At 57.7% G+C, this 461,373-nt stretch carries 363 protein-coding genes, 5 tRNA genes, 2 other RNA genes, 19 pseudogenes and 2 riboswitches (2 of these 391 only partly in view); of the genes and pseudogenes, 220 read left to right on the top strand and 169 right to left on the bottom strand.

Annotation, left to right across the window (positions count from 1 at the left end; all coding sequences use genetic code 11):
- The 7 genes and pseudogenes from ACTG2U_RS05750 to ACTG2U_RS05720 form a co-directional block, all read left to right on the top strand.
- Positions 1-3,774: the 3' portion of an amino acid adenylation domain-containing protein gene (locus ACTG2U_RS05750; protein ID WP_439974180.1), read on the top strand. Its footprint begins 216 nt before the window's first position; 3,774 of the gene's 3,990 nt are visible here — the last part of the coding sequence; its start codon lies off the left edge, out of view; it ends in the stop codon at positions 3,772-3,774.
- Positions 3,771-4,640, top strand: coding sequence for a hypothetical protein (locus tag ACTG2U_RS05745; RefSeq protein WP_439974179.1), 870 nt, complete (start codon positions 3,771-3,773; stop codon positions 4,638-4,640). The genes ACTG2U_RS05750 and ACTG2U_RS05745 overlap by 4 nt, the downstream gene beginning before the upstream one ends.
- A gap of 301 nt (positions 4,641-4,941) precedes the next feature.
- Positions 4,942-6,030: a pyruvate dehydrogenase (acetyl-transferring) E1 component subunit alpha gene (gene pdhA / locus ACTG2U_RS05740; RefSeq protein WP_236293794.1), complete on the top strand. Its 1,089-nt coding sequence runs from the start codon at positions 4,942-4,944 to the stop codon at positions 6,028-6,030.
- Entirely contained in the window at positions 6,023-7,009 is a 987-nt protein-coding gene (locus ACTG2U_RS05735; RefSeq protein WP_021231077.1) for an alpha-ketoacid dehydrogenase subunit beta, read from the top strand. Before pdhA ends, ACTG2U_RS05735 begins: the two co-directional genes overlap by 8 nt.
- A pseudogene (locus tag ACTG2U_RS05730) lies at positions 7,006-8,105 on the top strand (dihydrolipoamide acetyltransferase family protein). Before ACTG2U_RS05735 ends, ACTG2U_RS05730 begins: the two are co-directional and overlap by 4 nt.
- A 208-nt stretch (positions 8,106-8,313) precedes the next feature.
- Positions 8,314-8,523 carry a cold-shock protein gene (locus ACTG2U_RS05725; RefSeq protein ID WP_005302803.1) on the top strand — a complete coding sequence of 70 codons (210 nt, stop codon included), beginning with the start codon at positions 8,314-8,316 and terminating at the stop codon, positions 8,521-8,523.
- 90 nt (positions 8,524-8,613) lie between these two features.
- Complete coding sequence (locus ACTG2U_RS05720) at positions 8,614-8,919, top strand: hypothetical protein (protein WP_005359485.1); 306 nt, start codon at positions 8,614-8,616, stop codon at positions 8,917-8,919.
- On the opposite strand, the gene ACTG2U_RS05715 is transcribed toward ACTG2U_RS05720, so the two are convergent.
- Complete coding sequence (locus ACTG2U_RS05715) at positions 8,906-9,154, bottom strand: TIGR02647 family protein (protein ID WP_005334209.1); 249 nt, start codon at positions 9,152-9,154, stop codon at positions 8,906-8,908. The two genes, ACTG2U_RS05720 and ACTG2U_RS05715, sit on opposite strands and share 14 nt — an antisense overlap.
- A gap of 245 nt (positions 9,155-9,399) precedes the next feature.
- On the opposite strand from ACTG2U_RS05715, the gene ACTG2U_RS05710 reads away from it, so the two are divergent.
- Positions 9,400-9,948, top strand: a complete 549-nt coding sequence (locus tag ACTG2U_RS05710) for a hypothetical protein (RefSeq protein ID WP_439974178.1) — start codon at positions 9,400-9,402, stop codon at positions 9,946-9,948.
- A gap of 159 nt (positions 9,949-10,107) precedes the next feature.
- On the top strand, positions 10,108-10,500 hold the full coding sequence (locus ACTG2U_RS05705) for a DUF2750 domain-containing protein (protein WP_005334204.1): 393 nt from the start codon (positions 10,108-10,110) through the stop codon (positions 10,498-10,500).
- 94 nt (positions 10,501-10,594) lie between these two features.
- On the opposite strand, the pseudogene ACTG2U_RS05700 reads toward ACTG2U_RS05705, so the two are convergent.
- From ACTG2U_RS05700 to ACTG2U_RS05685, 4 genes and pseudogenes are all read right to left on the bottom strand, one after another.
- Positions 10,595-12,444: pseudogene (locus tag ACTG2U_RS05700) on the bottom strand (extracellular solute-binding protein).
- Positions 12,445-12,571: 127 nt separating this feature from the next.
- Positions 12,572-13,318, bottom strand: a complete 747-nt coding sequence (locus ACTG2U_RS05695; protein ID WP_139472878.1) for a DeoR/GlpR family DNA-binding transcription regulator — start codon at positions 13,316-13,318, stop codon at positions 12,572-12,574.
- A gap of 95 nt (positions 13,319-13,413) precedes the next feature.
- Entirely contained in the window at positions 13,414-15,846 is a 2,433-nt protein-coding gene (locus ACTG2U_RS05690) for a formate C-acetyltransferase/glycerol dehydratase family glycyl radical enzyme (RefSeq protein ID WP_439974177.1), read from the bottom strand.
- 4 nt (positions 15,847-15,850) lie between these two features.
- Positions 15,851-16,747 carry a glycyl-radical enzyme activating protein gene (locus tag ACTG2U_RS05685; RefSeq protein WP_439974176.1) on the bottom strand — a complete coding sequence of 299 codons (897 nt, stop codon included), beginning with the start codon at positions 16,745-16,747 and terminating at the stop codon, positions 15,851-15,853.
- A 127-nt stretch (positions 16,748-16,874) separates the two neighbouring features.
- Here ACTG2U_RS05685 and fsa point away from each other — a divergent pair, with 127 nt between their 5' ends.
- Positions 16,875-17,528 (top strand): fructose-6-phosphate aldolase, encoded by a 654-nt coding sequence (fsa, locus tag ACTG2U_RS05680; RefSeq protein WP_425854430.1) that lies wholly within the window; start codon positions 16,875-16,877, stop codon positions 17,526-17,528.
- Between the two features lie 131 nt (positions 17,529-17,659).
- A complete protein-coding gene (locus tag ACTG2U_RS05675) occupies positions 17,660-17,839 on the top strand; it encodes a hypothetical protein (protein ID WP_120415231.1) in 180 nt (59 codons plus the stop codon).
- 18 nt (positions 17,840-17,857) lie between these two features.
- Here the strand turns inward: ACTG2U_RS05675 and ACTG2U_RS05670 are convergent, their stop codons facing one another.
- Positions 17,858-19,057 (bottom strand): HD-GYP domain-containing protein, encoded by a 1,200-nt coding sequence (locus ACTG2U_RS05670; RefSeq protein ID WP_019446125.1) that lies wholly within the window; start codon positions 19,055-19,057, stop codon positions 17,858-17,860.
- 168 nt (positions 19,058-19,225) lie between these two features.
- Between ACTG2U_RS05670 and rsuA the strand changes: the two genes are divergently transcribed.
- Complete coding sequence (gene rsuA, locus ACTG2U_RS05665; RefSeq protein ID WP_439974175.1) at positions 19,226-19,918, top strand: 16S rRNA pseudouridine(516) synthase RsuA; 693 nt, start codon at positions 19,226-19,228, stop codon at positions 19,916-19,918.
- Between the two features lie 19 nt (positions 19,919-19,937).
- Here the strand turns inward: rsuA and ACTG2U_RS05660 are convergent, their stop codons facing one another.
- A complete protein-coding gene (locus ACTG2U_RS05660; RefSeq protein WP_439974174.1) occupies positions 19,938-20,837 on the bottom strand; it encodes a DMT family transporter in 900 nt (299 codons plus the stop codon).
- A gap of 156 nt (positions 20,838-20,993) precedes the next feature.
- On the opposite strand from ACTG2U_RS05660, the gene ACTG2U_RS05655 reads away from it, so the two are divergent.
- The gene (locus ACTG2U_RS05655) at positions 20,994-22,631 is read left to right on the top strand and encodes a peptide ABC transporter substrate-binding protein (protein ID WP_429012384.1); all 1,638 of its coding nucleotides are present in this window, start codon (positions 20,994-20,996) and stop codon (positions 22,629-22,631) included.
- Between the two features lie 10 nt (positions 22,632-22,641).
- Positions 22,642-23,184 (top strand): phosphodiesterase, encoded by a 543-nt coding sequence (yfcE, locus tag ACTG2U_RS05650; RefSeq protein WP_005350648.1) that lies wholly within the window; start codon positions 22,642-22,644, stop codon positions 23,182-23,184.
- A 36-nt stretch (positions 23,185-23,220) separates the two neighbouring features.
- On the opposite strand, the gene ACTG2U_RS05645 is transcribed toward yfcE, so the two are convergent.
- The 3 genes from ACTG2U_RS05645 to flgA form a co-directional block, all read right to left on the bottom strand.
- Positions 23,221-23,637, bottom strand: a complete 417-nt coding sequence (locus ACTG2U_RS05645; RefSeq protein ID WP_040066163.1) for a flagella synthesis protein FlgN — start codon at positions 23,635-23,637, stop codon at positions 23,221-23,223.
- Positions 23,634-23,954 carry a flagellar biosynthesis anti-sigma factor FlgM gene (flgM, locus tag ACTG2U_RS05640; RefSeq protein WP_335812369.1) on the bottom strand — a complete coding sequence of 107 codons (321 nt, stop codon included), beginning with the start codon at positions 23,952-23,954 and terminating at the stop codon, positions 23,634-23,636. The genes ACTG2U_RS05645 and flgM overlap by 4 nt, the downstream gene beginning before the upstream one ends.
- A gap of 91 nt (positions 23,955-24,045) precedes the next feature.
- The gene (gene flgA / locus ACTG2U_RS05635) at positions 24,046-24,729 is read right to left on the bottom strand and encodes a flagellar basal body P-ring formation chaperone FlgA (protein ID WP_081990713.1); all 684 of its coding nucleotides are present in this window, start codon (positions 24,727-24,729) and stop codon (positions 24,046-24,048) included.
- Positions 24,730-24,873: 144 nt separating this feature from the next.
- Between flgA and ACTG2U_RS05630 the strand changes: the two genes are divergently transcribed.
- From ACTG2U_RS05630 to mgtE, 14 genes are all read left to right on the top strand, one after another.
- Positions 24,874-25,785, top strand: coding sequence for a chemotaxis protein CheV (locus tag ACTG2U_RS05630; RefSeq protein ID WP_005334174.1), 912 nt, complete (start codon positions 24,874-24,876; stop codon positions 25,783-25,785).
- 17 nt (positions 25,786-25,802) lie between these two features.
- Positions 25,803-26,627: a CheR family methyltransferase gene (locus ACTG2U_RS05625; RefSeq protein WP_005350656.1), complete on the top strand. Its 825-nt coding sequence runs from the start codon at positions 25,803-25,805 to the stop codon at positions 26,625-26,627.
- 295 nt (positions 26,628-26,922) lie between these two features.
- Complete coding sequence (flgB, locus tag ACTG2U_RS05620) at positions 26,923-27,321, top strand: flagellar basal body rod protein FlgB (protein ID WP_439974173.1); 399 nt, start codon at positions 26,923-26,925, stop codon at positions 27,319-27,321.
- A complete protein-coding gene (flgC, locus tag ACTG2U_RS05615) occupies positions 27,321-27,740 on the top strand; it encodes a flagellar basal body rod protein FlgC (protein ID WP_411240720.1) in 420 nt (139 codons plus the stop codon). The genes flgB and flgC overlap by 1 nt, the downstream gene beginning before the upstream one ends.
- A gap of 15 nt (positions 27,741-27,755) precedes the next feature.
- Positions 27,756-28,496: a flagellar hook assembly protein FlgD gene (locus tag ACTG2U_RS05610; protein WP_429012383.1), complete on the top strand. Its 741-nt coding sequence runs from the start codon at positions 27,756-27,758 to the stop codon at positions 28,494-28,496.
- A 10-nt stretch (positions 28,497-28,506) separates the two neighbouring features.
- The gene (gene flgE / locus ACTG2U_RS05605) at positions 28,507-29,868 is read left to right on the top strand and encodes a flagellar hook protein FlgE (protein ID WP_157161051.1); all 1,362 of its coding nucleotides are present in this window, start codon (positions 28,507-28,509) and stop codon (positions 29,866-29,868) included.
- Between the two features lie 144 nt (positions 29,869-30,012).
- Entirely contained in the window at positions 30,013-30,759 is a 747-nt protein-coding gene (gene flgF, locus ACTG2U_RS05600) for a flagellar basal-body rod protein FlgF (protein ID WP_005334159.1), read from the top strand.
- Positions 30,760-30,773: 14 nt separating this feature from the next.
- Entirely contained in the window at positions 30,774-31,562 is a 789-nt protein-coding gene (flgG, locus tag ACTG2U_RS05595) for a flagellar basal-body rod protein FlgG (RefSeq protein WP_005334158.1), read from the top strand.
- Positions 31,563-31,576: 14 nt separating this feature from the next.
- Positions 31,577-32,248, top strand: coding sequence for a flagellar basal body L-ring protein FlgH (gene flgH / locus ACTG2U_RS05590; protein WP_157162361.1), 672 nt, complete (start codon positions 31,577-31,579; stop codon positions 32,246-32,248).
- Positions 32,249-32,256: 8 nt separating this feature from the next.
- Positions 32,257-33,354 carry a flagellar basal body P-ring protein FlgI gene (locus ACTG2U_RS05585; protein ID WP_338454408.1) on the top strand — a complete coding sequence of 366 codons (1,098 nt, stop codon included), beginning with the start codon at positions 32,257-32,259 and terminating at the stop codon, positions 33,352-33,354.
- A 43-nt stretch (positions 33,355-33,397) separates the two neighbouring features.
- A complete protein-coding gene (gene flgJ, locus ACTG2U_RS05580) occupies positions 33,398-34,471 on the top strand; it encodes a flagellar assembly peptidoglycan hydrolase FlgJ (RefSeq protein ID WP_257697005.1) in 1,074 nt (357 codons plus the stop codon).
- A gap of 3 nt (positions 34,472-34,474) precedes the next feature.
- Positions 34,475-36,478 carry a FlgK family flagellar hook-associated protein gene (locus tag ACTG2U_RS05575; RefSeq protein ID WP_439974172.1) on the top strand — a complete coding sequence of 668 codons (2,004 nt, stop codon included), beginning with the start codon at positions 34,475-34,477 and terminating at the stop codon, positions 36,476-36,478.
- 4 nt (positions 36,479-36,482) lie between these two features.
- Positions 36,483-37,691: a flagellar hook-associated protein FlgL gene (gene flgL, locus ACTG2U_RS05570; protein ID WP_439974171.1), complete on the top strand. Its 1,209-nt coding sequence runs from the start codon at positions 36,483-36,485 to the stop codon at positions 37,689-37,691.
- Between the two features lie 183 nt (positions 37,692-37,874).
- Positions 37,875-38,044: riboswitch (M-box (ykoK) riboswitch) on the top strand.
- 122 nt (positions 38,045-38,166) lie between these two features.
- Positions 38,167-39,510, top strand: coding sequence for a magnesium transporter (gene mgtE / locus ACTG2U_RS05565; protein WP_421282407.1), 1,344 nt, complete (start codon positions 38,167-38,169; stop codon positions 39,508-39,510).
- 60 nt (positions 39,511-39,570) lie between these two features.
- Here mgtE and ppx read toward each other — a convergent pair whose 3' ends face one another.
- The 3 genes from ppx to ACTG2U_RS05550 form a co-directional block, all read right to left on the bottom strand.
- Complete coding sequence (gene ppx, locus ACTG2U_RS05560; RefSeq protein WP_042052939.1) at positions 39,571-41,061, bottom strand: exopolyphosphatase; 1,491 nt, start codon at positions 41,059-41,061, stop codon at positions 39,571-39,573.
- The gene (ppk1, locus tag ACTG2U_RS05555; RefSeq protein ID WP_005350671.1) at positions 41,051-43,120 is read right to left on the bottom strand and encodes a polyphosphate kinase 1; all 2,070 of its coding nucleotides are present in this window, start codon (positions 43,118-43,120) and stop codon (positions 41,051-41,053) included. Before ppk1 ends, ppx begins: the two co-directional genes overlap by 11 nt.
- Before the next feature lie 74 nt (positions 43,121-43,194).
- A complete protein-coding gene (locus ACTG2U_RS05550; RefSeq protein ID WP_047437655.1) occupies positions 43,195-43,710 on the bottom strand; it encodes a glycine cleavage system protein R in 516 nt (171 codons plus the stop codon).
- A gap of 196 nt (positions 43,711-43,906) precedes the next feature.
- Between ACTG2U_RS05550 and ACTG2U_RS05545 the strand changes: the two genes are divergently transcribed.
- The 5 genes from ACTG2U_RS05545 (at position 43,907) to ACTG2U_RS05525 (ending at position 49,859) form a co-directional block, all read left to right on the top strand.
- A complete protein-coding gene (locus ACTG2U_RS05545; protein ID WP_439974170.1) occupies positions 43,907-44,785 on the top strand; it encodes a DUF2726 domain-containing protein in 879 nt (292 codons plus the stop codon).
- Positions 44,786-45,053: 268 nt separating this feature from the next.
- Entirely contained in the window at positions 45,054-46,475 is a 1,422-nt protein-coding gene (locus ACTG2U_RS05540; protein ID WP_167558042.1) for a sigma-54 dependent transcriptional regulator, read from the top strand.
- Between the two features lie 106 nt (positions 46,476-46,581).
- A complete protein-coding gene (locus ACTG2U_RS05535; RefSeq protein ID WP_429067439.1) occupies positions 46,582-47,616 on the top strand; it encodes a sensor histidine kinase in 1,035 nt (344 codons plus the stop codon).
- The gene (locus tag ACTG2U_RS05530) at positions 47,613-48,956 is read left to right on the top strand and encodes a sigma-54-dependent transcriptional regulator (RefSeq protein WP_136501270.1); all 1,344 of its coding nucleotides are present in this window, start codon (positions 47,613-47,615) and stop codon (positions 48,954-48,956) included. Before ACTG2U_RS05535 ends, ACTG2U_RS05530 begins: the two co-directional genes overlap by 4 nt.
- A 141-nt stretch (positions 48,957-49,097) precedes the next feature.
- Positions 49,098-49,859: a Nif3-like dinuclear metal center hexameric protein gene (locus tag ACTG2U_RS05525; protein ID WP_005350685.1), complete on the top strand. Its 762-nt coding sequence runs from the start codon at positions 49,098-49,100 to the stop codon at positions 49,857-49,859.
- A gap of 109 nt (positions 49,860-49,968) precedes the next feature.
- Here the strand turns inward: ACTG2U_RS05525 and purN are convergent, their stop codons facing one another.
- Both purN and purM read right to left on the bottom strand, forming a co-directional pair.
- Complete coding sequence (gene purN, locus ACTG2U_RS05520; RefSeq protein WP_439974169.1) at positions 49,969-50,607, bottom strand: phosphoribosylglycinamide formyltransferase; 639 nt, start codon at positions 50,605-50,607, stop codon at positions 49,969-49,971.
- Positions 50,604-51,641 (bottom strand): phosphoribosylformylglycinamidine cyclo-ligase, encoded by a 1,038-nt coding sequence (purM, locus tag ACTG2U_RS05515; protein ID WP_439974168.1) that lies wholly within the window; start codon positions 51,639-51,641, stop codon positions 50,604-50,606. Before purM ends, purN begins: the two co-directional genes overlap by 4 nt.
- A 177-nt stretch (positions 51,642-51,818) precedes the next feature.
- On the opposite strand from purM, the gene upp reads away from it, so the two are divergent.
- The 3 genes from upp to hda all read left to right on the top strand — a co-directional run bounded on the left by upp (position 51,819) and on the right by hda (position 54,419).
- A complete protein-coding gene (upp, locus tag ACTG2U_RS05510; RefSeq protein ID WP_005334115.1) occupies positions 51,819-52,445 on the top strand; it encodes a uracil phosphoribosyltransferase in 627 nt (208 codons plus the stop codon).
- Positions 52,446-52,595: 150 nt separating this feature from the next.
- A complete protein-coding gene (locus ACTG2U_RS05505) occupies positions 52,596-53,615 on the top strand; it encodes a DUF2066 domain-containing protein (protein WP_103250551.1) in 1,020 nt (339 codons plus the stop codon).
- Between the two features lie 102 nt (positions 53,616-53,717).
- Positions 53,718-54,419, top strand: a complete 702-nt coding sequence (gene hda, locus ACTG2U_RS05500) for a DnaA inactivator Hda (RefSeq protein ID WP_013723920.1) — start codon at positions 53,718-53,720, stop codon at positions 54,417-54,419.
- A gap of 105 nt (positions 54,420-54,524) precedes the next feature.
- Here the strand turns inward: hda and aceA are convergent, their stop codons facing one another.
- The 4 genes from aceA to ACTG2U_RS05480 all read right to left on the bottom strand — a co-directional run bounded on the left by aceA (position 54,525) and on the right by ACTG2U_RS05480 (position 58,648).
- The gene (aceA, locus tag ACTG2U_RS05495; protein ID WP_005344572.1) at positions 54,525-55,838 is read right to left on the bottom strand and encodes an isocitrate lyase; all 1,314 of its coding nucleotides are present in this window, start codon (positions 55,836-55,838) and stop codon (positions 54,525-54,527) included.
- A gap of 73 nt (positions 55,839-55,911) precedes the next feature.
- Complete coding sequence (gene aceB, locus ACTG2U_RS05490) at positions 55,912-57,519, bottom strand: malate synthase A (protein ID WP_439974167.1); 1,608 nt, start codon at positions 57,517-57,519, stop codon at positions 55,912-55,914.
- A gap of 688 nt (positions 57,520-58,207) precedes the next feature.
- The gene (locus ACTG2U_RS05485) at positions 58,208-58,348 is read right to left on the bottom strand and encodes a hypothetical protein (protein ID WP_005334106.1); all 141 of its coding nucleotides are present in this window, start codon (positions 58,346-58,348) and stop codon (positions 58,208-58,210) included.
- A gap of 223 nt (positions 58,349-58,571) precedes the next feature.
- A tRNA-Pro gene (locus ACTG2U_RS05480) sits at positions 58,572-58,648 on the bottom strand.
- Positions 58,649-58,897: 249 nt separating this feature from the next.
- Here ACTG2U_RS05480 and tadA point away from each other — a divergent pair.
- The 9 genes and pseudogenes from tadA to ACTG2U_RS05435 all read left to right on the top strand — a co-directional run bounded on the left by tadA (position 58,898) and on the right by ACTG2U_RS05435 (position 69,995).
- The gene (tadA, locus tag ACTG2U_RS05475) at positions 58,898-59,443 is read left to right on the top strand and encodes a tRNA adenosine(34) deaminase TadA (RefSeq protein WP_421329499.1); all 546 of its coding nucleotides are present in this window, start codon (positions 58,898-58,900) and stop codon (positions 59,441-59,443) included.
- 204 nt (positions 59,444-59,647) lie between these two features.
- Positions 59,648-61,885 carry an ABC transporter permease subunit gene (locus ACTG2U_RS05470; protein WP_069527165.1) on the top strand — a complete coding sequence of 746 codons (2,238 nt, stop codon included), beginning with the start codon at positions 59,648-59,650 and terminating at the stop codon, positions 61,883-61,885.
- A gap of 17 nt (positions 61,886-61,902) precedes the next feature.
- Positions 61,903-63,552 (top strand): phosphate ABC transporter permease PstA, encoded by a 1,650-nt coding sequence (gene pstA / locus ACTG2U_RS05465; RefSeq protein WP_047437676.1) that lies wholly within the window; start codon positions 61,903-61,905, stop codon positions 63,550-63,552.
- Between the two features lie 133 nt (positions 63,553-63,685).
- Positions 63,686-64,504 (top strand): phosphate ABC transporter ATP-binding protein PstB, encoded by an 819-nt coding sequence (pstB, locus tag ACTG2U_RS05460; protein WP_005334102.1) that lies wholly within the window; start codon positions 63,686-63,688, stop codon positions 64,502-64,504.
- An 85-nt stretch (positions 64,505-64,589) separates the two neighbouring features.
- A complete protein-coding gene (phoU, locus tag ACTG2U_RS05455) occupies positions 64,590-65,300 on the top strand; it encodes a phosphate signaling complex protein PhoU (protein ID WP_005334097.1) in 711 nt (236 codons plus the stop codon).
- Positions 65,301-65,490: 190 nt separating this feature from the next.
- The gene (locus tag ACTG2U_RS05450) at positions 65,491-66,810 is read left to right on the top strand and encodes a hemolysin family protein (RefSeq protein WP_005334094.1); all 1,320 of its coding nucleotides are present in this window, start codon (positions 65,491-65,493) and stop codon (positions 66,808-66,810) included.
- Between the two features lie 28 nt (positions 66,811-66,838).
- Positions 66,839-67,375, top strand: a complete 537-nt coding sequence (locus tag ACTG2U_RS05445) for a hypothetical protein (RefSeq protein ID WP_100654823.1) — start codon at positions 66,839-66,841, stop codon at positions 67,373-67,375.
- Positions 67,376-67,668: 293 nt separating this feature from the next.
- The gene (locus ACTG2U_RS05440) at positions 67,669-68,571 is read left to right on the top strand and encodes a homocysteine S-methyltransferase family protein (RefSeq protein ID WP_064338279.1); all 903 of its coding nucleotides are present in this window, start codon (positions 67,669-67,671) and stop codon (positions 68,569-68,571) included.
- Positions 68,572-68,580: 9 nt separating this feature from the next.
- Positions 68,581-69,995 (top strand): annotated as a pseudogene (locus tag ACTG2U_RS05435) (basic amino acid/polyamine antiporter).
- Positions 69,996-70,106: 111 nt separating this feature from the next.
- Here ACTG2U_RS05435 and ACTG2U_RS05430 read toward each other — a convergent pair.
- Entirely contained in the window at positions 70,107-70,946 is an 840-nt protein-coding gene (locus ACTG2U_RS05430; RefSeq protein WP_439974166.1) for a sterol desaturase family protein, read from the bottom strand.
- 168 nt (positions 70,947-71,114) lie between these two features.
- On the opposite strand from ACTG2U_RS05430, the gene ACTG2U_RS05425 reads away from it, so the two are divergent.
- Positions 71,115-71,906 (top strand): substrate-binding periplasmic protein, encoded by a 792-nt coding sequence (locus tag ACTG2U_RS05425; RefSeq protein WP_199258908.1) that lies wholly within the window; start codon positions 71,115-71,117, stop codon positions 71,904-71,906.
- A gap of 107 nt (positions 71,907-72,013) precedes the next feature.
- Here ACTG2U_RS05425 and ACTG2U_RS05420 read toward each other — a convergent pair whose 3' ends face one another.
- The 4 genes from ACTG2U_RS05420 to ACTG2U_RS05405 all read right to left on the bottom strand — a co-directional run bounded on the left by ACTG2U_RS05420 (position 72,014) and on the right by ACTG2U_RS05405 (position 74,706).
- Positions 72,014-72,757, bottom strand: a complete 744-nt coding sequence (locus ACTG2U_RS05420; RefSeq protein ID WP_439974165.1) for an amino acid ABC transporter ATP-binding protein — start codon at positions 72,755-72,757, stop codon at positions 72,014-72,016.
- The gene (locus ACTG2U_RS05415) at positions 72,741-72,863 is read right to left on the bottom strand and encodes a hypothetical protein (RefSeq protein WP_439974164.1); all 123 of its coding nucleotides are present in this window, start codon (positions 72,861-72,863) and stop codon (positions 72,741-72,743) included. Before ACTG2U_RS05415 ends, ACTG2U_RS05420 begins: the two co-directional genes overlap by 17 nt.
- A complete protein-coding gene (locus ACTG2U_RS05410) occupies positions 72,847-73,806 on the bottom strand; it encodes an amino acid ABC transporter permease (RefSeq protein ID WP_439975108.1) in 960 nt (319 codons plus the stop codon). Before ACTG2U_RS05410 ends, ACTG2U_RS05415 begins: the two co-directional genes overlap by 17 nt.
- A gap of 99 nt (positions 73,807-73,905) precedes the next feature.
- Positions 73,906-74,706 carry a transporter substrate-binding domain-containing protein gene (locus ACTG2U_RS05405; protein ID WP_201955798.1) on the bottom strand — a complete coding sequence of 267 codons (801 nt, stop codon included), beginning with the start codon at positions 74,704-74,706 and terminating at the stop codon, positions 73,906-73,908.
- Between the two features lie 512 nt (positions 74,707-75,218).
- On the opposite strand from ACTG2U_RS05405, the gene ACTG2U_RS05400 reads away from it, so the two are divergent.
- Positions 75,219-76,352: a GGDEF domain-containing protein gene (locus tag ACTG2U_RS05400; protein WP_439974163.1), complete on the top strand. Its 1,134-nt coding sequence runs from the start codon at positions 75,219-75,221 to the stop codon at positions 76,350-76,352.
- 92 nt (positions 76,353-76,444) lie between these two features.
- Here ACTG2U_RS05400 and ACTG2U_RS05395 read toward each other — a convergent pair whose 3' ends face one another.
- The 8 genes from ACTG2U_RS05395 to ACTG2U_RS05360 all read right to left on the bottom strand — a co-directional run bounded on the left by ACTG2U_RS05395 (position 76,445) and on the right by ACTG2U_RS05360 (position 85,122).
- Positions 76,445-77,779, bottom strand: a complete 1,335-nt coding sequence (locus ACTG2U_RS05395) for an MFS transporter (protein WP_439974162.1) — start codon at positions 77,777-77,779, stop codon at positions 76,445-76,447.
- A gap of 21 nt (positions 77,780-77,800) precedes the next feature.
- The gene (gene uhpB, locus ACTG2U_RS05390) at positions 77,801-79,321 is read right to left on the bottom strand and encodes a signal transduction histidine-protein kinase/phosphatase UhpB (RefSeq protein WP_439974161.1); all 1,521 of its coding nucleotides are present in this window, start codon (positions 79,319-79,321) and stop codon (positions 77,801-77,803) included.
- The gene (gene uhpA, locus ACTG2U_RS05385; RefSeq protein ID WP_323905893.1) at positions 79,318-79,908 is read right to left on the bottom strand and encodes a transcriptional regulator UhpA; all 591 of its coding nucleotides are present in this window, start codon (positions 79,906-79,908) and stop codon (positions 79,318-79,320) included. The genes uhpB and uhpA overlap by 4 nt, the downstream gene beginning before the upstream one ends.
- A gap of 193 nt (positions 79,909-80,101) precedes the next feature.
- Entirely contained in the window at positions 80,102-80,497 is a 396-nt protein-coding gene (gene rnk, locus ACTG2U_RS05380) for a nucleoside diphosphate kinase regulator (RefSeq protein ID WP_005334070.1), read from the bottom strand.
- Between the two features lie 245 nt (positions 80,498-80,742).
- Complete coding sequence (locus tag ACTG2U_RS05375) at positions 80,743-81,480, bottom strand: substrate-binding periplasmic protein (RefSeq protein ID WP_323905894.1); 738 nt, start codon at positions 81,478-81,480, stop codon at positions 80,743-80,745.
- An 82-nt stretch (positions 81,481-81,562) separates the two neighbouring features.
- Positions 81,563-82,249, bottom strand: coding sequence for a hypothetical protein (locus ACTG2U_RS05370; protein ID WP_005359576.1), 687 nt, complete (start codon positions 82,247-82,249; stop codon positions 81,563-81,565).
- Positions 82,250-82,321: 72 nt separating this feature from the next.
- Positions 82,322-83,713: an alkaline phosphatase gene (locus tag ACTG2U_RS05365; RefSeq protein ID WP_439974160.1), complete on the bottom strand. Its 1,392-nt coding sequence runs from the start codon at positions 83,711-83,713 to the stop codon at positions 82,322-82,324.
- A gap of 11 nt (positions 83,714-83,724) precedes the next feature.
- Positions 83,725-85,122, bottom strand: coding sequence for an alkaline phosphatase (locus ACTG2U_RS05360; RefSeq protein WP_439974159.1), 1,398 nt, complete (start codon positions 85,120-85,122; stop codon positions 83,725-83,727).
- Positions 85,123-85,445: 323 nt separating this feature from the next.
- Here ACTG2U_RS05360 and ylqF point away from each other — a divergent pair, with 323 nt between their 5' ends.
- Entirely contained in the window at positions 85,446-86,396 is a 951-nt protein-coding gene (gene ylqF, locus ACTG2U_RS05355) for a ribosome biogenesis GTPase YlqF (protein WP_005334061.1), read from the top strand.
- 157 nt (positions 86,397-86,553) lie between these two features.
- Here ylqF and ACTG2U_RS05350 read toward each other — a convergent pair whose 3' ends face one another.
- The 3 genes from ACTG2U_RS05350 to dinG all read right to left on the bottom strand — a co-directional run bounded on the left by ACTG2U_RS05350 (position 86,554) and on the right by dinG (position 90,424).
- Entirely contained in the window at positions 86,554-87,450 is an 897-nt protein-coding gene (locus ACTG2U_RS05350; protein ID WP_439974158.1) for a histone deacetylase family protein, read from the bottom strand.
- A gap of 99 nt (positions 87,451-87,549) precedes the next feature.
- Positions 87,550-88,209 (bottom strand): YccT family protein, encoded by a 660-nt coding sequence (locus tag ACTG2U_RS05345; RefSeq protein WP_439974157.1) that lies wholly within the window; start codon positions 88,207-88,209, stop codon positions 87,550-87,552.
- Positions 88,210-88,351: 142 nt separating this feature from the next.
- Entirely contained in the window at positions 88,352-90,424 is a 2,073-nt protein-coding gene (gene dinG, locus ACTG2U_RS05340; RefSeq protein ID WP_439974156.1) for an ATP-dependent DNA helicase DinG, read from the bottom strand.
- Between the two features lie 395 nt (positions 90,425-90,819).
- Between dinG and ACTG2U_RS05335 the strand changes: the two genes are divergently transcribed.
- A complete protein-coding gene (locus ACTG2U_RS05335) occupies positions 90,820-91,815 on the top strand; it encodes a porin (protein WP_439974155.1) in 996 nt (331 codons plus the stop codon).
- A 229-nt stretch (positions 91,816-92,044) separates the two neighbouring features.
- Here ACTG2U_RS05335 and tyrA read toward each other — a convergent pair whose 3' ends face one another.
- The 12 genes from tyrA to hinT form a co-directional block, all read right to left on the bottom strand.
- Positions 92,045-93,169, bottom strand: coding sequence for a bifunctional chorismate mutase/prephenate dehydrogenase (gene tyrA, locus ACTG2U_RS05330; protein ID WP_439974154.1), 1,125 nt, complete (start codon positions 93,167-93,169; stop codon positions 92,045-92,047).
- A gap of 135 nt (positions 93,170-93,304) precedes the next feature.
- Positions 93,305-94,378 (bottom strand): 3-deoxy-7-phosphoheptulonate synthase, encoded by a 1,074-nt coding sequence (locus tag ACTG2U_RS05325; protein WP_005344622.1) that lies wholly within the window; start codon positions 94,376-94,378, stop codon positions 93,305-93,307.
- A gap of 409 nt (positions 94,379-94,787) precedes the next feature.
- Positions 94,788-96,089, bottom strand: a complete 1,302-nt coding sequence (glgC, locus tag ACTG2U_RS05320) for a glucose-1-phosphate adenylyltransferase (RefSeq protein WP_439974153.1) — start codon at positions 96,087-96,089, stop codon at positions 94,788-94,790.
- Positions 96,090-96,369: 280 nt separating this feature from the next.
- The gene (gene secF / locus ACTG2U_RS05315; protein WP_439974152.1) at positions 96,370-97,299 is read right to left on the bottom strand and encodes a protein translocase subunit SecF; all 930 of its coding nucleotides are present in this window, start codon (positions 97,297-97,299) and stop codon (positions 96,370-96,372) included.
- Positions 97,300-97,450: 151 nt separating this feature from the next.
- Positions 97,451-99,253 carry a protein translocase subunit SecD gene (gene secD, locus ACTG2U_RS05310; RefSeq protein WP_439974151.1) on the bottom strand — a complete coding sequence of 601 codons (1,803 nt, stop codon included), beginning with the start codon at positions 99,251-99,253 and terminating at the stop codon, positions 97,451-97,453.
- A 158-nt stretch (positions 99,254-99,411) separates the two neighbouring features.
- Positions 99,412-99,846: a hypothetical protein gene (locus ACTG2U_RS05305; RefSeq protein ID WP_005334044.1), complete on the bottom strand. Its 435-nt coding sequence runs from the start codon at positions 99,844-99,846 to the stop codon at positions 99,412-99,414.
- A gap of 96 nt (positions 99,847-99,942) precedes the next feature.
- On the bottom strand, positions 99,943-100,800 hold the full coding sequence (locus tag ACTG2U_RS05300; RefSeq protein WP_005361577.1) for a DUF6279 family lipoprotein: 858 nt from the start codon (positions 100,798-100,800) through the stop codon (positions 99,943-99,945).
- 3 nt (positions 100,801-100,803) lie between these two features.
- Positions 100,804-101,649 carry a phosphotransferase gene (locus tag ACTG2U_RS05295; RefSeq protein WP_439974150.1) on the bottom strand — a complete coding sequence of 282 codons (846 nt, stop codon included), beginning with the start codon at positions 101,647-101,649 and terminating at the stop codon, positions 100,804-100,806.
- Entirely contained in the window at positions 101,639-102,235 is a 597-nt protein-coding gene (gene lpoB, locus ACTG2U_RS05290) for a penicillin-binding protein activator LpoB (RefSeq protein WP_005344633.1), read from the bottom strand. The genes ACTG2U_RS05295 and lpoB overlap by 11 nt, the downstream gene beginning before the upstream one ends.
- The gene (locus ACTG2U_RS05285) at positions 102,235-102,633 is read right to left on the bottom strand and encodes a YcfL family protein (RefSeq protein WP_005334038.1); all 399 of its coding nucleotides are present in this window, start codon (positions 102,631-102,633) and stop codon (positions 102,235-102,237) included. Before ACTG2U_RS05285 ends, lpoB begins: the two co-directional genes overlap by 1 nt.
- 83 nt (positions 102,634-102,716) lie before the next feature.
- On the bottom strand, positions 102,717-104,153 hold the full coding sequence (locus tag ACTG2U_RS05280; RefSeq protein ID WP_429022553.1) for a COG3014 family protein: 1,437 nt from the start codon (positions 104,151-104,153) through the stop codon (positions 102,717-102,719).
- Positions 104,153-104,503, bottom strand: coding sequence for a purine nucleoside phosphoramidase (gene hinT, locus ACTG2U_RS05275; RefSeq protein ID WP_021231009.1), 351 nt, complete (start codon positions 104,501-104,503; stop codon positions 104,153-104,155). Before hinT ends, ACTG2U_RS05280 begins: the two co-directional genes overlap by 1 nt.
- Before the next feature lie 252 nt (positions 104,504-104,755).
- Between hinT and ACTG2U_RS05270 the strand changes: the two genes are divergently transcribed.
- Positions 104,756-106,768, top strand: a complete 2,013-nt coding sequence (locus tag ACTG2U_RS05270) for a methyl-accepting chemotaxis protein (RefSeq protein ID WP_439974149.1) — start codon at positions 104,756-104,758, stop codon at positions 106,766-106,768.
- A gap of 71 nt (positions 106,769-106,839) precedes the next feature.
- Here the strand turns inward: ACTG2U_RS05270 and ACTG2U_RS05265 are convergent, their stop codons facing one another.
- Complete coding sequence (locus ACTG2U_RS05265; protein ID WP_021231007.1) at positions 106,840-107,715, bottom strand: 6-pyruvoyl trahydropterin synthase family protein; 876 nt, start codon at positions 107,713-107,715, stop codon at positions 106,840-106,842.
- Positions 107,716-107,795: 80 nt separating this feature from the next.
- On the opposite strand from ACTG2U_RS05265, the gene ACTG2U_RS05260 reads away from it, so the two are divergent.
- From ACTG2U_RS05260 to ACTG2U_RS05240, 5 genes are all read left to right on the top strand, one after another.
- A complete protein-coding gene (locus ACTG2U_RS05260) occupies positions 107,796-109,139 on the top strand; it encodes a dihydroorotase (RefSeq protein ID WP_042053202.1) in 1,344 nt (447 codons plus the stop codon).
- Between the two features lie 112 nt (positions 109,140-109,251).
- Positions 109,252-109,328 (top strand) — tRNA-Pro (locus ACTG2U_RS05255).
- 216 nt (positions 109,329-109,544) lie between these two features.
- Positions 109,545-109,976: a CC0125/CC1285 family lipoprotein gene (locus tag ACTG2U_RS05250; RefSeq protein WP_439975107.1), complete on the top strand. Its 432-nt coding sequence runs from the start codon at positions 109,545-109,547 to the stop codon at positions 109,974-109,976.
- A 204-nt stretch (positions 109,977-110,180) separates the two neighbouring features.
- Positions 110,181-111,440, top strand: coding sequence for a dicarboxylate/amino acid:cation symporter (locus ACTG2U_RS05245; protein ID WP_439974148.1), 1,260 nt, complete (start codon positions 110,181-110,183; stop codon positions 111,438-111,440).
- A 104-nt stretch (positions 111,441-111,544) separates the two neighbouring features.
- The gene (locus tag ACTG2U_RS05240) at positions 111,545-113,164 is read left to right on the top strand and encodes a methyl-accepting chemotaxis protein (protein WP_439974147.1); all 1,620 of its coding nucleotides are present in this window, start codon (positions 111,545-111,547) and stop codon (positions 113,162-113,164) included.
- A gap of 67 nt (positions 113,165-113,231) precedes the next feature.
- On the opposite strand, the gene ACTG2U_RS05235 is transcribed toward ACTG2U_RS05240, so the two are convergent.
- Positions 113,232-113,834 carry a DUF924 family protein gene (locus tag ACTG2U_RS05235; protein WP_439974146.1) on the bottom strand — a complete coding sequence of 201 codons (603 nt, stop codon included), beginning with the start codon at positions 113,832-113,834 and terminating at the stop codon, positions 113,232-113,234.
- Between the two features lie 251 nt (positions 113,835-114,085).
- Here ACTG2U_RS05235 and ACTG2U_RS05230 point away from each other — a divergent pair, with 251 nt between their 5' ends.
- Positions 114,086-115,006, top strand: a complete 921-nt coding sequence (locus tag ACTG2U_RS05230) for a DUF808 domain-containing protein (RefSeq protein ID WP_335812401.1) — start codon at positions 114,086-114,088, stop codon at positions 115,004-115,006.
- 123 nt (positions 115,007-115,129) lie between these two features.
- Positions 115,130-116,926, top strand: coding sequence for a M3 family oligoendopeptidase (locus ACTG2U_RS05225; RefSeq protein ID WP_439974145.1), 1,797 nt, complete (start codon positions 115,130-115,132; stop codon positions 116,924-116,926).
- 63 nt (positions 116,927-116,989) lie between these two features.
- On the opposite strand, the gene ACTG2U_RS05220 is transcribed toward ACTG2U_RS05225, so the two are convergent.
- Positions 116,990-118,396, bottom strand: a complete 1,407-nt coding sequence (locus tag ACTG2U_RS05220; RefSeq protein ID WP_100646258.1) for a nucleobase:cation symporter-2 family protein — start codon at positions 118,394-118,396, stop codon at positions 116,990-116,992.
- 505 nt (positions 118,397-118,901) lie between these two features.
- On the opposite strand from ACTG2U_RS05220, the gene ycfP reads away from it, so the two are divergent.
- Positions 118,902-119,441: an alpha/beta hydrolase YcfP gene (gene ycfP / locus ACTG2U_RS05215; RefSeq protein ID WP_005334000.1), complete on the top strand. Its 540-nt coding sequence runs from the start codon at positions 118,902-118,904 to the stop codon at positions 119,439-119,441.
- 74 nt (positions 119,442-119,515) lie between these two features.
- Positions 119,516-120,808, top strand: coding sequence for an NAD(P)/FAD-dependent oxidoreductase (locus ACTG2U_RS05210; protein WP_005333998.1), 1,293 nt, complete (start codon positions 119,516-119,518; stop codon positions 120,806-120,808).
- An 84-nt stretch (positions 120,809-120,892) separates the two neighbouring features.
- Here the strand turns inward: ACTG2U_RS05210 and ACTG2U_RS05205 are convergent, their stop codons facing one another.
- The 3 genes from ACTG2U_RS05205 to ACTG2U_RS05195 form a co-directional block, all read right to left on the bottom strand.
- Positions 120,893-121,534 carry an energy-coupling factor ABC transporter permease gene (locus ACTG2U_RS05205; RefSeq protein ID WP_005361550.1) on the bottom strand — a complete coding sequence of 214 codons (642 nt, stop codon included), beginning with the start codon at positions 121,532-121,534 and terminating at the stop codon, positions 120,893-120,895.
- Positions 121,535-121,622: 88 nt separating this feature from the next.
- Complete coding sequence (pflA, locus tag ACTG2U_RS05200) at positions 121,623-122,420, bottom strand: pyruvate formate lyase 1-activating protein (RefSeq protein WP_115521007.1); 798 nt, start codon at positions 122,418-122,420, stop codon at positions 121,623-121,625.
- Positions 122,421-122,485: 65 nt separating this feature from the next.
- Positions 122,486-125,422: a sensor domain-containing phosphodiesterase gene (locus ACTG2U_RS05195; RefSeq protein ID WP_335812403.1), complete on the bottom strand. Its 2,937-nt coding sequence runs from the start codon at positions 125,420-125,422 to the stop codon at positions 122,486-122,488.
- Positions 125,423-125,557: 135 nt separating this feature from the next.
- On the opposite strand from ACTG2U_RS05195, the gene ACTG2U_RS05190 reads away from it, so the two are divergent.
- From ACTG2U_RS05190 to ACTG2U_RS05170, 5 genes are all read left to right on the top strand, one after another.
- Complete coding sequence (locus tag ACTG2U_RS05190) at positions 125,558-127,246, top strand: FAD-dependent oxidoreductase (RefSeq protein ID WP_005344666.1); 1,689 nt, start codon at positions 125,558-125,560, stop codon at positions 127,244-127,246.
- Positions 127,247-127,460: 214 nt separating this feature from the next.
- Complete coding sequence (locus ACTG2U_RS05185; RefSeq protein ID WP_005353037.1) at positions 127,461-128,120, top strand: DedA family protein; 660 nt, start codon at positions 127,461-127,463, stop codon at positions 128,118-128,120.
- Between the two features lie 165 nt (positions 128,121-128,285).
- Positions 128,286-133,169, top strand: coding sequence for an alpha-2-macroglobulin family protein (locus tag ACTG2U_RS05180; protein ID WP_439974144.1), 4,884 nt, complete (start codon positions 128,286-128,288; stop codon positions 133,167-133,169).
- Positions 133,135-135,567, top strand: coding sequence for a penicillin-binding protein 1C (pbpC, locus tag ACTG2U_RS05175; protein WP_335812406.1), 2,433 nt, complete (start codon positions 133,135-133,137; stop codon positions 135,565-135,567). The genes ACTG2U_RS05180 and pbpC overlap by 35 nt, the downstream gene beginning before the upstream one ends.
- 122 nt (positions 135,568-135,689) lie before the next feature.
- Positions 135,690-135,938, top strand: a complete 249-nt coding sequence (locus ACTG2U_RS05170) for a hypothetical protein (RefSeq protein ID WP_081849369.1) — start codon at positions 135,690-135,692, stop codon at positions 135,936-135,938.
- 55 nt (positions 135,939-135,993) lie between these two features.
- Here ACTG2U_RS05170 and ACTG2U_RS05165 read toward each other — a convergent pair whose 3' ends face one another.
- Entirely contained in the window at positions 135,994-136,959 is a 966-nt protein-coding gene (locus tag ACTG2U_RS05165; protein WP_257687580.1) for a hypothetical protein, read from the bottom strand.
- 177 nt (positions 136,960-137,136) lie between these two features.
- Between ACTG2U_RS05165 and thiI the strand changes: the two genes are divergently transcribed.
- Entirely contained in the window at positions 137,137-138,585 is a 1,449-nt protein-coding gene (gene thiI / locus ACTG2U_RS05160) for a tRNA uracil 4-sulfurtransferase ThiI (RefSeq protein WP_042083806.1), read from the top strand.
- A gap of 145 nt (positions 138,586-138,730) precedes the next feature.
- Here the strand turns inward: thiI and ACTG2U_RS05155 are convergent.
- A pseudogene (locus ACTG2U_RS05155) lies at positions 138,731-139,441 on the bottom strand (IS5 family transposase).
- Positions 139,442-139,504: 63 nt separating this feature from the next.
- On the bottom strand, positions 139,505-141,085 hold the full coding sequence (locus ACTG2U_RS05150; protein ID WP_439974143.1) for an alpha/beta hydrolase: 1,581 nt from the start codon (positions 141,083-141,085) through the stop codon (positions 139,505-139,507).
- Between the two features lie 345 nt (positions 141,086-141,430).
- Between ACTG2U_RS05150 and ACTG2U_RS05145 the strand changes: the two genes are divergently transcribed.
- Both ACTG2U_RS05145 and rluF read left to right on the top strand, forming a co-directional pair.
- Complete coding sequence (locus ACTG2U_RS05145; protein ID WP_265176566.1) at positions 141,431-141,553, top strand: hypothetical protein; 123 nt, start codon at positions 141,431-141,433, stop codon at positions 141,551-141,553.
- Positions 141,543-142,559, top strand: coding sequence for a 23S rRNA pseudouridine(2604) synthase RluF (gene rluF / locus ACTG2U_RS05140; RefSeq protein WP_429014046.1), 1,017 nt, complete (start codon positions 141,543-141,545; stop codon positions 142,557-142,559). The genes ACTG2U_RS05145 and rluF overlap by 11 nt, the downstream gene beginning before the upstream one ends.
- Positions 142,560-142,626: 67 nt before the next feature.
- Here rluF and ACTG2U_RS05135 read toward each other — a convergent pair whose 3' ends face one another.
- Complete coding sequence (locus ACTG2U_RS05135; protein WP_429014048.1) at positions 142,627-143,889, bottom strand: cyanate transporter; 1,263 nt, start codon at positions 143,887-143,889, stop codon at positions 142,627-142,629.
- A gap of 176 nt (positions 143,890-144,065) precedes the next feature.
- On the opposite strand from ACTG2U_RS05135, the gene ACTG2U_RS05130 reads away from it, so the two are divergent.
- Positions 144,066-144,908 (top strand): LysR family transcriptional regulator, encoded by an 843-nt coding sequence (locus ACTG2U_RS05130; protein ID WP_201960469.1) that lies wholly within the window; start codon positions 144,066-144,068, stop codon positions 144,906-144,908.
- A 77-nt stretch (positions 144,909-144,985) separates the two neighbouring features.
- Here the strand turns inward: ACTG2U_RS05130 and rsmS are convergent, their stop codons facing one another.
- On the bottom strand, positions 144,986-145,141 hold the full coding sequence (gene rsmS / locus ACTG2U_RS05125) for a pleiotropic regulatory protein RsmS (protein ID WP_005337582.1): 156 nt from the start codon (positions 145,139-145,141) through the stop codon (positions 144,986-144,988).
- A 94-nt stretch (positions 145,142-145,235) separates the two neighbouring features.
- On the bottom strand, positions 145,236-145,703 hold the full coding sequence (locus ACTG2U_RS05120) for an acyl-CoA thioesterase (RefSeq protein ID WP_041208541.1): 468 nt from the start codon (positions 145,701-145,703) through the stop codon (positions 145,236-145,238).
- A gap of 138 nt (positions 145,704-145,841) precedes the next feature.
- Between ACTG2U_RS05120 and ACTG2U_RS05115 the strand changes: the two genes are divergently transcribed.
- Together ACTG2U_RS05115 and ACTG2U_RS05110 are read left to right on the top strand one after the other, a co-directional pair.
- Positions 145,842-146,480, top strand: a complete 639-nt coding sequence (locus ACTG2U_RS05115) for a tellurite resistance TerB family protein (protein ID WP_439974142.1) — start codon at positions 145,842-145,844, stop codon at positions 146,478-146,480.
- Positions 146,481-146,634: 154 nt separating this feature from the next.
- A complete protein-coding gene (locus ACTG2U_RS05110; RefSeq protein WP_439974141.1) occupies positions 146,635-147,093 on the top strand; it encodes an N-acetyltransferase family protein in 459 nt (152 codons plus the stop codon).
- Positions 147,094-147,186: 93 nt separating this feature from the next.
- On the opposite strand, the gene ACTG2U_RS05105 is transcribed toward ACTG2U_RS05110, so the two are convergent.
- Positions 147,187-148,602 carry a PLP-dependent aminotransferase family protein gene (locus tag ACTG2U_RS05105; protein ID WP_429201950.1) on the bottom strand — a complete coding sequence of 472 codons (1,416 nt, stop codon included), beginning with the start codon at positions 148,600-148,602 and terminating at the stop codon, positions 147,187-147,189.
- A 122-nt stretch (positions 148,603-148,724) separates the two neighbouring features.
- Between ACTG2U_RS05105 and ACTG2U_RS05100 the strand changes: the two genes are divergently transcribed.
- From ACTG2U_RS05100 to ACTG2U_RS05065, 8 genes are all read left to right on the top strand, one after another.
- Entirely contained in the window at positions 148,725-150,296 is a 1,572-nt protein-coding gene (locus tag ACTG2U_RS05100) for a cytochrome ubiquinol oxidase subunit I (protein WP_265783683.1), read from the top strand.
- Entirely contained in the window at positions 150,296-151,435 is a 1,140-nt protein-coding gene (cydB, locus tag ACTG2U_RS05095) for a cytochrome d ubiquinol oxidase subunit II (RefSeq protein ID WP_439974140.1), read from the top strand. The genes ACTG2U_RS05100 and cydB overlap by 1 nt, the downstream gene beginning before the upstream one ends.
- Before the next feature lie 16 nt (positions 151,436-151,451).
- The gene (cydX, locus tag ACTG2U_RS05090) at positions 151,452-151,562 is read left to right on the top strand and encodes a cytochrome bd-I oxidase subunit CydX (protein WP_005337572.1); all 111 of its coding nucleotides are present in this window, start codon (positions 151,452-151,454) and stop codon (positions 151,560-151,562) included.
- Between the two features lie 121 nt (positions 151,563-151,683).
- Positions 151,684-152,643 carry an MBL fold metallo-hydrolase gene (locus tag ACTG2U_RS05085; protein WP_439974139.1) on the top strand — a complete coding sequence of 320 codons (960 nt, stop codon included), beginning with the start codon at positions 151,684-151,686 and terminating at the stop codon, positions 152,641-152,643.
- Entirely contained in the window at positions 152,636-152,962 is a 327-nt protein-coding gene (locus ACTG2U_RS05080) for a hypothetical protein (protein WP_043825690.1), read from the top strand. Before ACTG2U_RS05085 ends, ACTG2U_RS05080 begins: the two co-directional genes overlap by 8 nt.
- Positions 152,950-153,807 carry a DUF692 domain-containing protein gene (locus ACTG2U_RS05075; protein WP_439974138.1) on the top strand — a complete coding sequence of 286 codons (858 nt, stop codon included), beginning with the start codon at positions 152,950-152,952 and terminating at the stop codon, positions 153,805-153,807. The genes ACTG2U_RS05080 and ACTG2U_RS05075 overlap by 13 nt, the downstream gene beginning before the upstream one ends.
- Positions 153,800-154,594, top strand: a complete 795-nt coding sequence (locus ACTG2U_RS05070; RefSeq protein WP_439974137.1) for an HvfC/BufC family peptide modification chaperone — start codon at positions 153,800-153,802, stop codon at positions 154,592-154,594. Before ACTG2U_RS05075 ends, ACTG2U_RS05070 begins: the two co-directional genes overlap by 8 nt.
- Positions 154,591-155,199 carry an HvfX family Cu-binding RiPP maturation protein gene (locus ACTG2U_RS05065; RefSeq protein ID WP_421339819.1) on the top strand — a complete coding sequence of 203 codons (609 nt, stop codon included), beginning with the start codon at positions 154,591-154,593 and terminating at the stop codon, positions 155,197-155,199. Before ACTG2U_RS05070 ends, ACTG2U_RS05065 begins: the two co-directional genes overlap by 4 nt.
- A gap of 115 nt (positions 155,200-155,314) precedes the next feature.
- Here the strand turns inward: ACTG2U_RS05065 and ACTG2U_RS05060 are convergent, their stop codons facing one another.
- Both ACTG2U_RS05060 and ACTG2U_RS05055 read right to left on the bottom strand, forming a co-directional pair.
- A complete protein-coding gene (locus tag ACTG2U_RS05060) occupies positions 155,315-155,986 on the bottom strand; it encodes an NAD(P)H-dependent oxidoreductase (RefSeq protein WP_005359664.1) in 672 nt (223 codons plus the stop codon).
- Between the two features lie 143 nt (positions 155,987-156,129).
- Positions 156,130-157,308: an MFS transporter gene (locus ACTG2U_RS05055; RefSeq protein ID WP_439974136.1), complete on the bottom strand. Its 1,179-nt coding sequence runs from the start codon at positions 157,306-157,308 to the stop codon at positions 156,130-156,132.
- 351 nt (positions 157,309-157,659) lie between these two features.
- Here ACTG2U_RS05055 and ACTG2U_RS05050 point away from each other — a divergent pair, with 351 nt between their 5' ends.
- Together ACTG2U_RS05050 and ACTG2U_RS05045 are read left to right on the top strand one after the other, a co-directional pair.
- Positions 157,660-158,670: an HAD family hydrolase gene (locus ACTG2U_RS05050; protein WP_234881634.1), complete on the top strand. Its 1,011-nt coding sequence runs from the start codon at positions 157,660-157,662 to the stop codon at positions 158,668-158,670.
- A gap of 210 nt (positions 158,671-158,880) precedes the next feature.
- A pseudogene (locus ACTG2U_RS05045) lies at positions 158,881-160,193 on the top strand (IS4 family transposase).
- Positions 160,194-160,301: 108 nt separating this feature from the next.
- Here the strand turns inward: ACTG2U_RS05045 and ACTG2U_RS05040 are convergent.
- The 5 genes and pseudogenes from ACTG2U_RS05040 to ACTG2U_RS05020 form a co-directional block, all read right to left on the bottom strand.
- Positions 160,302-161,168: an IS5 family transposase gene (locus tag ACTG2U_RS05040; RefSeq protein WP_335812419.1), complete on the bottom strand. Its 867-nt coding sequence runs from the start codon at positions 161,166-161,168 to the stop codon at positions 160,302-160,304.
- Positions 161,169-161,336: 168 nt separating this feature from the next.
- A pseudogene (locus ACTG2U_RS05035) lies at positions 161,337-161,495 on the bottom strand (DUF6404 family protein); the annotation flags it as partial.
- Positions 161,496-161,683: 188 nt separating this feature from the next.
- A pseudogene (locus ACTG2U_RS05030) lies at positions 161,684-162,541 on the bottom strand (IS3 family transposase); the annotation flags it as partial.
- Positions 162,542-162,756: 215 nt separating this feature from the next.
- Positions 162,757-163,149 (bottom strand): hypothetical protein, encoded by a 393-nt coding sequence (locus tag ACTG2U_RS05025; RefSeq protein WP_144715513.1) that lies wholly within the window; start codon positions 163,147-163,149, stop codon positions 162,757-162,759.
- A gap of 100 nt (positions 163,150-163,249) precedes the next feature.
- Positions 163,250-163,882 (bottom strand): trimeric intracellular cation channel family protein, encoded by a 633-nt coding sequence (locus ACTG2U_RS05020; RefSeq protein WP_005333975.1) that lies wholly within the window; start codon positions 163,880-163,882, stop codon positions 163,250-163,252.
- Positions 163,883-164,265: 383 nt separating this feature from the next.
- On the opposite strand from ACTG2U_RS05020, the gene flaA reads away from it, so the two are divergent.
- The 12 genes from flaA (at position 164,266) to ACTG2U_RS04960 (ending at position 175,855) form a co-directional block, all read left to right on the top strand.
- Positions 164,266-165,174: a flagellin N-terminal helical domain-containing protein gene (flaA, locus tag ACTG2U_RS05015; RefSeq protein ID WP_236561956.1), complete on the top strand. Its 909-nt coding sequence runs from the start codon at positions 164,266-164,268 to the stop codon at positions 165,172-165,174.
- Between the two features lie 585 nt (positions 165,175-165,759).
- Positions 165,760-166,665: a flagellin N-terminal helical domain-containing protein gene (gene flaB, locus ACTG2U_RS05010; RefSeq protein WP_236561955.1), complete on the top strand. Its 906-nt coding sequence runs from the start codon at positions 165,760-165,762 to the stop codon at positions 166,663-166,665.
- A gap of 33 nt (positions 166,666-166,698) precedes the next feature.
- Positions 166,699-167,139 carry a flagellar protein FlaG gene (locus ACTG2U_RS05005; protein ID WP_069556070.1) on the top strand — a complete coding sequence of 147 codons (441 nt, stop codon included), beginning with the start codon at positions 166,699-166,701 and terminating at the stop codon, positions 167,137-167,139.
- Between the two features lie 27 nt (positions 167,140-167,166).
- The gene (gene fliD / locus ACTG2U_RS05000; protein WP_236561954.1) at positions 167,167-168,576 is read left to right on the top strand and encodes a flagellar filament capping protein FliD; all 1,410 of its coding nucleotides are present in this window, start codon (positions 167,167-167,169) and stop codon (positions 168,574-168,576) included.
- A gap of 25 nt (positions 168,577-168,601) precedes the next feature.
- On the top strand, positions 168,602-169,024 hold the full coding sequence (gene fliS, locus ACTG2U_RS04995) for a flagellar export chaperone FliS (protein ID WP_236561953.1): 423 nt from the start codon (positions 168,602-168,604) through the stop codon (positions 169,022-169,024).
- Complete coding sequence (locus ACTG2U_RS04990) at positions 169,021-169,320, top strand: hypothetical protein (protein WP_255912112.1); 300 nt, start codon at positions 169,021-169,023, stop codon at positions 169,318-169,320. The genes fliS and ACTG2U_RS04990 overlap by 4 nt, the downstream gene beginning before the upstream one ends.
- Positions 169,321-169,326: 6 nt before the next feature.
- A complete protein-coding gene (locus tag ACTG2U_RS04985; protein WP_236561951.1) occupies positions 169,327-171,411 on the top strand; it encodes a motility associated factor glycosyltransferase family protein in 2,085 nt (694 codons plus the stop codon).
- Positions 171,412-171,498: 87 nt separating this feature from the next.
- Positions 171,499-173,118 carry an HAD-IIIC family phosphatase gene (locus tag ACTG2U_RS04980; RefSeq protein ID WP_335812420.1) on the top strand — a complete coding sequence of 540 codons (1,620 nt, stop codon included), beginning with the start codon at positions 171,499-171,501 and terminating at the stop codon, positions 173,116-173,118.
- Positions 173,111-173,344 (top strand): acyl carrier protein, encoded by a 234-nt coding sequence (locus ACTG2U_RS04975; RefSeq protein WP_005346684.1) that lies wholly within the window; start codon positions 173,111-173,113, stop codon positions 173,342-173,344. The genes ACTG2U_RS04980 and ACTG2U_RS04975 overlap by 8 nt, the downstream gene beginning before the upstream one ends.
- Positions 173,341-174,096, top strand: coding sequence for an AAC(3) family N-acetyltransferase (locus ACTG2U_RS04970; protein ID WP_418133786.1), 756 nt, complete (start codon positions 173,341-173,343; stop codon positions 174,094-174,096). Before ACTG2U_RS04975 ends, ACTG2U_RS04970 begins: the two co-directional genes overlap by 4 nt.
- The gene (locus ACTG2U_RS04965; RefSeq protein ID WP_255912102.1) at positions 174,093-174,497 is read left to right on the top strand and encodes a VOC family protein; all 405 of its coding nucleotides are present in this window, start codon (positions 174,093-174,095) and stop codon (positions 174,495-174,497) included. The genes ACTG2U_RS04970 and ACTG2U_RS04965 overlap by 4 nt, the downstream gene beginning before the upstream one ends.
- Positions 174,494-175,855: a DUF4910 domain-containing protein gene (locus tag ACTG2U_RS04960; protein WP_255912100.1), complete on the top strand. Its 1,362-nt coding sequence runs from the start codon at positions 174,494-174,496 to the stop codon at positions 175,853-175,855. Before ACTG2U_RS04965 ends, ACTG2U_RS04960 begins: the two co-directional genes overlap by 4 nt.
- Here the strand turns inward: ACTG2U_RS04960 and ACTG2U_RS04955 are convergent.
- The 6 genes from ACTG2U_RS04955 to pseF are packed head-to-tail and all read right to left on the bottom strand — an operon-like array spanning position 175,837 to position 181,122.
- Positions 175,837-176,583, bottom strand: a complete 747-nt coding sequence (locus tag ACTG2U_RS04955; RefSeq protein WP_236382317.1) for a class I SAM-dependent methyltransferase — start codon at positions 176,581-176,583, stop codon at positions 175,837-175,839. The genes ACTG2U_RS04960 and ACTG2U_RS04955 overlap by 19 nt on opposite strands.
- On the bottom strand, positions 176,583-176,843 hold the full coding sequence (locus ACTG2U_RS04950; RefSeq protein WP_429013715.1) for a hypothetical protein: 261 nt from the start codon (positions 176,841-176,843) through the stop codon (positions 176,583-176,585). Before ACTG2U_RS04950 ends, ACTG2U_RS04955 begins: the two co-directional genes overlap by 1 nt.
- Positions 176,840-178,135, bottom strand: coding sequence for a motility associated factor glycosyltransferase family protein (locus tag ACTG2U_RS04945; protein ID WP_257690249.1), 1,296 nt, complete (start codon positions 178,133-178,135; stop codon positions 176,840-176,842). Before ACTG2U_RS04945 ends, ACTG2U_RS04950 begins: the two co-directional genes overlap by 4 nt.
- Positions 178,128-179,174, bottom strand: a complete 1,047-nt coding sequence (gene pseI, locus ACTG2U_RS04940) for a pseudaminic acid synthase (RefSeq protein WP_335812422.1) — start codon at positions 179,172-179,174, stop codon at positions 178,128-178,130. The genes ACTG2U_RS04945 and pseI overlap by 8 nt, the downstream gene beginning before the upstream one ends.
- 6 nt (positions 179,175-179,180) lie before the next feature.
- On the bottom strand, positions 179,181-180,437 hold the full coding sequence (pseG, locus tag ACTG2U_RS04935) for a UDP-2,4-diacetamido-2,4,6-trideoxy-beta-L-altropyranose hydrolase (protein ID WP_335812423.1): 1,257 nt from the start codon (positions 180,435-180,437) through the stop codon (positions 179,181-179,183).
- A complete protein-coding gene (pseF, locus tag ACTG2U_RS04930) occupies positions 180,427-181,122 on the bottom strand; it encodes a pseudaminic acid cytidylyltransferase (protein WP_335812424.1) in 696 nt (231 codons plus the stop codon). Before pseF ends, pseG begins: the two co-directional genes overlap by 11 nt.
- 106 nt (positions 181,123-181,228) lie before the next feature.
- On the opposite strand from pseF, the gene ACTG2U_RS04925 reads away from it, so the two are divergent.
- From ACTG2U_RS04925 to wecC, 19 genes and pseudogenes are all read left to right on the top strand, one after another.
- The gene (locus ACTG2U_RS04925; protein WP_164537106.1) at positions 181,229-181,813 is read left to right on the top strand and encodes a GNAT family N-acetyltransferase; all 585 of its coding nucleotides are present in this window, start codon (positions 181,229-181,231) and stop codon (positions 181,811-181,813) included.
- Positions 181,810-182,043 (top strand): acyl carrier protein, encoded by a 234-nt coding sequence (locus tag ACTG2U_RS04920; RefSeq protein ID WP_439975106.1) that lies wholly within the window; start codon positions 181,810-181,812, stop codon positions 182,041-182,043. Before ACTG2U_RS04925 ends, ACTG2U_RS04920 begins: the two co-directional genes overlap by 4 nt.
- Positions 182,043-182,792: an SDR family oxidoreductase gene (locus ACTG2U_RS04915; RefSeq protein WP_429013717.1), complete on the top strand. Its 750-nt coding sequence runs from the start codon at positions 182,043-182,045 to the stop codon at positions 182,790-182,792. Before ACTG2U_RS04920 ends, ACTG2U_RS04915 begins: the two co-directional genes overlap by 1 nt.
- Positions 182,789-184,147, top strand: coding sequence for an AMP-binding protein (locus ACTG2U_RS04910; RefSeq protein WP_439974135.1), 1,359 nt, complete (start codon positions 182,789-182,791; stop codon positions 184,145-184,147). The genes ACTG2U_RS04915 and ACTG2U_RS04910 overlap by 4 nt, the downstream gene beginning before the upstream one ends.
- Positions 184,144-185,199: a LuxE/PaaK family acyltransferase gene (locus ACTG2U_RS04905; RefSeq protein ID WP_429013722.1), complete on the top strand. Its 1,056-nt coding sequence runs from the start codon at positions 184,144-184,146 to the stop codon at positions 185,197-185,199. The genes ACTG2U_RS04910 and ACTG2U_RS04905 overlap by 4 nt, the downstream gene beginning before the upstream one ends.
- Positions 185,178-186,383: an acyl-CoA reductase gene (locus ACTG2U_RS04900; protein ID WP_429013724.1), complete on the top strand. Its 1,206-nt coding sequence runs from the start codon at positions 185,178-185,180 to the stop codon at positions 186,381-186,383. Before ACTG2U_RS04905 ends, ACTG2U_RS04900 begins: the two co-directional genes overlap by 22 nt.
- A gap of 168 nt (positions 186,384-186,551) precedes the next feature.
- Positions 186,552-187,503 (top strand): annotated as a pseudogene (locus ACTG2U_RS04895) (glycosyltransferase family 2 protein).
- Positions 187,500-188,675, top strand: coding sequence for a UDP-galactopyranose mutase (glf, locus tag ACTG2U_RS04890; protein ID WP_255912083.1), 1,176 nt, complete (start codon positions 187,500-187,502; stop codon positions 188,673-188,675). The pseudogene ACTG2U_RS04895 and the gene glf overlap by 4 nt, the downstream one beginning before the upstream one ends.
- Positions 188,650-189,714 carry a stealth family protein gene (locus ACTG2U_RS04885; protein WP_255912082.1) on the top strand — a complete coding sequence of 355 codons (1,065 nt, stop codon included), beginning with the start codon at positions 188,650-188,652 and terminating at the stop codon, positions 189,712-189,714. The genes glf and ACTG2U_RS04885 overlap by 26 nt, the downstream gene beginning before the upstream one ends.
- Before the next feature lie 78 nt (positions 189,715-189,792).
- Entirely contained in the window at positions 189,793-191,232 is a 1,440-nt protein-coding gene (locus ACTG2U_RS04880) for a glycosyltransferase (RefSeq protein ID WP_335830952.1), read from the top strand.
- Positions 191,233-191,658: 426 nt separating this feature from the next.
- Complete coding sequence (locus tag ACTG2U_RS04875; RefSeq protein ID WP_255912080.1) at positions 191,659-192,780, top strand: glycosyltransferase; 1,122 nt, start codon at positions 191,659-191,661, stop codon at positions 192,778-192,780.
- 248 nt (positions 192,781-193,028) lie between these two features.
- Complete coding sequence (locus ACTG2U_RS04870) at positions 193,029-194,723, top strand: asparagine synthase-related protein (RefSeq protein ID WP_335865949.1); 1,695 nt, start codon at positions 193,029-193,031, stop codon at positions 194,721-194,723.
- A gap of 13 nt (positions 194,724-194,736) precedes the next feature.
- Positions 194,737-194,934, top strand: coding sequence for a hypothetical protein (locus tag ACTG2U_RS04865; RefSeq protein ID WP_335812429.1), 198 nt, complete (start codon positions 194,737-194,739; stop codon positions 194,932-194,934).
- 24 nt (positions 194,935-194,958) lie between these two features.
- Positions 194,959-195,567 (top strand): class I SAM-dependent methyltransferase, encoded by a 609-nt coding sequence (locus ACTG2U_RS04860; protein WP_429013728.1) that lies wholly within the window; start codon positions 194,959-194,961, stop codon positions 195,565-195,567.
- Between the two features lie 41 nt (positions 195,568-195,608).
- A complete protein-coding gene (locus ACTG2U_RS04855) occupies positions 195,609-196,586 on the top strand; it encodes a TDP-N-acetylfucosamine:lipid II N-acetylfucosaminyltransferase (protein WP_439974134.1) in 978 nt (325 codons plus the stop codon).
- Positions 196,587-196,779: 193 nt separating this feature from the next.
- On the top strand, positions 196,780-197,661 hold the full coding sequence (locus ACTG2U_RS04850) for a methionyl-tRNA formyltransferase (RefSeq protein ID WP_335865952.1): 882 nt from the start codon (positions 196,780-196,782) through the stop codon (positions 197,659-197,661).
- Positions 197,658-198,797: a dTDP-4-amino-4,6-dideoxygalactose transaminase gene (gene rffA / locus ACTG2U_RS04845; RefSeq protein ID WP_335830957.1), complete on the top strand. Its 1,140-nt coding sequence runs from the start codon at positions 197,658-197,660 to the stop codon at positions 198,795-198,797. The genes ACTG2U_RS04850 and rffA overlap by 4 nt, the downstream gene beginning before the upstream one ends.
- A 157-nt stretch (positions 198,798-198,954) precedes the next feature.
- Complete coding sequence (wecB, locus tag ACTG2U_RS04840) at positions 198,955-200,085, top strand: non-hydrolyzing UDP-N-acetylglucosamine 2-epimerase (RefSeq protein ID WP_255912070.1); 1,131 nt, start codon at positions 198,955-198,957, stop codon at positions 200,083-200,085.
- A gap of 85 nt (positions 200,086-200,170) precedes the next feature.
- The gene (wecC, locus tag ACTG2U_RS04835) at positions 200,171-201,415 is read left to right on the top strand and encodes a UDP-N-acetyl-D-mannosamine dehydrogenase (protein WP_335812434.1); all 1,245 of its coding nucleotides are present in this window, start codon (positions 200,171-200,173) and stop codon (positions 201,413-201,415) included.
- A gap of 110 nt (positions 201,416-201,525) precedes the next feature.
- Here the strand turns inward: wecC and asnB (ACTG2U_RS04830) are convergent, their stop codons facing one another.
- The 8 genes from asnB (ACTG2U_RS04830) to ACTG2U_RS04795 all read right to left on the bottom strand — a co-directional run bounded on the left by asnB (ACTG2U_RS04830) (position 201,526) and on the right by ACTG2U_RS04795 (position 210,229).
- Positions 201,526-203,391 carry an asparagine synthase (glutamine-hydrolyzing) gene (gene asnB, locus ACTG2U_RS04830; RefSeq protein ID WP_335812435.1) on the bottom strand — a complete coding sequence of 622 codons (1,866 nt, stop codon included), beginning with the start codon at positions 203,389-203,391 and terminating at the stop codon, positions 201,526-201,528.
- A gap of 122 nt (positions 203,392-203,513) precedes the next feature.
- Positions 203,514-204,419, bottom strand: a complete 906-nt coding sequence (locus tag ACTG2U_RS04825) for a class I SAM-dependent methyltransferase (RefSeq protein ID WP_335812436.1) — start codon at positions 204,417-204,419, stop codon at positions 203,514-203,516.
- A gap of 21 nt (positions 204,420-204,440) precedes the next feature.
- Positions 204,441-205,574 carry a UDP-4-amino-4,6-dideoxy-N-acetyl-beta-L-altrosamine transaminase gene (gene pseC / locus ACTG2U_RS04820; protein WP_439974133.1) on the bottom strand — a complete coding sequence of 378 codons (1,134 nt, stop codon included), beginning with the start codon at positions 205,572-205,574 and terminating at the stop codon, positions 204,441-204,443.
- Positions 205,571-206,575, bottom strand: a complete 1,005-nt coding sequence (pseB, locus tag ACTG2U_RS04815) for a UDP-N-acetylglucosamine 4,6-dehydratase (inverting) (protein ID WP_167572082.1) — start codon at positions 206,573-206,575, stop codon at positions 205,571-205,573. The genes pseC and pseB overlap by 4 nt, the downstream gene beginning before the upstream one ends.
- 144 nt (positions 206,576-206,719) lie before the next feature.
- Positions 206,720-207,541 (bottom strand): cobalamin-binding protein, encoded by an 822-nt coding sequence (locus tag ACTG2U_RS04810; protein ID WP_439974132.1) that lies wholly within the window; start codon positions 207,539-207,541, stop codon positions 206,720-206,722.
- Positions 207,534-208,496 carry a cobalamin biosynthesis protein CobD/CbiB gene (locus tag ACTG2U_RS04805; RefSeq protein ID WP_439974131.1) on the bottom strand — a complete coding sequence of 321 codons (963 nt, stop codon included), beginning with the start codon at positions 208,494-208,496 and terminating at the stop codon, positions 207,534-207,536. The genes ACTG2U_RS04810 and ACTG2U_RS04805 overlap by 8 nt, the downstream gene beginning before the upstream one ends.
- Positions 208,493-209,185 carry a 5'-methylthioadenosine/S-adenosylhomocysteine nucleosidase gene (gene mtnN / locus ACTG2U_RS04800; protein WP_040067225.1) on the bottom strand — a complete coding sequence of 231 codons (693 nt, stop codon included), beginning with the start codon at positions 209,183-209,185 and terminating at the stop codon, positions 208,493-208,495. Before mtnN ends, ACTG2U_RS04805 begins: the two co-directional genes overlap by 4 nt.
- A gap of 168 nt (positions 209,186-209,353) precedes the next feature.
- Positions 209,354-210,229 carry a ZIP family metal transporter gene (locus ACTG2U_RS04795; protein WP_335812439.1) on the bottom strand — a complete coding sequence of 292 codons (876 nt, stop codon included), beginning with the start codon at positions 210,227-210,229 and terminating at the stop codon, positions 209,354-209,356.
- 71 nt (positions 210,230-210,300) lie between these two features.
- Here ACTG2U_RS04795 and ACTG2U_RS04790 point away from each other — a divergent pair, with 71 nt between their 5' ends.
- Positions 210,301-210,468, top strand: a complete 168-nt coding sequence (locus tag ACTG2U_RS04790) for a hypothetical protein (protein WP_279505202.1) — start codon at positions 210,301-210,303, stop codon at positions 210,466-210,468.
- A gap of 157 nt (positions 210,469-210,625) precedes the next feature.
- On the top strand, positions 210,626-212,257 hold the full coding sequence (locus ACTG2U_RS04785) for a methyl-accepting chemotaxis protein (protein ID WP_335812440.1): 1,632 nt from the start codon (positions 210,626-210,628) through the stop codon (positions 212,255-212,257).
- A gap of 334 nt (positions 212,258-212,591) precedes the next feature.
- Here ACTG2U_RS04785 and ACTG2U_RS04780 read toward each other — a convergent pair.
- The 6 genes from ACTG2U_RS04780 to ACTG2U_RS04755 all read right to left on the bottom strand — a co-directional run bounded on the left by ACTG2U_RS04780 (position 212,592) and on the right by ACTG2U_RS04755 (position 220,270).
- Positions 212,592-213,754 (bottom strand): IS3 family transposase gene (locus ACTG2U_RS04780; RefSeq protein WP_429070639.1). Its coding sequence is split into 2 segments (ribosomal slippage): positions 212,592-213,499 and positions 213,499-213,754, totalling 1,164 coding nucleotides; the frame shifts between segments, so codons are not numbered across the junction.
- 296 nt (positions 213,755-214,050) lie between these two features.
- On the bottom strand, positions 214,051-215,085 hold the full coding sequence (locus ACTG2U_RS04775) for an IS110 family transposase (RefSeq protein ID WP_201035198.1): 1,035 nt from the start codon (positions 215,083-215,085) through the stop codon (positions 214,051-214,053).
- Positions 215,086-215,535: 450 nt separating this feature from the next.
- Positions 215,536-217,200 carry an asparagine synthase B gene (gene asnB, locus ACTG2U_RS04770; RefSeq protein ID WP_439974130.1) on the bottom strand — a complete coding sequence of 555 codons (1,665 nt, stop codon included), beginning with the start codon at positions 217,198-217,200 and terminating at the stop codon, positions 215,536-215,538.
- A gap of 192 nt (positions 217,201-217,392) precedes the next feature.
- Positions 217,393-217,761, bottom strand: coding sequence for a cupin domain-containing protein (locus ACTG2U_RS04765; RefSeq protein WP_236268270.1), 369 nt, complete (start codon positions 217,759-217,761; stop codon positions 217,393-217,395).
- A 130-nt stretch (positions 217,762-217,891) separates the two neighbouring features.
- On the bottom strand, positions 217,892-219,466 hold the full coding sequence (locus ACTG2U_RS04760; protein ID WP_005337288.1) for a cation:proton antiporter family protein: 1,575 nt from the start codon (positions 219,464-219,466) through the stop codon (positions 217,892-217,894).
- 54 nt (positions 219,467-219,520) lie between these two features.
- A complete protein-coding gene (locus ACTG2U_RS04755; RefSeq protein WP_043164926.1) occupies positions 219,521-220,270 on the bottom strand; it encodes an HAD-IIA family hydrolase in 750 nt (249 codons plus the stop codon).
- A 197-nt stretch (positions 220,271-220,467) separates the two neighbouring features.
- Between ACTG2U_RS04755 and ACTG2U_RS04750 the strand changes: the two genes are divergently transcribed.
- A complete protein-coding gene (locus ACTG2U_RS04750) occupies positions 220,468-221,532 on the top strand; it encodes an adenosine deaminase (protein WP_439974129.1) in 1,065 nt (354 codons plus the stop codon).
- 113 nt (positions 221,533-221,645) lie between these two features.
- On the opposite strand, the gene ACTG2U_RS04745 is transcribed toward ACTG2U_RS04750, so the two are convergent.
- From ACTG2U_RS04745 to ACTG2U_RS04730, 4 genes are all read right to left on the bottom strand, one after another.
- The gene (locus tag ACTG2U_RS04745; RefSeq protein ID WP_439974128.1) at positions 221,646-222,632 is read right to left on the bottom strand and encodes a zinc-binding dehydrogenase; all 987 of its coding nucleotides are present in this window, start codon (positions 222,630-222,632) and stop codon (positions 221,646-221,648) included.
- A gap of 146 nt (positions 222,633-222,778) precedes the next feature.
- Positions 222,779-223,900 carry an alkene reductase gene (locus ACTG2U_RS04740; protein ID WP_439974127.1) on the bottom strand — a complete coding sequence of 374 codons (1,122 nt, stop codon included), beginning with the start codon at positions 223,898-223,900 and terminating at the stop codon, positions 222,779-222,781.
- A 195-nt stretch (positions 223,901-224,095) separates the two neighbouring features.
- Complete coding sequence (locus ACTG2U_RS04735) at positions 224,096-225,631, bottom strand: TerC family protein (RefSeq protein ID WP_439974126.1); 1,536 nt, start codon at positions 225,629-225,631, stop codon at positions 224,096-224,098.
- A gap of 301 nt (positions 225,632-225,932) precedes the next feature.
- Entirely contained in the window at positions 225,933-226,859 is a 927-nt protein-coding gene (locus ACTG2U_RS04730; RefSeq protein ID WP_139463997.1) for a cation diffusion facilitator family transporter, read from the bottom strand.
- Positions 226,860-227,026: 167 nt separating this feature from the next.
- Here ACTG2U_RS04730 and ydiJ point away from each other — a divergent pair, with 167 nt between their 5' ends.
- From ydiJ to ACTG2U_RS04710, 4 genes are all read left to right on the top strand, one after another.
- On the top strand, positions 227,027-230,098 hold the full coding sequence (gene ydiJ / locus ACTG2U_RS04725; RefSeq protein WP_439974125.1) for a D-2-hydroxyglutarate dehydrogenase YdiJ: 3,072 nt from the start codon (positions 227,027-227,029) through the stop codon (positions 230,096-230,098).
- Positions 230,098-230,586, top strand: coding sequence for a hypothetical protein (locus ACTG2U_RS04720; RefSeq protein WP_139740347.1), 489 nt, complete (start codon positions 230,098-230,100; stop codon positions 230,584-230,586). Before ydiJ ends, ACTG2U_RS04720 begins: the two co-directional genes overlap by 1 nt.
- Positions 230,587-230,754: 168 nt before the next feature.
- Complete coding sequence (locus ACTG2U_RS04715) at positions 230,755-231,216, top strand: hotdog fold thioesterase (RefSeq protein ID WP_335813244.1); 462 nt, start codon at positions 230,755-230,757, stop codon at positions 231,214-231,216.
- Positions 231,217-231,396: 180 nt separating this feature from the next.
- Entirely contained in the window at positions 231,397-233,298 is a 1,902-nt protein-coding gene (locus ACTG2U_RS04710; protein ID WP_236768398.1) for a DEAD/DEAH box helicase, read from the top strand.
- Between the two features lie 577 nt (positions 233,299-233,875).
- Here the strand turns inward: ACTG2U_RS04710 and ACTG2U_RS04705 are convergent.
- From ACTG2U_RS04705 to ACTG2U_RS04695, 3 genes are all read right to left on the bottom strand, one after another.
- Positions 233,876-235,198 (bottom strand): Na+/H+ antiporter family protein, encoded by a 1,323-nt coding sequence (locus ACTG2U_RS04705; protein WP_005352770.1) that lies wholly within the window; start codon positions 235,196-235,198, stop codon positions 233,876-233,878.
- 273 nt (positions 235,199-235,471) lie between these two features.
- Positions 235,472-236,149: a ribonuclease T gene (gene rnt, locus ACTG2U_RS04700; RefSeq protein ID WP_005333780.1), complete on the bottom strand. Its 678-nt coding sequence runs from the start codon at positions 236,147-236,149 to the stop codon at positions 235,472-235,474.
- Positions 236,150-236,248: 99 nt separating this feature from the next.
- A complete protein-coding gene (locus tag ACTG2U_RS04695; RefSeq protein ID WP_439974124.1) occupies positions 236,249-236,992 on the bottom strand; it encodes a phosphatase PAP2 family protein in 744 nt (247 codons plus the stop codon).
- A 247-nt stretch (positions 236,993-237,239) separates the two neighbouring features.
- Here ACTG2U_RS04695 and ACTG2U_RS04690 point away from each other — a divergent pair, with 247 nt between their 5' ends.
- The 9 genes from ACTG2U_RS04690 (at position 237,240) to ACTG2U_RS04650 (ending at position 247,521) form a co-directional block, all read left to right on the top strand.
- The gene (locus tag ACTG2U_RS04690) at positions 237,240-238,361 is read left to right on the top strand and encodes a 4-phosphoerythronate dehydrogenase (protein ID WP_159158698.1); all 1,122 of its coding nucleotides are present in this window, start codon (positions 237,240-237,242) and stop codon (positions 238,359-238,361) included.
- Positions 238,362-238,555: 194 nt separating this feature from the next.
- The gene (locus tag ACTG2U_RS04685; protein ID WP_159158699.1) at positions 238,556-239,572 is read left to right on the top strand and encodes an aspartate-semialdehyde dehydrogenase; all 1,017 of its coding nucleotides are present in this window, start codon (positions 238,556-238,558) and stop codon (positions 239,570-239,572) included.
- 271 nt (positions 239,573-239,843) lie between these two features.
- Positions 239,844-242,048 (top strand): FimV/HubP family polar landmark protein, encoded by a 2,205-nt coding sequence (locus ACTG2U_RS04680; RefSeq protein WP_374996263.1) that lies wholly within the window; start codon positions 239,844-239,846, stop codon positions 242,046-242,048.
- Between the two features lie 199 nt (positions 242,049-242,247).
- A complete protein-coding gene (gene truA / locus ACTG2U_RS04675; RefSeq protein WP_139444261.1) occupies positions 242,248-243,057 on the top strand; it encodes a tRNA pseudouridine(38-40) synthase TruA in 810 nt (269 codons plus the stop codon).
- 119 nt (positions 243,058-243,176) lie between these two features.
- Positions 243,177-244,040, top strand: coding sequence for an acetyl-CoA carboxylase, carboxyltransferase subunit beta (accD, locus tag ACTG2U_RS04670; RefSeq protein ID WP_005333765.1), 864 nt, complete (start codon positions 243,177-243,179; stop codon positions 244,038-244,040).
- Positions 244,041-244,042: 2 nt separating this feature from the next.
- Complete coding sequence (gene folC / locus ACTG2U_RS04665; protein WP_439974123.1) at positions 244,043-245,302, top strand: bifunctional tetrahydrofolate synthase/dihydrofolate synthase; 1,260 nt, start codon at positions 244,043-244,045, stop codon at positions 245,300-245,302.
- 74 nt (positions 245,303-245,376) lie between these two features.
- On the top strand, positions 245,377-246,177 hold the full coding sequence (dedD, locus tag ACTG2U_RS04660; protein WP_005352757.1) for a cell division protein DedD: 801 nt from the start codon (positions 245,377-245,379) through the stop codon (positions 246,175-246,177).
- 171 nt (positions 246,178-246,348) lie between these two features.
- The gene (locus ACTG2U_RS04655) at positions 246,349-246,666 is read left to right on the top strand and encodes a heavy metal-binding domain-containing protein (RefSeq protein WP_005352756.1); all 318 of its coding nucleotides are present in this window, start codon (positions 246,349-246,351) and stop codon (positions 246,664-246,666) included.
- 252 nt (positions 246,667-246,918) lie between these two features.
- The gene (locus tag ACTG2U_RS04650) at positions 246,919-247,521 is read left to right on the top strand and encodes a hypothetical protein (protein ID WP_429150225.1); all 603 of its coding nucleotides are present in this window, start codon (positions 246,919-246,921) and stop codon (positions 247,519-247,521) included.
- 100 nt (positions 247,522-247,621) lie between these two features.
- On the opposite strand, the gene cysG is transcribed toward ACTG2U_RS04650, so the two are convergent.
- The 5 genes from cysG to ACTG2U_RS04625 form a co-directional block, all read right to left on the bottom strand.
- On the bottom strand, positions 247,622-249,013 hold the full coding sequence (cysG, locus tag ACTG2U_RS04645) for a siroheme synthase CysG (RefSeq protein WP_439974122.1): 1,392 nt from the start codon (positions 249,011-249,013) through the stop codon (positions 247,622-247,624).
- A 197-nt stretch (positions 249,014-249,210) separates the two neighbouring features.
- A complete protein-coding gene (asrC, locus tag ACTG2U_RS04640) occupies positions 249,211-250,221 on the bottom strand; it encodes a sulfite reductase subunit C (RefSeq protein ID WP_058056676.1) in 1,011 nt (336 codons plus the stop codon).
- An 11-nt stretch (positions 250,222-250,232) separates the two neighbouring features.
- Positions 250,233-251,072 (bottom strand): anaerobic sulfite reductase subunit AsrB, encoded by an 840-nt coding sequence (gene asrB / locus ACTG2U_RS04635; RefSeq protein ID WP_201976142.1) that lies wholly within the window; start codon positions 251,070-251,072, stop codon positions 250,233-250,235.
- A 1-nt stretch (position 251,073) separates the two neighbouring features.
- On the bottom strand, positions 251,074-252,132 hold the full coding sequence (gene asrA / locus ACTG2U_RS04630; RefSeq protein WP_040066436.1) for an anaerobic sulfite reductase subunit AsrA: 1,059 nt from the start codon (positions 252,130-252,132) through the stop codon (positions 251,074-251,076).
- A 200-nt stretch (positions 252,133-252,332) separates the two neighbouring features.
- On the bottom strand, positions 252,333-253,175 hold the full coding sequence (locus ACTG2U_RS04625) for a patatin-like phospholipase family protein (protein ID WP_005333746.1): 843 nt from the start codon (positions 253,173-253,175) through the stop codon (positions 252,333-252,335).
- Between the two features lie 265 nt (positions 253,176-253,440).
- On the opposite strand from ACTG2U_RS04625, the pseudogene ACTG2U_RS04620 reads away from it, so the two are divergent.
- Positions 253,441-254,443, top strand: a pseudogene (locus ACTG2U_RS04620) (S66 family peptidase).
- Positions 254,444-254,506: 63 nt separating this feature from the next.
- Here ACTG2U_RS04620 and ACTG2U_RS04615 read toward each other — a convergent pair.
- Positions 254,507-256,762: an LTA synthase family protein gene (locus tag ACTG2U_RS04615; protein ID WP_439974121.1), complete on the bottom strand. Its 2,256-nt coding sequence runs from the start codon at positions 256,760-256,762 to the stop codon at positions 254,507-254,509.
- 255 nt (positions 256,763-257,017) lie between these two features.
- Here ACTG2U_RS04615 and ACTG2U_RS04610 point away from each other — a divergent pair, with 255 nt between their 5' ends.
- A complete protein-coding gene (locus tag ACTG2U_RS04610) occupies positions 257,018-258,103 on the top strand; it encodes a hypothetical protein (protein WP_439974120.1) in 1,086 nt (361 codons plus the stop codon).
- An 81-nt stretch (positions 258,104-258,184) separates the two neighbouring features.
- On the opposite strand, the gene lysC is transcribed toward ACTG2U_RS04610, so the two are convergent.
- A complete protein-coding gene (lysC, locus tag ACTG2U_RS04605) occupies positions 258,185-259,537 on the bottom strand; it encodes a lysine-sensitive aspartokinase 3 (protein ID WP_120414479.1) in 1,353 nt (450 codons plus the stop codon).
- A 90-nt stretch (positions 259,538-259,627) separates the two neighbouring features.
- Positions 259,628-259,851, bottom strand: a riboswitch (Lysine riboswitch).
- A gap of 107 nt (positions 259,852-259,958) precedes the next feature.
- A pseudogene (gene argA, locus ACTG2U_RS04600) lies at positions 259,959-261,286 on the bottom strand (amino-acid N-acetyltransferase).
- 267 nt (positions 261,287-261,553) lie between these two features.
- Between argA and msrA the strand changes: the two are divergent.
- Positions 261,554-262,186, top strand: coding sequence for a peptide-methionine (S)-S-oxide reductase MsrA (gene msrA, locus ACTG2U_RS04595; protein ID WP_193860427.1), 633 nt, complete (start codon positions 261,554-261,556; stop codon positions 262,184-262,186).
- 261 nt (positions 262,187-262,447) lie between these two features.
- Here msrA and ACTG2U_RS04590 read toward each other — a convergent pair whose 3' ends face one another.
- Genes ACTG2U_RS04590 through ACTG2U_RS04580 form a run of 3 tightly spaced genes read right to left on the bottom strand, consistent with a single transcriptional unit; the run spans position 262,448 to position 263,709 of the window.
- Complete coding sequence (locus ACTG2U_RS04590; RefSeq protein WP_005333735.1) at positions 262,448-262,783, bottom strand: DUF3802 family protein; 336 nt, start codon at positions 262,781-262,783, stop codon at positions 262,448-262,450.
- Positions 262,784-262,840: 57 nt separating this feature from the next.
- Entirely contained in the window at positions 262,841-263,329 is a 489-nt protein-coding gene (locus ACTG2U_RS04585) for a GNAT family N-acetyltransferase (protein WP_439974119.1), read from the bottom strand.
- Positions 263,326-263,709, bottom strand: coding sequence for an MmcQ/YjbR family DNA-binding protein (locus tag ACTG2U_RS04580; protein WP_005333730.1), 384 nt, complete (start codon positions 263,707-263,709; stop codon positions 263,326-263,328). Before ACTG2U_RS04580 ends, ACTG2U_RS04585 begins: the two co-directional genes overlap by 4 nt.
- A gap of 118 nt (positions 263,710-263,827) precedes the next feature.
- On the opposite strand from ACTG2U_RS04580, the gene ACTG2U_RS04575 reads away from it, so the two are divergent.
- Positions 263,828-264,619 (top strand): alpha/beta fold hydrolase, encoded by a 792-nt coding sequence (locus ACTG2U_RS04575; RefSeq protein WP_201989266.1) that lies wholly within the window; start codon positions 263,828-263,830, stop codon positions 264,617-264,619.
- A 292-nt stretch (positions 264,620-264,911) separates the two neighbouring features.
- Here the strand turns inward: ACTG2U_RS04575 and ACTG2U_RS04570 are convergent, their stop codons facing one another.
- From ACTG2U_RS04570 to ACTG2U_RS04555, 4 genes are all read right to left on the bottom strand, one after another.
- Positions 264,912-265,853, bottom strand: coding sequence for an RsiV family protein (locus ACTG2U_RS04570; protein WP_216948454.1), 942 nt, complete (start codon positions 265,851-265,853; stop codon positions 264,912-264,914).
- Positions 265,854-266,545: 692 nt separating this feature from the next.
- Positions 266,546-267,619: a lipocalin-like domain-containing protein gene (locus tag ACTG2U_RS04565; RefSeq protein ID WP_439974118.1), complete on the bottom strand. Its 1,074-nt coding sequence runs from the start codon at positions 267,617-267,619 to the stop codon at positions 266,546-266,548.
- The gene (locus ACTG2U_RS04560) at positions 267,616-270,045 is read right to left on the bottom strand and encodes an FtsX-like permease family protein (protein WP_439974117.1); all 2,430 of its coding nucleotides are present in this window, start codon (positions 270,043-270,045) and stop codon (positions 267,616-267,618) included. The genes ACTG2U_RS04565 and ACTG2U_RS04560 overlap by 4 nt, the downstream gene beginning before the upstream one ends.
- Before the next feature lie 30 nt (positions 270,046-270,075).
- Positions 270,076-270,756: an ABC transporter ATP-binding protein gene (locus ACTG2U_RS04555; protein ID WP_439974116.1), complete on the bottom strand. Its 681-nt coding sequence runs from the start codon at positions 270,754-270,756 to the stop codon at positions 270,076-270,078.
- Between the two features lie 197 nt (positions 270,757-270,953).
- Between ACTG2U_RS04555 and ACTG2U_RS04550 the strand changes: the two genes are divergently transcribed.
- Together ACTG2U_RS04550 and nhaD are read left to right on the top strand one after the other, a co-directional pair.
- Entirely contained in the window at positions 270,954-271,421 is a 468-nt protein-coding gene (locus ACTG2U_RS04550; RefSeq protein ID WP_005333716.1) for a DUF4357 domain-containing protein, read from the top strand.
- A gap of 107 nt (positions 271,422-271,528) precedes the next feature.
- Positions 271,529-272,953 (top strand): sodium:proton antiporter NhaD, encoded by a 1,425-nt coding sequence (gene nhaD / locus ACTG2U_RS04545; protein ID WP_439974115.1) that lies wholly within the window; start codon positions 271,529-271,531, stop codon positions 272,951-272,953.
- A gap of 84 nt (positions 272,954-273,037) precedes the next feature.
- Here the strand turns inward: nhaD and ACTG2U_RS04540 are convergent, their stop codons facing one another.
- From ACTG2U_RS04540 to ACTG2U_RS04505, 8 genes are all read right to left on the bottom strand, one after another.
- Positions 273,038-274,249: a Bcr/CflA family multidrug efflux MFS transporter gene (locus ACTG2U_RS04540; protein ID WP_439974114.1), complete on the bottom strand. Its 1,212-nt coding sequence runs from the start codon at positions 274,247-274,249 to the stop codon at positions 273,038-273,040.
- A 70-nt stretch (positions 274,250-274,319) separates the two neighbouring features.
- Positions 274,320-275,627 (bottom strand): hypothetical protein, encoded by a 1,308-nt coding sequence (locus ACTG2U_RS04535; RefSeq protein ID WP_439974113.1) that lies wholly within the window; start codon positions 275,625-275,627, stop codon positions 274,320-274,322.
- Positions 275,628-275,785: 158 nt separating this feature from the next.
- Positions 275,786-276,346 carry a hypothetical protein gene (locus ACTG2U_RS04530; protein ID WP_139739910.1) on the bottom strand — a complete coding sequence of 187 codons (561 nt, stop codon included), beginning with the start codon at positions 276,344-276,346 and terminating at the stop codon, positions 275,786-275,788.
- Between the two features lie 34 nt (positions 276,347-276,380).
- Positions 276,381-277,805: an NAD(P)/FAD-dependent oxidoreductase gene (locus tag ACTG2U_RS04525; RefSeq protein WP_439974112.1), complete on the bottom strand. Its 1,425-nt coding sequence runs from the start codon at positions 277,803-277,805 to the stop codon at positions 276,381-276,383.
- A 102-nt stretch (positions 277,806-277,907) separates the two neighbouring features.
- A complete protein-coding gene (locus ACTG2U_RS04520) occupies positions 277,908-278,747 on the bottom strand; it encodes an FTR1 family iron permease (RefSeq protein WP_182962857.1) in 840 nt (279 codons plus the stop codon).
- Positions 278,747-281,749 (bottom strand): YncE family protein, encoded by a 3,003-nt coding sequence (locus tag ACTG2U_RS04515; protein WP_439974111.1) that lies wholly within the window; start codon positions 281,747-281,749, stop codon positions 278,747-278,749. Before ACTG2U_RS04515 ends, ACTG2U_RS04520 begins: the two co-directional genes overlap by 1 nt.
- Positions 281,750-281,753: 4 nt before the next feature.
- Complete coding sequence (locus ACTG2U_RS04510) at positions 281,754-282,203, bottom strand: hypothetical protein (protein ID WP_439974110.1); 450 nt, start codon at positions 282,201-282,203, stop codon at positions 281,754-281,756.
- Positions 282,204-282,330: 127 nt separating this feature from the next.
- Positions 282,331-282,816, bottom strand: a complete 486-nt coding sequence (locus ACTG2U_RS04505; protein WP_005333692.1) for a YqhA family protein — start codon at positions 282,814-282,816, stop codon at positions 282,331-282,333.
- A gap of 278 nt (positions 282,817-283,094) precedes the next feature.
- Here ACTG2U_RS04505 and ACTG2U_RS04500 point away from each other — a divergent pair, with 278 nt between their 5' ends.
- From ACTG2U_RS04500 to ACTG2U_RS04465, 8 genes are all read left to right on the top strand, one after another.
- Positions 283,095-284,084 (top strand): DUF2860 family protein, encoded by a 990-nt coding sequence (locus tag ACTG2U_RS04500; RefSeq protein WP_439974109.1) that lies wholly within the window; start codon positions 283,095-283,097, stop codon positions 284,082-284,084.
- Positions 284,085-284,496: 412 nt separating this feature from the next.
- Positions 284,497-286,116, top strand: coding sequence for a DNA phosphorothioation-dependent restriction protein DptF (gene dptF, locus ACTG2U_RS04495; RefSeq protein ID WP_439974108.1), 1,620 nt, complete (start codon positions 284,497-284,499; stop codon positions 286,114-286,116).
- 2 nt (positions 286,117-286,118) lie between these two features.
- Positions 286,119-286,679, top strand: coding sequence for a DNA phosphorothioation-dependent restriction protein DptG (gene dptG / locus ACTG2U_RS04490; protein WP_439974107.1), 561 nt, complete (start codon positions 286,119-286,121; stop codon positions 286,677-286,679).
- A gap of 86 nt (positions 286,680-286,765) precedes the next feature.
- The gene (locus ACTG2U_RS04485; protein WP_041204923.1) at positions 286,766-287,908 is read left to right on the top strand and encodes an IS4-like element ISAs18 family transposase; all 1,143 of its coding nucleotides are present in this window, start codon (positions 286,766-286,768) and stop codon (positions 287,906-287,908) included.
- 56 nt (positions 287,909-287,964) lie between these two features.
- Positions 287,965-288,717, top strand: a complete 753-nt coding sequence (dptG, locus tag ACTG2U_RS04480) for a DNA phosphorothioation-dependent restriction protein DptG (RefSeq protein ID WP_439974106.1) — start codon at positions 287,965-287,967, stop codon at positions 288,715-288,717.
- Positions 288,698-293,800: a DNA phosphorothioation-dependent restriction protein DptH gene (gene dptH / locus ACTG2U_RS04475; RefSeq protein ID WP_439974105.1), complete on the top strand. Its 5,103-nt coding sequence runs from the start codon at positions 288,698-288,700 to the stop codon at positions 293,798-293,800. Before dptG (ACTG2U_RS04480) ends, dptH begins: the two co-directional genes overlap by 20 nt.
- 1 nt (position 293,801) lies before the next feature.
- A complete protein-coding gene (locus tag ACTG2U_RS04470; protein ID WP_439974104.1) occupies positions 293,802-294,386 on the top strand; it encodes a hypothetical protein in 585 nt (194 codons plus the stop codon).
- A 10-nt stretch (positions 294,387-294,396) separates the two neighbouring features.
- The gene (locus ACTG2U_RS04465; protein ID WP_236317301.1) at positions 294,397-295,677 is read left to right on the top strand and encodes a DNA sulfur modification protein DndB; all 1,281 of its coding nucleotides are present in this window, start codon (positions 294,397-294,399) and stop codon (positions 295,675-295,677) included.
- 51 nt (positions 295,678-295,728) lie between these two features.
- Here the strand turns inward: ACTG2U_RS04465 and dndE are convergent, their stop codons facing one another.
- Genes dndE through dndB form a run of 5 tightly spaced genes read right to left on the bottom strand, consistent with a single transcriptional unit; the run spans position 295,729 to position 300,822 of the window.
- The gene (dndE, locus tag ACTG2U_RS04460; protein ID WP_439974103.1) at positions 295,729-296,100 is read right to left on the bottom strand and encodes a DNA sulfur modification protein DndE; all 372 of its coding nucleotides are present in this window, start codon (positions 296,098-296,100) and stop codon (positions 295,729-295,731) included.
- Positions 296,093-297,838 carry a DNA sulfur modification protein DndD gene (gene dndD, locus ACTG2U_RS04455; protein WP_439974102.1) on the bottom strand — a complete coding sequence of 582 codons (1,746 nt, stop codon included), beginning with the start codon at positions 297,836-297,838 and terminating at the stop codon, positions 296,093-296,095. Before dndD ends, dndE begins: the two co-directional genes overlap by 8 nt.
- Positions 297,765-298,073, bottom strand: a complete 309-nt coding sequence (locus ACTG2U_RS04450) for an AAA family ATPase (RefSeq protein ID WP_439974101.1) — start codon at positions 298,071-298,073, stop codon at positions 297,765-297,767. Before ACTG2U_RS04450 ends, dndD begins: the two co-directional genes overlap by 74 nt.
- Positions 298,070-299,734 carry a DNA phosphorothioation system sulfurtransferase DndC gene (dndC, locus tag ACTG2U_RS04445; protein ID WP_439974100.1) on the bottom strand — a complete coding sequence of 555 codons (1,665 nt, stop codon included), beginning with the start codon at positions 299,732-299,734 and terminating at the stop codon, positions 298,070-298,072. Before dndC ends, ACTG2U_RS04450 begins: the two co-directional genes overlap by 4 nt.
- Entirely contained in the window at positions 299,731-300,822 is a 1,092-nt protein-coding gene (gene dndB / locus ACTG2U_RS04440) for a DNA sulfur modification protein DndB (protein WP_439974099.1), read from the bottom strand. Before dndB ends, dndC begins: the two co-directional genes overlap by 4 nt.
- A 98-nt stretch (positions 300,823-300,920) precedes the next feature.
- On the opposite strand from dndB, the gene dndA reads away from it, so the two are divergent.
- Together dndA and ACTG2U_RS04430 are read left to right on the top strand one after the other, a co-directional pair.
- Entirely contained in the window at positions 300,921-302,045 is a 1,125-nt protein-coding gene (gene dndA / locus ACTG2U_RS04435) for a cysteine desulfurase DndA (protein ID WP_021464718.1), read from the top strand.
- Entirely contained in the window at positions 302,042-302,863 is an 822-nt protein-coding gene (locus ACTG2U_RS04430) for a restriction endonuclease (RefSeq protein ID WP_211162445.1), read from the top strand. The genes dndA and ACTG2U_RS04430 overlap by 4 nt, the downstream gene beginning before the upstream one ends.
- Here the strand turns inward: ACTG2U_RS04430 and ACTG2U_RS04425 are convergent.
- Positions 302,860-304,887 (bottom strand): DNA phosphorothioation-associated putative methyltransferase, encoded by a 2,028-nt coding sequence (locus ACTG2U_RS04425; protein ID WP_439974098.1) that lies wholly within the window; start codon positions 304,885-304,887, stop codon positions 302,860-302,862. The two genes, ACTG2U_RS04430 and ACTG2U_RS04425, sit on opposite strands and share 4 nt — an antisense overlap.
- Entirely contained in the window at positions 304,887-305,336 is a 450-nt protein-coding gene (locus ACTG2U_RS04420; RefSeq protein ID WP_439974097.1) for a hypothetical protein, read from the bottom strand. Before ACTG2U_RS04420 ends, ACTG2U_RS04425 begins: the two co-directional genes overlap by 1 nt.
- Positions 305,337-305,695: 359 nt before the next feature.
- Here ACTG2U_RS04420 and umuD point away from each other — a divergent pair, with 359 nt between their 5' ends.
- Together umuD and umuC are read left to right on the top strand one after the other, a co-directional pair.
- Positions 305,696-306,139, top strand: coding sequence for a translesion error-prone DNA polymerase V autoproteolytic subunit (gene umuD / locus ACTG2U_RS04415; RefSeq protein ID WP_025327594.1), 444 nt, complete (start codon positions 305,696-305,698; stop codon positions 306,137-306,139).
- Positions 306,120-307,379, top strand: a complete 1,260-nt coding sequence (gene umuC, locus ACTG2U_RS04410; protein WP_439974096.1) for a translesion error-prone DNA polymerase V subunit UmuC — start codon at positions 306,120-306,122, stop codon at positions 307,377-307,379. Before umuD ends, umuC begins: the two co-directional genes overlap by 20 nt.
- Positions 307,380-307,582: 203 nt before the next feature.
- Here the strand turns inward: umuC and ACTG2U_RS04405 are convergent.
- Positions 307,583-307,658, bottom strand: a tRNA-Asn gene (locus ACTG2U_RS04405).
- A gap of 4 nt (positions 307,659-307,662) precedes the next feature.
- Positions 307,663-307,738: transfer RNA gene (locus tag ACTG2U_RS04400), tRNA-Asn, on the bottom strand.
- Between the two features lie 487 nt (positions 307,739-308,225).
- Here ACTG2U_RS04400 and dauA point away from each other — a divergent pair.
- From dauA to ACTG2U_RS04340, 12 genes and pseudogenes are all read left to right on the top strand, one after another.
- Positions 308,226-309,962 (top strand): C4-dicarboxylic acid transporter DauA, encoded by a 1,737-nt coding sequence (dauA, locus tag ACTG2U_RS04395; protein ID WP_069528347.1) that lies wholly within the window; start codon positions 308,226-308,228, stop codon positions 309,960-309,962.
- A gap of 183 nt (positions 309,963-310,145) precedes the next feature.
- Positions 310,146-310,233: transfer RNA gene (locus ACTG2U_RS04390), tRNA-Ser, on the top strand.
- Positions 310,234-310,316: 83 nt separating this feature from the next.
- Entirely contained in the window at positions 310,317-311,306 is a 990-nt protein-coding gene (locus ACTG2U_RS04385; protein ID WP_335813321.1) for a tyrosine-type recombinase/integrase, read from the top strand.
- Positions 311,296-311,619, top strand: a complete 324-nt coding sequence (locus tag ACTG2U_RS04380) for a hypothetical protein (protein WP_335813322.1) — start codon at positions 311,296-311,298, stop codon at positions 311,617-311,619. The genes ACTG2U_RS04385 and ACTG2U_RS04380 overlap by 11 nt, the downstream gene beginning before the upstream one ends.
- Before the next feature lie 1,102 nt (positions 311,620-312,721).
- Positions 312,722-313,534 carry a site-specific integrase gene (locus ACTG2U_RS04375; RefSeq protein WP_429013143.1) on the top strand — a complete coding sequence of 271 codons (813 nt, stop codon included), beginning with the start codon at positions 312,722-312,724 and terminating at the stop codon, positions 313,532-313,534.
- A 137-nt stretch (positions 313,535-313,671) separates the two neighbouring features.
- Positions 313,672-314,202 (top strand): hypothetical protein, encoded by a 531-nt coding sequence (locus tag ACTG2U_RS04370; protein ID WP_439974095.1) that lies wholly within the window; start codon positions 313,672-313,674, stop codon positions 314,200-314,202.
- A gap of 31 nt (positions 314,203-314,233) precedes the next feature.
- Positions 314,234-315,268, top strand: a complete 1,035-nt coding sequence (locus ACTG2U_RS04365; protein WP_201035198.1) for an IS110 family transposase — start codon at positions 314,234-314,236, stop codon at positions 315,266-315,268.
- A 296-nt stretch (positions 315,269-315,564) separates the two neighbouring features.
- Positions 315,565-316,727: pseudogene (locus tag ACTG2U_RS04360) on the top strand (IS3 family transposase).
- A gap of 341 nt (positions 316,728-317,068) precedes the next feature.
- Complete coding sequence (locus ACTG2U_RS04355; RefSeq protein ID WP_439974094.1) at positions 317,069-318,673, top strand: ABC transporter transmembrane domain-containing protein; 1,605 nt, start codon at positions 317,069-317,071, stop codon at positions 318,671-318,673.
- Positions 318,670-320,838, top strand: coding sequence for an ATP-binding cassette domain-containing protein (locus ACTG2U_RS04350; RefSeq protein WP_335813352.1), 2,169 nt, complete (start codon positions 318,670-318,672; stop codon positions 320,836-320,838). Before ACTG2U_RS04355 ends, ACTG2U_RS04350 begins: the two co-directional genes overlap by 4 nt.
- 19 nt (positions 320,839-320,857) lie before the next feature.
- On the top strand, positions 320,858-322,198 hold the full coding sequence (locus ACTG2U_RS04345; RefSeq protein ID WP_429239852.1) for an HlyD family type I secretion periplasmic adaptor subunit: 1,341 nt from the start codon (positions 320,858-320,860) through the stop codon (positions 322,196-322,198).
- Positions 322,199-322,235: 37 nt separating this feature from the next.
- Positions 322,236-337,577, top strand: coding sequence for a VCBS domain-containing protein (locus ACTG2U_RS04340; protein WP_439974093.1), 15,342 nt, complete (start codon positions 322,236-322,238; stop codon positions 337,575-337,577).
- A gap of 91 nt (positions 337,578-337,668) precedes the next feature.
- Here ACTG2U_RS04340 and ACTG2U_RS04335 read toward each other — a convergent pair whose 3' ends face one another.
- Positions 337,669-340,599: an HD domain-containing phosphohydrolase gene (locus ACTG2U_RS04335; protein ID WP_439974092.1), complete on the bottom strand. Its 2,931-nt coding sequence runs from the start codon at positions 340,597-340,599 to the stop codon at positions 337,669-337,671.
- A 244-nt stretch (positions 340,600-340,843) separates the two neighbouring features.
- Positions 340,844-342,457: a response regulator gene (locus ACTG2U_RS04330; protein ID WP_439974091.1), complete on the bottom strand. Its 1,614-nt coding sequence runs from the start codon at positions 342,455-342,457 to the stop codon at positions 340,844-340,846.
- A gap of 368 nt (positions 342,458-342,825) precedes the next feature.
- Here ACTG2U_RS04330 and ACTG2U_RS04325 point away from each other — a divergent pair, with 368 nt between their 5' ends.
- The 3 genes and pseudogenes from ACTG2U_RS04325 to ACTG2U_RS04315 all read left to right on the top strand — a co-directional run.
- Complete coding sequence (locus tag ACTG2U_RS04325) at positions 342,826-343,980, top strand: HD domain-containing phosphohydrolase (protein ID WP_439974090.1); 1,155 nt, start codon at positions 342,826-342,828, stop codon at positions 343,978-343,980.
- A 14-nt stretch (positions 343,981-343,994) separates the two neighbouring features.
- Positions 343,995-348,047, top strand: a complete 4,053-nt coding sequence (locus ACTG2U_RS04320) for an ATP-binding protein (RefSeq protein WP_335813403.1) — start codon at positions 343,995-343,997, stop codon at positions 348,045-348,047.
- Positions 348,048-348,129: 82 nt separating this feature from the next.
- Positions 348,130-348,292, top strand: a pseudogene (locus tag ACTG2U_RS04315) (IS3 family transposase); the annotation flags it as partial.
- Between the two features lie 109 nt (positions 348,293-348,401).
- Here the strand turns inward: ACTG2U_RS04315 and ACTG2U_RS04310 are convergent.
- The 5 genes and pseudogenes from ACTG2U_RS04310 to ACTG2U_RS04290 form a co-directional block, all read right to left on the bottom strand.
- A pseudogene (locus ACTG2U_RS04310) lies at positions 348,402-348,716 on the bottom strand (IS630 family transposase); the annotation flags it as partial.
- Positions 348,717-348,920 (bottom strand): annotated as a pseudogene (locus tag ACTG2U_RS04305) (integrase core domain-containing protein); the annotation flags it as partial. It lies immediately after the preceding pseudogene.
- Between the two features lie 12 nt (positions 348,921-348,932).
- On the bottom strand, positions 348,933-349,994 hold the full coding sequence (locus ACTG2U_RS04300; protein WP_439973911.1) for an IS110 family transposase: 1,062 nt from the start codon (positions 349,992-349,994) through the stop codon (positions 348,933-348,935).
- Positions 349,995-350,208: 214 nt separating this feature from the next.
- A pseudogene (locus ACTG2U_RS04295) lies at positions 350,209-351,167 on the bottom strand (IS3 family transposase); the annotation flags it as partial.
- A gap of 296 nt (positions 351,168-351,463) precedes the next feature.
- Positions 351,464-352,498, bottom strand: a complete 1,035-nt coding sequence (locus ACTG2U_RS04290; protein WP_201035198.1) for an IS110 family transposase — start codon at positions 352,496-352,498, stop codon at positions 351,464-351,466.
- Between the two features lie 352 nt (positions 352,499-352,850).
- Here ACTG2U_RS04290 and recR point away from each other — a divergent pair, with 352 nt between their 5' ends.
- Both recR and htpG read left to right on the top strand, forming a co-directional pair.
- Positions 352,851-353,453 (top strand): recombination mediator RecR, encoded by a 603-nt coding sequence (gene recR / locus ACTG2U_RS04285; RefSeq protein ID WP_021231388.1) that lies wholly within the window; start codon positions 352,851-352,853, stop codon positions 353,451-353,453.
- Positions 353,454-353,620: 167 nt separating this feature from the next.
- The gene (gene htpG / locus ACTG2U_RS04280) at positions 353,621-355,534 is read left to right on the top strand and encodes a molecular chaperone HtpG (protein ID WP_439974089.1); all 1,914 of its coding nucleotides are present in this window, start codon (positions 353,621-353,623) and stop codon (positions 355,532-355,534) included.
- Positions 355,535-355,639: 105 nt separating this feature from the next.
- Here htpG and ACTG2U_RS04275 read toward each other — a convergent pair whose 3' ends face one another.
- The 6 genes from ACTG2U_RS04275 to pspF form a co-directional block, all read right to left on the bottom strand.
- Positions 355,640-356,425, bottom strand: a complete 786-nt coding sequence (locus ACTG2U_RS04275; RefSeq protein WP_005333681.1) for a peptide ABC transporter ATP-binding protein — start codon at positions 356,423-356,425, stop codon at positions 355,640-355,642.
- 34 nt (positions 356,426-356,459) lie between these two features.
- Positions 356,460-357,458, bottom strand: coding sequence for a peptide ABC transporter ATP-binding protein (locus ACTG2U_RS04270; RefSeq protein ID WP_005333679.1), 999 nt, complete (start codon positions 357,456-357,458; stop codon positions 356,460-356,462).
- Positions 357,458-358,351, bottom strand: coding sequence for an ABC transporter permease subunit (locus ACTG2U_RS04265; protein ID WP_005333677.1), 894 nt, complete (start codon positions 358,349-358,351; stop codon positions 357,458-357,460). Before ACTG2U_RS04265 ends, ACTG2U_RS04270 begins: the two co-directional genes overlap by 1 nt.
- Before the next feature lie 35 nt (positions 358,352-358,386).
- A complete protein-coding gene (locus tag ACTG2U_RS04260; protein WP_439974088.1) occupies positions 358,387-359,346 on the bottom strand; it encodes an ABC transporter permease in 960 nt (319 codons plus the stop codon).
- Positions 359,347-359,348: 2 nt separating this feature from the next.
- Positions 359,349-360,944 (bottom strand): ABC transporter substrate-binding protein SapA, encoded by a 1,596-nt coding sequence (sapA, locus tag ACTG2U_RS04255; RefSeq protein WP_041202111.1) that lies wholly within the window; start codon positions 360,942-360,944, stop codon positions 359,349-359,351.
- A 108-nt stretch (positions 360,945-361,052) separates the two neighbouring features.
- Positions 361,053-362,081 (bottom strand): phage shock protein operon transcriptional activator, encoded by a 1,029-nt coding sequence (pspF, locus tag ACTG2U_RS04250; RefSeq protein ID WP_439974087.1) that lies wholly within the window; start codon positions 362,079-362,081, stop codon positions 361,053-361,055.
- Positions 362,082-362,277: 196 nt separating this feature from the next.
- Here pspF and pspA point away from each other — a divergent pair, with 196 nt between their 5' ends.
- The 18 genes and pseudogenes from pspA (at position 362,278) to ACTG2U_RS04160 (ending at position 378,749) form a co-directional block, all read left to right on the top strand.
- Complete coding sequence (pspA, locus tag ACTG2U_RS04245) at positions 362,278-362,964, top strand: phage shock protein PspA (RefSeq protein WP_005361184.1); 687 nt, start codon at positions 362,278-362,280, stop codon at positions 362,962-362,964.
- A gap of 3 nt (positions 362,965-362,967) precedes the next feature.
- Positions 362,968-363,204: an envelope stress response membrane protein PspB gene (pspB, locus tag ACTG2U_RS04240; RefSeq protein WP_005333672.1), complete on the top strand. Its 237-nt coding sequence runs from the start codon at positions 362,968-362,970 to the stop codon at positions 363,202-363,204.
- Positions 363,201-363,605, top strand: coding sequence for an envelope stress response membrane protein PspC (gene pspC / locus ACTG2U_RS04235; RefSeq protein WP_005333670.1), 405 nt, complete (start codon positions 363,201-363,203; stop codon positions 363,603-363,605). Before pspB ends, pspC begins: the two co-directional genes overlap by 4 nt.
- A 101-nt stretch (positions 363,606-363,706) precedes the next feature.
- Positions 363,707-365,113 carry a YcjX family protein gene (locus ACTG2U_RS04230; protein ID WP_429013657.1) on the top strand — a complete coding sequence of 469 codons (1,407 nt, stop codon included), beginning with the start codon at positions 363,707-363,709 and terminating at the stop codon, positions 365,111-365,113.
- 64 nt (positions 365,114-365,177) lie between these two features.
- Positions 365,178-366,209 (top strand): YcjF family protein, encoded by a 1,032-nt coding sequence (locus tag ACTG2U_RS04225; protein ID WP_224969910.1) that lies wholly within the window; start codon positions 365,178-365,180, stop codon positions 366,207-366,209.
- A gap of 190 nt (positions 366,210-366,399) precedes the next feature.
- A complete protein-coding gene (locus ACTG2U_RS04220; RefSeq protein ID WP_005346246.1) occupies positions 366,400-367,323 on the top strand; it encodes a LysR family transcriptional regulator in 924 nt (307 codons plus the stop codon).
- Positions 367,324-367,520: 197 nt separating this feature from the next.
- Positions 367,521-368,666, top strand: a complete 1,146-nt coding sequence (locus ACTG2U_RS04215) for an ABC transporter substrate-binding protein (RefSeq protein WP_019444922.1) — start codon at positions 367,521-367,523, stop codon at positions 368,664-368,666.
- Positions 368,667-368,766: 100 nt separating this feature from the next.
- Positions 368,767-369,780, top strand: coding sequence for an ABC transporter ATP-binding protein (locus ACTG2U_RS04210; RefSeq protein WP_139708577.1), 1,014 nt, complete (start codon positions 368,767-368,769; stop codon positions 369,778-369,780).
- The gene (locus tag ACTG2U_RS04205; RefSeq protein WP_005346227.1) at positions 369,777-370,745 is read left to right on the top strand and encodes an ABC transporter permease; all 969 of its coding nucleotides are present in this window, start codon (positions 369,777-369,779) and stop codon (positions 370,743-370,745) included. The genes ACTG2U_RS04210 and ACTG2U_RS04205 overlap by 4 nt, the downstream gene beginning before the upstream one ends.
- 35 nt (positions 370,746-370,780) lie before the next feature.
- Positions 370,781-371,608, top strand: a complete 828-nt coding sequence (locus ACTG2U_RS04200) for an ABC transporter permease (RefSeq protein WP_042062244.1) — start codon at positions 370,781-370,783, stop codon at positions 371,606-371,608.
- 29 nt (positions 371,609-371,637) lie between these two features.
- Positions 371,638-373,068 (top strand): gamma-aminobutyraldehyde dehydrogenase, encoded by a 1,431-nt coding sequence (locus ACTG2U_RS04195; protein ID WP_019444919.1) that lies wholly within the window; start codon positions 371,638-371,640, stop codon positions 373,066-373,068.
- Between the two features lie 153 nt (positions 373,069-373,221).
- Complete coding sequence (gene phhA / locus ACTG2U_RS04190) at positions 373,222-374,016, top strand: phenylalanine 4-monooxygenase (protein ID WP_416245678.1); 795 nt, start codon at positions 373,222-373,224, stop codon at positions 374,014-374,016.
- A 52-nt stretch (positions 374,017-374,068) separates the two neighbouring features.
- Positions 374,069-374,407 carry a 4a-hydroxytetrahydrobiopterin dehydratase gene (locus ACTG2U_RS04185; protein ID WP_439974086.1) on the top strand — a complete coding sequence of 113 codons (339 nt, stop codon included), beginning with the start codon at positions 374,069-374,071 and terminating at the stop codon, positions 374,405-374,407.
- A 33-nt stretch (positions 374,408-374,440) separates the two neighbouring features.
- Positions 374,441-374,557: pseudogene (locus ACTG2U_RS04180) on the top strand (4a-hydroxytetrahydrobiopterin dehydratase); the annotation flags it as partial.
- Positions 374,558-374,705: 148 nt separating this feature from the next.
- On the top strand, positions 374,706-376,253 hold the full coding sequence (gene tyrR / locus ACTG2U_RS04175) for a transcriptional regulator TyrR (protein ID WP_005333656.1): 1,548 nt from the start codon (positions 374,706-374,708) through the stop codon (positions 376,251-376,253).
- A gap of 131 nt (positions 376,254-376,384) precedes the next feature.
- A complete protein-coding gene (locus ACTG2U_RS04170) occupies positions 376,385-376,999 on the top strand; it encodes a YfiR family protein (RefSeq protein WP_439974085.1) in 615 nt (204 codons plus the stop codon).
- On the top strand, positions 376,996-378,225 hold the full coding sequence (locus tag ACTG2U_RS04165; protein ID WP_439974084.1) for a diguanylate cyclase domain-containing protein: 1,230 nt from the start codon (positions 376,996-376,998) through the stop codon (positions 378,223-378,225). The genes ACTG2U_RS04170 and ACTG2U_RS04165 overlap by 4 nt, the downstream gene beginning before the upstream one ends.
- A 35-nt stretch (positions 378,226-378,260) precedes the next feature.
- Positions 378,261-378,749, top strand: a complete 489-nt coding sequence (locus tag ACTG2U_RS04160) for an OmpA family protein (protein WP_005333642.1) — start codon at positions 378,261-378,263, stop codon at positions 378,747-378,749.
- 96 nt (positions 378,750-378,845) lie between these two features.
- Here the strand turns inward: ACTG2U_RS04160 and ACTG2U_RS04155 are convergent, their stop codons facing one another.
- Positions 378,846-379,583, bottom strand: coding sequence for a TerC family protein (locus ACTG2U_RS04155; RefSeq protein ID WP_058056946.1), 738 nt, complete (start codon positions 379,581-379,583; stop codon positions 378,846-378,848).
- 120 nt (positions 379,584-379,703) lie between these two features.
- Here ACTG2U_RS04155 and ACTG2U_RS04150 point away from each other — a divergent pair, with 120 nt between their 5' ends.
- From ACTG2U_RS04150 to ACTG2U_RS04140, 3 genes are all read left to right on the top strand, one after another.
- Positions 379,704-380,819, top strand: a complete 1,116-nt coding sequence (locus ACTG2U_RS04150) for an ATP-NAD kinase family protein (protein WP_319920686.1) — start codon at positions 379,704-379,706, stop codon at positions 380,817-380,819.
- Positions 380,820-380,918: 99 nt separating this feature from the next.
- A complete protein-coding gene (locus ACTG2U_RS04145) occupies positions 380,919-381,197 on the top strand; it encodes a YfcL family protein (RefSeq protein ID WP_005333639.1) in 279 nt (92 codons plus the stop codon).
- 98 nt (positions 381,198-381,295) lie between these two features.
- Complete coding sequence (locus ACTG2U_RS04140) at positions 381,296-382,960, top strand: AMP-binding protein (protein WP_274160938.1); 1,665 nt, start codon at positions 381,296-381,298, stop codon at positions 382,958-382,960.
- Positions 382,961-383,072: 112 nt separating this feature from the next.
- Here the strand turns inward: ACTG2U_RS04140 and ACTG2U_RS04135 are convergent, their stop codons facing one another.
- The 3 genes from ACTG2U_RS04135 to ACTG2U_RS04125 all read right to left on the bottom strand — a co-directional run bounded on the left by ACTG2U_RS04135 (position 383,073) and on the right by ACTG2U_RS04125 (position 386,470).
- Positions 383,073-384,236, bottom strand: coding sequence for a trans-sulfuration enzyme family protein (locus tag ACTG2U_RS04135; RefSeq protein WP_439974083.1), 1,164 nt, complete (start codon positions 384,234-384,236; stop codon positions 383,073-383,075).
- A 132-nt stretch (positions 384,237-384,368) separates the two neighbouring features.
- On the bottom strand, positions 384,369-385,406 hold the full coding sequence (locus ACTG2U_RS04130; protein ID WP_439974082.1) for an isopenicillin N synthase family dioxygenase: 1,038 nt from the start codon (positions 385,404-385,406) through the stop codon (positions 384,369-384,371).
- A 425-nt stretch (positions 385,407-385,831) separates the two neighbouring features.
- Complete coding sequence (locus tag ACTG2U_RS04125; RefSeq protein ID WP_115521834.1) at positions 385,832-386,470, bottom strand: NAD(P)-dependent oxidoreductase; 639 nt, start codon at positions 386,468-386,470, stop codon at positions 385,832-385,834.
- A gap of 101 nt (positions 386,471-386,571) precedes the next feature.
- Here ACTG2U_RS04125 and ACTG2U_RS04120 point away from each other — a divergent pair, with 101 nt between their 5' ends.
- On the top strand, positions 386,572-387,462 hold the full coding sequence (locus ACTG2U_RS04120; RefSeq protein ID WP_236375646.1) for a LysR family transcriptional regulator: 891 nt from the start codon (positions 386,572-386,574) through the stop codon (positions 387,460-387,462).
- 124 nt (positions 387,463-387,586) lie between these two features.
- Here ACTG2U_RS04120 and ACTG2U_RS04115 read toward each other — a convergent pair whose 3' ends face one another.
- The 4 genes from ACTG2U_RS04115 to ACTG2U_RS04100 all read right to left on the bottom strand — a co-directional run bounded on the left by ACTG2U_RS04115 (position 387,587) and on the right by ACTG2U_RS04100 (position 391,542).
- Positions 387,587-388,489, bottom strand: coding sequence for a LysR family transcriptional regulator (locus ACTG2U_RS04115; protein WP_274160940.1), 903 nt, complete (start codon positions 388,487-388,489; stop codon positions 387,587-387,589).
- Positions 388,490-388,589: 100 nt separating this feature from the next.
- Complete coding sequence (locus ACTG2U_RS04110) at positions 388,590-389,849, bottom strand: MFS transporter (RefSeq protein WP_376890763.1); 1,260 nt, start codon at positions 389,847-389,849, stop codon at positions 388,590-388,592.
- On the bottom strand, positions 389,846-390,745 hold the full coding sequence (locus ACTG2U_RS04105; protein ID WP_279498161.1) for a pirin family protein: 900 nt from the start codon (positions 390,743-390,745) through the stop codon (positions 389,846-389,848). The genes ACTG2U_RS04110 and ACTG2U_RS04105 overlap by 4 nt, the downstream gene beginning before the upstream one ends.
- A 59-nt stretch (positions 390,746-390,804) precedes the next feature.
- A complete protein-coding gene (locus ACTG2U_RS04100; protein WP_204483708.1) occupies positions 390,805-391,542 on the bottom strand; it encodes an isochorismatase family protein in 738 nt (245 codons plus the stop codon).
- Between the two features lie 192 nt (positions 391,543-391,734).
- Between ACTG2U_RS04100 and ACTG2U_RS04095 the strand changes: the two genes are divergently transcribed.
- Positions 391,735-392,670 carry a LysR substrate-binding domain-containing protein gene (locus ACTG2U_RS04095; protein WP_258720248.1) on the top strand — a complete coding sequence of 312 codons (936 nt, stop codon included), beginning with the start codon at positions 391,735-391,737 and terminating at the stop codon, positions 392,668-392,670.
- A 6-nt stretch (positions 392,671-392,676) separates the two neighbouring features.
- Here ACTG2U_RS04095 and ACTG2U_RS04090 read toward each other — a convergent pair whose 3' ends face one another.
- Positions 392,677-393,585, bottom strand: coding sequence for a LysR substrate-binding domain-containing protein (locus ACTG2U_RS04090; RefSeq protein WP_108540706.1), 909 nt, complete (start codon positions 393,583-393,585; stop codon positions 392,677-392,679).
- Positions 393,586-393,860: 275 nt separating this feature from the next.
- Between ACTG2U_RS04090 and metE the strand changes: the two genes are divergently transcribed.
- Together metE and ACTG2U_RS04080 are read left to right on the top strand one after the other, a co-directional pair.
- Positions 393,861-396,125: a 5-methyltetrahydropteroyltriglutamate--homocysteine S-methyltransferase gene (gene metE, locus ACTG2U_RS04085; protein ID WP_439974081.1), complete on the top strand. Its 2,265-nt coding sequence runs from the start codon at positions 393,861-393,863 to the stop codon at positions 396,123-396,125.
- A 174-nt stretch (positions 396,126-396,299) separates the two neighbouring features.
- Positions 396,300-397,049: a substrate-binding periplasmic protein gene (locus ACTG2U_RS04080; RefSeq protein ID WP_439974080.1), complete on the top strand. Its 750-nt coding sequence runs from the start codon at positions 396,300-396,302 to the stop codon at positions 397,047-397,049.
- A 36-nt stretch (positions 397,050-397,085) separates the two neighbouring features.
- Here the strand turns inward: ACTG2U_RS04080 and ACTG2U_RS04075 are convergent, their stop codons facing one another.
- The gene (locus ACTG2U_RS04075; protein ID WP_371155512.1) at positions 397,086-397,949 is read right to left on the bottom strand and encodes a LysR family transcriptional regulator; all 864 of its coding nucleotides are present in this window, start codon (positions 397,947-397,949) and stop codon (positions 397,086-397,088) included.
- A 167-nt stretch (positions 397,950-398,116) separates the two neighbouring features.
- On the opposite strand from ACTG2U_RS04075, the gene ACTG2U_RS04070 reads away from it, so the two are divergent.
- From ACTG2U_RS04070 to pflB, 4 genes are all read left to right on the top strand, one after another.
- Positions 398,117-399,550 carry a glycoside hydrolase family 1 protein gene (locus ACTG2U_RS04070; protein WP_021231363.1) on the top strand — a complete coding sequence of 478 codons (1,434 nt, stop codon included), beginning with the start codon at positions 398,117-398,119 and terminating at the stop codon, positions 399,548-399,550.
- A 193-nt stretch (positions 399,551-399,743) separates the two neighbouring features.
- The gene (gene ycaO / locus ACTG2U_RS04065) at positions 399,744-401,504 is read left to right on the top strand and encodes a 30S ribosomal protein S12 methylthiotransferase accessory factor YcaO (RefSeq protein WP_236272091.1); all 1,761 of its coding nucleotides are present in this window, start codon (positions 399,744-399,746) and stop codon (positions 401,502-401,504) included.
- A 381-nt stretch (positions 401,505-401,885) separates the two neighbouring features.
- Complete coding sequence (gene focA, locus ACTG2U_RS04060; protein WP_005333620.1) at positions 401,886-402,734, top strand: formate transporter FocA; 849 nt, start codon at positions 401,886-401,888, stop codon at positions 402,732-402,734.
- 46 nt (positions 402,735-402,780) lie between these two features.
- Positions 402,781-405,063: a formate C-acetyltransferase gene (pflB, locus tag ACTG2U_RS04055; protein ID WP_005352571.1), complete on the top strand. Its 2,283-nt coding sequence runs from the start codon at positions 402,781-402,783 to the stop codon at positions 405,061-405,063.
- A gap of 533 nt (positions 405,064-405,596) precedes the next feature.
- On the opposite strand, the gene ACTG2U_RS04050 is transcribed toward pflB, so the two are convergent.
- Positions 405,597-406,031 carry a YcgN family cysteine cluster protein gene (locus tag ACTG2U_RS04050; protein ID WP_335812964.1) on the bottom strand — a complete coding sequence of 145 codons (435 nt, stop codon included), beginning with the start codon at positions 406,029-406,031 and terminating at the stop codon, positions 405,597-405,599.
- A 68-nt stretch (positions 406,032-406,099) separates the two neighbouring features.
- On the opposite strand from ACTG2U_RS04050, the pseudogene ACTG2U_RS04045 reads away from it, so the two are divergent.
- Together ACTG2U_RS04045 and ACTG2U_RS04040 are read left to right on the top strand one after the other, a co-directional pair.
- A pseudogene (locus ACTG2U_RS04045) lies at positions 406,100-406,321 on the top strand (IS3 family transposase); the annotation flags it as partial.
- Positions 406,322-406,405: 84 nt separating this feature from the next.
- Positions 406,406-406,881: pseudogene (locus ACTG2U_RS04040) on the top strand (leucine zipper domain-containing protein); the annotation flags it as partial.
- Between the two features lie 49 nt (positions 406,882-406,930).
- Here the strand turns inward: ACTG2U_RS04040 and ACTG2U_RS04035 are convergent.
- The 10 genes from ACTG2U_RS04035 to ACTG2U_RS03990 form a co-directional block, all read right to left on the bottom strand.
- Positions 406,931-408,150, bottom strand: a protein-coding gene (locus ACTG2U_RS04035; RefSeq protein WP_121463490.1) for an IS3 family transposase whose coding sequence is annotated in 2 segments (ribosomal slippage) — positions 406,931-407,802 and positions 407,802-408,150 — 1,221 coding nt in all. Because the reading frame shifts where the segments join, the coding sequence is not laid out codon by codon here.
- Positions 408,151-408,302: 152 nt separating this feature from the next.
- Positions 408,303-408,899 carry an acetate uptake transporter gene (locus ACTG2U_RS04030; protein WP_005336948.1) on the bottom strand — a complete coding sequence of 199 codons (597 nt, stop codon included), beginning with the start codon at positions 408,897-408,899 and terminating at the stop codon, positions 408,303-408,305.
- A gap of 225 nt (positions 408,900-409,124) precedes the next feature.
- Positions 409,125-412,127: a DUF748 domain-containing protein gene (locus ACTG2U_RS04025; protein WP_439974079.1), complete on the bottom strand. Its 3,003-nt coding sequence runs from the start codon at positions 412,125-412,127 to the stop codon at positions 409,125-409,127.
- A 52-nt stretch (positions 412,128-412,179) separates the two neighbouring features.
- Positions 412,180-412,941 (bottom strand): substrate-binding periplasmic protein, encoded by a 762-nt coding sequence (locus ACTG2U_RS04020; protein WP_331378597.1) that lies wholly within the window; start codon positions 412,939-412,941, stop codon positions 412,180-412,182.
- 36 nt (positions 412,942-412,977) lie between these two features.
- Positions 412,978-413,388, bottom strand: coding sequence for a MerR family transcriptional regulator (locus ACTG2U_RS04015; RefSeq protein WP_439974078.1), 411 nt, complete (start codon positions 413,386-413,388; stop codon positions 412,978-412,980).
- A 2-nt stretch (positions 413,389-413,390) separates the two neighbouring features.
- On the bottom strand, positions 413,391-414,359 hold the full coding sequence (locus ACTG2U_RS04010) for a hydroxymethylglutaryl-CoA lyase (RefSeq protein ID WP_064337796.1): 969 nt from the start codon (positions 414,357-414,359) through the stop codon (positions 413,391-413,393).
- Positions 414,356-416,326 carry an acetyl/propionyl/methylcrotonyl-CoA carboxylase subunit alpha gene (locus ACTG2U_RS04005; RefSeq protein WP_439974077.1) on the bottom strand — a complete coding sequence of 657 codons (1,971 nt, stop codon included), beginning with the start codon at positions 416,324-416,326 and terminating at the stop codon, positions 414,356-414,358. The genes ACTG2U_RS04010 and ACTG2U_RS04005 overlap by 4 nt, the downstream gene beginning before the upstream one ends.
- Positions 416,323-417,177 (bottom strand): enoyl-CoA hydratase-related protein, encoded by an 855-nt coding sequence (locus tag ACTG2U_RS04000; protein WP_439974076.1) that lies wholly within the window; start codon positions 417,175-417,177, stop codon positions 416,323-416,325. The genes ACTG2U_RS04005 and ACTG2U_RS04000 overlap by 4 nt, the downstream gene beginning before the upstream one ends.
- A gap of 11 nt (positions 417,178-417,188) precedes the next feature.
- A complete protein-coding gene (locus ACTG2U_RS03995; protein WP_439974075.1) occupies positions 417,189-418,790 on the bottom strand; it encodes a carboxyl transferase domain-containing protein in 1,602 nt (533 codons plus the stop codon).
- Entirely contained in the window at positions 418,787-419,929 is a 1,143-nt protein-coding gene (locus ACTG2U_RS03990; protein WP_323894681.1) for an isovaleryl-CoA dehydrogenase, read from the bottom strand. The genes ACTG2U_RS03995 and ACTG2U_RS03990 overlap by 4 nt, the downstream gene beginning before the upstream one ends.
- A 305-nt stretch (positions 419,930-420,234) precedes the next feature.
- On the opposite strand from ACTG2U_RS03990, the gene ACTG2U_RS03985 reads away from it, so the two are divergent.
- The 10 genes from ACTG2U_RS03985 to ACTG2U_RS03940 all read left to right on the top strand — a co-directional run bounded on the left by ACTG2U_RS03985 (position 420,235) and on the right by ACTG2U_RS03940 (position 430,157).
- Complete coding sequence (locus tag ACTG2U_RS03985; protein ID WP_206877703.1) at positions 420,235-421,392, top strand: acyl-CoA dehydrogenase family protein; 1,158 nt, start codon at positions 420,235-420,237, stop codon at positions 421,390-421,392.
- Positions 421,393-421,532: 140 nt separating this feature from the next.
- Positions 421,533-422,315 (top strand): enoyl-CoA hydratase, encoded by a 783-nt coding sequence (locus ACTG2U_RS03980; protein WP_005345131.1) that lies wholly within the window; start codon positions 421,533-421,535, stop codon positions 422,313-422,315.
- An 18-nt stretch (positions 422,316-422,333) separates the two neighbouring features.
- Positions 422,334-423,446 (top strand): enoyl-CoA hydratase/isomerase family protein, encoded by a 1,113-nt coding sequence (locus ACTG2U_RS03975; protein ID WP_439974074.1) that lies wholly within the window; start codon positions 422,334-422,336, stop codon positions 423,444-423,446.
- Between the two features lie 50 nt (positions 423,447-423,496).
- Complete coding sequence (gene mmsB, locus ACTG2U_RS03970; RefSeq protein ID WP_439974073.1) at positions 423,497-424,399, top strand: 3-hydroxyisobutyrate dehydrogenase; 903 nt, start codon at positions 423,497-423,499, stop codon at positions 424,397-424,399.
- 52 nt (positions 424,400-424,451) lie between these two features.
- Positions 424,452-425,231: an SDR family oxidoreductase gene (locus ACTG2U_RS03965; RefSeq protein WP_439974072.1), complete on the top strand. Its 780-nt coding sequence runs from the start codon at positions 424,452-424,454 to the stop codon at positions 425,229-425,231.
- A gap of 358 nt (positions 425,232-425,589) precedes the next feature.
- Positions 425,590-427,026 carry an arginine-ornithine antiporter gene (gene arcD, locus ACTG2U_RS03960; protein ID WP_439974071.1) on the top strand — a complete coding sequence of 479 codons (1,437 nt, stop codon included), beginning with the start codon at positions 425,590-425,592 and terminating at the stop codon, positions 427,024-427,026.
- Positions 427,027-427,131: 105 nt separating this feature from the next.
- Positions 427,132-427,920: a sulfite exporter TauE/SafE family protein gene (locus tag ACTG2U_RS03955; protein ID WP_005360120.1), complete on the top strand. Its 789-nt coding sequence runs from the start codon at positions 427,132-427,134 to the stop codon at positions 427,918-427,920.
- A 102-nt stretch (positions 427,921-428,022) separates the two neighbouring features.
- Positions 428,023-428,119, top strand: an RNA gene (gene ffs / locus ACTG2U_RS03950) — signal recognition particle sRNA small type.
- Positions 428,120-428,217: 98 nt separating this feature from the next.
- Positions 428,218-429,372 (top strand): site-specific integrase, encoded by a 1,155-nt coding sequence (locus ACTG2U_RS03945; protein WP_439974070.1) that lies wholly within the window; start codon positions 428,218-428,220, stop codon positions 429,370-429,372.
- A gap of 59 nt (positions 429,373-429,431) precedes the next feature.
- On the top strand, positions 429,432-430,157 hold the full coding sequence (locus tag ACTG2U_RS03940; protein ID WP_439974069.1) for a hypothetical protein: 726 nt from the start codon (positions 429,432-429,434) through the stop codon (positions 430,155-430,157).
- On the opposite strand, the gene ACTG2U_RS03935 is transcribed toward ACTG2U_RS03940, so the two are convergent.
- Together ACTG2U_RS03935 and ACTG2U_RS03930 are read right to left on the bottom strand one after the other, a co-directional pair.
- Positions 430,088-431,250 (bottom strand): IS3 family transposase gene (locus ACTG2U_RS03935; RefSeq protein ID WP_439974068.1). Its coding sequence is split into 2 segments (ribosomal slippage): positions 430,088-430,995 and positions 430,995-431,250, totalling 1,164 coding nucleotides; the frame shifts between segments, so codons are not numbered across the junction. The genes ACTG2U_RS03940 and ACTG2U_RS03935 overlap by 70 nt on opposite strands.
- A 296-nt stretch (positions 431,251-431,546) precedes the next feature.
- Complete coding sequence (locus tag ACTG2U_RS03930; protein ID WP_201035198.1) at positions 431,547-432,581, bottom strand: IS110 family transposase; 1,035 nt, start codon at positions 432,579-432,581, stop codon at positions 431,547-431,549.
- Between the two features lie 230 nt (positions 432,582-432,811).
- Between ACTG2U_RS03930 and ACTG2U_RS03925 the strand changes: the two genes are divergently transcribed.
- The 3 genes from ACTG2U_RS03925 (at position 432,812) to ACTG2U_RS03915 (ending at position 438,569) form a co-directional block, all read left to right on the top strand.
- A complete protein-coding gene (locus ACTG2U_RS03925; protein WP_216962401.1) occupies positions 432,812-434,296 on the top strand; it encodes a helix-turn-helix transcriptional regulator in 1,485 nt (494 codons plus the stop codon).
- A 153-nt stretch (positions 434,297-434,449) separates the two neighbouring features.
- Positions 434,450-435,760 carry an alpha/beta hydrolase gene (locus ACTG2U_RS03920; RefSeq protein WP_439974067.1) on the top strand — a complete coding sequence of 437 codons (1,311 nt, stop codon included), beginning with the start codon at positions 434,450-434,452 and terminating at the stop codon, positions 435,758-435,760.
- A 163-nt stretch (positions 435,761-435,923) separates the two neighbouring features.
- Entirely contained in the window at positions 435,924-438,569 is a 2,646-nt protein-coding gene (locus ACTG2U_RS03915) for an alpha-amylase family glycosyl hydrolase (protein WP_421306198.1), read from the top strand.
- Between the two features lie 96 nt (positions 438,570-438,665).
- Here the strand turns inward: ACTG2U_RS03915 and ACTG2U_RS03910 are convergent, their stop codons facing one another.
- Positions 438,666-438,848: a hypothetical protein gene (locus tag ACTG2U_RS03910; protein WP_216962410.1), complete on the bottom strand. Its 183-nt coding sequence runs from the start codon at positions 438,846-438,848 to the stop codon at positions 438,666-438,668.
- Positions 438,849-439,117: 269 nt separating this feature from the next.
- Here ACTG2U_RS03910 and ffs (ACTG2U_RS03905) point away from each other — a divergent pair.
- An RNA gene (gene ffs / locus ACTG2U_RS03905) (signal recognition particle sRNA small type) lies at positions 439,118-439,211 on the top strand.
- 330 nt (positions 439,212-439,541) lie between these two features.
- Here the strand turns inward: ffs (ACTG2U_RS03905) and ACTG2U_RS03900 are convergent.
- Together ACTG2U_RS03900 and ACTG2U_RS03895 are read right to left on the bottom strand one after the other, a co-directional pair.
- Positions 439,542-441,368: an ATP-binding protein gene (locus ACTG2U_RS03900; RefSeq protein ID WP_139731413.1), complete on the bottom strand. Its 1,827-nt coding sequence runs from the start codon at positions 441,366-441,368 to the stop codon at positions 439,542-439,544.
- A gap of 8 nt (positions 441,369-441,376) precedes the next feature.
- Positions 441,377-441,868 (bottom strand): molybdopterin-dependent oxidoreductase, encoded by a 492-nt coding sequence (locus ACTG2U_RS03895; RefSeq protein ID WP_005351410.1) that lies wholly within the window; start codon positions 441,866-441,868, stop codon positions 441,377-441,379.
- A 338-nt stretch (positions 441,869-442,206) separates the two neighbouring features.
- Here ACTG2U_RS03895 and ACTG2U_RS03890 point away from each other — a divergent pair, with 338 nt between their 5' ends.
- From ACTG2U_RS03890 to ACTG2U_RS03850, 9 genes and pseudogenes are all read left to right on the top strand, one after another.
- Positions 442,207-442,557: an STAS domain-containing protein gene (locus ACTG2U_RS03890; protein ID WP_005333409.1), complete on the top strand. Its 351-nt coding sequence runs from the start codon at positions 442,207-442,209 to the stop codon at positions 442,555-442,557.
- The gene (locus ACTG2U_RS03885) at positions 442,554-442,970 is read left to right on the top strand and encodes a hypothetical protein (protein WP_157160907.1); all 417 of its coding nucleotides are present in this window, start codon (positions 442,554-442,556) and stop codon (positions 442,968-442,970) included. Before ACTG2U_RS03890 ends, ACTG2U_RS03885 begins: the two co-directional genes overlap by 4 nt.
- 18 nt (positions 442,971-442,988) lie before the next feature.
- Positions 442,989-445,094 (top strand): SLBB domain-containing protein, encoded by a 2,106-nt coding sequence (locus tag ACTG2U_RS03880; protein WP_005351417.1) that lies wholly within the window; start codon positions 442,989-442,991, stop codon positions 445,092-445,094.
- 1 nt (position 445,095) lies between these two features.
- Positions 445,096-445,764 carry a tyrosine-protein kinase family protein gene (locus ACTG2U_RS03875; protein ID WP_005360129.1) on the top strand — a complete coding sequence of 223 codons (669 nt, stop codon included), beginning with the start codon at positions 445,096-445,098 and terminating at the stop codon, positions 445,762-445,764.
- A gap of 23 nt (positions 445,765-445,787) precedes the next feature.
- Positions 445,788-447,278, top strand: a complete 1,491-nt coding sequence (locus tag ACTG2U_RS03870; RefSeq protein WP_439974066.1) for a SpoIIE family protein phosphatase — start codon at positions 445,788-445,790, stop codon at positions 447,276-447,278.
- Between the two features lie 80 nt (positions 447,279-447,358).
- A complete protein-coding gene (locus tag ACTG2U_RS03865; protein WP_421316793.1) occupies positions 447,359-448,360 on the top strand; it encodes a glycosyltransferase family 4 protein in 1,002 nt (333 codons plus the stop codon).
- Positions 448,361-448,486: 126 nt separating this feature from the next.
- Entirely contained in the window at positions 448,487-449,680 is a 1,194-nt protein-coding gene (locus tag ACTG2U_RS03860) for an IS4 family transposase (RefSeq protein ID WP_439974065.1), read from the top strand.
- A gap of 69 nt (positions 449,681-449,749) precedes the next feature.
- On the top strand, positions 449,750-450,784 hold the full coding sequence (locus ACTG2U_RS03855; RefSeq protein ID WP_201035198.1) for an IS110 family transposase: 1,035 nt from the start codon (positions 449,750-449,752) through the stop codon (positions 450,782-450,784).
- Between the two features lie 296 nt (positions 450,785-451,080).
- Positions 451,081-452,243 (top strand): annotated as a pseudogene (locus ACTG2U_RS03850) (IS3 family transposase).
- A 19-nt stretch (positions 452,244-452,262) separates the two neighbouring features.
- Here the strand turns inward: ACTG2U_RS03850 and xseA are convergent.
- Both xseA and ACTG2U_RS03840 read right to left on the bottom strand, forming a co-directional pair.
- A complete protein-coding gene (gene xseA, locus ACTG2U_RS03845) occupies positions 452,263-453,642 on the bottom strand; it encodes an exodeoxyribonuclease VII large subunit (protein ID WP_439974064.1) in 1,380 nt (459 codons plus the stop codon).
- Positions 453,643-454,036: 394 nt separating this feature from the next.
- Positions 454,037-455,179, bottom strand: a complete 1,143-nt coding sequence (locus ACTG2U_RS03840; protein ID WP_041204923.1) for an IS4-like element ISAs18 family transposase — start codon at positions 455,177-455,179, stop codon at positions 454,037-454,039.
- On the opposite strand from ACTG2U_RS03840, the gene ACTG2U_RS03835 reads away from it, so the two are divergent.
- From ACTG2U_RS03835 to ACTG2U_RS03820, 4 genes are all read left to right on the top strand, one after another.
- Entirely contained in the window at positions 455,124-455,753 is a 630-nt protein-coding gene (locus ACTG2U_RS03835) for a cytochrome b (protein WP_439974063.1), read from the top strand. The two genes, ACTG2U_RS03840 and ACTG2U_RS03835, sit on opposite strands and share 56 nt — an antisense overlap.
- Positions 455,754-456,197: 444 nt before the next feature.
- Positions 456,198-457,661 carry an IMP dehydrogenase gene (gene guaB / locus ACTG2U_RS03830; protein ID WP_005360033.1) on the top strand — a complete coding sequence of 488 codons (1,464 nt, stop codon included), beginning with the start codon at positions 456,198-456,200 and terminating at the stop codon, positions 457,659-457,661.
- Positions 457,662-457,745: 84 nt separating this feature from the next.
- Entirely contained in the window at positions 457,746-459,335 is a 1,590-nt protein-coding gene (gene guaA / locus ACTG2U_RS03825; RefSeq protein ID WP_019445882.1) for a glutamine-hydrolyzing GMP synthase, read from the top strand.
- 379 nt (positions 459,336-459,714) lie between these two features.
- Positions 459,715-459,987: a hypothetical protein gene (locus tag ACTG2U_RS03820; RefSeq protein WP_005337011.1), complete on the top strand. Its 273-nt coding sequence runs from the start codon at positions 459,715-459,717 to the stop codon at positions 459,985-459,987.
- Positions 459,988-460,075: 88 nt separating this feature from the next.
- Here ACTG2U_RS03820 and ACTG2U_RS03815 read toward each other — a convergent pair whose 3' ends face one another.
- Both ACTG2U_RS03815 and ACTG2U_RS03810 read right to left on the bottom strand, forming a co-directional pair.
- The gene (locus tag ACTG2U_RS03815) at positions 460,076-461,236 is read right to left on the bottom strand and encodes a UvrD-helicase domain-containing protein (protein WP_439974062.1); all 1,161 of its coding nucleotides are present in this window, start codon (positions 461,234-461,236) and stop codon (positions 460,076-460,078) included.
- Positions 461,226-461,373 carry the final stretch of an ATP-dependent nuclease gene (locus ACTG2U_RS03810; protein WP_439974061.1) on the bottom strand. 1,481 nt of this gene lie beyond the right edge of the window, so 148 of the gene's 1,629 nt are visible here — the last part of the coding sequence; its start codon lies beyond the right edge, outside the window; it ends in the stop codon at positions 461,226-461,228. Before ACTG2U_RS03810 ends, ACTG2U_RS03815 begins: the two co-directional genes overlap by 11 nt.

Below are 461,373 nucleotides of genomic sequence, written 5' to 3'. Positions count from 1 at the left end.
CACTGCGCCTTTGTGGCTACTGCCGATGGCCCGCAGATGGTGGCCAACCCCGCCTGCTGGCAGCTGACCGAGCGGGATCTGCGCAGCGAAGCTAACCCGCTTGCAGCTGCGCAGGCCGAGATGCGTGCACTGCTGGCAGTCCCCTTCAATCTGGCCGGGGGGCCGCTGTTTGCCACCACCCTCTATCGCCTTGGCGAGGGGCAGTGGGCCTGGTTTATCGCCGTGCACCATATCGCCATCGACGGCTTTGGCCTGAGTTTGCTCTGCCAGCGGGTGGTGAGCTGGTATGAGGCTCTTTGTGCGGGCGAACAGCCTGCTCCCTGCCGTTATGCGACTCAGCAGGAGTTGTTGGCCGAAGAGGCGGCCTATCAGGATTCGCCGCGTGCCGCGCGGGATCGCGATTTCTTCGTGCAGCAGCTGGCCGGGGTGGAGAGCCCGGCGTCGCTCTCCCGTCGTCCGGCGCAAGGGCCGGGCCCCACTTATCGTCTTGAACAGCGTCTGGCTGGCCGCCAGTGGCAGGCACTGGTGGCACGGGCGAGTCGCTCGGCCTGTCACCCCTACAGCTTGCTGCTGGCGGCAGTGGCCAGCTATGTGCAGCGAATGAGCGGCGCTGGTGAGGTGGTGCTGGGTATTCCGCTGATGGGGCGGCTGGGCTCAGCGGCGGCCGATACCCCTTGCATGAAGGTCAATGTGGTGCCCCTGCGCATCGAGCTGAGCGGTACCAGCCGGGTAGGGGGGTTGCTGGCACAGGTTGAGCGGCAATTTGCCGCCCTGCGCCGCCATCAGGGCTGCCGTCAGGAGTGGTTGCAGCAGCGTCAGCCGGGCCAGCCGCTGTTTGGCCCTCAGGTCAATCTGATGCCCTTTGCCCGTACCCTCAGCTTTGGTAAAGGACACAACCAGGTTCGTGGCGAGGTGCAGGTGCTGGCGGCGGGGCCGGTGGAGGAGTGCGCCTTCTACTTTGCCGAGGAGGCTGGCGCGATGACCCTGACCCTCGAAGCACATCAGGGGCGCTTCAGCCAACAGGAGAGTGAACGTCATCTGGCCCGGCTGCTGGCCTATCTGGCGGCCTGGAGTGAGGCGGATGACGAGGCCGAAGCGGTGCGTTTGCCGCTACTGCTGCCCTGTGAGCAGGCTGAGCTGGCGCGCTGGAACCAGACCGACTATCCGTTGCCGACTACCACTCTGAGCGCACTGCTGGCCGAAGGGCTGGCGGCAGCGGATCAGAGCACCATCGCGCTGGAGTGTGGCGCCGAGCGCTGGAGTGTGGCCGAGCTGCGCCAGCGTACCCGCCAGCTGGCCAGCTATCTGGCGGGGAGGGGAGTGGGCCCAGGTTGTCGGGTGGCGGTGGTGATCCCGCGCGCTCCCGAGCTTATTCTCGCCCAGCAGGCCATCATGGCGGTGGGGGCCGTCTATGTACCCGTTGACCCGGACTACCCGGCGGAGCGGATCGGCTACATTCTCGCCAGCAGCGATCCTGCGCTGGTGCTGACCAGCCATACGCTTCAGATGCCGCTCGACGTGGCGGCGCCACTTGTCTGCCTCGATGCCCCCGGTGTGGCAGAGCAGCTGGCGACGATAGAGTTGGCAACGACAGCACCTTGTGATCTACCAGCCCCCAAACCGGAAGATGCGGCCTACATTATCTACACCTCAGGTTCGACCGGTCGGCCCAAAGGGGTGGTGGTGAGCCACGGCGCCATCGTCAACCGGCTGCTCTGGATGCAGCACATGTATCCCATCGGCCCGGCGGATCGGGTGCTGCAAAAGACCCCTGCCGGTTTCGATGTCTCCATCTGGGAGTTTTTCTGGCCCTTTATGACCGGTGCGCGGCTGGTGCTCGCCAAACCGGGCGGCCACAAGGATCCCGCCTACCTTGCCGAGTTGATTGAGCTGGCGGGGATCACCACCTTGCACTTTGTCCCCTCCATGCTGCAGATCTTTGTCACTCAGGCCGAGCCTGCGCGTTGCCGCGCCCTGCGGCAGGTCTTCTGCTCCGGCGAGGCGCTGCCCGCGGATCTGGTGCAGCGCTGGTATGGGGCATTTTCAGCCCCCCTGCACAACCTCTATGGCCCGACCGAGGCGGCGGTGGATGTCACCTGGTATCCCTGCCGGGCAGACGAGGCGGTGACCAGCGTGCCCATCGGCTATCCGGTCTGGAATACCTGTATCCACATTCTCGACCCCTGGTTGCAGCCGGTGCCGCCCGGTGTGGCGGGGGAGCTCTGGATCGGCGGCGTGCAGGTGGCGGAGGGCTACTTTGGCCAGCCCGAGCTCACCGCCGAGCGCTTTATTGCCAACCCCTTCGGCGCGGGACGGCTCTATCGCAGCGGCGATCTGGCCGCCTGGCGCGAGGATGGCGCCATCGAGTATCTGGGGCGCCTCGATTTTCAGGTGAAGATCCGTGGCCAGCGTATCGAACTGGAGGAGATCGAGCAGGTGCTGCTGCGCCATCCCCGAGTGGCGCAGGCGGTAGTGTTGGCCCCCGAATTTGCTCCCGGCGATCGCCGTCTGGTGGCCTATGTGGTGGCCGCAGATAGCAGAGAGCTGACGCTGGCCGAGCTGGTACCCGCCCTTGGCGCCGCCTTGCCTGACTACATGGTGCCGGGGCTCTTGGTAAACCTGGCCGAGCTGCCGCTAACCCCCAATGGCAAGCTGGATCGCAAGGGGTTGCCGCTGCCCGATATGGCGTCGGCGGTGGGTCAGTCGCTGCCGAAAACCCTGCTGGAGGAGCGGCTCTGTCGTCTCTTCGCCGAGATACTGGGGCTGGCGCGGGTCGGCGCCGACGATAACTTCTTTGCCCTTGGCGGCCACTCCCTGCTGGCGGCGCAGTTGGTGGTACGTATTGAAGAGTCGACCGGACAGGCGCTCACTTTGGCCAGTCTGTTCGAAGCACCGAGCCCTGCCCAGCTGGCGCGTCGTCTTGGCGGTGAGCGGGAGGCCATGCCCATGCTGTTGCCCCTGCGGGCGCATGGTACGCAGTCTGGTACATCGGGCCCCACCCTCTTTTGCGTCCACCCCGCAGGGGGGCTCGGCTGGTGTTATGCGCCACTGGTGCCCCATCTGCCGACCGACATGGCGGTCTATGCCCTGCAGGCGCGGGCGCTCTGCCAACCGGATGCGCCGCTGCCTGCCAGCTTCGACGAGCTGGCCCTCGATTATGTGACCGAGCTGCGTCGTCAACAGAGCGAGGGGCCCTACTGGCTGCTCGGCTGGTCGCTCGGGGGCATGTTGGTGCACCGGATGGCCGCCATGTTGCAAGAGCAGGGACAGGAGGTGGCCATGGTGCTGCTGCTCGATGCCTACCCCTGTCAGCAGTGGCAGACCCAGCCGTTGCCCGACGAGCAGCGGATGCTCGATGCGCTGCTGCGAATGGGGGGGATTGCGGTTGCGGACGAGGCGCTGGATTCCCTCACCCGTGACGCGGTGGTGGCCCGACTGGGGGCAGAGGGGAGTGCGCTGGCCATGCTCGATGAGCAGGTGGTGAGCGCCATGATCGAGCTGGTGGGCCACAACAACAGGCTGATCCGTGAGCCGGTCGACTACTGCTACCACGGGGAGGTGATCTTTATCGAGGCGTCAGCCTCCCGCCAGCCCTGGCTGGATGGACGTGGCTGGGCGTCGCTGACAAAAGGGGAGATCCGCTATGAGCGCTTCCCCTGTCTGCATCAGGAGATGGTGCATCCCGACTGGTTGGCGAAGATCGGCGCCCTTATTTGTGAGCGGGTCGATGGGGTCGGGCAACAACCGCACATCCGGCAGGAGGGGGACGCATGACCCCGGTTGTCGCCATCCGGGAAGCCTTGCAGGCGGGCAAGCTGGTGGGGCTGGGGGAGCCGCACTGGCACCCGGATTTTATCCGGCGCCAGCACGCCTGGTTGTGTGATCCGGCGCTCTGGGGAGTCATGACCGATCTGGTGCTGGAGTGCGGCAACCGCCGCCATCAGGGCTTGCTCGATGCCTGGCTGACGGGGCAGGAGAGCTGGCAGGGGGAGCCGCTGACGCTGGCACGGCTCTATCCGGTCTGGCTTGACTCTTGCGCCTTTCCTGCCTGGATGGCCCCCGAGTTTCCGGCTCTCTTTTCCGCTCTGCGCCAGAGCAATCTGGTGCGCCCTGAACATATGCGGCTGCGGGTGCATCTCTGCGAGCCCTCATTCGAGTGGCAGGAGATGAGCCCGGAGCGGTGGCAGCAACACAACAGGGGGCGGGATCAGGCGCTGGCCGACTATCTTCTTGCACTTCCCGCCCGCGGCGTGGTGGTGCTGGCAGGGGCGCGCCATCTGCTCAAAGCCGCAGGGGATCCCCATTTTGCGCAGCCGACGCTGGGCCAGTTGCTGGAGGTGGCAAGACCGGGCTGGCTACAGGTGCTTCACCCCTGGCCAATGGTTGCTGGGAAGGGAGATGAGGAAGAGGAGCGGGTGTGCGAGCTGGCCGGGATCGCGACTGCCGACCTCTATCCTCACTGGCCGGTGCATCCGCCGCTGGAGACCCTCATCGATCGGTTGGTGCGCGTGGCTGACCGAGGACGGGAGATGCGAATTTGCCCCACCTTGCTGGCCGAGCCCTGGTGCAGCCGCTTGCTGAGTCGCGCTCACTTGCTGCCAGCTGGCATGGCCAGCCAGCTGCAACAGTGGCTGGCGTAACTGCTGGTTGGAGTAACGGCGGACCGAAGTAACAGCTAACTGAAGTAACTGCTGACTTGAGTAACTCAATGGGGGAGCAAAGCTCCCCTTTTTCACATTTGGCATCCTGCATTCAGCGCTGCAAAGTTGCACCATTTACGGCATACCTTGCCACTCATCGCCGAAAATTCAGCTCCTTCGCTACTTTAAAGAAGTTTCTACTGGTCTTACCTGAGTAAATCCCTTTGCTTTTTATTTAACAAGGTATTTACATCTAGGTGTCACCAGCATCGGTGACGCTCACAACGGCAAGGAGCCAGTTATGACCCATGTCGACATCCCTTTCCTTCGTTACCTCGATGCGGAAGGGTGCCCGGTCGCCACCTTACCGACCTGGCTGGACAAGGCGATACTGCACACCTTCTACCGCAATATGGTGATGGTGCGCAGCTATGACAAAAAAGCGATAGCGCTGCAACGAACCGGCAAGCTCGGTACTTTTCCCTCCCATCTCGGCGCAGAAGCCGTGGGGATTGGCATTGGTCTGGCCATGCAGCCGCAGGATGTCTACGTCCCCTACTATCGGGACATGCCCACCCTCTATGTGCGGGGCGTGCCGATGGAGAAAAACCTGCAATATTGGGGTGGGGACGAGCGGGGCAGTTTTTTTCTCAAACCCGATGGGACTCCCTCTGAAGATCTCCCTATCTGCGTCCCCATCGCCACCCAGATCACCCATGCCTGCGGTATTGCCTCGGCCTTCAAACTGCGTAATCAACCGCGGGTTGCCGTAGTCACCATCGGCGACGGCGGCACCTCCAAGGGGGATTTTCTGGAGGGGCTCAACTGCGCCGGTGTCTGGCACCTGCCGATGGTCATCATCGTCAACAACAACCAGTGGGCCATTTCGGTGCCGCGCAAGCTGCAATCGAGCGCTCCTACGCTGGCCCAAAAGGGGATTGGCGCAGGGGTGCGCAGCCTGCAGGTGGATGGCAACGATGTGGTGGCGGTCTACGATGCCGCGCGCAGTGCCGTCGAACGGGCCCGCAGCGGCAAGGGGCCGACTCTGATCGAGGCGGTCAGTTATCGCCTCGGCGATCACACCACGGCCGACGATGCCACTCGCTATCGCGATGGGGCCGAGGTCGAGGCCGCCTGGGCGAAAGAGCCGGTCAAGCGGCTGCGCCAGTTTATGCATAGCAAAGGCTGGTGGGATGAAGAGCAGGAGCAGAGCCTGCTGGCGGAGGCCACCCGAGAGGTAGAGCAGGCGGTCGCCCGTTATGAGGCGATGGCGCCCCAGCCGCCGGAGGCGATGCTCGATTATCACTACGCCAGCCTGCCCGCCGAACTCCTGCCCCAGCGCGAGCGAGTGATTGCCAAGGGGATGAAGCAGGAGGTTGGCCATGAGTGAGATCAGTTTGCTGGAAGCGGTCAACATGGCCCTTCACTACGAGATGGAGCACGACCCGGATGTGGTGGTACTGGGCGAGGATGTGGGGGTCAACGGCGGGGTGTTTCGCGCCACTGTGGGCCTGCGCGACAAGTTCGGTTTCAAGCGGGTGATCGACACGCCGCTGGCCGAGGGATTGATCGCCGGGGTGGCGGTCGGCATGGCGACCCAGGGGCTCAAGCCGGTGGCTGAGTTCCAGTTTCAGGGCTTTATCTTCCCCGGGATGGAGCAGATCATCTGTCAGGCGGCGCGGATGCGAAACCGCACACGTGGCCGCCTCTCCTGTCCCCTCGTCTATCGCTCCCCGTATGGCGCGGGCATTCATTCGCCTGAACATCACAGCGAGAGTGTCGAGGCGCTGTTTGCCCATATTCCGGGGCTGCGGGTAGTGATCCCCTCCAGCCCGAGACGCGCCTATGGCCTGCTGCTCTCGGCCATCCGCGATCCGGATCCCGTGATGTTTTTCGAACCGGATCGCATCTATCGCTCGATGAAATCCGAGGTGGTGGATGACGGTGTCGGTCTGCCGCTGGATGTCTGCTTCACCCTGCGCCCGGGCCGGGATATCACGGTAGTGGCCTGGGGGGCCTGCATTCAGGAGGTGATGCGGGCGGCGAACCTGCTGGCCGAGCAGGATATCCAGTGCGAGGTGCTGGATCTGGCCACCATCAAGCCGCTGGATATGGAGACCATCCTCACCTCGGTACGCAAGACCGGCCGCTTGCTTGTGGTGCATGAGGCGTGTGGCAGCTTCGGGGTCGGGGCCGAAATCGTTGCGCGGGTGACCGAGCAGGCACTTCCCAGCCTCAAGGCGCCACCCAAACGGTTGACCGGGGTGGATGCCGCCGTCCCCTACTATCGCAACGAGGCGTATTACCTCATCACCGAGCAGGATATCGCCGATGCCGCTCACCAGCTGATGGAGAACCAGTGGCTATGAAATTTTTCAAATTACCGGATCTGGGTGAAGGGTTGGCCGAAGCCGAGATCGTCGAGTGGAAGGTGAGTGCCGGTGATACCGTCGCGGTCGATCAGGTGCTCTTGTCGGTGGAAACGGCCAAGGCGCTGGTGGATGTGCCCTCTCCGGTGGCCGGGGTGATCGCCCGTCTCTGCGGCGCCGAGGGGGATATCCTCCATATCGGTGCGCCGCTGGTGGAGTTCGAGGGGGGGAGGATGATGGCACCGTGGTGGGCAAAGTGAGCGCCCATCAGCAACATATCGAGGATCACTTCGTGGTGGGGGCCATTGCCCCGGGGGGATCGCTGGTGCAAGCCATGCCAGCGGTGCGACTGCTGGCACAAAAACTGGGTCTGGATATCGACCGGCTCAAGGGAAGTGGCAGCGGCGGCATGGTGACCGAGCTGGATGTGCAGCAGGCATTCGAGTCACAGCAGAGCAGTGGCAACGAATTCCTCAGAGGGTCACGGCGTGCCATGGCCAAGGCGATGGAGCTCTCTCATCAGACTGTGGTGCCGGTCAGCATCACCGATGAGGTGGATTTGCGTCACTGGCGGCCTGATGAAGATGTGACGGTGCGCCTTATCAAGGCCATTGGCGTGGCGTGCCGCGCCGAGCCCTCGATGAACGCCTGGTTTGATGGTGAAACCCTGTCACGGCGGCTGTTCAAAGAGGTCAATGTAGCCATCGCGGTGGATTCAAAGCATGGCCTCTATGTGCCGGTGATGGAGAACGTGGCCGAGCGGGAGGGGGCGGATATCCGGCAGGGGCTGGATCGGATGATCGCCGATGTGAAGGCGCGCGCCGTGCCCCGCGAGATGTTGCAGGGGGCGACCATTACGCTCACCAACTTCGGTGCTATCGCAGGCCGCTATGCCAGCCCTATCGTCACGCCGCCGCAGGTGGCTATCATAGGGGCAGGCAAATTGTTCGAAAAAGTGGTGTTCATCCATGGTGAAGCGCGTCCCGTCAGGGCATTGCCGCTGTCGATGACATTTGACCACAGAGCCTGCACTGGCGGGGAGGCGGCTCGTTTTCTCAGAGCGCTGGTCGAAGCGTTGGAAGCAGCCACCTTATAACGGTTTGTGCCCTGTCATTGGCAGGGCACAAATTTGTTTGCGTAATCTACAAAGCCACGTATAATCCAAACCAGCTTGAAAGGGCGATAGTTATGTCAATGAATACGATGTTTCACATCTTGTCCTGTTGTTCATAAGTTAATCCCGTTTTTTGAGCTTTACCCGCTGAAAAGCATAAGTAATTATTTTGAATACAGGTTTAAAAGATATGTCTAACATGATCACCGGTACCGTTAAGTTTTTCAACGAAACCAAAGGTTTTGGCTTCATCCAGCAAGAAAACGGCCCGGACGTTTTCGTTCACTTCAGCGCCATTCAAGGTAACGGTTTCCGTACCCTGGCTGAAGGTCAGCGCGTACAGTTCTCTGTGACCCAAGGTCAGAAAGGCCCGCAGGCTGAGAACGTAACCGCTCTGTAATTCTTACAGAATTTAAGAAAGCCGTGGTACCTCTGGTGCCACGGCTTTTTGTTTATATGGCTTATGCTACTAATTCCTATGTGCTGAATCATGCTGCTATCGCTCCTGCTTGCTGCCACCTTGACTCCGACGTCCGATGCGCCTGTACCGGTTCAATCCGCGATGGAAGCGCAGGTGATCTGCCAGCAATTTGTCCAGGTCCGGGTGGGCGCGGCGCTGCAACCCGATGAGGTAAATGCGCGACTGGTACCTGAAAGGGAGGGGGAGTGGCTGGTGGATGGCAAAGTAAAAGGACCCGAAGGTCCTTTGCTGTTTGCCTGTCATCTTCACCAAGGGGAGCGCTGGGAGCTACTCAACTTTTCACTCTGGGCACCACAGCCGGTCAAAGCGGTTTGAGTGCGACCAGCAGATGTTGCAGGTGTTCAACCATGGTCATGCCAAACGGGGTGAGATAGCCACCATCTTCTGCGCTGATGAGCCCCTGTTGGTGCAGACGGGCTGCCGCCTGGCACAACTCTTCAGACATATCGCTGCGTAATTTAATCCCAAGGCTCATGTTGGCCGGATCAAAGCATGCCAGTATTTTCAAATCGTTCACGAATTCGTTAGAAACCTGGTCGATCCCAATCATGGATTTACTCCTTACGCTAAAGATGTATGCAAACTAGCATCCCCGGATCCACTTTAGTGGGCGCTGGCTCAAATTATTGACCTTTGACTGGATGCTGTGTTTCAAATGCTGTTTTTTTCGGCGTAATCAGATGGTTGGCTGACAGCTTCGCCAAGGGCCGAGCCGGAACAAACGTGGTAGGATAGGGCACTTCTTTATATCGGACGGTCTATTGGTGGCTGTTCGCCCTGTTCAAGGTATCGCTCATGGTCAAGATCACTCTGGTATCCCTGCTGCATTCACTTTGTACCCGCTTTCCGGTTTACCCCGCTGCTTCGTTGACCTCCCTGCTGGATGCCCATCAGGGCGAGGTGTGGTTACCTGCACGCAAGGGGGCCGACATTGCGCTGTTACGCAAGCATGCCAAGGAGGCTCATGAGCTGGCGTCACTCGATGCGGGCTGGTGTGATTTTGCCGCCAGCGACAGCGGTGATACACCCGAGCTGGATGCACTGGCCAACTACGACAGCGAGATGATGGATAACCTGCTGATGTACTGGCACACCGCCGCCAAGATCAACAGCCCGATCACCGATAACCTGTTCGAGTTGCGCCGCGAAGTGGTGGATGAGGCCCACGGTGCCAAACTCGCTGCCGCCTGGGAGCAGCAACAACAGCTGCGTTTTGAGCAGCTGATGGCGATGGCGGCCAATGGCCAGGATCTGCTCTGCTTTGTCGAGGTGGAGTCCGCCTACTGGCTGCGGCAAAAGCTGAGCGAGCAACCTGATGTGGAGCTGATCACTCCTGCGCTGTAAAAGGGGCAATATGATGGCTGGCGGTCTCGCTATCGAGGAGGCTGCTCTATCCTTATTTGCGTCATTGTCCTCCCCATCCGGTGCCAAGGGGCTGCAAGCTGGACAAGCTGACGACAAGATGTGAACATGGCGCCCTTTATCGAGAGAGAGACTTGGCCAATGAGCTATGAACTGAGCGACACCGAGCGCAATGCCGCGCTGCAACTGAACGCTGATTACCGTTACGATCACTTCATCAGCAAGCTGGTCGAGCATGAAGAGCTATTCGTCCTGACTGACGAGCATGGCGTCATGATGCTGACCACCGACGATGAAGATTGCATCCCGGTATGGCCGCACCCGGAGTACGCCAAGGCGTGGGCCGAAGGCGAGTGGGCCGATTGCAAGCCGCAGTCCATCACCCTCAAGGTGTGGCTGGAGCGCTGGGTTGACGGTATGGAGCAGGACGAGCTGTGTGTTGCCGTGTTCCCGACCCCGGATCAGGAAGGCATCGTACTGGAGCCGGCTGACGTGGCTGACGCCATTGCCGAGAAGCAGGCCAAACGCGGCTGATCACCGAGCTATTCGCAACACCGGTTGCCAACAAAGACCCCGCTATCTGGCGGGGTCTTTTGTTTTAAGGACTTTTGCCGATGGGCTGATGCAATCAGGGCTGGCGATAAGTGGTGTCGATGATAGGCTCGGCCGGGAAAGTCTTGCCACTCTTGATGGCTGCCCTGGTCTCGGATTTTAGCTCTTCATCAATCCATAGCAGACCGCCATAGCTGTAACCGCTGTTGTCGCCCCCAAGAGGCCAGTAAAGCTGCTCGCTCTTGGGTGTTGCAGGTACTTTTGGCAGTTTGATCCAGCGCCAGGCGCCTTCCCGGGTGTAGGGCACCTGATAGGCGGGGACGAAGCTTGCCAGCTCATAGAGCCGCTGCTGGATCTGCCGTGACAGGGCCGCCTTTTTGGCAAAGTCGAACTCCTTGTCATACTGCTCCACCAGAGCCGTGATGGCATCGTCATCGATGTTCATGATGTTGTTGGTCTGGGGCTTGTTGGCGTTGACCTTGTGGAAGAACTCCCAATAGGCGGGATAGCGGCTGCCCGCCCAGGCCATCCAGGCGCTCTGGTGCTTTTTCTCCAGCATCGATTTGAAACCGGCCGATGCATCCATCAGGTTGAGCTCCAGATTAAGCCCCGCCTTCTTGGCCTCTTCCCGCAACAGCGTGAGCCGCTGGGCATGCTCTGCGGTGGTGTAGGTGATGGCGAGGGTCAGTGACTGCCCCTTGTCGTTTTGCAAAATCCCCTGTGGCCCTACCTTGTTAAAGCCTGCCTTGGCAAAGTATTCCCGTGCCAGTTTGGGATCGAACGGACGGGCCTTGATCTCGCTGTTGGTAAACTCACCCTGACCTGAGCCATAACTGTTGAGTCGCTGGTAATCCCCCCGCAGCAGGGTGGTGAGCATCTTGTCGAGGTTGAGGGCATGCTGGATCCCGAGCCGCACATCTAGATTATTCAGCAGCGGATCGGCGGTGTTGAGATAGAGCCCCATTGGCGATTGCGGGGTCTGGTTGTAGAACCAGGTACGCGCGATATAACCCTTCTCGAACTCCGCGGTTTTGGTCTTGTCGTGCCACCAGTTGGGCATCACCAGCGGGAAGGTGTCGAGATCGCCGCGCAGGAAGTGCTGCCAGGCGATGTTCAGATCCCTGAGCACCTTGATCTCGATCCGCGCAGGATTGAAGCGATGCTGGAAGTAGCGCTCGTCATCCCCCCACCAGTTTTCAATCCGTTTGAAGGTGACCGATTTGCCCTTTTTCACCTGATCGATCTGATAAGGACCGGTGACTGGCAACACCTTCCAGTTGTACTCCTTGACCCAGTTGGCGGTGAGCTTGATGGCGTGGCTCGGCTCCGGGCTGATGGGCAGTGATTCGAGCAGATCCTGGCGGCTCTTTTCGGTGCCGCTGGTGATGGCCAGGGTGTGATCGTCAAACTTGGTGATGTCGGCTATCTGGGTGCTGTAGTAGTTGTTGTACCAGGGATCGTTGATCTCCTTGCTGCGCATCATCTTGAGGGTAAAGAGCCAGTCATCGGCGGTGACCGGTTGGCCGTCTGACCAGCGCGCCTTGGGATTGATGCGAAAATAGAGGGTCTTGTTGTCGGCGCCGAAAGCCCACTCATTTGCCAGCATCGGCATGGGGTTGCCGGTGACGGGATGAGTGCTCAGCAGTGGCAGGTTGGTTTCCCGCACGTAACCGGCAAAGCCGCCGTTGGAGTCGGGGCCATATTTGCGCAGGGTCAGGGGGAAGCTGGTCATAAAGGTGCGAAAGGTGCCGCCGCGTTTGGCGGCCGGATCGGCATAGAGAGGATCCTGGTTGTTGCTCTCCCACTTCAAGTCGGCAGGCAGCGTGGCACTCCAGCCAAACGGGCTCCAGCACAGGGCCAGGGTGATGGCGGTGGCGCGAATGATAGGGGAGAGTCGGCACCCCCGGCGGTGATGGTCGATGGCATGTCCTTGCTCTCCTGAAGTCTGCTTCCTGCAGATCACGCACTGGTGATGTCAGTCCCGATGGGGACTGGCTCATCATGAAAATTTTATCCTGTCAGGTCAATGAAATAGCGTGAATTAGCGGGTGACCTAGGCCGCAACGCAGTGCATGGTGATCCCCTTGGCCGCGATGGCTGCCCGCATAGGGGCGGGCAGGGCATCGTCGGTAACCAGTACGTTGATCTGGCCCGGCGCGCCAAGCTGGCTCGGGTGGATGGCGCCAAATTTGCTGCTGTCGGTGATCACCACATTGGTCATCCCCTTGGCCAGCACACTGTTGACCACATCGGCCCGCATCATGTCGCGGCCGGTGAAACCCATCTCGGGATGAAAACCGTCGACCCCGATAAAGGCCTTGGAGAAGTGCACCTGCTCGATGCAGAGGCGCGTGAGCGGCCCCACCACGCTCTCGCTCTGATGCTGGAACAGCCCGCCGAGCAGCACTACCTGAGCCGGGGTGTCTTTGAGCAGATGGGCGATATAGCTGCTGATGGTGATGATGGTGACCCGTTTGTGCAGGGCCAGATGGCGCGCCAGCATGGCGTTGGCGCTGCCCCCTTCGATAAAGACCGTCTCGCCATCTTCCACCAGCTGGGCGGCCCGTTCGGCGAGACGCTCCTTGAGCAGGTAGTTGATGTTCATTCGGGCATCCGGGTCATCGGTCTCCAGCGCCATGGCCGATCCGTGTACCCGTCTGAGCAGCCCCTGCTTCTCCAGCGCGGTGAGGTCGTTGCGCACCGTCACCTCTGACACGCCGGTGTGTCGGGAGAGTTCACTCACGCTCATCTTGCGAGCCTGATGGACCAGAGTGAGGATCAGTTGGTGGCGTGGATTCATGGTGCGCTCACATAGAAGGTGGTGGATAGCGGCAAGCCACCCGTGGGGTGGCTTGCCAATCATATGACGTCACAGGCGCCATGGGGTGCGCCCCGTCAGAGACTGTGCTCGGTGCGGGCGATGATATCATCTTGCGCATCCGGGGATAAGGCGGTGAAGAAGGCTGAATAGCCCGCCACCCGTACCACCAGATCCCGGTACTGATCCGGATTGGCTTTGGCGGCCAGCAGGGTCTCCCGCGAGACGATGTTGTACTGCACATGCCACCCCTTGTGCACTTCGAAGAAGGTGCGCAGCAGGCTCATCAGCTTGGCTTTGTCCCGCTCGTTCTCAAGGCTCGCCGGACTCAGCTTCTGGTTGAGCAGTACGCCGCCGAGGATGGCCGCCGTGGGCAGCTTGCCGATGGAGTTGAACACCGCCGTCGGGCCGAGACGATCCGAACCCGACGAGGGGCTGGCCCCTTCCGCCAGCGGCGTGCGGGCACGGCGACCATCCGGGGTGGCCATGGTGGCGGCACCGAAGGGTACGTTGGCGGAGATGGAGGAGGTGCCCGCATAGTAGGTACCGCCGATGGGGCCACGGCCGAAGCGGGTGTTGTGCAGCTCCTTGAGCTCGTCGATGTAGCTCTGGTAGGCCTGCACCAGCAGCAGGTCAACCTCGTCCAGATCGTTGCCATATTTGGGGGCGGCGTTGGTGAGGCGCTGGCGCAACTGCTCCCCTGCCAGCCCGGCAAAATCCTGCTCCAGAGCGGCAGCCAGCTCTTGCTGCTCCACAATCCCCTGCTCGAACACCAGTTTCTTCAGGGCTGCCAGGCTGTTACCGAGGTTGGCGATCCCCACCTGCAGACCGGAGACCCAGTCATAGACGGCGCCCCCCTGCTTGATGGTTTTGCCGCGCTCGATGCAGTCATCCACCAGGGTGCTGCAGAGGATGTCATGGGCCTGCGCCTCCAGCACGCTGTCGACCACGCAGTCGATCTCGATGGATTTGCGGGTGAAGTAGCGCACCTGCTCATCCCAGCGGGCCATCACTTCGTCAAAGTTGCCAAAACTCCCGTCTTGCAGCGACTGGGATTGGGGCAGGAATACCTTGCCGGTGGTGGCATCGCGGCCACCATCGAGGGAGGCCAGCAGGATGCGGGCGAAGTTGATAAAGCTCATGCCGGTGCAGCGGTAGCCCCACTTGCCGGGTACGGCGGTCTCAATGCAACCGATGGCGGCGTAGTGGTGGGCATCCTCCACGCTCACCCCGAGCTTGATGAACTCGGGGATCACCACCTCGTCGTTGTTGAAGGCGGGCATGCCGAAGCCGCAGCGGATCACCTGAATGCAGGCGTCGAGGAAATCCTCGCTCATCCCGGCATGGTAGCGCACCGAGAGGTTGGGCTGGGTGGATCGCAGCTGGCCGCAGGACTCCAGAATCGCGTAGGAGAGGCCATTGACCGCGTCATGGGCACTGCCATCCCGCCAGTTCTGGCCACCGATAGTGACGTTCTGGTAGAGCGGGCTGCCGGCGGAGGCCTTGGAGTGGGTGCCGGAGCGGATCTTGTTCACCTCCAGCAACTTGAGCCAGCACCCTTGCAGCAGTTCGATGGCGTGCGTCCGAGGCAGGGATTCCGACAATTCCACCTCGCGGCGATACCAGGGGTAGAGGTACTGATCCATCCGGCCAAACGACACCGAGTGGCCGTTGGATTCGATCTGCAGAATGAGCTGGATGAAGTAGCAGAGCTGCAGTGCCTGCCAGAAGGTTTCGGGTGGCTGGTGGGCGATGTGGGCGCAATTGAGCGCGATAGTCTCAAGTTCGTTTCGGCGCTCGGGGCGAGATTCTTGTACTGCCATATCATGGGCAAGTGCGGCGTAGCGCGCGATATGAGCGCTGACCGCATCCAGGGTGATGGCGACAGCGTGCAGGAACTGCTCGCGCTGCAGGTCGGCCCAATCCGCCAGATCCAGCCGACTGCGCCGCTCGGCCACCTTGGCCTTGAAGCCATCGAGCCCCAGCGTGAGCAGCTCCTCATAGTTGACCGCGAGGTGAGCATCCCCCGAGGTCATGTTGCCCTCGGCCTTGATGATGCCGCTCTCCAGCAGCGCTTTTTGCTCGTCGGTAAAGAGGCCGAAGCAGCGATCCTGCACCGTCTGGCCGCGCCAGAAGGGGGTGAGGGCGTGGATGATCTCCTTGTCGGTTTCGCTGACCGCAAAACCGGCGCCGGGGCGGTCGGCCAGCTCGTCGATCTCCTTCTCAATCCAGCTCACCGTGTATTCGGGAAAGAGCGGCGCCGCCCGCACCTGACTGGCCTGGTTGCCGACGATGAGCTCGTCGTGCTTGATCCAGATGGTGCGCTGCTTGAGGTGGTGGGCCAGCGCCAGGGAGCGGCGCACCGGCAGCGGCCGGGCCAGATGGGCCTGATAGGCCTCGGTGTAGTGGCGGGCACGCTCGGTGCAGACCGGTGGCTGAACGATGTGGATCAGGCTCTCTTTGTGGGCGCGGATCCGCGGGCTGAGGGCATTGAGGTCGAGCTGGGTCATGATCTTATCCTCTGGTCACAGGGGTCAGCCCCTGACGTTGGGCGTATGCGTGGGCAAAGCTGAGTAAATCGTGGTCATCGAGCGGTGTCTCCGGCGCCTGATAGGGCAGATCCAGCAGGGCATATTTGCCCATCCCCAGGGTGTGGTAGGGGAGGAAGTGGATCTCCTGCACCGTGCCGAGGCTGGCGGCGGTGTCGGTGATGGCGCTGATCGATGCGCGGTCGGCATTGAAGCCGGGAATGAGCGGCACCCTGATTTGCATGGGCACGCCGTGCTCGGCGAGGCGTTTGAGGTTCGCGATGGGCACCTCCACCTTGCCGTGGGTCCAGTGGAAGAAACGTTCTTTATCCACGTGTTTGAGATCCGCCAGCACCAGATCCAGTGAGGGGAGGCTTGGCTCAATCTGGTGCCAGGGCACATGGAGGCAGCTCTCGACTGCGGTGTGCAGCCCTTCGGCCTTGCAGCGGGCCAGCAGGTTGGCAGCAAATTCGGGCTGCATAAACGGCTCGCCACCGGAGAGGGTGATGCCACCGCCGCTGCGCTCGAAGAAGGGGCGATCCCGCAGTATGGTGTCCATCAGGGTGTCCAGCGTTTCGTCACGGCCGCACACCTGCAGCGCTTCGCTGGGGCAGAGGCCGCGCAGCCGTTCCATATCTTCGGCCTTGAGGGCTGAACGAGTGAGCTGGATGCCCTCGCTGTCATGCAAGATTGCCGGACAGGCCTGGCTGCAGAGTTGGCATCCCTCGATGCATTGGCGTCGGTCGAGTAGTATGTCCGGCTTGGGAGAGCGGCTTTCCGGGTTTTGACACCACAGGCAAGCCAGCGAGCACCCCTTGAGAAATACCAGGGTGCGAATGCCGGGGCCATCGTGAGTTGAATATCGTTGCAGATCGAAAATCATACCGCCTCCTTTTGTTTTTTATTTTATTTTCTTTCATTCGAAAGTTGATTTGATTTCGATCAAGTGATTTGCAGATGTTTTATCGCTAGAATGGCGACATATTGAACATCCCGTTAAGGAGTTAGAGATGGAGCTGTATCTCGATACCGCCGATGTGGCGGCAGTGCGTCGCTGGTCACGGATCCTGCCGTTGGCCGGTGTCACCACCAATCCTTCCATTACTGCCGCCGGGGGATTGCCGCTCTATGAGCTGCTGCCCGCCCTGCGCGACGTGCTGGGCCCCAAGGTGCGCCTGTTTGCCCAGGTGATGGCCAAAACCGAAACCGAGATGGTGCGCGAGGCATTTGCCCTGCGTGAGCTGGATCCGGATCTGGTGATCAAGATCCCGGTATGCGCAGAGGGGCTGGCGGCCATCAAGAGCCTGACCGCCAACGGTGTGCCGACTTTGGGCACCGCTGTCTATACCCCGCTGCAGGGTTGGCTGGCGGCGGTGGCGGGGGCAGAATATGTCGCGCCCTACGTTAACCGGCTGGATGCCCAGGGTGGCGATGGCATTGCCACCGTGCAGGAGCTGCAACAGCTGCTTGCGCTGCACGCACCGAACAGCAAGGTGCTGGCGGCGTCATTCCGTACCCCGCGCCAGGCGCTCGACTGCCTGCTGGCTGGTTGCCAATCGATCACCTTGCCGCTCGATGTGGCGGAGCAGTTGCTGAACGTACCGGCAGTGGATGCGGCATTGGAGAAGTTTGATCAGGATTGGCTGCGCGCTTTCGGTCGCTGATCCCGGTGACAAGCTGATTGCAGTGATTGAGGGGGGAGGGTGAAGAAGCGCGGGTGATGGGGATTGACCGACTAGACTGGAAAGAGGTGGCTATATTCGCTGGCCGCCTTGCAGTCTACCGGAGGTATCCCATGAGCGACCATCTGCTACTCCCCCATGGTGAAGATTTGCGTCGTGCGGTGCTTTGGCTTAGCGAGCATCACCAGCACGATCTCGCCGCCATTGAAGAGGCCAGCCTGCGTTTTGATCTCTCGCCGCTGGATGAGGAGTTTCTGATCCAGCACTGGCTCGACAGCCAGCGCCAATCATGAATATCTGAGGTGAGAGATTTAGAAGAAGTTGGCGAGGTTGATGCCAAACTCTTTGGGGTCGACCGTGTTTTCGATGCTCTCCTGCACCCCTGACTTGGCCAGATCCAGCCACTGTACCTCGAGGTAGTGACGCTGGGTGGCGTGATAGATCACCTTGACCACCGGCTTGAGCGGCTGCTGCTCGTTGCGCTGCATCACGATAGCCAGGCGCTGGTTTGAGAGCTGTACCAGAGTGCCCACCGGATAGACCCCCATGCACTTGATGAACTTGGTAACCAGTTCGGCATCAAAGTGCTGATTGATCCCCTTGAGCAGAATGCGGAAGGCCTGGGTCGGCTGCATACCTGCTTTGTAGACCCGATCCGCGGTGATGGCATCATAGACATCGACGATGCCGCTCATCCGGGTATAGAGGGAGAGCTGCTCCCCCTTGAGTCGCTGCGGGTAGCCGGAGCCATCGAGCCGCTCGTGGTGGTTGGCGGCCACCTCCAGCATGGTGGGGGTGATGCCAGGGGTATTGCTGAGGATCTCGTAACTGTGCACCACATGCTGACGCATGATGGCGAACTCCTCATCGGTCAGCTTGCCCGGTTTGTGGAGCACCTCGTCCGGGGTCATGATCTTGCCCACGTCGTGCAGCAGGCCACCCAGGGTCAGCTCCTTGAGTACGCTGCGCTCCAGTCCCAGATAGCGGCCGAAGTTGGCCAGCAGAATGGCCACGTTCATGGAGTGCTCCATCAGGTAGGCATCCTTGGCGCGAATACGGGCCAGACAGAGCATGGCATCGCCGTGGGTGAACATGGTGTCCACCATCTCTTCGGCGACTTCGGCCAGCGGGGTGATGTCGATGGGTTCACCCGCTTTGAGGTGGCGAATGAACTTGCCTTGCAGCTCGCGCGCTTCCTGATAGAGGCGGCGGATTTTAAGCTCTCGTCCTTCGCCGTTGGCACTGGCCCGGCGCCCTACCTGGGCGCTGTTGGCATTGAGGTCGGGGGAGGTAACGGCGTCACTTTCGGCACTGCCCAGCTTGCTGCGGGCCAGATCGATGCGTACCGTGAGCACCCCCTGACGCACCAGATTGGCAATTTGCGCCACGCTGGTCACCAAGCCCATCTGGGCGATCTCCATCCCACCTGTCTGGCTGGCGATAGCAATGACATACATGCCGGGTTTCAGCTGGTTGACGGGAATGACGGGATAGGATGCTTGAGACTTCATGAGGGCTTCCTGACTCTTATTATTATGAGTATCGTTCGGATGGGTCACACCGGAGAAGTGTAACATCGGATGACCAGTTCGTCATAATTGGCAACCCCTTAACAGTGGCGTTGTCGCCCCCGCCCGATATAATGACGCCCCTTTACTTGTTGGACTCCGAGGTTGTGAATGCGGCTTGATAAATTTCTGTGCGATTGTTCCGATTTGACCCGCTCGCTGGCAGGCAAACTGATCCGTCAGGGCGAGGTCATGGTGGATGGCATTGTGGTCAAGCAGCCCGCCTTTCATATCAATGAGCAGAGCCAGATCGAGTTTGACGGCGTGCTGCTGACGCTGGAGCAGCGCAACCGCTATTTCATGCTGCACAAGCCGGAAGGTTATGTCTGCTCCAACGAGGATCCGGATCACCCGACCGTCTTCTTCCTGATGGATGAACCGGCGATGGGCAAGCTGCATGTAGTGGGTCGCCTCGACCTCGACACCACGGGGCTGGTGCTGGTGACCGACGACGGTCAATGGTCCCATCGCATCACCTCGCCGCGTCACGAGTGTGCCAAGACCTATCACGTCTGGCTGGCCGAGCCGGTGAGCCCGGATGCGATCGCGCTGTTCGCCGAAGGGGTCTACCTGCGTAACGAGACCGATAAAACCCGTCCTGCTCAGCTGGAAATTCTTGATGAGTGCGAGGCACGCCTGACCATCCACGAAGGCAAGTACCACCAGGTCAAGCGGATGTTTGCCTCCATCGGCAACAAGGTCGTTGGCTTGCATCGCGAGCGGGTGGGTGGCCTGACGCTGGATGAAGATCTGGCCCCCGGTGAATACCGCGAGCTGACCGCTGAGGAGATTGCCCTGTTCTGATCAGGGATGGTGCCGGGTGTCAGTGAGTGCTGAAACCCAGCACCAGCGCGGTGCCCAGGGTGGCAATCAGTGCCCCCGCCCAGGCGGCAACGGATGGCCGCTCCCCCGAGTGCCACCACAACAGCGGCAGCAGCAGTACCGGCGTGGTAGAGGAGAGAATGGCCACCATGCCCACCTCTCCCTGCCGCAACGCCATCAGGATCAGCGTCATCCCCAGCCCCATCGCCAGAAAACCGTTGGTGGCAATCATGGCGAGGATCTGGCGATTGACCGGTTTGAGCGGCATGGCCAGCGGCAAGCGCCCCAGCCGCAGGACGCAGTGGGCCAGCAGGGCACTGCCCATCCGGATACCCGATGCACTCACCGCATCCACCTCACCACTCATCATCACTGGCTTGGCGATGATGGCTCCCACGCTCTGACACAGTGCCGCCGTCAGGCCAAGGCCAATTCCCAGCGCCAGATTGCCACGGATCTGCTCCCACTCGTTGCTGCTACTGCGTCTGCCAAACAGGATCGCCAGCATTACGCCAGCAAAGACCAGCATGGCCCCCAGCAGTCGCCAGCCTGTCAGCTGTTCATTAAAGAGCCAGAGCCCAAGCAGGGCGGAAAACAGCGCATGGCAGGAGAAGAGCAGGGCACTGCGTCTTGGCCCCAGTCGGTTCATGCAGGCAAACAACGCGGTATCGCCCACGAAGATGCCGACCAGCCCCGAGATGGCGAGCAGGGGCAGGGCGTTTGCGGTGAGGGTTTGCCAGCCACCGGTGAGCAGACTCATGGTGCCGAGCATCAGGCTGACCAGAAACATGCGCCAGCGGCTGTAGGCAAATGCGCCGAGATGACGGGCCGGTTTGACCGAAATTAGCGCTGCAACTGCCCATAAACTGGCCGACGCGAGGGCCAGCCACTCATAACCCATAAAAACTCCTGAAAAAATTAACCCGAAAGACTCCATCTCCCGGGCAAGCCCGATACAATACGGGGCGTTTTCGGGGATAACAAGAGCGGCATCAGGCATTCATCAGGCGCGCCGTCGGCCTTCCCCTCCTGCAGTGGTTTTATTCGAGGTTTTGTCATGAGGTATGGTTTCTTCCCCAAGCTGGCGCAACGCTGGCTCTCCCCGCTATTGCTTGCCGTGCTGGCAGGGCCCCTGGCCCATGCCACCACCGTTGAGCAGCAGCCTCTGCTTGCCGATCGGCAAACCCTGGTCAAGGGCAACGGTGCCGAGCCGGAGTCGCTGGATCCGGCGCTGGTGCGCTCCGGTTTTCCGGGGGAGGCTGTGCTGGTCGATCTGTTTGAAGGGCTGGTCAGTGATGATGGGCAGGGGAATATCGTTCCTGCTCAGGCACAGCGCTGGGAGGTGAGTGACGATGGGCTGGAGTGGCGATTCTTCCTGCGCCCTCAACTGAAATGGTCCAATGGCGAGCCGCTGGTGGCCGCTGATTTTGTCTATGCCTGGCGCCGTCTGCTCGATCCGGCCATCAACTCCCCTTCTGCCGGATTGCTGCTGGCCACGGGGATCAACAATGCGCAATCCATCTATGCTGGCGCGCTGGAGCTCGGCAATCTTGGCATTGAAGCGCAAAGCGATCAGGTCCTGAAAATCACTCTGGAGCGGCCGGCTCCCTATTTCCTGCAACTCATCAGTCAGCGCCCCTTTGTGCCAGTCAACCAGAAGGCGATAGCCAAATTTGGCAAGCAGTGGACCGAGCCCGGCAAGCTGGTGAGCAATGGTGCTTATCGGCTGGCAAGCTGGACGCCGAACGAGCAGATCGAAGCCGAGCGCAATATCCACTACTGGGATGACCTTCACACCCGTATCGGACGGGTCACCTATTTGCCTATCACTTCGCAACATGCCGAACGGCTGCGCTATGAGGCTGGTGAAATCCAGCTCACCAACAAGGTCTCCCTCGGCTATTACCAGAAGATGAAGCGCGAATCTCCGGAGCGGCTCTGGGGCTTGCCGCTGTTTGGTACCTATCTCTATGCGTTCAATTTGAAGCGCCCCGAACTGCAGGATGTGCGGGTGCGTCAGGCGCTCTCCATGGCGGTTGATCGACAGCAGCTCATTGGATCGGTGAGCGGGCAGGATGAACAGGCAGCATGGTCGCTGTTGCCGGAGATGCCGGGTTACCCCCGGGTGATATTGCCTGTGGCGCTTGAAGATATGCCAACCCGCCAGGCCAAAGCGGCAGCGTTGTTGTCAGCTGCCGGGTATAACAGTGCCAATCCACTCAAGCTGAGCATTACCTACAACAGCGCAGAAACCCACAAGCAGATGGCGATGGCCATTGCCGCCATGTGGCAGAAGCTGGGGGTACAGGTCACCCTCAACAGTCTGGAGTGGGGTGCCTATCAGGTAGCCAAGGATAGCGGTGATTTCCAGGTGGCCAGAAGCTTCCTGTTTGGCGATTATGTGGAGCCGTCTGCCATGCTGGGCAGCTTCCGTTGTCAGGATCTGCGCAACGAGAGCGGCTACTGCAATCCCGACTTTGATCTGTTGCTGGAGCAGGCTGCCAATACGCTGGACAGCGCGAGCCGGGTTGAACTCTACCGGCATGCCGAACAGTTGCTGCTTGAGGAGGCGCCGATCCTCCCCGTGTATCATTACAATCAGATGAGACTGGTCGATCCCATCCTGCGAGGGCTGCCCAGCCAGAATTTGAAAGGGACGATTGCCACCAAGGATCTCTATTTCAGCCCGCAGTGAGGAGCATTTCATGAAACTTGCCATCATTTCCGACATCCACGGCAGCATCATTGCGCTGGAGCGGGTGCTGACCCAACTTGAGCCCTGGCAGCCGGATCACTATCTGCTGCTCGGCGATCTGCTCAACCATGGCCCGCGCAATCCTCTGCCGGAAGGGTATAACCCGGCCGCGGTGGCCGATCGGCTCAACGAGCTGGCGCCACAGATCATCGCGGTGCGGGGCAATTGCGATTCCGAAGTGGATCAGATGCTGTTGCGCTTTCCCATCACCGCCCCCTACAACCAGTTGCTGGTCGATGAGCGGCGCTGGTTTGTCAGCCATGGCCATCTTTATCGCCCGGACGAGGTTCAGCTTCCGGCGGGTAGTCTGTTCCTGAGCGGCCACACCCATGTGCCGGTGCTGGAGTGGCAGGGGGAACGGATATTGATGAACCCGGGGTCTATCTGTTTCCCGCGCGGCGAGTTGCCTGCCAGTTACGGGTGCTATGAGGACGGGGTACTGCGCGTCAATGCGTGTGAGGACGGGCGAGAGCTGTTGCGACTGGAGCTTTAAAACGGACAGCAAAAATGCAAGGCCTGATAAGAGATGTCAGGCCTTGATACCGTAGGAGCGGGTGCCAGAGCGAGTATTACCCTTGGCGTCATAGGTCAAACTGTTGCGATCGCGCAGCTGACTCAGAAAGGTTGCCAGACGACGGTTGGAGACGATGCTCAATTCAAGCAAGCGACCGTTGATATCATTTTGTGCCTGGCAGGCATCCAGTTTTGCACGAAGCTGCGCCATCTCGTCGGGATAGGCAGCCAACTGCAGTGCCAGTTCCGGCATCTCTGCGAGGGTCTTGTCCAGAGTTTCTATTGCAGCAAGCAACTGCTGTTTGCGCTCGGTCAGTGCGGGCAGGGCCAGTGCCTGATGCTGTTCGAGCAAGCTGAACTCTTCTTCCAGAATGCCTTGCATCTGGCTGAGGTAATCATCTTGGGTGTGCAGTAACGAAGGTAAGTCCATCATCCCAGAACTTTGTCCAGATTGGCTTCGAAACTGAACATCTTCTTGGCAACAGCGTCGCTGTTGACCTGATATTCGCCACTCGCGATGGCTTTTTTCAGTCGTTCGACCTTGCTCTCATTGCCGGTCGAGGCGGTATTGAGGTTTTGTTGCATCTTTTGCAATTGTTGCGCCTCACTGGTCAAGGAGACGGAGTCCAGCTTGACAGTAGCCGCTTTGTTTTCGGGCGATGAGGTGACTGACTTGCTGCCTGTCCCCTGGCTATTAGCGGTATTTTGCAACCGATTATTCGCCAAGTTGTTGATATTGTTGATGGCCATTTTAGTTACCTTCGTCTGCTTTAAGGTTTGCTTACCTGTTTATCGGAGCGGCAGATCAAAACTTTAGAAAAAAGTTGTCAAGGATCCGGATTTAAAAAGTGACCGATACGGCACCTACCGCACTGACTTTACCCTCAACGGTTTTGCCGGAGCGAATATTGACGAGTTTGATGATCTCTCCGAAGCTGCCATCTTGCAAGGCTCGGGCCATGGTTTTGATCTGGAAGTTGCTGTTTTCTGCCGTCAGGGTGACCTGATCCCCTTTGCACACGACACAAACCTGGCTCAAACGGATGGGTTGCCCCGGTTTTAGCTCCCGCTTGCTGCGTACTCCGATAAGAGGGGCTGTGTCAGTCAGGTAGTCGCCACGGATCAGGGTCTGATCTTGATAGGCCAACACCAGCTGGCTTTCACTCAGCAGGTCCCCCTTGGCGATGGGGTTGGTCACAGTGACATAGGGTTTTTGAATGCTGACCCGCACCGGGAGATAGACGTCCCAAGGTTTGTCTTCCTCACATTTAAGGTAAACTGTTGTATTACGGCGAATTTCCATTTTTGCTGGTAAGCTGATGGTGAGCAGATCTTCGCAGCGGGTCAGTGGGAGCCGTTCATCCAGCGTGGCAGAGGTGACCTCGGCTCTGGCATCCAACGGAATATCCAGCTGGCTGTAAACGAACTCTTGTGCCTTTTCTTGCAGATAAGTAGTGACGTCCGAGGCGTAGCTGGAAGATATGCTGCCAAAAAAGAGGCTGATGAGTAAAAGTCGGTTAATCATTTTCGCTCGTTGGTCGATAAGTTGTTCACGCATATCACCATATTTAACTATGATTGCTTCAGAATCTGTTCGTTGTCACATCGATAGTCTGACGCAATCCATCACGCATGCATGATTAATGCCAAGCGTTTTTAGGGAGTGTTTATGGCCAGTATCCTGGACTCGGTCAACCAACGTACCCAGCTAGTGGGGCAAAACCGGCTGGAGTTGTTGTTGTTTCGTCTCAATGGACGTCAAAGATTTGGCATCAACGTATTCAAAGTGCGTGAAGTGTTGCAGTGTCCCCCCTTGACCGTGATGCCAAAGTTGAACTCCTGCATTCGCGGGGTGGCTCATATTCGTGGCCAGACTATCTCGGTCATCGACCTCAGCATGGCGGTTGGCAAACGCCCGATAGATGATCTGAGCAAATGCTTCATTATCATCTCCGAGTACAATCGCTCTATTCAGGGTTTTCTGGTGCATTCGGTCGAGCGCATCATCAATATGAACTGGGAATCCATCCTGCCTCCGCCCAAAGGTGCGGGTCGCATCAACTACATGACAGCAGTGACTGAAGTCGATGGCGAGTTGGTCGAAATCCTTGATGTTGAGCGGATATTGAACGAAATTTCGCCGGTTGCAACGGATGTTAGTGAGGAGTTGGTTCAGGCCAGTGTCGACCACCCGACTCTGGGGCGTCCTGTTCTTGTTGCGGATGACTCCTCAGTGGCACGCAAACAGGTACAACGTGCGCTTGAGGCTATCGGTGTCGAGTGCGTGTTGGCAAAAGATGGCCGCGAAGCATTGAACATGCTGCTGGAAATGACCAAAAATGGTCCTATCAAGGATCAGGTTGCGCTGGTTATTTCGGATATTGAAATGCCGGAAATGGATGGCTATACCTTCACTGCCGAGATCCGGAATAATCCCAATCTCAAGGATTTGCATGTTATTCTGCACACCTCGCTCAGTGGAGTATTCAACCAGGCAATGGTGCAGAAAGTTGGTGCGAACAATTTTATCGCCAAGTTCCAGCCTGATGAATTGGCCAAGGCCGTACAAAACGCACTCTAATAAAGAAGAACAGCTGCATGAAGACACTTTCGGACGACTTATACAAACAGTTCAGCAACTTTCTGGCGGTACAGAGCGGAATTGTGCTGGGGGATAACAAACAGTATCTGGTGAAGAGCCGTCTTTCACCTTTGATGGCTCAGTTTGGCATCGAGAGTCTGTCTGATCTGGTTACCCGTGCTATGAGTGTGCGAGAGCGTGACCTGAAAATGGCCGTGGTGGATGCCATGACGACCAACGAGACCCTCTGGTTTCGTGATACCTATCCGTTTCAGCTTCTTACTGACAAGATTTTCCCCGAGTTGGGGAAAAGTGGCCGCCCCATCAAGATCTGGTCGGCTGCATCCTCGTCAGGTCAGGAGCCCTATTCCATTGCCATGACGGCACTGGAGCAGCAGATGAAAAAGCCGGGGACCTTGCCTGGTGGCGTGCAGATTGTCGGGACGGATATTTCGACGACCATGCTCAATCAGTGTAAGGAAGGCGTTTACGATAGCCTTGCTCTGGCGCGCGGTTTGTCACCGGAGCGCAAGAAGATGTTTTTTGAGCCCTACGGTGACAACAAGATGCGGGTCGCTGAGCGAGTCAGAAAATTGACCACCTTCCGGCCACTCAACTTGTTGGAGAGTTATAGTCTGCTCGGCAAGTTCGACATTATCTTTTGCCGTAACGTGCTCATCTATTTTGCGCCGGAAGTGAAGTCGAAGATCCTCAACCAGTTTGCTGCCAGTCTCAATCCCGGTGGATATCTGATGCTGGGCGCGTCGGAGTCACTGGCCGGGTTGACCGACCGGTTCGAGATGATCCGCTGCAATCCGGGGATTGTCTACAAGGTCAAATAGGCCTGATGGCCTTGATATTCGGGTTCTGCCGAATATTGCCAGTCCATGCAAAGAGGGAAGCTACGAGCTTCCCTCTTTCTTAATCTACAGCTCAGTCTTTCTATTTACCTACCATATCTCGCCACTGCAAAAGTGGTTGCAACCTTAAGGTGGCCAAATGATGCCGTCTGACTCAAGGCACGAGATGCTCCTGCCGTTTTCGGTCTGAAATGTGCTCATACCCAAACCATCGAACTGAGTGATTTGCTTATGGCACACCTCTTGCAAACAAAATAAACCAAGCAGGAGGTGTGCTATGGCTCTTTCATTTGACAAGGCATTCGGTGTGCATCAACACACCATAAGCGTTCGCGCCAAGCGTGCTGAGGTGCTTTCCAGCAATATTGCCAACGCAGATACCCAGGGCTTCAAAGCCAGAGATATCAATTTTGCTCAGGCATTGCAGGAGGCCCAGTCGCATCAGGGGTTTGGTTTGGCAACGACCAGCGAAAAGCACTTTGCCTTGAATATGGACGCTCCGGGTACTGTGCAATATCGCAACCCGCTGCAACCGGATACCGGTGACGGCAATACAGTCGATGTGCAGCAGGAGCGCAGCGAATTTCTGCGCAATAGCCTCGAGTATCAAACCTCCCTTGAATTTATGAATAGCAAGATCAGTGGCCTGCTCAAGGCCCTGAAAGGAGAGCAGTGATGAGTTTGTTCAAGGTCTTTGACATAGCAGGCTCGGCTATGAGCGCACAGTCAGTGCGCCTCAACACGGTTGCCAGCAACATGGCCAACGCGGACAGCGTCAGCTCCAGTGTGGAAAATACTTACCACGCCAGGCGGCCAGTTTTTGCCGCCCAGCTCGATCAGGCGATGTCTGACAAGCAGGGCTCGGTCGGGGTGGAGGTGAAGGGGATTGTCGAGAGCAATGCGCCACTGCTCAAGGAGTACAACCCCAACCACCCGATGGCGGATAAAGACGGTTTTATCTTCAAACCAAACGTCAACATGGTTGAAGAGATGGCCGACATGATCAACGCCTCGCGCAGCTACCAGACCAACGTACAGGTTGCAGATTCGGCCAAAAAGATGCTGCAGCAGACGCTCCAGCTTGGCAAATCCTGATAGGAGGGATGCAGCATGGTCGATACAACCAATAATGTGAACGGCATCAGCCGTACCACGACCCAGACGACAGGCAGCACAACGGCGCCGAAGAAAGAGCTGGATCAGGCTTCATTTATGAAGCTGCTAACAATGCAATTGTCGTATCAAGACCCATTCAAACCTGTCGACAATGCCCAGATGCTCTCCCAGATGGCCTCTATGTCTACGTCTGAGGGGATCAGTAGCTTGTCTACTCAAATGGGTAAGCTTAATGACCAGATGATATCCAGCCAGGCTCTGCAAGCGTCTTCTCTGGTAGGCCAAAATGTATTGCTACAGGGCAATACAGGATTTTTAGACAAGGATGGTTCGTTATCTGCGGTCGTTGCTGTAGGAACAACGAATAAATATTCAGGCGTCAAAATTACCGTTGAAGATGAAAAGGGACAGGTTATCAAGGAGTTTCCCCTCGAAGGAGACCAAAAAGGTAATGTTGAAATTGCTTGGGACGGTAAAGACAAGGCCGGTAACCGAGTTGCCGCCGGCAAGTATGTCATCAAAGCCAGCGGTACCCTCGATGGCAAGTCGGAAAGTATTGCCACATTTGCTTATGCCAAAGTAGACAGTGTTGCCTTGGGCAATGCCACTAACCCGACTCGCCTCAATTTGAGAGGGCTGGGTAGCGAATATTTGAACAATATTCTGCAAATTTCAGGCACCAATTCAAATCCGACGGTTACACCGTCAAAAACCACGTCGACAGCATCGATCTAAGGAGCTGGATATGTCATTTAACAATGCCTTGAGCGGTGTCAACGCGGCACAAAAAGACTTGAACGTCACCGCTAACAACATTGCTAACGTTAACACCATGGGCTTTAAAGAGTCCCGTGCCGAGTTTGCGGATGTCTACGCCAACTCCATCTTTGTCAATGCCAAGACCCAGGTCGGTAACGGTGTAGCGACCGGGGCGGTTGCCCAACAGTTCCATCAGGGGGCGCTGCAATTTACCAATAACGCACTGGACTTGGCGATTCAGGGGAATGGCTTCTTTGTGACCTCTGATGGCCTGACTAACTTGGATCGCACCTATACCCGTGCCGGTGCCTTCAAGCTCAATGAAAACAGCTATATGGTCAACAATCAGGGCCATTATCTGCAAGGGTATGAGATTAACGAAGATGGGTCTCCGAAAGCAGTGAGTATTAACGCAACCAAACCTATCCAGATCCCAGATCGGGCGGGTGAGCCTGTGAAAACAAGCAAAATAGAAGCGAGTTTCAATTTACCTTCAACCTCAACAACTAAACCACAGTTATTTACACCTTCGAATTTTGACCCGAAAGATTCAAAGACTTATTCTTCATCTACATCAGTAGTGATCTATGACTCTCTTGGAGAACCTCATACGATTACGCAATATTTTGTCAAAGATGCTGACACAACAGATCCAACCAAACCTGCGGATCCTCCGTCTTGGCGTATGTACCTTTATCAAGGTGACAAGCCGATTAACATTGAAGGAGGCACGGCGCCCACCATGACGGGAACTTTGGCGCAAGCTCCGAAAGCTGCGCAGATTACGTTTGGCTCTGATGGTAAAATGAATGCGATTTCACCAGCAACATTAAAAACGGAACCTTTAGGTACAATTACTGGGCCTAATCCTGGGGCCGGTATTATTACAAATGGCGCAGATCCTACCCAACAGGTTGATATTGTATTTGGGACAGTAACCCAATATTCATCACCATTTGAAGTCAGTAAGTTGACACAGGATGGCTCTACTGTCGGTCGTTTGACCAAGGTCGAGATCACGCCAGATGGTATTGTGTCCGCGACCTACAGTAACGCAACTACGATTAAGGTTGCCATGGTGGCGATGGCCAAGTTTGCCAACTCGCAAGGATTGACTCAGGTCGGCGATACCTCCTGGCGCCAATCCCTGCTCTCTGGTGAGGCGTTGCCGGGGACGCCGAACTCGGGTACTTTCGGGACCATCAAATCATCGGCACTCGAGCAGTCCAACGTGGATTTGACCTCGGAGCTGGTGGATCTGATCACTGCCCAGCGTAACTTCCAGGCCAACTCCCGTTCTCTGGAGGTCAACAGTTCGCTGCAGCAAACCATCCTGCAGATCCGTTAATCGCGCAATAAATGATAATGAGAGGGGGCTTGGCCCCCTCTCTGTTTCTGTCGGATTTTCATCCTCCTTATCCCCCCATATTTCTGCTGTTGGCACTTTAATTGCATTTCTCCTGTCAGAGTCATCTGTTTGACGGAGAATTCCATGGATCACCTGCTTTATATCGCCATGTCCGGGGCCAAAGAGACCATGAACAGCTTGGCTGTTCGCGGCAACAACCTCGCCAATGCCAATACAACCGGCTTCAAGTCCGATTTTGAGCAGGCCAGAAGCATGCAGGCATTCGGAGAGGGCTTGCCAAGCCGGGTGTTTGCCATGGCTGAGCGCCCGGGTCAGAACCTGCAGCATGGCATGCTGATGACCACCGGACGGGATCTGGACGTGGCGGTGGATGGGCCGGGCTGGATTGCCGTGCAGGATCCAAAGGGCGGCGAGGCCTATACCCGCATGGGGAATTTGCAGGTCAATGCGACCGGCAACTTGCAGACCTCGACCGGCCTGAATGTAGTGGATGACGGTGGTCAGCCAATCGTGTTGCCGATGCCGATGGAGAAACTCGAGATTAATCGGGATGGCACCATCAGCGGTCGACCGGAAGGGGCAGCCGCCAACTTGCCGGAAGATTTTCAGCGGATCAAGCTGGTCAACCCGGCCGCCGATGCGGTGGAGAAGGGGCAAGATGGTCTGTTTCGCCGCAAAGATGGCCAGAATGAACCCGCCTCTGCCAATGTCGGCCTGATTGCCGGCTCCCTTGAGGGGAGCAACGTCAATGTGGTGGATGAGATGACCAACCTGATCCGGCTGCAACGCCAGTTCGAAACCCAGGTCAAAATCATGAAGACGGCCGAAGAGAATGATGAAGCTCAAACCCAACTGCTGCGAATCAGCTAATCAAGGAGTTACCTATGAATCCCGCACTCTGGATCAGCAAGACCGGGTTGGATGCACAGCAGACCAATATTTCGGTCACTTCGAACAACCTGGCGAACGCCAGCACCGTGGGCTTCAAAAAGTCACGGGCCATCTTTGAAGATCTGCTGTATCAAAACATCAACCAGCCCGGTGGCCGCTCCTCTGCCGATACCGAGCTCCCCTCCGGCCTGATGCTGGGGGCGGGTGCCAAGGTGGTGGCGACCCAGAAAAACCACAGCCAGGGCAACGTGCAAACCACCGACAACTCGCTGGACCTGATGATCAGTGGTCGTGGTTACTTTGAAATTCAGCTGCCGGATGGTAGTGCGGCCTATACCCGCAACGGTCAGTTCACCCTCAACGATGAAGGGACCATAGTGACCCCGGGTAATGGCTACCCGCTGCAACCGGAAATCCAGATCCCGGAAAACGCCCAGAGCGTTACGGTGGGTGAAGATGGTCAGGTCTCGGTGCAGCTCAAGGGCGATGGCGCTTCTCAGGTCGTCGGTCAGATCAACATCTCCGACTTCGTCAACGCCAGCGGCTTGCAGCCGATGGGGGAGAACATGTTTGTCGAGACCCAATCCAGTGGTGCTGCTGCGCAGGGGACTGCCGGTGCCGATGGCTTGGGGGTGATCAAGCAGGGGATGCTGGAGACTTCCAACGTCAACGTGACCGAAGAGCTGGTGAACCTCATTCAGGCTCAGCGGGTCTACGAGATGAACTCCAAGGTGCTTTCCGCCGTGGACGGCATGATGTCCTTCCTGATCCAGCGTACCTAATTAGGAGGTGCATGATGAAAGCCGTATGGATGCTGGGATTGTTGGTGCTGGGAGGGTGTAGCAGCACTCCCAATACACCCAAGCCTGATGATCCCGAGTTTTCCCCCGTCTACGGGGAGTCGGAGCCGGTGTCGGTGCGACCGACAGGGGCGATTTTCCAGCCGGATCAGGTCAATGGCATCTATTCGGATATCAAGGCACACAAGGTAGGCGACATCATTACCATCGAGTTGTCGGAGTCGACCTCCGCCTCGAAAAAGGCCAATACCCAGAGTGGCAAGAATAACAAGTTCAATCTGGACCCGGTCAAGTTGGGTGGCGTGCCCGTGACCGCCAGCCCCTATGATCTCTCAGCCTCCATTGCTCAAGACAGCGCGTTCAAGGGGCAGGCCAAGGCGGATCAGAGCAACAGCCTGCAGGGCAATATTTCGGTCAGCGTGGCCAAGGTGCTGCCCAACGGCAATCTGCTGGTGCGCGGCGAGAAGTGGATCATGCTTAATAATGGCAATGAATATATCCGGATCACCGGCCTTATTCGCCCGGAGGATGTGACGTCTGATAACAGCGTTTCGTCCCAGAAAGTGGCCAATGCCCGCATTTACTACGGTGGTACCGGCGATCTGGCCAATAGCCAGGAGCAAGGGTGGCTTACCAGCTTTTTCAATGGTCCCTGGTGGCCGCTCTAGGAGATGTTATGAAGTCACTCCGTCTTGTCACTCTGCTTTGCTGTCTGCTGCCCTTGGGTGTGGCCAATGCGGCCCGGATCAAGGACATCAGCTCGGTTGAAGGGGTGCGTAACAACCAGCTGATTGGTTACGGTCTGGTGGTGGGGTTGCCCGGCACTGGCGAGAAGAACAACGCCTTCACCGAGCAGACCTTCCGTACCATGCTCAACAACTTTGGTATCAAGGTGCCGGATAACATCAAGCCCAAGATCAAGGATGTGGCGCCGGTGGCGATCCATGCCGACCTGCCCCCCTTCTCCAAGCCGGGCCAGACCATCGATGTGACGGTGTCGGCCATCGGCGAGGCCAAGAGCCTGCGGGGCGGCACCCTGTTGCAAAGCTTCCTGAAAGGGCTCGATGGGCGGGTCTATGCGGTCGCGCAGGGCAGTCTGGTGGTCGGTGGTCTGGGGGCCGAGGGGGCTGATGGTTCCAAGGTAGTGATCAATACCCCGACCGTCGGGCGGATTGCCAACGGTGCGACCGTGGAGCGGGAGGTGCCCAACTCCTTCAGTCAGGGTGACACTATCACCTTCAACCTTAACCGACCCGACTTTACTACGGCGCGCCGTCTGGCCGATGTGGTCAACGATCTGGTGGGGCCCAATACCGCTCAGGCGCTCGATGCTACTTCGATCAAGGTCTATGCCCCGCGGGATCCGGGTCAGCGCGTCTCCTATCTCGCCACCATCGAGAACCTAGAGGTGGATCCGGCCAATGAGGCGGCCAAGATCATCGTCAACTCCCGCACTGGCACCATAGTGATAGGCAGTCAGGTCAAGCTCAAACCGGCGGCCATCAGCCATGGCGGGTTGACGGTGACCATCGCCGAAAACCAGCAGGTCTCCCAGCCCAACCCGCTGGCGGGAGGAGAGACGACGGTGACCAACAACTCGACCATCAATGTCCAGCAGGAGCCGGGGCGGATGTTCAAGTTTGATACCGGTGCGACCCTGGACGATCTGGTCCGGGCGGTCAATCAGGTCGGGGTCGCCCCCGGTGATTTGATGGCCATCCTTGAGGCGCTGCAGCAGGCAGGCGCCATCGAAGGGCAACTGGTCATATTGTAACAAGCGGCAAGTGGTTGCCACGGGTGGCAATGAGGTAAGCAAAATGGCGGAGTTTGACAGCAACAGCGGCATGAATCTCGGGATGGTACAGGACATCAAGAACCTGGATCGTCTGCGCCAGATGAGCCAAAGCAAAGAGGGACAGGCCGAAGCGCTCAAGAGTGCGTCACGCCAGTTCGAGTCAATCTTTACCCAGATGCTGTTTCAGAGCATGCGTCAGGCCAACGGGGTGTTGACTCAGGACAACCCGATGAACAGCAGCTATACCCAGTTCTATGAAGGGATGCTTGATGAGCAGCGGGTTGCCGACATGTCCAGCAAGGGGGGGCTGGGATTGGCTGACATGGTGGCCAAGCAGCTCTCTCCCGAGACCTTTACCCATCAGGATGGACGGGTGCTCAAGATGCCGCAGCGCACCGAACGGACCTACAAACCCTATCAGCCACCCACGGCCGCTGCCGATGATTTGATCGCGGCATCAAAAGTTGGCAAAGATTTTGCTGAAAGAGAGATGACCGAGGGGGTCAAGGAGAGCCACGCACTCACTATGCCCCGTCGACCGCACCGCAGCATTCCGCCCATGGGACGCATGACCAGCGAAGAGGGCAGTGCCACCGATAGTGGGAGCAAGGAGTTCGATACGCCGGAAGAGTTCGTTAATCGCCTGATGCCGCTGGCCAAGAAAGCGGCCGACAAGCTGGGGTTAAGCCCGGCGGTACTGGTCGCCCAGGCAGCACTGGAGAGCGGTTGGGGCAAGCGGGTGATCAAGGATGGCGAGGGGCAGGTGACCCATAACCTGTTTGGCATCAAGGCCGATCCGCGCTGGGAAGGGCCAAAGGCGGTGGTCAGCACGCTCGAGTATGAGCAAGGCGTCGCCTCCCGCCAGAAAGCGGCATTTCGCTCCTATGAGTCGTTTGAAGAGAGCTTCAACGACTACGTGGACTTCCTCACTTCCGGCTCTCGCTACAAGGGAGCCTTGGCGAAGGTGGATAGTCCCGATCGCTACTTTGAGGCGCTGCAACAGGCGGGTTATGCCACCGACCCGCACTACGCCAGAAAATTGAAACAGGTATTGCGCAGTGATGCCATTGCCCAATACAACGAGATGGAGCTGTAACGTATGGCAAGCGACCTGCTTGGGATTGGTTCATCGGGCGTGCTGGCACAGCAACGCCTGCTGCAGACCACCAGTAACAACATAGTGAACGTCAATAGCCAGGGCTATGTGCGTGAGCGTACGCTGGTGTATACCAATACCATCGGTCTGGGGACCGGTGACATCAAGACCCAGCGGGTAATCAACGACTATATGCAGGGGGAGGTGCGCCGTGATACCTCTGCTTATCATGCCTCCCTGACCCATTATGAACAGCTGGCTGGCGTTGACAGCTTGCTTGGGGATACCAGCAACAGCGTGGGGGCAGCCATCACCTCCTACTTCAAGTCATTTCACTCTGCCAATGAATCGCCTGCCGAGATCGGTGGGCGCAAGGTGGTGATGACGGATTTGAGTGGCATGGTCAACCGTTTTCATACCCTCTCGGCGCAGCTCGACAAGCAGAGCGATACCCTCAACACCCGCATTGAAGATGAAACCAAGCAGGTCAACAGCCTGCTCACCAGCATCAATGATCTTAATCAGGCCATCATCCGCACCCAGGGGTCACCCGAAGAGAACCTGATGCTGTTTGATCAGCGGGATGAGGCGATCCGCCAGCTGTCGGAGAAGATGGATATTCGCACCGTAGCCCAACCCAACGGCAGCATGCTGGTCAATATGAGCACCGGCCATTCGCTGATCCTCGATGGGGGCGTCGCCCAGTTCAAGGTGATTGCAGGAGATCCTGACTCCCGGGATCAGGAGCTGCAACTGACTCTGGGGGATAATCAGGCTACCATCGACCACGATACGTTTGGTGGCGCCATGGGGGGGCTGTTCAAGGCGCGTACCGACCTTGAGCCTACCAAGCGAGAACTGGGGCAGCTGGCCGTGGCGATGGCCGATGCGATGAACCAGCAGAACCGCCTCGGGATGGATCTGGATAACGAGATTGGCGGCGATATCTTCACCCTGCCTACCAGCAAGGGCTTACCCTACGGCAATAACACGGGGACGGTCGGGGCGAATGTCAGCTTCGTGCCGGGCAAGGGTACATCAGTGACCCCGTTTGATTACGAAGTGCAATTTAGCAGTGCCACCGGTTATGAGGTGTTTTCGCTGGACAAGTCTGGCAATCGTACCTTGATCACTGCGGGGGCTACCCCACCAACAACCTTTGAGCTGACCGGGCACGGGATCTCGATCGATCTCACCGGCACGCCAGCTGCGGGTGACAGACTGTTGCTGCAACCGACCAAAAGTGCGGCCGCTGGTCTGGGTCAGTTGATCACCCGACCGGAAGATTTGGCCCTGGCCTCTCCGCTTAAAGCGGAAAAGACCACCAATAATGGCGGCGGGGCTGATATCAAACTGGGTGGCGTATTCAATACAGGTGCGGGGTCAGGTTTTGGTACCAATAGTCTGAGCCCGACAGCGCCTCAGGTGGTCAAAATCGATGCTAGTGGTAACTATCAGGTTTTTCAAGCCGATGGTACTACTCTGATAGGTACGGCCCCTGCGAGCAGCAAGGGGCAGAATTTGATGGCTGCTTTGCAACTGCCACCCCCCACTGGTGGACCAGCTTATCCAAACCCGAAACAGGCGCCCGGCTACGAGTTCAGCATCACTGGAACGGTGGATGCCGGTGACAGCTTCAAGCTCAGTTACAACAGCAATGGCTTTGCCGATAACAGCAATGGCCTGGTTCTGGCCGAGCTGCAAAACAAGGATCTGGTGCGCAAGAGCACCAATGGTGGGACGACCAACGACAAGATGACCTTCAATCAGGCCTATTCCGGGTTGGTGATGGAAGTGGGTAACAATACCAGTCAGGCAAAAACGCTGCTCAAGGCCAATGAGTCCAAGCTTATCCAGAGCACCGGCATCTTTGAAAGCGTGTCTGGGGTCAATCTGGAGGAGGAGGCGGCCAATCTGATCCGCTTCCAGCAATCCTATGCGGCATCGGCGCAAATCGTCAGCACGGCCAAAACCATTTTCGATACACTGCTCTCTTCCGTGAGGTAACGTCATGCGCATCACCACCAACATGATCTACGACCGGAATATCTATTCCCTCAACAGTGCCAACGAGAGGTTGAATACTGCCTACCAACAACTGCAAACCGGCAATAAATTTCAGACAGCTGGAGAAGATCCCGCAGGGATGAGTCAGAAGATGGCTCTGACCAAGGAGATTGACCTGTTCAAGCAGTACAGTGTCAATGGCAGCTTGCTGGAAAACAGCCTGGGGCATGAAGAGACAGTATTGGATTCTCTTAATACGGCGATGCTCAGTGCCCAGACCCTGATCCAGAAGTCAAATAATGGCGCTATCAGCATGGATGATCGCAAGGCCATCGCCAGCGAGCTTGAAGGGTTGCAGCAGCAGATGTTCGACCTGATGAATAGCAAAAACTCCTCGGGTGAATTTATATTTGGTGGCAATCAGAGCAAGACCCAGCCATATATCAAAGACGTCAACGGAAAATATATTTATCAGGGTGATCCAGGTCAGCGAAATATTCAGGTCTCACCCACAGTACAAATCGCTGCCAATGATTCCGGGCAGGATCTGTTTGAAATCGTGGCGACCAGAAGAACCGCCAGTGCAACCACCGCAAATATCAAGGTCGGGATAGGCGATCAGGGTAACTTTGATAATTTCTATAAGTCCAATTATAACTCGGCACTGCCCAGCAACACCTATACCGTATCAACCACCATAGGTCCGCCTGATACCTATGATATCAAGGATGCCGGTGGTACTACCCTGCAAACGGGTAACTACACTGCTGGCACCAAGATCCCCTTTAATGGTCTGGAGTTGACCCTTGATTTGCCTGCAGGTGGTGCGGCTCAGCAGTTTGATCTTAATCCACCGAAGAATGACAACATATTGAATGGTATGTCGGACTTTATTACGGCTCTGCGAGATCCGGCTATTTCTGCCGAGACCTTCGAGCAGAAAATAGCCGATGCCACCGTTCATATGAAAAATGCCCGCCTGAATATTGATCATGGGTTGGGTGAGTTGGGCGGCCGGATGAACAGCCTGGAGCAGGCTATGGGCTCCAATGAGGGATTGAGTACCCTCAACGCCGAGGCGAGAGCCAAGGTGTCGGAAGCGGACCTCTATGAAGTGATTTCCGCGCTGTCAAAAGAGGATGCGGCATTGAGTGCCTCGCAACTCTCTTTCAGCAAAATAAGCCGTCTGACGCTATTTGACTATATTCGCTAATTAGAGAAGGGCCCCTTTGGGGCCTTTTCTTTTATCTAGGTTTTGTAGATTGGTTCAGTGTCATCTCCTGCCAATTGTAACAAGCTGTTGCCGTTGCCCATTTAATGGGCGCTGCGGGGTTGACCTCCCTGCGGGATTGGATAATCATGCCGCCCGCACAACAGAGGGTTGTGCGAATTATTTGCAGCATCTCGTTAGGCGAGGCTCCTGTATAAACACAGGCCACTGATCTCACGACGTCCAGAGACGCCCAAGATCAGGACAGTTTTCATCGGATTAAGGTGTAAACCCAAGTGGCTTCCGGCATGCCGGATACGTTATACAGTGCTAAAGCTGGTACGTGGGGATGATGACACGCCGAACGGCGTCATTTCCTGCCTATTACTCGTCAATCAAATTGCTGTTTTCTTGTCGTTGCCTCCGGCTATTTCCGGAGGCATTCAGGCTCGCCTGAAATCACATGAGGATATCTGTGATGAAGAAAACACATACCATTCTTAACCGTCACCAACTGCTCGATCTGGCCGCCCTGCAGGGTTGGCTGGAACATAATCTGGATCCGGTTCAGCGCGCCGATCAACTGCTGACCCTGCGTCCGGAAGAGCTCAACTGCATCTTTGATACCCTGCCAATTCCACAAGGTGCCAAACTGCTCGGCTCACTCTCGGCCGAGAGTGCCGGGCGCCTGTTGCTGCGGCTCCATGGCAGCATCGTCAGCGTGTTGCAGGAGGCCATTCCCCGCCGCGAGATGGTCGCCATCCTGCGCAAACTGAGTCGTCAGGATCGCACCATGTTGCTGGCTCGCTTCCCGACCCAGGCGCAGGCCATGTATTACTCCCTGCTGGATTGGCCCACCGAGTCGGTGGGGGCCAACATGCGCCACGAATATCTGGCGGTGCGGGAGGAGGACACGGTCGGTCACGCCAAACAGCTGATCCACGATGCCTGGGATAATGCCCAGCTGTTTCGCCATATTTATGTGGTCAACGGGGATGGTCGTCTGCAAGGAAGCCTCTCCCTCAAGACCTTGCTGATCGCCGACCCGCTGGCCAGTGTCGCGACCCTGATGGATCGGGAGACGGTGCGGATCAACGCCCGTGCGGATCAGGAGTTGGCAGCGCGCCTGCTCATCGACCGCGACCTGTCGGTATTGCCGGTCGAGGATCAGGGGCGACTGGTCGGTATTTTCCACGTCGATGATGCGGCGGATATTCTGGAGCTCGAATCCACCGAGGATGCCGAGATGCAGGGGGGCTCATCACCGCTCGATACCCCTTACTTGCAGGCGACGCCCTGGCAGCTGTGGCGCAAACGGGTGGGCTGGCTACTTATCCTGTTTGTGGCGGAAGCTTACACCGGCACCGTGTTGCGGGCATTCGAGGAGCAACTGGAAGCGGCCATTGCGCTGGCCTTCTTCATTCCGCTCCTGATCGGTACTGGTGGTAACAGCGGCACCCAGATCACCACCACCATAGTTCGTGCCATGGCGGTCGGGGAGGTGAGTCTGCGCAATCTCGGCACCGTGCTGAAAAAGGAGCTCTCCACCGGTCTGCTTATCTCGGGTGCCATTGCCATGGCAGCCTGGGTACGGGCATGGAGTCTCGGCGTCGGTCCCCAGATTGGCATGGTGGTGACCTTTACCATCATCGCCATCGTGCTCTGGAGTGCCACGGTCGCATCCATTATTCCCATGGTGCTGCGTCGTTTCCGCATCGATCCGGCGGTGGTCTCTGCGCCATTCATCGCGACACTGGTGGATGGTACCGGCCTTATCATCTACTTCGAGATGGCCAAGTGGTTGTTGCCCGAGTTGCAGTAACCGGGAGATTGAGATGAAAAAGGCAGCCAGTGGGCTGCCTTTTTCATTTATCTTTCCGGTTTAGCCGAGCTGGAACAACAGTGGCCAGCCCTGCTCCTGGCAATAACGATGCTCCTTCTCCAGATTCTGCATCAGGAGACGGTTCTCCTCGCACCAGTCGATCGGCAGGGTCACGACCAGCTGATCCCCTTGTACCGCGACTTTCCACTCGGGCAGTAGGTTGTCCTGGCGCTTGTGGTGAGCGGCGACTGCGAGGCGCAGGATACGGATGCAGCGCAGCACCGTCTGCATGTCGTGGTTGGGCAGGGGAGGCAGCTCGGAGAGCTTGAGCCCCTTGCGCTGAAAGCGTACCAGCGCCGCCAGTAGGGCCTGATCGTCCTGGTTGAAGCCAGGCAGGTCGGTGTGTTGCAGGATATAGGCGGAGTGGCGGTGAATGCCGCTGTAGTTGATGGCAAGGCCAATTTCGTGCAGCCGCGCCGCCCAGCCGAGGATGGCGCGATAGGGCTCTATCTCCATCTGCCAGGGCTCTTGCAAGGCATCAAACAGCGTCAGCACGCTCTGCTCCACCCGGGCTGCTTGTTTGCGGTCCATCCGGTAGTGGGTACCGAGCGCCTGTGCGGTACGCTCGCGAATATCGTGGTGCTGCAAGCGCTCCTCGAATTCATAAAGCAACCCTTCACGCAGGGCTCCGTCGGAGTAGTCAAGCCGCTCGATGGGCAGCGAGGTAAACAGCCCGAGCAGGATGGCGACCGCAGCGGCAAACACCTCCTGACGCTCCTCGGTAAGCCCTGTCAGCTTGAGGTTATCGACTCGCTTGCGCTCAATCATCAGCGCCTTGAGGCGCTCCAGCCCCTCCAGCGTGATGCTGCCGTCAGTCAGCCCTTCCCCTTGCAGTACATCCCGTACCGTACGAATGGAGCCTGAGCTGCCAAGGCAGCTCTGCCAGCCCAGCTTGCGGTACTGGTTGACGATGGGGGCGAGCTGGTGCTGCGCCTCCAGCACGGCATTGGTGAAGTGCTTGTCGCTCAGCTTGCCGCTGGCAAAGAAGCTCTGGGTAAAGCTGACGCAGCCCATCTTGCGACTGGTGAGGGCCTTGTGTTCAAACCCTTCACCGATGATGAGTTCGGTGCTGCCGCCGCCGATATCGATGACCAGTACCTGACCCTCGATATGCTGGGTATGGGCAACACCCTGATAGATGAGACGTGCCTCCTCCTGCCCGCTGATGATCTCGATGGGGTGGTTGAGCACCTTGGCAGCTTCACTCACAAATTCGCGGGCGTTGCTGGCACGGCGCAGGGTATAGGTACCTGCGATGCGGATCTGGTCCGGCTTGATGTTGGTGAGGCGCTCGGCAAACAGCGACAGACAGGCGAGGCCGCGTTCCATCGCCTCCGGGCTCATCCGCTTTTGTTCATCCATCCCTTCCGCCAGCCGCACCCGCTCCTTGATGCGATCGACGATGCGAAAACGCCCTTCGCTCAGATGGGCGATCACCATATGAAAACTGTTGGAGCCGAGATCCACGGCGGCATAGAGACTATTGTCCATTGTTTGACTCGATACGTTTGAGATAGTCGTAAATCGCCACCTGAGAGCGGATCTTGCGGCGGTTGCCCCGCTTCACATATTCGTTCTGCTGGTCGGCATCAATGACCCGCGCTTTGCAGGTATCACTCAGTTGTAGTTCGAGAATGTCCATGATGCGCTGCTTGAGGCGCTCGTCATAAATGGGGGTGCCCACCTCGATCCGGCCGTCGATATTGCGGCTCATCCAGTCGGCGCTGGAGATATAGAGCTGGGGATTGCCCTTGTTGTGGAACACCATCACCCGCGGGTGCTCGAGGAAGCGGTCGATGATGCTGATCACCTTGATGTTGTCACTGAGACCTGGCACACCCGGACGCAGGGCGCACATGCCACGGATGATCATCTGGATCGGCACCCCGGCCTGACCAGCGGCATAGAGGCGGTTGATGAGATCCTTGTCCACCAGATTGTTGATCTTGAGGATGATACCGCTCGGCTGGCCCGCCTTGGCGTTGGAGAGCTCGTTGTCGATGAGGCGATAGAGCTGACGGCGGCTGTTGATGGGGGAGACCAGCAGGTGGTTGAATTTGTATCGCTTATAGGGGTACTCGATGTATTCAAACACCCCTTCCACTTCGGCGGTGATATCCGGATTGCGAGTGAGCAGCGAGAAGTCGGTGTAGATCTTGGCGGTCTTCTCGTTGAAGTTGCCGGTGCCGATATGGGCGTAGCGCACCGCCTCGCCATTTTCGTGGCGGGTGATGAGGCAGAGCTTGGAGTGGATCTTGAGGCTCGGCACCCCGAACACCACCTTGACCCCGGCATCGGTGAGAATATTGGCCCAGTCGATGTTGGCCGCTTCGTCGAAACGGGCGCGCAGCTCGACCACCACGGTCACCTTCTTACCGTTGTTGGCGGCATCGATGAGGGAGTGGATGATCCGCGACTTCTTGGCGACCCGGTAGATATTGATGCGAATGGCGCTCACCGCCGGATCGAACGCCGCCTGGCGCACCAGCTCGGTGAAATGGTGGAACTTGTGATACGGGTAGTAGAGCAGGATATCCTGCTTGGTAATCGCATCGAAGGCGTTGACGAAGCCGTCAAAATCGCGGCAATCGAGGGCCGGCAGCTTGGGGTTTTCCAGATAGTCACGGCCTACGTTGGGGAAGCCGATGAAATCCTTGAAGTTGTGATAGCGCCCGCCCGGCATGATGGCGTCGTAGGAGCTTATCTGCAGCTTGAGCTTGAGGAAACTTATCATGGCGGCGGGCATCTCCCGCTCGTAGACGAAGCGCACCGGCATGGCGGTGAGGCGCTGCTTCAAGCCATCACTCATCTTGTCCACCAGGCTCAAGTCCAGCTGGTCGGAGAGATCGTATTCGGCATCCCGGGTCAGCTTCACCGCATAGGCGGCAATCTCGTCGTAGTCGAAGAAGCCTTTGAAAATCTCGTCGAGGCAGAAGCGGATGACGTTATCCAGAATGATGATCTGCTTCTTGCGGCGGGTCCCTTCCGGCGGCAACTGGAAGAAGCGGGGCAGGTCGTCGGTCGGCACTTCCACCAGGGCGTACTGGATCACCTGACCGTTCTTCTTCATCTCGATGGCCAGATAGGTGTACTCATCCTTGAGGAATTTGACCGGATTGACCTCTTTGTTGAGCAGGATCGGGATGATGTGACGCAGCACCTTCTCCTTGAAGAAGACCCGCAGCCACTTCTGAATGGCATCGGAGAGCTGATTCTCGTTGACCAGGAAGATGTTGTGGCGAGCGAGCGCAATCAACAGCTCCTTGTAGGTGTTGTCGAACGCTTCACCGAGCGCCATCACTTTTTGCTGGATGGCGCGCAGCAGCACTTTCGCTTCATCGTCGCCACCATGTACTTCATTGATGAGGATGCGACGCTTGACGTCCGATACCCGTACCTTGAAGAACTCATCCTGGTTGGAGGAGAAGATCCCCAGAAAACGAACCCGCTCGATGAGGGGCACCGTCTTGTCCATTGCCTCTTGCAACACCCGTTCATTGAATGAGAGCCAGCTCAGCTCTTTCTCTTCATACTGCTTGTCGGTGCTCATCTTGTACCTCTGTTTCAGGTCGCGTCTGCGCGGCAGTTATGGCGTTAATATATGACAAATAAATGACAGTATTGTTACTGCTCGCTGAACGCTTCGTCGATGTCGACCACCAGATCGTCGGAGAGGGATTCCAGCGCGGTGATAAGCGTATCCATCGCGAGCCCGTCGGGCAGGGCAACCAGCGCATGGGCATAGAAGAGCGGCGCGCCGGAGTGGGGAGCCGGTTCACAGCCGGTGGTGAGATCGGCCACGTTGATCTCGAGCTGGCGCAGGATGCTGGCTACTTCATGGACGATGCCGGGGCGGTCGTTGCCGGTCACCGTCATCATGACTTGATGGGCTGGCTCGGCGGTCGGTGTCCCTTCGGCAAAGCTTATGGTCAGACCCGGTAGCAGGGCCAGTGCTTCGCACAGGCTGCGATAGTGCTCATCGGGGACAGAGACATGGAGGATACCGGCAAACTGGCCCGCCAGTTCGCTCATGGCGCTGCCCAGCCAGTTGCCCTGCTCGCGGCTGATGACAGCTGCCAGACTTTCGACGATCCCGGGTTTGTCTGCACCGATCACGGTGACCACCAATTGCTTTTGCATCCTGCTCTCCTTGAAATGGGATTTCTTGCTCTATCCCTATTGTGCCTGCTGGGGCTGGTCATATGAACCCCCGCCTGCTGACAAATAGATAAAAAGACGGGACTTTTCACTTTCTATACACGGGTCTGCTGCCTTGCCCCATGGCGGCTGTGGTAAAGTGATCCCCCTTTCGTGTTGTGAACTGGATCGTGCTCTCATGAATACCCTTGTCCTTTCGGGATTGTTGTTGCTGGCGCTGCTTGTGCTGGCGATCTTCTGGAGCAGAGGCAGACAGCAAAAGCGCCTGCCCTATGATGTGCAGGAGACCCTGTTCAGTCCCGCCGAGCGATCCTTCCTCGGGGTACTGGATCTGGCGGTGGGTGACAAGGCCCGGGTCTTTGCCAAGGTGCGGGTGGCCGATGTGCTGACGCCGCAGGCTGGGATCGGTAAAAGCAAATGGCAGCAGCACTTCAACAAGATCAGTGCCAAGCATTTCGACTATCTGCTTTGCCACCCTGCGGATCTCTCCTTTATCTGCGCCATTGAACTCGATGACAGCTCTCACCGTCACCAGAAGCGCAAGGCGCGCGACCTTTTTCTGAAAACCGCCTGTGACAGCGCCGGTCTGCCGTTGCTGCAGATCCCGGCAAGTGCCAGCTATCTGGTGGAAGAGCTGCGCGAACAGATCCTGCCGCTGCTGGTCAAAACCAGCGAACCGTTGATCGACGCTCTGCCGCACGGGGCGCGCCGCGAGCCGACGTTCAACCCTCTGTTGCTGGATGGTGTGGATGTCGGTGCCGGGATGCGTGGCCGCACTGCCCATGCCGAGGCCATCTCGCCTGCGTCGCTCCACGAGCCCGCCATTAAGGCCAAGGGGATGGTGGAGACGCCGCAGAGTGAGGGTGAGCTGGTCGATGGTTTGTTCGCCGATGTAGAGGATGACGAGGAGCATGAAGTACACCACTGCCCCCGTTGCGATGCGCCGCTGGTGGAGCGGGAGGCGAAAAAAGGCCCCCACGCTGGTCGACTCTTTCTGGCTTGCAGCCGTTTTCCCGAGTGTCGTTACGCGGCGCCGCACCACCATAATCGCCACTGAGTGCGCTTCACCGTGTTGCATGCTGCCCTCTGACGAGGGCAGTTTTCTTTCCGCTATTGGCGGCGTTTGTTAACGGCGCCAATGCAGAAAATTCCTTGGCAAAATTTATCTAATCTCTCGTTTCTGTCGATACACTTAGCCTGAATACGACAATTTTTGACAATGTGTCGGAATTTTGGCACTTTGTGTGCCAGCAAAAAGACAGTCGATAGCTGTTTTATCATCAAATAAAACAATAAGTTAGTTCAGGACATCGCGAGGAATGGATATGGTGGAGATGGGCGTGTTGATTGTTGATGCCGATGCGCAGCGGCGCCAACAGTTGGGAACCGTGCTCTCGTTTATGGGGATCCCGTGGCAGGAGGTGGCACAAAGCGATCTGGATGTGGCCATCGAATCCTCCGGTCCGCTGCAAGGGGTGCTGGTGGGTGAGCTGACCGACCGTCCCTTGTCAGAGCTGCTGGCCGCCTTCCCCCGTACTCCCTTCCTCTCGCTGGTTGAGGCCGATCTCCCCAACAGCAACTTTATCGGGGTCGCGCTCTCGCCCTTTACCTATGAATCCCTCACCCGTCATCTGCACTTCTGTCAGGCCTTTGTATCCTTGCATCCCCGTCAGCAGACCCATGACAAGGGGCAGGCCCTACTGCGTTTGCTGGTGGGCAAAGGGAAGGGGATTCAGGAGGTACGCCGTCTCATCAGCCAGGTGGCCGAAACCGATGCCAACGTGCTGATCCTCGGGGAGTCTGGTACCGGTAAAGAGGTGGTGGCTCGCGCTATCCACGAACTCTCTTCCCGAAGTCAAGGTCCCTTCGTGCCCATCAACTGCGGCGCTATTCCCGCCGAATTGCTGGAGAGCGAACTGTTTGGCCACGAGAAGGGGGCGTTTACCGGCGCCATCGCGGCTCGTCGCGGTCGCTTCGAGCTGGCGCAGGGGGGCACCCTGTTCCTCGACGAGATCGGCGATATGCCGATGCCGATGCAGGTCAAACTGCTGCGGGTGTTGCAGGAGCGGCTGTTCGACCGGGTCGGTGGCGGCAAGCCCATTCAGGCCGATGTGCGCATCATAGCGGCGACCCACCGGGATCTGGAGGCGATGATCCGTACTCAGGGTTTTCGTGAAGATCTCTACTACCGCCTCAACGTCTTCCCCATTGAGACGCCGCCGCTGCGGGATCGTATCGACGACATTCCGCTGCTGCTGCAGGAGCTGCTCAACCGCCATGCTGAGCAGCACCATGGCTTTATCCGGCTGACCCAGCGTGCGCTGGAGTCGCTGATGCAGTACCCCTGGCCCGGCAACGTGCGCGAGCTATCCAACCTGCTGGAGCGGCTGTTGATCCTCTACCCGCACCAGATCGTCGATGTGGCCGATCTGCCCAGCCGTTATCGCCTGCTGCCGAGCGAGCCGCGGGATGAGCGGCTGACCGAGATGGATGAACGGGATGCGCTGGCGGCGGTGTTTCAGGATCCGCCCGAGCTGGATCACTCCCTCGCCTCGGCTCGCACCATGCAGTTGCCGGAGGAGGGGGTCAACCTCAAAGAGATGCTGGCCGACCTTGAAGTGGAGCTGATCCGTCAGGCGCTGGAGTCTCAGGACGGGGTGGTGGCCCGTGCCGCCGATCTGCTCGGCATGCGCCGTACCACTTTGGTGGAGAAGATGAAAAAGTACGGGATGAGCAAGGACGTCTAATGGTCAAAGCCTTGACGCCAACACGCAGCCCATTGTTTTTATTAATATAATTTAGTGGCATGGAAATTGAATAACCTGACCTGATAGCCAGTTTGAGGTCAGGTTTATGACAATCCAGCAGCAGGACATGCCACTCCAGTCCCACGAAGTGAGCCAGCTCTATGCCATCTTCAAGGCGCTCCCCACCGGGGTGTTGCTGCTTGACGGGGCAGGGGTGGTCACCCGCGCGAATCCGGCGGCCATCTCCCTGCTGGGGGAGCCGCTGGAAGGGGAGCTCTGGCGTCACATCATTGCCCGCTGCTTCGAGCCGCGCGAGGATGATGGTCACGAGATCTCCTTGCGCGACGGGCGCCGGGTGCAGCTCTCGACCCAACCGCTGCCGGATCAGAGCGGCCAGCTGGTCTTTATCAATGACCTGACCGAAACCCGTAAACTGCAAGACCGCATCAACCACATGAAGCGGCTGTCGGCGCTGGGCAATATGGCGGCCTCGCTCGCCCACCAGATCCGCACGCCGCTCTCCGCCGCCATGCTTTATGCCGCAAACCTGGCCAACCGCACCCTCAAACCGGAATCCCGCTCTCAGTTTCAGCAAAAGCTGATGGCCCGTTTGCAGGATCTGGAGAAGCAGATCAACGACATCCTGCTGTTTGCCCGAAATGGCGACAATCAGGTGGTCACCCCCATCTCGGTACAAGGGTTGCTGGCCGAAGTGCAGGCCGGTGCCGAGGCCTTCTGCCAGCAACAGGGCTGCGAGCTGCACATGGAGGCGCCAGAGCCCGATCTCTGTCTGCTGGCCAACAGCAGCGCGTTGGCGGGAGCCATCAACAATCTGATTGCCAATGCCCAGCAGGCGGGGGCCACGTCACTCTTGGTCAGCGCGGTGCGCAGCGGTGCCCGGGTGGAGATGCGGGTCATCGATAATGGCAAGGGGATCCCTTCCCATCAGCTCGGTCAGGTATTCGAACCCTTCTTTACCACTCGCTCCCAAGGCACTGGTCTCGGACTGGCGGTGGTGCAATCTGTAGTGCGTGCCCATCAGGGGGAGGTCGGTGTGGCCTCGGTTCCTGGTGAAGGCACCTGCTTTACTCTGTCGTTCCCCCTGCACCAGCAACCGGTGCAGCTTGGAGGTGTAGCATGACACAGGCCAGGATCCTGGTAGTTGAAGATGACAATGGCCTGCGCGAAGCGCTGGTGGACACCCTGTTACTGGGGGGTTATGAGTGCCGTGAAGCGGACAGCGGCGAGCGGGCTCTGCTGGCCCTCTCCCGTCAGCCATTTGACATGGTGATCTCCGATATCCAGATGGGGGGGATGGACGGTCTCACCTTGCTGGCCACCATCCGCCAGCAATATCCGCAGATCCCTGTGCTGCTGATGACCGCCTACGCCAATATCGACGGCGCGGTGCGCGCCATGCGTGAAGGGGCCATCGACTATCTGGCTAAGCCGTTCTCGCCGGAGGTGCTGCTTAATCAGGTCAGCCGCTATGTGCCCGCCCAGAAGGTGGAGAAGCGCGCTGTGGTCTACGGGGATCCCAAAACTGCCGAGCTGTTCCAGCTGGCGACCCGGGTGGCCAGAAGCGAAGCGACCGTGATGGTGACCGGCCCGAGCGGGACGGGGAAAGAGGTGCTGGCCCGTTACATTCATGACAACTCCAGCCGCGCCGAGCAGCCTTTCGTCGCCATTAACTGCGCCGCCATTCCGGAAAACATGCTGGAGGCTACCCTGTTTGGCTACGAGAAGGGCGCCTTCACCGGTGCGGTGCAGGGGTGCCCCGGCAAGTTCGAGCAGGCGCAGGGGGGCACTTTGTTGCTCGACGAGATCACCGAGATGGATCAGGGGCTGCAAGCCAAGTTGCTGCGGGTGTTGCAGGAGAAAGAGGTGGAGCGGCTCGGCAGTCGCAAGATGATCCCGCTGGATGTGCGGGTCATCGCCACCAGCAACCGGGATTTGAAAAAAGCGGTGCAGGATGGTCAGTTCCGCGAAGATCTCTACTATCGCCTCAACGTCTTTCCGCTGCGCTGGTCTGCCCTGTGCGAGCGGCCCGGCGACATTCTGCCGCTGGCGGAGCATCTGCTGGCGCTTCATGCCTGTCAGCAGGGGTTACCGACACCACAGTTGACGGATGCCTCGCGGGATCGGCTGCTGGCCCATCCCTGGCCCGGCAATGTGCGGGAGCTGGACAACGTGGTACAGCGCGCCCTGATCCTCAGCCCCGACGGGGTCATTGATTGTGACCACCTCATTCTGGAGGAGCTGGACGAGCAGGAGATGGAGTTTGTCAGCGTGGAGCGCAGCTATGGCGGCGATCGCCTCGGCAGCGAACTCAAGCAGCAGGAGCACCAGATCATCCTCGACACCCTGCAAGATTGTAACGGCAGCCGCAAGGCGGTGGCCGACCGACTCGGCATCAGCCCGCGCACCCTGCGCTACAAACTGGCCCAGATGCGGGAGGCGGGGATCGATCTGCCAGCCTGAGGCCGGGAGGGAAACCGCACTGTGTGGGGGCTGTCATGGTCTTGGCGGCCCGGCTCGATTATCATGGGGCCCTTGGCGCTTTGAGCCTGGGCCCTGTTTTTATTGGTAAAGCAGGGGACCGAGCCTTAATAAGGGACCCCTATGATCTCTCATCGAAAACTCGAAACCGTACTGAACCATCTGCTCGAACCGCACGCCATCAAGGATTACTGCCCCAACGGCTTGCAAGTGGAGGGGCGTGAGCGTATTCGCAAGGTGGTGACCGGTGTCACCGCCAGTCAGGCGCTTATCGACGCGGCGGTGGCTGCCGAGGCCGATGCCATCCTGGTCCATCACGGCTACTTCTGGAGCGGTGAACCGGCCCAGATCACCGGCATGAAGCAGCGTCGGCTCAAGACCCTGCTGACCCACGATATCAACCTGTTTGCCTACCATTTGCCGCTGGATGTCCATCCCGAGGTGGGTAACAACGCCCAGCTCGCCAAGCTGCTCGACATCAAGGTGCGTCGTGGTCTGGAGCCGTGGAACAGCAAGAGCGTCGCCATGGTGGGCAAGCTGGAAGAGCCGATGAGCGGCCGCGATTTTGCCAAGCTGATTGCCGAGCGCCTTGGCCGTGAACCACTCTATTGTGGCGATACCGGCCCCGAGCTTATCCGTTCCGTGGCCTGGTGCACCGGCGGCGGTCAGAGCTACATCAATCTGGCGGCGGAGCAGGGCATCGATGCCTTTATCTCCGGTGAAGCCTCCGAGCAGACCATTCACACCGCTCGCGAGATGGGGATGCACTTCTACGCCGCTGGCCATCACGCCACAGAGCGTTACGGCGTCAAGGCGCTGGGGGAGTGGCTGGCGACTGTGCACGGGCTGGATGTGACCTTTATCGATATCGACAATCCGGTGTAGGGTCGCTTGGCCGAGTAATCCGACCTAACCGCTGCCATCGTGCGGTAGGTAGAAATGACAAGGGAGGCCTAAGCCTCCCTTGTTGTATCTGACATGCAGTTGTTAGCTGTTACTCGCAGGCGTAACCAGCTGGGCCCAGCAGGGCGCCATCCAGTTGCACTGCGCCATCTACCATCTGCAGCCTGCCTTCGCAGAACCAGCGCACCACCAGCGGATAGATGCTGTGCTCCTGCGCCTGTACCCGTGCTGCTACCTCGCCCGCCGTGTCCCCTTCAAAGATGGGCACGCGGGCCTGCAGGATCACCGGGCCACCGTCCAGCTCTTCGGTCACGAAGTGGACGCTGGCGCCATGCTCACTATCACCGGCATCGATAGCGCGCTGGTGGGTGTGCAGGCCCTGATACTTGGGCAGCAGGGAGGGGTGGATATTGATCATTCTGCCAGCGAAATGGCGCACCAGATCGCCGCTCAATATCCGCATAAACCCCGCCAGCACCACCAGATCCGGCTGATAGTCTGCCATCAGCGCAAGCAGGGCGGCGTCATACTCCTCCCGGCTGGCAAACTGCTGCTGGGCCAGAATGGAGGTCGCCACCCCCGCTTCTTTGGCGCGAACCAGACCATAGGCATCGGCCTTGTTGCTGATGACGCCGACCAATTCACCGGCAATCTTGTCGCTGGCGCAGTGGTCGAGGATCGCCTGTAGGTTGCTGCCGCTGCCGGAGATTAGGACGAGGATCCGCATCATTTGATGACGACCTGCTCCTCACCGTCTGCTGCCTTGGCGATATGACCGATGTGCCATGCGTTCTCGCCTTCCGCCTTGAGCAGGGTCAGCGCCTTCTCCAGCTGGTTGGCGGGCAGGGCGATGATCATGCCGACACCGCAGTTGAAGGTGCGATACATCTCGTGACGGGTGACGTTGCCAGCCTGCTGCAGCCAGCTGAACACCGCCGGCCACTGCCAGCTCTGCTCATCGATCACCGCTTGGGTGTTGGCGGGCAGGACACGGGGGATGTTCTCCCAGAAGCCGCCACCTGTGATGTGGGAGAGGGCGTGGATCTCGCACTCCTTGATGAGCTTGAGCACAGGTTTCACATAGATTCGGGTCGGTTCCAGCAGGGCGTTGGCCAGAGTGGTGTCACCCAGCGGCTGATACACGTCGGCTTTGGAGACTTCCAGAATTTTACGGATCAGGGAGAAGCCGTTGGAGTGAGGGCCGCTGGCGGCCAGCGCGATCAGGGCATCCCCTTCACCGACCTTGCTGCCGTCGATGATTTCGCTCTTCTCCACCACACCGACGCAGAAACCGGCGATGTCGTAGTCTTCCCCTTCATACATGCCCGGCATCTCGGCGGTCTCGCCGCCCACCAGGGCACAGCCTGACAGCTCGCAACCGGCACCGATCCCGGTGACCACCGCGGCCGCGGTGTCCACGTCCAGCTTGCCGGTTGCATAGTAGTCGAGGAAGAATAGCGGCTCGGCGCCCTGTACGATCAGGTCATTGACGCACATGGCCACCAGATCGATGCCCACGGTGTCGTGCTTCTTCAGGTCGATGGCCAGCCGCAGCTTGGTGCCCACACCATCGGTACCGGAGACCAGTACCGGCTCCTTGTAGCCCGCAGGGATTTGACACAAGGCCCCAAAGCCGCCAAGACCACCAAGGACTTCAGGACGACGAGTGCGCTTTGACACGCCCTTGATACGTTCAACCAGTGCATTGCCGGCATCGATATCTACGCCAGCATCCTTGTAGCTCAGTGAGGTTTTGTCAGTCACGAGTATTCCCCGTCATGTAAAGAAGTGGAGGGTAAAATTCGGGGCGTATTCTAACAGTGGCGGTGAAAAACCAGAAAGGAAATCGTTTGCGCGTTTTTGCGCGGAAATGCTCTACAAGCGGTGGCTTTTGTTGTATGATTCCGCGATTTTTTTTGCGGCAGGTTAGAGGAGATAATAATGAAAGTCGTTGAAGTCAAACACCCCCTGGTCAAACACAAGATCGGTCTGATGCGTGAAGGCGATATCAGCACCAAGCGTTTCCGTGAACTGGCCAAAGAAGTGGGCAGTTTGTTGACCTATGAAGCGACCTCTGACTTCGAAACCGAGAAGGTTATCATCGATGGCTGGAATGGGCCAGTAGAAGTTGACCAGATCAAAGGCAAGAAGGTAACCGTCGTACCCATCCTGCGTGCCGGCCTTGGCATGATGGATGGCGTGCTGGAGCACATGCCGAGTGCCCGCGTCAGCGTGGTCGGTATCTACCGCGATGAAGAGACCCTGCAACCGGTTCCCTATTTCGAGAAGATCGTCAGCAACATCGAAGAGCGTCTGGCGCTGGTCATCGATCCGATGCTGGCCACCGGCGGTTCCATGATCGCTACCATCGATCTGCTGAAGAAGAAAGGCTGCCAATCCATCAAGGTGCTGGTACTGGTTGCCGCGCCGGAAGGGATCAAGGCGCTGGAAGCCGCTCACCCCGACGTAGAGCTCTACTGCGCTTCTGTTGACCAGGGGCTGAACGAGAAAGGCTACATCGTGCCGGGTCTGGGCGATGCAGGCGACAAGATCTTCGGTACCAAATAAGTTTATGCCTTGACCTGCTTCCCATGTGGAAGGGGTGATCGGAGCCGGCGCATCGCCGGCTCTGCTGTTTGTGGCCGCTTGTGCCAGCCTTGCCGCAGGACGCGCCTTGCCGCTACCATAAGCACACTCTCCCATTTCGAGACTCTGTTCATGTTCAAACGTGTTGTGACCGCCCTCTGCTGCGGCTTGTCATTCATGGCCTCGGCCGCTCAGGTGACCGACCTCTATCAGGGCAAGGCCCCGACCAGTGGTGACATGGTGGCCGCTCAGGGGCAGGCACTGGGTCAGGTGCTGATCAAGGTGACCGGCAAGCGCGACATCCTCACCCAGCCGGTGGTGGTCAAGGCGCTGGCGGCGCCGGGCGACTATGTCAAAAGCTATGGCTATCAGGATCAGGACTCCGTCAAGTATCTGAAAGCCGAGTTCAAGAGTGACAAGGTCAACAGCCTGGTCTCCGAGAGCCAGTTTGCCCTGCTTGGCCCGGCGCGTCCCCAAATGGCCATCTGGCTGGTGGTGGATCAGGGTGAGCGTCGCTTGCTGGCGGATCAATCCAGCGATGGTTGGGCGCAAGCCTTGCGCGAGCAGGCCCAGACGCTGGGGCTACCCATCAGCATTCCGCTGATGGATCTCGATGACAACATGGCGGTCAGTGCCACCGACGTCTGGGGACGCTTTGCCGACCCGATTTTACAGGCAAGCCAGCGCTATGGCGCCGAGATGGTGGTGTTGGGCAAGCTGACTCCTGAAGGTGACAAGTGGAGCATCGATTGGGGACTCTACGGCCCCAAAGCGGCCGGTGAAGTGGCCGAGCTGACCCGTGGCAATAGCACCGGCACTCAGGCCGAAGTGGCGCAAGGGTTTGCCGATACCCTGGCGGCCTGGCTAGTGAAAAACTACGGTGCCCGCATTTCTGGTCCGGCAACCAGCCAGACCCTGGTGGTAGATGGCCTCTCCGAAGTGGACAGCATGATCGCCGTGCAGAAGATGCTGCAGGGGATGGCCAACGTCAGCAAGGTGGCGATCGGCAAGCTGGAGGGGGACCAGGTCACCTTCAACTTTACCCTGCAAGGGGAGCAGGCCGAATTGGTGCGGGCGCTGCAACTTGAGAGTCGTTTGCGCAAGGTTGACGATAATGGCAGCGGTTTGCGTTACCAATGGTCGCAGCCCTGATTTTATAAGGCTTTTGTAGACCGCCCGGCTTGTCCGGGCGGTTCTCTATCTGCCTTTGCGATGATACACTTAGCCACAAATGTCACAGTCAAAGCCCAACGAGTGAAGCAACCGGCCCAACTGTCTTTAGCCGTACAACTACCGGATGATGAAACCTTCGTCAGTTTTTATCCCGGCAACAATGCTCATCTGATCACCGCCCTCAAAAACGCGGCCATCGGTCAGGGATCGCCTTTCCTCTATTTCTGGGGAGCCAAGGGATCCGGACGCTCTCATCTGCTCCACGCCACCTGTGCCGAGGTCAACGCCCGCGATGCGGCGGCGGCCTATCTTTCCCTCGATCAATTTGAACAGCTCGATCCCAGCATGCTCGATGCCCTCGAAAGCTTGCCGCTGGTCTGTCTCGACAGCCTTGAGGCGATCGCCGGCAATGCCGTGTGGGAGCGGGCGCTGTTTGACTTTTACAATCGCTGGCAGGAGAAGGGGGAGGGGACGCTGGTGGTCACCGGCTGCAGCGCACCGCGCAAACTGGGACTGCAGCTGCCGGATCTCGCTTCGCGCCTCGACTGGGGGGTGAGTTTCCATCTCGAAGAGCTGGATGACGAAGGCAAGCTCAGTGCCCTGCAGCTGCGTGCCGAGCTGCGGGGCTTCAAACTGCCCATCGATGTGGGCCGCTTCCTGCTCAACCGACTCTCCCGCGATATGCGCACCCTGCTCACCACCCTAAATCAGCTCGACAACGCCTCATTTCGCGCCAAGCGCAAGCTGACCATTCCCTTTGTCAAAGAGATCCTCGAGCTCTGATCCTCTCTGCGGTGTGCGGTTGTGGCCTGACTTTCGTTTGAATGGCAGATAAAAAGAAACCCCGGCATCAGGCCGGGGTTTTGCTATTTCAAGGCAGCTCTCTTATTAGTGGAACTGATCTTCTTCGGTGGAGCCGGTCAGTGCGGTCACCGAGGATTGGCCACCCTGAATGACGGTGGTCACCTTGTCGAAGTAACCGGTACCAACCTCCTGCTGGTGTGCCACGAAGGTGTAGCCACGGCTGGCGGCGGCAAATTCCGGCTCCTGCACCATCTCGACGTAGTGCTTCATCCCTTCGCCACGGGCGTACTGGTAGGCCAGTTCGTACATGTGGAACCACATGTTGTGGATACCCGCGAGGGTGATGAACTGGTACTTGTAACCCATATCGGAGAGCTCCTGCTGGAAGCGGGCGATGGTGGCATCGTCCAGATTCTTCTTCCAGTTGAAGCTCGGGGAGCAGTTGTAGGCCAGGATGCGATCCGGGAACTTGGCCTTGATTGCTTCGGCAAATTTACGCGCTTCATCCAGATCCGGTTTGGCGGTTTCACACCACACCATGTCGGCGTAGGGGGCGTAAGCCAGACCGCGAGCGATGGCCTGATCGATACCGGCACGCACCTTGTAGAACCCTTCAGCAGTGCGCTCGCCAGTCAGGAAGTCTGCATCGTACGGGTCGGCGTCGGTGGTCAGCAGGTCAGCGGCGTTGGCATCGGTACGGGCGATCACTAGCGTAGTGGTGCCGCATACATCGGCTGCGAGACGAGCGGCAACAAGCTTCTGCACCGCTTCCTGAGTAGGTACCAGTACCTTGCCGCCCATATGGCCGCACTTCTTGACCGAAGCAAGCTGATCTTCGAAGTGCACGCCAGCGGCGCCCGCTTCAATCATTCCCTTCATCAGTTCGAAGGCGTTAAGCACACCGCCGAAACCGGCTTCCGCATCGGCCACGATCGGCAGGAAGTAGTCGATAAAGCCCTCATCCTGCGGCCCAACCTTGTTGGCCCACTGGATCTGGTCGGCACGGGCGAAGGAGTTGTTGATGCGCTCCACCACGGACGGTACCGAGTTGGCCGGGTAGAGGGACTGATCCGGATACATGGTGGAGGACAAGTTGTTGTCCGCCGCCACCTGCCAGCCGGAGAGGTAGATCGCCTCGATCCCCGCCTTGGCCTGCTGCACTGCCTGACCACCGGTCAGGGCGCCGAGGCAGTTGACATAGCCTTTCTTGGCGTCGCCGTGGATCAGACCCCACAGCTTGTCGGCTCCACGCTGGGCCAGGGTGTGCACCGGCTGCAAGCTGCCGCGCAGATTCACCACGTCTTCGGCGCTGTAGCCGCGCTTGATCCCTTTCCAGCGGGGGTTTTCCGCCCAGTCTTTCTCGATAGCCTGGATCTGTTGCTCACGGGTCAGTGCCATATCAGTTCCCTCTTTCATTGATTTCACGTTTCCATTGACTTGTTATTGGCGAGCCCCGCTGGGGGCCCGTGATTCAGAGCCGCTCGTAACCGGGCAGCGTCAGAAAATCGATCAGGGTATCGGCGCAGGTGATCTCTTCCATCAGCTCGCTTGCCTCGGCAAAGCGTCCTGCCTGCCAGCGCGCAGTACCCACCTCGGCTTTGACAACCTCCAACTCCTCGGCCAGCATCTGGCGGAACAGCTCTTTGGTCACCACCTTGCCATTCGACAGACTCTTGCCGTGGCGGATCCACTGCCAGATGGAGGTGCGGGAGATTTCGGCGGTGGCGGCATCTTCCATCAGACCGTAGATGGGCACGCAGCCGTTGCCGTTGATCCAGGCCTCCAGATATTGCAGGGCGACCCGGATATTTGTACGCATGCCTGCTTCGGTGCGCTCGCCCTCACAGGGGGCCAGCAGGTCGGCGGCAGTGATGGGGGCATCCTGCTCGCGCAGTACGCCGATCTGGTTCTTGGCGCCAGCCGCAATGGTGGCATTGAACACCGCCATGGCGGTATCAGCGAGGCCAGGGTGGGCGACCCAGGTACCGTCGTGGCCGTTGTTGGCTTCGCGTTCTTTGTCGGCCTTGACCTTGGCAAACACCTGTTCGTTGACGGTCGCGTCCTTGGCCGGAATAAAGGCGGCCATACCCCCCATCGCCAGCGCACCGCGCTTGTGACAGGTTTTGATCAGCAGCCGCGAGTAGGCGGAGAGGAACGGTTTGTCCATGGTCACCACCTGACGATCAGGCAGTACCCGATCCGGATGGTTCTTCAAGGTTTTGATATAGCTGAAGATGTAGTCCCAGCGGCCGCAGTTCAGCGCGACGATGTGATCCTTCATTTGATAGAGCAGCTCATCCATCTCGAACACGGCTGGCAGGGTTTCAATCAGCACGGTGGCCTTGATGGTGCCGCGGGGCAGACCGAACTTGTCCTCGGTCCAGGAGAACACTTCGCTCCACCAACGCCCTTCCAGATGGCTCTGCAACTTGGGCACGTAGAAGTAGGGGCCCGAGCCTTTGGACAGCAGCGCTTGGTAGTTGTGCAGGAAATAGAGGGCAAAATCGAACAGACCGCCGGGGATCGGCTCGCCATCAAAGGTGACATGTTTTTCCGGCAAGTGCAGACCGCGTACCCGGCAGATGAGTACCGCCGGATTGGGGGTCAGGGTGTAGGCCTTTCCTTCCGGACTGGTGTAAGAGATGGTGCCGTTGACCGCATCACGCAGGTTGATTTGACCCTCGATCACCTTATTCCAGGCGGGGGCCAGCGAATCCTCGAAATCCGCCATGAACACCTTGACGTTGGCGTTGAGGGCGTTGATCACCATCTTGCGCTCGACCGGGCCGGTGATCTCCACACGGCGGTCTTGCAGGTCGGCGGGAATGCCGCGAATGGTCCAGTCACCTTCACGGATGTGGGCGGTTTCCGGCAGGAAGTCCGGCAGCTCGCCGCCATCGATACGGGCCTGGCGTGCCACACGTTGTTTCAGCAATTCCCCTCTTTGGGGAGCAAAACGTTCCACCAGTTCGGAGACCAGAGCCACCGAGTCCGGCGTCAGAATTTGCGCGTATTCGGGCTGCATCTCGCCCTGGATGCGAAGGCGGGCGCTGCAGTGGGTCTGAGCCGGTGCCGACATAAGGTTCACTCCTTTGAGAATTACATTTTGAACTTACTAACTACGACTAAAGTCGAATCCCTGTTCCTGAAACGTTCCCGCAACAACGGGGTAACACGATTGATAAGGTGCGAAATATTGTTGAGTACGTCAACAGTTTTTTTTAAACACCTGTTTTTTGGATATGGTTAAGTTGATGTTTTTTATTGTTTTATTGGGTTGGTGTAAAAGCTCTACGCAGATGGTTATGCTCCTGCTTTTTCCCATCGGACAACGGCTAATTTGGGCCGTTACCCTGACCCTCATTTTGTAACTTATTACGTAATAAAATTACAAATGCAAAAACAAATCCCGACCTAACTCCAGGCTTTGCCAAAACAGCCGTATAAAGCGCGTTTGAATGTGGCAATGAATGTTTTGCTAATGCTAGACCTGATTGGTGAACGTGCGTTTTAAACTTGGTGTGGTGATGCAGGCTCTGTTGGCACCAGCGGTTGCAACGATGGAAAGTGAAGCGCAATAACGTAGGTTTGTATCAGTTGTCGGGGGGAATGCCGGAGAGGGAAGGGGGAGATACATCAGTCAATAATACTGCCATCCTTGATAGAATTAGCAGTTTGTCGTTTTTTGCAGATTTCTCGCCAAGTGTGTGAAACTGAGTGTGTTGAACAGGCGATGCCCCAGTGATTGAGCGGCCATCTGGCCGTGCTCAATAGTCATCATCCGGCTCGGCCAGATCGATCACATCCAGCTGGATGACCTGTTCATTTTCGCTTTCGGTGTGGCAAGGGGTGTCGTGAGGAACGGAATAAAGCGTAATGGCGGGTGCGAAATCGGTGTTCTGGTTCATGCCTGGTCCTGTGTTGCACGCAAGCCGGACAGTGATCCCTTCACTCGTGTTTCCACCTCCCTGTGTTGTCTACCGGCGGAAAGTTGCGCATCTTAATGAGTTCGGCAAAAAGATTCAAGTGGTTCTGAGTGTTTTTTGTTCTTGATGGGCTGACGTTGTCAGGAGGATAAATCGGAGGCAAAAAAATAGCCCAGTCGTTTGACTGGGCTATTCTCGGGGAAAATGGTCGGTGTGAGAGGATTCGAACCTCCGACCCTCTACACCCCATGCAGATGCGCTACCTGGCTGCGCTACACACCGACGGAGTCAGACTCGGCTGACGGGGAGGAAGTCTAATAGCATGGCCAAACGGGTGCAACTCCTTTTTTATCATAGAGATGCCGATTGCTTCTTTATTGCTCAGTCGGGATGCGGCTTGGGTCTGACGTGCAGATTTGGCATAATCGCAGCCCTGTCACCGCGAGCTATCATGCCTGCTATCTATGGAATCATCTGACAGGTATGAATAGCTGGAATGCAAACAGCACAATTGAACAATATAAAGAGGGGATGGGCGTGAAACCATCAGAGATCCCAGAGACACAGTGTCAAACCGAGCAGGACGAACAGTGGATGCGCCATGCCATGGCATTGGCCGCCCGGGCCGAAGGGATTGGCGAGATCCCGGTCGGTGCCGTACTGGTGCTGGATGGTCAGGTGGTGGGCGAGGGGTGGAACCGCTCCATCAGCGAACACGACGCTTGTGCCCATGCCGAGGTGATGGCAATCCGGGCGGCGGGCAAGCAGCTGGCGAACTACCGGCTGCTCGACACCACTCTTTATGTGACGCTGGAGCCCTGCTGTATGTGTGCCGGTGCGCTGATCCATAGCCGGATCAAGCGGGTGGTTTACGGCGCCCGAGATCTCAAGACCGGTGCCGCGGGGTCGGTGTTCGAGATCTTGCAGGACCCGCGCCACAATCACAGCGTCGAGCTGACCGGCGGTGTGCTGGCCGATGCCTGCTCGGCCCAGTTGTCGGCCTTCTTCAAGCGCCGTCGCGCCGAGAAAAAGGCGGCCAAACTGGCGCTGCAACAATCAAACGATACCCTTTCCTGAATCATTCGGGGGCAGCGCAGGCTGCCCTTGCTGATTATCCTCATAAATATCCCTTTATAAACAACATATTGCGTCCATCTTCCTTCGAAAGGATCCCCGCCCATTTTTCCGTTAACAACCTCTGTTAAAGCGCTCTCGATGTAACAAAACTGTCATGCAACCGCCATATAATGCCGCGAAGCCTAGCTTACATTGAGGTCTTGCATGTCATCGGAATCGTTAAACCTGGTCATGGCGGGCAGTAGAAAACGCCGGATCAAGGATAAATTGGCCAAATATGGCGTCACCACAGGCGGAGCCCTGGTACTGGTGGCGCTGCTGCTTATCTTCTTTTATCTGCTCTATGTGGTGAAACCCATCTTCAATGGCGCCTCCATGGAGCCGGCCACCTCGTTTACCCTGCCCGTCGCAGGGAAGACAGCCTGGCTCGGCATGGAAGAGCAGAACGAGATCGGCTATCGCTTCAGCGATAAAGGTCAGGTCAACTTCTTCGCGCTACAAGGAGATGACAAGATCAAGGTTGGCCAGTCACTGGGCCAAGCCCAGGTTGCTGGCGACATCAGCACGGCCACAACGCCGGCGCCGGGCCAAAAGCTGATTGCCTACGGCTTTGCCGATGGCAAGGCACTGGTTGTCCAGCCTGCGTTCAAGGTCTCCTATCCCAACGATGTGCGGGTGATTGAACCCAGCCTGAAATATCCCTTCGGTGAAGAGCCTGTGGTGATCGACCCGCAAGGGAAGGCGCTGCAACGGATGGTGTTCGAAGCCACCAAGGACAAGATGGCGACCGCTGCCGTGACCGAAGATGGTCGTGGCGTGATGACTGTGATGAGCGGCGAGGAGAACTTCATCTCCGGGGAGATTGAGTGGAGCAGTGAAAACTACACGATTCCCTCTTTGCCGCGTCATGTGGATCAGATGTTGCTGACCCCCAATCTGCGCATCCTCTTTGTACGTCAGGGTAATCGTCTCTCCGTCTATGACATTCATAACCTGAGCGAGATCTCCCTGCGCAACGTGCTGGAGATCAATGCTACCAACGCCAACGTGACCCGGGTCGAGCTGCTGGCTGGCGCTTCTTCGCTGCTGGTAGGTAATGACAACGGCGTCATCTCCCAGTGGTTTGAAGTGGCAAAGGATGGCAAACGTCAGTTCACCCAGATCCGTGATTTCAAGGGTGATGGCGCCGTGGATCTGTTGACTCCCGAGCACTTTCGCAAAGGCTTCATCAGTGCCGACAAGGACGGCATCATCAGCTTCTTCCACGCCACCGGCGAGACCAAGCTGCTGACCGAAACAGTAGAAGGGGGGGAGCTTTCTGCCCTGGCCATCTCTCCACGCCACAATGCACTGTTGATGCAACAAGGCGACACCTTCAAATTGTTTACGGTTGAGAATGATCACCCCGAAGTGACCTGGTCTGCCCTCTGGCAAAAGGTATGGTACGAAGGGTATCCGGAGCCCCAGTATGTGTGGCAATCCACCTCCGCCAGCAACGACTTTGAAGCCAAGCTGAGTTTGGTACCCCTTTCGTTTGGTACTCTCAAAGCCGCTTTTTATGCGCTGTTGTTTGCTGTACCACTCGGGATTGCCGGTGCCATCTATACCGCCTATTTCATGTCTCCGGGGATGCGCAAGTTTGTTAAACCGACCATCGAGATCATGGAGGCATTGCCAACGGTTATCCTCGGTTTCCTGGCTGGTTTGTGGCTTGCTCCCATTGTGGAAGATTACCTGCCGGGCATTTTTATGATGCTGGTGATGCTGCCGATGGGGATGCTGCTTGCAGCTCTGCTATGGCATCTGTTGCCTGACACTCTCAAGCAAAGTGTGCCTGAGGGCAGTCAAGCCGTCTTACTGATCCCTGTCGTTATTCTGATTGGCTGGATGGCTCTTACTCTCAGTCCTGTCGTAGAAAATGCGTTTTTCGGTGGTGATACCCGTAGCTGGCTCACCAATGTAATGGGGATCAAATTTGACCAGCGCAACTCGCTGGTGGTCGGTATCGCCATGGGCTTTGCGGTCATCCCCACCATCTTCTCCATTGCAGAAGATGCGGTCTTCTCGGTGCCCAAGCATCTGACTCAGGGCTCGCTGGCGCTGGGGGCCACCCCGTGGCAGACCCTGAGCCGGGTGGTGATCCTCACCGCGAGCCCGGGCATCTTCTCTGCGGTGATGATGGGGCTTGGCCGCGCCGTGGGTGAGACCATGATCGTGCTGATGGCCACTGGCAACACCCCCATTATGGATTTCTCCATGTTCCAGGGGTTGCGTACCCTCGCCGCCAACATTGCGGTGGAGATGCCGGAGTCGGAAGTGGGCAGCTCCCACTATCGAGTGCTGTTCCTCGCGGCCTTCGTACTGTTTGTGTTCACCTTTTTCTTCAACACCCTGGCCGAGTTTGTCCGCCAGCGGTTGCGTGAAAAATACAGCTCCATGTAACGGGCAAGGAATCGACAATGGGTAAGTGGTTTAAATCAGGGGCCCCCTGGATCTGGATGACCGGCGGTGCCGTCAGCCTGAGCCTGGTAGCGGTACTGGGTCTGTTGTTGCTGATCGGCTGGCGTGGTCTGGTCTACTTCTGGCCCCACCCTATCTATGAGTGGCAACTGGAAGACGCCAGCGGTAACAAGAGTGTGTTGGTTGGTGAAATCAATGACAGTGAGCTGGTGCCGGTTGAACGCCTGCGAGCCGCAGGATTGCCATTGGAAGGTGAAGAACGTGAGGTGTTGACCCGTTATCTGGTCAAGACCGGCAACCGCGAGTTCGTTGACCTCGATTTTCGCTGGGTTCTGGAGACTGATATCAAGTCTCAGGCTCTTCCTGTCGAGATGGCAATGATAGAGCGTACTACCAACGGCAACTTCTATGGCTATGTGGTAGAGGCCAAGGAAGATGGCGTCGTGTATGAGCAAGATTTGCACAAAGTGCTCAAGCGGATGCTGGCTCGAAGCAACGGTTTGTCTGAACAAGCCAATGAGTTACAAAAAGGCCCCATTGGCGCCATCAACTACCAATTAGAGAAGTTGCGCCTCAAGGAACGTAAAGCAGAGCTTGAAAATGAGCTGACTGATCAGCTCAAAGTGGAGCTGGCCAGCGAGCGTCAGGCCCTCAACGATCGTTATCAGGTGCTGGAAAAAGAGCTCTTCTCTCTGCGTAGCCAAGCCGATCGCGACGCCATCACCGTCAAGGATATGCGTGGCGAGCTGGTGACCATGCCGATGTCCAAGGTACTGGACGTGGTATGGCCCAACGACATGAGCCTGCTGGCCAAGGTGGGTCACTGGTTCCATCAGATTGGCAAGTTTGTTTCCGGTGAGCCTCGCGAAGCCAACACCGAGGGCGGGGTGTTCCCGGCCATCTTCGGTACCGTCTTCATGGTTATCCTGATGGCGATCATCGTGACCCCGCTGGGGGTGGTGGCAGCGGTTTATCTGCACGAGTATGCGGGCAAGAACAGTCTGACCAAGCTTATCCGCATTGCGGTGATCAACCTGGCGGGCGTGCCCTCCATCGTCTACGGCGTGTTTGGTCTGGGCTTCTTCGTCTACACACTCGGCGGTTCGTTAGACCAGCTTTTCTACCCGGAAGCGCTGCCGAGCCCGACCTTTGGCTCACCCGGCGTGATCTGGTCGGCGCTGACCCTGGCCATCCTGACCCTGCCGGTGGTGATTGTCTCCACCGAAGAGGGGCTGGCGCGGATCCCGAGCACCATCCGTCAGGGCTCGTTGGCACTGGGCGCCACCCAGGCCGAGACCCTGTGGCGCATTGTGCTGCCGATGGCGAGCCCGGCCATCATGACCGGCCTTATTCTGGCTATTGCCCGTGCAGCCGGTGAAGTGGCGCCGCTGATGCTGGTGGGGGTGGTAAAACTGGCACCGACCCTGCCGATGGATGGCAACTTCCCGTATCTGCATGTGGAGCGCAAGTTCATGCACCTGGGCTTCCACATCTATGACGTCGGCTTCCAGAGCCCCAACGTCGAGGCGGCCCGCCCGCTGGTCTACGCCACCTCCTTCCTGCTGGTGACGGTGATCGTGGGTCTGAACCTGACCGCTATCGGTATTCGTAACCACTTGCGCGAGAAATTCCGGTCGCTGGAGCATTAATCCGGCGCCGCTTGAGTGATACAAGAGTGAGATAACAGAGGGGCGGCCGAGCGCGAGCCGCCATCTCTCTGCACCAATACGTGAGGGGCGCCGGCAGCTGTCCGGCCACTCCAGATAGATTTTGAGGTAACAGATGATCAACGTAACGACCACGTCTACCCAGCACACCGCGCTGGACCTGCTCAACCTGACCCCGGAGCAGACCGCGCTGGAGGTGAAGGATCTCAACCTGTACTACGGCAGCAAGCAGGCGCTGTTCAACGTCAACATGAAGATCCCCAAAGGGCAGGTGACCGCCTTTATCGGCCCGTCAGGCTGTGGCAAATCGACCCTGCTGCGCTGCATCAACCGGATGAACGATCTGGTGGAGATCTGCCGCATCGAGGGGGAAATCCAGCTGCACGGCCACAACATCTATGACAAGAGCGTCGATGTTTCCGCCCTGCGCCGTCAGGTGGGCATGGTGTTCCAGCGCCCGAACCCGTTCCCCAAGTCCATCTACGAGAACGTGGTCTATGGTCTGCGCCTGCAGGGGATCAACGATCGTCGCACTCTGGATGAAGCGGCCGAGCGCTCCCTGCGCGGTGCGGCCCTGTGGGACGAGGTGAAGGATCGTCTGCATGACAACGCCTTCGGTCTCTCCGGTGGTCAGCAGCAGCGTCTGGTGATTGCCCGCGCCATCGCTATTGAGCCGGAAGTGTTGCTGCTCGATGAACCGACCTCGGCGCTCGACCCCATCTCCACCCTCACCATCGAGGAGCTGATCAACGAGCTCAAGAGCCAGTTCACCGTGGTGATCGTGACCCACAACATGCAACAGGCTGCGCGCGTGTCGGATCAGACCGCCTTTATGTATATGGGCGAGCTTATCGAGTACTCGGATACCAACACCATTTTCACCACCCCGGCCAAGAAAAAGACCGAAGATTACATTACCGGTCGTTACGGCTAAGGAGAGGAGAGGATGAATCTCAGCAAACAGATTGGCAGTCGGTTCAACGGCTAAGGCATAATCGGAGCAATCAAGGATTATTTGTATGGACAATATGAACCTCAATAAACACATCTCCGGTCAGTTCAATGCCGAGCTAGAGAGCGTGCGCAACCAGGTGCTGGTGATGGGCGGTCTGGTGGAGCAGCAGCTCACCGACGCCATTGCGGCGATCCACGATCAGGATCTCGATGCGGCGCGTAAAATCGTGGCCAACGACCACAAGGTCAACGCGATGGAAGTGGCGATCGACGAGGAGTGCACCCGCATCATCGCCAAGCGTCAGCCGACCGCCTCCGACCTGCGACTGGTGATGGCCATCATCAAGACCATCACCGACTTGGAGCGCATTGGCGACGTGGCCGACAAGATCGCCCGCATGCTGACCGACAACGCCAACAAGCCGCAGCCGCCGCTGGTGTCGCTGGAGAACATGGGCCGTCGTACCATCAAGATGCTGCACGATGTGCTCGACGCCTTCGCCCGCATGGATCTGGATGCCGCGCTGGCTGTCTACAAGGAAGATGACAAGGTAGACCGCGAGTACGAGTCCATCATCCGCGAGCTGATGACCTATATGATGGAAGATCCCCGCACCATCCCCCAGGTGCTCAACGTGCTGTGGGCGGCGCGTGCCATCGAGCGGGTCGGCGATCGCTGCCAGCACATCTGCGAGTACATCGTCTACTACGTGAAAGGCAAGGATGTGCGCCATACCAAGGCGGACGATCTGGGCACCTTGCTGGGCAAGGGCTAACCGGAAGTGAATAAAAAGGCGCGTGAAGCGCCTTTTTTGTTGCATAACTGGTCGGAGTAAGATAAAGCCCCCAACTGGCTGTTTTCTGATAGAATACTCCCCCTGTGTGAGTCCCGGATGGGCTCACGGTCCGGTCTCCCGGGCCCAGTTTGCCGTCTTGTGCTAAGGCGGGTGTAGCAATAGGTTAATCATGAGTTTTGCCGATAGTTTGTTCTTTTTAATGCTGCTGGTTGGCGGCAGTGTGTTCTTCTCCCTCTCCGAGATCTCTCTCGCCGCGTCTCGCAAAATCAAATTGCAGGTGATGGCAGATGAAGGTAATCGCCAGGCCGAAAAGGTGCTGGCCCTGCAGGCCCAGCCGGGCAACTTTTTCACCGTGGTGCAGATTGGCCTCAATACCGTCGCCATTCTGGGCGGTATCCTGGGTGAGTCTGCCCTCAACCCCGCCATCAAGGGGATTGTCTCCCAGTTCTACCAAGGGCCCTGGCTTGGCGAGATCAGCTCCGGTGCCTCCTTCGTGTTCGTCACCGGCATGTTTATCCTGATCGCCGATCTGATGCCCAAGCGTCTGGCTATGACCATGCCCGAGCAGATTGCCGTGGTGGTGGTGCGCCCCATGCTCTTCTTCGTCACCGTGCTGATGCCGCTGGTGTGGGTCTTCAACGGATTGGCCAACTCCCTGTTCCGTCTGATGCGTGTCTCCACCGTGCGTAACGACGAGATCACCTCCGACGATATCTATGCGGTGATGGATGCCGGTGCCGAGGCGGGGGTTATCCAGCGCGAGGAGCATCAGCTCATCGAGAACGTATTCGAGTTGCAGTCCCTTGGTGTCACCTCTGCCATGACGGCCCGCGAGAGCCTCATCTACTTCACCCTGCAAGAGAGTGAAGAGAGCATCAAGGCGAAGATCGCCGAACATCCCCACAACAAGTTTCTGGTCTGTGACCACAACCTCGACAGCATCAAGGGCTTTGTCGATGCCAAAGAGTTGCTGATCCGCGTTATCGGCGGCCAGAGCATCGACCTGATCGGTGGCAACCTGGTGCAGAACGTCATCATCATCCCCGATACCCTGAACCTCTATGAGGCGATGGAGTACTTCAAGAATCATCGTGGTGACTTTGCCGTGGTGATGAACGAGTACGCGCTGGTGGTGGGGATTGTCACCATGAACGACCTGATGAGCACCGTCATGGGTGAGTGGGCCACCCACGTGGTGGAAGAGCAGATCGTCCAGCGCGACGAGAACTCCTGGCTGGTGGACGGGGTTACCCCCATCTCCGACGTGATGCGCGCCTTCGATATCGAAGAGTTCCCCGAGAACCAGAACTACGAGACCATCGCCGGCTTTATCATGTATATGCTGCGCAAGATCCCCAAGCGCACTGACTCGGTCAAATACGCCGGTTACAAGTTCGAAGTGGTGGATATCGACAGTTACAAGATTGATCAGCTGCTGGTTACCCGGGTCGAACCGGCTGTGGCCGAGAAGCCTGCTCAGGAATCGTAAAAGGAGCGACATAAGAGTCATGAAGATGATGCAGTCTCATTCCCGTGCGCTGGCCTGTGTCGCGCTCGCCCTGGCACTGGGTGCCTGTAGTCAGAGTGCGCCGCGCAAAGCCACAGTGGCAGCCAAGCCGGTTGCCCCCAAGCCTGCTGTAGTCGTGCCGCAGCCGGATCCCGATGCGGTGGTACAAAGCGGCATGGCCGAACCGAGCCCGGTCTTTGATGAGCAGTATCATGGCCCGGATCAGGGGTCGCTGGAGTCTGTGACTGCCCTGTTTGCCCGTGGCTACATCGAGTCTGCCATGCGCGAGACCATGCTGGCAGCGGTGCACAATGACTATCCGCTGCTCGGCATGCGGGATGTGCGGTTGACCGATCCGGTCTCCAAATTCCTCACCTCCGAGCATGCGGCCACCACGGCCCATGACTACCTCTATGCGGGTGTGCAGCGTCGCCTCGGTCGTCCGCTCAGCCCTGCCCAGTGGGAGCAGATCTGGCGTGGCCTGCCGCAGCAGGGTCGGGTCTCCGACTGGGTCAAACAGATCAAGCGAGTGCTGGCCGGGCGTTAAACTGCCAGCGGATCAAGATTGTGATGAGGCCACCTTCGGGTGGCCTCTTGCATTTCTGCGTTTGCCTCGCCGTTTGCACGCTGATTTCTGCTGATACTGATTGCCGCCCGTGGCACTTTGTTTTATCTTGTTTTGGCCATCTAAACATCCATATGTTTTTATGGCTGCATAATAAAAGGGCTTCCCAGGATGAAGCAGGACGATCTGCAGCGATTCAGCGTGAAACCGCAGATCAACAAAACAAACAGATAAATACGCAAATAAACAACGCATAAAACAAAGAGACACGACAGATGGAAACCAGGGAATTGTGGGTGCTGGATGGGGGCATGGGGCGCGAGTTGGCAAGGCGGGGGGCACCGTTTCGTCAACCCGAGTGGTCGGCGCTGGCCTTGATGGAGGCGCCAGAGACGGTGCGTGATGTGCATCAGGCCTTTGTGGCGAGCGGTGCCCGGGTCATCACCACCAACAGTTATGCGCTGGTGCCGTTTCATATCGGCGATGAGCGTTTCTTTGCCGACGGGGAGGGGCTGGCAGCGCTGGCTGGTCAACTGGCCCGTGAGGTGGCTGACGCGCAGAAGGGCGCCGTGCGGGTGGCGGGTTCTCTGCCGCCGCTCTTTGGCTCCTACCGTGCCGACCTGTTCAAGGCGGACCGGGTGAACGAGCTGGCGACGCCGCTTATCCGGGCGCTATCCCCTTATGTGGATATCTGGCTGGCCGAGACCATGAGCCTGATTGCCGAGCCACTGGCCCTGAAAGCGCTGCTGCCTGATGACGGCAAGCCGTTATGGGTCTCCTTCACGCTGGAAGATGAGGCGCCGGGCAATGAGCCGACACTGCGCTCCGGCGAGCGGGTGGCCGATGCGGTGAGCTCGCTGGTGGCGGCCGGGGTCGATGCCATCCTGTTCAACTGCTGCCAGCCCGAGGTGATTGAGGGGGCGCTCAAGGTGGCCAGTGCAGCGTTGCAGGCAAAGGGTCGCAGCGACATCCGGCTCGGTGCCTATGCCAACGCCTTCCCGCCGCAGCCCAAAGAGGCCACCGCCAATGACGGGCTGGACGAGATCCGCGCCGATCTGGGGCCGCTGGATTACCTTGGCTGGGCCGAGCGCTGGCGCGCAGCCGGGGCGAACCTCATCGGCGGCTGCTGTGGCATCGGCCCCGAGCATATTCAGGCGCTGAGCCGCCGGTTGCGCTAAGGAGCTTCCATGAAAGAGAGCAAGATTGGGCTCTGGTCACTCACCGCGCTGGTGTTCAGCTCCATGGTGGGGGCGGGGATTTTTAGCCTGCCCCAGAACATGGCCGAGGTGGCAGGCGCCCGCGCCGTGCTGATCGGCTGGGGCGTGACGGGTGTGGGCATCCTGGCGCTCGCCATGAGTTTTCTCTATCTGTCGCGACTCAGGCCGGATCTCGACGGCGGTATCTACAGCTACGCCCGCGCCGGTTTTGGCGATCTGGTGGGCTTTTTCTCCGCCTGGGGTTATTGGCTCTGCGCCACCATCGGCGTGGTGGGCTATCTGGTGATCGCCTTTGCCGCGCTGGGCAGCTTTGTCGACACCCCCGAGCAGATCTGGTTTGGTGAGGGCAACACTCTGGCGGCGTTTGTCGGCGAGTCTTGCATCCTCTGGGCGGTGCACCTGCTGGTGGCCCGTGGCGTGCAGCAGGCGGCGCTATTCAATCTGGTGGCGACCCTGGCCAAGAGCCTGCCGCTGCTGCTGTTTATCCTGTTTGCCTGCTACTGGTTCGATCCGGTCACCTTCGCGGCGGATCAGCAGGGCAGCACCCTGGCGGTGCCGGTCTCCGAGCAGGTGCGCAATACCATGCTCATCACTCTCTGGGTCTTCACCGGTATCGAGGGGGCAGCGGTGTTGTCGGCCCGCGCCAGAAACCGGCGGGATGTGGGGACGGCCACCGTGCTCGGCGTGGTGCTGGCGCTGCTGCTCTATGTGCTTATCTCGGTGCTGGCGCTCGGAATATTGAGTCGGCCCGAGCTGGCGGCGCTGCCCAACCCTTCCATGGCTGGGCTGATGGCCCAGATGACCGGCTCTGGGGCAAGCTGCTCATCAGCGTCGGCCTGATCGTCTCGGTGCTTGCCTCCTACGTGAGCTGGACCCTCTTCTCGGCGGAGGTACCGTTCAGCGCGGCCCGCCACGGTGCGTTTCCTGCTATCTTCCGGCGCCAGAACCGCAACGGGACGCCTATCGCATCGCTCTGGCTCACCAGCCTGACGGTGCAGACTTGCCTGCTGCTGGTATGGCTGCTCGGCAAGGGCTACACCAGTCTGCTGCTTATATCGACCTCGATGATTTTGGTGCCTTACCTGCTGATCGGCCTGTTCTTGCTCAAGCTTTCGTTCAGCAAGGAGGAGGAGAGTGGGCAGGGGCGAGGCCTGATGCGGGCAGTGGCGCTGGTGTCGAGCGGTTACGGCTTCTGGCTGCTCTATGCCGCCGGGGTTGAGTATCTGTTGCTCTCCTTGCTGCTCTACGGGCCGGGTCTGCTGCTGTTTCTCTACAGCCGCCGTCAGCTGGGCACAGATCTTTGCCTGAGCGGTCGCGAGAGGCTGTTGGCCGGAGTGACCTTGCTGAGCCTGATCCCCGCCGTCTGGTCGTTCGCCCATCTTTGACACCGAAGATATGGCTGACCATAAAAGAGAGCGCCACCGTGGCGCTCTCTTGTTATCAGGGACTGGTTATCAGGGGCTTGCTATCCGGGAGTTGCGATTCGGGGCGAAGGCCTAGCGGCTGGCAGGCCCAGCCGGTTTGCCAAACAGCACCGCGAGTTTTTGTCGCCAGGGTAGGCCACGGGCATCGCGCAGCATATCGCGCCACTCGTGGAAAGTGAGGATGAAGGGGTTGAAGCTGTGGATCGGCTTGGTGATGCCGAAGCGGCATGGCTCGGCAGGGTCTTCTTCCACAAAGGTGCCGAACAGCCGATCCCAGATGATCAGCACCCCGGCGAAGTTGCGGTCTATGTATTTGGTGTTGCTGGCGTGGTGCACCCTGTGGTGGGAGGGGGTGTTGAAGATCCACTCCAGCCCGCCAAGCTTGCCCACCACCTGGGTGTGGACGAAGAACTGGAAACCGAGGCTCATCAGCACGGTGGCGACTACCGCCTCGGGCGGGAAGCCGATGACAATCATCGGGATCCAGAACAGCCACATGCCGGAGATGGGATACATCAGGCTCTGACGAAAAGCGGTGGAGAGGTTGAGCCGCTCCGAGCTGTGGTGCACCACGTGGGAGGCCCACAGCCAGCGCACATGGTGGCTGGTGAAGTGGAACAGCCAGTAACAGAGATCCTGCAACAGGAACAGCAGTAGCACACTCCAGAGATTCAGCTCGATATCGAACAGTCGCCAGCCCCAGAGGGTATCATACAGATAAGCAATGGCGATGGCCGCCAGGGCATCGCCCCCCTGATGCATCAGGGCCAGGGCTGCGTTGGCGAACAGATCCCGCCACTGGTAGGTGGCAGTGGGAAAGGCCGCGCCATGTTTGCGCAGGTAGAGCATCTCCCAGCCGATAAAGGCCAGAAAAACTGGGGAGAGGTAGAGCAGAAGCAGTTGCACATCCATATGCGGCCATCCATTCAGAGCAATTGCTCTCCAGCATAAAGGATGGTTTTAATATTTCATTAACATTTTTCAGCCAACGAAGAGATGGCATGAAATATGGCGCGGAAGCAGAGGAAGGCGCGGCGGATGGCTATGCTTGATGCAGGCTTTTTCAGGAGGTGCTGGCTTATGCGCGTCTGGTGTTGCTTGTTGCTGGGGTTGTGCATGATGGCGCACGCCAAGACCCGGGTCGAGATCCTGGCAGATGCCGCCTATCCTCCCTACTCCTGGCAGGAGGGGGAGGAGGTCAGGGGGATCTATGCCGACATCATCCGCGAGGTGACCTCTGCCATGCCTGACTATGAGGTTGTACTCAAGCCTATGCCGTGGCGGCGCGGTCTGAGCATGGTGGAACAGGGGACAGCCTTCGCTATTTTTCCACCCTACTACATGCCCGACACCCGCCCTTACATGTGGCCCTACTCCCAGCCGATGCTGGATGAAGAGCTGGTGGTGATGTGCGGCGCCAGTGTAGTGGCCAATACCCCACAGGCCAGCTTTCCGCTCGACTATCACGGTTTGCGCTTTGGCATGAACGCCGGTTTTGCCGTCGGCGGCGATGCCTTCTGGCAGGCGGTAAAAGAGAAGCAGATCGACGTGGAGGAGGTGAAAAGCAATCGGGAGAACCTGCTCAAGATTGTCCGCGGCCGGGTCGATTGCACCATCAATGATCGCCTCTCCCTGCTCTATGAGTTGCTCAACATGATAAAGGCCGATCAGCTGGCGGTGGCCGATATGTCCCTGCTCAAACAGGGGCCGGTGCTCAGCAAGGAGCAGGGGTTTCTCGGCTACAGCCGCAAGGGGGAGTACCCCTACAAACAGGCCTTTATCGACCAGTTTGACAAGGAGCTCTATCAGCTCAAAAAACGTGACGGGGTGAAAGTGATCGTGGAGCGCTATCTGGGAAAGTCCCCGCGCTGAGCCGATGAGATGGGCACTCGGGTTCAGCTGGGTTAAGCCTGCTCAGCGTGACACACAAGCAGAGGGACCTTGCGGTCCCTCTTCGTTTATCCAGCAGAGCATGTTGGCTACAGCACCTGACTCAGGAACTGGCGCAGGCGTGGGGAGGGTGGATTGTCGAAGAAATCGGCCGGTTTTTCATCCACCAGCAGTTCGCCACTCTCCATAAAGAGCACCCGATCCGCCACCTCGCGGGCAAAGCCCATCTCGTGGGTCACCACCACCATGGTCATCCCTTCGCGGGCCAACTCTTTCATCACCTCCAGCACTTCCCCCACCATTTCGGGGTCGAGCGCACTGGTGGGCTCGTCAAACAGCATGATGCGTGGCTGCATGGCGAGTGCCCGGGCAATGGCCACCCGCTGTTGCTGACCGCCGGAGAGTTGGGAGGGATAGCTGGCCGCTTTCACCGACAGCCCCACTTTCAGCAGCAGCGCCTTGGCTCTGTCTTCGGCCTCACGGCGCGACAGGCCACGCACCTTCTGCGGCGCGAGGCAGATATTATCCAGCACCGTCAGGTGGGGGAAGAGGTTGAAGGACTGGAACACCATGCCCACCTCTTCCCGCAGCTTGTTGACATCGCCCGGCTCGGTCAGGCTGATGCCATCGACCACGATATTGCCGTCGTTGATGGTCTCCAGCTGGTTGAGGGTGCGCAGGAAGGTGGACTTGCCGGAGCCGCTGGGGCCGACGATCACTACCACTTCCCCTTCGGCGACCTGGGTGCTGACATTTTTCAGGGCGTGCACTTCGCTGCCGTAGAACTTCTCGACACCGGTCGCCTTGATGATGGGATCAGTTGCTGTGCGCATATTTCGCCTCCAGAAAACGCACCGGGAAGGCGCAGGGCGTGCCGCTGATGGCAGCACGGCTCGACATCTGTTGAGCCTCGATGATGGGATCAGTTGCTTTTCGCATATTTCACCTCGAGACGGCGCACCAGGAAGGAGAGGGTACCGGTCAGTACCAGATAGAGCAGCGCCACGGTGAACCACACCTCGAACGGGCTGAAAGTGGAGCTCACCACCTCGCGTCCCGCCTTGGTCAGATCGGTGATGGAGATGACCGACACCAGCGAGGAGTCCTTGATCAGGTTGATGAACTGACCCGCCAGTGGCGGCAGTACCCGCTTGAAGGCCTGCGGCAGGATGACGTAGCGCATGGTCTGGGCCGAGGTGAGGCCCAGACTGCGGCCCGCTTCCATCTGCCCCTTGTGGATAGAGCTGATGCCGGCACGCACGATCTCCGCCACATAGGCGCCGGTAAAGACGGCCAGTGCGGCGACCCCGGCGGTGAAGCGATCGAGGTTCAGCACTGTGCCGATAAAGAAGTAGACGATGAAGATCTGCACCAGCAGCGGGGTGCCGCGAATGAGCTCCACATAGGTGATGGCCAGATTGCGCAAAGCCGGGTTGGGGGAGAGGCGGGCCAGTCCGGCCAGGGTGCCGAGCAAAATGGCGAAGATGCCCGCCACCAGCGAGAGCTTGATGGTCATCCAGACGCCCCAAGCGATGGGGCCTGCGGTCCAGCTCAGTTGGGTGTCGAGGGTATCGCCACGAAAAACGGTATCCCCTTCGGCGACTTGTATGCCGGTACTGGCAATGGCTTGCCGCACATTGGGGTCAAGATCGTCTTGCAGGAACAGCTTGCCCTTCTCGGCCTCGCTGGTACCCGCCATCACGGTGCCGTCAAATTCGGCCAGATTCTTCTGTTCCGCCTGATAGGCGATGTATTGGGGAATGCGTTCCCAGCGCCAGGTGTAATCCACTGACTGGACAGCCTTGTAGATGCCGAATACGGCAACCAGCAGCATCAGCAGGAAAACCCCATGCCAGAGTAGCTGATTGGGCTGTTTTTCCATCTGTCTTGTCGGTTTGGGTGTGTGCACAGTCACAACCTCTTCTCGTTATTGTGTGGGGAGCTGCGTGGTGCAGGGGCGGCATTTGCCGCCCCCCGGAGGTTATTTGAGCTGATTCAGCCAGGCGTTGGATTCGAACCACTTCTTGTAGAGACGGTCGTAGCTGCCATCGCCCTTGATCTGGCGCAGGTAGTTGTTGAACCAGTTGAGGGTGTCCTGATCCCCTTTGCGGATGGCCCAGGCCAGCGGCTCGAAGGTGAACGGCTTGTCGAGGTGTACCACGGCGCCCTTGTTCTGGGAGGCGAAAATGGCGTTGTAGGGCAGGTCATAGACGAAGGCATCGACCTTGCCGTTGATCACCTCCAGCTTGGCGTCATCCTGGGTTTCAAACTGCAGCAGGGTGGCTTTCGGGATCAGGCGCTTGACTGCCTGCTCGCCGGTGGTGCCGAGCTTGACCGCGATCTTGTACTTGGGATCGTTCAGATCGGTGAAGGATTTGATTTCGCCCGCCTTCTCTTTGCGCAGGACTATGGTCTGGCCGACCACGATGTAAGGATCGGCGAAGTTGACCCGCAGATTGCGCTGGGGAGTGACGGTCATGCCGCCCATGATGACGTCGAACTTGTTGGTCAGCAGTGCCGGAATGATGCCATCCCAGGCGGTGTTGACGAACTCGACCTTCACGCCCATCTCTTTGGCGACCATCTTGGCGAGATCCACGTCAAAGCCGATGTATTGGCCCTGCTTGTTGGTCATTTCAAAGGGTTGATAGCCCGCATCGAAGCCAACTCGCAGCACGCCGCGTTCGAGCACGGCATCCAGGGTAGACGTGGGGGCTGGGGTCGGGGCCGCTGTGGCGATCCCGCAAAATAGCAGGGTAGAAAGAATCAGTTTTTTGATCATAAGTGACGTCTCTGTCGGTGGTGTGTTCGGCCTTGAACCTGATCCCGTGCGACTCCGTGGCACAAGAGACTGCTGCATCCGGCAACAGGCAAGACAGGATGAATGTCTTGAGCGGGACAAAAGCCCCATATGAGATGCTATGAATAGTGGTTGAGTGAAAAATGTACCAAAAACAGATTGTGTCAGAAGACTCAACAGGTTAGAGACATTTATTGCTCATGGCTTCATTCATAAAATCACACGAAAACAACATATCTATCTAATGGGGTGGGTTCAAGCCCAAATTGTGCCCAAGACATTTTGTTACATAGCGAGGGGCTCGCATGTGGCTTTTGTCTGGGGGATCTCATCAGCGGGTATGCATCGAACCTGTGGTGACGGAATGGCGAGAGTGATCCAGCAGCGCGAAAAACCGACGAACAGGATGTTTTTATTGTGAAAACAGTCAGGTCCCTCTGGGTCTAGGCAAACGCTTCTCATATACTCAGTTACCCTCTCTGTATGGCTTTGGTATGGACGCCTCACTACTGCTTAAGCTGGATATTTTTACCTTGATGATCATGGCCTTGTGTGGCTATTGTCTCGGTTTCCTCACTCTTACCATCATTCGCGTTACCCACCACGATATTCCTGGCGTCGGGGTCTGGTGGTGGTCCAGCCTGTTTGCCATGCTGGGCCAGGCGGGATTCGCCAGTCTGCTGCTGACCCCCACGCCTTATGGCTCCTGGGTTGGCAATGTATTCCTGATTTTTCATGTGTCGTTGCTGCTGGTCGCCCAGCGCTGTTTCTTCCGTCAACCACCCGGCTGGCGCGCCTGCTGGGGCTTCATCCTGCTGTTTGCCGCCGTCATGACCTGGTCGGTCGCCATCGATGGCCGGATTGCGGTGCGGGTGATGATCAGCAGCGCCACCTTCCTCGTGCTCAGTTTGCTCATCATCTGGCAGCTCTGGCGTCACGGCCGCCCTGATTATCAGGTGGCGGTTTGGGTGCTGATTGGCCTCAATCTGGTGCTGATCGCCATGACCCTGATGCGGATGTTTACCGTGTGGGGCGAGGTGATCGAAAGCCCGTTCCAGCGTCAGCTGTTCAACGTGTTGCCCTATGTCTCCATGCTGGTGGGCAGCTCCATGCTCACCTTCGGGGTGCTGCTGCTCTGCAACCAGCACCGGGCGCTGGAGCTGCGCTATCAGGCCAGTCATGACCCGCTGACCGGGTTGTTCAATCGTCGCGGTTTTATGGAACGTCTGGCCCGTGGACGGCCTGCACAACAGGGGGCGCTGGTGGTGCTCGATCTGGATGACTTCAAGCAGGTCAACGATCGGCATGGTCATGAGGTGGGCGATCGGGTGCTGGAGCGGGTCGGGCTGGCGCTGCGCGATCTGGAGGGGGTGTTGGCCGGTCGCTTTGGGGGCGAGGAGTTTGTGTTGCTGTTTCGCCATGCCACCGCAGACGAGGCGATCGCCCGTTGCCAGTCACTGCGGGTTCAGCTTGCGGCCAGCGAGGTAGAGGGGATCCATATTACTGTCAGCATGGGGGTCGCCCACTGGCAGGGAGAGTGGCATTTCGACCACCTGTTCCGGCGCGCGGACGACGCCCTCTATCGTGCCAAACGGGAAGGGAAGAACCGGGTCTGTCAGGCGGCTTGAGGCAGGGATAGCTTCAGGAATAACATCAGGGCGCGGTGATCCGCGCCCTGTTTGTTTCTGCGTGCCGGATATAGTTCGTCAGCTGCCACCCGCTACTCTGCATTCGCTTGAGCTGCTCTCGGTGCCTGCGCCTTGAGGAAGGGGAGCAGCAGCAGGGCCGAGACGCCTGCCGCCACCGAGATCACTACGAAGAAGCCGTTCCAGTGCCAGATCTCCATCACCTTGGCCAGCGGATAGCCCGACAGCGCCGCCCCCATGTAGGCGAACAGACCGACAAAGCCGGTGGCTGCCCCTGCTGAATTCTTGTGGGAGCACTCCGCTGCCGCCATGCCGATCAGCATCTGGGGGCCGAACACGAAAAAGCCGATGGTGAAGAAGCAGGCCGCCTGCATCACATAGCTGAAGAAGGGCATCAGCCAGAGCGATCCCACCGCCAGCAGGATCCCCACCGCAAAGATGAGGTTCATCGGGCCACGGTTGCCGTTGAACAGCTTGTCCGATCCCCAGCCCGCCACCAGCGCACCGATAAAGCCTCCCACCTCGAACATGGAGATGGCCGAGTTGGCGCTCATCAGATTGAAGCCGCGCTGCTCGGTCATGTAGAGATTGCCCCAATCATTGATGGCGGTGCGCACCACATAGACCAGCACGTAACAGCAGGCGAGCAGCCAGATATAGGGGTTGCCCAGTACATATTTACGCAGGATCTGGCGATGGGAGAGCCCCGCATCCTGAGTCTGCTGGGCCAGCTCCATGGCATCCTTGCGCCACTCGCCCACAGTGGGCAATCCCATGGCGCTCGGGGTATCCCGCAGCCGCCAGCAGAGGAACAATCCCGCGATGATGGCGATAAGGCCGGGCACTATCATGCCGTAGCGCCAGCCATGCTGCAGAGCGATGGTGCTGACGATAAGGGGAATGAGCGCCCCGCCGACGTTGTGGGCAGTGTTCCAGGCCGACCACCAGACCCCGCGCTCGGTGCGCGAATACCAGCTGGTGAGCAGCTTGGAGCAGGGGGGCCAGCCCCAGCCCTGGAAGAAGGCGTTGGCGACCCAGAGGGCGGCAAACATCCAGAGTGCCGACGAGAGGCCGAACAGTATGTTGATAACGCCGGTGGCCATCAGTCCGACGCCCATAAAGTAGCGCGGGTTGGCGCGGTCACTGATGATGCCGGAGAAGAACTTGGAGCAGCCGTAGGTGATGTAGAACAGAGTCCAAAGCATGCCGATATCGGACTTGTCCAGCATGCCGCTCGCCAGCATGTCCGGCATGGCGAAGTTGAAACTCTTGCGAGTGAAGTAGAAGACCGCGTAGCCCAGATACATGGTCAGCAGCAGGTGCAGCCGCCAGTGGCGATAGGTGGCATCGATCTCGGCCTGATCCCGGATAAGGGGCCGGGGCGGCGCGCTTCTCATAAAACTCAGCACAGGCAGGCCCTCTGGTGGTGATTAGCCATGACTTTCTTCCCGTCTGCGACTGGGCAGGTTGACCGTCAGCTGGGTGCCGTGGATGCAGGAGAGTTGCAGACTGCCACCGAGCGCTTGTACCCGCTCGCGAATGCCGAGCAGGCCATAGCCCTGTTGCGGGCGGCTTTCCGGCAGGCCGCGGCCATCATCTTCCAGCACCAGTTGCAGCTGCTCGCCGCTGGCACGGGCGCGAATGGTGACCGAGTGGGCGTTGGCATGTTTGACCACGTTGTTGAGCCCCTCCTGACAGACCCGAAACAGGGTGACCCGCTGGGCATCCGAGAGATCCCCATCCGCCAGCTGCCACTCCAGCCGGGTGACGATGCCGTGACGCTCCAGCTCCAGCTCCCGCAGCAGTGCCCGTACCGCCTGTTCCAGAGTCATGTCGTCGAGCTGGCGCGGGCGCAGCCGCCCGAGCAGGCCGCGCACCGCGTCGTAGATCCCGAGCGACAGTGTGTCGATGAGGGTGCTGCTCTGGCCCACCCCGGCGTTGTCGGGGGCGAGGCGGCGCACGATCCCTGCCTGGGTTCGAATGGCTGTGATGGTCTGGCCGATGTCGTCGTGCAGCTCGCGCGCTACCTCCTTGCGGATGCTCTCCTCGGTCTCCAGCAGCCGCTCGGTGAGCTGGCGATTGTGGGCGAGCTGGCGGGTCAGCGCCTGATTGAGTTCGCGTTGGCGCTGGATCCCGGCACCCAGCAGCAGGCCGGTGAGGCTCTGGGCCAGCAGGGAGAGCAGCAGATCCAGCGGGTGATCGTGCCAGGCCTGACTGGCCAGCAGGGCGATGGTGTTCATCAGGGTGGCGAGCAGCGCCCCTTGCCAGCCGTAGCGCCACGCCATGGCGATGATGGGGATGGCCAGACAAAACGGGGTGAAGCGTACCAGCGAGTTGGGCAATCCCAGTTGCAGCCAGAGGCTCAATACGAACAGCAGCAGATACCAGACCAGATGGCGAAAGCGCCACTCTACCGGCTGATCCACCAGCGCAGGCCCCAGCGGCACCCAGGTGGCGCGGGTGAGGTAGTGCCAGATCAGCATGCAGGTGGAGGTCAGCGTCAGCCCGCCGGTCAGGCTGAGCAGCAGGGCCGAGAGGCCATCTTCCCTGGCCAGATGCCAGAGCAGGGCTTGCAGCAGCGCCGCCGCCGTGACGGTGGCGAGCAGCAGCAACAGTTGCTGCCAGTCGTTGCGCACCTGTTGGCGACGGGCAATCAGCAGCGGTAGCAGGGTCAGCAGACTGCCTGCGACCAGCCAAGGCCAGTGGGGCAGCCCCACCTCCAGATTGAGCCAGTAGAGCAGCAGCCCTTCGCACAATAATAGCGGCGGCCAGTAGTGGCCCGGGCTTTGCAGCAGCAAGCCGAGGCGCAGGCCGAAGGGGAACAGCAGCACCGCCAGCGCCGGGCCGCCCGCCAGATGCAGGCTGATGCTCCAGAGGCAAAACCAGCCGGCGGCAAAGATGAAGCAGGCCGCCAGCGTGATGGCGACATAGCTGGCAAAACGGGAGATCACCAGCTATCCAGCATGCGGTGGGCCAGCTCGACGTTGTTGCTGACCTTGAGCTTGTCCATCAGGTTGGCGCGATGGACGTGAACCGTCTTGGGGGAGAGTCCAAGCTGCTCGGCGATGGCCTTCACCTCCAGCCCCTGTGCCAGCAACTGGGCAATCTCCCGCTCCCGATTGGTGAGGGGATCCCGGCTGCTGCTGGCCAGTTTCTGGGCGATGTCCGGCGTAAGATAACACCCCCCCTGGGCGGCGGTGCGTACGGCGGCGATCAGCTCGTCCGGACTGCAGCGCTTGGAGAGAAACCCCTTGGCGCCAGTTTGCAAGGCCTGCTCGATGAGGGCCGGGCTGTCGTGCACCGAGAGCATCACCACCGCAAGGCCGGAGGGGAGCTGCTTGAGCAGATCCAGCCCCGATTGGTCGGGCATCGAGATGTCGCAGACGCAGACTCGCGCCCCGCAGCCGGGCAGGCCGGCAAGAGCGTCGCTGGCGGAGCCGAATTCGGCGACCACCTGCAGGTCGGGCTCCAGATTGAGCAGTTGGGCAAAACCGGATCGGACGATCTGGTGATCGTCGATGAGGGCAATTTTTATCATGATGTCAGCCTGAAATTCGGTGCGTCATGACCATGACGCGGCCAACAAGATACCTGCCCCCCGAGTCAGGCTCAAGCAGCAGCAGGAAAAGGGGCTAAAAACCGGGGGACAAGGTGCGCAAAGCTTGATCGGGATCAGCTGGCAAGGGCGAGCAAGCGGGCTGATCAACAGGGGGATGACCAGCCCGGGGGACTCAGCGGTGCAGCTCGCCGGCGCGTTCCGGCTGATAGACCACTTCCAGAATTTCGACCTCGATGGTGCGACCGGCCGGGCCCGGCCAGGCGATGCTGTCGCCCACTTTCAAGCCGAGCAGGGCGCTGCCCACCGGCGCCAGTACCGAGATATTGCTCTCGTCGCCCTTGGCATCGCGCGGATAGACCAGGGTGAGGCAGAACTCGTTGCCGCTGCTCTGCATCTTGAAGCGCACCTTGCTGTTCATGGTGACCACGTCCGGCGGCATGTCGGCCGGTTCGCGGATCTCGGCGCGGTCCAGCTCCTCTTGCAGGGCCAGATGCTGCGGGTGGTTGCCGAGCAGTTGTTCGATACGGTCCAGATCAAGGCTGGAGATAACCAGATGAGGTTGTTTCATAAGATATTCCTTATCAATAGCGGATAGGCCCATACCGGCGGGTGCAGGTTGGCCATCACACTGGGTGTTACAAAAATGGATTCAACAGGTTTAAGCGATTGAAAATGCCATGCCCCCAAGCGACTCGCGGCCGAAGGAGCGAGGTGGGGGCTCAGCAGGGTGTGAGCAAATGCGAGGAAATAGCGAGTATTTTCATGGGGCTACCATAACCATTCTGGCCGGCCTTGGCAACCGTGATTGAGTGACTACTCAGGAGCCTGATAGTTGTACTGACGGATGATCCGCGCCAGTGTGCCATCATGGCGCATCTCGTCTATCACGGCTTGCCAGCGACGTCCCTCGGTGAAGGAGAACTCCTTGCTGGCGGCGACATAAAACTGGGTACGCATAAGAGTCTCCCCGCGTACCAGCCGGTCGGTTGGCAAATCACCAAGGCGCTGGTTGTAGAGGATGGCGTTCCAGGCGGCCACCCAGGCATCGATACGGCCCCGATGCAATTTCTGGGCATTGAGCTTCTCGGTGGCCACGGTATCACTTTCAAGCTTAAGTCGTTGTCTCAGCAGATGCTGACCGAAGGAGTAGCGCAGGGTGCCGATCTGCAGCGGTGGGAGATCTGCCACTTTGAGGGGAGAAGGATGAAAGCGGCGATCGCTGACGATGACAAAATCGTCATCGAGTATCGGTGTTACCCAGTAGTAGAGGTGTTCCCGTTGAGTGCTGCGTACCGGCGGGATCAGCAGCACATCCTTGCGGTGGATAGCCTGAGTCAGGGCTCTGGCCAGTGGCATCAGCTCGATGGTGAGCGGTTCTTTGAGGCGTCGCGCGGCCTCTTCCATGATCTCGATGGCGACACCGCTTGGTTTGCCGTGAGAGGAGCGAATGACATAGGGGGGCAGCTCGGCCGCCACCAGCACAATAGCCTGGGCACCGGTGTTCACCAGCAATAACAGCAGGGCAAAAAAGGGCAGGCAGAGAGCGCGCATCAAGGTCGTGAGCCAGAGTCGAATATGCAGAGTGTAACATTCCTGCCTGCGTTGTCGTTGTGCCTGCTGAGGGGTTGGGATCTCAGTCGAAGAAATCCCGCAGATCGCGCACTTCGTAATCAGCGAGTTGCTGCCAGGGGAGCTGAGCAGGCAGCTTGCGCAGGGTTACCTCCATCCGGTAGCTGCGATAGCCGTCGAGACTGGCCGATTCGACCACCAGCGGGATCTGCCACTGACTCGACCAGAGAATGCGGGTTCGTTGCTGCCCTTCGCGCTTTTCATACCAGCGGGCTTGCTCGGGGGCGGCCTCATCCAGTGGAGTCATCCCCTCGATCAGCACCGGGTTGACGAGATGGCGGATCCGCAGCCAGTCGGGCTTGAAGGCCACCTGGCCATACTCTTCCACCGGCACTTCAACCAGCTGGTTGTGCCAGCTGTCGGCATAGCGCAACTGAAGTTCACCCTCATCACTGCGGCTGACCCAGCGGGCCGCCATCTGGTGGGTAAAGTGCTTGTGGCCGGGCGTGGCGTCGTGAGTGGCGTGATAGGCACGGGCAAGGGGGAGGGGAATGAGCCGTTGGCTCCACACCTGATTGCCCACCCGCAGCCACTTCTCTTGCCAGACACTCTCTCTGGCGATGCCATCGCTGCCGGTATTCCGGTCGTGATAGCTGATCCGGGCGGCGAGGTCCGGGGGCGTGTCGTCAGCATGCAGGGGGAAGGCGAGGGTGCTGCCAAGCAGCCATAACGAAAGCAAAAGTCGCATCATCATCTGTCGCTCGAAAGAGCCGGGGCCCGGGCCGCTGAGTCGATTGCTCAGATGCACCCGGGCCCCTGCTGCTTACAGGCCGAGCGCCTCCCGCAGTTTGCCAAACACCTTGGTGTTATCCAGCGTGCCTTTGAAGCGGTTGCTGCCGGCGCCATCGGCAAACAGCATCACATCGCCGCCACCGTGGGTTTCCGATGTCAGTTTGACGCCGGTCTCCTGCAGGTAGTCATTGGCCATCACCTGATCGCTGGTGAGGACCGGGCGCACGGCCGCACGATTGGGGCCGTTACCGAACACCAAGGTGGTGAAGGGCTTGCCATCCACGTCGTTCTGGGTCGAGCCGTCGCCATTTTTCACCAGATCCAGCACCGGATTGCCCTTGGCGGAGTAGCCGTTAATGGTCATGGTGTGGTCATGGTCGGCGGTGACCACTATCAGGGTATTGTTGAGATCCACTTTACCCAGCGCCGTCTTGACCGCCTCATCCAGTGCCACCGCGTCGGTGAGCGAGCGCTTGGCGTTGGTGCCGTGCAGGGCATGATCGATCCGGCCGCCTTCTACCATCAGGAAGTAACCCTGACTGTTCTTGCTCAGTAAATCGATCGCCTTGGCGGTCATTTCGGAGAGGGACGGCTGGGTATTGGCAGCCCCCTTGGCGACCCGATCCAGCTCGTAGTCGAGGTGGGATTTGCTGCTGAACAGACCGAGCACCTTGCCACTGGTGACCTTGGCCAGTTCACTTTGGGTGGTGACATAGCTGTATCCCTGCGCCTTCATCTCGGCGGTCAGGTCGCGGTTGTCATTGCGACCGCCCTTGTTGCTGGCGCTGTAGGGGGTCCAGTGGTTGGCACCACCGCCCATCAGTACATCGACCCCATCTCCCAGCGCCTGGTTGAAACCTGCGCCTCCCGGAACAGCTTGTGCAGCGATGTCATAAGCGGCATCCCGATGGCAGATGTGGGCGTAGGTGGCCGCCGGGGTAGCGTGGGTCAGCTCGGTAGTGGTGACGGCCCCGACCGATTTGCCTGCCGCCTTGGCCAGCTCCAGGATGGTGGGCACCGGCTTGCCGTTATCGCTGCTGCAATTGTTGACGGTTTTGTTGCCATTGAGATCTTTGCCGGGGGCGACGGCTTTGGTGTCGCTGCTCATGGCGATCACCTCGTTGTTCATCTTGACCCCGGTGGTGTAGGCCGCCATGGAGGGGGCCGAGTCGGTGGTCTGGGCATCGTTGGAGAAGGTCTTGATGCGGGCACTGCGCGGCAGTTTCATCATCTCCAGATTGCCCTCTTCCCCCACCTTGAACAGGCGGGTGGCGGTGAGCACGGTGGGGCCCATGCCATCACCGATAAAGAGAATGACGTTTTTGGCATCACCGGCCTGTGCCTGGGAGGTTGCGCCCAGCGCACTGAACAGGGCGGCGCAGACCAGCGTGTGCTTGATGGATGTGTTCATCTGTTTGCTCATGAAAGTGCTCCTTACAGCTTGGCCGCAGCCTTGATCTTGCCGAACACGGCGGTGTTATCGAGTGAGCCATGGAAGCTGTCAGCCCCCTTGCCGATGGCGCCGAGGAAGACATCGGTGCCGCCGTGGGTCTCGTTGCCGATCTCGCCTACCTTGACCACCACTTCCTGGTGGTAGTCATTGGCGGAGACGGTGGCATCGTCGAGCGGGGCGACGCTGCTGCGCGGACCATCCACCCGGTTGTAGCCGTTGCCAAAACCGATGATGGTGTAGGGCATGCCCTCGCTATCCTTGCTTGGCTCGCCAGTCTCGTAGTTCTTCACCAGCCCGAGTACGCCGGGGTTGTCGGCGGTGGTCTTGCCGGTGCGTTTGGCATAGCCGTTGAGCACTAGCGTATGGTCGTGGTCGGCGGTGACCACGATCAGGGTGTTTTTCAGCTCGGGGTCGCTCTTTTTCACCTCGTCGATGGCGGCCTTGATGGCGTTGTCGAAGGCGATGGTGTCCTGCAGCGCCCGCTTGGCGTTGGTGTCGTGCAGGGCATGGTCGATGCGGCCCCCTTCCACCATCAGGAAGTAACCCTTCTCTTTGCCCTTGAGCTGCTTGATGGCGGCCAGGGTCATCTGGGCCAGTGACGGCTCGCTGGCGGGACGGTCAAGGTCATATTTCATGTGGCTGGAACCAAACAGACCCAGCAGCGGCTTGCCCGCATCGGCCTTGTTCAGCTCATCCAGATTGCTGGCAAACTGGTAGCCCTTGGCCTGCATTTCGCTGATGAGGTTGCGGCCATCCTCCCGCTTGCCCTTGTCAGCTTTGGGCAGGAAGAAACTGCTGCCGCCACCGAGCACCACATCCAGCCCCTCCTTGAGGGCGCTGTTGTAGCCTTTGCCGCCCGGTACCAGCTGGACGGCGATATCTGCTTCCAGATCTCGGTTGCAGATATGGGCATAGGTAGCCGCCGGGGTGGCGTGGGTCACCCGGGTACTGGTTACCACACCGGTACCGCGGCCATCGGCTTTGGCCAGCTCCAGCAGGGTAGTCACCGGCTTGCCGGCGCTCTTGCTGCAGTCGCTCTCATAGGTGGCATCGCCGTCCATGCTGATGACGCCGTTGTTGCTCTTGACCCCGGTCATGTAGGCCGCCATGGAGGGGGCCGAGTCAGTGACCTGAGCATCGTGGGAGAAGGTCTTGATAAAGGCCGTCTCTGGCAGGGTATCGATGGTGAGATCACCCTCTTCGCCGACACCGTAGATGCGGGCGGCCGTCAGGGTGTTGAGGCCCATGCCGTCACCGAGGAAGAAGATGACGTTGGTGGGTTGGGCTTCGGGCTTGGTCGCCACCGTGTCATTGTCTGATTTGCAGCCGGCAGCCAGGGCGGCGCCGATCATCACTGCAAGTCCTGCCATTTTTCTCATTGGGGTTCGCTCCTTGTAAAACCTGAGCGCAGCCTAGAGGGGGCAGATGACACTTTTACTGACTATCGGTGACGGTTGTGTGAAAAAGTGATAAAAATGTTACTTTATATCAATATGTTATCTGTCAATTGAGCGAGTTGGCCCGGTCGTTCCCGGCTGCTTTATTTCGTCTCGGCGGTTTGCTGATTTGATGAGGTGATGGTTAGAATGACCTGTCAAAAGAGGCCCGCAGCAGGTAAAATGCGCCCCCTTCGTTCGATGCCCGCGGCAGAGCGCCTGTTGTTCCATGCGCGCGCCCGCAGCCCCCACAGAGAGTCACGGATATGTCCATCAACTGGTTTCCCGGTCACATGCACAAGGCCCGCAAAGAGATTGCCGAGGTCATGCCCCAGGTCGATGTGATCATCGAGATGCTCGATGCCCGCATCCCCTTCTCCAGCGAAAACCCGCTGGTGCCCGAGCTGCGTGGTGATACCCCGGTGATCAAGGTGCTGAACAAGGCGGACCTGGCCGATCCGGCGATCACCGATCTGTGGGTGGCGCACATGGAAAAAGAGAAGGGGATCAAGGCGCTGCCGCTGACGCAACAAGAGCCGGAGAAGATCAAGCAACTGCTGACCCTCTGCCACGAAATGCTGCCGGAGCGCAATTTTGAGCTGCGCGGCGTGCGGGCGATGATCATGGGGATCCCCAACGTGGGCAAGTCCACCCTGATCAATACCCTGGCGGGGCGCATCATCGCTCGCACCGGCAACGAGGCGGGAGTGACCAAGTCCCAGCAGCGGATCAAGCTGGATAACAACGTCATCCTGACCGATACCCCGGGGTTCCTCTGGCCCAAGCTCAATCCGCCCTCCTGTGGTTATCGTCTGGCTATCACAGCGGCCATTAAAGACACGGTATTCGACTATGCCGATATCGCCATGTTCGCCGCTGACTACTTCATCAAGGCCTATCCGGAGCGGATCAAGGCGCGCTACCAGATTGACGAGTTGCCCGAGACCGAGATCGAGCTGTTGGAGATGATCGCCCGCCAGCGGGCGTTTATGCGCAAAGGGGGGCTGGCCGACCTGCACAAGGCGTCCGAGATCCTGATTAACGAGTTCCGCTCCGGCCTGCTTGGCCGTATCTCGCTGGAGACGCCGGAGATGGTGAGCGTCGAGATTGTCGAAGCCGCCGCAGAAGCCGAGCAAAAAGCCAAAGAGAAGGCCGAGCGGGAAGAGGAGCGTCAGGCCCGCGCCCGTCGCAAGTACGCCCGCAAGCGTCAGAAATAGTTACCTTCAGGCTTCCCAAGTTTGCCTGACAACGAGCGAGCTTGTGTGACCCAGATGACGAAACACGAAGAGGCGACCCCAGGGTCGCCTCTTCTGTTGTATCTGGTGAAGTGCCCGCCCACTTCTGATGGGGTGTCCGCGCTATAAAGCCATGCCATCAGCCAAAACGGTGGCGCGCTATTTCAAACAGCGACATATGAAGCGGGATCAGCTGTTGCCAGTCGCGGCGATAGCCGCCACCGGGCACCGCCGCGATGGGCAACCCATGCTTGATTGCACAGTCAAATACCATGGCATCGCGCAGGCGAACCCCTTCATCGCTCAGGGAGAGATAGCCAAGCTCGTCGGCATGATGCACATCGACGCCCGCCTGATAGAGGATGAGATCCGGCGCATAGAGACGCAATGCCAGCGAGAGTGCCTGTTGCAGTGTGGTGAGATAGGCATCGTCTGCCATGCCGCTTGGCAGCGGAAAGTCGAGGTGAGAGGTGGCTTTTTGATGGGGGAAGTTGTGCTCCCCATGGAGGGAGAGGGTGATGATATCGCGCCGCCCGGTGCACAGGGCCGCACTGCCATCTCCCTGATGCACATCGAGAACGATGATCAGCACCTGTTCACAGCGCCCCTCGTCGAGGCAAGCCTGGGCGGCAATCACCAAATCGTTGAACAGACAAAAACCGCAGCCGTGATCCCGATGGGCGTGGTGGTAGCCACCGGAGATCTGCAAGCCGCAGCCCTGCTCAAGTGCATAGCGGCTGGCGGCAATAGTGGCACCGACCGAGCGCAAGGTGCGCTCCATCAGCATGGGTGACCAGGGAAAACCGATCTTGCGGATGGCGCGATCTTCCAGCTGGCCGTTCAGGGCGGCCGCGACATAATCGGCATCGTGAATGCGACAGATTTGCTCCCGGGTAGCGGCGGGCGCTTCGCCCAGGGGGTAACCCTGCACCTGCAGGTGCTCAAACAGCCCCTGATATTTGGCCAGCGGGAAGCGGTGGCGCTCGGGTAGCGTCAGGGAGGAGTAGAGGGGGTGATAGAAAATATGCAGTGACATCAGGGCATGGTTCCATCGGTGCAGAGATGAACCTGGATATGAAAAAGGGGAGCCAGGCTCCCCTTGTCATTCCCGACAGGTCAGGATGAAGGTCCCGGATTACTGCTGCTGGATAACCCATATCTGGAAGGCTTTACGGGTTTCCGCATCCGCCTTGTTGTACCAGTTTTGCAGCTGGGTCAGGGCTTCCGGATTGCTTTGCGCTTTGCTGGGTGCAACCTGAACCGGTGCGCTGGCGGCAGCCATCACGGCAGCAGAGGAGACGGCAACGGTTTTGGGCTGGTTGAAAGCTTTGCCCATGTTGATCAGCTCTTGCTGATAGTCACGGGTCAGCTGGAAGCCCTCTACTTTCGGCATCACGAACTGTTCGCTACTCACTTGCTGACCACTGACCTTGTCTTTCAGCGCCACTTTCTGCTCTTTGACAAACTGCTTGGCTTCGGCTTCATTGCGGGGCTTTTTATAGTCCAGCACCAGCTGTTGGTTGTCGGCGGCAGTGAAGTTCAGTACCAGCGGCTCGGCGGTGACCAGTTTGATTTCATTACGGCTGGAGTAGTTGCCTTCAAAAGCGACGACCAACTGGTGTTTGCCAGCAGAGAGGGGGAAGGTGCTGGTTTTGTCGAGCAGCTGGGGGTTGATGGATTGACCATCGATCAGCTGGACGACATAAGGGGTGGTCACTTCCAGTTTGGCATCAGCCAAGGCGCTACCGGCCCACAACAGACCAGCCAGCGCCGGAACCAGAACAGTCAGTTTCATTTCATCTCCTTGAACAGTCAGGCGATTGCCCACTGAAAACAGGGGCTCATTTTTACAGGTTTGGTCTACTGCGGCAATGGCTCTTTCTGGAGGTGTATGTTCGTGCAGTTGTCAGTTCATTTATCAATAACGGCATGCTTATTTATTCGATCCGCCGTGTAAACGGGGGGAGGGCATCAAGTAACCCCTTGCCATAACGTTTGGTCAGCAGACGCCGGTCAAGAATGGTGACTCGCCCCCGATCGGCCTCTTTGCGGATGAGGCGGCCACAGGCCTGGATCAGTTTGCGCGATGCCTCCGGCACCGTCAGTTGCAGAAAGGGGTTGCCTCCTCGCTGCTCCACCCACTCGGCGGTAGCCTCCTCGACCGGCGAGTTGGGCACCGCAAAGGGGAGTTTGGTGATCACCAGATTGGTGAGGTAGTGACCCGGCAGATCCAGCCCCTCCGAGAAGCTGCCGGTACCAAACAGGATGCTGGCTTGACCGCCATCGCATTTCTGCTTGTGCAGGGTGAGCAGTGCATTGCGGGAGGCTTCCCCCTGCACCAGCAGTGACAGTCCCTTGGCTCGCAAGCCAATGGCCACCTCATTCATCTGGCGGTAGGAGGAGAAGAGCACCAGACTCGCCTCCTTGCCCGCCAGAATACGTGGCAGCACGCTGATGAGTTCATTGGTAAAGGCTGGCGAGTTGGGTTCGTGCTCCATCTTGGGCAGATAGAGCTCGGCTTTCTGGTAGTCAAAGGGGGAGCGCAGGCGCAGATAGCGGGTACCGTCGTGCTCCTTGAGCCCCACCTGATGGCGAAAATAGCTAAAGGAAGAGAGGGCGGTGAGAGTCGCGGAGACCAGTACGGCCCCCAGACATTTCGACCAGAGCCACTCCTCCAGCAGATAGCCTACCTCAATCGGTGAGGCGTGCAGCCAGATATCGCCGTCATCGCTCTTGGCCATCCAGCGGGCGAGCGGGGTTTTACCGGTCGGCACATGGCGCCCCAGCATCTCCCACAGGGCGCAGAAACTCTCCAGCCGCTGCAGATGAAAACCGCTCTCGGCCAGCAGGGGTTCGGCCTCCTTGCGGCGGATCTCGCCATCTTTCAGCGCTTCACCGATGGCCCCCTGCATCCGATCCAGCGCCCGCAGCGCCTTCTTGCTCGACTCCTTGAGATTCTCCGCCAGCATGGGCAGGGGATCCGGCAATACCCCTTCGGCGAAGCGGTAGTGAGGTTCACTGCCAAACAGCCGATCGTTGGCGCTGAGCCACTGCTCGACCGCCTTCAGATCAGGCTGGATGGAGGCCAGCGCATCCTGCAGTTTGAGTTGGGGGTCGAGCAGGCTCTCCTTATTAAGCGTCCGCGCCAGCTTGCCTGCACTTTGTACCAGCTTCTCCAGCCAGCGGCGCGAGCCTTTGACGCTGGCCGATGCCGCGCCGTGATCCCGGGCGATGGTGGGCAGGTGATGGGCCTCATCCAGCACATAGATGCACTCATCAGGGGGCGGCAGAATGATGCCGCCGCCCATGGTGAGATCGGAGAGCAGGAGTGCATGGTTGACGACCAGCACATCGGCGCTCTCCATGTCGTTGCGGGCGCGATGAAAGGGGCAGTGCTGGTGATGGCTTAGCGCCTTGTTGCAGGTGTGGCGGTCTGCGGCGATGCGATCCCAGCAAGTGTCGGGAATGGGCTCCGGCCAGTTGTCCCGATCCCCGTCCCACTTGCCATTGGTGTAGGCCTGCCACAGGGCCTGGTAGCGATCCTTGTCGCTGTCAGATGGTTTGGTTTTGCTCAGACTGCCAAAGTCGAGCTCGAAGTTGGCCATCTCGGCGCCACTGGCTGCCTGTTCCAGTAGATGTTCGCAGCAGTAACGCTGACGCCCCTTGACCAACATAAAGCGAAACGGCAGCTCGCTGTGGCGATGGTAAAAAGGGAGGTCTTTGTGGATCAGCTGCTCTTGCAGGGCCACTGTGGCGGTGGAGATCACCAGCTTCTTCTGGGTGAGCCGCGCCACCGGGATGGCGCCCTGCGCATAGGAGAGAGATTTACCGATCCCGGTTCCTGCTTCGGCAACCAGAATACGGCGCTGTTTGTCATACTCGCCGGTCAGGGTCTTGGCGATCTCGGCCACCAGAAAGTTCTGCTCTTTGCGCGGCACAAAACCGGGTAATCCATCGGCAATCTGGCGATAGGTTTGACGAATGGTGGCTTTAAGGCGAGTAGAGAGCATGAAGAGAAGGCCAGTTAGGGGTTAATCGAAGAACAAGGATACCCGCAACCCCTCGGTGAGGTCGAGGCAACAGCCATTATCACGGCAGTTTTACGCTGATCAGACCACTTTGGTTGTTTATCAGGTAGTTAGCAGTGTTTGCATGCAAAATAGACTATTTGAGCCCAAATAATCAGCAGGATTCATTGTAAACGTTTTCCCTTGGTCTCGCTGATAAGTGAGAGTTGGCTCACATTTTTTTCTCCATGACCATGATTTCCCTAAAAAGTTCCAAGTTTTTTCATTGCGGTTCAAAAAATCCGGTGCTAGTCTCGGCGGCATAGTGATGCAAAGAACATCGCTAACACAGGGAATAACAACAACTTAGTGTTTAATTACAGTAGGCATTGGAAACTATGAAAAAGACAATTCTGGCTATTGCTATCCCGGCTCTGTTTGCATCCGCCGCTAACGCCGCAGTGATCTATGACAAAGACGGCACTCAAGTAGGCATCACCGGTAACCTGCGCTCCCAATTTGTAAGTGATCACGATAGCGACGCTGAAGACCTCGCTGGCCGTGCACGTATCGGTCTGGGTGCCAAAGTCGCCCTGAACGATACTTGGTCTGGTCTGGCCAAGGGTGAGTGGGAACTGACCTCAAATAAGTCTGGTGAAACATCCGCGGATAAAGACATCACCTCCCGTGAGGTATATGTCGGTCTGGATGGCTCCCAGTACGGCATGATCCGTTTCGGTCAGCTGGACACCGTGTTCAACGACGTTATCAACAAGGCTGATATTGCGAATGAAAACTCTGGCTTGGCCAGTGTCTACGATGGCCGTCAGGAAGGTCAGGTTCGTTACGACGGTCAGTGGAACGGCGTCTCTTTCGGTGCCAGCTATATTACTGCCAACGATAAGTACGATGCTGACAGCAATAACGGTCAAAATTTCAAAGGCGACTTGGATAGCGGTTTTGCCGCCAAGCTGGGCTACGAAGCCCCGTTCGGTCTGGCGCTGATCGCCGGTCTGGAGCAGAAAGAGTTTAACAAGACTTCACCGCTCTCAATTGATAGCAAGAAGGATTGGGGTCTGGGTGCCTCCTATACCCTGGAAGGCCTCTATCTGGGTGCCTCTTACAGCGACTCCAAAGTTAAAGACTTTGCTGGTAATGAAGAGAAGACTCGCGGTTACGAGCTGGCAGCCTCTTACAATGTGGATGCATGGACTCCGTATGTGGTTTACAACAACGCCGATAACAAAGATACCAATTATCGTGCTATCTACACCACTCTGGGCCTGACCTACAACTTCACCAGCAACTTCCTGGCTTACAGCGAATATGTATTCGACAACGCGGAAGTTAACAGTGACGACATCGTCTACGCAGGTCTGCTGTACGCATTCTAATTAATGCGCCGATGAGGTGACCCCCGAGGTTGCCTGCCATCAGCGTTAAACGGGCGGTCAGAGTGAACTCTGGTTGCCCGTTTTTTATGGGATATTATCTCTGTTGCTATAGTAAGATAGAGTTGAAAAATGGCCGGGATATCCCGGCCATTTTATGTTTATCCCCCCGCGTATTCACAGCCCTGATTGCTGCACATCATTCCTGCCGGATCTCGCCCCGATTAATCATTCACCCTGCCCGGCGGTCGTTGGCCTGGGCCAGCAGCATGCGGCTTTCCCGCAGGAACTGGTCGGCATGCTCGCCGAAGAAACCGGAGACTTGCGAGAAGGCATCGATGAAACCGTCCCTGTCCCCCCGCTCCAGTAGCCCCAGCGCTTCGCCGAAGTTTTGGTAGTAGCGGCGGATCATCGCCAGATTCTGCGGTGACGACAAAATGATGTCGGCATAGAGGTGGGGATCTTGGGCAAACAGCCGCCCCACCATGGCCAGCTCCAGCCGGTAGATGGGGGAGCTCAAACTCAGCAGGCGATCCAGATTGGCCTGCTCCCGGGAGAGGTGCCAGCCATAGGCAAAGGTGGCGAAGTGACGCAGTGCCTGAATGAGGGTCATCGCCTCATCGTGGGCCTTGGCTTCCACCTGTTGCAAGCGGGCGCCCCAGATGGTCATCTGATCCAGCAGCCATTGGCTGGCGGCGGGGTCACGACCCTGGCAGCAGACGATCACCTGCTTGGCGAGACTCGCCACATCCGGCCCGAACATGGGGTGCAGTCCCAGTACCGGCCCTTGGTGCACCGCCAGCATATGTTCGAGCGGCGCCGCTTTCACGCTGGTGACATCGACCAGCAGGCAGTGGACGGGCAGGTTGCCGAGGCGGTCGATGATTTGGCAGGTGATATCGATGGGCACCGCCACCATCACCAGACCGGCTCCGGCGAGGATCTCGTCAGCGCGCGGCCAGTCGGCTTGTTCCAGCGTCTCGACCCGATAGCCTGAGAGGCTGAACATATGGCCGAACAAGCGGCCAAGCTGGCCCTGACCACCGATGATGATCACTTTGCCAAGGTCCGGCTTTATGCATTTGAAGCCGGTATCTTTCTCGCTGGCATAAGATTCACGCATCACCCGGCGCAGCACGTCTTCGATGAGATCGCCGGGCACCCCTAACTGCTCAGCCTCGGCGCGGCGGCGGGCCAGCATGCTCGCTTCCCGATCCGGTGCATAGATGGGCAGGCCGTGGCGGCTCTTTACCTCACCCACTTCTCCCACCAGGGCCAGACGGGCGGCCAGCAGATCGATCAGCTGCTTGTCCACCGCATCTATCTTGTCCCTGAGTACATTCAACTCTTCAGCCATATCCAGTCCCTGCTGGCGCCGCGAGCGGCGGCGCCCTGAAATTCAAGATGCAACAAGGTATCACGGCGTGAGCGGCTTGATGCCACCAGCAGTGATACCTCGATTGTTCAATAGGTTACGCCAAGATACCACGGCTTACCGCGCAGTTCTGCCCTTGAGAGGGTCAGCCAGCTGGTTGTGGCAGCGGGCCAGCAGGGTAGCGGTGGTGTCCCAGTCGATGCAGGCATCTGTGATGGAGACCCCGTAGCGCATCTGCTGCTTGGGCTGCTCGCTGGACTGGTTTCCCTCGAACAGGTTGGATTCGAGCATCACCCCGATGATGGAGCGGTTGCCCTCCTGGATCTGGTGGATGACGTTGTCGGCCACCTTGGGCTGCAAACGGTGATCCTTGCTGGAGTTGCCGTGGCTGCAATCCACCACAAGGCTCGGCAGCAGGCCCGCTTTCTCCAGCGCCTCTTCCGCCAGCGACACGTTGACCGAGTCGTAGTTGGGATGTTTGCCGCCGCGCAGGATCACGTGGCCATCCGGGTTGCCCTGGGTCTGCAACAACGCAACTTGGCCCTGCTGGTTGATCCCCATAAAGGCGTGAGGGGAGGAGGCCGCCTGCAGCGCATTGATGGCGGTCCCCAGGTTGCCGTCGGTGCCGTTCTTGAAGCCGACCGGCATCGAGAGGCCGGACGCCATCTCCCTGTGGGTCTGGGATTCGGTGGTGCGGGCGCCGATGGCTGACCAAGAGAAAAGTTCGGCCAGGTATTGCGGGCTGATGGGGTCGAGCGCCTCGGTGGCCAGCGGCAACTCCAGCTCCGCCAGCCAGCAGAGCAGCTCGCGGGCACGGTGCAGCCCCAGCTCCACATCGAAGGTGCCATCCAGATTGGGGTCGTTGATAAAGCCTTTCCAGCCGACCGTGGTGCGCGGCTTCTCAAAGTAGACCCGCATGACAATGTAGAGAGAGTCCTGATAGGCATCATGCAGCGCTTTGAGTCTGGTTGCGTACTCTTTGGCGGCGTCCATGTCGTGGATGGAGCAGGGACCACAGATCACCAGCAAGCGGTGATCGCGACGGTGAATGATGTCGGCGATGGTATTGCGGGCCCCTTGCACGAATGCCAGCGCCTTGTCGGAGATGGGTAACTTCTCCTTGAGCTGGGCAGGCGTGATCATCACTTGTTCGGACTGGATGTGGATGTTGTTCAGGGGGTCTCTTTGCATGATTTCATTCTCTCTACTGTATTAAGTCAAAAGCGATTGTACCGATATGTTTACGTTGGTACCTGCTTTGTTACGCAACCGCCCTCACCTTACCAAGGAAAAACAAACAATCAAGTGAAACTAGCGGATTTACCGCTAAAAAGTCAGATAAAGGAGCTGCTATATAGCGCGAACAGGAATAATACAGAGGTTTTTTCGGAGGAATAATGGTTTTTGTGTAATTTAATGTTTACGATTTGAGGGCGTAAAGGCTGCGTTGCCCAGCTGTTTACCCACAGTAAATGGTATCTCTGGGAGACTGCAACGCGATGGCAATGATGGTGTGAGGTGGCTATCTGGTCAGCCATAGAAAGAGGGAGCCATGATGGCTCCCTTTGCGGTAGGAAGGGGGATCCCGTCTGGCTGCGGATCAGCGCTTTTGTTTTTCCTGCAGCTCTTTGTTCAGGCGAGTGAGCATCCCCTGGGTGACCAGCACTATGCCCTGCTCGGAGCGGTGGAAGCGACGTGCATCTTCATCGGCGTTTTCACCGATCACCGTGCCTTCCGGCAGTTTGCACCCCTTGTCGATCACCACCCGGCGCAGTCGGCAACCGGCACCAATCTCCACACCCGGGAAGATAACGGCCTGATCCAGAGTGCAGAAGGAGTCGACCCGCACATTGGTAAAGAGCACCGAACTCAGGATGAAAGAGCCACTGACGATGGTGCCCCCGGCAAACATGGAGTTGATGGTCATGCCGTGCTGACCGTTTCGGTCCTGCACGAACTTGGCGGGAGGAGTCATGTTCTGACTAGTCCAGATGGGCCAGTCCTGATCGTAGATATCCAGCTCCGGCGTGACGGAGGCGAGATCCATGTTGGCTTCCCAGAAGGAGTCCACGGTGCCCACATCGCGCCAGTAGGGGCGGCGATCCGGACAGCAGCCGACACAGGACATGCCAAACGGGTGAGCGAATGCGGTGCCCTCTTTCACCACGCGGGGGATCACGTCCATGCCGAAATCGTGATGGGACTGCTCGTTGGCAATGTCCTCTTCCAGCAGCTGATAGAGATACTCCGCATCGAAGATATAGACGCCCATGGAGGCCAGCGCGGTGTCGGCCTTGCCCGGCATGGCGGGCGGGTTGGCCGGTTTTTCGACGAAGGCATTGATCTTGCGATCATCATCCACTGCCATTACCCCGAAGGCGCTTGCTTCACTGCGTGGCACCTCGATGCAGGCCACGGTCACCTTGGCGCCCATATTGACGTGATCGAGCAGCATGGCGGCGTAATCCATCTTGTAGATGTGATCGCCCGCCAGCACCACCACATATTTGGGGGCGTGATCACGGATGATATCCAGATTCTGGTAGACCGCATCGGCTGTGCCGCGATACCAGTTCACCTCATCCACCCGCTGCTGGGCAGGGAGCAGATCGATAAACTCGTTCATCTGGTAGCGCAGGAAAGACCATCCCGATTGGAGATGGCGCAACAAGCTGTGGGACTTGTACTGGGTAACGACACCGACGCGGCGGATGCCGGAGTTGATGCAGTTGGAGAGCACGAAGTCAACGATACGGAACTTGCCGCCGAAATGGACGGCCGGCTTGGCACGGTTGTCGGTTAACTGTTTGAGGCGACTACCCCGCCCTCCTGCGAGCACCAAGGCCATGGTCTCGTTCAGCAACTGTCTGGCTTTTGCTGTATTGGCAGGTTGTAACAACATCTCAATATCCCTTTGTAGATAACCCACTACAATCTAACTTTCTTCGAGCGCTGAAGAAAGTGTTTTCAGTCACATTTTTTGGCTTTCAGCGTAATTAAATGACTTTTTTGTTATTAAAAGTGATGGATTGGCTCGTTATTGCTGTCAATGTGAACAGTTGTCAATTTGGTCGGATCGAGCGACAAACTCGGCGGCGAGAGGTTGAGGGATGGGATGGAAAAAGCCCCTGCCAATGGTTGGCAGGGGGCCGGTTAGTTGGGGCTCGGTGAGCTGGCCCTGGTTAATAAGGGTCAGGCTGCATGTTGGCCAGTGGCTCCTCGCTCTTCTTCTGGTAGGCCTGCGGGGTGAGGCCCAGCAGCTCCTGCACGGTCGAGGCGACGGTGATGGAGGAGACTGTGCCCACCAGAATGCCGGCGAACAGGGTGAAGGAGAAGCCGTAGAGGGCGTCACCGCCAAACAGCAACAACGCGCCCACGGTAAACAGGGTGGTGCCCGAGGTTATCATGGTGCGACTGAAGGTCGCCTTGATGGCCACATCGGAGCACTCGTGGATCCCCATCTGGGTGCGTGAGCTGAGCAGGTCCCGCAGCCTGTCCGAGATGACGATGCTGTCGTTGAGGGAGTAGCCGATCACCGCCATCAAACCGGCGATGATGTTCAGATCGAATTCGATCTGAAAGAGTGACAGCAGCCCCAGCGCTACGATGGCGTCATGGACCACCGAGAGCAGGATGCCGATGGCCTGACGCCACTCGAAGCGAAACGCCAGATAGGCCGACATCGCCAGCGAAGCGACCAGCACCGCCAGCATCCCCTGCTGGAACAGTTCGGCACCCACCTGAGGGCCGACGATGGTGGTGCGCAGCAACTCGACCGGCATTCCCAGCTGTTGGGTCAGCATGGTGGCGAGGTCCGCCGCGGGCCAGGGCAGTTCGTGGGGGGGCAGCCTGATCAGCCACTCGCCGGGAATACCGGCCGAGCTCAGCTCAAGGGCTCCCGCCAGCGGGGAGACCAGCATGGCATTGAGCTCATGGGCCTCTTTCAGGGTCTGGATATGAAACTCCAGCAGGATCCCGCCGGTAAAATCGAGCCCCAGTGTCAGGCCGTTCACCAGCAAGATGGCAACGCTGGCCACGGTCAGCAGGATGGAAGCCCACAGGCCAATATAACGCCAACGGGTCAGCCCCATGGCAACGATCATTCTCAACATAATTCTCTCCTTGGCCAGCCAGCATCTGGCTGTTGGCCCATCACGACGTGTCGCGACACGCCGGGAAAATAGTGTTCTGCTTTGGCCGCTCCGGCCATATCCATGGCCGATGGCGCTGCCAAAGCCGCTCATCAGCGGGACTGCGGTCCCGTTACACCTTCAGCGTGCGCTTGCTGCTGCGTCCCCACAGGGGGTTGATGATGGCGCGCGTTCCCCAGATCCCGGTGATCATGCTGGAGAGCAGGCCCAGAATGAGGGTGATGGAGAAGCCCTGCAGCGGCCCGGAGCCGATGGAGTAGAGCACCACAGCGCAGATGAGCGTAGTGATGTTGGCATCGAATATGGTGTGGAAGGCCGAGCGATAGCCAAAGTCGATGGCGTTGGCCAGTGAGCCCCCTTCTCGCAGCCGGTCCCTGATCCGCTCGAAGATCAGCACATGGGTATCCACCGCCATGCCCACCGTCAGCACCAGACCGGCGATCCCCGGCAGGGTCAGCACGGCGCCCGGCAGCACCGCCAGCATACCGACCTGCATCAACAGGTTGGCGACCAGTGCCGTGATGGCAACCCAGCCGAATTTGCGGTACCAGGCCATCATGAACAGCATCATGCCTGCCATGCCGAAGGCCAGCGCGGTGAAGCCTGCCTCGATATTCTGCATCCCCAGCGTCGGGCCTATACTGCGTTCCTCCAGGATCTTGAGAGGGGCGGTGAGGGCGCCGGCGCGCAGCAGCATGGCCAGCTCTTGCGCCTCCGGCAGACTGCCAATGCCGGTGATGCGGAACTGGTTGCCAAGGGCGGTCTGGATGGTGGCGACGTTGATCACCTCGCTCTGGGCACGCAATTTACCCTGGGCGTTGGTCTTGTACTCGGTGAAGACGGTCGCCATCGGCTTGCCCACATGCTGGCGGCTGAACTGGTTCATCTTGCTGCCACCGAGGGTGTCGAGCACGATATTGACCTGGGGCTGGCCCATCTCGCCCATGTTGGCGCGGGCATCGACGATGTGCTCGCCGGTCAGTACCGGCTTGCGCGCCAGGCCGACGGCCTGACCGTTGCGATCGGCGATGTAGAAATGGCTGTCGGCTTTGGCCTCGTAGAAGGCCAGCGAGGCGGTGGCGCCGATCACCTCTTTCGCCTGCTTGGGGTTGTGCACCCCGGGCAGTTCGATACGGATACCATCCTGCCCCTGACGCACCACCGAGGCTTCGACGATGCCGAGCTCGTTGATCCGTTTTTTCAGGATCGACAGGTTCTGGGTCACGGCGTTGTTGACCAGCAGGGTACGCTCAGCCTCGCTCAGCACCAGTTTCAGGTCATTGCCGGAGCGGGTCAGCTTCCACTGATCCTGCCGGGTACCGGCACTCTCCTTGATGATGGCGAGCCAGCTCTCCTGTTCGGCCACCTCCGGCAGGGTGACGGCTACGGCGCCCTGTGCCGTGCGCGTGACGCTGGCGCCGCGCAGATTGGCTTCACGGAAGCGGGTGCGCAGAGTATCCACCAGATTTTTGGTCTGATTGTCGAGGACAAAGCCCACGTCTACCCCGATCAGCAGCTGGGAGCCGCCACGCAGGTCGAGCCCCAGCTTGATGGGATCGGCGCCGAGGCGGGTGATCCAGGCCGCCGCGTTGGCGTGAAACTCTAGGGTCAGGGCGGCACTGTCGACCCCTTGCTGCTCCAGCAACTGCTTGGCGCGCTGCTGATCGCCCTGACTGGCAAAGACCAGCTCGACCCGCTCAGGTTGCTCGATCACCTTGACCGGTGTCAGGTGTTTGTCGCTCAGCAACATCTGCTGCTGAGCGGTCAGGCGCTGCTGTCCGTGCAGGCCGAGGGAGGGCTGCTCACCGAAAAAGGTGGGCAGGGAGTAAAAGGTAAAGGTCAACAGCATCAACAGCAGCAGTGCGTACTGCCACTTGCTCATGCGGTTGAGAACGGTGCGATTGCTCTTTCTCATGGCAAACAAGCCTCTGTCAGGAGAATGGTGCCCGGGCCGATAGCAACAAGGCTCGGCAAGGCGCAAAAAATGGAATGCATCAGATGCGGATCAGGCAGCCGCCGGATCCGTCAGGAAGAGGAGATGAGCAAACAGTGGATGCGCCAGCCCCTCCGGGGTCAGGCGCTCAGATAGCTCTGGGTGAAGCGGTATTGCAGATGTTGGCGCTGTAGATGGCGCCGGTGGATCGCACCGAAGCGATCGCGAAAACTCTGTTTGTGATAGAGCTCGGGGGCCAGCATCAGCCAGCCGAGCAGCAACAGCAGGATGGCCTGGGCCGACCAGCTCTGGATCAGCTCGTAGACCACACTCTTGGGCTGGTTGTCACTGCGCAGGGATTGTTCGAGACGCAGCAGGTGATTCTGATGGCTGCCGACAAACTTAATGATGCCATCATCGCTGTCGCTAAGCTGATTGAACACCTGAGTCTGCTGCTGTTCACTCTGGGGAGATGCGGGTAGCAACGGACCTTCCATTCGGGCGATGGAACAAAGCAGGGTGAGGGCGATAACCAGAGTTACCAGCACCAGTTTTACTTTGTCGATAAGGCGCAAAAAGTTAATTCCCGATAAATAGAAAGGGCAAACTACCATAAGCGCCCGGTTTGAACAAGGTTGCCCCGGGCGCATGGCACCATTCGATGCTGGCTGTCAGCTGCCGCTCATCTGCTTGAAGTCGCGGGCATAACCCTTGAGCAGGGAATAGAGATGGGCCCGCTGGGAGATATCCAGCGACTGGCTCATGGCGCTCAGCCAGTTGACGGTACGCTGGCGCGACTGCTCGGTATAGCCGGTAAAGCGGCCATCCATCAGCCCATCCCCCTCGGCCAGCAGGTCAGTCAGCTCGCGGGTAAAGTCGGGACTCTGGCGCTGCTTCATCAGCCTGTCCAGCTCCTGGGTCCAGGACTCCTGAAACTCGAGCCAGGGGGGCATCAGCTCGTATTGCCATTCGGCCCACTGGGCCACCAGTGGCGCCTGTGCCGGTTTCACCTCGCCAATCCAGAACTCGAGCCGCTTGTTCATCTTGTCACGAAACTCCGCCAGCATCTGCTCTTTGGGCTCAGTGGCAAAGTCCTTTTGCCGTTCCTGTTGCCGCTTGACCCGATCGGTCATAAAGCGGGCCACCTGCTCGTCGGTCAGGGTGCGCGCCAGCCTGACCGCACGGGGGATAGTGTTTTCCAGCGTGCGGGTCAGGCTCTGCTGCACCGCATCTAGGTTGGTCGAGATCTGCTCAGGCGTCATGGGGCTGGCCACCGCCTTGGCCAGTGCATCGAGATCCCTGGCGTAGCGCGGCAGCTCGTGCTGGCGGTGCCAGGCCATCAGCCCCTTCACTTCGCGGCTGAGCAGATCCTTCTGCGAATAGGAGAGGGCAAAGTAGTCATCCAGTTGCCAGATGATGGCGGTATCGAGCCAGTAGTAGATCACCCGGGTGGAGCAGCCGGTCAGCAGCAGGCCGATCAGCAGCAGACCCCAGGTTTTCGGCTTGTGCCAGCGCACCTTGTTTATCATCTGTTACTCCAGTCGTTGCCGGTTGATGGCGATCAGGGTGTCATAGTCGAGTGAGGGCTGTTGCTCTGCCATCAGCAGGGCCCAGAGTAGGCCGATATAGTCGACCCAGGGTAAAAATGCCTCGCTCTGAAAATCGGGCCACTGGTGGCGCGGCACGGCCTGCAGATAGTGCGCTTCCAGCTCGTCGCGCCGCTCGGCGGGCCACTCATGGGTGCGCTGGATGCTGGCGAGCTCAAAGCCGGGGTGACCTGCCGCGCCATACTCCCAGTCGATGACCCAGGGTTTGCTTCCCAACAAGTTAGCCGGATTGAGATCATGGTGGCAAGGGCGCCAGCAATCATTTGGCTCACTGATGGCGAGCAAGCTCCGCTCCAGGGCGGGCAGCCAGGAGGGGATGTGGGCCAGTCTAGCGCGATAGCCTGCGGCGTGAGCCCGCACCGCCATCACCACCGCAGGCAGCGGCAGGCGATGGAGCTTGCGCAGCACCTCCGCCAGCAGACGGGGCTGATCGGCTGCCGGTGGCGCCGCGTGTACCCAGTTTGGCTCATCGCACCATTCGAGCAGCATCAGACCGCTGGCGGGATCGCCATAGTGGCAAGGCAGCGCTAGTCCTTCGGCTATCGCCCCCTGATAAAGCTGCCACTCGGTGGGGCGGTCGATGCCAAGGCGCATCGGGTCGGAGTGGCCCTGACGCAAAAAGTAACTGCGCCCCGAGGGGAGGCGCAGTCGATAGTTGCAGTTGGTCAGGCCTAACCCGAGTGGTTCCAGCTGCCCCTCCCGCCAGGGGGCTGGCAGGCTGGCCAGCAGCGGATCACAGTTGCCCGTCAGTGGGAGCCGGTTACCAGCCAAAGGTGGATTTCTTCGCCTGTTTGCGGATCTCTTTCTGATCGGCCCACAGCAGTTCGCCGTTTTGCAGGTCCATCAGGTTCATGGTCATCTGGTAATAGACATCCTTCACCTTGCCATTGTCTTTGACGATGCTGCTGAGGTTGCCATAGACCATGTAGCGGGCGCCGGTCTGCTTGCCTAGACGGACCATGGAGGCCGGGTCTACCATGCCGCTGCTCTGCTGGTATTCGAGCTGCTGTTTGACGGCGGCGACCTTGCTCATGTCGACGAAGCGGAATTTGCCGGCCCGCAGCAGCTTGGTGCGGATGGTATCGGTGATGGCTTCGGTATCGATGTGCTCGGAGGTCTTGTTGCGGATAGAGTCCATAAACATCACCGGACGACCGCCTGCGGTGATCTCGCTGGTGGCGGGGGAGGCGAGCATGGAGTCCGCCATCTTGTCGGCGATGGCCTGCAGGTCGCTTGAGCCGTAATCGACGGTGACGGTTTCGGTTTCGGTCGGATCGCCATAGCTGACGGTGGTGCTGGAGCAGCCGCCTAAGAGCAATGCAGAGGTCAATATCAGCAGGGCATGATTCATTTTCATCAGTAGGATTCCTCAATCACTTCGCGTACGTAAATCCGGTAACCCTGCGCCGCCGGGCTGGGCGCCAGGGCCGAGAGGGTGCGGGTCTGATAGCCATGCAGCTTGATGGGGGTCCAGCCGCGGCCATCGCTGGCGACCTCCTGACCGGCCTCATCATACCAATAGAAGATATATTGCAGCTTGTTATCGCCGCGCTGGGTGCTGGCGGCGGCCACATTGACTTGCAGCAGGCCATTTTGCTGGCGGCGGCTCAGCTCGGTCAGGGTGACGTTGACGTTTTGATGCTGCTCCAGCGTGGGTGCACCGCCCGCCGGGCCATAGAGCGCCACGCCGGAGGTGTTGGTGGCACAGCCGGTCAGCAGCAGCGCGAGCCCGAGGGCCAACCCGTATGCTTTCATCTTGCTCTCCTTAATCGGGGTGAGTGGGGCCGCGTGTGAGCCTGCCCGGTTAATTGTCTTGCTCATCTCTCTTCGCCATCTGCTCAGAGCGGCATCACCCGGGTGGTCAGACCGGCGCCGAGGCGCTGTACCCAGACCAGGGTGGTGCGTCCCTTGTGGATGGTGAGCGGCAATTGCCGCTGCGCCGTCCCTGCGCCCAGGGTGAGATTGATGTCACCTGCCGGCACCATCCCCTGCCAGCTCGATGCCTGAGCTGGCAGCGTCAGCCAGCTGCGGGTATCGGCCCGCTCGGAGAGGGTGTTGAAGATCCCCACCAGAATATTGCCCACATCCCCCCCCTCTTTGGCGGCGGTGCGGCGCATCTGCTCCTTGGCCACCAGTCGCAGCGCCTGGCGGGTCAGCATGCCGGGCAGCCGCTCTTGCAGATCTTTGGCGGCCAGCGCTTCCAGCCTGACCAGCTCGCTGGTCTGCCAGGCCCGCTTGCCGACTTCCACCGTCAGCGGGCCGGTGTCGCTGGCCCGATTATCGTAATAGGGGATGGCGACGGTAAAGGTGCGAAAATCGCCGCGGGAGGTGGAGATGGGCAGCGGCAGGAACAGTTCGCGCCGTGCCGGGATCAAACCATCTTCAAACAGCACCACCAGTTGGCCTTGATCTTTTGCAAGCGGCGGCGCTTTGCGGCCTATCTTTTTCTCGGTCTCGCGGATCTCGTCCGGTGAGCCACGCAGCCGCGCCAGACGCAGCAAGGCATCTTGCAGGCTGCGGTTGTCCGGCGCTATCTGGTAGCCGCGCTGATAGTCGACCCAGGCATCGTTGAGATCCCCGGCCGCCTCATAGAGCACGGCGGAAAAATAGAAGGTGTAGGCGTTCTGAAAACCGTTCTTGACCTTGCCGATCAACCGGTCGAGATCCGGTGCGCCGCGCGACATCAGCTGGCGCATCTCGCCTTCTGCTTCGGCCTCTTCGCTCTCATCCTTCGCCTTGCGCACCTCATCGGCTCGCCGTTTCAGGGCCTGCTCCTGCACCTGATTGGCCCGGCGCACCTCCACCAGGGCGCCATCGGCATCACCCCGTTGCAGATAGTTGAGGGCCAGATAGTGGTGCAGCATGGTGCGTTCGTAATCGGGAGTACGATAGGCCATCGACTGATCGTTGGTGAGCAGACTGCCCACCTGATCCAGACCGTGGCTCAGCCGGTATTCGGCCTGATTGTCTTCCCACTGAAGGCGGCTGTCGGCGGCGGTGAACGCCAGCTTGCTGCCCGCATCCTGACCCGCCAGCCAGGCAATGCGCCCCTGTTCGAGCCGATCCAGCACAAAGGTGTCATCCCCCAGGGTGGAGTCGCGCACCTCGGGCAGCGCCTCGGCGGCATGGCCCAGCAGCAGCTGGTTGCGCAGGGGCACCATCTGATCGGAGTAGGAGACGAACATATCCTGCCAGCGGGAGGCGCAGCCTCCCAGCAACAGCAGGGCGCCGCAGAGCAACAGGGCGCTGCGGCAGGTTGAGGCGTGGCGATTCATTACAGGCTGAGCAGCGGTCCCAGCGGCTGGCCACCGACCAGATGCATGTGGATGTGGTAGACCTCCTGCCCGCCGTGGCGGTTGCAGTTCATGATGAGGCGGTAGCCATCTTCGGCGATGCCCGCCTCGCTGGCCAGTTTGCGGGCCACGGTGAACATCCGGCCAAGGGCCAGTTCATGTTCGGCTTCCACGTCATTGACGGTGGGGATCAGCACATTGGGGATGATCAGAATATGGGTCTTGGCCTTGGGCTGGATATCCCGGAATGCGGTGACCAGATCGTCTTGATAAAGGATGTCGGCGGGGATCTCTTTACGGATGATTTTGCTGAAAATGGTTTCTTGCGCCATGGCTAACTCCCTTATATGAAACAGAAAATTGAACTAGAACCCCAAGCGGCTCCCGAAAGGGGGGCGAGCAGCACGCCAAGTGTGACACAAGCCGACATTTGACACAGCTGATGTCCCATTCCCTTCAGTTATTGTTAAAAATACCGATAGCCAGAGGGACGTCATCTGCAGCGCCTGTTCAGGGTGGTCTGCAGGGTATCAAAAGGACGGGGTACTCAGGCAAGGGACTTTTGCATATACAGCGGGACAATAATGAAACAAACAATGTCGGATCTCTCCATCTTGCAGCGAGTCTACCTTGGCTTCGCGATCCTGGTGGCCGTGATGGTGGCCAGTTCACTGCTCACATTTCGTAGTCAGGAGACCCTGGGGAACGCACTGGAGCAGGTTACCCAGCAGTCTATGCCGCTGGTGATTGCCAGCAGTCAGACCCAGATCACCCTGCTCAGCGCCAACAAGTGGCTGGGGGATGTGCTCACCGAGCAGGATCCCAAACAGCTGCCGGCCGAAGTGGCCGAACTGAAACAGGCCAAGGCTGCGGTGGGCAAGAGCCTTGACGTCTTGCGCCAGCAGGTGGCCCACCACCCCGAACTGCAAGGGGAGATGAGCAGCCTCAGCCAGCAGGTCGACAGCTACCTGCAACTGACCGATACCCTGCCCGGCGAACACGAGGCGCTGCTCACCCGGCTGCACAAGGTCAATTTGGCCAAGGGGCAGTTTCAGGTCAGTCTGCCCCAGTTCAAGAAGAGTCTGGGTGACATGATGGTCACCATCGACGACAGCTTTATCAAGATGCTCTCCGAGACCCTGACCACCAAGCTCTCCGCCATCGAACTCTCCACTATGGACGCCCTCAATCAGACCATTCCGGCCCCCATCGAAGGGGCGCTCAAGCGCAACAAGATGCAGATCGAGGGGTTCAACAGCACCATCAAGGATCTGCAGGGGGAGCTGAAGAACTTCGAGAACGACATGGGCCACTATGTTCACGGTTTTGTACGCGACACCACCGCAAGCGAAGGCGTGCTCTCCCAGTATCTGGCGCTGATGAAGCAGCAGGAACAGATGCGGGAGAAGAGCAAGCAGGCCAGCGCCCTGATAGTCGAGATCCAGAATCGGCTTGAGCGGATCACCGGCCAGAGTCAGCAGCTGATGAGTCAAAGCATTCAGCACGCCAAAGCCACACAGAGCCAGAGCACCCTGACCCAGGGAACCAGCATCGTAGTCGCCATCCTGATCGCCATGCTGGTGGCTTATACCCTGGGCAAGGCCATTCGCCGTCCGCTCAGGGAGTTGCTGCGGGTGCTGACCGAAGTGACCCAGGGCGACATGACCCAGCGCATCGGTTTTCAGAGCAAGAACGAATTTGGTCAGCTGGGCAGCCAGATCAACCTGCTGATTGCCCAGATGGGGGAGGTGCTGGCACAGCTTTCACAAGCGTCTGCCCAGCTTAACGATGCCGCCCACGGCAATCGCTACACCACCGAATCGGTGCGGGCTGATCTGGAGAAACAGCGGCAGGAGACCGCCTCGGTCGCCGCCGCCATGACCCAGATGGAGGCCTCGGTGCGGGAGGTGGCGCAGGCTGCCAACCAGACCCTGGAGCGGGTGCAGGATGTGGAGAAGGCCTCCGAGATGGGGCGCAAGGTGATGGCAGGCAATATCACCACCACTCATCAGCTGGCGGGCAAGCTACAACAGACCGGCAAGGTGATTGGCGATGTGAGCGCCATGAGCAGCCAGATCGGCAATATCCTCGATGTCATTCGCGGCATTGCCGAGCAGACCAACCTGCTGGCCCTCAACGCCGCCATCGAAGCGGCGCGGGCCGGCGAGCAGGGGCGCGGATTTGCGGTGGTGGCGGATGAGGTGCGCAGTCTGGCGGGCCGCACCGCCCAGTCCACCAGCGAAATCCAGACCATGATCGAGAACCTGCAGCAGGGGGTAGCCAAGGCGGTGACCGTGATGCAGGAGTGTTCTCGCGAGATGGACAGCTGCGTGGATCAGAGCTCTCATGCCAACAACGCCATGGAGGAGGTGCAGGGGATTGTGGTGCTGATCAGCGACATGTCGAGCCAGATCGCCTCTGCCGCCGAGCAGCAGCAGGCCACCAGCGCCGATATCGCCACCAACCTCAACCGCATCTCCGATATCTCGGATCTCAACTATCAGGGGATCGAGCGTGTAGCCGAGACCAGCCAGCAGCTGGACTCCCTTGCCGAGCAGCAGGAGAGCCTGGTCAAGCGCTTCCGCCTCAGTGCCTGATGGTCGAGAGTTGAAACAACAAGGCCCCGCAGATGCGGGGCCTTCTCTTTATTGCGGCAGTGACAAGAGGATCAGGCGTAGGCAATCGCGCCCTTGCCGACCCCTTCATAGGCGACAATCTTGACGAACTTGTCGCCCACCATCTTCTTCACTTCGCGGGCGATATAGCAGGCCAGCAGCTCAACCGTGGTGTCAGTGTCGATCATCTCCACCTCGGCGCTGGGGATGGCCAGCTGGAACAGCCCCTGGGGCGCCACATATTTGAAGCCGCAGTGATGCTCACCAAGCTGGGCATTGGCGCGAGGGCTCAAAGCGAGCTCGGTCAGCGCCACCTTGTCCTCCTCGGTGCCAAGGTAGATATCGCCCCAGCGCTCGGCCCAGTTGAGCTCAAGCTCCTGGTCGCGCTCGCCATCGACGTGGATCTCGATGGGAGAGCGGTGGCCGTGGGCGATGCGCTGGCAGTTGCCATCGTGCTTTTTCAGGCCGTGGCTGTAGTGGTAGAAGGCGCCGGTGATCGCCTCCTGACGCAGGGTCAGGGAGAGATCCTTGATATTGCCCGGCAGCCGTTTGGCCAGTACCGCCAGCAGGTAGCGGGTCACCGACTCTTTATCAACTTGCGGAGCCGGGATAAAGGCGAAGCCCTGGGATGGGCAGCGCAGATGGATGGAGCGACCCGGGCGCAGCAGATCCACTGTGCTTTCGTCACCATCCAGAGCCTCAACGTGGATCAGTGGGCACTCGGTCGGCACCAGCAGCTTGTGGTCCACCTCTTCATCAATGATCGACTTGATCAGCTTCTTTACCCGGCCAAAGTCCAGCAGCATGCTCATTTCGTTGAGCTCACCGCTCATTTCGATATCTACCAGCCAGCTCTCGCCCACCATGCCGCGGCGTTCGCACAGGTAGCTGGAGTCGATCACGGTCAAATCTCTTACAAATAACTTCATCAGTCAGGCCTTGCTACAGAGAAAGGGCAGTTTTGCGCTATTATGACCCGCGATTATCGGCAAAGGAACTGGAACCCCCCATGAACAAACTGCTTATCAAGAATGCCACCCTGGTCAACGAAGGCCGTATCTATGCCTCCGATGTGTTGATCGAGGGGGAACGGATTGCCCGCATCGCCCCGGATATCGAGGCGCCCGATGCGCTGGTTATCGATGCCGCAGGTCGCCATCTCATCCCCGGAATGATCGATGATCAGGTCCACTTCCGGGAGCCGGGATTGACCCACAAGGGGACTATCGCCAGCGAATCCCGTGCCGCCGTCGCCGGTGGCACCACCAGTTTCATGGAAATGCCCAACGTCAATCCCCAGACCACCACCCTCGACGCTCTCGAAGCCAAATACCAGATCGCCGCCAACTCCTCCGTTGCCAACTACAGCTTCTATCTCGGCGCCACCAACGACAACCTGGAAGAGATCAAGCGACTCGACCCCAAGCAGTCCTGCGGGGTCAAGGTGTTTATGGGCTCCTCGACCGGCAACATGTTGGTGGACAATCAGGAGACCCTGGCGGCCATCTTCCGCGAAAGCCCGGTGATGATCGTCACCCACTGCGAAGACACCCCGACCATCGCCAAGGCCGAAGAGGCGGCGCGGGCCAAGTGGGGCGAGAATGTGCCTATGGGCGAGCACGGCCGCATTCGCAGTGACGAGGCGTGCTACAAATCCTCCAGCATGGCGGTGGCGCTGGCGAAAAAATACGGTGCCAAGCTGCACGTGCTGCATTTGACCTCGGCCAAGGAGCTGTCGCTCTTTACCGCCAGCCATGACCTGAGCGAGCTGAAGGACAAGAACATCACCGCCGAGGTGTGTGTGCACCACCTCTTCTTCAATGATGCCGATTACGAGACCCAGGGCAGCCTGATCAAGTGCAACCCTGCGGTGAAGAGTGCCGCCGACCAGCAGGCACTGCTGGATGCGGTACGCAACGATGTGCTCGACATCATCGCCACCGACCACGCGCCCCACACCTGGGAAGAGAAGCAGAACAGCTACTTCAAGGCGCCGTCTGGCGTGCCGCTGGTGCAGCACTCTTTGCAGGCGCTGCTGGAGCTCTACCACAACGGCGTGTTTACCCTGGAGACTATCGTCAAGAAGACCTCCCATGCGGTGGCCGAGCGCTTCCAGGTGCAGGATCGCGGTTATATCCGCGAGGGCTACTTCGCCGATCTGGTGCTGCTGGATCTGGGCAAGCCCTATGTGGTCAACGATGACAACATCCTCTACCACTGTGGCTGGTCGCCCTTCAACGGCTACCGCTTCCACAGCACGGTGGAGATGACGCTGGTGAACGGCCAGATCGCCTGGCAAAACGGGCAGGTGACTGACCAGATCCTGGGCAAGCGGCTGACCTTTAACCGCTAATTGTTCGCAAAGCAGGCGAACGCACCGCGGCCGAGGAATTGGCGGCGTTTCCCTGTTGACAGGGCAGGGTCATCTCCATAAACTCTGCCCCCGTCAGCCGAGCTGACTCCGTCGGTGTGTAGCGCAGCCAGGTAGCGCATCTGCATGGGGTGTAGAGGGTCGGAGGTTCGAATCCTCTCACACCGACCAAATTCCCCGGTAAAGGCCTTGTCAAACGACAAGGCCTTTTCTTTTGCCTGCGATTTGCCGCACAGGCGCGAAGCCAGTGGTGATGCATGCTGGTCGCTGCTGGCGTGAGTCGATTGTGCAGCCACCGCGCTTTATGGTGTAGTAACAACTCTGTTGCTCATTTGTCTGGCGAGGCCTCTCGTGTCTGCATCCGTATCTAAACCCTGTTGTCTGCTGATGATCACCCTGCTGTTGGTGGGCTGCGCCACCCCTTACGAGAGTGAAAAGTCATTCTGGAACGGCCAGACCGGTTTTTCCCAGACCCGGCTTGGCCCGGACAAGTGGCAACTGGAGTTTGTCGGCAACGATTTGGTGGACAGGGAGACCGCCCGCAAATATGTGCTCAAGCGGGCAGGGGAGCTGGCACTGGCAGAGGGTTACTCCTGGCTCAAGGTCGATGAGCTGACCATTAACCGCGATGCCGTCAGGGTGTCCCCATCACGGCCGATCTTCGGCTTTGACGAGGATGAACCGGATCTCTTTATGGCCCAGATGCAGGTGCAGCATACCATCTCGGCGCTGCTCACTTTTCGCCTGTTGCCACGGGCACTCGATGAGCGAACTCTGAATGCGAAATATCTCGCCGAAATCAAAATAAACAGTGATTAATATTGGTGGCTTGCAAGATCTATATCACATACACCTAATGGCAGGATAAAATTCTGGATAAAGCCTCTAGATTTACCCCCTGCTTTTAGGCATTCTCCCAGCATACCAGCCGCCAGGAATCAACGGCTCGGATCACAAAAACGGACTGTAGTGGCTCCCACGCCACTGTTTACGGCTTGCACCAATCAAAACCGGGACTCCCCCATGAAAATGAATAAACTGACGGTCGCCATCCTCATCTCCATGATGTTTGGCATCCTCACCGGCCAGGGCTATCGGATGTTTGCCGCAGATCAGGCTGCGGATTTCGCCAATAACATCACGATCCTGACCGATATCTTCCTGCGCCTGATCAAGATGATCATCGCTCCCCTGGTCTTCACTACCCTGGTGGTCGGTATCGCCAAGATGGGTGACACCCGCACCGTGGGGCGTATCGGTGCCAAGACCCTCGGCTGGTTCATGCTTGCCTCCCTGATGTCCCTGAGCCTGGGTCTGGTGATGGTGACCCTGATGCAGCCGGGTGTGGGTCTCTCGCTCTCCCTGCCCAATGAGACCGCCAGCTCGGGCATTGCTGCCGGTGCCATTACTCTGAAAGATTTTGTGACCCACGCCATTCCCAAGAGTGTGGTCGAGGCGATGGCCACCAACGAGATCCTGCAGATCGTGGTCTTCTCCCTCTTCTTCGGTCTGGCTGCCGCTGCGCTCGGCGATCTGGCCAAGCCGGTAGTGGTGCTGATGGCCAGCGCTGCCGAGATCATGCTGAAAGTGACCGGCTACGTGATGAACTTTGCGCCGTTCGCGGTATTTGGCGCCATCGCTGCCATGGTGGCCAAAGAGGGGCTGGGTATTCTGGTTACCTACGGCAGCTTTATGGCCCAGTTCTATATCGCACTGGCCTGCCTCTGGCTGCTGCTGATCGCCATGGGTAGCGTCTTCCTGCGTGGTCGCGTCATCAAGCTGCTGGCGATGATCCGCGAGCCCATCCTGCTCGCCTTCTCGACCGCCAGCTCTGAAGCGGCCTATCCGAAGACCCTGGATCGTCTGGAGAAGTTCGGTTGTGACAAGCGCATCGCCAGCTTCGTGCTGCCGATGGGGTACTCCTTCAACCTCGACGGCTCCATGATGTACTGCACCTTCGCGGTAATGTTCATCGCCCAGGCGTATGGCATCGAGCTCTCCATGGCCCAGCAGATCACCATGCTGCTGCTGCTGATGGTCACCTCCAAGGGGATGGCCGGGGTACCGCGCGCCTCTCTGGTGGTGATTGCCGCCACCCTGAACCAGTTCCATATTCCTGAAGCTGGCATCCTGCTGCTGCTGGGGATCGACCACTTCCTCGACATGGGCCGCTCAGCCACCAACGTGCTGGGCAACGCCATCGCCGCCAGTGTGGTTGCCAAAACCGAAGACAGTCTGGGTGAAACCGTCGCGCTGGGCGAGAGTGAGCCAGCCAAAGCCTGACCACAACGCCATGAAAAATAAACAACAACGGCCCGCCAATGCGGGCCGTTGTTGTTTATGGCTCGTCTACACTGCTAGATAGTTTTCATCTGGAGTGTACGGTTATGAACATTGCTCGTCGGCTTCAACTGATAGCGCTGCTGGTTATGCTGGCGCTTGTTTTCCTCAGCTGGTTCAGTATCAACCGCCTCGGGGCTGGCAATCGAGACTTGAGCTATGTGACGGACAATACGGTGCCCAGTATTGCGCTGATCAAGGAGGTGCAGGCTGCGTTCTATGAGCTGCACTCCCGGGTTCAAAGCCATATCCTCAACACCGACAATGACAAGATGCAGCAGATAGAAGCGGATATTGCCGAGCATCGCAAACAGATCAATTCGCAACTGGAGAAATATAAAGCAGAGATGCTCTCCAATGACGAAGACCGGCGCCTGACCGACGATGATCAGCGCATTATTGCGCAATATTATCAGGAGATAGACAAGGTTCTGCAGCTCTCCAGACAAAACAAGAACGATGAAGCGCGAGACATGCTGGCGGGAGAAGCCACCAGAGTGTTCCAGCAGTTTGCCAAGGCAATCGAGCTTCACGTCAACTTCAATATGGATTTGGGATTGGCGCTCAAGAAGCAGGGCAAGGAGAACTACGACAACAGCCTGCAAACCCTGTTGTTTATCGCCGGTGGTGCCACCGTACTGACGATGGGGCTGTTTGTCTGGTTGTTCAATCAGGTGGCCAATCCCCTTCGCACCGCCATGGATACCCTGACCCGGATCCAGCGCGACCTCAACTTTACCCTGAGAGCAGATGTGAAACAGCAGGATGAGATTGGTCTGACCCTCAATGCGGTGAACCGGCTGCTCGATACGCTGCAACAGACATTTACCGAATTTTCCGTAGGCAGCTTGCAGATCAAGAGCACTGCCGAATCCCTCTCTCAGGCAGCGCAGCACCTGGCCAGCTCGGCTAATCAGGCCAATGATGCCACCAGTCTGATAGCCGCCGGTGTGGAAGAGATGACGGTCAGCATCACAGATATCTCCCAGCGTACTCAGGAGACGAGCCGCATCACCAACGAATCGGGGCAGCTGGCGACCGAGGGGGGCCGGACCATCGAGCGCACCGTCCATGCCATCAACGAGATCGCCGACTCGATCCGGCAGGCCTCGGCCGAGGTCATTGCGCTGGGTGAGGGCATTTCGCGCATTGGCGGTGTGGTCAACGTGATCCGTGATGTGGCGGGGCAGACCAACTTGCTGGCCTTGAACGCGGCCATTGAAGCGGCGAGGGCCGGGGAGTCCGGCCGTGGCTTTGCGGTGGTGGCGGATGAGGTGCGCAAACTGGCTGAGCGCACAGCCCAATCCACCCAGGAGATCTCCGCCACTGTAGAGGCGATCCAGCAGGAGTCGAACAATACGGTCTCCCGCATGCATCTGGTGGAGGAGAAGGTGAGCCAGGGGGTCACCATGGCGACCGAGAGTGGCGCTATTATTGCCGAGATCCGCAGTGCGTCGCACCGGGTGATGGAGCAGGTGGGCGAGATCACCAATGCCATCCGCGAGCAGAGTTCGGCCGCCGAGTCGATTGCCCATCAGGTGGAGCAGATTGCTCAGGTCGTGCAGCAAACCAGCAGCACAGCGGAGGAGACCTCTGCCGCAGCCGAGGAGCTCAATGTCACCACCGAGAGCATCCACCAGCAGATATCCCGTTACCGCATTCAGTAATGCTGACGGTTGTTATCCATCTGCTATCCCCGCCAGCCAGCTGGCGGGGATTTTTTATATGGCTTGCTTAGAAGCCTGAGCCCGGTTGCTGCAAAAATGCCGCCTCTTCCGGTGTGCTGGTGCGACCCAGTATGTCGTTGCGGTGGGGGAAGCGGCCAAAGCGTTCGATGATCACCTGATGGCGGCGTGCAAAGTCGGCAAAGCCCGCGAAGGTCGCCTGCGCCGGTGTGCCAGCCTGCTCGGCAGCCAGTGCCTCGAACAGGGACACGCTTCGGACTTGTTGTTCGCGGGATTCGGCATGCTCCAGTGGCAGATAGAAGAAGATCCGCTCCAGTGGTGAGAGGGATTTGTCAGCCCCGATGGACAGCCCTTTCAGGCAGAGATCCCTTGCCAGCGGATCCTGGGCAAAGGCCGCAGGCGTGCCGCGATGGATATTGCGGGGCAGCTGGTCAAGCAGCAGGATCAGCGCCAGCCTGCCGTGGTGCAGATCGGCCCAGTCGGCCAGCTCCCCGTTGGCGGCCGCCTCTGCTTGCGCGCCAAATTGCTTGGCCAGCAGGGCATCCGTTTCGCTGCTTTTCCCCCACCAGAGAGGGGCTTGCCGTGTGGCCCGCAGGACATCATCGGCTTCGTCGCCAAACCAGAAATCGAGCAGAGGTTGCCAGGGTTGCATGGGAACTCCTTGAGGTGATTCAGAGGGAACCAGGAACAAATGGCTCAGGGGTGCTGCCGAAACGGCGGCTTCTCGTTACACTGTGCCATCTTTTGCCCGAAAGACGTAACCCCCCGATGGCGAGCGCCGGATTTTTGGCTCGGCCGATGATGGCCTGCGATCGCCATGAGGTGGTCCTGTTGACCCTGGTGGTTATCGGGACGTACACCGCTCTCGCGGGGTTGTTCTCACTGATATAAGGAATCTTTGATATGGCCGGAACCAGTTTGTTGGCCCTGCTCGATGATATCGCCAGCGTGCTTGATGACGTGGCGCTGATGACCAAGATGGCGGCGAAGAAGACTGCCGGGGTGTTGGGGGATGATCTGGCCCTCAACGCGGAGCAGGTTTCCGGAGTGCGTGCCGAGCGGGAGCTGCCGGTGGTGTGGGCGGTGGCCAAGGGCTCATTTCGCAACAAGCTGATTCTGGTGCCCGCCGCCATCGCCATCAGTGCGCTGGTGCCCTGGCTTATCACGCCACTCTTGATGCTGGGAGGCGCCTACCTCTGCTTTGAAGGGGCCGAGAAGCTGGCCCACAAGTTCCTGCCCCATGAGGCGAGTGAAGGTGAGGCACACACAGCCCCCATTCCCGATGATCTGGCGGCGTTTGAGCAGCAGAAGGTGAAGGGAGCAATCCGCACCGATTTTATTCTCTCTGCCGAGATTATCGTCATCGCCCTTGGCACGGTACAGGGAGCAAGCCTCGCGCTGCAGCTCTCGGTAGTGGCTGGCATCGCCCTGCTGATGACCATCGGGGTCTACGGGTTGGTGGGGCTGATCGTCAAGCTCGATGACATCGGTCTGCATCTGCTGCAAAAGCCCGATGGCAGCGCCCTGCGCCGCGCGGTGGGGCAGGGACTGTTGGTGACGGCGCCCCGTCTGATGCACCTGCTGGCTCTGGTCGGCACCATCGCCATGTTTATGGTGGGCGGCGGCATTCTGGTGCATGGCTGGCCCTTTGCCCATCACCTGATTGAAGGTGCAGCCGCTGTTGTTGCCAGCCTGCCCACAGTGGGGGCCGTACTGGCGGCGGTGACGCCGACTCTGCTCAACGCCGTGGCCGGTGTGGTGGCGGGTCTGCTGCTGGTTGCCGTGATGACGCTGGTGAGCCGTCTTGCCCCGGCCAAGGGATAAGCGAGCTTACGGGCCATTTTCTCTTTTTTCCTCTCTTCATTTTTTGGCCAGCGGGACGCTCGGTCTCTGACTTGCTGCCCGCAGGTCTGCAGCGCCTCCCGATAAAGGCCTTTGCGAGAAGTTATGTATCAACAACAGTGGAATAACGACCATATCTACCCGGGCCTCGACAGCACCGAGCTGGAAGCGGACATGCGCGCCGCCCGCCACGCGCTGGAAGAGCTGGCCAGCTATATGGCAGGTCTGGACGGGGTGCGCGACGATAACGCTGCGCTGCTGGATTTTTTGCGGGAAGTGCGGCTGCGGACTCGGGATATTCACAACATTGGCTGGAACATGGCGATTCTGGCCGCGTGCCGCGGCAGCCAGGATGCGCGGGATCCGCAGGCCAAGCAGTTGGCATCCCGCGCCCGCTCCCTCATTGCCGATCTGTTCAAGACCCTGGCGCCGGTTGAAGATCTGATGCTGGCGTTGCCGGAAGAGAAATTTGCCGCGCTGATGAGTGATCCGCTGCTCGGCGAGGAGGCGTACCGCTTGGGCCATGAGCGTCGCTTGCAGGATCAGCGCTTGCCGGTGGCGGCGGAGCAGCTGGTGATCGGTCTGGGCACCGATGGTCTGCACGCCTGGGGCAACCTCTACAACGATCTGGTGGGCAAGATCCGGTTAACCATTGATGGCCGCGAGATGGGGCTGGCCGAGGCGAGCAATCTGCTCTCCAGCCCGATACGTGCGCTGCGTTTAGAAGCCTTTGATGCCATTAGCGCCGGCTGGGAGGGAGAGCAGGAGACGGTTGCCGCTATCCTCAATGCCCTTAACGGCTGGCGGCTGGAGCTGGCCCGCCAGCGCGGCAACACCCGGTTGCTCGATGCGCTGGATCTCTCTTGCCACCAGAGCCATATTGAGCGTGCCACCCTCGATGCCCTGATGAGCGAAGCCTGGCGAGCCCGTGGGTTGGGTCAGCGGGTGCTGGAGCTGATGGCCGAGCGCCTTGGTCTCGACGATCTGGGGCCGGAGGATCTCTTTGCACCGCCGCCAGCTTCCAGCAGCCGTGACATTCCTTTTGATGAGGCGATCGAGTTGATTGCCGATGCTTTTAGCCGATTCGATCCCGAGATGGGGGCATTTGCCCGCATGATGGCCGAGAAGGGGTGGATTGATGCGGCGCCCACGCCAAATCGCCGCACCGGCGCCTACTGCACCAAGTTTGCCGAACCGGTCGAACCGCGGGTCTTCGTCACTTATGCAGGCACCATGGATAACGTCATTACGCTAGCCCATGAGCTGGGCCACGCCTGGCACAACTGGGTCATTCGCGATCTGCCGATGAGCCAGCGCCGTTACCCCATGACGCTGGCGGAGACCGCCTCCATCTTCGCCGAAACCCTGGTGCGTAGCGCCTTGTTTGAACAGGCGCAAAGCACGGAAGAGCAGCTGGTCATCGCTTGGGCCGAAGCCGATGGCGCTGCCACCTTCCTGGTCAATATCCCGGCCCGCTTCGATTTCGAGCGGGCGCTGGTGGCAGAGCGGGCGCAGGGTTATGTGCCGGCAGAGCGGCTCAAGGCGCTGACTGACGAGGCATGGGGGCGTTGGTATGAGGGGAGTCTGACCCGCTATCACCCCATGTTCTGGGCGGCCAAGGCGCACTTCTCCATCGCCGGGTTTGGCTTTTACAACTACCCCTATCTGTTCGGTTATCTCTTCAGCCTCGGGGTCTATCAGCAGTTGATGAGCCGCAAGGCGGCGGGGGAAGAGGGCGTGGCCGAGGCGTATCGCGCCTTGTTGCGCGATACCGGCCGCATGAGCGCCGAAGAGCTGGTAGCCAAGCATCTGGGGCAGGATATCCGTGAGGCCGCCTTCTGGCAGGGGAGTCTGGCACAAGTAGCGCAGGCGGTAGAGCGCTTCGCGCAGTTGCCTGCCTGATTGGGTCAGCGGTGATATGAACAACAGGCCCCCGGACAGTCTCGCTGTCCGGGGGCCTGTTTGTTATGCCTGTTCTTGCTGCGGTTTGATGGGACCAACGAACAGAGGGCGGGTCTGGTGAGTCAGGTCCGGCTGATAGCCGTTGAAGAAGAGGTTGAGCAGCACCGAACTGATGGTGGCCAGCAGGATACCGCTATGAAAAAGCGGTTGTAGCTGCGCCGGAAGCTGCTGGAAAAAATTCCCGGAGACCGTCGGGATCATGCCAATTCCGAGACTGATGGCGACGATATAGAGGTTGTGGCGGTTGCTGTTGTAATCGGTGCGCGCCAGGATGCGAATGCCGGTGGCCAGCACCATACCGAACATGACGATACCGGCGCCCCCCAGCACGAAGGGCGGGATGGAGGCGACCAGCACCGACATCTTGGGGATGAGGCCAAAGGCGAGCAGGATCCCCCCTGACATCACGCAGACCCAGCGACTCGATACCCCGGTCACGCTCACCAGACCGATATTCTGGGAGAAGGAGGTGTGGGGGAAGCTGTTGAATATCCCACCAATAATGGTGCCGATGCCATCCACCCGCAGCCCGCGCACGATATCACCGCGCCTGGCCGGATGGCCGACGATGTCGCCAAGGGCCAGAAACATCCCCATGGATTCGATAAAGGTGATGAGCATGATCACCGTCAGGGTGGCGATGGAGATGGGATCGAAGGTGGGCCAGCCGAAGGCGAAGGGCACTATGGGGGCAAACCAGGCTGCCTCGCCGAGGCCATCGAGGCTCACTTCGCCCATGGCGATGGCCACCGCGAAACCGAAGATGATCCCGAGCAGCACCGAGATATTGCTGAAAAAGCCCTTGGTGAAGCGGGTCACCAGCAGGATAAAGACGAGCACCAGAAAGCTGGTGCCGATATAGCGCAGGCTGCCATATTCCGGATTACCCTTGCCCCCCGCCATCCAGTCGATCCCCACCTGCATGATGCTGATCCCGATGGAGGTGATAACCACCCCGGTGACGACGGTGGGGAAGAGTGGCATCAGCCGACCTATCAGCGGCACCAGCAGGGTCGAGATGATACCGGCGGCAATGGTGGCGCCGAAGATGCCCGTCAGCCCCAGATCCGGGTTGGCTCCGATGGCCAGCATGGGCATCACGGCGGCAAAGGTGACCGACATGATGACCGGCAGCCGGATCCCGGCAAAGCGGCCAATCCCGACACATTGCAGCAGGGTGACGATGCCGCAGCAGAAGAGATCCGAACTGATGAGGTAGGAGATTTGATCCTTGGGCAGCCCCAGACTGCCGCCAATCACCAGTGGCACCGCCACGGCGCCGGCGTACATCACCAGCACATGTTGCAGGCCCAGGGTAAAGAGTTGGCCCATGGGGAGCATGCGCTCCACTTCATCCACCGGGCGCTTGCGCGCACCCGGTCGGGGGGAGGGGGGATTGGTCTCGTTCATGAACAGATCACTCCTTGAAGCCCGCGCAACTGCTACAGGCAAGATAGTGAAAGCCGCAGCTTTCCCGGTCATTGATCTCGTGTATTGACAGAGGTGCCAGATCCCTCGGCAGTAGTGAGAGGGAGCCGGTGCAGCACGGGTCAGTGCACAAAACATGCACAACGCCGCTCACGAGAGAAAACGTTTGGCGATAACGCCTTGTTTTTGCGGGATGACTCACATACCGGCCAGATAAGTGTCCGGCTGTTGGCAGGGGAAGGAGGTGGGGGCATCTCAGATTGGTAAGGGGTTTATCATTATCGGTCTGGCGATCTCACTTTGATAGCCGGGCACCATAACGTTGCTCGCAATGCGCCCCTCTGCATGTGACGGCGCTCGCGGGCCGCAGGGCGCAATCGGGGGCGGGGGCGTGATCCAAAGCAAGAAAGTTGGATGTTTTGGTGGCGCACGGGGCCGCCGCTGGGGTAGTTTCGATAAAACCGACACAGATCCTGAGGTCTTATCCATGATCATCTATCTGCATGGCTTTGATGCCACCAGCCCAGGCAATCACGAGAAAGTGCTGCAGTTGCAGTTTATTGATGATGATGTGCGTTTCGTGCACTACAGCACGGTTCACCCCCGTCATGATATGAGCCATCTGCTCAAGGAAGTGAAAAAACAGCTCGATATGAGTACCGATCCCAAACCGCTGATCTGCGGCGTGGGTCTTGGTGGCTATTGGAGCGAGCGGATCGGCTTTCTGTGCGGCATTCGCCAGGTGATCTTCAACCCCAACCTCCATCCGGAAGAGAACATGCAGGGCAAGATCGACCGGCCGGAAGAATATGACGATATCGGTACCAAGTGTGTAACTGAATTTCGTAAGAAAAATTCAGGAAACTGCCTGTGTATCCTTTCCGTTCAGGATGAAGTGCGCGATAATCGGGACACTGAACGTGAATTGAAGAACTATTACGACATCGTGTGGGATGAGCGCGAGACTCATAAGTTCAAAAATATCTCGCATCATCTGCAGCGGATGAAGGCCTTCAAAGAAGCCTGATCCATCACGTCGACCGATTTCGTTTTAGGGAGCCAATGGCTCCCTTTCGTTTTGAGGAACCGAGGAAAATCATCATGATGAATATTGTCGTTGTAGGCGGCGGCGCCGGTGGCCTGGAGCTGGCCACCAGTCTGGGTCGCAAGCTTGGCAAGAAGAACAAGGCCAAGATCACTCTGGTCGATCGCAACCGCACCCACCTGTGGAAACCCCTGCTGCACGAAGTGGCCACCGGCTCTATGGACGCGGGCATCGATGCCCTGAGCTACCAGTCTCACGCCAAGAACCACGGTTTCGACTTCCAGCTCGGCACCCTGACCGACATCAAGCGTGACGATAAACGCATCGTGCTGGCCCCGATCCACGACGACAATGGCGACATCGTGGTCAACGAGCGCGAACTGCCCTACGACTATCTGGTGATGGCCATCGGTTCTGTCTCCAACGACTTCAACACCAAGGGCATCAAGGATAACTGTATTTTCCTCGATAGCCCCTCCCAGGCGCACCGTTTCCACAACAGCATGATGAACCGCTTCCTGCAGTTCGCCACCGAATATAAGCCGGGCGACAAGGTGAAGATTGCGATCGTCGGCGGCGGCGCAACCGGCGTTGAGCTCTCTGCCGAGCTCTACAACGCGGTCGAGCAGCTCTACGCCTACGGCTTCAAGAACCTCACCACCGACAGCCTGAAGGTGACCCTGGTGGAAGCGGGCCCGCGCATTCTGCCGGCTCTGCCGGAGCGCATCAGCGGCGCCGCCCATCAGGAGCTAGTCAAGCTGGGTGTGGACGTGCGTACCGCCACCATGATCACCGAAGCGACCAGCGATGGTCTGCACACCAAGGATGGCGAGCTGATTGAAGCTGACCTGATGGTGTGGGCGGCCGGTATCAAGGCACCTGACTTCATGAAGGATATCGCCGGTCTTGAGACCAACCGCATCAACCAGCTGGTGGTGAAAGAGACCCTGCAGACTACCCGTGATGAGAACATCTTCGTTATCGGTGACTGCGCTGCCTGCCCGCAGCCGGATGGCAAGTTTGTGCCGCCGCGCGCCCAGTCTGCCCACCAGATGGCCAGCCAGGCGTTCAAGAACATTCTGGCCAAGATGAACGGCGGCGAGATGAAGCCCTACCTCTACCACGACCACGGTTCGCTGGTCTCCCTCAGCCGCTTCTCCACCGTGGGCAGCCTGATGGGTAACCTGATGCGCGGCTCCATGATGGTCGAGGGTTACATTGCCCGTCTGGTTTACATCTCCCTCTACCGGATGCACCAGATCGCCCTGCACGGCTACGTCAAGACCGGCCTCATCATGCTGGTGGGTCGCATCAACCGGGTACTGCGCCCGACCCTAAAGCTGCACTAAGCCAAGGTTTGACAGAATTCGGAATACCAAAAGGAGAGGCGATGGCCTCTCCTTTTTTATGGGCGCAGATCAGGAAAGAGAGCGTTACTTGCCCAGATAGGTACGGTCGAAGAAGGTATTGACCCAGTGAGGGCGGTAGATGGCCAGCACCGTCATCGCCATGCCGTTGAGCAGAGCTTCGGGGAACAGCAGCAGTGGCCAGATGGAGAGGTAATCCGCCGTGATGGTGTGCCAGGGGTAGCTGTCGCTCAGCCCCATCAGCAATGCGCTGGCGGCCACCTTGACCGAGATGGTGATGGCGCCACCGAGAAAGGCGGCCACGAAGATATAGACAAAGAGATGGCGCGGCAGCCAGGCCCAGCTGGCCAGAAACAGCAGCCAGCTGGTGGCTACCGGCAGGGCGATGCCAACCAGTGCCTGCCAGCCAAAATCGGCCAGATTGGTGACGCCGAAGTAACCGAGCACCAGCAGGGTTAGACAGGGGGCGAGCAGCGCCAGCCGCCAGCCCAGCAGCAGGGTGAGGGAGGTGAGCCCGAGAAAATGGACCTCCAGCCCCTCATGCAGACCGGCCCTTAGATACCAGAGCGGCACCAGCGCGATGGCACTGCCCAGCAACAGGTGCTGATAGAGGGGGTTGTCATGGAGGGTTTGCCACAGGGAGCGGCGCAGGCTGAAGGCCAGCAGTACCAGCCAGATCAGGAGGGCGGCGAGTTGTCCTTCACTCATCTTGTCGTCCATTCATGCAGTAGAGTCAGGGCGGCCTTCCCGACCGCCCCATAGCAGAGCAGGCTGACGAGTCAGCCTGCTTTTACCATCAATATTTGACGTTGTTGTGGTACTTGCTGAGGATGCCCTTGACCCGTTCCATGGTCTCCTTGCTGGGGGGCTTGATCCCGCTCAGCTCGTACGGGTCGCCCAGCACATCCCACTTGTGTTTGCCGAGCTCATGGTAGGGGAGCAGCTCCACCTTCTCCACGCTCTCGCCCAGCTCGGCGATAAACTGACCCAGCCCTTCGGCGCTCTCGTCGTCGTCGCTCCAGGTCGGTACCACCACGTAGCGGATCCACATGGTCTTGCCTTTGGCCGCCAGATAGCGGGCAAACTCCAGGGTGTATCTGTTGCTGACGTGGGTCAGTGGAATGTGTTTCTCGTCATTGATCTGTTTGATGTCGAGCAGCACCAGATCGGTCTGGTCGAGCAGTTTGTCCACCTGTTCGTCGAGATGGCGGACGAAGCCGTTGGTGTCGAGACAGGTGTGGATCCCTTTCTCTTTGCAGGCAGTAAAGAGTTCGGTAATGAAAGCCGGTTGCAGCATGGCTTCACCGCCGGACGCTGTCACACCACCGCCGGAGGCATTCATGAAGTGGCGATAGCTGGTGATGTCACTCATCAACTCCGGTACGGTCACTTCGCGACCACCTTCGGTATCCCAGGTATCGCGGTTGTGGCAGTACTTGCAGCGCATCAGGCAGCCTTGCATGAATACGATAAAGCGTATTCCCGGGCCATCGACAGTGCCGCAGGTTTCGACGGAATGGATCCGGCCAACGGTGCCGTGAGCTCCGGCTGGCTGGCTGATTTCAACGGCAGGGATCCGATTAATGACAGACATAAACAACTCCAACGATTCGAGCAGGCCGTTATTTTATTACATAAACCCCTATTGATCCTACACCTTTAGTCCGGCGCCCGGCTGCCAAGCAGCTGCTCCAGCCCCTTGACGGTGAGCGGCCGACTGGTGAGAAACCCTTGATAATGCTGGCATCCCAGCGCTTTGAGGATGGCCAGCTGCGCTTCCTCTTCCACCCCTTCGGCGGTGACGGTAAAACGGAAGACCTGGGCCAGATCGAGTATTGCCTTGACGATGGCTCTGTCCTGTTCGCTGTGTACCAGGGTCTGAATGAAGCTTCTGTCGAGCTTCACCTCGTCGGCGGGCAGATCCCGCAGATAGGCCAGCGACGAGTAGCCGGTACCGAAGTCATCGATGGAGATGAGGATGCCGAGCTCCTTGAGCTGGCGCATTCTGGCAATACTCTCCTGCCGATTCTCCAAGACTACCGATTCGGTCACCTCCAGCAGCAGGCGGGAAGGGGGCACACCGGTGTCGCGCAAGATGTACTCCACCTGTTGTACGAAGCCCTGGGTGTGGAACTGGCGGGCACTGACGTTGACCGACAGATGGGGGATCTGCAGGCCACGGTTGAGCCAGAAGCTGTATTGGGCACAGGCGGTTTTCATTACCCAGTAGCCGATCTCGAGGATCAGGCTGGTCTCTTCGGCGATGGGGATAAACTCCCCGGGTGGCACCATGGTGCCGTCGCTGCGCTGCCAGCGCAGCAGCGCCTCGATACCCGACAGCGAGCCATTGTCGACCCGGTATTGCGGTTGGTAGTGGAGTTGCAGCTCGTGATGACGCAGGGCATCGCGCAGCTCATTGGTGAGGGTCAGCCGGTTCTTCTCATGCTGGGCCATCGCCTCGGTAAAGAAGACGTAGTGGCCCTGACCGGCGCGCTTGGCCATGTGGGTCGCGGTGTCGGCCTGTTGCATCAGGACCAGATGATCCGTCTCGTTGCCGGAGAAGAGGCTGATCCCCACTGAGGCGCTGCAGTGCAGTTTGTGATCGCCGATGTCGAACGGGGTGCGAAACAGCCCCATCAGCTCGCGGGCGAAGTGCTCTGCCAGAATTTTGGCGGTGACTTCCCCTTGTCCCAGCTGGGTAAAGAGCAGGGCAAACTCATCCCCCGAGATGCGCGCCTGCACCAGATTGTCCTGCGGCAGCTCCCTGAAACGCTGCACCACGGCTTGCAGCAGCAGATCGCCGCAGGCGTGACCGAGGGAGTCGTTGATCGACTTGAAGTTGTCGAGATCCACCAGCAGCAGGGCGCCCCACTGGCCGTTGGAGGCGCTCAGGGTCTGCTGCAAAATATGGTTGAGGCTGCGCCGGTTGTGCAGACCGCAGAGATCGTCGTAGTAGGCGAGCTGCTCGATATGTCTGGCCGCCTCTTTTTCCTGGGTGATGTCGTAGAAGCTGCAGATAAAGTGGCTGAGCTCCCCCTGCTCATCCTTGACGCCGTTCACCATCAAGCGCACCGGAAAGAGGTGACCATCCTTGTGCAGGCAGCGCTCTTCACCGAGCCAGAACTCCTGCTCGTTGACGGTGCGGCTGACATCCTCCTTGAGATGATCCCCGTAGTAGGTGGGACGCAGCTTGCGAATGGAGTGACCGATCACCTCTACCTCGCCAAATCCGGTGATCCGGCTGAAGGAGTGGTTGACCTTGAGGATGATGCCGTTGTGATCCATCACGATCAGCCCATCGTGGGTATTAAAGGCTACCTCGGCCAGCCGCAGGGCATCGTCGGTGGCGAGTCGCTTGAGTTCGATGGCGGCCCGCTCGTGCTGGCTGCTCAATAGATCCAGCAGCTGTTCGGGCTCCTCAAGGGGGGTATCGAGCAGCAGGGTGATCTGGCCAATGGGGGCGCCGCTCTGGCCATGGAGCGGAATGCCGATGTAGGCGCTGGCATTGAGGGCCAGCAGCCGGGTCGCCTTGGGATAGCGCACTGGCAGATCTTCCACATAGATGGCCTGACCATGCTGGAACAGCTCCTGAGCGGGGCCGGGGTCGAGCTGGATGGGCTTGAGGGTGGAGCAGATCTCCTCGTTGATGACGCAGCGGGGGATGATCCAGAGATCCTGACCGCGGGGCTGGAACTCGCCGATCCAGCCCACCCGGGCACCGCTGGCGCTCATGGCCCAGCTTACCAGCGTCTTGCAGTAGTCGATGCCGGTCTGCTGGTGCAGTTCGGGCGGGAGGGCCAGTTCGGCGCGGTGCTCTTCCGGTTGCGGTTGCCAGTGGCCGAGCAGCTGGGCGCTGCTGCGCACCAGCTGCAACATCTCCTCGCTAAGCGGGGTGGGATCGAGATACTCCAGACTCAGCACCCCGAACAGCTTGTCCTGCTCCAGCAAGGCACCATCGAGGCGTGAGCGCACACCGGCACTGGTCAGATAGAGGTGATTGCTCAGCATCGGCTGGTGGGCGGCCTCCGAGAAGCTCAACGCTTTGCGGGTACGCAGGGCGCGGATATAGCGGCTGTCGCCGCGAATGGGATAGATCGCCTCGACCCCCAGGGTGAACACAGGGGTGAGTTGTTCGCTGCCGAGATCGCCGTTGGCCTGATAGTGCCAGAGGATGAGCCGATCGGCCCCCAAGCTCTCTTTAAGGGCCTCGAGCAGGGGCGCATACTGTTGCTGGCTCGCCATCTGGCTGAGGCGCGGCAGTTGCAATGCCAGATCGGCGATGGGCTCCTGGCGAAGGTTCTGCAGACAGATGAGCCAGAAGCCATCCTGCTCGTGAGCGAGGGCGATATGCCACAACTGGCTGGCAAAGCGCACGGTGATCTTGCCACCATGGCCGTTGGCCAGCAGTTGTTCGATGGGCAGGCGCAGGGCATCGGGCAGCTGGGCAGGCCAGGGGGCGCGCGGCTCATCGAGCCAGTAGAGCGGGGTTTGCATCACGTCGGTCAGGGCGACCAGCCGTTGACTGCGCAGATCCAGACGGAAAAAGAGCGGCGTCTGGAGGGCAGGAGGAAGATGACTGAGTGCGGTAGACGACATGAACAAACAACATCCTGTTAAGCAACCGTCGGGGTTGCAAGAATACTGCAAAATGGTGTGAAACAAAATTTCATTGAATTCTAAATTAGAAAAGCCTAATTTATTGCCCATTATCATGTATGAGGAGTCTTGCAGATGAAACGGATCCTGATTATCGGTGGTGTCGCGGGGGGCGCATCGGCGGCGGCTCGTGCTCGTCGTTTGAGTGAAGAGGCGGAGATCGTGATGTTCGAGCGGGGCGAGTTTGTCAGCTTCGCCAACTGCGGTCTGCCCTATCACATCGGGGGCGATATCCCCGACCGGGATGCCTTGCTGCTGCAGACTCCCCAGAGTTTCAAGCGCCGTTTCAACGTCGATGTGCGGGTCTTCCACGATGTGATTGAGATCGACAAGGCGGGCAAGACCTTGCTGGTGCGCAACCTGCAAACCGGTGAAGAGCAGCGCGAGCATTACGATGTGCTGCTGCTGAGCCCGGGGGCTGCGCCGATCCGTCCTCCCTTCCCCGGTATCGACAGCCCCCATGTCTATACCCTGCGCAACATCCCGGACATGGATCGCATTCTGGCGGCCCTGCATCACGATCAGCCGCGCCACGTCACTGTGGTGGGCGGCGGCTTTATCGGGCTGGAGATGATGGAGGCGCTGCATCAGCGCAAGCTGGATGTCACCCTGCTGGAGCTGGCCGATCAGGTGATGGCGCCGGTGGACAAGGAGATGGCCAACATGCTCCATGCCCGCATCCGGGAAGAGGGGATTGACCTGCGCCTGCGCACCGGCCTCACCGCCATCGAGAGTCTGGATCTGCCTGCCGAGAAAACCTCCGCCGTGCCGACCGCCAAAAGCGGTGGCCTGCGCCTGACCCTCAATGACGGTTCCCATCTTGATACCGGTCTCTTGATCCTCGCCATCGGCGTCAAGCCGGAAACCCTGCTCGCCGCCAAGGCGGGGCTGGAGCTGGGCCCACGGGGCGGCATCAAGGTGGATGCCGGGATGCGTACCTCGGATCCCTTCATCTATGCGGTGGGGGATGCGGTGGAAGAGATTGACTTCGTCACCGGCGAATCTGTGCTGATCCCGCTGGCGGGCCCGGCCAACCGGCAGGGGCGCATCGCCGCCGACAATATGCTGGGCCGAAGCGAAACCTACAAGAAGACGCAAGGGACCGCCATCTGCAAGCTGTTCGATCTGGCGGTGGCCAGCACCGGCCTCAACGAGAAGCGACTGGTGCAACTGGGATTGCCGTTCGAGAAGGTCTATGTCCATCCGGGCAGCCACGCCGGTTACTACCCGGGTGCCCATCCGGTCAGCCTCAAGCTGCTGTTTGCCCCGGATGGCAAGATTTACGGTGCCCAGGCCATCGGCAAGGATGGCATCGACAAGCGCATCGACGTGCTGGCGGTGGCCCAGCGCGCCGGTCTCACCGTGTTTGACCTGCAGGATCTGGAGCTCACCTATGCGCCGCCCTTTGGATCGGCCAAGGATGTGATCAACATGGCGGGCTTTGTGGCAAGCAACCATCTGAAAGGGGACACCCTGCTCTGCCACGTGGCCGAGGTGCAGGCTCGTAACCCCCATCAGCTGGTGGTGGATGTGCGCAATGGCCCGGAGCTCGACAAGCTGGGGCGGATTCCGGGGGCGCTGCATATCCCCCTCGACGAGTTGCGTGGTCGCCTCCATGAGTTGCCCAAAGAGAAAGAGCTGCTGATCAGCTGTCAGGTCGGGCTGCGCGGCCATGTCGCCTGTCGCCTGCTGAGCCAACACGGCTTTAAAGTGAAGAATCTCTCCGGCGGCTTCAAAACCTGGCAGATGGCCACCGCCGAGTAACCGTTTTATTTCTGTGCCTGTTTGCCCCTCTCCCTTGTGCGTGCAAGATGAGGGGCTTTTTGTTTCTGCTTTTCGCCCTCCTTGCATTCCCTAATTGCAGCAATATTTCGACACACTTTATTTCCTGTGCCGGACAAAATTAACGTTTTGTTCAGGGGATGGGTGCTATAACCCCTGCCTCGTTCATGATGAACCGTGTAGTAGGGAGAGTGACATGCTGGATATGCTGATGGCCATTTGGCATCAGGATTTTGACGCCCTGGTTCAGATGCAGGCGGTACCCCTGCTGATCAGTTGCCTGATGCTGGTACTGCTGCTGGAGTCCGCATTCGTCTTCCTGCCCCTGCCGGGGGACAGCCTGGTACTGCTGGCCGGTGGGTTGGTGGGCATGGGGGTGTTTGGCCCCGAAGTGACTCTTGTCTATCTGCCGTTGGCTGCTGGCATAGGTTCCGTGCTCGCCTACTGGCAGGGACGGGCACTGCAGCGCACCCGCTTTATGGATCATATCGAACGGATGTTGCCTCCCGACAGCCTGCCCAAGGCGACCCGGCTGCTGAAAAAGTACGGTTTTCTGGCGATGTTCTCCTCCCGTTTTATCCCGTTTGTGCGGGTGCTGACCCCCATGCTGATGGGGATTGGCCGCCTGAGCGTGCTGCGGATGTGCGTAGCCAGCTTTGCCAGTGCCTTTATGTGGGCGCTCTGCCTCAGTTTGGTGGGCAAACTGGCGATGAATACACCCTTCTTCCTCCACCACAGCGAACTGTTGACCCGGGCCCTGCTGATTACCTCGCTGGTGCTGTTTCTGGCGGCCGTCATGGCCATCCTGTTTCGCTGGTTCAAAGGCGGAGCAAAAAACGAGACCAGCCACGACTAGATGACAACCCTTGCCGCACTGGATCAGTGGGCAAGGGGGTTCTCGTGCTGCAGGGGCGCGGAATTGTGCCCATTCGGGTAATGAGCTTTGTGTCGGGTGAGCAGGATGCCTTATCCTGTTTCCAGCCACGCTGCGTTTGCAACGCTCCAACTCGGGATGGAACCTATGCGCCTCTTCGACACTCCCTCTGCTTCTCACCGCTCTACCGCTGAAACCGGTGCTCTGCGCCGCCGCTGCTCGGCCCTGCTGCTTTGCGGGGTGGTCGGTTTGCTGTCTGGCTGCGGCCCTGACAAGCCCACCAGCCAAATATCGACCACAGAATCCACAGCCCAGCAGGAGACCGGGGCGCCAACTTCTGTAGTGCAGGCCAATGCCCGCCAATATCGCGATGCCCCGGCGCTGGCGCTGGTCTTCTCCGGCCCCCTGGCGCCCAAGGCCAATTGGCAGAGCTGGCTTGCGGTCAGTGAGGGGGGCAAGCAGGTGCAGGGGGAGTGGATCCTCGCCGACGATGGTCGCACCCTCTATTTCCCGAACGTTCAGCCCGATAAAAGCTATGAAGTGAGCCTCAAGGCGGGGCTGGGCCCATCCCCTCAGAGCTGGACCCTCAAGACCCGGCCGCTGGAGGCGGGAGCCTCCTTTACCGCCAGTGGCATGGTATTGCCGCTGCGTCAGGAACTTCGCTTGCCCATCAGCGCGGTCAATGTGGACGAGGTCAATATCGATTTCTTTCGGGTCGATTCGGAATATCTGCCCCGTTTTCTGGCGGAATATCGCCCCGGTTCCGGCATGGGCAACTGGGAGCTTGAGCAGATCACCCAGCGGGCCAAGCGGGTATTCAGTGGCCGCTATGCGCTGGAGCTCGATGCCAACCGGCGCGAGACCCGCCTCATCAATGTGAAAGAGCCGCAGTTGGCCGAGGCTGGCGTCTACTTTGCGGTGATGTCCCCCCTTGGCAACTACGACTGGCGCAAGGAGACCACCTATTTTGCGGTGAGCGACATGGGGCTCAGTGTCCGCCGTTACCGCGATCAGCTGGAGGTGTTCGTGAGCTCCCTGGCAAGCGCCGACCCGCTCAAGGATGTGCAGCTCTCCCTGCTCGACGAGAAGGGCAACCGGCTGCAGGTGCAAACCACGGATCCCCAGGGCCATCGCCGTTTCGATCAGGTGCAGGGGGTTCGCCTGCTGCTGGCCGAGCAGGGTAAGCATCTGGCGGTGCTGCGCCTCGATGGGGCTGCGCTCGATCTCTCCACCTTCGATCTCGGCACCCAGCCCTGGCAGGCCCAGCAGTTGTATCTCTTTAGCGGGCGCGATCTCTATCGCCCCGGCGAGCGGCTCGACAGCGAGATCCTGCTCAAGGGGCAGGATGGCCAGCTGCTGCCCGGTATGGCAGTGGAGCTGGAGGTGAAGCAGCCGGACGGCCAGCTGCTCGAGCAGAAACGGCTGCTGCCGGACAATTTGGGCGCCGCCCACTACGGTCTGCGTTTGCCGGATGATGCGCCGCTCGGGCGCTGGACCATCAACCTCAAGACCGCCGCTGGCAGCCGCTTTGAGTGGCCCTTTTTGGTGGAGGAGTTCTTGCCGGAACGGCTCAAACTGCAGCTTGGCAAGGGGCCGGATGGCGAAGTCACGGATCTGGACGCAGCCCTGACTCTGCCACTGCAGGGGGACTATCTCTACGGTGCGCCAGCGAGCGCCACCAAGGCCAAGGCAGAGGTGAAGATCAGCCGCGCCACCATGCCCTTTACCCAGTGGCAGGAGTTCACGCTGGGTGACGTGCTGCTTGCCGAGCAGGCCAAGGATCTCGAGCCCCTCAGTCTCACCCTCGATGCGCAGGGGCAGGGGACTTTTTCGCTTGCTGATGAGCTCGACGGGGTGCGTGCCCTCGGGCCGCTGGAGGTGGCCTATCGGGTATCGCTCTCCGAACCCGGTGGCCGCGCCGTCAATCGCAGCCGCACCCAGTATGGCTGGCCCGCAGGCAGTCAGTGGCCGGCGCTCAAGGCCGACTTCGTAGCGGATCGGGTAGAGGGTGGCAAGCCTCTGCCCTTCCAGATCCTCAATCTCGATGAGCAAGGCCAACCGGTGGCGGGGACGGTGAAAGTGCGCCTTATCAACGAGTACCGCGATTACTACTGGCACTACGCCGATGGCGAGGGGTGGAAGTACGAGTTCAACAGCCAGCCCTATCTGGAGCAGGAGCAGACCCTGCAGCTGGACGGCAAGGGGCCGACCCCCCTAAGCTTGCAACTCGCCGCGGGCTGGTATCGGTTGGAGGTGGAGAACAGTCAGGGCCATCAATCGAGCCTGCGGGTGGAGATCGGCAGTTACGCCTGGGGCGGCGGTGGCGAGCAGGCGCGGCCTGACAAGATTGCCATCACCCTCGACAAGCGCGCCTATCAGGCGGGCGACAAGGCCAAAGTGACGCTGGTGGCCCCGCGCCCCGGCAAGGGGTTGCTTATGGTGGAAGATGGCGACGGCCTGCGCTGGTGGCAGCGTATCGAGCTCAAGGGGGCCGGTGGCGATGCCAAGGATGCCCGCGGCGAGTTCGAGATCCCGGTCAGCCCCGAGTGGCAGCGTCATGATCTGCACATTTCGGCCCAGATCGCCGCACCAGACAGCGCCTCCAAACCGGTCAGCAGCCAGCAGGGGCAGAGCCTGCGCTCGGTCGGACTGGTGCCGCTCACCCTGGATCGGGAAGCGCGCCGTCTGCCGCTTACCCTGAGCGCGCCGGACAAAGCCGTGCCGCTTACCCGGCTGGAAGTGACCGCCACCTCGACCCCCAATAGCCAAGGCCGTGTGGTACTGGCGGCGGTGGATCGGGGCGTGCTCAATATCAGCGATTATCAGCCGCTCGATCCGTTCGAGATCTTCTTTGGTCGCAAGCGCTTCTCCCAAGATTTGTTCGACAACTACGGCCAGGTGATCCCGCCGCAGGATGGCAAGCTGGCCCGCCTCAACTACGGGGGCGATCGGGCGCCGCTGAAAAAGGGTGGCGCGCTGGAGAGCCGGGTCGAGATAGCTGCGCTCTGGAGCGGCGAGGTGAGTTTTGACCAGCAGGGTAAAGCGGTGATCCCGCTCGACTTGCCCAACTTCAACGGCGAACTGGCGCTGATGGCGCTGGCCTGGAACGAACAGCAAGTGGGTGAAGCCGAGCGCGCCGTCAAGGTGGTGGCGCCGCTGGTGGCCGAAATTGGCTGGCCGCGCTTTGGCGCCAGAGGGGATGAGACCCGGGCGCTGGTGCAGCTGCGCAACATGAGCGGTGAGGATCAGACCCTCTCCCTTGTCTGGACCCTCAATGGTGGGTTGAAAGCAAACGGTGAGTTGCCCGGCACCCTGTCCCTGAAAAATGGCGAGGAGCAGTGGTTGACCCTGCCGCTCACCGTGACCGGGGCGAGCGGCGTGGCAAGCCTGCAGTTGGCGGCCAGCGGCAAGGATTTTGCCATCAGCCGCGACTGGACTTTGCCGCTGCGCTCCCCCTGGCCTGCCGAGACTCGCCAGCGCTACCAGATGCTGTCCCCCGGCCAACAGATGAGCTTTGCGCAAGGTGAGCTGGCCGGGCTGGATCGCGCCAATCTGCAGGGGCTGCTCAGCCTCTCCGGTACTCCCCCCTGGGATCCGGCTGCCCAGTGGCAGGCACTGGCCGACTACCCCTACGCCTGTCTGGAGCAGACTCTGTCCCGTGCCTGGCCTTACTTGCTGACCACGGCCGATGAGCGGGCCGCCTGGAGCAGACCCGCAGAGGGCAAGAAAGCGGCGAGCGAGGCAGACGTGCAGCGCGCCCTGCTACAGCGGCTGCAGCGGTTGCAACTGCCCAGCGGCGGTTTTGGTCTGTGGGATGGTCGCTCCGATGAAGAGCAGTGGCTCACCGCCTATGCCGCCGACTACCTGCTGGCGCGCAAGGAGGCGGGCGACGCAGTGCCGGAGGCGATGCTCAATCAGGCGCTGAACCGGCTGCAAAGCTATCTCACCGACAGTCAGTATGGTGAGCGCTGGAGCAGTGCCCCCGAGCACAGCCGGTTGGCCTATCAGGCCTACAGCGCCTATGTGCTGGCCCGGGTGGGCAAGGCGCCGCTCGCTACCTTGCGCCTTATCTGGGAGCAGCAGGCCGATCACGCCCGCTCAGGTTTGCCGCTGCTCCACCTCTCGCTGGCGCTCTCGGCCATGGGGGATGAGCAGAACGCCGCCAAGGCCCTCAGCCGGGCATTGTCGACCGAGCGCGGTGATGACTATCTGGGGGATTACGGCTCACCGCTGCGCGATCAGGCCCTTGAGCTCTCCTTGCTTCGTCAGCACAAGCTGGCTGCGGAGCGCTGGCCTGATCTCAGCGCCAAGGTAGCCGATACCCTGGCTCACCGTCAGTGGCTCAGCACTCAGGAGCGGCTCGCTCTGTTGCGACTCGCCCGTTTCGATCCTGCCGTCGACTGGCAGGCCAAGGTAACTTCCTCTCTTGGCAGTGGATCCCTGAGCGGTTCGGCTTCGCTGCAGCAGGGCTCCCCCGAGGCACTGGCCGCGAGCGCCATCACCAACGAGGGCAAGGGCTCCCTCTATGTGCAGCGCACTCTGGTCGGCTACCCCGAACAGGCACCGGCACGGATCAGCAAAGGGATGAGTGTGACCCGCAGCTGGTTCAACAGCGACGGTCAGCGTTTTGACCCGGCCAAAGTGAAGGTGGGCGATCTGGTGGTGGTGCGGCTCAATGTCAGCAGCGAATCTGCCGTGCCCGATGCCCTGCTGGTGGAGATGGTGCCCGCTGGCTTCGAGCTGGAGAACCCAGCCCTTGGCAACAGCATCAAGCTCGAAGAGCTCTCCATCGAGGGGAAACCGGCGTGGCAGAGCGAGTGGAACGACTATCTCAAGCATCAGGAGTTTCGCGATGACCGCTACACGGCAGCGCTGGAGCTGAGCGAGGGGAGCAACCAGCAACTGGTCTACCTGATGCGGGCGGTGACGCCGGGCCGCTATCAGGTGCCACCGACCCAGGTGGAGGATATGTACCGGCCTGAACTGCGGGCTGTGGGTGAGGATATCCACGAGGTGCGTATCTCTGAGTAACAAACCCTCCCTTGAGCGGGTTCGCCCGCTCACTTTTTGGCAGCGTGGTTGGCTGAGCCTGGGTCGCAGTGGCCGCGCAGGCTGGCGCTGGCTTGGCGGTCTGCCGCGCTTGCTGCACTTTTCGGTGCTGGGAGTTGTAGCACTGCTGCTGTCATTGCTGGCGCTGGATCGCATTTTCCCGCCGCCGCCACTAGACCCCGCCTACGCACGGGTGGTGCTTGACATGAAAGGGCGACCGCTGCGCGCCTTTGCCGATACCAGCGGCGTGTGGCGCTACCCCGTGACCCTGGAGCAGGTCTCCCCCCGCTATATCGAGGCGTTGCTGGGTTACGAGGATCGCCATTTCTGGCGCCATCCCGGGGTTAATCCGGTGGCCATGGTGCGCGGGGTCTGGCAGTGGCTGCGCTATGGGCGGGCTGTGTCGGGCGGCTCGACCCTCACCATGCAGGTGGCGCGTCTTATCGAACCCTACCACCGGAGCGTGCCCGGCAAGTTGCGCCAGATGGCGCGCGCACTGCAGCTTGAGTGGCACTACGACAAGCGCACCCTGCTCACCGTCTACCTCAACCGGGCGCCGTTTGGCGGTAACCTAGAGGGGGTGCAGGCGGCAAGTTTTGCCTATCTCGGCAAGAGTGCGGCCAAGCTGACCTATGCCGAGGCGGCGCTGTTGGCGGTGCTGCCACAGGCCCCCAGCCGCAACCGACCAGATCGCCATCCCGAGCGGGCCCGCGCCGCCCGCGACAAGGTGATGCAGCGACTGGTGGCTCAGGGTGTCTGGCCCGAGCCGGTGTGGTTGGAGGGACGTATCGAGCCGGTGCTGGCCCGCGGTCACTTCACGCCGATGGAGGCGCCGCTCTTTGCCCGCCTCGCCGCTGATAATCAGACCGGGGCGCTGGTGCACACCACCATCGACGGGGATCTACAGCGCTGGCTGGAGGGACGGGTGGCGAGCTACATTCGCCGCTTCCCCGAGCAGACTTCTGCCGCCTTGCTGCTGGTAGATAACAAAACCATGGCGGTACGCGCCTATGTGGGCAGCGCCGAGTATGGCAATTTGCGTCGCCACGGTTACCTCGACATGGTGCAGGCAATCCGCTCTCCCGGCTCCACCCTCAAGCCCTTTATCTACGGTCTGGCGATGGATGAGGGGCTGGTGCACTCGGCCTCCCTGCTCTCCGATGCGCCAAGGCTGGGCTCGGATTATCGCCCCGCCAACTTTTCCGGCGCCTTTCAGGGGCCGGTGACCCTCGCTCAGGCGCTGCAGCAATCCCTCAACGTGCCGGCGGTGCAGGTGCTGGAGGCGCTCGGGCCCGACAAGCTGGTCAGCCGCCTCGACAATGCCGGGGTGCGGCTGGCGCTCTCCGACAAACCCAATCCGGCCATCGCGCTGGGGGCGGCGGGTATTCGGCTCGAGCAGCTTGTCGCGCTCTACAGCTCGCTCACTCGACAGGGGCAGGTGGCCATGCCGGTCTGGCTGGCGGGGCAGCAGGCGGTGTCGCGCCCCTTGTTGAGCCCGGGAGCGGCCTGGATCATCTGGCAGATCCTGAGCGCGCAGGGGCGGGCTGATCAGCCCTTTGCCAGTGAGGCGACCGGCCGGGTCAATCGACTGGCCTGGAAGACCGGCACCAGCTATGGCTATCGCGACAGCTGGGCGATGGGGGTTTCCGGTCGCTGGACCATAGGCGTATGGCTTGGTCGCCCCGACGGTACCCCCATGCCCGGTTTTTACGGGCAGAGCGCGGCGGTGCCGCTGCTGCTCTCTGTCTATTCGCGGCTCTCGGACAACAGCCCCTTGCCGGCACAACCCAACACGGTGAGCGAAGCAGAGATCTGCTGGCCGCTGGGGCGCAAGGCCAGCGCGACCCTGCCTGAAGCCTGTTTGCAGCATCAGAGCGCCTGGTTGCTGGAAGGGCGTGATCCTCCCACCTTGCCGGATCCCATGGACTGGCCCTCGCCGCTGCGCCAGGTCGCACTGACCGCCGGGGGCAAGCCGACGCTGACCCGTTGCCCCGATGCGGCGCAATCCGGTTTTCGGGCCCTCTGGCCATTGTCGCTGGAGCCGTGGCGGTCCCCCGGCGAGCGACGGCAGGCGCTGCTGGCCAGCGGTTGTGCAGGGGAGGGGCAGAGTGCCGAGCTGCAGGCTCCCATTCGCATCGTGGCGCTGGGGGAGGGCAACCTTATCCGCAGCCAGCGCTATCGGTTGCAGCCCAAGGTGCTGGGCGGTGTCGGCAAGTCGGCCTGGTTTCTCAACGGCCAGCGACTGCGCTGGGACGGGGATCAGGTGCTGAGTATGGCGGGTCGTTATCAGCTGGTGGTGGTCGATGAAGCGGGCAACAGCGATCGTATCGAGTTTCGTGTGGTGCATCCTGACAGTGATGCCAGCACCATCACCCGTTGATCGTTTTGCCGACAGCCATTGAGGTGAATGTAATTAACTATTTGAAATGCATCAATATTTGATTGGATGAATTAATTTGTGAATAATTACGAATTCATTCAAATCCAATCGGGAGTTCTCTTTTGCTGCGTGTTCTGTGTCCCTTGCTGGTGCTGATGAGTTCGGGCTGTGCCACTACCAATCATGGTGATCACCATGTTTCTCCTGAACGTACCGGGTTCTATTCACCTTTCGAACCCGCTTCCGAGAGTTTTGTACGTTGTTATCAGAAACAGTTTGCCTGTACCCCTGCCAATATCCGCCGTGACAGGGCGATGGAAGCGCGCCGTGACGCACAAGAGCGGGCCAATCATCGTGGTGATGATTGGTAGGCTGCAGAAAACGAGAGGGGTTGGCAGATGCCAACCCCTTTTTCATTCCGCCGGTTCAGCCCGGTTGGCGCAGATGACCGAGCCGGGTGAAGAAGTGCTGGCTCTTGCGCTGGTGAAAGTGGCTCTTCTTGATGGGATGGAAGATGAGGTCGCTTTCGGGATGGCTTGCTTTTAACTGGTGGAGCATGGCTACGGCGGGCAGGCTGGTGCTGACCAGGGTGGTGAGTGGCATGCTGAGGGTCTCGGGCCCGAGCAGTTGATTGAGCCCTTGCTGAGCCTGCTCAAAGCGGGTCAGGGCCGCCGGGTCGGCATAGCCGCTACCCAGCATGGTGAGCAGGTTGTCGAGGGCCAGATGAAATTCGGCCAACTGCTGGCGAAAGCCGCTGCGCCCGCGCAGGGCAATCAGCTCTGCAAACGGAATGTCGGCCAGGTGAGTGGGCACTTGCAACGGGATCTCGAGGAGGAAGCAATCCTGACCGCCGCGATTGTGGTAGCGGGATTCGAGCAGATGGAGCAGGCGGTCGAGATAGTCGTGATCGGTAATAAGCGCCCCGTCATTGGCGAGTGCCCACTCACGGGCAAGGCGCATGGAGATCAGGTTGGCAAAGCGTCGCGCCATTCTGATCCCCCCCTCATCCCGGGTCGCAAAGCCGTGAGTCAGGCAAAAGCCGTGCAGCCGCTCCAGCCCCACCTGATCCGGGCAGAAGCAGTCGTGGTTGGCCTCCTGACGCCAGCGACCAATCAGCTCCTTGTTGCCAAACACCTTGTGGCGGACGAAATCGGGGGCCACCAGGCCGCTTATCTGGCTCTCCAGTTGCGGGGTAATGGCGGCAAAGAAGGCGGCATCGGGCCGCTCGGCCAGCAGATCGGTCTGCTGTTGAAGGGTATCGAGCAGGGCGGTGAGACCGCTCTTTTCGCTGACGGTGAAGACGAAGGCGAGCCGCTCCAGATAGAGCAGGGCAAATTTGAGCCAGAGCTCGTCGCGTACCTCCATGCCGGGGTAGTAGATGTAGGTCTTCATCGGATCAGTCTGTTGTCAAAAATCTGGCGAGGCGCAGGGTCGGGAATATACGCAAGATTGGCGCTGCACGGCAAACACTGCGTGGGGTAATGTGAGCAAACGCTCATCCAGTAGGCGCTGGCCACAAAGTTCTGATATAATTCGCGCCCTTAAATCAAGGTCACCCGAGTCATTACCATGAAGTTCATTATCAAGCTGTTCCCGGAAATCACCATCAAGAGCAAGTCGGTTCGCCAGCGCTTTATCAAGATCCTGCAGGGCAATATCCGCAATGTCCTGCGCCGCTTCGACGACGATGCCCGCGTACGGATGGATTGGGACAAGCTGATTGTGAGCTCCCGCAATGACCAGTTCCGCGAGCAGGCTATCGAAGCCCTGGCCTGTATTCCGGGCATTCAGGCTTTCCTCGAGGTTCAGGCCAGCAAGTTTACCGATCTGCACGACATCTTCGAGCAGGTGAAAGCCGTATGGGGCGACCAGCTCAAGGGCAAAACCTTCTGCGTGCGCGCCAAGCGCCACGGCAAGCATGAGTTCTCCTCCCTCGAGGTTGAGCGTTACGTGGGCGGTGGATTGAATCAGCACTGCGAAAGCAATGGTGTGCGCCTCAAGAACCCGGATGTGAAGATCAACCTCGAGATCGACGGTGAGGAGCTCTTTATCGTCAGCGCCATCCATCAGGGCCTGAGCGGCATGCCCATCGCGACCCAGGAAGATGTGCTGAGCCTGCTCTCCGGCGGTTTTGACTCTGGCGTGGCGTCGTTCCAGTTCATCAAGCGCGGCTGCCGTGTGCACTACTGCTTCTTCAATCTGGGCGGTGCGGCCCACGAGATCGGCGTCAAGCAGGTGGCCTATCACCTGTGGAACCGTTTCGGCTCCTCCCACCGAGTACGTTTCACCGCGGTGGACTTTGAGCCGGTGGTTGCCGAGATCCTCGAGAAGATCGACAACGGTCAGATGGGCGTGGTGCTCAAGCGGATGATGATGCGTGCTGCCGCCAAGGTGGCCGATGAATTCCAGATCCCGGCGCTGGTGACCGGTGAGTGTGTGGGTCAGGTATCGAGCCAGACTCTCACCAACCTGAACGTGATCGACCGGGTGACCGACAAGGTGATCCTGCGCCCGCTCATTACTTGGGACAAGCCGGATATCATCAGTGAAGCCCGCCGCATCGGCACTTTGGAGTTTGCCGAGACCATGCCGGAGTATTGTGGGGTCATCTCCAAAAAGCCGACCGTGAAGGCCGATCTGACGCGCATTGAAGAGGAGGAGGGCAACTTCGACTTCGCCATTCTGGACAAGGTGGTCTCCGAGGCCCGTTACCTCGATATCCGCCGTATCGGTGAAGAGACTGCCGCTGAAGTCCAAGAGGTGGAAACGACTCAGGTGCTGGGCGCTGACGAGGTGATCCTGGATATCCGCTCTGCCGATGAACACGACGAGAAACCGTTGGTGGTGGAAAATCGTGAAGTGCTGCATATCCCCTTCTTCAAGCTGGCCACCGCCTTTGGCGATCTGCCCAAAGAGAAGACCTATCTGCTCTACTGCGATCGCGGTGTGATGAGCAAGCTGCAGGCGCTCTATCTGAAAGAGAAGGGCTTTGACAACGTCAAGGTGTACCGCCCGTAAGCGTGTTTTTGACCTTCAATAAAAAATCCGAAACCTGTTAATTGGTTTCGGATTTTTAATGTGTATCGTGCAGGATCTCGATTTTTTCCACGCCAGAAGTGCCACCCAGTTTGTGCAACTCTCCAACTTCTTCCTGCTGCGCTCATCACCTCCTTGCTAGGCGGTGTTCTCCAAATGCTGGTTGTCTGTCCACCAATAGTTCCCGTGAGTTACAAAGGCAGAAAGCCAGCTTTTCATATCTCATTGAGGATCCGCGAAACTTCTTCAGCCATCAGAAGCACCGCTCGACCACATTTCGCCTACGATAACGAACTTTGTCTAATACCAGCGGAAGTTCCTTATTGTATCGCTGCTGGCCGCGTGCGATAGCGGCCTGATGAGGTCGGAATCCTTTTCATAGCCAACGCACTTGTCGCATATCTGATTGCCGCTGAAAAGCAGAACCCCAACGGCAAACCATTACTATCAGTGACCAAGTGAACTTTGCTGCCAAAACCACCACGAGAGCGATCAAGAGCTTGATTCACCGGAGTGTTTTTTTACGCGCTCCGGCAGCATCTTTGGATGCTCTGACATTGGAGCCGTCAATGCACCACAGGTCGAAGTCGATAAGCCCTTCTTCATTGAGATGCAGTTGCAGCGCAGCAAGGATGGTATCGATACGACCTGTACTCAGCCAACGTCGAAAGGTGTTGTATGACAGATCTCGCCAAGGTGCGCCGGTGTGAAGTATCCAGAGAATGCCATCAAGCACTTGGCGTGGCTCACGAGTAGGGCGTCCTCTTATGCGGTGGGATAGAAAAAGGGGCTCGATAAGCCCCCATTGTGCATCGGTCAACTGGTAACGACGGGACACTGCACTGGTCTTAAACTGTTGAGAAAATTTGAGATTATATCTTCATCACAGTAAGTATATAGCCTAGAAAGGCGCGCTGCTCTCGTCGCTCTCCTGTAAAAACTGCTCCACTTCTGCCTGATAGGCCGCATCAGGTTGACCGCTGCTGGCAGGGGTTACGGCTGCAGACCGAGCCACGGGAGGGGCGGTGAGGGTCTCCATTACCCGCTGCTGCAGATAGGGGTAGAAGGGGTTGGAGGAGGTGCGGGTGAGGGCGCCGGGGTTGACGATCAGCACGCCGCGCTCGCCACGCAGGGCCAGACCGCCGAGATTGATGCCGTATTGCTCCCACTGCTGCGGGCGCGCCGCCATGCCATAGAGGGGGTCGTCCATCGGGAAGGGGAGCGCCACATGGGAGAGGGAGTAGATCTCCTTGGGATAATCGATACCCAGCGGGCGGAGCTGCTCAGGCTGATCGGCGCTGGCCAGCGTTCTGGCCTGCGTCGCGGGAGAGGCGGGGTCGACATTGCCCACCACGGTGAGGCGATAGTGCTCGGGGGCGTTTGGCAGCAAGCGGTGCAGCGCCAGCTCGGAGGCCGAGCTCATCAGCGGGCCAAACAGGGTGCTGCGGTTGATATCAAACAGTACCAGTTCGCTGCCGTTGGCCGGCAGGTAGTGGTAGAGATCGGCAATGATGGAGCGGGTGCTGACGGTGTAGTCCATCACCGACTGGAAGGTGAGTGCGGGGGGAAACGCCGCCAGCTCGCCACTGGCGGCCAGCTGGCGCACCTGCTGCTGGATGGCGTGGGTCAGGCGGTAGGACTGGCGCGCGCCGTTGACCGGAAACGAGTTGTACTTGAACGGGTTGAACTCCGGCATGGTGTCGAGCCAGGCGGCGTTGGCAAAGGCGGGCAGCAGGGCAGGCACGGCCTTGAGCCCGGCGAAGCGGGCAAAGCGGGTCACCCCGATCATCGGGGAGATCAGTACCAGCCGATCCGGTTTTGCCAGCGTGCCGCTCGGGTCGGCCAGCACATCGAGCGCATATTTCACCGCCAGCGCGCCGCCGTTGGAAAAGCCCACCAGATGCAGCGGCCGCTTGCCCGGTACCAGCAATCTGGCCTCCCGCACCGCCAGTCGGGTGGCGGCCAGCCAGGTCTCCCAATCCACATCCACGAGGCCAGCGGGTACTGTGCCGTGGCCGGGGATCCTCAGCCCCAGCGCGATAAAGCCCTGCTGCTGATAGCGTCTGGCCAGATGGCGCAGGCTATAGGGGGAGTCGGTCAGGCCGTGCAGCAGCACCGCCACCCCTTTGACTTCCCCCTCGGGGCGCAGCAGGTAGGAGCGGTTCCAGTTCTGCTGAAAGCGGGCGGGATTGATGGGGGCGTCCTGATAGTAGCGATTGCTGGCCAGTTGCTGCTCCGGCGGCGTTTTGGCGACTACCTCGGTGGCCACCAGCTCGAACAGCTCTGCTTCGCGGGCCAGATAGGCTTGCCAGTCGCTGCTATCGAGCTCATCGGCGCTGAGTTCGGGGGGCACCACTGTGTGCCACAGCTGCAGCGGCGCTGCCTGCCAGGCGAAGTAGGCGATCACCGCCCACGCGGTCAGCAACAGCAGCAACTGGGTCAGCAGAGCACGGCGAACAAGGCGACGAGTGTGAGCCAGCATGGTGCAATCCTTGGCGATAGGGGTGGATCCGCCTCTGGGCGGGCGAGTTTGGTGCAGCACATTGGGCGCGGCCAACCGACTTAAAGCCTAATGGAAACAAGGTGATATGTATAGTTGATGGCGTTAGGGGGCGCTGGCTGTGGGCGCCTGATCCCGCCGTTGGCATCAGGCTGGCCGTTCGAAGGCTGCATCGCGGGCCATCTGGCGGCGTGAACTTATCCGCAGATGCCCGCTTGGGCGCTGCTATCTTGCAACTATCTGCCCCTGAAAGGGGGCAATTATGCTACTGTAGCGGCGTTTTTTGATGGATAAGCTGGCATTGGCCTTTTTTGAAGATGGAATGGTATGCAGAACTTTGACGTAGTGAATTGGCTGATGCAGCAGACAGCCTCCCCGGCGCAGCCGGAACAGGCGATGGCACAACCGGGCGCGGCCCAGACCCTGTGGCAGGTGCCCCATGCTGGCTAACGAATCCATGCGCCTGAACAAATACATCAGCGAGAGCGGCATCTGCTCGCGCCGTGAGGCCGACCGCTTTATCGAGCAGGGCCATGTCTTTATCAACGGCAAGCGGGCCGGGATTGGCGATCAGGTGCAGGTTGGCGATCTGGTCAAGGTGAACGGTCAGGTGATCGAGCCGCGCGAGGCGGACAGTCTGGTGCTGATCGCCCTCAACAAGCCGGTGGGCATCGTCAGTACCACAGAGGCGGGCGAGAAGGACAACATCGTCGATTTCGTCAACCACAGCACCCGGGTCTTCCCCATCGGGCGTCTCGACAAGGATTCGCAGGGGCTGATTTTCCTCACCAACCACGGCGATCTGGTCAACAAGATCCTGCGGGCGGGCAACGATCACGAGAAAGAGTATCTGGTGACCGTCGACAAGCCGGTGACCGACGAGTTTGTGCGCGGCATGGCGGCCGGGGTGCCGATCCTCGGTACTGTGACCAAGAAGTGCAAGGTGAAGAAAGAGGCGCCGTTCGTCTTTCGCATCACCCTGGTGCAGGGGCTTAACCGCCAGATCCGCCGCATGTGCGAGCACTTCGGTTTTGAAGTGACCAAGCTCGAGCGCATCCGCATCATGAACGTCAGCCTCAAGGGGCTGCCGGTGGGCGAGTGGCGCGGTCTCACCGACGATGAGCTGATCGATCTGTTCAAGCTGATTGAGGACTCCTCCTCCGAGGTGAAACCGGCCAAAGGCGACAAACCCAAGGCGGCCAAGGCCCCTGCGGCGCAAAGCGCCAAACCGGGGCAGGGCAAGAAGCCGCGCCGCGATGATGATCACGAGATTGGCGGGCGTCCCAATGTGCCGGGCCCGGAAGCTTTCGAGAAGAAGCTGCCGGTGGGCAAGGGTGGCGCGGGCAAAGGTGCTGCCAACAAGGGCGGCGCTGGCAAAGGGGCTCCCAAGGGAGGCAAACCGGCCGCTGGCAAGCCGCGCACCGCTAACACCGGACGGCAGAAGAAGGGGCGCTGAGCTGCCCCTCTGAGTGGCATCAGCCTACCTTGTCATCCTCAACACTGTTATCCCCAACACACCGGCCTCAGGCCGGTGTGTTGTTTTGGACTGCAGAGCTGGTTGGGAGGGGCACCGAGATGGTCGGCTCGCTGGTGGTCGTTAACCCCATGACGCGGGGGTAGTGGCGCGGGTCGAGGCGCAGTACCAGCAGGCTCATCAGCAGCAAGCCCCCCAGTTGCCACTGCCAGGCGGTCGCAAAGTCGCCCATATAGTGATAGAGCCGTGCCGCCACCCAAGGGCCGGTGGCGGCCAGCATAAAGCCGAAGCCCTGCATCAGGGCGCTCAGGGTGCCCGCGCGGCGCGGGTCGGGCAGGTGATCGAGCGCAATCACCATGATCAGCGAAAAACTGCCGCCAAGACCGGCGCCGCACAGCATGCACCAGAGAATCGGGGCACTGGCTGGTGCCAGCCAGAGGCCGCCAAATCCCGCCAGCTGCATGGTAATTGCCTGCGCCATCCAGGGCCGCCGATCCATCTTGCGCGCCGCCAGCAGCGGCAGAACGAGGCCGCTGGCGGTCTGCGCCAGCGCCAGCCAGGCGACCAGCTCGCCCGCTTGCGCGGCGCTCCACCCTTGCGCCATATAGGCGGGGGCCAGCCAGGCCACTACGATGCCGTAACCGCTGTTGATGATGCCAAAGCAGACGATCAGCAACCAGCTGCGTGGCAGGGTGATCAGCCGCTGCTCGCCATCGGGAATGGCGACCGCGGCGGCCCGTGGCAGACGCACTTTCCACCCTAGCCAGACGAGGGCCAGCAGCACCGGCAGGCTCCAGAGCGCCAGCGCCCGCGACCAGTCGAGGCTCGCCGCCAGCCTTGGGGTGAGGCTGGCCCCCAGCGCCCCGCCCCCCATCATGCAGGCGGAGAAGATCCCCATCACCAGCGGTACCTTGCGGGCGAAGGCCTGCTTGATCAGTGCTGGCAGTACCCCCTGCACCAGTGCCGACCCAAGGCCGCAGAGCGCGGCGCTGGCGATCAGCAAGCTGCCGCTTTGGGCATCGAAGCGCATGGCACTGCCAATACCGAGCAGCAGCAGGGCCGCCCCCAGCAGTTGGCACGCACTGGCGCGTCTACGCAGGCTGGGGGTGAGCAGCACACCAATCCCGATCAGCCAGAGCGGCAGCAGGGTGAGCCAGGCGAGGGTGTCCATCCCCAGCGACAGGGCGCGGCCAATCTCGCCGCTCAGCGGGCCGATGGCGGTAAGAAAGGGGCGCAGGTTAAGGCCAATCAGGATCACCAGCACCAGCAGGGCAGTCTGGCCTGCGGGTTGATCCGCATTTCGTTGATTCATCGGGTGCTGTTTCCGGTTCTGGGAGAGGCAGGGGGCACTCGGGACACGGAGTCATCGGGGCTGAACATGGCAGATCACCGTCAAAGGAGGCAAAAGTGCCAGCCTAGCGGGCTCGAAAGTCATTTGGAAATTAAATGATAGAATGGGTTTCAGTGGTTTTGTAAATGGAGCACCCCATGCTGGATCCCCTGTTATTGCGCAGTTTTGTCGCCATTATCGACACCGGCAGCTTCACCCGGGCCGGTGAACGGGTCCATCTGACCCAATCCACCATCAGCCAGCAGATGCGCAGGCTCGAACAGCAGATCGGTTGCCCGCTGCTGGACCGCTCCGGTCGGCAGGTGGTGGCGACGGCCGAGGGGGAGCAGTTGCTGGGGTTGGCCCGCCGCATTCTGGCACTGCTGGCGCAGGCCGAGGAGCAGGTGAGCGAGGGGAGCATATCGCTCAGCCTCGGGGTGCCGGAGGATTTCGCCGCCGGTGCCATCACCCCGGTGCTGGCTGCCTTTGCCCGCGACTACCCCGAGGTGCGGCTGGAGGTGGAGAGCGGCCTGAGCCACCACATCTGGCAGCGTTTTGCGGCGGGGGAGCTGGATCTGGCGCTGGTCAAGCAGGTGCGCGGACAGGGCTCGCCGCTCGCCAGCTGGCGTGAGCCGCTGGTGTGGGTCGATAGCCGCGACTGGCCGGCCAAGGGGCGTGATCCGCTGCCGCTGGTCGCCTTCCCGAGCGAAGGGCTCTATCGCCAGCAGATGACCGAGGCGCTCGATGGTCTGGGGCGGCGCTGGCGTGTCGCCTATGTCAGCGCCAGTCTCGCCAGTTTGCAGGGGGCGGTGAGCGCAGGCATTGGCGTGAGCTTGCTGCCCAAGCGGCTGATGCCCGCCGATCAGCTGGCCCTGACCCAGTGGCCCAAGGTGGCATCGGTGGAGCTGGCACTCCATGCGGCAAAGGATGGGGGTGAACCGCTCAGCCGCTTGAGTTCGGCCCTGATCGCCCTCTGTGACGAGGTGATGGGGCCGCAGTGAGTGGCCTATGTGGGGAAAAACGTCTGTGGGGAAAAACTGACGTCGGCAAGATAAGGCGGAAAAAGTGCGGGGAGGGATCAGTGATCCTTCCCCTCCGCCAGCTTGCGCTCGTAGTCATTTTTTACGATGGCCAGCGCCGCCAGCACCAGCTCGGGGGCCAGCTCATTGGTTTCCAGCAGTTCAATCAGATCCACCGCGAGTTTTACCTCGGGCGGGGCAGTTTCCAGTGACATGGGCAGGGTTCCGGTTGCGGGAAGAGGGGGGATTATACAGGGGCGCCGCCGTTGGCCGAAAGAGCCCGCTCTGTCGGGCTGTGAGGCATCAGGGTCAGAGGTGCTGGCGCATCTCCTTGTCGATCTCCTCGCGCAGGGCGATGAGCTTTTTGGCGTACTGCTGCAACTGCAGATCGCTCTCGCTCAGCGGCTGCCACTGGGGCACCGGGGTCGGTTTGCCCTGCTCATCCATCGCCACAAAGATGATGATGCAGTGGGTGGTTTTGTGGCGCTCGGTCTCGGTGGGATGGCGGCTGTAGACATCCACCGCCAGATGCATGCTGGTGGTGCCGGTGTGGATCACCTGGGCGTGAACCTCTACCAGCTGGCCAATCTGGATGGGGCGCAAAAAGCGGATCCCCCCCACATAGACGGTCACCGCATAGCCGCCGCACCAGCCAGCGGCGCAGGCATAGCCCGCTTGATCGATCCACTTCATCACCATGCCGCCGTGGACCTTGCCGCCGAAATTGACGTCGGAGGGCTCGGCCAGAAATTGCAGGGTCAGTTCGCGATTGGGCACAGTCACATCCTTATTGCCTGAAGAGTTTCCCTGAGCTTTGCCCCATCGGCCTGCCCGGTCAAGGGTTCATCCCCGATTCAGGGGGGTGGGGTCACTATCTGGCTCTATCGACGGGAACATAGCCGCAGGAGTGACACCATGAAACAGATGCTGGAACAGTTGCTGGGGGCTGGCAAAGGCTGGCTCAACGAAGGCGGAGAGAAGCGAAAGGGGCAGATGGAGGGGGCGCTGGCCGGCGGTGCGCTTGGTCTGCTGCTGGGCAATAAAAAAGTGCGCAAATATGGTGGCAAGGCCGCTGCCGTGGGCGGCGCTGCGGCCCTTGGCGGGCTGGCCTACAAGCTCTATCAGGATTGGCAGGCCCAGCAGGCGGCGCCCGCCCAGCCCACCCATCCCATCAGCGGGCTGGAAGGCAATGCGCTGGATGCCCGCGCGGCCCTCTTGGTGCGCGCAATGGTGGCCGCGGCCCGTGCTGATGGCCATATCGACGGCGCCGAGCGCCAGAAAATTCAGGAGTACCTGACCGAACAGGGTCAGAGCGATGTTGCCCGCTGGATTGACGCCGAGCTGGCCCGTCCCCTCGATCCCCACGCGCTGGCGCGGGAAGTGACCGATATGGAGCTGGCCACCGAGGTCTATCTCGCCTCCCTGCTCGCCATCGAGGTGGATCACTTTATGGAGCGCGGCTATCTCGACGAGCTGGCGCGCGCCCTCAAGCTAGACGACAACCTCAAGGGCAGCATCGAGCGGCAGGTGGCCCAACTTAACGCCCCCGCCTGATACCCCTCATCGCCATGGATTGCCGATAACGCCCCGCTCAAGGGGCGTTGTTGTTTCTGCTGCCCGCCAAAAGATACGGATGAGCCTATTTGGATTGCGGGACACAGCCCCTAAGATGGCGCAGGACCATCACCATTTTTGCAAGGAGCAACCGTTGGAGATACGCAAGGCAAGCGAACTGGATATCGATGCCATTGTCGAGCTGAACCGGCAGATAGGAGAGATCCACCATCAGCACTATCCCGAAGTGTTCTGCCCCCCTTCGCCAGAGGAGCGGGCATTTTTGCTGAGCACAATCGGCGCCGAAGGGCGTCTATTCTGCGTTGCCGAGCAGGATGGCAGGGTGGTGGGATTTTTGACTGCGCGGATCGACATCAATGAGAGCGTGCCATTTCTCAGCAAGCTGCCTATCTGCCGCATCGGCTCGGTGGTGGTGGATGAGCAGCACCGCTCCCGCGGGATTGGCAAGGCGCTGATCGCCCATTGCGATGAGTGGGCCAAGGCCCGTGATGCTCAGCAAATCCGGCTGGAGGTGATGGCCTTCAACGAGCGTGCCCAAGCGCTCTACGAGGCGCTGGGCTTCAAGGTGCAGTCGCAGATCATGGCCAGATGATCAGTTTCTGATGGCGAGCCAAGGCGCGTCACTCCCCAACTACACAGGCCCGTTACGGGCCTTTGTTCGTTTCGTCAGCGGCTCTTTGCCACGTTACTTTTCGCCGAGTTGCGCGGCAATCAGCGCGGCCAGCCGGGTGAGGGCCTGCTCCAGCTGTTCGCTCCAGGGATGGGAGCTGTTGAGGCGCAGGCAGTGGTTGTGTTGTCCCTGACTGGAAAAGAGCGCGCCGGGGGCCACTGAAAAACCGCTGCCCAGAGCCTTGGCGTGCAGGGCGCGGCTGTCGAAATGGGCAGGCAGCGCCAGCCAGAGGAAGTAGCCGCCATCGGGGGAGGAGATCCGCACCTCGTCCGGAAGCAAGCGCTGCAGGGCCGCCCGCATCTGCTGCTGGCGCTGGGCCAGGGTGTGGCGCAGGCGGCGAAAGTGGGCATCGACCCCGCCCTGGCGCAGCATCTCGGCCAGCGCCAGCTGGCTCGGTACATTGGTGGAGAGGGTGGACATCAGTTGCAGCCGCTGCACCCGCTCGGCATGGGGTCCCGCCACCACCCAGCCGACCCGAAAGCCCGGTGCCAGACACTTGGAAAAGGAGCTGCAGAGCAGGCTGTCGCCACGCTGATCCCAGTGGCGGATCGGCTTGGGGCGCTCGCGGCCGAAGTAGACCTCGGCATAGACGTCATCCTCCACCAGCGGCACCCCATGGCTGTTGAGCAGCGCCATCAGCTGCGCTTTGTGACTATCTGGCATGGTGTGTCCCAGCGGGTGCTGCACATTGCCCATCAGCCAGCACGCCTTGACCGGAATGCGGGTGAGGGCGTCGGCCAGCAGGTCGAGATCGATGCCCACCCCCGGGATCACCGGGATCTCCACCGCCTTGAGTTTCAGCCGCTCGATGGCCTGCAAGGCGCCATAGAAGGTGGGGGACTCCACCACCACCCAGTCACCGGGCTCGGTCAGCACCTGCAGGCTGAGGGAGAGCGCCTCCATGGCGCCGGTGGTGATGATGATCTCCTGCGGATTGACCGCTACCCCGTCGCTGGCGTAGCGCTGGGCGATGGCACGGCGCAGCGCTTCGTTGCCGGGGGGCAGGTCGGCCACCGTGCTGAAGGGATCGAGCTTGCGCATGCAGCTGGCCAGGGCCCGCCCGAGCTGGGGATGGGGGAACAGGGTCGGGTCTGCTACCGACATGCCAAGGGGTACCAGATCCCGCGATTTACTCGCCTGCAACACCTCGAACACCAGATCGTTGATATCCACCGAGCCGCTGTAGTGGGTCTGGCTCGGCGTGTGCTGCACGACTTGTGGTGAGGCGGCTTTGACGTAGTAGCCGGACTGGGGGCGGGCGAGGATCCGCCCCTGACTCTCCAGCAGTTGATAGGCCTGCAACACCGTCATGGGGCTGAGCCCGTGGGTCTTGCAGCTCTGGCGAATGGAGGGGATGCGCTCCCCCGGTTGCCAGATACCATCGTCGATCTGGCTTTGCAGGCGGTCGGCCAACTGCTGGTAAAGGGACATGATCTGGATCAACTGTTATAGGTGTAATTCAATATAACTGCATCTGTTATAGGTGTCATGCTCCGTGATGTACTTGTCACGCACGAAACGTGCAAGGCAAATACAACAAAAGAGAGTGACGCATGATCAATCCGGATGACGTGGTCAGCCTGTCTCGCCTGCAATTTGGCGCCACGGCCCTGTTCCACTTCCTGTTTGTGCCCCTCACGCTGGGGCTGTCCTGGATCCTGGTGATCGCCGAGTCGGCTTATGTGATGACCGGCAAGGTGATCTATCAGGACATCACCCGCTTCTGGGGCAAACTGTTTGGCATCAACTTCGTCATGGGGGTCACCACGGGGATCACCATGGAGTTTCAGTTCGGCACCAACTGGGCTTACTACTCCCACTATGTGGGGGACATCTTCGGTACCCCGCTGGCCATCGAGGGGCTGATGGCCTTCTTCCTCGAATCGACCTTGGTGGGGCTCTTCTTCTTCGGCTGGGACAAGCTCTCCCGCGGCAAGCACCTGCTGGTGACCATGCTGGTGGCGCTCGGCTCCAATCTCTCCGCGCTCTGGATCCTGATCGGCAACGGCTGGATGCAAAACCCGGTGGGGGCCGAGTTCAACCTGCTGACCCAGCGCATGGAGCTGGTGGATATCGCCGCCGTGCTCTTTAACCCGGTGGCGCAGGTGAAGTTCGTTCACACCGTTGCGGCGGGCTATGTGGCGGCCTCCATGTTCGTGATGGGGGTGAGCAGCTGGTATCTGCTGCGCAAAACCGAGGTGCAGTTTGCCCTGCGCTCCTTCGCCATCGCCTCCGGCTTCGGGCTGGCGGCCATTCTCTCGGTCATTGTGCTGGGGGATGAGTCGGGCTATCGCACCGGCGAGGTGCAGAAGGTCAAGCTCGCCGCCATCGAGGCAGAGTGGGAGACCGAGCCAGCGCCAGCCTCCTTTACCCTGTTCGGCTTCCCGGATCAGCAGGCGGAAACCACCCACGCCGCCATCAAGATCCCGTATCTGATGGGGATCATCGCCACCCGCTCCATCGACGAGGCGGTGACCGGCCTCAAGGATATCAAGGTGCAGAACGAGGCACGCATCCGCAGCGGCATGGTGGCGGCCGAGGCCCTCGAGCAGATCCGGCAGGGTGATGACAGCCCTGCCAACCGTGCCCGCTTCGAGCAGCACGGCAAGGATCTTGGCTACGGCATGCTGCTCACCCCCTATGCCAGCAATATCGCCAAGGCGGGGGAGGCGGAGATCGCCAAGGCGGTGGATGACTCCATCCCGCCGGTGGCACCGCTCTTCTGGGGCTTTCGGGTGATGGTGGGGCTTGGCGTCACCATGCTGGGGCTGATGGTGGTGAGCTTTGTTCAGCTCTGCCGCAACCGGCTGCAAGACTCGCCACGGCTGCTCAAGACCCTGTTCTGGAGCATGCCGCTGCCCTGGATTGCCATCGAGGCGGGCTGGCTGGTGGCCGAGCTCGGCCGTCAACCCTGGACCATCAGCGATGTGCTACCGGTCTCGGCCTCGGTCTCTTTGCTTCAGCCGGGCCAACTCTGGTTCAGCCTGATTGCTATCTGCTCCATCTACACCCTGTTGCTGGTGGTGGAGCTGTTCCTGTTGCGCCATGTGATCCGCAAGGGGCCCGCCATTCTCCATACCGGCCGCTACAGCGGTGAACAACCCGAACTTGCGAGGATCGCCTGATGGATTACGCAACCCTGAAACTCATCTGGTGGGCGCTGGTGCTCTTCATGATGGTCGGTTTTATCGTGATGGATGGCTTCGATCTCGGCATCGCCATGCTGCTGCCGGTGGTGTCGAAAGATGACGACGACCGCCGTCTGGTGATCAACAGCGTGGGACCGGTGTGGGAGGGCAATCAGGTGTGGCTGATTGCCGGTGCCGGTGCCCTGTTCGCCGCCTGGCCGCTGGTTTATGCCGCCGCCTTCTCGGGGCTTTACATCCCCATGGTGGTGCTGCTGCTTGGGCTCTTTCTGCGTCCGGTCGGCTTTGACTATCGCAGCAAGCTGGCCGATCCGGTTTGGCGCCGCTGGTGGGATCGGGCGCTGGTGGCGGGTGGCCTGATACCGGCGCTCATCCTCGGTGCTGCTATCGGTCTGGTGATGGAGGGGCTGCCGTTTCGCTTCGACACGGCGCTGCGCCTGCACTACGGCGCGTTCGACTTCCACTGGGGCTGGCTGCTCTCGGTGCTGGCCACCGCCATCACCCTGTTGCTACTGCACGGCGCCGGTTTTCTGCAAGCCAAGGTGACTGGCACCCCTGCGCTGCGCGCACGGGGGATCGCCATCCTGCTGGCCCCGCTGGTGAGCCTCGGCTATCTGCTGGCCGGCTGGCATCTGGTGGATCTGCAAGGGTTTCAGCTGACCGGTGTCGGCACACAACCCTTTGACCCGAATGCTGCCATCAGCCCGCTGATGAAGGGGGTGATCCCCCACGCTGGAGGCTGGCTGCGCAACTACTTTGACTATCCGCTGCTGTGGCTGGTGCCGATCATCGGGACGCTGGCGCCGCTGGTGAGCGGGATTGCCTCCTGGCTGGAGCGGGGCCGAATTGCGCTGCTGGCCAGCGCCATCGCCTGCGCCGCCATGCTCTGCTCGGTGGCCATCGCCCTGTTCCCTTTCGTGCTGCCCTCATCCCTTGATGCGGTCAGCAGCCTGACCCTGTGGGACAGCACCTCCAGTTACAAGACCCTGGCCATCATGTTCGGCCTCGTGCTGGTGCTGATGCCGGTCAACCTGGGCTACACCGGCTGGGTCTATCGGGTGGTGCGCGGCAAGCTCGACCGTGCCCGCATCAAGCGCGACAGCCATCAACTCTACTGACCTCAAGGGATCTGCTATGTGGTACTTCACCTGGATTTTGGGCCTCGGATTCGCCCTGCTGCTGGGCCTGTGCAACCTGCTCTGGCTGGAAGCGCGCTGGCAGGCGGACGAACGGGACGGTAACTGACGGCGGGGGGCTCGCGCCCCGCCATGGCCGGTGGCTGGCGTTCACTCGTCGCCATCGGCCCCTCTCTCCCCCCCTTTAAACGACACACTTTCAACCGACAACCAACCGACAGGTAATTGTGATGAAACAGAGATTGAAAGCGGTGGCGCTGGCCATAGGGTGCGCGCTCACCGTCGCCCCGGCCTGTGCCGAACCGGTACAACTGACGCCACTGGATAAAACCTTCACCCTGCAGGTGCTCGGCAGTGGCGGCCCCATCTCCGACGACCTGCGCGCCTCCTCCAGCGAGGTGATCTGGTGGAAGGGGAAGTCCCGCATCCTGATCGATGCCGGTGGCGGCGTCTACCTGCGCTTCGGCCAGGCGGGGGCCAAGCTCGAAGAGGTCGATTTTATCGGCATCACCCACTTTCACACCGATCATGTGACCGACCTGCCCGCCCTGCTCAAGGGGGCCTACTTCTTCGAGCGCAGCGATCCGCTGGATCTGGCGGGGCCCGAGGCCGGCTCGGCCTTTCCCTGCATGAGCGGCTACTTCGATGCCCTCTTCAACAAGGAGAAGGGCGCTTATGCCTACCTGAGCGGCTTCAAGGATGGCACCGATGGCCTCTTCCCAATCACCTTGCACGATATGCCCTACCAGAGCCCGCAGCCTCACACCGTCTATCAGCAGGATGGGCTGACCATCACCGCGCTCGGCATTCCTCACGGTGACGTGCCCTGTCTGGCCTATCGCATCGAGAGCGCCGAGGGGACCATCGTTATCTCGGCGGATCAGAACGGCAGCAACCCGGCCTTTGTGCCGTTTGCCAAGGGGGCCGACATTCTGGTGATGCCGCTCGCCATCCACGAAGGGGCCGACCCTGTCTCCGCCTCGCTCCATGCCAAGCCATCTGTGGTGGCCAAGATTGCCGCCGAGGTGAACCCCAAGCTGCTGGTGCTCAACCACTGGATGGGGGTCGGCCTCAATCACAAGAAAGAGGCGATGGCCATCGTCAAACAGCAGTTCCACGGCCAGATCGTGGCTGCCCGCGATCTCTCCAGCTACCCCGTTTCATCCGTCAAGGAGTCCGCTCATGAGTAACTCAAGCAGCAACAAAACCAACAAACTGACCCTCTCCATCGCTATGACCAGCCTGATTGCCCTGACACCGGGGCTGGCGCTCGCGGCCACCCCGAGCGATGCGCCGGTCAAGGCCGCCCCCAGCGAACAGCACGGCGGCAAGTGTGCGGCGGGCAAGTGCGGTACCGAGAAGCGCTTCGAGAAGCAAGCCCTCGACAGTGATCCGCAGGGGCGGCTGGTGCGCGCCCGCGATGGCAAGTGTGGCGTGGCGGGCGAGGGGATTGATGGCAATACATCCAGCCAGGGCAGCAAGATGACGGAGGGGGTATGCGGCCAATAAGCTCCCGCAGTCGTGGGATCGGGCTGCGCCAGGAGCATCTGGATGCGCTCTGCTCCGGCCCCGTCCGCCCCGGCATCGACTTTCTCGAGCTGGCGCCGGAGAACTGGATGGCTATCGGCGGCGCCAAGCGGGCGCAGCTGCATCAGCTGGCCGAGCGTTACCCGTTGGTGGCCCACGGCCTCAGCCTCTCTCTCGGCGATTGCCAGCCCCTCAATCGCACCCTGCTCGGCCAGATCCGCACCTTTCTGGATGAGTTAGGCATCGAGATCTACAGCGAGCACCTGAGCTTTTCCCGCGACCAACAGGGTTATCTCTACGAACTGCTACCGGTGCCGCGTCAGTGGGAGAACATTCCCTATCTGGCCGAGCGGATCGCGCAGGTGCAGGAGGCGCTGGCCCGCCCGCTGGTGCTGGAAAATATCTCCTACTACCACGGCTATGACCACGAAATGCCGGAGGAGGGTTTTCTCGCCGAGCTGGTGGCGCGTAGCGGCTGCGAGCTGCTGCTCGATATCAACAACGTCTTTGTGAACAGCCGCAACCACGGTTACTGCCCCAAGCGGATGATTGCCGGGCTGCCGAGCAATGCGATCCGCTATTTCCATATCGCCGGTCATCTGGAAGAGGCGGACGGCACTTTATTGGATACCCATGGCAAACCGGTGTGCGAGGCGGTGGTGGCGCTGGCCCGTTATACGGTGCAGACCCACGGCCTGCGCCCTCTGCTGCTGGAGCGGGATCACCATCTGCCACCGCTGGCAGAGTTGGAGACCGAACTGGCGCGGGTGCACGGCGCCTGTTGCGAGGCGAACGATCGTCAGTTGCAGGAGGTGCGCTATGGATAGACGGTTATCACTGATCACTGCGCCCAAAACGGCGCCGCAGCGGATGCAGCAGCAGACCACCTGGCTGGCGAGCCGGGTGCGGCTGCCGCAGGATGGCATCGCCAGCCACTATGCCCGCAGCGTGCGCGCCAATGTGGAGTCGGTGCTGGAGAGCGCTTTTCCGCTCACCCACGCTCACTGGGCGCCGGTGGACAGATGGCAACTGGTGGAGGGCTTTGTTATCCAGCACGGCGCCGAGGCTCCCGAGTTTCACCATATCGCCACCGAGTTTGTCCGCTATGTGCAGCATCGCCACAGTGAGGGCACCCTCAACTGGCCCAGGCAGCGGCTGGCACTGCTGGAGTACGAGTGGGCCTGCCTCTGTGTCGAGATTGATGAAGGGGTGGTGCCGCAAGAGTTGCCGGGGGAGGAGGTAACGGCGGAGAGTTCGTTTACGCTCAATCCCACCCTGCAACTGCTTGAGCTCCCCTTTGCCATTCGTCGCAGCGGCGTGGTGCCGACCCGGCAGGGCAACCACTTCTATGGCCTGTTTCGCAGTCCGGATCATCAGGTAGTGACCCAGCGGTTGCGCGAATGGGACGTGGCGCTGATCCAGCTGCTGCAACAGCAGCCGGGGATCACCCAAGCCGCATTCAAGCAACAGGTGCAACAGGTTCGCAGCGACTTTGATCTGAGCGAGTGGGCGCGCCATTTTCACCGGCTGGGTCTGTTGATCCTGCCCGTCGGTGAGCGCCAGCCTGGCACTCCCTTGCCCCCATTTAGCAAACACCAAGGAGAATTCCCATGAACAACACCCTTATCCAGTGGTACGAGCGGGCGGTGGCCCTGTGCAAGCGGCTCGATTTTCTTGCCCTGCTGGCCATTCGCCTCTATCTCATTCCGGTCATCTATGTGGGGGCCCACTCCAAGGTGATGGGCTTTGCCGGCACGGTCGCCTGGTTTGGTGCGCCGGTCTCGGAAGGGGGGCTCAACCTGCCGTTCCCGACCCTGCTCGCCTTTCTGGCGGCGGGCACCGAGGTGCTGGGCTGCATCTGCATCGCCCTTGGCCTCTTTACCCGTATCATGGCCATTCCCACCATCTTCCTTATGAGCGTGGCGAGCGCCATGGTGCACTGGAAGCACGGCTGGGACGCCATCGCCACCGGCAGCATGGAGGCCACTGTGCGCCTCAACGGCTTTATCGAGTGGCTGGCCGCCAATTTCCCCGGTCGCTACAACTACATCACCGAGCTCGGGGATCCCGTGATGCTCAACAACGGGATGGAGTTTGCCGCCACCTACTTCGTGATGCTGCTGGTGCTGCTGGTTTACGGCGGGGGCCGCTACGTCAGCCTCGACTACTGGCTCAAGCGTGCCGTGACCGGCAAAGCAGGCGTGCAACAGGCGGCATAAGACCCGCCAACGGATAACAAAAACCATAACGACAGAGCGTGAAAAACAGCGAGCGGCCGGGTGCCGCTCGCTGTTTTTGTGCTTTGGGGGGGGAGAGTGTCAGCTGCGTCAGACGTTACTGGTAGCGGCCGACTGCGATGGGGGACTCCTGCTCAATCTGGCCAAGGCGCTCGGCCCACTGGGCGAGCCAGGCTTCCCGCTCTTCTTGCGAGACCCGCACCGGGGCATAACAGATATGGGGGCGCAGCACATCGAAGCCGACAAATTGCAGGATCCCGCGCTGGATGGGGCGCAGCACCCCGTCGATATCACCGTTGAAGCCATCGGGCAGATAGGTCTCGGCAGGGCCGCCGGTGGTGAGGCTCAGCAACGCCCGCTTGCCGCGAAACTTGCCGCTCTCGTAGATATGGCCCTGACCGTAGACCCGTCCCATGGCAAAGACTCTATCCACCCACCCCTTGAGGATGGCTGGCAGGCCAAACCACCAGAGCGGGAACTGGAAGATCAGCAGATCGGCCGCCTCCAGCTTTTGCATCTCCTGCTCCAGCTGCGGGGCAAAGCTGCCCTGCTCGGTGGCAGCCAGCTCTTCGAGTTGCAGCTTGAGAAAATCGGGATCGCTGGCGGCAGTGAAGTTGCGCCGATCCGAGACGGGATCAAAGCCCATGGCATAGAGATCGCTGGTCATCACTGTGTGGCCCGCCTGCTCCAGCGCCCTGATGGCGTGGCAGAAGAGGGCACCGTTGAAGCTTTTGGGTTCGGGATGGGCATAGACAATAAGCACCTTCATAACAGACTCCGTGGCAAATGATGCGAGGGTGACAGGCTTGGTTGCTGAAACAGTTGAGGGCTTGAGGCTGTGTCACAGCATAGAAGCCTGCCGCGCCGATTGCAGCAGGCGCCACGTCTTTGCGTGACGCCTGCTGGCGCAGCTTATGCCTGACAGGCTGCGAGCCGGAGGGCTTCGCGGCGCTCGCTGACATGGGTCAGTCCGTAGGCCAGCAGCACGATAAGGGCGCCGATCCAGGGTGTGTGCATCAGGCCGAGGTGTTCCACCACAAAACCACCGACCACAGATCCCAGCGCAATGCCGACGTTGAAGGCGGCAATATTGAGGCCCGATGCCACATCCACCGCCTTGGGGGTGTGCAGTTCGGCTTGTTTCACCACCAGCACCTGCAGACCCGGCACGTTGCCGAAGGCAAAGGCGCCCCACACCAGCACGGTCAGTACCGCCAGCACCGGATGGGGGGCGGTGAAGGTGAGAACCAGCAGCACCAGCGCCAGACCGGCAAACAGCAGCTTCAGCGCCGGCAATGGACCCATCTTGTCGGCCAGCTTGCCGCCCCAGATATTACCGACGGCAACCGATACCCCGTAGACCAGCAGGATCAGGCTCACCGCACCGGCGCTAAAGCCACTCACCTGCTGCAGGATGGGGGCGAGGAAGGTAAACGCCGTGAAGGCGCCGCCATAACCGAGGGCGGTCTTGGCGTAGACCAGCAGCAGCGGCTTTTTGGTCAGTACCGAAAGCTGCTCGCGGATGGTCGAGGCTGCCCCCTTGGGCAGGTTGCTCGGGATCAGCAGCAGGCTACCCACCATGGCGACCAGACCCAGCAGGCTCACCACCAGAAAGGTTTCACGCCAGCCAAAGACCTGACCAATCCAGGTGCCGAGCGGTACGCCGGTTACCAGCGCCACGGTAAGGCCGCTGAACATGATGGCGATGGCGCTCGCCGCCTTCTCTTTGGCCACAAGACCCGTGGCGATGGTGCTACCCACCGAGAAGAAGACCCCGTGCGCCAATCCGGTCAGGATGCGGGCCACGATCAGGCTCTCGTAACCGGGGGCCTGCCAGGCCAGCAGGTTGCCGGCGGTAAAGAGTGCCATCAGCCCTACCAGCAGCCACTTGCGCGGCACCCTGCTGGTGAGCGCCGTGAGCACGGGGGCGCCGATGGCCACCCCAAGGGCATAGAGGCTGACCAGCAGGCCCGCCGAGGGGAGCGAGACATTGAGCTGCTCTGCGATGGTGGGGATAAGCCCCACAATCACAAATTCGGTGGTGCCGATCGCAAAGGCACTTAAGGTAAGGGCAAATAACGCCAGTGGCATAACAACTCCTTGGTTAGGGACTCCCGACGGGAGAATGGCGCCAGTATGCCGATGGGTTTTGTTGGCAAAAATGACGGTGACAGCAAATTACTTTTGCCAAATAAGCAGCAATAAAGCTGAGTGGGAGGGGATTGTGCTGCCCGCGGCGTGAGCGCAACGCAGTGATCTGCCTCGCAGAACGGGATGAACGCTGCTCCTTTTCTGAGCTTGTTTAAGCTCCAGTACAAGCTGGCCGCCATAGGCTTTTCCCTGTGAAACCCGTGTGTGTTGAACCCATGTGCGCCGGTGTTGTGATAGCCGTGCGCTTTCATCTACAGGCAATAGACAGGCAATATCCAGCTGATAGGTAACATGATGACATTGAACCGACTCTCCTCTCTTTTGCTGCTGTGCGGCGCCTTTGCGGTACAGGCTGGCCAGAGCGATCCCCTCTCTGCCTGGAATGACACGGCGGCCAAGCAGGCGATCACCCGCTGGGTGACCAATGCCACCGATCAGCAGCAGGCCACTTTTATTCCGCCAGAGAAGCGCCATGTGGTGTTTGACAATGACGGCACCCTCTGGCCGGAAGCGCCCATGACCTATCAGCTGCAGTTTGCGATGGACGAGATCAAGCGCCTGGCGCCGGAACACCCGGAGTGGAAGGCCGACCCCATCGTCGCGGCAGTGCTGAACAACGACCTCAAGGCTGTGGCCAAATCGGGGGAGAAGGGGCTCGCCAAGCTGGTGGGACTGACCCACAGCGGCATGACCACCACCGAGTTTGCCGAGCGGGTCACTCGCTGGGTCAACAGCAGCAAGGATCCCCGTTTTGGCTGCCACTACGATCAGCTCGGTTATCTGCCGATGAAGCAGTTGCTGGGGTATCTGCGGGACAATGGCTTTCAGACCTGGATTGTCTCCGGCGGCGGCGTCGATTTTATGCGGGTGATGTCCGAGCAGATGTATGGCATCCCGCCCCAGCAGGTGATTGGCTCTTTTACCCTCGGCGAGTTTGCCCTGACCGGGGAGGGCAGCGAGATCCGCAAGACCATGAACGGCGCCTATTTCGATGACAGCAAGGCGAAACCGGCCGCCATTCACCTCTTTATGGGGCAGCGTCCGGTCGGCGCCTTTGGCAACAGCGATGGCGACGTGCCCATGCTGCAATACACTTCGACCAACCCGGATTACCACACTTTCGGCCTGCTGGTGCACCACACCGATGCCAAGCGCGAATACGCCTACGACAGCCATCCTCCTGCCAGCGGCAAGCTGATCGACGGGCTGGCGCAGGCAAAAGCGCGGGGCTGGGTGGTGGTCGATATGAAATCAGACTGGAAGCAAGTGTTCGATCCCGCCCTTTGCCAGAACGCGCCCTGATTGCGGGGCTGCATCTGGCATCAATATGGCGGCTGGACGTTCAGCAAGCGCTGCAAAGCGTGAGGCAAGAAAAGAGACAGGGAGAGCATGATGCTCTCCCTGTTTAGTTTGGCTTGTTGGCGAGCCTAATGCCGATCAGTTAAGGATCCATTGACCGCTCCTTCTGCTGTGTGAAAATCCGAAACCTGTTGATTGGTTTCGGATTTTTTTATGCGTATCGCACAGGCTCTCGACTTCCTTCACGCCAGTAATGCTGCCCAGTTTTAGTCACTCTCCGACCTCATTCCCAACGAGCTCATCACCACTCTGCTCGGCGAAGAGGGCGTCGCAACCCTTGCCCATGGAGCGTCTGGTCTGGGCCATCATCGGTATGGCTATCTTCCGCCACGTCCCCATGACCCAGCTCGTCAATCAGCTCGATATCCTGTTGCCCGGCGACCGCCCCTTTGTCGCCCCCAGCGCCTTTTTGCAAGCTCGCCAAAAGCTTGGCCACAAGAGCATTGAGCGGCTGTTTCACGACACCGCCGCAGGCTGGCACCAGCAGGCCAATCACCCCGGTTGGGCCGGGCTGCAACTGCTCGCCGTCGATGGCGTGATGTCGCGCACGCCTGATACCCCGGACAATGCTGCCGAGTTTGCCAAGCCCGGTACCCAGCATGGGGAGACCACCTATCCGCAGGTGCGCATGCTTTGTCAAATGGAGCTGACCAGTCACCTGCTTGTTCAGGCGGTCATGGAGAGTTGCGCCGTCAACGAGATGGTGCTGGCCGAGCGGCTGGTCGCGCGCACGCCGGACCACTCGCTGACCCTGTTCGACAAGGGGTTCTACTCCCTCGGTTTGCTCCATGCCTGGCAGACCACTGGCAGCGAGCGGCACTGGTTGCTGCCACTCAAAAGAGGCACCCAATACGAGGTGGTGCGCAAGCTGGGGCGTCAGGATGTGCTGGTGCGTCTCAAAACCAGTCCACAGACGAGGAAGAAGTGGCCGCACCAGCTGGATACAGTGGAAGCCCGCTTGCTGACTCGCACTATCAACGGCAAAGAGCGGCAGGTGCTGACCTCGATGGTCGACCCGATGCGTTTCCCGGGCGCCGACATCGTTGAGCTCTACAGCCACCGCAGGGAAATCGAGTTGGGCTATCGGGAGATGAGGCACAGCCTGCAACAACACCGGCTGACCCTGCGCAGCAAGAAGGCGGCGGGGATACGGCAAGAGCTGTGGAGCGTGCAGCTGGCGTACAATCTGCTGCGCAGCCAGATGGTAAAGATGGCAGCGAGTCTGAAGGGATACACGGCGAGCCAGCTGAGTTTTCACATGGCATCGGTGTACCTCATCCATGAACTGAGCTGCATGCCGTACCTGTCACCGGGGAGTATCCCGAAGCGGGTGGCGGAGCTGGATAAGCAGGCAGGGCAGTTTGTATTACCGGAGCGAAGGGAGCGGAGTTATCCCCGCAGTGTGAAGGCAAGACCACAAAAGTATGCGGTGCAAAAGCCAATAAAACAATGCCAGTCAGGCTTAACTGACTGGCATTATGCTGGCGAGCCAGCCTTTCTTTCGCGTTAGTCTCACGCGGCGCTGTTTCCCAAATCAACCATCAAGCCACAACTGCCCCAGCCCCAAGTGACCGTTACACTCGGGGCTTTCTGACAGGCAGACCCAGGGTATTGAGTTTGTTTATGGCGCTGACATACGCCATCACCTCTCCCACTTGGCCGTGGTAGTTACGTAAACTGACTTTCCCCGCTAACAACTGTTTGAACCGATACATCGCTGTCTCTGCAAGTGAGCGACGGTGATACCCCGATATCTTCTTCCAGTACGCCAGCCCTTCCTTGCGCATCACCAGCACCGCGTCATTTCTTGCGTGTCCTTTTTTCCATAACTCCGCGCTTTTGCGAGGCGGGATACAGGCTGTTGCCCCTTTGCGCAAGATAAGCTGATGACTGGCTTTGCTGTCGTAGGCGCCATCCGCATAAACATGCCCCAGTTTGCGCCGTAGTGGATTGAGCAGAGTCGGCAACACCTCGACATCATGGACATTTTCCAGCGAGATTTCCGCCGCCACGATATCGTGAGTAGCCGGGTCTACTGCCAGATGCAATTTGCGCCAGACTCGCCGTTTCTCGGCGCCGTGTTTTCTGACCTTCCACTCGCCTTCACCAAATACCTTCAGCCCGGTTGAGTCGATAACTAAGTCGGTAATACGTCCTTTTGGGGGCTGTCGATAAGCCACCGTCACCGTGCGGGCCCGCTTGCTTACACAACTGTAATCGGGGGCACAAAGCGGTACGTTCATCAACTCGAACAGGGAGTCGAGTAGTCCCTGAGTGGCCCGCAGAGTGAGGTTGAAAATCCCCTTGAGCATCAGGAAGGTGCAGATGGTCTGGTCAGTGTAGAGTTGGCTGCGGCCCCGGCACCCATGATGGCCGTGGTGAAACCAGTTGTTCATGGCCTCGGCATCAACCCAGAAGGTGAGTGAACCACGGTTAATCAATGATTTGTTGTATTGAGGTCAGTTGGTGATGGGGTGAAGCGACGTGCTCATGATGCAGGCTTGAAGGAGATGGTGGTGATCAGATCACCAAGTCCTCAGTTAGTTCCATTTAAGCCGCATCGATTTGGGCAACAACGGCGACCAGACTGCAAACTCATTGCCGCTGGGCTAAGCAAGTTGTTCCCACGGGGTAAGTTTAAGCTGCTTGCGCCGTAGCCAAGATGCCATGAACAGGCCGAACAATCCTGTAAATAACACGTTCTGGTGCAGGGCAAATAGTGGGTCTGTCCCCATTGTTTGCCAGCTGAAAAACCACATCATTACACCTCATACTAGACTCCGAATACCAGAAAGTTGGTTAACTACTCCTGATGGTGAAGATGGCTGAGAGCCAACTGCGTTTTTACATCGCGTTGGTGTCTCTCATCCATGAACTGAGCTGCATGTCGCACATGTCACCGGGGACTGTCTAGTCCTGAAATAGGTTTACACATTTTCAACTAGCATTTCTCTACTCAGAACCCCCTATGGACCGCATCGGGGGTTCTGTATTTCAACGCATGATGCGGCCGCTCCGCGTTGTAAATATCCACTGCTTCACGCACCATTTCCCGCGCTTGCGTCAAATCCTGCGGGCTTTGCAACAACAACTCTCCTTTCAAAATCCCGTTCACCCGCTCCGCCAACGCATTCTGGTAACAGTCATACCCATCCGTCATCGAGCATTTCACCCCGTACCGTTCATGTAATGACTGATACAGCACAGAGCAATACTGCACGCCGCGGTCCGAGTGATGGATGAGTTCACCGCCGCCACGCCGTTGCTTCAGTGCTTTCTTAAACGCCATCGCCACCGATTCGGCGTGCATCCCTTCGTGCACGTGATGGCCCACTATCTTGCGTGAGTACGCATCCGTCACCAGGCTCAGGTACAGCGGTCCGCTCCTGGCTGGCAGATAGGTGATATCAGCAACCCAGACCTGCTCCGGAGCCACCGGTGTGACCTGCTCTGGCCCCGCCTTGAGCAAGTTGGGATGACGGTAGAAACGGTGAAAACTGTGGGTGGTCTTGTGATACGCCCGTCTGGGCTGCACCAGCTGGCGGTGCTCGGCCAATATCTGAAACAGCCTGTCACGCCCGACCTTGAGCCCGCCATCATCCTGACCCTGCAGCAGATAATGCAGCTTGCGAGTGCCCACCCGAGGTTGTCGCAGTCGAACCTGACGCACGAAGCGCACCACCTGCAATCCCTGTGCATGGCGCTCGTCGGCGACCCGATTGCGCTTGTAGTAAGCCTGCCGGCTTATCCCCAGAAACAGGCAAGCCCTGACGATGGTCAGCCTCTCGACTTGCCGCTGCGAGAGGACTTGCCGAGTGCCAGTTTAAAAGTCAGAGAGTAATCGCGCTGTGTCCGTTTCACACCTTGTCCCATCGGGTTCTCCATTTATTGGGGGGAAAGGTGTAAACCCTATTCAGGACGGGACAGAGTGAAAAAAAAAGCCAATAAAGACAGTTTAAGTCATGTTGTACTGACTGGTATTAGGCCAATGTGCCGGGTTTTTTTATTTCACAGAGTGAGTAATGACTATCAGGGACAGGGAACCGGAGTAAAAGAGTCTTGCCCCTGACAACGCCAGCCCATTTCTGCCTCCCGCATCTGCCACAGGTTGTTGCTGCGATAGAGGGTCAGGATGTAGATCATGTCGCTCTTGCTGCCGTCGAGGGCGACCGAGAGCACCAGATCATTGTCCAGCTGCTGGGCATGGATGCGACTGGGTGTGTCGCTATGACCGACGAATCGCAGAGCGACCTCACGGTAGTCATTAACCCAGTTTTGCTGTTGATGGCTTGCCTGGCGTATCTGTTGGTTGAATTGCTGCACCGGCGCCGAGGCCAGTCGTCCAAATACCACTTGTGCTTCGGCGTGGGCTGCCGTCACGTTCGCCAGGAGGAGGGTGGTAAGCATACCGATTTTGCGCATGAGAGGTTCCGGCTAACAACGACTGCTTCTATGACAACAGAAAAGCCTATTTGGTTCAACGCAAGGCCCACTGCGACATGATGGCGCAGTGGGCCTGCTCTCAATTGCGTTGCAGCGAGAAGGTGGGCAGCGACAGATGCCAATAGATAGCAGCAACCCGCAGGCCAAACACGGCCGTCATGCAGATGAGCATGGCCGTTACCCTGTCCATGTTCGCCTCCAGCGCCAGGGTATAGAGAATGCCGCCGAGGATACAGGCGGTGGCATAGATCTCTTTTTGCAGCACCATGGGCACCTCCCGCGCCAGTACATCGCGGATCATGCCGCCGGCTACGCCGGTCATGGTGCCCATGATCACGGCAATCAGCCCCGGGGTGCCGAAGTTGAGGGCCTTCTGGGCACCGATCACGGTAAAGAGGGCCAGTCCGAAGGCATCCGCCACCGGCAGAACATACCAGGGCATTCTGCGGGGCAGTTTGACCATCCACATACCGATCAGTGCCGTTGCGATGACGACCCAGATATAGAGCGGGTCGCGTACCCAGAAGACGGGGGTGGCTCCCAGGATCATGTCACGGATGGTGCCGCCGCCGATGGCAGTGACCGCCGCCAAAACCATGACGCCAAACCCGTCCATTCTGAGTCGGCCAGCCACCAATACCCCTGAAAACGCGAATACCGCAGTACCAAACATGTCGCTGATGTAAACAATCTGCTCAACCAGTGTCTGCATGGAGAACAACTCACGCCAAATTGTTGATGGGGCTGCGATTTTAGGGGCTGGTGAGCCCAATCGCCAACAGTGCTCGACAAAATTGAGAGTCGGGACGGATTTTTTCTCGCGGCATGAACCGGGTTAGGCTCGTGCGTGCCCGTAGCTCTCCGCCGTTGGCGAGGTTCAGAAGGTTGAGTCTGTCACTGGTTTAGATCCGATTTTTTCCTTAAGTTTCCTCTCGACTCGCCGATATATAAGGTAAGCGGCGTTAATGCGATGAAGCGTTGAAAAAAATGCTAAAGACATCCAAAAACGAGCCGTTAAATAAGACGCATCGGGCACAAAAAATAATAAAGCCTGAGCAAATAGAAGAGTAAATTTAATAGCTTAGGAGAATAGTCATGGGCCTTTATATCAACACTAACGTTTCATCACTCAACGCCCAGCGTAATCTGATGAATACGACCAAATCACTGGATACTTCTTACACTCGACTGGCATCCGGCTTGCGTATCAACAGTGCCAAAGATGATGCCGCGGGTCTGCAAATTTCCAACCGTTTGACCTCTCAAATCAACGGGTTGGATCAGGGTAACCGCAACGCCAACGACGGTATCTCTGTAGCTCAGACTGCTGAAGGTGCGATGGATGAGATTACTTCCATGCTTCAGCGTATGCGTACTCTGGCTCAACAATCTGCCAATGGCTCCAATAATACTGACGATAGAGTCGCACTCCAACAAGAGTACACTCAGCTGATTACCGAGATTGATCGAGTTGCAAAAGATACTACTTTTGGTGGTCAAAATTTATTGAATGGGAATTATTTTGGTACTTTCCAAGTAGGTGCGGATGCAGGACAGACAATTACTTTTAAGATGACATCCGCCTTTACATTGAATGGAATAGCGACAGCCACTAAAGGAAGTGCCACCGTTCAATCTGTTGCAACAGCCGACAAGTATTCGGTCACGAAATCAACAACAGCAGCAACAACGACCAGCGTTGGCAGTATACAGACTGCGAGCGCAGCTCAGTTGGCGATGGCTAACCTAGACTTCATGATCAAAGTTGTCGATAGCAAACGAGCAGAATTGGGGGCGGTGCAAAACCGTTTTGATTCAACCATTCGCAACCAGGCAAACGTCTCAGAAAACGTCAGTGCAGCTCGCTCACGGATCCGTGACGCAGACTTTGCGACAGAAACCGCCAATCTGACCAAACAAAACATTTTGCAACAGGCTGCCTCTACAATCTTGGGTCAGGCCAACCAGCGCCCCCAGTCTGCCCTTTCGTTGCTGCAAGGTTAATAAAAGAAAACAGGGCGGTTGTTCAGGCCGCCCTGGTCAAGAGATGGAACAAAGGGGTGTTCGGGTCGCACTCTGTTCTATCGGGAGAGATATAATTCTCTACTAGTAATGCCAAGTGTTGTCCAGCTGTTCAGTTCTGTCACGCTTGGTCATATTCTCCTGAGCATATGCTCATCTTTAGGCCGGTTCACCGGCCTCTTTTTATTGTGTCGCCAAATTGACGGCACTCTGTCAGTACCAAGCATGAACCATGCCAATGACCTCCCTCCCGTTGCTGTGAGTCTTCGTCAGTGCTTGGTTGTCGGGCTAAGTCGCTTTGTTTACGTTCCATTGCCGCCTAACGGAGAAAACTTGCCGCTTTAGGCAACAATTTTCCTAAAGCTTGTCTCTGCACTGCCGTTAAATAAAGTGAAGCAATCGAGGGGTGTTCGGAATCCAACGTTTGCACTACTGCGGGTGGCCTGTTCGTTCAAACAGACACCCGCCTGAAGAGACAGGCATGTTCAACCTTCTCTTCAAACGGTGGGCCGTCGTTTTGTTTAGACGACGCAACCTGCAGTTGCATGTTCTTCGGGAGAATATTTTATGGCCATGTACATTAACACTAACGTTTCATCACTGAACGCCCAGCGTAACTTGATGAACACTAACAAGTCGCTGGATACCTCCTATACCAGGTTGGCATCCGGCCTTCGTATCAACACAGCTAAAGATGATGCTGCCGGTTTGCAGATCTCTAACCGTTTGACTTCACAGGTTAACGGTTTGGATCAAGGTAATCGTAACGCTAACGATGGCATTTCTGTGGCGCAAACTGCGGAAGGTGCGATGGATGAAGTGACCTCCATGTTGCAACGGATGCGTACTTTGGCTCAACAATCTGCAAACGGTTCCAACAACACAGATGATCGTGTTGCTTTGCAGCAGGAATATGATCAACTGATTACAGAAATTGATCGTATTTCCGAGGACACAACTTTTGGTGGCCAGAAATTATTAGATGGTAGCTATAAGGGAACTTTCCAAGTCGGGGCTGATGCGGGTCAGACCATCTCTTTCAAAATGACATCCGCATTCAGTATGAATGGGATTGCTCAAGCGACAAAGGGTAGCGCGACAGTCGCGTCTAGTGCATCCGCAGATAAATATACTGTGACCAAGGGAACAACCGCAGCTACCACGACTAGTGTTAGCAGTATCAAAACAGCAAGTGGAGCTCAGCTTGCGATGGCTAACCTTGATTTTATGATCAAGGCAGTTGATAGCAAGCGAGCAGAGTTGGGGGCGGTACAAAACCGTTTTGACTCCACCATTCGCAACCAGTCCAATGTGTCCGAGAACCTGAGTGCTGCACGTTCGCGTATCCGTGATGCAGACTTTGCGACAGAAACAGCCAACCTGACCAAGCAGAATATCCTGCAGCAGGCGGCGTCCAGCATCTTGGCGCAAGCCAACCAAAGACCGCAATCTGCTCTGTCCCTGTTGGGTTAACCGGCAGTGATGAGATAGAAAAGGAGCGACGATATGGCCAATGACATTGGAATCCCCTCATCGGTCACTCCTTCTTCTCTTCAGTCAAGTAGCAAGAGCGGCCAATCGGCCGCTCAAGTGCTATCTGGCATGGCGGAAGAGCAGCGGGTGATGACACAGGATGTGGAAAAGCAACAAGAGGAGCGAGCCAAAGAGAAGGTTCGCAAGTCTGATGTCTCTGATAAGGACATTGAAAAAGAGGTACAAAACTTGCAGGAGTTCAGCAAGTTACAGGGATGGACCGTCAACTTCAGCGTCGAAAAGGATCTCGAGCAAGTTGTTATCAAGGTGATGGACGCCAATACCAAGTCAATGATCCGTCAGATCCCAAGTGAAGAGTTGCTGGCTATCAGCAAGCGTCTCAAGGATCTGCGTGAAGGTGATGTTATAGGTGGTGGCTCAAGAGTCGGATTATTGCTTGATAAAGAGATTTAATACGCAAGTTTTACGAGGAGAGTGAGAATGGCCACTATTACGTCTGCTGGTGCGGGTTCACAGCTGGATCTGGAGTCTGTTATTGCTGCAAGCGTCAATGCCAAGAAGGCACAGCTGATGCAGCCCATCACCACCAAGAAGACCAATGCTCAGATCACTCTCTCAGGGGTTGGGCAGTTGAAATCGGCCATCGCCTCTTTTGTGACGACACTCCAAGCCATGTCCAAGGATGATGCGTTCAACAAACGCTCGATTAATATTACCCAGGATAAAGATAATCCGGTGCTTAAGGTGGAGAGCAAAACGGGTTCCTCTAACGGGCAATACGATATAACTGTCGAAAAGTTGGCGAAAACTAGCAAATTTGAAGGCAGTTTTGACTCTTCGACAACTCCAATGATCACTCAAGATGGAACTTTGACGTTTAAGGCCGGTGATAAAACCTTTGATGTTGATGTGAAAGCTGGGGACTCGTTACAGTCCATTCGTAAACGCATCAATAATGATGGTGATAATTTTGGTCTTAATGTCAACATCATGAACACATCTGATGGTAAATCTAAACTCGTTATTGACTCTGGGGTGAGTGGGAGTGGCAAGGATCTGGTGATCACCGGAAGTACCACTGAGTTGGCAGATAACTTCACTTCTAAATTGTCAAAAACTCAATCCGCGCAAGATGCTCAAATCAAGGTAGATGGAAATACGCTGACCAGTGCTACCAACACATTTGATGGCACTATAGTTGGCCTCAAACTGACAGTTTTGAGGGAATCAGATAGTACGAGTACGACTGCAAGCGATGGTTCGGTGACCAAGACGTACAAGTCCAACAAAGTTGATGTGACCACCGACAAAGCTGGCATCAAGGACATGGTCAAAAGCTTTGTTGACGGTTACAACGCACTGGTTAAGAAGAGTAATGATCTTGGCAAGCGCAACTCGATAGTGGCAGGGAAGAGCCAGAACGATGGCGGTGCTCTGGCGGGGGATGCAACGACGCGTGCCGTGGTCAATATGATGAATGGCATTATCACCGAGCCCTCACAAAAGTCCTCTACTTACTCAACGATTTTCCAGATGGGTATAAAGATGGATAACAAGGGGGTATTGTCTATCGACGATACCAAGTTCAACGAGGCTATCGACAAGAATTTCGATCAGGTCGTGGCAGTTTTTGGCGGCAAGGATGGGGTCGCAGGTCAGTTGGCCAGCCAGCTGGAAACCTATTCCAAGACCGGTGGTTTGCTGGCTAAGCGAGAAGATTCTTTGAATTCAGATCTGCGTGAAGTGAGCCGCAAAGAGTCAGATGTTGCCACTCAGCTGACCAAATATCAGGAGACCTTGCGGGCCCGTTACGGAAGCCTGGATGCTATGCTGGCCAAGATGAACAAGTCGGCTTCATATTTGAATCTGCTGAATACCCAAAATAGTTAATTTGAAGTGATGAGTGGTGTCTCATATGTATCGTAAAAATATAAAAGCCTATACCACCCAGAATCTGCAATCCGAATTGGCAGTCGCTGATCCTTACCGCGTGATTCAACTTTTGATGCAAGGGGGCCTGGAGCGTCTGGCTCAGGCTCGCGGTGCCATCGAACGTCGAGATTTTGAGCAAAAATCCCAATCTATCTCCAAAGCCATGGCCATCATCAACGGGCTGCAAGATTCGCTTGATCTATCTTATGGTAAGGTTCCCGAAGATCTTTTTGCCCTTTATGACTATATGAAAATTCGAATGATGGATGCTAGCCGTGATATGGATATTACAGCTGTCGATGAGGTTATGAATCTGATGCTGACCGTGAAAAGCGGTTGGGATGCCATTCCTGTCGAGGAGCGTGACAAGGCCTTGGCTCAACAAAAGATGGGCCGAGCCGAATGAGTAATAACCGTTTGCCAGAATTAATCGCAGCTGGTCAAGAGTTACTGACCTTGTTCGAACAGGAGGATGTGCAAACGGCTGAACAGTTGATCGATCATTATCTCATTCTCCTTGATGCTGTTTTCCAGCATATCCAGCCACATGTAGTGATTGATATGGAGCACCAGCAAGCATTGATGCAGTTTCAAACCCTACATGATCTGATAGAAAATGCAAAGAATCAGACTGAGGCAGCTTTGTGGAAATTTTCAAAAGCAGGTCGAGCATCTGATATGTACAAGCTGAACGCAGGTTAGTGCTACATGGATATTCATCAAAAAATTACAGATATAGAAAATGAGTTGGCCCGACTAGCGCAACAAAAGCGGCAAGAGGCAGCAATGCAGGAAGTACTCCCGCTGCGTTATGAAATCAATATGGCTGCTTTTGCCAAATATATGCCCACAATTCATCAATTTTTCAAGGGGTACCAGCCTGTCAGGCCTTTTCGCTTTTTCTGTAATGAAAACGGTGTTCCTAATATTCTATGGCTGGATGATGGTCTTTCTCTTTATGGTAGAGATCCGTTGCGTGAGGTGCAGGAGCAGATTGCCGACATAATTGAAAACAGCGTCTTGCAATGTATCGATTTCGCGCCGCAGTGGTATATCGATGGCCAGATTCATATCAAATACAATAATGAGATATCCAAATTAAAAGACAAGTCAGCTTTGGAAGGATTGCGCCTCAAGTCGTTATTGCATACCGATATTCCGCTGGCGTTGATGTATGGCATTGGTTTGGGTTACCAGCTTGGTTGCTTGTATGAACAATGCAAGATAAAAAATCTTTTTGCTTTCGAACCTGATCTTGACATGTTTTATGCTTCGCTCTTCTGCTTTGATTGGCATCACTTACTGGAATACATGGAGAAGGAGTCGATCAGTCTGCACCTATTTATCGGTGTTGATGAAAAACTTTTAGTAGCAGACATGATGGAGGCGTTGCATCGCAAGGGCGCATTCTGGTCGGCAAGCTATTTCTCGTTCTGCCATTATCATTCTCCCAAGCTCCACTCCTTGATTACACAAGTGGAAAGTGAGTTTTATCTGCTCAAAACAGGGTGGGGATTTTTTGATGACAATATATATGCGCTGGCTCATAGCCACACCCATCTGCAAGACGGTATCCCATTTCTTAAACGATGGCGTAATAGTAGTACTTTCGAGCAGGTGCCGGTCTTCGTGATCGGTAATGGCCCTTCGCTGGATCAGAGCATCGAGTTCATCCGGCAGCATCAGCAGCAGGCCATCATCATTGCCTGCGGTACAGCGGTGAGCGCGCTTTACAAAGCTGGCGTAAAACCGGATATCTACGTTGCTGTGGAGCGCACCAAAAGTTCTGCAGATTTTCTTAGCATCCTCAATGCCGATGACTTTATCAAGGATACGGTGTTCCTGAGCGTTGATGTCATCCATCCTGAATGCAAGCGCTTCTTTCGCAAAACAGGATTGGCATTCAAGCCCAACGAGCCAATGTTCTCCATGCTGATTAGCGCGTTTGGTCAGGCATTCGAGTACGATACTATAGAATTTTCCAACCCGTTCGTCGGTAATACAGGCCTCAATTATGCGGCCTTGCTTGGCTTCAAGCAGGTGTATCTGTTTGGCATAGACAATGGCTATAAAACAGCCGGACAGCATCACTCCAGCCTGAGTCTCTATTACAACGACAAGCAAGAGGCGAAATACCAGGCGAATTTAAAGGATACTTTCCCGGCACCGGGTAACTTTGGCGACGAAGTGCGTATCAACCATCTATTTGGACTGGCCATTCATAATATGGAGTGTGTATTGCAAGATTATCCTGAGATGCAATGCGTCAACAGTAGTGACGGCGCTTATATCGAAGGAGCTGCACCTCGACGTGTTGAATCGTTGCAACCCGAATGGCCAGAACTCGACAAGATCGCACTCATAGATGAAGTGATGGCCACATGTTTCCAGCCTTTTGACATGGGCAGTTTTGATTTTGCTGCTGCGTTGCAGGTGCCATTGTTCAACGAGCTGGTTGACAAGTTCCGTGATGACTGGCGTCAAGTTGCCTGTGAACACAATGCAGTGCTGGCCATGATGCAACGCCATCACGACTATCTGCTTTATCTGTTGAAGAGCCGAGAATCTCATCTTTACCGAGTATTGATAGGGTCAATAAACTATTTCTACGCCAATATCATCACCCTGATGATGGCGCAGGTGGCGGCAGAACCCGAGGTGCTGGCGGGCAAAATAAAAGAGGCGCAGGCAATACTGGAGTTATTTTTCGAGGACAGCAAAGTAATTTATGCCGATGCGTTCGATGGCCATGATACCACCTACTTTACTGGCCTGGATGTGTTCAAGCGCTAGTCTTTGAATGTCGGATGGAGATGGTGCTGTTCATCTCCATCCCCTAACAGTATGATATAGAAGTATTTAATCCTTTCAGGTGCATCTATGGCCACCCTTTCCTTGGCTTCCACCGCATTTCTCATGCCCGGTAATGTGGCATGGGCTCCTTTGGCCCGACATGCACAGTTGCAATATTGTCCTCAAGGTCAATGGCAGCCGATGTACGCTTGTGACGGACATCTGGTGCTCTGGTTTTGGGAGCAACTGCTGACCGACAGCGAATGCCACTATTGGCACACCTTGGATGAACCTGCCTTGTCCGAGGCCATCGACACCTGGTTGGAAGCATTGCTCTCGCCACTGCAGGGGCTCCCTCATCTTTATCTCGGTGCCTGTTCACTGCAAGGGGGTGGTGTGAGTGGCGCTCTTCACCCCTGGATGATGCAGCTGGATATCTGCTTTACCCGAGCACTTGCACGTCACCACATTAGGGATTTGGGGCTGGGTCGCTGGCTCTCTGAGCAGGGGCGAGCGCATTGTGTGGACGAGCGTAATCGTTATCTTCTTTCTTGCCCCCTCTCGATGCACGGCTTGACTAGCCTTGCCGACTGGATTGCCGCGTGTTGGATGCTTGATCAGGCGCCGATACGCAAGGTGCTGGTGCTCGATTGTGACAATACCCTGTGGGGGGGGGTAGTGGGTGAAGAGGGGCTGACTAGCCTTTACCTTGGTCAGGACGGTCTCGGCAAACTCTATCAGTCGTTTCAGGATGCGGTGCTCTACTGGTATCAGCGAGGCGTGTTATTGGCATTGTGCTCTAAAAACGAGCCGGCAGATGTTTGGCTGGTGTTTGAGCAGCATGGAGCCATGAGACTCAAAAGGCGGCAGATTGCAGCGTCTGCCATTGGTTGGGGCTCTAAATCTCAAGGTTTGCGACATATTGCCGCCAGCCTCAATCTGGGGCTTGAGGCCTTGGTCTTCTGGGATGACTCCCCCCTAGAAAGGGCCGAGGTTCGCCATGCCTTGCCACAAGTCGATGTCATTGAACCACCAACAGATATTTGGGCATGGCCTACAACCTTGCTCACTTATGGGGGGTTCTCGCGCACCTTCAGTGGTGATGACGCTCTTCGTCAGGCCTCCTACCTGGCATTGGCAGACGCAGCCCAGTTACGTAACGAGGTTGGCAGTGAACAACATTTTCTCGCCTCCTTGTCGTTGCGTGCAGCGATACAGCCGTTGGCGGTGGATAACCTTGCTCGTGCCGAGCAGATCATCCATAAAACCAACCAGTTTAATCTCTCCTGTCAGCGATATGAGGCGAGCGAGCTCAAACGGCTGGCGCAGTCTGGCTGGTGCTGGCTAGTGTCGTTGCAGGATCGCTTTGCTGATCATGGTTTGGTTGGCTTGGTGCTGATCATAAACATCACGCCCAAACTGGCATTGCTTGACACGCTGGCTCTGAGTTGCAGAGTGTTGTCCAGAGGACTCGAATATTGGTTACTGGATGCAGTCTCGGCTGCATTGCGCGAGGCAGGGATCGAGCGTCTGGTTATTGGCTCGAAACGTTGTGAACGTAATGAACCTGCGCTGACATGGTTGGCATCCCTGTCGTTGACCCCCTGTGATAATCCGGATCCCGCCCGTTTTTCCCATGAGCATTACCATAGTCTGGCGCTCGAACAGCTGAATTTGCCTTTTTTGGAGTTTTATCACCATGACTGATCTCTTCACTCTGTTGGAACAGCAGTTTCCTTCTGCAACCGTCACGCGAGGCGACTATCAGTTGGGACTTGGGGCCTTTCCGGAATGGGATTCGCTCGGTCATTTCAATTTTCTGTTGCTGGTTGAGCAGACGTTCTCGGTACGCTTCGAGCCTGAAGAGCTGGCGACGATGAAACAGCTTCAGGACATTCGTGATGCGCTGTTGCGTCGTGGTCTTGTGCTGTGATTGAAGCTCTCTCTCATGTTCTTGGCTCCCTCGGGATCGCTCGAGGGAGCGCTATCATGGTTCACTCTGACGCCATGGCTGTGGCCCAGTTTCCAGGACGGGGCAATGAAGCCGGCATACATGCTTTTTGGTTGGGGATGCAGGAGTGGCTTGGAAACGAGGGCACTCTGCTGGTGCCAACATTCACGTATAGCCTGACTCGCCAGAGCTGTTTCGACAGGGCGACATCCCCTAGTGAGGTCGGGTTGATGACGGAGCAGTTTCGTACTCTGCCAGGGGTTGCGCGGACTCGCGATCCTATCTTCAGCGTTGCGGTATGGGGAGCGGGGCGTGATCAGGTGGTTGCAGCAGGGGGTCATGACTGCTTTGGTGAAGAGAGCCCCTTCGCTTGGTTGGCGGCCCACGATGGCTGGATTGCCGGTTTTGCCTGTCATCCCGATCGCATTACCTTCACCCACTATATCGAGCAGCAACTAGGTATCGATTATCGCTTTATGAAACGCTTTGAGGGTGATGTCCGCGAGCAGGGAATGGTGCGCCCCTGGCATTGTGACTACTTTGTGCGAAGACTCGATCTGGCCAGCGAGATAGATCTTTCCCGTCTGGTTGAAGCCCTTAAAAATCAGGACAAATGGCACCAGGGGTTATTTGGCCGTTTACCTGTCTGGGCCGTTCGCTGCGCCGACTTTGCCGCGGTGGCAAAAGAGCTGATCGCTGTCCATCCCCATGCGCTTATCAGGGAGGGGAGATGAAACTGCACCATATTGGACTGGTGGTGGCCGAACTGGATCTTGGCGTACGTTATTGCTGCGAGACCCTCGGGCTTTCCCGCTTTAGCGAGTCGGTGCTCGATCCGTTGCAGCGGGTGCATATCTGTTTTGCCTATGATGATGCGGGGATTTGCTATGAACTGATTGCACCGGCCAGTGATGATAGTCCCGTCAGTCAGGCGCTACGTACCCGTCATAACCTGCTCAATCATCTGGCCTATGAGGTGGCTGACCTGGCAATGGCTGCCGAAAAACTGCGGGCCCAGCGTCATCTTCCCCTCGGGCCCAGCCAGCCAGCCATCGCGTTTGGCGGCGCCCACGTCCAGTTTTTCCTGAGCCCCCTTGGCCATATTGTCGAATTGATCGAGGCACCCACCCCATGAGTTTTTCACCCAAGAGCGGTTATCTGCCCACCGACTGGGACGACCAGACACAGATCGGTGAACAGCTGCATCGGCTGCTCACCCTGTTGTTTCCGCTCAACCGCAGCCTGACCGGGGACGGGGTTCGGCAGTCGCTGGCCCTGTGGCGCGAGCACTGCCTGCCCGAGCTGCAGATCCATGAAGTGGCCAGCGGCACCGAGTGTTTCGACTGGACAGTGCCTGACGAGTGGAACGTGCGGGAGGCCTACATAGTGGGGCCGGATGGACGCAGGGTGGTGGATTTCCAGGATCACAATCTGCATCTGGTCGGTTACTCGGAGCCAGTGCGCTGCACCCTCTCGCTGGCCGAGCTTCAGCCCCATCTTCACTCTCTGCCCGAGCAGCCGGACGCCATTCCCTATGTGACCTCCTACTACAAGCGCCGCTGGGGCTTCTGTCTGCCCCATCGGCTGCGAGAGGCGCTGCCGGAGGGAGAGTATCAGGTAGTAATCGATGCCACCCTAGCCCCGGGTTCGCTCACCTACGGTGACTGGGTGCTGCCGGGGGAGAGCGAGCAGGAGATCCTGCTGTCGAGCTACACCTGCCACCCTTCTATGGCCAACAACGAGCTCTCCGGCCCCTGTGTCGGCGTCTTCCTGATGGCCTGGTTGGCGTCACTGCCCACACGTCGTTACAGCTACCGGTTGATGCTGGTGCCTGAAACCCTGGGGGCCATCGTCTATCTATCCCGCCATCTGGACCAGCTCAAGCTGCGCACCCTGGCCGGGTTCAATCTGACCTGTCTTGGCGATGACCGCAGCTACTCCTTCCTCCCTTCCCGCCAGGGCAACACACTGGCGGATCGCATCGGTCGCCATGTGCTCTGCCATCTGGCACCGGGCTATAAAGCCTACAGCTTCCTGGAGCGGGGCTCCAACGAGCGGCAGCTGTGCGCGCCCGGCATCGATCTGCCGGTCACCTCGATGATGCGCAGCCGATACGGTTGCTATGCCGAGTACCACACCTCGCTCGATGACCTCTCGCTGGTGACGCCGGCCGGTCTGGCCGGTGGCTTCATGGCGCTGCGCCGCGCCATCGAGTGTCTGGAGCTGGATGAGCGCTGCGAGGTCACCGTGCTGGGCGAACCCCAGCTCGGCAAGCGGGGGCTCTATCCGGACTTGTCGACCCGCTATTCGGGCTGGCAGGTGCGGGAGATGATGAATCTGCTGGCCTACAGCGACGGCAAGCTGACTCTGTTCGAGATTGCCGAGACCATAGGGACGCCGTTCTGGCGGGTGGAGCCGCTGGCGCGGATGCTGCTGGATGCCGGGCTGCTGCGTCGCATCAGCCCGCAACCGGACTACTCGATCACCAGATAGGCTGGCCCCGGGTTGTGCGGAGTGCGGCGGATGGCGTAGCGATCCAGCCCCAACACCTCCTTGAGGGCCAGGGTCTCCCCCGGAAAGGCGGGCCAGTTGAGCTCATCGAATGCCAGCACCGATCCCTTGGTCAGGTGCGGCTTGATGAGCTCGAGGCAGCGGCGGGTCGGCTCGTAAAGATCAAAGTCAAAATAGGCCAGCGCAACCATGGTCTCCGGCTGACGAGCCAGATAGGCCGGCAGCGTCTCGGTCACATCCCCCTTCACCAGCTCATGCTTAACGATATGCTCCAGCGGGCTTTCCGCCTCATGGGCGGCGAGCAGTTGGGCCAGATGGTGCTCATAGCCCGGCGTCACCCCGTAGGCACCGGGCCGGATGGCGGCATCGCTGCCATCTTGCGGAGCGTGGGAAGGGAAGCCGCTGAAGGTATCGAATCCCACCAGCTTGCGGTTGTAGTTGTAGGGCTCATACATGCCGCGAAACGAGGAGAAGAGCGCCAGGTTCTGACCCCAGCGGGTGCCGAAATCCATGATGACGCCGTGAACCGGCACGATCTTCTGATACAGCTCGTGCATGAAAAGAATGCGGGAGAGCGACTGGCGCTTGAGGTAGAGACCCAGGTTGTTCTGCAGCTCTGCTGCGGGCAGCGGGCTGGCGTGCAGCAACTCGCTGAAGGTCTGACGACGTGACAGCTCTTTCTCGGAGGCGTTGGAAATGGCCTTGATCATCAATAGTCTCCTGTGTTGGTGTCGCCGGCCGGGGTCGAAAGGCAGTGCACCACTTCATATTCGAGGTAGTCGGCCAGCCCCAGCCAGTCCTGGCGCTCCTGGCAATGCAGCAGAGCGGCTACCAGTCCGGGTGGCAGGTTGCCCTGTTCGGTGAGCACCTCTTGCAGCAGTTCCGGCAATGCCTGACTCGCAGCGACCGACTGCCCCAGCCGAAACTGGTGCGCCAGGGCGGTGAGACGGGTGAGCTGACCGTTTTTCATTGCACGTACTCCGGGTGATAGCGGCAGCCGGCGATCTCCGCCCCTTCCCGGCTGCAGTTCCAGAATTGCACCTCGGGGTGGCGCGCTATGTAGCGCTCGAGTTCGGTGCGGTAGGCGGAAAAGTTCGGATTGGTCTTGACCCGCCGGCCATGACCGTCGAGGGCCCAGCTGAGTGCCTGCGCGGCGCTGGGGCCGAGGGCACCGTCAGCCCAGCCCGAGTGGGTGAGTTCGCCGGGAAAGGCGAAGTCGGTGCCCAGCAGGATGACCTGGTGGCAACCCATCTGTACGGCGAGATCCACCGCGGGATGAATGACGCTGCCGCCCGAGTGCAGCACGCCCTTGGGGAGCGTCTGCCACAGCTGCTGATACATGGGGCTGCGGGAGTAGGCGGTCTTGCGCGGCCCCTGCCAGGCCAGCAGGGCTGCCGTGGGAACCGTGGGGTAATAGACCAGGGTAGTCTGGGCCGACTGGGCGGCGGGCAGCCGGTTGCCGTGGATGGCGTCATCTATGGTGACGACGATGTCGGGCCGGATGCCGTGGCTGAGCAAAAACGCCAGTGCGGTATCGACGCTGATCAGCAGGTAGTCCTGCCGACGGCGCTGCAACTGGGCCTGCAGGGTGGCTAGGTTGTGCTGCAGAGTCGGACCGCTCGCCACGATCAGCGCCTGCTTGCCCTGAGCCAGACCGAACAGGGATGCCACATCGCCGTCGCCGGCCAGCAGATCGCGGTTTTCCGCCAGCCGCCGGGTGACGTCGGGGTGTTCGGCGTCGAACCTGGCCCGGGCGAACGGCAAGTCTATTTCACTCACCAGCCGGTCGCGGATGCGGGCGGCGGCATCTTCCACCAGTAGCAGCTCGGGCGGCAGGGCGAAGAAGGGCAGGCGCACCTCGCCTTCGTCGCCGGCCATCATCAGCTCGACCCTGGGATCCGTCAGCCAATCTTGCTGGTCCAGCAGCCGCAGCACCAGGGCAAACAGGGCGCCATTCATGATCTTCACTTCCAGCCGCTTGAGGCTGCTGCGCCCCAGCAGGGCGCGCGGCAGATCGCCGAGCCCTGTGCCGTAGAGGTGCAGCACCGGTTGCTCGGGTAGGCTGGCGGCCTGCAGCTCGGCCTCCTTCACCCGATCGTGCCGGCTGGTGAGCTGGATGCCGTGGAGGCTGAGGGTGGAGCCGAGCCCCTCGGTCAGCTCGGCAGGCAGGCTTTCTACATCCTGTGCCAACAGGCGGGGCCAGAGGGCGGGCCAGCGCTGGCTGATGAGTCTGCCGTGCTGGTTGAAGAGATCATCACTCATCGTTATCTATCCACTCCCAGCTCAGCGGTTGGTTGGCGCTCAGGCTGCGGTTGACCCGCTTGCCGATAAGCCGATCGTAATCGGCCGGGGGCAGGCCGAGGGCGGGACGTACCGATTTGATGTGCGCTGCGGTGAGCACATCTCCGGCTGCAATATCCCTGACCAGATAGAGGGAGCGGCGAAACGCGCGGTTACCCTGTTCACTGGCGGTGAGCTGGTAATCGGCCACTCCGAGGGCTGCATGGGCGGTATTGACCGAGGCAATCAGTTCGGTGAGTTCAGCCGGTTCCATGGAGAAGGCACAGTCAGGCCCCCCATCGGCGCGAGCCAGGGTGAAGTGCTTCTCGATGAGGGTGGCCCCGAGCGTGGTGGCCGCAATGGCAGTGGCTGCGCCGAGGGTGTGATCGGAGAGCCCGACTTCAATGCCAAAACGTTCGCGTAGCATGGGGATGGCACGCAGGTTGTATTCGGCGGCGGGGGCCGGGTAACCGCTGACACAGTGCAACAGTGCCAGCTGGCCGTTGCCATGCTTGAGCGCCATCTCGACCGCAGCGGCGATCTCGGCCTCGTTCGCCATGCCGGTGGACATGATGAGCGGCTTGCCGGTCTGGGCGGCGTAGCGGATGAGGGGCAAGTCCACCAGCTCGAAGGATGCGATCTTGTAGGCCGGGCAGTCGAGGGATTCCAGCAGATCCACCGCGCTGAAGTCGAACGGACTGCTAAAGACCGTCAGCCCCAGCTCGCGCCCTTTGGCAAACAGCGCCTGGTGCCACTCCCACGGGGTGTGCGCCCATTCATAAAGGTCATAGAGGCTGTGGCCATCCCACAAACCACCGTGGATCTGAAATTCCGGTCGATCACTTTTGAGGGTGATGGTATCCGGGCGGTAGGTTTGCAGCTTGACGGCGCTGGCACCCGCTGCTTTGGCGGCGGTCATAATGGCCAGGGCGCGGTCCAGATTGCCATTGTGGTTGGCCGACAGTTCGGCAATCACATAGGGAGCCTGTTCCTGGTTGATGGGGCGATGATCGATCTGCATCTGTGTTCAGATTCCTGTGCCAAGTTGCCAGCCTTGCGGCGCCGGTTGCCAAGGGGCAGGGGGCGCTATCTGCGGTGGCTCGGCAAGATAGAGGGGAAATTGGGAGAAAATTGTCTGCAAGCGATGTGCCAGCTCTTGCCACTCCGTGGGCTGAAGTGACCGGGTGGCCTGCCATGTCAGCCGCTGGCCGTTCAGCGTCAGGGTGAGCAGCAGTTTGCCATCATGGCGTAGTTGCCACAGTTGGCCATCTGGTAACAGCTGATAGTCCGATTGTTGCAGCAACCGGGCGGTGAGCCGATCCAGCCCCAGCCCGTCAACCTGTTGTTGACCGCGGCGGCGATAGTCATCTGCCTGCCATTCAAGGCGTTGCAGGGCCTGCAGCAGTCGATCAGGCTCGGCCAGCTCGCTCAGGGTCAGCCGCTCGGCAAGCTGAAAGCGGGCGATCACCTGGTCGTTGAACTGCTGGTTGTCGACGATAGGGACTGCCAGGGTCGGCAGGCCGAGGCAGGCCCGTTCCCAGGTCATGCCGCCCGCTGCTCCGATAGCGAAGTCGTGTCGGCTCATCAGGTCGGCCATCTGGTCGCTCTGACGCAGCAGGGTGAGCGGCAGATCGGGCAGTTCGGCAACCCTTTGTTGCAGCTCGGGCCAGAAAGGGTTTGCCCCACCGGCTACCAGAGTCCAGCTGACGGTTTTAGCCCATGGCAGTCGAGCCAGCGTGTTGAGGGTGATGAGGCAGGCTCCGGCCGGATCGGCACCACCAAAGCAGATGAGGCCACGTTGCCACTGGCTGACCTTTTGGCGTGCAAGCTGGCGATAGGCGGGGCGCAGCAGGGCATAGTCGGTGCCCAGCAGCAGCTGGCAATCGGCTGGGGTGAGCGGCTGGTAATCGGCAGCGCAGCGCAGCGGTCCCTGATCCAGCAGCAACTGACCATGATGAGGGCGATCGGCCAGATCGTCGATCACCAGCAACTGACCACAGTGACTTGCCAGTGTCTGCTCGATTTGCCGATCAATCTGGTAGTGATCACACACCAGCCACTCCGGGCGCAAGGTGGGCAAGGGGCCAGCATCGTCCAGGCCACAAAGAGTGTGATACTGGTGGGAGTGCAGCAGTGGCAACAGGTGCATAGGTAGCTGATGGCAGAGAAAGTGGCACGCTGCCCCGGCGGCATGCAGCCGGTCGGCGATGGCCAGACAGCGCATCAGATGACCCAGCCCAATCTCGGCGCCGGCGTCGAGCCGGAAGGCAACCTTAAACGTCATCTTGGGCCAGCACTTGATAGAGCAGTTCGGCCAGGTGCCAATCTTCCTGTGTATCGATATCGACCACCCTGTGCCGCGGCAGTATGTGGCCAATCCCTTCTCCCCCCACCGGGCTGATCCCTCCCAGCCAGGCTGCACGGCTGCCCCAGTAGAACTGGCCGGCATCCTGATAGGCGGGCTCCAGATCCTGGGAGCGTTTCGCCATCTGCTCTGGCCAGAAGGGGGTGACCCGGCCCTGCTCATCCATGCGCACGGCGCGCTGGATAGGGAAGCCGAATTCGGCCACGGTGTAGACAAATGGAGCATTACTTGCGATAAGTCGCTGATGGGCGGTCTTCAAGTCATCGGCTTGAATAAGCGGGACCGTGGCATAGATGCAGCAGTAGTGCTCTGCCTGGATGCCGAGCTGGTCGAGCTGTTGGATAGTGTCGATCACCACAGGGGTGGTACCTGTGTGATCATCGGCGAGGTTGGCTGGCCGCAGAAATGGTACTTCCGCGCCCAGTTGACGAGCAACTTCGGCAATCTCCTCATCATCGGTGGAGACCACCACCTTGCTGAAACAGCCAGATTGTTGCGCCGCCTGGATGGCATAGGCGAGCATGGGCTGACCACAGAAGGGGCGGATATTCTTGCGTGGAATGCGTTTGCTGCCACCCCGGGCCGGGATAATGGCGATGGCCATGCGGTTTCTCCATCAAAAGCCGATAAGATATTAATGGCTGCATTGTAGCCCTTTCAACCCGCGCTTTGACAGTCACCTAGAGGCTGATATTCGATTGAACTCATTGATGGCAAAAGAGATAATCAAGAACCTCAGTGAGGTGGACGGTAATATGACGAGTTTGAAAGAGTTTGCTCGCTATGGTGTCAAGTTGGTGGCTCTGGCCCAAGATGATATTGAAATGGTGCGTCAGTGGCGTAATGATCCCAAGATTGCCAACCTGATGCTCGACAAGACCTATATCACGAGCGAGATGCAGCAGTGCTGGTTTGACCGACTGCAGCACGCCACCGATCAATTTTACTACCTGGTGTGGTTTAAAAACCAACCCATTGGGGTCGCCTCTCTTATCAAGGTCAATCGTGACGCAGGATGTTGCGAACCAGGCATGTATATCTATGTCGATGAGTATCGAAATAACATAGTGCCCTTCTGTGTTGCGTTCGCACTTAATGACTTGGCTTTTGAAGAACTGGGGGTGTCGCAGCTGTTTGGCAAGATTTTTGCCAACAATCAGCCATCCGTCCGTTTTCATGAGGCGTGTGGCTACCGTCACTATGAAACGCAAGAAGATGGTCTCGGTTTGTATATGCTCGAACCAGAACCCTATCTGGCTGCTCGGGCTCACATCGCTCGTTTTATAAGGTACTGATAATGCAACTTGAACAGTTATTTTCCGATGCCTTGGGTATTCCTGTTGAGCAGGTTTCCGATGTACTGAGTTATCAAGGGATCCCTCAGTGGGATTCGGTTGCCCATATGGGTCTAATTGCTCAACTGGAAGATCATTACGGCATCTTGCTAGATACCGATGACATCATTGACATGAGTTCAGTCGCCAAGGTTCGCGAGATCCTGAAAAGATATGGTGTTGAACTCTGATGAGCGGGTTGCTGCAAGGCAAAAAAGTACTTGTCACTGGAGCCGGTCGCGGCATTGGTTTGGCTATCGCCCGGCAGTTTGCCGCACAAGGGGCGGTTCTATGGCTAAATGGCCGTGATGATGTCGAGATTGCTAGGGTAGCAGAGGCTTTGCATGCCGACTTTGGAGTGTCCTGTTTGCCACTTTGCTTCGATGTGGCTGAGCCGAAGGCGGTCAAACAGGCTTTCCAGCGACTGTTTACCGAGACCCGTCAGCTGGATGTGCTGGTCAATAACGCCGGGATTCTGGATGACGCATTGATCGGCATGGTCCAGCAACAGCAGATTGAACGCACATTTTCGACCAACAGTTATAGCACACTTTATTGCAGCCAGTATGCCGCTCGCCTGATGCAACGCGCGGGGGGGGGCAGTGTCATCAACATGACATCGATTATTGGTCGGGTGGGGAATTCGGGCCAAGCTGTCTATGCCGGCAGCAAGGCGGCGGTGATCGGTATTACCCAGTCACTGGCCAAGGAGCTGGCTGCCAGCCAGATCCGGGTCAATGCCATTGCTCCCGGTTTTATTGATACCGATATGGCGCATGCCATCCCGCAAGAGAAGTTTGCCGAGCGGGTGGCCAGCATCGCGATGGGACGGATTGGCACGCCAGATGAAGTGGCCAAAGTGGCCCTGTTTCTCGCGTCCGACTTGTCGAGCTATGTGACCGGGCAGGTGATTGGGGTCGATGGGGGGATGGTGATTTGAGCCGGCCTGATTTGCTGACCCATCTGGTTGACGACAATGACGAGCCCGCCTGGCGAGACCCGCAAGAGGGGTGGCTCAGTTATGGTGAGCTGGCTCGGCGTGTGGCGCAGTTGGCCACCACCTATCCTGCTGGCCGCCATTTGGTCTACCTGCCATTCGTGACGTCTACCCTGCATCTGCTGCACTACTTGCTGGCCCTGCGTGATGGCCACGCCATCATGCTGGCCGATCCTGCACAGGATGCCCGGTTGCACCATGAGCAGTGCCAGCGCTTTAGTGTCAGTCTGCGGGTACTGGAGGATGGGGCAGTTGCGCATCTTGGCGATGCGCCTTCACTTCACCCTGAGCTGGCCATGCTGCTGCCGACATCGGGCAGCACCGGTTCCAGCAAATGGGTGCGATTGTCGCGAGCCAATCTTGATGCCAATGCCGCGGCCATCGCCGAATACCTGGCGCTGAACGGGCGTGAGCGTGCCATCACCTCGTTGCCACTTTTTTACTCCTTCGGTATGTCGGTGCTCAACAGCCATCTTTTGGCTGGTGCCTCGCTGGTTTTATGTACTGCCAGTCCCCTTGAGCGCCACTTCTGGGATGAGGTCAATCGCCATCAGGTCACCAGCGTGGCGGGGGTCCCGTTTACCTTTCAGATGCTAAACCGCTTGCGTTTTGAGTGGGCCCGCTATCCCAGCCTGATGACCCTGACCCAGGCCGGAGGACGACTTGAGCCGGCACTGGCAAAGCAATTTGCCGAGCAGGCAGCTGCGCTGGGACGCCGTTTTTTCGTGATGTATGGCCAGACCGAAGCGGCGCCGCGCATTGCCTGGCTGGCGCACGATGAAGTGATGATTGCCCCGGATGCCATCGGCCGTGCCGTACCGGGCGGGAGTCTCTCTCTGCGTCATGAGCCCGGCTTTCCCGACGGGGAAGGGGAGTTAGTCTACCAAGGGCCAAATGTGATGCTTGGCTATGCCGAGCGCCCTGAAGATCTGGTTCGGGGACGTGATATGGATGCGCTCTTTACCGGCGATCTGGCTCGTTGTGATGAGGCGGGCCGCTTCTATCTGACCGGGCGACTCAACCGTTTCCTGAAGCTGTTTGGCAAACGGGTAAGCTTGGCTGAAGTGGAAGCCTGGTTGCAGGGGAGGGGCTATTCCAGCGCCGCTACCGGCCGCGATGATCGCCTGTTGGTAGCCATCGAGGCAGACGCGTGCCCCAGTGATGCACTACAGCTGGAGCTGGCCCGCTGGCTGATGGTGCCACCATCAAGCGTGCGTATCTACCAACACCATTTGCCACGACGCAGCAATATGAAGATTGATTATCCGGCCCTATTAACAGCGCTGGAGCAGCTATGAACAGGCTGTTTGATGCGCCGGTTTTCGGGCTGCCCCAACAGGAAAAAAGTGGGCTGCTCCTTGCTCGCCTGAATGAATTGACGCAGCGGCACGGGCAGGGGTGTCCAGCTTTTGCCAATATTCTGTCGGCGTTTGGCTGGGGTCAGGCTTCGACCTATCAAGAGCTTCCCTATCTGGCCGCCCGCCTGTTCAAATTGGACCAATGGCAGAGCGTGCCGCAAGACGAGGTGTTCAAGGTGCTGACCTCCTCTGGCACTACCGGAACGCCGTCACGAATTGTGCTGGACAGGGAGACCGCCGCCCTGCAGAGCAAGGTGCTGGTGAAGATCCTGCAAGAGTTTGTCGGCAAACAACGGTTGCCCATGCTGCTGGTGGAGCAACCTGCCCTTATTCAAAACCGCAGCGGCTTTTCAGCCCGAGGAGCCGGTGCGCTGGGGCTCTCCTTCCTTGGCCGTGACCATACTTATGCCCTCGATGAGCAGATGCGGCCCAACTGGCCTGTCATCGAGGCCTTTTGTGACAAATATGCGGGCCAGCCGGTCCTGCTGTTCGGCTTCACCTTCATGGTGTGGCAATGTCTGCTGGAGCCGCTGCGTGAGCGAGGTCTGCAACTGCCGCTGACGCAGGGCACGCTTTTTCACAGCGGTGGCTGGAAGAAGCTGCAACACCTCGCGGTAGATAATCCTGCCTTCAAGCTGCGCTGCCATGAACAGTTGGGGCTGAGCCGGGTGCACAACTTCTATGGCATGGTGGAACAGGTGGGGTCGGTGTTTGTCGAGTGCGAGCAGGGCCATCTGCACGCCCCGCTTTTTGCTGATCTGCTGGTGCGGGATCCGCTGACCCATCGACCGCTCGGGATCGGCCAACCCGGTTTGTTGCAGGTGATCTCTGCCATTCCCCAAAGTTATCCAGGCCACAGTTTGCTCAGCGAAGATCTTGGTGTGCTGCTGGGCGAGGATGATTGTCCCTGCGGTCGTCGTGGCCGTTATTTTCATGTATCAGGACGTCAGCAAGGCGCCGAGGTGAGGGGATGCAGCGACACTTTCCAGTGATCCGATCAGATGCAGAAGATGCCATGTGGCAAGCTGGGCCCGAGGTCGCTTTCGTGGCTCCCGTCATTGGCTGGCAAGGTTTTGTTACTCGCCCGCAGCCAAGCTTTGCGCCCGTCATAGGTGACTTTGTGGCTGCGCTCTCTGCACGTCTGCAGCAGGAGGGACGAGCGAATCCGGATTTAGCCGCTTTTGGTTTTTGGTTGCGGCCACGCCAGATTGAGGTACAGCGCAAACGCATGGCAGGGCGCGCACCCTTGGGGATGGTTTTTCATCTGGTACCCTCCAACGTGCCGACCGTCGCGTTCTACTCCTGGATCATGGCGCTGCTGATGGGCAATGGGTCCGTGGTACGTCTCTCATCGCGCATCGACCCGGTGCAAGAGGCCATGCTGACCATCCTGAACGAGCTTTTCTCTCTGCCCGAGTGGCAAGAGATTGCCTCGCGTACCCGTTTTATCCGCTATGACCACGACGAACGCGTCACCGCTTGGCTGTCGGCTCGGTGCCGCCTTCGCATCATTTGGGGCGGTGATGAAACCATCGGTCGGGTACGGGCTATTCCGCTTTCACCCCGCGCTCAGGAAATTGTGTTTCCGGATCGTCGCTCCATGGCGGTATTTGATAGCCAATGGCTCGCCAGCCTGGATGCTGCCGCATGGCGGCAATTGGTTGCGGCTTTGCAACAAGACTTTACTCGCTTCAATCAGCAAGCCTGCGCCTCGCCCACCACGATTTGCTGGTTGGGCACTCCCGATAGTGTGTTGCGACGTCGTTTGCTCGAAGCAGTCTTTGTCCCCTTTGCAGACAGCCCTGCCCTGATGATGGAACGCCTCATCAATTGTCAACAAAATGCCGCTCTCGATGGTCAGATGCAGCAGGAGACCTTTGCTGGCGTCACCTTATTGACTCCCACCGCCTCTTTGCGGCTTGCACACATCGGAGGAGGTACAGTTGCCGAATTTGTTGCCGATACCCTTGATGAGTTGCTGTTACAACCTTGGGATATGCAGACCTGTGTCTGGGTTGGGCCAGATAAAATGCGGCTTGAGTGTGCTTTACAGCTGTCGCCTTGCTGCCGTATCGATAGGGTGGCAAGTCCGGGACAAGCGCTGGCATTCGAATGGCTCTGGGACGGCATCGACATGCTGGTGACCTGCAGCCGTCAGCTTGCTCGCATTGAATAGTGGATGCCAGGTCACATAAATCAAGTCATATCAATGAATTAGCTTGGTCAGGCACGGCTCTTGCAGTAAATATTGCCATGAAGGGCAGGAAAGGTTGACAGAGACCGTGCGGTAGCCTTGTCCATTTTCTCCAATTCGCTTCTTTTTTACTCTACTTCTGGATCCTCTATGAAAGTCAGCGTACTGGTGCCGGTGTATAACCTCGGGCGCTTTATCGAGCCCTGTCTGCTTAGTTTGCTGGAACAGCAAACCAATTTCGATTTTGAGGTCATTGCCATTGATGACGGCTCGAGCGATGACTCCTGGTCCATCATGCAGCGGCTGGCACGGCAGTGGCCGCAACTCAAGGCACTACAGAACTCGCAGAATATGGGGTTGGCCAAGACCCAGAAACGCTTGCTGAGAGAGGCTACCGGTGAATACATCGCCTATGTCGACGGGGATGATCTGGCTCTGCCGGGCAAGCTGCAGAGCCAGGCCGATTATCTTGATTCGCACACTAGCTGCACGCTTTGCTACCACGAAGCTGAGGTGTTTGATTCTGATAGTAACGAAGTGACTTCTCACTATTCGCGCGATTACTACAACGCTCGTTATATCCCGCAGCAAGCACAAGCCGAGCATTTGATCCGCTATGGTTGTTTCCCGAATGCCAGCTCGATTGCATTCCGCCGTCATGGTCATTTACAGGAGGCGGTCGACGAAGGGTGTCGAATTATCCTCGATCACCCCTGGCATATTCTCAATGCTCTTTATGGCAAGGGCAGTGTCGATTTTATTCCAGTGGTATATGGCCGTTACCGGATCCACTCTCACAGCTTTGGGGGACAAACCAAGCGTTCGTCAGAACGGCGTGACCAGGTGCTGGCTGATCAACTCAGAGCCTGTGACAACGCGCGTCCATTTGGGATATCCGAATCGGTTATCGCGGCAGGCAAGGCGCACTACCGTTTCGCGACGGCACTCTATTTTCTCAAACAGGGTGATGTAGTGCGTTTCGAGTGCTTCATCAATGAATCCGTGGTGGATGGCTGGTTTCGATGAGCGGCATCAATTGGCCTGGGAGAATCGTGCTCGACCCAACATTGTGGCTCAACTGCTTTTCGGGGTTTCTCAATGAGCTATCAGGCGATCGTCATCGGCGCCGGGCTGTCCGGTGCCGTCATGGCTGAACGAATGGCCAGCCAGCTCGGTTGGAAGGTACTTGTGCTGGAGCAGCGCGATCATATCGGTGGCAACTGCTTTGACGAGTATGATGAGCATGGGGTGTTGATCCATCGCTATGGACCGCACCTCTTCCATACCGATAACAAGGAAGTCTGGGATTACTTGTCGCAGTTTACCGAATGGCTGCCTTATGAGCATCGTGTGTTGTCACGCATCGACGGGCAGTTGGTGCCTATCCCGTTCAACCTGACCAGCATCGAGTGCTGTTTCCCCGCCGACAAGGCAGCCGCCATGATTGAGGCCCTGCGCACCCGGTTTGGTGATGGTGCCAGAGTGCCTATTCTGGAACTGCGCAAAGAGGCGCATCCCCTGCTGGGTGAATTGGCAGATTTCATCTATCAGAAAGCCTTCGTCAACTACACCAGCAAACAGTGGGGGGTACCGCCCGAGCAGATCTCCCCCCAGGTGACGGCACGAGTGCCCGTGGTGGTGAGTCGGGATGAGCGCTACTTCACCGATCCCTGGCAGGCGGTGCCGGCGGAAGGCTATACCGCCATGTTTGAGCGCATACTTGCGCACCCCTTGATTGACGTAAGGTTGTCGACCCCTATGGAACAGTATGTCAGGTTGGACTGGCTGCAGAAGAGGGTGCTGCTGGATGGTCTTCCTTTCGATGGCCCACTGATATATACCGGTATGCTGGATCAGTTGATGCCGGCAGAAGGGAATTGCCTGCCATACCGCTCGCTGCGCTTTGAACATCGCCATCTGGCGCAAGAGCAATTTCAACCTGTCACCACCGTCAATTATCCGAATGAAGAAACCTTCACTCGGATAACCGAATTCAAGCATTTCAGCGGGCAGGTGCATCCCGGCACCAGTATCGTGTACGAATATCCCTGTGACTATCAGCCAGAGCAGGAGTTGGAGCCTTACTACCCGCTGTTTACCGATTCAGCTAAACAGCAGTATCAGGCTTGCTGTGATGAATTAACCAAGTTTCCGCGGCTAACAGCGTTGGGCCGACTTGCCGAATACCGTTATTTCGACATGGACGACGCTGTGGACAATGCGCTTGTCAAATTTCGAGACCTGAAACATGAATACTCAAGATATCAAAATTGATTTTGTCCTACCGTGGGTTGATGGCAGCGATCCTGAGTGGCAAGCCGAATTTGCTAAATATAAGCCTGCTAATCCCTTATTGAATACTGGGTCGCGGTTTCAAGACTGGGAGAATCTGCAGTATATTTTTAGAGCGTTCGAAAAATTTACACCATGGGTCAATAAGATTTTTTTGATCACTTGGGGGCACTTGCCTGCTTGGTTGAACATAAATCACCCCAAACTAGTTATTGTTAATCACAAAGATTATATCCAGCAGAAAAATCTGCCGGTATTCAACGTCAACCCCCTGGAGATTAATCTTCATCGCATCAAAGGATTGAGCGAACATTTCGTATTTTTCAATGATGATCTATTTATTCTGCGACCTTTACAGCAAGAAGAGTTTTTCCAGAACGGCCTACCAGTTGATTTCGCCATCATGGATGCAACACATGACGGTCTTATCTCTCACATAGTCCTTAATGATATCGATTTGATAAACAAAAACTTCAATAGACATGTGAAGCCTGCGTATGAAAAAAAGAAAATCGTCATAAATAATTTTAAAAAATGGTTCAATCCAAGATATGGTCTTGATGTTATAAATAACTTAGTCTTTCTGAAATGGAAAGGCCATACAGGTTTTGTCATGAACCACTATCCATCTCCTTATCTTAAAACGACATATTTTAATGTGTGGGAAAAAGAACCCATAATCATGGAAAAAACAACAGCCTCAAAATTCAGAAGTAATGAGGACGTAAATCAATATCTTTTTCGGTATTGGCAGTTGGTAACGGGGCAGTTCTATCCTGCAGAATATAGAAAGTGGAAAAAAGAGCGCATGCATGTCGAGGTAAGAACACTTCAGGATGCCAAGCGTGTTGCTCGTGATATTCAGAGTGGCCAATTTTCTATATATTGCATCAATGATGCTATATATAAAGGTCGATATACCAAAGAAGATATGAGCGCCGAAGATTTCATTTTTTCAAAAAAAGAAATTAATGCTGCATTCGAGACGGTTTTCCCTGCTCGCTCTTCATATGAACTGTGAGGAGTATGTTCTTTTATCCGTTGACATGGCTCCCGTTACGAGTATCTATTGGCCTCTCGGAAATCATCAGGACGTATTATGAGCAAAAACAGGATCCTCATTTTTGGTATCGGTGGATTATATCTGAAACTGAAAGACATTATTCTTTCTCATTATGAGGTTGTGGCTTTTTACGATAATGACGCCAGAAAATGTGGCCAATATTTGGATGGCCGATTGATCCGGCATGTCGATGATGGTTTTCCAGATGACTTTCAATTTATTCTGGTTGCTAGCATGTATTTTGCTGATATTCGAGCCCAGCTTCTTGCTGCTGGAATTTGTGATGCCAAGATAAAAAATATTAATTTTGATAAATTGATTGGCCGTGATTTGCTAGCATCAAAAAAAACAACCATTAATCAAAAAAAGAAAGAGATTATAGAAAAAATTAATGGTTCCTTGCTGTTTGTTATCAACACGCTACGCGCAGGTGGAGCGGAAAGGGCTCTAATAAATCTACTCAGTTTGCTGGCTGTGCGTGGTGTTTCAGTCAACGTGATTTCTCTTTATGGTGGTGGAGTATATAGTTCTCAGATTAATCATCCACATGTCCATGTTGAATTATTTCCCCCTGAAGATGATATTGTTGGTAAATTGATAATAAATACGACGCCCAATTTTCAAGAAATGGTTATAGATAAAAAATTCGATGTTGTTATCTCATTTCTCGAGGGACATGCCACGTTATTTTGCTCATCTATTCCCGCCAGAAAAAAAATAGCATGGTGTCATACAAATCTAAAAACTTATCATTGGACTAGTCATTTTTTCGTCAGTGATGTTGCTGAGCAGGCTTGCTACAATAAATTTGACGAAATTGTATTTGTATCCCAATCTGGCTTGGCTGGTTTTTGTGAGCTATATCCTGGCATAAACAGCCACAAGTCTGTTATTCCTAATGTATTTAATTCATCACAAATTATTAAACTTTCTCATGGCAATGTAAATTTCTCTGGGTTTACATTTATAACAGTGGGGCGATTGACTGCGGTCAAAGGATTTGATCGGCTGATTGAGGCTTTTGCTGATGTGTGCCTGCGCGTAACAAAAGAAGTGAATCTGATGATCATTGGTATCGGAGAAGAGTATGAGCGGTTGAGTACGCTGGTTTCTTCCCTTGATTTGACTGATCGCGTGATTTTGTTGGGATATTCGGAGAATCCTTACCAGTATATGTCTGCCGCAGATGTTTATATCTCTTCGTCATATACCGAGGGACATCCGCTTTCCATCGGCGAGGCATTAATACTTGGCTTGCCCGTCGTCGCGACGGACAACCAGGGGGCAAATGATATTCTTCAGCATGGAGATTACGGATTACTGGTAGATAATTCTATCAATGGTTTGTTATCCGGTATGTTACGGGCGGTAAATGATTCGACATTTTTGCCTGAGTATACAGCCAGATCGATACAAGGCAGTGCACAGTTTGATAGCGAAAAAATCATCGATTCTTTTCTGGCAGTTATTGATTAGAACCTTGGAATTAATTAAATAAAGCCGCTGCTATTAAATCCAGGGTTGCCAGTGATGGATGTGTTTGATATGGCCGGATTTCCTTGAATTACAAAGATAGCATCACCATGCTGTACCTCGGGTTTTCAATTTCAATGTATTCTGTATATAAAAGATGAGAAGTTTGAAAATTGTGAATGACATCGGTAGCACGTGCTGAGCATTGTTAATCAGTTAGATGATTACTCACAACAGTAATGATGGTGATGGTACGTTGTCTGCATTTATTGAGTCCTTCCCACACTTTCACAAAACCACATCGAAGTGTAATTTTTGCGAATATATTAGATACCATTGCTGGAATAAAATCTAGAGCTGGTACTGAATATCGAATATACGCGTAGCTTAATATAAAAGACCAAGGTGTTATAAATGTTGAACATATGTATGGTTGCCTACATCAATTTGAAGACAAAAAGCTTAATAGGTGTAAGGAAAAAGGTGTATGCCCAATGCGTTCACATGTCAAATAATAATGTGACGACCTCTCTCGTGTGTCTTGATGGGGCAAACATCATTTTGCTAGAATTTTTTAATGGGCAAGAAGTGTCGCAAGAAATATTATCATCCAATACTCCAGTAGGTGGTGAATCGTTTTTTAGTAAGGTGGCTTATCTCATACAACAAAACACGATTAAAACAAATTATATGTGCATAAGGTACCATGTTCTTGCTGATGATTCATTGGCGCAACTTGTAAAAGTCGCAGCAGAGAAATTTGCCGTGTATTTTGAAATACCAACATTCCCGTACGATGGCGAACTGACGGAAGAAAGGATAAAAATCGATACGCATAATCAAAAGTTGATATCACCTTATGTTGCTGGTGTTTTCTGTCCTGCCTGTGTGGATGGTGATGTTTTTCTTGGGAAAAAAATAATAAAAACAGGGAATGGTGTGCAGCTGTTCGATACTGACTCAGAATTAAATCATAAAAATATTATTGAAGATTTTAAAATTGTTGGTGTTGCATCCTTAACCTTTTGGCATGGTTATGACAGAATCATAAAATCACTTGATGATTTTAAGCGTAAATTGCCAAATATACGATGTAATTATTATATTATCGGTGAGGGGCCAGAAAAAGATAAACTGGCCAAGTTAGCAAAAGAATTATCTGTTGAGGATATGGTTCATTTCTGTGGTTCTCTGGATGGAGATGATCTACTTAAAATGTATCAGATGGCTCATTGTGGCGTCGCATCTTTAGGCTTGCATAGACATCACGCTGAAAATGTTAAAATAGAGACGCTAAAAGTAAGAGAGTTTATGGCGATGGGGCTTCCATTTATTCTGAGTTATCAAGATAGTGTGGATTTTTATTCGTTGCCAGGGGTGTATCGGGTGAGTAATGATGATCTTCCTATTGATCTGGTTGATATTTTCAATAAATGCAAGATTTTTTATTTAGATAAATCGGCTGGTGTTTTAATTGACTTTGCAAGGAGAAATTTTGGCTGGGAAGAAATAATGAAAAAACAGGTGGGTTATATTGTTAAATCAGTTTAATCTGCAGCGTTGAAAGGAATTTCTCTGCGCCCTACGTTATTCAGAAAAGCGACTCTATGAGCTTGGTAAAGCAATGTGACTAACCGATGATAAAAACCCAGTAGAAGTGGCATTAATTAAAAATGGTCATAGTCAATAATTAAAAATAGTCATAGTCAATCGCCGTCAAGATCAGAAAACTATCATAGTTAAGTACGAAATGAAGAGTGTAAACTCCTCTCGACATCAATTATTAAAATGAGCCGCTTATGCCAGGACTGTTCGGTTATATAAAAAAATACCCCGCACATTCGGATGCGATAAGTCAGATCATTCGTATGCAAGAGGATCTTTATCCAGTTGCTATTGAACATGAACATCAAGATGAAAACTTAGCTGGGGTTCGATGCTATTCCTTCTATGAAAAAATGACGCATCAAGATGCGACGGGCACTATTCATATTTGGGTCGAAGGGTGTGTTTATAATCTGGCGGAGGTGGCTCATCGATATCGACGTGTTTTCCAGGATCTGAATCAGGCTCTGCTATGGGGTTATCAGCAAAAACTGCTGGCAGAGATGCTGGCGGCGCTGGATGGAATATTCTGCGTGGTAATATATGATCGGCAGCAAAAAAAAGTCACCTTGTTGACTGACCGATATGGTATGCGTGGGCTTTTTTACTATCACAAGAATAGCCATTTTGCTTGGGCAAGTGAGATCAAGGGGTTTATGCCGCTGGAGTTCTTCGATAGGCAACTGGATAAACAGGCTCTCTCTTGTTTTATGGATCTGGGCTATCTGGTCGGCGATATTACCTATTTTACTGGTGTGAGCCTGTTACCACCCGCAACGCTGCTAACCTATGATATCGATACCGATCGATTGCACAGTCAGCGTTATTGGTCGTGGGCAGATATTAAGCAATGTAATTTGTCATTCAGAGATGCGACCGATGCATTGGGTGAAATCGTGATGCGTGCCGTTCATCGTCGAATTGATATGGCAGAGTCGTTAGTATTCCCCATCAGTGGTGGGTTGGATTCAAGAATGTTGCTGGCGGCGACGCATCGCCTGTATCCGGGATATAAGGGGCCTTGCTTTACTTTTGGAACTCATGATTGTGCCGATATCGTTTTGGCGCAGAAAGTGACCGATCTGGTTGGTTGGCCCCATGAAATTCATGAATTGACACCAGACAATTGGTTTGAAAGACGGATACCGACCATCTGGGTAACCGATGGACTGCTGGATATGCAACATATGCATGGCTGTGAATTTGTTGATGATATTACCAAGCAGGGGCGTTTTGTTATAAATGGTTATTCTGGTGATGCCATTTTGGGTCCAAGTTTTTTGCGTGCTGATACCACTAATAAACGAATCAATAAAGGTATTGCGGAAAAATATTATGGACAATATGTTCATTTAGCCGATATTGAATCATCGTTCTATGATATTCCGCATGTTGAGCCAAATCTCTTGATGAATCGGGTCAGAAGGTTTACCAATATGGGAACTTTGGCTTCATCGCCCTGGCTGGAACATAAAAAGCCATTTTTAGATAATGAGCTGATCGAGTTTGTATTCAGCATTAATGACGAGTATCGACTTGAAAATAAACTATATTCAACGATGTTGCTTAATCAATTTCCTGAGTTTTATAAGACTATTCCGTGGCAAAAAACAGGTAGAACAATAGATAATAATCCAGAGGTTGCCATGCCTTTGTCTGCCACCGAAAACTATACCGATTATATTAGCTGGATAAGAGAGCCTGATATCGCTGTCAAGATCGATAGGATACTAAATTCACCAACTGCTTTATATCGGAATTTCATTGATGAAGATTGGCATGAGATGTATCTTGTGCCACATTTGAAGAAAAATCTGAATCGAAGCAATAAAATACTTCGAGCCGTAACAATTGAATTATTCTTGCAAAACTTCTTCCAGTTTCCATAAGAGCTACTAAATCATGTCAAGTAAGAGCAAGCAATTCCTCAGAGAGCATATTTACGAAGAGTCGTTAATCAATTTTGGCCTTAGGAACGAAAAATACTTGGATGATGTCATTGATTCCTGGTCTGATTTTGAAAATGATCTCAATGGACGTTGGCGTGAACTAGAACATTTTGGGGATGTTCATGGTTGTATTCTTGACATGGCCGCCTGAGTCGGTTCATTTGTCTTTCGTGGTTTGAATCGGGGGTATAATGTTTGCGGTGTTGAACCAGAAAGCTGGAAACTTGAATATATCAAGATGCGAATTGAAGAAGAGCCAAATTATTCTGAGTTTAACGATAGAATTAAATATGGTCTTGGTGAAAAACTGGACTTCGAGGACAATACGTTCGATTTAGTGACTACATATCAGACACTTGAGCATGTTCAGGATGTTGCCGCTTGTATTGATGAATTGATACGGGTGGCCAAGCCCGGTGGGAAAGTTATAATTCAAGCACCCGACTATTGTGGCCTTTTTGAACCTCATTATTTGTTACCGCTTTTGCCAAGGTTGAACCAGCTGATGGCAAAATTCTTTCTGAAGGTTATCAATAGGCCAACAACAGGATTAAAGACACTTAATTGGATAACAAGTAAAAAAATCACATCCTATATTAGTGAGAAATATCCAGGGTTGGAAGTGATCGATGTCAGAAGATGTCATCATAATAAAAATGTGAAGTTAGTTGTGGATAAATATCATTTGCCCGAGTTCTTCGTGAGGAGCTGCTTTAGGTTTTGTAAATGGTTAAAATCATTCCGTCGGTGCGAAGACATGTATCTGGTCATCAAAATGTTGTGAGGTAAGTTATGATTTTGCACGTCATGATAATGGAAAAGTTTATGCCACCATTCATTGATTTCATGATTGAGCATTTTGATATCAGACTGCATCGGTTTGTTTTTATCACCAGTCCTAAGTATCAATATGGTTTGCAACCTCATCACCCAGTCGAGTTTTTGTATCGTGATGAAGATTTTGTAACGCTTGCCTCCTATTTTGATGCGGCGGAAAAAATAATACTGCACGGTCTATGGCGGCAAAAGGTGAATGATCTTCTCGTGCAAAGTAAAAGCTGGCTTGACAAGTCTTTCTGGGTAATGTGGGGGGGGGACTTTTATTATTATGACCAATATTCACTTAACCATAGGAAAGTAATAAATAATGTATCTGGGTTAATATCATATGTTCCTGGAGATATTGAAATTGTCAGGAAGAGATATATGGCTCGTGGCAATACTTATTCTTGTTTCTTTTACCCAAGTAATGTTTATTGCGGGCCGAGGTATGACCCTCATAGCGATTGTGACGGCGACGCTCAGTCACTGAATGTCATGCTTGGGCACTCCGGCGTTGTAGAAAATAATCATGCGTACTGGATTAAATACTTTGCAGATATTAAAAATGTGACTGTTTTTTCTCCTTTGGCTTACCCTAAAAATTCTGACTATGTGACAGAGGTGATCGCTATTGGTGATGCGATCCTCGGGGAACGGTTTAATCCAATGCTGGATTTCTTCTCAAGAGAAAAGTATGAACATTTTTTGAATGGAATTGATTTTGCGATTATGCCTTCTTGGCGTCAGCATGGTATGGGAAATATTATTTCTCTACTTGGACGAGGTATCCCGGTAGCTATGCATGCAGAGACTACATCAAGACAGTTTTTTCTTAATATGGGGGTTGATGTTTTTTCAGTTGAGCAGATTAATGCGGCTTTACTAAGCATTGGCTATCAATCACAGAATGCTAAAATCATACATGATTATTTTACTGTTAATCAGTTGGTTAATGATTGGCGTGCGATTTTTAATGGCTAGCTTGCCAAGTGTCATCTATAGTCGATTGGGGTGAATTATGATATGCAGCTTTATTTAGAGGGAGCAATCGATGATGATTAATTGGATGGCGCGCTTGAGATAATTAAACGTTATGTTATTGGCCATGTGCTTTCTGTGTCTGTGAAAGTCGTTTTTAGTCTGATGAACTGGATTTTATAAAAGGTTTTTTCATATGTATTTAGCCTCATCAAATAAAGTGAAAATTCTGGCTGCAGGGTTAAAAGGATTGAGGGCAATACAAGGAGTAAAGGAAAAAACTGATGATGTTTTTGTTGTTATAGGCAAAGATGTTCATGTTAAAAATGATTTTTCTGGAGAGATTGAATTATTTTGTAAAAAGGAAGAAATTCAATATTCGTATGATATGTCTGATGGTGATAATGATTTTGGGCTTGCTATAGCCGCAGGATGGCAACGGATGATTTATGATATGCCATCATCAGCGCTAATAGTGTTTCATGACTCATTGTTGCCTAGATATAGAGGATTTAACCCTTTGGTTACGGCTTTATTGAATAAAGATCGTTTTATAGGGGTGACAGCATTAAGTGCGGCTGATAAATATGATTGCGGTGATATAATTTATCAATTAAAAATACCTGTCGAGTATCCGATTTTAATTGAAGATGCCATTCGTAAAGTTGGTGACTCTTATTATGTTGTCGCAAAAACAATATACGACTTGTTCATTAGGAATGAATTAAAAGGTACACCTCAGGACGAAGCGTTGGCTACGTATAGTTTATGGAGAGACAGTGATGATTACGCCATTAATTGGAGTATGGATGCTGAACAAATACAGTTGCTAGTAAACAGCGTTGGATATCCCTATCTTGGTGCATCTACAAGTGTTAATGGTGAGTTAATTAGAGTGAAAAGTGCTACTTTAGTTAAAGATCTCATCATTGAAAACCGAACACCTGGGAAGATAATTTATTTTGATGGTAATATGCCAGTTGTTGTTTGTGGTAAAGGCCTTCTGCGATTAGATTGTTTAGAGACAAATGATGGTGATTTAATGGTGATTACAAAACTCAGAACAAGATTCAAATGAATATGACGCCATTTAACAAACCCTATTTGCATGGCCGTGAGTTGGTCTATATTGCTGAATCAGTTGCCAGCGGAAAGATATCGGGTGATGGTGTGTTCACTCGTAAATGTCACAATTATTTGGAGTCGCGTTATAACTTTGGCAAAGTACTGCTGACCACTTCCTGTACCGATGCCTTGGAAATGGCGGCGATTTTGCTCAATATTCAACCTGGTGATGAGGTGATTGCACCAAGTTATACATTTGTTTCCACGGTCAATGCGTTTGTCCTGCGTGGAGCCAAAATTGTCTTTGCGGATTCTTATCCCGAACATCCGAACATTGACCCGAAGCAAATTGAAGCGCTGATTACTCCCAGAACACGCGCGATCGTGGTTGTTCACTATGCCGGTGTGGCCTGTGATATGGATGCGATCATGTCACTGGCTGAGCGATATAAGATCCCAGTCGTTGAGGATGCAGCCCAAGCGATCGACTCGTTTTATAAATCACGCCCATTGGGCAGCATCGGTTGTCTATCTACATTTTCATTCCACGAGACCAAAAACATTATTTCCGGTGAAGGTGGTCTACTGGTTATCAATGATAAGCAGTATATACAGCGTGCTGAGATAATTCGCGAGAAGGGAACTAACCGTAGCTCGTTCTTCCGTGGCGAGGTTGATAAATACGGTTGGGTCGATATTGGCTCCTCTTTTTTACCCTCCGATATCATTGCCGCCTATCTGTATGCGCAGTTGGAGCAGTTGGACGCAATCCAAAGACGTCGGCTTGAAATATGGCATCGCTATCTACAGGCATTGACACCCATGGTCGGCGTTTATGGGATTAAATTGCCATCAATCCCTGACTATGCCACCAACAATGCGCACATGTTTTACCTGGACTGTGCCAGCCTTCAACAGCGTAGTCAGTTAATTCAATATCTGGAATTAGCCGGGATTAAAGCCGTTTTTCATTACCAATCTTTGCATCGCAGCCCCTATTTTCAGGGACTGCATGATGGTCGTTCACTGCCCAATGCGGATCATTTCACCGATTCGATCGTCCGTTTGCCGATGTATTTCGATTTGTCGAATGATGAAGTCGATTTTGTCTGTGCGCAAATTATCAGCTGTCTCAATCAAGCCGGCTAGTGGCCGGTTTCGCGGCACCGAAATCATTTTCGGTCCATGTCGGCTGTTGGCGGCGATTAATTTGTTCTCATGGCATTAAAAGCGGAGCCTAATCGCGCCATTCATTTGCAGGTTCTTATACGCTAGCGGCTTTTGGCAGCTTGTTTGGAGTAAAACGATGTCTTCAACTCAGCGCGTGCTGATCGTGTTCGGAACTCGCCCGGAGGCCATCAAGATGGCTCCTGTTATCAAGGCGTTCCGCAGTCATTCCGGTGTTGAGGTTGCCGTCTGTGTTACCGGGCAGCATCGCCAGATGCTGGATCAGGTGCTCGCCCTGTTTGATATTCGACCCGAATTCGATCTGGATATCATGACCCCGGGTCAGGATCTCAATGATGTTACTGCGGCCATTCTCGTTGGCCTCAAGCCGGTTTTTGCCGCTTTTCAACCCACTCGAGTGTTGGTTCACGGGGATACGGTGACGTCCTTTGCTACCACTCTGTGCGCTTATTATCATCGTATCCCGGTCGGGCATGTCGAAGCTGGGTTGCGGACTGGCAATCTCTATTCTCCCTGGCCGGAAGAGGGGATGCGCCGCTTGACTGGCGGCATTGCGGACCAGCACTACACGCCCATCGAGAGCAGCCGTCAGAATCTGCTGCGTGAGAATATTCCAGCACAAAACATCTTCGTCACCGGTAATTCCGTAATCGATGCCCTGCTGGAGATCTCCGATAAGATAGAAAAGGACACGGCATTGCAGCTTAGCCTGAGTCAGCGGTTTGCGTTCCTCGATGGCCGCAAGCGGATGTTGCTGGTGACAGGCCACCGTCGGGAAAATCACGGGGAAGGTTTCGAGCGGATTTGTCGCGCCTTGCGGCAGCTGGCAACCAGAGATGATGTGCAGATTGTGTATCCGGTCCATCTCAATCCAAATGTGCTGGATGTGGTACAGCGCAATCTGGGGGGGGTGGCCAATATCTTCCTGATTGAACCGCAGGATTATCTTGCCTTTGTCTATCTGATGAAGCGCAGCTATCTGATTTTGACCGACTCGGGTGGTATTCAGGAGGAGGCTCCTACCTTAGGAAAGCCGGTCCTGTGCATGCGCGATACCACCGAGCGGCCAACAGCGGTCTCGGCCGGAACCGTCTATCTGGTGGGCACTGACGAGCACGCAATTGTGGCCAAAACCTGCCTGCTGCTGGATAACGAACCTGCCTATCAGGCCATGAGTCTGGCCATGAATCCCTATGGCGATGGCAAAACCAGCGAGCGGATTGTCGCGGCCGTACTGGGTTGCGCTTGATGGCATGAGATTCGCTAGGTGTTTTCACTCTCTTAAAACAACACAGCGGTCATGGCCGCACCGAAGTATCTGGAGCCGTAGCAGTATGAAATTTAACAGCGTATCCATCATCGGACTGGGCTATATCGGCCTGCCCACGGCGGCGATCATTGCCAGCAACGGAATTCGGGTACTCGGTTTCGATGTGAATGCCCATGCGGTGGATACGATCAACCATGGCAAAATTCATATTATTGAACCCGGGCTCGAGGATCTGGTACGCACTGCGGTGGAAGCTGGCTACTTGAGTGCTCACTCCACCCCGCAGCCTGCCGATGTCTTTCTGGTGGCGGTACCGACGCCGTTTAAAGGTAAGAATCGCGAGCCGGATCTGCGCTTTATTCGGGAGGCGGCGCAGAGTCTGGCGCTCTGTCTTGAACCGGGCAATCTGGTGATCCTGGAGTCCACCTCACCGGTTGGAACGACCGAGCTGATAGCCTCCTGGTTGGCTGAGTCGCGTCCCGACTTGACGTTTCCGCATACGGTCAAGCCGGGAACATGCCCTGATGTGTTGGTGGCTTATTGTCCTGAGAGGGTTTTGCCTGGTCATGTGGTTCGTGAATTGGTTGATAATGATCGAATCATCGGTGGCTTGGATGCCGCCAGTACTGAAGCAGCCATGGCGTTTTATCGTCTTTTTGTGAAAAATGGAGAGTGCATCGCCACATCAGCGCGCACTGCTGAGATGAGCAAGCTGGCGGAAAACTCCTTTCGTGATGTCAATATTGCCTTTGCCAATGAACTATCGCTGATTTGCGACCGGCAGGGGATCGATGTGTGGGAGTTGATCTCTTTGGCAAATCGCCATCCGCGGGTGAATATTTTGCAACCCGGCTGCGGTGTTGGCGGCCATTGTATCGCGGTAGATCCTTGGTTTCTCGTCAATCAGAATCCGGATCTGGCGAAACTGATCCAGCAGGCCAGACTGGTGAATGATTACAAACCTCTCTATGTTGTTGAGCAAATCGAGAAGGCGTTACCTGAACAGTCCAGCCGCCGGATTGCCTGTCTGGGCTTGTCCTTCAAGCCGAACATCGATGATTTGCGTGAAAGTCCGGCCTTGAACATCACGCGTATTCTGGCTCGTTGTACCCAGAATGAAATTCTGGTGGTTGAACCGCATATTTCCGCATTGCCGCTCGAGTTATCTGGCCTGAAGAATGTCCAGTTGGTGACGTTGGAGCAGGCGCTCGACCAGGCCGATGTGGTCGTGCAGTTGGTGAAACATAACCAATTCTCCGATGTGGCTACTACGTGTGTAAAGCAGGTCAGGTATATGAAGTTTTGTTGAGGGAGGGGGGACGATAAAGAATGAGCACCTTTGTTATTTTAATTTCTTACTCTCTGTGATTAGAAGGCAGAAGGCCATGATAGTTTGTTGACCTATCAAGGCCTTTTTATTTATTCAATATGAATATGTCGATAATCTTCATGCCGGACAAAAATCCGACCATATACTTCTAGTGCCAATAAGCGGAATTTCAATAATGGATTGGCCTCATAAAAGTCTTTTAGCATCCGAAGAGACATCCCGGTAAATTCCATAGCATAACCATTCTCAAATATTCGTTCAATTGGCTGAATATATTCATGCATAGGGACCGGGAAACCTGCTTTGGGGCGGTAAATGACGCTCTGTGGTAGATAACGTTCAGCCAGTTTTTTTAACAAATATTTTCCGTCTTTTCGGAAGCGTCGATGAATTTTTAGATTGAGAGGTATATTCATCGAAAAGTCAATGATGTCTTTGGTTAGAAATGGTACCCGGCCTTCAATTGAGTTAGCCATCAATATTCTATCAGTTCTATGTAATATGCTACCTAGATGACCATAATAGTTAAAATGGATCGCGCTCAGCATATGTTTTTCGAACTCAGAGGTTATCAGTGTATTATATTTTTCATGAATAATCGCTAGGCGCTTCCAATTGGAGAAATCTTGGCTCTCGAACAGGAAAGATCGCATTATCAGGTCATTAGACATATCAAAATAGCCCAGACCCAGTGGCATGTAATCCGTGATGTCTTTCAAAGTGAATTGTTCAAAACCATCACGCATTGTTCTGGCGTAATCGCCAGAGAGACGAGTCAATAGTGACTTCTTGCTGGCAAATATTCTGGCCAAGCGATACTGTTTCATCTGCCGTTGGTGCCAAGAATAGCCACCAAACAACTCATCGGCACCTTCACCGGATAACATGACCTTGATTCCATCAGCATGCGCTTTGCTGGCAATGCAATGCAGGCTAATATCATTTGGATGATATATAGGCAAATCTGAGATATAAGTCAGATAAGGAAATGCTGACCAATATTTCTCGGCAGTCATCTTTTCGTAAATGATATTTTTACCCAGATGTGCGGATACAATCTCCGCATACTCTTCTTCTCCGCCACCGCCTTCTACTCCAGCATGATACAGGTCGAGCTGGGTATGTTGAGCAGCAATGGCAGAGATTAGACTTGAATCCACTCCGCCACTACAGAGTGTTGCCAGTGGAGCGTCACTGACCAGATGTGATTTCACGTTATTGATTACGAGTGTTTCCAGTTCATCTACCAAGCTAGAAAGAGGTTGTTGTTTGCGATGTTGAAATACATTGTTATCGATAAAAAATAAAGGATTGCCAAAGCATTTTAATTGTATTTTTCCCTGCCGGGGGGAATAGGTCAGTAGAGTCCCTCCTTCGAGAATAGTGACATTTTGATATGGTAGATTTGTATCCTGAAATGCGCCGATCCGAATTTGATCTCTTAATTTTTCTCGAGATACTACAGCATCAAGACTTTTGATTTCTGATGCAATTTCGATAGACTCATCGGTTTCTATATAATAGAGAGGCTTTATTCCGCTAATATCACGAGCAGCGATAAGCTCCTCTTTTTCAAAATTCATGTAGGCGAAAGCAAACATACCATCCAGTTTGGAAATTGCCTGACTACCAATCCGGTTTAGTAGTTCAAATAATACCTCTGTGTCAGAGGTTGTCTTGAGTTCGATATCCGAAAGATATTTGTTAGCCAGAGCTCGATAATTATAAATTTCACCATTGAAAACCAGCATGGCTTTTTGATTTTTATATGGTTGATCCGCAAAGGTTCGGGTATCAAGGATTGCTAGACGGGTGTGTCCCATAACAACATTGTTTAGGTAAACAACTTGTTGACAATCTGGGCCGCGATGACTTAATAAGGCTGTTTTTTTTTCGTAGCGGACATCGTCTTGTATCTCTTGTGATTTATAGAGTTTGCAGTAGATTCCACACATTCTATTTTCGCCTGTATTGGTTATATCAGCTTATATAAATATCTGGTTAGCGCATGATGCATGTTCAGAATGATGCTGCCCGTATCAGAAGGTTGCGCCATTAATTTCATTCAGGTTCTTAATCAGCTGTTTTTCACTAAAGCAAAACTCAAACACTCAGAAATATCCATCGTTAGATAAAGCACTCTGTAGTTATATTCAACGCAGAATTCATGCACCGCTTCAATAACGCCATAACGATATTGAGAGCGCCAGTTGCCTTGAATGTAGTCATGACCAGCAATAATACCGGTTGATTTTACTTTTCTGGAACAGGCTCGGAGTTCATCTCGGGTTAATTCATAACTGTGTGTCGTATCGATATATACCCAATCGAAGATCTGATCCGGGAAACTATCCAGCGCCTCCAGCGAGGGTTTACGGTGAATGGTTACCTCTCCGCGCTGTTGTTGTTGCTGAAAATAGTCGTTCACACTCAGGTACAGCTCTTCGCTGTATCGATCCGAACTCCATATATCCACCAGATGTAGCTGCGCCGGAGAACAGATATCCACGATCTGGCGGCTAAAATCACCAGCTGCCACGCCCAGTTCGGCTACGACGCCCTGGGTGGGTAACTTCTTGAGCAGTGCCAATCGATCGGTCAATAGGGTTGCGCCCTCGACATGCTGTTGTAGCAAGGGGAGCTTCGGCAGCATATCCTCGTGTTTGGAGCGCACTGCTTGTAGGGCATTCTCATATTCGCGGCTGGTCTTCAGTACCTCGTCACACTCCACGACTGGGATGCCCGGCTCTATTCCATAACTGGCCAGCGTCAGGTTTATGTCGCTGACAAAACTGCTGGCGATCAGGATTTTGTCGAATTGGAGTCCCGCGAGCTGACTGGGATGATAAACCGGCTTGTTCATCCAGAGCGAGCCCTGTTTGGCTGGGTCACTATCGACAAAGCCAAGCAGCGTATAGTTCAATGCCAAGGCCGGTAAGAAATGCAGCGCTTGGGTCGAGGTTCCGTAGATCAGAATGTGCATAAGGCGCTCCGCGGCTCGATATCAGATTGTTGACAACAAATAGGCGTGAATGAGGCCCTGCTGGGCAGAGCTTAAGCTTGGAAACAGTGGTAAGGTGATCGCTCCGGAGTAAAACTGTTCGGCCTGAGGCAGGGATGTTTGCTGCTTGTGTTGATACCAAGGCTGCTTGTAGATCGGTATATAGTGCACATTGACACCTATACCTTGTTCACGAAGTTGCTGGAATCGGGCTTTGCGTTGCTCTGGGGCTACATGCTGTACATACAGGTGAAAGGCGCTACGGCGCTCTGAGCTGAAGTAGCGAGGGAGCTGCTCAGGTGCCAGCTTTTCAAAGTAGTATCGGACCAGTTCTCCGCGCTTAAGGATCCAAGTTTCCAGATTGGCCATCTGGCTCAACCCTAGCGCAGCTTGGATATCGGTCATCCGGTAGTTGAAGCCGAGCATCTGCTGCTCATAGTACCAAGGGCCGTCCGGCTCATTGATAAAGTCTTCCGGTTCACGGGTGATGCCATGGCTGCGTAGCATGCGCATCGTCTTGGCAAGCGCAGGGTCGTTGGTCATGGCCATCCCCCCTTCACCGGTGGTGATGATCTTCACCGGGTGGAAGCTGAAGACGGTGATGTCGCTGTAGCGGCCATTACCGGTTGGTTCATCGTGATAGCGAGCCCCCAAGGCGTGACAGGCATCTTCGATGATGCGAAAGCCATACTCTTGCCCCAACCGATGGATCTCCTGCATATCGCAGGGGAGGCCGGCAAAGTGCACCGGTATTACTACCTTGGGTAGTTTCCCTTCCGCCTTGGCGGCAATCAGTTTCCTCTCCAGCTCCACTGCGCACATGTTCCCTGTATCGGGCTCAATGTCGACGAAGTCGACTTGTGCACCGCAATAGAGAGCACAGTTGGCGGATGCAACGAAGCTGATGGGCGATGTCCAGACCCAATCCCCGTGGCCGACGCCCAGCGCCAGACAGGCAATGTGCAATGCTGCAGTACCTGAATTGACCGCAACCCCAAATTTAGCTCCACAGTAGTCGGCTACCGCTTGCTCGAAGCGGGGAACGACCGGCCCTTGGGTCAGGAAGTCGGACTTGAGAACTTCCACGACAGCATCGATATCTGCCTGGCTGATAGATTGACGGCCGTAGGGGATCATTCTGCTACCTTGCTTTGGTTCATCTTCTGTAGCTGTTCAATGGAGAAAAAGTCAGGGTTGCTTCGAGAGTTGTATTCAAATCCCTGCTCGACCATCTTTCCTTTTTCGCCCGCAGCTGTCTTGGAGAAGTCGTTGTTGCGATTATTGAAGTTGATTGTTGGGCCGATCACGAAGAAGTCATCAAATTCAAAGGTGTGATAAGAGTCATCGGCAGGGCACATTACTTCATGGAGCTTCTCTCCCGGGCGAATGCCGATGATCTTGTGTGGCAGGTTTGGTGCCATGGCACTGGCCAAATCTGTGATGCGAACAGATGGCAATTTGGGAACGAATATTTCCCCCCCCTTCATCCGCCCAAAATTATCCAGAACGAAATCCACCCCTTGTTGCAAGGTGATCCAGAAACGAGTCATCTCTTCATGGGTGATGGGCAAGGCATCAATACCCTGATCAATCAGCTTTTGGAAGAAGGGAACAACAGAACCGCGGGAACCAACAACGTTGCCGTACCGAACGACTGCAAAACGGGTGGGGTCTTGACCCGCAATATTGTTGGCAGCCACGAAGAGTTTGTCTGATGCCAGCTTGGTGGCGCCATAGAGATTGATCGGGTTGGCGGCTTTGTCAGTTGAGAGGGCGATAACCTTTTTGACTTGATTGAGCAAGGCTGCCTGGATGACATTCTCAGCACCATGGATATTGGTTTTGATGCACTCCATGGGGTTGTATTCAGCGGCAGGAACCTGTTTCAGTGCTGCTGCATGAACCACGTAATCCACACCGCGCATTGCCATGGTAAGGCGGTTGGCGTCTCTGACATCCCCAATGAAATAACGCATGCAGGGGTCGTTGAACTCTTGCTGCATCTCGAACTGCTTCAGCTCGTCGCGAGAATAGATGATGAGGCGTTTGGGTTTATAACGTTCCAGTACTGTCTTGACCAATCGCTGGCCAAACGAGCCAGTGCCACCAGTTATGAGTAGCGTTTTATCGTTGAACATTGTGGGCATCTCGTCTCAAAAACAGTAGATGAATCATATGCTAGCAAATAAAGTACCAGCTTTTTCTGTAAAGAGTGTGATCAATTCATAAAAACGGTTTTAAAGCCAAGGGCATCACTCAGGTCTTGGTCTCTTTGGCTTTTGTTACTTTCTGATTGCCCTGCATATATCTTCCACCGCATTGAGGGCCCTTGGGGTGAATCGGTGCAGCTCATCGGAGTTGACCAGCATCAGTCGGTGATGTTTCACCGCATCAAGGTTTGGCCAATGCTGCCAATGACGCAGGGCGTCAGGATCTTGACTCCCGGCCAGGAGCAGCGCGGGGTTGGCCCTGATCACCTGTTCCATGCCCACTTGAGGGTAAGGGGTCTTGGCATTCGCCATGATGTTGATCCCGCCGCAGAGTTCGATGGCCTGAGCCGGCCAGGCATTGCCACTGACGCTGGTGAGCGGCGGGTACCAGAGCTGGTAGAACACCTTGACGCCGGTTGGCCTGCCATAGCGCTGTTGCAGGAAATGCAGGCGTGCCAGATAGCGATCGGCGGCTTCGTTGGCGCTCTTTTCCATCCCCAGCAATTTGCCCAGCGCCCGCATTTCTACGGCCAACGAGGAAAAATCGGTAGGCTCAGAGTAGAAAATCGGGATACCCAGCTGCTCCAACGGGGCCAGCATCCGTGATTGAGCCGAGCGCCAGCCGAGAATGAGATCCGGCTTTTGCGCCAGCACTGCCTCGACGTTGATGCTGCGATAATTCGCTACCTTGGGCTTGGTTTTTACCTCGGGGGGATAGTCTGAGGCATCGTCAATTGCCACCAGCTTGTCACCGGCGCCAATTTCGTAGAGCAATTCGGTCAGGTGAGGAACAACGCTCACCACCCGGGTCGGCGTGGCGGCCAGCAGGGCACCGGGCAACCAGGCAAGCAGCACGCAGGTCAGCCAGACAGGCAATCGCAACCATCTAACCATGAAATAACCCCGCCACAGTGACAAGCAGCGCGAGCATCAACCAGCCCCAGCCAATTCCTTGCAGAATATTGAGCACCTTGCGCGGTGACTCACCGTCGGGGTCATCACCGCTGCCAAGTATCGACCAGCGTTGCAAGGTTCCCTGATAGTAGCGGGGGCCGCCAAGGCGGATCCGGCACTTGTCAGCAAGTAGCGTCAACAGCATCCCGATGGCGGGATAGGGCCAGAGCGCCCCACTTCGCACCAGCTGTGCGGCCTGTTTGAGACGGCTTGCCAGCAGTGGCAGCCCCAGCAGCAAAATGACGGAGGCATTGAGCCCCTGATAGAGCGCGCTGGCGGCGCGACCAAAGTGGTCGAAGGCGGGATCTTTGCGACTCCAGCTCTGATTCATCAGCTGCACCAGCCGCCAGAGCAGGGCGCCTTGTACCCCCGCGAGGGCATACCCCAGCAGCGGGCCAGCCCATTGGCCGATCAGGCGCAGGGCGCAGCTCTCCGTCACCGCTTTGGCGAGCCCCATGGTCGAGAGTTTACCGGTCTCCCGCTTAAGCCAGGGGGCGGACTGCAATCTCGCCAGCGGCAGCGTCTCCTGCGTGGCGAGCGAGCGGGTGGCATGGGCGAGTTCGCGCAGCGGACGGGATTCGAGCATCAGCAGCAGGAACAGCAGGTCGAAGAGCGGCTCGCTCAGGGCCAGATTGCGCAGCGACCAGAGCCCGGCAGCGCAAGGGAGCCAGACTACCAGCATTGCCAGCAGGCCGGCCTGCATTTGCTGGCCGGGTGAACCATCGGGTCTGTGTACCTTGTGCCCCAGCCGGGTCAGCAGGGGCGTGACGGCCGAAAGACGCAGATGGGATGGCCACGGGATCACCGCCTCCAGCAGGGCAGCCCCCACCAGAATGGCCGCCGTCGTCGAGAGGAGGGCGTCGGCCATCAAATCAAGCGAGCCGGTCTCGATCACAGCTTGCCGAGCATCTTGATGATCACTTCGGCGGAGTGCTTGCCGGCCACTTCGATGAAGGCATCGAAGGATTCAACCTGTTCCTTGCCTGCGATATCGGACATGGCACGCACCACCAGATAGGGCACTTTGAACATGTGGCACACCTGACCGATGGCGGCACCTTCCATCTCGACCGCCAGCATCTGCGGGAAGTCGGCGCGAGCCTTGGCGATGGCGTCCGGTTTGCACATGAACTGATCGCCGGTGCAGATAAGGCCAACCTTGGTCTGGTGCTTGCCCTGCTCGGCGATGCAATCCTGAGCGACCGCGATGAGCTTCTCGTCGCAGGGGAAGGCGGCAGGTTGCTGCGCCATCTGGCCCATCTCGTAACCAAAGGCGGTCACATCGACATCGTGGAAACGCATCTCGCTGGCGATCACCACATCACCGATGTGCAGATCCTGGGCAAAGCCGCCCGCAGAGCCGGTATTGATGACGCAGTCAGGGGCGAATTTTTCCAGCAGCAGGCTGGTGGCCACGCTGGCAGCGACCTTACCGATGCCGGAGCGGGTCAGGATCACCTCTTTGCCCGCCAGCATCCCTTGATAGAACTCACAGCCGCCCAGTTGCAGGGTGGTGGGGTTGCTCATCTGGCTGCGCAGCAGGGCTACTTCTTGCTCCATGGCGCCGATAATACCTACTTTCATTGCTGACCTCGTCTTGATAGCCGTGTGGCTGAATTTAAGTTGCTGTAGATCATAACAAAAGATGGCGTCGGCGCCGAGAGGCGCAAGCGAAAGGAGAGATGAAACGCGGCGCTCCATATGGGAGCGCCGCGGGTGACAAAAAGCATTGATGAGGCGCGGCGAGGGCCTTTAGCCGAGCGCGGTATCGAGGGTCATCATCAGGGCAAAGCCTGCCATCAGGCCGAGGGTGGCATAGGTCTGGTGACCGTTGCGGTGAGTCTCCGGAATTACCTCGTGCGAGACCACAAACAGCATGGCGCCGGCGGCGAGCCCAAGTCCGATGGGGTAGGCGATGGCAAGGCCGCTGGAGAGCCCCACCCCGAGCAGGGCGCCAATCGGTTCGAGCAGGCCGCTGGCGATGGCGACCAGCACCGCCACCGAGGGGCGAAAACCGGCGGCGCACATGGCCAGCGCCACCGCCAATCCTTCCGGAATATCTTGCAGTGCGATGGCAGTGGTAAGCGGCAGCCCCACCGACATGTCCCCCTGCGAGAAGCTGACCCCGATGGCCATCCCCTCCGGCAGGTTGTGCAGGGCGATGGCAAAGACGAACAGCCAGACCCGGGAGTAGCTCTCGTGACCGGGGCCGCAGGGGCCGGTTTTGTCATGCTCGTGCGGGGTGAACTGATCCAGCCCCAGCATCAACAGTACCCCGAGGGTCATGCCGACCACCACCACGGCGGCGGCACTGAAGCCGTTGCCAGTGATCCCCTCGGCGGCCTCCAGCCCCGGCAGCAGCAGGGAGAAGGCACTTGCGGCCAGCATCATGCCAGCGGCAAAGCCCAGCATGGTGTCTTCTACCTTTTGCGGTACCGAGCGCAGAAACAGGGCTGGCAGGGCGCCGATGGCGGTGGCGGCAAATCCGGCGGCACCACCGATCAGGCCGTAGCGCACGCCGCTGGTCACCTCACCGGTAGCGAGCATGATGAGACTCTGCAACAGCAGCAACAAGACGGCAGCCAGCGCGATAAAGAGGCCGAGAGCAGTGAGCGGGCGACTTTGCATCTGGCTGCGCAGTTGCTGTGACTAGGATAACGGGGGAAGAGCAGAGAGATGGTCCATGGCATGGCCTCAAGGTGAGCAAAGCGGATAATGGCATTACATCCACTTGGCCGCCCCTTGTCCATGCCTACAAGGCGATTGCCACTATCGAGAAAATGGCGTCAGGTGAATATGAAGTTTTTTGTGATCCGGCTCCGATTGTTGGTTTTGTTAAGTTGCTTTTAATTTTTAAAGAAAAGTGAGGGTGTAGTCGCTTTGTGCTAGAGTGCGCGCCTTTGCGGAACTCTATCTTCTCGGTGTTCTGCATTCTTTCCCGTCAGGAAGGTCCGGGGATTTGCTCATAGGGACGTGATCGCCACACTCCATTCGCCTGTCAGCAGTAGAGGAGCACCCGCCACTATGTTTTACAAGAATCTCTCCATCGGCAAAAAGATTGCCGTGGTTTTTGCGGTCATTGCCGCAGTCAACGTTCTCTTCGGTGTTTTTCTCTCCAGCGAATTGCGCGGTGTGCGTGATCGGGTGCTGAACTTTACCGACTCTACGCTGCCGAGTGTCCTGTCGGTCGAAACCTTGCTCTATGACGTCTCCTATGTCCGTCGTGCCCAGTTCGCCTTGCTGATGGTGAACGATGCCGCTGATCTGCAAGCTCGCCGCAGCCGGATCCAGCAGAATATCCAGAAAGTAGACAACGCATTTCACGCCTATGAGGCGACCGTCGGTGCTGATCATGAGCGTCAGGTGTTTAATCATGCTAAACAACAGTGGCTCAATTACCAAGGTGCAGTGAACGAGTTTGATCAACTGCTGGTACAAGGACAACAAGAGCAGGCCAAGGCACAGTTATTTGCCTCGAATGCGGCTTTTGGCTCTCTGGAGCGGGCAGTTAATGCTCTGATCGATGTGAACCTCGGTTTTGTGAAGGAAAACCGCAGCAGCTTGCTTGGCAGCGTCAGCATGGTAACCACCTTCGCCATGGTGAGCATCGGTGCTCTGTTGATTTTCATGGTGGTCATGACCTGGTTCCTGACCCGCCAGATCTGCCTGCCGCTGCAAGCGGTAGTGGCTCAGGCCAACGCCATTGCCGCCGGCGATCTGACTCATCAGCTGGAGCGTCAGCACATCGGCCGCGACGAGCTGGGCATGCTGGCCAAAGCCTCTCTCAAGATGCAGGACAACCTGCGCGGTCTGATTGAAGAGGTGGTGGCTGCGGTTACCCAGTTGGGTGCAGCGATTGACGAAGTGAGTGCGGTTTCCGAACAGTCTGCCAAGGGTATTCAGAGCCAGCAGCAAGAGATTTCGCTGGTGGCGACGGCCATGACCCAGATGAAGGCGACCGTTGCTGATGTGGCGGGCAATACAGAGCACACCTCTGAGTCTGCCAGTGCAGCTAATACCTTGGCCCGCAAAGGCAACCAGGATGTGCAGCGTTCGCTGGTGGCGATCACCCGGGTGGCTGAAGAGATTGAGCAGGCTGGCACGCTGGTGGCCGAACTGGAGCGTGAATCCGCCCAGATCAACGTAGTGGTCGATGTTATTCGCAGCATTGCCGATCAGACCAATCTGCTGGCTCTCAATGCCGCCATCGAGGCTGCTCGTGCTGGTGAACAGGGCCGTGGCTTTGCGGTGGTCGCCGATGAGGTGCGCACCCTGGCGGGTCGCACCCAGGCCTCTACCGGCGAGATCGTCGCCATCATCGAAACCCTGCAGTCTCGCGCCAATCAGGCCAAAGAGGTGACCGGGCTGAGCTGTGACATGATCCGTCAGTGCGTCACCCAAAGCGAGCAGACCGGCACCGGTATCCAGCAGATCGAAGAGGCTGTCGCCCAGATTGCCGATATGGCGATCCAGATTGCCAGCGCCTGTGGTGAGCAGGATGCGGTGTCTGATGAGCTGGGTCGCAATGTTGAGCGGATCAACGAATCCGCCAATGAGGTGGCGCAGGGGGCGGATCATACTGCCCGCGCCTGTCTGGAGCTGAGCCAGCTGGCGGTGGGTCTGAAGCAGACCATCGGTCGCTTCCGCCTTGCCTGATAAAGGGGCTGGCGTACGCCGACCTCTTCATTCATAAAAGTCGGGGCGCTTTACACGCCCTCACGACACCCGGCCATGTGCCGGGTGTTTTTTTATCTGGCGATGGGTACGAGGCCAGATGGTTGGGGTTCTTCGCAAGAGGATGAAGGTCAGGGCAAACAGGGGGGGCAGATAATTATCCCGGCCTGTGCGCGGTGATATTCAAGAAGGTTGGTTAAGGCGTATTTGCTAACGAGAGAAGGGCTACAAACTGTTTTGGGGATGGAGTATGGGTGAGCTAATGGAGTGCCCGCTGGGGGGAGGAGAGAACTAGTAGTGGGTTGGTGTGTAGTGGTCAACTAAATCCGGACACTTGGTTAGGCCGAACCTCGGCTTTTGCTGGCGGTATCCCGTCATTGTATTGATGTGGACGCCGCCAGTTGTAGTAATCCATCAGGTAATAACTGATATCCCGCTTTGCCTCCCGCACGCTCATGTATCCCATAGCCGGAACCCACTCCGTTTTAAGACTTCTGAACAATCGCTCCATCGGGGCATTATCCCAGCAGTTGCCACGCCGACTCATGCTCTGGGTCATGCGATAGCGCCACAGTCGTTGCCGAAATGCCCTACTGCCATATTGGCTGCCCTGGTCAGAGTGAAACAGCACACCAGATGGGCAACCACGCTGCTGATAGGCCATCTCCAGTGCTTTGATTGCCAATTCTGCATCAGGTTTATCAGACATCGCCCAGCCCACGACCCGCCGGGTGTGCAGGTCAAGCACCGCTGCCAGGTAATGCCAGCGTCCACCTGCCCAGACGTAGGTGATATCGCCACACCACACCTGATTGGGTTGCTGGACATCAAATTCGCGAGCCAGCAGATTGGAAATGTCCGGTCGCTCAGACTGGGCGACCTGATAACGATGAGCGCCCGGCTGTTTGGATACCAGCCCGGCTTCCTTCATCAGGTTACGTACTTTGAATCGACCAATCTGATACCCCAACTCCCGCATCATCGACATCAAGGCGCGGCTGCCTGCAGAGCTCCTGCTCTCTTTGAACAACCGGCGCAACTCACTGCGTTGCTGTATCCGCTCACGGTTAATCGCCCGTCTGCGGGCCAGATAGTCGTAAAAGCAGGATGTTGGAACATCGAAAGCGCAGCAGACCAAGGTGATGGGGGCTTGCTCCCTTAATCGGTCTATCAGCGCGTACGTGTGAACTCGTCCGCCATCAAGAGAGCAGTAGCCTTTTTTAGAATGTCCTTTTCACGTTCGAGCCGGTTGATACGGGCTTCCAGCTCCTGAATTTTTTGCTGCTCCGGAGTCAGTGCTTTGCCGATTGGGGTTGTGCCAGTTCGTTCGGATTGCAGTTGCTGAACCCAGCGGCGAAGTACGGTTTCACCGACATCCAGTGAACGGCTGGCTTCAGGGACAGAATATCCCTGGTCGAGCACCAGGGATGCGGCTTCGAGTTTGAATTCGGCAGTAAATGAGCGACGTAATCTTGTCATTGAACACCTCAGGTCATGGTGGCGACTGTACCACCTAAAATGGTGTCCGGGATGATTAGACCATATATGGACGCCCCCGGGTTGTGCAAGAACTGAACTGATACGGTTTGCGACCATATATCCGGCGTTATGATGGGATTAACTCCCTCGCCATGATGTCATCCGAGCCTTGCTTCCTTATCACTACACCGGTATATGCATACCCAGGTCTAATTCAGGCTGTTACAAGGACGGTACCCGTTTCTTCATCAGTGCCTGCAAACTCAGTAACGTAGATTTTCTAAGCAAATATCAAATTAACTTCCTGCAAAAGCTCTGTTCATACTGAAATCAACCGAGTCAGTTAGTACACGCCAGATGATCCGAGTTAACTTATTTGCCAGGGCGACAGTGGCTTTCAAGAAGCCACGCCGCAATTCAATTGCCTTAACCCATCTCCCTAAACTGTCATCCCGTTTTTGCACACAACGCATCACCGCTCGAGCGCCATGGATGATCAAGGTCCTCAAGTTACGATTACCGTTCTTGGTCATGGATGAAAGCCGTTGTTTTCCACCTGAACTGTGCTGTCGAGGGACTAAGCCACACCAAGCAGAAAGCTCACGGCCGCTGGAAAACTGGGTGGCATCAACCTCACTGACCACCGCAGCGGCAATCAGTGGCCCGACACCAGGAATGGTCAATAAGTGGTGATAGGCAACCTGCTGGCTGGACAGTTCAGCTAGTTCCTTATCCAAGACATCAATCCGTTCAGTGAGCATCTGCATATCTTCTCGTAACAGGCTCAGTAGTCGGCGAAGCGTGAAGGTTATCGTATTGTCTCCGTCTTCAAGCACTTCTGGCAGTTGTCGTTGCAGGCGTTGTAACCCGGCTGGAATAATGACTCCGTACTCGGCAAGTAATGCCCGTAGTTGGTTAGCCAGAGCGGTTCGCTGCTCAACTATGAGCTGGCGAGCACTACGTAACGCCTTGATATCTTGTTGTTCTGTAGTTTTAACTGAGACGAAGTGGATCCCTGGTCGGCAAGCTGTTTCACAAATAGCTAATGCATCGTTGGCATCATTCTTCTGGTGTCTTGCAAAGGCTTTGACATGCTGTGTGGGAATGAGCTTTACGTCATAGCCCATCGATATCAGTGCTCGTCCCCAGAAATGAGATGTTGAGCAAGCTTCCATAGCAATCAGTGTTTGCGGTGGAAACTGGCGCAACGTGTGGAGCAGTTTCTGGCGAGATATTTTACGATTCCAGGCAACAGAACCATCAGCCATCCATACACACACCTGAAAAACAGACTTAGCAATATCGATTCCAACTACTTTGATCGTGTTCATGTGGTGATCCCCCAAGTTGAACGCTGTCAGCCTAAGTATGAAACTGACCGCGCAGGGAGGGGGCGTCCATCACATCACTACAAGCTTTTCATTGCTGAAGGCCCTGCCAAGCTGCAGTACCACGATATTGTCATTGGCCATCGTAGCCGGACTGACGAGCAGTGCTGTCAGCAGGCCAATCCTTGATAGAGTGTTAGCGTCCATGCCCCCTCCCGATCCTTGTTGTCATCGTGGTGATCCTGTTGATCACCCTTCAGGCATAGTCAATCGACGCGCTTCCTGTCAATGCATGGTCACTCGGTAAAAAAATTAAATATTTATGAAAAATCAACTATCTGCGATGGTCTGATGTGATTTGGCGTGCGTGACCACGGGGAGATGAAAAAGCCCTTCACCATGGTGAAGGGCTTTTTGCTATCTGACGTTATCCGCTCGGTTTGGCGTGCAGGCTTAGTAGCCCTGCTGGTGCACGTCCATCACGGCGCGGCCGGACGGGTCGGCCATCTCCTTGAACTTGGCATCCCACTCCAGCGCGGTGGGGGTGGAGCAGGCGACCGACTTGCCGTAGGGCACGGTACGGGCGGCGGCTTCCAGCGGGAAGTGCTCGTCGAAGATGGCGCGGTAAAAGTAGGCCTCCTTGGTGAGCGGCGTGTTGATGGGGAAGCGGAATGCCGCCGCTTCGAACATCTGATCCGTCACTTCGGTCTCGACCATCGCCTTCAGGCTGTCGATCCATGAATAACCCACGCCATCGGAGAACTGCTCCTTCTGACGCCATGCCACTTCGTGGGGCAGCAGGTCCTCGAAGGCTTCGCGCAGGATATGCTTCTCGATCTTGCCCTTGCCGCACATCTTGTCGGCAGGTTGCAAGCGCATCGCCACGTCCATGAACTCCTTGTCGAGGAAGGGCACGCGACCCTCCACCCCCCAGGCGGCCATCGACTTGTTGGCGCGCAGGCAGTCATAGAGATGCAGTGAGGCGAGCTTGCGCACGTTTTCTTCGTGGAACTCTTTAGCGTTGGGCGCCTTGTGGAAGTAGAGGTAGCCACCGAACAGCTCGTCAGAGCCTTCGCCGGAGAGCACCATCTTGATCCCCATCGCCTTGATGTAGCGGGCCATCAGATACATGGGCGTGGAGGCGCGAATGGTGGTGACGTCATAGGTCTCGAGGTGATAGATGACGTCCCGCAGGGCATCCAGACCCTCCTGCACGGTGAAGTGGATCTGGTGGTGGATGGTGCCGAGGTGATCAGCCACCTTGCGGGCGGCGGCGAGATCTGGCGACCCTTCCAGCCCCACGGCGAAGGAGTGCAGTTGCGGCCACCAGGCTTCGCTCTTGCCATCGTCCTCGATGCGGCGCGCCGCATAAAGCTTGGTGATGGCGGAGATGACGGAGGAGTCCAGTCCGCCGGAGAGCAGCACGCCATAAGGCACGTCACACATCAGCTGGCGTTTGACCGCCGCTTCCAGCGCGGCTTTCAGCTCGGCCTTGTCGCTGACGTTGTGCTCGACCGCGGCGTACTCCATCCAGTCGCGCTTGTACCACTGTTTGAGCTCGCCATCCTTGCTCCACAGGTAGTGTCCCGGTGGGAAGGTTTCGATGCTCTTGCAGACCGGTACCAGCGCCTTCATCTCGGAGGCGACATAGAAGTTGCCGTGCTCATCGCGACCGGTATAGAGGGGAATGATCCCCATGTGGTCGCGACCAATCAGGTAGGCATCCTGTTCGGCGTCATAAAGAATGAAGGCAAAGATGCCGTTGAGATCGTCGAGAAACGCCGGGCCCTTCTCCTTGTAAAGGGCCAGCAGCACTTCACAGTCGGATTTGGTCTGGAACTGGAAGTCGACCTTGAGGCTCTTCTCCAGCTCTTTGTGGTTGTAGATCTCGCCGTTGACCGCCAGCACATGGGTGCGCTCGGGGTTGTAGAGCGGCTGGGCGCCATTGCCCGGGTCGACGATGGCCAGACGCTCATGCACCAGAATGGCTTTGTCTGAGCTATAGACGCCGGACCAGTCAGGCCCGCGGTGACGCAGTCGCTTGGACATCTCCAGCGCCGATTTGCGCAGGGCTACTGCATCGGACTTGATATCCAGAATGCCGAAAATTGAACACATTGGCGGTAATCCTCTTGATTTTTATATGAGCCCCCCACGTTTGGGCTCGAAATTCCATTTACATTCCTCGTCAGACACAATGCCTAGCGGAAAAACCTTTTGCAAGCGGGAAAACCGCAGAAAATCATGCCGTAAGCGTCAAGCGGATCAACAGGATAAGGGCTGCTGCAACGGGGCAGGGTGACGTGAACGTCAAGCCGAGGCGGGTTCGAAGATGACATAGACCTTGCGACAGGGGGTAAGGGTCTCCCACTCGCCGACAAAACCGGCCGGAATCACGAATTGATCGCCGGGTTTGAGGGCCAGCTGGCCGCCCTGGCTGTCATGGATCACCACATCCCCCTCCAGCAGCTGGCAATACTCGTGCTCGGTGTAGTGGATGGCCCAGCGGCCCGGCTCGCAAGCCCAGAAGCCCACGTGAAACTGCTGGCTTGGGTCGGAGTAGTGGTTCCACACCGTTTGCGCCGGGTTGCCCGCTTTAATGCGCTCGGGGGCTGGCATCAGCGGGGTAGGGACCGCCTTATGGCGATCGAGCAGGATCCAGTCGTTGAGGGTCTTCATGGTGCCTCCTTGGCTTCGTCAGATAGGAAAGCGGGGCCATCCCGGCCCCGCGTTTGTTCGTTTTATTAAACGAGGTTGTGCATAACTTAAACGATGCGCATTCCCTTGCCAAGGGCTGCTGGCCGACGACTCAAAGCGGCTGCAAGCGGCGGATCACATGGCGGGCAAAGCCGCTGCCCGCTTCGTTGTAGACGTTGAACACCGCATCCACCCCCTGCTCCTGCAGGGAGGCGATATCATCCTCGAAGCGGACGATGGCGGCGATCTTGCCGTTGAATCCGTGGCTGCGCAGCTTCTCGATGGCGTAGAGATTCCCCGAATGGTGGGGCATCGCCAGCAGCACCAGATTGACCTGATTGGAGAGCAGCACCTTGTCCCAGAAGTCGGTATCGGTGGCATCCCCCTCGATGACGTTCATCCCCTGGGCGCGCAGGGTGGGTAGCTTCTCGCTGTCGTTCTCCACCCCGAGGATGACGTTGCCGTACTTGTTCTCCAGCTCGAAGTAGGCCCCCTGACCGATCCGCCCCATACCGAGGATGATCACCTCCGCATCGCCCAATTCGATGGGTCTGTCTTCCGGATGGAGGTTGCTTGCCTGCAATCCCCGCAGCCAGTGGCCGATGCGGTGATAAATGCGCTCGCTCTGGGCATTGAGCGGGGCGGAGATCATAAAGCTCGCCGCCAGTGCCAGCGAGACCGCCACCAGCCACTCGTGGGAGAGCCAGCCCGCCTTGGCGGCGATGGCGGCGACGATCAGGCCAAACTCCGAGAAGTTGGTGAGCGCCAGGGTCGAGAGCAGGGCGGTACGCACCCGCAGGTGTGCGCCGCTGTAGACCAGATAGTAGAGGACACTTTTGAGCGGCAGGGCCAGCACCAGCGCCAGTGCCAGCAGCATGGTGTCGTGGGTCGGCAGGCCGTTGAGGCCGATGGTGAGAAAGAAGCAGACCAGAAAGAGGTCTTTGAGGTTAAAGAGCGCCTTTGCAAGCCCCGCTGCGGCAGGATGGGATGCGAGCATCATGCCGATGATAAGTGCCCCGAGATCCGGTTTGAGGCCGACTACTTCAAAACCGGCTGCCCCGACCACCAGCGCCAGAAAGACTCCGAACAGCACCTGCAGCTCGCCATGACCGGCCCGCTCCAAGAGCTTGAACAGCAGCGGGCGCAGCAGCGGCAATCCCAGTACCCAGAGCGCCCAGATACTGGGCCACTTGCCGCTGGAGAAGGCCAGAAACGCCACGGCGAACACGTCTTGCATGACCAGTACCCCGATGGCGATGCGGGCGTAGAGGGCATTCATGTCGCTGCGATCTTCCAGCACCTTGACCGCAAAGACAGTGCTGGAGAAGGAGAGGGCAAAGCCCAGCAGCAGCGCCAGTTTCCAGTCCAGCGACAGGGCAAGTTCAAGCCCTAGTCCCTTGCAGACCAGCAGCACCACGGTAAAGAGCAGGGTGGAGAGCAGCAGATGCAGGCTGGTGGTGCCCCACACATCGCGTCGCATCAGGGTTTTGATATTGAGCTTGAGACCAATGGTGAACAGCAGCAGGGTGACGCCGAGATCGGCCACTTCGCTCAGGGCGGGAGTATTTTCATATCCCATGCCGTTGAGGATAAAACCGGCGGCCAGAAAGCCGAGCAGGGGGGGCAGGCCAATCAGATTGACTACCATGCCGCAACCAAAAGCCACGGCGATCAGAATGGGTTCCATAACAGATCCTGCAAGGGCAGGAGAGACCTGCCCTGTTTAACGCTTGGGTGGTGATTAGACGATATCGATGTCGACCACGGAGTCGAAAATATGGTTCGGTCTGAACGGCATGCGGTCGATATCGGCGACCTTGCTCACCCCGGAGAGCACCAGCACCGTTTCGAGACCGGCCTGAAAGCCTGCCAGAATGTCGGTGCGCAGGTTGTCGCCGATGATGATGGTGTCGTCGGAGTGGGCCTCCATCCGGTTGAGCGCCGCACGGATGATCCAGGCGCTCGGTTTGCCGACATAAAACGGCTTCTTGCCGGTCATCCGCTCTATGGGGGCGCACAGGGCGCCGCAGGCCGGGTGCATCATGGGGCCGTGGGTGTCGGGGTTGGTGGCGATAAAGCGGGCCCCCTGATCGACGAACTTGGCCCCCAGTTGCATCATGGTCCAGTTGTAGTTGCGGGTCTCCCCCACCACCACGAAGTCGGGGTCTATGTCGGTGATGGTGAAACCGGCCTTGTAGAGCTCGTGGGTCAGCGCCCCTTCACCGATCACATAGGCCTTCTTGCCATCCTGACGCTTGAGGAAGTCGGCGGTGCCCATGGCGGAGGTATAGAAGCACTCCTCCGGCACTTCGATCCCGGCGGAGCGGAAGCGGTTTTGCAGATCTTTCTGGGTCTGGGCCGGGTAGTTGGTTAGGAACAAGAGCTTGCTGCCCTGCTCCAGCAGGCGATGGACGAAACGGTCGGCACCGGGGATGAGATCGTTGTTGTGCAGGATGACACCGTCGATATCGCAGATGACGTTCTTCTTCATGAAAACTCCTTGTCAGGGCGCAGGCGAGCCGCCAATCGTTAAGATGTTCAATCATTTATGATTTTTGTGACGCCATTATAAGTCTGTTTGATGACAAGTCTCCCCTGTCTCGCCACTTCGGTGCACAATAAAGCTGCCGTCGGGTCAGTCTGGTGGAGGGGCTGACGCCGGATCACTTTGCTGATGGAGCCGTCGCTATGGACACCCCGATTCCCAAGCCAGTCACACCCGAACACCTCACCGCCGCGCAATTTATCGCCGGACTGCCGAAACTGGAGCTGCACCTGCATATCGAGGGCAGCCTCGAACCCGAGCTGATGTTTGAGCTGGGCCGCCGCAATAATGTGCCACTGCCCTGGCCCGATGTGGCCAGCGTGCGCGCCGCCTATGACTTTGACTGCTTGCAATCTTTTCTCGACCTCTACTATCGCGGCGCCGGCGTGTTGGTGACCGAGCAGGACTTCTTCGACCTCACCTGGGCCTATCTTGAGCGTTGCGCCGCCGACAAGGTGGTGCATGTGGAGATCTTCTTTGACCCGCAGACCCACACCGCTCGCGGCGTTCCTTTTGCTACTGTGCTCGGCGGCATCGAGCGGGCGCTGCAGCGCGGGGAGCAGGAGTTTGGCATCAGCTGGCGGCTGATCATGAGCTTTTTGCGCCACCTCAGCGAGGATGAAGCGTTCGCTACGTTGGCAGAGGCTGAGCCCTTCCTGTCACGTATTCACGGTATCGGCCTTGACTCGGGGGAGAGGGGCAATCCGCCCACTAAATTTGCCCGGGTCTTTGCCAAATGCCGCGAGCTGGGGCTGCCGGTGGTGGCCCATGCGGGTGAAGAGGGGCCTGCCGACTACATCTGGCAGGCGATCAACGAGCTGCAGGTATGCCGCATCGATCACGGGGTTCGCTCGGCCGATGATCCCGAACTGCTCCGTTATCTGGCGGATACCCGCATGCCGCTCACCGTCTGCCCCCTCTCCAACACCCGGCTCAAGGTGTTCGGCAATATGGCCCAGCACAATGTGTTGCGACTGCTGGAGCAGGGGCTCTGCGTCACCATCAACTCGGACGACCCTGCCTACTTTGGTGGCTATATGAATGCCAACTTTGTGGCGCTGGCCGATGGCCTTGGCGCGACCATGAGTCAGCTCTGCCGCTTGTCGCTCAATGCGGTGGAGGCGAGCTGGCTCTCTGTGGCCGACAAGGCGCGCCTGACCCGGGAGATCCGCAGTTATGCCGAGACCCACGGGGTGAGCCTGCACTGAGTCAGGCGCCAATGAAGTCGAGATGAGATGCACTAGATATAAAGAGAGGCCCGCCATCACTGGCGGGCCTCTTTCGTTTCAATGGTCGGTGTGGTTATCAGGGAAGGTCAGCGTTATGCCACTCGCACCAGAAACTTTTCGCCCTGTCCTTCGCGCTTGAAGCGCTCGAGCAGGGTGGGTAGTTCCTCAAAGTCGCCGACCACCAGCGGCGGTAGGGTCAGCTCGCCGCTCACCATCTGCTCCATCATGGCGACACCGGCGGCCACCAGTCGGCTCCACTGTTTGTCCGAGCCAAAGGCGTGCTGGGCGCCCAGCGCAATCTCGTGCAATGAGTGGCAATGGCTAAAGGCGGGCAACGGATTGTGCGGGATGCGCCCGAGCACAGTCACCATGTGACCGTAGTAGCCAAGGGCAGGCAGCAGGCTCTCTGCCTGTTGGCTGGAGACCAGATCGATGATCCCCTCGAACGGCTCGTTGCCGTTGGCAGTCTGCAAGGTGGCCAGCCAGTCGGGATCCCGATAATCGGCTACACCCTGCACACCGATCTGTTTGAGCCAGTGATGGTGGCGTGGGCTGGCGCTGGCAAAGACTCGCGCTCCTTGCTTGAGGGCGAGCTGTACCGCAAAGCGGCCGACGCTGCTGCCGGCACCTGTGATGAGCAGCGCTTCCCCGTGCAGGCGCGGCAGCTTGGCCAGCGCCTGCCACGCGGTGAGGCCGGGACAGGGCAGGGCGGCGGCCGCCTCGTCACTCAGGGCATCGGGCACTGGCAGCAGGGCGCGGGCCGGTACTCTAGTGTGGCGGGCAAAGCTGCCGTGGTGGCGCAGATCGGTGTGGTAGGCGACCCGGGCACCGAGACGCAGATGGCTGACGTTGGTGCCGAGGGCCACGATAGTGCCCATGCCATCGACGCCGGGCACCTGACCATCCTGCCAGTGGGAGTGGCCATATTCGATCAGCTTCCAGTCCACCGGGTTGAAAGCGATGACCCGGTTGGCTACCAGTACCTCGTCAGGGGCGAGCGGTGCCAGGGGCAGATCGGCGAGGGTAAGCTGGGTCGGTTCACCGGGGGCATGCCAGCACCAGGCTTGGGTGTGATTCATGATGACTCCTTGTGAAAGCGAGGGGAGAGAACAACGAGATCATTGCAACAGCAAGACAGTGAAACCGCCACTGCTGCGAATGGGCAACAATACAGCAGGCCCCAACCTGTGGGGCCTGCGTTACGTGGCCGGTTGGCCATCGGCAATCAGCGGCTGGCTGCTGCGTCCTCTGCCTGATAGACGGGGTAATCGGTCAGCCCCTTCTCGCCGCCGCCGAACAGGGTGGCCGGATCGTGGGGGGCCAGCGGATAGCCGTGGCGCAGCCGGTTCGGCAGATCCGGGTTGGCAACGAAGGGACGGCCAAAGCCAATCATGTCGGCCCAGCCCGCTTCTAGGGCGGCGCGGGCGCGATCACCATCATATTTACCGGCGTAGATCAGGGTGTTGGGGAAGGCATCCCGCAGACCCTGCTTGAAGTTCTCCGGCATCAGGGGGGCATCGTCCCAGTCCGCTTCGGCAATGTGCAGGTAGGTGACGTTGAGCTGGCCCAGCAGACGGGCGGCCGCCAGATAGGTTTCCTGCGGGTTTGCATCGACTGTGCCGTTGAGGGTGGTGAGCGGCGCAAGACGCACCCCGACCCGATCGGCCCCGATTTCGCTACTGACTGCCTCGGTCACCTCTTTGAGAAAGCGCAGTCGGTTTTCCAGCGATCCGCCGTAACTGTCGGTGCGGGCGTTGGATTCGGAGTCGAGGAACTGGTTGATGAGATAACCGTTGGCGGCGTGCAGCTCGATGCCGTCAAAACCGGCGCTGATGGCGTTGCGAGCCGCCTGACGGAACTGGCCCACCACCGCATCGATATCGGCCTGGGTCATGGCGCGCGGGGTGACGGTCTCGACAAAGCCCGGCGCATCGCTGCCGTTATCGACGAACACCTTGACGCCCACTGCGGGCAGGGCTGAAGCGGAGATGGGCTGGGCGCCGCCGATGTTGTCCGGATGGGTGACCCGGCCCACGTGCCAGAGCTGGGCGAAGATGGTGCCCCCCTTGGCGTGCACGGCATCGGTCACCCCTTTCCAGCCAGCGATCTGCTCGGCGCTGTAGATCCCCGGCGTCCAGGCGTAGCCCTTGCCCATGGGGTCGATTTGGGTGCCTTCGCTGATGATCAGGCCAGCCTCGGCGCGCTGGGCGTAGTAGCTCGCCATCATGGCGTTGGCCACATCACCCGGCTGACTGGCACGGGAGCGGGTCATGGGGGGCATGACGATGCGGTTGGCAAGGTGCAGCTGGCCGAGGCGCAGCGGGCAGAACAGGTGATCGTGGCTCATCTTGAGTTCCTCATGGTGGAAGTGAGGCCACTTTATGCCGCCATCTTGTTGTGAAAAAGGGGGGTAATTGCACAAGAGAATTGTGCTTGATGCAGCAATCAGTGCAAACCGTCGGGAAAGAGGCGTTGAGGCATAAAGTTGAAGCATAAAAAAGAGGGCCGTCTGGCCCTCTTCTGTATTCTGCTGGTGGCAGGCTCAAGCCGTGGCGGGTATCACTTTCACCCGCTCGATGCGCCGCTCGCTCACCTCGATCACCTCGAAGTTGAGCTGCTGCAGTTGCAACTGCTGACCCGGGGTGGGCAGAGTGCCGAAGTGGGAGAGCAGCATGCCCGCCAAGGTCACGTATTCATCGCTCTCGCTCACCAGCCCCTCGTGCTCCAGCACCTGCTCCACATGGTGGATGTTGGTGCTGCCGTTGATCAGCCACCCTTCGCCATCGCGCACGATATCCGGGGTTTCGTCCTCGTCCGGCAGCTCGCCGACGATGGCCTCCAGCAGGTCGTGGGTGGTGACCAGCCCCTGGATCACGCCAAACTCGTCGGAGACCAGAATAAGGCTCCCCTTGGCTTTGCGCAGCTCCGCCAACAGACGGATCACGTTGATGGTCTGCGGCACGATAATGGGATCGTTCTGCTTGGCCAGTTCACTTAAGGATTGCCCTTCGTTCAAGGCAAACAGCAGATCGCGCGCCTTGACCACTCCGATCACTTCGTCCAGATCCCCGTCACAAATGGGGAACAGGCTGTGGGGCTCGCGCTGCAGCAGGGCGCGGATCTCGTCGCTGGAGTCGTTGATATCGATCCAGGCCATCTCCGAGCGCGGGGTCATGATGGTGCGAATGGAGCGCTCGGCCAGCGACAGCACACCGGTCACCATGTAGCGCTCCTCCTCGCCAAAACTGAGCGGCTCGGCAGGTGCGGCATCCAGATCGTCATCCGGTCTGTCTTGATAGGCCTTGCTCCCCATCAGCTTGAAGATGGCGGCAGTGGTGCGCTCGCGCAGGGGCAGCTTGGATTCGTGACGCATGGCGCTGCGCTGGGCCAGTTGGTTGAAAAACTCGATTAGCACCGAGAAGCCGATGGCTGCGTAGAGGTAGCCCTTCGGAATATGGAAGCCGAATCCTTCCGCCACCAGGCTGAAGCCGATCATCAGCAGGAAGCTCAGACAGAGCACCACCACGGTGGGGTGGGCGTTGACGAAGCGGGTCAGCGGCTTGGAGGCGAGCACCATCACCACCATGGCGATGGTCACGGCGGCCATCATTACGCCAAGGTGTTCCACCATGCCGACGGCGGTGATGATGGAGTCGAGCGAGAAAACCGCATCGAGCACCAGAATTTGGGTGATCACTACCCCGAAGCTGGCGTAGGCGCCGACCGGGCCATCATCCTGGGGTTTGGCTTCCAGCCGCTCATGCAGCTCGGAGGTGGCCTTGAACAGCAGGAACAGGCCGCCCCCCATCAGGATCAGGTCCCGACCGGAGAAGGGGTGATCCCACAGGTGCAAAATCGGGGTGGTCAGGGTGACCAGCCATGACATGACGCTCAGAAGTCCAAGTCGCATCAGCAGGGCCAGCGACAGGCCGATGACGCGTGCCTTGTCCCGTTGGGCGGGAGGCAGTTTTTTCACCAGAATGGCGATAAAGACCAGGTTGTCGATCCCCAGCACGATTTCCAGAATGATCAGGGTAAACAGACCGATCCAGATATGGGGATCCAGCAGCAATTCCATTGTGACGACCTCAATAAAAACAGACAGAGCAAACAGTGATTACGGCGCACGATGGCCGCAGTAACAGCAAGGCAAAGGTGTTATTCAGAGGCGCTGATTAAGCAGAAAAAGATAGGCTTTGACAGAGAGAGACGAAGGGCAACTTCGGGGATTGTCCATGATGGGCAATAAAACCTCGGGTGAAAAATGAGCCCTGATGATAGCGGCTGGCGCCAATTTGGCAAGCGCAGCGTCAGCGGGGTGTGATGGGGTTGTGATGCGACAGGGGGAGGCGGCGGTGCCGCTCTCCCCCGTGCGGTCGTTACAACCAGCGCTTTTCGCGGGTGAAACAGACCGACAGCCAGGCATCCCCCAGGGTGTCGCCAAGGCGAGACCAGAGCTCCTGACGCAGGGCATCCTGACGTTCGACGGGCCACTCCTGACCCGGCGCCACCAGAATGTTCAATTCCAGATCGAAGCGGCGACCGCTTTTGGCCAGATGGCTGTAGCACTCGATGCCGTGGCGCTGGCGCAGCGCCTCGATCTCCTGCTCGACTTGCCGTGGCACATCTCCCTTGGGGGCGATCTTCAACACTTCCCGCAGGTTGCGACCGAGCACCTTGATGGGAATGAGGGTGGCGCAGAGGGCCAGCAGCGAGACCAGCACCGGGTCTATGTAGCGGTTGTATTGGCCGTAGCCGATGGCATCGAGGCCAATGGCGCCCACGAAACCGATAAGCAGGGTGGCGCTGAGCAGGGTATCCACCAGCCACTCCTTGGAGTCGACCCGCACCAGCTCGGAGTCTACCTGTTCGGCAACCTGGGCTTCGATGCGATAGATGATGGCGCAGAAAAAGGTGGAGACGGCGGCATAGATGAGAGCGTGGCCGAGATCGATCTCTCGTCCGCCATCCAGCAGGGTGGTGATGCCGCTATAGAGAGCGCCAAGGCAGAGCAGCAGAATAATGGTGCCATTGATGACGTTGGTGATGGGCTCGAAGTGGGCATAGCCGTACTGGAAGCGCGCATCGGAAGGGCGGGTAACGAGATAGGCGGTAACAAGACCGAGGCCCGTCATGCCCATGCTGAACAGGGTGAAGATACCATCGAGCATGATGGCGTTGGAACCGACGAAGAGGCCGTAGCCGATGCCGAAGATGGCAAAGGTGATACAACCGAACAGCGACAGGGTAAGCGCCTGTTTTTCGGTGGTGACCAGCGTACTGATAACATGGCTGTGGTGAGCCATAAAAGTCCTCCTTTCAAATGGTGAATATTGCCAAGCGCAAGCGGTTTTCTAGCTGATATACTGCCCGCTCACATGTGAGCGGACTGGCCTGACTGCCATTGACAGGCGGCTGGCCAGTCGTTGTCGCCGGGGTGCCGGCATCAAGCAAAGGATGGGAACAAGGATTCATGATCCCGAGACTCGATTACCAGGACAGTTTGTCACCCACAACCCTGCAGTTTCTTGAGTTGCTAGAGCGCAGCGCATTTCGTGGTGATATCGAAAAGTCTTATGCAAGCCGGTTGGCGATGGCGACGGATAACAGCGTCTATCAGGTAGTACCTCAGGCGGTTCTCTATCCGCGCAGTGCGGACGACATAGCAGCAATGCTCAAGCTGGCCGCAGAGCCGGCGTTCGCCTCCTTGAGTTTTTTCCCTCGTGGTGGCGGTACCGGCACCAATGGCCAGTCATTGGGCGGCGGCATTATCGTCGATCTCTCCCGTTATATGAACCAGATCATGGAAATTAATCTGGAGGAGGGGTGGGTGCGCGCCCAGGCCGGGGTAGTGAAAGACCAGCTCAACATCTATCTCAAGCCCCACGGCTACTTCTTCTCGCCGGATCTCTCCACCTCCAACCGCGCCACCTTAGGGGGCATGATCAACACCGATGCCTCGGGGCAGGGGTCGCTGGTCTACGGCAAAACCTCGGATCACGTGCTGGGGCTCAAAGCGGTGCTGGAGAATGGCGACATCATGGCCACCGAGCCGCTGACCGGTGAGCGACTGGCCGACAAGCTGGCGTTGGAGAATCGGGAAGGGGAGATCTATCGCACCCTCTATCGTATCGGCAAGGAGCGCCGCGCCGACATCGAGGCGACCTTCCCCAAGCTCAACCGCTTTCTGACCGGCTACGATCTCAAGCACCTCTATCAACCCGATACCGATACGCTGGATGTGAGTCGGGTGCTGTGCGGCTCGGAAGGATCCTTGGGATTCATCACCGAAGCCAGACTCAATATCACCCCCATCCCGCGCTACCGCACCCTGGTCAACGTCAAGTACGACAGCTTCCCCTCCGCCCTGCGCAACGCCCCCTTTATGGTTGAGGCCCAGGCCCTCTCGGTGGAGACGGTGGATTCCCGGGTGCTCGGGTTGGCCCGCGCCGACATCATCTGGCATTCGGTGAAAGAACTTATTCAGGATGTGCCCGGCAAGGATCTGCAGGGGCTCAACATCGTCGAGTTTGCCGATACCGATGAGGCAGAACACAAGGCCAAGGTAGCTGAGCTCTGTCGCCGTATCGACGGTCTGCTGGCCAACGGTGAAGCCGGGATCATCGGCTATCAGGTGTGTGACCACCTGCCGAGCATCGAAACCATCTACACCATGCGCAAGAAGTCGGTGGGGCTGCTGGGCAACGCCGAAGGGCGCAAGAAGCCGGTAGCCTTCACCGAAGATACCGCCGTGCCGCCCGAGTCACTGGCCGATTTCATCATGGAGTTTCGCGCCCTGCTGGATGCCCACGGCCTCGACTACGGCATGTTCGGCCACGTTGATGCCGGTGTGCTGCACGTGCGCCCGGCGCTGGATTTGTGCGATCCCGAGCAGGAGGTGCTGCTGCGCCGCATCTCCGATCAGGTGGTGGCGCTCACCGCCAAATATGGTGGTCTGATGTGGGGCGAGCATGGCAAGGGCTTTCGCTCCGAATACAGCCCCGCCTTCTTTGGCGAGCTATGGGAAGAGCTGCAGCGGGTCAAGGGGGCGTTCGACCCGGCCAACCGCATCAACCCGGGCAAGATCTGCATTCCCTACGGTAGCGGCGCCGAGCTGGTGTCGGTGGATGGGCCCAAGCGCGGCAAGTATGACCGCCAGATCCCGCTCGCAGTGCGCACCAGCTACACCCGCGCCATGGATTGTAACGGCAACGGTCTCTGCTTCACCTTCGAGACCGACTCCCCCATGTGCCCCTCGGTCAAGATCAGCCGTGATCGCCGCCACTCCCCCAAAGGGCGGGCGGGTCTGATGCGTGAATGGTTGCGTCAGCTGGCGGAGCAGGGCTTCGATCCGCTAGCGGAAGAGGTAGCGCTGCAATCCGGTGGCGTACGCTTCAAACAGCTGGTGGACAAGGTGCGCAACAGCTGGGCCAAACAGCGCGGCGAGTATGATTTCTCCCACGAGGTGATGGAGGCGATGGCTGGCTGTCTGGCCTGCAAGGCGTGCACCAGCCAGTGCCCGATCAAGGTGGATGTGCCCGATTTTCGCGCCCGCTTTATGCAGCTCTACCACGGCCGCTACCTCCGTGCGCCGAAGGATTACTTCGTCGGCACCGTTGAAAGCTATGCGCCGCTGCTCGCCAAGGCGCCGAAGCTGGTCAACTTCTTCCTCGAAAAAGAGTGGGCCCAGAAGGCGACCGAGAAGAGTATCGGCATGGTCGATGTGCCGCTGCTCTCGGTGCCGACCCTGGCCGAGAGCCTGCACGATAACCGCGCCCGCTATTTTGATCTGCCGGGGTTGGAGCGGATGAGTGCCGAGCAGCGCAAACAGGTAGTGCTCATCGTGCAGGATCCCTTCACCAGTTATTACGATGCCCCCGTGGTGCGCGACCTGGTGAAACTCGCCAGCAGGCTCGGTTTCCAGCCCTATCTGCTGCCCTTTAAACCCAACGGCAAGCCCCAGCATATAAAGGGGTTCCTGCGCGCCTTTGCCCGCACTGCCGCCAACAGCGCCCAGTTTCTCAACAAGGTGGCGGCGCTTGGCATTCCCATGGTGGGGGTGGATCCGGCCATGGTGCTTTGCTATCGCGACGAGTATGCCAAGGCGCTGGGGTCGGCCCGCGGTGATTTTCAGGTGTTGTTGCCGCAGGAGTGGCTGCTCTCGCTGCCGGTAGATCAGTTGCCTGCTCGAACCGACAAGACCAAGAGCGAGGAGGGGAGCGAGCCCTGGTATCTGTTTGCCCACTGCACCGAGAAGACCGCCAAGCCCTCCACTCACGGTGACTGGAGCACCCTGTTTGGCCGCTTCGGGGCCAGTTTGAAGCCGGTCTCTGTGGGGTGTTGCGGTATGGCGGGCACCTATGGTCATGATGTCAAACAGGTGGAGAACTCCAAGGGCATCTATGGGTTGAGCTGGGCCGACCCGCTCGCCCGTCTACCCAAAGCGCGCTGTCTGGCGACCGGCTATTCGTGCCGCAGTCAGGTCAAGCGGATTGAGGGGGAAAAGCTCAAACATCCATTGCAAGCCCTGCTGGAGCTGCTCTGATGCTGACGTTCCCCAAGCGGTTTCGGGTGCCGAAGGCCTATCGGCATCCACGTTTCTTGCTGTTACCCGCCACTCCCGCCCAGGCGGTGGTGGAGTTTGTTGCCATGTTGCGCGAGCGCGAGCAGCTCCATCAGCTGTTTCGCCCGAACGATCTCTGGCCCTCCGCCAACTTCAGCCTGAGCCAGCACGAAGGGGATCTGGAGTGGCAGCAGTCGGAGTTTCTGGCCAAGCGCTCCTTTGCCTATGGTCTCTGGAGTCCGGATCGGGAGCCGCAATTCTGGGGCGGGGTTTATCTTTACCCCTCGGTGTTGCCTGAGGTCGCGGTGGAGCTCTTCTTCTGGAAGGTGGCCGAGGCGCCTATCACGGATGAGGAGCTGGAGATTCAGCTGCGCGAGTGGCTCGCCAGGGTGTGGCAGTGGCCAGCCCCCCGCTTGCCGGGGCGAGATGTGCCTTGGTCCGAGTGGCCCGGCGTTACCTACCCCTGGTGACATCCCGCTTAAGGGCATGATTGTGTAACACGCAGCTCCGGGTCGGGGCTGCGTTGTTAACACGTCACCTGGTAACCAACAACTCACATAACCGAACCATGTTGCCGATGGAGGGCGTTTCACTCATATCTGTACGCATTCATCGCTTACATAAGGAGTCTGCTCGCAATGAGTCACGATATTGCGCCCATCTGGCGTAAACCCATGAGTCTGGAGGGGCTCAACGCCACCTCTCGCAACACCCTGATGGCCCATCTCGATATCGTCTACACGGCTTTTGGCGCCGACTGGCTGGAAGCGACCATGCCGGTGGATCATCGCACTCGCCAGCCCCTTGGTATGCTGCATGGCGGCGCATCCGTGGTGCTGGCGGAAACCTTGGGCTCGATTGCCGCCAACATGGCGGTGGGACCAGATAGCTACTGTGTGGGGCTGGAGGTAAATGCCAACCATTTGCGGGCCAAACGGGAAGGGGTGGTGACCGGGCGTTGCACGCCGCTCCATCTGGGAGCAACAACCCAAGTGTGGCAGATTGAAATCCGGGACGAACGTGAGCGTTTATTGTGCACCAGCCGACTGACCATGGCGGTGCTCAAACACAAGCGGGGCAAGGACTCCAGCGAGGAGTGATCTGCAATAACGCACTATGAGTGCAAAATAAGCAAGCCATACTCGTCAGATCCCTCTATAATTGCCAACGTCTTGAGAGGCTTATCACATTTTTCAAGACAGCAGAACAAAGTGGCGCTATAATCGCCGCCTTTTTGCTATTCCGCGGTGTTAGCCGCCTGCCTTAATCTGGAAGAATCTATGTCTGATACCGAACAACTGCCCCTTTTTAGTGAGCTTGGACTGGCCGCGCCTGTATTGAAAGCGCTGCAGGACGTGGGCTATGAGCGCCCGTCACCGATCCAGGCCGCAGCAATTCCCCACCTGATGGCGGGACACGATCTGCTGGGGCAGGCGCAAACCGGTACAGGGAAGACCGCTGCTTTTGCCTTGCCTCTGTTGTCTCGTCTGGAAGCTGGTAACCGCAACACCCAGATCCTGGTGCTGGCGCCTACCCGCGAACTGGCGCTGCAAGTGGCTGAAGCGTGCCAACGCTACGCCCACCACATGCCTGATTTCCACGTACTGCCGATCTACGGTGGTGCCTCCTACGAAACCCAGACTCGCGCCCTGCGTCGCGGTGCCCAGGTTGTCGTCGGTACTCCGGGCCGCGTGATGGACCTGATCCGTCGCAAGAACCTGGACCTCTCCGGCTTGAAAGCTCTGGTACTGGACGAAGCTGATGAAATGCTGCGTATGGGCTTCATCGACGACGTGGACTGGATCATGGAGCAGTGCCCGAGCACTCGTCAGGTTGCCCTGTTCTCTGCCACCATGCCGGAGCAGATCCGTCGCGTGGCCCAGAAGCACCTGAAGCAGCCCAAAGAGATCAAGATCGCCTCCAAGACTGCTACCGCGACCACTATTCGCCAGCGCTACTGGCAAGTAACCGGTCTGCACAAGCTGGACGCCATGACTCGTCTGCTGGAAGTGGAATCCTACGAAGCCCTGCTGGTGTTCGTGCGTACCAAGAACGCTGCCGAAGAGCTGGCAGGCAAGCTGGCCGCCCGTGGTCACGCCTGTGAAGCGCTGCACGGCGACATCCCGCAGAAACTGCGTGAGCGCACCGTCGACAAGCTGCGTCAAGGCCAGCTGGATATCCTGATCGCCACCGACGTTGTCGCCCGTGGTCTGGACGTTGAGCGCATCACTCACGTAGTGAACTACGACATTCCGTACGACACCGAATCTTACGTTCACCGTATCGGCCGTACCGGTCGTGCCGGTCGTAAAGGCGAAGCCATCCTGTTCGTTGCTCCGCGCGAGCGTCGTATGCTGCGCGCCATCGAGCACGCAACCCGTCAGGCCATCGAGCCGATGAAGATGCCAAGCACCGAGGACATCAACCAGCATCGTCTGGCCAAGTTCAAAGAGCGCATCCGCGAAACCATGATGGGTGAAGAGCTCGAGATCTACCACAACCTGGTAAACGAGCTGATCGAAGAGGATTCTGCCGATCCGCTGGAGCTGGCTGCCGCGCTGGCCAAGCTGGTACAGGGCGACCAACCGCTGCTGCTGGATGATTCCATTCCGGATCCGCTGTTCAACAACAGCAGCGATCGTGGTGGCTTCGAGCGCCGTGACTTCAACGACCGTGGCGGTCGTGATTTCGGTGACCGTGGTGATCGTCCTGCCCGTCGCATGCCCTCTCTGGAGCCGCGTCCGCTGAAAGACAACCCGGATGTGGAGATGGAGCGCTACCGCGTAGACGTGGGTGCCCATCACGGCGTCAAGCCGGGCCAGATAGTGGGCGCCATCGCCAACGAAGCGAATATCGAGAGCCGCTTCATCGGCAACATCGACATCGCTGATGACTTCTCCACCGTCGATCTGCCGAAAGGCATGAGCGCCGATGTACTGGAAGTGATCAAGAAAGCCCGTGTTTGCCAGCGTCCGCTGCAGATCACTCGCTACACCGAAGTACCGGCCGGTGGCAACACCAGCAGCCGTCCGCCCCGTGGTGATCGTCCGTTCCGTGGCGACCGTCCTTTCAACAAGGATCGCCGTCCCCAGGGTGACCGTCCGTTCAACAAGAGCGGGGAGCGCCGTGAAGGTGGCTTCAACAAAGATCGCAAATTCGGTGGCAAGCGTCGCGAAAGCTGATTGCTAATCCCGTTATGAAGAAGGCCGCTCATTGAGCGGCCTTTTTTTCTGCCTGCGGTTTACCCTGTGTTCTTACTGAACGCCAGATCGGCATAAGCCGTTAAATGGGGGAGCGCATGATGGCCACTATTTGATGACTGGATGTCGGGGAAAGAGAGAACGCCTTTCTACTCGAAAGGCTCGGGTGTCATCCGTCGTTATGCCATAGATCAGGGCATGCAGCCGTTTCTCTGTATTGGCAGGCGTTGAGCGAACCGATGGTGCAATGATAGTGCAGTACATCATTGTGCAACCCATAGGTGCTCGCCAGAGAGAAGAACAATCTTATGGTCTCAAGGCCAGGTGTTGTGAAGTGTGCAATTGGGCGGATGGTTGGATGGGGAGTGACAGCATTGCGTCCGCTGACTCCGGCGATCGCAAGGGGTGGCGACTAGGTGGCCGCTCAGAGGCTTTGTCTGGCTGGCCGTCATTATTCATATCGAGCGGGGTAATTGGTTGGCATCAATGAAGAAGGCGACCATCTGGTCGCCTTCTTGTTTTGCATTGTGATGTACAGAGGTCGCAGCCTGAAGGGCTATCAGAGCACCATGGCGGCAATCCAGCCGAAGATCACCAGCGGGATGTTGTAGTGAATAAAGGTGGGCACCACGCTGTCCCAGATATGGTCATGCTGACCATCTGCGTTGAGGCCGGAGGTGGGCCCCAGCGTCGAGTCGGAGGCCGGTGAACCCGCATCCCCCAGCGCGCCAGCGGTACCGACCAGTGCGATGATCGCCATCGGTGAGAAGCCAAGCTGCAGACAGAGCGGCACATAGATGGTGGCGATGATGGGCACGGTGGAGAAGGAAGAACCGATCCCCATGGTGATGAGCAGACCCACCAGCAGCATCAGGAAGGCGGCGATGCCTTTGTGCTGGCCGATGCCGGAGGCGACCACCTGAACCAGAGAGTCGACACCGTGAGTTGCCTTCATCACGGCGGCAAAACCGGCGGCGGAGATCATGATGAAGCCGATCAGCGACATCATCCTCACCCCCTGAGTGAAGGCATCCTGGCTTTCGCGAAACTTGATGACGCCGCCGCAGGTGAAGATGACAAAACCGGCCAGTGCACCCAGTACGATGCTGTTGGTCATCAGTTGCAGCCCCAGCGCTACGCCAATGGCCAGCAGAGCAACCCAGATGTGGGTGAGGTTGAGCTCGACCGCTTCGGGCTCGGCATCCAGGATCTTGGCCAGATCGTACTGGCGCGGTTTGCGATAGCTGATGAATACCGCAATCAGCAGGCCCAGTACCATACCGGCGACCGGAAGGGCCATCGCCAGCGGGATCTGGCTGGTAGTGATGGGCACGCCGTTATCGATCAGGTTCTTGGCCAGAATGTTGTTCAGGAAGATGCCACCAAAGCCGACCGGTAGCACCATGTAGGTGGCGGTCAGACCAAAAGTGATGACACAGGCCACCTGACGACGGTCGATCTGCATCTGCGCCATCACATGCAGCAGCGGCGGGATCAGGATGGGAATAAAGGCGATGTGAACCGGGATCAGGTTCTGGGAGGAGATCGCCACGGCCAGCACGGAAGAGAGCAGCAGGGTTTTGACCCACATGATGCGGGTCGAGCTGGCATCCTTGCCCAACTGGTTGATCACCTTGCGGGCCAGCAGGTCGGTGATCCCGGAGCGGGAGATGGCAACCGCAAAGGCGCCCAGCATGGCGTAGGAGAGGGCAATCTCGGCGCCACCGCCCAGGCCACCGCTGAAGGTGGTGAGGGTATCGGTCAACGACAGCCCACCGACCAGGCCGCCAGCAATGGCCCCCAGCGCCAGCGAGACCACCACATTGATCCGCAGCAGACTGAGCACCAGCATCAGCCCGACTGCGATAACAACTGGATTCATTTGATTTCCTTATAGTTTGTTATTGCTGTCTGTCATGTGAAGGGGAGTTAGTTTGCGAAAAATGTGACAAATGTCGAGTAAAAAATCAGTCAAACCCCTCATATCGCAGCAGCATGTGGCACAAGGTTGCTCAACATGAGGGTTTGTGACCTGTTTGTCTCCGTTCATCGCATGCGCAGCGGTGGATAGTGACCTTGATAGCGATTTCCGGTGCGCCGTGCAATCAATCACTTCCCAAAAAAGCGAAGGCTGCCAGTGGCAGCCTTCATCCGTTTATTCTTGCCCCTCATCATCGGCAGGAGCATCGGTTGTGTCATCATCCGGATGCGCTGGCGGCCAACCCCCCATGCTCTTCCAGCGGTTAACGATATGACAGAAGAGCTCTGTGGTGCGTTCGGTGTCATAGAGGGCAGAGTGCGCCTCTTTATTGTCAAACGGGATGCGGGCGCTCTGGCACGCTTTGGCCAGCACGGTCTGACCCAGCGCCAATCCGGAGAGAGCTGCGGTGTCGAAGGTCGCAAATGGGTGGAACGGATTACGCTTGAGGCCAGCGCGCTCGGCGGCAGCCATCACGAAGCCGTGATCAAAGGTGGCGTTGTGGGCCACTATGATGGCGCGGCCGCAATCCTGCTCCTTCATCCCCTTGCGGATCCCCTTGAAAATCTCGGTCAGCGCCTCTTTTTCCGAGACAGCACCACGCAACGGGTTGTAGGGGTCGATGCCGGTGAACTCCAGCGCAGCCTTTTCCAGGTTGGCCCCTTCGAAGGGCTCGACATGAAAGTGGAATACCTGATCGGGAACGAGCCAGCCCTGCTCATCCATTTTCAGGGTGTAAGCCGCGATTTCGAGCAGGGCATCGGTCTTGGCGTTGAACCCGGCTGTTTCAACATCGATGACGACGGGGTAAAAACCACGGAAACGGCCCTTGAGGGTATGAACTGCGTCGGTCATGGGATCTCGGTCGGGATAAAATGAGGCGGCATTATGGCAAAAAAGCACAGGCTTGTCCTCTCATCCCACGCAGGATGCCGCGCCAAGATGGCGCCGGATTCAATATCTGTGCAGCCACCAGCGGGCGGCAATCAGCGCCGTGAGCGACCCCAGCAGGGAGCTGGCCAGCACATCCACCGGCCAGTGCATCCCCATTACCATGCGCGACAGACCAATTCCCAGTGCCCACAGTGGCAGCAGCCAGACGCCCGTGGGAGCGCGGGCCAGCCAGATCAGACCAAAAAATTGGGCCAGGCTGATGGCGGCGATGCTGTGGCCAGAAGGGAAGGCGTAGTTCACCTCGGCCTGCCAGTGGTGGCCGAGCCACTCTGGCAGGGCCAGCAGCTGGCTGGCGGCGTGAACCTGTTCGCTGCGTAGATCGACGCTACTGGCGTAGAAGTGCTTGATGGCCGGGATCAGCGCCTGACTCTCCAGCCAGAGCAGATAGGGTCTGGGCTCTTCGGTCAGGTGCTTGATCAGGCTCTTGAGCACCCAGTCGCTGGCAAGTAGGGCCGCCAGTGCACACCCCAGCGCAATAAAGGGAGCCAGCTCCAGTTTGAGTTTGTAGCGGGTCAGCAACAGCAAGAGGGCGCCACTGACCCCGATCCCGGGAATATCGACCATGCGGGTAAGGGCGTATAACCACCATAGCCAGCCTGACTGCAGTGAACCGGTCAGAAAAGGCTGCCAGGGCAGGGTGGCGAGCATCAGCAGGGGCAGGATCAACAGGGCAGTGAAGCCAAGCACCTGACTGCGGGTGAGTGAAGCGGTTGACATTGGGAGCGGCGGAGCGTGTGGCGGCATGGTGGGTATGGGCGATCGCGAAAAAGAGGGGCATTGTGCCACCGTGACATGCCCGGACAAAGCCGAGCAGCACGTTTGTTACCTCTGCTTACACATTTGTGGCGACATCCTCTGTTTGAGCGGGCGGATGGAGCGGCTGCCGCGCAATGTGGGCCCGTTTCGCGCCGGATTGCATCACAGGCTGAAATCTCGGGCGGCTTTGCGCTAGAATGGCGCCCCCGTGGCGGTTGTGACCAAAGAGAGCCCGATGAAGATAGTCGTTGATGAGAATATGCCCCATGCCGTGGAGCTGTTTGCCGAATTTGGCGAGGTGATCCCCTTGCCCGGACGGCAGATGCAGGCCCGCGATCTGCTCGATGCCGATGTGCTGCTGGTGCGTTCGGTCACCCGCGTCAACGGCGATTTGCTGGCGACCAGCCCCAAACTCGGGTTTGTCGGCACCGCCACCATAGGCACAGACCATGTGGACAAGGCCCTGCTGGCAAGCCGCAATATTCCCTTCTTCAGCGCCCCCGGTTGCAACAAGTATTCGGTGGGGGACTATGTGCTTTCCGCTTTGCTGGTGCTGGCGGAGCGCTATGAACTCGACCTCTCGGCCATGACGCTGGCGGTGATTGGCGCGGGCAATACCGGCGAGTGTGTGGCTGGCAAGGCCCAAGCGCTCGGCATGCGGGTACTGCGCTGCGATCCACCCAAGGCGCGTAATACCCCTGATGCGGGCTTTGTCGATTATCAGACCGCTCTGGGTGCCGATATCGTCAGCTTCCATGTGCCCATTACCCGTGAGGGCGCTGATGCAACTTATCACTTGCTCGATGAGCAAGTGATTGCCGCACGTCCTGCCGGGCAGATCCTGATCAACGCATCCCGTGGCGAGGTGTGGGATAACCGGGCCCTGCTGGCGCGCCAGTTGAGCGATGCGCCATTGCGACTGGTGATGGATGTGTGGGAGAACGAGCCCGAGCCACTGGCTGCGCTGGTGCCCCATACCGAGATTGCCACCCCCCATATCGCCGGTTACAGCTTGGAGGGGAAGGCACGCGGTACCTGGATGCTCTATCAGGCGCTCTGCCAGCAGCTGGGACGCCAGCCTCGTCAGGATTTGAGTAAGCTCCTGCCAGCCCCAGATGTGCAGGCGGTGGTGCCGGGCCGCGCACCGGATCAGGCGTTGATCAAGCAGCTGGTGCATCTGGTCTATGATGTGCGTCGCGATGATGCCCGTTTCCGGGCCCGACTCGGCCTGCCCGGCAGCTTTGACGAGCAGCGCAAACACTATCCCGAGCGCCGTGAACTATCCTCCCTGCAGGTTGAGGGTGCGTTTGCCGACCAGGCGCTGGGCGAGCTGGGATTTGCGCTGTCACGCCCCTGAATCGGGGCCTGGGAGTTGGAAGATAACCGGAAGGGGTGAGCCGTACTGGCTACCTCGCCCCCCATTTTTTTACTGAGCTGGCGCAGATCCTGCTGCGCTGGCTCAGCCATATCAGGCAGCGTCATCTTGCCGTGCGAGCGCCTGCCGACCATGGCGCACCCGGCGCCATTGCAGCATTATCAGAGGAGAACAGAATGAGCCAGCAGTTTAACGTAGCGGTATTGGGTGCCAGCGGCGCCGTGGGTCAGGCGATGATCGAGATCCTGGAAGAGCGCGAATTTCCGGTAGCGACCCTCTATCCGCTGGCTTCCAGCCGCAGCGCCGGTGATACCGTGCGCTTTGGCGGCAAGAACCTCGAGATCCTCGATGTGGAGGAGTTTGACTGGAGCCAGGTGCAGATAGCACTCTTCTCCGCCGGTGCCGAGGTCTCTGCCAAGTGGGCGCCGATTGCTGCCGAACACGGCTGCATCGTCATCGACAACACCTCCTGCTTCCGTTACGACGAAGATATCCCGCTGGTGATCCCGGAAGTGAACCCGGATGCGCTGGCCGATTTTCGCAATCGCAACATCATCGCCAATCCCAACTGCTCCACCATCCAGATGCTGGTGGCCCTGAAGCCCCTGCACGACGAAGTGGGCATTGCCCGCATCAACGTGGTCACCTATCAATCCGTATCAGGCTCCGGCAAAGAGGGGGTCAGCGAGCTGGCAGGTCAGACAGCTCATCTGCTCAACGGCCGTCCGGTGGAACCGACCCTCTATCCGCAACAGATCGCCTTTAACCTGATCCCGCAGATCGACAGCTTTACTGACAACGGCTACACCCGTGAAGAGATGAAGATGGTATGGGAAACCCAGAAGATCCTGGGCGATGCCAGCATTGCCGTGAACCCCACCTGCGTGCGGGTGCCGGTCTTCTACGGCCACGCCGAGGCGGTACACGTCGAACTGCACCAGCCGCTAGATGCCGAACAGGTCAAGGACCTGCTGCGCAATGCGCCGGGTGTGACTCTGTTTGATGACGAAGGGGACTATCCGACCCCGGTGCGTGACGCAACCGGCAAGGATGAGGTGCTGGTGGGTCGGGTGCGCCAGGATATTTCTCACCCGAGTGGTATCAATATGTGGATCGTGGCCGATAACGTTCGTAAGGGCGCGGCAACCAACAGTGTACAGATTGCCGAGCTGCTGGTTCGCGACTATCTGTAAGGCTGGTCAGATGCCACCGATGCGCAGCAGGGAGTGCTGCGCATCCGGCCTGTGATCAAACCGGGGTGTGACCCATGCCGCACTCCGTCACTTCAAGATTCTGTTGCGATATCAACTGATTAAGTTTTTTCCTACACTCAGGGTCAAGTTGGGTGCTAAATGTGTCGGACTGCTGGCTTGCCAGGCGAGCCTGATTTATATTGAACCGACTGTTTTGGGGTAACTATCCAGATTTTTCAATGTGATAGGGCCGTCATACGAAGGAACGAATATGGGACATTCCCGCATAACATTGGCAACGCTACTCGCATTGGGTCTGCTGGGCACCGTCCAGGCTGAAGACTCGGCGCGGGAGCCTTTTTTTGTCGAGCTAAAAGGCCCTGACGAACCCGCACCTCCCGCCGTCAATTCCCAGCCGCTGGCGCAGCCGGTCGCCAGACCCGTCGCACAACCGGTGCGTGCAACCGCCCAGCCGGTGGTGCGTCAGGTCACTGCCAATGCCGGTAGCTATGGCCCTGTTCGTCCGACCGATACCCTCTGGAGCCTGGCGAGCAAATATCGCCCCTCCAATCGGGTCAGCGTCTACCAGACCATGGTGGCGATTTACGAGAAAAACCCCCGCAGTTTTGCCGATGGCAATATCAACCACATTCTGGTGGGATCCCGCATTCTGTTGCCGACCGCGGCCGAGGCGAGCGTCATCACCGATGCTCAGGCCCGCGCCAAGTTCCGCAGCGACAACGCCAGCTGGAAGGGGTTAAGCCCCAAATATCTGGCTGACAAGCAGGCCCATACCGCCAAGCCGGCTGCCGCCAAACCCGCGAAGGTTGAAGCTGCCAAGACCGAGCCGGTGAAGGCTGCGCCTGCGCCGCTGCCAGTGGCGAAAGCCGCCCCCATTCCCGCCCCGGTGGTGGCACCGCAACCGGCGGCTGAAACCAAAGAAGTGGCCAAGGTGAGCGAGCCTGCGCCGAAAGAGGCGGTAGCACCTGCTCCTAGCGCTGCAGAAGGCACCACCCCGGCGCCTCTGCCTTCCGATCTGGATAAACCGGTGGGCAAACCGGCTACCGAGATGGCGCTGGCACTGGAAGATGCCAATGCCCAGCTCGGCCAGGTGACCGAGATGAACCACAGGCTCAAGCTGCGTCTGCAATCCCTGACTGAAGAGGTGGAGACCCTCAAGGCCCAGCTGCAGGATCAGACGGCGCTGCAAAAAGAGATTGCCGAGCTCAAGGCGCAACCGGTCCCGCCGGTGGCAGCCGAGCCTGAGCCTGAGAAAAACTGGTTGATGGATCTGCTCTCCTCACCGCTCAACCTCGCCATGATCATTCTGCTGCCGGTGCTGCTGGTATTGGCACTGGTGACCCTGTGGCTGCGTGCCCGTGCCCGCCGCGAACTGGAAGAGCAGGAGAAGAGCCTCTCCGAATCCACTGCCATGATGATGGATCAGGAGCAGAGCGAGTTTGATGATCTGCTGAGCGTCGATGTGACCGACAACGAGCCGGTGCGCCCGGTGCCGGATCTCAACACCCCGGATGGCTTTATGCCGATGGAGCCTGACGAGCCAGCCGCCAAGCCGGATGTCGATCTGGTGTTCAGCGACGACGGCGAGATGGAGCTGCAGGGCTTTGAGCCCGAGCGGATGGCGGCCCAGCCAGCCAGTCGTGACCCGGACCTGGTGCCGGATCTCGATCTCTCGCTGGATGAGCCCATTGCGCTGGCCAACGAGCCCGCCATGGACCTGGCCAGCGAGTTCAACCCCAAGCCCAAGGCCGCTGACGAGATCATGAGCGAAGAGGAGCTGCAGGCAGCCCTGTTTGCCGAGCTGGATGCGGATCTCTCCGCCGACCTCGAGCCCGATTTGAGCTCCATCGACGAAGTCGGCGCCGCTGATGACGATCTGGCGAGCTTCGATCTCGGCGATTTCGACAGTGCCCTCGACGAGCCCGCCACAGGGAAAGATGACAACGCCATTGATCTCAGTGCCGCAGAGGACGCCGACGAGAGTGCTGATGCCATGCTGGCCGAGCTCGGTCTTGAGCCTGTCAAGGCGAAGGAAGCCGAGCTGGATCTGGAGTGGGATCCCAACGAGCTGGCGCTCTCCGATTTCGAAGATGCGTTCGCCGAGGTGGAATCACATCCGGCAGATCTCCAGCCCCGTGAGCAGGCACAGGAGAGTGGCTACGTCGAGATCGACAAGCTGCTGGCCGAAGCGGATGCCACCGCGCCGGAGCAGGAGCCGTATCAGGGCTTCTCGCTGGATGTGGGGCTCGATGGCTTCCCCGAGGTGCTGCCGGAATCCACCGGATTTGACGTGGATGCCGACGACGGCGGTGTGGGGGCCAAGCTGGATCTGGCCCGTGCCTACCTCGAGATTGATGACAAGGATAGCGCCCGCGAGCTGCTGCAAGAGGCGGCGGAGCAGGGCAGCGATCACCAGCGTGCCGAAGCCGAGAAGTTGCTCAAGCGGTTGGGCTAAAGCATCTCCCATCACGGGATCAGCAAAACGGGGGCAGCCAGCAGGCTGCCCTCTTCTTTTGGCGATTTGCGATGGGGGATCATGGCCGCGCAGGCTCGCTATCCAGGCCAATTGCGCGTGTGGTGGGACTTTTCGGGCTGAGCGCGTATAATCCGCCCCGTTTCTTTCACTGCGTTTTCACAACAAGACAAGTTTATCCATGCGAATTGCCCTAGGTATTGAATATGACGGCAGCCGGTATTTCGGCTGGCAGCGTCAGCGTGAAGTGATCAGCGTGCAGGCTGAACTGGAGACGGCGCTGAGCCGGATTGCCAACCACCCTGTCTCCATCCAGTGTGCCGGGCGCACCGATGCCGGTGTCCATGCGACCGGTCAGGTGATCCACTTCGATACCGAGGCGAACCGCGCCGAAGGGGCCTGGACCCTGGGGCTCAATTCCAACCTGCCGCCGGATATCGCCGTGCGCTGGGTCAAGGAGGTGGACGAGAGCTTCCACGCTCGCTTCAGCGCCACCGCCCGTCGCTACCGCTATGTCATCTACAACCACAACTACCGGCCGGCGATCCTCGGCAGTGGCGTCAGCCACTACCACGAGACCATCGATGCGGAGTTGATGCACCAGGCGGGCCAGAGCCTGCTGGGGGAGCACGACTTCAGCACCTTCCGTGCCGTCGCCTGCCAATCCAACACCCCGTGGCGCAATGTGACCCATCTGTGTGTCAGCCGCTCCGGCCCCTACATCGTGCTCGACATCAAGGCCAACGCCTTCCTGCACCATATGGTGCGCAACATCACCGGCTCCCTGCTGCTGGTGGGGCAGGGGCTCAAACCGGTGGAGTGGATTGCCGAGGTGCTGGCTGCCAAGGATCGCAATCTGGCCGGGCCGACCGCCAAGGCCGGTGGCCTCTATCTGGTCGACGTGGATTACCCGGCCGAGTTTGCTCTGCCGCAGTTGCCGCTCGGCCCGCTGTGGCTGCCGGACTCGGCACCGGGTACGACCAGTTTTTAGTAACTGCGCCCGAAAAATTGTGGTTTAATGACCCGTCATTTGTTGCCATCGAGCTATTAAGTCATTGAACAATCTAGGCTCGATGCGTTTTGTCAGGCACAAAAGCATTAAGGAATTCCATGAGCTGGCTTGAGAAGATTCTTCCCAAGAGCAAGATCACTGCGCCCCGTCGTCACAACATTCCGGAAGGGGTGTGGACCAAGTGCAGTGCTTGTGAACAGGTGCTCTACCGGGCAGAGTTGGAGCGCAACCTCGAAGTGTGCCCCAAGTGTGATCATCATATGCGCATCAGCGCCCGCGCCCGTCTCGAGAGCTTCCTCGATGAGCAGGGACGTACCGAGATCGGTGCCGAGCTGGAGCCGCAGGATGTACTGAAATTCAAGGATTCCAAGCGCTACAAGGATCGTTTGTCTGCCGCTCAGAAAGAGACGGCGGAGAAAGATGCGCTGGTGGTGATGAAAGGGACCCTCAAAGGGGTACCGGTTGTCGCCTGTTCGTTCGAATTCTCCTTCATGGGTGGCTCCATGGCCTCCGTGGTCGGTGCCCGCTTCGTGCGTGCCGTCGAGGAGTGCATCAAGGAAGGCCGTGGCCTGGTCTGCTTCTCCGCCTCTGGTGGTGCTCGCATGCAGGAAGCCCTCTTCTCCCTGATGCAGATGGCCAAGACCAGTGCAGCGCTGGACCGACTCACCAAGGCGGGCCTGCCCTATATCTCCGTGCTGACCGACCCCACCATGGGTGGCGTCTCTGCCAGTCTGGCGATGCTGGGTGACATCAACGTGGGCGAGCCCAAGGCGCTGATCGGCTTTGCCGGCCCGCGCGTTATCGAGCAGACCGTGCGCGAGAAACTGCCGGAAGGCTTCCAGCGCTCCGAGTTCCTGCTGGAAAAGGGTGCCATCGATATCATCATCGATCGCCGTGAAATGCGTAACCGTCTGGCCAGCCTGCTCGCCAAAATGCTGAATACTCACGTCATCGAAGAGTGAAGATGAGTTCAAACATGCAACAATCCCAAAGCCGGTCGCTTGTCGACTGGCTTTCTTATTTGGAGCAGATCCATCCGGTCAATATCGACATGGGGCTGGATCGGGTCGGTGCCGTTGCTCGGCGCATGGGTCTCACCCAGCTGCCGTTCAAGGTGATCACGGTGGCGGGTACCAACGGCAAGGGCTCCAGCTGCGCCATGGCGGCCAGCATTCTGATGGCCGCAGGCTACAAGGTCGGCGTCTACTCCTCGCCCCATCTGCTGCGCTTTACCGAGCGGGTGCGGGTCAACGGGCAGGAGCTATCCGACAGCGATCACTGCGCCGCCTTTGCCGAGGTGGAAGCTGCTCGTGGCGAGATTGCCCTTACCTTCTTCGAGTTCGCCACCCTGGCTGGCTTGTGGCTCTTCTGCCGCGCCGCCCCCGATGTGCTGCTGCTGGAAGTGGGGCTGGGTGGTCGGCTCGACGCCACCAATGTGGTGGAGTCCGATGTGGCGATGATCACCTCCATTGCCCTCGATCATTGCGACTGGCTGGGTGATACCCGCGAAGCGGTAGCGGTGGAGAAGGCCGGGGTCTATCGCGCCGGCAAACCCGCCATCAGTGGCGAGCCTAATCCGCCTGCGACTATCGCGAGCGAAGCCCAACGTCTTGGCGCCAACCTGCGTCAGGTCGGTATCGATTTTCGTGGCGATGAGCACGAGAGCGGTTGGGATTATCACGGCCTGAACCAGTGGCGGGATCTGCCAAAACCGGCGTTGCCACTGATGAACGCGGTGACCGTGCTGGCGGCGCTGGAATCCCTTGGCTTGCCGCTGCCGGAGTCCGCCATTCGTGACGGGCTTGCCAATGCCCGGCTGGCTGGCCGGATGCAGCAGTTGCAAAGTGCGCCGCTGGTGATCGTCGATGTAGCCCACAACCCCCATTCGGCGGCCTATCTGGCCGCGCAATTGCGCAAGATGCCCTGCTCGGGTGTACGCCGCGCCGTGGTCGGCATGCTCAAAGACAAGGACATGGCGGGATCCCTTGCCGAACTCGATGGTCTGATCGGCGAGTGGTATCTGGCCAGCCTCACCGGCCCGCGCGCCGCCACCGCTGCGCAGCTGGTTGCGGCGCTGGGGGAGGGAAAGGGGCCTGCCAGGGAGTTTGATGATGTCAGCGCCGCTTATCAGGCAGCGTTGGCCGCATCGAGTCCGGACGATATGGTCATTGTGTTTGGTTCGTTTTACACTGTCGCCGACATTCTGGCGGGTGTCGCCGTCTAGGCCACACCCCGGCTCTCCGGCCCTCGGGCGGGGAGCCAAATCGCATATTGAGTTACGTAAAGGTAGGATTCAACTTGGCCTCGAAGTTTCAAAACCGTCTGGTGGGCACCGTCATCCTGGTGGCCCTGGTTGTTATTTTCCTGCCGGACTTGCTGGATGGTCACAAGCTGGCACAAAAGGAGGAGGCCTTTGCCAAGATCCCGCTGCGCCCCGAGCTGGAGCCTGCCAAGCCTGCGCTGCAGGTCTCGGCAGCCAGCAGCTTGCCCGCCGATCATCTGGCCAGCCAGCAACAGGCCTCTGCTGCACAGCAGTGGCAAGTGGAAGAGGTGGCTGACCCCATGACCCTCGCCGGTCAGGGCAACGGTGCGCAGCCGGCGACAACCCCTGCCGCACCGGCGCCGGTCCAGCCGCAACAGAATGCCCAACCCAAGCCACAGCCCAAGCCGGAAGTGGTGGCCAAAAAACCGGTCGAACCGCCCAAGCCAGCACCCAAGCCGACGCCAGCCAAACCGGTTGAAGTGGCCAAGGCGCCCGCACCGGCCAAGCCGCAGGCGGGTCAGATCAAGTCCCTCGACGATCTGATTGAAAGCAAGATGACCCAGCCGACCACTCCCGCGCCTGCTGCGGCACCGGCACAGGGTAGCTGGATCCTCCAGCTTGGTGCCTTCAAGAACGTCGACAGCGTCAACGCGCTGGTGAGCAAGCTGCGGGCGGCGGGCTACTCTGCCCACACTTCGCCGCGCACACCGGTGCAGGGTCAGCTCAACCGTGTCTTTATCGGACCGGATGTCTCCAAGGCCAAACTGCAAGGGATGCAGGGGCGGATCTCCCAGATGACCGGCCTCAGTGGCTCGGTGGTCTCTTACAATCCGTGACGGTCTGGCCGTTGGCCATGATGTTTCGATAGCAACACCGCGCTCCGTGCGCGGTGTTTTTTATCTGGCCGTCGTGATTTTTAAGGACGGCGTCGTACAGGTCACCCCCCGGTTGGGATTTTCGGGCTGTTGGGGTAGTCTGAGCCCTTCTGCTACTCACAGGAGTTCAAGATGATCCTCTCGACGACCCCCACGCTGGAAGGCAAAGCCATTCGTGAATACCGCGGCATCGTGGTAGGCGAAGCCATTCTCGGCGCCAACATTTTCAAGGATCTCTTCGCCGGGATCCGCGACATCATCGGCGGCCGCTCCGGCGCCTATGAAAAAGAGCTGGCCCGTGCCCGCGAGATCGCTTTCGATGAGCTGAAAGAGCGTGCCGCCGCCCTTGGCGCCAATGCGGTGGTCGGCATCGATATCGACTACGAAGTGGTGGGGCAAAATGGCAGCATGCTGATGGTCAGCATCAGTGGCACCGCCGTGGTGGTCTGATCGGGCACCCGCCTCTGCATGGGCAATGAGCCGATAACCGGGTTATCGGCTTTTTTATTGCCTGTCTGATACGTGGCGGCTGGCAGGGTTATCACTCAACTCATTGATTTTAAATATTTATATTTATTAATAATTCCGCTAACCGGTTTTATTTTTTTTAACTGGGTGGCCCGAGAGGGTCAAGCTAGAGTGCCGCCATCAGGAACGACACCGCTCACGGACGATGTTCTCTTCTCTTGAAGGCGTATCACTATGAATCAAAAACCTGCTCTGCTGACCCTTGTCATGTTGGCCATGACCGCCTATGCCGGCAGTGCCCTCGCGGGGCTGCCCAACTTCAGCGCCACTTGCCCCACCGATATCCGGGTCAAGTCGCAAGGGGGCAACGTCTTTATCAATGGCAAGAAGGCGACCCTGAAAACGCTGGCGCCCGCCGCCTATTCGGCCACGAGCGGCAAGGTGGTCATCGGGATCACCTTCGATCTGCCCGCCAGCGAACCCACCCTGGATTACGTCATCAAGCATGATCGCCGGGCCCACGGCTTTTGCACCGTGCACGCCTGGTCGGCGGGCAAGGCCGCCGCACTGCCGATGGCCAAGGGGGACTCGCCCTATCAGGGCAAGTGGATCGCCAAAAACCGCGAGACAGGTGCCACGGTGGCCAATATTCAGGTGGATGGCAAGGAGCAGGTGTGGGTCAACGGAGTCAAGGTGAAGGCCAAGCGGGCCGATGGCGCGCTGCAGTTTCGTCAGGGCACCATCCTCTACACCTTGCAGGGGGATCCGCGTATTCGCGATGAGAGCGACTGGAATGACAGCGATGTTCAGAATACCGGCCCCATCCGGCTCGAGTAACAGACACGCCGTGCCACGGCTTGGTCATTGATGCAAAAAACAGAGAGCGGCATGGCCGCTCTCTGTTTTGTTGTCTCTATTGGGTGATAGCCGTGCGGGGTTAGATGCCGTGGATGGCGTTGGCTTCCCCATACCAGTCCAGCTTGTCGGCCAGAGTGACCACCGAGCCGATGATGATGAGACTCGGGCTCTTCACCTGACGGGCCAGTTCGGCCAACTGCCGCAGCTCGCCGCGCACCACCCGCTGACTGAGCTGGGTGCCTTGCTCTACCAGCGCCACCGGGGTGTGACCTGGCATACCGTGGGCTTGCAGCGCATCCTGAATGCGGGCGGCGTGGGCCAGCCCCATGTAGAACACCAGAGTCTGGCGGGGGGCCGCCAGCGCCGACCACTCCTGGGCGATATTGCCCTCCTTGTCGTGGCCGGTGATGAACTGCACCCGCTGGGCATGATCGCGGTGGGTGAGAGGAATGCCGCTGTAGGCGGCGCAGCCAGATGCGGCGGTGATGCCTGGTACCACCGAGAAGAGGATGCCCGCCTCGGCCAGGGTCTCCAGCTCCTCGCCGCCCCGGCCAAAGATAAAGGGATCGCCCCCCTTGAGCCGGACCACCTGTTTGCCCAGCTGCGCCTGCTCCAGCAACAGCTGGTTGATCGCCTGCTGGGGCACGCAGTGGCGGCCCGCCTCCTTGCCAACAAAGATCCGCTCGGCATCCCGGCGAACAAGCGCCAACACCTCCTGCGACACCAGCCGGTCATAGACCACCACATCCGCCTGCTGCAACTGCTGCAGACCGCTTAGGGTAAGCAGCCCCGCATCGCCGGGGCCGGCGCCCACCAGGGTTACGCTTCCCTTGCTCTGCAGCGGCTCATCGAGCAGCTCGGCGACGCTCTGCTCGGCTGCCTGTTGCTGGCCGCGGGCCAGTTGGCGGGCGAGGCGATCGTGGCTAAAGAGCCGCTCCCAGAAGCGACGGCGGGCCAGCTTGTCAGGAATGGCCTTGACCCGCTCGCGCAGCTTGCCCGCCAGCGCCGCGAGCTGGCCGAGGTGTTGCGGTAGCAACGCTTCGAGTTTTTCCCGCAGCTGGCGGCTCAGTACCGGCGCCGCGCCTGCGCTGGAGATGGCCACCATCAGCGGCGAGCGGTCAATGATGGCGGGCATGATGGCGCTGCAGTGGGCCGGGGAGTCCACCACATTGCAGAAGATCTGGCGCAGGTTCGCCTCATGAAAGACCTGCTGGTTGACCTCTTGCTGGTTGGTGGCGGCGATCACCAGCCACTTGCCATCGAGCAGTTCGGGATGAAAATCGGCGGCGCAGACGGTCAGGCGACCCTGCTCGGCCCAGCTCATCAGCTGGGGTTCCAGATGCGGGGCATTGATGGTGATCTTCGCCTTGGCATCGAGCAGCAGGCGCGCCTTGCGCACCGCCACCTCACCGCCGCCGACGATCAGGACCGGCTTGTTTTGCAGCTGACAGAAGAGAGGGAGAAAGTCCATAACAGGCTCCGGATGCTGGCCCGCTCGCAATGCCGCGCCGGGCGAGATAGCAGGGCGCGCCGTGACGCACCCCGGATGGTCGGGGGAAAGATCCCCCGACGGGAATAAAAAAGGGGAAGGGTGATCTACGCCCGGGCCAACGACAGATCCCCACCGGTGTCGGCCACTTGATCACGCTTCCCCAAACGAGGTTTTTCCTATTGCACCGCTTTGACGTGCATGTTGGCGACGTACTGATCTTCGGCCCAGAAGATGCGGTCAGCGACCATGGCTTCCGGGTTGAGGGTGACGCCGCGCAGCACCCGCTCCTTGAACTTGTGATAACCGGCCCGGTCGATAAGGTGACCCATGTGCAGGTAGATGGGTTTGCCATCCAGCATCTCGGCCTCGAACTCGAACAGGTTCTTGATCACCGCATGCAGCACCTCTTCGGTGACCCAGTTGAGGAACAGCTTGCCGGTACGGGGAGTCTTCTTGCTGGTGCGTCCCCCCAGCTTGACCATGTAGAGCTGCTTGGGATCCCGCTGCCAGGCCAGGGTCGGGCAGGCCAGCACGCACTCGCCACAGCCGATGCACTTGCTCTCCTCCTTGACCGCCTTGCCATGCTTGATGGCGAGGCAATCCACCGCGTGGTGGCTGCATGCCTTGACGCAGGCGCCGCAGCCGATACAGCGCTCGGCATTGAAGTGGATTTTGGCGATGCCGAGGATGCCGAAGTCGGCCATGTTGGCCTTGGCGCAGTCGTTGGGGCAGCCGGCGATCACCATCTTGAGGTGATAGGGGTTGGGGTAGAGGTGTTTCTCCATCCGCTGGGCCAGCCCGGTGCAGTCGATATTGCCCTTCTGGCAGATTGTGTTGCCCTGACAGGCGACGATGTTGCGCCCGCCGATGGTCTGGTAACCGGCTTGGGTGTCTTCTACCTCGATGCCGCAGGTCTCCACCTCGATCTCCTTGATAAAGGGTTCGAGGGCGGCGTTGACCTTGTCCATGTCCTGATACTTGATGCCGGGCATCGCCAGCTTCTGGCGAGTGGTGAGGTGGATCAGGCCGTTGCCATACTGTTCGGCGATCTGCTGGGCCACTGCCAGCAGGTGGGCGGGCATGATCCCGCCGGGAATGCGTACGCTGATCATCGCTTCGCCGCGCACCTTGGAGAGGCGGTATTCGTTCTTGGCGCGGGCCTTGATGATGTCGATATCGAGACTCATGGTGTTCTCCCTCAGTCGATCAGATGCTGGGCCTGGTCAAAACGAAAGACCGGTCCATCCACGCAGATATAGGTGTCGCCCATCCGGCAGTGGCCACACTTGCCCACGGCGCAGGCCATGCGGCGTTCGTAGTCGACCCAGATGCGATCCTTGGGGATGCCCCGTTCGAGGAAGGCGAGCACCACGAAGCGGATCATGATGGGGGGGCCGACCACGATCACCTGGATATCCTCCTTGTCAGCGAGATCCAGCTGGTCGATGTAGTCGGTGACCCGGCCGATGCGAAACTGCTCGCTCTCCTTGCCCTCGTCCAGGGTGACGATGAGGTTCTGGCGCTCGGCCCAGAGCGGCATCTCGTGGCGATAGAGCACCGCCTGCTCGTTCTTGAAGCCGAGGATCATGTCGAGGGATTTCACCTCTTCCGGATGTTTGCTGAAGCGGCGCAGCAGACCCTTGACCGGCGCGACGCCGGTGCCGCCCGCCACCACGATGAGGTGCTGGTCGCGGTAGGTCTCCAGCGGATAGCCGTTGCCGTGGACGCCGCGCATCCACACCTTGTCGCCCACATCGAGGGCAAACAGCGCATCGGTTACCTTGCCGACCTTGCGGATCAACAGATCCACATAGCCATCGCCATAGTCGGAGACCGAGATGGGCGCCTCGCCCACGGTGGGCAGGGAGATCTCCACAAACTGGCCGTAGTGGACATCAAAGTCGCGGGAGACCCGAAAGTTCCACTCCAGCTCGGTGTGGCGCTCGATGGCTAGAATGGTGTAGGCCTTGGGCAGCAGGCGGTTTTCGACCACGTCCTGCTGCGGTTCTGCTGTTGCGGTTTGTTGGCACTGGCACATATCAGTTCGCCCCCTGCGCGTTGTCGGCTGCGATGGTCTGTTCGACCACATCGGTCATCTTGTTGATGATGTTGCTAAAGGAGATGTAGTGAGGGCAGCGATCGTCGCAGCGGCCACAGCCGACGCACATGTGCTCCTCCCCCTGACGGGCCTTGTAGTCGTTGACCTTGTGCAGGGCGCGATAACGCAGGCGCTCGCCATGTTTGGCGCGAAAACCGTGGCCACCGGCCATGTCGCTAAAGCCATCCACCATACAACTGGCCCACTGGCGACGGCGCTCGCCCTGCTGGGGGTTCTCCGCATAGGTGAGGTCATGCACGCTGTAGCAGCTGCAGGTCGGGCAGGAGGTGGTACAGCGGCCGCAACCGATGCAGCGGCTGTCGTACTCGGCCCAGACCGGATGGGCGGTGAGGATCTGGCGGATCCGCTGGGGGTCGTCACAGACGCTGTCCGGGGTGCGTACCTTGACCGGGTTGCTCTGGACAAATTCCGGGGTGAAGTCGTCGGATTCACCCAGTTCGGCAAAGTAGCCGAGCAGCTCGGGATCCTTCACCTCGATGCGGGCACCCTCATCGCTCAGACGAATGGCGGCGGCGTAGTCCCGGGTCTCGTTGCTGCCCATGGAGACGCAGAAGCAGTTCTCGAAGCTCTCGCGGCACTCCAGCAGCACCAGCTTGAGCTTGCTGCGCAGCCGGGCGTAGTAGACGTCGCTGTTCTGGCCATTTTTCAGGTAGACCTGATCCAGCCTGCGCAGAGCGTGGATATCACAGCTGCGCAAGAACAGCAGGGTGGGCTTGGCCTCCACCTTTGATTCGCGCAGCTCCAGATTGTCGAAGTGGAACAGGGTCTGGGTGATGGGGAGCACCACCTCTTTCGGGGAGAAGTGGGACTTCTCCTGCCACACCAGATCGGCCGGATGACGGATGCTGTGATAGGTGACGTTGTCGGTGTCGGAGAAGCGGCCGCCCCGATATTCGGCCGCGGGCGCCATGATCCGGTAATCGGGCAGCAGCCGCTCGAACAGCTGCGCCAGCGCGGGATGGGTGAGAAGAAACGACATAAATAAACACCTTGTATGAGGGTGAGATGCCCTGGCATAGGGATGAGGAGCGGGCCGGTCAGGATGTCTGGCATCGGTTCTGGCCGCGCTTGCCTCGCCACGGTCTGTTTTTATGACTCATGTTGCTCAACTGACCCGATTGTTATTGTGTTGGCGGCGCGTGCGTCGCGGCAGGTCGGGTCATGCCTGTAAAATCCTTATCAATTGAGCAGGGCGGCCTGATAGCCTGCGCACTTGCCCATCACGTATCCCATCTCCAGCTTGTTGATATCGCGGGTGAAACGGGAGACGGGGAAGTAGTCGGCCGGGGCGATCACCTCGATCTGGCAGTCCTCCGGCGGATTGGCGATAAAATCGAGCGCCTCGTTGTAGCTGCGATCCCGCTGCTCCAGCGCCTGTGCCAGCGCGGGACGGGTCTTGAGCAGGGTGCGGATCATCCAGGGGAAGGGCATCGGCTTGAGCCGATAGCCAAGGGGCTCGGAGAGGATCACTGTCAGGTGACGGGCACCGCGGCGGTAGGCCTCGATCACCGGGATGGAGTCGGCCACCCCGCCATCTGTCATCGGCACCCCGTGCACCTCCGGGTATTCGTGGGAGGCGAGGGGAATGGCGCAGCTGGCGGGCAGCACCTCGTTCATGTTTTCCGGCTTGACCCGGATGTACTCCGCCTTGCCGGTCAGGGTATTGGTCACCACCGCATAGAAGGGGATGCCGGTCTCCCGGTAGGCGTGAATGTCGAGGGGATACTTGCGGCAGCTGGTGTTCCACAGCCAGTGGATATCCACCAGATTGCCCCCCTTGGCAAAGCGCAGGGGATCCATAAACTGCTGGCTGCACGCCAGTTTGGTCAGGATCTCGTGGCTGCGGCCATGCTGGCTGGCGAGATAAGCCAGCAAGTTGGTGGCCCCCGCCGAGACGCCGATGGCGAAGTCAAAGGGGCGATAGTCATGCTCGATAAACGCATCCAGTACGCCGCTGGCAAATATGCCGCGCATGGCGCCGCCTTCTACAACCAATGCGCTGGGGGATGCGTTTTTGTTCATGACAGGCACCTCATTGATAAGTCAGAGAGAAAAAGTGGGAAAGAGAACGTTCGGGCTGTCAGGCCGACCATTCTGACAACCAACCGGGGTTGGCCATCGCAATGAGGTCATTCTAGGAAGGGGATAGTGTTTAGAATATCTGTTAATAATGAATCAAGTGTTTTATATTTCTAAACGATGGTGATAAACCCGTTGTGATCAAAGGGGTTGTGTAGGAGTCTCAACGACTCTGTGATGGCTGGATATTGGCAAGGATGAGTGTGTCATGACGTTATTGGTTCCCCCGCTGCTCCGACGTGGCGATACCATCGCTTTTTTCTCCCCCTCCAGCGCGGCGACCGCCTGGGCACCCAACCGTTTTGCCCGCGCAAAAGCCTTTCTTGAGGGGCAGGGCTTTAGGCTCAAGGCGGGCAGCCTCACCGGCCAGCAGGATCACTGGCGCTCCGGCTCCATCGCCGCACGAGCCGAGGAGCTCAACGCCCTTATTCGCGACCCAGAAGTGCGCTGCATCATGTCGGTGATTGGCGGCAGCAACTCCAACTCCCTGTTGCCCTACCTCGATTTTGAGGCGCTGAGGCGCGATCCCAAGATCATCGTCGGCTACTCCGATGTGACGGCCCTGCTGCTCGGCATCCATGCCCAAACTGGCCTGGTTACCTTTTATGGCCTCCTTTGGCGAGTTGCCGCCGCTCGTGGATGAGACGCTGGCCAGTTTTTTACAGATTGCGTTGGCCGATGAAGCTGGCGTCCCCTGCACGTTGCCCACCCCGGTGCTGTGGAGCGATGAACGGCTGGACTGGGAGAACCAGACCCGGGCCAAGCAGTGCCAGCCCAATCGGCTGATCTCGGTGGGCTCAGGCCGGGTTGAGGGGAGGCTGATTGGCGGCAACCTCAACACCATGGCGGGGAGCTGGGGTTCTCCCTATATGCCGCCCATCGAGCACGGCGACATTTTGCTGCTGGAGGACAGCCTGAAATCAGCCGAGACGGTGGAGCGCTCCTTTGCCCATCTCAAGCTGTGCGGGGTGTTTGATCGGATCGGCGCGCTTATCCTCGGCAAGCACGAGCTGTTCAACGATCAAGGTAGCGGCAAGCGCCCCCTCGATATCCTGCTGGAGGTGGTGGGGGAGCCGAGCTTCCCCATTCTGGCGGAGTTTGACTGCGCCCATACCCACCCCATGCTGACGTTGCCGCTGGGTATCGAGGTGGCGCTCGATCTCGACAGTCAGCAGCTCACCTTGCTGCAGCCCTGGTGGCGAGCAGAATGAGGGCGAAATGTATGTCCAACAACAAGGCCGCTTAGCGGCCTTGTCTGTTTTTGTGGGGCGTGATCAGGGCAGGGCATCGGGCCGGAAGCTGGCGCGGATCTGCGGCACCAGGCTTGAAGGGTCGAAGCCTTTCTCCTCGCCCAGCACCGGATGGAGCAGGGGCTTCTCTTCGATGGGGGTGATATCCCCCGCCAGCAGCTGGCGGGTGGCCTGACCCATCTGGTAGAGCTGGCGCACCGGCGCAAACTGGGTCGCCAGATTGAGGGGATCATCGGCGCGGGTGAAGGCCATCATGGGGATCTGGTAGGTGGCATCGCGTGCCGGCTTGTCACCGTGAATGCCCTTGCCGGCAGACATCAAAAATGGTTGGTGATCGCCAAAGGCCACCACCAGATAGCGCTTGTCCGACTGGTCGAGGGTCTTGAGCAGCCGCTCCAGCGAGGCCATGGCATCCACCACCCCGGTGTAGTAGGTGTTGAGCAGCTGGGTGTCACTCTCGCTCTGGTTCGGGCAGGCGCCGCTGTGCTCCTGCCCCTGATAGCGGGGGCCATCGAAGGGGCCGTGCCCCTGCATGGTGACCGCATAGGCAAACAGCGGTTTGTCATCCTGTTCGCTGCGCTTGAGCAGGTGGTCGATGAGCGCATCGTCGGAGATATAGAGCCCCTTGTGCTCAAGGGTGGTGAAGCGGGTGTCGAACCAGCGCTCCTCATAGCCGAGCGCCGGGATCGCCTTGGCGCGCCCCCAGAACTTCTCTACATAGGGGTGGGCAAACAAGGTCTTATAGCCGCTCTGTCTGGCGCTCTGGGCCAGCCCCGGCACCTGCTGCGAGAGGTAGTAGTAGGGCACCACCCCCTGCTTGAGCAAGCCCACCGGCAGGCCGGTGTTCATCTCGAACTCCGCCAGCACCGTCATACCGCCGGTGGTGGGGGAGTGGATGGTTTTTTGCCACTGCTGCACGCTGGCGGGCAGGGAGAGGGTGGGAGCCGGGGCGCAGATCCGCCCCTTCCAGTCGAGCCAGAGCGACTCATATTGCAGCACGATCACCAGATCCCAGCGCGGCGCTATGCCCTGGGGCGGATAACTCAGCTGCGGGGCCAGCTCGTTGATCTGCAAGGGGTAGCGAAACACGCTGCCACTTTGCAGCATCTCGTCCACCAGATTGAACAGATAGAGGCCGGGGCCGGAGCGGATGATGTCCCTGTGGTAGTTGACCGCGCGATCCACGTAGCGAATGTTGGCTCCCAGCAGCTTGTTGCCGGTCTGGGTGGCAAAGACGCACAGGGCAAAGAAGGCGACGGTGGCCGCGGCTGTGCGCAACACCCAGCGTGACAGGGCAAAGCGCCAGCAGAGAAACAGTGCCAGCAACACGGTGAAGATGGGCAGGATGGGGTGCTGGTCGAGCAGGATCCGCAGCAACGCGAGCAGGTTGCCAAAATCATCCCCGCCGAGCGGCACGCCGTAGATGGCGATCTTCATAAAGTTGGCCAGCAGACCTATGCCTGACAGCGCGGTAAAGACCAGCCCCATATAGAGGTTGAAGCCCGCCAGCGCGCAGAGGCTCCAACCCAGCACCATGCTGCCCCAGGCGAGATAGTAGTGCTCCGGCCGAAAGCCTGACCAGAGCAGAAACTCCCCCAGCTTGAACACCACGAAGCCGTGCAGAAGCACGAAGGTGAGGTTGCCGAGCAGCAGGCTGCCGATGATCCGCCAGCGCAGGCTGCGGCGCAGCTTTGGCAGCACCGTTTTGAGCACGGCGGCGCTCAGGGCCAGCACCAGGGTCAGGCTCACCACCAGATAGGTGAGGTTGAAGCCCTGCTCCGGCAGGGTTTGCAGGATCTGGCTGAAATCGCCGCTCTCGGGGCGATCTTTGAGCAGCAGACCGATGCGCAGCTGATAGCGGCTGGCCAGAGCGTCATCCGGGGCCCGCAGGGTACTGTTGAGATCCAGCGAGCAGCGGTTATTGCGGCACACCTGACGCTTATCTACCGCTTGACTCAGCTGGTCAATCCGCTCCCCCTTGTCGTTGAGCAGCTCCACTCGCACCTTGTCCCCCGCTTGCAGCGGCCCTCGCAACTGCCATTGGCTCCGCACCACCAGATAGAGGCCGCGGCTGTCGCTTTTATAGAGCAGGGCGTGGCGGGTGAGGGTGGCCAGCGGATTGTCGGCGGGGCCCAGCACCAGCGGCTGGGCACGGCCCAGCCAGCTACCGGGATTGATCAGCGGCAACAGCAGGGTCAGCAGCAGCAATCCGCCCAGCAGGGCAAGCAGCAGAGAGGGCAGACTCAGGACGCGGGGGCGGCCTGAGGAGGGGCGATTCATATAAGCTCATCCTTTGAGCGAGTGAGGGAGAGATCGTTCATCCGCATAGAGTTTGACCCGATGGTGCGGGCCTTGTTTCAGCTTGTCAATTTAATGACCACTTAATGAATATTTAGTTACAGCTCAACCTTGCAAATTGTGATCCCGATCGAGGGGTTGTTCGGAATATGTGATGAAAGCGTCATCATGGGGTTTTGCCACTGGCTTGGGAGGGATCTGCTGTTTAGTCTCTCGATAGCGACTGGAGGTACATGTATGAATCCCAAAGTGATGGCACGTCAGGCCAGATTGCTGCGCATGCTGGAGAGCAAGGAAGAGATCCGGATCGGACGCGAGCGCGACTGCCCGCTGCCGCTGGCCCAACTGGTCAAGCTGAAGGATAGCCATCCGGCTGTGGTCAAGGTCTATCGCCACGGTCTCACCGCCGAGGTGTTTCACCTCAAGGTGGAGGGGCATCACTGGTGCCTCAAGCGGCGCCGTCAGGATTCGCTGGTGGCCAACCTCGATGGCAAGACCGCCTTTCTGACCGAGCTGGAGCGGCGGCGCGAAATCGAGGCGCTGCGGGAGCTGCATCCTACTGTCCTCTCCCACGTGGTCTGCACCAGCTTTGGCTCGGCGCGCGCCGGGGTGCTGGTCTCCCCCTGGTTGCGGGGTGTGCCGGTCCATCAGCTCAACGAACGCAATCTGGCCCAGATGCTGGAGGTGCAGGGTGAGCTGGCCCGCTGGGGCTGGTTTGACTGGGACCCGAGCCCGGGCAACCTGCTCGATGACGGCGAGCAGATCTGCGTGTTCGACTTTGGCTATATGTGGACCTTCGATCCCCGCTTTGAATACAACTCCAACGGTCTGGTCGACCCGCAGTTCCATGTGCCGGAGCGACTGGAGACCCGCACCCTCTCGGGGCTTTGGCTCGATGAGGCCGATCCTCTGCCGCAATTTCGCTACTGGCGCGAGCTTTGTCTGAAATGGGTCAAACGGGAGATCCATCACCTGATCCGCGAAGGAGCCAGCGCGCCCGTGCTGGCCCGCTTGCACGCCCTGCAAGGGGAGTGGAGCGCTGCGCTGGCGAGCGACGAGGCGCTGGTCGCCAACTGGTGGCGGGACATGTATCGCAGCCACCGGCTCGATGTGGCCGATGATCTGAGTGGCCAGAGCTGCGGCCCGCTCACCTTGCGTCGCCTCGACTGGTTGATGCAGGCGGTGACGGATCACTATCCGCTGCTGGTGGACAATCTCTCGCCTCAGGAGACGGAGCTGGGCCAGACCGGGCTGCTGGCCCGCTTGCAGCAGCTACGTCGGGAGGAAGTTGCCTGCCAGTTGCCTGCCACCAGCCTTGCCTGAGCCAACACATCCGCGGAATACAAATGAACAGGGCGCCGTGTTGGCGCCCTGTTGCATGGTCGGAATTGCTTCGGGTGAGGGTCAGTCCAGCAGCTCCTGATGGAGGCGGTTGACGATATTGCCCGCCTCGCTCTCCTTGACCAGGAAGCAGAGGTTGTGGGCGCTGGCGCCGTAGCAGATCATCCGGATGTTGTGCTCGCGCAGGGCGTCAAAGACCTGACTGCCCACCCCGTTCACTTCGCTCATCCGGTTGCCGATGAGCGCCACCAGTGCCAGACCGGTTTCCACCTCCACCTTGCAGAGTTGCCCCAGCTCGGCCAGTACCTTGTCGCTCAGGATCGGTTCGCCGTTGCTCTGGCTGCCGGTGTGATCCAGCGTCAGTGACACGCTCACCTCCGACGTGGTGATGAGATCGACCGAGATGCGGTGACGGGCCAGAATGCCGAACACTTCGGCCAGGAAGCCGTAGGCGTGGAACATGTTGAGGCTGTGCAGGGTCACCAGCACCTGCTGGCGGCGCAGGGCGACGGCGCGAAACAGCGGGCTTGAATCTGTGCTGGCGCGGATCCAGGTACCACCGGCGGCAGGATCTTTGGCGGAGCCGACAAACACCGGAATATTCTGGCGCACCGCCGGTTGCAATGTGGCCGGGTGCAGCACCTTGGCGCCGAAGGTGGCCATCTCGGCTGCTTCGACAAAGCTGATTTCAGGAATGGGGCGGGCGCGGGTGACGAGGCGCGGGTCCGTGGTGTAGATGCCGGGCACATCGGTCCAAATCTCGATACTGGCGGCATCGAGCGCTTCGGCCAAGAGGGCTGCGCTGTAGTCAGAGCCGCCGCGACCGAGCGTGGTGGTGCGGCCATCGCCATCGGCACCGATAAAGCCCTGGGTGATGATGAGGCTGTCGCCAAGCTGCGGGCCCAGCGTCTGCTGGCAGAGAGTGCGGGTGGTGGCCAGATCGACGGTGGCCTTGCCAAAGCGGCTGTCAGTGCGCATCAGCTGGCGCACATCCTGCCAGTGGGCCTTGACGCCGCGCTGGCGCAGCAGTTCGGTAAAGAGGCGGGTAGACATCAGCTCGCCGCAGGCGATGAGGCGATCGGCCAGCTCCGCATCGGTATGCTGGTGGGCTTGCTGGGCCATGAGGCGAATTTCGTCCAGCTGGCCATGAATGAGGGCGCTCACATCAACAGGGTTGCCGAGATCGGCCAGAATGGCCTGCTGGATCCCGGCCAGTTTGGCCAGTTGCTCGTCGCGGCCCGCTTCGTCCAGCTCCCCTTGTGCCAGAGCGACCAGCAGGTTGGTGACACCGGCGCTGGCGCTCAGCACCACCACCCGGGTGGCGGGATTGGCCAGCACGATGTCGGCGCAGTTATTCATGGCCGGGAAGTTGGCGACACTGGTTCCGCCAAACTTGGCGACATTGATCGGGCTCATTGCTTACTCCTGTCTTATTTTAAGATTCCGGTTCCATCGGGCAAAAAAGAGAGGAGGAGGCTGAAAATGGCAGGAATGAACGAAGCTATCCCGGCCAGAAGCACTCCACCTGCAGAGCCCATCCCGTACCGCCCCTGACAGGGCGCGGTGGGGGATGATCACTACCGATGACAACCCGGGGGATTCAGCCCCCGCAGCCGACGTTGAGGTCACCAGTCTCCTCACTCGTCTCGGCGCTGCTCCCCCTGACCCAAGTTCACCGGACGCTGGCGTCCTCCCTTGGGCTGCCTGGGCAGCGCTCCTCTTCTGGCTCCACCAGGGCGGTGGAGTGCATTTAGAAATACCCTGCGTTGGATTGCACTGTCAATCGAGTTTGTGAAAAAGTTCAAATTGTCGGCTAACTCAACACAGAATCAATGGCTTAGGCAATGGTCTTTGACAAAACCTTGGAACGGCGCTGCCAGTTGTAGAGACGCTGGCGCGCTACCGGCAGATCTTCCACTTCCAGCGGATCGAAGCCCCGCTCCCGGAACCAGTGGATGGAGCGGGTGGTGAGCACGAACAGGCGGCGAATGCCAAGCCGCTTGGCCCGCTCGGCCACCTTGGCCACCAGCTGATCCCCCCGGTTGGAGTTGCGATAGTCGGGGTGGATGGCGACGCAGGCCATCTCCGCCATCGCCTCTTCCATAAAGCAGTAGAGGGCCGCGCAGCCGATGATGAGACCATCGCGTTCGATGATGGTGAACTTGTCGATCTCCATCTCCAGCTGCTCGCGGGAGCGGCGCACCAGAATGCCTTCCTCCTCCAGCGGGCGGATCAGATCCAGAATGCCGCCGATATCCTCGATGGTGGCGGCGCGGGCCTGCTCGGCACTTTCCCGCACGATCGGGTGCCGAGGCCGTCGCGACTGAACAGCTCCTGCAGCATGGCGCCATCATCCTGATAGCTCACCAGATGGGAGCGGGGCACGCCGCCACGGCAAGAGGCAATGGCCGCGCGCAGATAGCGGGCGGTGCCGGACATCTCTTCGCCCGCCTGCTCCAGCTCCACCAGCAGCTCTTCGGCCTGTTCGGGGAAGAGCTCGGAGATAGCTTCGCCGCGTCTGTCCATTACCCCCTGGGTGCTGCTAAAGCAGATGAGTTTGTCCGCCTTGAGGTCGACCGCCACCCGGCGAGCCACCTCTTCCGAGCTCAGGTTAAAGCTCTCGCCGGTAACAGAGCAGCCGATGGGGGAGATGAGCACCAGACTCTTCTGATCGAGCTGGCGGGTGATCCCCTCCACGTCGATGCGGCGCACCCGGCCGCTGTGGCAAAAGTCGATGCCATCATCCACCCCCAGCGGCTGGGCAGTGACGAAGTTGCCGCTCACCACGCTGATCCGCGCCCCCTGCATGGGTGTGTTGGCGAGCCCCATGGAGAGCTGGGCGGTGATGTCATATTGCAGGCCGCCACACACCTGTTTGATGATGGTGAAACTCTCGTCATCGGTGACCCGGATCCGCTTGTGATACTGGGCCTCGATACCGGCGCGGGCCAGCGCTTCATCGTTTTGCGGACGTGAACCAAACACCAGCACCAGGCGTATGCCCAGTGTCTGCAGCAGGGCGATATCGCTGACTATATTGGCGAAGTTGGGGTGGCAGATGGCTTCTCCCCCCATCATCAGCACAAAGGTGGCGCCCCGATGCACATTGACATAGGGGGTGGATTGCCGGAAGGCATTGACCAGACTGGGTTCGCGTTCACGCACTTGATATTTCTTCCATAAAAAAACAGCGATTGGCTCAATATATGAAAATTAATTCACAAATCAAGACTAAATATTGATTTTGGCCGTTTCTGGTCTATAAGGGGCGGCTTGGCCGTGCGGATCGGGAACGTGTGGCAGGAAGCGCAGATGGCCGCCGGAGTAAGCGATGAGGGCCCGCCGGTTGATCCGGCGCGATAAACTGCTATCTTCGATGCTCCTTTTCGTCAGCTGTGTGATTTCACAGGGTTTTATACAAGGACAGAATTCATGGAACAGATTATTTCACCGGCAGATGCCCTGCCGGGACGACGCGAAGCGATGGTGATTGGTCAGCAGCATGCGGTGAATGGCAACCCCACTCAGGGGCCTTGGCCCGAGAACATGGAGCTCGCCTGGTTTGGTATGGGCTGTTTCTGGGGTGTGGAGCGCCTGTTCTGGCAGCAACCTGGCGTCTACTCCACCGCGGCAGGTTATCAGGGCGGCGTGACCCAGAATCCCACCTACAAAGAGGTGTGCAGCGGGCTGACCGGCCATGCCGAGACGGTGCAGGTGGTGTTTGATCCGGCGGTGATCAGCTATGGCGATCTGCTCAGACTGTTTTGGGAGCAGCACGATCCGGCGCAGGGGATGCGACAGGGCGGGGACATTGGCACCCAGTACCGCTCGGTGATCTTCTATGGCGACGAGAGCCAGCAGATCATTGCCCAGCAGAGCATGGCGGCCTACCAGCAGGCGATGGCGGCAAGCGGTGACAGCCGTGCCATCACTACCCGCATTCTGCCGCTGGCGCCCTTCTACTACGCCGAGGATTACCATCAGCAATATCTGGAGAAAAACCCGGATGGTTACTGCGGATTGGGTGGTATTGGAGTCTGTTTGCCGCCCAGCCTGAACCGCTGAACAGGTTTGTAGTCGATTTCTTAATAAAAGTGAAAATAAATGGTCGGAGGAGGGAACTTATTGCGACCAGTCGGGACTAACTAGATAGCGTCCAGGGATCGGATGCAAAGTCCAGACACATTTCTTGCCTTGATAACCGCCTGATGAATGAACGCACTGGCGGGTTGAAAATGATAGCAAGCAGGGCTGCCCACCAAGGCGGCCCTTTTCCTTATCTGCTGCTTTGAAATCTTGCGTTGGGCGGGAGAGCCGGACGGCAGATCAGCCGATGGCGCTGTCGAACAGGTTCTTGATGAGATCGATAAACTCGATGAGGAAGGTTTTCTGTTCCGGGGTCGGGGCGCGCAGCCAGACGGCGGAGAGCACCTCTTCCAGATCGGCGACCACGGCGTCGGCCTCCTGCATGATGGCGAAACGCACCTTGGGATCGAGCTGGGGGTTTTGCTCGCAAATGGCCATCAGGTTGCTGGCAACTCGGCCACTGACCAGATCTTCGATGGTCTCTTCACCATCGTTCTGCTGCTGGGATTCAAACAATCCCAAACTCTCCACCAGATACTCGATCAGCGAGATATAGCCTTCACTTTCTACCACCATGGTTGCTGCCTCAATACAGTAACAATACGAAAATTAAGCGTATTTTAGTGGCTTGCCCTAGCTTGGCAAGCAGCAGTGCAGGCGATGGCGCGTAAAACTGACTCCGCCTCGCTCCACGCACTCCAGCCCGGTCAACGTAAAGCCATGTCGTAAAAATAGCTCATAACTGAAGGCGCTGGCCTCGGTGGTGATGAGGGTCAGACCGAGCCCTCGGGCCCCCGCGAGCGCCGTGGTGAGCAGAAGATTGCCCAGTCCCTGGCGCTGATGGTCGGCGCTGACATAGAGCAGGCTGAGGTGGCCATCGGGGCTCAGGGTGACAAACCCGAGGGGCAAATTTGCCTGCTCCGCCACCCAGCCGTGGTGCTCGCGCAGCTGGCTGACAAAGCCCGGATGTTGTGAGCCGAGGGCCCACTGCTCCACCTGCTCGGCGCTGTAGTGCTCGGGGCCGCTGCGTCGCACCGCCTGCTCAAACAGGCTCACGAGGGCGGGGATATGTGCCTCACCAAGGGGGACAATACAAAGTGCTGGATTAAGTGCTGGCGTCATAAGGTTGGGTCGTCAGTGGGGGAGAGGGGGCGCGGCGCCTGTGGCCGTTTGGCTTTGGGCAGACCCGCGACAACCCGCTCATAGGAGTGGTGCACCCAGCCCTGCCACAGATCATCTGGCAAGGTGCTGTTCAGGGTCACTGTGTTCCAGTGTTGCTTGTTCATATGCCAGCCCGGTTTGACCTCGGGGTGGATCTCGCGCAGCAGCAACGCCAGCTCGGGCTCGCATTTGAGGTTGATGGTGAGCGGCTCGGCCTGCCAATCCACCAGCGCAAACATCTTGCCCGCGATGCGGTAGACCAGGATCTCCGGGCCAAATGGGGTATCTTCGGTGGCGCCCGGCAGGGTCAGCAGAAAGTGGCGCAAACGGGTCAAATCCATGGAAATTTCTCGCGCAAGGGGTGATCCGGGTCATGTCAGGCGCATATCTATCGGCGGGCCTGTTCTGTTAATATGCGCGCAGCCGAGTATACCCCCCATCACCAAGGGAGCCTATTGGATGTTGTATCACAAGACTTTCGAACTGGGTCCCGAGCGGGATTGGGTGGTGTTTGTCCACGGCGCCGGTGGCAGCTCCTCCATCTGGTTCAAGCAGCTGCGCGCCTATCGCGAGCACTTCAACGTGCTGTTGCTGGACTTGCGCGGCCACGGCCAGTCCCACCAACTGCAACAGGTGGTCAAGGGCCACTACAGCTTTCGGGAAGTGACCGAAGATATCGTTCGGCTGCTCGATCATCTCGATATCCGCCGCGCCCACTTTGTCGGCATCTCCCTTGGCACCATCCTTATTCGCCATCTGGCCGAGCTCTGCCCGGAGCGGGTGAAAAGCATGGTACTGGGGGGCGCTATCTTGCGGCTCGATATCCGCTCGCGGGTGCTGGTGCAACTGGGCCGACTCGGCCAGCACTTCCTGCCCTATATGTGGCTCTACCGGCTGTTTGCCTTCATCATCATGCCGCGCCAGCACCATCAGGAGTCACGCAACCTCTTTGTGCGCGAGGCCCGCAAGCTCTGCCAGAAAGAGTTCAAACGCTGGTTCCGCCTCGCCACCGAGGTCAATCCGCTGATGCGTTACTTCCGCGAACGCTCCCTGCCCATTCCCACCCTTTATGTGATGGGGGAGGAGGATCATATGTTTCTGGCTCCGGTGCGCGAACAGGTGGCTCGCGATGCCAGCTCCTCGCTGGCGGTGATCCAGCAGTGCGGCCATGTCTGCAATGTGGAGCAGCCGGAGCAGTTTAATCGCCGTACGCTGGCATTTATTCAATCGCTGGGGGGAGGGAGGAAATAATCTTTTGCCTCAACCCCGACTCAAACAAAGTGGGGAATATATCTGGGCCAGCGCATATCCAATTTCAGATGTCACGAGAATAGCAGTGCCTGCGAGACGGGGCCAAGCCAGCACGCCGGCATCCTCTATCTGGTGGTTCAGGTGGCGAAATAGGAAAATAAAAACGGCAGGATAAATATCCTGCCGTTTGACTCAAGGAGTTTCATAATATCTATCCAATCCTGACACATCTGGCTCAGAAAGATGGGTGTCTAAGATATGCTGTGAATTCACCTTGCGCAGTTTTGTAATATTATAATGCGTAGGCCAAGGGGCCATTTAGGCTAATAAACTGCCTAAGATCTTGAAGTGATAAATTTATTTCAACAGAGCCCTCTGCACCTGGGGCTACTTCGTACTCATCGAAGCATAGAGTTAAATTATGGCCATCGAAATAGTAACATTGATCATCTTTTAAACCTTCAAAATACTCCCCATACCCTCTAGCTTTAAGGGCTTTTTCTGCAAGTTTATCTACGCCTTCCTTGTAACCGGCGACAAAAAGATCTTTAAAATAAATTTGACCACCAGTAGTGATGTTTATGTTTGAGCTTGCAATTGTATTTCCAGCCCCGACATCGCCATGAGAATAATATGTGCCCTTATATAGAACACTTAGTAAATTACCTTTCAATGCATACTTTTCAGTTGTCACAAACCAGTTTTCTTGTTCATATTCTACATCTACACGTGCAGCATGTTTCAAATGTGCATTAACTCTATCTTCTATCAACTGATCTGATAGTCCTGATATCTGAATATAATCAGCTTTAACTTCGGCAGTCCACTCTGGATTGGTTGGATTGGGCCGCTTATACTCTAGCTTTTTCTTCTGAAACGTAACATTATTGCCAGTTTTGTCCAAGGTTGACTTTTGGAGTATCAATGAAGTGAGGTTCTGCTTACAACTGCGCACGTCGGTAAGTTGCCCAGCTAATTTATCATAGGGGACTCCTTCAAATTCACTAATATTTGACTTATAGCTACCATCAGCGGTTACAGTACCACCAATTAATTTTACAAGAGCTTCTCCTTGTCCTTTAAGTTGAGCTGTTATTTGTGATTGTGTAACTTTACCGCTAGCATGAATTTCTTCACATTGCCGTGAAGCGAAGTCTGCAATTTCATCTAGTGTTGCGGACTGCAATGACGAAGATGAAAAAAGCACAAAAGGTAGGCAGTGAATGATCTTCATAAATTTCCCTTTTTTTAAGTGTGAAAAGTTTAAAAAATTACAATATAATATGACTTTTTTATCGAACATGGCTTTAATTACACTCAAGACACTCTAAAAAATATTAAGTAAGAGGTTTTTGTATAGTGTGGTGCTAGACTAATATGTGCTTAACAAGAGTTGCACCACCTTGGTTTAACTAGTTTCTTAATGCGTTGAGTTATATATGTAAAGTGGTTTTTGGAACTGCAATGGAATATGGATACATTATTATGCAAGGGGTTTCATAGTATCTGCATTGTATATATAGGAGCCATAATTCGATAGCTGTACACATAACTTGTGGCCATCATTGCAGTACCTTGTTTATTAGAAAATATATCTTTTCTACACAGGATAGCTACCGCACTGGGTCTTACCGCCCAGTGGGTAACGATTAACCAAATTGAAGAGTAATACCTCGTAAGCGAGCCTCGGTTACTTATTGTGCTGAAAAGGGTGGATGCGTATGGTACCAAATAAAGATCTATTTGTTGAGCAAAAGATCTTACTGAAGCGGGGGATTGACACGTTATTTTGATGAGGATCAGAAAGCGAAGCGGGAAAGGCAGTTTGGAACTGAGCGTAATGGAAACGGTGCACAGAGATAGTAATGCGAAGCAGACTTAACCCTCGCATATAAAAGCAGAGAAGAAACGCGGTAGGCCCTTTGCTCAATACCCCGTCATCTCCAGATAGCCGACCCCCTTGGCATCTCCCTCCACCGTTACTGCACCCTCCCAGTAGTCAAAGCGACCTGTCATGGCCTGATTGGGCTGACGGGCCTTGATGGTGAGGTTCATTCCGGCGGCGTTTAGCTGCCACTCGACGGGGTAATCCTGCCCCTTGGGGCCGCGCCAGGTGTTGCCCGGCGTAAAGTGAATCGTGTCGGGGGCGAGCACCCGGCTGCTGCCGTCCCGCTCAATCAAAATGCCGTAGCGGTTCTCAGGCTCAGTGCGTCCCGATTTGGTGCGCAGGCGAAACAGCATCAGTTCGCGGCCATCGGCCAGTTGCAGCGAAAACCAGTCCCAGCCCGATTGCCACTCCGCCAATACCGAGCTGCTCCACTCGTGATCAAACCAGCCTTGTCCGGTGACGGTGCGGGTTTCGCCATCGCGAGTCAGGGTGCCGCGAAGAGTGAGGCGCGGGTAGGAGTAGTAAAAAGAGGCGTTGCCCGGGCTCTTCTCGCTGTAACCGGCCTTGCCTTGCAGCACCAGCGGCTTGGCGGCAGTGACGGTGAGGTTCAGCTCGCCAATCTTGCTCTGCACCTTGAGGGTGGCGGGGAAGAGCGCTGCCCCTTGCGAGGCAAGCCGCCACTCCCTGAGCCAATATTGGCCGCCGCTGGCTCCCGCCAGTCCCGGTCCTTGCCGACTGGCCCGTTCATCTTGCTGGTGGCTGCCACGGTCGAGATCCGTGATGGCAAACTGGGCCAGCCAGAGCTGGGGGGTGAGCCAGGGGTTGCTGGTGCGGAGTTCTTGCTCGATCCCTTGGCGAAACAGGGTCCACTGCATGCCATATTCGCGCCCCTGTTCATCCTTGAGATTGCCGGTGAGATACCACCACTCGGAGCGGTAATCGGGGTGGGCGGCGTGATCCTCCGGCAATTGGATAGTTTGCCCCGGCAGCACCTTTTTAAAGCTGTCGTTGCCACCGCCGAGCAGGGCGCCCAGATCGCTGGCAGCGATAGCCCCGCTATAGAGCGTCCAGAGCATACCCAGCGCCAGCGGCCACCCTTTGATCTGTTTCATACCACTCTCCTTGCTGCATACCAGGAGGCCAATGCGCCACAGACCGGTGCCAGCAACAGGGCGGTGACCGCATGAAGGGGGGCGGCCTCGAAGGCGAGGCGCCAGCCAAAGGCGCGGGGGTTGACCACCTCGATCAGCACCCAGGCGAGGCCATAGCCCACCGGCAGAGCCAGCAGGGCGGTGAGCAGCCCCAATCCCGCTCCTTGCCACACCAGCAGCTGGCGGCAGTGGCGGGGGCTCAAGCCCAGACTCTGCAAGGTCTGCAGCTCGCCACGGCGCGCCAGCCCCAGCACCATAAAGGCCGAGCCAATCCCGACAAAGGCGATGCCGAGGATCAGCAGTTTCAATAGCTCGGTCACCACAAAGGTCTGGTCAAACACCTTGAGCGCCGCGCTGTGAATGGCGGGGGCGGAGAGCAGATTGAGCTGCTCGCCAAAGCGCTCGCGCAGGCGGTCGGCCAGCTGCTCTGGGTCGTTGCTAAAGAGGGCGAGGGATTGCACCGCTCCCGCCTCGAAGGCGTGCAGGATCTGTCCCTTGTCGCTGCCGTAATCCTGATAGACGCCGGTGACGGTGAACTGCCTTGGCCCCTGCTCGCCGCTGATCGCCAACCTCTGGCCCACCTTGACCCCGAGGCGCACCGTCAGCGGTTCGCTCGCCAGCACTTCGTTGGGGCGGGTCGGCCAGCGTCCTGCCAGCAGCGGATAGGCCGCTTTAAGCTGGGGAATAAAGTCCATCTGCGCCCACTCGATGGGCTGTCCCTGCCAGCGGGCAGGGTGAACCGAGCGGCGCGAGGCGGCGCTTACCAGCGGATTGGCGAGCAGGGTCTTAAGGGTCGCTTCGCTCAAGGTGCCCTTGTTGCCCGCCACCCCCTTGGGGGCGGTGACATAGAGATCGGCGGCCAGACGCTGGCCGAGCCAGATCTCCACGCTTGAGCGAAAACTCGACACCATGACCCCGATGCCGATGGCCGCCGCGATGGCGAGCTGCAACGCCATTACCGCGATAGCGGTGCGATCGAGGTGATAGAGGGTCTCTGCTACCCCGAGTCGGGCAGTGAGAGGGCCGCCCGCGCGCCGTCGTAGCCAGCCAAGCAGGCCGCGCAGGGCATCGGGCAGCCAGAGTGCCATGGCCAGCAGCCAGCCGCCGGCGATAAAGAGGGCGCCGGTCAGACCGGTTTGCGGCAACCACAGGCAGAGGGCGCACAGCAGCAAGATGGCGATGGCCAGCACGCGCCGTCGCCACGGGTGAGCGGGGGGACGGCTGTTTCCTGCTCGCAGTTCGAGGGGGGATTGGCGCAGCAGTTGCCACCAGCCGGGCAGGTTGGCGGCCAGCGTGCCGAACAACCCGATCAACAGCGCCTTGAGCAGGCTCACGGGGGAGAGGCGCAACAGATCGATGGGGTTGGGCCCATAGAGATCGGCCAGCGCCTGGGTGAGCTGCCCCATCAGCGCCAGCGCCAACAGGCTGCCGAGCAGCACCCCGAGCAGGGTGCCGAGGGTGGCAAGAATAAGCAGCTCCAGAATGAGCCAACGCAGCACCCGGCTCGGCCCCATCCCCAGAATGATCAACTGGGCCAGCTGTGGGCGGCGCACGCTCTGGACAAATCGCTGGGCGTTGAACACCAGAAACAGTCCCACCGCCATGGCGAGCAATGAGAGCGCCGTCAGGTTGAGGGCCAGTGCATCGCCAAGCTGGCTGGCATCGAGCGCCGGGCTGATGGGCTCAAGCCACAAGGGCTGGTTCGGGTAATCGGTTTGCAGGGTGGCCTGCAGGGTGCGAGCTTCTGATTCGCTTAGCTTGAAGACGATGCGATCGAGCCGACCCGCTTTGCCCAGCAGCGGTTGGGCGAGGCCGATGTCGGTTATCAGCAGCCGCTCCATGGGCACGGCGCCCGGTTCAAAGGTACCCGCCAGCGTCAGGGTCAGGGGGCGGGCGCTGACGTCATCGCTGCCGCCCAATACAAAGCGGCGGCTCTGGCCCGCTTGCCAGCCAAGTCGCGCCGCTTCGGGGGCCGCCAGCCAGATGCTGTCGGCACGGTTGAGGGAAAATGCGGGTTCGCTCGAGGGTTGGGCGCCAAACAGCTGGCGCAGGGGGCCGGGGTTGAAGAGATCCATTCCAAGTAGTTGAAAGCTGCGCCCCTCTTCATCTTTGAGCCAGCCATGGAGCTGGGGCATGGCATCGAGGGCGGGCTGGCTGGTCACCAGTTGCACGTAAAGCTGCTCATCCAGCCCGCCAGCAGGGGCCAGCCGGTTGTTGGCTTCCCCTGCCAGCTGGCTGCGGGCGGCGACAAAATTGGTGCGGGCACTGTGATTGAGCAGCTCGATGGCCACCACCAGCGACACCCCCAATACCAGCCCGGCCAGACTCATCAGCAGCAACCAGGGGTGGCTGCGATAGAGGCGCAGCAGCGCTTTAAGTGGCAGCATCAGCGTGCCCCCGACAGACGCAGTCGCTGTTTAGTCATAACGGGGTCCCTTGAGCTCGATAAGTTGACCCCCTTCGAGGCGCAGCACTCTGTCTGCCAGCGCAGCATAGGCGGGGTTGTGGCTCACCAGCAGCAAGCCTGCGCCGGTATCGCGAACCGCCGCCACCATCAGCGCCATCACCTGTTCGGCATTGTGTTCATCGAGGCTGCCGGTGGGTTCGTCGGCGAGCAGCCAACTGGGTTGATGGATAAGGGCGCGGGCCAGCGCCACCCGCTGTCGCTGACCGCCGGAGAGCTGCTCCGGCCAGGCATGGCGCTTGTGGCTCATATCGAGCCGGTGCAGCAACTGGTCAATCCTTGTCTCATCCGGTGGCAGAGCGTTGATGGCCAGAGGCAGGGCCAGATTCTCGGCCACGTTGAGGGTCGGCAGCAGGTTGAAATCCTGATAGACGATACCGAAATGGCGGCCCCGCAGGCGCGCCCGCTCGTCGGGTGAGCGGGTGTCGATCCGGGTCTCCCCCAGCCAGATCTCCCCTTCATCCGGTGCAATCAGCCCGGCGATCAGATTGAGCAGGGTCGACTTGCCGCAGCCGCTTTGGCCCAGCAGCAGGGTGGTCTCGCCAGCGGGGAGGGCGAGATCGAGATGGTGGAACAGCGGCAGTCGCTCACTGCCGTTATCGAAGCTCTTGCAGAGGTTGCGCAGGGTCAGCATGGGGTAACCGTTTGATGGTCAATGGCTTTCATCATGCTTGGTACGCTAGCACGGCCAGCATTGATCAACACCCCTTACGGTTGATCAAGAGTGCCAGTTAGTGATCAAGGCGGCAAAAGAGCAGTGGTTCCTCGCTGGATCCCGCTTGCCCGAGGTGGTTAGAATAGGGGCTTCCATGGGTCACAGGATGAGCAAGGATGTTACACAAGCAAGTCAGTTTTATCATCGATAGCAAGGGCAACAAGCAGGCTGCCGTCGTCCCCATCGAGATCTACAACGAGCTGATGACCCTGCAAAAGGCACTCTCCGACAACCGGCCGGGGGAGCGCGAGCTCTACCACTTCAACGGCAAGGGGGCCGAGGCCCACGGTTATCCGGTGGGCAAGCGGCAAAATCCGGGCTTTATGGTGCTGGCCGGTTCCACCGCCAATGGCGAGGATGCTGCCTCCCTGCGTGAAGCGGTGATCGAGCTGCGTCACGAGCTGCTGGAGAAGGGGGTCATAGTGCCCCGCAGTCAGGGCGGCTTTGTCTTTACCGCCGATCAGCTGTTCAACAGCCCGAGTCTGGCCGCCAGTCTGGTGGCGGGCAATAACCGCAGCGGTCTGGATGCCTGGCAAAACAGCGCAGGCTATACCCTCAAGCAGTCGGGTTTTGGCAAGAAATAATCCCGCGTTTCGACAGCAAACCAATTAAGCGTTAATTGACCTGGATGAATTTTTCTTTTCATCCAGGTGCTAGCATCATTGCCAGATGGTTCTAAAAGGAAGAGACCATGTCTGCGCTCACCCCTGTTATTTTGCTGCTGTCCCTGTTTATCCCTCCCGCCCATGCCAGTAGTGGCCCTGTTCTGTTGACATCCTCCTCAATCGGACTTTTTTGTGTCGGATTGTTTGTGTTGGCCTACGCCCTGGTGATGGCTGAAGAGTATCTGCAACTGCGCAAGTCCAAACCCGTGCTGGTGGCCGCCGGGGTGATCTGGATCCTGATCGGTATCGCCTATGCACAGCAGGGGATGAGCCCTGTCGCCGAGCAGGCCTTCCGCCATACCATGCTGGAATATGCCGAGCTGATGCTGTTCCTGCTGGTGGCGATGACTTATATCAACGCCATGGAGGATCGGCGGCTGTTCGATGCCCTGCGTGCCTGGCTGGTGCGATCCGGCTTTCACTTGCGCACCCTGTTCTGGTTGACCGGCGGGCTTGCTTTTTGTATCTCGCCAGTGGCAGACAACCTGACCACTGCGCTCTTGATGTGCGCCGTGGTGCTCAAGGTGGCCAACGGTGATCGGCGTTTTGTCAATCTTGCCTGCATCAACATAGTGATCGCCGCCAACGCCGGAGGGGCGTTCAGTCCCTTTGGCGATATCACCACCCTGATGGTGTGGCAGGCGGGCAAGGTGCAATTTGGCCAGTTCTTCACCCTGCTTATTCCCTCTATGCTCAATTTTCTGGTCCCGGCCATCCTGATGAGCCTGATGGTGCCGCGTCATGTGCCGGAGGCTGATAACGAGGTGGTCGATCTCAAGCGGGGGGCCCGTCGCATCGTCGCGCTGTTCTTGCTGACCATCATCACGGCGGTGCTATGCCACAGTTTCCTCCATCTGCCACCCGTACTGGGCATGATGTTGGGGCTCGGTTATCTGCAGTTTTTCGGCTTCTATTTGCGCAAGTCGCTGCCGCGATCCCTTGCCCGCAAGCGTGCGCTCTATGAACGCAATGGTGATGAGGTGCGGTTGCGCAGTCTGGGTTCTGTGGTGCCATTTGACGTGTTCAACAAGGTGGCCAAGGCGGAGTGGGATACCCTGCTCTTCTTCTACGGGGTGGTGATGTGTGTCGGTGGGCTGGGCTTTATGGGGTATCTGGAGCTGGTGTCACACTGGCTGTATGACGCTGGGGAGCCCACCATGGCCAACATCTTCATCGGGGTCTTGTCCTCCGTCATCGACAACATTCCCGTGATGTTTGCCGTGCTGTCGATGAACCCGGACATGGCGCTGGGGCAGTGGCTGCTGGTGACCCTGACCGCCGGAGTGGGCGGCAGCCTGCTCTCCATCGGCTCTGCGGCCGGTGTTGCCCTGATGGGACAGGCCCACGGCATGTATACCTTCTTTGGCCACCTGAAGTGGCTGCCGGCCATCTTGCTCGGTTATCTGGTGAGCATAGGGGCGCACCTCTGGCTCAACAGTGCCCAGTTCTGAACGTCTGGGCGCCAGTACGAGCCAGTACGAAAGAGGCTTCCGTTGACGGAAGCCTCTTTCGTTTTCCTGACAGGGGGAGGGGGATCAATCACCTCGCTTGCCGGTCAGCAGCCAGTAACTCAGGGTGGAGCCAACCCCGCAGCAGGCGATGGCGATGGCCATCGGCAGCGGCGAGTGGGGCGGATTGAGGTTGACCAGAATCCCGACCAGGGCGCCGATGCCAAAGCGCAGGGTGCCCGCCAGTGCCGAGGCGGTGCCCGCAGATTGCGGGAAGTGGCCCATCAGGCCGGTCATGGCGTTGGCGCCCACCAGACTGATATGGCCGACAAACAGTACCACCGGAATGACGATGCCCCACAGGCCGCCGGTCTGGTTCCAGGCGTTGTAGACCAGCAGGGCGCCCGCGCAGGGCAGCACCAGCAGGCCGTATTGCAGCATCCGCTCGGCGCCCACCCCTTTCACCAATCGGCTGTTGACGAAGGTGACCACCATCATCAGCAGAATATTGAGGCCAAACAGCCAGCCGTAGTGCTCGGTCGGCACCTTGAAATACTCGATATAGACGTAAGGGGAGCCGCTTAAGAAAGCGAACATGCCGGAGCTGGAGAGGGAGCCGCACAGCACATAACCCATGGCGCCGCGATGGGAGAGCACCCCCCAGTAGTTCTTGAGGATCTGGCCAAGATTAAGGGGCTGACGGTGCTCCGGTTTCAGGGTTTCCTGAATTTTCCACTGCATCACCAGACAGATCAGCTGGCTGATCCCCACCAGCAGCCAGAAGATCACCCGCCAGTCGGCGTGGGCACTGATATAGCCGCCCACCACAGGCGCTACCAGCGGCGCCAAGGTCATCACCAGAATGACGAACGACATGGCGCGAGAAAACGCATCCTTCTCGAACAGATCGCGCAGCAGGGCATTGACCACCACAGAGCCGGCCGCACCGCCCGCCGCTTGCAACATCCGATAGGCCAGCAATTCAGGTAGGGAGTCCGCCATGGCGCAACCCACCGAGGCGATGGCAAACATCACCAGCCCCGCCAGGATCACCGGCTTGCGGCCATAGCTGTCGGCCAACGGGCCGTAGAAGAGTTGGCCGATGGCAAAGCCGCCCAAAAAGGCGCTGATGGTGAGCTGGGCGCCGTCGATGCTGGTGGCCAGATCCCGGGCGATGGCCGGAATGGCCGGCAGATACATATCCACCGCCAGCGGGGTCAGACCCGCCAGAGCGCCGAGCAGGATAAACAGGAAACGGGGGGAGAGGGCGGCAGCCTGAGCTGTTGGCGATTGGGGCATAGGGTGTCCAGTTGATGCGAAACGTCGGGTTGAAAAGCGCGAAAAAAGCAGTCTATCAGTTTTGTCGCGGCTATGGATCCGGTATGGCGAGCCAGAGTCCGGGCTCGGCGGCAAAGCGCGGGGCAAACCAGTGCTGGCGCACCGCAGTGGGCATTTCGCTCGCGGCGATGAGGCGGCGACTGAGGCGGCAGGCTCCCTGAGAGAGCGCCAGCGCCGCATCCCCCTTGTACCAGCCATCGGTGACGGCCAATGCCGTGGTTTCCCGCAGCAGTCTCACTCCCCACTGGGTCACCAGCGCCGGGCACGCTGTTTCTGCCAACCTTGCTGCCTGCACCATGGCGGGTGGACGGGGCAGGGTGAAGGTCACGCCGAGCAGCAGCAATCCGGCCACCGCGGCCACCCACTCAGCACGATGTGGCAGCCAGCCTGCCAGCAGCACGATACCGAGCAGGGTGATGGGGGCCAGATGGCGGGGATTGTCGGGATTCTGGCCAAACAGGGTCCAGAGCAGCAGGGCGAGCCAGTAGAGTGTCCAGAGTGGGGAGAGGGCGGCAGGGTGGTTTTTTGATCTTTGCCAAAGCGGCAGTACCAGCAGCGCCCCAACAGCGAAGGGCCAAAGCGGGGTGAGCTGATCGTTGAAGGTGCTCGCCCAGCTGAGCAACCGATCGCCGTGGGCCGCCGCCGTGTTGCCCCACAGGGTAAAGTGACCGTCGGTAAAGCGCCGCCCCTCGCTGAAATAGGCCCAGCCATCGGCTTGCCAGACAAACAGCAGGCAGGCTAGCCCAACCAGCGCGATGGGGAGCACAAATCTGATGCGTGTTCCCTTTTGCGCCATCCCCAGCCAAAGCGGCAGCAACGCCAGCACAAAATAGGAGGGACGCTGCGCCAGCATAAGGCCCAGTAACAGACCCGCCAGTGCAATTCTGCGCTGCTGCAAAGCCAGCAGCGCCCCGAGCCAGGCGGCGAGCGCTGGCCCGTCCGAAAGGCCGGAGAGCGCCAGCGTCGGGGTGAGCGGCAGGGCCTGCACCAGAAGGCAGACTGGGGCGAACAGGCTGGGCCGTTGCCACAATCTGACCGCCAGCAAGGCGGCGAGCGGCGCCAGCAAACTGCTACCGAGCAGGCTTGCCCACTGCACTGCGCGGGCCGGATCGTCCACCAGCAGATTGATCAGCCGTGCCAGCCAGATAAAGGCGGGGTAGCCCGGAAAGTGGGGGGAAAACTCCAGCACGCTAAAGCGCGTCACCCCGTGGGCGAAATTGAGGGCATCGTCGGAATCGAGTGCCACCGGGAAGGCCAGCAGCCAGCCGAGCCAGGCCAGTTGCAGCAGAATGAGCAGCCAAATGGTGGTGGAGCAGGGGGAAGGCCAACGCCGGGCCATTACCTTACCCCTCATCCCCAGCCCTTCTCCCGCAAGGGGAGAAGGGGGCAAACCAGCGTCCGGGTGCATTTATCGGCAGGCCGTGCGTAGGGTGGGTAGATCGCAGCGAAACCCACCGTTTGTCACAGCGAGGTGACGCAATGATTGGCAGGTTGCCATCAAAGCGGCGCCAGCACGGCCATCAGCGCTTTTTCTGCATCGCTAAAGGCGGCGGCATCGGCGGGCTTGGCGCCCACCCCGAATACCCCCGGGTTACCGATGGCATCCAGCACCTTGGCCAGCGCCTGTTCGGCCGCCTTGCGATCTCCTTCATTGAGGGAGGGGAGGATCAAGTCGAGGAAGCGCTTGCTCTTGACCACCAGCACCTTGGCGGTCTGGTAGTCGCCAAGATTCTGGCTGGCCCCTTCGAGGCGGCGCTCGATCTCCGCCTTGTAGGCCCGGTTGAGCAGGGCGGCGGTGGCTGCGGCATCTTTGGCCTTGATGGCGGCGGCCAGCGGCCCTTGCAGCTCCACCTTGTGGTGCTGTTCCAGATAGCTCAGCTCGTCGGCAATCTCGCTCAAGGTGGCGCTGGCATCCTTGCCGTCAGTGGCGGCACCCAGCAGCGCCTCGCGGGCGTCGATCAGTGGCTCCTTGCCGGCGGCGGCGTAGGAGTAAGCCTGCGCCTGCCCGCTCAGGGCCAGCAGCAGGGTGAGGGCGAGTAAACCCGGGCGGATGGTCATCCTGTTCTCCTTACTTATGCCAATGGCGCGGCCATCAGGCCACGCTCTGGGTTTCAATCACGGTGTTTTCATTGCGATGGTTAAAGATGGCGTGACGTCTGTCCACCCCGTCGATCACCATGTCAGCGGCCATCATCCCCATCTCCATGGCGGTGTCGGTGAAGATGTAGCGGAATGTCCCCTGACGGCCGGTCATGATGAGGTTTGTGATGGGCATCAGCGCCTTGATCGCTTCGTTACGACGGGCCTGATAGCCCAAATCCATCAGCGGATAGGCGTATTCGCTACGCGCTTCAAAAGTTTCATCGCCAAGCTTGGCGGTATCGACACCGAGGCTCGCGAGATCGGCGGTGACCCGACCGCGCAGATCGGCCAGCGGCGCCTGCCAGGTGGCATCCCCCGGATTGCAGGGGATCTCCAGCATCACCGAGGTCTGGCCCTGTGGCGCCATAAAGGGGCTGCGGCGGCGCGGCTCCTGCAGGCGGGTGGCCAGAATATGGGGATCGGAGAGGTACTGCCAGGTGTTGTCCGACAGGTTCTCCTGTTTGAGCGGCATATTGACGAAGCGCAAGGATCGGTAGTGCAGATCGCACGGCAAGCCCAGATGCTGGCAGGTGAGCGGCAACGGCAGGGTGGAGATCACCTGATCAAATTGCTCGCTTTGCTCAACGTTATCTTGTGACCAATAAACCCGTTCAATTCGGCCATCAGCCTGCTCAAGGCGGGTGATGGTGGCGCCGGTTTTCAGCTCAACGCCTTCGGCCACCAGTCGCTCCCCCAGGGTGGTGAAGATCTGGCCGAAGCCATACTTAGGGTAGCGGTATTTGCGGGCATAGGTGCGCACCGAGATACTGCCGTTGCGTCTTGGCAACAGGCGGCGAGCCACGTCTTTCAAATCGATCAGGCTGATGCGCTGACCGGCCCAGTCGGCGGAGAGCTTGTCCGGGTTGATACCCCACAACTTGCCGGTGTAGCCCTCGAAAAACTGGCGGTAGAGTGTGCGGCCGAAGTGACTCTGGATCCACTCGGCAAAGCTCGCCTTGGCAAAATCGTCAGGCTTCTTGCTAAAGGGCAACAGCAGCAAGTCTTTCACCGCTCCGGCCATCAGGGCCAACGGCGCCGTTTTGAGCAGGTTGGGCAGGTTCAATGGGTAGTCATAGGTGCGCCCGCCAAAGCGGATCACGCTCTTGCGCTCAGCGTGGAGCAGGTCATCCCCCATCAGCTCGTCGATAAAGGCGAGCAGCTCGGGGTTCTTGGTGATAAAGCGGTGTCCGCCGTAGTCAAAGCGATACTCCCCATCGCGTCCCTTGAAGGTCTGGGTGGCGCACATGCCGCCGACCACCGGCTCCTGCTCGAACAGGGTGACGGCAAAACCGGCACGGCACAGGCGCCATGCCGCCATCAAACCGGCAGGGCCAGCGCCCAGCACTGCAATGCTTTTCTTGTTGTTATCGCTCATGACCTATTCCGAAACTGCTTGATAGATAAGGGAACCGCGCCAAGGCGCGGCTCCCGAATAGTGTTGTTACCCCGTGGCCTTGTTGCCACAGGGCGTGTTGGCTCAGCCCTTGCTGGATGCGGCGCTCACCTGCGGGCGATAGCTGCGCTGCCAGAGGGTAACGAAGATCGCCAGATAGAGGGCCCAGGTCAGCAGCTGTAAGCCAGCGGGTGAGGCATTGTAGCCAAACAGGGCGCGCAGGAAGGTACCAAATACCCCCTGATCGTCGAGAATGTGGCTGATGTCGAACACCGGTGTGGTCCAGAAGGTGATGATCTCTGCCGCCTGCAACATGTTGACGGCGGACGACAGCAGACCTGCGGCGATGATGATGATAAGCAGGCCGGTCCAGCGGAAGAAAGGCGCCAGCGCCACCTTGCGGGTGGAGCGCAGCAGCCCCCACACCAGCGCGATGGAGACCAGCAGCCCAGCCAGCGCGCCCATCAGGCCGGATTGCAGATCGACCCCTTGCCCGGAGTAGAGCAGGGCGGAGAAGAAGAGCACGGTTTCAAACCCTTCGCGCATCACAGCAAGGAAGGCGAGCAGCACCAGACCAAACAGGTTGCCGCCATCGATGGCCGCATCGATGCGCGCCGTCATGGCCCCCACCTGGGATTTGGCCTGCTTTTGCATCCAGATCGCCATATAGGTGAGCACCAAGGTGGCGAAGATGAGGATCCCCGCCATCAACAGGTGGTTGTAGCGCTCGCTCTCGAACTGGCTCACCACCACCTGGAACAGGAAGGCGACGATCAGGGAGGCGACAAGGCCAAGCCCCACCCCCAGATAGATGAATTTGTTGTAGCGGCTCGCCCCCAGCTTGGCGAGGTAGGAGAGGCAGATGCCGACCAGCAGGAAGGCTTCCAGCCCCTCGCGCAGGGTAATGAGAAAACTTGCAAACATCAGGATTGAGGCTCCGTAGCGGGCGTGACGGGGAGAGGCTGCAAGGTCAGTTGCAACCGATTTAGCTGCACTATGGGTGGCTCCGGCAAGCTGGGCTCGGCGGCGCGCACCGCATCATTGACCCACTTGGGGTAGGTGCGGAAATTGAGTTTGATATCGGCCTTGAAGGGCCCTTGGGCTTCTGCGGGCAGCGACCAGACTTCATCGCGCCAGCCATCGGCCGGAATGCGGGTATCTTCCAAGAGCTTGGCGTAACGCCAGAACTTGAGCCCCACCGGCTTGCCCTCGGCATCACCGAACACTTTTCTGAACAGTCGCGCATCCTCAGGGACAGCACCATCCACCGGTTGGCCGCTGGCAAGCACCAGCTTGCCGGTGGCGTCGGTGACGGTCAGCTCCAGCCAGAGTTCACGGAAATCGGCCACACCGGTGGGCAGGGCATGGCCTGCGCCGGTATTGGCGACCCGCACCACCAGTTGCTGACTATCGGCAGTCTGTTCGATACGGGCGGAGAGGGTCGCGCTGGAGCGCAAGAGCGCCAGACTCTCCTGCTCAAGGTCGGGATTGCGCAGCCCCACCAGCTGATGCTGGGCGCCGGTGAAGTTGTGGCGATAGAGCCGCGCTTTCATGGTGCCGTTTTCGGTGGACTGGCCCGCCACCGGCGCGCCGCCATTGCCCGGCTCCGGGTTCATATGGCAGTCGATGCAGGTGCGCCGCTTGGCAGGATCCTCGGCCTTGGCGAAGCTGGATTTTTCCCACTCGTCCCAGGTGTTGACGATATTGGCGCCGGTGCCCGGGGCAAACTCGTTGTGGCACGATTTGCACAGGGCCGCATCGCGGTAGAAATCCTTCTGATAGGAGGCTTTGTGGGCCGCCGGACGGGCGTTGATCTGCCGCTCGGCCAGCCAGTGCTGGAGGCTGCCGCCCGCGGCATCCTCGAACACATAGCTCTCGCGGTCTTTCAGATTCACGGTAAAGGCGCTGTTGCCGCCCGCATCTTCTACCTTGGTGATGCGATGGCAGAGCACGCAGCCGGTCCCTTCCTCAACCACAGGTTCGCCCGCCTTGTGGGCAGCAATCAGCGAGGCGCCGCCCTGCTCGAACATGTGGGAGCCCTTGGGTAGATCCTGCTGGCCGTTCATTACCTGCTGGGGCATGTGGCAGCCCTGACACCACTGACCGAACGCTTCCCCTTCGGTTTCGCGGGCCAGCGCCTGCACCACCTTGTAGTAGGGGTGGGAGTTGCCCATCAGCCGGTGGTTGCTCTCGCTCCAATCTTTGAACGCCTGTTGGTGGCAGTTCTGGCAGGAGGCGGAGTTGAGCCACTCCTTCGGGTGGGTAGTCGGCGCCTTGGCGGGATCCGTGCGCGGGGCATCGAGTCGCAGCCAGTTGGCGAGATAGGGTAGGTTGCCATCGGCGGTGACGAAGGCGTGCAGATCTTCCATCATCACCTTCACCTCGGGCTGAGGCTGGGCGGGGTCAACCACCTCGGCCCCATCGCGGATGTCATGGCCCATGCCGCCCTGGGTCTGCTGGGTCATGCGCAGGTATTCGCCGACAAAATCCCCCGCCACCATGTTGGTGAGGTTGGCGTGGCCGTTGATGGCGTTGTCGCCGCTCTTCTGGCGATGGGCCGCCATCAGATAGCGGTTGGTGAAATTGAATCCGTCCAGATGGCAGGAGTTGCAGCTCATCCAGTTGTCCCCCGCCATGGGGAAGCGTGAGTTGGCGCCGTTGTTGCCAAGCGTGTTACCAAGATGGAACAGCCGCTCGCCGCGCTGAAGCGGCTCTGGGCGCGGATCTGCCTTTACCAGCTTGGCAAAGTGGGGCACATCAACCGTGACTCGGGCAAACGGGCCGCTGCCGCCGCTATTGAGGCGGGTGAGATCCTGTCCCATGGCGTTGTGCACCAGAATATGGTCACCGTCGATCAGCAGATCCCGCGGATTCTGGCCCGGCAGGTGACGCAAGAGCTGGGTTGCCTTGGCTCCCCCCTGAAACTTCTTGCGGCGGTGACGGTTGTTGTTGGACTTGCCGCTGCGAGAGAGGTCAAACACCAGCAGATCTTCCGAGCCCGCCAGGGTCAGATAGACCCGCTTGCCATCGGCGGCGAAGCGCGCCGCAAACGGGTTGGAGACGATCTGGCTGCGGTTGCCGACGCTTGGCAAATTGATCTGCAAAAAGAGCTGCTTTCTTTCATCGACCCGCTCTTTCTCCTCATCGAGATCGATGATGGAGACGGCCGGAAAGACGGTGCTTTGAAACTGGAAGGGGTGGCTGAAGCTCCACAGCACATGAGGCAGCCAGGCCTCGCTGCCATCGGGGGAGAGGGCGATGCCGTCGAGCAGGCGCGGCAAGCCCTGCGAGTCGCTCGGCGTGTCGCTATGGGTCTCGGCCAGGGTAATGAGCTTGGGCTTGGGAAGCGAAGCGTTCTTGGCGCCGTGGCCAAGCTTGGCGAGATCATAGATGGCGAGCTGGCCGGTCATGGCGTGGGTGAGCAGCAGGCGATCGTCGTTGGTCAATGCCAGCCCGCGGGGAGTCTCGGCGGTTTCTGCATCCAGCTGGAGGTTGCCCGCGGTGTCGTAAGCCTGCAGACGAGCGGATTCGAACAGCGTGACCCAGAACCACTGCCGTTTGGCATCGAAGATGACCCCATAGGGGCGGTGGCCGGTGGGGATCGTCTTTTCCAGATCGAGAGCATCATCCAGCAGCAGCAGGCGATCGCCGCTGTAGTCGGTGACCAGCAGGGTGCCGTCATCGGCGCGGGCAAGCTGGCGCAGATCGCCCCCCAGCTGCACCTCTTTCAGGCGCTTTCCGCTATCGCGCTCCAGCAGGGTGACGGAACCTGCGCTCAGGTTGGCGGTGACGAGGCGCGGGGCGCTTCCCTCCTCATAGGCGAGCATCCCTGTGCCCATCTGTTGGGCCAACGCAAAGGGGCTGGCCAGCAGCAGGAGGAGGGCCAGCAGGGGTGACAAATATGCAGAAAACGATGACTTCAACATGGGATCAGGAGCGCCATTTCAAGATGGTCCAGCGCCAGGCGTGGCGCAGCACCAGAGGAGTTAACGCCAATGCGCTCAACCAGTGGGCCCAGCTGGCGAGGTTGCCCATGGCATCGCCCGGAGTGCCGTGCAGCACCAGCAGCAGGCCGCTGGCCAGACAGATCAGCAGCAGGGTTTCAATAATCCGCCCCGTGGTGCGTAAAAAGGGTTTGTTGCTGCGGTGCAACAAGCTGCGATGGGAGAGCCAGAAGGCGCCAAATAGCAGGGGGAACAGGGTGAGCGAGAGCATCACATGGAAAAACAGATTCCAGCGTGCCAGCGACCAGAACGGGGTCAGCGGTTCCCACAGCAGCAGGCCGGAGAAGAACATTAGATAGAGGGTGCCCTCGGCGGCCTGATGGTGGTAGGCCAGCCACTGCCAGAATTGTCGTGGTGAGAGAGAAAGGCTTGTCATAAAGGCTCCAGCACCCGGGCGGGGCAGCCCGGGGGAGCAAGTTTATAACGCAGTAAGAGTAATGAAAAGTGTTATCAATTGTATTGCTGGTGAATCAAGGCTGAACAAGCACAGTGATCAAACTCGACTATTTATGCTCTGCCATCCGCTCGGTCACCGCATAGATGAGCGCGGCCAGCGAGAAGGCGAGAAACACCACCACGGACCACTTCATATCGACTTCATTGATGATGCCATCTTCGAGAAACGCCTTGAGCACCTCCACTCCGGCGATAGTCACCAGCGAGTTGATGACGATGAGCTTGAGGGAGGCAAAGTTGATCTTGCTAAGCCAGTTGCTGCTAAGGGAGGCGCGTTGCTCTTCCGTCTGGATAAATTGCACATAGCCACAGATAGCAACCAGGATCAGCATCTGGGCCACCAGTATAAAGTCCACCAGGGTCAGCACGCCGGTAATGAGGTCCAGATAGGGGATCTCGAAAATGTTTACAGAAAGCTGATAGAGCTGCATGGCAAACTTCACCATCAGCAATACCACGCAGATGAGAATGCCAATGTAGAAGGGGAACATCATCAATCTGCTGCCATTGAGCATGAAATTGAATCGACGCATGAGAACTCCGATGTTGAGAACAGGGGTAAATAGAGTGAGTATGGCGCGAGCAGCCCGCAGCGTTGCAAGGCAGTGGGGGCTCATTATGCCGGGTCGCCCCCTGCTTGCGCCTATAAAAAAATAAAAAGCCATCATAAAAAATAAAACCGCATCCCGCTGTCTTATTTGTGATTTTTCCCTGCCGTAACATGCCGCTTCTCAAGTCAGGGGGGCGACAGCCTCCCTCCTATTTATCAGGCTCGGCCCACCGAGAGTGGCCGCTTGTCAGGAGTGTTGCGATGCGTATTGGTCTGCTGTTGAGTATGGGGATGCTGGTTGCAAGCGGGGTTCAGGCACAAGAGCTGGGAGCCATTCCCGGGGAATCTGGTTTTTCCGGCAGTGTGCTGGCGGGGGCCAGCGTTGGCGAGACCAAGTCCAATTTTGCCACGTGGAGTGCAGGTAGCGAGCGTATTGACGCTTTGGGGGCTGCGGCGCAGCAGCGCCACCTTGATCCGGTGATCAACGGGGATCTTCGCTACACCTTTGCCTCCACCGGTAGCCAGCTGTTTTTGGGCAACCTCATTCAAGATGCCATTCGCGGCGACGGTACCCAGCAGTTCGGGCTGCGCCAGCAGCTGGGGGACAAGGGGATCGTGGCCGGTTCGCTGGTGTTCAATGCCACCCCGGTCAAGGTCTGGCGCGATCCCTTTGCTGTGGGTGTGGCACGTCAGGAAAGTGATGTGCGATCCCACGGCGCCCGTTTGGCGTGGGACAACATCTGGGGCAGCGCGTTCAGTGGCAGCGTCACCAGCCGCGACGTCAAGGTGGATGGGGAGTCCAGCGGCGAGCAATATGGCCGCGCGGTGATGGGGATGCTGGATCGCAATGGTCGGGTCAACTCCGCCGAGCTCTCCTACCAGTTCTTGCTGGCAGACGATCAGTTCCTCGAGCCAGCAGTGCGCTATGAGCAGGCTGATCTGGCGGGCAGTGCCGAGTCTTACGTGAGCAAGGGGTTGCAACTCACGTACGCCAAAACCTCGCTCCGCTGGTCATTTGTCAGCAACCTCTATCTGGGCAAGCGCGACTATGACGAGGCCAACCCGCTGTTTGGCCAGCGTGCCGACAGTCGCGACATGGCCATCGATGCCACCCTCTTCAGGCACCAGGTGTTTGGCATTGCGCCGCTCTCTGCACTCCTGAGCGCCAGCTACGCCACGGCAAACTCCGGGATCGACTTTTACGATATTCGCGCCACCAGCATCACCACGGGCCTGCTCTACCGTTTCTGATCCCGGCATCCGGCAGCGAGATGAGGTGTACACACAGGGGCTGGTCAATCCAGCTCTATTGTTTATGGGATGGAGCTCAATAGACAATTCAAGCTGTATGCAGGTTGGTCATTACATGCAGACAAGAGATGTTTTGACAGTGTAGCGTTCATCTGGGGTAGAGAGGAGGTCATGACATACAGGTTGATTTGGGAAAAAACGGCAAGAAAATCTCAAGTGTAATGCTATTTGTGTTGAGGGAATTTAGCCTAATAGCTGAATAAGTGGACTATGTGCCTGTATAAGATAAAAACAAATGTGAGTTCAGATTTGACGAACGTCAAGGATTCATACAAAGACTCATCCTTTCTTGTAGTCTCCCAATGATTCAATCAGTTAGTATCGGTCAGATATGAAATGATAGGTTTATACCGTGAGCACAATCTCCCTTCGCAAGGCCCTCGGGGTTTTGGCTAAATCTTCGTCCTTCTCGGTCAAGACGACAACACAACGTCAGAGAGATCTGTTTGATGACCTCAAGGATTATCTCTACGTTACACCCGAAATCGAGGATGATTTTGAGAAGTGCCTCCGTTCATTGCAGCCTGGTGAGTGTGTGTTTTTATGCGGCAGTAGTGGTGATGGCAAATCTGAAATATTGTCACGTAGCTATGACCAATATAAAAACAGATATACCTTCCATCTGGATGCAACCCATAGCTTTTCGCCTCATCAATCAGCAATCGATGCGCTAAACGAACTCTTTGATCGTGCGGGTGACGGGGCTCAACCCCTGGTGGTTGGTATCAATATCGGTATGCTGGCCAACTTTGCCAAAGAAGGGGCTGAGCGGCACAGTGTGTTGCGTGGCGTGATCGAGCGTTTTTTGGATAGTGGCGAGAGAACGCAAGGGGCATATCACTTTCTGGATTTCGAGTCCTATCCAAAATTTCGTTTTAATGATGACGCTGGCAGCTATTCAAGCTTTATGCGTCAACTGCTCAAGCGGTTAACTCAGCCAACCGATGACAATCTGTTTCATGCTATTGCCCTTGCAGATGAGCAACGCCAACGCGACATGCGCCTCATCGCCAATTTCAGGCTGTTGGCCAATGAGCACGTGCAAGAGATTATCATTACCACGCTGTTCAAAACCCGTTTGATCAAGGATCAATTCATTACGACTCGCGCCTTGCTGGATCTGTTGCATCAGCTTCTGGCCGGGGAGCATTACCTCTTTGACAACCTGTTTCTGGCTAAAGACAGCGAGCTAAGCCTGCGTCTTGCTGACTTTGATCCTGCCTTGATTCATACCCAAGCGGTAGACCAGTTTGTGCTGCGTTATGAGCTGAATCTACCGGATGAGGCGCTGGATGCCTTTATGGTCGAGCTGGCAAAACTGGGGCTCATATTCAACGAGCCTCGTGATAAAGCGGGTCAAGCCGCATCCCTTCTGCGGCTTTTTTATCTGCTTAAGGACTGTGAGCTTGGCAATAACTACCATCACCAATTCAAAGTCGATTTTGAAGAGCAGGTACTTGAACACTATGCCACTGTCTGGCTGCAGCATAGTCAGTATCTTGGGGAGGGTGGAAGCCAGCTGGCCTTGCGCAATTTCTATGTGAAAGCGCTGATCCCGGCCATTTTTGTTTATGCCAACCGCAATGCCCCTGAGTTGTCAAAGCGAGAGCTTTCTCTTGGTCAATTTGGCCAGTGTCATGTCGCGGCACCTGTCGATCTGAAAGCTGATTACAGCGCAATTCAGCGTCAGCATGTCGAGAAACACGATCATTTCAGCGCCTATCTGAAGATTGATGATCAGCCCTTGGCACCAATGGCAATCAACCTCAATCTGTTTGAGCTGATCTGCAAGCTCAACAATGGCTATCGGCCAAACAAGTACGACAAGAATGCCATCGTGTTGCTTGATGAGATGGTTGAGCAAATCCGCGCTGTCGCTAAAAAGAGCCCTGTTCTTCACTATTACGAAGGTGATCAGCATTACCGTCTTGGTTTGGATGACGGCATGATCACTGTAGAAGGAACCAGATAGTCATGTCTCTGTATCCAATTCCTGTCGGATTAGCTCCGGTTGATAAAAACAAGCTCACCAACTACTGGCCCATTCGCAACAAAGGCAATGAGTTTGACTGGGATACCGTGACAGGTGTCGTGCTGGGGCTGTCCTTGCGCAAGCAGGTGACTGCCTATGAATTCGAGCAGTTTAAGGAGGAGTGCAAAGCCCGGTTTGCAGGCAAGCTCGACGATCCTGATTTTTGGCAGGTGCTTGAGCGAGCCTATTTTTCAAATGATGCACTCTTTCATATTTCACCGCTGTTCCTGTTGTTTAAGGCCAAAGGTAAGAAGAGTGGACAAGCCGATCTCAGCGCACCAGATACGCGGTTGTGCAAATTGTTTGCAGGTCTGTTGGGGGATTTCTTCCTTGAAGATGCGCTCGATGACAAGCTCAACTTTGTCGAGCAAGAACTGTTGTCCGTTTTGCAAGGCAGGCTGCAAAGCGGCAGCCTGGTAAAAAATGAGGATGAGCAACCTTATCTGCCTTTTTTGAATGCCGTATTTCGTGAAGATATTCGCTTTTTGGCTGCACACCCTTAACCATCCCCTCATATGAGCGAGGCGTGGCGCGGCTTCTGAGGTATGATCGCCATCCTTGACCAGCTAATACCCAACAGACTATCCCCATGTTTAACCACGAACTAATCCTCAACCACATCGACGATATATTTGGACAGGACATGCATGCTAAGCGTGTTCTTTCCCTCGCCAATGCTACCCTCGGGGTTATCGAGTCAGGTTCACTGGCCATCCACGCCATCGGTAGTGGCCTCTCCTTGGCCAACGGTCTCGAACGTAAACATGCGGTTAAACAGGTGGATCGCCTGCTCACTAACACCAAGCTCAATGTCTGGAGCCTCTTTGACGATTGGGTGCCCTATGTGGTCGGTGAACGTACCGAGATCGTAGTCTCCATGGACTGGACCGAATTCGATGCCGATGATCACAGTACCTTGGTTATCAGCCTGCAAACCAACCACGGTCGCAGTACTCCGCTGCTGTGGAAAACCCATCGGAAATCGTTGCTCAAAGGGCAACGCAATGCCCATGAGAAAGAGCTGCTCACCAAGCTCAAGCAGACGTTGCCAGAGGGTATCTTCGTGACGGTAGTAGCTGACCGCGGCTTTGGTTACATGGAGCTGTTCGAACGCCTGGAGCAAGAGCTAGGCTTTGCTTATCTCATTAGATTTAAAGGAAATGTTTTGGTTGGTTACCCTGGTGTAGAGCAGGTTCCAGCTCGGGACTGGCTAACGCCGACCGGGCGCACCCGAACCCTCAAAGCGGTGGAGCTAACTGGGCAGCGACAGCCTGTCGAACGGGTCTATTGTTGTCATAAGAGTGGCATGAAAGACGCGTGGTTTCTGGCCAGTAACCGGACCGACCTGAGCGCCGCCAAGGCGTTGCAACTATACGGCCAGCGCTGGGGTATCGAGACCAGTTTTCGTGATATCAAAGATTACAAATTCGGCATGGGTATGGGAGATGTGCACATCAGTAATCCGGTCCGGCGCGACCGACTGTTTTTATTCAGTGCCCTGGCCATCGTCTTGCTGACGCTGCTGGGTAAGGCTGGAGACAGTGTCGGTCTAGAGAGAACGATCAAGGTCAATACCAGCAAGAGCCGAACCTATTCGTTCTTTCGGCAAGGGGTCATCTATTACCAGTTGTTACCTAAAATGAAAGAAGCCAATGCGGTCTTGTTGATGGATAAATTTATCTACTACCTGAAGCAACACCGCTTATATACCCGCACACTTGGAATTATTTGAGTCTCTAAAAATGAGGGGATCTCTGAGCTGCACACCCCCAATATCTGCTGCAAGCCTTGCCTGGCACACTCAAGCTGTATGCCTTTGCTTATTGTGCTCAGCTGGCACTGAATGTGACCGACTGGCAACATGAGCCCCAAAGCAAACCCCTCTACTTTATCCTCGATTCGGAAAAGGCCAGCTCTGAACGTACTTCGGTAAAACGTTCTGGCTACAAGCTGCTGGCTGCTGCCAGCGAGCGGGTTTTCCCGCTGCTTTCCGCCCTTGACGTGCTCCAGTTGCCAGGGGATGCCAAGAAAAGACCGCTTTGGCAGGTTTATCACGATGCCACGCAATATGCTGACCAGACTAAGTTGCTGGAAAATTTGAACAACTATCTGCAGGCCTTTAGAGAGAAGCGTGGGTTACGGCCTGAGCGCCCTCTCACAAACAGCGTGGCAGAAGCCTTTGAGCAGCTCAAAGAGTTGGCTCTGGAGCAATTCCGTGATGCCAATACCTCCCGTGGCGGCGTGAACAAGAAATATGTCAAAGAGCTGGAGGAGAAGCTGCTCAGTGATTTTATTCAGGCACGGGGGGCCGCTGGCCGCACCCTGGTACTGAATCAGGATCAGCTGTTGCTGTTGACCAATCTCACCATCGGCAAGGCCGACAAGCTGCGTTTGCACGATCTGCGCAAAGGCTTCGAGCTGCGCGGTTTTTATCTTGATAACCAGTCATTGCAGCAACTGGTCAGCTTCTATGAGCGCATGGGCAATGTAGAACGAATGAGTGATAGTGGAGACGCCGTATATGTCCGCAAGACCCTTTGAGCATTTTCTGGCCGAACGTTTTATCGAGTGGGTCAGTGCCGACATTGAGCCGGGCTCTCGTTACCAGTTCAAATCCCCCAGTGCAGAAAACGGTCTGGTGCTCTATCACTCACTGGTGACCTTTGCTGCCACAAATACGCTGGCTACGGCTGATGGCATTGACCTGCCATACATAGAGTGCAATGGCGTGCTGGTTTTACCTGTGTTGCATGGTGAGGCTCCGGGATTCACCGAAAACTACATATCCCGTTTACGTGATCTGGTCGCAGGTCGCAGTGCAGAATTTGAAAAAGCAGCCCTGCTCATTATCCACAACAGCATGCTGGATACCCTGATCAACAGTGCGCTTGATTTGGGGGCGCCCGGTGCTATCTGGCATCCGGATAGTCTCTCGCAGCAGCTTGGCGCGCTGATAGATGTTGGCAGCAGTAACAAGGAGCTGTCAGCCTGCCTGCTTGAAGAGCAACTGGCCCTCATCACCGAAGAGGGGGCGACCGTGTTTGGTTTTGCTCCTCTGTTCAGTGCACTTGATCAAGATGGGGAACTGAAGTTTGATGAGCTTCAGCTATTCAATGACCCGGTCATTCGGAGCTGGAGCGGCAAGAAGGCCCAGATCAGCAAGCGGCTCCAAGCAAACCGCATGCTGCGACGCGAGATTGAAGATGCGGTTGAGCATTATGATCTCGATCAGCTCGAGAGTGTCCTGAAAGAGTTCAGCGCCAAGTTTATCCGCCAGCATTTCCAGGATGAGAGCTGGCGTGAGCTGGAATTCGAGGCCTACCTCAAAGAGATTGAAGCCAACAAAGCGCAAAAGTTGCTATTGGAAGAGGTGGCTGTTGACAGTGGTTCACTGCAACAAAGAGCCAAAAGCCAGAGCAAGGCGGGACAACGCGACCTGAGCCTGCTGATCCAGCTCCCGCCGGGGGAGAAAACCCTCAAACTTTCTTTTACCTTCATCGGTAATGATCTGGACGAGAGCCAGTTCAAACTGATGCACAATGGGTCGCTCAAAAATGCGGTCACTTATTCTGTCAGCCGTGTCGGTGGTAAACGCTGCTGGGCGACGGTGACCTTGCCCGTCACGGGAGAACCCACCTTTTTTAGCCTTGAGCTTAAACGCGATAACCGCTCCGAAGAGTACAAGTTCCGCTGTCTAGTGGTAGAGCAGGGAGATTTCTATTTCGATGAGTTGCTGCACTGCTTCCGAGTTGATGCGGGCAAGAAGTGGCTGACCCTGCTGCTGGAAGAGAACAAGTTCAAGGTCAACCCAGAGCAAGACGCCATCATGCATCTGGTTGACGATGAGGGCGAAGTGGACTGCAGCGCCTGTGGCTGGGTGAACTTTGATACGCTGGCCGAGCAGAGCGAACAGATCCAGTTTGAGCTGGTCAATGGCGAGCGTCGCTTGCCCATCAATATTGAAGGCCCGGCCGCCGATGAGAGTATTTGCGTTCCGCTGCTGTTTGACCGGGATCGTTTCGCCAAGCTGCTCAGAGATGACCGTAATGCCGAGTATCTGCGGGCCAAAGGCAAGATCATTTTCGATAACAGCGAAAGTGGTGTGGTTGGGATCCGCCAGCAGCTGCTGAACCTCGAAGCACGGATGGTTGATGAACGGGCCTTGTATATCGGTCTGACTGCCGATCCAATGCCACTTGCGGCGATTAGTGCAAGGTTCCCTGATTTGCATGGCGCTTATGCCGCCCTGTTTGACTATCTGCAACACCATAAAACCTTGCCGAGCCTGGTGGCCTGGGGTGACAGCTATTGCGCCCTGGTGCAGCGGGTGCTGGATGCCTACGAAGCGGCATTAAGCGAGATACCGACCAATGCGGTGTTGGCGCTCGAGCACAAACAGTTGATGCGCATCGGTCTGTGCCGCCAGGATGAGTGGCACCGCCTTAGCCCGCTGCACCCCTTGGTACTTGTCTATCACCTGCAACTGGTGGCCGAGATAAAAGCCGATCGCGATGAAGATGGCGTCAGCTCTTTTGCCGAATTGCCAGAGGTGACCCGCGAGCGCCTGGTTGCATCTGGCTTGCTGCCTTTCGTCTATGACAATGACTCTGGCTACGCTCATCTGCTGCCGGTGCGGGAGAACAGCTTCTGGCTCGACGTGGTGCCACAAAAGCAGGAGAGCTACAGCTACATCAAGCGTCTGGTGCGCGACAAACTGGCCGAGTTTACCCAGGCCTATTCTCGTCTGTTCAGTGCCGGGGCCAAGAGCACCCTGATCGTCAATGCCATCAATCAGGCGAGTGCGGCAGAGCTCTTCCTCGGTTTGATCGAACACTTCAAGCTGCACAAAGAGCAGGCGATCGCCATTCATGTGAACTTCTACGATGAGCGGTTGCAATTCAATGACTTCGACCGCTTTGCCGAAACGGCCGCGTATGACGAGCTGAAAGCCTGGCTTGGCTTGAACACCACTGCGCTGCGTGCTGAGGCCGATATGCTGATCGACCTGATCCGTAGCCGTCTGACCTACAGCAAGTTCACCCTGCCCAACGAGCGCGAGCAGTTTGCCTATGCCCATCTGGCGTTCTTCCGCAACCAGGAGCCAGTAGAGTGCCATCCCATCAATACCGATGAAGCTCTGAGTGGTGTGCTGTGTGATGGCTTGATCGCCGGGGAAGCGGCCGAAACGAAAGGGGCGGCCTATTTCACCGCCTTTGGTTTGCGTGGCGTGCCCTATCAAGGGGTGCAGTCGCTGCGGGTGGCCCGCCTGCTGGGCAACCTGTGGCAACCGGTCAGCCAGAGCAATGCCCAGTATCTGGAAACCAGTCTGGGGCTGGCGGTCAGTGCCGATTTCAAGGCACTGCTGACCCGTTCTTATGACAGCGCACTGTGGACCACCATCATCGATCCCAAGGTGACCCTCGATTTCTTCACCAGTCAGCAGGATGTGGTGCTGATCCACTACTCGGATCAATACACCAGTGCGGCCGGTTATGACGCCATCACGGTAACCAAGCAGGTAGACCTCTTTAAACGCTTGCTGCAAAAAGAGGGTCACGGACAAGGGGAGACGCTGCTCTCCGAATTCAATGCCTTCAACGGCGAGTGGCTGCTCAAGATGCTCACGGCCAACGACAAGGAGCGCAAAGAGAAGAACGGCATCATCGGTGCTTACAAGTTTGTCTCGGCCTTGTTGCGGCAATCCGATATCTGCTGGGTTCCCCTCTCCGTAGCCGAGATGATCCGCGTTTCCGGCAATGTTGGCCTCAAGATGAGCGACAGCGAGTTCTCCCGTCAGGTGCATGGGTATCGCAAAGGGGCCATTTCCGATGACGTGCTCTTTGTCGGCTTCAAGGGCAAGCAACTCTATCTGCTGCCTCTGGAGGTCAAGACCGGTGTCAGACCTGACTTTGCCTATGCCGGGCAACAGGCGCTGGAGCTTAAACGTTACCTGATGGAAGAGGTGCTTGGCCCCCACACCCTGGCCGCACGGCTCTACCGTGGTCTCTTTATTCGCCAGGTGCTGATGCAGGTCGACAAGCTTTGCCTCTATCAGGTGATGCAGCCAGCGCAGCTTGCACCGCTGTTGATCGAGCGGGAGTGGTGGCTCAAAGGGGAATATACCCTGGCCAGAGTGCCCGACTATCCCGAAGGCTTTGTGGTCGCCCATATCGAAAACGACAGCTTCTTTGTGCCTCACTACCAGATGACCGAGCGGGGGGTATTGCAGGTTGAACTGCCCTACGCCTTGCTGGGTAGCCTTATTCAGGCCTGTAGCGCCCCTGCGCTTGATGAGTTGGTGACCCTGTGCCATGTAGACAAACAATATCTGCTGGGGCCCAGAGCAGAGGCGGTGGAGCCTGAATACGGCTCTCAACCGCAGTCAACAGAAGGGGGCAATCAGGCGGTGGATATGGCGCCAGTGGAAGCAGCCACTGATACCCAAAACACCGACCCGGTTACCCCAGTACCGGTGGAAACGGGACTGACCGACGAGCCGATAGAGCCCATGCGTATCCTGTTTGGCCACGAGGCGCTGCGGCAAACGCCGCTCTATTGGGAGCCCACCAATACCGCCCGTTTTATGAATACCAATACCGGCATCATTGGCACCATGGGCACCGGCAAAACCCAGTTTACCAAGTCGCTGATCACCCAGCTGATGCGCCAGCAAGACAATAACGTCGAGGGGGCACGGATCGGCCTGCTGATCTTCGATTACAAATCTGACTATGTGGATGATGCCTTTAGCGAGGCAAACCAGAGCAAGCGGCTGCGGTTGTATCGCCTGCCGTACAATCCGCTCTCGCTCTATGGCGATATGCCGATGCTGCCGGTGCATACCGCGACCGGGTTTGCCGAGACCCTGGCCAAAGCCTTCGGCCTCGGGCCCAAGCAGCAGCTACGGCTGCGCAAGTTGATCCTCGATGCGTATGGTCTGGCGGGGATCAGCAGGTCTGACGCCAGCACCTGGTCAAGGCCTGCGCCTACCTTGGCCCAGGTATGGGATCTCTATCTTGAGCAGGAGAAGGTGGAGGAGGATTCTCTCTACGCTGCGCTCGACTCGCTAGTCACTTACGAGATCTTCGAAACCATGCCGGATAAGGTGAGCTCCCTGTATGAGCTGCTTGATGGGGTGACGGTGATCGAGCTGGCGGGCTACTCACCGCAGATCCAGAACCTGGTGGTAGCCCTGACGCTGGATCTCTTCTATTCGCAGATGCAAAAACGCGGCAAGCCGCAAGTCAGCGGGGACTATCGCCAGATTACCAAGATGATCCTGGTCGACGAGGCTGACAACTTCATGTCGCAGGACTTCCCCAGCCTGCGCAAGATCCTGAAAGAGGGGCGCGAGTATGGGGTAGGGGTGATCCTCTCAACCCAGGACTTGAGTCACTTTAAAACCGGGGAAAACAACTACGGCTCTTATATTTTGACCTGGGTGGTGCATCGCGTTGCCGAGATCAAGAATGCCGATATCAAGGCCATCTTTAATAAAGATGATAAGACTGAGCAAGAACAATTAATGGAAACCATCCGCAAACTGGATAAGCACTTTAGTCTCTATATCGATGGAGATAAAAAGGTTTCTATGATGCGGGATAGAGCGTTTTGGGAATTATAGCGTGAGAAAGTATCTTTCAAGATATAAAGGTAAAAGATGTTTTCCATTAGAGCATTTAATGCCAGTGGATAATCTTAATGATAGGGAATATTGGATAACCCTTAATGATGATATAAAAAAATTTGGTGACGGTTGGGAAGTAATTGAAAATGTCAGTGGTGGAAGTGTATCCATTATACCAGATAGTGCTATTGGGTTATATTTTTTTGTATGGATGCCGGAAGTAGAGTTTAATACATCAAAAGGGAAGTTTGAGTTTGGCAATGTAGTTTACATAGGTTCCTCTTCTACGAAAAATAATGGAATAAAAAAGCGATTTATTTCTGACTATCAATCTCTTATAGGAAATCATTACGATATTCACTGGACAACTAAAACGCTTGATGACAGAGATAAGAGATTGAAAAAAGTATTGAGCCTGGGGAGATTACACTATTTCTTCAATGTTATGAATGAAGCTACCGAACGTCAAATATTAGATATGGAAGAAAGAATGATTAAATTGTTCAATCCTCCTGGAAATACGCAATATGCAATTTTGCGTGCAACACTTGATAAAATTAACGAAAGACCCGCATTTAATTAAGGATGGCTTTATGGCGAATAAAATACTAATACCAGCGTTAAAAGCAAAAGTCGGTGACTGGAATTATTATATATGCACAATGAAATATGCATCCGTTGCGAGAGAGATTAATTTTGCATATGAACTTGGTGGAAATTCAGATCTAAATTCAATGATTCAACGTGGTATATCAGAAAGAACTAAAGATATAACAGATTATCTTATACGTTCAGAGCACCGTTTTCTTGGTGCTATGATAGTTGCTGCTTATGGTGGTGATCCTAAATATGTACCTGTCAAGATGGATGAGTCAGATGAATTAATAAATGGCTTGGATAGCTCTTTTGGTGTGTTAACATTTGATGGTAGTCAGCAATATTTTGCTTTAGATGGACAGCATAGGTTAAAAGCCATAAAAGATGCAATAAAGAAAAGTCCTGAATTAGGTTCTGAAGAGATAACTGTTATATTAGTTAGTCATTATAACACCCCTGAGGGACAAGAGAAGACAAGGCGTCTTTTCACAAATATAAATAAAAATGCAAAAGTTACGACAAAAAGTGAAAACCTTGCATTAGACGAAGATGATGCTTTTGCCATTATAACCAGAAGGCTCATTAATGAGCACCCAGTCCTTAGTGCAGAGGGGCGTGTGGCCGTTTTCTCAAAACAAGGTGAGAATGGTGAGCTGAAATTAGCTACTCAAGTAAATGATACAGATAGGCGTGCAGTGACATCCATTTCGCATTTATATGAGATGGTAAAGCATCTTTCGTATGGCAGTAAACTTGCTAATGTGTCTTTATCAAGTCGGCCAACAGATGATGATTTGGAGGAGGGCTACAAACAGATAGTCGATAAACTAGAACGCTTCATGAACGCATCGGGAAATGTAATTAATATCATAGAGTCTAATGACAATTTGCGTGAATTAAGGAAAAGTAAAAACAATCCAGGTACAGAACATCCATTTTTGAAAGGAGTTATTCAAAGATCTCTTTCTGAAGTAGTCAGAAGTTTGTTAGATAGGGGGAATATTGAGTTTGATGATATTCTACAAAAGATCTCAGAATTGCCTTGGACAATGAAAGATGCTCCTTGGACCTGTGTATCATCATTTTCTGATGGCAAGTTAAAAATGTTGACAGGAAGAGAGTATGTTGATCTATTTAAAGAAATACTTACATGCCATATCGCTCCAAATAGTAAGCAAGAAATAATTCGTGCTAGAAGAAATTATAAGGTTGTGAAAAATGAAGAGTACCCCATAAAACAACAAGAGTTTGAAGTTAAGGCTAAATTTACTAGTTAACCTTAGCTACGTTAAGAGGCGACATTACTATGTCGCCTCTTGAACATCATTCTAAACACCATGCTTTAATATAAAAAAGTTATCAATGCCGCTAATGTTATTAGACAGATAAGATATTCCCCTATGAAGATGCAGTTTAAAAAAAGTATCAATATTTATTTTATTGATCTCAATATTGTCATATTTCATTCTTACTATTAGTAGTGACATTATCATTTCTGATAATTCACCTGAAAAAACTTTCCATGTCATTTCAACAGAGCTGTCTGTTTGAATATCTTCAAATGGGGGGACCGATTTTTCAGCTAGTGATAGACATAAAGCCCAACGACAAAGAACATTCCAGTTCTCTATACCTGTCTTGCGCTTGATAACAATTAGCTGCTGTTTCGCTTTTTCTGACAAACGAATATTATCAATCATGTTTTCTCTCCGGGAAATATCCAGGATTTATCGTAGAGGTAAAATTTTGTTCCTCGAAACAAATATGATACTCCTTGGCTATATAAGGCTTGAGTTCCTTATAGTATTTGCCTTGGATCTCTTCATCGGTCGATAAAAGAATCACTTGAGGTGCAGCCTGTGGGAAATAGTGCTTGATTAAATGGCTTCTATGTTGTCCATCAAGGCGTCCCATAGGGGTATCAATAATCGTTGGTAACTCTTTACCTGACTCGTCGGCGAGCCCCCATAAGACGGCAATGGCCAGCAGTTGTCTTTCACCAGCGGAGAGCCGAGCAGGGGAGATAGGTTTATTATCTTGTGCATATAGAGTTAACACAAATGCATCAGCATCGATTTCAATCTTGGTGATTAGACTGTCTTTACGTTTGACCTGATTAAACTTGGAGATGATCTTGGTTTGTAGCTTATCGATATTATCTTTGATGAGATCTGTTTTAAAGGCATCTACAATACCTTGCAGTTTTCCCATATGAGAAAAGAGTTGCTGTTGCCGCTGTTGCTCAAAATTGATAGCATTACCTTGTACACGAATTGAGGTAACTTGCATCTCTGCTTGCGTTATGTCGGCGGCCAATTTTTGTACAGCTAGAAGCAATTCCTCTTTCTCTTTCTTTGCTTTTTCAAGGTCATTATCCGCTGTGACTGAGCGTGTAATGATATGCTCAACAGATGCTAACTCAGGAATAGCGGCGAGTTGCCGTTCTACGAATTGCAGTTTTTCATATAATTTTTCTTTTTCCTGCATTAGTGACGACGCTTCCTGTTCTTCGGCAGCGAGCCGTTCAGCAAGACCATCGAAAATTGCAGGGCTACTGTTTAAATAGCAGGGTTCAGAGTAGAGCTGATCAGAAGCCTCTCTCTCTTTAGATAACTCGGTTTGCAGAGACTGGATGATACTATGATCCGTTCCTCGTTCATTTAATAATCCAAATATTTTATTCTCTTGGTTAATAAGTAAAGAGCGAGCGGTATGATAGCGTTTTATCTCATCTTCTTTATAAAGCTGAGACTTGGTCTGTTCTATTAATGAAGAGACAAGCTTCAAAGGTAAGACCCCAGCAGCAAGTTTGATCAACTCGCTATTGATGCCATCTATCTTTGTTGTAATTTCAACTTGTTGACGAGAGATCTCATCTTTTTCATGTAAAAGATGAGCGCCATTATCTTTCAGTTGTTGTCGCCAATAGGCGACTTCTGCTTCTTTATCTAGAATCTGTTCATCTATATCAATTAGGTTATTCTGTAATATCTTTTGAGCTTCCCGAAAGGCTTCAAGCCGAGCTTCAGCTTCTTCCAGTTTCACCTTTTGCTTGGGATCCAGCAGCTGGTTTTGACCGCGTTTTTTAAGCACGTCAAGGTCAATATTGAGCTGTGACAGCAATTCAAGACCGAGAAGGCTTTCGATACCCGTCTTTACCAGACTAGCGGAACGAGCGGGATCTGCAAGATGTTCAATTTTTTCACCGTCAAAAAAGAACAGTTCAGATAGTGATTGCGGGATAAATTCATTGATAAATTCTCCCCAATGCTCACTCAATAATGCATCTGGATGACCGTTATGGCTAACAACAACAACTTCTTTGCACTCTTTGTCAGCCTCTTTCTCCCAAGCTCGATTTATTTCATAAGTATGATCTTTCCCGAGAATGGTATGTCTGAAGCGCAGTGAGAGAGAGGCTTTTTTTTTCCGTTGCATAACGATTTATCGCCTGCTCCAGATATGCTGGATAGCTAAGGCGACCACGATTGGAGCATTTGGCATGCTTGCCATAAAGAGCCAACTGCAAGGCATCTAAAAAGGTTGTTTTACCACCACCATTGAGTGCACCAAAGAGGATTATAGGTCTTTTATGATCGGGGCTATCAAGATCAACCTCATGGCGTCCTTTATAAATACCAAAATTTTCTAACACGAGTTGTTCAAAAATCATGCTGATAGCTCTTCAATATCAATTTGTTCATCTTCCAAGAAATGACTATTGTTCGTCAAAGCAAGTTGCAGCTTCTCATTTTCCCACAATAGTTGTTCTTTATCCTGCTCAGGTAAATTGGGCTGTAATAGCTTTATCTTGTTTTCATTGAGTTTTCTGTTCAGTGCAAAGTCTCTGGCCTCTTGAATATTGTTGAAGGCCATGGTCTGCAAGCTTGTATCCAGCTCTTTATATAGATTTGCACGACGCAGCATATTGCTATGCTTATCTTCAATTGAGATCAGTGTTCTAATTTGTTCGTAGAGTAACCCATCCGGATCATTGTACGTGGAGCATTTATACCTCAGTTTGCTCATCACATAGCTATTCAATAAGCTATGGTGTGAGCGTTTGGTACCGGGATACTTTTTGCCCAGCGCACGTTCATAAATATGAGGGACGCTATCTTCGACTTCGTGTTTATCTTCCACCCATATATGACGAATTGCTTCCAAATCTTCCAAAGAGAGTAGTTCTAGGTTGCGAACTTCATTTGGACCTATCTCTTGTACGAGTTTTTGTGCTTCAAGCACTTTTTTGAGCATATGCTCTCTAAATTGCTGCCGATAAGGACCACGCACCAGATCTGCTCCATATTCATTGATATGAACGGTTAAGGAACCATTCATTCGACGAAAATCACGACGCTCCTTGTCAGCCTCTATTTTTTTACCTTTACGCTCTTTATTTGAATCATTAATGTCGATTTCGTTGCGGAGCTGCAGTAGAGGCAACATCCACTCTTTTTCAGTGTCATTTTGAATCATGGCTGCCATAGATTTATCTTCACCTACCATGGTACAGACATAACAGCCAAAACGACTATCTCCACAACTAGGTGTTGACTTATCAACGACCAGAGGACATTCACCATCCGCAGTTGCACCTTGATACATACCAAGTAGCTCTTGATTTTTAAAACCCCATGGATTTTTAACTTGCATCAGGTATTGCCAGACATCGTCATTACTCCAGTCGGCGATAGGAGTATATATCCAGACACGATCAAGCTGTTTGTTAACAGTTAATCCAACAGCGCTACGAGTATTATCTTCTCTGTTCTCGTAACTTTCCATTGTTGCTGCTCTTGTCGCGCTCTCCGCTTTTCGCGTACCAAGAACAAGAATCGCCTCACCGTTATTTTTAACGACTTTCTTAATAAAGTTATTAGATGGACTGATTTTTAGTCGATCGGTACACCAGCGAAACTTATAGCGAGGAGCAGGGTAACCACGACCAATCAAATTGACCCAGAAGCGATCTTTTACTTCTGGTGTCAGGCGATGTGGAATAATATTTAAGTGTTGCTCAGCTACCGCTTGTCGCATCTGTTCCAATGAGCGTCCTACCCACATGGCAACAATCGGATTTTCAACAAGCGTATCAGTACTGATCACATGGACAGGTTTATTAGCTTTACCTTCGGCATGCAGTTCCTGCATGGCATACCACACTAGTTGGAGTATAGCGGTGGAGTCTTTACCACCACTGTAACCAATTACCCAGGGGATCTGATCACTAAGATAAAGTGATTTGGTGCGGTCAACCAAGAACCGAATTGTCTCTGTAAACCCGGCCGCATCAAATGCGGAGCGGGAAGGGGTATGTATTTCGGTACTCATGCCTTACCTTTTCTAAATAGATATTCAGCTTGTTCCTCTCCTTCAGAGAGGGGGAGGCCAAGGTGTTGTTTGATCAGTGTTGCAGTTAATAACGTCGTATTTGATGTCTTTTGAATACGGCCAGCGATTAGAGCCCGACCCTCCCATACTTCTGCATTTTGACGTAGCCAATCTAGTGTCAATAGCCCAGATAGGGATTGCTTCAGGTCATAATTCTTTTCAAGAAGAGCCTTACCAACCAAACCTAATGCGTGCAGTGTTACGGCATGGCTATGGATAAAGTCTTCACGAACTTCCCCAGCAGTCAGTTTGGATAGCCTGACGAGTTTCCATTCTGGTATGACATTATCTACTTCATTCCAAAAACGGCATGCCTCACGGGTCGCTTTAGTTATGTCAATACTTTCCCAATTGCTAAACAAGGCATGAGTTGCCTGATGAATAGCGCTAAGAGTAAAGAGTTTGCGGGAGCGTTTACCAAGTTTGTTTTGCTCCATATCGACAATCCCTTTAAAGGCTTTGGATTTGGATGCAACAGCCCGAGCGACAGCAGCACTCTTATCTCGTTGGTCGTATGCGATGGCCAGAGATTTGCTGGCTTTGACCTGATTCTGATTGAGGTCTGTAAACATCTGCTGTGAACGCGCTAATCCCTGATCGAGGAAAAAAACCACAGAGATGCTTTCATCTGCCAAGGATGGATCTTCTTTTAGGGCTGCTTCAATCGCAGCTCTGCGATGTTGTCCGTCATTGATGATAAATTGTGCGTCCAACCCAATTCTGAGGGCCCCGATACGGCTCGCTTCACCACTGGTTCCCATTGGTTCAAATCTCACATCTCCGTCAATCGAGGCGGTGATGGCAGAAAACACGTAGGAATCTCTATTGCGAACTATATAGTCAGCCATCACCGGGATCCGCCCTACGTTGAGGGTTCTCTGTGCGCGCAGTTCAGGCGAGAGATCCTCATCATCAAACCTGAAGATGCGTGGCAATAGCTTGAGAGGACACATTGACACGTAGTACTCAGAGCCCGCCTGGATACCACGAATTGCTGGAAAAACGAACTCAAAGGAGGGTTCAAACATGGTAACCTCTTGCGCTCCACACTGTATGTGACACCATGTCGATGGGTTCGAACAAAAGTCGTGTGTACGTACGAACATTGAAAGAGGTGGCAAGGATAATGGCAGTTTACTTGGATTGCAATGCGACAACCCCGGTTTCTTCAGGGGTCGCAGAGGTTGTCATGCGCTATATGACTGAGGAATATGGTAATTCTGGGAGCCGTACTCATGAGTTCGGGGTTGTAGCAAAGCAAGCTGTTGAGAGGGCGAGAGGGCAGGTTGCAGCTGTTGTTGGTGCTGACAAGTCTGATGTCTATTTCACCAGCGGTGCAACCGAAAGCAACAATTTAGCTATTTTGGGACTGGCTCAATATGCGGAACAGCAGGGACGCAAACATATCATCACAACGCCTATTGAGCATAAGGCTGTATTGGAGCCAATTGCTCAACTTGAGGCTAAAGGATTTGAGGTCACGTATTTGCCGATGGATTCTTCAGGCATGGTGGATCCTGCGCATCTTCGTGATGCATTGCGCCCCGACACCGCGCTGGTTTCGATCATGCACATTAATAACGAAACTGGGTCTATTCAGCCAATCAGCGAGTTGTGCGAAGTGCTTACTTCCCATGATGCTTTTTTCCATGTAGATGCGGCTCAGAGCTATGGCAAATATTCTGAGGTTCTTGAAGATCCACGTATCGACATGATCAGTGTCAGTGGTCATAAAATGTATGCTCCAAAAGGTGTGGGTGCTTTGTTACTGAAGCGGCGCAATTTTAAAAGGGCACCTCTTACCCCGCTGATGTTTGGTGGTGGGCAGGAGAGGGGCTTACGCCCAGGCACTCTTCCTGTTGCCTTGATTGCAGGTTTAGGTCAAGCCTGTGAAGAAGCCAAACGCGATAGCGAGCAGCGTCGTCGTTATTGCGAGCAGATCAAGGAGCAATTACGTTCTGCCCTTCGCCCGCTCGGGTGTATTGAAAATGGCCAGAACACGGCTAGTCATGTTTTGAATGTCTCAATTCCTGGGATCAACTCTGAAGCGGCACTCGTTGTGCTTAAAGGTATCGTTGCGTTATCGAATGGTTCTGCATGCACCTCTCAAAGCTATGTGCCCAGCCATGTCTTGATGGCTATGGGTCTAGATGAAGAAAGAATTGAAGGTGCGATACGGATCTCTTGGTGCCACATGACAAAAGACATACCATTGGCAGAACTTGTTGATCGGATTAAGAAATTACAGTGACTAATCGAACCATAGTTGAAGCAGCTAAGCAGGCTTTGTTATTGATTGGGCATTCTGCCTCGGTAGATGAGGTGTATGACGTAATCGTGACACATCAGCTATATGAGTTTGGGGCCAAATCACCTCACTCGGTGATTCGTGTCACCATGGATCGCCACTGTGCCAACAAGTCACTAGGCTCCATGCATAAGCAGCGTTTTTTCCAAAAGAACGATGATGGGTCATATGAGCTGCTGTCAGATGTGAAAGAAGTCCTACAGCCTGAACAGAATACCTCTTCTTCGGAACAGCAACGCTCTGCTCAGGAAGTTGAGAACTATATAGAGCAGATCCTTGATTTGGCTGCTGTCCAGCGTGAGAAAGTAAAAGCTGAAATTTTAAGCAGCCTGCGGAGCTTTTCTCCTGAGCAGTTTGAATCGTTTTGTCGCTTATTTTTATCAAAATATGGATTTACTCGTATGGAGTTAACATCTCGTGGTCGAGATGGCGGCATTGATGTAAGAGGATTGTTGAAAATGGGGCTTGCTGAAATGCGCGTAGCAGTGCAGTGCAAGCGATATGCAGAAGATAATAAGGTCGGGCGTCCATCAGTATCTGCATTTCGGGGTGATATTACCGGCGATTTTGAGCAGGGAATATTCATGACGACCAGCGGATTTACCAAAGAAGCTGAGGAAATTTCATTCAAGCCTGGCTGTGTGCCTATTATTCTGATTGATGGTGAGCAACTGGCAGATATTATGATAGATAAAGGAATTGGTGTTCAGCGCCAGCTCATTGATGTATTTGATTTTGATGCCTCATTGTTTATCAATTAACGTTTTTTGCCTCGATGTATTCGGTAACCAATGATTTTCATATCAGCATGATCTAGTGCACTGCTAAATTGAGAGCGGCTCAGGTTGAGGTCCTGAGCCAAGTCTATTGCTAGTAACTTGCTCAATCTTTGCTCCAGCGCTCGTTGTGCCTTGAAGCTCGGATCATCCGGTGCCATCAGATAGCTTTTGTTGAGAAGCGGTGGCCGGGTCTGCTCATTGATGTAGTCAAAGAAGTCGACCTCCTGCTCGGCCATCTTGATCTTGACCCGCTCCACCAGATAGGGGATGGGCTTGCTGAAGTCGTCATACCCCATCAGGCTCACCTTGCCGGAGCGAATGTGCAGCTTGATCACGTCGATATCGGTCAAGTCACCATAGAGCTGGCAAGCCGCGCCGAGGTAGACACGCAGCAGCGGCGGTAATTGCGCAATAAAGCATTTGTGTAGCAGCAGTGAATGGCTGGGATAGAGCAGGCTGTTGGGTAGCTGTTGATGGGCCAGCTCGCAGGCCTGGTTGATGAGGGCGATATCCGCAATCTGGTAGAGCAGTGCTTTGGCGGCCTGCTGTGCCTGCGGGTTGCCACCGAAAAAGGCTTTGATATCCCGCTGCAGCTCGCTGGGGTAGTGGGTATAGGTTTGGCGTTTGCCAAACAGGTTGAGTGCCAGGTAGACCAGCAAATCTTGCTGCCGCTCCAGCTCGGCCTGCTTTAACTGGGCAAGGTCAAAATGCTGGCCAAGCAGGGTCATGGCTTTGCGATGGCTGCCTGCTATCTCTTTTAACTCGTCGCTTTGTTCAAATTCGTCATTGGCCGGGATTCGGCCAAGGGTCAGTGCCCGCTGCCAGAAGGCTTCAAACAGCGGTTGATGGCGAGTGATCAACAGTGCTGCTGCGGCCTGATGGTTGGGGGTGGGCGAGGTCAGCTGCTGCCAGCTGTGGCTTCGGCGTTGACGCTGTGCCAAAAATCGTTGCTCTTCGAGCTTGTCTTTGAACACGTAAAAGATGCCGGGCCCAACGGCGATGGCATTTTCATCCAGTGTTTTGTCTATGTAGTGCTTGAGCTCGCTTTGGTTGTAGTAGCGCTGAAAGGTGTTGCGCGAGGTGATGACGCCATCTTTATAAGGGGTGAACTGGGTAATAAAGCTGTCGTTGGCCAGCATGGCCGAGACGACCAGCAGGGTTTGGGTCAGCTCCCAGGCGCCGAGCAGTGCCTCCATCCTCTCATCTTGATCCTCAATCACGTTGATCACAAAACCGAGATTGACCAGATGGGAGAGCACCTTCTCGCCATCCGGGCGAAAGTTCGGGTCCCAGCCCAGCGCATCAATACCGTGTGCTTCCAGCTCCCGCAGGTCATCCCCTCGGCCGCAACCGTAATCAAACAGCGCATAGTCGCCGTTGAGATAACCATGGCGTGCCAGCATCTTCATGGGGGCCGAGAGTTCATGGCGAACCAGCGCGGTTTTATGGCGATCAATTTGTGGGCCCCCCTCTTCAGGCGGCAGGGCGGAGATGCGAAACAGACGCCCATCAACCAGTTGGTAGCCGTGTCTTGCGATAAGCCGCTCCCACGATGCTTTGAAGCCAATCATGCGGGGATGATCGTAAAGTCCCGCCAACTCCCCCTCTTGGGTGATCTGGCGACAGCTCTCTGCCTGTGGGTGATCGGGGGTCAGCATGAACTCTTTGCGATGCAGAATGGGGGGATTATCCTGGTTCTCGTAGCGGGTAATGGTATGGCTTAGTTTGGCCAGATCAACGGTCACGCTCTGCTTGAGGCTGGGGTAGGCCTCTTCGAAGAAGGTGGGGTAGCTGAGCAGGGACAGCCTAAAGTCCTGCTTTGCCAACTTCACCAGATCCCATTCACACTCCGGCAGTTTGAGCGCTTGTGCCACCGCACAGACAAAGCGGTAGAGCTGTGGGTTGGTTGTGGCCAGGGTCTCTTTGTGCAGATAGACCGCGTCGGGCAGCACTTTTTTGTATGGCAGGGCAGCGACCAGTTGCGTGAAGCGCTCGGGGGTCAGCATCAGCACATTCCTTTGAGTTGGGTGAGTGTCAGCCGCTTGGGCATTCGTCTTCCATGGTGAGTGGTGAGTTCGACCAAGGCGCGGTTTTGTTCGGGCCCATAGCTGATATGCAGTGGCCGGTCTGGGCCATAGAGATAGAGACGATCAAACGGGGTGTGTTGCGCCAACCAAAGGGCTACCTGATAGCTGTTCTTCCCTAGGTATATCAGATCAACCGCGGCCCCTTGCCGAGGACAGATAACGCTTCCTCGCTGATTGAGTTCACAGGCTGCATGTTGATCGAGTGTGGGGGCTATACCGGGGGAGGCGTTGGAAAGAATAGCTTTGCGCAGTGTTACTCCACAAAACCCATAGGTCAGCAATGGGTGGCCAAATGCTTCTACCAGCGGATCGAGAATATGCGTTGCCAGTTCACGGTAGGCCAGCCAGCTCTCGGTTTGTTCAGGCAAGTTTGGGCATTGGATGCGTTGCCAAGTTTCACCACAGTGAAACAGCATCTCGAAGGTGAAATGTTGGCTGCAGGATTCCTTTATATCTATGGAGATGCCCCCAAACAGCTATCACAAATGGAAATGAACATGCCACGTTAGGCTGGGAAACCACATTCTGCCTTGACGGTATTATCTACGGGGTTCCTAGCCAGAAAGCAAAAATTAGCACGCGGTGAGCTTTTCCTGCTATGCCCTTTTGTTGGTGGAAGCATTGGAACTGTGAGTGTGCGTGTGATTCATGCATCTGTGGATGAGGACTTGCGCTGGTTCAAAGGAGGTGCGCTATAATGACTGTATATAAATACAGGTTTTTTGCCATGAAGCTGTTAACCCCAGACCCATCACCCGCCGAGGTGACCATCCCGCTGTTCTTGCACCGAGCCTCTTGCGGCTTTCCCAGCCCAGCCAGTGACTATCTGGAAGGGAAGTTGGACCTCAACACCCACTGCGTGGCGCACCCTGCAGCAACCTTCTATCTGCGTGCCGAGGGGGAGAGCATGACCGGGGTCGGTATCTTTCCCGGTGACTTGCTGGTGGTCGATAAGAGCCTCACCCCGCGCCATGGTGATGTGGTGATTGCACTACTCGATGGCGGCTTCACGGTAAAGACCTTGCAGCTCAAGCCAAGGTTGCGGCTGTTGCCAGCCAATCCGGCGTTCGCGCCTATCGACCCTTGTATGAGTCTTTCCCTGGAGTTGTTCGGAGTGGTCACCCATGTGATTGGCAATCTGAGGCAGCGTGATGGCTATAGCGCTCGTTGATGTAAACAACTTCTACGCCAGCTGTGAGCGGCTGTTTCGCCCTGAGCTGCGTGGCCGCCCGATCGTGGTGCTCTCCAACAACGATGGATGCGTGGTGTCGCGCAGCCCCGAAGCCAAGGCGATGGGTATCAAGATGGCCGGGCCCTACTTCAAGGTCCGCGAGCAGTTCGAGGCACATGGCGGTGTGGCATTCAGCTCCAACTACGCACTCTATGGAGATATGTCTGGCAGGGTGATGAGCACGTTGGAGACCATGGCCCCCGAGCTGGAGGTCTACTCCATCGATGAAGCATTCCTGTCACTGTCGGAGTCGTTTGCCGGGGACCTTACAGCCTATGGACAACAGATCCGGCAGCGAGTGTGGCAGTGGACCGGCCTAACGGTAGGGGTTGGGATCGGCCCCACCAAGACCCTCGCCAAGCTGGCCAATTATGCAGCCAAGAAGTGGCCTGCCACGGGCGGCGTCGTGGACTTGCGTGACGAGCTGCGCCGTGCCCGGCTGATGGCTATCACCCCGGTGGACGAGGTGTGGGGCATAGGACGGCGCTTGGGCGCTAAATTGGTGGCACAAGGCATCAACACCGTTGCTGACCTGGTGGCTAGCGACGCCAAAGGGTTACGCGCCCAATACGGCGTGGTGGTCGAGCGGATCGTACAGGAGCTGCGTGGCCTGCCTTGCGCAGAGCTGACCGTTGAACCGGCGGCGAAGCTGCAGATCCTCTCGAGCCGTTCCTTTGGTGAGCGCGTGACTGACCGTGGAGAAATGGCCCAAGCGTTGTCAGGCTTTATGGCTCGCGCAGCCGAGAAGCTGCGGGCCGAGGGGATGTGTTGCCAGCGGGTGCACCTGTTCGTGCGAACCAGCCCCTTTGACGAACGAGCGCCTTACTACAGTGAGCAGGCTGGCGTCCGGCTGGTCTGCCCTAGCGATGATACCCGGTTGCTGCTGCAGCAAGTGAACGTGCTGCTAGCGCAGATTTGGCGCGACGGTTACCGCTATCAGAAGGGTGGGGTCATGCTGAGTGAGTTCACCCCCAAGGGGCAGCAACAGGCAGATCTGTTTGCCCCGTCCTCCGCTCAATCAGATGCGCTGATGGCAGTGATGGACCAGATCAAAGCCAAGGGATTGGGGCGAGTAGGCTTTGCCAGCCAAGGCGCGGGGTCGCCTGAGTGGATGATGCGACAAGAGCACCTTAGCCCCTGCTACACCACCCGCTGGGAGGACCTGCCGGTGGCGAGGTAACCAAGGCACAATGAGGCCGCTACTTGGCCGCAATAGGAGGTTTTGGAAGTTAGTCGAATTTGAGTTGAGAGAAAACAGGGAGAGTGGAGCGTTCACTGCGAGGGGAATGTGGCAGAGCAAGCGGTGAGGGGGAGCTGGCTCAGCTTGAAACAATGGAGAGATGGATATGAAAAAGCCCAGCCAAAAGGCTGGGCTTTAGAATTTGGCTCCCTCGACAGGACTTGAACCTGTGACATACGGATTAACAGTCCGCCGTTCTACCGACTGAACTACGAGGGAAAATTGGCTCCTCCTACTGGACTTGAACCAGTGACATACGGATTAACAGTCCGCCGTTCTACCGACTGAACTAAGGAGGAATTGCCTGTCTCGTTAAGACGGGGCGAATATTAATGACCAGGGCGGCGGGTGTCAACCCGCGAATTTCCCGAAAACCGGATTTTCGGACTGTTTGCCCAAAAGTTGCGCTTTGCAGTTTATTTTCAGCACAATCAGTCCCTTGCCATCACCTTGGCCAACTGATGCAGGGGACATTGGTTCGGTTCGCATCAACCTGATGATGCCAGCATGATGTCGCGAACGTGCTGGCAACTAAGTGAGGCTCAAATGGTGATCTTTGTGGCTAAAAAGGGGAGAGCTGGAGTCAAGATCGGCGATTTGGCGGCAAATAGGCCAAATAATGGGTGAGCGCGCGTTTCATTGATCCTGCCCATCGAAAAAATGGCCCGTCTGGAGTAAGGTTACGCAGGATACCATCGCCGCGTCGACAGCCCTGCCGGCCCTTGATGATGATCGGGCGCCGGATCTCTCCGGCCTTTATCTCCCTCTTCTGGTATTACGATATACATGCACAAGCAAGCCTCTTTAAATAGCGTGAAGCTCGCCATAGCCTTACGCCAGTCCTGTATTGATGAACCCTACAGCATGGCCCGCTTCGGCCGTGATCTTATCGCTGGTGTGACGGTGGGCATCATCGCCATCCCGCTCGCCATGGCGCTGGCCATCGCCAGCGGTGTACCACCGCAACACGGTCTCTATACCGCCATCATCGCCGGTATCGTGATCGCCGTGACCGGTGGCTCCCGTTACTCCATCTCCGGCCCGACCGCTGCCTTTGTAGTGATCCTCTACCCGGTCGCCCAGCAGTTCGGGGTTGGCGGTCTGTTGATGGCGACGCTCATCTCAGGCCTTTTTCTGGTGGCGATGGGGATGGCCCGTCTTGGCCGCCTTATCGAGTACATTCCCCCGTCAGTGACGCTGGGCTTTACCGGTGGTATCGCCATCGTGATCGCCACCTTGCAGATCAAGGACTTCTTTGGACTGAGCGTGCCCGAGATGCCGGAAACCTATCTGGGCAAGGTCGAAGCGCTGGCCGCCGCCCTGCCAAGCTGGCAGTGGGGCGATACCCTGGTGGGGGTCGCAACGCTGGCCGTGCTGCTGCTCTGGCCGCGCCTGCGTCTGCCGGTGCCCGGCCACTTGCCCGCGGTGCTGGTCGGGGTGGGTCTGGGTTTTGGCCTCCATTACTTTGGGGTGGATGTGGCCACCATCGGCAGCAAGTTCAGCTATACCCTGGCCGATGGCACCCAGGGGATGGGGATCCCGCCCATCGCGCCGACCCTGGTGATGCCCTGGGCCTTGCCCGGACCTGATGGCTTGCCAGTTGAATGGAACCTGGCGGCTGTTGAGCGGCTGCTGCCTGCCGCCTTCTCCATGGCGATGCTGGGGGCGATCGAATCGCTGCTCTGCGCCGTGGTGCTCGATGGGATGACCGGTCGCAAACACAGCTCCAACGCCGAGCTGGTGGGGCAGGGGCTTGGCAATATCTTCGCACCCTTCTTTGGCGGCATTACCGCTACCGCCGCCATCGCCCGCTCTGCTGCCAACGTGCGTGCCGGCGCTACGTCCCCCATCTCGGGGATTGTCCATGCGCTGGTGGTGCTGGCCGCCATTCTGGTGCTGGCCCCCTGGCTCTCCTGGTTGCCGCTCTCGGCCATGGCTGCCTTGCTGCTCATCGTGGCCTGGAACATGAGTGAAGCGCACAAGGTGGTGGAGTTGATCCGTCGCGCCCCCAAATCCGATGTGCTGGTGCTGCTGGTCTGCCTGTCGCTCACCGTCATTTTCGACATGGTCATCGCCATCACTTTCGGGGTGATCCTGGCTTCCCTGCTCTTTATGCGCGAAATCGCCAAGATGACCAAACTGCACGATTTGGCCGAGCACAAGCGCTATGCCCATGAGGTGCCGGACAATGGCCTGCTCTACAAGATCAACGGCCCGCTCTTCTTCGCTGCGGCCGAACGGGTCTTTGCCGAGCTGGAAGCGCAAGTGAAAGGGCACCAGGTGCTGGTGTTGCAGATGGAGGCGGTTTCCATCCTTGATGCGGGCGGCCTGTCTGCCTTCCTCCACTTTGGCAAGCAGATGGCCAAAGCCGGGGTCGAGTTGCGGGTGGCCGAGTTGCAGTTCCAACCGCTCAAGACCCTGGCCCGTGCCAAGGTGCGGCCGCAACCCGGCAAGCTGGAATTTTACGGCTCGCTGGAAGAGGCGCTCAAAGGTGAACATTTGCACGAAGCGGCAGTAAATTGATTGAAAGGGATACGAAACGGCATATTTTTGGTCACTTGGTTCGGATATTGAACAAACGAACGCAAAAAGTAAAAAATTGCATTGACCAAAAGCCATCGTATCCCTTACATTACGCCCCGTTGCCGCGGCATGGTCCGCCAGCGAATGTGCAGCTCAAGCACATAAAGCAGTGAGCAAAAATTTGGTGAGGTGTCCGAGTGGCTGAAGGAGCACGCCTGGAAAGTGTGTATACGGCAACGTATCGAGGGTTCGAATCCCTCCCTCACCGCCAAATATAACCCGTTGAATTTCAACGGGTTTTTTCATTTCTGGACTTGCGTGATTTTTTTCCTGGATCAACTGGGTGGAACAATCATGTATCTGAGTAAAAATGCCTCCGGCACCTACTACACTCGTCTCCCGCTGCCTAAGTCATTACGTGACCGTGGCTTGCCCTTCGCTATCCGTATTTCCCTTTGCATCAAAGATCGCCGGCTCGCCGTAGATCGAAATCTGGCTGTGGCAGCTCGCACTCGCGCACTTATCGCGGCTACCCCTGCCGATACTACACCCCGCAGTTTCTATCGCTGGATCCGCGCCGATCTAGACGCGTTCAAAGCCGCGGGGTTCATCCCTCCTCAAACACCTTCCACACCTCGTGAACCTTCTGTTTATGCCTCAGCTTGCCCCAGCAGTGGGATCACGCTCAGTCATGCACTGGCGAGATTCATCGAGACTAAAGCCAGTGAGGGGATCCAGCACAAGTCGATGGGCCAGCTCCAACTTCGGATCAACGCCTTCGTAACCTGGGCCAAAGGCGTCAAAATTGATGAGGTGACGCCCGCGCTAGCACAGGAGTATCGCAACATCTTGCTGCGCAAGACCAACCTCAGTTTCAAAACCAAAGGGGATTACCTCGCCGCCCTGAAACAGTTCTTCCGTTGGTGCGTGGCACTGGACTATTGCAGTCGTAACCCTTTCGATGGGTTGACGGCAGGTAAAAAACCAAACAAACGGGCGGATGAGGAGCGAGTGCGCTGGTATCGCCCTCAACTGGCCCAACTGTTTGCCAGCCTGCGCAGCAAACAACCCCAGAAAGGCAAAAAGTTGAAAATTCAGGACTGGTGGGTGCCCCTGCTGTGCCTGTACGCAGGGTTGCGGCCTTCCGAGGCCTGCCAGCTCAAAACTCAGAACATCAAACAGGTTGAGGGGATTTGGTGTTTGATGGTCGATGCGGGAGAGGCGGATCAACAGCTCAAAACTGCCAATGCGTACCGTGCCACTGCACAGTGCGTTGATCGGACATCAATTCCTGGACTATGTGGAGAGTCGTCGCAGTCAAGGGAAGGCATTTTTGTTCGATGACCAACCATCAGGCAAAGACGACGACTGGGCGCATAACATCACCTGTCGCTTCCAACGCCACCTCAATGATGCTGGCATCGTAGGTCAGGGCCGTCCCACGCTTTACGGGCTGCGGCATACCTTCATCGATGAGTTACAGCAGGCGGATGTCGCTGAGCATTTTGTGGCCGAACTTGCGGGACACAGTAAAAACGGCCTGACGTTTGGCCGCTATGGCAAACGTGTGAACATTAGGCTGCTGAATGAGAAAATCCAATCCCTTCCTACCGACCTGATACCCCACCACCTGCTGTCAGGGGGAAAATCACCGTAAAGATGACGCATATTTTTTGGGTAACAGGGCTGTCTACCCCCCATGAAAAAACCAATATGAGAGCATTTCTCGGCGGTTTAATGGGGCGAATGGCGCCATATCCTTATGATTTATAATGATTTTTAGCGCACTGAAAAATACTTAAAAAATCCAATAAAAACATGTTGACATTTCTTTTTTATTTATGTTTTTGCCGCATTGGCAGGTGGGCCTCAATCGTTGTAGTATGCTGATAAAGCTGCTAGCAAGGGCATAACAACGACAGTAAACACGAAGGATCGAAACGAAATGAATATGGCGTAGAACACACCAACACGTTTATCTCGTTCAAACAAGGGTTATCACCCCTTCAGATTTAAAAAATACCACCAATATCACAGCTATCTTCGATACGCTGAACGGGTTGTTATTACTCAAATTCGGGTGAAGTGAATAACACATGGTATTTGCTTGATGCAATGTTGAGTAAAAATCTGACGGGAACATTTGATTATATCGATTAAATGACATCAGCTATCGCTAATGTATACTTGGCATTTGACAAATTAACAGGGTTTTGAGGTGAAACTTATCTGTTTATAGCGTCACAGAGTAATTTATATCGCTGTTTTTAGGTGCAATATTACCCTCTCGGTATCGATGCGTGAGCATCACGTTTTGCTATTGCTGTTTTTGTAATTGAAGGAGTATTTGTAACTGTAATGAGGGTAATTATGAACAAACCAACCAATAAAATGACCGTTCAAAAACAAAAAACAAAAAACTAAACACAACACTGTGCGTTCAGTAATTGTTGATGAGCATTCACTGGCGTCAGCCATTCGTCAGCACCTGGAAATTAAAAAATACCAGTATGCGCAGACAACCTATGACATTTCTAAGCGTAAAGCAGAAAGTTGATAAAATGGATTGGTGATAAACCGCTGACGTCATATCGTGCGAGTGACATTGAACTGCTCGTAGTGAAATTTTGCAACAAAAAATATAAATGAAATACCATTAACCAATATTTTGATATATTGAGATAAGTCTTTGCCCGAGCTGTCAGCGATGGTGTTATTCATACCAGTCCAATGGATTGCATTAAAAATGCAAATTTGAGGTGGACGAACCTGATCCATTTTATCAATACGAAATTAAGGCATTTCTCGCCCTGAAAAGCACCCATTTGCTGGAGGTGTCACTCATCCAACTCGGTATCTCTACGGGTCTGCGCATCAGCGAGTTAATGGCGGTCAGTGCGGAGGCGGTCAATCTCGACAAGAAGACCTTATTGGTTGACCTTGCGTTGGTTGATGGGCAGTACAAAACGCCCAAAACCAGGGGATCTATTCGCACGATAGAGCTGTCAGAACAGGCTGTTGGATCTCTCAAGACCTTGATGAGGCTAGCGGAGCATCGTAAGGCTAAGAAGATTACGGTCACGAGGTCGGATAATCGCACTCAGATGAGTGAACAACGCACCCTGCTGGCTTACTACTGCGCCAAAAGGCGCAGTTATGCCTCGGTTGATGAGTTCCGTGAGCGGTTTTTCAGGCCGTTCTGTCAGGCTGCTGGGGGGCGTTATCGGGGGCCATCTCAATTTCGGCACACCTATGCAAGCCAACTGCTCTCGGCGGGGATCTGCATCGAGTGGATAGCCCGTCAGATGGGGCACATCGGTACGGAAATGGTGGTACGCCATTATGGCAAGTGGTTGATGGAGGACGCTCCTGATTATAGGGGTAGGGCTGACACGGTATTTAATGCCTGTATGGCTGGTCAGCAGGCTCAAGTTACTGTGCCGAGCAGTAATCCAAAAACTGAAGATAAAAAAACTGAAAGCGAATTCGATGTCGACGCATTACTGGCAACTCCTGCTGTCATGCAGAGATTGATTAGTGTTTTAATGCAGCGAATTTCTGTGGCGCAGTAAATCACTGTCTACATCACGCATTCAGCATTAATTTAAAACTAAATCGCACCTTTAATAAATGGATCCACGTCGTGGGAGGGGAAATCCTGCCCACTATCTAAAGAAGGCGTTATTCAAACGCTCTGGGAGATGACCGAATGGCTACACAGGTAACGGAAAAGGAATATGAGAGACTGGCAAAAAATCATTATGAAACCCTAAAGAAAAAGGGCCTCAACATCACAGCAAAAAACATTGCGAATGAATTGTTGGCTCGCACTTTAGAATACAGTCCAGGCTATTGGCGAAAACTGCGCTGTGCACTGGTATATCATCAACGATTGTTGAATTTTCCCGACGCGGCCGAGCGAATTCAAGCCCTGAGTAGGCCAGATATACCGGTTAAGACAAAACAAAAAAGAGTTAAAAAGATCGAGAATGATGACCTCGTTGCACTGATTCAGTATTTTAAGGCGTGTAATGACAAAGCTATGTTGGCGGCCATGTTGTTGTTTATGTGCGCGGGGATAAGACCTGCTGAACTAGCCACCATAACTGCGCAGGGTAATCGGCTCACCGTTATCGGAGCCAAAAAAGTCATAATGGCAAACGTGGTGCTGATAGGGTCTTACAGTTTGTGTCGTGATGTGATGGACGCCCCCTCCCTGCGCGGTCAGTTTCATACTTAGGCTGACAGCGTTCAACTTGGGGGATCACCACATGAACACGATCAAAGTAGTTGGAATCGATATTGCTAAGTCTGTTTTTCAGGTGTGTGTATGGATGGCTGATGGTTCTGTTGCCTGGAATCGTAAAATATCTCGCCAGAAACTGCTCCACACGTTGCGCCAGTTTCCACCGCAAACACTGATTGCTATGGAAGCTTGCTCAACATCTCATTTCTGGGGACGAGCACTGATATCGATGGGCTATGACGTAAAGCTCATTCCCACACAGCATGTCAAAGCCTTTGCAAGACACCAGAAGAATGATGCCAACGATGCATTAGCTATTTGTGAAACAGCTTGCCGACCAGGGATCCACTTCGTCTCAGTTAAAACTACAGAACAACAAGATATCAAGGCGTTACGTAGTGCTCGCCAGCTCATAGTTGAGCAGCGAACCGCTCTGGCTAACCAACTACGGGCATTACTTGCCGAGTACGGAGTCATTATTCCAGCCGGGTTACAACGCCTGCAACGACAACTGCCAGAAGTGCTTGAAGACGGAGACAATACGATAACCTTCACGCTTCGCCGACTACTGAGCCTGTTACGAGAAGATATGCAGATGCTCACTGAACGGATTGATGTCTTGGATAAGGAACTAGCTGAACTGTCCAGCCAGCAGGTTGCCTATCACCACTTATTGACCATTCCTGGTGTCGGGCCACTGATTGCCGCTGCGGTGGTCAGTGAGGTTGATGCCACCCAGTTTTCCAGCGGCCGTGAGCTTTCTGCTTGGTGTGGCTTAGTCCCTCGACAGCACAGTTCAGGTGGAAAACAACGGCTTTCATCCATGACCAAGAACGGTAATCGTAACTTGAGGACCTTGATCATCCATGGCGCTCGAGCGGTGATGCGTTGTGTGCAAAAACGGGATGACAGTTTAGGGAGATGGGTTAAGGCAATTGAATTGCGGCGTGGCTTCTTGAAAGCCACTGTCGCCCTGGCAAATAAGTTAACTCGGATCATCTGGCGTGTACTAACTGACTCGGTTGATTTCAGTATGAACAGAGCTTTTGCAGGAAGTTAATTTGATATTTGCTTAGAAAATCTACGTTACTGAGTTTGCAGGCACTGATGAAGAAACGGGTACCGTCCTTGTAACAGCCTGAATTAGACCTGGGTATGCATATACCGGTGTAGTGATAAGGAAGCAAGGCTCGGATGACATCATGGCGAGGGAGTTAATCCCATCATAACGCCGGATATATGGTCGCAAACCGTATCAGTTCAGTTCTTGCACAACCCGGGGGCGTCCATATATGGTCTAATCATCCCGGACATCATTTTAGGTGGTAGAGTCGCCACCATGACCTGAGGTGTTCAATGACAGGATTACGTCGCTCATTTACTGCCGCATTCAAACTCGAAGCCGCATCCCTGGTGCTCGACCAGGGATATTCTGTCCCCGAAGCAAGTCGTTCACTGGATGTCGGTGAAACAGTGCTCCGTCGCTGGGTTCAGCAACTGCAATCCGAACGCAGTGGCACAACCCCAACTAGTAAAGCGCTGACACCAGAACAGCAGAAAATCCAGGAGCTGGAAGCCCGCATCAACCGGCTCGAACGTGAAAAGGACATTCTAAAAAAGGCTACGGCTCTCTTGATGACGGACGAGTTCACACGTACGCGCTGATAGACCGATTAAGGGAGCAAGCCCCCATCACCTTGGTCTGCTGCGCCTTCGATGTTCCTACCTCCTGTTTTTACGACTATCTGGCTCGCAGGCGGGCGATTAACCGTGAGCGCATGCAACAGCGCTCTGAGTTGCGCCGTTTGTTCAAAGAGAGCAGGGATTCGGCTGGCAGCCGTGCCTTGATGTCGATGATGCGGGAGTTGGGGCATCAGATTGGCCGATTCAAAGTACGTAACCTGATGAAGGAAGCCGGGCTGGTATCCAAGCAACCGGGCGCTCATCGTTATCAGGTCGCCCAGTCTGAGCGACCGGATATCCCCAATCTGCTGGCCCGCGAATTTGATGTCCAGCAACCCAACTAGGTGTGGTGTGGCGATATCACCTACGTCTGGGCAGGTGGACGCTGGCATTACCTGGCAGCGGTGCTTGACCTGCACACCCGGCGGGTCGTGGGCTGGGCGATGTCTGATAAACCTGATGCAGAATTGGCAATCAAAGCACTGGAGATGGCCTATCAGCAGCGGGGTTGCCCATCCGGTGTGCTATTTCACTCTGACCAGGGCAGCCAATATGGCAGTAGGGCATTTCGGCAACGACTGTGGCGCTATCGCATGACCCAGAGCATGAGTCGGCGTGGAAACTGCTGGGATAATGCCCCGATGGAACGGTTGTTCAGAAGTCTGAAGTCAGAGTGGCTGCCGGCAACGGGATACATGAGCGTGCGGGAGGCAAAGCGGGATATCAGTTATTACCTGATGGATTACTACAACTGGCGGCGTCCACATCAATACAATGACGGGATACCGCCAGCAAAAGCCGAGGTTCGGCCTAACCAAGTGTCCGGATTTAGTTGACCACTACAGTTTGGCTTGCTGTCGCTGGGCATCCAAAGCGGCGACCTATACTTGATTTACAAACGCCATTACTGCCCTATGCGAAGAGCTGTATTTTCGGAAACTAATTCTACCTACCACCAATGGTGTGGACTGGGAGATCGTCGTCTGCTCACAACGGTGCTTGGTACGGGATAAAGGTATTCGCGATGAACAACTGGGTCAGCTCAACTGCCAGAGCGTGATCGTATTGAATTTATTCACCACTCCCATTGTTATCGTCTTGTGTGTATGAGGTTGCGAGATGTATTAATAGATGACCTTCACAATGTAGATAGTTCAATAGGTGTGGGAGTAAATGGATGCGCTCGTCTCTGCTATTGAAGATTGAACATAGCCCCCTCCTTTTTATGGCCTCTTTGGCCATGCACTTGCTGGCGCTTGCGCTGCCATTGGCCCTGCTACAGATTTACGACCGTATCTTGCCTGCTCAAGCCTACGGAACGGCGCTGTTTCTGGTACTCGGTGTTGGCGTTGCCATTTTGCTTGAAGCGGTATTGCGCTATGGCCGCCAGGTGCTGTTTGCCGGGCTGGGTGCACGTTATGAAGCACAACTGACCGCTCGGGCCATCGAACGATTTTATCAAGCCGATGTGCAGGCCGTTGAGGTGCGCGGCAGCGCGGTCTGGCTCGAGGCGTTTCGTGCTATTGGTCAATTGCGCGACTTTTGGTCCGGTCAGGCTGGAGTTGCACTTTATGAACTGCCTTTCGTACTGATTTATCTGGCACTGATTGCCTACGTTGGTGGGTTATGGCTCGCACTTATCCCTGCGGGATTGTTCATTCTGGCTGTATTGCTGGCTTGGTACCTTAATGAGCCTCTTGCGCGGGTGGCCAAGGGCTGCAGTGACAAGGAAGTTGTGCGTAATGATCAAGCATGGTCGCTCTTTAGCTCCCTCAATTATCTCAAAGGCAGTGGTTCGGAAGGGGTGGCTGCGGCTGCATGGCAACGGCGCAATGCAGATGTGATGGCAATGCAATCCGAGTTGGAAACCCATCTGGGGTGGGTGAGGGAAAATGCACTCTCCTTCGGGCAGCTAGCCACCGTGTTGGTGGTCTCTTTGGGGGCTGTCTCCGTAATCCGGGGAGAGTTGACCACGGGGGCGCTGGCGGCATGCACTATGTTGGCTGGCCGCTCGATTGGGCCAGCCATGGCCACTCTCGGATACTGGGCGCAACTGCAGCGGATGGCCGCCGTGCAGCAGCGGCTGAGTGAGTTGCTCACACTGCCATCCAACAAGCGCAACAGTGTTGATGGGGAAGCATATATTCCCGAGGGGGCGCTGGTGGTTGAAGCGCCGGATTTGCTGGCCGAGCCTCTGGTGATCCAGCCAGGAGAAGTTGTACATCTGGCGACCGGGGACCCCGCGCTTACCTCTCATCTATTGGCGTGTGTGGCGGGGATGGCTAATGACCCCGCTATCTCAGTGACGGTCAAAGGGCATCCGATCGCTGGATTTTCGCAACAGGCTTATGGCGCTCATGTGATGCTGGTGACCCGTCATTTGGCGTTGGTGCCGGGCTCCATTCTCGATAACTTGACTCTCTATGATGCGAGATTCAATTCAGCGGTTGGTCCACTGTGTGAGCAACTAGGGCTGGATACCATGTTGGGGCGTCTGCGTAGCGGGATCTTGACCGAAGTCGGGCCCGGCACGGCGGAGCATCTGGATGAGGGGTTGTACCAACGTATTGCACTGATCCGGGCGCTGGTACGTAAACCCGGGATCTTGTTACTGGATCATGCGGCTACCGGACTTGATCTGGATGGGCAGAAACGGTTGGCCACGATACTGACTTCTCTGCAGGGCAACACCACAGTGCTGATTGCTACGTATAAAGAGCCGTTGGTATCGGCTTGCCAGCGTGCGGTTCTGATCTGCGGAAAGGGGGAGCGCCACATATGAGTGAATCATCAGACGCCTTTACCGGTAGGCAGTCCGTGTTTGCCAGTGAGCAACAGCGGATCGCATTGATTAACCGGGTGCTCGGCGAACAGCGTTTGGCGGCTTCGCCCCTAGCCGGGATCCTGGCACCGCTGTTGGTCGCCCTTGGCTGGTTTGGTGCAGCCAGAATCCTGCTTCACGATCTGCCCGCACCTGATAATCCTGTCGGGGTGGCAGAGTTCATTCATCTGTTGAAGGCTCAGGGTTTCAAGGTCCGCGAACACAACTGGCGGCAATGGCGAGCCGATCATCAGGTTACTTCGCTGCCTATTGGTGCTGTGTTGCTTGAACGAGCGAGCGCGCGCATTTTTCTTGGTCAGGTAGATGGTCATCTGCATTGGCATGATGGTCATGAGATCTCGGTCGACAATGCGCCAATGGCGGAGTCGTTGCTGGTGGTAGAAAGCAACAGTGGCTTCGTCCCGGTCGATGCGCCTCAGCTTGGTTGGTTAAGGCGTCTTTTCTTTCGCGCTCGGCGCGAAGTGGGGGGCGTTCTGCTGGTGAGTCTGGTGATCAACTTGCTGACGTTGGCCATTTCACTCTTCACTATGATGGTCTACAACAACATCATTCCGAGCGGGGCGACACTCACCCTGTGGGGGATGACCAGCGGTGTCGTGATCGCTATCGCGGGGGCCTGGTATTTACGGATGGCGCGCAGTCGGCTGCTGGCAAGAATGACCGCTTGGGCCGGCAGTCAGATCAGTGAACTGGCGATGCGAAAGACCCTGGGATTACCGCTGGAGGTCGCATCCAGAGTGGGTGTAGATAGCAACCTTGGACGCTTGCGTTCGGTTGAAGGGGTTCGGCAGTGGTTTGGTGGTTCATCTGGGGTAGTGAGTGTGGATTATCCCTTCGTGCTGATTTTTCTGGTGGTCATCGGCCTGTTGGGCGGCTGGATTGTGCTGGTGCCCAGCTTGGGGCTCTTGTTGTTTGCTGCTATCTCTTTGCCCTTATCCAGGCTGGTTCAGTTCAGAGCCAACGAAGCGGGGCGCGCCACCCGTAAATTCAATGACATGCTGGTTATTCTGATTACCCGATTGCGCGCACTCAAAGGGGTTGATCGGTCGGGGGAATGGTTACAACGCCTGACGGCGCTGATGGGACAGAGCAGTGTGGCGAATATGAATCATGCCAATGCGAATGCTTTGACCCAGACCATCGGGCAGGCATTGGCGATGCTGACGGTGCTGGCCACCATGGGAACGGGGGTGGCATTGGTGCTGGATCAACAGATGACCTCTGGCGGGTTGATTGCCACCATGATGCTGATTTGGCGGGTGACGACGCCCGCCCAGCAGATGTTTGCCAACCAAATCCGGGTGCGCCAGTTGCTGGACGCAACGCAGCAGCTGGATCAACTGTTGTCGAGTGTCGGTGAAGCGGCCAACCCCAAGCTGGTTACACCGGTGAGCACCCTGTTGGCGCACGTGGAAAGTGACCGGCTCTACTATCGCCATGCCCCGGATCGGGAACCCTCACTCAACGGGGTCAGTTTTGCGCTTGAACCGGGGGAGTGTCTGGCCGTTGTCGGGCCCAATGGCGCAGGCAAGTCGACGTTGCTGGAGTTGTTGGCCGGGATCCGTCAACCACAAAATGGTCGGGTGCTGGTGGGTAAACACGATATCCGGCAATTCGATCCCGATGATTATCGTAGCTGGCTTGGCTATCTTCCCCAGCAAGCCAGAGGCCTTTCCCTCTCCTTACGTGACGCTGTTGCGCTGCGCAAACCGGATGCGGCCGATACCGAGGTTGATGAAGTATTGGCCCGTGTAGCCGGCCCGCAGTGGTGGCGACATTTCGCTGCTTCTGATGCTGACAGTGCCATGGGGTTGCAGCTGTCGCTCTGGCGAGAGGATCACTCTGCCATACGTATGCGCTATATCGTCAGGATGGCGGCAGCCATCATCGGTCACCCCTCCCTGCTGTTGCTCGATGATCCCCTGGGGGATAGAGATCCACAGCTGGATGATCATTTTGTGCAGCTGATTGCCACGCTCAAAGGCCATTGCACCATCGTCATTGCTACCCACAGACCCGACCTTATCCAGCGTTGCGACAAGATATTGCTGCTGGATCAAGGGGCTGCGCTCCATTTTGGGCCGGTCAATCAACCGACCGCATAGTACTCAGGGAGAGAACAGTGTGAACAAACTGGAACCCGCAATTATCGACCTCATCGCTCGGGATGAGCGCAAGGCACAGTTCATTACCACCTTGCTGGATCAGGGGCGGCAAACCCGCTTGATGCGGCGGACCCTGCTGGGGATTGTGTTGTTGCTGGCCATTTTTATCGGCTGGGCCATCGTCACCCCGGTGGATGAACTGGCCAGAGCGCGAGGCGAAATCCAGCCCAGTGAACGGGTACAGAGTCTTCAGAGCGAGGAGGGGGGGCGGATCGTCAAATTGCTGGTGCATGAGGGGGAGCAGGTCAAAGCCGGGCAACCCATCGTCGAGTTTGCCGCGACCAATCTGGTCAAGGATGCACGGCAGGTCGATATCAAACTCAATGCCCTGTCACTGGATCGCGAACGGCTCAAAGCGATCCTCGATAAGAGGGCACCGGATTTCTCCTCCTTTGCCGAGGCTTATCCACTGCTGACGGAACAGGCACAGCTCAACTATCAGGCGCAGCTGCAGATGCATAATGCGGCCATTTCGGCCAAGAAAGGCGAGATGGCGCAACAGTCCTCCCTGTTACAAGGGGGTGAGCGTGGGATCGCTTTGCTGACGAAAGAGTTGCAAGAAACCAAAGATCGGTTGGCTCGGGTAGAGGAAGGGGTCCGCAGAGGGATTATGAACAAGCTCTCTCTCAGCGATGCGAGATTACAGTTCACCTCGGTACAGGAGCGACTCAGTCAGGCACAGTCGCAGCAGCAGAGCATCAAGGATCAGATCAACACCCTGGCATCTGAACTCGACAAACTGGAATCGGAATTCAGTCAGCAGGTGAGTGCCGAGTTGGGCAAGATCACTGAAGCGTATCGTGAAGCACAAAGTGACAAGCAGGCACTGGAAGAGCGTAAAGACTTTATCGTGCTTGAGTCGCCGGTCGATGGTGTGGTGATTGATCTGCCTGAAACTCGCATCGGTGCCGTGGTAGCTGCCGGAGGCAGCGTTGCCGAGATCGTGCCGGTAGGTCAGTCGGTAATCATGGAGGCCATGGTGCTGCCCAAGGATATCGGCTTTGTGAAAGTGGGGCAGCGCGCCATGGTTAAGGTTGATAGCTTCGATTCAGCCCGCTTTGGCTTTATCGAGGGGACGGTGAACCGTGTTGCCCCGACCTCCAGCAAGCTCAAAGAGAACGACATGCCCTATTACAAAGTGCAGATTTCGTTGGCGAACCCTTATGTCAAAAGTCCTGCGCATACCCTGATTGCGGGGATGACGGGGGAGGCCGATATTGCGACAGGCAGCAAATCGGTTATGCAGTTTTTGCTAAAGCCCCTGTTCCTGGCGTCTGACACGGCATTCCATGAGCGTTGATTCTGCACTCCCAGCAGCTAAAGAGTGAGGCGTATTTATGGCCAAGAAACCCCAGCCACACGAGTTGACCCCGGAACAGAAAACTGCACAGCTCAAACCTCGGGAGCATCAGCTGGGGGGGGCTGAAGTCCACACGGGTAATGAAATCATCATCGGTTGGGAAAGCACCTTGAACGAGGCGCCGGTCAGCGCTGAGGCGTCATCACCAACGACAGGGCAGGAGCCAAGCCACCTCTCTTCCCATACCATCGACGATCGTCAGTCAGAATCTAGGCTCCCTGTCTCGGGCCTTAAGAGTGTCCTCGAGTCACACGCGCATCATCCGGTTCCACCCTCGTCTGAATTGAGCCGCCCTGCAGGGCGGCTGGTGGACCAACCGCTGGTATCGGGCCATGACACAACCGCATTTTACGATTCAGTGTCGGCTGACCCCAAAACCGCTGAGGTATCTCCATTATCTTGGCAAGCTGATGCAACTGACAGTCAGCCATCAGGGGATATCCCGTCAGCCATATCCGGCACGCTGTCACCGCAAGTACTGGCTGCCCATGATGAACAATCACCGCCGACCTATTTCCAGTTGCAAGGTGTGGTGCAGGGTGAGGTCACGGAAGATCAGGGGGTCGACGCGTACGGCGCCCTGACTGTTACGGGCCATCCCTCCAGCGATCTGCTGTGGTATGTTGCCTCAAGGCAGGGAGTATTCGGGACGCTGGATATTGATCAGCAAGGGCAGTGGCATTACCAGCTTGAAAATAGCAGTAGCAAGGTACAGGCGCTGGTTACCGGGCAATCGATGGCAGAGAGTTTTGTGGTGTTGGTGGCCGATAACACCGGGGTTACCCATATGACCCAGCTACAGATCCGGGTCAATGGCAGTAATGATCTTCCCGTGATGGCGGTGGTCACCCCGTTGGATACCCATGAGGGGGGACTTGCGGTGCATGGCCAGTTGAGCGCGACCGACCTTGATGCTGGCGATCAGTTGATATTTAGTGCGGCTCATCCGGTGGCGGGTTTTGTGCTCCATGACGATGGCCAATATGTCTTCGACCCATCGTCTCCTGTCTACGATCACCTCAAATCTGGCGAACAGCAGATCCTCGATATTCCCGTAGCGGTGACAGATCGCCAGGGGGCGCAGGATACCCGCATCTTGCGGATCATCCTGACGGGTTCTAACGATGTGCCGGCGCTCCAGGTTGAGGTACGATCCGCCCAAGAAGATGTGCCCCCCCTACATGGACAGTTGCTTGGCACGGATCCGGACAGGGGAGACACCCTGGTCTACAGCACCAAGCTTCTGGTGCCGGGATTCAGTTTGCATACCGACGGCAGCTACAGCTTTGATCCGAGCCACGCCAGCTATCAACATCTGGCTGCGGGTCAGACCCGGGATGTCATGATCCCGATTACCGTAACGGACAGCGTCGGTGCCAGCAGCACGCAGAATCTGACCATCAAGCTGACCGGCAGTAACGATGGCGCGACCATTGCCGGAGTGAGTAGCGGCAGCACCAGCGAGGACAACACGCAAGCCGTCACCGGCCAGCTCACCATTACCGACATAGATGATGGTGAGGCGTACTTTGTGGCGCAGAGCGGGGTGGTTGGCACTTATGGCACGTTCACGATGAACGAACAGGGCCAGTGGCGTTACCTACTCGATAACCGTAAGCCTGACGTTCAGTCGCTCAAAACAGGTGGCCAGGTCACTGACAGCTTCACCGTGCACAGTGCGGACGGCACGGAGCACACCGTCACTGTAACGATCACGGGTACCAACGACGCCCCCACGGTGGCGCATGCGCTGACCACTACAACCGCCGCTGAAGATGCCGCGTTCAGCTTTGGAATTCCCAAAGATACCTTTGCCGACCTCGACACCGGCGACACCCTGACGCTGAGCACCGGCAGCTTGCCGGCCTGGCTGCACTTCGATGCTGCCACGGGCACATTCAGCGGCACACCGGCCAATGGCGATGTAGGCACTCAGCACATCACGGTCACCGCGACTGACTGCAGCGGCGCGCAGGTCAGCAGTACCTTCGATCTAGTGGTGAGCAACACCAACGATGCGCCCATGCTAAATTCGATTGCCTCTGTGCGCGTCACCGAGGACTGCGCGCAGGCTACGGGTCAGTTCACCGCCACCGATCCGGACACCGGCGACACGCTCATCTACAGCATTGCGCAGCCGGTCGACGGTCTCACCGTGAATGCCGACGGTAGCTGGAGTTTTGATCCTGCTCATGCGAGCTACCAGCACCTGACTGCAGGCCAGACTCAGGTCCTGACCATTCCCGTGACGGTCACCGACAGCGCCGGTGCGACCAGCACGCAAGACCTCGTGATCAAGGTCAATGGCACGAACGACGGTGCCGTGATTGCTGGCACCGATGTGGGCACCGTCACGGAAGATCAAACAGCAGGCGGCAGCCACTACCTGCAAACCACCGGCACGCTCAGCGTCACCGATGTGGATGCGGGCGAGGCCGTGTTCCGGGCGGGCACATCCACCGGCCACTACGGCGATCTGGTGCTGCACCGTGACGGCCAGTGGATGTATCAGGCCGATAACAGCATCGGTGCGGTGCAGGCGCTTAAGGCGGGTCAACAGGTCACCGAGAGTTTCACTGTGCATAGCGCCGACGGCACCACGCACACGATTACTGTCACGGTCACTGGCACTAACGACTCCCCAACGGTGACTCATGTACTGACCACCAGAACGGCCACCGAAGATGCCGCCTTCAGCTTCGGTATTCCTGCGGGCACCTTCTCCGATATCGACACCGGCGACGCGCTTACCTTAAGCACTGGCGCCTTACCAGCCTGGCTGCACTTCGATGCAACCACCGGCACGTTTAGCGGCACGCCCGCCAACGGTGATGTGGGTACGATACCCATCACGGTCACGGCTATCGACAGCAGCGGCGCGCAGGTCAGCACCACGTTTAATCTGGTGGTGAACAACACCAACGATGCACCGATGCTGAGTTCGATTGCCTCGGTGCGCGTGACCGAAGACGGCGCACAGGCCAGCGGCCAGTTTACGGCCACCGATCCGGACACGGGCGATACGCTCACCTACAGCATCTCGTACGCCGTCGACGGCTTCACCCTCAACAGCGACGACACCTACCAGTTCGATCCCGCGAATGCCGCGTACCAGCACGTAGCGGCGGGACAAACACAGGTGCTGACCATCCCTGTCACCGTGACCGATGCCGCGGGCGCCACCAGCACCCAGAACCTGAGCATCACCGTCACCGGCACGAATGATGGCCCGATCATCGCCGGCCTGAACACCGGCAGCACCAGCGAAGACAGCCCCCAAGCCGTCACCGGCCGGCTTACCATTGCCGATGTGGATGACGGCCAGGCGCACTTCATCGCGCAGAATGCCACCGCCGGCAGCTACGGCAGCCTCACCCTGACTGAGGACGGCCAGTGGAGCTACCAGCTCGACAACAGCAAGGCAGCCGTCCAGGCACTCAAGACCGGCGAGACCGTCACCGACAGTTTCACCGTCACCACGGCCGACGGCACCACCCACACGGTCAGCGTCACCGTGGCGGGACGGGATGACGGCGCCGTTATTGCGGGCACTGACACGGGCACGGTCACCGAAGACACGTCCGTCACCCGCGGCCACCTGCAAGCCAGCGGCCAGCTCACCGTCAGCGATGCCGACACCGGCGAAGCCCACTTCACCGCGCAGATCGATGTGGCCGGCAGCGCCGGCTACGGGCACTTCAGCCTCGATTCGACAGGCGCCTGGACCTACAGCACCGACAACACGCAAACGGCCATCCAGCAGCTGAAGGCCGGCGACAGCCTCACCGATACCATGACGGTGGCCAGCGCCGACGGCACAACCCACACCGTGACCGTCACCCTGCACGGCACGAACGATGCGCCAGTGCTGGCGGCACAAACCCAGGCGGTCACCGAAGACGGCACACAGCTCAGCGGCCATATGGTCGCCACCGATGTGGATGCCGGCGACACGCAAACCTTCAGCATCGCCCACGCCGTCGGTGGCTTCACGCTCAACGCCGACGGCAGCTACAGCTTCGACCCCAGCCACGCCAGCTACCAATACCTGGCGGCGGGCCAGACCCAGTCTGTCCTGATCCCGATCACGGTGACCGACAGCGCCGGCGCCACCAGCACGCAAAACCTGACCATCACCGTCACCGGCGCCAACGACGGCGCCGTGATCGGCGGCGTGAGTACTGGCTCGGTCACCGAAGACACGGCCGTCACCACCGGCCATCTGCAAGCCAGCGGCCAGCTGACGATCAGCGACGCCGATACCGGCGAAGCGCATTTCACGGCACAAACGGATGTGGCTGGCTGCAGCGGCTACGGGCACTTCAGCGTCGACACCGCAGGCGCCTGGACCTACAGCGCCGACAACACTCAAGCGGCCATCCAGCAGCTCAAGGCCGGCGAATCGCTGACCGACACCTTGACCGTGGCCAGTGCCGACGGCACGGCCCACACCCTGACCGTGACCATCCACGGCACCAACGATGCGCCTGTGCTGCAGGCACAAAACCAAGCCGTCACTGAAGACGGCACACAGCTCATTGGCCATATGGTCGCCACCGATGTGGATGCCGGCGACACGCAAACCTTCAGCATCGCCCAGGCCGTCGATGGCTTCACCCTGAACGCCAACGGCAGCTACAGCTTCGACCCCAGCCATGCCAGCTACCAGCATCTGACTGCGGGGCAGACGCAAGCTATCGTCATCCCGATCACGGTGACCGACAGCGCGGGCGTCACCAGCACGCAAAACCTGACCATCACCGTCACCGGTGCCAACGACGGCGCGGTGATCTGCGGTGTCAGCACCGGCAGCGTCACCGAGGACACGGCCGTCACCAGCGGTCATCTGCAAGCCAGCGGCCAGCTCACCATCAGCGATGCCGATACCGGCGAAGCGCATTTCACGGCACAAACGGATTTGGCTGGCAGCAGCGGCTACGGACTCTTCAGCGTGGATACCAGCGGCCACTGGAGCTACAGCGCCGACAACACGCAGACGGCGGTTCAGCAGCTCAAGGCCGGCGACAGCCTGACCGACACGCTGACCGTCACCAGCGCTGATGGCACGACCCACACCGTGACCGTGACGCTGAGCGGCGCGAACGATGCGCCGGTGCTGCAGGCCAAAACACAAGCGATCACCGAAGACGGCACGCAGCTCAGCGGCCAGATGGCCGCCACCGATGTGGATGCGGGCGACACGCAGACCTTCAGCATCGCCCACGCCGTTGATGGCTTCACGCTGAACGCTGACGGCAGCTACAGCTTCGACCCCAGCCACGCCAGCTACCAGCATCTGGCGGCGGGGCAAACGCAGGCAGTGGTGATTCCAATCACCGTGACAGACAGTGCCGGCGCCACCAGCACGCAAAACCTCACGATCACCGTCACCGGCAGCAACGATGGCCCGACCATCGCCGGCGTGAACACCGGCAGCACGGCTGAGGACAGCAGCCAAGCCGTCACCGGCCAGCTCACCATTGCTGATATGGACGACGGCCAGGCGCACTTCGTCGCGCAAAACGCCGCCGCCGGCAGCTACGGCAGCCTCAGTCTGGCCGAAGACGGCCAATGGAGTTACCAGCTCGACAACAGCAAGGCGGCCGTCCAGGCGCTGAAGACCGGCCAGACCGTTACCGACAGCTTCACCGTCAGCAGCGCCGACGGCACCACGCACACGGTCAGCGTCACCGTGGCCGGCCGCGACGATGGCGCCGTCATTGCCGGTACCGACACGGGCAGCGTCACCGAAGACACGGCCGTCACCACCGGTAATCTGCAAGCCAGCGGCCAGCTCACCGTCAGCGATGTTGATACCGGCGAAGCCCACTTCACCGCGCAGACTGATGTGGCCGGCAGCGCCGGCTACGGGCACTTCAGCGTTGATGCAGCTGGCGCCTGGACCTACAGCGCCGACAACACGCAGACGGCCATTCAACAGCTGAAGAGCGGCGAATCGCTGACCGACACCCTGACCGTGGCCAGCGCCGACGGCACGACGCACACCATCACCGTCACGCTCAACGGCACGAACGATGCGCCAGTGCTGGCGGCACAAACCCAGGCGGTCACCGAAGACGGCACACAGCTGAGCGGCCATATGGTCGCCACCGATGTGGATGCCGGCGACACGAAAACCTTCAGCACCACCACCGCTGTCGACGGCTTCACGCTGAGCGCCGATGGCACGTATCAATTCGATCCGACCCATGCCAGCTACCAGCATCTGGCCGCTGGCCAGACGCAGGATGTGGTGATTCCGATCACCGTGACCGACAGCACCGGCCTGACCAGCACGCAGAACCTGACCATCACCGTCACCGGCAGCAATGATGGCCCGCTGGTGGTGGCAAACACCGCCGCCAAGGCAGTCGATGCCGGGACGATCAATGAAGACGCGCCGCACGTGTTCAGCGAGGCCGATCTGCTGCGTCTTGTCGGCGTCAGCGATGTCGATGATGGCACCAGCTTGCACATCGTGGCCGGCTCGCTGACCAGCACGCATGGCACCTTCACCGGCGACGCGGCGCATGGCTTCACCTTCACCCCGGCGGCCAACTACAGCGGCCAGGACGTGGACCTGAAGTTCAGCGTCACCGACGGCACGGCAAACCGCGAGGCCTTTGCCACGCTGGACATCACGCCGGTGGCTGATGCGCCCGACCGCTTGGCGGGCAAGCCGCTGGCCAGCAACTTCGACGATGCCGCCGGTGCGGCGGGCTGGCAGCCCAAAGCGGGCAGAACGCTCGACCTGCAGTGGGGAAGCCCTGTCGGCGGGCAGGCTGTCGTGTTGACGGATAGGGCCTCCGATCAACTCCATCAGGACCTCGACACCTTTGCCGGACAGCGTGTGCATCTGTCATTCGATGTCATGGCAACTAATCACATTTCCGTTCCCCTGCAGGTGCTATGGGAAGGCAAGGTCGTCGCGGACATCAATCCGAAGTTTGCCTACTGGGAGTCAACCCATACCGAACTGGATCTGGTGGCAACGGGACCCAATTCCCGACTGGAGTTCAGAACAGACGGCAATTACTACACCGATGGACGCCAGGTTCGACTAGACAATGTTAACCTGCGGTTCGACGACATCCGCTCGGATCGCGAGGGCATCACCAACCACGACCTGCGGCTGCAGCTCGGCAGCGAGTTCGCCCTTACCGACAGCGACGGCAGCGAGAGCGTCCATTACCTGATCAAGGGCCTGCCAGTTGGCTTCACGCTGACCGATGGCACGCACAGCGTCACGGTGGGCCAGGCCGACCAGGAGATCGACACCCGGGGCTGGCAACAGGATGCCCTGCGGGTGCAGGCGCCGCACGATTACACGGGCGCGGTGGACATCCAGGTCACGGCCCGCAGCGAGGAGGCGGGCAATGCGGTGACCGCCGATTCGCAGATGCTGCCGATGCGGCTGAGCTTTGAATCGGCCGATGTGTTGAGGGTGATCGAAGACACGCCCAAGACCTTCAGCGCCGACAAGCTGCTGGCACTGGCCGGCGTGGTGCAGATACCCGGCGAGCATCTGACGCTGAGCGATGTGCTGGTCGATCCCGCCTTCGGCCACTTCACCCACAACAGCAACGGCAGCTGGACCTTCACCCCGGCGGCCAATGTGTCGGCCGATCAGGTGCCGCTCACCCTCACCGTGGCCGGTGGCACCCAGCCGGTTACGGCCTCGCTGGCGCTCAGCATCGCGCCGGTGGTGGATGCCCCGGTCAGTGGCGGCGGACTGACCGTCAGTACGGATTTTGATCATCAAGGCGTCGGCGGCGATGGCTGGGCCTTTGTCGATGGCACCGGCATGGGTTGGCACACCGATTATGCCAAGGGCATCCAGGTGGGTCAGGACAAGCTTTATGGCGGCAGCAGCACCAACCAGATCGTCGAACTAGCAGCCAACGCGGGCAACAACATCTATCGCGACCTGCCCACCACGGTTGGCCAAGCCTTGCACTTCGGCTTTGACTTATCGGCGCGCGCGGGCAACACGGTCGCGGCGCTGGAGGTGCTGTGGGAAGGCAAGGTGATCGACACGATCACGCCAGGCAGCTCCTTTGGCCTCGTGCACCATGAATATGATCTGGTTGCCACCGGGGCCAATTCGCGCATCGAACTGCGCGCCACCGGTGGTGATGGCCGTTCGATCATCGACAACATCGCAATCAGTCCGCCGCCGGTGGTGGGTCTGGTCAACCATGCCGTGTCTCTGGATGTCAGTCAGGCCTTCCACCTCGCCGATACCGACGGCAGCGAGACCATCAGCTATCTGATCAAGAACTTGCCGGTGGGTGCCACGCTTAGCGATGGCAGCCACAGCGTCACCGTTGCGGCAGCCGGGGAGGCGATCGATATCAAGGGCTGGCAGCTGGATACCCTGACCCTGCAGGCGCCCAAGGATTTCGAGGGGCAGCTCGATTTCAAGATCAGCGCGACTGCCGAAGAAGGTGCCACGCACGAGACCGCCATGTCGACGGAACAGGCGATGCGTCTGACCTTCGTGCATCTTGAGACCGCGGAAGACACGCCGAGAACCTTCAGCGAATCCGAATTGCTGCAATTGGCCGGCATCCGTGCGCCTGCCGGACAGACCTATGCGCTCGGCGATGTGCAGGTGGACCCAGTGTTCGGTCACGTCACGCATGATGCCGACGGCAAATGGACGTTTACCCCGGCAGCCAATGTCTCGGCGGATCAGGTTCCGCTCACGCTCACGGTCACCGGAGGTGCGCAGCCGATCACGGCCCATCTGCCTCTCAGTATCACGCCGGTTACTGACACTCCAGTCCTCTCGCCTGGCCTGCAGGGCAGCTTGACGGATTTCGACAGCTTGGCACTGGGCAGCAAGGGCTGGGACACGGTCGATCCGACTCCCTTTGGTTGGCACACCGATGGCGGTGGCCGTGTGGAGGTGGCGCAGGACAAACTTTATGGCGGCAGCAGCAACACCAACGTTGAGGTTGGTCTGATCGCCAATGCCGGCAAGAACCTCTACCAGGACCTGAGCACCGGCGCAGGCAAGGCGCTGCATCTGGCCTTTGACCTGTCCGCCCGGCCCGGCTTCGGCAAGGCGCAGCTTGAAGTGCTGTGGGAAGGCAAGGTGATCGACACGATCACGCCGGGTGCCGACGGTTATGCGATGCAGCATCACGAGTACGATCTCGTGGCTACGGGCGATACCTCGCGCATCGAGCTGCGTGCAGCCGGCAGCGGCGATGTGCGCGCCCTGCTCGACAACATCCAGATCAGTCCGGCCTTGGTGCAACTGGCCCAGGTCAACCACGACCTGCATCTGAAGCTTGATGACTATGTCCATCTGGCCGACACCGATGGCAGTGAAACCCTGAGCTATTTGATCAAGGGTCTGCCGGTCGGCTTTACCCTGACCGATGGCAGTCACAGCATCACCGTCACGGCCGCCGATCAGGTGGTCGATACGAAGGGCTGGCAGCAAGACGCCCTGAGCGTGCAGGCGCCCCAGGACTTTGCCGGCTCGCTGGACCTGCGCATCAGCGGCCGCAGCGAGGAGGGCAGCACGCACCAGACGGCCACGTCAGCCGAGTTGCCTGTGCGTCTGAGTTTCGAAAGTCTTAGTACGTCGGAAGACACGCCGCTGACGCTGAGCGAGAGCAAGTTGCTGGCGCTGGCAGGCGTGGTGCCGGCCGCGGGCGAGCATTTGAGCCTGACTGATGTGCAGGTGGATGCGGCCTTCGGCCAGTTCAGCCACAACGCCGACGGCAGCTGGACTTTCACTCCTGCGGCTAACGTCAATGCCGACCAGGTGCAGTTCACAATGACCGTAAGCGGCGGCAGCCAGCCCATTAGCAGTTCACTGCAACTGAGCATCACACCGGTCAATGACGCGCCGGTGCTGGCTGCACAAACGCAGACGGTGACTGAAGACGACAGCTTGCTCCGCGGCCATATGGTCGCCACCGATGTTGATGCTGGTGACACTGGGATCTTCAGCCTCGCCAACGCGGTGGACGGCTTCACGCTCAACGCCGACGGCAGCTACAGCTTTGATCCTGGACATGCCAGCTACCAGCATCTGGCCGCTGGCCAGACGCAGGATGTGGTCATCCCGATTACCGTGACCGACAGTGCGGGTGCCACCAGCACGCAGAGTCTGACCATCACTGTGATGGGCCGTGATGACATAACCGTTATCAGTGGCGATATCGCCACCACCCTGACCGAAGACCAAAACGTTAATTCCCAAGGCAATCTGGAACACTTTGGCAAGCTCAGCGTCAGCGCCTCTGATTCAGGTACGGCCGAGTTCGTACCACAGAATGCCGTGCAGACCCAATACGGCCGCTACACCATCGACCAGACGGGATTTTGGCTGTATGAAGCGGACAACAAGCAGGAGGCCATCCAGCAACTCAAGACCGGCGAACACCTGACGGACAGCTTTACCGTGCACCGTGCCGATGGCACGGCGCAAACCATCACTGTGACCATCCAGGGTCAGGACGATGCGGCGAGGTTCTCGGCGGTTCAGAACTATTCCGATGACATCTATATCCCGATCGGCGTGTCCTTGATGAACGCCGGCCCTAAGGAGTTTTTGTATATCTCCGAAGTCCTGCTGGCCAACCAGTTGCCGCGTAACTATGTCACCGCAGAAGTGGCGATCACTACGCCAGGTGGCATTGGACTTCGCTCACCGGATGGCAGTATTTCTGTGATTTATCACAGCACGGGTGGTGTGGCGAACGTGCCACTGATGGATTTGCAGGCCTGGCATAACAAGGGCGCTGGTTATGAAGTGGTGGTAGTCGACCATCCTGGTGGAGAAATTCAGATTTATGCCCACGATCAGGGAAATCCTAACCTTCTTTCTGGATTTAATGCTTATGTGACTGGTATTTCCAATCCTGCGCAGGCTTCACTGGGCTTTAATCCCACGATGCACGATGTCTGGGCCGCCAGTGTCGGTGCTGCCGTGCAAGGCGCTGCGGTCATGCCGCCGGCCATTGCACCACTGGACTTCGACAGCGGTCATGTGTTGGAGGACAACGGTCAGCAGATTTCCGGTTTCATCGAGGTTAAAGATGCGGACGCTGGCCAGTCGGCGATGACGCCTCAAACAGACACCGCCACCCACTACGGCCGCTTCAGCATCGACGTCAACGGCGACTGGGTCTACCAGCTCGACACCCAACGCCCCGAAGTGCAGCAACTGGCCGATGGCCAGACCTTGGTCGACACCATCACGGTGCTGAGCGAAGACGGCACGGCGCATGAGGTGGCAATTACCATCCACGGCCAGAATGATAGTGCAGCGATCGCAGGAGCCGACAGTGGCCGAGTGGTCGAGGACGATCACGTTACGGCAGCTGGCACGCTCGTGGCTAAGGGCTTGCTCACGGTGACGGACGTCGATGCCGGTCAGGCTGCCTTTGTGGCGCAGAGCGATGTGTTCACCCAGTACGGCTATTTCAACTTGGCGGCAGATGGCCACTGGACTTACACGGTGGACAACAGTCGCGCTGACATCCAAGCTCTCAAGCCTGGCGGCACGCCCGGTGAGACGGCCGATGTGTCACTGCTGCTCGCGCAGGTGCTGGGCCAGTCGAATGAAACTGGCTTCAAGGCGGTGGCTGAAGCGCTCACGCAACAGCAGCCAAACGCTGCGGCCGGTGTGCTCGATCTGAGCATCCAGGGCGCGGCCATCGTGCTCAGCGGTCCGGCTGGCACCACGCCGGTGGTGTATGTGATGGACGCAAATGGCCGCGCCAATATCGGTGTGGATGAACTGCTGAGCTGGCTGCATCAGGGCAAGGGCTATGAGCTGCATCTGCAGGGCAGTCAGAGCGATGTGCAAGTCTTTGTGCATGACCGCGGCGATGCGGGAGATTTGCATCCACTTCCGCTGAGTGCGGCAACTGTCCTGAACGATCCGGCCAGTGCCGCCCAGCATCTGGCATTGAGTTGGCAAACTGCCCCGCTGCCAGCCGAGTTGAGCGAAACTGTCACGGTGCACAGTGTCGATGGCACCGAACACATCATCAATCTGAGCATCGTCGGCACAGCCGAGAACGCGGTGATTGCTGGCGTGGATAGCGGCAGCGTGACCGAAGATGCCCATGTCACTGGTACCGGCCAGATCGAGGCTCACGGCAAGCTCACTATTCAGGATACCGATGGCGGTCAAGCCGCCTTCACCTCGCTGCACCAAGTGGCCGGCAAGTTTGGCCATTTATCGCTGCAGGCTGACGGGCTGTGGACCTACTCCGCCGACAACAATAGCCCGGCACTAAACGCGCTTAACAAGGGGCAATCTGCTGTTGAGACCTTCGTGGTCAAGAGCGTGGATGGCACGGCGCACACCCTCAGCATTACGGTCAACGGTGCCGACGAGAAGCCCGATCTCTGGCCAGAGATCGCTCGCAACCTGATGGCCCAGAGCGGGGGGGACACGCGTGGCTACCACGTGATCGCCGAACGCATGGCCGCCGGTGACTCGAATGGCCTGCGCGATGTAGTCATGAACGTCTACGACGGCAAGCCCACCGTGGTCGATGCCAGCGGCCATGTACTGCACACCTTTGATAGGTACAGCAAGTTTTTCGGCTACTACGTGCCGATGAACGAGCTGTGCGAGCAAATCAAGGCACATCCGGGGGCCATGTTGGTGCTGCAGGGCAGTGTTGGCGGCAACGCCAACTACTACTTCCACGATGCCAACAACGAGATGTTACTGAACTTCAATGGCGCCTATAGCTACGAGCCAGACAAGCGCCCAATAGGCGGCCTCCCCATCAACGGCATACCGCATCCTGGCGCCAGTGTCATCAGCAACACGCCCGCCCAGCTTGGCGGCGCCGACAGCGGCAGTGTGCTGGCCGATGGCGATGCCCTGCTGCAAACACAAGGCCATCTCACGGTGCTAGATGCCGACGGTGGCCAAGCGCACTTCACCGCCCAGCAAGCGGTGCAGGGGCAGTACGGTAGCTTCAGCATCGATGCCCAAGGCAGTTGGCACTATCAGGCCGACGGCCATGCACCAGCACTCAGCCAGCTCTCTGCAGGTCAGCTCCTGAGCGAGACATTTACCGTTCACAGCGCCGATGGCACCGCGCACACCATCACAGTGCAATTGTTTGGCGACAACGCGTCAGCGGCGGTGATTAGCGGTGCCGATACCGCCTCACTGAGTGAGGACCAGGCTGTGCAAGCTGGCCAGTTGCGGGCATCCGGCCAGCTCAATATCACGGATAGCGATGCCGGGCAGGATCATTTCAACGCCCAGAACGATGTAGCGGGTAGCGCCGGACTGGGGCATTTCAGTTTGGATACCAGTGGTGTATGGACTTACAACGTTGACAACAGCAAGCCGCAAATCCAGCAGCTCAAGGCGGGCGAGACGGTGCCAGACACACTGACCGTCAGCAGTGCCGATGGCACCACGCATCAGATCACCGTTACGCTCAGCGGCAGCAACGATGCGGCGGTGATTACCGGAGCAGACAGCGGTGCGGTCAGCGAAGACGGCGGCCTCAGTGCCTCCGGCAAGCTCGTCATCAGTGATGTCGACAGCGGGCAAGCCAGCTTCACGCCGCAGCATCAGGCCGCGGCCCATGGCAGCTTCACGCTGATGGCCAGCGGCGACTGGACTTATACGCTGGACAATCGCAGCGCCGCAGTCCAGGCGCTCAAAACTGGCGAAAGCTTGAGCGACAGCATCACGGTGCAGAGCGTCGATGGCAGCAGCCATGTCGTCATTGTGCGCATCAATGGCGCCAACGATGCACCAGTGTTGCAAGCGCAGAGCCAGACGGTGGCCGAGGACGGCAGCGTCCTGCAAGGTCAGCTGCAGGCCAGCGATGCCGACCACGGCGAGCACCTGCAGTTCAGCACCAGCGCCCAGGTCGCCGGCTTCAGCCTCCATGCCGACGGCAGCTACAGCTTCAACCCGGGGCATGCCGATTACCAGAGCCTGACAGCGGGCCAGCAGCGGGACTTATCCATCCCCGTGGTGGTGACGGATGCCAGCGGCGCCCATGCCACGCAGATGCTGACCCTACACATCACTGGCAGCAATGATGGCGCGGTGATCAGCGGTGTCGATACCGGCCATGTGCAGGTCGGGGGGCAAGCGCAGGTCGACGGTCAACTGCAGGTTAGTGATGCCGATGCTGGGCAGGCGGGCTTCCAGGCCAGTCAGGTTGCGGGGAGCTTCGGCAGTCTGTCGATTGATGCCCAGGGCCGCTGGCAGTACCAACTTGATACCAGCAACGCTCAGGTGCAGCGCCTGGGTTGGCAGGACCGTGTGACAGATAGCGTGAACGTACACAGTCTGGATGGCACCGCTCATGATGTGAATATCCAGGTGACCGGTAGTGCTTCTGTCCCCTTGTACTCTTCAGTGCAGCCACACAGTGGCATGGATGCTTATGGGAATATATTGGCCGCGGTGCACGGAGCAGGATACCAGTATCAGGGGTTGGCTGATGCTCTTGATAAAGGGGACTCCATTGTTGTTGCCAATATGGCGCTGAGCATTAGCGGGTCTCATGTCGAGGTGATCGATACCGCAGGCAATGTGTTACAGACATTTTCACCGATCGGGGTCGATTATGCGGCAACCATGTCGATGCGTGATCTGATGCAATGGCATGCACAGGGATTCGGGATTGTCGTGCATGAAGATAGCGGGATGGACTCGACACGGATGTGGCTGCATAACATGGGTGATCCGCACAATATCAGTGTTTGGCTGCCGGATGGCACCGGGTTTGATGGTTGGACCGACAAGTGGACATTTGGCGAATTGCCGCTGAATGCCATGCCTGCGCCAGCACCAGCACCAGTTGTCGCATCCGATGAACAGAGTGTTGATCTGACGGATATGCAGCCAAGCCAATCCGCGCACGTGAATATAGAGGTCACTCCCGTTGCCGGGCATGATGCTCCACAACAATTGATACCTGTATCGTCAGATATGACTGCATCAGATGGGGTTTCAACAGGCGTTGAGATCAATAACGAGCAACAGATGGGCATAGCGCCTCATGTGGCAGATTATTGGCAGTTTGCCGATCTGTCCGGTGTAGTGCAGGGAGACAAGTCAGACGGGCATCCGTTTGTTGATCAAGTCTCGGGCTATCTGGATGCTGCAGGTATTCATGTTGAGGGGGGGGCGCAGGTGATGCCGCCAATGCCGCCGGTCGAAGCGCTCATGGATCAGCATGTGAACGGGAGCAACGATGAACACCACATGACATCACTGAATGAGTCTGTTACTGGTAGTGAAACGGGTGAGCCATTGCTTGCGCCAGAGGACCCCAGTCATCAGCATCACGGTTAATTCATAGCACCAAGTGGTGCGCCTGCATGGTTGGTAGTAGCAAAATGAAATGGAAGAGGTCGCAATTGCGGCCTCTTCAGTGATGGTTGTTTTACACCTTATGCGAGACGTTGCTGGCCAGATAAGGTGTGATATCCACCTCGTCGATGAGCTCCTGGCTCATATAACGCTCTGCATAGCGCAGATAGACGCCAGAGCTGAGAAAGAGGGCGAACAATTGAGGGTCGATGTGGTGGTCCTTTTGCATGAATCCCATGATGTGGATGGCCTCCGAAAGGGACTTGGCCTTCTTGTAGGGGCGATCGCCGGCGGTCAGCGCCTCGAAGATATCCGCGATGGCCATCATGCGGGCAGGGATGCTCATCTCGTCCCGTTTCAGCCGCTTGGGATAACCGGTGCCATCCATCTTCTCGTGGTGTCCCCCCGCAATTTCCGGTACCTGTTTCAGGTTGGCGGGGAAAGGGAGTTTATCGAGCATGATTATGGTCTGGATCATGTGCTCATTGATCTTGTAACGCTCCTCGTCGGTGAGGGTGCCCCGGCGGATGGAGAGGTTGTAGATCTCGCCCCGGTTATAGAGATATTCGGGAGTGTTGACCTGAAATCCCCAAGGGTTGTCAGGAGCAAGGCGCACTCGGTTGCTGCGGGTGAAGAGGTGATCCGGGCGATCGGCCAACAAGGGTTCGGTGACCGGCAGCGGTGACTCCGCTGCCCGCTGTTTGCGCGCCAGCTCATCCTGAGAGATGCCAATCCGATCGGATAGCGTGCGCTGCCAAGTGCGGCCCGCGATTTGCTGCAGCCTTGCAATATCCTCTGTGGCCATAAATTCGCCCCCTTCATTGCAGCGGGCGATGAAGGCAAACTCCTCATCCAGCTGTTGCCACTGCTTTTGCAGTGTCGCCTTTAACGTGGCCTCATCACCCCCGTGCAGACGCGCCTGCCAGTAGGCAATCTCGGCATCCCGTTTCAGCACTTCAAAGCGCATCCTGACCTCGTGAATGCGATCGCACAGGGTTTCCAGCTTGGTGGCTTTGTCGACCACAAACTCCGGGGTGGTAACTTTGCCGCAATCGTGCAGCCAGGCCGCGATATGTATTGCTTCCCACTGTTTTTCATCGAGCGAGAAGTGCTGGAATGGTCCCTCCCGGGCCTCACATGCCGCCTCTGCCAGCATCTTGGTCAGTTCGGGGACTCGTTGACAGTGGCCACCGGTATAGGGGCTCTTGGCATCGATGGCCCCTGCGATGAGCTGGATAAAGGCTTCCAGCAGATTGCGCTGCTCCTCCAGCAGTCGCTGGGTGGTGAGCGCCACGGCGGTGGTGGAGGAGAGCGCTTTGACAAATGCCATCCGCTGCGGAGTCAGGGGCTTCTTCTGTTCATCTATCAGAAACACCAGGGTGCCGAGTAGTTGGCCATCGCGATTTTTCAGGGCTATCGGCCAGAAGGTCAGTGGGGGGTCGCTCTCCTCAATGTAGGGAAACAGGATCTGCAATTCGCTGGTGACCAATGCAACGGGTTCAAGTTCCACTCCCTGCAAGCTCTGGAACAGTGGATGGTTTGGCTGATTGAGGGTTCCGATACTGTGGGTCGGTTTTTGCTCCTGCACTTCGCCATTCCAACACAACCCTGCTAGATCCAGCGTCTTGTTGCCGCTATCGGAGAGATAGAGCATGCAGCCAGTTGCACCGGTCAGTTGCTGCATTTCGGTGAGCAGCCGCACCAGCAAGCGAGGGAAACTGGTCTCGCTGGAGAGGGAGGTGGAAAGATGCAAAAAGCGCTGAATGGTCGATTTCATGTTACCCATGGCCTGGGAGAGATCGATGATTTCGGCAATATAGGTGTTGACCCTGACCGGGTCGTTGAAGTCGAATCTGGCAATTTTCTCCGCCTCTTGCGTCAGGGCATCGAGGGGCCTAGCGGCGGTTCTGGCAAGCACGATGGCGGCGAAGAGGGCCAGGATCAGAAAGACCCCTGACAGAAGGAAGGCCTGATTGCGAATGGTGATGGCGGTGGCCAGCAACTCATCGACAGGCGCCGCAATCCAGAGTGATAGCTGAGATTCATCCGCTTCCGGCAGCTCAATGTGCATCCCTTGCCAATCATGCCCTTCTGATTGGAACGTCAGTTTATCAATACTCTGGCGTTGGCTGGCATCGATCAGATGTTGAAGCATGGGGAGCTCTGCCTCAGCGACCTTGGCTAGCCGATATGCACCGTTCTCACCGTGAATGATCATGCCGCCTTTATGACTGGTAACCAATTCCCCCATCTCATTGACGATGGCCAGTCGCATATTTGGGGTGATCATGGCAGATTTGAGCAAGCGCTCGATGGATCGCAGACTCAGGTCTACCCCGATGACGCCAGCCCCGTTCTGCATCGGTTTGGCAAAACTCAGGTTGATCTCCTGAGTATCGATCGAGATATAGGGTGGGGTTTGCACCAGTCGTCCGGCCTGCTTGGCTTGAATAAACCATGGGCGCTCTCTGGCATCAAAGAGCTGCCCTGATACCTGTTTGTGCTCGATGATGGCGAGATTGTCGGTCAGTGCGAAGATATCGGTGAGGGTTGTGGTCTCTTGGTGCCGGACGCTTTTCACGATCCAGCGGGTATTGGGGGGAGGGGCCAAGCGTTGCACCTCTGTGTCGGCAGGCCAGCGCATGAGCCAGAACATATCGCCGTTGTGGTAGCCGGCATAAACTCCGTTGGCTGATGGCTGTCCTGTTAGCAGAGTCGCCATGTATGGGATGCTCGCCATACGTGCATTGAGTGTGGTCGCCTCGATCAAGCGCTGCTGGGCGAGCATATTGGCGCTCAGAGCCGCAGGTCGAAACAGCCCCTCCAGCTCTTGAGTCGTCAGTTGACCGATCAGGCTGAATCTATCTTCTGCTTCCTTCATCAACATTATTTTGGTTTGTTGGTATTGGTGACCGAGGGTGATCAGGGCAAACACCAGCAGCAAGCCTAAAAATAGATGGGCAATATGGACATACAAGGGGATAACGCGGCGAAAGAGATTCATGTTATCACCTTAATTGATTGGGCTGTGGGATGGGTAATACAATAGATAACCAAGCGGAAGAATGGATGGGTTCATGGTGTTCATCCTTACTGCTGCATGCATGAAAATACCCCGTTGCGTTAAACCACCTGACGACGATGAATGGAAGGGTAGTGATAAATCCCCCGCATGTTCTTCACCTATCACAGAAGAGGAAAATAATCTGTGGTGATGTTATGGCTGAGCACCGGGACGTTGAATTGGCTCACTCTGGATATGGATTGAAATCCGCTCTTTGGGGGAAGAGCGTCGAGATATTCAGCTGATGGACATCTTCATCTCGCGACACCGTCACGGTTGCACCATGGGCTTCCAGCATAATTTTGCCATGGTAGCCATTGTAGCTGATACGTTCTTCACTGTTGGGTGATGAATACTTATCGAATAATAACGGAACGTTACTGCTATCCAGTACCGTAGTACAATCAATATTCAAGATAATGCTGTCAGGGTTTTTCAGGCAGACAATCTCTATCCTGGAAGATGGCACGGCATGGTCACATGCTAGCCGTAGCAAGATTTGAAACGCGGAATAACAGAGAAACTCGTCGCCTGCGATGAATAACTCGTCATAGAGATAATTTTTTGGTTTGGTCAGCTTGATATCGAGCTTTTTCTCGGCATAGAGATTTTTGAATTGCACCGAGAGCCGATTGAAAATATCAAAGAGCTGGACTTTACCCGCTTTCAAAACAAACGTGCCTGTTTCAATTTTGTAGAGCTCGGTGGCCAGACGGGTTAATTCCAGAGCATCCGTCACAGATTTTCTGGTGATGGATAGCTGGGTTTTTTGGATCATGTTTAGCGATGAGTCAGCTGCCAGCTCTTCCAGCAGGTGTAGCGCATTGAGCAGGGGTTCCCGGATTTCATAGCGGATATTGAACTCGAGGCTCTCTTTGAGCGCGTTGAGTTCAAGCATCTGATCGAACTCTTTTTGCAGATCTCTTCTGGCATGTACCAGCCGCATCAGATTGGCAATGCGAAAACGTAGCATCTCGATGTCGATCGGCTTTGTGATAAAATCGACAGCGCCAAGTTTCATCGCCCGTTTACGGGAATAGATATCATCCAGTGCCGTCATAAAGACGATGGGGATGTGTTCTGAGTGGGGATGTTCACGCAAAATTCTTGCGACATCGAATCCGTTCAGATTGGGCATCATGATATCGAGCAGCACTAGATCGGGGGGGTTATCCGATTGGCATATCCTGATCGCCTTTTCGCCATCCTTGACCAGCTTGAGATGAAACTCTTTGCGAAATACCGAGGTGATCAGCATCAAATTATCGGGAACATCGTCAACCACCAGAATGGTGGGGCTGTCCTGATTGCTGGCGACCAGATCGCTGTTGGAAAAACGGTGCAAACGACCGAATTCGAATTGCGAGAGTGGGGGTTGCGATTGGCTGGTTGCCGACAGCAGCCGGGTGATCCTGGTTTTAAGGGTATCGGGTTTGAGCGGGGTCAAAATAATGTCAGAGACTTTCGCTTGGACAAATTGTTCGATCAATGGGCGATCGGTCCCTGAGGTCAGGGTCAAAAAAGGCAGTGTGTGATGAGGCGTCGCACTGCGAATTTTTTTCAGCAGCGTAAGCAGATTCTCTGAGTCGATATCGATATTGCAGATGATCATGGCGGCGGGACCATCAGTCATGCAACGTTCCAGCACCTCGACACTCTCTGCTACCGTAATCTCGCTTATGCCAATAGCACGTAACTGATGGCAGAGCGCATCACTGTGCACATTATCTTTTTCCAGTACTAGCGTGGGGCCGGAAATTATGTTTGCTATATCCATATGGCTATCTGATGTGCCCATCTGTCGCTGTATCCTGCCAGCTTATTTTGAGCATGATAATATAGGGTGCATGACCTTGGTCAACTGATACATTTGCTACCTTGCGCAGGAGATTTGAATCCGCATGCAGGCACATATCTCCAGCTGATTTAAAACATCAACCTGATGTGACTACAGCAGTTGGCGCGGACTCTCTTGTGATACGTGCAGTGGTCACTATCCAATATCCGCTAGTCTCCGTTTTTTCTTTCGTTTTGGCTCTATCTATTGTGGTTAGAACGCATATTTCAATCGGGTTGTCATGGCTGCCAGCCGGGGGATCCGTTATGGTGTGAAGAAGGGCTGGCAAGGTTCGCAGCCTTCCATCATGGCAGGGAGAATCACGAGATATGGAACATCTTGCCCTCGACGCAGTGCGTCCTGTGGTGCTGGTTGTTGATGATGATACCGGCACCCTCAATTTGATGAATGCACTGCTCCGTGGACGCTACCGCATCAAGCTGGCAACCACGGGTCGCAAGGCGCTGAAAATTGCCCGTGCCGACACGCCTCCCGACCTTGTGCTGCTCGATATCATGCTGCCTGATCTGGATGGTCATGAGGTGTGTCGTCAGCTGAAAGCTGATCCACAGACCAGCGAGATCCCGGTGATCTTTCTGACCGCTATGGCGCAAACCGAAGATGAGCGCCGGGGTTTTGCACTGGGGGCCGCCGACTACATCACCAAACCCATCAGTCCGCCGATCCTGTTGGCACGGATCGATACTCACCTGATGCTCAAACGAGCTGCAGATCAACTAAGGGCATCTCATAATCAACTGGCGTTTCCGCATGCCGGGCAATCAACGCCTCACCACGCCCTTGCGCAAGGTGCCATCATGTTGCTGGCGACGTTTGCCGAGCAGCGTGCGCTTGAGGTTCAATCTCATGCCTCGTATACCCAATCCTGCCTTAGGAGGCTGGTTTACCAGCTGGCGAACCAGTTGCACTATCGGGATGCGTTGGCTGGGCTTGATGTCGAGCTGCTTTGTCAGGCCGCTCTACTGCGGGATGTGGGGATGCTAAGTGTTCCGGAAGCTGTGCAGTGCAGCTCAGCGCCGCTGACTGCGTCAGAGCGTAAGCAGATCCTCCGCCATCCTGAGTGGGGAGAAGTTACGATCGCACGGCTGGCGAGGCTGGTTGAGGAGTCTGTTACTGCTGAGAACCTGGTGGAAGCGCGTTGTGCTGATAACCGTACCAATGGGCCACTTATAGGTTTTGACCTTGCCAGGATACTGGCTCGTCATCATCACGAGCGCTGGGATGGCACCGGCTATCCCGATGGCCTGGCGGGAGAGGATATCCCGTTGGTGGCCCGTCTGATGGCCATCGTCGATGTGTATGTCGCCCTGCTTAGTGAGCGACCTTATCGTCCGCCCTTCTCCCGCGAGGAGGCGCTTGTGCTGATGATGGCTGGGCGAGGCAGTCAGTTTGATCCTCTGCTGCTTGATTACTTTGTCGCATTGGCGCCGACACTGCCAACTCCTGCCGGACTGGTTGACTGAGCGTGCTACACACCATGAAATCCCGTTTCGGGCACATTGCCGCCGTGCTGTTGCTCTCCCTGATGGTGGCCACGCTGGTCGATGCCTTCTATCTGGAGCTGGAGCGGCAGGAGTATCGCCAGTCGCTGGATACCCGCATTCAGCGCGAGGGCGACAATCTGCAGCAACTTACCCTCTCAAGCAAGGGGATGGGGGCGGTGCAACTGGCTGGCCGCCTCAACCGCGAGATCCAGCAATCGTCACTGCTCGAGCGGGGGGAGCTGAGCCCGAGCGAAGCTCTGCAGGTGTTGGCGCAGGGGGTGAAGGCCAATCATGCCTTTGTTACCAATAAAGCAGGGGTGATTGTCCGTGATTGGGATGCGCTTGGTCGCCATGTCGTCGGGCAGGATGTGTCGTTTCGCTCTTACTTCAGACAAGGGATCCAGGGGCTGGAAACGGTAGATGCCGGGGTTAGCCTCAATACCGGCAAGCGGATGATCTATGTGGCGGCGCCAGTCTCTCACGATCGGGCGCAAGGAAGTGACATTACCGGTGTAGTGGTTGCGCGCTACGAGATGACGCTGCTCGATACCTTTCTGGCCGGGTGGGGCGATACCATCGGTTTGTTGGTCTCGCCCGATGGGGTGGTGATGGCCAGCAACAAGAGCGATTGGCAAATGGCGGTGGTGGGACCGAACTCTGCCGTCAGGCAACAGCAGCTCTTTGCTTCTCGACTCTATGGACACTATTTTGCACCGGACCGCCAGCCGGTGATCCTGCCTGCACTCGATGGCAGTGAGGTCAGGATCGGAAAAGATAGCTATCTGGTGAGCCGCATGCCCATCGAGTGGCACGATGCCAAAGGGCAGTGGACGCTGCTGCTGTTGGGCAATGTGGATCAGGCCGTTTCAGGATGGCGGCGAGTGGCCTTGTTCGGCACCGCCCTGTTGATCTGTCTGATCTCTGCTTTGCTCTGGCAGGGGCGGATGTTGCGTCGCCGCAGTATTCGCGAGCGCAACGAGCAGTTTGCCTTCCAGCAGGCGTTGATCGATACCCTGCCACATCCTCTCTTCTATACCGACAATCAGGGTCGCCTGCTGGGGGTAAATCGTGCCTTTACCAGCGCATTTGGTGGCGCCCGCCCGGTTGAGGGCAAGCGGCTGGCTGAGTTGCCGCAACTGGCCGGGCTGGATGCGGTGGATGAGGGCAACACCTTGCAGAGGGTGGCGGGCAGTCAGGCCAGAACGCAGCATGAGGTGCGTCTGCTCTCACCGGATGGTCGTCCTCTGGACATGCTATATTTTCTCTCCGGGATCGAGCTTGCCGAGAGCGAGCGTAGCGGCGCGGTCGGCAGCCTGGTCGACATCACCCCGATCCGTGCCGCCGAGCAGACCATGCGGGAGGCCCATGACCGGATAGCGGCGGATCGCCAGCGGCTGCATGAGAGTGAACAGCGGATCCAGTCCATGGTGCGCAACGTGCCGGGCATGGTCTATCGCTGCCTGCCTCATCACCCCTGGACCATGTTGTTCGTCAGCGACGAGGCGGAAAAATTGACCGGTTATCCCGCCAGCGATTTTGTCGGCGTGGGCAACAGCCGCGATTTTGGTGACTTGATCCATCCCGATGACCTCGAACTGAGCAACCGCAACACCGTCGAGGCCATTGCCGAACACCGGCAATGTATCAACGAGTACCGCATCTTCGATCGCTGGGGTCAGATCCGCTGGGTCTACTCCATCGGGCTCGCCACCTATGATGCCGAGGGCAAGGCCGTCTATCTGGACGGGATCATCTTCGATTTCAGCGACCGCAAGCAGGCGGAGGCCGCCATGCTCGAAGCCCGGCAGATCGCCGAAGATGCCACCCGAACCAAGAGCGAATTTTTGGCCAACATGAGCCATGAGATCCGCACGCCGATGAATGCGATCATCGGCATGGCCCATCTTGCGCTGCAAACCAACCTATCCCCCGAGCAGCACAACTATGTGAGCAAGATAGACAGAGCGGCGAACAACCTGCTCGGGATCCTCAACGACATCCTTGACTTCTCCAAGATGGAGGCGGGCAAGCTGCAACTGGAGAAGGTGGATTTCCGGCTCAACGAGGTGTTCGAGTGGCTGGCGGATCTTACGGCGTTTCGGGCGCGGGAAAAGGGGCTGGCACTGCTGTTCGATCTGGACGCTGATCTGCCTGACCGTTTGTGCGGCGATCCCCTGCGGCTCGGTCAGATCCTGCTCAACCTGACCAGCAATGCCATCAAGTTTACCGAGCTGGGAGAGGTGATTGTCCGGTTGGCCCGCAGTGACGAGCGCGATGGCGAGATCTGGCTGCAGGGCTGTGTGCAGGATAGCGGTATCGGCATGACGGCCGAGCAGAGCCAGCGTCTGTTTCACTCCTTTGAGCAGGCTGACAGCTCGACCACCCGTAAATATGGTGGCACCGGTCTCGGTTTGGCCATCACGCACAATCTGGTGCAACTGATGGACGGGGAGATCCGGGTGGAGAGTAACCCGGGGCAGGGCAGCGAGTTCCACTTCCGTATCTGTCTCGCCAGCGTGGCGGATCAGGGTAATGAGAAAGATCAACGTGTGGCCATGCCGCTTGCGCCGCAGCGTTTGCTGTTGCTGGAACCTCACCCAGCTTCGCGTGTAGCCATTATCCACCAGCTGGCGGCGCAGCCTGTTGAGCTTGTTTGTGCGAATGCTCCCGCCGCGGTGCTGGAACTGCTGCATCAAGGCATCGCGGCGGGCAAACCCTGTGATCGATTGCTGCTGGGCTGGCAGGAGGGGGATGGCTGGTTGTCAGAGGTGCTGCAGGAGGTTACCACACTGGCAACACCGCCCGCGATCTCGCTGATCACCTCGGGCGATCCCGCACGGCTTGCCAGCCATGCTGCGGCACAGGGGTTGCCGCCGTGTGATGTGCTTGCCCATCCGTTTACCCCGCAGGCACTGTGTCAGGCATTGTGTAAGGCGCAGGGGGGCGATGCCGTGGGACGAGAGGCGTTATCGGATACAAGCCCTCATCATCAGGTGGCGCTGCCCGGTCATGGACTGGCGGGTGCTCGTCTGCTGCTGGTGGATGATAACGACATGAACCGGGAGGTGGCGTTGGCCCTGCTGGGCAAGGAGCAGATCACGCTGGTCTGTGCCTGTGATGGGGAGCAGGCGCTCGCTCTGCTGGCGCAAGACCGCGGGTTTGACGGCATCCTGATGGATTGCCAGATGCCAGTGATGGACGGGTATACCGCGACCCGGTTGATCCGCGCCGATCCGGCGCTGGCCAGCATCCCCATTATCGCCATGACTGCCAGCACCATGGCTGGAGATAAAGAGAAGGCGCTGGCGGCAGGCATGAATGACCACATCGCCAAACCCTTGAATATGCCGCTGTTACTGGCGACCCTCTCGCACTGGATCAAGCCTGCCAGACCACTGGCTGCCGCCAGTAAGTTGCAGGTGACTGACGATGTGGCCCCTTGGCAAGAAGTGCCCGGCCTTGACGTGCCGCGGGGCATGGCCGTGATGGGGGGCGACAGTGCACTCTACCGTAATATGTTGCAGCGCTTCTGTAACGGGCAGCAGGGGTTTGAAGCCAGTTTTCAATCGGCGTGGGTGTCGGATGACAAGGTCACGGCCCGACGTCTGGCTCACACCCTCAAGGGAAGTGCCAGCACCATAGGGGCGACCGGTGTGGCGGGGCTGGCGGCGCTGCTCGAGCAAGCCTGTGAAGAGGGGGATGATGTAGGGGGCGCAACCCGCTTGCCATCCCTGATGGCCGAGCTGACACCCCTGCTGTCTGGGCTGGAAGCCGCGCTGGCAGATTCCCCCATGGCGGTGGTGGCCTCCCAGGGCATCGATGCCGAGATGTTGGCTGCACAACTGCAGCAGTTGGGGGCTTTGCTGGCACAGAGCGATGCCCAGGCGCTGGCGCTCTGTCAGCAGATAGGGGCTGATCTGGCTGGTAGTGCATCACCGCTGCAGTCTGCATTTCAAGAGGTGAGCCGGGCGGTTAACGAGTTCGAATTCGATGAGGCGCTGCTGTTGCTTCAATCGTTATTATTCGGTTATGTGACTGAAAAATAACTATTCCATAAGGTTGTAGTGGTCTCATCATCTAGGAAACCATTTTAGGTCGCATAGTAGCCACCATAATCCAAGTTCTTCTATGAGAAAGTTACGTTGCTCATTTACTGCACAATTCAAACAGGAAGGCGCATCCTTGGTGCTCGACTAAGGATATTCAGTCCTCGAAGCCAGCTGTTCACAAGATGGCTTCGAGGACTGAACTTCACAGCAGGGTTCAGCAACTGCAATCCGAACGAGCCGGACCACAGGAACCCGGAACAGCAGAAAATCTAGGAGCTGGAGACCCGTATCAACCGGGGCATCGAGATGTATTTCTCGTTGCTGGCAGTCTAAATAATGATCCTAATATTGCTACACCTTCGCTGTGCCATAGCCATTCCTGGGGAAAGGAGACACGGTATCCATGAAGTGTTTCATTCGGGCCAGCAGGCTGGCCATTCCTCGACATTGATGATTGCGCGTGATGGTTTTGGTCCGTCTGTAGTGGCGACGCAGCTTTTCCAGCATGGCGATAAACAGGGATGAGTTTTTCTTTATCCCGCTGACGTAAAGCACTCTTCCGTTGCCTGCATGGAGAACGCCTGCCAGGTAATGCTTTGCATTCTGCCCCGGTGTAATAACCCGCTTTTGCTGCGCTCTGAACATCCAGTCTCGGGAGTGTAGTGGTCAACTAAATCCGGACACTTGGTTAGGCCGAACCTCGGCTTTTGCTGGCGGTATCCCGTCATTGTATTGATGTGGACGCCGCCAGTTGTAGTAATCCATCAGGTAATAACTGATATCCCGCTTTGCCTCCCGCACGCTCATGTATCCCGTTGCCGGCAGCCACTCTGACTTCAGACTTCTGAACAACCGTTCCATCGGGGCATTGACGCTCCTATGTCAACAGGCTCGCGCTGAGTCAGCTAAATCGGCCAAGATCAAAGGGTAGAGTTCCCTGACGATATAGCGTTTCAAACAACGCTGGATCTCTTTCGAAGATAAGCCTTGGGCGCTACGTCGTGCGACGTAAGATTGGGTTTGTGGATCTCCCCGCATCCGGACCATTGCAATCGTCCATAACGCATTATTTGCTGCACGGTTACCACCTCGGTTTAAGCGATGTCGTACGGTCTTTCCAGAGGAGGCGGGTAAAGGGTTAACCCCACAAAGTGCCGCAAGCGATGCTTCATTTCTTAACCGTTCCGGGTTATCGCCAGCCGTTGAAAGCAGCACCGCTGCGGTTTGAGGGCCGACGCCAAATTGCTCGCGCAGACGACGAGCATGTTGATGGGTCAAGGCATCCAACATGGCATCAAGTTTTTCAACTTCGTCTGCCAATAGCAGCCAACGCTTGGCCAGCAGACACAGGGTAGTCGTTAACGTATGAAGGAGTTCAGTGGTACCCAATGACCTCACTCGTGCGCATCCCTTTGCACAGTCAGCGGGCTTGCTTTTCCAGAGTCGTTCACGAACATCCTGGGGGGCACTGACAAGCAATGATCTGAGTTGATTCATTGCCTGAGTTTTGGCTTTGACGGCGCTGCGTCTGGCTACTGATACCACTCGCATCATTTCTGCCGCGCCTGACTGGGTCTTTGCTATCGCGTTAGCACTACCGGAAAGAACGGATCTCGCTGCACTTTCAGCATCAGTAGGATCCGATTTCCCCTGAAGCCTGCGTTTGGAGCGGTCAGGGCGATTAACTTCGAACACTTCGATACCATGCTTGCGCAGTACACTGGCCAAGCCAGCACCATACGTGCCTGTGCCTTCAACGCCTGCTCTCTTCAAGCACCCGAAAGAGTTTGCCCAGGTCACGAGTCTCTCATATCCGCTGGTATTGGTCGTGACCATCAAGCATCCCAACTGGTGCCCTTGTGCATTAAGCAAAACCCCGACATGGGTATCCATATGGGTGTCTACACCAAGGATAACTTCAGCTTTGTTTCTGGAATTGTTCATGGCTCATTCCTCCAAGGAATATGCACTACCAACCCCATACGCAGGACAGGACACTCAAGATGCAGCACAAGGCTCCTATTAGGTCACAGACGCTGGGCCCAGCAATGCCAGGGAACATCAGCATCCAATCGACAGGTCAACGCAAAGGCATTATGTTCGCCAATCCCAGCACGGGTCAGATTGGGCTGATGTTCTTGAGCATAATGAACTGAGTATCCCAGCAGTTGCCACGCCGACTCATGCTCTGGGTCATGCGATAGCGCCACAGTCGTTGCCGAAATGCCCTACTGCCATATTGGCTGCCCTGGTCAGAGTGAAATAGCACACCGGATGGGCAACCACGCTGCTGATAGGCCATCTCCAGTGCTTTGATTGCCAATTCTGCATCAGGTTTATCAGACATCGCCCAGCCCACGACCCGCCGGGTGTGCAGGTCAAGCACCGCTGCCAGGTAATGCCAGCGTCCACCTGCCCAGACGTAGGTGATATCGCCACACCACACCTGATTGGGTTGCTGGACATCAAATTCGCGAGCCAGCAGATTGGAAATGTCCGGTCGCTCAGACTGGGCGACCTGATAACGATGAGCGCCCGGCTGTTTGGATACCAGCCCGGCTTCCTTCATCAGGTTACGTACTTTGAATCGACCAATCTGATACCCCAACTCCCGCATCATCGACATCAAGGCGCGGCTGCCTGCAGAGCTCCTGCTCTCTTTGAACAACCGGCGCAACTCACTGCGTTGCTGTATCCGCTCACGGTTAATCGCCCGTCTGCGGGCCAGATAGTCGTAAAAGCAGGATGTTGGAACATCGAAAGCGCAGCAGACCAAGGTGATGGGGGCTTGCTCCCTTAATCGGTCTATCAGCGCGTACGTGTGAACTCGTCCGCCATCAAGAGAGCAGTAGCCTTTTTTAGAATGTCCTTTTCACGTTCGAGCCGGTTGATACGGGCTTCCAGCTCCTGAATTTTTTGCTGCTCCGGAGTCAGTGCTTTGCCGATTGGGGTTGTGCCAGTTCGTTCGGATTGCAGTTGCTGAACCCAGCGGCGAAGTACGGTTTCACCGACATCCAGTGAACGGCTGGCTTCAGGGACAGAATATCCCTGGTCGAGCACCAGGGATGCGGCTTCGAGTTTGAATTGGGCAGTAAATGAGCGACGTAATCTTGTCATTGAACACCTCAGGTCATGGTGGCGACTGTACCACCTAAAATGGTGTCCGGGATGATTAGACCATATATGGACGCCCCCGGGTTGTGCAAGAACTGAACTGATACGGTTTGCGACCATATATCCGGCGTTATGATGGGATTAACTCCCTCGCCATGATGTCATCCGAGCCTTGCTTCCTTATCACTACACCGGTATATGCATACCCAGGTCTAATTCAGGCTGTTACAAGGACGGTACCCGTTTCTTCATCAGTGCCTGCAAACTCAGTAACGTAGATTTTCTAAGCAAATATCAAATTAACTTCCTGCAAAAGCTCTGTTCATACTGAAATCAACCGAGTCAGTTAGTACACGCCAGATGATCCGAGTTAACTTATTTGCCAGGGCGACAGTGGCTTTCAAGAAGCCACGCCGCAATTCAATTGCCTTAACCCATCTCCCTAAACTGTCATCCCGTTTTTGCACACAACGCATCACCGCTCGAGCGCCATGGATGATCAAGGTCCTCAAGTTACGATTACCGTTCTTGGTCATGGATGAAAGCCGTTGTTTTCCACCTGAACTGTGCTGTCGAGGGACTAAGCCACACCAAGCAGAAAGCTCACGGCCGCTGGAAAACTGGGTGGCATCAACCTCACTGACCACCGCAGCGGCAATCAGTGGCCCGACACCAGGAATGGTCAATAAGTGGTGATAGGCAACCTGCTGGCTGGACAGTTCAGCTAGTTCCTTATCCAAGACATCAATCCGTTCAGTGAGCATCTGCATATCTTCTCGTAACAGGCTCAGTAGTCGGCGAAGCGTGAAGGTTATCGTATTGTCTCCGTCTTCAAGCACTTCTGGCAGTTGTCGTTGCAGGCGTTGTAACCCGGCTGGAATAATGACTCCGTACTCGGCAAGTAATGCCCGTAGTTGGTTAGCCAGAGCGGTTCGCTGCTCAACTATGAGCTGGCGAGCACTACGTAACGCCTTGATATCTTGTTGTTCTGTAGTTTTAACTGAGACGAAGTGGATCCCTGGTCGGCAAGCTGTTTCACAAATAGCTAATGCATCGTTGGCATCATTCTTCTGGTGTCTTGCAAAGGCTTTGACATGCTGTGTGGGAATGAGCTTTACGTCATAGCCCATCGATATCAGTGCTCGTCCCCAGAAATGAGATGTTGAGCAAGCTTCCATAGCAATCAGTGTTTGCGGTGGAAACTGGCGCAACGTGTGGAGCAGTTTCTGGCGAGATATTTTACGATTCCAGGCAACAGAACCATCAGCCATCCATACACACACCTGAAAAACAGACTTAGCAATATCGATTCCAACTACTTTGATCGTGTTCATGTGGTGATCCCCCAAGTTGAACGCTGTCAGCCTAAGTATGAAACTGACCGCGCAGGGAGGGGGCGTCCATCACATCACTACAGTCGCGGTTCGTCTTAAAAAGTGGCAATGCAGAATAGTCGGTGATTTGCTGCTGCGAATTTGATGCTCACACCACATGCACTGCCAGATTGAAAAGCCCTGATGTTTCCATCAAGGCTTTTTGCTATTCGTGTTTTTGCGAGCGCTGTGGGCAAGCCGATGGCGATGGGCGGCGGGCTCGGGTATAGTCCTGCGCCAATGGCGTTATCCTGTTTTGCTGACCCGTCGTGGCCCTGATGGTGGCGAGGGGCAGGCACGTGTAAGGAGTGTTATGAAGTTCAGTCCCCTGCTCGATGAGATGATGAAAGCCCTGCAGGTATTGCCGGGGGTGGGGCCTAAGTCTGCCCAGCGGATGGCCTTTACCCTGCTCGAGCGTGAGCGCAGCGGCGGTTTGCGTCTGGCCCAGTTGCTCTCTCGCGCCCTGACCGAGATCGGTCATTGCAGCCACTGCCGCACCTTTACCGAGAACGATCGCTGCGATATCTGCGCCAATCCCAAGCGGGAAGAGAATGGCCTGCTCTGCGTGGTGGAGAGCCCGGCGGACGTGGCCGCCATCGAGCAGACCGGCCAGTTTTCCGGTCGTTACTTCGTACTGATGGGCCATCTGTCGCCGCTGGACGGCATCGGCCCGGAGGAGCTGGGGCTCGATATTCTGGAGCGCCGCCTGAAGGATGAGGCGATCAGCGAACTGATCCTCGCCACCAATCCCACCATTGAAGGGGATGCCACCGCCTGGTATATCGCCGATATGGCCCGCACCGCCGGGGTAGAGGTGAGCCGCATCGCCCACGGGGTGCCGGTAGGGGGCGAGCTGGAGCTGGTGGATGGCACCACGCTCTCCCACTCCCTGATGGGGCGCCAGCGCCTCAAGTAAGGGGCGGGTGGCGGCAGGCAAGTCGCGAAAAACTGAACATAAAATCGGCGGTTACACGCCAACAGGGGGCGAATGAGCAGGATTGCACACTCGCCCCTTGATATTTGATTGGCCGTCCCCATCTAGGTTGGGCATATGTTCAACCCGATGTTTCTGAGGATTGGTCCATGACCCAAAGTGTTCATGCCGAAACCCACGGCTTTCAGACTGAAGTCAAACAACTGCTGAGCCTGATGGCTCACAGCCTCTACTCCAACAAAGAAGTATTCCTGCGCGAGCTGATCTCCAACGCCTCCGATGCGGCGGACAAGCTGCGCTTCAAGGCGCTTTCCGATGCCTCTTTGTTCGAAAACGACGGCCAGTTGCGTGTGCGTCTGGTGGTGGACAAAGAGAAGCGTACCCTGACCATCTCCGATAACGGGATCGGTATGACCCGTGATCAGGTGATTGAGCACCTGGGTACCATCGCCAAGTCCGGCACCGCAGAATTCTTCAAAAACCTCTCCGGCGATCAGGGCAAGGATTCTCAGCTGATCGGCCAGTTCGGGGTCGGTTTCTACTCCGCCTTTATCGTGGCCGACAAGGTGACCGTGGTCTCCCGCGCCGCCGGTACTGCTCCGGAGCAGGGCGTACAGTGGGAATCGGAAGGGGAAGGCTCCTTCACCGTCGCTGACGTGACCAAAGATGGTCGCGGTACCGACGTCATCCTGCACCTGCGTGCTGAAGAGGACGAGTTCCTCGATGATTGGCGTCTGCGCTCCGTGGTGGGCAAATATTCCGATCACATCAGCGTACCGGTCGAGATGTTCAAAGAGGGCACCCCGGATCGCGAAGAAGATGGTGAAACCATCGTCGGCACCCCGGGCGAGTGGGAGCAGGTCAACCGTGCCACGGCACTGTGGACCCGCAACCCGAAAGATATCAAGGACGAGGAGTATCAGGAGTTCTACAAGCACGTCGCCCACGACTTTGAAGATCCGCTGCTCTGGGGTCACAATCGGGTGGAAGGGGCGCAAGAGTACACCAGCCTGCTCTACGTACCGGCCCGCGCACCGTTCGACCTCTACAACCGCGAGCAGAAGCACGGTCTGAAGCTCTATGTGCAGCGCGTCTTCATCATGGATGACGCCGAGCAGTTTATGCCGACCTACCTGCGCTTCGTCAAAGGGGTGCTGGACTCCAACGATTTGCCTCTCAACGTTAGCCGTGAAATCCTGCAGGACAACAAGGTGACCGCCTCCCTGCGCAAGGCTTGCTCAAAGCGCGTGCTGACCATGCTCTCCAAGCTGGCGAAAGACGATGCCGAGAAGTACGCCAAATTCTGGAAAGAGTTCGGTAACGTGCTCAAAGAGGGCCCGGCCGAGGATTACGCCAACCGCGAAGAGATCGCCAAGCTCCTGCGCTTTGCCAGCACCGCTGGCGAGGGCGAAGCCCAGACTGTCTCTCTTGAGGATTACGTTGGCCGCATGAAGGAAGGCCAGCAGAAGATCTACTACATCACTGCTGACTCCTATGCCGCTGCCAAGAACAGCCCGCACCTCGAGATCTTCCGCAAGAAGGGTGTCGAAGTGCTGCTGATGTGGGAGCGCGTGGACGAGTGGCTGATGAGCCACCTGACCGAGTTCGACGGCAAGCAGCTTATCTCCGTCACCCGTGGCGAACTGGATCTCGGCGATCTGGAAGACGAAGCCTCCAAGCAGGCCCAGGAAGAGGCCGAAAAGGCCAACGCCGGTCTGGTGGAGCGGGTCAAGAAGAGCCTGGGCGATGCAGTGAAAGAGGTGCGGGTCACCCACCGTCTGACCGACTCCCCCTCATGCATCGTCACCGACGCCTACGGTATGAGCACCCAGATGATCAAGCTGATGCGCGCGGCCGGCCAGCCGGTACCGGAGCAGAAGTACATTCTGGAGCTCAACCCTGACCATGCGCTGGTGAAGAAACTCGACACCATTGAAGACGAGGCACTGTTCGGTGAGTGGGTCACCCTGCTGCACGAACAGGCTCAGCTGGCCGAGCAGGGCGGACTGAACGATCCGGCGAGCTTCGTCTCCCGCATCAACCGTCTGCTGCTGCAAGCCTAAGCAGCAACGCCGGTAACAGAAAGCCCACTGCATGCAGTGGGCTTTTTTGATCCCGCCGAGTGAGCTCGGCGAAACACAGCGGCAAGGGAGGCGGCCAGCGCCTCTCTATTTGCGGTATTCGTTGTTGTAGTTCTGGATGAGACGGCGAGTCACCTCATGTTGGGGATCGGCAAACACTTTGAGGGTCTTGCCGCGCTCCACCACTCGACCTTCGTGCATCACCAGCACCTCGTCACTGATATGGCTGACGATCCCCAGGTCGTTGGCTACCAGCACATAACTCAGCCCCATGGTCTCCTGCATCTCCAGCAGCAGATTGATGATCTGGGAGCGTACCGAGATATCCAGGGTGGAGAGCGCCTCATCGGCCACCACTATCTTGGGGTTGAGGATCAGTGCCCGCGCCAGCGCCACCCGCTGTTGCTGACCGGAGGAGAGCATCTGCGGATAGAACAGGGCGTGATCCGGCAGCATCCCCACCATGCGCAGGGTTTGCACCACCTTCTCACGGCGCTCCTCCTCGGTCATCTCGGTGTTGAGGCGCAGCGGGGTTTCCAGGATCTGGCCGACCCGGATCTTGCGGTTCAGCGAGGTGTTGGGATCCTGAAAAATCATCCGCAGCAGTTTGCAGCGTGTCTGGTAATCGCCATGCACCATCAGCTGGCCGTCGATGGCGATGTCGCCGCTGGTGGGTTCGATCATGCCAGCCAGAATGCGGGCGAGGGTACTCTTGCCGGAGCCAGCTTCGCCGACGATGGCGAGGGTCTGACCCACTTCGAGATCGAACGAGAGGGGCTTGATCGCCTCCACCGCCTGACGACGGAACAGACCGGTGCGGTTCTGGTAGGTTTTGCTAAGGCCTCTGACCTGCAACAGGGATGGCTCGATCACAAGCGGGGCTCCTTCATGGGGGCATTAACGGTCATCATTTTTTTGGCTCCTCCATGTTCAGCGGGAAGTGACAGCTGAACTGATGGCCCTTGATCTTGTTCATCAACGGAGTCTGCACGCACTGCTTCTGGGCGTAGGGGCAGCGCGGCCCCAGACGGCAGCCGATGGGCAGGTGTTGCAGCGGCGGGATGACGCCGGGCAGGGTCTCGAGGCGCGACTTGTGGCGCACCAGCTTGTCAAAGTCGGGGATCGATTTGAGCAGGGCATCGGTATAGGGGTGGTGCGGGGTCTCGAGGATCTGCTCCCGGGTGCCCACTTCCACCATCTGGCCGCAGTACATCACGTTGATGGTGTCGGTCAGGTTGGCGATGGCGGCGATGTCATTGCTGATGATCAGGATGGTGGTATTACCCAGCTTGTTCATCTTGTCCAGCAGTCGCAGGATCTGGGAGTGGGTGGTGGACTCCATGGCGCTGGTGGGCTCGTCGGCTACCAGCAGACGCGGCTGGTTGGCAATGGCCATGGCGATCATCACCTTCTGGCACATGCCATCCGACAGCTCATGGGGATAGGCGCGCATCACCTTGCGGTGATCCTTGACGCCTACCCGGTGCAGCAGGGCGATGGCCTTCTTCTTGCGCCACTGGAAGCGCTGCCAGAATTGTCCCTCGAACGAATCGGTCGGGATCGCCTCTTCCAGCTGGGTGCCGATCTCCTCGGAGGGGTCGAGACAGCTGATGGGGTCCTGGAAGATCATGGCGATCTCGCGACCCATGATGCGACGGCGCTCCTTGGGAGCCATGGTCAGCAGATCCATGTCGTTGAAACGCATCCGGTCGGCACGAACCGTCCAGTTGTCTTTCTCGATGCCGACGATCACCTTGGCGATCAGACTTTTTCCGGAGCCGGATTCACCCACCAGACCGCGGATCTCCCCCTCGGTCAGGGTCAGGCTCACCTTGTCCACCGCCTTGACTTTGCCTTGCGGGGTGTCGATCTCGATGGTGAGATTGCGAATATCGAGCAGCGGCATCAGTCGTTCCCCTCTTTAAGTGCTTCGCGAATGCCTTCACCAACTAAATTGGTGACCAGCACGCTGAACAGGATGGCGATGCCGGGCAGGGTGACGGTCCATGGGGCGAGATAGATAAGGTCGCTCGAATCGGCCAGCATGGTGCCCCACTCCGGTTGGGGAGATTGGGCGCCGAGGCCAAGAAAACCGACCGCCGAGATATCGAGAATGGCCGCCGACAAGGTGCGGGTGGTCTGGGCCACCAGGGTTTCGACGATGTTGGGCAAAATAGCCAGCCGCATGATCCGGAAGGGAGGCGAGCCATCGAGGCGGCTGGCGGTGATGTACTCCTTCTGCATCTCGGCATGCACTGCGTTATAGGTGGCCCGGATAAAGGGCGGGATCAAAGCGAGCGTAATGGCAATCAGGGTATTGCCAAAACCCGGCCCCATGATGGCGACCATGATGATGGCCATCAGCAGGGAGGGGATGGAGAGCAGGGTATCGAGCAGGTGGTGCAGCACGCTCGATTTAAGCCCCTTGCTCATCCCGCCGAGGATACCGATGGCGGAGCCCACCACCATGGCGATCACCACCACGACCAGCGCATAGCCGAAGGTGAGGCGCGCCCCCACTACCAGCCGGGAGAGCATGTCGCGCCCCAGATCGTCGGTGCCGAGGAAGTAGTCGATGTTGCCGGTTGCCGCCCAGGAGGGGGCGAGCAGCAGCTTGTCGGTGTGCTGTTCATCGATGCCGTAGGGGACGACCAGCGGCCCCACCAGCGTGATGAGCAGCAACAGCAAAAAGCACCAAAGCCCTGCCATCGCCAGCGGATTGCGGCTGTAGGAGGCCCACGTCTGCTCAAGGGGCGAGAGGATCTTGAGCTCGGGATAGATGTTCGATTTATCTTGCATAGGATACCTGGCTCCTGGTCACGCCATGAGCGCGTTCAATCTTGTTTGGCATACAACTCTTTGCGCCGTGCCGGATAGATAAGGGTGGTCAGCAACTCGGTGCTGACGCTGGTCAGGATCACGAAACTGGCCACCACCAGGGTCGCGCCGCGAATGGCGGCGTAATCCTGCAGGGCGATGCTGCTGATGAGCCAGCGGCCGATCCCGTGCCACTCGAACACCACCTCGGTGATCATGGCGGAGGTGAGCACGCTACCCAGTTGCAGACCCAGCAGCGGCAGTACCGGCGGCAGGGCGTTCTTCAGACCATGGCGCCAAACGATCTGCGCCTTGGAAAGGCCCCGGCTCGCCGCCGCCTTGATGTAGTTCTGCTTCATCACGTCGATGAGGGAGCTGCGCACATGGCGGATCACCTCGGTAGTGGGCACCACCGCCAGCACCAGTGACGGAAGGATCAGGTGGCGCAGGGCATCATGCAGCGCCGCTTGCCGCCAGGGCTCGTTGCTGAGCAGCACATCGAGCACCGCGATGCCGGTTATGGGGGGCACGTCGTAGAGCAGGCTGATCTGCCCGGAGGCTGGCAACCAGCCGAGATCCAGCGAAAAGAGCATCACTACCAGCAGTGCCAGCCAGAACACCGGCACCGCATAGCCGATAAGACCGGCAGTCATGATGGAGAGATCCAGCGTCTTTCCCTGGGACAGGGCCGCCAGGGTGCCGAGGGGAATGCCCACCAGCAGCGAGATGGCGAACGCCGCCAGACAGAGGATCAGGGTTGCCGGGAAGTAGTGACGGATCTCGTCCAGCACCGGCAGCCCGGAGACGCTGGAGAGCCCCAGGTCACCTGCGAAAATGCGGCGCAGGAAGTCGGGATAGCCGCTCCAGAAGCTGAGCTGATGGCCGATCAGCCGATAGTCCAGCAGATAGGCGACAAAGGTTAGCGTCAGCAGGGTGATGAGCAGCAGGTTGATGCGGCGCAAGGTGTATAGAAGCATGCTTACTCCCTGTGAGCCTGGTTGAAGGAGGTGCCACCAAAGGGCATCAGCGTCAGCCCCTCGATGTCGCTGCGGCTGACCTGGGTACGCAAGGCGTGCGCCAGCGGGATCAGCGGCAGCTGTTCGTTGAGCAGGGTCTGGGCATAGTAGTAGTTGCGCAGCCGGAACGAGAGCTGGGGCGTGGTGACCGCATCATCCAGCAACTGATCGAAGGCCGGGCTACACCAGCGGCTGTAGTTGTTGCCGCGCTCCACTGCCGAGCAGCTCAGCAGCTGGCGGAAGAAGTTGTCCGGATCGGCGTTGTCGGCAATCCAGCCGGAGAGCAGACTGTCGTACTGCCCCTTGGTGAGGCGGCCTTCGATCACCGGCCACTCCCGTTGCACGATCTTGAGCTTGATCCCGACCTTGGCCAGATCGCTGCGGATCAGCTGGGCGGTCTTGACCGCATCCGGGTTGTAGGGGCGGGCGTCCGGTTGCACCAGCACCTGCATCTCGAACCCTTTCTCCAGTCCCGCCTCCTTGAGCAGCTGGCGCGCCCGTTTCAGATCGGGTTTGCGCTCGGGCAGGCTCGGGTTGTACCCCCATGAGAGGGTCGGCAGCAGGCTGTTGGCGGGCAGGCCGGTATCGAAATAGACCGCCTGAAGCAGGTTGTCGATATTGATGGCGCTGGCAATGGCCTGACGCACCTTGACGTTGTTGAACGGCGGCTTGCGGGTATTGAGGGCCAAAAAGGCGACGTTCATCCCCGACTGGACCGAGAGACTGAGCGCCGGATTTTGCTTGATCACCGAGAGCTGGCTGGCGGAAGGGGTGCTCATCACGTCGCACTCGCCGGTCAGCAGCTTGGCCAGCCGTTTGGCGGATTTGGGGGTGATGTCGTAGACCAGCTGTTCAATCTTGGCATCTCCACCCCAGTAGCCGGGGTGGCGCAGATAGCGAATGAACTCGTTGTGGCGATACTCCTTGAAGCTGAACGGCCCGGTGCCGATGGGGCGGCTATCCAGCAGGGCTGGCGTGCCCGCCTGCAACATCTGCTCGGCGTATTCGGCGGAGAGGATCACCGCATAGTCGCTGGCCAGGGTGGCGAGGAAGGAGGCGTTCGGCTGATTCAGCTCGAATACCACCGTCTGCGGCCCCTTCTTGCTCACCCGCTTGATCAGCAGATCTTGCCCCAGGCTGTAGAAGTAGGGGTAATCGCCGCCGGAGACATTGTGATAGGGGTGCTGTTCGTCAAGCTGGCGGGCATAGGTAAATACCACATCATCGGCATTGAAAGTGCGGGTGGGCTTGAACCAGGGGGTATGGTGAAACGTCACCCCCTTGCGCAGGGTCAAGGTATAGGTGAGGCCATCCTCGCTGACATGCCAGTTGGTGGCGAGCGCCGGCTCCAGCGCCAGGGTGTTGGGGTTCACCTCCAGCAGGCGGTCGTAGAGCGGACGGGCACTGGCATCCAGTGTCACCCCGGAGTTGGAAACATGGGGATTGAAGGAGAGGGGGGATCCCTCAGCACAATAGATGAGTCCGGTTTTGGAGGCCTCGGGTTGCTTCTGGCAGCCGGTGACCAGCACCAGCAGACCCAGCAGCAAGGGTGTGAGCATTCTCATTGTTGAACCATGTTCTTATAGGGGTTTTGTACGCACGTTTTGATACAAATGTGCCAGCGCGAAGGCTGGCGTGTTGCTGGAGTCGGCATCAACCGCGCTCCTTCACTCTTGTTCTGCATCGTTATCGCCATCCAGCAGCTGATATTTGCGTAGCATGCCACGGAACTGGTGATAGCTTAAGGCCAGCAGTTGAGCGGCTTTGCGCTGATTATACTGGGATTGCTGCATCGCTTGCTTGAGTAAATTAATCTCGTACTCCGCCACCGCCTGCTTGAGATCGAGCGGCAACGCAAGGGGGGATGCAGATTGTACCTCGCTTCGGGCCTCTTGCGCAGGTTGCGTGACCTGTGGTCGCCAGGGGGAATCAAACGGGTTGAGCACCAGTGTCGAGAGCGGCAGCTGGGGATTGCCCTGACGATAGATACTGCGCTCCACCACGTTCTTCAGCTCCCGCACGTTACCCGGCCAGTGGTAATCCAGCAGTAGCTGGGTTGCCTTGCGCGAGAAACCGGCAAACAGCGGATAGCCCAGCTCCCGGGTCATGCTGTGGGCGAAGTGCTCCGCCAGCATCAGGATATCTTCCCGCCGCTCCCGCAAGGGGGGGAGGGTGATCACATCAAACGCGAGCCGGTCGAGCAGATCGTGGCGAAACTGCCCCTTGTCAGCCAGCGCAGGGAGATCCTCGTTGGTGGCGCAGACCAGTCGCACATCCACCTTGAGGGGCTTGGCCCCACCCACCCGCTCGAACTCGCCATACTCGATGACCCGCAGCAACTTCTCCTGCACCCTGGCGCTGGTGGTGGCCAGCTCGTCGAGGAAGAGGGTGCCGCCATCGGCCCGCTCGAAGCGGCCCTGATGCCGCTTGGCCGCGCCGGTAAACGATCCCGCTTCGTGACCGAACAGCTCGGTCTCCAGCAGGCTCTCGCTCAGGGTGGCGCAGTTGATGGTGACAAAGCTTTGATCCCAGCGCGCCGAGAGATAATGTAGGCGGTGGGCGATCAGCTCCTTGCCCGTCCCCCGCTCACCGATGATCAGCACGGGTTTGCGCAGCGAGGCGAGCCGTGAGGCCTGCTCAATGATCTCGAGAAATGCGTTGGATTCCCCCAGCAGGCTTTCCGTGGCCGTGGTCATAGTGATCCCTGTCAGTTGTAAAAGCTGGTCAATCTTACCAAAAGTTGGTGATTTTAATCATCACTTGCGCGAGGCATCTTGCAATCCGGCTATTCTGCCCCATATAAATCAACAAGTTAAATTTTGTTCCAGATTGGCACACAAGTTGCCATTGTCAATGGAGAAACAACGCCATGCCAATAACAGGAGTGCAATCATGAGTATTTTTTCCCGTCTGGCCGACATCATCAATTCCAACCTGACGGCCCTGCTCGACAAGGCAGAAGATCCCCAGAAGATGGTGCGCCTGATCATCCAGGAGATGGAGGACGAGCTGGTCAAGGAACGTTCCAATCTGGCCCGCTTCCTCGCCAGCCAGAAAGAGATTGGTCGTCAGGTCGCCCGTCATCAGGAGCGGGTCGACGAGTGGCAAGCCAAGGCCGAGCTGGCCCTGACCAAGGGACGTGAAGATCTGGCCCGCGCCGCCCTTATCGAGAAGAAGAAACAGACCGAGTTGTCAGAGACCCTCTACCGCGAGCAGCAGGCGGTCGACAGCGGCATCGAGAAGCTGGGTGAGGAGATCCGCCAGCTCGAAGCCAAGCTGGAAGATGCCCGCGCCCGTCAAAAGGCGATGGCCATTCGCACCGAAGCGGCCAGCAGCCGTCTCAATGTGCAGAGCCAGGTAGCCCGTGGCGAGAGCCAGGCGGTGGTGAGCAAGTTTGAGCGGATGGAGCGTCGCATCGACGAAATGGAAGCGCGCGCCGATCTGGGTCAGTCCGACAAGGCGCTGGCGCAGCAGTTTGCCGAGCTGGAAGTGGACGATCAGATAAGTCGTGAGCTGGAAGCCATGCGCCAGAAGCTGGGCCAGGGCGACAGCAAAAGCGAAGGCAAACAGGGGGAGTAACAGATGGAAGATCTGCTGGGCGTATTGATGGTTCCCATGGTGGTCTTCATGGTGGTGGTAGCCCCCATCTGGCTGGTGCTGCACTACCGGGCCAAGGGGCGGATTGGCGCCGGTCTTGCCGATAGCGAGCGGGAACAGCTGCAAGGGCTGCTGGCTCGCACCGAGAAGATGCAGGAGCGAGTGGGCGCGCTGGAGTCGATTCTGGATGCAGAAGTACCCGGTTGGAGGAACAAGGTATGAGCAGTGTCAGTCGTGAAGGGCGTAACCTCTATCGTGATCCCCAGCGTGGCAAGATAGCCGGGATCTGTGCCGGTTTGGCTGAGTATTTCGGGGTGGAGACCTGGATCGTGCGGCTGCTCGCCATCAGTGGCCTTATCTTCGCCGGTTTCATCACCTTCACCGCCTATATCGCTGCCTGGTTCTTGCTCGATAAAAAGCCGGTCACCCTCTATTCGCAAGAGGATGCCGACTTTGCCGAGGTGCGGATGAAAGCGCGCAGCTGGCAGGCGGGGATCACCCCTCATCAGGCGCTGGGCCGCATCGCGCAGGAACTTGACGCGCTGGAGCCCAGAGTTCAGCGGATCGAGAAGCTGGTGACCTCAAGGGAGTTCACCCTGCAGCGGGAATTTCGCAAGCTGTAGTTTTTGCTGAAGCCCCCATGTCGATGGCGGCGCCTCCCGTGATGCGCCACCATCGACACCAGCTATCCAGATGCAACCACCAAGGGAGAACGGGTCAAGCCTTGATACTCAATAAACTGGAACAGAAGTTGACTCGCCTGCAACACAAGGCGAACGACGTGGTGAACCGGGTGCGGGATCGCCATATTCGGCTGGCGGTGACCGGCCTCTCTCGCAGCGGCAAAACCGCCTTTATCACGGCGCTGGTCAACCAGCTGGAACACGCGGCCATCGACGGCCGTTTGCCGTTGTGGGATGCCCTGCGTCAGGGGCGCATCCTCGGTGCCCGCCGGGTGCCGCAGCTCAATGCCCACATCCCCACCTTTGCCTACGAGCGTGGCCTCGACTCCCTGTTTGGCGATCCACCTGCCTGGCCCGAGCCCACCCGCGGCGTGGCCGAGGTGCGTCTCGAAATTCGCTATCGCACCCGTCATCCCCTGCGCAAACATCTGGGGGAGATCTCCACCCTCTACGTGGATCTGGTGGACTACCCCGGGGAGTGGCTGCTCGACTTGCCGCTCCTTGAGATGAGCTACGAGCAGTGGAGCGAACAGGTGCGCGAGCAGCTTCGTCGCCCAGAGCTGCAGGCTCTTGCCGCCAGCTGGCTGACACCCGGGTGGCAGGCCGATCAGCACTTCGAAGAGCGGCCGGTGGCTGAGCTAGCCGAGCGTTACACCGCCTATCTGCATGCTTGCAAACAGGAATTGGGATTGCACCTGATCCAGCCCGGCCGTTTCGTGTTGCCGGGCGAGTATGCCAGTGCTCCCATGCTGCAATTTGTCCCCTGGGTGTGGGAGATGCCTGTCGGCGAGCCCGCCGATGGCACTCTTTACGCCACTCTCAAGCAGCGCTTCGAGCAGTACAAGCAGCATCTGGTGCAGGGTTTTTATGAGCAGCACTTTGCCGGCTTTGATCGCCAGATCGTGCTGGTGGATTGCCTGCAGCCGCTTAACGCCGGGGCGGCCAGCTTTGGCGACATGCAGCAGGCCATCGCCCGCATCATGGAGAGCTTTGCCTACGGCAAAAGCAACTGGTGGCGGCGGCTCTTTTCGCCCCGTATCGACAAGCTGCTCTTTGTGGCGAGCAAGGCCGATCACGTCACCCCCGAACAGCATGCGCCCATGGTCTCCCTGCTCCAGCATCTGGTGCGCAGCGGTCGCGGTCAGGCCCGTTTTGAGGGGATCACCACCGAGTGTCTGGCGCTCGCCGCCATCAAGGCGACCGAGGTGGGCAAGGGGATGGCCAATGGCCGCGAGTTCCCCGCCATCCGCGGCACCAGCCTGAGCGGTGAGCCGCTGCTGCTGTTCCCCGGGGAGGTGCCGCCCCATATTCCCCCCGCACAGTGGTGGAACAGTCAGGGTTTTGATTTTCAGGCGTTTCGCCCCATGCCCATGAGCCCCCATCAGGCGCTGCCCCATATCCGGCTCGATGCAGCGCTGGAGTTTCTGCTCGGGGATCACCTCGAATAACGGTGTGCGGCAGGGTTTGTTTCCTGCGCCGCCCGCAGGAGACTGTTTTCAGGAGAATAAGGCGATGAACGATCAGATAAAAGAGCGGCCACCGCTGCAGGGCAAGGTGATCCTTGAGCCTGCCTTGACGGTGGCCAGTGACGAGCGACCGCCCGCACCAGCTCAGCGGCTGGAGGAGGCAAGTTTCGAACGCCTCGACGAGCTGGACGAGTTCACCGAGGTGGAGAGCGCCCTCGTCATCAAACCGCGTCGCCGTCATCGGCTGCTGGCGTGGGGGCTGGGGGCGGTCGGTCTGCTCTCGTTGGGCCAGTATGGCGCCTTTCTTTACGATCAATTCCTCACCACCCCGCTCTGGGGCAGCGCCTGGCTGGCAGCCTCGGCGCTGGTGGCGGCGGGTACCGCCAGCGTGGTGGGGCGTGAGTGGCTGCGGCTGCGCACCCTCAAGCGGCGTCAGGATGTGCGCTCGCGCGCAGAAGATCTGCTTGCTCATCAGGGAGTCGGGCAGGGGCAGGCCTTTTGCGAAGGGTTGGCGGTCAAAAGTGGCGACAAGGGGCGCGAGGGGTATCAAACCTGGCTGGCCCAGATCGACGAGAGCCACAGCGATCGGGAAGTGCTGACCCTCTATAGCCAGCTGGTACTCGGCGAGCGTGACAAGCTGGCCCAGGCGCGGGTGGCCAAATGGTCGGGGGAGGCCGCTGTGCTGGTGGCGTTGAGTCCGCTCGCTACCGTCGACATGATGCTGATGCTGTGGCGCAACCTGCGGATGATCGAGGATATCGCCGATGTCTACGCCATCGAGCTCGGCTACTGGAGCCGCATACGCCTCATCCGTCAGGTGTTTCGCAACATGCTCTACGCCGGTGCCACCGAGCTGGTGACCGAGGTGGGGATGGACTTGCTGGGCGCCGAGTTTGCCGCCAAGCTCTCTGCCCGCGCGGCGCAAGGGGTGGGCGCCGGGCTGCTCACCGCCCGCCTTGGCCTGCGCACCATAGAGGCGTGCCGCCCGTTGCCCTGGTGTGCGGACGAGAAACCCAAACTCGGCGAGCTGCGCAAGCGGCTGATCGGCCAGCTGGCGGGGTATCTCAACAAATCCTGATAGCCCTGTCTGCACCTTGCTGCGATGACCCATGCCCCTGTTGTGCTCGCCAAGCCGCAGGGGCATGGTTTTAATCGGCAGATCATTGAGTTGGCAGCAGTGCCCGGTTTTGGCGAGACGCCCGTTTACGGTTAAGCTGGCAGTCAATCTTACCAATCACACTCATCGAACCAATCGGCAAGGATGCCCGATGAACTTTACCTTTCGCCAGATCCGCTATTTCGTGGCCGTGGCCGACAGCTTCTCAGTGAGTCGTGCCGCCGCCGAGCTGCATATCTCCCAGTCGGCGGTCACCAGCGCCATTCGCGAGCTGGAGACCGAGCTCGGCGCCCCGCTATTCGAGCGCAACCCGCGTGGCGTCACCCTCACCACTCAGGGCCACCAGTTTTTGCTCCACGCCCGCCGTATTCTCGGCGCCATGACCGAGGCGAGCCACTCCCTCAAAGCGGTGGCCCAACAGGATCAGGGGCGACTCACCATCGGCGTGACCACCCTGGTGGCGGGTTACTACCTCTCAGAGGCGCTTGGCCGCTTTCGCCGCGCCTTTCCGGCGGTACAGATCGAGGTGAAGGAGGATGAACAGCCTTTTCTGGAGCACCAGATCGTCAACGGCGAGGTGGATGTGGGGATCCTGATGACCAACCGCACCATCCGGCAAGAGGCGTTTGATACCGAATTGCTGACCCGTTCGCCGCTGCGGCTCTGGCTGGCCGCCAACCACCCGCTCTGCGCCGAGTCGACCCTCTCGCTCACCGCGCTGGGGGAGGAGCCGATGATCTCGCTGACCGCCGATCAGCTCGATCAGATCATCGGTGGCGGCCTGCGCCGCTACGGCATCTCCCCCCGTATCGTACTGCGCACCGCATCGGTGGAGGCTGTGCGCAGTCTGGTGGCGAGCCAGCTCGGGGTCGCCCTGTTGCCCGATTTTGCCTATCGCCCCTGGTCGCTGGAGCAGGAGCGGGTCGAGGCGCGCCCCATCAAGGAGCCCATTCCCGCCATCGATATCGGTCTGGTGTGGCGCCGTGGTTCTCGGCTGGATTGGACGGCGCGGGAATTTATCGATATCGCACGGGATCAGAGCCGATTGAGAGCTCGTCAGGCGCTCCCTCGCTAGCCATCTCTTGCGGGGTAGCCACCAAAAATCAGATTCATCTGCACTCGATATCGATTTAGCTGATACCTGAGCCACCAAAAATTGAAATATTCATCGTATTGCCACTCCCCTAAGCTCATTGCTGGTTAACAGGATGTTAACGCCCATGGCGGCGTTCCTTCACCTGATGCAAGTCAACACAATGCAAGGAGTGCATGATGAAATTGACCCCTCTGATGCTGGCTCTTGTGCCGGCGCTGCTGGCAGGCCAGACCCAGGCTGCCCCGACCGAGCTCGGCAAGGGTGAAGGCCAGCTCAATATCGTGGCCTGGGCTGGCTACGTTGAGCGTGGCGAGACCGACAAGAACTACGACTGGGTGACCGGATTCGAGAAAGAGACCGGCTGCAAGGTGAGCGTCAAGACGGCGGCCACCTCGGACGAGATGGTGGCGCTGATGAACGAGGGGGGCTTCGATCTGGTGACCGCCTCCGGCGATGCCAGTCTGCGTCTGATTGCCGGTGGCAAGGTGCAGGCGCTCAATCTGGCGCTCATCCCGAGCTACAGCAAGATTGATCCCCGGCTGCAAAATGCCCCCTGGCACACAGTGGATGGCAAGCACTACGGCGTGCCCTACCAGTGGGGCGGCAATATCCTGATGTACAATACCAAGGTGTTCCCCAAGGCACCGGACTCCTGGAACGTGGTATTCGAGGAACAGACCCTGGCGGATGGCAAGTCCAACAAGGGGCGGGTGCAGGCCTTTGACGGCCCGATCCACATCGCCGATGCCGCCCTCTATCTGATGACCCATCAGCCCGCACTGGGCATCAAGGATCCTTACGAGCTGAACGAGGATCAGTACAAGGCCTCCCTCGATCTGCTGCGCAAGCAGCGCCAGCTGGTGGGACGCTACTGGCATGATGCCTTCGTCCAGATCGATGACTTCAAGAACGAAGGGGTGGTTGCGTCAGGCTCCTGGCCATTCCAGGCCAACGCCCTGATCGCCGACAAGCAGCCCATCGCCACCACTGTGCCGAAAGAGGGCGTGACCGGTTGGGCCGATACCAGCATGGTGCACAGCGATGCCAAGAACCTCACCTGCGCTTACAAGTGGCTGGAGCACTCTCTGAGCAACAAGCTGCAGGGGGATCTCGCCGCCTGGTTTGGCTCGGTGCCTGTGGTACCTGCCGCCTGCGAGGGCAATGCCCTGCTGGGCCCGACCGGGTGCAAAACCAACGGTATCGACAACTTCGATCGGGTTCGCTTCTGGCGCACTCCGGTCTCCCAGTGCAAGAGCCAGGGAACTTGCGTGCCCTATTACCGCTGGGTTTCCGACTATATCGCCATTCTGGGCGGTCGCTGAGGTGGGGTGAGCAGCGTTTCCTCTGCACAGTTGCTCAAACCGAATAATCAAGCGGGCCGGACAGGAGTCCGGCCCATCCCAGCACAGACAAGGATGCCCCATGAACGCCGTACAATTTGACCGGGTCAGCCGCCACTATGGCGAGGTGAAGGCGGTCGATGACATCTCTTTCCAGATCCCCTCCGGGGAATTCTTTACCCTGCTGGGGCCGAGCGGTTCCGGCAAGACCACTTGCCTGCGGATGATCGCGGGCTTCGAGTACCCGAGCGACGGGGAGATCCGCCTGTTTGGCGAACCCTGCTCCACCGTGCCCCCCTACGATCGCAACCTCAATACCGTGTTTCAGGACTATGCCCTGTTTCCCAACATGGATGTGCGCGACAACATCGGCTATGGCCTGATGCTCAAGGGGGTCGCCAAGGCTGAGCGTTACCGCAAGGTGGACGAGATGCTGGAGCTGGTGCGACTGCCCGGGGTCGGCAAGCGCCGACCAAGCCAGCTCTCCGGCGGCCAGCGCCAGCGCATCGCCATCGCCCGGGCGCTTATCAACCAGCCACGCATCCTGCTGCTGGACGAGCCGCTGGGGGCCCTCGATCTCAAGTTGCGCGAGCAGATGCAGCTTGAGCTCAAGGCGTTGCAACGCCAGTTGGGCATCACCTTTATCTTCGTCACCCACGATCAGCAGGAGGCGCTCTCCATGAGCGACCGGATCTGCATCTTCAGTCAGGGCAAGATTGAGCAGATAGCCGCCCCCGATACCATCTACGACGCTCCGGCGACGCCGTTTGTGGCCCGCTTCGTCGGTACTGTCAATCTGTTCGAAGGGGAGCAGGCCAGACGGCTGTGCGGCGACGGCAGCCAGATGATGGTGCGCCCGGAGCGGATCCGGCTCGCTGAGGCGGGCACGCCGGGCTGGTCGGGGGAGATCCGCGAGGTGGAGTATCTGGGCCCCTTCGTCCGTTATCGGGTTGATCTCGGGGAGCAGCTCGAGATCATCGTCAATCACCCCAATGAGGGGCAGGCCCGTCTGGCGCGTGGCAGCAGGGTCAGCCTCAGCTGGCCGGAGCAGGCTATCCATCGCCTGAGCGGCGCCCATCAGGGGGCGCAGCCATGAGTGCCCCTCACAGTGCGAGTCTTGCCATGAACCATCAGCCCGAACCTGCCCGTTTCAGGCCGCTGCGGCGCCTCTCGACCCTGCTCTATGGTCGACCCGGCCTGCTGCTGGCGATCCTGCTGGGGCCGCCGCTGCTGTGGCTCGGCATCATCTATGTCGGCTCCTTGCTGATGCTGCTCTCCAACTCTCTGTTCGGGCTGGACGAGTTCAGCGGTCAGGTGCGCCACGAGCTGGGGCTGCAAAACTTCGTCGCCCTGCTGCGGCCGGAGAATCTGGATGTGATCGGCCGCACCGTCGGCATGTCGCTGCTGGTGACCCTGGCCTGCGCCCTGCTCGGTTTTCCGGTTGCCTACTACATGGCACGCTACACCAGTGGCAAGACCCGGGCGCTGTTCTATGTGGGGATCATGCTGCCGCTCTGGTCCAGCTATCTGGTGCGGGTCTACGCCTGGAAGCTGATCTTGGCCAAGGAGGGGGTAGTAAGCTGGCTGGCAGACAGCATGGGGCTGGAGTGGCTGCTCGATGCCATCCTCTCCTTGCCGGTGATAGGTGGCCCGTCGCTCTCCTTCTCGCGGCTCGGCACCTTTATCGTGTTCGTCTATGTCTGGCTGCCCTTCATGATCCTGCCCATTCAGGCGGCGGTGGAGCGTATACCGCGATCCCTCTTGGAGGCGAGCAGCGATCTGGGGGCGACACCCGCCCAGACCTTTCGCAACCTGATCCTGCCGCTGGCGTTGCCCGGTGTGGTGGCGGGCTCCATCTTCACCTTCTCGCTGACCCTCGGTGATTACATCATCCCCGGCATCATTGGCAACTCGACCATGTATATCGGTCAGGTGGTCTACATGCAGCAGGGGACGGCGGGCAACTTGCCCTTTGCCGCCGCCTTCTCGCTGGTGCCGATCCTTATCATCGCCATCTATCTGGCGATTGCGAAACGACTGGGGGCTTTTGATGCGCTTTGACCATCTCGCTCTGAACCGGCAGCAAGGAGGCCGTCATGTCAGCTAGCTCAGTGATCAGTCAGGGACAGCGCCCTTCGGGCCTGCTCAAGTACGCCGCCATCGGCGGGCTCTTGTTCCTGCACTTTCCCATTCTGTTTATCTTCCTCTACGCCTTCACCAGCGAGAGCAAGAGTTACCAGTTTCCGCCCCCCGGACTCACTCTCAAATGGTTCGAGGTAACCCTCAATCGCCCCGATGTGTGGCGTGCCATCCAGCTGTCACTGGAGGTCGCAGGGCTGGCGACACTGGCGGCCATGATCCTCGGCACCTTGGCAGCAGGGGCCATTGCCCGCAGCCGCTTCTTCGGTCAGGAGGTGGTGTCGCTGTTGCTGGTGCTGCCCATCGCGCTGCCCGGTATCGTCACCGGTATCGCGCTGCGCTCGGCCTACGGCCTGATGGAGATCCCGTTCAGCTTCTGGACCATCGTTATCGGCCACGCCACCTTCTGTGTGGTGGTGGTCTACAACAATGCGCTGGCCCGTTTTCGCCGCACCAACCAGAGCCTCATCGAGGCGTCGATGGATCTCGGGGCCGACGGCTTCCAGACCCTGCGCTACGTGATCCTGCCCAATCTGGCCACGGCGCTGCTGGCGGGGGGCATGCTGGCCTTTGCCCTAAGTTTTGACGAAGTGATCGTCACCACCTTTACGGCGGGCCAGCAGACCACCCTGCCCATCTGGATGTATCAGGAGCTGATCCGTCCCCGTGACAGGCCGGTCACCAACGTGGTGGCCCTCATCATAGTGGCCTTCACCACTATCCCTATTTTGCTTGCCTACTACCTCACTCGCGACACCCATGATGTCGCTGGCAGTGGCAAATGATGACTCAACGCGTGCGCAAGGATGCAACCATGAAACTCTCTACCCAACTCTTGATTGATGGCCAGTTTGTGACCGGCGAGGGGCAGGCCGAACCTATTCTCAACCCGGCCAACGGCGAACAGATCGCCGCCGTGCCCGAAGCCTCGTTCGAACAGGTGAACCGGGCGGTGAACGGTGCCCAGCGCGCCTTCGCCCAGTGGAGCCGCACCACCCCTGCCCAGCGCAGCAACCTGCTGCTGCGTCTGGCGGATCTCGTCGAGCGCCACGCCGAGGAGTTTGCGGCGCTCGAATCCCTCAACTGCGGCAAACCCTATCTGGCTGTGCTCAATGACGAGCTGCCCGCGGTGGTGGACTGCTTCCGCTTCTTTGCCGGGGCGGCCCGCTGCCTGCAAGGGCCGCTGGCGGGGGAGTATCTCGAGGGGCACACCAGCATGATCCGCCGCGACCCCATAGGTGTTGTGGGCAGTATTGCCCCCTGGAACTACCCGCTGATGATGGCGGCCTGGAAGATGGCGCCGGTGCTGGCGGCGGGCAATACGGTGGTGCTCAAACCCTCCGAGCAGACCCCGCTTACCGCGCTGCGTTTGGCTGAGCTGGCCAGCGAGATCTTTCCCCGCGGCGTTATCAACGTCATCTGCGGGCGGGGCGAGAGTGTGGGGGCGCCGCTGGTGGAGCACCCGCTGGTGCGGATGGTGTCGCTCACCGGCGATATCGCCACCGGCCAGAAGATCCTGCAGAGCGCCGCCCGCACCATGAAGCGTACCCACCTTGAGTTGGGGGGCAAGGCGCCGGTGATTATCTTCGACGATGCGGATCTGGAGGCGGTGGTGGCGGGCATTCGCACCTTCGGTTTCTACAATGCAGGGCAAGATTGCACCGCCGCCTGTCGTATCTATGCCCAGGGCAAGATCTACGACAAGTTCGTCGCAGCCATGACCGATGCGGTGGCTTCCATCAAGGTGGGCAGCCAGTACGAGGAGGGTGTGGAGATGGGGCCGCTTATCTCGGACAGACAGCGCAACCGGGTCGCCAGCTTTGTCGAGCGGGCCCAGAGCAGCGGTCATGTGGAGGTGACGGCGGGGGGCAAGATCCGCCCCGGCAACGGCTTCTTCTTCGAGCCGACCCTGATTGTCGGGGCCCGTCAGGAGGATGAGATCGTGCGCCGCGAGGTGTTTGGCCCCGTGGTGTCGGTGACCCGTTTCAACGATGCCGAGCAGGTGGTGCAGTGGGCCAACGACTCGGACTATGGCCTCGCCTCGTCGGTCTGGACCAAAGATCTGAGCCTCGCCAGCAAGGTGGCCAGCCACCTGCAATATGGCTGCACCTGGATCAATACCCACTTCATGCTCACCTCCGAGATGCCCCACGGCGGAATGAAGATGTCGGGCTACGGCAAGGATCTCTCCCTCTATGCGCTGGAGGATTACACGGTGCCGCGCCATATCATGGTCAAGCTGTAGTGGGGATTGGTTAGCGGGTTGTCACAATTTATTTACAACTGATTCAGGCAGCCGACTCATGGGTCGGCTGCTTTTTTTGTTGCCATTTCGTTACAGTGAAGTCGTGATGAAACGGCAAGGCGCCTTGATATGGCGCCAGAGGATGGAACCGCTATGGCAACCTTCTACACCGCCCACCAGCCGGATGCTGACGGGGTGATCCACTACAGCAACGAAGAGCATGGCACCTGGCAGATCCTGATCGAACGTCAGTTCGCCGCTCTTGCTGGCAAGGGGTGTAACGAGTATCTGGCCGGTCTCGACAGGCTGGGGCTGCCCCGTGATCGCATCCCCCAGCTGGCCGAGATCAACGCCGTCTTGCAGCCTGCGACCGGCTGGTCGGTGGCGGCAGTACCTGCACTTATCTCGTTCGATCGCTTCTTCGCCCTGCTGGCCAATCGCCAGTTTCCGGTAGCGACCTTTATCCGGCGCCGGGACGAGCTCGACTACCTGCAAGAGCCCGATATCTTTCACGAGATCTTCGGCCACTGCGCCATGCTGACCAATCCGGCCTTTGCTCACTTTACCCATCTTTACGGCCAGTTGGGGCAGCAGGCGAGCAAGGAGCAGCGGGTCTTTCTGGCGCGGCTCTACTGGTTCACCGTGGAGTTTGGCCTCTTGGCAACGCCTGACGGGCTGCGTATCTACGGCGGCGGTATTCTCTCCTCTATCGGCGAGACCGCCTATGCCCTTTCCGGCAAGCCGCTGTTGCAACCCTTCGATCTACTGACCGTGCTGCGCACCCCCTATCGCATCGACATCATGCAGCCCACCTATTTTGTGCTGCCGAGTCTCGATCATCTCTACCAGCTGACCGGGGAGGAGATCATGGCTGCTCTGGCCGAGGCCAGTCGGCTTGGCCTCTATCCGCCGCGTTTTGAGGTTGCCGCTGGCAAACAGGCGAGCTGACCAAAAGCAAACAACCCTATTTTATTTTCATTAATTCAAGCAGGAGTAACCCATGTCCGAACTGGCCAGCCAGCAGTGTGAAGCGTGTCGCGCCGATGCCCCCAAGGTGAGCGATGAGGAGCTGCGCGAGCTGATGCAGCTTATTCCCGACTGGCAGCCGCTGGTGGAGGAGGGGACGCTGCAACTGCGGCGAGAATTTACATTTCGCAACTTCAAGGAGGCGCTGGCGTTTACCAACCGCCTGGGGGAGCTGGCGGAAGCGGAGTTCCATCATCCGGCCATCCTGACCGAGTGGGGCAAGGTGACCGTCAGCTGGTGGACCCACAAGATCGGCGGATTACACCGCAACGACTTCATCATGGCTGCGCGTACAGACCAATTGCCCAGATAATCTGAGAACAGGTTGAGGCGGAGTATCCCCCTTCCTGCATTTCTGACCGAATGGGGGAAGGTGACCGTCAGCTGGTGGACGCACAAGATCGGCGGATTACACCGCAACGACTTCATCATGGCGGCGCGCACCGATCAGTTGCTCCGGTAATCGCACCCCACACCAGCGTCATCGGTTGACCCGGGCCTGCCTGCGAAAGCGGGGCAGGCCCGCATTTTTATGGGCTGGCGCTCGCACTGGGGGGATCGAGACTGTATTATCCGATCATTCATAGAGTTAGCTAGGAAGTGTGTCCCGAATGCGTCTTGAAGTCAGCTGTGAAGACCGCCTGGGCCTGACCCGGGAACTGCTCGACCGCCTGGTGGAGCACAATATCGATCTGCGCGGCATCGAAATCGATACCTCAGGCATCATCTATCTCAACTTTCCCGAGCTGGAGTTCAGTGATTTTCAGCACCTGATGCCGGAGATCCGCCGCATTCCCGGCGTCTACGACGTCAAGACCATCCCCTACATGCCTTCCGAGCGAGAGCACCACGAGATCGAGGCGCTGCTCAAGGCGCTGCCGGATCTGGTCTTCTCCCTCGACAGCAAGGGCAAGGTGACCCAGGCCAACCAGTCTGCCCTCACCACCCTCGGCTTGCCGGTGGAGGAGGTGCGCGGCGTGGCGCTCGGTTCGCTGGTCAAGGGTTTCTCCTTCACCCGCTGGCTGGAGGCGAGCGAGATCAAGCCGCAGACCTGCAAGCTCAGTTTCAATGGCGAAGAGTATCTGGCAGATCTGATGCCGCTGTTCGTGGCAGAAGCCCGGGGCAAGCAGGCGCTGGCCGGGGCCGTGGTGGTGCTCAAATCTGCCCGCCGGGTCGGCCTGCACTTCAGCGCGCTTCATGCGGTGGAAGTGGGGGGCTTCGAGCATCTGCAGGCCGAGAGTCCCAAGATGAAAGAGGTGCTGTCGCAAGCGCGCAAACTGGCGATGCAGGACGCGCCGCTGCTGATTGTCGGCGAGACCGGCACCGGCAAGGAGCTGCTGGCCCGTGCCTGTCACGGGGCCAGCCTGCGCTCCAGCCACCCCTTTATGGCCCTCAACTGCGCCGCCATGCCCGATAACGTGGCCGAGAGCGAGCTGTTTGGTTATGCCCCCGGCGCCTTTGGCAACAACACCGAGGGCAAGCGCGGCGTGCTGGAGCTGGCGAGCGGCGGCACCCTGATGCTGGACGAGATCGGCGACATGTCTCCCCATCTGCAGACCAAGTTTTTGCGGGTGTTGCAGGATGGGGTATTCCGCCGGGTCGGTGACGAGCAGGAGGTGAAGGTCAACGTGCGTTTCATCTGCACCACCCAGAAGCAGTTGCTGGATCTGGTGCACGAAGGAACCTTCCGCGAGGATCTCTACTACCGTCTCAACGTGCTCAGTCTGGCGTTGCCCCCCCTGCGCGAGCGCAAGGCGGACATCATGGTGCTGGCCCAGCAGTTTGTCTCCCGCTTTGCCAGCGAGTTGCAGCGACCCCGTCCGCGCTTTACCCGCAACATGGCCGACTACCTGACCGCCTACCGCTGGCCGGGCAACGTGCGCCAGCTGCGCAACTGTCTCTACCGTGCCATGACCCTGCTGGAAGGGGATGAGCTGGGGCCCGAGCAGATCGACCTGCCGGTGGCGGCCGATACCATGCCGCTGATCGACGAGTGGTTTGAGGGGAATCTCGACGATGCGGTGAAGCGCTTCGAGAGCCAGCTGCTGGCCCGGCTCTATCCCGCCTTCCCGTCGACCCGTCAGCTGGCCAAACGCCTGGGCGTGTCGCATACCGCCATCGCCAACAAGCTGCGGGAATACGGCATCAGCAAGAAGTGATTTCCGCCTTGCTGCCTGCCACCAGAGAGCCCGTTACCAGACGGGCTCTCCGTTTTCTTTACACGAACTCGGTAGATGATGGCGGGGTGAGACTTGTCAGGCCAGTGTCAGCCAACTTACTATCTGGGTTCATGTACCCGAACCGCAATGCCATAGCAGCGGTATTGTCAAGGCGACTACCTCCCGATCATGCTGTTACTCTTTTCCCCCGTTTAACTGCCCGTCTGGCGCTCCTGTTGGTTGCGTTTGGCCTGCTGTTGCCCCGCGCGCTGGCGGAAACGGCCGCAGAGAGCCGGGCGACGGCGGTCAGGGAGCTGGTGCTCGATATCATGAGTTATACCCGCTGGCCCACCGAGCCTGCGGTACTGCGCATGTGCGTGGCGGCGCCGACCGAATATGCCGGCGCCCTCTTTACCATCGATCGTCAGGCCAATGGCCGTACCGTGCAGGTCCATCGTTACGAGGCGAGCGATCCGGCCATCAGCGATCACTGCGATGTGCTCTATCTGGGGGTACTCGACGAGCCGACCCGGATTGCGCTGTTTGCCCGCCTGCAGGGACACCCAGTGCTCAGCATCAGCGAATACAACCACGACTGTTCCACCAGCTCGGTGTTCTGCCTGCAGACCTCGCCGGACAGCGTGCGGGTGCGGTTTAAAGTGAACCTCGATGCCCTGGCCCTGAGCGGCGTGCGGGTGCATCCCGCGGTGCTCAAGCTGGCCCATGCCGACAAGGGGGTCCCATGAGACGACAGGTGAGCGCGGCTCCCCGCCGTCTGACCCTGCGTCAGAGCCTGGGGCGAACCCATCTGGTGGCCGCCATCACAGCCGTCAGCGTGGCAGGACTCTTTTTTACTCTGGTGGCCCTGCTGGTAGTGCGTTTTTACGCCGACCACAATCTGGAGCTGGTAGCCCGCGCCATCAGCTACAGCGCCGAGGCGGCGGTGGTGTTCCACGATGAGGAGGCGGCGAGCGAGGCGCTCAGTGGTATCGTTGCCAAGGAAGAGGTGGCCCAAGCCACTATCGTGCTGACCAACGGTCAGCTGCTTGCCAGTTGGGAGCGCCCCAGAAGCAACCCGCTGGTGACGCTCGAAGACTATCTGGCCCAACTGCTGATGCCGGGGCCTGTCAAGCTCCCCATGCTGCGGGGTGGTGAGCAGATCGCCACCATCGAGCTGCGCGACCACGGTGAATACCTGCTGCTGTTTTTGCTCTCGGCGCTGCTGGTGATGGTGGTTTGCCTGATGCTGAGCGCCATGGTGGCACTCTATGTGGCTGACCGGATGCAGGTCTCCATCACCGCACCGCTGCGCAAACTGGCACTTGTCGCCCACTCGGTACGCCGACAGCGCACCTTGGGGATGCGGGTGCCACCGGCCGATATCGTCGAGATTAACGAGCTGGGGGATGACTTCAACTCCCTGCTGGACGAGCTGCAAGCCTGGCAGGCCCAGCAGGCCCGCGAAAATGCCAGCCTGCTCCATCAGGCGACTCACGATGCCCTCACCGGACTGCCCAATCGCGCCCTGTTTGAAGCGCGGCTCGCGCAGGCCATCTCCCTCGGCGAGCAAGAGGGGTTTGCGCTGCTCTATCTCGACTGCGATCGCTTCAAGCAAATTAATGACACGCTGGGGCACAACGCCGGTGACGATGTGCTGATCGCGCTCTCAAGACGGGTGCAACATCAACTGCGTCCGGATGATCTGGTGTTTCGCCTCGGTGGTGACGAGTTTGCGGTGCTGGTTGGCCCACTCCAGCGACAGCATGAGGTGGAAGAGGTGATTGGCCGCATCCAGCAGGCGATGAGCGAACCGGTGGCGCTGCGTGATGGTCGTCAGCTGGTGGCAGAGGTGAGTGTCGGCTTTGCCGTCTATCAGGCGGGCATGAGTGCCAGCGTGCTGTGTGATCAGGCCGATGCAGCCATGTATCTGGCGAAACGGGCGCGCCGCAGCGAACAGCAAACCATCGCCTGACTGGCAAGAATAACAACATAAACAAGGAGCAAACCATGAAGATCACCCACCTGTTGAAAGTGACCCTGCTGGGGTTGATGTTGTCGCTGCTGGCCGGTTGCCAGAGCGCGCCCAAGGGGTTGACCCCGGAGCAAATCGCCGTGCTCAAGGAGCAGGGCTTTTATCTGACCGATGAGGGGTGGACGCTGGATCTGGCCAACCGGGTGCTGTTTGCCAACAACGTGGGGGCGCTCAATCCCCAGACTCGTCAATCCGTTGAAAAACTGGGTAAAACACTGCTTGGCGTAGGGTTGGACAAGGCGCGGGTGGATGGGCACACCGATAATACCGGCGAGAGCAGCTACAACCAGCAGCTCTCCCTGAAGCGGGCCCAGTCGGTAGCCGATGTGCTGGTCTCGGTCGGCATGAAGCCAGCCAATCTGGAGATCCATGGCCGTGGCGAGACCATGCCGCTGGCGGATAACAAGACCAGAGAGGGCCGTGCCGCCAACCGCCGGGTTGCCATCGTCATCAGCGATCAATAACCTTTTCATCGTTTCGTTACCCATAAAAAAAGAGCGCCCGATCGGCGCTCTTTTTGATCGCGACAGCTGGGGTCGCGAGGGCATGTGCGGGCAGGGTTACTGCGCGCTATTTTGCCCGTTATTGTCGTGATGGCTGCGCAGGCGGATGTTGATCATCTCCACCACCAGCGAGAAGGCCATGGCGAAGTAGATGTAGCCCTTCGGAATGTGCAGGTCCATCCCCTCCGCCATCAGGGCGAAACCAACAAGGGTGAGGAAGGAGAGAGCCAGCATCTTGATGGTGGGGTGGGCATCGACAAAATCACCGATGGATTTGGCGGCAAACATCATGATGAGGACGGCGATCATGATGGCCAGCACCATCACCGGCACGTGATCGGCCATGCCGACCGCGGTGATCACCGAGTCGAGGCTGAACACGATATCGAGGATGGCGATCTGGATCAGGGTGCTGATAAAGCCCGAGGCCGCTTTGCTGACGCTTTCCGGCTCGGCCGCCCCTTCCAGGGTGACGTGGATCTCGTGGGCACTCTTGCCGATGAGGAACAGGCCCCCCAGCAGCAGGATCAGGTCGCGGCCGGAGATGGCTTCACCCAGCACGGTGAAGAGCGGATCGGTGAGGCGCATCACCCAGGCCAGCGAGAGCAGCAGCAGGATCCGGGTACCCATGGCGAGCCCCAGACCCAGAATTCGCGCTTTTTGACGCTGCGCCTCCGGCAGGCGACCGACCAGGATGGAGATAAAGATGATGTTGTCGATGCCCAGCACGATCTCGAGCAGGGTAAGGGTGGCGAGTGCGACCCAGGCAGAGGGATCAAGAACCCATTCCAGCATGATTGAACCTTGGTTGAAAATTGGTTGGAAAATTGAAGCAGCGCATTCTAGCAGGGGCGCCACTGCTTGTCCCAGAGGGGGGAAAAGATAAAAATGGTGGCCATCGCAAGGGAGGGTGGCATGTTTCGATTAGGGTTCATCATTAATCCGGTCGCCGGGATTGGCGGCGCAGTGGGGCTCAAGGGCAGTGACGGTGTAGTGGCCGAGGCGCTGGCCCGTGGCGCTGTGCCCAAGGCGCAGGAGCGGGCGCGGCAAGCCTTGTTGCCACTGTGCGAGCTGAGCGTCCCGTTTGAACTGCTGACGGTGGCGGGAGAGATGGGGGAGGCGGTGGCCCGCGAGCTGGGGTTGCCCTGTCGGGTCATCTATCAACCGGTCGGGGAGAGCACCTCGGCCGATGATACCCGCCACGCCGCCGGGCTGATGCGCGAAGCCGGGGTCGATCTGCTGCTGTTTGCTGGTGGCGATGGCACGGCGCGGGATATCTGCGCCGCGGTGGGGGAGTCTTGCCATGTGCTCGGCATTCCCGCGGGGTGCAAGATCCACTCCGGCGTCTACGGGGTGACGCCCGCCGCCAGCGGGCGGGTGGTGGCGCGGATGATCGCAGGGGAACTGCTCAGCCTGATCGATGCCGAGGTGCGCGACATCGACGAGGAGGCGTTTCGCGCGGGCAAGGTGCGGGCCCGCCACTACGGCCAGCTGAAGGTGCCCGGTGATCTGCGTTACGTACAGGCGGTCAAGCAGGGGGGCAAGGAGTCCGAAGAGCTGGTGTTGGCGGATCTCGCCGCCGGTGTGGTGGAGCAGATGGAGCCCGATACCCTCTATCTGATGGGCTCCGGCAGCACGGTGGCAGCCTGTATGGCAGAGCTCGGTTTGGAAAATACTTTGCTCGGTGTGGATCTGGTGGAAAATGGCCGACTTATCGGGCAGGATCTCAGCGCCGCCGAGATCCTGACCCGGATCCGCGGTCGTCGCTGCCGACTGATCATTACCCTGATAGGCGGACAGGGACATCTGTTCGGGCGCGGAAATCAGCAATTGAGTCCTGAGGTGATTCGGTGTGTCGGGCTGGACAATATCCAGGTGCTGGCAACCAAAGCCAAGCTTGCAGCCCTTGCGGGCAGGCCGCTGCTGGTGGACACCGATGATCCCGAATTAAACCGGGCGTTGCGTGGTTATCTGCGAATAACCACAGGATACAAGGATCAGGTCATCTACCCGGTGGCCAACCCGGAATAGGACGCCAAGGACGCTGCTGGCCTGGCGCCAGAGAGCTGCAATCAACCGGATTGCGGTTCCATACCCCCGAATTTTTTGCCGCAAATGAGGCTGCGTTACATGACGATTCACGATTTTGAGCACAAGTTGTTGGGACTGATCGACAGCATGGTTGCCACCGCGACCGACGATGAGCTGTTTGCGGGGGGTTACCTGCGAGGTCATATCTCATTGGCCGTTGCCCGGGCCGAGCTGGAAGGCAAGACCCTGGTGCGGGACGTCAAGAGCTATGTGCTGCGCAGCCTCAACGAGGCGATCTTGCAAGGTGAGCTTTCTGAAGAGGATGAAAAACTGGTGCAGGCGATGTGGAGTCGTTTGCAACAAGACGCAGAAGCTTGATCGGATACACAATTCAAACTGAAGTTTGAGTTTATTCTTCCCCTGAAGTTAGTGAAAGGTTAATAATAAGTTTCGCCTTTTGTTTCAGGGATTAAACTATGGCCTCCTCCTCACGCATTGCCAATAAACTGCCGCTCGAGATGCTCTATCACTGGGAGCGGCAGTGTCCTGATCGAACCTACCTGCGTCAAACCATCAACCGCGAATATGTCGATTTCACCTGGGGTGAAGTGGCCGATGAAGCGCGGCGGATGGTGACGGCCTTGCGTCACCTCGGTCTGGTGGCCGGTGACAAGGTGGCGCTGCTCTCCAAGAATTGCGCCCAGTGGTTTATCGCCGATCTGGCGATGCAGATGGGGCAATACGTGAGCGTGCCCATCTACCCGACTGCCAACGTCGACACCATCGAATATGTGCTGCGCCACAGCGAGGCCAAGGCGATCTTCGTCGGCAAGCTGGATGACTGGAAGAGTCAGGAGGCGGGCGTACCCGCCGATCTGCTGCGCATCGCCTTCCCCTATGACACCATGCCGGCCAGCCACCAGTGGGACGATCTGCTGGAAGCGCACGAGCCGATCCCTGACAGCCCGGTGCAGGCCCCTGACTCCCTGCTGAGTCTGGTCTACACCTCCGGCAGTACCGGCAAGCCGAAAGGGGCCATGCTGAGCGTCGAGCGTTACGCCTGGTCGTGCGAGAAGCTGGTGGAGACGGTGAGCCTGAGCCAGGCCGATCGGGGCTTCTCCTACCTGCCGCTGGCCCACATTACCGAGCGGGTCTACATCTACGGCGGCAGCCTCTATGGCGGCGCTACCATCGCCTTTCCCGAATCCCTCGACACCTTTATTGAAGATGTCAAACGCTGCCGTCCCACCGTCTTTATCTCGGTGCCACGACTGTGGGCCATGTTCCGCATCAAGATCCACGAGAAGCTGCCCCAGAAGAAACTCGAACTGCTGCTCAAGATCCCGCTTATCTCCGGCCTTATCAAACGCAAGCTGCAAAAGGGGTTGGGACTGGATCAGGCCCGGGTACTCGGCTGCGGCTCCGCGCCTGTCTCCCCTGCGCTGCTTGAGTGGTATCTGAGCATCGGCCTCAAGGTGACTGAAGCCTGGGGCATGACCGAGAACCACGCCTACTCCACCATCAACTACCCGTTCCGCGCCGACAAGATCGGCACCGTCGGTAAGGCGGGGATCGGAGTGACCATCAAGATCTCCGACGAGGGGGAGATCCTCTGCCGCTGCGAAGGGATGATGCTGGGTTACTACAAGGATCCCGAGCACAGCGCCGAGGCCATCGATGTCGAGGGGTGGCTCCACACCGGCGACATGGGCAAGCTGGACAAGGAGGGTTATCTCACCATCACCGGCCGGATGAAGGATGTGTTCAAGACCGCCAAGGGCAAGTATGTGGCGCCGGTGCCCATCGAGGGGCTGCTGGGGCAGGAGCCCATTATCGAACAGCTCTGCGTGATTGGTTACGGCATGCCGCAGCCCATTGCGCTGGTGCAGCTGGCCGAGAGTGCCATGAAGGGCAATCGGGAGGAGGTCAACGCCAGACTGGAAGCGGCGCGGGTTCGGGTCAACGATCAGCTGGAATCTCATGCCAAAATTCGCGGCATTCTGGTAGTGAAAACACCCTGGAATATCGAGAACGGCGTGCTGACCCCCACCATGAAGATCAAGCGTCACCTGCTGGAGCAAAAGTACGCCCAGGTCGGGGATCGCTGGCCCTCATCCCAAGTGGTGGTGTGGGAGGAGTAAATCCCGTCTTTCCATAGCCTAACAAACAACAACGGCCCTTGATGGGCCGTTGTTGTTTGTTGGGCATCTCACTCGCCGCCATTTGGCGGGCAAGTGAGATGCGTGCTCCCGGTTAGATCTGTGCCAGCGCGGCGGCCAGATCGGCGATCAGATCGTCCGCATCTTCCACCCCGATGCTGAAGCGGATGAGGTCGTCATTGACCCCGGCGGCGAGGCGGCTCGCCTCGTCCATGGCTGCGTGGGTGGTACTGGCCGGATGGCAAGCGAGACTCTCGAGATCCCCCAGACTCACCGCCTGCACGAATAGTTGCAGGTTATCGAGCAGGGTGGCGCAGCGTTCAAACCCGCCTTCAAGTTCAATACTCACCATGCCGCCAAAGCCGCTGGCAAAGGCGCCGAGGGCATCGTGGCCCGGATGGCTGGCAAGCCCCGGGTAGATCACCTTCTTCACTGCTGGGTGGGCGGCCAGAAACTCGGCCACTTTCTGGGCATTGTGCAGGTGGGCATCCATCCGCAGCGGCAGGGTCTTGACCCCGCGTTGCAGCAGGTAGGCCTCCTGCGGGCCAATGGGAGAACCGATATGCTTGAGGGCCACGGTGCGGATCGACTTCATCAGGGCGTGAGAGCCCGCCACCACCCCGGCGATGATGTCGCCGTGGCCGCCCAGATATTTGGTGCCGCTGTGCATCACTACATCGACCCCGAGTTCCAGCGGACGCAGCAGGTAGGGGGTGAGGAAGGTGTTGTCACATACCGTAATGGCGCCCACCTGGCGGGCCGCTTCCACCACCAGCCGCGGATCCACCACCTTGAGGGTGGGGTTGGTCAGGGTTTCGAACAGTACCACTTTGGTAGCAGGGCGGATGTTGGCCAGCAGATCCCGATCGCTCTCGTAGGCGGTGATCTTGATACCGGCGCGGCTGAAGGTTTGTTTGAGGAAGGCATCGGTGCCGCCGTAGAGCGGGCCGATATAGGCTACCTCATCGCCGCTGTCGGCCAGGGCATACATGATGGCGCTCACCGCCGCCATGCCGCTCGCCACCACCAGCGCTTCGTCAGCCCCTTCCAGCGCCGCCAGCTTCTGCTCCAGCTCGGCAGTGGTGGGGTTGCCAAAGCGGCTGTAGATAAAGCCGGGAGCTTGACCTGCAAAACGCTCCTTGCCCGCCTGGGCGTTGAAGTAGCTGAAGGTGCTGCTCTGGTAGAGCGGGGTGGTGAGGGCGCCGGTCTGTGGGTCGATCCGCTGGCCGCTGTGCACGCTCATGGTCTTGAATTTCATCGTGTTGCTCCGTGATGGCCAGGCTCTGGCCATGACTTGTTTTGTTGTTCGTTGCTTGTTGTGTTTGTCAGCGCGGGTATGTGCACGCGGCTGTGGCTTATGCATATACCCGCCGGCGGATCTCGGTGCTGTTCAGGCCGGTATCGCTTCGCTTTCAGTGAGCGGGAGGCGAGCGGGTTCCCCATAGTGGCGGGCCGCCACATCCGGGTGGGAGCGCAGCCGCCCTTTCAGCACGTTCTCCCCCACCTGATTAAAGAGCGGGTTGGTCGGGTCACTCTCCGGCCCTTGCGCCTGCGCTGCCAGCGCGGGGGAGAGGCTGAGCAGTGGCACGGTGGCATCGAGCCGCGCCGCCATAAAGAAGGCGCAGGAGAGGCGCGATACGCCGGACGGCGGGCTCACCACCCGATGCAGGGTCGCCTTGAGATAGCCGTTGGAGGCTAGCTCCAGCAGCTCGCCGATATTGACCACCAGCGCTCCCGGCAGGGGGGGCGCGGAGATCCAGCCGTTGGCCGTCTCGACCTCAAGCCCCGAGTGATTGTCCTGCATCACCAGCGTCAGGTAGCCGGGATCCTTGTGAGCGCCGACCCCCTGACTGCTGCCGCCCGCCTCTTGCCCCGGGTAGTGAATGAGCTTCATGTGCTGATAGGGGGCGCCGCGAATACTGTCGTCAAACACGTTGGCCGGTTGCTCCAACACCTCGGCAAAAGCGGCGAGCAGGGTGAGGGTGATATCGCTCAGCCGATCCTGCCACGCCAGCAGATGGCCTTTCATCTCGGGCAGGGCGGTCGGCCACTGGTTGGGGCCGATCAGCCGCTGCCAGGGTGCACGGGTCAGGGCCGCAGGCAGGGCTTGCGCCTCATTCATGATATCGAACTGCTCTCGCAGATCCGGCCGCTGGCGGGTCAGCTCGGCACCGACCCGGTTGTAGCCGCGAAAGTGGGGGCTGTTGACCATCTGCACCGTCAGCTTCTCCTGCTCCGGCAGGGCAAAGAAGCGCTCTGCCAGCGCCAGAGTCTCTAGCATCTCAATCTTGCTCAAGCCGTGGCCGACCAGATAGAAAAAGCCCACATCGCGGGCGGCCGCGGCCAGCCTGGCCAGCATAGGGCGACGTACCTCGGGCGCCCCCTTGAGGGCAGCCAGATCGATGATCGGCAGTGGTGAATGTTCCATGTGCACCTCCTCACTCTTTCGTTATCTCTGGCGCCATCTCTTCTGCTGCCTCTGGTGCGGGCAGGTCTGATAAGCGGTAAACGGGATGGCGCGACAGTGTGGCGCCATCTGGGATAAAGGGGATGCTACTGTTCGGTGTTATAAGACGGAAACAACAAATTATTCTTATTTATATACAAAATTCGAAATGGAATTCGGCGCCTGATGGGCTGAAGGTTTTTTGCGCAGCCATTGCGAGGTAAAGGGGCAACGATGAGGGGGAGAGTGATAACCAGAGGTAAGTTACCAGCGGCAAAAATGACCAAAACAGAAAATGGCCAAAACAGAAGGGAGGCGGATGCCTCCCTTCTGGTTGAGCGGGTGTTCACCTGACCGGGTGCGTAGGTGAGTGACCGTGCATTCTGGCCTTAACCGATTGCTGGCTCTCAGTAACCCAGGGTAAAGCGCTGGCGCTGGTGAGCCGGTTTTTCGACCTCGTTCAGCACACCATCAGCCAGATCACCGGCGGTGATCCCGGCAGGTTGTTCGCCGCTAAAGAGCACCTGATCGCCACCAATCCGATAGCCGCCGCGCTTCTCGCCCGGTTCGAGGAACACCGGGGGAGAGACAAAGCGCCAGTCGAGGGTGGTTTCATGACGCAGGGCGGTGAGACCGTCGCGGGCCGCCAGCGCCCCCTGTTTCCACTCGGCCGGAAACTCAGGGGTATCCACCAGTTGCACGCCGGGGGCAACCTCCAGACTGCCGGCGCCACCTACTACCAGCAGCCAGCTGTTGGCCGCTTTGGCTGCTGCGACGATCGCGTTGGCGCCCTTGAGGTACTGGTCGTAGATATCCGGTGTGGTCCAGCCCGGGTTGTAGGCGCTGATCACCCGATCGTGCCCCTTGAGCACCTCGGCCAATGCCTGCGGGTTTTGGGCATCCACCGCCACGGCGGTGACCTGCGGATGGGCGGCCACCTTGCTGACATCGCGGACGATGGCGGTGACGTGATGGCCGCGGCTGATGGCCTCGTTCAGGATGGCTGAACCGACAAAACCGCTGGCACCGATCAGGGCAATCTTCATGGGGAACTCTCCTTCACTGTTGGAATGGGGCTATCCTACGCCGCCATTTATGATTTAATAATCACCTCAAAAATGCATTCACTTATAAGCTGGATTTAATAATGGAACAGCTCAGACGTTACGCCATCTTCGCCGCCGTGGTGGAAGCGGGCAGCATGACAGGGGCAGCCAAATCCCTTGGCATGACCCCCTCCGCCGTCAGTCAGCATATCAGTCAGCTGGAGAGCCTGCTCGGACTGCCCCTGCTCCATCGCTCCACCCGTCGTCTCAGTCTGACCGAGGCGGGAGAGGTGGTGTGGCAAGGGTGTCGGGCGTTGCAGCAGACTCTGAGCGAGACCGAGCTGCGCCTCTCGGAGGTGCGCGACGCCCTGCTCGGGGAAGTGCGGATCACCGCCCCGGTGGGGATGGCGGGCCAGCCGCTGGCTCTGGCCCTCTCACCGCTGCTGCAGGCCCACCCCGGCCTCACCATCCAGATCATCGCCGATGACGAGAAGCGGGATCTGATTGCCGAGCGGATCGACGTGGCGCTGCGGGTCGGCACCTTGCCTGACTCGACCCTGGTGGCCCGCAAACTGGGGCAGACCCGGATGCTGCTCTGCGCCGCCCCCGCCTATCTGGCGCGCAAGGGAGCGCCGCGCACGCCCGACGATCTGGCCACCCACGACTGGCTTTGCGGCGACATGCTGGGCAACGGTTTGCTGCTGCAGGATGAAAAGGGGGGCGAGCACAGGGTGAGGTTCAAGGCCAAGGTGCTCTGCAATAACGTGTTGCCCCTGCGCCAGTTTGCGCTGGCTGGGCAGGGGATCTCGCTGCAGCCGGAGGGGGAGATTGGCGAGGATCTGGCGCAGGGGCGGCTGCTCGAACTGTTGCCCGGTTTTCGGGTGGCACCGATGGAGATCCACGCCATCACGCCGCAGCGGGAGATCCCGGAGAAGGTGCGGCGGGTGGTGGAGGCGCTGCGCAGCTATTTCGGCACGACGATGTCGTCATGAGCTGCGCCTTTCTGGTTGAGAAAAGGCTCCCGATTATCCTGAAGGGGGATTATCCATAAGGCGGTTTGTCGAGAAGAGCGATAGCCCGGATGAGGAGATGGGCATGCTTGACTGTTAAGCATACTTAAATCGAACTGACGGCCCGCACCTGATCTTTGAGCCAATTAAGCCCGGTATCCTGACCGGAGCTCTTGTGCCAACTCATGTAGACGGGGCAATCCTCCGAGAGCCAGGGGAGGGGATAGCTGGCCAGATCCAGCGCCTGCCCCAGCTTCTCCATGTGCCACTGGCTGGCGACGCAGAGCCAGTCGGTACGACTCACCAGATGAAGGGCGGTGAGCAGGGAGTCGCTCTCGTAGGCAATCTGGCGCGGCGGCAGCGGCGCCTTGGTCAGGGTGTTGAGCAGCAAGCTGTCGAGCCGCCTGGTTTGCAATACCACGTGCTTTTCGTTGAAGAAGGTGGCCATGTCGGGGGCCTGGCGGATCCTGGGGTGAGCCTTGCGACAGGCGATGCGCAGGGCCTGGGACATGATCTGCTCGTTTTCGATCCCCTGCTCCGCCATCGGCTTGGTGGCCAGCACCAGATCCACGCTGTGCAGATAGAGGCTGTTCTGGCGCAGGGCTTCGTCCTGCACCTGGGTGTTCCACTCCAGCTGACAGTTGGGGGCTTGGGTCTGCAGCAGGTTGTTGAGCTCCGGCAGGAAGAAGATATCGATATCGGGCACCCCCGCGATGCGAAAAGTGCGCCGACTGGTCTGGGGATCAAAGAGATCGGTGCGCTGCAGGCTGCGCTCCATGTCGTGCAGCGGCACCATGATCTCGTGGTGCAGACTGAGCGCTCGCGCCGTGGGGGTGATGCCGCGTCCCTGGCGGACAAACAGCGGCTCGCCCACCAGGCTGGTCAGGCGGCTGATGGCCTGGCTGATGGCCGAGGGGGTCATCTCCATCATCTCGGCGGCCGTGGTGACACCACCATAGCGGATCACCGCATCGAGGACGCGAAAGAGATTGAGATCGACTTGAGACATGGTGGCTACCGTTAAGCATGATTAAACAGTTAACATACTGAACAGCCTCTTGTCCGGCCAGTATTCCCTGCGATAACTGTGATGTTTCCCTCTCTATTCGTCATCTTCCATCTTGCCGCGAATGCGATCGAGCCTGTTTTGCAGTCATGCTTGAGCCCGGCAGGTGGCCCGCGGCATAGAGTAGCGCGACCAGCAGCAAGCCGCCCAGAAAGAGCCAGCGAGCGCTTCCCCAATGGCCGCTGTCCGTCATCAGGGCCGCCAGCAACAGGGGGCCAAGCAGCTGACCGAAGTTGGCGAGCTGGACAAAAAAGCCCTGCACGATGGCCAGTTGCACCGGCCCCTGACTCACTCCCTGTGCAGACGAGAGGATCGCCGGCGGTGCCATTCCGCCCGCCAGGGAGAGGGCGAGGCAGAGCCCATAGGCCCACCACGGCGACAGGCCGGGCCAGAAGGCGAGCATGCCGCACAGCGCCATCAGGCCCAGTGCCCAGCTGATGAGCCGATCTCGTGCCACGCCCCGGCGCAGCAGCCATGCCCCCATCAGGTTGCCGGGAATATTGGCGACCACCGCCAGCGCCGAAAGCAGGGCAATCTGGCTTTGGCCAATCCCGGGAGTGCCTTGCAACATGGTTGGCAGCCAGACAAAGAGCGCCCAGAGCATCAGGCTGTAGAGCGTGAACGCCAACCCGTAGCGCCAGAGTGCCTTCTGCCGGAGCACCGTGAGCTGGCGCAGCGGGTGGCCCGAGTTGATCGAGTTTTGGGGTGCCCAGACCCGCAGTTTATCTGCCGAGCGACTGGCGAGCAGAAGCAGCAGGGCAGAGAGTTGCGGGATCATCAGGATCAGCCAGGCCAGTCGCCAGCCACCTTGCGCCGTGAGCCAGGGGGTGAGCAGCATACCCGCCGCCGCCCCGAGGGGCAGGTTGACTGCCCACAGGCTTATGGCCAGTCGCTTATCCTCCTCCCGGGTCACCGCCACGATAAAGGCGGGCATGGCCACCGAGACCAGCAAAAAGCCAATCCCCTCGACAATGCGCGACAGCAGCATCATGGCCAGCCCGGTGGCGGGCAGCGCCAACGCACCGCCTGTGACGATAACCAGTAGCCCGACAACCCCGGTTTGCCGCCCACTCCAGCGAGTCAGCAGCAGGCCGAGAAAGAGGCTGAAGAGGATCGCCAGCGTATTGAAAGCCGAGGCGAGATAGCTGGCTTCGACCAGTGTCAGCCCCAGCTCGCTGCGCAGTATGCCGAGTACGGCGGGCACTTTGCCAAGGCAGAGGGCGCCGCTGGCACCGGCGAAAATGGCGAGGAAGACCAGAGGCCAGCGCGTGCTTTGTGGCTGGTGGCCAGCGAGCGTGCTCATGGCCGATATTGGCCGTTGCGCAGCCACTCATCGTTGAGCTGACCAAATTCGCCGCGCTGATAGGCATGCAGCCGATCTGCAATGGCGTCGTGGCTGTTCATGACGAAGGGACCATGTTTGACCAGGGGTTCATTGAGCGCCTGGCCTGAGAGCAGCACGAAGTGGCAGGGCTCGGTGGCCTCAAGTTGCAGTGCCACCGCCTCGCCGCCATCGGCAGAGAGGCTGACACCCATCCCGTGACCTGCCGGGATGAGGTGCCGCTCTCCCTCCGCCTGCAGGGTCAGCGATCCGGTCAGGGGATAGATCATGGCATTCCAGCCTGCCGCCAGCAGATGGGTGAAGCGGCTGCCGGGCGCGCAATGGCCATCGAGCAGGGTAAAGGGTTGGGGCAGCTCTGCCGAGTGTGGCGCCGTTATCCCGTTGCTGTGGCCTGCGACCACCCGTACTCGCACCCCTTCGCCATGAAACTCGGGGATGGTGGCAGCGGCTGCGTGGACGGCAAAAGGCGACATCATCTTTTGACGGGCAGGCAGGTTGACGAAGATCTGCAGGGCGTGGACATAGGGCGATGTCCCTTCCGGCTGCTCGGTATGTACAGCCCCGCGCCCGGCCGCCAGCCAGTGGAGCGCGCCCGGTTCGATGGGGCCCTGATTGCCGAGGGAGTCGTAGTTGACGTGGGGGCTCTTCGAATCCTCGAACAGATAGGTGACGGCAGAGATCCCGGCGTGGGGATGGGGCTCGAAGGTGGGGGCGGTCATCTGGAAGTGATCCACCATCACCACGGGGTCTATCAGACCGTTGAAAAAGTGTTCGCCAAAATGGCTGGCTTCAAAGCCGCTGCCAATGCGCAGCGGTTGGCCCTTGACGGGGGCGGAGAGAGTCAGGCGTCTGGCCATCGATATAACCTCTTGAAGACAAAAGAAGCCTTCGGTCATCTGACCGAAGGCGGGGCGAGTTACGACTTCTTGGCACCTTCTTGCATCTGCCACACCAGGGTAGCGAAAGGCATGTCGAGGGCGCTGTAGACATCGTGCGCCTTGGGATCGACGTTGCTGCGCAGCATCTCGACCGCGGCGGAGGCGTAGTCGGTGACCGGGATACCGGCCCCCAGCAAGCGTTGCAGCCCAGTGGTGCGCTTGGCTTCGTTGAAGGTGCCGGAAGCGTCGAGCACCACCCGGGCATCATAGCCGGCAGCCTTGGCAGAGAGGGCCGGGAAGCTGGCGCAGATCTCGAGGGATACCCCGGCGATGATCAGCTGTTTGCGGCCGGTCTTCTCAATGGCGGCGCGCACGGCAGGATCGTCCCAGGCGTTGATGACGGTGCGGTTGATCACCTTCACATCCGGCAGGGCACTGGTCAGTTCAGGCATGGTGGGGCCCCACATGCCATCGGGCATGGTAGCGGTCACGATCACCGGCACGCCGAGGGCGCGGGCGGCGTTGGCCAGCGCCACCACGTTGTGCTTGAGCTCGCCCACCGTGGTGTCGCGCACGCCGCTCAACAAGCCGACCTGATGGTCGACCAGCAGCAGTACCGCATTGTCTCGGGAGAGCATCTCCAGATAGCGGTTGGGTGATACAGTCGGATGGCTGGCAGCATCGGCGGCCATGGCCGGTGTCGCTGTGGTGGCCAGCGTGGCGGTCAGGGTCGCCAGACCGAGCAGGGTGGCAGAGCAGATTTGTCGCAGTTTCATGGTGAACTCCTTGTGATATCGGAACAGTCAAACGGACCTTGCTGGTGGGGCGGATTGCCCGCGCAGCAACCGTCTGATGGGGACAAGGCCATTATGATGGCTGCAAAAATGGCGACAATCTGGTGAAATAGGTTCTTATCGTTCTATTGGTGGAACGATGTGAATGCACCTCACCCTGACCAAGGCTACTCGATGACACCACTGGAACTTGATTTGAATGATCTCTATCTCTTCACCCATGTGGTGCAGCGACAGGGATTCACTGCCGCCGCGCGGGCGCTTGGCGTGCCCAAGTCGCGGATCTCGCGCCGGATCCGGCTGCTGGAGGAGCGGCTGGATACCCGGCTGCTGCAACGTACCTCGCGTCAACTCAGCCTGACCGATGCCGGTGAGGTGCTCTATCGCCACTGTCAGGCGATGTTGGCCGAAGCGCAGGCGGGAGAGGCGGCTGTGCGGCAACGGCAGCAGGAGCCGAGCGGTCTGGTGCGGATCAGCGTGCCCATTACCATGGCCGATGCGCTGCTTGCCCGCTTGTTGCCCGCTTTTATGGCGCAATACCCCAAGGTGAGGCTCGCCGTGCAAGCCAGCAACCGGCAGGTGGATCTGCTGGAGGAGGGGCTGGATGTGGTGATCCGCGGGGTGGCCTTCGAGCAGCCCCCCTCCAGCCTGGTGCAGGTGCCGCTCTGTATGGTGCAGTGGGGCGTGCTGGCGACCCCGGCGTGGCTCTCGCGCCACAATGCGCTGGCGCATCCACGCCAGCTGGAGGGAGAGGATGCCCTGCTCTTCAGCTCGCTGGAGCGTCAGGCCGATCTGTTGCGGCTGCGGCACGATAGCGGGGAGAGTGAGGAAGTGGCGGTCAATGTGCTGCTGCGCAGCGACAATGTGCAAACCCTCAAACAGGCGGCGCTGGCGGGGCTCGGGATGGTGGGCTTGCCACTTTACGCCTGCGTGAATGAGCTGGCGGATGGGCGGCTGCAACAACTGCTACCCGAGTGGCGTCCCAAAGATGGCAAGCTGGTGATGCTCTATCCCGCGCGGCGCGGTCTGTCACCGGCGGTCAGGGCCCTCATCGACTTTATCAAGGTGCAGTTGCCTGCACTGCTGGCAGAGGTCGGTCAGCCACGCTGAGGAGGGCTATCCCTCCATCTTGCGGCGAATGCGCTCGAACAGGCTCTGCAGGCAGGCTTGATCCCGATCGGCGGCCCGCACCGCGCCATACATATGGCGACGAATACCGCTGCCGAGGGGGCGGGCGCAGAGCATCCCCTGTCTGACAAACTCGTCGCTGGCCCAGCGCGGCAAGGCGGCAACCCCGAGGCCGGCGGCGGCCATCTGCAGCATCACCGAGGTGTTGTCCACCGGCTTGCAGCGGGCGGGCTCCACCCCGGCGGGTTGCAAAAAGCGGCTGAAGATATCCATGCGGCTGCGCTCCACCGGATAGACCAGCAGCACCTCCGCCCCCAGATCGCCCGGCTCGATGTGGCTCCGGTGGCAGAGGGGATGATCCGGTGCCATCACCAGAGTCAGATCAAAAGCAAACAGCGGCTCGAAGTGGAGATCGCCGCGGGCCTGCACGTCCGAGGTGAGCAGCAGGTCGAGCTGGCCGCCTAGCAGGGCATTGATGGCATCAAAGCCCGGCACCGACTCCACCTCCAGATCCACCCCAGGCCACTGGCGGCGAAATTCCGGCAACAGCGGCAGCAGCCACTGGATGCAGCTGTGGCAATCGAGCGCCAGATGCAGCCTGCCCGCATCGCCGCTCTGCAGGGCTTGCAACTGTTTCTCGGTCTGGGCCAGGGCGGGCAGTACCTGACGGGCGAGGGCGAGCAGCTGGCTGCCGGCTGCGGTCAGTACCAGCGGGCGGCTTTTGCGCAGGTAGAGCTCCAGATTGAGGCGGGTCTCCAGCTCTTTGAGCTGGTGGGAGAGGGCGGACTGGGTAAGGTTGAGGGTCAGCGCCGCACCGGCCAGCGAGCCCTGCTCGGCCAGCGCGGTCAATGTTTTCAAGTGTTTGATCTCTATCCCTGCATTGCTTGGCACTGCCATAAGATGGCTCCTTGTGAGATTGCGTCTGGCGCTGAGGTTACGGTCGGCGGTGGCCTGCTCCGCTTCTTGACTCCGGCACCTCTTGCACCTGTAAAAATCGGCCTCTGTATCCTCGCGGTGAACCTGTTCGGCGGTCAGTTGAGGATTATTTGAGAGCCAGTTGAAGAGGATTCAATAGCCAGCGTCACCTTATCTTGTCATTTTGGATGTGTAAACATCTGGATGGCTAAACCATCCAGTTTCCATCAGATGAATGAGCATAAGGAAATGAACCTATGACACGAGCACACACCCTGGGCTTCCCCCGTATCGGCGCCAAGCGCGAGCTGAAATTTGCCCTCGAATCCTACTGGCGTGGCGAGACCACTCAGGCCGAACTCGTTGCCGTGGGCAAGACGCTGCGTGAGCGCCATTGGCAGGCCCAGCACGGCGCCGGGGTCAATCTGCTGCCGGTGGGCGACTTTGCCTGGTACGATCAGGTGCTCGGTACCAGCCTGCTGGTGGATGCAGTGCCTGCCCGCCACCGTCATGGCGAGACCGATCTCGACACCCTGTTCCGGGTGGCCCGCGGCCGTGCGCCGACCGGCCCGGCGGCGGCCGCCGCCGAGATGACCAAATGGTTCAACACCAACTATCACTATCTGGTGCCGGAATTCAGCCGTGATCAGCGCTTCAAACTGGGCTGGAGCCAGCTGTTTGACGAGGTGGAAGAGGCCAAGGCGCTGGGGCTGCCGGTCAAGGCGGTGCTGCTGGGACCGGTCTCCTACCTCTGGCTCGGCAAGGAGAAAGAGAGCGGCTTCTCCCGCCTTGAACTGCTCGATCGCCTGCTGATTGTCTATCAGGAGATTCTGGCCAAGTTGGCCGCCCAGGGAGTGGAGTGGGTGCAGATCGACGAACCGGCGCTGACGCTGGACCTGCCGGACGAGTGGCGACTGGCCTACCTCAACGCCTACGAGCGCCTGAGCGGCCCCTGCAAACTGCTGCTCACCACCTATTTCGGTTCGGTGGCCCATCAGCGCGACATCATCACCAGCCTCAAGGTAGATGGCCTGCATCTGGATCTGGTGGCCGCCCCCGACCAGCTGGAGACCCTGGTGCCGCATCTGCCCGCCCAGTGGGTCATCTCCGCCGGGGTGATCAACGGCCGCAACGTCTGGCGTGCCAATCTGGCCAAGCTGGCGCCGACTCTGAAGGCACTGAAAGCCAAACTCGGCGAGCGGCTCTGGGTGGCCTCATCCTGCTCATTGCTGCATAGCCCGGTGGATTTGACCCTGGAGCAGGAGCTGGATCCCCAGACCCGCAGCTGGTTCGCCTTCGCCTTGCAAAAATGTTTCGAGCTGGGACTGCTCAGAGAGTATCTGGATGGAGGCGAGCTCGACAAAATCACCGCCTACAGCCAGCCCATCGTCGATCGGGAGTCCGACAGCCGGGTGCACAAAAAAGCGGTGCAGTCACGGCTCGCCAGCCTCACCAACAGCGATTTTGATCGCCACAGCCCCTATCCGGTCAGGGCCGAGCTGCAGCGCTCGGATCTCAAGCTGCCGCTGCTGCCCACCACCACCATTGGCTCCTTCCCGCAGACCTCGCAGATCCGGGTATTGCGGCAGGATTGGCGTGCCGGTCGCATCGATGACAGCGCCTACGAGGCTGGCATTAAGGCCGAGATCCGCGATGCCATCGCGCGTCAGGAGGCCATCGGGCTGGACGTGCTGGTTCATGGTGAGGCCGAGCGCAATGACATGGTGGAGTATTTCGGTGAACTGCTGGATGGCTTTGCCATCACCCGCTTCGGTTGGGTACAGAGCTATGGCTCCCGCTGCGTCAAGCCGCCGGTGATCACCCGTGACATCGACCGCCCGACCCCCATGACGCTCGAATGGACCCGATTTGCCCAGAGCCTGACCGACAAGCCGGTCAAGGGGATGCTGACTGGCCCTGTGACCATCCTCTGCTGGTCCTTCCCGCGGGAAGATGTGAGCCGCGAGCAATCCGCCCTGCAAATCGGGCTTGCCATTCGCGACGAGGTGGCAGATTTGGAAGCCGCTGGCATCAAGATCATCCAGATCGACGAACCGGCGATCCGCGAAGGCTTGCCCCTGCGCAAGCAAGATCATCAGGCTTATCTCGATTGGGCGGTGCGCGCCTTCCGTCTGAGTGCAAGCCCGGTGGCGGACAGCACCCAGATCCACACCCACATGTGCTACAGCGATTTCAACCTCATCATCGAGGCGGTGGCGGCGCTGGATGCGGATGTGATCACCATCGAGACCAGCCGCAGCCAGATGCAGCTGCTCGAAGCGTTCGAACGCTTCAACTACCCCAATGAGATTGGCCCGGGCGTCTACGACATCCACTCGCCGAACGTGCCGAGCCAGAGCTGGATTGAGGGGTTGCTGCGCAAGGCGGCCAAGCAGATCCCGGCCGAGCGGCTCTGGGTCAACCCGGATTGCGGCCTCAAGACCCGCGGCTGGGAAGAGACGGAGGCCGCCCTCAAGGTGATGGTCGATGCCACCAAGGCGCTGCGGGCCGAGCTGGCGTAACCGGCAAGCCGTGACAGCCATCGATAAGGTGGCGTGCTGACAAACGAACGAGAGAGGGGAAGCCACTGCTTCCCCTCTCTTTTTGCTGGCCACTTGTTTCACTGGCTTCTGATCCTTGCCGCAGCCCGCTTTGCACTAGGCTCAGAGTTGGCAGAAGTGGATGGAGTCGCGGCCATGAGAGTCAGTCTGGGGAGCGCAATCCTGTGGGGATTGCTGATGTGGCAGAGTGTCTGGGCGGCACCGGCGGCCGAGTTGAAGATGGTCTACTTTGACGACTTTGCCCCATATTCGTGGCGTGACGAACAGGGCAAGATGCGCGGGCTGATGATCGACGTGATGGAGCGGGTGGCAGCGCAGATGGGGCTGCGGGTGCGCCATGAAGGTTATCCGTGGCAACGGGCGCAAAAACTGGTGCGGATGGCGCAGGCCGATGGCTTCGTGACCATCGCAACTCGGGAGCGGCGCAGCTATACCCTGATTGTGGAAGAGCCGGTCACTACCACTGTGCTAACCATTTTTACCCAGCGCGCCCATCCCCGCATGGCGGAGTTTCAGCGAGCCAGCCGCTTGAGCGACTTCAAATCGCTTACCTTTCTCGACTATTTCGGTAACGGCTGGGGCAAGGAGAACCTGGCGGGCTTCACCGTTCATCACACCATCAATGTCGATAATGTCTTCAAAATGCTGGCGGCGGGTCGGGGGGATCTGATGGTGACCGACCCACTTGTGGCACGCTTCAAACTCAACCAGCTGGGTCTCTCCGGGTTGGTGGTCGAGGTGCCGCTGCAGCTTGACTCTACCCCGTTCAATCTCTGCATCGGCAAGCACTCCCGCTTCAATACCCGGATAACCGAGTTCAACAGTGCCCTGCAACAGCTGCGACAAAGCGGCGAGTTGGCGCGTATCGTCGAACGATATCGTTGATGCGCGGCTGCCATCTGCTGTTTGCCAACGGCGTGTCTATCTTGGCGTCATATCGGCGATGGTTGCCCAGAAGGCATCGATCAAGGGCCCCTTGCTGTGGGGCGGACGGATAAGGCCAATGGTCCAGCAGGCTTCCCCATCTCTGAGGGGGAGGGTGAGCACATCCGGGTGCTCTATGGTGGTGGAGGAGGGAACCAGAGTCCAGGCGATCTCTGCCGCCGCGGTGGCAACACCGGCGGCGAAGTCGTTGACGTACTGGATATCGCGAAAACGCAGCCCGCTCTGGGCCAGATAGTTCATCAGGTGATCGTAAAACGACGGGGCCTTGTCACGACGCAGGATCGCCAGCGGCTTGTCCACCAGATCCGCCAACTCCCTCACATCGCGGTAGCTGGCGGGCAGTACGGCGACAAAGTGGGCTTCGACTACCGGCAGGGCGTGCCACCCCTTGGGGGCGGGCAGGCGGCAAAAGCCGAGATCCAGCTTGCCTTCACTCAGCGCCAGCAACTGGTGGTGGGTGGAGAGATCGTTGAGCTCGATGGTCACCTGCGGCCGCTCGGCGCGAAAGCGGGCGATGGCGGCGGGCACCAGGATCTTGGTGGCCACGCCAAAGCCGATGCGCAGGGTGCCGACATTGCCCGCCAGCACGTCGCGGGCGGTGCGCGAGAGCTGCTCGCTCTGGATGACCAGGTTGCGGGCATCCTCATACAGCGCCCTGCCCAGTCCGGTGAGGCGAGTGGTACTGGCGTTGCGCTCGAACAGCTCGCCGCCCAGCTCCTCCTCCAGCCGCCTGATCTGTTTGCTCAGGGCCGACTGGGTAACGTGCTGACGCACCGCCGCCTGGCCGAAGTGCAGCACCTCCCCCAGAGTGACGAAGGCTTTCAGATCCCGTAGCTCCATCAGGGCTCCTTTCATTCCTGTTGGGAATGTTGAGTGGTCAAATTTGTCATTGGACGGAATTTTAGAAGTGATGGATGCTTATGCCAATTCATTTCGGATGCCCCGACAGGGGGGCGCCGAGTTATCAGAGATGGCTGACACCATCAGCGCAGAAGGAGCAACACCAGATGCATCACCACAAGTTCAACGACTTCCCGAGCGATTTTCTGTGGGGTGCCGCCTCCGCCGCCTATCAGGTGGAGGGGGGCTGGAATGCCGATGGCAAGGGGCCCTCGGTGTGGGATCTCTTCACCAAGTTGCCGGGCAAGACCTTTGAGGGGAGCAACGGCGATGTGGCTGTGGATCACTACCACCGCATGGAAGAGGACGTGGCGCTGATGGCCGAGATGGGGCTCAAGGCTTACCGCTTCTCGGTGAGCTGGCCGCGCATCTATCCCACCGGTCGGGGGGAGGTGAACGAGGCGGGGCTGGCCTTCTACGAGAAGCTGATCGACACCCTCTTGGCCCACCAGATCGAACCGGTGCTGACCCTTTATCACTGGGATCTGCCGCAGGCGCTGCAAGATGAGTACGGCGGCTGGGAAGACCGACGCATTATCGAGGATTTCGAGCGCTACTGCGTGACCCTCTATCAGCGTTTTGCCGGCAAGGTGAAGTACTGGGTGTCGCTTAACGAGCAGAACTACAACCTGACTAACGCCTATCAGCTCGGCACCCATCCGCCCGCTGTGCAGGATCGCAAGCGCTTCTTTGCCGCCAACCACATCGCGTTTCTGGCCAATGCCCGAGTGATCAAGGCGTTTCGCCAGCATGTGCCAAATGGCCTCATCGGCCCGAGCTTTGCCTACTCTCCTGCCTATCCGGCGTCGTGCGATCCGAAAGATATGCTGGCCTATGAGAACGCCGAGGAGTTCAACAACCTCTGGTGGCTGGATGCCTACTGCTTTGGCCGCTATCCGCAGGCGGCGCTCGCTTACTTGCGAGAAAACGGCGAGGCGCCGGAGATCCTGCCGGGTGATATGGAGCTGCTGCGAGAGGGGACGCCCGACTACATCGGCGTCAACTACTACTACACCCTGACCTACACAGATAACCCCTTGGGCGGCCAGACCCTGCAGCGGATCAACACCACCGGCAAGAAGGGTACTACGCCATCGAGCGGCATCCCCGGCCTCTACAAGACGGCGCCCAATCCGCACCTTGAAACCAGCAACTGGGACTGGGCCATCGACCCGACCGGGATGCGTATCGCCCTGCGTCGCCTCTCTTCCCGCTATGGTCTGCCGCTGATGATCACCGAGAACGGTCTTGGCGAGTTCGACAAGCTGGAGGCGGGCGACAAGGTGAACGATGAGTACCGCATCGATTACCTGCGCAGCCACGTCAAGGCGTGCCAGGAGGCGATGCAGGATGGGGTGGAATTGCTCGGCTACTGCGCCTGGTCGTTCACCGACATCCTGAGCTGGCTCAACGGCTATCAGAAGCGCTACGGCTTCGTCTATGTGGAGCGTGACGAGCAGGGGGGCTCCCTTCGCCGGATCAAGAAGGCGAGCTTCCACTGGTATAGCCAGGTGATTGCGAGCCAGGGCAAGCAGCTCTGACGGTTTATCGCGTCGCGTAACCAGCGGGCCCGGGCAATCCCCGGGCCCACGCTGTTTGTGGCGGGGGAGAGGGGGCAAGCCGGTTTCTCACCGTGCGACTCATCCTTGTTTACTGATTTTTGTCCTGCCAAAGCCGCCGACCCCTGCTATTATCTGCGGCCGAACATGAGCCAATAAAAATCAGGATATCGTGATGACTGACCACACTTTTATTCCCGGCAAGGACGCGGCGCTGGAAGACTCCATCGAACGCTTCCAGACCAAGCTGCAAGCCTTGGGCTTTGATATTGAAGAGGCCTCCTGGCTCAACCCCGTGCCGAACGTCTGGTCGGTGCATATTCGCGACAAAGAGTGCGCCCTCTGCTTTACCAACGGCAAGGGTGCCAGCAAGAAGGCGGCCCTCGCGTCTGCCCTTGGCGAATATTTCGAGCGTCTTTCCACCAACTACTTCTTCGCCGACTTCTATCTGGGCGAACAGGTCGCCAACGGCGATTTCGTTCACTACCCGAACGAGAAGTGGTTCCCCATCGAGGGTGACCAGTTCCCGGCCGGTCTGCTCGACAGCTTCACCCGCAAGTTCTACAACCCGGACGGTGAAGTGACCGCCGACATGCTGGTGGATCTGCAGTCAAACAACGAAGAGCGCGGTATCGTCGCCTTGCCGTTCGAGCGTCAGTCCGATCACGAGACCGTCTACATCCCGATGAACATCATCGGCAACCTCTATGTCTCCAACGGCATGAGCGCTGGCAACACCAAGACCGAAGCGCGCACCCAGGCGCTCTCCGAGGTGTTCGAGCGCCACGTGAAGAACAAGATCATCGCCGAGGCCATCAGCTTGCCGCTGATCCCGGACGAGGTGATTGCCCGTTATCCGGGGATTGCCGCCTCCATCGCAGCCCTCGAAGCGGAAGGCTTCCCCATTTACAGCTTCGATGCTTCCCTGGGTGGCCGCTATCCGGTCATCTGCGTGGTGCTGCTCAACCCGAGCAATGGCACCTGCTTTGCCTCCTTCGGCGCCCACCCGCGCTTCGAAGTGGCCTTCGAGCGGACCGTCACCGAGCTGCTGCAGGGCCGCGGTCTCAAGGATCTCGACGTGTTCGTGCCGCCGTCATTCGACAACGAGCAGGTAGCGGATCACCACAACCTCGAGACCCACTTCATCGACTCCTCGGGCCTTATCAGCTGGGACCTGTTCAAGCAGGATGCGGACTTCGAGTTTGCCGACTGGGATTTTCGTGGCACCTCGCAGGAGGAGTTCGATCACCTGATCGGCATCTTCCATGAGCTGGAGCAGCCGGTCTATATCGCCGATTACGAGCATCTGGGTGTCTACGCCTGCCGCATTCTGGTGCCGGGCATGTCCGACATCTATCCGGCCGAAGATCTGCTGCTGGCCAACAACAACATGGGCGCCAACCTGCGCGAAGTGATCCTGGCACTGCCATCACTGGATTGGGATGCCGAGCAGTACATGGCGTTGTTTGATCAACTGGATGAAGAGGGGCACGACGAGCGCACCCGTGTACGCGAGCTGCTGGGCATCGCCGCTGCCAAGGGGACCGCGCTGCACACCCTGCGCGTTGGCGAGCTGAAAGCCATGCTGGCGCTGGCCGCCGGTGAGCTGGAGACCGCACTGGATCTCATCGACTGGACCATGGAGTTCAACCAGTCAGTGTTCACTGCCGAGCGTGCCAGCTACTACCGCGCCCTGCGTGCCTGCGTCGAGTTGTTCCTCGACGAGGAGCGGGAGCCGGAGCAGTATCGCGCCGTCTTCACCCGCATGTATGGCGAAGAGACGCTGGCACAGGCATGGGCCAACGCCAGTGGCGAAGCACGCTTCCACGGGCTGGAGGCGGCCGACCTGTCGCTCTCCCAGTTCCCGCTGCACCAGAAGCTGCTGGCGGCCTACGAGAAGCTGCAGAAGGCCAAGCGAGCCCATCACTGGGCGTGATTGTTGCTGTAAAGGAAGGGGCCGAGTGGCCCCTTCTGTTTATCGTGCGGCAAGGCACGGGATAGTTATTCAAAGATGAAATAAAAAACAAAAAATACCCCTAAGGGGGTTGATGATAGGGCAGGGGATGTGCTGGCGATCTGCAAAGATATCTTGCCAATACCATATTTCCATGCTCTGGAATAAATTCTTTAAAATCATTGCATTAAAAATGTGATATTTCTGTTTCAGCTGATACCTGGTGTAAAGTGGCGTAGCCATCGCACTAAAATATTTGTAGTAAAATTACATTCGCACTCTGATAAACTTGATCAATGTCAATTTTGGCTATTTGGCCCTTTGTTATGATTTCAACAGGCAAAACATTCAGGTAGAAAATAATTGAAAGCTGAATCTCCATTCGATTGTCTCAAGCCCGAAGCCATCGCTGCACTGGCTGAAGACATCACCTATGCCAAGGCTACCAAGCCGGCATACAAGGTCATTCCACTGGCCATCACCGCAGGCGCTTTCATCGCCATCGCATTTATCTTCTACATCACAGTGACGACCGGAACCGGCTCCATGCCTTGGGGTATGGCCAAGTTGGTGGGCGGTCTCTGCTTCTCTCTCGGACTTATTCTCTGTGTGCTGCTCGGTGCCGAGCTGTTCACCTCCACCACCCTGACGCTGGTGGCCAAGGCTGCCAATCGCATCAGCTGGGCTCAGCTGCTCAAGAACTGGGGTCTGGTCTACTTCGGCAACCTGATTGGCGGTCTGCTGATGGTGGCGCTGATCATCGTTTCTGCCGAGTACACGGCCGCAGACGGTCAGTGGGGCCTTAACGCCCTCAAAGTGGCCCAACACAAAATTCACCACACCTTCTTCGAAGCGGTGGCGCTGGGTATCCTCTGTAACCTGATGGTATGTCTTGCTGCCTGGATGGCCTTTGGTGCCCGCAGCGCGACTGACAAGGTAGTGGTTATGCTGCTGCCGGTTGCCATGTTCGTTGCATCAGGTTTCGAGCACAGCATCGCAAACATGTTTATGATTCCGGTTGGTATCGCTATCCACAGCGTGGCTAGTCCGGAATTTTGGCAGGCCATCGGCCAGGATCCGGCAACCTTTGCTGACCTGACCGTATCCAACTTTGTCCTACACAACCTCATCCCCGTGACCATCGGCAATATCATCGGTGGTGGCGTGATGGTTGGTCTGACTTACTGGTTTATCTTCCGTCGTCATCATTAAGGATGATTGCGGGATACTACATCAATACCGTGTGAGGTAATGAAAAATGGCAGAACTTAACGAACAGTTCCAAAAAGCATGGGAAGGCTTCGCGGCCGGTGAATGGCAGACCTCTGTCAACACCCGTGACTTCATCCAGAAGAACTACACCCCGTATGAAGGTGACGAGTCCTTCCTGGCTGGCGCGACCGAAGCGACCACCAAGCTGTGGGACAAGGTCATGGAAGGGATCAAAATCGAGAACCGCACTCATGCGCCGGTTGATTTTGATACTGACCTGCCCTCCACCATTACCGCACACGATGCCGGTTATATCGATCAGAGCCTGGAGCAGATCGTTGGTCTGCAGACTGACAAGCCGCTGAAGCGCGCCATCATCGCCAACGGCGGTATCAAGATGGTTAAAACTTCTTGCGAAGTGTACGGTCGTCAACTGGACCCGATGGTCGAGAAGATCTTCACCGAATACCGCAAGACTCACAACCAGGGCGTGTTTGACGTTTACACCAAAGACATCCTGAACTGCCGCAAGTCTGGTGTTATCACCGGTCTGCCGGATGCCTACGGCCGTGGCCGTATCATCGGTGACTACCGTCGTGTTGCTCTGTACGGTGTTGACTTCCTGATGGCCGACAAACTGGCCCAGTTCAAGTCCCTGCAAGCTGACCTGGAAAACGGCGTCAACCTGGAAGCCACCATCCGTCTGCGCGAAGAGATCTCCGAGCAGCACCGTGCCCTGGCACAGATGAAGGTGATGGCTGCCAAGTACGGTTGCGATATCTCCGTACCGGCCAAGAACGCTAAAGAAGCCGTACAGTGGACCTACTTCGCCTACCTGGCGGCAGTCAAGTCCCAGAACGGTGCAGCCATGTCCTTCGGTCGTACCTCCAGCTTCCTGGATATCTACATCGAGCGTGACCTGCAAAAAGGCCTGATCACCGAGCAAGAAGCCCAGGAGCTGATGGACCACATGGTCATGAAGCTGCGTATGGTTCGCTTCCTGCGTACTCCGGAATACGATTCACTGTTCTCCGGCGACCCGATGTGGGCGACCGAGACCCTGGCTGGTATGGGCGTTGACGGCCGTACTCTGGTCACCAAGAACAGCTTCCGTATGCTGAACACCCTGTACACCATGGGCCCGTCCCCTGAGCCGAACCTGACCATCCTGTGGTCCGAGAAGTTGCCGGTCGGTTTCAAGAAGTACTGTGCCAAGGTATCCATCGAGACCTCTTCCGTTCAGTACGAGAACGACGATCTGATGCGTCCGGATTTCAACAACGATGACTACGCCATCGCTTGCTGTGTATCCCCGATGATCGTTGGTAAGCAGATGCAGTTCTTCGGTGCTCGTGCCAACCTGGCCAAGACCATGCTGTATGCAATCAACGGTGGTATGGACGAGAAGCTCAAGATCCAGGTCGGTCCGAAAACCGAGATGGTCAAGTCCGAGTACCTCGACTACAACGACGTAATGGATCGTCTGGACCACTTCATGGATTGGCTGGCCAAGCAATACGTTGCTGCGCTGAACATCATCCACTACATGCACGACAAGTACAGCTACGAAGCCTCTCTGATGGCGCTGCACGACCGTGACGTATATCGCACCATGGCGTGTGGTATCGCTGGTCTGTCCGTAGCCGCTGACTCCCTGTCTGCCATCAAGTACGCCAAGGTCAAGCCGATTCGTGACGAAGATGGCGTTGCCATCGACTTCGAAATCGAAGGCGAATACCCGCAGTTCGGTAACAACGACGCTCGCGTCGATGATATCGCCTGTGACCTGGTTGAGCGCTTCATGAAGAAGATTCAGAAGCTGAACACCTACCGTGGTGCTGTTGCTACCCAGTCTGTTCTGACCATCACCTCCAACGTGGTATATGGTAAGAAGACCGGTAACACCCCGGATGGCCGTCGTGCTGGTGCTCCGTTCGGTCCGGGTGCAAACCCGATGCACGGTCGTGACCAGAAAGGTGCTGTTGCTTCCCTGACTTCCGTAGCCAAGCTGCCGTTCGCTTACGCTAAAGATGGTATCTCCTATACCTTCTCCATCGTTCCGAACGCACTGGGTAAAGATATGGAAGCCCAGAAAGCCAACCTGGCTGGCCTGATGGACGGTTACTTCCACCACGAATCCAACGTAGAGGGTGGTCAGCACCTGAACGTTAACGTGATGAACCGTGAAATGCTGCTGGACGCCATGGAAAACCCGGAGAAATATCCGCAGTTGACCATCCGCGTATCCGGTTATGCCGTTCGCTTCAACTCTTTGACCAAAGAGCAACAGCAAGACGTCATCACCCGTACCTTCACTGCTTCTCTGTAATCGAGAGATAGTGAGCAAAAACCGGCGCCAAGGCGCCGGTTTTTTTATGCGTGCGATTCAGGGGGAGTAATCATCCCCTGTGAATCGCCTCCAGTTCCATCGCAACCACAACAGTTGTTACTGGGTATTCGAAGAGGATTAAGGGGAGGGGCTCACCAGGATTGACCTAGGCCCCGTCTGTAATGCGATTATGCTTTATTCGCGCTCTAAGGGGATAGGCGGTTGCTTTGCCTGCCATTGCATCAGTGTTGCTATGGCTCGTGGAACAGCTGATCAGGTTTAAGGGGGGAACAGAGGCGCCATCGCGGGTATCAAGCAATACCCATAAGCCTGTGACTATGGAATCATTCTCTGCCTCTGCCTCTGCCTCTGCCTCTGCCTCTGCCTCTGCCTCTGCCTCTCTCAATGTGCAGTTGGGAGGGGGTCTGGTTTAGCCAGCCAGATATGTGTGAAGCTACAAACCCTGCTTGCAGAAACAACAAGGGCTGCACATTGTGCAGCCCTTGCCTCTGGAGAATAGCGGGTTGAGCGTGTCAGCTGGCCCAGGTGATGATGTGATCGATCCATTCACCCGCCTGATCCTCGTGAATGACTTTGCCACGGACGGATTGACCAGCCTGATGCATCGCGGAACGACTGCCGGTCAGCAGAGGATGCCACTCTGGAAGAGCGTCACCTTCAGACAGCAGGCGATATGCGCAGGTTGAGGGGAGCCAGTCATATTCGGTGATCTTGTCATGGGTGATCTGCAGACAGTCAGGCTCTTTTTTGAAACGATTGGCGTAATCAGAGCACTGACAGGTCTTGGTGTTAAGCAAATTGCAGGCGACATTGGTGAAAACCAGTTCGTCGGTATCTTCATCGATCAGCTTGTTGAGGCAGCATTTTCCGCAACCATCGCAGAGGGATTCCCATTCGGATTCAGTCATCTGCTGCAGACTCTTGGTCTGCCAAAAGGGGGATTGCATCATACCGCTCACTTATTACACCTGATAAAACGCGTGGTTATACCCCTTGTTACCCAGTATTTCAAGGGGCGCTTTTTCAATGGCTCCAGTGGGAGCTGATCAAAAAGAATATTTATGCGACAAGGGGGGAGGCTTGCTGCAACGTATTTGATTATATCGAGATGTATTACAACCTAATCAGGTTTCATGGTTCCGATGATGGACTGTCGCCGGCTGAGTTTGAAAGCAGTTCAATGTTCAATAATCGTGTGTCTAGAAAACTTGGGGCGATTCAGTATGGCCCCCGATAGGTGTGCTCTCTCTGTAGGCTGTTCACTCGGGGCATTCCCGGAGAATTGGAGGCTCCAACCAAACCAATCATCCGATGAGTCCCAGTGAGCAATCATAAAAATGCCCGATTAAGCGTCTTTGGTCGACAACTTCTTGTCCAGCGTATCCTTCACAGGGTCTGCGCTTTGAAGAAGCCGCTCATGCTGCCGGCGTCAGAACCGGCACCGCTTACAAGTGGCTCACTCGATATCGCCAGGAGGGGCCCTATGGCTTGTACAATCGCTCTTCTCGACCCGCATTCCACCCCCATGCCATTGATGACCTGGGCCAACAGAGGTGTATCGAACTGCACAAACAGCGACAGATCTATCGGCACATCAGCCAATCTCTGGGCATAGGGCACAGTTCAGTCGCTCGTATCCTGCAAAGAATGGGACTGACTCGACTGGCCAATCTGGATCCTGCCCCTTCAGTACAACGCTATGAACATGAGAAACCGGAAGACTTGCTGCATCTGGACATCAGAAGGTTGGGGCGTTTCCATCGGGCGACTGGTGACCGCTGCCAGGACTCTCCGGGGTGTCTAGTCCTGAAATAGGTTTACACATTTTCAACTAGCATTTCTCTACTCAGAACCCCCTATGTGCCGCATCGGGGGTTCTGTATTTCAACGCATGATGCGGCCGCTCCTCGTTGTAAATATCCACCGCTTCACGCACCATTTCCCGCGCTTGCGTCAAATCCTGCGGGCTTTGCAACAATAACTCTCCTTTCAAAATCCCGTTCACCCGCTCCGCCAACGCATTCTGGTAACAGTCATACCCATCCGTCATCGAGCATTTCACCCCGTACCGTTCATGTAGTGACTGATACAGCCCAGAGCAATACTGCACGCCGCGGTCTGAGTGGTGGATAAGTTCACCGCTGCCACGCCGTTGCTTCAGCGCTTTCTTGAACGCCATCGCAACCGACTCCGCGTGCATTCCTTCGTGCACGTGATGGCCCACTATCTTGCGTGAGTAGGCATCCGTCACCAGGCTCAGGTACAGCGGCCCGCTCCTGGCGGGCAGATAGGTGATGTCAGCGACCCAGACCTGCTCCGGGGCCACCGGTGTGACCTGCTCTGGCCCCGCCTTGAGCAAGTTGGGATGACGGTAGAAACGGTGAAAACTGTGGGTGGTCTTGTGATACGCCCGTCTGGGTGGCACCAGCAGGCGGTGCTCGGCCAATATCTGAAACAGCCTGTCACGCCCGACCTTGAGCCCGCCATCATCCTGACCCTGGAGCAGATAATGCAGCTTGCGAGTGCCGACCCGCGGTTGTCGCAGTCGAACCTGACGCACAAAGCGCACCACCTGTAGCCCTTGTGCATGGCGCTCGTCGGCAACCCGATTGCGCTTGTAGTAAGCCTGCCGGCTTATCCCCAGAAACAGGCAAGCCCTGACAATGGTCAGCCTCTCGACTTGCCGCTGCGAGAGGACTTGCCGGGTCGCTTTTTTACGATGGAGACGCCGTAGTCATTCTTCAGTACATCGACGACGGCCTCAAAGAACTGAGCCTTCTGACTCATCAGCGCCAGCTGCTGCTCGAGTTCCTTGATGCGCTGTTCGGGCGTCTGGTTGTCGGGGTCAGGCATGGTGATGCTCCTGCCGGCACGTACAGAAGCACCCTGGCTCCAATCTTGCCGACCATGTTTACGCAACCATACCAGAACGGTGGAGCGGCCCTGAATGCCATAACGCACCTGAGCCTGTTTATAGGTGAGCTCGCCTTTTTCAATCTGCTCGACCAGCGCCAGTTTAAAAGTCAGCGAGTAATCGCGCTGTGTCCGTTTCACACCTTGTCCCATCGGGTTCTCCATTTATTGGGGGGAAAGGTGTAAACCATATTCAGGATGGGACAGCAGTGTAAAAAAAGCCAATAAAAACAATGCCAGTCAGGCTTAACTGACTGGCATTAGGCACCCGAGGGTGCTTTTTTACAATCTGAATGGGTTGCCTATCAGGCAGCGGCTTTCAGCTGTACTGCGGCGGCTTTCTTGTGATCGCCGATCGGCATTACGGTGCGGCCGAACTGCTCGTTGATCACGGTGGCCATGGCCAGGTAGATGGCGCTGGCGCCACAGATGATGCCTTCGAAACCGGCGATGGTGCCGATCAGGGTGCTGCCGGTGAAGTCACGGGCGGCCAGCAGGAAGAACAGCACGGTCAGGGAGGCGAACACGAACTGCTTGGCGCGCGGGTAGTTGATGGTGCCAACCAGCATGAACAGGGTGAACATGCCCCACATCAGCAGATACCAACCCATGTAGGCGTGCGGAGTGGCTTCGGCCAGACCCATGGTCGGCATGATCAGCAGGAACACCAGGCTCAGCCAGAACAGGCCGTAGGAGGTGAATGCGGTCACACCAAAGGTGTTGCCACGCTTGTACTCCATGATGCCAGCGATGATCTGGGCGATGCCGCCGTAGCACAGGCCCATGGCCAGGATCATGGCGCTGATGGGGAAGAAACCTGCGTTATGGATGTTCAGCAGGATGGTGGTCATACCGAAACCCATCAGACCCAGAGGGGCAGGGTTGGCCAATTTTTCGCTCACGTGGCGTTCTCCAAAAATAGAGGTGGGGGTTAACAAAAGACGCGCGATTTTAGGCAGGCTGCGGCGCGCCCGCAAGGGGGCAAGGGGGATAAATCGTAAAAAAACTACGTGATTATTTGCATCAGAGGCCAAATGCTCACCAAGGCAGGCTGTTTGGTGAGCAAAAGGTGTCAAAATAGTTGAGGGGTTGTATTTTTATTACGCTTTTTACGAAGTGCGGCGGCGTCACTGATCCAGTGTCAGGATCACTTTGGCTTCCTTGTCCTCTTCCTTGACCTGGCTGTCGAGCACGAACAGCCGCTCCGGGGCGATCCCCTGGCTGTCGACCAGAAACTCCTTGGTATTTTGCGCCCGGCGCATGGCGAGATTGCGCAGGGATTTGGCGGTGATGAGCTGCTGATCCCGCAGCAGGATCACCGCCTGGGCCCGCAGTGCCGCGCTCTCTTCATCCAGATGGAGGCGGTCCGCCAGATCATCCAGATCTTCGCCAAAGCGCTCTTCATAGGCCTGGGCCAGCGCCTCTTGCAGGGCGGGGTCCTGTTCCAGCAGGTCGAGATCCGCCTGATTGCCGGTGAGCTTGGCCAGTACCCGTTCCAGCTTTTGCCGTTGCAGGATGGGGCGTTCCTCGTTGAAGTTGACCTTGCCGCGAATGTTCATGCTGAGCTTGGGTCTATCCTTGAGGGCCTGCGCCAGCTTGACCAGTTTCTCCTGCTGGGTGGGGGTGAGATCGGGATCCCCCGGCAGGAAGGGAAGTTCGTCGAGATCTTCGGTGCCATCGGCCAGTGAGGCGAGCAGGGAGAAGGGGGAGGTGATCGCCTTGCTCAGTGTGTTGCCCAGCACATCCCAGAAGATATTGCCGATGCTGAAGTCCGGTTGATCGAGATCCCCCTTCACCTTGAGGTTCATCTGTATCACCCCGTTGGCATCGCTTAGCAGGGCGATGGCTAGCCCCAGCGGCAGATCCTTGGCCTGATCGCTCTTGATCTTCTCGCCCAGTTGCAGCTTCTTGATGGTGATGTCGTTATCCCCCTCCAGCCGGTTGCCCTCCAGCTTGTAGTGCAGCTTCATGGAGAGCTGCCCCTTGTCGATGGCATAACCGGCATAGGTGCCCGAATAGGGGGTAAAGGTGGTGAGCTCCAGATTGTGGAAAGCGACCGCGATGTCGAGGATCGGGTTGGCCACCAGCAGGTTGGTACCGCCGCGAATGGTCACTGGCGCATAGCGATCCACCTTGCCGTTGAAGGCGAGATCGGAGCGTTGCCCCGGAATATTGCTGATATGGCGACTCTGGCCGCCCAGCGAGGCGATATCGGCCACAAAATCCTGACTCAGACTGCGGTCGGCAAAGCGCAGGTTGCCCTGCTCGGTGCGCAGTTGGTCGATGGTGAAACGAAAATCGGGAGCCTTGCTGCCAGCCGTCGCGTGAGGGCTGTTGGTTGCCGCCGGTTGTGGCAACAGCAGCTGTTGCAAGTTGGTGGTGCCATCTTCGTTGATCTCGATGCGGGCGAAGGGCTTGTTCAGGGCAATGTCCTTGATCCGCATCTGCTGGCTGATGCCGTCGTACGTCAGACCGGTGAGAGCCAGGGTGTTGAACTCCAGCAGCCGCTGATTGTCTGCCCGATCGACTACTTTGAGCCCGTTGACATCGAGCCCTCCCTGCAGGGTCAGCTTGCTGAAATCTCCCTGGGCGGTGGTGGCGAGATCAAGTCTGGTCTTGCTGCTCAGCAGCCCGTTTTGCACCTTAATGCGTACCAGATCGGCCAGATAGGGCTGTGCCAGCGTCAGGGGCAGCCCCTGCTGGTTGATGTCGCCGCTAAGGGTGAAGGGGCTCAGGGTCAGTTGGCCATCAAAGGCGAGGGGGCTGCTCTGGTTGAACTGGGTGGCCAGAGTCAGTTTGCTCGGTTGCTCCCCCTTGCTGCCCAGTGGCCCCAGCGCCAGCTTGAGGCCGGAGAGCTGGCGTGCCTGCGGTTTGCCGCTGCTCGATTCGGTGAGAGTGAGATCGCCCTTGTCGATAAGGATCTGCTTGATCTGCCACTGCCAGGGTTTGTCTGGCGCATGTTTTTTGCCGTTACCGGCTGTCTTTGCTTGTTGTGCCGACTTGGGCGCCGCATTGTTGGCCACCTCGTTTGCGGCGTGGGCCCCTTTGACGGGCTTGGCGGGGGCCTGTTCAATCAGCAAGTCAGCCAGATCCAGCTCCTGCTGTGGGTTGAGGGTGGCCTTGAGCAGGGGCTGTTGCAGAGTGACCTTGCCGATCTGGAGCGACTGTTTCTGGCCATCGACAGCCAGATCGCTAAGGGCCAGCTGGCCGAAGCGGGCAAATTCGTCGCCCTTGTGTTTTTTAAGCTGCCAGTTGTCCAGGGTCAGCTTGCCTTTGGACAATTGCCACAGCACTCCTTGCTTGCCCTCTTTAAGCTGGTACTCCACCTCTGCATTGGCGTGGCCCTTGGCCAGATCCAGCTTGAGATAGGGTGCCCAGAGCGGGGCGAAGGGTTTCAGATCGACCTGTTTGAGGCTCGCTTTGCCCTGACCCATGCCGCTCATCACAGCGAGTTTGCCATGAGCGGCGAGGCTGCTTTTGCCGTTGATGGTGGCGCTCAGCTGATAGGCGGTCGGGTGATTTGCCTCGGTGCGCAGGTTATCGAGCTTGAGGGTCACTTTTTCCAGATTGAGGGGCGGCAACCAGCCGGGTTCGCTCTCCTTGCGCTGATCCTGATAGCGCACATGCCCGTCAGTGACATTGACACTTGCAATATCGACCAGCAGCGGGGCGCTGGCTGTTTCGGGCTCGGAGGAGGGGGCAGGGGCGAGCAGGGTGGCTAGCGCATCGGTCAGATTGAGTCGAACATCCCCTTTTTTGTCTGTCAGCCGTTGCAGCAGCACCACGGGTTTGGTCAGGGTGACGGCGGAAAGCACGACCCCTTTCTGCTGCCAGCTGGCTTGCAGGTTTGGGGTGATAAAGAGCTGCTCAAAACGGATGATAGGCTGCTGTTTGGCATCGAGCAGGGCGGTCGCGCCGAGGGTGAGAGAAGGGTTGCGCAGACCTACGTCAATTTCCCCCAGCGTCAGCTGCAGGCCGTAGTGCTCGGCCAGCCAGCCGGGCAGATAGCGCTGGATCAGACGGGGGGTTTGCCACAGCAGCAGAGTGATCAGGATAAGAAACAGCAGGAAAGCGTAGGCAAGGTAGCGCAGCAAGCGGAGCTTGGGGGACGCGGGCTCGGTGGTATTCATTTGGTGCACTCCCATTTGGTTCCCGCCATGGTACAGAAAAGCTGAATAGTAATCATGGGGTTGCGTGCTGTTGTACGCCGTACTTTGTCCAAAGGCGATCCAGTTCACCCTTTTGTTGCAGCGCTGCCAGCCACTGTTCCAGCTGGGCAGGGGTAATGGGGGCCTCAGGGTGAAGGATGGCGCGGTGTTGATATCGTTGATCCCATTTCTGCGAGATCAGCAACTGGTCGGCGGTGTCGGGGTGGGCCAGCAGATACTGGTTAAGGTAGGAAACGTTGAGAATGGCTACCTCGCCACGCCCTTTGAGTAGCGCTTGCAAGGCACTGACGTTGTCCTTGACCAGGGTGATATTGAGCTTGCGCTGCAGGTAGATAGGATCGGCATTGAACTGGCCAACGCCGTAGTGGTAGCCGGTCACCCCGATAAGATGATGCCGAGAGGGGTCATCGAAAAAGCGCTGATCCCGACCCGTTTTGTTCAGGGCCACATAGACCTCGCCACCACCGAGGAAGGGTGCTGTCATCTTGAATTTATCTGTGTCCCAGCCCCACTTGGTGTCTTCAAACAGCATCAGCGAGAAACGGCCCAGATCGAGCGCCTTGTAACGGTTGGCGGCCGAGGTGGGAACAAACACGAATCTTACCTCTTGCTGGATCTCGTTTAGCTTGGCGATGAGGTCCAGCGTCAGCCCTTCATAGCTGGAATCGGGGAGTTTGACCACAAAGGGGGCATAGGGGTATCCACCAACCTTGATGAGGGGATGGCTCCAGCCAGAGAGGCTGAACAAGAGCAAAAACCAGCACCAATATCTCATGGGATCCCCAGGGCAATAGCTTGCTCCCAGATTCGGTTAATCTGCGCCAGTTTTCAAGCTGTTAAGGGAATTAACACAGCGTTGTTCGGCGGCTTCCAGCTCGGCCATCACCATCTGGATATCTTCCAGCTGCTGGTGCAGGGCACGGCGCTTTTCCTCGATCAGCTGGATCATGGAGTGGAGCTGGGTTTTGCTCGATTTGTCAGTGTCGTACATATCGAACAGCTCGCGGATCTCGGCCAGGCTAAACCCCAGCCGTTTGCCGCGCAGGGTCAACTTGAGCCGGATCTTGTCCCGATGGCTGTAGATGCGGGTTTGCCCCTCCCGCTGGGGAGTGAGCAGCCCCTCATCCTCGTAGTAGCGGATGGTGCGCGGCGTGACATCGAATTCGTGGGCCAGCTCCGAGATGCTGTAGGTGATCTCCTTGCTGGGCAGGGAACGGGACATGGTCATGACTCCTGTTGCTGGGCGTGTGGCTGGCAGAGGCGGGCACGCAGCCGCTCGGCATTGGCGTGCAGGGCCTGACCGACCCGCGAGCCGTTGGGGCGAGCGAGCTGCTCGCTCACCCACTGGCCGGTGGCCGCCAGTTTGTCGAGATCCACCCCGGTCGTCATGCCAAGGCCGTGCAACAGGTAGACCACCTCTTCTGACGCCACATTGCCGGAGGCGCCCGGCGCATAGGGACAGCCGCCAAGCCCCGCCACCGAGCAGTCGATGGTACGAATGCCGCGCTCCAGCGCGGGTAGCAGGTTGGCCAACCCCTGGCCGTAGGTGTCGTGAAAATGGACCGCGAGTCGCCCCGCCGGGATCTCGTGCAGCACCGCATCCAGCATGGGCGCCACGGTGCCCGGGGTGCCAACGCCGATGGTGTCCCCCAGCGAAATTTCGTGGCAGCCGAGATCCAGTAACTGTTCGGCCATGGCGGCGACCCGTTTCGGGCGGGTCGGGCCATCAAACGGGCAGGCGATGACGGTGGAGAGGTAGCCACGCACCTTGATGCCGAGGCGGCGCGCCTCCTGCACCAGCGGGGCGAAGCGCACCAGCGACTCCTCCACGCTGATGCCGATATTGGCGCGGGTAAAACCGTCGGAGCAGGCGGTGAAGAGGCCAATCTCGTCGGCGCGGGCGGCAATGGCAGCCTGCAAGCCTTGCAGATTGGGCACCAGTGCGCCGTAACGGGTTGAGCCCTTGCGCGGCAGTGCCTCGAACAGCGCTGCGGAGTCCGCCATCTGCGGCACTTTTTTGGCAGAGACAAAGGCACCCACCTCGATGCGTTGCAGGCCGCTGTCGGTAAGGCGCTGGATCAGCTCCAGCCGCTGTACCAAGGAGAGGGGCGCAGCTTCATTTTGCAGGCCATCTCGCGGCCCCATCTCCACCAGACTGACCCTGTCGTCACGGACGTCCTGTGATCGGTTCATGGGTGTTCCTCCTGTGAAGCAGTCTTTTCGGCAAAGCGCACCAGCACGGTCCCCTGGCTTACCTGCTCGCCCTGTTTGCACTGCAGGGCTTCAATTACCCCGTCCCGCTCTGCACGCAACTGGTGTTCCATCTTCATCGCCTCCAGCACCAGCAGGGGTTGCCCCTTGCTGACTGTTTGCCCCTGCTCGATCAGCACGGCTACCACTATGCCGTGCATAGGGGCGATGGCGCCCTGCGCCTTCTCGTTTGCCTGCTCATGGTGGTGGCTGTGCTGCCGATCATCGGACGCGAAGCGGATGCGCTGGCCCCCCAGGGTCATGATGAAGGCTGCCTCCGAGCCTGCGACCGTCTGAATGGGGATCTGCTGCCAGCTGCCACCCTGTTGCAGGCGGATATGGTCATCGTCGCTCTGGTAGCAACGGGCCTCCCCTTGCCACTCAAACTGGCCGCCATGATCGTGAAGGGTCAATACCCGGCGCTCATCGCCGATGCGCACCGCCGCCGTCCAGCAGCGATCCGGTCCCAGCCGAAATCCGCAGGCTTGCTGCCAGGGGGAGGTGTCCGCAGGACGGCTCGCCAACCAGAGGGTCGCCAGCGGCCAGACCAGCGCCGGAACGGGTAGGGCGTCGGTGGGGATGGGCCACTGGGTATGGTGGCCCATAGCCAAGACGTCGGGCTCTTCACACAGGCGCAGCAGTAGTGGGCCGTTGTGCACCAGCGGGCCGAGATCCAGCGCCGCCAGCGCATCGGCCAGTTGGGCGAACGCCTCGGCGCGACTCTGGCCGTGGGCGATCAGCTTGGCGATCATGGGATCGTAATAGGGGCTGACCTCATCGCCAGCGGTGACGCCGGTGTCGATGCGCACCCCATCCGGCCAGTGCAGCCAGTGGATAGGCCCGCTGGCGGGCAGAAAACCGGCCGCCACATCCTCGGCGTAGAGACGCGCCTCCACCGCATGGCCGCGCAGCACCACCTTATCCTGAGACAGTGGCAGCGGCCTGCCTTCGGCCACGGCCAGTTGCCAGGCCACCAGATCCTGTCCGGTCACCGCTTCGGTGACCGGATGCTCTACCTGCAGCCGGGTGTTCATCTCCATAAAGAAGAACTCATCCTTGCAGAGCAGAAATTCGATGGTGCCAGCCCCCTGATAGTGGATAGCCTTGGCAGCGGCCACGGCTGCATCCCCCATGGCGCGCCGCAGAGCCGGAGGGATGTCGGGGGCGGGCGCCTCTTCAATCACCTTCTGGTGGCGTCGCTGCAAGGAGCAATCACGGTCCCCCAGATAGATGGCGTTGCCGAGGCTATCGGCAAAGACCTGTACTTCCACATGGCGAGCTTGGGGCAGATAGCGCTCCAGCAGCACCAGATCGTCACCAAAGGCGGCCTTGGCTTCCCGTTTGACGGCCGCCAGCGACTCGTCAAAGTCGGCCAGCTGATCGACCCGACGCATCCCCTTGCCACCGCCGCCACTGGCTGCCTTGATAAGTAGCGGGAAGCCAATCTGGCTCGCCTGATCGCGCAAGAAGTCCGGTCGTTGATCCGTGCCGTGATAGCCGGGCAGCACAGGTACGCCGGCAGCCTGCATCAGCGCCTTGGCCCCCGATTTGTCGCCCATGGCGAGAATGGCGTCGCCGCTTGGGCCGACAAAGCGCAGGCCGCGCTGTTCGCAGGCGGTGGCAAAATCGCTGTTTTCCGACAGAAAACCGTAACCGGGATGGATGGCATCGGCGTGCGCCTCTTTGGCAATCTTCAGTACCTTGCCGGTGTCGAGATAACTCTCTCTGGCCGGTGCGGGCCCCAGATGCCAGGCCTCATCGGCCAAGTGGGTGTGCATGGCGTGGGCGTCGGCATCGGAGTAGAGGGCGATGGTGTGAATGCCGAGGCGTTTCGCCGTTTTGATGATGCGCACCGCAATCTCGCCGCGATTGGCGATCAGCAGACGTTTAATCGGGGTGTGATAGTTCATGTCTCATCCTTGAAGCAGGGACGCCAAGCGGGAGGACGTTTGTCGAAGAAGGCCTGCATTCCCTCCTGGGCTTCGAGTCCCACCCGAACCCGGGCAATGGTCTCGACAGTTTTCTCTTCGTGCAGGCGGGAAGGATGGGCCTCTATCGCCGCCAGCAGTCGTTTGGTCTCTTTCATCGCTTCCGGCCCGTTGCGACACAGACGAAGGGCCTGCGCCCGTCCCTCCGCCAGCAGTTGATCCGGCTTGCAGAGTTGATGTGCCACATTGAGCCGACAGGCGGTGATTGCATCGAACGGCTCGGCACTGAGCATGTAGCGGCGCGCCTGACGCATTCCCATGGCGCGTACCACGTAGGGGCTGATCACCGCAGGCACCAGACCCAGGCTCACCTCTGAGAGGCAGAAGCGGGCATCGTCGCTGGCCAGCACCAGATCGCAGGCACAGATCAGCCCCAGCGCCCCGCCATAGGCAGCCCCTTGTACCAGTGCCACCGTGGGGAAGGGGAGCTCGTCGAGGGTCTGCATCAGCCGCGCCAGTACCCGGGCATCTTCGCGATTGTGCTCGAAATCGGCGTGGGCCAGATTGCGCATCCAGTTGAGGTCGGCGCCCGCGCAAAAGTGTTTGCCTTCGGCACGTAGCAGCAGGGCATGAGGGCGTTCGGCAAGATCATGACCATGGAGATGGGCCAGATCATCGAGGCAGTCGAGCAGCCCCAGCATCAGGTCGGCATCAAAGGCGTTGTGGCGGGCCGGGCGCGACAGCACCAGCTCGGCCAGCGGGCCGTGCCGCTCCAGCCGAAACGGGCCCTGTGTTGAAGAGCCAAGTGCTGAGGAAGTAAGTGGATCTGACATCGTTTTGCTCCTTACATCCGAAAGATGCCGTACTGCTCGGGTTCAATGTGGGCACCCTGACAGGCGGCGAGCGCCAGCGCCAGCACGGTGCGGCTCTGGGCCGGGTCAATGACGCCATCATCCCAGAGGCGGGCGCTGGCGTAGTAGGGATGACCCTGGCGCTCATACTGCTCGATCACCGGGGCTCGGATGGCGGCCACTTCCTGCTCGCTCAGATCTTTGCCCTCGGCAGCCAGCTTGTCCCGACGCACCTGTACCAGCACTCCGGCAGCTTGCTCGCCCCCCATGACAGAGATACGGCTGTTGGGCCAGCTAAAGAGAAAATCGGGCTCATAAGCGCGGCCACACATGCCGTAGTTGCCGGCACCAAAGCTGCCACCAACGATCAGGGTGATCTTGGGCACCCGGCTGCAGGCCACTGCAGTGACCAGCTTGGCGCCGTGCTTGGCGATCCCCTCCTTTTCTGCGCTGCTCCCCACCATAAAGCCGGTGATGTTCTGCAAAAAGAGCAGCGGGATGGCGCGCCGGTTACAGAGTTGGATAAAGTGGGCCCCCTTCTGGGCACTGTCGCTGTGCAGCACGCCGTTGTTGGCGAGGATACCCACTTCCATGCCGCAAATACGGGCAAAGCCGGTCACCAGTGTGGTGCCGAACAGCGCCTTGAACTCGTCAAAGTCAGAGCTATCCACCAGTCGGGCAATCAGTTCGCGGGCGTCGTAAGGGCGTTTGAGACTGGTGCCCACCAGACCGTAGAGTTCCTCTATGGGGTAGCAGGGGGGCTCGTAGCCGGGGCTGCTCTCTATCGGCTCGTTACTCAGATGAGTAACCAGCGTGCGGGCGATGGCCAGCGCATGGGCATCGTCACGGGCCATATGATCAGCAACTCCCGAGTGGGCGCAGTGTACCTCGGCGCCGCCCAGGGCCTCGGCGCTGATCTCCTCGCCGGTGGCGGCCTTGACCAGCGGCGGACCCGCCAGAAAGATGGTGGCTTGCTCCCTGACCATGATGGATTCATCAGCCATGGCGGGCACGTAGGCGCCGCCAGCGGTGCAGAGCCCCATCACCACCGCCAGCTGCGGGATATTCTGGGCCGACATGCGGGCCTGGTTGTAGAAGATGCGACCAAAGTGATCCCGGTCGGGGAACACCTCATCCTGCATCGGCAGAAAGGCGCCGCCGGAATCCACCAGATAGAGGCAGGGGAGGCGCAGCCGCTCGGCGATGGCTTGGGCGCGCAGGTGCTTTTTCACCGTGAGCGGGTAGTAGGTGCCGCCCTTCACGGTGGCGTCATTCACCACCAGCATGCAGAGCCTGCCCGAGACCCGACCGATCCCGGTGATGATACCGGCGGCGGGTACCGGCTCGTCATAGACCTGCCAGCCAGCTAGCGCCGAGAGTTCGAGAAACGGGGAGCCCGGGTCCAGCAGCTGATTGATTCGCTCGCGGGGCAGCAGCTTGCCACGGGCCTGATGGCGGGCGTTGTTGGCCGCGCCGCCCCCTTGCGCGATCTCGGCAATGCGGGCGTGGAGATCGTCGACCAGCCCCTGCATAGCGGCCCGATTGGCCGCATATTCCGGGCTCGCCGTGTCGAGGCGGGAGTGGATACGACTCATGCATTTTCTCCCATCAGCTCGCGGCCGATGAGCCAGCGGCGGATCTCCGAGGTGCCGGCGCCGATCTCGTAGAGTTTGGCGTCCCGCAGCAGGCGGCCGGTGGGGTATTCGTTGATGTAACCGTTGCCGCCGAGCAGCTGGATAGCGTCGAGGGCCATCTGGGTGGCGTTTTCGGCGGCAAACAGGATGGCTGCGGCGCAATCTTTACGGCTGGTGCGCCCCTGATCGCAGGCGCTCGCCACCGAGTAGACCAGCGCCCGGCTGCTGGCGAGGCGGGTATACATGTCGGCGAGCTTGCCCTGCACCAGCTGGAACTCGCCGATGGCTTGACCAAACTGCTTGCGCTCACGCACATAGGGCAGCACCACGTCCATGCAGGCCTGCATGATGCCAAGGGGGCCCGCAGCCAGCACTACCCGTTCGTAATCGAGCCCGCTCATCAGCACCTTGACCCCGCCGTGCAGGGTGCCCAGCAGGTTTTCCTGCGGCACCCGGCAGTTGTCGAACACCAGCTCGCAGGTGCTGGAGCCGCGCATCCCCAGCTTGTCGAGCTTCTGGGCGGTAGAAAAACCGGAAGTGCCGGCTTCAACGATAAAGGCAGAAATTCCTTTGGGGCCCGCACTGGTATCTGTCTTGGCATAGATGACGAAGGTGTCGGCATCAGGTCCGTTGGTGATCCACATCTTGTTGCCGTTCAGCACGAAGTGATCGCCCTCGCGCTCCGCGGTGAGGCGCATGCTGACCACATCGGACCCGGCTCCCGGCTCGCTCATGGCCAGCGCCCCCACATGCTCGCCGCTCACCAGCGGGGGGAGGTAGCGTGCTTTTTGCTCCGCCGTGCCGTGGCGGTGGATCTGATTGATGCAGAGATTGGAGTGGGCGCCGTAGGAGAGGCCGACCGAGGCGCTGGCGCGGCTTACCTGTTCCATCACCAGCACGTGGGCCAGATAGCCGAGGTTCACCCCGTCATACTCCTCCGCCACCGTGATGCCGTGCAGCCCCAGTTCACCCATCCGGGGCCAGAGATCACGGGGAAAGGCATTGCTCTGATCGATCTCGCTGGCGCGCGGGGCGATCACTTTCTGGCAGAAGGCCGCAACCTGTTCGGTCAGGGCATTCAGGGTCTCATCCATCTGCATCCATGCTCTCCTTGTGGATATGACAATCGGGTAGGAAGGTGGGTTCGACCGGCTGACTCGGCTTCAAGGCTGGCAGTGGTCGGTCCATTTTTGTACTTCACTTCTGCCACAAGTTTACGTTAGCGTAAACGTAAATCAATTGTTAATCTGTTGTGTGTCGATAGATAGGTGGTAGTGAGAGCGTCAGCAGCTACCACGACAACAGCGCCATAGTGGCAGATCCGAATGACCAGTGTGTGGGCGCCGCGTCATAAAGCGCTAAAGCGGTAAAGTAAGCGCGGTGCAACAAAGGAGCGAACGACGAGATGGATTTTACCCTGACCGATGATCAACAGGCGTATGTGGAGGCGGCCGCCGCCTTTGCCGATGAGGCGCTCAAACCCCATGCCGCTCGCTGGGACAAGGAGCATGAGTTTCCGATCCCGACCATCAAGCTGGCGGCCGGGCTAGGTTTTTGTGGTCTCTATACCCCGGAGCCGTTTGGCGGATTGGGGCTGCCGCGCCTCGATGCGAGCCTCATCTTCGAGCGCCTCGCCATGGGGTGTACCTCGACCACTGCGTATCTGACCATCCACAACATGGTGAGCTGGATGCTGGGTAGCTGGTTGCCCACCGAGGTTGCCAAAGAGTGGGTGCCCAAGCTGGCCAGTGGCGAGCTGCTGGGCTCCTATTGCCTCACCGAGCCGGGGGCTGGCTCCGATGCGGCGGCACTCAAGACTCGGGCGGTGCGCGAGGGTGACAGCTACCTCATCGAGGGAACCAAGGTCTTTATCTCGGGAGCAGGCAGCAGCGATGTGCTGGTGGTGATGGCTCGTACCGGTGGTGAAGGTGCTAAGGGGATCTCTGCCTTTATGGTGCCGGCTAATGCCCCCGGCGTGAGCTATGGCAAGGCAGAAGAGAAGATGGGCTGGAACAGCCAGCCGACCCGGGAGGTTGTTTTCAACGGGGTGCGTATTCCCGCCCGCTACCGGTTGGGTGAGGAGGGGGAAGGGTTCAAGTTCGCCATGCAGGCCCTCGATGGTGGGCGCATCAATATTGCCACCTGTTCGGTGGGCACCGCCCAGCAGGCGCTGGACGATGCGCTGGCTTATGTGCAGCAGCGCCAGCAATTTGGTCACCCGATCAGCGAATTCCAGAGCGTGCAGTTTCGCTTGGCCGATATGGCGACCGAGCTGGCTGCCGCCCGTTTGCTGGTGCGTCAGGCCGCCGACAAGCTGGATCGCGGGGCACCCGACAAGAGTGCCTGGTGTGCCATGGCCAAACGGTTTGCCACCGATGTGGGTTATCGAATCTGTGATGAGGCTCTGCAACTCTTTGGCGGCTATGGTTATATCCGCGAGTATCCGCTCGAGCGCTATCTGCGCGATACCCGGGTACACCGCATTCTGGAGGGCACCAACGAGGTGATGCGACTCATCATCGCGCGCCGCCTGCTGGCCGATCCCGGTTTGTCGCTGGGCTAACCGGTGGTCGCATCAAGGGTGTGTTGCCTGCCACCCGATTTGCACCGTGCCATGCCGGTTTCGGCTTTGTGAGCCAGCCACAGGTTGGTGTCATTCAAGCCTGTCATCATGGCGGCAGCTTCATCGACAAGGACAATGTTATGACAAGGATCAGACTCGAATATCATGGCCACGTGGCCTATATCACCCTCGACCATCCCCCTGCCAACACCTGGACCCTCGCCAGCCTGCAGGCCTTTTTGCAGATGATGGTGGAGCTCGACAGTCGTCCCGATGTAGTGGCGCTGGTGATCCGTGGTGCGGGCGACAAATTTTTCTGCGCCGGTGCCGACCTCAATATGTTTGTCGAGGGTAATGTCGAGCTGGCCCGCGAAGTAGCCGAGGCCTTTGGCAAGGCCTTCGAGGCGCTGGCCCGTTTTCACGGCGTCAGTATCGCCGCCATCAATGGTTATGCCATGGGCGGTGGCCTGGAAGTGGCGCTGGCCTGTGATATCCGCATCGCCGAGCAGCAGGCGTTGCTGGGACTGCCGGAAGCCTCGGTGGGCTTGCTTCCCTGTGCCGGTGGCACCCAGCGCCTGACCGAGCTGGTGGGGCCGGGCTGGGCCAAGCGGATGATCCTCTGCGGTGAGAAGGTGAGTGCCTCGCTTGCCTACGAGATGGGGCTGGTGGAGGAGGTGGTGAAAACCGGTCAGGCATGGGAGGCGGCGCACCAGATGGCCCATCTGGTGGAGCGCCAGAGCCCGAGCGCCCTGCGCGCCTGCAAAACCCTGATCAATCAGGGCCGCAGTGGCCCGCGGGATGCCGCCTTGCCCCTTGAGCGAGCGCTGTTTCTCGATCTCTTTAGCGATGCCAATCAGCGTGAAGGGGTGGCCGCCTTCCTGGAGAAACGCTTACCGCGCTGGCAATATGGCCCAACAGAATAAATCCATACGGAGCCGTTTATGAGTGAGTCGGTCAAGGTTAGCTGTTATCCCACCGAAGATGGCCATCAGATCGGGGTGTTGACCCTCGACAGCCCTGCGTCTCTCAACGCATTGAGCCTGCCGATGATCCAGATCCTGCAACAGACGCTGACCCGTTGGGAGCAGGATCCCGCCATCATCTGTGTACTGCTGCAGGGGATGGGTGAGAAGGCATTTTGTGCCGGTGGCGATATCCGCTCCTTCTATTACCGCAAACAGGAGGCAAGCGAGGCGGAACTGTTCGAATATGCCCGCGACTTTTTCGAGCAGGAGTACCGGCTCGACCACCACATCCACTCTTACCGCAAGCCCCTGATCTGCGTGGCGGACGGTATCTGCATGGGGGGCGGTATTGGCCTGTTTGCCGGAGCCGATTTTCGGGTGGTGACCGAAAGAAGCCTGTTCGCCATGCCGGAGGTGACCATCGGCCTCTACCCCGACGTGGGAGCGAGCTGGTTTTTAAGCCGGATGTCGGGGCGGCTCGGGCTCTGGCTCGGTCTGACTGGCGCCCGCTTTAATGGCGCAGATGCCCTTGGGGTTGGGTTGGCTGATCACGCCATCGCCAGTGGCGAGCGCAGTGCGCTGTTATTACGCCTCGCCGTGCTCGACTGGACTGGCTGTGGTGATCCCCGTGAGCAGATCGATCTGCTGCTCAGGGGATTGCACCGTGAGGTGGCGGCCCGCTTGCCTGCGCCTGTGCTGCTGCCCCATCAACAGAGGATCGATGCCTTGCTGGCGGGGCGCACGCTGCAAGGGGTATTGGCGCGGTTGTTCGAAGCTCAGTTCGATGAACAGGAGACGGTACTCCAGCAGGCGCAGCAGATTTGCCGCACCGGCAGCCCCATCAGCCGCGCCATTTTGTGGCGCCAATATTGGCAGGCTCGCCGCTACTCCCTGGCTGAAGTATTTGCCGAGGAGCTGACCCTCTCGGTCAACTGCGTGCTCAAGGGGGATTTTGTGGAAGGGGTACGGGCACTGCTGATCGACAAGGATAAAGATCCCCGCTGGCAACTGTTGCCACCGGAGGGGGAGTGGCTGTATGAGTTCTATCGCTGGCCGCAGGGGCGCAATCCGTTGGCCTGCAAGGAATAACATCATGGCAACCGGCGGACGCCGCCATCAGCAATGCAAGGAGCAAGCGGATGACAAGGATAGGATTTATCGGGCTCGGCAACATGGGCGGCCCCATGGCGGCCAATTTGGCCAGGGCCGGGCACAGGGTGCAGGTGTTTGATCTGGTTGCCCAAAACATTGAGCGCGCCATCGCCGCTGGCTGTATCGCAGCGGGGGATGCCCGAGAGGCGGTGACCGGCTGCGAGGTGGTGATCAGCATGCTACCCGCGGGGGAGCATGTGCGCGATCTTTGGTTGTCTGACGGGCAGGATCTGCTGGCGGCCCTGCCGGTTGGTGCACTGGTGATCGACTGCTCCACTATCGATGTCGACTCTGCCCGTCAGGTCGGGGAGGCGGCCCGCGCGCGCGGTTTGCGCTTTATCGATGCCCCCGTATCGGGCGGTGTCGCCGGTGCGGCCGCCGGGACGCTCACCTTTATCGTTGGCGGCGACGCGGCAGATTTCGAGGCGGCAAAACCCTTGCTCGCCTGCATGGGGCAGAACCTGTTTCACGCCGGGGCGCTGGGTGCCGGGCAGATCGCCAAGATGTGCAACAACATGCTGCTTGCGATCCATATGGCGGGCACTGCCGAGGCGCTGGCCCTCGGGGTGAAGGAGGGGCTGGATCCCGCCGTGCTCTCCACCATCATGGGCAAGAGCTCCGGCAACAACTGGAGTCTGGAGCGCTACAACCCCTGGCCCGGGGTGATGGAGAATGTCCCTGCCGCCCGCAACTATCAGGGGGGATTTATGACCCGTTTGATGGTGAAAGATTTGGGATTGGCCATGGCGCTGGCCGAGCATGGGCACAGCGCTGTGCCCATGGGGGCGCTGGCCCGCAACCTGTTCAACCTGCATGCCGCTCAGGGGCAGGGGAGCCGCGATTTCTCCAGCATCGTCGAACTCTATCTGGATAAACAGGATCCCGCCTGACGGGCCACCTCTCTTCAAGGCATCTCTCTTCGACCAGCAACAAGGAGCATTGATGGATATCAAAGGTAAGGTCATCGTTATTACCGGCGCTGGACGTGGCTTGGGACGGGCCATTGCGCTGGCCCTGGGCGCACAGGGGGCGACGCTGGCGCTGCTCGACATCAATCGCGCCGATCTGGAGGCGACCGCAGCCCTGGTGCGCAGTCAGAATGATCAGTGCGATAAAGATAGCCAGTGCGAGCTGTTTGTCTGCAATGTGGCGAGCGAAGCCGAGGTTGAGTCGGTTTTTGCTGGCATCAAGGAGCGTTTTGGCGTGCTGCACGGTCTTATCAACTGCGCCGGCATTTTGCGCGATGGCATGCTGATCAAGGTGAAAGAGGGTGAGCTGGTGGAGAAGATGACGCTGGCCCAGTGGCAGAGCGTGATTGACGTCAACCTCACCGGTACCTTCCTCTGCGGGCGCGAAGGGGCGGCGCTGATGGCGCAAGGGGGGCAGGGGGGCGTTATCATCAACATCTCTTCCATCGCCCGCGCCGGCAATATTGGCCAGAGCAACTATGCCGCCAGCAAGGCAGGGGTTGCCTCGCTGGTGGTGACCTGGGCGCGGGAGTTGGCGCGCCATGGCATTCGGGTGATGGGGATTGCCCCCGGGGTGTTTGCCACCGACATGACGGCGGCGATGAAGCCGGAGGCGATGGCGCGGATGCAGCAGGCCATTCCGGTCGGCACCCTTGGCGAGGCGCAGCAGCTGGCCGAGACGGTGAGCTTTATTTTTGCCAACGACTATCTGTCGGGAAGGATGATAGAACTGGATGGCGGTTTGCGTTTATAGGGATTTACATAATGGGCCCCGGTGTTTCCACCGGGGCTTTTTTATGCAGATTATTTATACAGAGAGTGCCTGAATGGCGATGCATAGGAACCATGCGAGTCAGGTTGTGTTGGCAGAAAAATGAGAAATATCAATGGGTCTTGGTTAATTTGAGCCAGCTCACAGGCCATATGGGCCAGTGCTGTAAAATTGCGCGCGGTCAAGGCGGTGCATGATTGACGGGACGAGGGATTGCGGTCGGAATAGTCATGCAATATAGTTGCCGCCTTTTTCACGGGGTCAGGATTCCCAGCCCCTCCCATATTGCGCGCAGTATGAATACGGACGCTCTGCCGCCGCCTAAATAAACAGGATTGAAATGGACAAGAAACTAGGGCTGGGCGCCCTCATTTCGCTGGTGATCGGCTCCATGGTCGGCGCCGGGGTCTTCAGTCTGCCACAAAACATTGCTGCGCATGCCAGTGCCGGGGCGGTCGCCCTGGGTTGGGCCATCACCGGTCTTGGCATGATCTGTCTCGCGCTGGTCTATCAGAACCTCTCCATGCGCCGCCCTGATCTCGATGGCGGTATCTTCAGCTATGCCAAGGCCGGTTTCGGCGATTTCATCGGTTTCAACGCCGCCTGGGGTTACTGGCTCTGCCAACTGCTGGCCAACGTCTCTTACGCCATCGTGGTGTTCAGCGCCCTGAGCTACTTCTTCGATACGCCGGACAACGTCATCTTCGGTGACGGCAATACGCCGGTCGCCATCACGCTGGCCTCCATCCTGATCTGGTCGGTGCATGCGCTGGTGCTGCGCGGGGTACAGGTTGCTGCACTGGTGAATATCGTCACCACCATCGCCAAGATGGTGCCGCTCATCGTCTTCTGTGTCGCGATCCTGCTGGCCTTCAACATGGATACCTTCACTCTGGATATTTGGGGCCAGAACAACATGGAGCTGGGCTCCGTGATGGATCAGGTCAAGTCCACCATGAAGGTGACCCTCTGGGTCTTTATCGGGATTGAAGGGGCCGTGGTAGTCTCTGCCCGTGCCCGTCATCGCAAGGATGTGGGCCGTGCGACCGTGCTGGCGCTGCTCGGCGCCCTGACGCTCTACGTGATGGTGACCCTGTTCTCGCTCGGTGTCATGAGCCAGCCGCAACTGGCGGCGCTCAAGAACCCTTCGACCGCCATGATCCTTGAAGCCGTAGTCGGCCCCTGGGGCGCCTGGCTTATCAACATCGGTCTGGTGGTGTCGGTGATGGGGGCTCTGCTCAGCTGGACCGTGCTGGCCGCTGAAGTGCCCTACATCGCAGGCAAGACCGGCGTGTTCCCGGGCTGGTTTGCCAAGGAGAACAAAAACGGCTCGCCGCAGGTGTCCCTCTGGTGCTCTACCTGTCTGGTGCAGATCTTCCTGATCATCATCTACTTCCAGAACAGCACCTATCTGGCGCTGGTCAACATCGCCACCTCGGCGGCGCTGGTGCCCTACGTTTTCTCCGGTGCCTATGGCCTGAAGCTGGCATTGAAAGGGGAGACCTATCAGGGTCAACCCCATCAGCGCAAGCGTGACCTGCTGCTGGCCCTGGTGGCGACCGTTTACGGCTGCTGGCTGGTCTACGCAGCCGGTGTGGAGTACCTGTTGCTGGTGGCGCTGCTCTATAGTCCGGGCATCTTCATCTACTGGAAGGCGCGTCAGCATCACGGTCTGCGCGGCCTTAACCGATTGGAGCAGGGGATGACGGCGGCCCTGCTTGGCTGTGCCGTGCTGGCCTTCTACAAGGTGATGGACGGTACCATTCCACTGCACTAACCGGCACAATGAAGAGATGGCCCTCGCGCCATCTCTTTTTTTTCATGCAGATATCCACTGTTGCCCGGCCGTGTTGGCCAGTTTTTGTTTAACACAGGAATTTTTATGCTGTTTATGGGTTACCTCCTGCTGGGCGCCTTTGCCGGTATGCTGGCGGGACTGTTCGGGATCGGCGGCGGTCTTATCATTGTCCCCGTGCTGGTCATGACCTTTCGCGCCCAAGGCATCGACCCTGAAATCATTACCCATCTGGCCCTCGGCACCTCGTTGCCCACCATGATCTTTACCGGATTCAGCTCGCTGCGGGCCCACCGGGAGGCGGGCGCCGTCGATTGGGTGATGATCCGCCGACTCGGCGCCGGCATGCTGATTGGGGGTTGGCTTGGCGGCATGACCGCCAATCTGCTCAGTACCAGCACCCTCAATATCATCATCGGTTGTTTCGCCTGGAGCATGGCGCTGCAGATGGGGCTCAACCTTAAACCCAAAGCGGAGCGCCATATGCCGGGGCCGCTCGGCACAGGCATCGCCGGTACCATCATTGGCTGGATGTCTGCGCTGTTTGGTATTGGCGGTGGCTCGCTGACCGTCCCTTATCTGAGCTGGAACTCGGTGCCAATGCGCAATGCGGTAGCGGCCTCTGCAGCCTGCAGCATGCCCATCGCGCTGGCGGGGAGCCTCAGCTACCTCTATGCGGGTTGGGATCATGCCGATCTGCCCGAGTGGAGTGTGGGCTACATCTATCTGCCCGCCCTGCTGGGCATTGTGCTGACCAGTACCCAGTTCGCCCGCATTGGCGCCAAGCTGGCACACCGTCTGTCACCCACACGCCTCAAGCAGGCCTTTGCCCTGCTGATGCTGCTGGTGGGGGCGAAATTTATGCTGTTTAGCTGATTCATTCGGCAGATTGTTGAAAAATAAGGCAAACGATCTGTTGGAGGGTAGAAAGCCGTTGCATTGAACGCCCAGTTTGCCTATTCTCCTCGCCGGTGGTCCTATTGGTCCTCTCGCATTGATAACCCGTCGACCTGGTCAGGACCGGAAGGTAGCAGCCAAGGCGGGGGACTCGAGTGCCGGGATGTGGCTGGTAGGGCCACCACTTGTTTCTGCAATTCAATAAGTTACAGCTAATAGCCCCCCTTCAGACCTCTTGGTAATCCACTTTGTGTGGATGAATCAGGAGTCTTCTCTGTGAATCTCTGGCTCTCTCCGCAAGGTATCTGGTACTACCGCAAGGTGACAGTGCTCCCCTGTGGTCGCCGCAAAGACATCAAGAAATCTCTCCGTATTCGGGACAAGCTGGTCGCTCGTGAACAAGTGGCTCAGTTGCTCGCCTGTGCGCGTTCTCGGGTAAAGCCTGAGACTGTCCAGCCAGAACCTCAGCCAAGCTCCCTGCCGGAGCCTCAGCGGCTACAGCAACAGACACCAGCTGCGACCAAGGCAGCCCCTAAGGCAGCCCCTGCGGCGCCTTCTGCCATTGCATCCCCTCTACTCTCAGAACTCAGTGACCGTTATCTGAAAGAGAAGGCGCTATCTTGGGCACCCAAAGAGCTCAGTAACCAGAAGAACTACATCGGCTACTTCATCAAAGCGCTGGGAGATAGATCTCCAACCGCGTACAGCAAGGCCGATGTGGTCAAGTTCAAGGACGAATTGCTGAACTCAGGCAAGAGCCCGACGACTATCAACAAGTACCTCCAGAAGCTCTCGCTGTTGTTCGTCTGGCTAGGCAATCACCACGAGGGCATCGTCAATCACTTTGCTGGGCTCAAGCTACAGCGGGTCAAAGAGGTCAATGCTCGATATACATCTGCGGAGAAACAGCGGTTGATCCAATGGGCGAAGGCACAGGAGCCATACCGCAAGTGGATAGCGCTGCTCGGCCTGTATACCGGAGCGAGAGCCAATGAGATTTGCCAGTTGTACGCAGACGATGTGCAGCTGGTCGACGAGGTATGGTGCCTGAACATCAGGGACAACCGCCCAGACCAGAAGCTCAAGACGGTCAACAGTGCCCGCCTGATCCCTATTCACTCCTCGCTGATTGCTGGTGGCTTTATCGACTTCGTGCAGGAAAGGGCTGGGGGGAGGCTGTTCCCTGAGCTACCTCATCGACAAGACGGTTACAGCCATCTCTGGGGGCAGTGGTTTAGTCGTCATCGCCCTGTAGACAAAGACTTCCATAGCCTGTGGCATACCGTGGCAACGGCATTAAAGGATCATGGTGTGCCGTTACAGTACGAGGCGGCGATCTTGGGGCATACCAATGGTGCCATCAGTTACGACAGGTACGGCGGTGGAGTAGCAGTCGAGAAGCTACAGGCAGCTATCGAAGTTGCACTATGAACGCGTTACATTGATGACCATGTCGTATGTAATTCAACTGGGCACAAGGAAGGGCGCGATTGGAACACCACAAAACTGACAAGGCACCACCTGATTTAAATGAATTAAAAGAGCACATAGCGTTGGAGTACGGGCGTTCTCTCCTCCAGCTGCAGCAGTTTGAATTGACACTCAAAGCAACCCTACCCACCCTGAAGGTATGCGGATTTTTCGATGAGTTGGCTGGTAACATAGAACGCGACCGCCAGCTTCTAGGCGGAAAGACTCTGGGGCATTTGGTTGGCCAGTGGAGCCAAAGAACGACGTTGGAGGATGAGCAAGAAATTGATGATGACGCTCTGAACGGCCGAGGTTACTTCCGTTTCAGTTTTGGCCTTGAAGGCGGGGAGTGGATGAATGAAAAGCTCAAACAGCTGGTCGAGTTACGAAATGAGCTGGTGCATCATTTCCTGTCACGTTTTGCGTTGAACTCGGAGGCTAGTTGCCAAGAGGCAATACGCTATTTAACGACGGCAGCCAACGTCATTAAGGACAACAGAGAGGCGTTACATTCTCTCCTTACTGCCGTCGAAAAAGCCAAGAGCGAACTGCTAGAGTTTATGAACTCCCCTGAGGGAGAGCATTTTTTACTATCCGGAATCCTCCCAGGGGAACCTGTCAACGATTGGGAAAATACTACTATCATCCAACAACTGAAATGTGAAGAATGTAGTGGTCAACTAAATCCGGACACTTGGTTAGGCCGAACCTCGGCTTTTGCTGGCGGTATCCCGTCATTGTATTGATGTGGACGCCGCCAGTTGTAGTAATCCATCAGGTAATAACTGATATCCCGCTTTGCCTCCCGCACGCTCATGTATCCCGTTGCCGGCAGCCACTCTGACTTCAGACTTCTGAACAACCGTTCCATCGGGGCATTATCCCAGCAGTTGCCACGCCGACTCATGCTCTGGGTCATGCGATAGCGCCACAGTCGTTGCCGAAATGCCCTACTGCCATATTGGCTGCCCTGGTCAGAGTGAAATAGCACACCGGATGGGCAACCCCGCTGCTGATAGGCCATCTCCAGTGCTTTGATTGCCAATTCTGCATCAGGTTTATCAGACATCGCCCAGCCCACGACCCGCCGGGTGTGCAGGTCAAGCACCGCTGCCAGGTAATGCCAGCGTCCACCTGCCCAGACGTAGGTGATATCGCCACACCACACCTGATTGGGTTGCTGGACATCAAATTCGCGAGCCAGCAGATTGGAAATGTCCGGTCGCTCAGACTGGGCGACCTGATAACGATGAGCGCCCGGCTGTTTGGATACCAGCCCGGCTTCCTTCATCAGGTTACGTACTTTGAATCGACCAATCTGATACCCCAACTCCCGCATCATCGACATCAAGGCGCGGCTGCCTGCAGAGCTCCTGCTCTCTTTGAACAACCGGCGCAACTCACTGCGTTGCTGTATCCGCTCACGGTTAATCGCCCGTCTGCGGGCCAGATAGTCGTAAAAGCAGGATGTTGGAACATCGAAAGCGCAGCAGACCAAGGTGATGGGGGCTTGCTCCCTTAATCGGTCTATCAGCGCGTACGTGTGAACTCGTCCGTCATCAAGAGAGCCGTAGCCTTTTTTAGAATGTCCTTTTCACGTTCGAGCCGGTTGATGCGGGCTTCCAGCTCCTGAATTTTTTGCTGCTCCGGAGTCAGTGCTTTGCCGATTGGGGTTGTGCCAGTTCGTTCGGATTGCAGTTGCTGAACCCAGCGGCGAAGTACGGTTTCACCGACATCCAGTGAACGGCTGGCTTCAGGGACAGAATATCCCTGGTCGAGCACCAGGGATGCGGCTTCGAGTTTGAATTCGGCAGTAAATGAGCGACGTAATCTTGTCATTGAACACCTCAGGTCATGGTGGCGACTGTACCACCTAAAATGGTGTCCGGGATGATTAGACCATATATGGACGCCCCCGGGTTGTGCAAGAACTGAACTGATACGGTTTGCGACCATATATCCGGCGTTATGATGGGATTAACTCCCTCGCCATGATGTCATCCGAGCCTTGCTTCCTTATCACTACACCGGTATATGCATACCCAGGTCTAATTCAGGCTGTTACAAGGACGGTACCCGTTTCTTCATCAGTGCCTGCAAACTCAGTAACGTAGATTTTCTAAGCAAATATCAAATTAACTTCCTGCAAAAGCTCTGTTCATACTGAAATCAACCGAGTCAGTTAGTACACGCCAGATGATCCGAGTTAACTTATTTGCCAGGGCGACAGTGGCTTTCAAGAAGCCACGCCGCAATTCAATTGCCTTAACCCATCTCCCTAAACTGTCATCCCGTTTTTGCACACAACGCATCACCGCTCGAGCGCCATGGATGATCAAGGTCCTCAAGTTACGATTACCGTTCTTGGTCATGGATGAAAGCCGTTGTTTTCCACCTGAACTGTGCTGTCGAGGGACTAAGCCACACCAAGCAGAAAGCTCACGGCCGCTGGAAAACTGGGTGGCATCAACCTCACTGACCACCGCAGCGGCAATCAGTGGCCCGACACCAGGAATGGTCAATAAGTGGTGATAGGCAACCTGCTGGCTGGACAGTTCAGCTAGTTCCTTATCCAAGACATCAATCCGTTCAGTGAGCATCTGCATATCTTCTCGTAACAGGCTCAGTAGTCGGCGAAGCGTGAAGGTTATCGTATTGTCTCCGTCTTCAAGCACTTCTGGCAGTTGTCGTTGCAGGCGTTGTAACCCGGCTGGAATAATGACTCCGTACTCGGCAAGTAATGCCCGTAGTTGGTTAGCCAGAGCGGTTCGCTGCTCAACTATGAGCTGGCGAGCACTACGTAACGCCTTGATATCTTGTTGTTCTGTAGTTTTAACTGAGACGAAGTGGATCCCTGGTCGGCAAGCTGTTTCACAAATAGCTAATGCATCGTTGGCATCATTCTTCTGGTGTCTTGCAAAGGCTTTGACATGCTGTGTGGGAATGAGCTTTACGTCATAGCCCATCGATATCAGTGCTCGTCCCCAGAAATGAGATGTTGAGCAAGCTTCCATAGCAATCAGTGTTTGCGGTGGAAACTGGCGCAACGTGTGGAGCAGTTTCTGGCGAGATATTTTACGATTCCAGGCAACAGAACCATCAGCCATCCATACACACACCTGAAAAACAGACTTAGCAATATCGATTCCAACTACTTTGATCGTGTTCATGTGGTGATCCCCCAAGTTGAACGCTGTCAGCCTAAGTATGAAACTGACCGCGCAGGGAGGGGGCGTCCATCACATCACTACAATTCTGGCCTAAGGCATCGAATAAAAGGAGTTCAAAATGGGCTCCTTTTTTGCTTTAACTCTCACAAGTCGATACTGTTTGCGTGTTTTACTAACACTTGCTCTCTTGATTCAACTACGCTGGCGATTTTTAAACAGGAGGCATGGTGGTGGCCGATCAAGAGTGGCGTTGGGTGGTACAGCAACTGACTCTCTCTATGGGGAGTGATGTCATCATTTTGGGGGATTTCAACTGGTTATGTGATGACTTGCTTAGGCTAGTCGAGGGGGCGGCGCTGTGTGCGGAGGATAGCAGTGCATCACTGCAGTTGTGGGGGGAAAGCCTTTCACTGCTGGGACTAGATTGGTGTGCTCAGTGGCACGTATCTGACCTCGGGCTTACGATCAACTTTCTCCCGCTCAGTGAGGAACCAAATCATGGATCTTTATGGTGGTTGATCCAGCTATGGTATTTGAGTCTTCGATATTGTTATCCCGATCTTGAGTGGCGCTTACTCTGGCCGAAAGTCCGTGGTATATCTCAAGAACTTCCTTCGTTTCTTCTTTCTTGCCGTTATCACCGAACACCTACATTACACATTGATACTGTACAGGTGAATCGCATGCCTTCTGGGCCATTAATGGCAATGAAGGGGGCGTTGAGATATATGCTTCATCGTCTGTCACATTTTACGACCAAACCACAGGGAATGTTAGAGCAGGTCAAGAGTCAGCTGCTTCAGTCTCTACCTTATCCTCTTCCTCTTGCCGAGTTAGCTAGGGTTCGTCAAACCCCAGTCAGAACGTTGCAACGGCAATTGGGTGACCAAGGCACTACCTATAACCAGTTGCTCGAAGAAGTTCGGCGTAGCCAAGCTCAGAGCTTGCTCTCGGACAGGCGACTTACTACGAGCGAAATAAGCCTGCGCTTAGGTTATAAGGATGCCCCCAGTTTTCAACGAGTGTTTCGAAAGTGGTTTGGGGTTACTCCGGGTCACTATCGTCAGTGTTATTATGAGCCGCTCTCCCTAATTCAGGAACAGCATGCCGTTAGCCTCTACTACGCAATCAGTCATTCAGACATGAGAGTACAACACCATAGTCAAGGAAGCAGAGTGTGGATTTGCCTGAAAAACCTTGCCTTTGGAAAGTTGGTAACCATTCACGGGGAGGATAAGGATGGGGTATGGCGGCCCTATGAAGCGACCTTCGAACGAACCTTAGGGGATGGTTTTGAAATATGGTCTACTTCATGCTTGCCAGTGCATGATCCTTTTCGCTTCTACATAAATTATCGGGTGGACGGACAGACGTATGTTGATAACAACGGCGGTAAGGGCTATTGCCTTGATGGTCCAATATTACTCGGTTTGCACCAAGTTGTGTGCCATCAACTAATTAGTGTTGTGGCCCCTAATGGGGATGCATGTGTTTTGGTTCGTTTGTTTAGCCGATCAGGTTGGGATCGAGTGAGAGTAGTCGGATTGCCCACTCAATCTCTAGTTGGTCTAGAGCATCCTCATGGCTGGGAATGGCAAGGACTTATCAATTGGTCTGATGGGAATAAACCAATGAGCTTTGAGTTCGAAAGTAGCAATGGCCACCGCCTAATATTCGATAATGCTGGAGTAGGTTTTTTCCCAAAAAGATTGTGATTTGAGCTATATCACAAAATTTATGTTTGGCATTACATGCTAGTTTTGTGGCGTGTAATGCTAGCACCCTTTGTTTTGTACTCTGAAATACTTAATGAGGCTCCCAGTGTGTATAACTGCGGACGAGTATTTTAATAATATCACAGAGGGAAAATGATGAAACGAGCAATATTCTTGTCTTTATCGGTGTTATTGACAGGTTGTTTGAATGATAATACATCACAGCCTGATTATGAGAACCAACTCAGAAAGATGAGGTTTTGTATTGACTCTTTGCCAGACAATACACCTAGCGGCGATCTCCCTTATTTAGCTGGTACAATGAATAGCTGGAATGGTGGTGATGACAGCAGCGATCTTCAGAATAAACCACCAATGCCATTAGTTCGCGGTGATGCTGCTTGTCCCTATTTTATCGATGTTAACTTTAATCGTGTTGGAGATGTTCACCAATTCAAATTTACTCGCGGAAGTTGGGATTCCGAAGAGTTGGATGATGAAGGCTACACGATTCATACACGTAGAGTCACTTATGAGGGGCAGTCGAAAACCCTGCATTTCTCCGTCAAAAAGTGGAAAGACTTAGAAGGCGGAGCTAAGCCAAAGCCTTCAACTCAAGTCGGTATTGTTGAGACTCATGTATTCCCTACGCCACAATTGACCACAGCCAGCCGAACAATTCGAGTCTACTTGCCTGAGGGGTATCAAGATAGCAACAAGCTTTATCCTGTTCTCTATATGTTTGATGGGCAAAAATTGTTTGATGAGACCACTTCAGAGTTTGGTATGGAGTGGCAAATTGATGAATCTATGCAGCGACTCATTCGTGAGGGAAGAGCTAAAGGATCCATCGTCGTTGGGATTGACTCACCAAATCTGTGGGATGATACAGACAGTGATTCGGATTTTAGTAAAAATAAGAATACAGCTCGTTATCGAGAATATACAGCATGGGATTGGACCTTACCTGGAGAGGGGGAAATAAAATCTCTTGGCGATAAAACAAGTGATTTCATTGCAAATCAAGTAATGCCATATATAGAGAACAATTATCGTGTCGATACTTCCAGAGAGAATACATCGTTGTCGGGGAGCTCTATGGGCGGTTATATGACTCTCTATGTTGGTACTCGCCTCAAGGAGAAAATATTTAATTTGATGGCTTTTTCTCCGGTTGCACAAGATGATCCAATGAGAGGATATATGCTTAGGGATTACTTGATTCAGCAAGCTGATCCAGATATTTATCCGCAGCGGATATACATGGATATGGGTGGTCAAGAACGGCTAGGTTATGCACCAGAACCTGAAATGCTAATCGATGGTATGCAGAAGCTATGCGAAAGTGTAAAAACAGCTGGGCATAAAGATATAACTTGCAAAGTCATTTCGGGAGGACTGCATGATGAAATATCTTGGTCTCATCGCTTTGCTGAGGTTTATATGGCAACTATAGGAAAATAAAAACGCAGCCCGGCAGATGCCGGGCCTATGCATCGGGAGCGTGAAGTTAGTCACAGAGTTGTAATTTGGCGTGGAGAGCTATGATTTTGGCACCAAATGATAATTCTACACAAGGATGAGTTGGTAACAATGCTGACGGTTTTTAACTGAGAACAGAAATAAAATGAATAAGATAAAAAAAGCCCGCCTGGGGCTGCTGGCTACTGCGATTTCTTTCGCCATGACCGGTTGCTTCAGCAGTAACGAAAGCAGCGAATCATCTTCATATCGTCATGTTTCTTCACCGGACTGGCGTGATCAAATAGTCTATTTCCTAATGATAGACCGTTTTAATGATGGGGATCCCTCCAACAATGACCAAGGAACCGGTGAATTTGATCCCACCAGTGATAAGAGGTTTAGTGGGGGAGATATCAGTGGTGTCCGTGAGAAGTTGGATTACATATCTGAACTTGGGGCCACGGCTGTATGGATGACACCTCCAGTGGCTAATCAATGGTGGGATCCAGCCCAGAACTACGGGGGTTATCATGGCTATTGGGCTCGTGATATGCAGAAGATCGATGAGCACTTCGGAGATTTGGCGACCTATCAGGCTCTTGCAGAGGATCTGCATAAGCGAGGGATGTATCTAATCCAAGACATAGTAGTCAATCATGTTGGCAACTTTTTCACATACTCAGGAACTTATGATCCATCTAAACCTTGTGAGGGCTTCGAGCTGATACCTGGGGCATTAGCTGCGGGGCAATCGCTACCATCGCCTTTGGCGCTTAATGACTGTAATTCTTCTGAGGCACAGCAGGCTGCTATATATCACTGGACTCCCCAGATCATCGATCACAATGAGCAGGAACAACAGCTGACTTACCAGCTTTCTGACCTTGATGATCTCAATACATCTACCCCTGCAGTTCGTGATTACCTCAAGCAAAGTTATCGCTACTGGATTGACAAGGTAGGGGTAGATGCTTTTCGAGTTGATACTGTCAAATTTGTTGAGCATGATTTTTATCATGATTTCTTTCACGCTCAGGATGGCATCTTGAATCAAGCCAAAGAAACAGGCCGTAATGATTTTCTAAGCTTGGGTGAGATTTTTGAGAGCTCTAGCCCTTACAAGACCGAGGGGGAGGAAAAGTTGATCTCCTATCTTGGTACAAAAGAGAAGCCAGAGCTAGAATCACTGCTCAACTTTCCGTTACAAGCGACCATGACTCAGGTATTTGCTGGTGGCCGTCCTACTGCGGAGCTAGGTTTTCGGCTGCGTAAAATGATGGAAATGTATCCCAACCCCTATCGTCTTGGTAATTTTATCGAGAATCACGATATGGCTCGCTTCCTCGCTCAGGGCAATTTGGACGACTTAAAACAAGCACTATTCACTATGTTAACTCTCCCTGGTATTCCCGTACTTTATCAGGGAACCGAGCAAGCTTTTAGCGCTCACCGTGATGCCATGTTTGAGGGGGGATATCGAGAAGATGGCCGTCAAATCGATTCGTTCAACCCTGATTCTGACATGTATCGATTTATTCAGACTCTGACAAATCTACGTAAACAGAACAAGGTTTTATCCAGAGGTGACCTAAGCATATTAGCTGAGGAGAAAAGCGGAGCGGGTGCATTTGCGTACCGTCGTCATATGGAAGGAAGCGATTTACTCGTTATCCTTAACACAGCTCCCGAGCAGATTCTTCTCAACAAAATGAGCACAGGGCTGCCTGCTGGCACACGTCTACGTATCCTAAGTGCTCTCAATGTGTCTGAACAACATGAAATTGTGATCGCTGAAGATGGAACTTTGACTCAAGCCTTGCCTCCCAAGTCTGCTGTTATGGTCATTGCCGATGGGACAGCCGCAGTTCCTCCTCAGGAGCATGTTATGACATTGACTACGCCGCTTGAGGGGAGTGTGCTGAATGCCGATTTATCTTTGAACGGGACAGGTACACCTGGGACTCAACTCCAGCTAGTAATTGATGGGCAGTTAGATACTGCGTCGCGTGTCACAGTTGATGAAGCTGGGCAGTGGCAAGGGCAGCTGAGTGTTCGTCATTTCCAAGTGGGTGAGCAAAGTCACCGTTTGGCGCTTTTTGAGGAGCGAACAGGTAACTCGACCGCCGATATCCATTTCAAGAGCCTTCTCAGCTTCCCTTCAGTACCTAGTCAGACACTGGATGACAGTGGTGATGCCATGGATGGAAACGGTGGTCCAAACGGGGGATATGCTTTACCTGGTGATGCTAGCTATGACAAAGCCGCACCGCAGATGGCGATCGAGAAGGCGAGTGTTTACCAGGTTGGTAGCAACGTTCGTCTAAGCCTGCAGATGGCTAGTGTGACGGATACCTGGTTGCCTACACTGGGCTTCGATCATGTTGGTTTCAGTATTTTCATCCATCTTCCTGGTGTCAAAGATGGCTTGCAAGTATTACCGAAGCTAAATGCCACCATGCCAGATGGACAAACTTGGGAACGACAATTGTTGGTGTTCGGTTGGCAGAATAGTCTCTATAGCAGCAAGGGAGCGACTGCCACTCGTTATGGTGATGCTGTGACGCCTGCACCGACTATCATGGTTGACAAGGCATCTCGCACTATAAACTTGGATTTTCCCAGTGCTTCGTTGGGGCGGCCTGATTCCCTAGATGGTATTGCATTCTATGTAACAACGTGGGATTTGGATGGTCTATCAAGTACTTATCGTCCCTTGCAGCCAACATTTGGTCTTTGGAATTTTTCGGGCGGAACTGAGCAAGACCCTTTGATTTGGGATGAGCTTCCTGTACTTCGTCTGCAAGAGTGATATCTATTTAGAAAACTGAACAGGTGCCAGCAAATGAGCTGGCACCGATTTAACCCTGAGTTCTGACTCCACAGTTTTGGTTGATTACTAGCTTGTTCACTTACGGCGGTTGTCGATTTCTTTGGCTACCCCTTTGAATGGCTCCCCACCTTGTTTCTGCTCGATAAACTTGCCGCTATCCGTATCGCGTTTCGTCCAGTTCCCATTAACCGGGTTCTGAACTTGGGTACGGTCGTTGACGGAACCTTGTCGATAGCCTTTGCCTGTGTTCGTAGCCATATGTAACCTCGGGTTTAAGTGAGACCCAAAGCTGCCGTTGGATTTCATTTTGCCCAATATTGGGTTGATTGTTGAGCTATTGAGGGAGGGGATGGGGCCTGTAATGAGGTGCTTGCAGTGTACGGGAGAGGGCGAGTAGGATTGGCCTGTTTGTTACCAATTTAAGCATGTCCACTTGATGTGGATGACCGTACTTCCGGCGGATTCTCGCTTGTTGAGGTTTCAGAACACTGTGATGGCAATCAGTTCCATCCCTAAGTGCCTGATTTATTTGGGCTCGCATTGATAACCCGTCGACCTGGTCAGGACCGGAAGGTAGCAGCCAAGGCGGGGGACTCGAGTGCCGGGATGTGGCTGGTAGGGCCACCACTTGTTTCTGCAATTCAATAAGTTACAGCTAATAGCCCCCTTCAGACCTCTTGGTAATCCACTTTGTGTGGATGAATCAAGAGTCTTCATAGTGAATCTCTGGCTCAGTCCCCACGGCATCCGGTATTACCGGAAAGTCACCACGCTCCCCTGTGGCCGTCGTAAAGAGATCAAAAAATCCCTGCATACCCGAGACAAGCTGACGGCCCGTGCAGCTGTTGCGAAGCGGCTTGCCTGCGTGGGTTCCAGACCCAAGCCCATTCAGTTGCCTGCAGAGGTCAATGTTGCCCCACATGAGCAATCAGTAGCCCGGAATCCGCGGTTTTATTGCTTGGTGACACGCAGGGTGGCGTTGTATTTGAGCCGGCCATGGGAAATATGTCTGTTTATCTCGCTCAGTAGCGTCTCTTTATTGATGGGCTTGGTGATATACCCGTTCATGCCATGGGAGAGATAGTATTGCTTGGATTCCGGCATCGCATCAGCCGTCAGGGCGATGATGGGGATATCTGCCCAAGGCATCTGGGAGGTGCGGATCCGGGTGGTGGCCACCAGGCCATCCATCACTGGCATCTGGACATCCATCAACACCAGATCAAATTCGGTGTGACCCAGTTTCTCCAGCGCCTCTTCTCCCTGAACGGCCAATGTGACCTGATGGCCCACGGAGTCGAGCATGGCGCCGATCACCTTGCGGTTGGTGGCATTGTCATCAACCAGCAAGATGCGATAGCTCTCCTGATCCAGCGGCTTGGACGGCAGGCAAACAATCGAGGGGGTCGTGGCTCTGGCGGGCCAGATGTAGGTAAAAGTACTGCCATGTCCCTCGCTGCTCTCTACCGAGATATCGCCGCCCATCAGGCGTGCGAGGTTACGGGATATTTCAAGTCCCAGGCCCGATCCGCCATATTGGCGGGTGATCGAGACATCCGCCTGGGCGAAACGTTGAAACAGGTTCTTTAACTGACTTTTGCTCATGCCGATCCCGGTGTCCTGGATCGAGATGCGTATCGAGTGGCGATCCTGCTCCAACAGGGTGCTATCAACGTGGATCTTTACTTCCCCCTGATGGGTGAACTTGATGGCATTGCTCACCAGATTGAAGAGGATCTGGCGCACCCTCAGCGGGTCGATCATCAACCACTCCGGCGTATCGGGGGCAACAGTCAGGGTCAGTTTGATCCCTTTCGCATCGCAGTTGCTTTGCATCAGGGCCCGGATATCCTCCAGCAGCTGGGGCAAGTGATGGGGGGCCAGTTGCAGCTCGATCTTGCCCTCTTCCAGCTTGGATACATCCAGAATGTCGTTGAGCAGACCGAGCAGATGGTTTGCCGATTCCCGCGCCGTCTCCAGATAGTCTCGCTCCCTCGGATCCATATCCCGGTCGGCCAGCAGGGAAAGCATGCCGAGAATGCCATTCATGGGTGTGCGAATTTCATGGCTCATGTTGGCCAAAAAGCTGCTTTTGGCTCTTGTGCCTGCCTCTGCCGCCTGATTTGCCCGCAGCAGTTTGTCATTGAGCTGCTGCATCAGTTTGTGTTGCAGAAACGAGATATTCATTTGCCGCCAGATCAGCAGGGCGAGCACAAAGAGCAGCGCAAATTGCAGGGTCGCGATGAGAGTCGTCGTGATGATCTGCTCCCTCACGCTGTCGCGGCGTGCCACATCAAACAGGGTCGCCTGCTGGTTCACCTCCAGAGTCAGCTGATGGAGCAGGGGAAGCAGGGAGGCGAGCTGTTGGCGCAGCTCCTGATGGGCAAGATTGTCCAGCGGCTTGGTGGCTTCCGGGCCGAGCCAGATATCCGCCAGAGAGATGTAGGAGCGAATGGCTTTGCTTGCCTGCTGGTAGATCTCTGTTTGCTGAAGCAGGCTGCGATCCTTGCTCTCCAACACAAGATCCATGCGGCTGACCAGAATATCGTATCTGAGTTGGAAGGTCGGTTGCGACTCATGGAGCAGCGAGCTTTGAAAACGCAGCGCTTCGTTATAGAGCTGGAAATAGTTCCACATCACGTTGTCTTCGCCCTGGCTGGTACTGCGCTGCAGATCCTGAAATTGCCGGTACTGGATGGTACCAATACCGGCAAAGGCAAGGAGCAGCACGCAGAGCACCACAAACAAGAAACGTTGACTGGCCGCCATGGAACGCATGATGGGATTTACTCCACTTTTATCGCGCTGATCTGCCAGATAGCCCGACCGTAATAGAGCTTGTTTTGCAGTTCGGGATATTGATCGAACGGATAGACAAGGAACAGCGGCCCTTTGTCACGCACCGACAGTGGCTTGCCATTGATCGTGCGGGCGAGGATGACCCGATACTGCTCGGCATCGCTTGTCGGCACCTGTACCGAGTAGTCATTGAGCGCGGTAATGGTGAGCTGTTTGCCGGTTGCCCCGACCTTGGCCAACACATCTTGCAGCAGCGGGCCGCGAAAGGTCTTGGCTTCGTCATACCAAGGGGTATGGGTTTTGATTTCGTGTACCGGCAGTTGATCCAGCATGGCGCTGTCCCACAGGGCCAGAGCCTGATGAGTGGGGCTGCTGATGGCGCCTTCAACCTTCAACACGGCGCTGTCAGGGGAGGGGGCTGCGTATGCGGTGCCGCAAAGGGCTGCCAACAGTGGTGCGATGTAAAGGCCTGCTTTCATGATCTCTCCTTCCTGGAAAATGGCGGCATGGGGGCCGAGCCAAAGGTGGCTTGTGAGGTGTGTCCAAAGGCAAGCAATAATCGGGCCCAGTCTAATGGGCTTGAATTATCAGCCATTTAGCCTGTTATCGGACGATCTCGGCGAAGGTGAATTGCAGTTTGCAACGTGCGGGGGAGGTTAATTGCAATTTGGCAATCAAAACGAGGAGTGGGTGTCGGTGAATAAGGCGCAAAGAGTATCATTTGGAGAACAAGTGCCGTGGCACTGCCCGGCATAACATTTGCAGCGTGCTGAATGCCGTGACAGCAAATAGTCTGAGAATCGACAAGGAGCTAGCGATGGAAAGCATGACTTACACCCTTAATGATATCCAGGTAGTGGTACTGGAAAACGAGTTTGACGCGATGGCCGTCAGTGAGCTCCGCCCGTTGTTTGAAACCCTCTCGACCCACCCGGGAGATATCCTGGCCGATATCAGCGATGTTCATTTTATCGACTCATCGGGGATCGGAGCCTTGGTATTTCTCTATAAAAGATTGATTATGAACGGGCATCAGATGGCCCTTGTCTGTGGACCCGGTCAACCCCATGACCTGCTGGAGATGCTGCATATCGACCGGGTGATCCCCTGCCATGAGAGCATCAAGGCCTATATGCGCTCCCGTGGCATGATGGCCGCGGCATCATGAAACGGGTTGGTATCCTGCTCTCATCCATTCTGCTGTCGGGTTGTGCGCAGTGGCCGCCGCAGGGGTATGGCGGCATGGCAGAGGCAAGACCCACCCGTATTCCGGTCAATGAGGATGAACGGCGGGTCTGGTCTCGTTATGATGAGCGTCAGAAGGAACTCGACTTGCAGCTGACGGAATTAAAGCAAGCGAGTCTGCAGGGGTGTATGCCTGCCGAGTTGAAACGACTACAATCTCAACGTATTGATATCGAACGGGATATGCACGGACGGCTCTGGTCGGATGTAGCCTGGCGTCAGACCGTGTTGGCACAATCACTACAACAAGTACGTTTGCGGCTGCAACAGACAACAGCGGATGGCTGTCGTGCTGATTGGTCAGGGCTCCCCTTACGCCAATGGGGGCAGACGTAACAGACGAAAAGGATGTCTATGAAACGGGGCGCTCTCGAAGGATTGATCTGTGTTCTCTTGCTGTTGTTCACCTGCCCGTTACTGGCCTCCACCTTGTTGGCTCCCGGTGATCGGTTGGCCATAGTGCAACCCGGTGAGCCTGCTTTTGATCAGCCTTTCCAGATCAACAAGCAGGGGGAGATTGCACTGCCTGAAGTCGGCAACCTAGTTGTGGGGGGGAAGACCCTGCAACAGGCGGATGAACTGATCCGCACCGCCCTCAAACCTGTTTACAACAACCTCTCTCAATTGACCGTCACCTTGCTGGAGAAGCGGCTGCTGATCAGCGTGATGGGCTATGTCAAAAAACCAGGCAGTTATGATCTGGCACCCGATGGTAACGTGCAGATGGCCCTCGATGCCGCTGGCGGTCTGGTGCCCGGTGCCCAGCTCAACAACATGCAGGTGCGGCGCGGCAGCACGGTCTCTAGCTTCGACTACAAGCGTTATCTCGATACCGGCGATGCCAGCGTGTTGCCGCCATTGCAATCCCTTGATGTGGTGTTCGTGCCAGCATCCCCTTTGATCGGCAACGTGCAGATTGATTTTGATGCGGCAACCCTGGCGGCAGGCGGGGATGGCGATACCGGCAAGGCGATCAAGGTGTTTGGCGAGGTCAACAGCCCCGGCGCCTTCAGTTTCAAGAGTGGCAACTCCATCGTGGATCTGCTGATGCGAGCCGGTGGGGTGACCCGTTTTGCCGGGGTGGAGCGGATCCGGGTGATCAATGGTGATGCCCCCGAGCTGTTCGATCTCAAAGCCTATCTCGACTCCGGCAACAACAAGTTGCTGCCCAATCTGGCGCCGGGCGCCACCATCTTCGTGCCCAAGGATGAAGAGCAGATAAAACGGGGGGCTCGCACCATCTACATCATGGGCGAGGTGTTCAAACCCGGCGCCTATGAGGGGCGGGAAGGGGACTCCTTCCTCGATATTCTGGCCAATGCCGGCGGCCCGACCCGCTATGCCGAGAGTCGCCAGATCCGTTTGCTGCGCACCGATGGTACGATCGAACCCATCGACTTGCAGGCCTATACCGAAGGGATGCAAAAGGCGTTGCCCCAAGTCAAACCCGGTGACGCCATCTTTGTGCCGGAAAAGACCGATATCAACGAGAAGTCCTGGTTGAAAGTGGCCCCCGGGCGGGCGGTGATGGTGATGGGGGCGGTGCGGATCCCGGGCCGCTATGAATGGTCTGACGAGATGTCGTTGCTGGATCTGATCGCCCACGCCGGTGGCCCCAACGAGCGGGCCGATATCGCCAAGGTGCAGATCCTGACCGCCGAAGGGGGGCAGGCCACGCCAACCCTGTTTGATCTCGACAAGTTCCTTCATCAGGGCGGGGCGCTGGCCAGCCTGCCGAAGATCCGGGCCGGATTCACCATCATGATCCCCGAGCTGCCCACCGATCCCAGTGACAACAAGTCCCAGTGGGTGCGCCAGTCACCGGACAGTTCCATCTATATCTTCGGTCAGGTCGGGGCCCCCGGTCGCTATGCCTTCAATGAGCAGATGGGCTTTATCGACATCCTGTCGGCCGCCGATGGCCCGACTGCGGCGGCGGATCTGCGCAATGTGCGCATCGCCCATCGCAGTGGCAGCACTGCGCGGGTCAGCAAGCTCGACCTTGCTCTCTACTTTGAAACCGGCGATGAAACCTTGCTGCCCAAGGTGCTGCCCGGCGACTCCATCTACCTGCCGGAGAAGAATCGCCCCTGGCTCGATGAGCCGAAGGAGAACACCATTCGGGTGCTGGGGGCGATCGCCCGCCCCGGTCGCTACCGTTTTGACTCCTCCATGACCCTGCTGGATCTGCTGGCCGAGGCGGGGGGCCCGACCAGCAGCGCCTATATCAAGAAGATTGTGGTGATCAACATGGCCACCAGTGGTCAGGGGGATCAGGCCCGCAGCTTCGATCTCGACGGCTTTGCCAAAGAGCCCGACTTTAGCCAGTTGCCGGTGCTGCGTGCCGGGGACACCGTCTTTATCCCTGACAGCAAGAGCAGCAACTGGGCCATTTTCATGGATGGCATGCGCGATATTTTGACCACGATCTCGGTGGTGGCCCTGGTCGGGACGCTTTGATATGAGCATCCCCATTCAATATCTGGAGCTCGAATCCCTCTACGCGGCGACGGTCGCCCGGGGGATCCGCTCGCTGGCGGTCACCTCGTCGGAAGGGGGAGAGGGGGTGAGCTCCATCTGCGATGCGCTGGCAAGGCGCTCGGAGGCGGATGGGCTACGTACCCTGCTGGTGGATCTCAACCTCTATCATCCCGGCCGCGCCACGGCGGTTGCCTGGGGGCCCAATGATGTGCCCGAGCCGGTGGCCACTGGCCGTTCCTTATCCTTGCTCCCGGCGCCGGGCAAGGATCTGATGGCTTTTCGCAACAAGGATACCTTGCGCCAATTGCTGGTTCGCTGGCTGGAGCATTACGATGTAGTGATCTTCGATACCTCGCCACTCACCGCCCTCAATCGGGGCAATATTCCGGCCGATCAGGTGTGTGGGGCCTGTGAAGGGGCGCTGCTGGTGGTGCTGGCGGGAGTGACGCCGACGACCGTGGTACAAAGTGCGGTGGATAAACTGACTCGTGCCGAGGCCAATCTGATTGGCGCAGTCTATAACGACAAGCTCAACCCGGGGCTGGCCAGCGAGATCCTGCGCGAACTCAACCGGCTGCCCAGCAACCGGGTGACCGAATGGCTCAAGCGCTGGTGTCGGCGCAGTGCCTTGCTCAATTTCCGGATCTGATCGCCCGCTGATGGAGGCCCGATATGGATGACTGGTTGCGATCTGCTCCGGCAACCCTGCAGTCGGTGCGCGAACTGCGCAACCGGCTGGCGCAGGGACTCTCCCTGTTTCAGGTCTCCCCAAAGGATCAAGCCAACTGGCTGCTCTGTTTCAGTGAGCTGGCCACCAATAGCGTCAAGCACACAGCTCCTCCCGCGACCCGGCTCTGGCTCACGCTGAAAGAGGATGAAACGGGTTTGAGTCTGATACTGGAGGATGATGGCGGCCCGCAACCCGGTCTTGCCAGCGCGCCGTTACCCGATGAGCTGCAGGAGGGGGGATACGGGCTGGCGCTGGTGCACCAGCTGTTTGCCGAGGTGCACTTCTCTCGCGACGGTGATCGCAATCGCGTGACCCTTCGCCAGCAGGGCCCGGTCAACCAACTGCCGGTGATCGCGGTGATCGACGATGACAAGGTGATGCGTGCCCTGCTCACCGCCTATCTCCATGAGCACTACCGGGTTGAAAGTTATGCCGACTCCCATGCCGCCCTGCTGGCGCTTGGAAAGCAGCCCCCCGCGCTGGTACTCTCCGATATCGAGATGGAGGGGATCGATGGCTTTGGGCTGCGCCAGCAGTTGATGAAGGATCCCAAGATGAAGGGGGTGCCCTTTATCTTCCTGACCGGTCATCAGGATCAGTGGACCCAGAGTCGGGCGGGGGCGCTGGGGATCGATGACTTTCTGGTCAAACCCATCACCAAGCAGGACCTGTTGCTGGCGGTTTCGCGGGTGCTGCAACGCTCGCAGCAGCTCAAGTCGCAATGGGGCGAGCAGCTGGATCAGCGCATGACCTCGGCGCTGCGCCCGTTATTGCCTGCCACCTCCATAGGGGGATACCAGCTGGCGTTGCAAACCCGCGCGGCCGCCGTGGGGGGCGGGGACTTTCTGCTGGTCAAGGATCGGGTGCTGTGGCTTGGGGATGTGATGGGCCACGATGCGGAAGCCAAGTTCTTTGCCCATGCCTATGCCGGTTATCTGCGCGGTTTGCTGACGGCGCACGATCTGGAGCGCGCCCCCGCCCGTTTGCTGACCATCTTGTCCAATGCGGTTCACAGTGATCCGCTCCTTGGGGCTACCCTGCTCACCACCCTCTGTATTGAGCTCGGCAACGAGGGGCGGGTGCAGTGGGCCAGCGCGGGCCACCCTGCGCCCTGGCTGGTTGGGCCCGGCACCATCCGTCAGGTCGGCGTGACCGGCCCCTTGCCCGGTTTGCGCCCGGATCCCCACTTCGTGACCAATGAGCGTCAGCTCAAGCCCGGCGAAATCCTGCTGTTCTGGACCGACGGCCTGCTCGATAGCCGTGATGCCGCAGAGCGCCAGCGCTGGGAGTTGCAGCTAAAAGAGATCTGCCTGACTTCGGGGCCCGGTCTTGAGCAACTGGCTCATCGCATTGCCCGCTGGTTTGATGAGCGCATCAATGATGCCGCCCTCGATGACATGACCCTCCTGCTGGTCGCCTGTCCCGGCGCCTGATCCAGCCCCTCTTTGCCTGACTGGCCCGCTCTATGCAGCGCCTTATTTCAGGTGGCATGGAGCCACGGGAGGAGGTGCCTATGTTACCCATGCAACAGATCTGGCTGGCCATCGATGCGCGTCAGGTCGGTGGAATAGAAGTTCACATTATCCACTTGGCCAACGATCTGCTGGCCAGGGGATTTCGCCCCACCATAGTGCTGGTGAGCAACCATGGCATGACCCCCTTTACGACCCTGCTCAAACAACAGGGCTTGCCCTACGAGGTGTGCCAAAACAGCCGTGATTTTATGCGCCGTCTGGCTCGCCAGCCTGCCTCTGTGCTGATCCATACCCACGGCTACAAGGCCGGGGTGCTGGGGCGGCTGACGGCCTGGTTCACCGGTAAATCGGTGGTATCGACCTTTCACAGCGGAGATGACGGGGAGGGGTTGCTGAAGTTTTACAGCTGGCTGGATCGCACCACAGCGCGTTTTGCGAAGTGTATTGCAGTGAGCGAGCCCATCGCTCGCAAATTGCCTGTGCCAAGCACGGTGATCAGCAACTTTGTGCCCATGCCTGCGACGCCGGCTGCGGTAACTGGCAACCGGATTGCCTTTGTCGGCCGCCTCTCGCCGGAAAAGGGGCCGGAGGCGTTCTGCCAGCTGGCCGCCTTCTGCCCGGATGGGGCGTTTCATCTCTACGGGGATGGCCCCATGAAAAGTGCCTTGTTGCAGCAGTATGGTGATCGCGTCCAGCTTCATGGTTTCCAGAACATGGCCAATGAGTGGCACAACATCGACCTGCTCTGCATCACTTCCCGCTTTGAAGGGTTGCCGCTGGTGGCCCTGGAGGCGATGGCTCACGGCATACCGGTTTGTACCTTTGCAGTGGGGGGCCTGGTCAATCTGATCGACCACAAATCCAATGGCTGGCTGGTAGAGCCCGGCCATGTGCGGGATATGGCGGAGCTGGTCAACTACTGGCTGCGCAGCGATGGGGTGGTGCGCAGCAAAATGAGTCAGGCGGCCCGCAACACCATAGCCCGAGGGTATAGTGTCAACAACAGGGTGACCGATATTCTGGCCGTCTACGGCGCCTGAATCCCCAAGGGGAAACCCGCCAAAAACGAGTGGCCGCTGGCCATAATGCCGATCAGTTAAGGATCCATTGACCGATCCTTCTGATGTGTGAAAATCCGAAACCTGTTGATTAGTTTCGGATTTTTTATGCGCATCGCTCACGCTCTCGACTTCCTCCACGCCAGCAATGCCGCTCAGTTTGAGTCACTCTCAGACCTCATTGCTCCCGAGCTCATCACAACGCTGCTCGCCGAAGAGGATGTCGTGACCCTGCGTCGCCGTCGTATGCCCATGGAGCGTCTGGTCTGGGCCATCATCGGCATGGCTATCTTCCGCCACGTCCCCATGACCCAGCTGGTCAATCAGCTTGATATCCTCTTGCCCGGCGACCGCCCCTTTGTCGCCCCCAGCGCCTTTTTGCAAGCTCGCCAAAAGCTTGGCCACAAGAGCATTGAGCGGCTGTTTCACGACACCGCCGCAGGCTGGCACCAGCAGGCCAATCACCCCGGTTGGGCCGGGCTGCAACTGCTCGCCGTCGATGGCGTGATGTCGCGCACGCCTGATACCCCGGACAATGCTGCCGAGTTTGCCAAGCCCGGTACCCAGCATGGGGAGACCACCTATCCGCAGGTGCGCATGCTTTGTCAAATGGAGCTGACCAGTCACCTGCTTGTTCAGGCGGTCATGGAGAGTTGCGCCGTCAACGAGATGGTGCTGGCCGAGCGGCTGGTCGCGCGCACGCCGGACCACTCGCTGACCCTGTTCGACAAGGGGTTTTACTCCCTCGGTTTGCTCCATGCCTGGCAGACCACTGGCAGCGAGCGGCACTGGCTGCTGCCGCTCAAAAAGGGCACGCAATACGAGGTGGTGCGCAAGCTGGGGCGTCAGGATGCACTGGTCTTGCTGAAAACCAGCCCACAGGCGAGGAAGAAGTGGCCGCACCTGCCGGATACAGTGGAAGCCCGCTTACTTACCCGCACCATCAACGGCAAAGAGCGGCAAGTGCTGACCTCAATGGTCGACCCGACGCGTTTCCCGGGCGCCGACATCGTTGAGCTCTACAGCCACCGCAGGGAAATCGAGTTGGGCTATCGGGAGATGAGGCACAGCCTGCAACAACACCGGCTGACCCTGCGCAGCAAGAAGGCGGCGGGGATACGGCAAGAGCTGTGGGGCGTGCTGCTGGCGTATAACCTGCTGCGCAGCCAGATGGTGAAGATGGCGGGGCAGTTTGTATTACCGGAGCGAAGGGAGCGGAGTTACCCCCGCAGTGTGAAGGCAAGACCACAAAAGTATGCAGTGCAAAAAACCAATAAAAACAATGCCAGTGTAGTGATGTGATGGACGCCCCCTCCCTGCGCGGTCAGTTTCATACTTAGGCTGACAGCGTTCAACTTGGGGGATCACCACATGAACACGATCAAAGTAGTTGGAATCGATATTGCTAAGTCTGTTTTTCAGGTGTGTGTATGGATGGCTGATGGTTCTGTTGCCTGGAATCGTAAAATATCTCGCCAGAAACTGCTCCACACGTTGCGCCAGTTTCCACCGCAAACACTGATTGCTATGGAAGCTTGCTCAACATCTCATTTCTGGGGACGAGCACTGATATCGATGGGCTATGACGTAAAGCTCATTCCCACACAGCATGTCAAAGCCTTTGCAAGACACCAGAAGAATGATGCCAACGATGCATTAGCTATTTGTGAAACAGCTTGCCGACCAGGGATCCACTTCGTCTCAGTTAAAACTACAGAACAACAAGATATCAAGGCGTTACGTAGTGCTCGCCAGCTCATAGTTGAGCAGCGAACCGCTCTGGCTAACCAACTACGGGCATTACTTGCCGAGTACGGAGTCATTATTCCAGCCGGGTTACAACGCCTGCAACGACAACTGCCAGAAGTGCTTGAAGACGGAGACAATACGATAACCTTCACGCTTCGCCGACTACTGAGCCTGTTACGAGAAGATATGCAGATGCTCACTGAACGGATTGATGTCTTGGATAAGGAACTAGCTGAACTGTCCAGCCAGCAGGTTGCCTATCACCACTTATTGACCATTCCTGGTGTCGGGCCACTGATTGCCGCTGCGGTGGTCAGTGAGGTTGATGCCACCCAGTTTTCCAGCGGCCGTGAGCTTTCTGCTTGGTGTGGCTTAGTCCCTCGACAGCACAGTTCAGGTGGAAAACAACGGCTTTCATCCATGACCAAGAACGGTAATCGTAACTTGAGGACCTTGATCATCCATGGCGCTCGAGCGGTGATGCGTTGTGTGCAAAAACGGGATGACAGTTTAGGGAGATGGGTTAAGGCAATTGAATTGCGGCGTGGCTTCTTGAAAGCCACTGTCGCCCTGGCAAATAAGTTAACTCGGATCATCTGGCGTGTACTAACTGACTCGGTTGATTTCAGTATGAACAGAGCTTTTGCAGGAAGTTAATTTGATATTTGCTTAGAAAATCTACGTTACTGAGTTTGCAGGCACTGATGAAGAAACGGGTACCGTCCTTGTAACAGCCTGAATTAGACCTGGGTATGCATATACCGGTGTAGTGATAAGGAAGCAAGGCTCGGATGACATCATGGCGAGGGAGTTAATCCCATCATAACGCCGGATATATGGTCGCAAACCGTATCAGTTCAGTTCTTGCACAACCCGGGGGCGTCCATATATGGTCTAATCATCCCGGACACCATTTTAGGTGGTAGAGTCGCCACCGTGACCTGAGGTGTTCAATGGCAGGATTACGTCGCTCATTTACTGCCGCATTCAAACTCGAAGCCGCATCCCTGGTGCTCGACCAGGGATATTCTGTCCCCGAAGCAAGTCGTTCACTGGATGTCGGTGAAACAGTGCTCCGTCGCTGGGTTCAGCAACTGCAATCCGAACGCAGTGGCACAACCCCAACTAGTAAAGCGCTGACACCAGAACAGCAGAAAATCCAGGAGCTGGAAGCCCGCATCAACCGGCTCGAACGTGAAAAGGACATTCTAAAAAAGGCTACGGCTCTCTTGATGACGGACGAGTTCACACGTACGCGCTGATAGACCGATTAAGGGAGCAAGCCCCCATCACCTTGGTCTGCTGCGCCTTCGATGTTCCTACCTCCTGTTTTTACGACTATCTGGCTCGCAGGCGGGCGATTAACCGTGAGCGCATGCAACAGCGCTCTGAGTTGCGCCGTTTGTTCAAAGAGAGCAGGGATTCGGCTGGCAGCCGTGCCTTGATGTCGATGATGCGGGAGTTGGGGCATCAGATTGGCCGATTCAAAGTACGTAACCTGATGAAGGAAGCCGGGCTGGTATCCAAGCAACCGGGCGCTCATCGTTATCAGGTCGCCCAGTCTGAGCGACCGGATATCCCCAATCTGCTGGCCCGCGAATTTGATGTCCAGCAACCCAACTAGGTGTGGTGTGGCGATATCACCTACGTCTGGGCAGGTGGACGCTGGCATTACCTGGCAGCGGTGCTTGACCTGCACACCCGGCGGGTCGTGGGCTGGGCGATGTCTGATAAACCTGATGCAGAATTGGCAATCAAAGCACTGGAGATGGCCTATCAGCAGCGGGGTTGCCCATCCGGTGTGCTATTTCACTCTGACCAGGGCAGCCAATATGGCAGTAGGGCATTTCGGCAACGACTGTGGCGCTATCGCATGACCCAGAGCATGAGTCGGCGTGGAAACTGCTGGGATAATGCCCCGATGGAACGGTTGTTCAGAAGTCTGAAGTCAGAGTGGCTGCCGGCAACGGGATACATGAGCGTGCGGGAGGCAAAGCGGGATATCAGTTATTACCTGATGGATTACTATAACTGGCGGCGTCCACATCAATACAATGACGGGATACCGCCAGCAAAAGCCGAGGTTCGGCCTAACCAAGTGTCCGGATTTAGTTGACCACTACAATGCAGCCGTTCTACTGCGCAGAGTCTTTGATAACTTCCTCGACCCGCACCTGCAGGCTCCCTTGTGCCAGGGTGGTGATGAGCTGATCGCCATTGTTGACCTGATCGGCGCGGCTGATCACCTCGCCACGCGCGGTGCGGGTGATGGAGTAGCCGCGCCCCAGGGTGGCGAGCGGGCTCACCCCGTCGAGGCGGGCGGTGAGCATGGCGAGGCGGTGACTCGCAAGGTCTTGCCGTTTGGCAATCAGGGTATAGAGCCGCTCCTCGGCCAGCTGATGGCGGCGCTTGCCAGATGCCAAGAGGCGCTCCGGACTCTTGCCTTGCAGGCGCAGTTCAAGGTTGGTGAGGCGCCGCTCACCCTGATGCAGCCGCTGGCGCAATAGCTGTTGCAAACGGGTGGAGAGTTCGTCGAGGCGCAGGGATTGTTGTTCCAGCCGCCGCTTCGGATCCTGATGGTCGAGCCGCTTTTGCAGCAGGATGAAATCGTGGCGGGCGGCGGTCTGCTGGCGACTCATCGCCTGCAGCAGTCGCTGCTTGAGGTGGGCGAGGCGCTGGATGCGGGCCTGATTGTCTGGCGCCACCAGCTCGGCGGCAGCCGACGGGGTAGGGGCGCGCAAGTCGGCGGCAAAGTCGCTGATGGTGACATCCACCTCGTGGCCCACTGCGCTCACCACCGGTATGGCGGAGTGGGCAATGGCGCGCGCCACCGCCTCTTCGTTGAAGCACCAGAGATCTTCGAGCGAGCCGCCGCCGCGCCCAACGATAAGCACATCCACCTCGGCACGCTGGTTCGCTTTGGCGATCGCCGCGATGATCTGGCTGATGGCGGCGCTCCCCTGTACCTGAGTCGGGTAGATAAAGACCGGCAGATCCGGCGCGCGCCGTTTAAGCACCGTCAGCATATCGTGCAGGGCGGCGCCGGTGGCGGAGGTGATAAGGCCCACCGCCCGCGGTTCACGGGGCAGCGGCCGCTTGCGGCTTTCGTCAAACAGCCCCTCGGCGCCGAGGCGGCGCTTGAGCTCTTCAAAACGCAGAGCCAATACGCCATCGCCCGCCGGCTGCATCGACTCGATGATCAGCTGGTAGTCGCCGCGCGGCTCATAGAGGGAGACCCGCGCCTGCACCAGCACCTGCATGCCATCCTGCGGGCGGAAGGCCACCCGCCGGTTGTTGCCCTTGAACATGGCGCAGCGTACCTGCGCCGACATGTCCTTGAGGGAGAAGTACCAGTGACCGGAGCTTGGCATCGCCAGATTGGAGAGCTCGCCGGTCAGCCACACCAGCCCCAGATCCTGCTCCAGGATCATGCGCACGGCGCTGTTGAGGCGGGTGACGGTAAAGACCTGCTGCTCGCGGCCGCTCGCCGCACTGGATGGGGTAAATCGGTTCAAAGGCGTACCTGTGGTCTGCTCCGGCGGGGCCGGGATAAAACGGTGGCCGCTATCTTAACCCGAAACAGGGGGAGGGCGTTAAGCAGGAGGCGCCAGCAGCAGAAAAGCAAGATTGGAAACGCTGCCGTTTATTCGGGCAGGCAGTATGGCTCCCGACAAAGCCCTCGCGCTTGCCCGCATCTGGCCGCGTTGCGGCTTGCCTAGATGCCGTTGATCTCTCAGGTGCTGCTGATGTTCACGGCGCCACCATCTTGACCAGCGTTCACTCGCCCCCTGTTTGGAGTAGCTTATGAATCCCTCAACCCACTTAAGTTTGACGACCCGTTTGCTGCACTGGTCGGTTGCCTTGCTGATGATTGGCCTGACCCTCAGAGATCCCCTCATTTTTAGAGACTCAAATAATTCCAAGTGTGCGGGTATATAAGCGGTGTTGCTTCAGGTAGTAGATAAATTTATCCATCAACAAGACCGCATTGGCTTCTTTCATTTTAGGTAACAACTGGTAATAGATGACCCCTTGCCGAAAGAACGAATAGGTTCGGCTCTTGCTGGTATTGACCTTGATCGTTCTCTCTAGACCGACACTGTCTCCAGCCTTACCCAGCAGCGTCAGCAAGACGATGGCCAGGGCACTGAATAAAAACAGTCGGTCGCGCCGGACCGGATTACTGATGTGCACATCTCCCATACCCATGCCGAATTTGTAATCTTTGATATCACGAAAACTGGTCTCGATACCCCAGCGCTGGCCGTATAGTTGCAACGCCTTGGCGGCGCTCAGGTCGGTCCGGTTACTGGCCAGAAACCACGCGTCTTTCATGCCACTCTTATGACAACAATAGACCCGTTCGACAGGCTGTCGCTGCCCAGTTAGCTCCACCGCTTTGAGGGTTCGGGTGCGCCCGGTCGGCGTTAGCCAGTCCCGAGCTGGAACCTGCTCTACACCAGGGTAACCAACCAAAACATTTCCTTTAAATCTAATGAGATAAGCAAAGCCTAGCTCTTGCTCCAGGCGTTCGAACAGCTCCATGTAACCAAAGCCGCGGTCAGCTACTACCGTCACGAAGATACCCTCTGGCAACGTCTGCTTGAGCTTGGTGAGCAGCTCTTTCTCATGGGCATTGCGTTGCCCTTTGAGCAACGATTTCCGATGGGTTTTCCACAGCAGCGGAGTACTGCGACCGTGGTTGGTTTGCAGGCTGATAACCAAGGTACTGTGATCATCGGCATCGAATTCGGTCCAGTCCATGGAGACTACGATCTCGGTACGTTCACCGACCACATAGGGCACCCAATCGTCAAAGAGGCTCCAGACATTGAGCTTGGTGTTAGTGAGCAGGCGATCCACCTGTTTAACCGCATGTTTACGTTCGAGACCGTTGGCCAAGGAGAGGCCACTACCGATGGCGTGGATGGCCAGTGAACCTGACTCGATAACCCCGAGGGTAGCATTGGCGAGGGAAAGAACACGCTTAGCATGCATGTCCTGTCCAAATATATCGTCGATGTGGTTGAGGATTAGTTCGTGGTTAAACATGGGGATAGTCTGTTGGGTATTAGCTGGTCAAGGATGGCGATCATACCTCAGAAGCCGCGCCACGCCTCGCTCATATGAGGGGATGGTTAAGGGCCTGACCCTTGTAGGTTATCTGATGGTGAAATTTGAAATATGGGATCTCTATGCCCTGCATAAATCTCTGGGGGTGATTGCATTGATCTTGATCCTGCCCCGCGCCATTCTCCGCCTTGTTAGAGGGTGGCCTGAGCCTGTTCGTCAATATCCTGTTTACGAGGCATTGTCAGCCAGGGTGATCCACTGGGGTTTGCTGATTTCAACGCTGCTTATTCCGGTGTCCGGTCTCTGTTATTCCGCAGCGGCTGGCCGAGGTGTCGCCATATTTGGCTGGTCTCTTATCCCGATGAATCCAGATATCCATGATCCTGCCAATGTGATTCCATTCAGTGAATCCGTTCGGGATATTGCTCACACAGTCCATATATATTTGCCATATGTCATGCTGGCATTTTTGCTGGTGCACATTGTCGGGGCGTTGAAACATCATCTGCTGGATAAAGATAATACCTTGCTGCGGATGGTGGGGCGAAAATAATAAAGAGAGACACCCCTTGTTGTGCCGGGAAATATATATTGGCAGCGGGTGAAATTTATTATCCAGACCGAGCAAAGGACATTGAGAAGAGAATGATACCGGTGCGAGTGGTCGCCGCGAGGGCAAGAGACAAGACAAGGACACAAAACAAGGGGAGGGTGGTCAGAAGCCGCTTGCCCCCTGAGCCCTTGTCGATCATCCCGTTGCATGGGAGTTGGGCTGCGTCGGCACCTACCGGTTTTGCATAAATCACCGGCTAGCCAACTCTTTTGCCCCGAAATGGCGCTTTTCGTACTGATAATCTTGGTTTTTTGGCGTTTTGGCCGCCTAAAAGAGGGCTATGCCATAAAAAATTCAAAAAACTTCTTTACCAGTGACCAATGCGTGAGTAAACTTCGTCGGCAATATTTTACACCCCCACTTCCTCAACGGTGAGATATTGCCATGCTCAGGATTGCCAAAGAAGCGTTAACCTTCGACGATGTACTGTTGGTTCCCGCCCACTCCGAAGTTCTTCCCAATACTGCCGATCTGCGTACCAAGCTGACCTCCGCCATCAGTTTGAACATCCCGATGATTTCCGCTGCCATGGACACAGTGACCGAAGCCCGTCTGGCTATCGCACTGGCCCAGGAAGGCGGTATCGGCTTTATCCACAAGAACATGTCCATCGAGCAGCAGGCTGCCGAAGTGCGCAAGGTCAAGAAGTACGAGAGCGGCGTGGTCACTGACCCCGTTACCGTGCGCCCTGACATGACCATCGCCCAAATCAAGGAGCTGAGCCACAAGAATGGCTTCGCCGGTTACCCCGTGGTGACTGACGGCAATCAGCTGGTCGGTATCATCACCGGCCGTGACGTGCGCTTCGTGATTGACCTCTCCCAGACCGTTGAACAGATCATGACCCAGAAAGATCGTCTGGTCACCGTGCGTGAAGGTGCCCCTCGCGAAGAGGTGGTTGCCCTGATGCAAAAGCACCGTATCGAAAAAGTGCTGGTGGTGAACGCCGACTTCAAACTCAAGGGCATGATCACCGTTAAAGATTTCCAGAAAGCCGAGCGCAAGCCCCACGCCTGTAAAGATGACAAGGGTCGTCTGCGGGTCGGTGCTGCGGTTGGTGCCGGTGCAGGCAACGAAGAGCGCGTCGCCGCGCTGGTGGAAGCCGGTGTTGACGTACTGCTGATCGACTCCTCCCACGGCCACTCCCAGGGCGTGCTGGATCGCATCAAGGCCACTCGCGACGCCTATCCGGATCTGCAGATCATCGGTGGCAACGTGGCGACCGCCGCGGGCGCCAAGGCGCTGGCTGCTGCCGGTGTAAACGCCGTCAAGGTCGGTATCGGCCCGGGCTCCATCTGTACTACCCGTATCGTGACCGGCGTGGGCGTGCCCCAGATCACTGCCATCTCCGACGCCGTTGACGCGCTGGAAGGCACCGGTATTCCGGTGATTGCCGATGGCGGTATCCGCTTCTCCGGCGACATCGCCAAGGCCATTGCCGCGGGCGCCAGCTGCGTCATGGTGGGCTCCATGTTCGCCGGTACTGAAGAAGCGCCGGGCGAGATCGAGCTCTATCAGGGTCGCTCCTTCAAATCCTACCGTGGTATGGGTTCCCTGGGCGCCATGTCCAAAGGTTCCAGCGACCGCTACTTCCAGACTGACAACGCTGCCGACAAGCTGGTGCCGGAAGGCATCGAAGGCCGCGTGCCGTACAAGGGTCGCCTCAAAGAGATCATCCATCAGCAGATGGGCGGCCTGCGCTCCTCCATGGGCCTGACCGGCAGCGCCACCATCGACGACATGCGCACCAAGGCAGAGTTCGTGCGCATCTCCGGCGCCGGGATGAAAGAGTCCCACGTCCACGATGTGACCATTACCAAAGAAGCCCCCAACTATCGGATGGGCTGATAAAACGGGGCCCTGCGCCCCGTTTTTCCACCCTTTTTTTATCCCGTGCCCTTTGTGACAACATCAGCCTGATGCAGGAATAAAATGACTAAAGACATTCACCAGCACCGTATCCTTATCCTCGACTTCGGTTCCCAGTACACCCAGCTGATCGCCCGCCGCGTGCGCGAAATCGGCGTCTACTGCGAACTGTGGGCCTGGGACGTAACCGAAGAGCAGATCCGCGAATTCAATCCGAGCGGTATCATCCTCTCCGGTGGCCCCGAGTCCGTCACCGAAGCTGGCAGCCCGCGCGCCCCCGAGTATGTATTCAACGCCGGTGTCCCTGTGTTCGGTATCTGCTACGGCATGCAGACCATGGCCGAGCAGCTGGGTGGCAAGGTGCAATCCTCTACCGAGCGTGAATTCGGTTACGCCAAGGTGGAAGTGCTTGGCGAAGCTGGCAAGAGCAGCGCGCTTTTGCGCAACATCGAAGATGCCATCGCCGACAACGGCAATGCCCTGCTGGATGTCTGGATGAGCCACGGTGACAAGGTCACCACCATTCCGGCCGACTTCACCACCATCGCCCAGACCCCGACCTGCCCCCACGCGGCCATGGCGTGTGAGGCCAAGCGCTTCTATGGCGTGCAGTTCCACCCGGAAGTGACCCACACCCGTCAGGGTGCCCGCATGCTGGAGCACTTCGTCAAAGACATCTGCGGCTGCGAATGCCTCTGGACCCCGGCCACCATCATCGACGACGCCGTTGCCCGCATCCGCGAGCAGGTGGGTGACGATGAAGTGATCCTTGGCCTCTCCGGTGGTGTCGACTCCTCCGTGGTTGCCATGCTGGTGCACCGCGCCATCGGCGATCGCCTGACCTGCGTCTTCGTTGACAACGGTCTGCTGCGTCTGAACGAAGGCGAGCAGGTGATGGAGATGTTTGGCGATCACTTTGGTCTGAACATCATCAAGGTTGAAGCGGAAGAGCGCTTCCTCTCTGCCCTGGCCGGTGTTGACGAGCCGGAAGCCAAGCGCAAGATCATCGGCCGCGTCTTCGTTGAAGTGTTTGATGATGAAGCGAAAAAGCTGAAAAACGCCAAGTGGCTGGCGCAAGGCACCATCTATCCGGACGTTATCGAATCCGCTGCCAGCAAGACCGGCAAGGCCCACGTCATCAAGTCTCACCACAACGTCGGCGGCCTGCCGGAAGAGATGAAGATGGGTCTGGTCGAGCCGCTGCGCGAGCTGTTCAAAGACGAAGTGCGCCGCGTTGGCCTCGAGCTGGGTCTGCCCTACGACATGCTCTACCGTCACCCGTTCCCGGGCCCGGGTCTGGGCGTGCGCGTCCTTGGCGAAGTGAAGAAAGAGTACTGCGATATTCTGCGCCGCGCCGATGCGGTCTTTATCGAAGAGCTGCGCAAAGCCGACCTCTACAACCAGGTCAGCCAGGCGTTCGCCGTGTTCCTGCCGGTGCGCTCCGTTGGCGTGATGGGCGATGGTCGCAAATATGACTGGGTCATTGCGCTTCGCGCCGTCGAGACCATCGACTTTATGACCGCCCACTGGGCTCACCTGCCGTACGACTTCCTCGGTCACGTATCGAATCGCATCATCAACGAGATCAACGGTATCTCCCGCGTGGTGTACGACGTTTCCGGCAAGCCGCCCGCAACTATCGAATGGGAATAAGCGGCTCGCGCCCTTCTGCCCTTCGAGCATAAAAATGCAAAAAGACGCCCTTGAGGCGTCTTTTCTTTTCTCAATCGTTTGCGCCACACATCTTCTTTTTTAGAGCAGCTTTTTCGCCACCTTGCCCCTGTCATATGTGACAGGGGCATTTTTGCCATCTCGCACTAGGCTCTCTCATGCCAATTGAGCCCGCTGTCAACAGCTGCTTGTGGCTGGGGTGAGGGCTGATCCAGTTGCAGATAGCTGCGCAAATTTGCCCATCGTCATCGCGCCAACCGGCAGTGACGACACCCCGGTGGAGACCGGAAACCACTTGAATCAACGGGGCGCAGCCCGATCGGCCAAACGAGTCGGGACCATAGAGCACGGAGAGTTTGATATGTCAGAACAAGCAGTGTTGGTAGGTGGATGGACCGCATATCACAAGCTGACCGCCGAGGATCAGGCGGTATTTGATCAGGCGCTGAAAGGATTTGTCGGGGTGCAGTATGTACCCTTTGAAGTCTCCACCCAGGTGGTGGCTGGCACCAACTACCGCTTCAAGTGCAAGAGTACTGTGCCGCTTGCCAAACCGATCCATGGCGAAGCCGTGGTGCAGATCTTCAAATCACTGGACGGGGATGCCCATATCACCTCCATTACCCCAATCTGATTGGGTGGTAGGGCAAGGTGGGGAGGGGGATAACCTCTAACTGGTTGGTTCTAACACCCGGCAATAAGAAAGACGCCTTAGGGCGTCTTTAATTTTTATAAAACTCTGCACCTTTAAATATCTCACTGGTGTCATAGTCTAATACAATAGCTACACTGTAACGTGCACGAGTTAAAGCCACGTACAGCTTAGCACGAGTGGCAGGTTTTAATTTTTCAGGTTGATCTGTGTGACGAAACCATTCTGCCATATCATCTGTTGGATATATAATTGCACGGTCTACAGTGAGACCTTTAGACTCACCAAAGTTCATTGAATCATAAGATTCATCTATTTTTGATTTTGAGTTCCAGCGTAACTGCATTGGATTATATATTCTTAAATATTCAGAACATTGGTTTTTTGAAACGATGAATACTCCTTGGTGCTGAATGTTATCTTTATGGCAATCGGCACAATTACATGCATCTACAGTAGGAAGTTGAGGGTAAAGTTTTGAGGAGAAATTACATATACTTTGGCAGCAACGATGCGATTTATTTAAAGTCATTTCATCTAGCTGGCATGTGATACGCTTTCCTAGCATTTTCTCAGATTGAACAAAAGCTTTAATATTTCCATTGCTATACTCAGCATGTTTATTCGTATTATGGGTCTGATAAGTTACTTGCCTTGGATCTCCCACTATGATCACTTCTGATTTAGACTTGAAGAGAAGCTTTATTAACTCTAAGTCAAAGCCAGCTAGATCTTGAACTTCATCTATGCATATCATGCTGTATAAAGATGCAATTCTATTAACTACCGCTTGATTGCTTGCTTTATTTGCTTCAAATGCAAATTTTGAGATTTTGTCAGAATATATTTTAAAGTCAGAGGTGAAATAATATTTATTGAAGTTGTTTTCATCTGACCAATAAACATTTTGCCCACTTTTATTTGTATATCTTAATCCTGAACGCTGATTAACTAGAATAAAACCGATGTGTATATTAGCCAATGAGCTATTTAGTTGGCACTGGTATGGTCTAACCCAGTGTTTTAATAGAAATGAAAACCATGTGGTAATAGTTACATTGGGTGGCACTGCTCCAACCTCAGAGATAAATTTTCGTTTAATTTCCTGTTCGTTTGACTCAGTGTAAGTTGTAATTAAAATTGATTCGCTAGGTTTACTTAATGCAATTTTTACCAAATGAGTTGTTTTACCAGAACCCGCAGCTGCAATTAGAAGACGATTATTTTTCATTACACCACTCCACTGCTTTAGTTATGTATTGTGGATAGTTAAAGGTTGTATTTGATTCAAAGACACTGAGAGCCCAGCTAGTTTTTTGTGTTTGTAACTTCGTTGATAATAGATCCGCAGTATTAAACTTACCTATG

The organism is Aeromonas sp. 95A (assembly GCF_051919235.1).
GTDB classification, from domain to species: domain Bacteria; phylum Pseudomonadota; class Gammaproteobacteria; order Enterobacterales; family Aeromonadaceae; genus Aeromonas; species Aeromonas veronii.
The sequence above is the reverse complement of the archived record's forward strand: the minus strand, read 5'-3'. Positions and strand labels throughout refer to the sequence as shown.

What these genes read in the sequence shown, in the direction of transcription:
- fliS (WP_236561953.1), top strand. Translation starts at nt 168,602, where the DNA reads ATGTATCGTAAAAATATAAAAGCCTATACCACCCAGAATCTGCAATCC.
- flgL (WP_439974171.1), top strand. Translation starts at nt 36,483, where the DNA reads ATGCGCATCACCACCAACATGATCTACGACCGGAATATCTATTCCCTC.
- ACTG2U_RS05470 (WP_069527165.1), top strand. Translation starts at nt 59,648, where the DNA reads ATGTCATCGGAATCGTTAAACCTGGTCATGGCGGGCAGTAGAAAACGC.
- ACTG2U_RS05655 (WP_429012384.1), top strand. Translation starts at nt 20,994, where the DNA reads ATGAGGTATGGTTTCTTCCCCAAGCTGGCGCAACGCTGGCTCTCCCCG.
- ACTG2U_RS05430 (WP_439974166.1), bottom strand. Translation starts at nt 70,946, where the DNA reads ATGGATGTGCAACTGCTTCTGCTCTACCTCTCCCCAGTTTTTCTGGCC.
- ACTG2U_RS04655 (WP_005352756.1), top strand. Translation starts at nt 246,349, where the DNA reads ATGATCCTCTCGACGACCCCCACGCTGGAAGGCAAAGCCATTCGTGAA.
- pseB (WP_167572082.1), bottom strand. Translation starts at nt 206,575, where the DNA reads ATGTTCAACGATAAAACGCTACTCATAACTGGTGGCACTGGCTCGTTT.
- dinG (WP_439974156.1), bottom strand. Translation starts at nt 90,424, where the DNA reads ATGCTCTCTACTCGCCTTAAAGCCACCATTCGTCAAACCTATCGCCAG.
- ACTG2U_RS04425 (WP_439974098.1), bottom strand. Translation starts at nt 304,887, where the DNA reads ATGCTGACCCCCGAGCGCTTCACGCAACTGGTCGCTGCCCTGCCATAC.
- ACTG2U_RS04775 (WP_201035198.1), bottom strand. Translation starts at nt 215,085, where the DNA reads ATGAACACGATCAAAGTAGTTGGAATCGATATTGCTAAGTCTGTTTTT.
- rsuA (WP_439974175.1), top strand. Translation starts at nt 19,226, where the DNA reads ATGCGGCTTGATAAATTTCTGTGCGATTGTTCCGATTTGACCCGCTCG.
- ACTG2U_RS03815 (WP_439974062.1), bottom strand. Translation starts at nt 461,236, where the DNA reads ATGAAAAATAATCGTCTTCTAATTGCAGCTGCGGGTTCTGGTAAAACA.
- truA (WP_139444261.1), top strand. Translation starts at nt 242,248, where the DNA reads ATGCGAATTGCCCTAGGTATTGAATATGACGGCAGCCGGTATTTCGGC.
- ACTG2U_RS05585 (WP_338454408.1), top strand. Translation starts at nt 32,257, where the DNA reads ATGAAGTCACTCCGTCTTGTCACTCTGCTTTGCTGTCTGCTGCCCTTG.
- ACTG2U_RS04015 (WP_439974078.1), bottom strand. Translation starts at nt 413,388, where the DNA reads ATGTCCCGTTCCCTGCCCAGCAAGGAGATCACCTACAGCATCTCGGAG.
- wecB (WP_255912070.1), top strand. Translation starts at nt 198,955, where the DNA reads ATGTCTTCAACTCAGCGCGTGCTGATCGTGTTCGGAACTCGCCCGGAG.
- nhaD (WP_439974115.1), top strand. Translation starts at nt 271,529, where the DNA reads ATGTCTGCGCTCACCCCTGTTATTTTGCTGCTGTCCCTGTTTATCCCT.
- ACTG2U_RS04575 (WP_201989266.1), top strand. Translation starts at nt 263,828, where the DNA reads ATGTTGTATCACAAGACTTTCGAACTGGGTCCCGAGCGGGATTGGGTG.
- asrC (WP_058056676.1), bottom strand. Translation starts at nt 250,221, where the DNA reads ATGAGTCTCGATATCGACATCATCAAGGCCCGCGCCAAGAACGAATAC.
- ACTG2U_RS04900 (WP_429013724.1), top strand. Translation starts at nt 185,178, where the DNA reads ATGCAGCGACACTTTCCAGTGATCCGATCAGATGCAGAAGATGCCATG.
- ACTG2U_RS05235 (WP_439974146.1), bottom strand. Translation starts at nt 113,834, where the DNA reads ATGCAACCCTGGCAACCTCTGCTCGATTTCTGGTTTGGCGACGAAGCC.
- ACTG2U_RS04650 (WP_429150225.1), top strand. Translation starts at nt 246,919, where the DNA reads ATGAATCAAAAACCTGCTCTGCTGACCCTTGTCATGTTGGCCATGACC.
- ACTG2U_RS05190 (WP_005344666.1), top strand. Translation starts at nt 125,558, where the DNA reads ATGAAACGGATCCTGATTATCGGTGGTGTCGCGGGGGGCGCATCGGCG.
- ACTG2U_RS03840 (WP_041204923.1), bottom strand. Translation starts at nt 455,179, where the DNA reads ATGTTTAACCACGAACTAATCCTCAACCACATCGACGATATATTTGGA.
- ACTG2U_RS05105 (WP_429201950.1), bottom strand. Translation starts at nt 148,602, where the DNA reads ATGTCCCTTTACCAGCAGTTGGCCGACCGCCTGCAAAGCCAGATCGAC.
- ACTG2U_RS05250 (WP_439975107.1), top strand. Translation starts at nt 109,545, where the DNA reads ATGATCACCCTGCTGTTGGTGGGCTGCGCCACCCCTTACGAGAGTGAA.
- ACTG2U_RS04025 (WP_439974079.1), bottom strand. Translation starts at nt 412,127, where the DNA reads ATGAATACCACCGAGCCCGCGTCCCCCAAGCTCCGCTTGCTGCGCTAC.
- ACTG2U_RS05440 (WP_064338279.1), top strand. Translation starts at nt 67,669, where the DNA reads ATGGAAACCAGGGAATTGTGGGTGCTGGATGGGGGCATGGGGCGCGAG.
- ACTG2U_RS04965 (WP_255912102.1), top strand. Translation starts at nt 174,093, where the DNA reads ATGAAACTGCACCATATTGGACTGGTGGTGGCCGAACTGGATCTTGGC.
- ACTG2U_RS05165 (WP_257687580.1), bottom strand. Translation starts at nt 136,959, where the DNA reads ATGAAGACCTACATCTACTACCCCGGCATGGAGGTACGCGACGAGCTC.
- ACTG2U_RS04195 (WP_019444919.1), top strand. Translation starts at nt 371,638, where the DNA reads ATGAAACTCTCTACCCAACTCTTGATTGATGGCCAGTTTGTGACCGGC.
- ACTG2U_RS03990 (WP_323894681.1), bottom strand. Translation starts at nt 419,929, where the DNA reads ATGCAGATGGATGAGACCCTGAATGCCCTGACCGAACAGGTTGCGGCC.
- ACTG2U_RS05365 (WP_439974160.1), bottom strand. Translation starts at nt 83,713, where the DNA reads ATGAGCAAACAGATGAACACATCCATCAAGCACACGCTGGTCTGCGCC.
- ACTG2U_RS04010 (WP_064337796.1), bottom strand. Translation starts at nt 414,359, where the DNA reads ATGAACCGATCACAGGACGTCCGTGACGACAGGGTCAGTCTGGTGGAG.
- ACTG2U_RS04810 (WP_439974132.1), bottom strand. Translation starts at nt 207,541, where the DNA reads ATGGTTAGATGGTTGCGATTGCCTGTCTGGCTGACCTGCGTGCTGCTT.
- ACTG2U_RS04160 (WP_005333642.1), top strand. Translation starts at nt 378,261, where the DNA reads ATGAAGATCACCCACCTGTTGAAAGTGACCCTGCTGGGGTTGATGTTG.
- ACTG2U_RS04950 (WP_429013715.1), bottom strand. Translation starts at nt 176,843, where the DNA reads ATGAAAAACGGTCAGCTCACCCGTCTCACCGCCCTGGCGCACCAGTTT.
- ACTG2U_RS04925 (WP_164537106.1), top strand. Translation starts at nt 181,229, where the DNA reads ATGGCAAAAGAGATAATCAAGAACCTCAGTGAGGTGGACGGTAATATG.
- mmsB (WP_439974073.1), top strand. Translation starts at nt 423,497, where the DNA reads ATGACAAGGATAGGATTTATCGGGCTCGGCAACATGGGCGGCCCCATG.
- glf (WP_255912083.1), top strand. Translation starts at nt 187,500, where the DNA reads ATGAGCTATCAGGCGATCGTCATCGGCGCCGGGCTGTCCGGTGCCGTC.
- sapA (WP_041202111.1), bottom strand. Translation starts at nt 360,944, where the DNA reads ATGCTCACACCCTTGCTGCTGGGTCTGCTGGTGCTGGTCACCGGCTGC.
- ACTG2U_RS04290 (WP_201035198.1), bottom strand. Translation starts at nt 352,498, where the DNA reads ATGAACACGATCAAAGTAGTTGGAATCGATATTGCTAAGTCTGTTTTT.
- flaA (WP_236561956.1), top strand. Translation starts at nt 164,266, where the DNA reads ATGGGCCTTTATATCAACACTAACGTTTCATCACTCAACGCCCAGCGT.
- ACTG2U_RS05695 (WP_139472878.1), bottom strand. Translation starts at nt 13,318, where the DNA reads ATGAATCCACGCCACCAACTGATCCTCACTCTGGTCCATCAGGCTCGC.
- ACTG2U_RS04960 (WP_255912100.1), top strand. Translation starts at nt 174,494, where the DNA reads ATGAGTTTTTCACCCAAGAGCGGTTATCTGCCCACCGACTGGGACGAC.
- ACTG2U_RS05685 (WP_439974176.1), bottom strand. Translation starts at nt 16,747, where the DNA reads ATGATTTTCGATCTGCAACGATATTCAACTCACGATGGCCCCGGCATT.
- ACTG2U_RS04350 (WP_335813352.1), top strand. Translation starts at nt 318,670, where the DNA reads ATGAGTGAATCATCAGACGCCTTTACCGGTAGGCAGTCCGTGTTTGCC.
- ACTG2U_RS03975 (WP_439974074.1), top strand. Translation starts at nt 422,334, where the DNA reads ATGAGTGAGTCGGTCAAGGTTAGCTGTTATCCCACCGAAGATGGCCAT.
- ACTG2U_RS04000 (WP_439974076.1), bottom strand. Translation starts at nt 417,177, where the DNA reads ATGTCAGATCCACTTACTTCCTCAGCACTTGGCTCTTCAACACAGGGC.
- ACTG2U_RS04325 (WP_439974090.1), top strand. Translation starts at nt 342,826, where the DNA reads ATGGAACATCTTGCCCTCGACGCAGTGCGTCCTGTGGTGCTGGTTGTT.
- ACTG2U_RS05265 (WP_021231007.1), bottom strand. Translation starts at nt 107,715, where the DNA reads ATGAAGTTATTTGTAAGAGATTTGACCGTGATCGACTCCAGCTACCTG.
- ACTG2U_RS05225 (WP_439974145.1), top strand. Translation starts at nt 115,130, where the DNA reads ATGTATCAACAACAGTGGAATAACGACCATATCTACCCGGGCCTCGAC.
- flgH (WP_157162361.1), top strand. Translation starts at nt 31,577, where the DNA reads ATGAAAGCCGTATGGATGCTGGGATTGTTGGTGCTGGGAGGGTGTAGC.
- ACTG2U_RS04075 (WP_371155512.1), bottom strand. Translation starts at nt 397,949, where the DNA reads ATGGAGCTACGGGATCTGAAAGCCTTCGTCACTCTGGGGGAGGTGCTG.
- ACTG2U_RS04510 (WP_439974110.1), bottom strand. Translation starts at nt 282,203, where the DNA reads ATGACAAGCCTTTCTCTCTCACCACGACAATTCTGGCAGTGGCTGGCC.
- ACTG2U_RS05575 (WP_439974172.1), top strand. Translation starts at nt 34,475, where the DNA reads ATGGCAAGCGACCTGCTTGGGATTGGTTCATCGGGCGTGCTGGCACAG.
- ACTG2U_RS04100 (WP_204483708.1), bottom strand. Translation starts at nt 391,542, where the DNA reads ATGAAACTGCGACAAATCTGCTCTGCCACCCTGCTCGGTCTGGCGACC.
- pspF (WP_439974087.1), bottom strand. Translation starts at nt 362,081, where the DNA reads ATGACCACGGCCACGGAAAGCCTGCTGGGGGAATCCAACGCATTTCTC.
- ACTG2U_RS04300 (WP_439973911.1), bottom strand. Translation starts at nt 349,994, where the DNA reads ATGAACAATTCCAGAAACAAAGCTGAAGTTATCCTTGGTGTAGACACC.
- ACTG2U_RS04165 (WP_439974084.1), top strand. Translation starts at nt 376,996, where the DNA reads ATGAGACGACAGGTGAGCGCGGCTCCCCGCCGTCTGACCCTGCGTCAG.
- ACTG2U_RS05270 (WP_439974149.1), top strand. Translation starts at nt 104,756, where the DNA reads ATGAAACAAACAATGTCGGATCTCTCCATCTTGCAGCGAGTCTACCTT.
- ACTG2U_RS05150 (WP_439974143.1), bottom strand. Translation starts at nt 141,085, where the DNA reads ATGCTGGCTCACACTCGTCGCCTTGTTCGCCGTGCTCTGCTGACCCAG.
- ACTG2U_RS04565 (WP_439974118.1), bottom strand. Translation starts at nt 267,619, where the DNA reads ATGAAACAGATCAAAGGGTGGCCGCTGGCGCTGGGTATGCTCTGGACG.
- ACTG2U_RS05625 (WP_005350656.1), top strand. Translation starts at nt 25,803, where the DNA reads ATGAAGACACTTTCGGACGACTTATACAAACAGTTCAGCAACTTTCTG.
- ACTG2U_RS04260 (WP_439974088.1), bottom strand. Translation starts at nt 359,346, where the DNA reads ATGCTTCTATACACCTTGCGCCGCATCAACCTGCTGCTCATCACCCTG.
- ACTG2U_RS04740 (WP_439974127.1), bottom strand. Translation starts at nt 223,900, where the DNA reads ATGAGCCACGATCACCTGTTCTGCCCGCTGCGCCTCGGCCAGCTGCAC.
- ACTG2U_RS05670 (WP_019446125.1), bottom strand. Translation starts at nt 19,057, where the DNA reads ATGAAGTCTCAAGCATCCTATCCCGTCATTCCCGTCAACCAGCTGAAA.
- ACTG2U_RS05505 (WP_103250551.1), top strand. Translation starts at nt 52,596, where the DNA reads ATGTTCAAACGTGTTGTGACCGCCCTCTGCTGCGGCTTGTCATTCATG.
- ACTG2U_RS03820 (WP_005337011.1), top strand. Translation starts at nt 459,715, where the DNA reads ATGTCAGAACAAGCAGTGTTGGTAGGTGGATGGACCGCATATCACAAG.
- ACTG2U_RS05205 (WP_005361550.1), bottom strand. Translation starts at nt 121,534, where the DNA reads ATGAGTGAAGGACAACTCGCCGCCCTCCTGATCTGGCTGGTACTGCTG.
- ACTG2U_RS04185 (WP_439974086.1), top strand. Translation starts at nt 374,069, where the DNA reads ATGTCCGAACTGGCCAGCCAGCAGTGTGAAGCGTGTCGCGCCGATGCC.
- ACTG2U_RS04170 (WP_439974085.1), top strand. Translation starts at nt 376,385, where the DNA reads ATGTACCCGAACCGCAATGCCATAGCAGCGGTATTGTCAAGGCGACTA.
- htpG (WP_439974089.1), top strand. Translation starts at nt 353,621, where the DNA reads ATGACCCAAAGTGTTCATGCCGAAACCCACGGCTTTCAGACTGAAGTC.
- ppk1 (WP_005350671.1), bottom strand. Translation starts at nt 43,120, where the DNA reads ATGAGCACCGACAAGCAGTATGAAGAGAAAGAGCTGAGCTGGCTCTCA.
- cydX (WP_005337572.1), top strand. Translation starts at nt 151,452, where the DNA reads ATGTGGTACTTCACCTGGATTTTGGGCCTCGGATTCGCCCTGCTGCTG.
- ACTG2U_RS04875 (WP_255912080.1), top strand. Translation starts at nt 191,659, where the DNA reads ATGGTTGCCTACATCAATTTGAAGACAAAAAGCTTAATAGGTGTAAGG.
- ACTG2U_RS04140 (WP_274160938.1), top strand. Translation starts at nt 381,296, where the DNA reads ATGGCCTCCTCCTCACGCATTGCCAATAAACTGCCGCTCGAGATGCTC.
- ACTG2U_RS05350 (WP_439974158.1), bottom strand. Translation starts at nt 87,450, where the DNA reads ATGTCACTGCATATTTTCTATCACCCCCTCTACTCCTCCCTGACGCTA.
- thiI (WP_042083806.1), top strand. Translation starts at nt 137,137, where the DNA reads ATGAAGTTCATTATCAAGCTGTTCCCGGAAATCACCATCAAGAGCAAG.
- phhA (WP_416245678.1), top strand. Translation starts at nt 373,222, where the DNA reads ATGGCAACCTTCTACACCGCCCACCAGCCGGATGCTGACGGGGTGATC.
- folC (WP_439974123.1), top strand. Translation starts at nt 244,043, where the DNA reads ATGAGTTCAAACATGCAACAATCCCAAAGCCGGTCGCTTGTCGACTGG.
- ACTG2U_RS04825 (WP_335812436.1), bottom strand. Translation starts at nt 204,419, where the DNA reads ATGCACATTCTGATCTACGGAACCTCGACCCAAGCGCTGCATTTCTTA.
- ACTG2U_RS05725 (WP_005302803.1), top strand. Translation starts at nt 8,314, where the DNA reads ATGTCTAACATGATCACCGGTACCGTTAAGTTTTTCAACGAAACCAAA.
- pseC (WP_439974133.1), bottom strand. Translation starts at nt 205,574, where the DNA reads ATGATCCCCTACGGCCGTCAATCTATCAGCCAGGCAGATATCGATGCT.
- ACTG2U_RS05610 (WP_429012383.1), top strand. Translation starts at nt 27,756, where the DNA reads ATGGTCGATACAACCAATAATGTGAACGGCATCAGCCGTACCACGACC.
- ACTG2U_RS05450 (WP_005334094.1), top strand. Translation starts at nt 65,491, where the DNA reads ATGAGTTTTGCCGATAGTTTGTTCTTTTTAATGCTGCTGGTTGGCGGC.
- ACTG2U_RS04755 (WP_043164926.1), bottom strand. Translation starts at nt 220,270, where the DNA reads ATGAAGAAGAACGTCATCTGCGATATCGACGGTGTCATCCTGCACAAC.
- ACTG2U_RS05245 (WP_439974148.1), top strand. Translation starts at nt 110,181, where the DNA reads ATGAAAATGAATAAACTGACGGTCGCCATCCTCATCTCCATGATGTTT.
- dndA (WP_021464718.1), top strand. Translation starts at nt 300,921, where the DNA reads ATGGCAGTTTACTTGGATTGCAATGCGACAACCCCGGTTTCTTCAGGG.
- phoU (WP_005334097.1), top strand. Translation starts at nt 64,590, where the DNA reads ATGGACAATATGAACCTCAATAAACACATCTCCGGTCAGTTCAATGCC.
- ACTG2U_RS05445 (WP_100654823.1), top strand. Translation starts at nt 66,839, where the DNA reads ATGCAGTCTCATTCCCGTGCGCTGGCCTGTGTCGCGCTCGCCCTGGCA.
- ACTG2U_RS05050 (WP_234881634.1), top strand. Translation starts at nt 157,660, where the DNA reads ATGATGACATTGAACCGACTCTCCTCTCTTTTGCTGCTGTGCGGCGCC.
- tadA (WP_421329499.1), top strand. Translation starts at nt 58,898, where the DNA reads ATGGGCGTGAAACCATCAGAGATCCCAGAGACACAGTGTCAAACCGAG.
- ACTG2U_RS04050 (WP_335812964.1), bottom strand. Translation starts at nt 406,031, where the DNA reads ATGCAATCCCCCTTTTGGCAGACCAAGAGTCTGCAGCAGATGACTGAA.
- pspC (WP_005333670.1), top strand. Translation starts at nt 363,201, where the DNA reads ATGAGCAGTGTCAGTCGTGAAGGGCGTAACCTCTATCGTGATCCCCAG.
- ACTG2U_RS04020 (WP_331378597.1), bottom strand. Translation starts at nt 412,941, where the DNA reads ATGAGATATTGGTGCTGGTTTTTGCTCTTGTTCAGCCTCTCTGGCTGG.
- ACTG2U_RS04505 (WP_005333692.1), bottom strand. Translation starts at nt 282,816, where the DNA reads ATGCGTCGATTCAATTTCATGCTCAATGGCAGCAGATTGATGATGTTC.
- ACTG2U_RS04150 (WP_319920686.1), top strand. Translation starts at nt 379,704, where the DNA reads ATGTTTCGATTAGGGTTCATCATTAATCCGGTCGCCGGGATTGGCGGC.
- ACTG2U_RS04500 (WP_439974109.1), top strand. Translation starts at nt 283,095, where the DNA reads ATGCGTATTGGTCTGCTGTTGAGTATGGGGATGCTGGTTGCAAGCGGG.
- ACTG2U_RS03920 (WP_439974067.1), top strand. Translation starts at nt 434,450, where the DNA reads ATGATGAAACGAGCAATATTCTTGTCTTTATCGGTGTTATTGACAGGT.
- pspB (WP_005333672.1), top strand. Translation starts at nt 362,968, where the DNA reads ATGGAAGATCTGCTGGGCGTATTGATGGTTCCCATGGTGGTCTTCATG.
- fsa (WP_425854430.1), top strand. Translation starts at nt 16,875, where the DNA reads ATGGAGCTGTATCTCGATACCGCCGATGTGGCGGCAGTGCGTCGCTGG.
- ACTG2U_RS05300 (WP_005361577.1), bottom strand. Translation starts at nt 100,800, where the DNA reads ATGATAAACAAGGTGCGCTGGCACAAGCCGAAAACCTGGGGTCTGCTG.
- ACTG2U_RS04365 (WP_201035198.1), top strand. Translation starts at nt 314,234, where the DNA reads ATGAACACGATCAAAGTAGTTGGAATCGATATTGCTAAGTCTGTTTTT.
- dptG (WP_439974107.1), top strand. Translation starts at nt 286,119, where the DNA reads ATGTCTCTGTATCCAATTCCTGTCGGATTAGCTCCGGTTGATAAAAAC.
- ACTG2U_RS03995 (WP_439974075.1), bottom strand. Translation starts at nt 418,790, where the DNA reads ATGAGTCGTATCCACTCCCGCCTCGACACGGCGAGCCCGGAATATGCG.
- ACTG2U_RS04115 (WP_274160940.1), bottom strand. Translation starts at nt 388,489, where the DNA reads ATGTCTCAAGTCGATCTCAATCTCTTTCGCGTCCTCGATGCGGTGATC.
- ACTG2U_RS03890 (WP_005333409.1), top strand. Translation starts at nt 442,207, where the DNA reads ATGGAAAGCATGACTTACACCCTTAATGATATCCAGGTAGTGGTACTG.
- ACTG2U_RS04095 (WP_258720248.1), top strand. Translation starts at nt 391,735, where the DNA reads ATGACACCACTGGAACTTGATTTGAATGATCTCTATCTCTTCACCCAT.
- asnB (WP_335812435.1), bottom strand. Translation starts at nt 203,391, where the DNA reads ATGTGTGGAATCTACTGCAAACTCTATAAATCACAAGAGATACAAGAC.
- ACTG2U_RS04135 (WP_439974083.1), bottom strand. Translation starts at nt 384,236, where the DNA reads ATGAAATTCAAGACCATGAGCGTGCACAGCGGCCAGCGGATCGACCCA.
- ACTG2U_RS03860 (WP_439974065.1), top strand. Translation starts at nt 448,487, where the DNA reads ATGCGCATCGCTCACGCTCTCGACTTCCTCCACGCCAGCAATGCCGCT.
- ACTG2U_RS04270 (WP_005333679.1), bottom strand. Translation starts at nt 357,458, where the DNA reads ATGCCGCTGCTCGATATTCGCAATCTCACCATCGAGATCGACACCCCG.
- ACTG2U_RS04385 (WP_335813321.1), top strand. Translation starts at nt 310,317, where the DNA reads ATGTATCTGAGTAAAAATGCCTCCGGCACCTACTACACTCGTCTCCCG.
- ACTG2U_RS05085 (WP_439974139.1), top strand. Translation starts at nt 151,684, where the DNA reads ATGAAACAGAGATTGAAAGCGGTGGCGCTGGCCATAGGGTGCGCGCTC.
- ACTG2U_RS04320 (WP_335813403.1), top strand. Translation starts at nt 343,995, where the DNA reads ATGAAATCCCGTTTCGGGCACATTGCCGCCGTGCTGTTGCTCTCCCTG.
- ACTG2U_RS05630 (WP_005334174.1), top strand. Translation starts at nt 24,874, where the DNA reads ATGGCCAGTATCCTGGACTCGGTCAACCAACGTACCCAGCTAGTGGGG.
- upp (WP_005334115.1), top strand. Translation starts at nt 51,819, where the DNA reads ATGAAAGTCGTTGAAGTCAAACACCCCCTGGTCAAACACAAGATCGGT.
- dndC (WP_439974100.1), bottom strand. Translation starts at nt 299,734, where the DNA reads ATGAGTACCGAAATACATACCCCTTCCCGCTCCGCATTTGATGCGGCC.
- ACTG2U_RS05240 (WP_439974147.1), top strand. Translation starts at nt 111,545, where the DNA reads ATGAACATTGCTCGTCGGCTTCAACTGATAGCGCTGCTGGTTATGCTG.
- ACTG2U_RS04980 (WP_335812420.1), top strand. Translation starts at nt 171,499, where the DNA reads ATGGCCACCCTTTCCTTGGCTTCCACCGCATTTCTCATGCCCGGTAAT.
- ACTG2U_RS05720 (WP_005359485.1), top strand. Translation starts at nt 8,614, where the DNA reads ATGCTGCTATCGCTCCTGCTTGCTGCCACCTTGACTCCGACGTCCGAT.
- dndD (WP_439974102.1), bottom strand. Translation starts at nt 297,838, where the DNA reads ATGCAACGGAAAAAAAAAGCCTCTCTCTCACTGCGCTTCAGACATACC.
- ACTG2U_RS04705 (WP_005352770.1), bottom strand. Translation starts at nt 235,198, where the DNA reads ATGAATCCAGTTGTTATCGCAGTCGGGCTGATGCTGGTGCTCAGTCTG.
- dndB (WP_439974099.1), bottom strand. Translation starts at nt 300,822, where the DNA reads ATGTTTGAACCCTCCTTTGAGTTCGTTTTTCCAGCAATTCGTGGTATC.
- ACTG2U_RS03900 (WP_139731413.1), bottom strand. Translation starts at nt 441,368, where the DNA reads ATGCGTTCCATGGCGGCCAGTCAACGTTTCTTGTTTGTGGTGCTCTGC.
- flgC (WP_411240720.1), top strand. Translation starts at nt 27,321, where the DNA reads ATGAGTTTGTTCAAGGTCTTTGACATAGCAGGCTCGGCTATGAGCGCA.
- ACTG2U_RS05135 (WP_429014048.1), bottom strand. Translation starts at nt 143,889, where the DNA reads ATGAATCAACGAAATGCGGATCAACCCGCAGGCCAGACTGCCCTGCTG.
- ACTG2U_RS04955 (WP_236382317.1), bottom strand. Translation starts at nt 176,583, where the DNA reads ATGATCAAGGCCATTTCCAACGCCTCCGAGAAAGAGCTGTCACGTCGT.
- ACTG2U_RS04710 (WP_236768398.1), top strand. Translation starts at nt 231,397, where the DNA reads ATGTCTGATACCGAACAACTGCCCCTTTTTAGTGAGCTTGGACTGGCC.
- ACTG2U_RS04200 (WP_042062244.1), top strand. Translation starts at nt 370,781, where the DNA reads ATGTCAGCTAGCTCAGTGATCAGTCAGGGACAGCGCCCTTCGGGCCTG.
- ACTG2U_RS04070 (WP_021231363.1), top strand. Translation starts at nt 398,117, where the DNA reads ATGCATCACCACAAGTTCAACGACTTCCCGAGCGATTTTCTGTGGGGT.
- cysG (WP_439974122.1), bottom strand. Translation starts at nt 249,013, where the DNA reads ATGGACTTTCTCCCTCTCTTCTGTCAGCTGCAAAACAAGCCGGTCCTG.
- rnt (WP_005333780.1), bottom strand. Translation starts at nt 236,149, where the DNA reads ATGACCGACGCAGTTCATACCCTCAAGGGCCGTTTCCGTGGTTTTTAC.
- wecC (WP_335812434.1), top strand. Translation starts at nt 200,171, where the DNA reads ATGAAATTTAACAGCGTATCCATCATCGGACTGGGCTATATCGGCCTG.
- asnB (WP_439974130.1), bottom strand. Translation starts at nt 217,200, where the DNA reads ATGTGTTCAATTTTCGGCATTCTGGATATCAAGTCCGATGCAGTAGCC.
- ACTG2U_RS05715 (WP_005334209.1), bottom strand. Translation starts at nt 9,154, where the DNA reads ATGATTGGGATCGACCAGGTTTCTAACGAATTCGTGAACGATTTGAAA.
- ACTG2U_RS05005 (WP_069556070.1), top strand. Translation starts at nt 166,699, where the DNA reads ATGGCCAATGACATTGGAATCCCCTCATCGGTCACTCCTTCTTCTCTT.
- ACTG2U_RS04330 (WP_439974091.1), bottom strand. Translation starts at nt 342,457, where the DNA reads ATGGGCACATCAGATAGCCATATGGATATAGCAAACATAATTTCCGGC.
- pflB (WP_005352571.1), top strand. Translation starts at nt 402,781, where the DNA reads ATGGCAGAACTTAACGAACAGTTCCAAAAAGCATGGGAAGGCTTCGCG.
- ACTG2U_RS04120 (WP_236375646.1), top strand. Translation starts at nt 386,572, where the DNA reads ATGGAACAGCTCAGACGTTACGCCATCTTCGCCGCCGTGGTGGAAGCG.
- ACTG2U_RS05660 (WP_439974174.1), bottom strand. Translation starts at nt 20,837, where the DNA reads ATGGGTTATGAGTGGCTGGCCCTCGCGTCGGCCAGTTTATGGGCAGTT.
- ACTG2U_RS05400 (WP_439974163.1), top strand. Translation starts at nt 75,219, where the DNA reads ATGGACGCCTCACTACTGCTTAAGCTGGATATTTTTACCTTGATGATC.
- ACTG2U_RS05345 (WP_439974157.1), bottom strand. Translation starts at nt 88,209, where the DNA reads ATGAAACTGACTGTTCTGGTTCCGGCGCTGGCTGGTCTGTTGTGGGCC.
- ACTG2U_RS04265 (WP_005333677.1), bottom strand. Translation starts at nt 358,351, where the DNA reads ATGCAAGATAAATCGAACATCTATCCCGAGCTCAAGATCCTCTCGCCC.
- ACTG2U_RS04850 (WP_335865952.1), top strand. Translation starts at nt 196,780, where the DNA reads ATGTATTTAGCCTCATCAAATAAAGTGAAAATTCTGGCTGCAGGGTTA.
- ACTG2U_RS04985 (WP_236561951.1), top strand. Translation starts at nt 169,327, where the DNA reads ATGGATATTCATCAAAAAATTACAGATATAGAAAATGAGTTGGCCCGA.
- ACTG2U_RS04570 (WP_216948454.1), bottom strand. Translation starts at nt 265,853, where the DNA reads ATGAAGATCATTCACTGCCTACCTTTTGTGCTTTTTTCATCTTCGTCA.
- ACTG2U_RS05025 (WP_144715513.1), bottom strand. Translation starts at nt 163,149, where the DNA reads ATGCGCAAAATCGGTATGCTTACCACCCTCCTCCTGGCGAACGTGACG.
- ACTG2U_RS04125 (WP_115521834.1), bottom strand. Translation starts at nt 386,470, where the DNA reads ATGAAGATTGCCCTGATCGGTGCCAGCGGTTTTGTCGGTTCAGCCATC.
- ACTG2U_RS05285 (WP_005334038.1), bottom strand. Translation starts at nt 102,633, where the DNA reads ATGAAAGCATACGGGTTGGCCCTCGGGCTCGCGCTGCTGCTGACCGGC.
- ACTG2U_RS03980 (WP_005345131.1), top strand. Translation starts at nt 421,533, where the DNA reads ATGACAAGGATCAGACTCGAATATCATGGCCACGTGGCCTATATCACC.
- pdhA (WP_236293794.1), top strand. Translation starts at nt 4,942, where the DNA reads ATGACCCATGTCGACATCCCTTTCCTTCGTTACCTCGATGCGGAAGGG.
- ACTG2U_RS05485 (WP_005334106.1), bottom strand. Translation starts at nt 58,348, where the DNA reads ATGAACCAGAACACCGATTTCGCACCCGCCATTACGCTTTATTCCGTT.
- ACTG2U_RS05210 (WP_005333998.1), top strand. Translation starts at nt 119,516, where the DNA reads ATGATGAATATTGTCGTTGTAGGCGGCGGCGCCGGTGGCCTGGAGCTG.
- secF (WP_439974152.1), bottom strand. Translation starts at nt 97,299, where the DNA reads ATGTTGAGAATGATCGTTGCCATGGGGCTGACCCGTTGGCGTTATATT.
- ACTG2U_RS04625 (WP_005333746.1), bottom strand. Translation starts at nt 253,175, where the DNA reads ATGAACAAAAACGCATCCCCCAGCGCATTGGTTGTAGAAGGCGGCGCC.
- ACTG2U_RS04145 (WP_005333639.1), top strand. Translation starts at nt 380,919, where the DNA reads ATGACGATTCACGATTTTGAGCACAAGTTGTTGGGACTGATCGACAGC.
- ACTG2U_RS03885 (WP_157160907.1), top strand. Translation starts at nt 442,554, where the DNA reads ATGAAACGGGTTGGTATCCTGCTCTCATCCATTCTGCTGTCGGGTTGT.
- ACTG2U_RS03915 (WP_421306198.1), top strand. Translation starts at nt 435,924, where the DNA reads ATGAATAAGATAAAAAAAGCCCGCCTGGGGCTGCTGGCTACTGCGATT.
- flgF (WP_005334159.1), top strand. Translation starts at nt 30,013, where the DNA reads ATGGATCACCTGCTTTATATCGCCATGTCCGGGGCCAAAGAGACCATG.
- flgA (WP_081990713.1), bottom strand. Translation starts at nt 24,729, where the DNA reads ATGATTAACCGACTTTTACTCATCAGCCTCTTTTTTGGCAGCATATCT.
- ACTG2U_RS04530 (WP_139739910.1), bottom strand. Translation starts at nt 276,346, where the DNA reads ATGACCATCCGCCCGGGTTTACTCGCCCTCACCCTGCTGCTGGCCCTG.
- ACTG2U_RS04555 (WP_439974116.1), bottom strand. Translation starts at nt 270,756, where the DNA reads ATGCTGACCCTGCGCAACCTCTGCAAGAGCTTCGATAACGGCAGTGAG.
- ACTG2U_RS05710 (WP_439974178.1), top strand. Translation starts at nt 9,400, where the DNA reads ATGGTCAAGATCACTCTGGTATCCCTGCTGCATTCACTTTGTACCCGC.
- ACTG2U_RS05705 (WP_005334204.1), top strand. Translation starts at nt 10,108, where the DNA reads ATGAGCTATGAACTGAGCGACACCGAGCGCAATGCCGCGCTGCAACTG.
- ACTG2U_RS04610 (WP_439974120.1), top strand. Translation starts at nt 257,018, where the DNA reads ATGAATCCCAAAGTGATGGCACGTCAGGCCAGATTGCTGCGCATGCTG.
- ACTG2U_RS05280 (WP_429022553.1), bottom strand. Translation starts at nt 104,153, where the DNA reads ATGAATCGCCACGCCTCAACCTGCCGCAGCGCCCTGTTGCTCTGCGGC.
- ACTG2U_RS04155 (WP_058056946.1), bottom strand. Translation starts at nt 379,583, where the DNA reads ATGCTGGAATGGGTTCTTGATCCCTCTGCCTGGGTCGCACTCGCCACC.
- ACTG2U_RS04540 (WP_439974114.1), bottom strand. Translation starts at nt 274,249, where the DNA reads ATGCCCCAATCGCCAACAGCTCAGGCTGCCGCCCTCTCCCCCCGTTTC.
- lysC (WP_120414479.1), bottom strand. Translation starts at nt 259,537, where the DNA reads ATGAGCCCGATCAATGTCGCCAAGTTTGGCGGAACCAGTGTCGCCAAC.
- ACTG2U_RS04785 (WP_335812440.1), top strand. Translation starts at nt 210,626, where the DNA reads ATGTTTTACAAGAATCTCTCCATCGGCAAAAAGATTGCCGTGGTTTTT.
- ACTG2U_RS03835 (WP_439974063.1), top strand. Translation starts at nt 455,124, where the DNA reads ATGTCCTGTCCAAATATATCGTCGATGTGGTTGAGGATTAGTTCGTGG.
- ACTG2U_RS05425 (WP_199258908.1), top strand. Translation starts at nt 71,115, where the DNA reads ATGCGCGTCTGGTGTTGCTTGTTGCTGGGGTTGTGCATGATGGCGCAC.
- dptH (WP_439974105.1), top strand. Translation starts at nt 288,698, where the DNA reads ATGTCCGCAAGACCCTTTGAGCATTTTCTGGCCGAACGTTTTATCGAG.
- tyrR (WP_005333656.1), top strand. Translation starts at nt 374,706, where the DNA reads ATGCGTCTTGAAGTCAGCTGTGAAGACCGCCTGGGCCTGACCCGGGAA.
- umuC (WP_439974096.1), top strand. Translation starts at nt 306,120, where the DNA reads ATGGCTATAGCGCTCGTTGATGTAAACAACTTCTACGCCAGCTGTGAG.
- ylqF (WP_005334061.1), top strand. Translation starts at nt 85,446, where the DNA reads ATGTCCATCAACTGGTTTCCCGGTCACATGCACAAGGCCCGCAAAGAG.
- pseF (WP_335812424.1), bottom strand. Translation starts at nt 181,122, where the DNA reads ATGGCCATCGCCATTATCCCGGCCCGGGGTGGCAGCAAACGCATTCCA.
- hinT (WP_021231009.1), bottom strand. Translation starts at nt 104,503, where the DNA reads ATGGCGCAAGAAACCATTTTCAGCAAAATCATCCGTAAAGAGATCCCC.
- fliD (WP_236561954.1), top strand. Translation starts at nt 167,167, where the DNA reads ATGGCCACTATTACGTCTGCTGGTGCGGGTTCACAGCTGGATCTGGAG.
- ACTG2U_RS05130 (WP_201960469.1), top strand. Translation starts at nt 144,066, where the DNA reads ATGCTGGATCCCCTGTTATTGCGCAGTTTTGTCGCCATTATCGACACC.
- ACTG2U_RS04220 (WP_005346246.1), top strand. Translation starts at nt 366,400, where the DNA reads ATGAACTTTACCTTTCGCCAGATCCGCTATTTCGTGGCCGTGGCCGAC.
- ACTG2U_RS04005 (WP_439974077.1), bottom strand. Translation starts at nt 416,326, where the DNA reads ATGAACTATCACACCCCGATTAAACGTCTGCTGATCGCCAATCGCGGC.
- ACTG2U_RS05530 (WP_136501270.1), top strand. Translation starts at nt 47,613, where the DNA reads ATGACACAGGCCAGGATCCTGGTAGTTGAAGATGACAATGGCCTGCGC.
- recR (WP_021231388.1), top strand. Translation starts at nt 352,851, where the DNA reads ATGAAGTTCAGTCCCCTGCTCGATGAGATGATGAAAGCCCTGCAGGTA.
- ACTG2U_RS05550 (WP_047437655.1), bottom strand. Translation starts at nt 43,710, where the DNA reads ATGCAAAAGCAATTGGTGGTCACCGTGATCGGTGCAGACAAACCCGGG.
- aceA (WP_005344572.1), bottom strand. Translation starts at nt 55,838, where the DNA reads ATGGCACTGACCCGTGAGCAACAGATCCAGGCTATCGAGAAAGACTGG.
- ACTG2U_RS05065 (WP_421339819.1), top strand. Translation starts at nt 154,591, where the DNA reads ATGAACAACACCCTTATCCAGTGGTACGAGCGGGCGGTGGCCCTGTGC.
- ACTG2U_RS04750 (WP_439974129.1), top strand. Translation starts at nt 220,468, where the DNA reads ATGGACACCCCGATTCCCAAGCCAGTCACACCCGAACACCTCACCGCC.
- ACTG2U_RS05075 (WP_439974138.1), top strand. Translation starts at nt 152,950, where the DNA reads ATGCGGCCAATAAGCTCCCGCAGTCGTGGGATCGGGCTGCGCCAGGAG.
- flgB (WP_439974173.1), top strand. Translation starts at nt 26,923, where the DNA reads ATGGCTCTTTCATTTGACAAGGCATTCGGTGTGCATCAACACACCATA.
- ACTG2U_RS04535 (WP_439974113.1), bottom strand. Translation starts at nt 275,627, where the DNA reads ATGGCCCGGCGTTGGCCTTCCCCCTGCTCCACCACCATTTGGCTGCTC.
- ACTG2U_RS04585 (WP_439974119.1), bottom strand. Translation starts at nt 263,329, where the DNA reads ATGACGCCAGCACTTAATCCAGCACTTTGTATTGTCCCCCTTGGTGAG.
- ACTG2U_RS04110 (WP_376890763.1), bottom strand. Translation starts at nt 389,849, where the DNA reads ATGAGCACGCTCGCTGGCCACCAGCCACAAAGCACGCGCTGGCCTCTG.
- secD (WP_439974151.1), bottom strand. Translation starts at nt 99,253, where the DNA reads ATGAGAAAGAGCAATCGCACCGTTCTCAACCGCATGAGCAAGTGGCAG.
- ACTG2U_RS03870 (WP_439974066.1), top strand. Translation starts at nt 445,788, where the DNA reads ATGGATGACTGGTTGCGATCTGCTCCGGCAACCCTGCAGTCGGTGCGC.
- glgC (WP_439974153.1), bottom strand. Translation starts at nt 96,089, where the DNA reads ATGTTGTTACAACCTGCCAATACAGCAAAAGCCAGACAGTTGCTGAAC.
- cydB (WP_439974140.1), top strand. Translation starts at nt 150,296, where the DNA reads ATGGATTACGCAACCCTGAAACTCATCTGGTGGGCGCTGGTGCTCTTC.
- ACTG2U_RS04215 (WP_019444922.1), top strand. Translation starts at nt 367,521, where the DNA reads ATGAAATTGACCCCTCTGATGCTGGCTCTTGTGCCGGCGCTGCTGGCA.
- ACTG2U_RS05115 (WP_439974142.1), top strand. Translation starts at nt 145,842, where the DNA reads ATGAAACAGATGCTGGAACAGTTGCTGGGGGCTGGCAAAGGCTGGCTC.
- ACTG2U_RS05540 (WP_167558042.1), top strand. Translation starts at nt 45,054, where the DNA reads ATGGTGGAGATGGGCGTGTTGATTGTTGATGCCGATGCGCAGCGGCGC.
- ACTG2U_RS05420 (WP_439974165.1), bottom strand. Translation starts at nt 72,757, where the DNA reads ATGCGCACAGCAACTGATCCCATCATCAAGGCGACCGGTGTCGAGAAG.
- ACTG2U_RS04870 (WP_335865949.1), top strand. Translation starts at nt 193,029, where the DNA reads ATGCCAGGACTGTTCGGTTATATAAAAAAATACCCCGCACATTCGGAT.
- ACTG2U_RS04730 (WP_139463997.1), bottom strand. Translation starts at nt 226,859, where the DNA reads ATGGCTCACCACAGCCATGTTATCAGTACGCTGGTCACCACCGAAAAA.
- ACTG2U_RS03880 (WP_005351417.1), top strand. Translation starts at nt 442,989, where the DNA reads ATGAAACGGGGCGCTCTCGAAGGATTGATCTGTGTTCTCTTGCTGTTG.
- ACTG2U_RS03895 (WP_005351410.1), bottom strand. Translation starts at nt 441,868, where the DNA reads ATGAAAGCAGGCCTTTACATCGCACCACTGTTGGCAGCCCTTTGCGGC.
- flgE (WP_157161051.1), top strand. Translation starts at nt 28,507, where the DNA reads ATGTCATTTAACAATGCCTTGAGCGGTGTCAACGCGGCACAAAAAGAC.
- ACTG2U_RS05370 (WP_005359576.1), bottom strand. Translation starts at nt 82,249, where the DNA reads ATGATGCGACTTTTGCTTTCGTTATGGCTGCTTGGCAGCACCCTCGCC.
- ACTG2U_RS05180 (WP_439974144.1), top strand. Translation starts at nt 128,286, where the DNA reads ATGCGCCTCTTCGACACTCCCTCTGCTTCTCACCGCTCTACCGCTGAA.
- ACTG2U_RS03985 (WP_206877703.1), top strand. Translation starts at nt 420,235, where the DNA reads ATGGATTTTACCCTGACCGATGATCAACAGGCGTATGTGGAGGCGGCC.
- ppx (WP_042052939.1), bottom strand. Translation starts at nt 41,061, where the DNA reads ATGGACAATAGTCTCTATGCCGCCGTGGATCTCGGCTCCAACAGTTTT.
- dndE (WP_439974103.1), bottom strand. Translation starts at nt 296,100, where the DNA reads ATGATTGATAATATTCGTTTGTCAGAAAAAGCGAAACAGCAGCTAATT.
- yfcE (WP_005350648.1), top strand. Translation starts at nt 22,642, where the DNA reads ATGAAACTTGCCATCATTTCCGACATCCACGGCAGCATCATTGCGCTG.
- rsmS (WP_005337582.1), bottom strand. Translation starts at nt 145,141, where the DNA reads ATGTCACTGGAAACTGCCCCGCCCGAGGTAAAACTCGCGGTGGATCTG.
- ACTG2U_RS05535 (WP_429067439.1), top strand. Translation starts at nt 46,582, where the DNA reads ATGACAATCCAGCAGCAGGACATGCCACTCCAGTCCCACGAAGTGAGC.
- ycaO (WP_236272091.1), top strand. Translation starts at nt 399,744, where the DNA reads ATGACTGACCACACTTTTATTCCCGGCAAGGACGCGGCGCTGGAAGAC.
- pstA (WP_047437676.1), top strand. Translation starts at nt 61,903, where the DNA reads ATGGGTAAGTGGTTTAAATCAGGGGCCCCCTGGATCTGGATGACCGGC.
- ACTG2U_RS04090 (WP_108540706.1), bottom strand. Translation starts at nt 393,585, where the DNA reads ATGGCAGTGCCAAGCAATGCAGGGATAGAGATCAAACACTTGAAAACA.
- pseG (WP_335812423.1), bottom strand. Translation starts at nt 180,437, where the DNA reads ATGACGTTTAAGGTTGCCTTCCGGCTCGACGCCGGCGCCGAGATTGGG.
- ACTG2U_RS04905 (WP_429013722.1), top strand. Translation starts at nt 184,144, where the DNA reads ATGAACAGGCTGTTTGATGCGCCGGTTTTCGGGCTGCCCCAACAGGAA.
- ACTG2U_RS05185 (WP_005353037.1), top strand. Translation starts at nt 127,461, where the DNA reads ATGCTGGATATGCTGATGGCCATTTGGCATCAGGATTTTGACGCCCTG.
- ACTG2U_RS05060 (WP_005359664.1), bottom strand. Translation starts at nt 155,986, where the DNA reads ATGAAGGTGCTTATTGTCTATGCCCATCCCGAACCCAAAAGCTTCAAC.
- accD (WP_005333765.1), top strand. Translation starts at nt 243,177, where the DNA reads ATGAGCTGGCTTGAGAAGATTCTTCCCAAGAGCAAGATCACTGCGCCC.
- flgG (WP_005334158.1), top strand. Translation starts at nt 30,774, where the DNA reads ATGAATCCCGCACTCTGGATCAGCAAGACCGGGTTGGATGCACAGCAG.
- ACTG2U_RS05080 (WP_043825690.1), top strand. Translation starts at nt 152,636, where the DNA reads ATGAGTAACTCAAGCAGCAACAAAACCAACAAACTGACCCTCTCCATC.
- ACTG2U_RS05100 (WP_265783683.1), top strand. Translation starts at nt 148,725, where the DNA reads ATGATCAATCCGGATGACGTGGTCAGCCTGTCTCGCCTGCAATTTGGC.
- dauA (WP_069528347.1), top strand. Translation starts at nt 308,226, where the DNA reads ATGCACAAGCAAGCCTCTTTAAATAGCGTGAAGCTCGCCATAGCCTTA.
- ACTG2U_RS05405 (WP_201955798.1), bottom strand. Translation starts at nt 74,706, where the DNA reads ATGATCAAAAAACTGATTCTTTCTACCCTGCTATTTTGCGGGATCGCC.
- ACTG2U_RS04485 (WP_041204923.1), top strand. Translation starts at nt 286,766, where the DNA reads ATGTTTAACCACGAACTAATCCTCAACCACATCGACGATATATTTGGA.
- ACTG2U_RS03855 (WP_201035198.1), top strand. Translation starts at nt 449,750, where the DNA reads ATGAACACGATCAAAGTAGTTGGAATCGATATTGCTAAGTCTGTTTTT.
- ACTG2U_RS05335 (WP_439974155.1), top strand. Translation starts at nt 90,820, where the DNA reads ATGAAAAAGACAATTCTGGCTATTGCTATCCCGGCTCTGTTTGCATCC.
- pseI (WP_335812422.1), bottom strand. Translation starts at nt 179,174, where the DNA reads ATGCAGATCGATCATCGCCCCATCAACCAGGAACAGGCTCCCTATGTG.
- ACTG2U_RS04975 (WP_005346684.1), top strand. Translation starts at nt 173,111, where the DNA reads ATGACTGATCTCTTCACTCTGTTGGAACAGCAGTTTCCTTCTGCAACC.
- ACTG2U_RS04580 (WP_005333730.1), bottom strand. Translation starts at nt 263,709, where the DNA reads ATGGATTTGACCCGTTTGCGCCACTTTCTGCTGACCCTGCCGGGCGCC.
- ACTG2U_RS05260 (WP_042053202.1), top strand. Translation starts at nt 107,796, where the DNA reads ATGAACAAACTGCTTATCAAGAATGCCACCCTGGTCAACGAAGGCCGT.
- ACTG2U_RS03930 (WP_201035198.1), bottom strand. Translation starts at nt 432,581, where the DNA reads ATGAACACGATCAAAGTAGTTGGAATCGATATTGCTAAGTCTGTTTTT.
- ACTG2U_RS04715 (WP_335813244.1), top strand. Translation starts at nt 230,755, where the DNA reads ATGAGTCACGATATTGCGCCCATCTGGCGTAAACCCATGAGTCTGGAG.
- pstB (WP_005334102.1), top strand. Translation starts at nt 63,686, where the DNA reads ATGATCAACGTAACGACCACGTCTACCCAGCACACCGCGCTGGACCTG.
- ACTG2U_RS04340 (WP_439974093.1), top strand. Translation starts at nt 322,236, where the DNA reads ATGGCCAAGAAACCCCAGCCACACGAGTTGACCCCGGAACAGAAAACT.
- flgJ (WP_257697005.1), top strand. Translation starts at nt 33,398, where the DNA reads ATGGCGGAGTTTGACAGCAACAGCGGCATGAATCTCGGGATGGTACAG.
- guaB (WP_005360033.1), top strand. Translation starts at nt 456,198, where the DNA reads ATGCTCAGGATTGCCAAAGAAGCGTTAACCTTCGACGATGTACTGTTG.
- ACTG2U_RS03910 (WP_216962410.1), bottom strand. Translation starts at nt 438,848, where the DNA reads ATGGCTACGAACACAGGCAAAGGCTATCGACAAGGTTCCGTCAACGAC.
- ACTG2U_RS04210 (WP_139708577.1), top strand. Translation starts at nt 368,767, where the DNA reads ATGAACGCCGTACAATTTGACCGGGTCAGCCGCCACTATGGCGAGGTG.
- ACTG2U_RS03875 (WP_005360129.1), top strand. Translation starts at nt 445,096, where the DNA reads ATGAGCATCCCCATTCAATATCTGGAGCTCGAATCCCTCTACGCGGCG.
- rffA (WP_335830957.1), top strand. Translation starts at nt 197,658, where the DNA reads ATGAATATGACGCCATTTAACAAACCCTATTTGCATGGCCGTGAGTTG.
- ACTG2U_RS04695 (WP_439974124.1), bottom strand. Translation starts at nt 236,992, where the DNA reads ATGCCGCCACACGCTCCGCCGCTCCCAATGTCAACCGCTTCACTCACC.
- ACTG2U_RS05145 (WP_265176566.1), top strand. Translation starts at nt 141,431, where the DNA reads ATGCAGAACTTTGACGTAGTGAATTGGCTGATGCAGCAGACAGCCTCC.
- ACTG2U_RS04745 (WP_439974128.1), bottom strand. Translation starts at nt 222,632, where the DNA reads ATGAATCACACCCAAGCCTGGTGCTGGCATGCCCCCGGTGAACCGACC.
- ACTG2U_RS04105 (WP_279498161.1), bottom strand. Translation starts at nt 390,745, where the DNA reads ATGGCCAGACGCCTGACTCTCTCCGCCCCCGTCAAGGGCCAACCGCTG.
- ACTG2U_RS04515 (WP_439974111.1), bottom strand. Translation starts at nt 281,749, where the DNA reads ATGTTGAAGTCATCGTTTTCTGCATATTTGTCACCCCTGCTGGCCCTC.
- ACTG2U_RS04865 (WP_335812429.1), top strand. Translation starts at nt 194,737, where the DNA reads ATGTCAAGTAAGAGCAAGCAATTCCTCAGAGAGCATATTTACGAAGAG.
- ACTG2U_RS04990 (WP_255912112.1), top strand. Translation starts at nt 169,021, where the DNA reads ATGAGTAATAACCGTTTGCCAGAATTAATCGCAGCTGGTCAAGAGTTA.
- lpoB (WP_005344633.1), bottom strand. Translation starts at nt 102,235, where the DNA reads ATGAAAATGAATCATGCCCTGCTGATATTGACCTCTGCATTGCTCTTA.
- ACTG2U_RS05645 (WP_040066163.1), bottom strand. Translation starts at nt 23,637, where the DNA reads ATGATGGACTTACCTTCGTTACTGCACACCCAAGATGATTACCTCAGC.
- ACTG2U_RS04690 (WP_159158698.1), top strand. Translation starts at nt 237,240, where the DNA reads ATGAAGATAGTCGTTGATGAGAATATGCCCCATGCCGTGGAGCTGTTT.
- ACTG2U_RS04550 (WP_005333716.1), top strand. Translation starts at nt 270,954, where the DNA reads ATGTTACACAAGCAAGTCAGTTTTATCATCGATAGCAAGGGCAACAAG.
- ACTG2U_RS04720 (WP_139740347.1), top strand. Translation starts at nt 230,098, where the DNA reads ATGCTGACGTTCCCCAAGCGGTTTCGGGTGCCGAAGGCCTATCGGCAT.
- ACTG2U_RS05525 (WP_005350685.1), top strand. Translation starts at nt 49,098, where the DNA reads ATGATCTCTCATCGAAAACTCGAAACCGTACTGAACCATCTGCTCGAA.
- msrA (WP_193860427.1), top strand. Translation starts at nt 261,554, where the DNA reads ATGGAACAGATTATTTCACCGGCAGATGCCCTGCCGGGACGACGCGAA.
- pflA (WP_115521007.1), bottom strand. Translation starts at nt 122,420, where the DNA reads ATGTCTGTCATTAATCGGATCCCTGCCGTTGAAATCAGCCAGCCAGCC.
- flaB (WP_236561955.1), top strand. Translation starts at nt 165,760, where the DNA reads ATGGCCATGTACATTAACACTAACGTTTCATCACTGAACGCCCAGCGT.
- ydiJ (WP_439974125.1), top strand. Translation starts at nt 227,027, where the DNA reads ATGATCCCGAGACTCGATTACCAGGACAGTTTGTCACCCACAACCCTG.
- pspA (WP_005361184.1), top strand. Translation starts at nt 362,278, where the DNA reads ATGAGTATTTTTTCCCGTCTGGCCGACATCATCAATTCCAACCTGACG.
- flgM (WP_335812369.1), bottom strand. Translation starts at nt 23,954, where the DNA reads ATGGCCATCAACAATATCAACAACTTGGCGAATAATCGGTTGCAAAAT.
- ACTG2U_RS04945 (WP_257690249.1), bottom strand. Translation starts at nt 178,135, where the DNA reads ATGAGTGATGATCTCTTCAACCAGCACGGCAGACTCATCAGCCAGCGC.
- ACTG2U_RS05735 (WP_021231077.1), top strand. Translation starts at nt 6,023, where the DNA reads ATGAGTGAGATCAGTTTGCTGGAAGCGGTCAACATGGCCCTTCACTAC.
- ycfP (WP_005334000.1), top strand. Translation starts at nt 118,902, where the DNA reads ATGATCATCTATCTGCATGGCTTTGATGCCACCAGCCCAGGCAATCAC.
- ACTG2U_RS04735 (WP_439974126.1), bottom strand. Translation starts at nt 225,631, where the DNA reads ATGGAATTGCTGCTGGATCCCCATATCTGGATCGGTCTGTTTACCCTG.
- ACTG2U_RS05220 (WP_100646258.1), bottom strand. Translation starts at nt 118,396, where the DNA reads ATGAACGAGACCAATCCCCCCTCCCCCCGACCGGGTGCGCGCAAGCGC.
- ACTG2U_RS04355 (WP_439974094.1), top strand. Translation starts at nt 317,069, where the DNA reads ATGCGCTCGTCTCTGCTATTGAAGATTGAACATAGCCCCCTCCTTTTT.
- ACTG2U_RS05230 (WP_335812401.1), top strand. Translation starts at nt 114,086, where the DNA reads ATGGCCGGAACCAGTTTGTTGGCCCTGCTCGATGATATCGCCAGCGTG.
- ACTG2U_RS05360 (WP_439974159.1), bottom strand. Translation starts at nt 85,122, where the DNA reads ATGAGAAAAATGGCAGGACTTGCAGTGATGATCGGCGCCGCCCTGGCT.
- ACTG2U_RS05375 (WP_323905894.1), bottom strand. Translation starts at nt 81,480, where the DNA reads ATGCGCGCTCTCTGCCTGCCCTTTTTTGCCCTGCTGTTATTGCTGGTG.
- ACTG2U_RS05690 (WP_439974177.1), bottom strand. Translation starts at nt 15,846, where the DNA reads ATGACCCAGCTCGACCTCAATGCCCTCAGCCCGCGGATCCGCGCCCAC.
- ACTG2U_RS03865 (WP_421316793.1), top strand. Translation starts at nt 447,359, where the DNA reads ATGTTACCCATGCAACAGATCTGGCTGGCCATCGATGCGCGTCAGGTC.
- ACTG2U_RS05020 (WP_005333975.1), bottom strand. Translation starts at nt 163,882, where the DNA reads ATGCAGACACTGGTTGAGCAGATTGTTTACATCAGCGACATGTTTGGT.
- ACTG2U_RS04130 (WP_439974082.1), bottom strand. Translation starts at nt 385,406, where the DNA reads ATGGAACATTCACCACTGCCGATCATCGATCTGGCTGCCCTCAAGGGG.
- umuD (WP_025327594.1), top strand. Translation starts at nt 305,696, where the DNA reads ATGAAGCTGTTAACCCCAGACCCATCACCCGCCGAGGTGACCATCCCG.
- ACTG2U_RS05195 (WP_335812403.1), bottom strand. Translation starts at nt 125,422, where the DNA reads ATGTCGTCTACCGCACTCAGTCATCTTCCTCCTGCCCTCCAGACGCCG.
- ACTG2U_RS05055 (WP_439974136.1), bottom strand. Translation starts at nt 157,308, where the DNA reads ATGCCACTGGCGTTATTTGCCCTTACCTTAAGTGCCTTTGCGATCGGC.
- ACTG2U_RS05415 (WP_439974164.1), bottom strand. Translation starts at nt 72,863, where the DNA reads ATGCGAAAAGCAACTGATCCCATCATCGAGGCTCAACAGATGTCGAGC.
- asrA (WP_040066436.1), bottom strand. Translation starts at nt 252,132, where the DNA reads ATGTCGTTTCTTCTCACCCATCCCGCGCTGGCGCAGCTGTTCGAGCGG.
- ACTG2U_RS04765 (WP_236268270.1), bottom strand. Translation starts at nt 217,761, where the DNA reads ATGAAGACCCTCAACGACTGGATCCTGCTCGATCGCCATAAGGCGGTC.
- ACTG2U_RS04795 (WP_335812439.1), bottom strand. Translation starts at nt 210,229, where the DNA reads ATGCAAAGTCGCCCGCTCACTGCTCTCGGCCTCTTTATCGCGCTGGCT.
- ACTG2U_RS04450 (WP_439974101.1), bottom strand. Translation starts at nt 298,073, where the DNA reads ATGATTTTTGAACAACTCGTGTTAGAAAATTTTGGTATTTATAAAGGA.
- ACTG2U_RS04560 (WP_439974117.1), bottom strand. Translation starts at nt 270,045, where the DNA reads ATGCTGCCACTTAAAGCGCTGCTGCGCCTCTATCGCAGCCACCCCTGG.
- ACTG2U_RS05325 (WP_005344622.1), bottom strand. Translation starts at nt 94,378, where the DNA reads ATGCAAAGAGACCCCCTGAACAACATCCACATCCAGTCCGAACAAGTG.
- ACTG2U_RS05070 (WP_439974137.1), top strand. Translation starts at nt 153,800, where the DNA reads ATGGATAGACGGTTATCACTGATCACTGCGCCCAAAACGGCGCCGCAG.
- ACTG2U_RS05745 (WP_439974179.1), top strand. Translation starts at nt 3,771, where the DNA reads ATGACCCCGGTTGTCGCCATCCGGGAAGCCTTGCAGGCGGGCAAGCTG.
- ACTG2U_RS04685 (WP_159158699.1), top strand. Translation starts at nt 238,556, where the DNA reads ATGAGCCAGCAGTTTAACGTAGCGGTATTGGGTGCCAGCGGCGCCGTG.
- ACTG2U_RS04465 (WP_236317301.1), top strand. Translation starts at nt 294,397, where the DNA reads ATGGCGAATAAAATACTAATACCAGCGTTAAAAGCAAAAGTCGGTGAC.
- tyrA (WP_439974154.1), bottom strand. Translation starts at nt 93,169, where the DNA reads ATGGCTGAAGAGTTGAATGTACTCAGGGACAAGATAGATGCGGTGGAC.
- asrB (WP_201976142.1), bottom strand. Translation starts at nt 251,072, where the DNA reads ATGTGCCAGTGCCAACAAACCGCAACAGCAGAACCGCAGCAGGACGTG.
- rnk (WP_005334070.1), bottom strand. Translation starts at nt 80,497, where the DNA reads ATGAAACAACCTCATCTGGTTATCTCCAGCCTTGATCTGGACCGTATC.
- ACTG2U_RS04760 (WP_005337288.1), bottom strand. Translation starts at nt 219,466, where the DNA reads ATGGAACCCATTCTGATCGCCGTGGCTTTTGGTTGCGGCATGGTAGTC.
- ACTG2U_RS04080 (WP_439974080.1), top strand. Translation starts at nt 396,300, where the DNA reads ATGAGAGTCAGTCTGGGGAGCGCAATCCTGTGGGGATTGCTGATGTGG.
- arcD (WP_439974071.1), top strand. Translation starts at nt 425,590, where the DNA reads ATGGACAAGAAACTAGGGCTGGGCGCCCTCATTTCGCTGGTGATCGGC.
- ACTG2U_RS05675 (WP_120415231.1), top strand. Translation starts at nt 17,660, where the DNA reads ATGAGCGACCATCTGCTACTCCCCCATGGTGAAGATTTGCGTCGTGCG.
- ACTG2U_RS04590 (WP_005333735.1), bottom strand. Translation starts at nt 262,783, where the DNA reads ATGGTGGTAGAAAGTGAAGGCTATATCTCGCTGATCGAGTATCTGGTG.
- mgtE (WP_421282407.1), top strand. Translation starts at nt 38,167, where the DNA reads ATGAAGAAAACACATACCATTCTTAACCGTCACCAACTGCTCGATCTG.
- ACTG2U_RS04615 (WP_439974121.1), bottom strand. Translation starts at nt 256,762, where the DNA reads ATGAATCGCCCCTCCTCAGGCCGCCCCCGCGTCCTGAGTCTGCCCTCT.
- ACTG2U_RS04525 (WP_439974112.1), bottom strand. Translation starts at nt 277,805, where the DNA reads ATGAGCGATAACAACAAGAAAAGCATTGCAGTGCTGGGCGCTGGCCCT.
- ACTG2U_RS03965 (WP_439974072.1), top strand. Translation starts at nt 424,452, where the DNA reads ATGGATATCAAAGGTAAGGTCATCGTTATTACCGGCGCTGGACGTGGC.
- ACTG2U_RS04885 (WP_255912082.1), top strand. Translation starts at nt 188,650, where the DNA reads ATGAATACTCAAGATATCAAAATTGATTTTGTCCTACCGTGGGTTGAT.
- aceB (WP_439974167.1), bottom strand. Translation starts at nt 57,519, where the DNA reads ATGTCGGCACCGGCTCAGACCCACTGCAGCGCCCGCCTTCGCATCCAG.
- metE (WP_439974081.1), top strand. Translation starts at nt 393,861, where the DNA reads ATGACACGAGCACACACCCTGGGCTTCCCCCGTATCGGCGCCAAGCGC.
- guaA (WP_019445882.1), top strand. Translation starts at nt 457,746, where the DNA reads ATGACTAAAGACATTCACCAGCACCGTATCCTTATCCTCGACTTCGGT.
- ACTG2U_RS04855 (WP_439974134.1), top strand. Translation starts at nt 195,609, where the DNA reads ATGCCACCATTCATTGATTTCATGATTGAGCATTTTGATATCAGACTG.
- ACTG2U_RS04225 (WP_224969910.1), top strand. Translation starts at nt 365,178, where the DNA reads ATGAACGATCAGATAAAAGAGCGGCCACCGCTGCAGGGCAAGGTGATC.
- mtnN (WP_040067225.1), bottom strand. Translation starts at nt 209,185, where the DNA reads ATGAAAGTAGGTATTATCGGCGCCATGGAGCAAGAAGTAGCCCTGCTG.
- ACTG2U_RS05545 (WP_439974170.1), top strand. Translation starts at nt 43,907, where the DNA reads ATGAATACCCTTGTCCTTTCGGGATTGTTGTTGCTGGCGCTGCTTGTG.
- purN (WP_439974169.1), bottom strand. Translation starts at nt 50,607, where the DNA reads ATGATGCGGATCCTCGTCCTAATCTCCGGCAGCGGCAGCAACCTACAG.
- ACTG2U_RS04205 (WP_005346227.1), top strand. Translation starts at nt 369,777, where the DNA reads ATGAGTGCCCCTCACAGTGCGAGTCTTGCCATGAACCATCAGCCCGAA.
- ACTG2U_RS04680 (WP_374996263.1), top strand. Translation starts at nt 239,844, where the DNA reads ATGGGACATTCCCGCATAACATTGGCAACGCTACTCGCATTGGGTCTG.
- ACTG2U_RS03955 (WP_005360120.1), top strand. Translation starts at nt 427,132, where the DNA reads ATGCTGTTTATGGGTTACCTCCTGCTGGGCGCCTTTGCCGGTATGCTG.
- ACTG2U_RS05410 (WP_439975108.1), bottom strand. Translation starts at nt 73,806, where the DNA reads ATGGAAAAACAGCCCAATCAGCTACTCTGGCATGGGGTTTTCCTGCTG.
- rluF (WP_429014046.1), top strand. Translation starts at nt 141,543, where the DNA reads ATGCTGGCTAACGAATCCATGCGCCTGAACAAATACATCAGCGAGAGC.
- ACTG2U_RS04915 (WP_429013717.1), top strand. Translation starts at nt 182,043, where the DNA reads ATGAGCGGGTTGCTGCAAGGCAAAAAAGTACTTGTCACTGGAGCCGGT.
- uhpA (WP_323905893.1), bottom strand. Translation starts at nt 79,908, where the DNA reads ATGATAAAAATTGCCCTCATCGACGATCACCAGATCGTCCGATCCGGT.
- ACTG2U_RS04335 (WP_439974092.1), bottom strand. Translation starts at nt 340,599, where the DNA reads ATGAATCTCTTTCGCCGCGTTATCCCCTTGTATGTCCATATTGCCCAT.
- ACTG2U_RS04880 (WP_335830952.1), top strand. Translation starts at nt 189,793, where the DNA reads ATGAGCAAAAACAGGATCCTCATTTTTGGTATCGGTGGATTATATCTG.
- ACTG2U_RS04520 (WP_182962857.1), bottom strand. Translation starts at nt 278,747, where the DNA reads ATGTTTGCAAGTTTTCTCATTACCCTGCGCGAGGGGCTGGAAGCCTTC.
- ACTG2U_RS04370 (WP_439974095.1), top strand. Translation starts at nt 313,672, where the DNA reads ATGGCTACACAGGTAACGGAAAAGGAATATGAGAGACTGGCAAAAAAT.